The organism is Streptomyces nidicola, from assembly GCF_050106155.1.
Lineage (GTDB): Bacteria > Actinomycetota > Actinomycetes > Streptomycetales > Streptomycetaceae > Streptomyces.
The window spans coordinates 3,746,720-4,195,357 of the sequence record NZ_JBNBPI010000001.1 but is presented as its reverse complement, the minus strand read 5'-3'; the positions used below and the strand labels follow the sequence as shown (position 1 = coordinate 4,195,357).

At 70.5% G+C, this 448,638-nt stretch carries 424 protein-coding genes, 4 tRNA genes, 2 pseudogenes and 2 riboswitches (2 of these 432 only partly in view); of the genes and pseudogenes, 269 read left to right on the top strand and 161 right to left on the bottom strand.

Annotated elements, in window-relative coordinates; translation table 11 throughout:
* The 3 genes from ACOKM3_RS19070 to ACOKM3_RS19060 all read right to left on the bottom strand — a co-directional run.
* A protein-coding gene (locus ACOKM3_RS19070; protein WP_426901976.1) for a VOC family protein crosses the window boundary here: on the bottom strand, positions 1-152 show its 5' portion. It extends 298 nt beyond the left edge of the window; 152 of the gene's 450 nt are visible here — the first part of the coding sequence; its start codon is at positions 150-152; its stop codon lies off the left edge, out of view.
* The gene (gene rarD, locus ACOKM3_RS19065; protein WP_426901975.1) at positions 149-1,162 is read right to left on the bottom strand and encodes an EamA family transporter RarD; all 1,014 of its coding nucleotides are present in this window, start codon (positions 1,160-1,162) and stop codon (positions 149-151) included. The genes ACOKM3_RS19070 and rarD overlap by 4 nt, the downstream gene beginning before the upstream one ends.
* Positions 1,163-1,293: 131 nt before the next feature.
* A complete protein-coding gene (locus ACOKM3_RS19060) occupies positions 1,294-2,151 on the bottom strand; it encodes an SDR family oxidoreductase (RefSeq protein WP_426906829.1) in 858 nt (285 codons plus the stop codon).
* A gap of 138 nt (positions 2,152-2,289) precedes the next feature.
* Between ACOKM3_RS19060 and ACOKM3_RS19055 the strand changes: the two genes are divergently transcribed.
* The gene (locus tag ACOKM3_RS19055; protein ID WP_426906828.1) at positions 2,290-2,634 is read left to right on the top strand and encodes a winged helix-turn-helix transcriptional regulator; all 345 of its coding nucleotides are present in this window, start codon (positions 2,290-2,292) and stop codon (positions 2,632-2,634) included.
* Positions 2,635-2,707: 73 nt separating this feature from the next.
* Here ACOKM3_RS19055 and ACOKM3_RS19050 read toward each other — a convergent pair whose 3' ends face one another.
* The 5 genes from ACOKM3_RS19050 to ACOKM3_RS19030 form a co-directional block, all read right to left on the bottom strand.
* Positions 2,708-3,709 (bottom strand): 2-oxoacid:ferredoxin oxidoreductase subunit beta, encoded by a 1,002-nt coding sequence (locus ACOKM3_RS19050; RefSeq protein WP_426906827.1) that lies wholly within the window; start codon positions 3,707-3,709, stop codon positions 2,708-2,710.
* Positions 3,710-3,830: 121 nt separating this feature from the next.
* The gene (locus tag ACOKM3_RS19045; protein WP_426901973.1) at positions 3,831-5,777 is read right to left on the bottom strand and encodes a 2-oxoacid:acceptor oxidoreductase subunit alpha; all 1,947 of its coding nucleotides are present in this window, start codon (positions 5,775-5,777) and stop codon (positions 3,831-3,833) included.
* Between the two features lie 380 nt (positions 5,778-6,157).
* Positions 6,158-6,817, bottom strand: a complete 660-nt coding sequence (locus ACOKM3_RS19040) for a response regulator transcription factor (RefSeq protein ID WP_323179676.1) — start codon at positions 6,815-6,817, stop codon at positions 6,158-6,160.
* 737 nt (positions 6,818-7,554) lie between these two features.
* Positions 7,555-8,964, bottom strand: a complete 1,410-nt coding sequence (locus ACOKM3_RS19035) for a sensor histidine kinase (protein ID WP_426901971.1) — start codon at positions 8,962-8,964, stop codon at positions 7,555-7,557.
* A gap of 140 nt (positions 8,965-9,104) precedes the next feature.
* Complete coding sequence (locus tag ACOKM3_RS19030) at positions 9,105-10,298, bottom strand: sensor histidine kinase (protein ID WP_426901969.1); 1,194 nt, start codon at positions 10,296-10,298, stop codon at positions 9,105-9,107.
* A 241-nt stretch (positions 10,299-10,539) separates the two neighbouring features.
* On the opposite strand from ACOKM3_RS19030, the gene ACOKM3_RS19025 reads away from it, so the two are divergent.
* The 13 genes from ACOKM3_RS19025 to ACOKM3_RS18965 all read left to right on the top strand — a co-directional run bounded on the left by ACOKM3_RS19025 (position 10,540) and on the right by ACOKM3_RS18965 (position 22,380).
* Positions 10,540-10,938 carry an NADH-quinone oxidoreductase subunit A gene (locus tag ACOKM3_RS19025; RefSeq protein ID WP_266712948.1) on the top strand — a complete coding sequence of 133 codons (399 nt, stop codon included), beginning with the start codon at positions 10,540-10,542 and terminating at the stop codon, positions 10,936-10,938.
* Between the two features lie 38 nt (positions 10,939-10,976).
* Positions 10,977-11,591, top strand: coding sequence for an NADH-quinone oxidoreductase subunit B (locus ACOKM3_RS19020; protein WP_461856559.1), 615 nt, complete (start codon positions 10,977-10,979; stop codon positions 11,589-11,591).
* On the top strand, positions 11,588-12,646 hold the full coding sequence (locus tag ACOKM3_RS19015) for an NADH-quinone oxidoreductase subunit C (RefSeq protein ID WP_426901965.1): 1,059 nt from the start codon (positions 11,588-11,590) through the stop codon (positions 12,644-12,646). Before ACOKM3_RS19020 ends, ACOKM3_RS19015 begins: the two co-directional genes overlap by 4 nt.
* Positions 12,643-13,611 (top strand): complex I subunit 1/NuoH family protein, encoded by a 969-nt coding sequence (locus ACOKM3_RS19010; protein ID WP_426901963.1) that lies wholly within the window; start codon positions 12,643-12,645, stop codon positions 13,609-13,611. The genes ACOKM3_RS19015 and ACOKM3_RS19010 overlap by 4 nt, the downstream gene beginning before the upstream one ends.
* On the top strand, positions 13,611-14,246 hold the full coding sequence (locus tag ACOKM3_RS19005; protein ID WP_426901961.1) for a NuoI/complex I 23 kDa subunit family protein: 636 nt from the start codon (positions 13,611-13,613) through the stop codon (positions 14,244-14,246). Before ACOKM3_RS19010 ends, ACOKM3_RS19005 begins: the two co-directional genes overlap by 1 nt.
* Positions 14,243-14,851: an NADH-quinone oxidoreductase subunit J family protein gene (locus ACOKM3_RS19000; RefSeq protein ID WP_426901960.1), complete on the top strand. Its 609-nt coding sequence runs from the start codon at positions 14,243-14,245 to the stop codon at positions 14,849-14,851. The genes ACOKM3_RS19005 and ACOKM3_RS19000 overlap by 4 nt, the downstream gene beginning before the upstream one ends.
* Positions 14,851-15,246 (top strand): NADH-quinone oxidoreductase subunit NuoK, encoded by a 396-nt coding sequence (gene nuoK / locus ACOKM3_RS18995; RefSeq protein WP_426901958.1) that lies wholly within the window; start codon positions 14,851-14,853, stop codon positions 15,244-15,246. The genes ACOKM3_RS19000 and nuoK overlap by 1 nt, the downstream gene beginning before the upstream one ends.
* The gene (locus ACOKM3_RS18990; protein ID WP_426901956.1) at positions 15,243-17,270 is read left to right on the top strand and encodes an NADH-quinone oxidoreductase subunit 5 family protein; all 2,028 of its coding nucleotides are present in this window, start codon (positions 15,243-15,245) and stop codon (positions 17,268-17,270) included. The genes nuoK and ACOKM3_RS18990 overlap by 4 nt, the downstream gene beginning before the upstream one ends.
* 6 nt (positions 17,271-17,276) lie before the next feature.
* On the top strand, positions 17,277-18,869 hold the full coding sequence (locus ACOKM3_RS18985; protein ID WP_426901954.1) for a complex I subunit 4 family protein: 1,593 nt from the start codon (positions 17,277-17,279) through the stop codon (positions 18,867-18,869).
* On the top strand, positions 18,866-20,401 hold the full coding sequence (locus ACOKM3_RS18980) for an NADH-quinone oxidoreductase subunit N (RefSeq protein WP_426901952.1): 1,536 nt from the start codon (positions 18,866-18,868) through the stop codon (positions 20,399-20,401). The genes ACOKM3_RS18985 and ACOKM3_RS18980 overlap by 4 nt, the downstream gene beginning before the upstream one ends.
* 84 nt (positions 20,402-20,485) lie before the next feature.
* Complete coding sequence (gene mscL, locus ACOKM3_RS18975) at positions 20,486-20,941, top strand: large conductance mechanosensitive channel protein MscL (protein WP_426901950.1); 456 nt, start codon at positions 20,486-20,488, stop codon at positions 20,939-20,941.
* 186 nt (positions 20,942-21,127) lie between these two features.
* Positions 21,128-21,991: a zinc metalloprotease HtpX gene (htpX, locus tag ACOKM3_RS18970; RefSeq protein ID WP_426901948.1), complete on the top strand. Its 864-nt coding sequence runs from the start codon at positions 21,128-21,130 to the stop codon at positions 21,989-21,991.
* Complete coding sequence (locus ACOKM3_RS18965) at positions 21,988-22,380, top strand: YccF domain-containing protein (RefSeq protein ID WP_426901946.1); 393 nt, start codon at positions 21,988-21,990, stop codon at positions 22,378-22,380. The genes htpX and ACOKM3_RS18965 overlap by 4 nt, the downstream gene beginning before the upstream one ends.
* Here the strand turns inward: ACOKM3_RS18965 and ACOKM3_RS18960 are convergent.
* A complete protein-coding gene (locus tag ACOKM3_RS18960; protein ID WP_426901944.1) occupies positions 22,377-23,645 on the bottom strand; it encodes an APC family permease in 1,269 nt (422 codons plus the stop codon). The two genes, ACOKM3_RS18965 and ACOKM3_RS18960, sit on opposite strands and share 4 nt — an antisense overlap.
* Before the next feature lie 168 nt (positions 23,646-23,813).
* Between ACOKM3_RS18960 and ACOKM3_RS18955 the strand changes: the two genes are divergently transcribed.
* Positions 23,814-24,086, top strand: a complete 273-nt coding sequence (locus tag ACOKM3_RS18955; RefSeq protein WP_426901942.1) for a GlsB/YeaQ/YmgE family stress response membrane protein — start codon at positions 23,814-23,816, stop codon at positions 24,084-24,086.
* 67 nt (positions 24,087-24,153) lie between these two features.
* Here ACOKM3_RS18955 and ACOKM3_RS18950 read toward each other — a convergent pair whose 3' ends face one another.
* Positions 24,154-24,642, bottom strand: a complete 489-nt coding sequence (locus ACOKM3_RS18950) for a YajQ family cyclic di-GMP-binding protein (RefSeq protein ID WP_425830669.1) — start codon at positions 24,640-24,642, stop codon at positions 24,154-24,156.
* Between the two features lie 224 nt (positions 24,643-24,866).
* On the opposite strand from ACOKM3_RS18950, the gene ACOKM3_RS18945 reads away from it, so the two are divergent.
* From ACOKM3_RS18945 to ACOKM3_RS18930, 4 genes are all read left to right on the top strand, one after another.
* A tRNA-Tyr gene (locus tag ACOKM3_RS18945) sits at positions 24,867-24,948 on the top strand.
* A 217-nt stretch (positions 24,949-25,165) separates the two neighbouring features.
* Positions 25,166-27,076, top strand: a complete 1,911-nt coding sequence (locus ACOKM3_RS18940; protein ID WP_426901940.1) for a RiPP maturation radical SAM C-methyltransferase — start codon at positions 25,166-25,168, stop codon at positions 27,074-27,076.
* Positions 27,073-27,759 carry a DUF5825 family protein gene (locus tag ACOKM3_RS18935; protein ID WP_426901938.1) on the top strand — a complete coding sequence of 229 codons (687 nt, stop codon included), beginning with the start codon at positions 27,073-27,075 and terminating at the stop codon, positions 27,757-27,759. Before ACOKM3_RS18940 ends, ACOKM3_RS18935 begins: the two co-directional genes overlap by 4 nt.
* Before the next feature lie 90 nt (positions 27,760-27,849).
* Complete coding sequence (locus ACOKM3_RS18930) at positions 27,850-28,068, top strand: hypothetical protein (protein WP_426901936.1); 219 nt, start codon at positions 27,850-27,852, stop codon at positions 28,066-28,068.
* A 66-nt stretch (positions 28,069-28,134) separates the two neighbouring features.
* On the opposite strand, the gene ACOKM3_RS18925 is transcribed toward ACOKM3_RS18930, so the two are convergent.
* The gene (locus tag ACOKM3_RS18925; RefSeq protein WP_426901934.1) at positions 28,135-28,791 is read right to left on the bottom strand and encodes an SDR family oxidoreductase; all 657 of its coding nucleotides are present in this window, start codon (positions 28,789-28,791) and stop codon (positions 28,135-28,137) included.
* 185 nt (positions 28,792-28,976) lie between these two features.
* A complete protein-coding gene (locus ACOKM3_RS18920) occupies positions 28,977-30,227 on the bottom strand; it encodes an amidohydrolase family protein (protein WP_426901932.1) in 1,251 nt (416 codons plus the stop codon).
* A gap of 231 nt (positions 30,228-30,458) precedes the next feature.
* Between ACOKM3_RS18920 and ACOKM3_RS18915 the strand changes: the two genes are divergently transcribed.
* The 8 genes from ACOKM3_RS18915 (at position 30,459) to ACOKM3_RS18880 (ending at position 35,310) form a co-directional block, all read left to right on the top strand.
* A tRNA-Thr gene (locus ACOKM3_RS18915) sits at positions 30,459-30,531 on the top strand.
* A gap of 34 nt (positions 30,532-30,565) precedes the next feature.
* Positions 30,566-30,638: transfer RNA gene (locus tag ACOKM3_RS18910), tRNA-Met, on the top strand.
* A 94-nt stretch (positions 30,639-30,732) separates the two neighbouring features.
* Positions 30,733-30,897: a 50S ribosomal protein L33 gene (gene rpmG / locus ACOKM3_RS18905; RefSeq protein ID WP_003948671.1), complete on the top strand. Its 165-nt coding sequence runs from the start codon at positions 30,733-30,735 to the stop codon at positions 30,895-30,897.
* A gap of 98 nt (positions 30,898-30,995) precedes the next feature.
* Positions 30,996-31,448 (top strand): FAS1-like dehydratase domain-containing protein, encoded by a 453-nt coding sequence (locus ACOKM3_RS18900; RefSeq protein WP_426901930.1) that lies wholly within the window; start codon positions 30,996-30,998, stop codon positions 31,446-31,448.
* Positions 31,449-31,453: 5 nt separating this feature from the next.
* Positions 31,454-31,882, top strand: a complete 429-nt coding sequence (locus tag ACOKM3_RS18895) for a MaoC family dehydratase (protein ID WP_426901928.1) — start codon at positions 31,454-31,456, stop codon at positions 31,880-31,882.
* Between the two features lie 180 nt (positions 31,883-32,062).
* Positions 32,063-32,617 (top strand): TetR/AcrR family transcriptional regulator, encoded by a 555-nt coding sequence (locus ACOKM3_RS18890; protein WP_426901926.1) that lies wholly within the window; start codon positions 32,063-32,065, stop codon positions 32,615-32,617.
* An 84-nt stretch (positions 32,618-32,701) separates the two neighbouring features.
* Positions 32,702-34,138 (top strand): DHA2 family efflux MFS transporter permease subunit, encoded by a 1,437-nt coding sequence (locus ACOKM3_RS18885; protein ID WP_426901924.1) that lies wholly within the window; start codon positions 32,702-32,704, stop codon positions 34,136-34,138.
* Positions 34,139-34,254: 116 nt separating this feature from the next.
* A complete protein-coding gene (locus tag ACOKM3_RS18880; protein ID WP_426901922.1) occupies positions 34,255-35,310 on the top strand; it encodes a UDP-N-acetylmuramate dehydrogenase in 1,056 nt (351 codons plus the stop codon).
* Between the two features lie 21 nt (positions 35,311-35,331).
* On the opposite strand, the gene ACOKM3_RS18875 is transcribed toward ACOKM3_RS18880, so the two are convergent.
* On the bottom strand, positions 35,332-35,964 hold the full coding sequence (locus ACOKM3_RS18875) for an NAD(P)-dependent oxidoreductase (protein ID WP_426901920.1): 633 nt from the start codon (positions 35,962-35,964) through the stop codon (positions 35,332-35,334).
* Between the two features lie 108 nt (positions 35,965-36,072).
* Here ACOKM3_RS18875 and ACOKM3_RS18870 point away from each other — a divergent pair, with 108 nt between their 5' ends.
* Positions 36,073-36,678: a TetR/AcrR family transcriptional regulator gene (locus ACOKM3_RS18870; RefSeq protein WP_426901918.1), complete on the top strand. Its 606-nt coding sequence runs from the start codon at positions 36,073-36,075 to the stop codon at positions 36,676-36,678.
* A 43-nt stretch (positions 36,679-36,721) separates the two neighbouring features.
* Here ACOKM3_RS18870 and ACOKM3_RS18865 read toward each other — a convergent pair whose 3' ends face one another.
* Both ACOKM3_RS18865 and ACOKM3_RS18860 read right to left on the bottom strand, forming a co-directional pair.
* On the bottom strand, positions 36,722-37,744 hold the full coding sequence (locus tag ACOKM3_RS18865; protein WP_426901917.1) for an adenosine deaminase: 1,023 nt from the start codon (positions 37,742-37,744) through the stop codon (positions 36,722-36,724).
* 121 nt (positions 37,745-37,865) lie between these two features.
* On the bottom strand, positions 37,866-39,113 hold the full coding sequence (locus tag ACOKM3_RS18860; protein ID WP_426901915.1) for a pyridoxal phosphate-dependent aminotransferase: 1,248 nt from the start codon (positions 39,111-39,113) through the stop codon (positions 37,866-37,868).
* A 202-nt stretch (positions 39,114-39,315) separates the two neighbouring features.
* Here ACOKM3_RS18860 and ACOKM3_RS18855 point away from each other — a divergent pair.
* From ACOKM3_RS18855 to tuf, 16 genes are all read left to right on the top strand, one after another.
* Positions 39,316-39,388: transfer RNA gene (locus ACOKM3_RS18855), tRNA-Trp, on the top strand.
* 107 nt (positions 39,389-39,495) lie between these two features.
* On the top strand, positions 39,496-39,780 hold the full coding sequence (gene secE / locus ACOKM3_RS18850) for a preprotein translocase subunit SecE (RefSeq protein WP_326020884.1): 285 nt from the start codon (positions 39,496-39,498) through the stop codon (positions 39,778-39,780).
* A 78-nt stretch (positions 39,781-39,858) separates the two neighbouring features.
* Positions 39,859-40,740 carry a transcription termination/antitermination protein NusG gene (gene nusG / locus ACOKM3_RS18845; RefSeq protein WP_426901913.1) on the top strand — a complete coding sequence of 294 codons (882 nt, stop codon included), beginning with the start codon at positions 39,859-39,861 and terminating at the stop codon, positions 40,738-40,740.
* Positions 40,741-40,944: 204 nt separating this feature from the next.
* Positions 40,945-41,379 (top strand): 50S ribosomal protein L11, encoded by a 435-nt coding sequence (gene rplK, locus ACOKM3_RS18840; RefSeq protein ID WP_040252631.1) that lies wholly within the window; start codon positions 40,945-40,947, stop codon positions 41,377-41,379.
* A gap of 77 nt (positions 41,380-41,456) precedes the next feature.
* Positions 41,457-42,188, top strand: coding sequence for a 50S ribosomal protein L1 (rplA, locus tag ACOKM3_RS18835; protein ID WP_385755853.1), 732 nt, complete (start codon positions 41,457-41,459; stop codon positions 42,186-42,188).
* A 148-nt stretch (positions 42,189-42,336) separates the two neighbouring features.
* Positions 42,337-43,014 carry an SCO4651 family lipoprotein gene (locus ACOKM3_RS18830; RefSeq protein ID WP_426901911.1) on the top strand — a complete coding sequence of 226 codons (678 nt, stop codon included), beginning with the start codon at positions 42,337-42,339 and terminating at the stop codon, positions 43,012-43,014.
* Positions 43,015-43,088: 74 nt separating this feature from the next.
* Positions 43,089-44,027, top strand: coding sequence for an SCO4651 family lipoprotein (locus ACOKM3_RS18825; RefSeq protein ID WP_426901909.1), 939 nt, complete (start codon positions 43,089-43,091; stop codon positions 44,025-44,027).
* A 288-nt stretch (positions 44,028-44,315) separates the two neighbouring features.
* Positions 44,316-44,846 carry a 50S ribosomal protein L10 gene (rplJ, locus tag ACOKM3_RS18820; protein ID WP_426901907.1) on the top strand — a complete coding sequence of 177 codons (531 nt, stop codon included), beginning with the start codon at positions 44,316-44,318 and terminating at the stop codon, positions 44,844-44,846.
* Between the two features lie 121 nt (positions 44,847-44,967).
* The gene (rplL, locus tag ACOKM3_RS18815; protein ID WP_385755860.1) at positions 44,968-45,357 is read left to right on the top strand and encodes a 50S ribosomal protein L7/L12; all 390 of its coding nucleotides are present in this window, start codon (positions 44,968-44,970) and stop codon (positions 45,355-45,357) included.
* A gap of 584 nt (positions 45,358-45,941) precedes the next feature.
* Complete coding sequence (gene rpoB / locus ACOKM3_RS18810) at positions 45,942-49,427, top strand: DNA-directed RNA polymerase subunit beta (RefSeq protein ID WP_426901905.1); 3,486 nt, start codon at positions 45,942-45,944, stop codon at positions 49,425-49,427.
* Positions 49,428-49,524: 97 nt separating this feature from the next.
* Positions 49,525-53,424 carry a DNA-directed RNA polymerase subunit beta' gene (locus ACOKM3_RS18805; RefSeq protein WP_426901903.1) on the top strand — a complete coding sequence of 1,300 codons (3,900 nt, stop codon included), beginning with the start codon at positions 49,525-49,527 and terminating at the stop codon, positions 53,422-53,424.
* Between the two features lie 119 nt (positions 53,425-53,543).
* On the top strand, positions 53,544-54,089 hold the full coding sequence (locus ACOKM3_RS18800; RefSeq protein ID WP_426901901.1) for a DUF1707 and DUF4190 domain-containing protein: 546 nt from the start codon (positions 53,544-53,546) through the stop codon (positions 54,087-54,089).
* 261 nt (positions 54,090-54,350) lie between these two features.
* Positions 54,351-54,722 (top strand): 30S ribosomal protein S12, encoded by a 372-nt coding sequence (rpsL, locus tag ACOKM3_RS18795; RefSeq protein ID WP_003948652.1) that lies wholly within the window; start codon positions 54,351-54,353, stop codon positions 54,720-54,722.
* A 2-nt stretch (positions 54,723-54,724) separates the two neighbouring features.
* Positions 54,725-55,195, top strand: a complete 471-nt coding sequence (gene rpsG, locus ACOKM3_RS18790; RefSeq protein ID WP_266713060.1) for a 30S ribosomal protein S7 — start codon at positions 54,725-54,727, stop codon at positions 55,193-55,195.
* 39 nt (positions 55,196-55,234) lie between these two features.
* Positions 55,235-57,361: an elongation factor G gene (fusA, locus tag ACOKM3_RS18785; protein ID WP_426901899.1), complete on the top strand. Its 2,127-nt coding sequence runs from the start codon at positions 55,235-55,237 to the stop codon at positions 57,359-57,361.
* 153 nt (positions 57,362-57,514) lie between these two features.
* Positions 57,515-58,708, top strand: a complete 1,194-nt coding sequence (gene tuf, locus ACOKM3_RS18780) for an elongation factor Tu (RefSeq protein WP_385755871.1) — start codon at positions 57,515-57,517, stop codon at positions 58,706-58,708.
* Between the two features lie 134 nt (positions 58,709-58,842).
* Here the strand turns inward: tuf and ACOKM3_RS18775 are convergent, their stop codons facing one another.
* A complete protein-coding gene (locus ACOKM3_RS18775) occupies positions 58,843-60,831 on the bottom strand; it encodes a PIG-L family deacetylase (protein ID WP_426901897.1) in 1,989 nt (662 codons plus the stop codon).
* Positions 60,832-61,418: 587 nt separating this feature from the next.
* On the opposite strand from ACOKM3_RS18775, the gene rpsJ reads away from it, so the two are divergent.
* From rpsJ to truA, 31 genes are all read left to right on the top strand, one after another.
* Positions 61,419-61,727 (top strand): 30S ribosomal protein S10, encoded by a 309-nt coding sequence (rpsJ, locus tag ACOKM3_RS18770; RefSeq protein ID WP_003948644.1) that lies wholly within the window; start codon positions 61,419-61,421, stop codon positions 61,725-61,727.
* Between the two features lie 17 nt (positions 61,728-61,744).
* Entirely contained in the window at positions 61,745-62,389 is a 645-nt protein-coding gene (gene rplC / locus ACOKM3_RS18765) for a 50S ribosomal protein L3 (RefSeq protein WP_422408941.1), read from the top strand.
* Between the two features lie 8 nt (positions 62,390-62,397).
* On the top strand, positions 62,398-63,051 hold the full coding sequence (rplD, locus tag ACOKM3_RS18760; protein ID WP_385755881.1) for a 50S ribosomal protein L4: 654 nt from the start codon (positions 62,398-62,400) through the stop codon (positions 63,049-63,051).
* Positions 63,051-63,470, top strand: coding sequence for a 50S ribosomal protein L23 (rplW, locus tag ACOKM3_RS18755; protein WP_399227913.1), 420 nt, complete (start codon positions 63,051-63,053; stop codon positions 63,468-63,470). The genes rplD and rplW overlap by 1 nt, the downstream gene beginning before the upstream one ends.
* Positions 63,471-63,508: 38 nt before the next feature.
* A complete protein-coding gene (gene rplB, locus ACOKM3_RS18750; protein ID WP_266713074.1) occupies positions 63,509-64,345 on the top strand; it encodes a 50S ribosomal protein L2 in 837 nt (278 codons plus the stop codon).
* A gap of 12 nt (positions 64,346-64,357) precedes the next feature.
* Complete coding sequence (gene rpsS / locus ACOKM3_RS18745; protein WP_018528354.1) at positions 64,358-64,639, top strand: 30S ribosomal protein S19; 282 nt, start codon at positions 64,358-64,360, stop codon at positions 64,637-64,639.
* Positions 64,640-64,681: 42 nt separating this feature from the next.
* Complete coding sequence (gene rplV / locus ACOKM3_RS18740; RefSeq protein WP_385755885.1) at positions 64,682-65,029, top strand: 50S ribosomal protein L22; 348 nt, start codon at positions 64,682-64,684, stop codon at positions 65,027-65,029.
* Complete coding sequence (gene rpsC, locus ACOKM3_RS18735) at positions 65,029-65,868, top strand: 30S ribosomal protein S3 (RefSeq protein WP_426901895.1); 840 nt, start codon at positions 65,029-65,031, stop codon at positions 65,866-65,868. The genes rplV and rpsC overlap by 1 nt, the downstream gene beginning before the upstream one ends.
* A 5-nt stretch (positions 65,869-65,873) precedes the next feature.
* On the top strand, positions 65,874-66,293 hold the full coding sequence (gene rplP / locus ACOKM3_RS18730) for a 50S ribosomal protein L16 (RefSeq protein ID WP_018528356.1): 420 nt from the start codon (positions 65,874-65,876) through the stop codon (positions 66,291-66,293).
* Positions 66,293-66,517, top strand: a complete 225-nt coding sequence (gene rpmC, locus ACOKM3_RS18725; RefSeq protein ID WP_010036720.1) for a 50S ribosomal protein L29 — start codon at positions 66,293-66,295, stop codon at positions 66,515-66,517. Before rplP ends, rpmC begins: the two co-directional genes overlap by 1 nt.
* Positions 66,517-66,801 (top strand): 30S ribosomal protein S17, encoded by a 285-nt coding sequence (gene rpsQ / locus ACOKM3_RS18720; RefSeq protein ID WP_266713085.1) that lies wholly within the window; start codon positions 66,517-66,519, stop codon positions 66,799-66,801. The genes rpmC and rpsQ overlap by 1 nt, the downstream gene beginning before the upstream one ends.
* 105 nt (positions 66,802-66,906) lie before the next feature.
* Positions 66,907-67,275, top strand: a complete 369-nt coding sequence (gene rplN / locus ACOKM3_RS18715; RefSeq protein ID WP_003974257.1) for a 50S ribosomal protein L14 — start codon at positions 66,907-66,909, stop codon at positions 67,273-67,275.
* A gap of 2 nt (positions 67,276-67,277) precedes the next feature.
* Positions 67,278-67,601, top strand: coding sequence for a 50S ribosomal protein L24 (gene rplX, locus ACOKM3_RS18710; RefSeq protein ID WP_190084421.1), 324 nt, complete (start codon positions 67,278-67,280; stop codon positions 67,599-67,601).
* The gene (gene rplE / locus ACOKM3_RS18705; protein WP_389270534.1) at positions 67,601-68,158 is read left to right on the top strand and encodes a 50S ribosomal protein L5; all 558 of its coding nucleotides are present in this window, start codon (positions 67,601-67,603) and stop codon (positions 68,156-68,158) included. Before rplX ends, rplE begins: the two co-directional genes overlap by 1 nt.
* Before the next feature lie 5 nt (positions 68,159-68,163).
* Entirely contained in the window at positions 68,164-68,349 is a 186-nt protein-coding gene (locus ACOKM3_RS18700) for a type Z 30S ribosomal protein S14 (RefSeq protein ID WP_003948630.1), read from the top strand.
* A 211-nt stretch (positions 68,350-68,560) separates the two neighbouring features.
* Complete coding sequence (rpsH, locus tag ACOKM3_RS18695) at positions 68,561-68,959, top strand: 30S ribosomal protein S8 (RefSeq protein WP_158989430.1); 399 nt, start codon at positions 68,561-68,563, stop codon at positions 68,957-68,959.
* A gap of 24 nt (positions 68,960-68,983) precedes the next feature.
* Positions 68,984-69,523 (top strand): 50S ribosomal protein L6, encoded by a 540-nt coding sequence (gene rplF, locus ACOKM3_RS18690; protein WP_426901893.1) that lies wholly within the window; start codon positions 68,984-68,986, stop codon positions 69,521-69,523.
* Positions 69,524-69,526: 3 nt separating this feature from the next.
* Entirely contained in the window at positions 69,527-69,910 is a 384-nt protein-coding gene (gene rplR, locus ACOKM3_RS18685; RefSeq protein WP_403852536.1) for a 50S ribosomal protein L18, read from the top strand.
* A 43-nt stretch (positions 69,911-69,953) separates the two neighbouring features.
* Positions 69,954-70,559 carry a 30S ribosomal protein S5 gene (gene rpsE, locus ACOKM3_RS18680; protein ID WP_266713097.1) on the top strand — a complete coding sequence of 202 codons (606 nt, stop codon included), beginning with the start codon at positions 69,954-69,956 and terminating at the stop codon, positions 70,557-70,559.
* Positions 70,559-70,741, top strand: coding sequence for a 50S ribosomal protein L30 (gene rpmD, locus ACOKM3_RS18675; RefSeq protein WP_030567278.1), 183 nt, complete (start codon positions 70,559-70,561; stop codon positions 70,739-70,741). Before rpsE ends, rpmD begins: the two co-directional genes overlap by 1 nt.
* 2 nt (positions 70,742-70,743) lie before the next feature.
* Positions 70,744-71,199: a 50S ribosomal protein L15 gene (rplO, locus tag ACOKM3_RS18670; protein ID WP_266713101.1), complete on the top strand. Its 456-nt coding sequence runs from the start codon at positions 70,744-70,746 to the stop codon at positions 71,197-71,199.
* A gap of 242 nt (positions 71,200-71,441) precedes the next feature.
* Entirely contained in the window at positions 71,442-72,758 is a 1,317-nt protein-coding gene (secY, locus tag ACOKM3_RS18665; protein WP_426901891.1) for a preprotein translocase subunit SecY, read from the top strand.
* Positions 72,758-73,405, top strand: coding sequence for an adenylate kinase (locus ACOKM3_RS18660; protein WP_426901889.1), 648 nt, complete (start codon positions 72,758-72,760; stop codon positions 73,403-73,405). The genes secY and ACOKM3_RS18660 overlap by 1 nt, the downstream gene beginning before the upstream one ends.
* Positions 73,406-73,524: 119 nt before the next feature.
* Positions 73,525-74,361, top strand: a complete 837-nt coding sequence (map, locus tag ACOKM3_RS18655; RefSeq protein ID WP_426901887.1) for a type I methionyl aminopeptidase — start codon at positions 73,525-73,527, stop codon at positions 74,359-74,361.
* A 340-nt stretch (positions 74,362-74,701) separates the two neighbouring features.
* Positions 74,702-74,923: a translation initiation factor IF-1 gene (infA, locus tag ACOKM3_RS18650; protein WP_003948620.1), complete on the top strand. Its 222-nt coding sequence runs from the start codon at positions 74,702-74,704 to the stop codon at positions 74,921-74,923.
* Positions 74,924-74,981: 58 nt separating this feature from the next.
* Positions 74,982-75,095, top strand: a complete 114-nt coding sequence (gene rpmJ, locus ACOKM3_RS18645) for a 50S ribosomal protein L36 (protein ID WP_003974245.1) — start codon at positions 74,982-74,984, stop codon at positions 75,093-75,095.
* 209 nt (positions 75,096-75,304) lie between these two features.
* Positions 75,305-75,685: a 30S ribosomal protein S13 gene (gene rpsM, locus ACOKM3_RS18640; RefSeq protein WP_306320981.1), complete on the top strand. Its 381-nt coding sequence runs from the start codon at positions 75,305-75,307 to the stop codon at positions 75,683-75,685.
* Positions 75,686-75,750: 65 nt separating this feature from the next.
* Positions 75,751-76,155, top strand: a complete 405-nt coding sequence (rpsK, locus tag ACOKM3_RS18635) for a 30S ribosomal protein S11 (RefSeq protein ID WP_003948617.1) — start codon at positions 75,751-75,753, stop codon at positions 76,153-76,155.
* 160 nt (positions 76,156-76,315) lie between these two features.
* A complete protein-coding gene (locus ACOKM3_RS18630; protein WP_003966937.1) occupies positions 76,316-77,338 on the top strand; it encodes a DNA-directed RNA polymerase subunit alpha in 1,023 nt (340 codons plus the stop codon).
* Between the two features lie 167 nt (positions 77,339-77,505).
* The gene (gene rplQ / locus ACOKM3_RS18625; RefSeq protein ID WP_426901885.1) at positions 77,506-77,991 is read left to right on the top strand and encodes a 50S ribosomal protein L17; all 486 of its coding nucleotides are present in this window, start codon (positions 77,506-77,508) and stop codon (positions 77,989-77,991) included.
* A gap of 78 nt (positions 77,992-78,069) precedes the next feature.
* Positions 78,070-78,924, top strand: a complete 855-nt coding sequence (truA, locus tag ACOKM3_RS18620; protein ID WP_426901883.1) for a tRNA pseudouridine(38-40) synthase TruA — start codon at positions 78,070-78,072, stop codon at positions 78,922-78,924.
* Positions 78,925-78,948: 24 nt separating this feature from the next.
* On the opposite strand, the gene ACOKM3_RS18615 is transcribed toward truA, so the two are convergent.
* Complete coding sequence (locus ACOKM3_RS18615; RefSeq protein WP_426901881.1) at positions 78,949-79,797, bottom strand: hypothetical protein; 849 nt, start codon at positions 79,795-79,797, stop codon at positions 78,949-78,951.
* A 349-nt stretch (positions 79,798-80,146) separates the two neighbouring features.
* Here ACOKM3_RS18615 and rplM point away from each other — a divergent pair, with 349 nt between their 5' ends.
* The 3 genes from rplM to glmM all read left to right on the top strand — a co-directional run bounded on the left by rplM (position 80,147) and on the right by glmM (position 82,608).
* Positions 80,147-80,590 carry a 50S ribosomal protein L13 gene (gene rplM, locus ACOKM3_RS18610; protein WP_327661995.1) on the top strand — a complete coding sequence of 148 codons (444 nt, stop codon included), beginning with the start codon at positions 80,147-80,149 and terminating at the stop codon, positions 80,588-80,590.
* A 44-nt stretch (positions 80,591-80,634) separates the two neighbouring features.
* Positions 80,635-81,150 (top strand): 30S ribosomal protein S9, encoded by a 516-nt coding sequence (gene rpsI / locus ACOKM3_RS18605; RefSeq protein WP_327661994.1) that lies wholly within the window; start codon positions 80,635-80,637, stop codon positions 81,148-81,150.
* Between the two features lie 99 nt (positions 81,151-81,249).
* Positions 81,250-82,608: a phosphoglucosamine mutase gene (gene glmM / locus ACOKM3_RS18600; RefSeq protein WP_426901878.1), complete on the top strand. Its 1,359-nt coding sequence runs from the start codon at positions 81,250-81,252 to the stop codon at positions 82,606-82,608.
* Positions 82,609-82,614: 6 nt separating this feature from the next.
* On the opposite strand, the gene ACOKM3_RS18595 is transcribed toward glmM, so the two are convergent.
* Positions 82,615-83,565 carry a DUF389 domain-containing protein gene (locus ACOKM3_RS18595; protein WP_426901876.1) on the bottom strand — a complete coding sequence of 317 codons (951 nt, stop codon included), beginning with the start codon at positions 83,563-83,565 and terminating at the stop codon, positions 82,615-82,617.
* Between the two features lie 32 nt (positions 83,566-83,597).
* Positions 83,598-84,611, bottom strand: a complete 1,014-nt coding sequence (gene coaA / locus ACOKM3_RS18590) for a type I pantothenate kinase (RefSeq protein ID WP_426901875.1) — start codon at positions 84,609-84,611, stop codon at positions 83,598-83,600.
* A gap of 176 nt (positions 84,612-84,787) precedes the next feature.
* Between coaA and ACOKM3_RS18585 the strand changes: the two genes are divergently transcribed.
* On the top strand, positions 84,788-85,033 hold the full coding sequence (locus tag ACOKM3_RS18585) for a hypothetical protein (protein ID WP_426901874.1): 246 nt from the start codon (positions 84,788-84,790) through the stop codon (positions 85,031-85,033).
* Positions 85,034-85,093: 60 nt separating this feature from the next.
* Positions 85,094-85,465, top strand: coding sequence for a holo-ACP synthase (locus ACOKM3_RS18580; RefSeq protein WP_426901872.1), 372 nt, complete (start codon positions 85,094-85,096; stop codon positions 85,463-85,465).
* Between the two features lie 35 nt (positions 85,466-85,500).
* Here ACOKM3_RS18580 and infA (ACOKM3_RS18575) read toward each other — a convergent pair whose 3' ends face one another.
* The 3 genes from infA (ACOKM3_RS18575) to ACOKM3_RS18565 all read right to left on the bottom strand — a co-directional run bounded on the left by infA (ACOKM3_RS18575) (position 85,501) and on the right by ACOKM3_RS18565 (position 88,150).
* A complete protein-coding gene (gene infA / locus ACOKM3_RS18575; RefSeq protein WP_426901870.1) occupies positions 85,501-85,746 on the bottom strand; it encodes a translation initiation factor IF-1 in 246 nt (81 codons plus the stop codon).
* Positions 85,743-86,537, bottom strand: coding sequence for a GNAT family N-acetyltransferase (locus ACOKM3_RS18570; RefSeq protein ID WP_426901868.1), 795 nt, complete (start codon positions 86,535-86,537; stop codon positions 85,743-85,745). Before ACOKM3_RS18570 ends, infA (ACOKM3_RS18575) begins: the two co-directional genes overlap by 4 nt.
* A 167-nt stretch (positions 86,538-86,704) precedes the next feature.
* On the bottom strand, positions 86,705-88,150 hold the full coding sequence (locus ACOKM3_RS18565; RefSeq protein WP_426901866.1) for an NAD(P)H-hydrate dehydratase: 1,446 nt from the start codon (positions 88,148-88,150) through the stop codon (positions 86,705-86,707).
* A gap of 189 nt (positions 88,151-88,339) precedes the next feature.
* Here ACOKM3_RS18565 and alr point away from each other — a divergent pair, with 189 nt between their 5' ends.
* The 4 genes and pseudogenes from alr to ACOKM3_RS18545 all read left to right on the top strand — a co-directional run bounded on the left by alr (position 88,340) and on the right by ACOKM3_RS18545 (position 91,758).
* Positions 88,340-89,512: an alanine racemase gene (alr, locus tag ACOKM3_RS18560; RefSeq protein ID WP_426901865.1), complete on the top strand. Its 1,173-nt coding sequence runs from the start codon at positions 88,340-88,342 to the stop codon at positions 89,510-89,512.
* Positions 89,513-89,632: 120 nt separating this feature from the next.
* Positions 89,633-90,927: pseudogene (locus ACOKM3_RS18555) on the top strand (alpha/beta fold hydrolase).
* Entirely contained in the window at positions 90,890-91,429 is a 540-nt protein-coding gene (gene tsaE, locus ACOKM3_RS18550; RefSeq protein WP_426901863.1) for a tRNA (adenosine(37)-N6)-threonylcarbamoyltransferase complex ATPase subunit type 1 TsaE, read from the top strand. Before ACOKM3_RS18555 ends, tsaE begins: the two are co-directional and overlap by 38 nt.
* 134 nt (positions 91,430-91,563) lie before the next feature.
* The gene (locus ACOKM3_RS18545) at positions 91,564-91,758 is read left to right on the top strand and encodes a hypothetical protein (protein ID WP_426901861.1); all 195 of its coding nucleotides are present in this window, start codon (positions 91,564-91,566) and stop codon (positions 91,756-91,758) included.
* A 1-nt stretch (position 91,759) separates the two neighbouring features.
* On the opposite strand, the gene ACOKM3_RS18540 is transcribed toward ACOKM3_RS18545, so the two are convergent.
* Positions 91,760-92,314: a hypothetical protein gene (locus ACOKM3_RS18540; protein ID WP_426901859.1), complete on the bottom strand. Its 555-nt coding sequence runs from the start codon at positions 92,312-92,314 to the stop codon at positions 91,760-91,762.
* Between the two features lie 116 nt (positions 92,315-92,430).
* On the opposite strand from ACOKM3_RS18540, the gene tsaB reads away from it, so the two are divergent.
* Genes tsaB through ACOKM3_RS18520 form a run of 4 tightly spaced genes read left to right on the top strand, consistent with a single transcriptional unit; the run spans position 92,431 to position 94,970 of the window.
* Positions 92,431-93,096 (top strand): tRNA (adenosine(37)-N6)-threonylcarbamoyltransferase complex dimerization subunit type 1 TsaB, encoded by a 666-nt coding sequence (tsaB, locus tag ACOKM3_RS18535; protein ID WP_426901857.1) that lies wholly within the window; start codon positions 92,431-92,433, stop codon positions 93,094-93,096.
* Positions 93,097-93,122: 26 nt separating this feature from the next.
* Complete coding sequence (gene rimI, locus ACOKM3_RS18530; protein ID WP_426906826.1) at positions 93,123-93,638, top strand: ribosomal protein S18-alanine N-acetyltransferase; 516 nt, start codon at positions 93,123-93,125, stop codon at positions 93,636-93,638.
* Positions 93,631-94,725, top strand: coding sequence for a tRNA (adenosine(37)-N6)-threonylcarbamoyltransferase complex transferase subunit TsaD (gene tsaD, locus ACOKM3_RS18525; RefSeq protein ID WP_426901855.1), 1,095 nt, complete (start codon positions 93,631-93,633; stop codon positions 94,723-94,725). The genes rimI and tsaD overlap by 8 nt, the downstream gene beginning before the upstream one ends.
* Positions 94,722-94,970: a hypothetical protein gene (locus ACOKM3_RS18520; RefSeq protein ID WP_426901853.1), complete on the top strand. Its 249-nt coding sequence runs from the start codon at positions 94,722-94,724 to the stop codon at positions 94,968-94,970. Before tsaD ends, ACOKM3_RS18520 begins: the two co-directional genes overlap by 4 nt.
* Here ACOKM3_RS18520 and ACOKM3_RS18515 read toward each other — a convergent pair.
* Together ACOKM3_RS18515 and ACOKM3_RS18510 are read right to left on the bottom strand one after the other, a co-directional pair.
* Positions 94,967-95,557, bottom strand: coding sequence for a class I SAM-dependent methyltransferase (locus ACOKM3_RS18515; protein WP_426901851.1), 591 nt, complete (start codon positions 95,555-95,557; stop codon positions 94,967-94,969). The two genes, ACOKM3_RS18520 and ACOKM3_RS18515, sit on opposite strands and share 4 nt — an antisense overlap.
* Before the next feature lie 489 nt (positions 95,558-96,046).
* Positions 96,047-97,246, bottom strand: a complete 1,200-nt coding sequence (locus tag ACOKM3_RS18510; protein WP_426906825.1) for a class I SAM-dependent methyltransferase — start codon at positions 97,244-97,246, stop codon at positions 96,047-96,049.
* Between the two features lie 82 nt (positions 97,247-97,328).
* Here ACOKM3_RS18510 and ACOKM3_RS18505 point away from each other — a divergent pair, with 82 nt between their 5' ends.
* From ACOKM3_RS18505 to groL, 4 genes are all read left to right on the top strand, one after another.
* Complete coding sequence (locus tag ACOKM3_RS18505) at positions 97,329-98,324, top strand: polysaccharide deacetylase family protein (RefSeq protein WP_426901850.1); 996 nt, start codon at positions 97,329-97,331, stop codon at positions 98,322-98,324.
* Positions 98,321-98,956, top strand: coding sequence for a polysaccharide deacetylase family protein (locus ACOKM3_RS18500; RefSeq protein WP_426901848.1), 636 nt, complete (start codon positions 98,321-98,323; stop codon positions 98,954-98,956). Before ACOKM3_RS18505 ends, ACOKM3_RS18500 begins: the two co-directional genes overlap by 4 nt.
* Before the next feature lie 203 nt (positions 98,957-99,159).
* Entirely contained in the window at positions 99,160-99,468 is a 309-nt protein-coding gene (gene groES, locus ACOKM3_RS18495) for a co-chaperone GroES (RefSeq protein WP_426901846.1), read from the top strand.
* 121 nt (positions 99,469-99,589) lie between these two features.
* Positions 99,590-101,215 carry a chaperonin GroEL gene (gene groL / locus ACOKM3_RS18490; protein ID WP_426901844.1) on the top strand — a complete coding sequence of 542 codons (1,626 nt, stop codon included), beginning with the start codon at positions 99,590-99,592 and terminating at the stop codon, positions 101,213-101,215.
* A 778-nt stretch (positions 101,216-101,993) separates the two neighbouring features.
* Here the strand turns inward: groL and ACOKM3_RS18485 are convergent.
* Together ACOKM3_RS18485 and ACOKM3_RS18480 are read right to left on the bottom strand one after the other, a co-directional pair.
* Positions 101,994-102,767 (bottom strand): SDR family NAD(P)-dependent oxidoreductase, encoded by a 774-nt coding sequence (locus tag ACOKM3_RS18485; protein ID WP_426901842.1) that lies wholly within the window; start codon positions 102,765-102,767, stop codon positions 101,994-101,996.
* Between the two features lie 258 nt (positions 102,768-103,025).
* On the bottom strand, positions 103,026-103,694 hold the full coding sequence (locus tag ACOKM3_RS18480) for an MOSC domain-containing protein (RefSeq protein WP_426901840.1): 669 nt from the start codon (positions 103,692-103,694) through the stop codon (positions 103,026-103,028).
* Between the two features lie 81 nt (positions 103,695-103,775).
* On the opposite strand from ACOKM3_RS18480, the gene ACOKM3_RS18475 reads away from it, so the two are divergent.
* Complete coding sequence (locus tag ACOKM3_RS18475) at positions 103,776-104,672, top strand: LysR family transcriptional regulator (RefSeq protein ID WP_426901838.1); 897 nt, start codon at positions 103,776-103,778, stop codon at positions 104,670-104,672.
* Positions 104,673-104,741: 69 nt separating this feature from the next.
* Here ACOKM3_RS18475 and ACOKM3_RS18470 read toward each other — a convergent pair whose 3' ends face one another.
* Positions 104,742-105,083 (bottom strand): WhiB family transcriptional regulator, encoded by a 342-nt coding sequence (locus ACOKM3_RS18470; RefSeq protein WP_426901837.1) that lies wholly within the window; start codon positions 105,081-105,083, stop codon positions 104,742-104,744.
* 393 nt (positions 105,084-105,476) lie between these two features.
* Here ACOKM3_RS18470 and ACOKM3_RS18465 point away from each other — a divergent pair, with 393 nt between their 5' ends.
* The 4 genes from ACOKM3_RS18465 (at position 105,477) to ACOKM3_RS18450 (ending at position 109,837) form a co-directional block, all read left to right on the top strand.
* Positions 105,477-106,088: a response regulator transcription factor gene (locus ACOKM3_RS18465; RefSeq protein ID WP_003948568.1), complete on the top strand. Its 612-nt coding sequence runs from the start codon at positions 105,477-105,479 to the stop codon at positions 106,086-106,088.
* Positions 106,089-106,364: 276 nt separating this feature from the next.
* Positions 106,365-106,952: a sigma-70 family RNA polymerase sigma factor gene (locus ACOKM3_RS18460; RefSeq protein ID WP_266713169.1), complete on the top strand. Its 588-nt coding sequence runs from the start codon at positions 106,365-106,367 to the stop codon at positions 106,950-106,952.
* Between the two features lie 128 nt (positions 106,953-107,080).
* On the top strand, positions 107,081-108,592 hold the full coding sequence (gene guaB / locus ACOKM3_RS18455) for an IMP dehydrogenase (RefSeq protein WP_426901835.1): 1,512 nt from the start codon (positions 107,081-107,083) through the stop codon (positions 108,590-108,592).
* A gap of 120 nt (positions 108,593-108,712) precedes the next feature.
* Positions 108,713-109,837, top strand: a complete 1,125-nt coding sequence (locus tag ACOKM3_RS18450; RefSeq protein ID WP_426901833.1) for a GuaB3 family IMP dehydrogenase-related protein — start codon at positions 108,713-108,715, stop codon at positions 109,835-109,837.
* A gap of 111 nt (positions 109,838-109,948) precedes the next feature.
* On the opposite strand, the gene ACOKM3_RS18445 is transcribed toward ACOKM3_RS18450, so the two are convergent.
* Both ACOKM3_RS18445 and ACOKM3_RS18440 read right to left on the bottom strand, forming a co-directional pair.
* Entirely contained in the window at positions 109,949-110,515 is a 567-nt protein-coding gene (locus ACOKM3_RS18445; RefSeq protein ID WP_426901831.1) for a hypothetical protein, read from the bottom strand.
* A gap of 61 nt (positions 110,516-110,576) precedes the next feature.
* On the bottom strand, positions 110,577-111,830 hold the full coding sequence (locus ACOKM3_RS18440) for a nucleotide sugar dehydrogenase (protein ID WP_426901830.1): 1,254 nt from the start codon (positions 111,828-111,830) through the stop codon (positions 110,577-110,579).
* A gap of 351 nt (positions 111,831-112,181) precedes the next feature.
* Between ACOKM3_RS18440 and ACOKM3_RS18435 the strand changes: the two genes are divergently transcribed.
* Positions 112,182-113,888, top strand: coding sequence for a glycerol-3-phosphate dehydrogenase/oxidase (locus tag ACOKM3_RS18435; protein ID WP_426901828.1), 1,707 nt, complete (start codon positions 112,182-112,184; stop codon positions 113,886-113,888).
* Positions 113,889-113,963: 75 nt separating this feature from the next.
* Here ACOKM3_RS18435 and ACOKM3_RS18430 read toward each other — a convergent pair whose 3' ends face one another.
* Complete coding sequence (locus ACOKM3_RS18430) at positions 113,964-114,980, bottom strand: serine hydrolase domain-containing protein (RefSeq protein WP_426901826.1); 1,017 nt, start codon at positions 114,978-114,980, stop codon at positions 113,964-113,966.
* A 140-nt stretch (positions 114,981-115,120) separates the two neighbouring features.
* On the opposite strand from ACOKM3_RS18430, the gene ACOKM3_RS18425 reads away from it, so the two are divergent.
* The 8 genes from ACOKM3_RS18425 (at position 115,121) to ACOKM3_RS18390 (ending at position 128,491) form a co-directional block, all read left to right on the top strand.
* On the top strand, positions 115,121-117,118 hold the full coding sequence (locus ACOKM3_RS18425; protein WP_426901824.1) for a serine/threonine-protein kinase: 1,998 nt from the start codon (positions 115,121-115,123) through the stop codon (positions 117,116-117,118).
* An 86-nt stretch (positions 117,119-117,204) separates the two neighbouring features.
* A complete protein-coding gene (locus ACOKM3_RS18420; RefSeq protein WP_426901823.1) occupies positions 117,205-119,316 on the top strand; it encodes a protein kinase in 2,112 nt (703 codons plus the stop codon).
* 113 nt (positions 119,317-119,429) lie between these two features.
* Positions 119,430-121,067, top strand: coding sequence for a serine/threonine-protein kinase (locus ACOKM3_RS18415; RefSeq protein WP_426906824.1), 1,638 nt, complete (start codon positions 119,430-119,432; stop codon positions 121,065-121,067).
* A 182-nt stretch (positions 121,068-121,249) separates the two neighbouring features.
* The gene (locus tag ACOKM3_RS18410) at positions 121,250-121,501 is read left to right on the top strand and encodes a hypothetical protein (RefSeq protein WP_426901821.1); all 252 of its coding nucleotides are present in this window, start codon (positions 121,250-121,252) and stop codon (positions 121,499-121,501) included.
* A 67-nt stretch (positions 121,502-121,568) separates the two neighbouring features.
* The gene (locus ACOKM3_RS18405) at positions 121,569-123,161 is read left to right on the top strand and encodes a serine/threonine-protein kinase (RefSeq protein WP_426901820.1); all 1,593 of its coding nucleotides are present in this window, start codon (positions 121,569-121,571) and stop codon (positions 123,159-123,161) included.
* 97 nt (positions 123,162-123,258) lie between these two features.
* Positions 123,259-124,899, top strand: coding sequence for a serine/threonine-protein kinase (locus tag ACOKM3_RS18400; protein WP_426901818.1), 1,641 nt, complete (start codon positions 123,259-123,261; stop codon positions 124,897-124,899).
* A 132-nt stretch (positions 124,900-125,031) separates the two neighbouring features.
* Complete coding sequence (locus tag ACOKM3_RS18395; RefSeq protein ID WP_426901816.1) at positions 125,032-126,660, top strand: succinic semialdehyde dehydrogenase; 1,629 nt, start codon at positions 125,032-125,034, stop codon at positions 126,658-126,660.
* Between the two features lie 28 nt (positions 126,661-126,688).
* The gene (locus tag ACOKM3_RS18390; protein WP_426901814.1) at positions 126,689-128,491 is read left to right on the top strand and encodes a GMC oxidoreductase; all 1,803 of its coding nucleotides are present in this window, start codon (positions 126,689-126,691) and stop codon (positions 128,489-128,491) included.
* 70 nt (positions 128,492-128,561) lie between these two features.
* Here ACOKM3_RS18390 and ACOKM3_RS18385 read toward each other — a convergent pair whose 3' ends face one another.
* Together ACOKM3_RS18385 and ACOKM3_RS18380 are read right to left on the bottom strand one after the other, a co-directional pair.
* Positions 128,562-129,596 (bottom strand): hypothetical protein, encoded by a 1,035-nt coding sequence (locus ACOKM3_RS18385; RefSeq protein WP_426901813.1) that lies wholly within the window; start codon positions 129,594-129,596, stop codon positions 128,562-128,564.
* Positions 129,597-129,924: 328 nt separating this feature from the next.
* On the bottom strand, positions 129,925-130,200 hold the full coding sequence (locus ACOKM3_RS18380; protein ID WP_426901812.1) for a chorismate mutase: 276 nt from the start codon (positions 130,198-130,200) through the stop codon (positions 129,925-129,927).
* Positions 130,201-130,544: 344 nt separating this feature from the next.
* On the opposite strand from ACOKM3_RS18380, the gene guaA reads away from it, so the two are divergent.
* A complete protein-coding gene (guaA, locus tag ACOKM3_RS18375) occupies positions 130,545-132,125 on the top strand; it encodes a glutamine-hydrolyzing GMP synthase (protein WP_426901810.1) in 1,581 nt (526 codons plus the stop codon).
* 63 nt (positions 132,126-132,188) lie between these two features.
* On the opposite strand, the gene ACOKM3_RS18370 is transcribed toward guaA, so the two are convergent.
* A complete protein-coding gene (locus ACOKM3_RS18370) occupies positions 132,189-132,677 on the bottom strand; it encodes a pyridoxamine 5'-phosphate oxidase family protein (protein ID WP_426901808.1) in 489 nt (162 codons plus the stop codon).
* Positions 132,678-132,795: 118 nt separating this feature from the next.
* Between ACOKM3_RS18370 and ACOKM3_RS18365 the strand changes: the two genes are divergently transcribed.
* Positions 132,796-133,587 (top strand): class II aldolase/adducin family protein, encoded by a 792-nt coding sequence (locus ACOKM3_RS18365; protein ID WP_426901806.1) that lies wholly within the window; start codon positions 132,796-132,798, stop codon positions 133,585-133,587.
* 24 nt (positions 133,588-133,611) lie between these two features.
* Here the strand turns inward: ACOKM3_RS18365 and ACOKM3_RS18360 are convergent, their stop codons facing one another.
* Complete coding sequence (locus ACOKM3_RS18360; protein ID WP_426901804.1) at positions 133,612-134,472, bottom strand: DUF4429 domain-containing protein; 861 nt, start codon at positions 134,470-134,472, stop codon at positions 133,612-133,614.
* 148 nt (positions 134,473-134,620) lie between these two features.
* Between ACOKM3_RS18360 and ACOKM3_RS18355 the strand changes: the two genes are divergently transcribed.
* Positions 134,621-135,892 carry a hypothetical protein gene (locus tag ACOKM3_RS18355; RefSeq protein WP_426901802.1) on the top strand — a complete coding sequence of 424 codons (1,272 nt, stop codon included), beginning with the start codon at positions 134,621-134,623 and terminating at the stop codon, positions 135,890-135,892.
* A 91-nt stretch (positions 135,893-135,983) separates the two neighbouring features.
* Positions 135,984-136,505 carry a DoxX family protein gene (locus ACOKM3_RS18350; RefSeq protein ID WP_426901800.1) on the top strand — a complete coding sequence of 174 codons (522 nt, stop codon included), beginning with the start codon at positions 135,984-135,986 and terminating at the stop codon, positions 136,503-136,505.
* Here the strand turns inward: ACOKM3_RS18350 and ACOKM3_RS18345 are convergent.
* Together ACOKM3_RS18345 and ACOKM3_RS18340 are read right to left on the bottom strand one after the other, a co-directional pair.
* The gene (locus tag ACOKM3_RS18345; RefSeq protein WP_426901798.1) at positions 136,495-136,737 is read right to left on the bottom strand and encodes a hypothetical protein; all 243 of its coding nucleotides are present in this window, start codon (positions 136,735-136,737) and stop codon (positions 136,495-136,497) included. The two genes, ACOKM3_RS18350 and ACOKM3_RS18345, sit on opposite strands and share 11 nt — an antisense overlap.
* Complete coding sequence (locus tag ACOKM3_RS18340; RefSeq protein WP_426901797.1) at positions 136,727-138,031, bottom strand: PspC domain-containing protein; 1,305 nt, start codon at positions 138,029-138,031, stop codon at positions 136,727-136,729. The genes ACOKM3_RS18345 and ACOKM3_RS18340 overlap by 11 nt, the downstream gene beginning before the upstream one ends.
* A gap of 179 nt (positions 138,032-138,210) precedes the next feature.
* On the opposite strand from ACOKM3_RS18340, the gene ACOKM3_RS18335 reads away from it, so the two are divergent.
* The 3 genes from ACOKM3_RS18335 to ACOKM3_RS18325 are packed head-to-tail and all read left to right on the top strand — an operon-like array spanning position 138,211 to position 140,898.
* Positions 138,211-139,515, top strand: coding sequence for an ATP-binding protein (locus ACOKM3_RS18335; protein WP_426901795.1), 1,305 nt, complete (start codon positions 138,211-138,213; stop codon positions 139,513-139,515).
* A complete protein-coding gene (locus tag ACOKM3_RS18330) occupies positions 139,512-140,195 on the top strand; it encodes a LuxR C-terminal-related transcriptional regulator (RefSeq protein WP_389270347.1) in 684 nt (227 codons plus the stop codon). Before ACOKM3_RS18335 ends, ACOKM3_RS18330 begins: the two co-directional genes overlap by 4 nt.
* Before the next feature lie 55 nt (positions 140,196-140,250).
* On the top strand, positions 140,251-140,898 hold the full coding sequence (locus tag ACOKM3_RS18325) for a LysE family translocator (protein WP_426906823.1): 648 nt from the start codon (positions 140,251-140,253) through the stop codon (positions 140,896-140,898).
* Here ACOKM3_RS18325 and ACOKM3_RS18320 read toward each other — a convergent pair.
* Positions 140,879-141,421, bottom strand: coding sequence for a cupin domain-containing protein (locus tag ACOKM3_RS18320; protein ID WP_426901793.1), 543 nt, complete (start codon positions 141,419-141,421; stop codon positions 140,879-140,881). The genes ACOKM3_RS18325 and ACOKM3_RS18320 overlap by 20 nt on opposite strands.
* A 71-nt stretch (positions 141,422-141,492) precedes the next feature.
* Complete coding sequence (locus ACOKM3_RS18315; protein WP_426901791.1) at positions 141,493-142,536, bottom strand: C40 family peptidase; 1,044 nt, start codon at positions 142,534-142,536, stop codon at positions 141,493-141,495.
* A gap of 300 nt (positions 142,537-142,836) precedes the next feature.
* Here ACOKM3_RS18315 and ACOKM3_RS18310 point away from each other — a divergent pair, with 300 nt between their 5' ends.
* Complete coding sequence (locus ACOKM3_RS18310) at positions 142,837-143,190, top strand: hypothetical protein (RefSeq protein WP_266713222.1); 354 nt, start codon at positions 142,837-142,839, stop codon at positions 143,188-143,190.
* A 67-nt stretch (positions 143,191-143,257) separates the two neighbouring features.
* Here the strand turns inward: ACOKM3_RS18310 and ACOKM3_RS18305 are convergent, their stop codons facing one another.
* Positions 143,258-144,448, bottom strand: a complete 1,191-nt coding sequence (locus tag ACOKM3_RS18305; protein WP_426901789.1) for a C40 family peptidase — start codon at positions 144,446-144,448, stop codon at positions 143,258-143,260.
* Between the two features lie 8 nt (positions 144,449-144,456).
* A riboswitch (cyclic di-AMP (ydaO/yuaA leader) is annotated at positions 144,457-144,629 on the bottom strand.
* A gap of 206 nt (positions 144,630-144,835) precedes the next feature.
* Here ACOKM3_RS18305 and pcrA point away from each other — a divergent pair.
* On the top strand, positions 144,836-147,313 hold the full coding sequence (pcrA, locus tag ACOKM3_RS18300; RefSeq protein ID WP_426901787.1) for a DNA helicase PcrA: 2,478 nt from the start codon (positions 144,836-144,838) through the stop codon (positions 147,311-147,313).
* Between the two features lie 32 nt (positions 147,314-147,345).
* Here the strand turns inward: pcrA and ACOKM3_RS18295 are convergent, their stop codons facing one another.
* Positions 147,346-148,893, bottom strand: a complete 1,548-nt coding sequence (locus tag ACOKM3_RS18295; protein WP_426901785.1) for a M23 family metallopeptidase — start codon at positions 148,891-148,893, stop codon at positions 147,346-147,348.
* Between the two features lie 230 nt (positions 148,894-149,123).
* Entirely contained in the window at positions 149,124-150,080 is a 957-nt protein-coding gene (locus ACOKM3_RS18290) for a lipase family alpha/beta hydrolase (protein WP_426901784.1), read from the bottom strand.
* Between the two features lie 400 nt (positions 150,081-150,480).
* On the opposite strand from ACOKM3_RS18290, the gene ACOKM3_RS18285 reads away from it, so the two are divergent.
* A complete protein-coding gene (locus ACOKM3_RS18285; protein WP_426901782.1) occupies positions 150,481-150,903 on the top strand; it encodes a cobalamin B12-binding domain-containing protein in 423 nt (140 codons plus the stop codon).
* Positions 150,904-151,088: 185 nt separating this feature from the next.
* Here the strand turns inward: ACOKM3_RS18285 and ACOKM3_RS18280 are convergent, their stop codons facing one another.
* Positions 151,089-152,654 carry a DUF5691 domain-containing protein gene (locus ACOKM3_RS18280; protein WP_426901780.1) on the bottom strand — a complete coding sequence of 522 codons (1,566 nt, stop codon included), beginning with the start codon at positions 152,652-152,654 and terminating at the stop codon, positions 151,089-151,091.
* 73 nt (positions 152,655-152,727) lie between these two features.
* On the bottom strand, positions 152,728-154,122 hold the full coding sequence (locus ACOKM3_RS18275) for an SWIM zinc finger family protein (RefSeq protein ID WP_426901778.1): 1,395 nt from the start codon (positions 154,120-154,122) through the stop codon (positions 152,728-152,730).
* A 178-nt stretch (positions 154,123-154,300) separates the two neighbouring features.
* Between ACOKM3_RS18275 and ACOKM3_RS18270 the strand changes: the two genes are divergently transcribed.
* From ACOKM3_RS18270 to sucD, 7 genes are all read left to right on the top strand, one after another.
* Positions 154,301-155,488, top strand: a complete 1,188-nt coding sequence (locus tag ACOKM3_RS18270) for an ATP-binding protein (RefSeq protein WP_426901776.1) — start codon at positions 154,301-154,303, stop codon at positions 155,486-155,488.
* Positions 155,485-157,827 (top strand): DUF5682 family protein, encoded by a 2,343-nt coding sequence (locus ACOKM3_RS18265; RefSeq protein WP_426901774.1) that lies wholly within the window; start codon positions 155,485-155,487, stop codon positions 157,825-157,827. The genes ACOKM3_RS18270 and ACOKM3_RS18265 overlap by 4 nt, the downstream gene beginning before the upstream one ends.
* Complete coding sequence (locus ACOKM3_RS18260; RefSeq protein ID WP_426901773.1) at positions 157,824-159,056, top strand: VWA domain-containing protein; 1,233 nt, start codon at positions 157,824-157,826, stop codon at positions 159,054-159,056. The genes ACOKM3_RS18265 and ACOKM3_RS18260 overlap by 4 nt, the downstream gene beginning before the upstream one ends.
* Positions 159,057-159,118: 62 nt before the next feature.
* Complete coding sequence (locus tag ACOKM3_RS18255) at positions 159,119-160,369, top strand: hypothetical protein (protein ID WP_426901771.1); 1,251 nt, start codon at positions 159,119-159,121, stop codon at positions 160,367-160,369.
* Between the two features lie 88 nt (positions 160,370-160,457).
* On the top strand, positions 160,458-161,711 hold the full coding sequence (locus ACOKM3_RS18250; protein WP_426901769.1) for a hypothetical protein: 1,254 nt from the start codon (positions 160,458-160,460) through the stop codon (positions 161,709-161,711).
* Positions 161,712-162,131: 420 nt separating this feature from the next.
* Positions 162,132-163,310: an ADP-forming succinate--CoA ligase subunit beta gene (gene sucC, locus ACOKM3_RS18245; protein ID WP_426901767.1), complete on the top strand. Its 1,179-nt coding sequence runs from the start codon at positions 162,132-162,134 to the stop codon at positions 163,308-163,310.
* 21 nt (positions 163,311-163,331) lie between these two features.
* The gene (gene sucD, locus ACOKM3_RS18240) at positions 163,332-164,213 is read left to right on the top strand and encodes a succinate--CoA ligase subunit alpha (protein ID WP_385756027.1); all 882 of its coding nucleotides are present in this window, start codon (positions 163,332-163,334) and stop codon (positions 164,211-164,213) included.
* A 98-nt stretch (positions 164,214-164,311) separates the two neighbouring features.
* On the opposite strand, the gene ACOKM3_RS18235 is transcribed toward sucD, so the two are convergent.
* Positions 164,312-165,529, bottom strand: coding sequence for a helix-turn-helix domain-containing protein (locus ACOKM3_RS18235; RefSeq protein WP_426901766.1), 1,218 nt, complete (start codon positions 165,527-165,529; stop codon positions 164,312-164,314).
* A gap of 122 nt (positions 165,530-165,651) precedes the next feature.
* Here ACOKM3_RS18235 and ACOKM3_RS18230 point away from each other — a divergent pair, with 122 nt between their 5' ends.
* A complete protein-coding gene (locus ACOKM3_RS18230; protein ID WP_426901764.1) occupies positions 165,652-167,019 on the top strand; it encodes a cell division protein PerM in 1,368 nt (455 codons plus the stop codon).
* Between the two features lie 60 nt (positions 167,020-167,079).
* Here the strand turns inward: ACOKM3_RS18230 and ACOKM3_RS18225 are convergent, their stop codons facing one another.
* Entirely contained in the window at positions 167,080-167,865 is a 786-nt protein-coding gene (locus tag ACOKM3_RS18225; RefSeq protein ID WP_426901762.1) for a hypothetical protein, read from the bottom strand.
* Between the two features lie 238 nt (positions 167,866-168,103).
* Here ACOKM3_RS18225 and purN point away from each other — a divergent pair, with 238 nt between their 5' ends.
* A complete protein-coding gene (purN, locus tag ACOKM3_RS18220; RefSeq protein WP_426901761.1) occupies positions 168,104-168,778 on the top strand; it encodes a phosphoribosylglycinamide formyltransferase in 675 nt (224 codons plus the stop codon).
* Entirely contained in the window at positions 168,775-170,358 is a 1,584-nt protein-coding gene (purH, locus tag ACOKM3_RS18215) for a bifunctional phosphoribosylaminoimidazolecarboxamide formyltransferase/IMP cyclohydrolase (RefSeq protein ID WP_426901760.1), read from the top strand. Before purN ends, purH begins: the two co-directional genes overlap by 4 nt.
* 79 nt (positions 170,359-170,437) lie before the next feature.
* On the opposite strand, the gene ACOKM3_RS18210 is transcribed toward purH, so the two are convergent.
* Entirely contained in the window at positions 170,438-171,187 is a 750-nt protein-coding gene (locus tag ACOKM3_RS18210) for an RDD family protein (protein ID WP_426901759.1), read from the bottom strand.
* 215 nt (positions 171,188-171,402) lie between these two features.
* On the opposite strand from ACOKM3_RS18210, the gene ACOKM3_RS18205 reads away from it, so the two are divergent.
* From ACOKM3_RS18205 to ACOKM3_RS18150, 12 genes are all read left to right on the top strand, one after another.
* A complete protein-coding gene (locus ACOKM3_RS18205) occupies positions 171,403-172,266 on the top strand; it encodes a bifunctional methylenetetrahydrofolate dehydrogenase/methenyltetrahydrofolate cyclohydrolase (protein WP_426901758.1) in 864 nt (287 codons plus the stop codon).
* Positions 172,267-172,285: 19 nt separating this feature from the next.
* On the top strand, positions 172,286-172,708 hold the full coding sequence (locus tag ACOKM3_RS18200; RefSeq protein WP_426901757.1) for a DUF3017 domain-containing protein: 423 nt from the start codon (positions 172,286-172,288) through the stop codon (positions 172,706-172,708).
* 287 nt (positions 172,709-172,995) lie between these two features.
* A complete protein-coding gene (locus ACOKM3_RS18195; protein WP_426901755.1) occupies positions 172,996-174,021 on the top strand; it encodes a helix-turn-helix domain-containing protein in 1,026 nt (341 codons plus the stop codon).
* Positions 174,022-174,295: 274 nt separating this feature from the next.
* The gene (locus ACOKM3_RS18190; protein WP_426901753.1) at positions 174,296-175,288 is read left to right on the top strand and encodes a malate dehydrogenase; all 993 of its coding nucleotides are present in this window, start codon (positions 174,296-174,298) and stop codon (positions 175,286-175,288) included.
* A 220-nt stretch (positions 175,289-175,508) separates the two neighbouring features.
* A complete protein-coding gene (locus ACOKM3_RS18185) occupies positions 175,509-177,266 on the top strand; it encodes a hypothetical protein (protein WP_426901751.1) in 1,758 nt (585 codons plus the stop codon).
* Positions 177,253-177,618: a hypothetical protein gene (locus tag ACOKM3_RS18180; protein ID WP_426901749.1), complete on the top strand. Its 366-nt coding sequence runs from the start codon at positions 177,253-177,255 to the stop codon at positions 177,616-177,618. The genes ACOKM3_RS18185 and ACOKM3_RS18180 overlap by 14 nt, the downstream gene beginning before the upstream one ends.
* The gene (locus tag ACOKM3_RS18175) at positions 177,615-178,436 is read left to right on the top strand and encodes a hypothetical protein (RefSeq protein WP_426901748.1); all 822 of its coding nucleotides are present in this window, start codon (positions 177,615-177,617) and stop codon (positions 178,434-178,436) included. The genes ACOKM3_RS18180 and ACOKM3_RS18175 overlap by 4 nt, the downstream gene beginning before the upstream one ends.
* A 223-nt stretch (positions 178,437-178,659) precedes the next feature.
* Positions 178,660-180,162, top strand: a complete 1,503-nt coding sequence (locus tag ACOKM3_RS18170; protein WP_426901746.1) for an aldehyde dehydrogenase family protein — start codon at positions 178,660-178,662, stop codon at positions 180,160-180,162.
* A 123-nt stretch (positions 180,163-180,285) separates the two neighbouring features.
* A complete protein-coding gene (locus tag ACOKM3_RS18165; protein ID WP_426901744.1) occupies positions 180,286-181,827 on the top strand; it encodes a GMC family oxidoreductase in 1,542 nt (513 codons plus the stop codon).
* 11 nt (positions 181,828-181,838) lie between these two features.
* The gene (locus ACOKM3_RS18160) at positions 181,839-183,194 is read left to right on the top strand and encodes a quaternary amine ABC transporter ATP-binding protein (RefSeq protein ID WP_426906822.1); all 1,356 of its coding nucleotides are present in this window, start codon (positions 181,839-181,841) and stop codon (positions 183,192-183,194) included.
* The gene (locus ACOKM3_RS18155; protein WP_426901743.1) at positions 183,194-185,161 is read left to right on the top strand and encodes an ABC transporter permease; all 1,968 of its coding nucleotides are present in this window, start codon (positions 183,194-183,196) and stop codon (positions 185,159-185,161) included. Before ACOKM3_RS18160 ends, ACOKM3_RS18155 begins: the two co-directional genes overlap by 1 nt.
* A 1-nt stretch (position 185,162) precedes the next feature.
* Entirely contained in the window at positions 185,163-186,131 is a 969-nt protein-coding gene (locus ACOKM3_RS18150; protein ID WP_426901741.1) for an ABC transporter substrate-binding protein, read from the top strand.
* A gap of 7 nt (positions 186,132-186,138) precedes the next feature.
* On the opposite strand, the gene ACOKM3_RS18145 is transcribed toward ACOKM3_RS18150, so the two are convergent.
* The 3 genes from ACOKM3_RS18145 to ACOKM3_RS18135 all read right to left on the bottom strand — a co-directional run bounded on the left by ACOKM3_RS18145 (position 186,139) and on the right by ACOKM3_RS18135 (position 188,137).
* Positions 186,139-186,921, bottom strand: a complete 783-nt coding sequence (locus tag ACOKM3_RS18145) for a hypothetical protein (RefSeq protein ID WP_426901739.1) — start codon at positions 186,919-186,921, stop codon at positions 186,139-186,141.
* 230 nt (positions 186,922-187,151) lie between these two features.
* On the bottom strand, positions 187,152-187,337 hold the full coding sequence (locus tag ACOKM3_RS18140; protein WP_426901737.1) for a DUF397 domain-containing protein: 186 nt from the start codon (positions 187,335-187,337) through the stop codon (positions 187,152-187,154).
* The gene (locus tag ACOKM3_RS18135) at positions 187,334-188,137 is read right to left on the bottom strand and encodes a helix-turn-helix domain-containing protein (protein ID WP_426901736.1); all 804 of its coding nucleotides are present in this window, start codon (positions 188,135-188,137) and stop codon (positions 187,334-187,336) included. Before ACOKM3_RS18135 ends, ACOKM3_RS18140 begins: the two co-directional genes overlap by 4 nt.
* Before the next feature lie 99 nt (positions 188,138-188,236).
* On the opposite strand from ACOKM3_RS18135, the gene ACOKM3_RS18130 reads away from it, so the two are divergent.
* The gene (locus tag ACOKM3_RS18130) at positions 188,237-188,668 is read left to right on the top strand and encodes an ATP-binding protein (RefSeq protein ID WP_426901734.1); all 432 of its coding nucleotides are present in this window, start codon (positions 188,237-188,239) and stop codon (positions 188,666-188,668) included.
* A 1-nt stretch (position 188,669) separates the two neighbouring features.
* Here ACOKM3_RS18130 and ACOKM3_RS18125 read toward each other — a convergent pair whose 3' ends face one another.
* The 3 genes from ACOKM3_RS18125 to ACOKM3_RS18115 are packed head-to-tail and all read right to left on the bottom strand — an operon-like array spanning position 188,670 to position 190,362.
* Positions 188,670-189,398 (bottom strand): isocitrate lyase/PEP mutase family protein, encoded by a 729-nt coding sequence (locus tag ACOKM3_RS18125; RefSeq protein ID WP_426901732.1) that lies wholly within the window; start codon positions 189,396-189,398, stop codon positions 188,670-188,672.
* Entirely contained in the window at positions 189,392-189,841 is a 450-nt protein-coding gene (locus ACOKM3_RS18120; RefSeq protein WP_426901730.1) for a carboxymuconolactone decarboxylase family protein, read from the bottom strand. The genes ACOKM3_RS18125 and ACOKM3_RS18120 overlap by 7 nt, the downstream gene beginning before the upstream one ends.
* Positions 189,838-190,362 (bottom strand): carboxymuconolactone decarboxylase family protein, encoded by a 525-nt coding sequence (locus tag ACOKM3_RS18115; RefSeq protein ID WP_426901728.1) that lies wholly within the window; start codon positions 190,360-190,362, stop codon positions 189,838-189,840. The genes ACOKM3_RS18120 and ACOKM3_RS18115 overlap by 4 nt, the downstream gene beginning before the upstream one ends.
* A 46-nt stretch (positions 190,363-190,408) precedes the next feature.
* On the opposite strand from ACOKM3_RS18115, the gene pdxR reads away from it, so the two are divergent.
* From pdxR to ACOKM3_RS18100, 3 genes are read left to right on the top strand one after another with little or no spacing between them, the layout of a single operon-like run.
* Complete coding sequence (pdxR, locus tag ACOKM3_RS18110) at positions 190,409-191,827, top strand: MocR-like pyridoxine biosynthesis transcription factor PdxR (RefSeq protein WP_426901726.1); 1,419 nt, start codon at positions 190,409-190,411, stop codon at positions 191,825-191,827.
* A gap of 48 nt (positions 191,828-191,875) precedes the next feature.
* A complete protein-coding gene (locus tag ACOKM3_RS18105) occupies positions 191,876-192,247 on the top strand; it encodes a hypothetical protein (protein WP_426901724.1) in 372 nt (123 codons plus the stop codon).
* Positions 192,248-192,262: 15 nt separating this feature from the next.
* Positions 192,263-193,453 carry a glutathionylspermidine synthase family protein gene (locus tag ACOKM3_RS18100; protein WP_426901722.1) on the top strand — a complete coding sequence of 397 codons (1,191 nt, stop codon included), beginning with the start codon at positions 192,263-192,265 and terminating at the stop codon, positions 193,451-193,453.
* Positions 193,454-193,469: 16 nt separating this feature from the next.
* On the opposite strand, the gene rocD is transcribed toward ACOKM3_RS18100, so the two are convergent.
* Complete coding sequence (gene rocD / locus ACOKM3_RS18095) at positions 193,470-194,696, bottom strand: ornithine--oxo-acid transaminase (protein ID WP_426906821.1); 1,227 nt, start codon at positions 194,694-194,696, stop codon at positions 193,470-193,472.
* Between the two features lie 128 nt (positions 194,697-194,824).
* A riboswitch (ZMP/ZTP riboswitch) is annotated at positions 194,825-194,911 on the top strand.
* 43 nt (positions 194,912-194,954) lie between these two features.
* On the opposite strand from rocD, the gene ACOKM3_RS18090 reads away from it, so the two are divergent.
* A complete protein-coding gene (locus ACOKM3_RS18090) occupies positions 194,955-196,403 on the top strand; it encodes a glycine hydroxymethyltransferase (RefSeq protein ID WP_403990916.1) in 1,449 nt (482 codons plus the stop codon).
* 1,352 nt (positions 196,404-197,755) lie between these two features.
* Here ACOKM3_RS18090 and ACOKM3_RS18085 read toward each other — a convergent pair.
* The gene (locus ACOKM3_RS18085) at positions 197,756-198,430 is read right to left on the bottom strand and encodes a hypothetical protein (RefSeq protein ID WP_426901720.1); all 675 of its coding nucleotides are present in this window, start codon (positions 198,428-198,430) and stop codon (positions 197,756-197,758) included.
* A 147-nt stretch (positions 198,431-198,577) separates the two neighbouring features.
* Between ACOKM3_RS18085 and trpS the strand changes: the two genes are divergently transcribed.
* Together trpS and ACOKM3_RS18075 are read left to right on the top strand one after the other, a co-directional pair.
* Complete coding sequence (gene trpS / locus ACOKM3_RS18080) at positions 198,578-199,594, top strand: tryptophan--tRNA ligase (RefSeq protein ID WP_426901719.1); 1,017 nt, start codon at positions 198,578-198,580, stop codon at positions 199,592-199,594.
* Positions 199,595-199,658: 64 nt separating this feature from the next.
* Positions 199,659-200,243 (top strand): 2'-5' RNA ligase family protein, encoded by a 585-nt coding sequence (locus tag ACOKM3_RS18075; RefSeq protein ID WP_426901718.1) that lies wholly within the window; start codon positions 199,659-199,661, stop codon positions 200,241-200,243.
* A 6-nt stretch (positions 200,244-200,249) separates the two neighbouring features.
* Here ACOKM3_RS18075 and ACOKM3_RS18070 read toward each other — a convergent pair whose 3' ends face one another.
* On the bottom strand, positions 200,250-201,017 hold the full coding sequence (locus ACOKM3_RS18070) for a decaprenylphospho-beta-D-erythro-pentofuranosid-2-ulose 2-reductase (RefSeq protein ID WP_426901716.1): 768 nt from the start codon (positions 201,015-201,017) through the stop codon (positions 200,250-200,252).
* 73 nt (positions 201,018-201,090) lie between these two features.
* Entirely contained in the window at positions 201,091-202,491 is a 1,401-nt protein-coding gene (locus tag ACOKM3_RS18065) for an FAD-binding oxidoreductase (RefSeq protein ID WP_426901714.1), read from the bottom strand.
* 101 nt (positions 202,492-202,592) lie between these two features.
* Between ACOKM3_RS18065 and ACOKM3_RS18060 the strand changes: the two genes are divergently transcribed.
* Positions 202,593-203,519, top strand: coding sequence for a YihY/virulence factor BrkB family protein (locus ACOKM3_RS18060; RefSeq protein ID WP_426901712.1), 927 nt, complete (start codon positions 202,593-202,595; stop codon positions 203,517-203,519).
* Here ACOKM3_RS18060 and ACOKM3_RS18055 read toward each other — a convergent pair.
* On the bottom strand, positions 203,506-204,738 hold the full coding sequence (locus ACOKM3_RS18055) for a D-alanyl-D-alanine carboxypeptidase family protein (protein WP_426901710.1): 1,233 nt from the start codon (positions 204,736-204,738) through the stop codon (positions 203,506-203,508). The two genes, ACOKM3_RS18060 and ACOKM3_RS18055, sit on opposite strands and share 14 nt — an antisense overlap.
* Positions 204,739-204,847: 109 nt before the next feature.
* Here ACOKM3_RS18055 and ACOKM3_RS18050 point away from each other — a divergent pair, with 109 nt between their 5' ends.
* Positions 204,848-205,090, top strand: coding sequence for an SCO4848 family membrane protein (locus ACOKM3_RS18050; RefSeq protein ID WP_385764609.1), 243 nt, complete (start codon positions 204,848-204,850; stop codon positions 205,088-205,090).
* A 12-nt stretch (positions 205,091-205,102) separates the two neighbouring features.
* Positions 205,103-206,356: a metallophosphoesterase gene (locus ACOKM3_RS18045; RefSeq protein WP_426901708.1), complete on the top strand. Its 1,254-nt coding sequence runs from the start codon at positions 205,103-205,105 to the stop codon at positions 206,354-206,356.
* A gap of 19 nt (positions 206,357-206,375) precedes the next feature.
* Here the strand turns inward: ACOKM3_RS18045 and ACOKM3_RS18040 are convergent, their stop codons facing one another.
* From ACOKM3_RS18040 to ACOKM3_RS17995, 10 genes are all read right to left on the bottom strand, one after another.
* The gene (locus ACOKM3_RS18040) at positions 206,376-207,521 is read right to left on the bottom strand and encodes a D-alanyl-D-alanine carboxypeptidase family protein (protein ID WP_426901707.1); all 1,146 of its coding nucleotides are present in this window, start codon (positions 207,519-207,521) and stop codon (positions 206,376-206,378) included.
* A 56-nt stretch (positions 207,522-207,577) separates the two neighbouring features.
* Positions 207,578-208,228 (bottom strand): TetR family transcriptional regulator, encoded by a 651-nt coding sequence (locus tag ACOKM3_RS18035; RefSeq protein ID WP_426906820.1) that lies wholly within the window; start codon positions 208,226-208,228, stop codon positions 207,578-207,580.
* A gap of 110 nt (positions 208,229-208,338) precedes the next feature.
* Positions 208,339-208,878 carry a thiol-disulfide oxidoreductase DCC family protein gene (locus ACOKM3_RS18030; protein WP_426901705.1) on the bottom strand — a complete coding sequence of 180 codons (540 nt, stop codon included), beginning with the start codon at positions 208,876-208,878 and terminating at the stop codon, positions 208,339-208,341.
* Entirely contained in the window at positions 208,875-209,282 is a 408-nt protein-coding gene (locus tag ACOKM3_RS18025) for a hypothetical protein (protein WP_426901703.1), read from the bottom strand. Before ACOKM3_RS18025 ends, ACOKM3_RS18030 begins: the two co-directional genes overlap by 4 nt.
* Before the next feature lie 113 nt (positions 209,283-209,395).
* Positions 209,396-209,797, bottom strand: coding sequence for a VOC family protein (locus tag ACOKM3_RS18020; RefSeq protein ID WP_426901701.1), 402 nt, complete (start codon positions 209,795-209,797; stop codon positions 209,396-209,398).
* A 103-nt stretch (positions 209,798-209,900) separates the two neighbouring features.
* Complete coding sequence (locus tag ACOKM3_RS18015; protein ID WP_426901699.1) at positions 209,901-210,668, bottom strand: succinate dehydrogenase iron-sulfur subunit; 768 nt, start codon at positions 210,666-210,668, stop codon at positions 209,901-209,903.
* Positions 210,668-212,422: a succinate dehydrogenase flavoprotein subunit gene (sdhA, locus tag ACOKM3_RS18010; RefSeq protein ID WP_425830353.1), complete on the bottom strand. Its 1,755-nt coding sequence runs from the start codon at positions 212,420-212,422 to the stop codon at positions 210,668-210,670. The genes ACOKM3_RS18015 and sdhA overlap by 1 nt, the downstream gene beginning before the upstream one ends.
* A gap of 16 nt (positions 212,423-212,438) precedes the next feature.
* On the bottom strand, positions 212,439-212,924 hold the full coding sequence (locus tag ACOKM3_RS18005; protein ID WP_422409130.1) for a succinate dehydrogenase hydrophobic membrane anchor subunit: 486 nt from the start codon (positions 212,922-212,924) through the stop codon (positions 212,439-212,441).
* 8 nt (positions 212,925-212,932) lie between these two features.
* Positions 212,933-213,313, bottom strand: a complete 381-nt coding sequence (sdhC, locus tag ACOKM3_RS18000) for a succinate dehydrogenase, cytochrome b556 subunit (protein ID WP_266713332.1) — start codon at positions 213,311-213,313, stop codon at positions 212,933-212,935.
* A gap of 149 nt (positions 213,314-213,462) precedes the next feature.
* Positions 213,463-213,942: a 2-oxo-4-hydroxy-4-carboxy-5-ureidoimidazoline decarboxylase gene (locus ACOKM3_RS17995; RefSeq protein ID WP_426906819.1), complete on the bottom strand. Its 480-nt coding sequence runs from the start codon at positions 213,940-213,942 to the stop codon at positions 213,463-213,465.
* Between the two features lie 288 nt (positions 213,943-214,230).
* Between ACOKM3_RS17995 and ACOKM3_RS17990 the strand changes: the two genes are divergently transcribed.
* The 3 genes from ACOKM3_RS17990 (at position 214,231) to ACOKM3_RS17980 (ending at position 217,087) form a co-directional block, all read left to right on the top strand.
* Complete coding sequence (locus tag ACOKM3_RS17990) at positions 214,231-215,826, top strand: beta-N-acetylhexosaminidase (RefSeq protein WP_426901696.1); 1,596 nt, start codon at positions 214,231-214,233, stop codon at positions 215,824-215,826.
* 102 nt (positions 215,827-215,928) lie between these two features.
* A complete protein-coding gene (locus ACOKM3_RS17985; protein WP_426901695.1) occupies positions 215,929-216,438 on the top strand; it encodes a hypothetical protein in 510 nt (169 codons plus the stop codon).
* A gap of 82 nt (positions 216,439-216,520) precedes the next feature.
* Positions 216,521-217,087 (top strand): hypothetical protein, encoded by a 567-nt coding sequence (locus ACOKM3_RS17980; protein WP_426901693.1) that lies wholly within the window; start codon positions 216,521-216,523, stop codon positions 217,085-217,087.
* 102 nt (positions 217,088-217,189) lie between these two features.
* Here the strand turns inward: ACOKM3_RS17980 and ACOKM3_RS17975 are convergent, their stop codons facing one another.
* Positions 217,190-219,667, bottom strand: a complete 2,478-nt coding sequence (locus tag ACOKM3_RS17975; protein ID WP_426901691.1) for an N-acetylmuramoyl-L-alanine amidase — start codon at positions 219,665-219,667, stop codon at positions 217,190-217,192.
* Positions 219,668-220,069: 402 nt separating this feature from the next.
* On the opposite strand from ACOKM3_RS17975, the gene ACOKM3_RS17970 reads away from it, so the two are divergent.
* The 5 genes and pseudogenes from ACOKM3_RS17970 (at position 220,070) to ACOKM3_RS17950 (ending at position 224,075) form a co-directional block, all read left to right on the top strand.
* Complete coding sequence (locus ACOKM3_RS17970) at positions 220,070-220,942, top strand: hypothetical protein (RefSeq protein ID WP_426901689.1); 873 nt, start codon at positions 220,070-220,072, stop codon at positions 220,940-220,942.
* Positions 220,943-221,072: 130 nt separating this feature from the next.
* A pseudogene (locus ACOKM3_RS17965) lies at positions 221,073-221,707 on the top strand (RNA polymerase sigma factor).
* Complete coding sequence (locus tag ACOKM3_RS17960; protein ID WP_426901688.1) at positions 221,704-221,994, top strand: hypothetical protein; 291 nt, start codon at positions 221,704-221,706, stop codon at positions 221,992-221,994. The pseudogene ACOKM3_RS17965 and the gene ACOKM3_RS17960 overlap by 4 nt, the downstream one beginning before the upstream one ends.
* A gap of 321 nt (positions 221,995-222,315) precedes the next feature.
* Positions 222,316-222,993 carry an RNA polymerase sigma factor gene (locus ACOKM3_RS17955; protein ID WP_426906818.1) on the top strand — a complete coding sequence of 226 codons (678 nt, stop codon included), beginning with the start codon at positions 222,316-222,318 and terminating at the stop codon, positions 222,991-222,993.
* Positions 222,993-224,075, top strand: coding sequence for a hypothetical protein (locus ACOKM3_RS17950; RefSeq protein WP_426901686.1), 1,083 nt, complete (start codon positions 222,993-222,995; stop codon positions 224,073-224,075). The genes ACOKM3_RS17955 and ACOKM3_RS17950 overlap by 1 nt, the downstream gene beginning before the upstream one ends.
* A 236-nt stretch (positions 224,076-224,311) precedes the next feature.
* Here the strand turns inward: ACOKM3_RS17950 and ACOKM3_RS17945 are convergent, their stop codons facing one another.
* Positions 224,312-225,187, bottom strand: a complete 876-nt coding sequence (locus ACOKM3_RS17945) for a L,D-transpeptidase family protein (protein ID WP_426901684.1) — start codon at positions 225,185-225,187, stop codon at positions 224,312-224,314.
* Positions 225,188-225,472: 285 nt separating this feature from the next.
* Between ACOKM3_RS17945 and ACOKM3_RS17940 the strand changes: the two genes are divergently transcribed.
* On the top strand, positions 225,473-227,053 hold the full coding sequence (locus ACOKM3_RS17940) for an acyl-CoA mutase large subunit family protein (RefSeq protein WP_426901682.1): 1,581 nt from the start codon (positions 225,473-225,475) through the stop codon (positions 227,051-227,053).
* Positions 227,054-227,264: 211 nt separating this feature from the next.
* Positions 227,265-227,921, top strand: a complete 657-nt coding sequence (leuE, locus tag ACOKM3_RS17935; RefSeq protein ID WP_426901680.1) for a leucine efflux protein LeuE — start codon at positions 227,265-227,267, stop codon at positions 227,919-227,921.
* Positions 227,922-227,949: 28 nt separating this feature from the next.
* Here the strand turns inward: leuE and ACOKM3_RS17930 are convergent, their stop codons facing one another.
* Positions 227,950-229,446 carry an FAD-dependent monooxygenase gene (locus ACOKM3_RS17930; protein WP_426901678.1) on the bottom strand — a complete coding sequence of 499 codons (1,497 nt, stop codon included), beginning with the start codon at positions 229,444-229,446 and terminating at the stop codon, positions 227,950-227,952.
* Between the two features lie 77 nt (positions 229,447-229,523).
* Here ACOKM3_RS17930 and ACOKM3_RS17925 point away from each other — a divergent pair, with 77 nt between their 5' ends.
* The gene (locus ACOKM3_RS17925; RefSeq protein WP_426901676.1) at positions 229,524-230,264 is read left to right on the top strand and encodes a TetR/AcrR family transcriptional regulator C-terminal domain-containing protein; all 741 of its coding nucleotides are present in this window, start codon (positions 229,524-229,526) and stop codon (positions 230,262-230,264) included.
* Here ACOKM3_RS17925 and ACOKM3_RS17920 read toward each other — a convergent pair.
* The 3 genes from ACOKM3_RS17920 to ACOKM3_RS17910 are packed head-to-tail and all read right to left on the bottom strand — an operon-like array spanning position 230,249 to position 233,747.
* A complete protein-coding gene (locus ACOKM3_RS17920) occupies positions 230,249-231,439 on the bottom strand; it encodes an acyltransferase family protein (protein ID WP_426901674.1) in 1,191 nt (396 codons plus the stop codon). The two genes, ACOKM3_RS17925 and ACOKM3_RS17920, sit on opposite strands and share 16 nt — an antisense overlap.
* Positions 231,436-232,773: a polysialyltransferase family glycosyltransferase gene (locus tag ACOKM3_RS17915; protein WP_426901673.1), complete on the bottom strand. Its 1,338-nt coding sequence runs from the start codon at positions 232,771-232,773 to the stop codon at positions 231,436-231,438. The genes ACOKM3_RS17920 and ACOKM3_RS17915 overlap by 4 nt, the downstream gene beginning before the upstream one ends.
* Complete coding sequence (locus ACOKM3_RS17910; protein WP_426901671.1) at positions 232,770-233,747, bottom strand: glycosyltransferase family 2 protein; 978 nt, start codon at positions 233,745-233,747, stop codon at positions 232,770-232,772. Before ACOKM3_RS17910 ends, ACOKM3_RS17915 begins: the two co-directional genes overlap by 4 nt.
* A 198-nt stretch (positions 233,748-233,945) precedes the next feature.
* Here ACOKM3_RS17910 and ACOKM3_RS17905 point away from each other — a divergent pair, with 198 nt between their 5' ends.
* The 14 genes from ACOKM3_RS17905 to ACOKM3_RS17840 all read left to right on the top strand — a co-directional run bounded on the left by ACOKM3_RS17905 (position 233,946) and on the right by ACOKM3_RS17840 (position 250,565).
* Entirely contained in the window at positions 233,946-235,271 is a 1,326-nt protein-coding gene (locus ACOKM3_RS17905) for a DUF6716 putative glycosyltransferase (protein ID WP_426901670.1), read from the top strand.
* A gap of 38 nt (positions 235,272-235,309) precedes the next feature.
* A complete protein-coding gene (locus ACOKM3_RS17900; protein ID WP_426901668.1) occupies positions 235,310-236,593 on the top strand; it encodes a cytidylyltransferase domain-containing protein in 1,284 nt (427 codons plus the stop codon).
* Between the two features lie 14 nt (positions 236,594-236,607).
* Positions 236,608-237,552, top strand: a complete 945-nt coding sequence (locus ACOKM3_RS17895; RefSeq protein WP_426901666.1) for an N-acetylneuraminate synthase family protein — start codon at positions 236,608-236,610, stop codon at positions 237,550-237,552.
* A 73-nt stretch (positions 237,553-237,625) separates the two neighbouring features.
* Positions 237,626-238,651, top strand: a complete 1,026-nt coding sequence (locus ACOKM3_RS17890; RefSeq protein ID WP_426901664.1) for a hypothetical protein — start codon at positions 237,626-237,628, stop codon at positions 238,649-238,651.
* Positions 238,652-238,895: 244 nt separating this feature from the next.
* Positions 238,896-240,080, top strand: coding sequence for a Cmx/CmrA family chloramphenicol efflux MFS transporter (locus ACOKM3_RS17885; protein WP_426901662.1), 1,185 nt, complete (start codon positions 238,896-238,898; stop codon positions 240,078-240,080).
* A gap of 138 nt (positions 240,081-240,218) precedes the next feature.
* Complete coding sequence (locus tag ACOKM3_RS17880) at positions 240,219-241,475, top strand: amidohydrolase (RefSeq protein WP_426901660.1); 1,257 nt, start codon at positions 240,219-240,221, stop codon at positions 241,473-241,475.
* Between the two features lie 658 nt (positions 241,476-242,133).
* Positions 242,134-243,195, top strand: coding sequence for a BMP family lipoprotein (locus ACOKM3_RS17875; protein WP_426901659.1), 1,062 nt, complete (start codon positions 242,134-242,136; stop codon positions 243,193-243,195).
* 231 nt (positions 243,196-243,426) lie between these two features.
* On the top strand, positions 243,427-244,482 hold the full coding sequence (locus ACOKM3_RS17870) for a BMP family lipoprotein (RefSeq protein ID WP_426901657.1): 1,056 nt from the start codon (positions 243,427-243,429) through the stop codon (positions 244,480-244,482).
* A 151-nt stretch (positions 244,483-244,633) separates the two neighbouring features.
* Positions 244,634-246,211, top strand: coding sequence for an ABC transporter ATP-binding protein (locus tag ACOKM3_RS17865; protein WP_426906817.1), 1,578 nt, complete (start codon positions 244,634-244,636; stop codon positions 246,209-246,211).
* 5 nt (positions 246,212-246,216) lie between these two features.
* A complete protein-coding gene (locus ACOKM3_RS17860; protein WP_426906816.1) occupies positions 246,217-247,350 on the top strand; it encodes an ABC transporter permease in 1,134 nt (377 codons plus the stop codon).
* Positions 247,347-248,612, top strand: coding sequence for an ABC transporter permease (locus tag ACOKM3_RS17855; protein ID WP_426901655.1), 1,266 nt, complete (start codon positions 247,347-247,349; stop codon positions 248,610-248,612). The genes ACOKM3_RS17860 and ACOKM3_RS17855 overlap by 4 nt, the downstream gene beginning before the upstream one ends.
* Positions 248,609-249,004 (top strand): cytidine deaminase, encoded by a 396-nt coding sequence (locus ACOKM3_RS17850; protein ID WP_426901653.1) that lies wholly within the window; start codon positions 248,609-248,611, stop codon positions 249,002-249,004. Before ACOKM3_RS17855 ends, ACOKM3_RS17850 begins: the two co-directional genes overlap by 4 nt.
* A 134-nt stretch (positions 249,005-249,138) precedes the next feature.
* Positions 249,139-249,690: a carboxymuconolactone decarboxylase family protein gene (locus ACOKM3_RS17845; protein WP_426901651.1), complete on the top strand. Its 552-nt coding sequence runs from the start codon at positions 249,139-249,141 to the stop codon at positions 249,688-249,690.
* Entirely contained in the window at positions 249,690-250,565 is an 876-nt protein-coding gene (locus ACOKM3_RS17840) for an RNA polymerase sigma-70 factor (protein ID WP_426901649.1), read from the top strand. Before ACOKM3_RS17845 ends, ACOKM3_RS17840 begins: the two co-directional genes overlap by 1 nt.
* Before the next feature lie 75 nt (positions 250,566-250,640).
* Here the strand turns inward: ACOKM3_RS17840 and ACOKM3_RS17835 are convergent, their stop codons facing one another.
* Positions 250,641-251,336 carry a DNA alkylation repair protein gene (locus tag ACOKM3_RS17835; protein ID WP_426901648.1) on the bottom strand — a complete coding sequence of 232 codons (696 nt, stop codon included), beginning with the start codon at positions 251,334-251,336 and terminating at the stop codon, positions 250,641-250,643.
* A gap of 155 nt (positions 251,337-251,491) precedes the next feature.
* On the opposite strand from ACOKM3_RS17835, the gene ACOKM3_RS17830 reads away from it, so the two are divergent.
* Positions 251,492-252,769 carry a thymidine phosphorylase gene (locus ACOKM3_RS17830; RefSeq protein ID WP_426901646.1) on the top strand — a complete coding sequence of 426 codons (1,278 nt, stop codon included), beginning with the start codon at positions 251,492-251,494 and terminating at the stop codon, positions 252,767-252,769.
* Between the two features lie 107 nt (positions 252,770-252,876).
* Here the strand turns inward: ACOKM3_RS17830 and ACOKM3_RS17825 are convergent, their stop codons facing one another.
* The gene (locus tag ACOKM3_RS17825) at positions 252,877-253,809 is read right to left on the bottom strand and encodes an AEC family transporter (RefSeq protein WP_426901644.1); all 933 of its coding nucleotides are present in this window, start codon (positions 253,807-253,809) and stop codon (positions 252,877-252,879) included.
* A 97-nt stretch (positions 253,810-253,906) separates the two neighbouring features.
* On the opposite strand from ACOKM3_RS17825, the gene ACOKM3_RS17820 reads away from it, so the two are divergent.
* Positions 253,907-254,350, top strand: a complete 444-nt coding sequence (locus ACOKM3_RS17820) for an STAS domain-containing protein (RefSeq protein WP_426901642.1) — start codon at positions 253,907-253,909, stop codon at positions 254,348-254,350.
* Here the strand turns inward: ACOKM3_RS17820 and ACOKM3_RS17815 are convergent.
* Both ACOKM3_RS17815 and ACOKM3_RS17810 read right to left on the bottom strand, forming a co-directional pair.
* On the bottom strand, positions 254,261-255,238 hold the full coding sequence (locus ACOKM3_RS17815; protein WP_426901640.1) for a sigma-70 family RNA polymerase sigma factor: 978 nt from the start codon (positions 255,236-255,238) through the stop codon (positions 254,261-254,263). The two genes, ACOKM3_RS17820 and ACOKM3_RS17815, sit on opposite strands and share 90 nt — an antisense overlap.
* A gap of 189 nt (positions 255,239-255,427) precedes the next feature.
* Positions 255,428-256,717: an MFS transporter gene (locus ACOKM3_RS17810; protein ID WP_426901638.1), complete on the bottom strand. Its 1,290-nt coding sequence runs from the start codon at positions 256,715-256,717 to the stop codon at positions 255,428-255,430.
* 63 nt (positions 256,718-256,780) lie between these two features.
* Here ACOKM3_RS17810 and ACOKM3_RS17805 point away from each other — a divergent pair, with 63 nt between their 5' ends.
* Entirely contained in the window at positions 256,781-257,749 is a 969-nt protein-coding gene (locus ACOKM3_RS17805) for a LysR family transcriptional regulator (RefSeq protein ID WP_426901637.1), read from the top strand.
* Between the two features lie 69 nt (positions 257,750-257,818).
* On the opposite strand, the gene ACOKM3_RS17800 is transcribed toward ACOKM3_RS17805, so the two are convergent.
* Entirely contained in the window at positions 257,819-258,571 is a 753-nt protein-coding gene (locus tag ACOKM3_RS17800; RefSeq protein WP_426901635.1) for an alpha/beta hydrolase, read from the bottom strand.
* A 150-nt stretch (positions 258,572-258,721) separates the two neighbouring features.
* Between ACOKM3_RS17800 and ACOKM3_RS17795 the strand changes: the two genes are divergently transcribed.
* Together ACOKM3_RS17795 and ACOKM3_RS17790 are read left to right on the top strand one after the other, a co-directional pair.
* Positions 258,722-259,888: an adenosine deaminase gene (locus tag ACOKM3_RS17795; RefSeq protein WP_426901633.1), complete on the top strand. Its 1,167-nt coding sequence runs from the start codon at positions 258,722-258,724 to the stop codon at positions 259,886-259,888.
* Positions 259,889-260,035: 147 nt separating this feature from the next.
* Positions 260,036-260,362, top strand: a complete 327-nt coding sequence (locus ACOKM3_RS17790; protein WP_426901631.1) for an ATP-binding protein — start codon at positions 260,036-260,038, stop codon at positions 260,360-260,362.
* A gap of 78 nt (positions 260,363-260,440) precedes the next feature.
* On the opposite strand, the gene ACOKM3_RS17785 is transcribed toward ACOKM3_RS17790, so the two are convergent.
* From ACOKM3_RS17785 to afsQ1, 5 genes are all read right to left on the bottom strand, one after another.
* Positions 260,441-260,641, bottom strand: coding sequence for a PspC domain-containing protein (locus ACOKM3_RS17785; protein ID WP_426901629.1), 201 nt, complete (start codon positions 260,639-260,641; stop codon positions 260,441-260,443).
* Positions 260,642-260,727: 86 nt separating this feature from the next.
* Positions 260,728-261,270, bottom strand: coding sequence for a VanZ family protein (locus tag ACOKM3_RS17780; RefSeq protein ID WP_426901627.1), 543 nt, complete (start codon positions 261,268-261,270; stop codon positions 260,728-260,730).
* A gap of 54 nt (positions 261,271-261,324) precedes the next feature.
* The gene (locus ACOKM3_RS17775; RefSeq protein WP_426901626.1) at positions 261,325-261,927 is read right to left on the bottom strand and encodes a hypothetical protein; all 603 of its coding nucleotides are present in this window, start codon (positions 261,925-261,927) and stop codon (positions 261,325-261,327) included.
* On the bottom strand, positions 261,924-263,513 hold the full coding sequence (locus ACOKM3_RS17770; protein ID WP_426901624.1) for an ATP-binding protein: 1,590 nt from the start codon (positions 263,511-263,513) through the stop codon (positions 261,924-261,926). The genes ACOKM3_RS17775 and ACOKM3_RS17770 overlap by 4 nt, the downstream gene beginning before the upstream one ends.
* A complete protein-coding gene (gene afsQ1 / locus ACOKM3_RS17765) occupies positions 263,510-264,187 on the bottom strand; it encodes a two-component system response regulator AfsQ1 (protein ID WP_013001223.1) in 678 nt (225 codons plus the stop codon). Before afsQ1 ends, ACOKM3_RS17770 begins: the two co-directional genes overlap by 4 nt.
* Positions 264,188-264,485: 298 nt before the next feature.
* Here afsQ1 and ACOKM3_RS17760 point away from each other — a divergent pair, with 298 nt between their 5' ends.
* The gene (locus ACOKM3_RS17760; RefSeq protein ID WP_426901622.1) at positions 264,486-265,250 is read left to right on the top strand and encodes a SigE family RNA polymerase sigma factor; all 765 of its coding nucleotides are present in this window, start codon (positions 264,486-264,488) and stop codon (positions 265,248-265,250) included.
* A gap of 214 nt (positions 265,251-265,464) precedes the next feature.
* Here ACOKM3_RS17760 and ACOKM3_RS17755 read toward each other — a convergent pair whose 3' ends face one another.
* The gene (locus tag ACOKM3_RS17755) at positions 265,465-266,097 is read right to left on the bottom strand and encodes an ATP-binding protein (RefSeq protein ID WP_426901620.1); all 633 of its coding nucleotides are present in this window, start codon (positions 266,095-266,097) and stop codon (positions 265,465-265,467) included.
* A 125-nt stretch (positions 266,098-266,222) separates the two neighbouring features.
* Here ACOKM3_RS17755 and ACOKM3_RS17750 point away from each other — a divergent pair, with 125 nt between their 5' ends.
* On the top strand, positions 266,223-266,639 hold the full coding sequence (locus ACOKM3_RS17750; protein WP_426901618.1) for a hypothetical protein: 417 nt from the start codon (positions 266,223-266,225) through the stop codon (positions 266,637-266,639).
* Positions 266,640-266,719: 80 nt separating this feature from the next.
* Here the strand turns inward: ACOKM3_RS17750 and ACOKM3_RS17745 are convergent, their stop codons facing one another.
* From ACOKM3_RS17745 to deoC, 3 genes are read right to left on the bottom strand one after another with little or no spacing between them, the layout of a single operon-like run.
* Positions 266,720-267,610: an aldehyde dehydrogenase family protein gene (locus ACOKM3_RS17745; RefSeq protein ID WP_426901616.1), complete on the bottom strand. Its 891-nt coding sequence runs from the start codon at positions 267,608-267,610 to the stop codon at positions 266,720-266,722.
* A complete protein-coding gene (locus ACOKM3_RS17740) occupies positions 267,603-269,039 on the bottom strand; it encodes an aldehyde dehydrogenase family protein (protein ID WP_426901614.1) in 1,437 nt (478 codons plus the stop codon). The genes ACOKM3_RS17745 and ACOKM3_RS17740 overlap by 8 nt, the downstream gene beginning before the upstream one ends.
* A gap of 5 nt (positions 269,040-269,044) precedes the next feature.
* Entirely contained in the window at positions 269,045-269,998 is a 954-nt protein-coding gene (gene deoC, locus ACOKM3_RS17735; protein ID WP_426901612.1) for a deoxyribose-phosphate aldolase, read from the bottom strand.
* 155 nt (positions 269,999-270,153) lie between these two features.
* Between deoC and ACOKM3_RS17730 the strand changes: the two genes are divergently transcribed.
* The gene (locus tag ACOKM3_RS17730) at positions 270,154-270,783 is read left to right on the top strand and encodes a PH domain-containing protein (RefSeq protein ID WP_426901610.1); all 630 of its coding nucleotides are present in this window, start codon (positions 270,154-270,156) and stop codon (positions 270,781-270,783) included.
* Between the two features lie 115 nt (positions 270,784-270,898).
* On the opposite strand, the gene ACOKM3_RS17725 is transcribed toward ACOKM3_RS17730, so the two are convergent.
* The 3 genes from ACOKM3_RS17725 to ACOKM3_RS17715 all read right to left on the bottom strand — a co-directional run bounded on the left by ACOKM3_RS17725 (position 270,899) and on the right by ACOKM3_RS17715 (position 273,987).
* Positions 270,899-272,554, bottom strand: a complete 1,656-nt coding sequence (locus ACOKM3_RS17725; RefSeq protein WP_426901608.1) for a phospho-sugar mutase — start codon at positions 272,552-272,554, stop codon at positions 270,899-270,901.
* 43 nt (positions 272,555-272,597) lie between these two features.
* A complete protein-coding gene (locus ACOKM3_RS17720) occupies positions 272,598-273,422 on the bottom strand; it encodes a purine-nucleoside phosphorylase (protein ID WP_266713432.1) in 825 nt (274 codons plus the stop codon).
* A gap of 127 nt (positions 273,423-273,549) precedes the next feature.
* Complete coding sequence (locus ACOKM3_RS17715; RefSeq protein ID WP_426901606.1) at positions 273,550-273,987, bottom strand: gamma-glutamylcyclotransferase; 438 nt, start codon at positions 273,985-273,987, stop codon at positions 273,550-273,552.
* Between the two features lie 162 nt (positions 273,988-274,149).
* Between ACOKM3_RS17715 and ACOKM3_RS17710 the strand changes: the two genes are divergently transcribed.
* Together ACOKM3_RS17710 and ACOKM3_RS17705 are read left to right on the top strand one after the other, a co-directional pair.
* Positions 274,150-275,598: an NAD(P)H-quinone dehydrogenase gene (locus ACOKM3_RS17710; protein ID WP_426901604.1), complete on the top strand. Its 1,449-nt coding sequence runs from the start codon at positions 274,150-274,152 to the stop codon at positions 275,596-275,598.
* Positions 275,599-275,772: 174 nt separating this feature from the next.
* Positions 275,773-276,732 (top strand): DeoR/GlpR family DNA-binding transcription regulator, encoded by a 960-nt coding sequence (locus ACOKM3_RS17705; RefSeq protein ID WP_327661853.1) that lies wholly within the window; start codon positions 275,773-275,775, stop codon positions 276,730-276,732.
* A gap of 239 nt (positions 276,733-276,971) precedes the next feature.
* Here ACOKM3_RS17705 and ACOKM3_RS17700 read toward each other — a convergent pair whose 3' ends face one another.
* Complete coding sequence (locus ACOKM3_RS17700) at positions 276,972-277,550, bottom strand: TetR/AcrR family transcriptional regulator (RefSeq protein ID WP_426901601.1); 579 nt, start codon at positions 277,548-277,550, stop codon at positions 276,972-276,974.
* A 140-nt stretch (positions 277,551-277,690) separates the two neighbouring features.
* On the opposite strand from ACOKM3_RS17700, the gene ACOKM3_RS17695 reads away from it, so the two are divergent.
* Together ACOKM3_RS17695 and ACOKM3_RS17690 are read left to right on the top strand one after the other, a co-directional pair.
* A complete protein-coding gene (locus ACOKM3_RS17695) occupies positions 277,691-278,695 on the top strand; it encodes a helix-turn-helix transcriptional regulator (protein WP_426901599.1) in 1,005 nt (334 codons plus the stop codon).
* Positions 278,696-278,796: 101 nt separating this feature from the next.
* The gene (locus ACOKM3_RS17690; protein ID WP_426901598.1) at positions 278,797-279,510 is read left to right on the top strand and encodes a hypothetical protein; all 714 of its coding nucleotides are present in this window, start codon (positions 278,797-278,799) and stop codon (positions 279,508-279,510) included.
* Positions 279,511-279,593: 83 nt separating this feature from the next.
* Here ACOKM3_RS17690 and ACOKM3_RS17685 read toward each other — a convergent pair whose 3' ends face one another.
* Positions 279,594-281,366 carry an acetyl/propionyl/methylcrotonyl-CoA carboxylase subunit alpha gene (locus tag ACOKM3_RS17685; protein ID WP_426901596.1) on the bottom strand — a complete coding sequence of 591 codons (1,773 nt, stop codon included), beginning with the start codon at positions 281,364-281,366 and terminating at the stop codon, positions 279,594-279,596.
* A gap of 435 nt (positions 281,367-281,801) precedes the next feature.
* On the opposite strand from ACOKM3_RS17685, the gene ACOKM3_RS17680 reads away from it, so the two are divergent.
* The gene (locus ACOKM3_RS17680) at positions 281,802-282,281 is read left to right on the top strand and encodes a hypothetical protein (RefSeq protein ID WP_426901594.1); all 480 of its coding nucleotides are present in this window, start codon (positions 281,802-281,804) and stop codon (positions 282,279-282,281) included.
* On the opposite strand, the gene ACOKM3_RS17675 is transcribed toward ACOKM3_RS17680, so the two are convergent.
* The 4 genes from ACOKM3_RS17675 to ACOKM3_RS17660 form a co-directional block, all read right to left on the bottom strand.
* A complete protein-coding gene (locus ACOKM3_RS17675; RefSeq protein WP_426901593.1) occupies positions 282,253-282,864 on the bottom strand; it encodes a Maf family protein in 612 nt (203 codons plus the stop codon). The two genes, ACOKM3_RS17680 and ACOKM3_RS17675, sit on opposite strands and share 29 nt — an antisense overlap.
* A 49-nt stretch (positions 282,865-282,913) precedes the next feature.
* Positions 282,914-283,042, bottom strand: coding sequence for a morphogenic membrane protein MmpB (mmpB, locus tag ACOKM3_RS17670; RefSeq protein WP_426901591.1), 129 nt, complete (start codon positions 283,040-283,042; stop codon positions 282,914-282,916).
* 103 nt (positions 283,043-283,145) lie between these two features.
* On the bottom strand, positions 283,146-283,352 hold the full coding sequence (locus ACOKM3_RS17665; protein ID WP_327656340.1) for an acyl-CoA carboxylase subunit epsilon: 207 nt from the start codon (positions 283,350-283,352) through the stop codon (positions 283,146-283,148).
* Positions 283,353-283,362: 10 nt separating this feature from the next.
* Positions 283,363-284,967, bottom strand: coding sequence for an acyl-CoA carboxylase subunit beta (locus ACOKM3_RS17660; protein ID WP_426901589.1), 1,605 nt, complete (start codon positions 284,965-284,967; stop codon positions 283,363-283,365).
* A gap of 170 nt (positions 284,968-285,137) precedes the next feature.
* On the opposite strand from ACOKM3_RS17660, the gene ACOKM3_RS17655 reads away from it, so the two are divergent.
* The 4 genes from ACOKM3_RS17655 to ACOKM3_RS17640 all read left to right on the top strand — a co-directional run bounded on the left by ACOKM3_RS17655 (position 285,138) and on the right by ACOKM3_RS17640 (position 289,601).
* A complete protein-coding gene (locus tag ACOKM3_RS17655) occupies positions 285,138-286,010 on the top strand; it encodes a biotin--[acetyl-CoA-carboxylase] ligase (RefSeq protein WP_426901587.1) in 873 nt (290 codons plus the stop codon).
* Between the two features lie 314 nt (positions 286,011-286,324).
* On the top strand, positions 286,325-287,455 hold the full coding sequence (locus ACOKM3_RS17650) for an adenylate/guanylate cyclase domain-containing protein (RefSeq protein ID WP_426901585.1): 1,131 nt from the start codon (positions 286,325-286,327) through the stop codon (positions 287,453-287,455).
* 50 nt (positions 287,456-287,505) lie between these two features.
* Positions 287,506-288,309 (top strand): enoyl-CoA hydratase/isomerase family protein, encoded by an 804-nt coding sequence (locus tag ACOKM3_RS17645; protein ID WP_426901583.1) that lies wholly within the window; start codon positions 287,506-287,508, stop codon positions 288,307-288,309.
* Positions 288,310-288,428: 119 nt separating this feature from the next.
* Positions 288,429-289,601 carry a GGDEF domain-containing protein gene (locus ACOKM3_RS17640; RefSeq protein WP_426901581.1) on the top strand — a complete coding sequence of 391 codons (1,173 nt, stop codon included), beginning with the start codon at positions 288,429-288,431 and terminating at the stop codon, positions 289,599-289,601.
* Between the two features lie 32 nt (positions 289,602-289,633).
* Here the strand turns inward: ACOKM3_RS17640 and ACOKM3_RS17635 are convergent, their stop codons facing one another.
* Together ACOKM3_RS17635 and ACOKM3_RS17630 are read right to left on the bottom strand one after the other, a co-directional pair.
* Positions 289,634-289,969: a hypothetical protein gene (locus ACOKM3_RS17635; RefSeq protein ID WP_426901579.1), complete on the bottom strand. Its 336-nt coding sequence runs from the start codon at positions 289,967-289,969 to the stop codon at positions 289,634-289,636.
* A gap of 126 nt (positions 289,970-290,095) precedes the next feature.
* Positions 290,096-291,310, bottom strand: coding sequence for an RNA-guided endonuclease InsQ/TnpB family protein (locus ACOKM3_RS17630; RefSeq protein WP_426901577.1), 1,215 nt, complete (start codon positions 291,308-291,310; stop codon positions 290,096-290,098).
* Between the two features lie 218 nt (positions 291,311-291,528).
* On the opposite strand from ACOKM3_RS17630, the gene ACOKM3_RS17625 reads away from it, so the two are divergent.
* The 7 genes from ACOKM3_RS17625 to ACOKM3_RS17595 all read left to right on the top strand — a co-directional run bounded on the left by ACOKM3_RS17625 (position 291,529) and on the right by ACOKM3_RS17595 (position 300,247).
* Entirely contained in the window at positions 291,529-291,867 is a 339-nt protein-coding gene (locus ACOKM3_RS17625) for a hypothetical protein (protein WP_266713467.1), read from the top strand.
* A gap of 232 nt (positions 291,868-292,099) precedes the next feature.
* Positions 292,100-293,359, top strand: coding sequence for a L,D-transpeptidase (locus tag ACOKM3_RS17620; RefSeq protein WP_426901575.1), 1,260 nt, complete (start codon positions 292,100-292,102; stop codon positions 293,357-293,359).
* Between the two features lie 177 nt (positions 293,360-293,536).
* Positions 293,537-295,042 (top strand): ABC transporter permease, encoded by a 1,506-nt coding sequence (locus tag ACOKM3_RS17615; protein WP_426901573.1) that lies wholly within the window; start codon positions 293,537-293,539, stop codon positions 295,040-295,042.
* A 46-nt stretch (positions 295,043-295,088) separates the two neighbouring features.
* A complete protein-coding gene (locus tag ACOKM3_RS17610; RefSeq protein ID WP_426901571.1) occupies positions 295,089-295,775 on the top strand; it encodes an ABC transporter ATP-binding protein in 687 nt (228 codons plus the stop codon).
* A 284-nt stretch (positions 295,776-296,059) separates the two neighbouring features.
* Positions 296,060-298,165, top strand: a complete 2,106-nt coding sequence (locus ACOKM3_RS17605; protein ID WP_426901569.1) for a bifunctional polysaccharide deacetylase/glycosyltransferase family 2 protein — start codon at positions 296,060-296,062, stop codon at positions 298,163-298,165.
* Positions 298,165-299,397, top strand: a complete 1,233-nt coding sequence (locus tag ACOKM3_RS17600) for an LCP family protein (RefSeq protein ID WP_426901567.1) — start codon at positions 298,165-298,167, stop codon at positions 299,395-299,397. The genes ACOKM3_RS17605 and ACOKM3_RS17600 overlap by 1 nt, the downstream gene beginning before the upstream one ends.
* 70 nt (positions 299,398-299,467) lie before the next feature.
* Positions 299,468-300,247 carry a group II truncated hemoglobin gene (locus ACOKM3_RS17595; protein WP_426901565.1) on the top strand — a complete coding sequence of 260 codons (780 nt, stop codon included), beginning with the start codon at positions 299,468-299,470 and terminating at the stop codon, positions 300,245-300,247.
* Positions 300,248-300,253: 6 nt separating this feature from the next.
* Here the strand turns inward: ACOKM3_RS17595 and ACOKM3_RS17590 are convergent, their stop codons facing one another.
* The 3 genes from ACOKM3_RS17590 to ACOKM3_RS17580 are packed head-to-tail and all read right to left on the bottom strand — an operon-like array spanning position 300,254 to position 302,214.
* Positions 300,254-300,628 carry a VOC family protein gene (locus ACOKM3_RS17590; protein ID WP_426901563.1) on the bottom strand — a complete coding sequence of 125 codons (375 nt, stop codon included), beginning with the start codon at positions 300,626-300,628 and terminating at the stop codon, positions 300,254-300,256.
* Positions 300,625-301,242: a TetR/AcrR family transcriptional regulator gene (locus ACOKM3_RS17585; RefSeq protein ID WP_426901561.1), complete on the bottom strand. Its 618-nt coding sequence runs from the start codon at positions 301,240-301,242 to the stop codon at positions 300,625-300,627. Before ACOKM3_RS17585 ends, ACOKM3_RS17590 begins: the two co-directional genes overlap by 4 nt.
* Positions 301,243-301,299: 57 nt before the next feature.
* Positions 301,300-302,214 (bottom strand): helix-turn-helix domain-containing protein, encoded by a 915-nt coding sequence (locus ACOKM3_RS17580; RefSeq protein WP_426901559.1) that lies wholly within the window; start codon positions 302,212-302,214, stop codon positions 301,300-301,302.
* Positions 302,215-302,342: 128 nt separating this feature from the next.
* On the opposite strand from ACOKM3_RS17580, the gene ACOKM3_RS17575 reads away from it, so the two are divergent.
* Positions 302,343-303,386, top strand: a complete 1,044-nt coding sequence (locus ACOKM3_RS17575; protein ID WP_426901557.1) for an NAD(P)-dependent alcohol dehydrogenase — start codon at positions 302,343-302,345, stop codon at positions 303,384-303,386.
* 144 nt (positions 303,387-303,530) lie between these two features.
* Positions 303,531-303,872 carry a DUF1330 domain-containing protein gene (locus tag ACOKM3_RS17570; RefSeq protein WP_426901555.1) on the top strand — a complete coding sequence of 114 codons (342 nt, stop codon included), beginning with the start codon at positions 303,531-303,533 and terminating at the stop codon, positions 303,870-303,872.
* Between the two features lie 33 nt (positions 303,873-303,905).
* Here ACOKM3_RS17570 and ACOKM3_RS17565 read toward each other — a convergent pair whose 3' ends face one another.
* Both ACOKM3_RS17565 and ACOKM3_RS17560 read right to left on the bottom strand, forming a co-directional pair.
* Complete coding sequence (locus tag ACOKM3_RS17565) at positions 303,906-306,788, bottom strand: family 43 glycosylhydrolase (protein WP_426901553.1); 2,883 nt, start codon at positions 306,786-306,788, stop codon at positions 303,906-303,908.
* A gap of 244 nt (positions 306,789-307,032) precedes the next feature.
* Complete coding sequence (locus tag ACOKM3_RS17560; RefSeq protein ID WP_426901551.1) at positions 307,033-308,130, bottom strand: hypothetical protein; 1,098 nt, start codon at positions 308,128-308,130, stop codon at positions 307,033-307,035.
* Between the two features lie 107 nt (positions 308,131-308,237).
* On the opposite strand from ACOKM3_RS17560, the gene ACOKM3_RS17555 reads away from it, so the two are divergent.
* Positions 308,238-309,410 carry a cystathionine gamma-synthase gene (locus ACOKM3_RS17555; RefSeq protein ID WP_426901549.1) on the top strand — a complete coding sequence of 391 codons (1,173 nt, stop codon included), beginning with the start codon at positions 308,238-308,240 and terminating at the stop codon, positions 309,408-309,410.
* Between the two features lie 18 nt (positions 309,411-309,428).
* Here ACOKM3_RS17555 and ACOKM3_RS17550 read toward each other — a convergent pair whose 3' ends face one another.
* From ACOKM3_RS17550 to ACOKM3_RS17540, 3 genes are all read right to left on the bottom strand, one after another.
* On the bottom strand, positions 309,429-309,683 hold the full coding sequence (locus ACOKM3_RS17550; protein WP_426901547.1) for a hypothetical protein: 255 nt from the start codon (positions 309,681-309,683) through the stop codon (positions 309,429-309,431).
* Complete coding sequence (locus ACOKM3_RS17545; protein ID WP_426901545.1) at positions 309,680-310,159, bottom strand: sigma factor-like helix-turn-helix DNA-binding protein; 480 nt, start codon at positions 310,157-310,159, stop codon at positions 309,680-309,682. The genes ACOKM3_RS17550 and ACOKM3_RS17545 overlap by 4 nt, the downstream gene beginning before the upstream one ends.
* A gap of 78 nt (positions 310,160-310,237) precedes the next feature.
* Positions 310,238-310,723: a MarR family winged helix-turn-helix transcriptional regulator gene (locus tag ACOKM3_RS17540; protein ID WP_266718819.1), complete on the bottom strand. Its 486-nt coding sequence runs from the start codon at positions 310,721-310,723 to the stop codon at positions 310,238-310,240.
* Between the two features lie 175 nt (positions 310,724-310,898).
* On the opposite strand from ACOKM3_RS17540, the gene ilvA reads away from it, so the two are divergent.
* From ilvA to ACOKM3_RS17525, 3 genes are all read left to right on the top strand, one after another.
* Entirely contained in the window at positions 310,899-312,140 is a 1,242-nt protein-coding gene (gene ilvA, locus ACOKM3_RS17535; RefSeq protein ID WP_426901543.1) for a threonine ammonia-lyase, read from the top strand.
* A gap of 173 nt (positions 312,141-312,313) precedes the next feature.
* Positions 312,314-313,312: an ATP-binding cassette domain-containing protein gene (locus ACOKM3_RS17530; protein WP_426901541.1), complete on the top strand. Its 999-nt coding sequence runs from the start codon at positions 312,314-312,316 to the stop codon at positions 313,310-313,312.
* Positions 313,309-314,115, top strand: coding sequence for an ABC transporter permease (locus ACOKM3_RS17525; RefSeq protein WP_426901539.1), 807 nt, complete (start codon positions 313,309-313,311; stop codon positions 314,113-314,115). The genes ACOKM3_RS17530 and ACOKM3_RS17525 overlap by 4 nt, the downstream gene beginning before the upstream one ends.
* Before the next feature lie 59 nt (positions 314,116-314,174).
* Here ACOKM3_RS17525 and greA read toward each other — a convergent pair whose 3' ends face one another.
* Complete coding sequence (greA, locus tag ACOKM3_RS17520; RefSeq protein ID WP_426901537.1) at positions 314,175-314,672, bottom strand: transcription elongation factor GreA; 498 nt, start codon at positions 314,670-314,672, stop codon at positions 314,175-314,177.
* 178 nt (positions 314,673-314,850) lie between these two features.
* Positions 314,851-315,255, bottom strand: a complete 405-nt coding sequence (locus ACOKM3_RS17515) for a DUF4307 domain-containing protein (protein ID WP_426901535.1) — start codon at positions 315,253-315,255, stop codon at positions 314,851-314,853.
* A 133-nt stretch (positions 315,256-315,388) separates the two neighbouring features.
* Here ACOKM3_RS17515 and mca point away from each other — a divergent pair, with 133 nt between their 5' ends.
* Positions 315,389-316,270 (top strand): mycothiol conjugate amidase Mca, encoded by an 882-nt coding sequence (mca, locus tag ACOKM3_RS17510; RefSeq protein ID WP_426901533.1) that lies wholly within the window; start codon positions 315,389-315,391, stop codon positions 316,268-316,270.
* A complete protein-coding gene (locus ACOKM3_RS17505) occupies positions 316,263-316,505 on the top strand; it encodes a hypothetical protein (RefSeq protein WP_266713511.1) in 243 nt (80 codons plus the stop codon). The genes mca and ACOKM3_RS17505 overlap by 8 nt, the downstream gene beginning before the upstream one ends.
* A 103-nt stretch (positions 316,506-316,608) precedes the next feature.
* Here ACOKM3_RS17505 and ACOKM3_RS17500 read toward each other — a convergent pair whose 3' ends face one another.
* Entirely contained in the window at positions 316,609-319,818 is a 3,210-nt protein-coding gene (locus ACOKM3_RS17500) for a tetratricopeptide repeat protein (protein ID WP_426901531.1), read from the bottom strand.
* A gap of 164 nt (positions 319,819-319,982) precedes the next feature.
* On the opposite strand from ACOKM3_RS17500, the gene ACOKM3_RS17495 reads away from it, so the two are divergent.
* Both ACOKM3_RS17495 and ACOKM3_RS17490 read left to right on the top strand, forming a co-directional pair.
* The gene (locus ACOKM3_RS17495; RefSeq protein WP_426901529.1) at positions 319,983-321,638 is read left to right on the top strand and encodes a recombinase family protein; all 1,656 of its coding nucleotides are present in this window, start codon (positions 319,983-319,985) and stop codon (positions 321,636-321,638) included.
* A 53-nt stretch (positions 321,639-321,691) separates the two neighbouring features.
* Positions 321,692-323,719, top strand: a complete 2,028-nt coding sequence (locus ACOKM3_RS17490) for a thioredoxin domain-containing protein (RefSeq protein WP_426901527.1) — start codon at positions 321,692-321,694, stop codon at positions 323,717-323,719.
* 222 nt (positions 323,720-323,941) lie between these two features.
* Here ACOKM3_RS17490 and ACOKM3_RS17485 read toward each other — a convergent pair whose 3' ends face one another.
* From ACOKM3_RS17485 to trhA, 3 genes are all read right to left on the bottom strand, one after another.
* Positions 323,942-324,553, bottom strand: coding sequence for a TetR/AcrR family transcriptional regulator (locus tag ACOKM3_RS17485; protein WP_426901525.1), 612 nt, complete (start codon positions 324,551-324,553; stop codon positions 323,942-323,944).
* An 11-nt stretch (positions 324,554-324,564) separates the two neighbouring features.
* On the bottom strand, positions 324,565-326,118 hold the full coding sequence (locus tag ACOKM3_RS17480; RefSeq protein ID WP_426901523.1) for a DHA2 family efflux MFS transporter permease subunit: 1,554 nt from the start codon (positions 326,116-326,118) through the stop codon (positions 324,565-324,567).
* A 113-nt stretch (positions 326,119-326,231) separates the two neighbouring features.
* Positions 326,232-326,915, bottom strand: a complete 684-nt coding sequence (trhA, locus tag ACOKM3_RS17475; protein ID WP_426901521.1) for a PAQR family membrane homeostasis protein TrhA — start codon at positions 326,913-326,915, stop codon at positions 326,232-326,234.
* A gap of 230 nt (positions 326,916-327,145) precedes the next feature.
* Here trhA and ACOKM3_RS17470 point away from each other — a divergent pair, with 230 nt between their 5' ends.
* Positions 327,146-328,984, top strand: a complete 1,839-nt coding sequence (locus ACOKM3_RS17470; protein WP_426901519.1) for a phosphoenolpyruvate carboxykinase (GTP) — start codon at positions 327,146-327,148, stop codon at positions 328,982-328,984.
* 72 nt (positions 328,985-329,056) lie between these two features.
* Here the strand turns inward: ACOKM3_RS17470 and ACOKM3_RS17465 are convergent, their stop codons facing one another.
* Complete coding sequence (locus tag ACOKM3_RS17465) at positions 329,057-329,467, bottom strand: SCO4983 family protein (RefSeq protein WP_426901517.1); 411 nt, start codon at positions 329,465-329,467, stop codon at positions 329,057-329,059.
* An 86-nt stretch (positions 329,468-329,553) separates the two neighbouring features.
* Positions 329,554-330,765, bottom strand: coding sequence for a pyridoxal phosphate-dependent aminotransferase (locus ACOKM3_RS17460; protein WP_426901516.1), 1,212 nt, complete (start codon positions 330,763-330,765; stop codon positions 329,554-329,556).
* 265 nt (positions 330,766-331,030) lie between these two features.
* On the opposite strand from ACOKM3_RS17460, the gene ACOKM3_RS17455 reads away from it, so the two are divergent.
* Entirely contained in the window at positions 331,031-331,648 is a 618-nt protein-coding gene (locus ACOKM3_RS17455) for an alpha-ketoglutarate-dependent dioxygenase AlkB (RefSeq protein ID WP_426901514.1), read from the top strand.
* A gap of 11 nt (positions 331,649-331,659) precedes the next feature.
* Here the strand turns inward: ACOKM3_RS17455 and ACOKM3_RS17450 are convergent, their stop codons facing one another.
* Together ACOKM3_RS17450 and ACOKM3_RS17445 are read right to left on the bottom strand one after the other, a co-directional pair.
* The gene (locus tag ACOKM3_RS17450; protein ID WP_426901513.1) at positions 331,660-333,258 is read right to left on the bottom strand and encodes an N-acyl-D-amino-acid deacylase family protein; all 1,599 of its coding nucleotides are present in this window, start codon (positions 333,256-333,258) and stop codon (positions 331,660-331,662) included.
* A 328-nt stretch (positions 333,259-333,586) separates the two neighbouring features.
* A complete protein-coding gene (locus tag ACOKM3_RS17445; RefSeq protein ID WP_426901511.1) occupies positions 333,587-334,903 on the bottom strand; it encodes an amino acid deaminase in 1,317 nt (438 codons plus the stop codon).
* A 133-nt stretch (positions 334,904-335,036) separates the two neighbouring features.
* Here ACOKM3_RS17445 and ACOKM3_RS17440 point away from each other — a divergent pair, with 133 nt between their 5' ends.
* The 6 genes from ACOKM3_RS17440 to ACOKM3_RS17415 all read left to right on the top strand — a co-directional run bounded on the left by ACOKM3_RS17440 (position 335,037) and on the right by ACOKM3_RS17415 (position 340,916).
* The gene (locus ACOKM3_RS17440; protein WP_426901509.1) at positions 335,037-336,095 is read left to right on the top strand and encodes a sugar kinase; all 1,059 of its coding nucleotides are present in this window, start codon (positions 335,037-335,039) and stop codon (positions 336,093-336,095) included.
* Positions 336,092-336,841 (top strand): IclR family transcriptional regulator, encoded by a 750-nt coding sequence (locus ACOKM3_RS17435; RefSeq protein ID WP_426901507.1) that lies wholly within the window; start codon positions 336,092-336,094, stop codon positions 336,839-336,841. Before ACOKM3_RS17440 ends, ACOKM3_RS17435 begins: the two co-directional genes overlap by 4 nt.
* A 53-nt stretch (positions 336,842-336,894) precedes the next feature.
* A complete protein-coding gene (locus tag ACOKM3_RS17430; protein WP_426901506.1) occupies positions 336,895-337,305 on the top strand; it encodes a RidA family protein in 411 nt (136 codons plus the stop codon).
* Between the two features lie 132 nt (positions 337,306-337,437).
* Entirely contained in the window at positions 337,438-338,919 is a 1,482-nt protein-coding gene (locus ACOKM3_RS17425) for a GntP family permease (protein ID WP_426901504.1), read from the top strand.
* Between the two features lie 75 nt (positions 338,920-338,994).
* Complete coding sequence (locus ACOKM3_RS17420; protein ID WP_426901502.1) at positions 338,995-339,522, top strand: hypothetical protein; 528 nt, start codon at positions 338,995-338,997, stop codon at positions 339,520-339,522.
* A 62-nt stretch (positions 339,523-339,584) separates the two neighbouring features.
* Complete coding sequence (locus tag ACOKM3_RS17415) at positions 339,585-340,916, top strand: Nramp family divalent metal transporter (protein ID WP_426901500.1); 1,332 nt, start codon at positions 339,585-339,587, stop codon at positions 340,914-340,916.
* Between the two features lie 6 nt (positions 340,917-340,922).
* On the opposite strand, the gene ACOKM3_RS17410 is transcribed toward ACOKM3_RS17415, so the two are convergent.
* Entirely contained in the window at positions 340,923-341,489 is a 567-nt protein-coding gene (locus tag ACOKM3_RS17410; protein WP_426901499.1) for a hypothetical protein, read from the bottom strand.
* 131 nt (positions 341,490-341,620) lie between these two features.
* Here ACOKM3_RS17410 and ACOKM3_RS17405 point away from each other — a divergent pair, with 131 nt between their 5' ends.
* The gene (locus ACOKM3_RS17405) at positions 341,621-342,163 is read left to right on the top strand and encodes a PadR family transcriptional regulator (protein ID WP_426901497.1); all 543 of its coding nucleotides are present in this window, start codon (positions 341,621-341,623) and stop codon (positions 342,161-342,163) included.
* A 45-nt stretch (positions 342,164-342,208) separates the two neighbouring features.
* On the opposite strand, the gene ACOKM3_RS17400 is transcribed toward ACOKM3_RS17405, so the two are convergent.
* Positions 342,209-343,264: a chitinase gene (locus ACOKM3_RS17400; protein ID WP_426901495.1), complete on the bottom strand. Its 1,056-nt coding sequence runs from the start codon at positions 343,262-343,264 to the stop codon at positions 342,209-342,211.
* Positions 343,265-343,545: 281 nt separating this feature from the next.
* Here ACOKM3_RS17400 and ACOKM3_RS17395 point away from each other — a divergent pair, with 281 nt between their 5' ends.
* From ACOKM3_RS17395 to ACOKM3_RS17345, 11 genes are all read left to right on the top strand, one after another.
* Positions 343,546-344,487, top strand: coding sequence for a hypothetical protein (locus ACOKM3_RS17395; RefSeq protein ID WP_426901493.1), 942 nt, complete (start codon positions 343,546-343,548; stop codon positions 344,485-344,487).
* A gap of 26 nt (positions 344,488-344,513) precedes the next feature.
* The gene (gene cpaB, locus ACOKM3_RS17390) at positions 344,514-345,233 is read left to right on the top strand and encodes a Flp pilus assembly protein CpaB (protein WP_426901491.1); all 720 of its coding nucleotides are present in this window, start codon (positions 344,514-344,516) and stop codon (positions 345,231-345,233) included.
* A gap of 214 nt (positions 345,234-345,447) precedes the next feature.
* Positions 345,448-347,037, top strand: a complete 1,590-nt coding sequence (locus ACOKM3_RS17385; RefSeq protein WP_426901490.1) for an AAA family ATPase — start codon at positions 345,448-345,450, stop codon at positions 347,035-347,037.
* Positions 347,038-347,141: 104 nt separating this feature from the next.
* Positions 347,142-347,474: a TadE/TadG family type IV pilus assembly protein gene (locus ACOKM3_RS17380; protein ID WP_426901488.1), complete on the top strand. Its 333-nt coding sequence runs from the start codon at positions 347,142-347,144 to the stop codon at positions 347,472-347,474.
* Between the two features lie 9 nt (positions 347,475-347,483).
* The gene (locus ACOKM3_RS17375) at positions 347,484-348,866 is read left to right on the top strand and encodes a CpaF family protein (protein ID WP_426901486.1); all 1,383 of its coding nucleotides are present in this window, start codon (positions 347,484-347,486) and stop codon (positions 348,864-348,866) included.
* Positions 348,863-349,819, top strand: coding sequence for a type II secretion system F family protein (locus ACOKM3_RS17370; RefSeq protein WP_426901484.1), 957 nt, complete (start codon positions 348,863-348,865; stop codon positions 349,817-349,819). The genes ACOKM3_RS17375 and ACOKM3_RS17370 overlap by 4 nt, the downstream gene beginning before the upstream one ends.
* 7 nt (positions 349,820-349,826) lie before the next feature.
* Positions 349,827-350,729, top strand: a complete 903-nt coding sequence (locus ACOKM3_RS17365) for a DUF5936 domain-containing protein (protein ID WP_426901482.1) — start codon at positions 349,827-349,829, stop codon at positions 350,727-350,729.
* A gap of 177 nt (positions 350,730-350,906) precedes the next feature.
* Positions 350,907-351,116: a hypothetical protein gene (locus ACOKM3_RS17360; protein WP_426907037.1), complete on the top strand. Its 210-nt coding sequence runs from the start codon at positions 350,907-350,909 to the stop codon at positions 351,114-351,116.
* Positions 351,113-351,721: a pilus assembly protein TadG-related protein gene (locus ACOKM3_RS17355; protein ID WP_426901480.1), complete on the top strand. Its 609-nt coding sequence runs from the start codon at positions 351,113-351,115 to the stop codon at positions 351,719-351,721. The genes ACOKM3_RS17360 and ACOKM3_RS17355 overlap by 4 nt, the downstream gene beginning before the upstream one ends.
* A gap of 21 nt (positions 351,722-351,742) precedes the next feature.
* The gene (locus tag ACOKM3_RS17350) at positions 351,743-352,333 is read left to right on the top strand and encodes a hypothetical protein (RefSeq protein WP_426901478.1); all 591 of its coding nucleotides are present in this window, start codon (positions 351,743-351,745) and stop codon (positions 352,331-352,333) included.
* Between the two features lie 2 nt (positions 352,334-352,335).
* Positions 352,336-352,962 carry an OmpA family protein gene (locus tag ACOKM3_RS17345; protein WP_426901477.1) on the top strand — a complete coding sequence of 209 codons (627 nt, stop codon included), beginning with the start codon at positions 352,336-352,338 and terminating at the stop codon, positions 352,960-352,962.
* A 301-nt stretch (positions 352,963-353,263) separates the two neighbouring features.
* On the opposite strand, the gene ACOKM3_RS17340 is transcribed toward ACOKM3_RS17345, so the two are convergent.
* Entirely contained in the window at positions 353,264-353,554 is a 291-nt protein-coding gene (locus ACOKM3_RS17340; RefSeq protein ID WP_426901475.1) for a winged helix-turn-helix domain-containing protein, read from the bottom strand.
* 247 nt (positions 353,555-353,801) lie between these two features.
* On the opposite strand from ACOKM3_RS17340, the gene ACOKM3_RS17335 reads away from it, so the two are divergent.
* Positions 353,802-354,080, top strand: coding sequence for a hypothetical protein (locus tag ACOKM3_RS17335; RefSeq protein ID WP_426901473.1), 279 nt, complete (start codon positions 353,802-353,804; stop codon positions 354,078-354,080).
* Here the strand turns inward: ACOKM3_RS17335 and ACOKM3_RS17330 are convergent.
* Positions 354,044-355,354: a cytochrome P450 gene (locus tag ACOKM3_RS17330; RefSeq protein WP_426901472.1), complete on the bottom strand. Its 1,311-nt coding sequence runs from the start codon at positions 355,352-355,354 to the stop codon at positions 354,044-354,046. The two genes, ACOKM3_RS17335 and ACOKM3_RS17330, sit on opposite strands and share 37 nt — an antisense overlap.
* A 207-nt stretch (positions 355,355-355,561) precedes the next feature.
* On the opposite strand from ACOKM3_RS17330, the gene ACOKM3_RS17325 reads away from it, so the two are divergent.
* Both ACOKM3_RS17325 and ACOKM3_RS17320 read left to right on the top strand, forming a co-directional pair.
* The gene (locus ACOKM3_RS17325) at positions 355,562-356,365 is read left to right on the top strand and encodes a class I SAM-dependent methyltransferase (protein ID WP_426901470.1); all 804 of its coding nucleotides are present in this window, start codon (positions 355,562-355,564) and stop codon (positions 356,363-356,365) included.
* 53 nt (positions 356,366-356,418) lie between these two features.
* Positions 356,419-357,111, top strand: coding sequence for a DUF6882 domain-containing protein (locus tag ACOKM3_RS17320; protein WP_426901468.1), 693 nt, complete (start codon positions 356,419-356,421; stop codon positions 357,109-357,111).
* Between the two features lie 37 nt (positions 357,112-357,148).
* Here the strand turns inward: ACOKM3_RS17320 and ACOKM3_RS17315 are convergent, their stop codons facing one another.
* Complete coding sequence (locus ACOKM3_RS17315; protein WP_266713573.1) at positions 357,149-357,499, bottom strand: ArsR/SmtB family transcription factor; 351 nt, start codon at positions 357,497-357,499, stop codon at positions 357,149-357,151.
* Between the two features lie 80 nt (positions 357,500-357,579).
* Between ACOKM3_RS17315 and ACOKM3_RS17310 the strand changes: the two genes are divergently transcribed.
* Entirely contained in the window at positions 357,580-359,568 is a 1,989-nt protein-coding gene (locus ACOKM3_RS17310; RefSeq protein WP_426901466.1) for a heavy metal translocating P-type ATPase, read from the top strand.
* A gap of 495 nt (positions 359,569-360,063) precedes the next feature.
* On the opposite strand, the gene mgrA is transcribed toward ACOKM3_RS17310, so the two are convergent.
* Positions 360,064-361,101 carry an L-glyceraldehyde 3-phosphate reductase gene (gene mgrA / locus ACOKM3_RS17305; protein WP_426901464.1) on the bottom strand — a complete coding sequence of 346 codons (1,038 nt, stop codon included), beginning with the start codon at positions 361,099-361,101 and terminating at the stop codon, positions 360,064-360,066.
* A gap of 108 nt (positions 361,102-361,209) precedes the next feature.
* Between mgrA and ACOKM3_RS17300 the strand changes: the two genes are divergently transcribed.
* From ACOKM3_RS17300 to ACOKM3_RS17285, 4 genes are all read left to right on the top strand, one after another.
* Positions 361,210-361,983: an isoprenyl transferase gene (locus ACOKM3_RS17300; protein ID WP_426901462.1), complete on the top strand. Its 774-nt coding sequence runs from the start codon at positions 361,210-361,212 to the stop codon at positions 361,981-361,983.
* Positions 361,984-362,285: 302 nt separating this feature from the next.
* Positions 362,286-363,611, top strand: a complete 1,326-nt coding sequence (locus tag ACOKM3_RS17295) for a PhoH family protein (RefSeq protein WP_327661785.1) — start codon at positions 362,286-362,288, stop codon at positions 363,609-363,611.
* A gap of 400 nt (positions 363,612-364,011) precedes the next feature.
* Positions 364,012-364,752 carry an aggregation-promoting factor C-terminal-like domain-containing protein gene (locus tag ACOKM3_RS17290; protein ID WP_426906815.1) on the top strand — a complete coding sequence of 247 codons (741 nt, stop codon included), beginning with the start codon at positions 364,012-364,014 and terminating at the stop codon, positions 364,750-364,752.
* Positions 364,753-364,861: 109 nt separating this feature from the next.
* A complete protein-coding gene (locus ACOKM3_RS17285) occupies positions 364,862-366,244 on the top strand; it encodes an AI-2E family transporter (RefSeq protein WP_426901460.1) in 1,383 nt (460 codons plus the stop codon).
* Positions 366,245-366,375: 131 nt separating this feature from the next.
* On the opposite strand, the gene ACOKM3_RS17280 is transcribed toward ACOKM3_RS17285, so the two are convergent.
* Both ACOKM3_RS17280 and ACOKM3_RS17275 read right to left on the bottom strand, forming a co-directional pair.
* Positions 366,376-366,906, bottom strand: a complete 531-nt coding sequence (locus ACOKM3_RS17280; protein ID WP_266713587.1) for an alkyl hydroperoxide reductase — start codon at positions 366,904-366,906, stop codon at positions 366,376-366,378.
* Positions 366,907-366,908: 2 nt separating this feature from the next.
* Positions 366,909-367,463, bottom strand: coding sequence for a peroxiredoxin (locus ACOKM3_RS17275; RefSeq protein ID WP_266713589.1), 555 nt, complete (start codon positions 367,461-367,463; stop codon positions 366,909-366,911).
* Between the two features lie 132 nt (positions 367,464-367,595).
* On the opposite strand from ACOKM3_RS17275, the gene ACOKM3_RS17270 reads away from it, so the two are divergent.
* Positions 367,596-368,561, top strand: coding sequence for a LysR substrate-binding domain-containing protein (locus ACOKM3_RS17270; protein WP_426901457.1), 966 nt, complete (start codon positions 367,596-367,598; stop codon positions 368,559-368,561).
* 3 nt (positions 368,562-368,564) lie between these two features.
* On the opposite strand, the gene ACOKM3_RS17265 is transcribed toward ACOKM3_RS17270, so the two are convergent.
* The 5 genes from ACOKM3_RS17265 to ACOKM3_RS17245 all read right to left on the bottom strand — a co-directional run bounded on the left by ACOKM3_RS17265 (position 368,565) and on the right by ACOKM3_RS17245 (position 373,481).
* Positions 368,565-370,961: an FtsX-like permease family protein gene (locus tag ACOKM3_RS17265; RefSeq protein WP_426901456.1), complete on the bottom strand. Its 2,397-nt coding sequence runs from the start codon at positions 370,959-370,961 to the stop codon at positions 368,565-368,567.
* Entirely contained in the window at positions 370,958-371,656 is a 699-nt protein-coding gene (locus ACOKM3_RS17260) for an ABC transporter ATP-binding protein (RefSeq protein WP_426901454.1), read from the bottom strand. The genes ACOKM3_RS17265 and ACOKM3_RS17260 overlap by 4 nt, the downstream gene beginning before the upstream one ends.
* Positions 371,653-372,180 (bottom strand): PadR family transcriptional regulator, encoded by a 528-nt coding sequence (locus ACOKM3_RS17255; protein ID WP_426901452.1) that lies wholly within the window; start codon positions 372,178-372,180, stop codon positions 371,653-371,655. The genes ACOKM3_RS17260 and ACOKM3_RS17255 overlap by 4 nt, the downstream gene beginning before the upstream one ends.
* 102 nt (positions 372,181-372,282) lie before the next feature.
* On the bottom strand, positions 372,283-372,534 hold the full coding sequence (locus tag ACOKM3_RS17250; RefSeq protein WP_426901450.1) for a type II toxin-antitoxin system antitoxin: 252 nt from the start codon (positions 372,532-372,534) through the stop codon (positions 372,283-372,285).
* The gene (locus ACOKM3_RS17245; protein WP_426901448.1) at positions 372,531-373,481 is read right to left on the bottom strand and encodes an SPFH domain-containing protein; all 951 of its coding nucleotides are present in this window, start codon (positions 373,479-373,481) and stop codon (positions 372,531-372,533) included. Before ACOKM3_RS17245 ends, ACOKM3_RS17250 begins: the two co-directional genes overlap by 4 nt.
* Positions 373,482-373,768: 287 nt before the next feature.
* On the opposite strand from ACOKM3_RS17245, the gene ACOKM3_RS17240 reads away from it, so the two are divergent.
* Positions 373,769-376,012, top strand: a complete 2,244-nt coding sequence (locus ACOKM3_RS17240; protein ID WP_426901446.1) for a transglycosylase domain-containing protein — start codon at positions 373,769-373,771, stop codon at positions 376,010-376,012.
* Positions 376,013-376,016: 4 nt separating this feature from the next.
* On the opposite strand, the gene ACOKM3_RS17235 is transcribed toward ACOKM3_RS17240, so the two are convergent.
* On the bottom strand, positions 376,017-377,297 hold the full coding sequence (locus tag ACOKM3_RS17235; protein ID WP_426901444.1) for an amidohydrolase: 1,281 nt from the start codon (positions 377,295-377,297) through the stop codon (positions 376,017-376,019).
* On the bottom strand, positions 377,294-378,565 hold the full coding sequence (locus ACOKM3_RS17230; RefSeq protein ID WP_426901442.1) for an MFS transporter: 1,272 nt from the start codon (positions 378,563-378,565) through the stop codon (positions 377,294-377,296). The genes ACOKM3_RS17235 and ACOKM3_RS17230 overlap by 4 nt, the downstream gene beginning before the upstream one ends.
* An 89-nt stretch (positions 378,566-378,654) precedes the next feature.
* On the opposite strand from ACOKM3_RS17230, the gene ACOKM3_RS17225 reads away from it, so the two are divergent.
* Positions 378,655-379,692 carry an Lrp/AsnC family transcriptional regulator gene (locus ACOKM3_RS17225; RefSeq protein WP_426901440.1) on the top strand — a complete coding sequence of 346 codons (1,038 nt, stop codon included), beginning with the start codon at positions 378,655-378,657 and terminating at the stop codon, positions 379,690-379,692.
* Between the two features lie 21 nt (positions 379,693-379,713).
* Here the strand turns inward: ACOKM3_RS17225 and ACOKM3_RS17220 are convergent, their stop codons facing one another.
* The 5 genes from ACOKM3_RS17220 to ACOKM3_RS17200 form a co-directional block, all read right to left on the bottom strand.
* A complete protein-coding gene (locus tag ACOKM3_RS17220) occupies positions 379,714-380,175 on the bottom strand; it encodes a hemerythrin domain-containing protein (RefSeq protein ID WP_426901438.1) in 462 nt (153 codons plus the stop codon).
* Between the two features lie 10 nt (positions 380,176-380,185).
* Complete coding sequence (locus ACOKM3_RS17215; protein WP_426901436.1) at positions 380,186-382,195, bottom strand: ATP-binding SpoIIE family protein phosphatase; 2,010 nt, start codon at positions 382,193-382,195, stop codon at positions 380,186-380,188.
* A gap of 418 nt (positions 382,196-382,613) precedes the next feature.
* The gene (fomD, locus tag ACOKM3_RS17210) at positions 382,614-383,291 is read right to left on the bottom strand and encodes a cytidylyl-2-hydroxypropylphosphonate hydrolase (RefSeq protein WP_426901434.1); all 678 of its coding nucleotides are present in this window, start codon (positions 383,289-383,291) and stop codon (positions 382,614-382,616) included.
* Positions 383,292-383,364: 73 nt separating this feature from the next.
* The gene (locus ACOKM3_RS17205; protein WP_426901432.1) at positions 383,365-384,780 is read right to left on the bottom strand and encodes a class II fumarate hydratase; all 1,416 of its coding nucleotides are present in this window, start codon (positions 384,778-384,780) and stop codon (positions 383,365-383,367) included.
* A gap of 76 nt (positions 384,781-384,856) precedes the next feature.
* Positions 384,857-386,533, bottom strand: a complete 1,677-nt coding sequence (locus ACOKM3_RS17200) for a fumarate hydratase (protein ID WP_426901430.1) — start codon at positions 386,531-386,533, stop codon at positions 384,857-384,859.
* Between the two features lie 167 nt (positions 386,534-386,700).
* On the opposite strand from ACOKM3_RS17200, the gene ACOKM3_RS17195 reads away from it, so the two are divergent.
* Together ACOKM3_RS17195 and ACOKM3_RS17190 are read left to right on the top strand one after the other, a co-directional pair.
* Entirely contained in the window at positions 386,701-387,387 is a 687-nt protein-coding gene (locus ACOKM3_RS17195; RefSeq protein ID WP_328632504.1) for a DUF1707 SHOCT-like domain-containing protein, read from the top strand.
* Between the two features lie 159 nt (positions 387,388-387,546).
* The gene (locus tag ACOKM3_RS17190; RefSeq protein ID WP_426901428.1) at positions 387,547-387,909 is read left to right on the top strand and encodes a WhiB family transcriptional regulator; all 363 of its coding nucleotides are present in this window, start codon (positions 387,547-387,549) and stop codon (positions 387,907-387,909) included.
* A gap of 185 nt (positions 387,910-388,094) precedes the next feature.
* On the opposite strand, the gene glpX is transcribed toward ACOKM3_RS17190, so the two are convergent.
* Entirely contained in the window at positions 388,095-389,129 is a 1,035-nt protein-coding gene (gene glpX, locus ACOKM3_RS17185) for a class II fructose-bisphosphatase (protein WP_266713611.1), read from the bottom strand.
* 205 nt (positions 389,130-389,334) lie between these two features.
* Here glpX and ACOKM3_RS17180 point away from each other — a divergent pair, with 205 nt between their 5' ends.
* Positions 389,335-389,877 carry a DUF4245 domain-containing protein gene (locus ACOKM3_RS17180; protein ID WP_426906814.1) on the top strand — a complete coding sequence of 181 codons (543 nt, stop codon included), beginning with the start codon at positions 389,335-389,337 and terminating at the stop codon, positions 389,875-389,877.
* 92 nt (positions 389,878-389,969) lie between these two features.
* Here ACOKM3_RS17180 and ACOKM3_RS17175 read toward each other — a convergent pair whose 3' ends face one another.
* From ACOKM3_RS17175 to ACOKM3_RS17160, 4 genes are all read right to left on the bottom strand, one after another.
* Entirely contained in the window at positions 389,970-390,560 is a 591-nt protein-coding gene (locus tag ACOKM3_RS17175; protein ID WP_426901426.1) for a malonic semialdehyde reductase, read from the bottom strand.
* A gap of 174 nt (positions 390,561-390,734) precedes the next feature.
* Positions 390,735-390,992, bottom strand: coding sequence for an exodeoxyribonuclease VII small subunit (locus ACOKM3_RS17170; protein WP_426901424.1), 258 nt, complete (start codon positions 390,990-390,992; stop codon positions 390,735-390,737).
* 14 nt (positions 390,993-391,006) lie between these two features.
* Entirely contained in the window at positions 391,007-392,218 is a 1,212-nt protein-coding gene (gene xseA / locus ACOKM3_RS17165) for an exodeoxyribonuclease VII large subunit (RefSeq protein WP_426901422.1), read from the bottom strand.
* 79 nt (positions 392,219-392,297) lie between these two features.
* Positions 392,298-393,677, bottom strand: a complete 1,380-nt coding sequence (locus tag ACOKM3_RS17160; RefSeq protein ID WP_426901420.1) for an APC family permease — start codon at positions 393,675-393,677, stop codon at positions 392,298-392,300.
* 83 nt (positions 393,678-393,760) lie between these two features.
* Here ACOKM3_RS17160 and ACOKM3_RS17155 point away from each other — a divergent pair, with 83 nt between their 5' ends.
* Together ACOKM3_RS17155 and ppgK are read left to right on the top strand one after the other, a co-directional pair.
* The gene (locus ACOKM3_RS17155) at positions 393,761-394,777 is read left to right on the top strand and encodes a 4-hydroxy-3-methylbut-2-enyl diphosphate reductase (RefSeq protein ID WP_426901418.1); all 1,017 of its coding nucleotides are present in this window, start codon (positions 393,761-393,763) and stop codon (positions 394,775-394,777) included.
* A 29-nt stretch (positions 394,778-394,806) separates the two neighbouring features.
* Complete coding sequence (ppgK, locus tag ACOKM3_RS17150) at positions 394,807-395,556, top strand: polyphosphate--glucose phosphotransferase (protein WP_426901416.1); 750 nt, start codon at positions 394,807-394,809, stop codon at positions 395,554-395,556.
* A 43-nt stretch (positions 395,557-395,599) separates the two neighbouring features.
* On the opposite strand, the gene ACOKM3_RS17145 is transcribed toward ppgK, so the two are convergent.
* Entirely contained in the window at positions 395,600-396,247 is a 648-nt protein-coding gene (locus ACOKM3_RS17145; RefSeq protein WP_426901414.1) for a DUF6542 domain-containing protein, read from the bottom strand.
* A gap of 161 nt (positions 396,248-396,408) precedes the next feature.
* Between ACOKM3_RS17145 and ychF the strand changes: the two genes are divergently transcribed.
* From ychF to ACOKM3_RS17130, 3 genes are all read left to right on the top strand, one after another.
* Positions 396,409-397,497 (top strand): redox-regulated ATPase YchF, encoded by a 1,089-nt coding sequence (gene ychF / locus ACOKM3_RS17140; RefSeq protein WP_426901412.1) that lies wholly within the window; start codon positions 396,409-396,411, stop codon positions 397,495-397,497.
* Between the two features lie 365 nt (positions 397,498-397,862).
* On the top strand, positions 397,863-399,206 hold the full coding sequence (locus ACOKM3_RS17135; RefSeq protein WP_426901410.1) for a NucA/NucB deoxyribonuclease domain-containing protein: 1,344 nt from the start codon (positions 397,863-397,865) through the stop codon (positions 399,204-399,206).
* 115 nt (positions 399,207-399,321) lie between these two features.
* Complete coding sequence (locus ACOKM3_RS17130) at positions 399,322-399,849, top strand: hypothetical protein (RefSeq protein ID WP_426901408.1); 528 nt, start codon at positions 399,322-399,324, stop codon at positions 399,847-399,849.
* On the opposite strand, the gene ACOKM3_RS17125 is transcribed toward ACOKM3_RS17130, so the two are convergent.
* The 3 genes from ACOKM3_RS17125 to ACOKM3_RS17115 form a co-directional block, all read right to left on the bottom strand.
* A complete protein-coding gene (locus tag ACOKM3_RS17125) occupies positions 399,764-401,326 on the bottom strand; it encodes an APC family permease (RefSeq protein ID WP_426901406.1) in 1,563 nt (520 codons plus the stop codon). The genes ACOKM3_RS17130 and ACOKM3_RS17125 overlap by 86 nt on opposite strands.
* Before the next feature lie 118 nt (positions 401,327-401,444).
* Positions 401,445-402,809 (bottom strand): aminotransferase family protein, encoded by a 1,365-nt coding sequence (locus tag ACOKM3_RS17120; protein WP_426901404.1) that lies wholly within the window; start codon positions 402,807-402,809, stop codon positions 401,445-401,447.
* A 17-nt stretch (positions 402,810-402,826) separates the two neighbouring features.
* Positions 402,827-404,299, bottom strand: a complete 1,473-nt coding sequence (locus ACOKM3_RS17115) for an aldehyde dehydrogenase (RefSeq protein ID WP_426901402.1) — start codon at positions 404,297-404,299, stop codon at positions 402,827-402,829.
* 179 nt (positions 404,300-404,478) lie between these two features.
* Between ACOKM3_RS17115 and ACOKM3_RS17110 the strand changes: the two genes are divergently transcribed.
* On the top strand, positions 404,479-405,090 hold the full coding sequence (locus ACOKM3_RS17110; RefSeq protein ID WP_426901401.1) for a TetR/AcrR family transcriptional regulator: 612 nt from the start codon (positions 404,479-404,481) through the stop codon (positions 405,088-405,090).
* Between the two features lie 12 nt (positions 405,091-405,102).
* Here ACOKM3_RS17110 and ACOKM3_RS17105 read toward each other — a convergent pair whose 3' ends face one another.
* The 6 genes from ACOKM3_RS17105 to ACOKM3_RS17080 are packed head-to-tail and all read right to left on the bottom strand — an operon-like array spanning position 405,103 to position 410,980.
* A complete protein-coding gene (locus ACOKM3_RS17105; protein WP_426901399.1) occupies positions 405,103-406,020 on the bottom strand; it encodes a LysR substrate-binding domain-containing protein in 918 nt (305 codons plus the stop codon).
* A 42-nt stretch (positions 406,021-406,062) separates the two neighbouring features.
* Positions 406,063-407,418 carry an MFS transporter gene (locus ACOKM3_RS17100; protein WP_426901397.1) on the bottom strand — a complete coding sequence of 452 codons (1,356 nt, stop codon included), beginning with the start codon at positions 407,416-407,418 and terminating at the stop codon, positions 406,063-406,065.
* Positions 407,415-408,578 carry a M20 family metallopeptidase gene (locus ACOKM3_RS17095; protein WP_426901395.1) on the bottom strand — a complete coding sequence of 388 codons (1,164 nt, stop codon included), beginning with the start codon at positions 408,576-408,578 and terminating at the stop codon, positions 407,415-407,417. Before ACOKM3_RS17095 ends, ACOKM3_RS17100 begins: the two co-directional genes overlap by 4 nt.
* Positions 408,575-409,252, bottom strand: a complete 678-nt coding sequence (locus ACOKM3_RS17090) for a DUF1028 domain-containing protein (RefSeq protein WP_426901393.1) — start codon at positions 409,250-409,252, stop codon at positions 408,575-408,577. Before ACOKM3_RS17090 ends, ACOKM3_RS17095 begins: the two co-directional genes overlap by 4 nt.
* The gene (locus ACOKM3_RS17085) at positions 409,249-409,704 is read right to left on the bottom strand and encodes a RidA family protein (RefSeq protein ID WP_426901391.1); all 456 of its coding nucleotides are present in this window, start codon (positions 409,702-409,704) and stop codon (positions 409,249-409,251) included. Before ACOKM3_RS17085 ends, ACOKM3_RS17090 begins: the two co-directional genes overlap by 4 nt.
* 13 nt (positions 409,705-409,717) lie before the next feature.
* Complete coding sequence (locus ACOKM3_RS17080) at positions 409,718-410,980, bottom strand: flavin-containing monooxygenase (protein WP_426901390.1); 1,263 nt, start codon at positions 410,978-410,980, stop codon at positions 409,718-409,720.
* A gap of 157 nt (positions 410,981-411,137) precedes the next feature.
* Here ACOKM3_RS17080 and ACOKM3_RS17075 point away from each other — a divergent pair, with 157 nt between their 5' ends.
* From ACOKM3_RS17075 to ACOKM3_RS17060, 4 genes are all read left to right on the top strand, one after another.
* Entirely contained in the window at positions 411,138-412,154 is a 1,017-nt protein-coding gene (locus tag ACOKM3_RS17075) for an Lrp/AsnC family transcriptional regulator (protein ID WP_426901388.1), read from the top strand.
* Positions 412,155-412,277: 123 nt separating this feature from the next.
* The gene (locus ACOKM3_RS17070; RefSeq protein WP_426901386.1) at positions 412,278-413,711 is read left to right on the top strand and encodes an amidase; all 1,434 of its coding nucleotides are present in this window, start codon (positions 412,278-412,280) and stop codon (positions 413,709-413,711) included.
* Between the two features lie 48 nt (positions 413,712-413,759).
* Positions 413,760-413,987 (top strand): hypothetical protein, encoded by a 228-nt coding sequence (locus ACOKM3_RS17065; protein ID WP_426901384.1) that lies wholly within the window; start codon positions 413,760-413,762, stop codon positions 413,985-413,987.
* Positions 413,984-415,444 carry a sodium:solute symporter family protein gene (locus ACOKM3_RS17060; RefSeq protein ID WP_426901382.1) on the top strand — a complete coding sequence of 487 codons (1,461 nt, stop codon included), beginning with the start codon at positions 413,984-413,986 and terminating at the stop codon, positions 415,442-415,444. Before ACOKM3_RS17065 ends, ACOKM3_RS17060 begins: the two co-directional genes overlap by 4 nt.
* On the opposite strand, the gene ACOKM3_RS17055 is transcribed toward ACOKM3_RS17060, so the two are convergent.
* Complete coding sequence (locus tag ACOKM3_RS17055; RefSeq protein WP_426901380.1) at positions 415,381-418,011, bottom strand: discoidin domain-containing protein; 2,631 nt, start codon at positions 418,009-418,011, stop codon at positions 415,381-415,383. The two genes, ACOKM3_RS17060 and ACOKM3_RS17055, sit on opposite strands and share 64 nt — an antisense overlap.
* A gap of 572 nt (positions 418,012-418,583) precedes the next feature.
* On the opposite strand from ACOKM3_RS17055, the gene ACOKM3_RS17050 reads away from it, so the two are divergent.
* The 8 genes from ACOKM3_RS17050 to argG all read left to right on the top strand — a co-directional run bounded on the left by ACOKM3_RS17050 (position 418,584) and on the right by argG (position 428,547).
* The gene (locus tag ACOKM3_RS17050) at positions 418,584-419,690 is read left to right on the top strand and encodes a threonine synthase (RefSeq protein WP_426901378.1); all 1,107 of its coding nucleotides are present in this window, start codon (positions 418,584-418,586) and stop codon (positions 419,688-419,690) included.
* Positions 419,691-419,921: 231 nt separating this feature from the next.
* Positions 419,922-420,674, top strand: a complete 753-nt coding sequence (locus ACOKM3_RS17045) for a GntR family transcriptional regulator (protein ID WP_426901376.1) — start codon at positions 419,922-419,924, stop codon at positions 420,672-420,674.
* A 176-nt stretch (positions 420,675-420,850) separates the two neighbouring features.
* Positions 420,851-422,578, top strand: coding sequence for a purine-cytosine permease family protein (locus tag ACOKM3_RS17040; RefSeq protein ID WP_426901374.1), 1,728 nt, complete (start codon positions 420,851-420,853; stop codon positions 422,576-422,578).
* A 229-nt stretch (positions 422,579-422,807) separates the two neighbouring features.
* A complete protein-coding gene (locus tag ACOKM3_RS17035) occupies positions 422,808-423,002 on the top strand; it encodes an SPOR domain-containing protein (RefSeq protein ID WP_426901372.1) in 195 nt (64 codons plus the stop codon).
* 33 nt (positions 423,003-423,035) lie between these two features.
* A complete protein-coding gene (locus ACOKM3_RS17030; RefSeq protein WP_426901370.1) occupies positions 423,036-423,443 on the top strand; it encodes a (deoxy)nucleoside triphosphate pyrophosphohydrolase in 408 nt (135 codons plus the stop codon).
* A gap of 167 nt (positions 423,444-423,610) precedes the next feature.
* Complete coding sequence (locus tag ACOKM3_RS17025) at positions 423,611-424,036, top strand: ATP-binding protein (protein WP_426901368.1); 426 nt, start codon at positions 423,611-423,613, stop codon at positions 424,034-424,036.
* Positions 424,037-424,223: 187 nt separating this feature from the next.
* A complete protein-coding gene (locus ACOKM3_RS17020; RefSeq protein WP_426901367.1) occupies positions 424,224-427,010 on the top strand; it encodes a SpoIIE family protein phosphatase in 2,787 nt (928 codons plus the stop codon).
* Positions 427,011-427,101: 91 nt separating this feature from the next.
* Positions 427,102-428,547 (top strand): argininosuccinate synthase, encoded by a 1,446-nt coding sequence (gene argG, locus ACOKM3_RS17015; protein WP_426901365.1) that lies wholly within the window; start codon positions 427,102-427,104, stop codon positions 428,545-428,547.
* 306 nt (positions 428,548-428,853) lie between these two features.
* Here argG and ACOKM3_RS17010 read toward each other — a convergent pair whose 3' ends face one another.
* From ACOKM3_RS17010 to ACOKM3_RS16990, 5 genes are read right to left on the bottom strand one after another with little or no spacing between them, the layout of a single operon-like run.
* Positions 428,854-429,540, bottom strand: coding sequence for a phosphotransferase (locus ACOKM3_RS17010; protein ID WP_426901363.1), 687 nt, complete (start codon positions 429,538-429,540; stop codon positions 428,854-428,856).
* Positions 429,501-430,274: a succinate dehydrogenase/fumarate reductase iron-sulfur subunit gene (locus tag ACOKM3_RS17005; RefSeq protein ID WP_426901361.1), complete on the bottom strand. Its 774-nt coding sequence runs from the start codon at positions 430,272-430,274 to the stop codon at positions 429,501-429,503. Before ACOKM3_RS17005 ends, ACOKM3_RS17010 begins: the two co-directional genes overlap by 40 nt.
* Positions 430,271-432,205, bottom strand: coding sequence for a fumarate reductase/succinate dehydrogenase flavoprotein subunit (locus ACOKM3_RS17000; protein ID WP_426901359.1), 1,935 nt, complete (start codon positions 432,203-432,205; stop codon positions 430,271-430,273). Before ACOKM3_RS17000 ends, ACOKM3_RS17005 begins: the two co-directional genes overlap by 4 nt.
* Before the next feature lie 16 nt (positions 432,206-432,221).
* A complete protein-coding gene (locus ACOKM3_RS16995; RefSeq protein WP_426901357.1) occupies positions 432,222-433,064 on the bottom strand; it encodes a hypothetical protein in 843 nt (280 codons plus the stop codon).
* Between the two features lie 55 nt (positions 433,065-433,119).
* Positions 433,120-433,416: a hypothetical protein gene (locus ACOKM3_RS16990; RefSeq protein WP_426901355.1), complete on the bottom strand. Its 297-nt coding sequence runs from the start codon at positions 433,414-433,416 to the stop codon at positions 433,120-433,122.
* Positions 433,417-433,723: 307 nt separating this feature from the next.
* On the opposite strand from ACOKM3_RS16990, the gene ACOKM3_RS16985 reads away from it, so the two are divergent.
* The 8 genes from ACOKM3_RS16985 to ACOKM3_RS16950 all read left to right on the top strand — a co-directional run bounded on the left by ACOKM3_RS16985 (position 433,724) and on the right by ACOKM3_RS16950 (position 444,807).
* Positions 433,724-436,033: an ABC transporter family substrate-binding protein gene (locus ACOKM3_RS16985; RefSeq protein ID WP_426901353.1), complete on the top strand. Its 2,310-nt coding sequence runs from the start codon at positions 433,724-433,726 to the stop codon at positions 436,031-436,033.
* Between the two features lie 174 nt (positions 436,034-436,207).
* Positions 436,208-438,115: a translational GTPase TypA gene (typA, locus tag ACOKM3_RS16980; protein WP_426901351.1), complete on the top strand. Its 1,908-nt coding sequence runs from the start codon at positions 436,208-436,210 to the stop codon at positions 438,113-438,115.
* 451 nt (positions 438,116-438,566) lie between these two features.
* Positions 438,567-440,198 (top strand): peptide ABC transporter substrate-binding protein, encoded by a 1,632-nt coding sequence (locus ACOKM3_RS16975; RefSeq protein ID WP_426901349.1) that lies wholly within the window; start codon positions 438,567-438,569, stop codon positions 440,196-440,198.
* A gap of 83 nt (positions 440,199-440,281) precedes the next feature.
* Entirely contained in the window at positions 440,282-441,211 is a 930-nt protein-coding gene (locus ACOKM3_RS16970) for an ABC transporter permease (RefSeq protein ID WP_426901347.1), read from the top strand.
* Positions 441,204-442,175, top strand: a complete 972-nt coding sequence (locus tag ACOKM3_RS16965; RefSeq protein ID WP_426901345.1) for an ABC transporter permease — start codon at positions 441,204-441,206, stop codon at positions 442,173-442,175. The genes ACOKM3_RS16970 and ACOKM3_RS16965 overlap by 8 nt, the downstream gene beginning before the upstream one ends.
* 16 nt (positions 442,176-442,191) lie before the next feature.
* On the top strand, positions 442,192-443,250 hold the full coding sequence (locus ACOKM3_RS16960) for an ABC transporter ATP-binding protein (RefSeq protein WP_426901343.1): 1,059 nt from the start codon (positions 442,192-442,194) through the stop codon (positions 443,248-443,250).
* The gene (locus tag ACOKM3_RS16955; RefSeq protein WP_426901341.1) at positions 443,243-444,316 is read left to right on the top strand and encodes an ABC transporter ATP-binding protein; all 1,074 of its coding nucleotides are present in this window, start codon (positions 443,243-443,245) and stop codon (positions 444,314-444,316) included. The genes ACOKM3_RS16960 and ACOKM3_RS16955 overlap by 8 nt, the downstream gene beginning before the upstream one ends.
* Before the next feature lie 98 nt (positions 444,317-444,414).
* Entirely contained in the window at positions 444,415-444,807 is a 393-nt protein-coding gene (locus tag ACOKM3_RS16950; RefSeq protein ID WP_426901339.1) for a VOC family protein, read from the top strand.
* Positions 444,808-444,826: 19 nt separating this feature from the next.
* Here ACOKM3_RS16950 and ACOKM3_RS16945 read toward each other — a convergent pair whose 3' ends face one another.
* Positions 444,827-445,075: a YunG family protein gene (locus ACOKM3_RS16945; protein WP_426901337.1), complete on the bottom strand. Its 249-nt coding sequence runs from the start codon at positions 445,073-445,075 to the stop codon at positions 444,827-444,829.
* 98 nt (positions 445,076-445,173) lie between these two features.
* Between ACOKM3_RS16945 and ACOKM3_RS16940 the strand changes: the two genes are divergently transcribed.
* Together ACOKM3_RS16940 and ACOKM3_RS16935 are read left to right on the top strand one after the other, a co-directional pair.
* Positions 445,174-445,788 carry an ArsR/SmtB family transcription factor gene (locus ACOKM3_RS16940; protein WP_426901335.1) on the top strand — a complete coding sequence of 205 codons (615 nt, stop codon included), beginning with the start codon at positions 445,174-445,176 and terminating at the stop codon, positions 445,786-445,788.
* On the top strand, positions 445,785-447,113 hold the full coding sequence (locus ACOKM3_RS16935) for an MFS transporter (protein ID WP_426901333.1): 1,329 nt from the start codon (positions 445,785-445,787) through the stop codon (positions 447,111-447,113). Before ACOKM3_RS16940 ends, ACOKM3_RS16935 begins: the two co-directional genes overlap by 4 nt.
* Before the next feature lie 164 nt (positions 447,114-447,277).
* On the opposite strand, the gene ACOKM3_RS16930 is transcribed toward ACOKM3_RS16935, so the two are convergent.
* Positions 447,278-448,315 (bottom strand): ABC transporter ATP-binding protein, encoded by a 1,038-nt coding sequence (locus ACOKM3_RS16930; protein WP_426901331.1) that lies wholly within the window; start codon positions 448,313-448,315, stop codon positions 447,278-447,280.
* A gap of 31 nt (positions 448,316-448,346) precedes the next feature.
* Positions 448,347-448,638: the 3' portion of an ABC transporter ATP-binding protein gene (locus tag ACOKM3_RS16925; protein ID WP_426901329.1), read on the bottom strand. It continues 746 nt past the right edge of the window; only the last 292 of its 1,038 coding nucleotides appear in the window; its start codon lies beyond the right edge, outside the window; its stop codon occupies positions 448,347-448,349.

The window sequence follows — 448,638 nt, the reverse complement described above, 5'->3', positions numbered from 1 at the left end:
ACGGTGTCCGCCTCGCTCACCGCCCCGAACCCGAGGAGCCGTTCGATCAGCGCGGCGTTGTCCTCGATCTCGTAGCCGAGGGTGGCCGCCCAGAACTCGGCCTGGGCGTGCGGATCGGCGGCGTCGACGACGAGCTTCCAGTGCAGGGTCATGCCCCAGTTATAGGCCGAACTTCCTCCGCGTGGGCGGAAGTTGTCGTCTGACGCGCCGCTTCCGCGGCCGCTTCGGCCAGCCGGGCCCGGTTGATCCGCGCCGTGCGCAGCGCGTCCCAGGTCAGCACGGCGAGCGCCAGCCACACCAGCGCGAACCCGGCCCACCGCTCGGGCGGCATCGCCTCGTGGAAGTACCAGATGCCCAGCACGAACTGGAACACGGGCGCCAGATACTGCAGGAGCCCCAGCGTCGACAGCGGCACCCGGATCGCCGCCGCCCCGAAGCACACCAGCGGGATGGCCGTGACCACGCCGGTCGAGGCGAGCAGCACCGCGTGCCCTGCGCCCTCCGTCCCGAACGTCGACCGGCCCTGCGCCGCCAGCCACACCAGGTAGGCGAGGGCGGGCAGGAACTGCACGGCGGTCTCGGCGGTGAGCGACTCGAGCCCGCTGAGGTTGACCTTCTTCTTCACGAGCCCGTACGTGCCGAAGGAGAACGCGAGCACCAGCGAGATCCACGGCGGCTGCCCGTACCCGATGGCCAGCACCAGGACGGCGGCGAACCCCGTCCCGACGGCCGCCCACTGCGCGGGCCGCAGCCGCTCCTTCAGGAGCAGCACGCCGAGCGCGATCGAGACGAGCGGGTTGATGAAGTACCCGAGCGAGGCCTCGACGACATGGCCGGAGTTCACGGACCAGATGTAGACGCCCCAGTTGACCGTGATGACGGCGGCGGCGACGGCGACGAGTCCGAGCCGCTTCGGCTGCCGGATCAGCTCCTTCGCCCAGCCCCACTTCCGTACGAAGAGCAGCGCGATGCCCACGAAGACCAGTGACCACACCATGCGGTGGGCCAGGATCTCCACGGATCCCGCGGGCTTGAGCAGGGGCCAGAACAACGGGACGAGGCCCCACATCCCGTACGCCGCGAACCCGTTGAGGAGCCCGATGCGCCCCTCGTTCGCGCCCTGGCCCCCCGGCTTCGGCTGCGTGCCCGCCCCGTCCTGCATGAACCCTCCCTCGTGACACCCGGCAGCCCCGCGGCGGCCTCCACGAAGGTAGCGCCGCCGGGCCCCGCCCGTCATGCCCGTATCGCCATACGGTCCTGACGGATGTGCGGGGCGGGGTGTCCGGAAGGGGGCTAGCGCAGCGCGGCGGCGATGGCGTCGGCGATCGGGGTGGTGGGCCGGCCGATGAGCCGGGCCAGGTCGCCGTTCTGCCGCGCGAGCAGCCCCTGCTCGACCGCGGTGTCCACGCCCACGAGGATGTCGGCGAAGGGGGCGGGCAGCCCCGCGCCGAGCAGGATCTCCCGGTTCTGCTCGGGCGTGACGGCCCGGTAGACGATCTCCTTGCCGGACTGCCGCCCGACCTCGGCGGCGTACTCGGCGAGCGACCACGCGACGTCGCCGCTCAGCTCGTACGCCTTGTTCTCGTGGCCCTCGCCGGTCAGTACGGCGACGGCGGCCGCGGCGTAGTCGGCGCGGGAGGCGGAGGCCAGTCGGCCCTCGCCCGCGTTCGCCACGACGGCGCCGTGCTCCAGGACCGGGGCCAGGTTCCCGGTGAAGTTCTCGTGGTACCAGCCGTTGCGCAGGAACGTGTACGGCAGGCCGGAGTCGAGGATCGCCTGCTCGGTGACCTTGTGCTCGGCGGCGAGCTCGAAGTCGGCGTCCGGGCCGCCGAGCACGCCGGTGTACGCGAGGAGGGCGACGCCCGCCGTCTTCGCCGCGTCGATCACGGCCCGGTGCTGGGCGACGCGCTGCCCGACCTCGCTGCCGGAGATCAGCAGCACGCGGTCGCCCGAGTGGAAGACGCCGTCGAGCGTCCCGGGCGCGCTGTAGTCGGCGACGCGCAGCTCGACCCCGCGGTCGGCGAGGTCGGCGGCCTTGTCCTTGTTCCGCACGACGGCGGCGATCTCCGCTGCGGGGACGCCCGCGTCGAGCAGTTGCGCGACGACCAGACGGCCGAGGTGGCCGGTGGCACCGGTGACGACGAAGCTCATGTCTGAAATCTCCTTGATGAGGCGGTTCTCCTTCACCGTAGGACAGTAACTAACGAATCGTAAGTACCCACTTTGAAGTAAGGTACTGACGTGACAGTGAGCAGGGTGCGGGAGTGGACGACGACCGGCGGCGAGGGCATGTGCCCGCAGCGACTGGTCCTGGAGCACGTCACCAGCCGGTGGAGCGTCCTCGTGCTCATGGCGCTGGAGGAGCGGTCCTACCGCTTCAGCGAGCTGCGCCGGGAGATCGGCGGGGTCAGCGAGAAGATGCTCGCGCAGACCCTCCAGACCCTGGAGCGCGACGGGGTCGTCCACCGCGACGCCAAGCCCGTGATCCCGCCCCGCGTCGACTACTCGCTCACCGCTCTGGGCCGCGAGGCCGCCGCGCAGGTCCGCGCGCTCGCGGACTGGACGGAGCAGCGGCTGCCCGAGGTGCAGGCGGCGCGCGAGGTGTACGACGAGGGGCGCGCGGACGGCGCGTAACGGACGGCGCGTAACGCAGGAAGTCCGGGCGCGCGGTGGCCGCGCGCCCGGACTTCGCCTGCTTGTCGGGCGTTCAGCCCACGACGGTCCAGGTGTCGCCGCCGGCGAGCAGCGCACCCAGTTCGCCCTTGCCGTCCCGCTCGATCGCGGCGTCGAGCTGGTCGCTCATCTGCACGTCGTAGACGGGCCGTTCGACATCGCGCAGGACGCCGATCGGGGTGTGGTGCAGGGTGTCCGGGTCGGCGAGCCGGGAGAGCGCGAAGGCCGTGGTCGGGGACGCCGCGTGGGCGTCGTGGACCAGGATGTCCGCCTTGTTGTCCTCCGTGACCGGCACGATCGCGAGGTCGCCGGTGGCCGGGTCGCGCACGACCCCCTTCGAGGCCTCGGGCCCGAAGGTGATCGGCTGCCCGTGTTCGAGGCGGATGACGGCTTCCTCCGCCTGCTGCTTGTCCTTGAGGACCTCGAAGGCGCCGTCGTTGAAGATGTTGCAGTTCTGGTAGATCTCGACGAGCGCCGTGCCCTGGTGGTCGGCGGCCGCCCGGAGCACCGACGTGAGGTGCTTGCGGTCGGAGTCGACGGTGCGGGCCACGAAGGACGCCTCGGCGCCGATGGCGAGCGACACCGGGTTGAACGGCGCGTCGAGCGAGCCCATCGGCGTCGACTTGGTGATCTTGCCGACCTCTGACGTCGGGCTGTACTGACCCTTGGTGAGCCCGTAGATCCGGTTGTTGAACAGCAGGATCTTCAGGTTCACATTGCGGCGCAGGGCGTGGATGAGGTGGTTGCCGCCGATGGACAGCGCGTCGCCGTCACCGGTCACGACCCACACGCTCAAGTCCCGCCGGGACGAGGCGAGTCCGGTGGCGATGGCCGGGGCGCGGCCGTGGATGGAGTGCATCCCGTAGGTGTTCATGTAGTACGGGAAGCGGGACGAGCAGCCGATCCCGGAGACGAAGACGATGTTCTCCTTCGCCAGGCCGAGCTCGGGCATGAAGCCCTGCACGGCGGCGAGGACCGCGTAGTCGCCGCAGCCCGGGCACCAGCGCACTTCCTGATCGGACTTGAAGTCCTTCATGGACTGCTTGGCCTCGGCCTTGGGGACCAGTGACAGAAGCGTCTGAGCGCCGTCCCCGGTCTCCCCCGGAGCCTCTTCCGCGGCCCGGCCGCCGGCCTCCCGGGACTCCCTGGTCTGCGTATCAGCCATCGATGGCCTCCTTGAGAGCGGTGGCGAGCTGCTCAGCCTTGAACGGCATTCCGTTGACCTGGTTGTAGCTGTGCGCGTCCACCAGATACTTCGCCCGTACGAGCGTGGCGAGCTGACCGAGGTTCATCTCGGGGATCACCACCTTGTCGTAACGCTTCAGGACCTCACCCAGATTCCGCGGGAACGGGTTGAGGTGGCGCAGATGGGCCTGCGCGATGTGCTCGCCGGCCGTGCGCAGGCGACGCACCGCGGCCGTGATCGGTCCGTACGTCGAGCCCCAGCCGAGGACGAGCGTGCGGGCCTCGCCGGTGGCGTCGTCGACCTCGATGTCGGGCACGTCGATGCCGTCGATCTTCGCCTGCCGGGTGCGGACCATGAAGTCGTGGTTGGCCGGGTCGTACGAGATGTTGCCCGTGCCGTCCTGCTTCTCGATGCCGCCGATCCGGTGCTCGAGGCCGGGCGTGCCGGGGATCGCCCAGGGGCGCGCGAGGGTCTGCGGATCGCGCTTGTACGGCCAGTAGACCTCGGCGCCGTCCTCGGTGGTGTGGTTCGGCCCGGAGGCGAACTGGACGCGCAGGTCCGGGAGTTCGTCGACCTCGGGGATGCGCCACGGCTCCGAGCCGTTGGCCAGGGAGCCGTCCGAGAGCAGCATCACCGGGGTGCGGTAGGTGACGGCGATCCGGGCCGCTTCGAGGGCGGCGTCGAAGCAGTCGGCGGGGGTGCGGGGTGCGACGACCGGGATCGGGGCCTCGCCGTTGCGCCCGTACATGGCCTGGAGCAGGTCGGCCTGTTCGGTCTTGGTCGGCAGCCCGGTGGAGGGGCCGCCGCGCTGGATGTCGATGACGAGCAGCGGCAGTTCGAGGCTCACGGCGAGGCCGATGGTCTCGGACTTGAGCGCGACGCCGGGGCCTGACGTCGTGGTGACGGCGAGGCTGCCGCCGAAGGCGGCGCCGAGCGCGGCACCGATGCCGGCGATCTCGTCCTCCGCCTGGAAGGTGCGCACGCCGAAGTTCTTGTGCTTGCTGAGCTCGTGGAGGATGTCGCTCGCGGGCGTGATCGGGTACGAGCCCAGGTACAGCGGCAGGTCCGCCTGCTTCGAGGCCGCGATCAGCCCGTACGAGAGGGCGAGGTTCCCGGAGATGTTGCGGTAAGTGCCGGTGGGGAAGGCGGTGGAGGCGGGGGCGACCTCGTAGGAGACCGCGAAGTCCTCGGTCGTCTCACCGAAGTTCCACCCCGCGTGGAACGCCGCCAGGTTCGCCTTCATGATCTCGGGCTTCTTGGCGAACTTGGCCTTGAGGAACTTCTCCGTGCCCTCGGTCGGCCGGTGGTACATCCACGACAGCAGGCCGAGCGCGAACATGTTCTTGGAGCGCCCCGCGTCCTTGCGCGAGAGCTCGAACTCCTTCAGCGCCTCGACGGTGAGGGTCGTCAGCGGCACGGGGTGCACGTGATACCCGTCGAGCGAACCGTCCTCGAGGGGGCTCTCCGCGTAGCCCACCTTCTGCATCGCCCGCTTGGTGAACTCATCGGTGTTGACGATGACTTCGGCGCCGCGCGGTACGTCCCCGATGTTGGCCTTCAGCGCGGCCGGGTTCATCGCCACCAGCACGTTCGGCGCGTCGCCCGGCGTCAGGATGTCGTGGTCGGCGAAGTGGAGTTGGAAGGAGGACACGCCCGGCAGCGTCCCTGCGGGGGCGCGGATCTCGGCCGGGAAGTTCGGCAGCGTGGACAGATCGTTGCCGAACGACGCGGTCTCCGAAGTGAAGCGGTCCCCCGTGAGCTGCATGCCGTCACCGGAGTCACCCGCGAACCGGATGATCACCCGGTCGACGCGTCGTACGTCCTTGCTCGATTGTCCTGCCGACGTTCGCTGCCCGCCGACAACAGCGCTGTCGGTCCCGTCGGCCTGCTCGGTGGTGCTACTGACCTGGCTGGTCACTGAACTGGACCTCCCTCGAGGCGGCTGTGCGGGCACGGCCGTCCCACCGGCCCTCCCACGGCCCCACCCTACGTCTGTAAGGGTCGCCTTCCTGAGGCGATTCGCATGGTGGACCGCCAAATGAGACGGCGGGTCGCCCCGATTTGTGTGTTGATTCCCCCTGTGGAGACGCGCTCCGTCGGTCGATGGTTCTGTGGTGCCCCCATTATCTGACAGGGCGTCAGTTAATCAAGACGGTCATGGGTGCGGGCAGGAGGCGGTCATGGGTTTGGGCAGGAAGACGGTCGTGGGTTCAGGTAGAGCGGCTGTCATGAGTCCAGGCAGGAAGGCGGTCATGAGTTCAGGCAGGACGGCTGTCATGAGTTCAGGCAGGAAGGCGGTCATGAGTTCAGGTAGGTCAGGACCGCCAGTACGCGGCGGTGGTCCCCGTCGCTCTGGGACAGCCCCAGCTTCAGGAAGATGTTGCTGACGTGCTTCTCGACCGCGCCGTCGCTCACCACCAGCTGCCGGGCGATCGCCGAGTTCGTGCGCCCCTCCGCCATCAGGCCGAGCACCTCGCGCTCGCGGGGCGTGAGGTTCGCCAGCACGTCCTGCTTGCGGCTGCGGCCGAGCAGCTGCGCGACCACCTCGGGGTCGAGCGCGGTGCCGCCCTCGGCCACCCGGACCACCGCGTCCACGAACTCCCGCACCTCGGCGACCCGGTCCTTGAGCAGGTACCCGACACCACGGCTCGAACCGGCGAGCAGCTCCGTGGCGTACTGCTCCTCCACGTACTGCGACAGGACCAGCACCCCGAGGTCGGGGAACCGGGCCCGCAGCCGCACCGCCGCGCGCACGCCCTCGTCCGTGTGCGTGGGCGGCATCCGCACGTCCGCGACGACCACGTCGGGCAGCTGTCCCTGTTCCCCCAGCTCGATGATGGTCTTGATCAGCGCTTCCCCGTCGCCGACACCCGCGACGACCTCGTGCCCGCGGTCCGTGAGCAACCGGGTCAGGCCCTCCCTGAGCAGCACTGAATCCTCGGCGATGACGACCCGCACCTTGTCCTCCACGTTCTCCGGCCCCCCAGCACACGAGCGTCCCGACACGGTGCGCGCCGAGATCACCCGATCCTGCCCCCAGCATTCCAGGATCGGGGGGTGGAGGTGGAGGGTTCTTCGGGCGGGTGTCGGGTGTCGGAAACCGTCCGGGCTCGGCCCGGGACGTGGCTGCCCCACGGGGCGGGGCTCCGCCTGGGATCCGGCCGTTCCTACGCCACGGGCTCTGCCCGGGGCCCCGGCCGTCCCACGTCGCGGGGCTCCGCCCCGGACCCCGCGCCTCAATCGCCGGCGGGGCTTGAAAGAACGGGGTTCCGCCCCGGAACCCGCGAGTCTCGTCCCAGCGCGGGGCTTGATTTGCCGCGCCCACCTCCCACCACCCGCCCCCTCCGGGGGCGTCGGCCTCACGGGGTGCCGTCGCCGCCTCGGGCGATCCGGCGCCAGCCACGGCTCCCCACCCGTCGCGGTCGACGCCGCCCGCCTTGGGCAACGCCCACCACGGCTCCCCACCCGTCGCGGTCGACCGCCCCCGCCTTGGGCAATCTGCCGCCTGGGGCGGCAGGGTGGGCAAGGCGGCGCCCCGGTGCGGCGCAACGAAAGCAAGGGCCCCGGCCATGGGTGGGTGGACGGCCATGGTGCCGCGCAACGGGAACCGAGGGGTCCGGCCACGGTGCCGCCCAACGGCCACGGGTAGCCGGGGCGGGCGGTGCCGCGGGACCACCCACGGGCTCACCCCCACGTCACGCGCGGCGCCACGGCAACTCCGCCGTCACCCGCGTCGGCCCACCCCTGGGCGACTCGACCACCAGAATCCCGTCGACCGCGTCGAGACGCCCGGCCAGCGCCGCCAACCCCGACCCGCCGGAGGCCACCGCTCCGCCGCCCCCGTTGTCGTACACCTGCACCATCAACCGGTCCCGCGCCCGCCACACATCGACCTCCGCCCGCGTCGCCCCGCTGTGCGCGCTCACGTTCTGGAGCAGCTCGGAGACCGTGAAGTACGCGATGCCCTCGATGGCCGGCGCCGGCCGCTCCACCAGGTCGACCTCCACCCGCACCGGCACCGCACACCGCGACGCCACCGCCGACAACGCCGCATCGAGCCCCCGGTCCGTCAGCACCGCCGGATGGATCCCGCGCGCCAGGTCCCGCAACTCCTGCAGCGCCGTCTTCACCTCACCGTGCGCCTCGCCCACCAGGCGCGCCGCCGTCTCCGGGTCCTCGCTCAGCTTCTCCTTGGCGACACCGAGGTCCATGGCCAGATTCACCAGCCGGGCCTGCGCCCCGTCGTGCAGATCCCGCTCGATGCGCCGCAGGTCGGCCGCCGCCGTGTCGACCACGACACCCCGGTCCGACTCCAGCTCCACCACGCGCGACGCGAGCCGCGAAGGGCCGAGCAGCCCGATGACCATCAGCCGGTCCACCGTCGTCAGCGCCCGTATCACCCACGGCGTGACCAGCGTGACGAGCAGCCCGAGCCCCGCGGTCACCGTGATCTCGAAGGGGTTGTCGAGGTAGATGGCGTGGCCCGCGTCCCCGTACAGCTGAATGCCGTCCTGCCCCACGTACGTGGGAAACACCCAGCGCCACAACGGATACGTGAGCATCGTCCAGCCGGTCGCCCAGAAGCTCAGCCCCACGGCGAACCCGAACACCGCCCACGGCATGTGCAGCACCCCGTACAGCAGATGCCGCCACGAGACGCCGCTCTTGAGCGTCGCCCCGATCCACCCCATCGGCCCGCCCGTGCGCGGCCGCAGCGGCTCCGGCGTACCGACCTCGACGCCGAGCAGCCCGCGCGCCCGCACCCGCTCCAGCGCCCCGAGCCCGCGCGACCCGGCGAGCGCCGCCGCGAGCACCGGAACCCCGATGAACGTGATCAGCAGGCCCACACCCAGCGAGGTCATCGTCACGGCCCACACGAACCCGATGATGCTGAGCGGCAGGCTGAGCAGCAGATACCCGAACTCCCGCCACGTCCGCCCCTCGATCGGCGCCCGCAGCCCGGCCGGCAGCCGGTTCAGGCCACGACGCCGACCCGAACGGTCGTCGTGGCCACCGTCGAAGCCGTGGCCGGCGTCGCGGTTCTCGTCGTTCGAGTACGCGTACGCGTCGCTCTGGTCGCGATATCCGTACGGGTGCGTGGCCATCGTGTCCGTCCGTTCTGCTCAGTACCGCTCAGGTCTGTGGGGGAGCCGTCGCTCTGCTTACTTGGGCTCTGCATCAAGCCTCCGCGCGGGCGCGCCCCGCGACCATGCGGCGGGTCGGCGTCTTCGACCGGGGGTTTTCCCTAGCTCTGCCGTATCGGCTCGGTCCGATCGCGCCACGGCAGCTCCGCCGTGACCGTGGTCGGGCCGCCCTCCGGCGAGTCCACGACGAACAGGCCGTCGACCGCGTCGAGCCGCTCCGCGAGGCCCGACATACCGGTCCCCTTGTCCAGGCTCGCGCCGCCCCGCCCGTCGTCCCACACCTGTATGAGCAGCCGGTCCTGCGAGCGCCACACATCCACCGAGGCGGACCGCGCGCCGCTGTGCTTGCTCACGTTCTGGAGCAGCTCGGAGACCGTGAAGTACGCGATGCCCTCGATCGCCTCCGCCGGTCGGCCCGGCAGATCCGCCGTCACCTTCACCGGCACCGTGCAGCGCGAGGCCACCGACGACAGGGCCGCGTCGAGCCCGCGGTCGGTGAGGACCGCGGGGTGAATGCCGCGCGCCAGGTCCCGCAGTTCCTGCAGCGCGAGCTTGACCTCGCCGTGCGCCTCGTCGACCATCGCCGCCACCGCGTCGTCGGCCTGGCCCTCCAGGAGCTTCTCCTTCGCGAGGCCGAGACCCATGGCCAGATTGACCAGCCGTGCCTGCGCCCCGTCGTGCAGATCGCGCTCGATGCGCCGCAGGTCGGCCGCCGCCGTGTCGACGACGACGCCCCGGTCCGACTCGAGCTCCTCGATCCGCCGCTCCAACTCGTCGGAGGGGGAGAGCAGCGCCCGCACCATCGCCCGGTCCGCATTGCCCAGACCGCGCGCGATGAACGGCAGCACCGGCCACAGCACGAACAGACCGACCAGCGTCAGGGCGAACGTCAGCACGGCCCACGGCAACCGGATCACCTCGTACAGCACCGTGCGCCAGCCCACCGGGTCCTTGAGCCCGGTCCACAGCCAGCCGAAGAAGCCGCCCGTGCGTCGCATCGGCAGCGGGCTCGGCTCGTCGATGCGCACGCCGAGCAGGGCCCTTGCCCGCCCGCGCTCCGCCTTGCCGAGCAGCCGCGCGCCCCTGAGGCCGGCCGCGATCAGGGGAAGCCCGATCACCGTGACCGTGAGCCCCGCGCCGAGCGCCACCATCGTGACCGCGTACACGAATCCGAAGATGGACAGCGGGAAGCTGCTCAGGAGATAGGCGATCTCCTTCCACGTGGCGCTGTCGTACCCCAGTCGTGGCGGTGGCAGCACCGGATGGTCTTCGGGAGTGTCGAGTGGCTCGGTCATAGCGGCAAGAGTGCCCTGGCCCGGGGCGGGGCGCCATGAGGACGACCGCCAACTTGAGCGGGGGTTAACCCCACCACGGGTCCACGTCGAGTTCGTACTCGAGTTCCCCCTCGGGTGCCTCCTCGAGTCCCACCTCGCCCAAGCCCCTCGGCCCCGGGCTGCTTACCGTCCCTTTAACAGGGCCTAGACTCCCGTGCGTACAGATCGTCGAACACAACGAACTCGCGAGGGGCGCAGGTACGTGACGGGATCGGACGGGACCGTCATCGCGGCGGACTACTTCCAGTCGTACTCGGTCGTCGGGCTGCTCGCCGTCGTCGGCGTGCTCTTCGTCGCCGTCGCCTTCGGCTCGGGGAAGCTGCTGCGCCCGGTGGTTCCCACCAGGGAAAAGTTCCTCACGTACGAATGCGGCGTCGATCCTGTCGGGGACGGCTGGGCCCACACCCAGGTCCGCTACTACGTGTACGCCTTCCTCTACGTGATCTTCGCGGTCGACTCGATCTTCCTCTTCCCCTGGGCCACGGTCTTCGCCGCGCCGGGATACGGCGCGACGACCCTCGTCGAGATGTTCATCTTCCTGGGCTTCCTCACCGTGGGCCTGCTGTACGCATACAAGAAGGGCGTCCTTACGTGGACGTGAGTGCCGTGACTCCTGCCCCCGAGCCCGCTCCTGCCCCCGTGGACCTGCCGGACCCCGTCGGACCTGCCGGGCCGAAGAAGCTGGGCGTGCTCTCGCGGCTCGCCCCCGAGCCGATGAAGGTGGTCCTCAACTGGGGCCGCCGCTACAGCCTGTGGGTCTTCAACTTCGGCCTCGCCTGCTGTGCCATCGAGTTCATCGCCGCGTCCATGGCGCGCCACGACTTCATCCGGCTCGGCGTGATCCCGTTCGCACCGGGCCCGCGCCAGGCCGACCTGATGGTGGTCTCGGGCACGGTCACCGACAAGATGGCCCCCGCCGTGAAGCGGCTGTACGAGCAGATGCCCGAGCCGAAGTACGTCATCTCCTTCGGCGCCTGCTCCAACTGCGGCGGCCCGTACTGGGATTCGTACTCGGTGACCAAGGGCGTCGACCAGATCATCCCCGTCGACGTGTACGTGCCCGGGTGCCCGCCCCGTCCCGAGGCGCTGCTCCAGGGCATCCTCAAGCTCCAGGAGAAGATCGCCCGCGAGTCGCTCGGCGAGCGGTACGCCTCCGCCGACGCGGCGGCCGGGCGGCCCTCGGCGGCCGCGCTGAGCAGCGGACTCGTCCAGCCGCCCGCGCCCTCCGGGAACCCGACCGGGGGTGACCGATGAGCTGGCTGCCGGCCCCCGTGGAGGAGCTGTTCGGCGCCGAGGCCACGGTCGAGGAGGCGTACGACCTGCTGACCGTCGATGTCCCGGCGGCCGAGTGGATCGCGGCTCTGACGACGGCCCGTACGACGCTGGAGTGCACGTATTTCGACTGGTTGAGCGCGGTCGACGAGCCGGAGTCCGGGTTCCGCGTGTGCGCGCACGTCGCCGCCGTGGCGCCCCGGTCCGTACGTCGCCTGCTGCTGCGCACGACCGTTCCGCACGCGGCCCCCGTGCTCGCGTCGGCGGTCGATGTGTACGCGGGCGCCGCCTGGCACGAGCGCGAGACGCACGAGATGTTCGGCGTCGACTTCACCGACCACCCGGGCCTCGACCCGCTCCTGTTGCCCGACGGCTTTGAAGGCCACCCGCTGCGCAAGGACTTCGTGCTCGCGGCCCGCGTCGCGAAGGCGTGGCCGGGCGCGAAGGAGCCGGGGGAGTCCGAGCACGGCGGCCCCAAGCGTCGCCAGATGCTGCCACCCGGCGTCCCCGACCCGAACGAATGGGGCCCGCTGAAGGGCCAGTTGCCGCCCGCCCCGGCCCGGCCCGCGCGGGGCGCGCGCGCCGGTGCGGCGGGGCGCGCGGCGGGCGCCGAGGGGCGTGCGGCCGGTGCCGCGGGGCGTGCGGCGGGGGAGCGGCCCGCTCGGCGCACCCGGTCCGCGAGCCAGGGCTCGGCGAGCCAGGCAGCCGCGCCTGCGGGTGACGCCTCGGAGGCCCCGAAGGCCCCGGAGGTATCGGAGGCACCGGAAGCGTCGCCGCGTCCGGCACGGCGCTCCCGCAGCGCCTCCCAGGGCTCCGCCTCGCAACGCGAGACGCCCACCGAACCCCCGGCCCAGAGCCCGGAACCCGCCCCGAAACCCCGCTCGAGCGACGCGCCCTGGCACCACGCCAAGCCCGCGTTCGACGAGGAGCCGAACAAGGCGGAGCCCGCGAAGCCGGAGTTCACCCCGGACGCGAACCCGACGGACAACACAGACAGCAACGAGAACCCGACGGACAACAACGGAGGCAACGAGTGAACGACGCCCTCGACGTCGCCCTGCGCCTCGTCGTCGTCTTCGTCGCCTTCCTGGTGCTGCCCCTGGTCGTCGGCCAGACCGAACACAAGGTCATGGCGCACATGCAGGGCCGCCTCGGCCCCATGTACGCGGGCGGTTTCCACGGCTGGGCCCAACTGGTCGCCGACGGCGTCAAGTTCGCGCAGAAGGAGGACGTGGTCCCGGCCGAGGCCGACCGCCGCGTCTTCCAACTCGCCCCCGCTGTCGCCCTCCTCCCGTACCTCCTCGTGTTGCTCGCCATCCCGGTCGGCCCTGGCGACGGCGCGGTCGGCGCCGTCATCGACGCGGGCATCTTCTTCGTCCTCGCGGTCATGGGCGTCGGCGTCCTCGGCTCGCTGATGGCGGGCTGGGCGAGCGCCAACAAGTTCTCCCTCCTGGGCGGCCTGCGCACGGCCGCCCAACTCCTGGCGTACGAACTCCCGATGCTGCTCGCGGCGGCCTCCGTGGCGATGGCCGCGGGAACGGTCTCCCTCCCCGGCATCCTCGACGCCTTCGAGTGGTGGTGGCTGCCCTGGCAGATCGTCGGTGCCGTCGTCTTCTTCGTGGCGGGCCTCGCCGAACTTCAGCGTCCTCCCTTCGACATGCCGGTCGCCGACTCCGAGATCATCTTCGGCGCGTACACCGAGTACACGGGCCTGCGTTTCGCCCTGTTCCTGCTCGCCGAGTACGCGGGCATCGTGGTGCTCTGCGGACTGACCACGGTGCTGTTCCTGGGCGGCTGGCACGGACCGTGGGGCGCGGACGGCCTGGGCTGGGTGTGGACCCTGCTCAAGACCGCGGTCCTGGCCTTCGTCGTCATCTGGCTCCGCGTCACGTACCCGCGTCTGCGCGAGGACCAGCTGCAGAAGCTCGCCTGGACCACCCTCGTCCCCCTCGCCCTCGCGCAGATCGCGCTCACCGGAATCGTGAAGGTGGCGATCAACTGATGCCCCCGATCCCTGGCAGCGGCCTGGCCAAGGGCCTCGCCGTCACCCTCCGCACGATGACGAAGAAGACCGTCACCGAGCAGTACCCGGAGCACCAGCCCGAACTCCCGCCCCGAACCCGCGGCGTCATCGGGCTCTTCGAGGAGAACTGCACGGTCTGCATGCTGTGCGCCCGCGAGTGCCCCGACTGGTGCATCTACATCGACTCCCACAAGGAGACGGTCCCGCCGGCCGTCGAGGGCGGCCGCGAGCGCAGCCGCAACGTTCTCGACCGTTTCGCCATCGACTTCTCCCTCTGCATGTACTGCGGTATCTGCATCGAGGTGTGCCCCTTCGACGCGCTGTTCTGGTCCCCGGAGTTCGAGTACGCCGAGACCGACATCCGCGAGCTCACCCACGAGCGCGACAAGCTCCGCGAGTGGATGTGGACGGTCCCGTCCCCACCCGCCCTCGACCCCGCGGCCGAGGACCCCAAGGAACTGGCGGCGGCCCGCAAATCCGCGGACAAACTGGCAGCGGCCCAGGAGGCAGCCGCCCAGGAGTCCGCCGCCCCGGAGCCCCCGGCCGCCGGACCGAAGGCCGCCCCCAACGACCCCAGTAACCCCAACGACCCCGGAGAGGAGCCCACCGCATGACCCTCGCCGCATCGGCGCCGTCGGCAGCCATCGCCACGGCAGCCGACAGCCCCGGGTTCCTCTCCCCGTCCGGTGTCGAGATCGCCTTCGTGCTCGTGGGCCTCGTGACCTTCGCCGCGGCGATCGTCACCGTCACCACGAAGCAACTGGTGCACGCGGCCCTGTGGCTGGTCGTCGCCCTCGGCGGGCTCGCCGTCGAGTACCTCCTGCTCACAGCCGAATTCATCGCCTGGGTGCAGGTCCTCATCTACGTCGGTTCCGTCGTGGTCCTCCTCCTGTTCGGCCTGATGCTGACCCGCGCGCCGATCGGCCGCTCACCGGACGCGGACAGCCCCAACCGCTGGGCCGCCCTGACCGTGGCCATCGCCTCCGCCGCCGCCCTGATCTGGGTCGTCGTCGACGCGTTCCGCACGACCTGGATCGACCTCGACGGGCCGGTGCAGGGCAGCACGGACGTGACCGGCTCGATCCTCTTCAAGCACTGGGTCCTGCCGTTCGAGGCGCTCTCGGTCCTGCTCCTCGCCGCCCTGGTCGGCGCGATCGTCCTGTCCCGCAGGAACAACGCCGACACCGCCCCGGCAGCCGAAGGCGAGGGAACCCGCTGATGCACCTCGCCTACCCCGCCGTCCTCTCCTCCCTCCTCTTCTGCACGGGCCTGTACGGCGTACTGGCCCGCCGCAACGCGATCCTGGTCCTGATGTCGGTCGAGCTGATGCTCAACGCCGTCAACCTGAACCTCGTCGCCTTCGACGTCTGGCTGCGCGACACCCTCCACGCGGGCCAGGCCCTCACCCTGTTCACCATCGCCATCGCCGCCGCCGAGATCGGCATCGGCCTGGCGATCGTCCTGGCCGTCTACCGGAACCGCGGCACGTCGGACATCGACAAGCTGCGCGACTCCGCCGAGCCCCACGACCCGGACGACGACCCGCACGACCCGTCCGAGGCCCCGGCCAGCACCGCCGGCACCACGGACGAGAAGGCCGAGGCCACCGCGTGACCACGACGAACCTCGCCGTCCTCGTCCCCCTCCTGCCGTTCCTCGGCGCCGTCGCCGGCCTGCTGCTCGGCCGCACCGCCCCCGCCTTCGCCCGCCCGCTGGCCGTCCTGCCGACGCTGGCCGCGCTGGCGCTCGCCGTCGTTGTCGCCCTCGACCAGGGCGGCGGCACGGGCAACGGCACCGCCGCCCTCGACGCGCACACCCAGCTCGCCCCGACCGGCTCCGTGCCGATCGAACTCGCCCTGCACATCGACGGCTTCGCGGCCCTCGTCGCCGTCCTCGTCGGCCTGGTCGCGACCTGCGTGCAGATCTACTCGACGGGTTATCTGCGCGACGACCCGCGCTACCCCTCGTACGCCGCGCTCGTCTCGCTCTTCACCTCCGCGATGCTCCTGGTGGTCTACTCGGGCGACCTGATGGTCCTGCTGGTCGGCTGGGAAGTCATGGGCATCTGCTCGTACTTCCTCGTCGGTCACTACTGGGAGACTCCCGAGGCACGGGCCGCTTCCCTCAAGGCGTTCCTCGTCACGAAGCTGGGCGATGTCCCCTTCCTCATCGGCCTGTTCGCGCTCGCCGTGGACACGGGCTCGTTCCGCATCACGACGATCCTGGGCAAGGTCACGACCGACGGCGGACTCGACCACCCGACCCTGATCGCCCTCCTGCTGCTGGCCGGTGTGGCGGGCAAGTCCGCGCAGTTCCCGCTGCACACCTGGCTGCCCGACGCGATGGCGGGCCCCACGCCCGTCTCCGCGCTGATCCACGCCGCGACGATGGTTGCCGCCGGTGTCTACTTCGTCGCCCGTCTCCTCCCGGTCTTCGCCGCCTCGCAGGCAGCCATGATCGTGATGGCCGTGATGGCCGCGGTGACCATGCTCGGCTCGGCCCTGGCCGCGCTCGCCCAGGACGACATCAAGCGGGTCCTGGCGTACTCGACCGTCGGCCAGCTCGGCTACATGACCGGCGCCCTCGCCGTCGGCAGCCGCGACGCCGCCGTCTTCCACCTCCTCGCGCACGGCGCCTTCAAGGCGCTGCTGTTCCTCGGGGCGGGCGTGATCATCCACGCCGCCGGTACCAACTCGCTGGCCGCGATGTCCCGGATGAAGGACCTGCGCGACCGCGTGCCGGACGCCTTCTGGACGGTGACCGTGGCGCTGCTCGCGCTCGCCGCGATCCCGCCGTTCAGCGGCTTCTTCTCCAAGGAGGCCGTCCTCGGCGCCGCCGAGCACACCGCCACCGGTCATGAGAACGGAGCCCTGACCGCGCCGACCGCGTCCGGCTGGATCGTCCTCGTGGCGGGCCTGGTCACGGCCCTGCTCACCGCCGCCTACGCGACCCGGTTCTGGCTCCTCGCGTTCAAGGGCAGCGGTACCGAGGCCCCCGACCACGGCAAGCAGCCGGTCACGATGAACGTCGTCCTGTGGGTCCTGGCGATCCCCTCCCTCGGCTTCGGACTGCTCGCGGGCGTGCTGCCCGACTGGTTCGACGGCACCTCCCTCACCCCGACGCTGACCACTTCAGTCCTCGGCACCGGCTTCGCGCTCGTCGGCGGCCTGGTCACCTACGCGGCCTGGCGCCACACCACCGCGATGGCGGCCCGCCGCACGCCGATCGGCGCCGTCGCGGTCGACACCGAGTCCGGCGACGCGGGCCTGGTCGAGGCCGAGGCCATCGCGACACACACCCCCGCGTACGGGGACATCGCCGCCGCCCCCGACCCGGCCGACCCCGGTCGTCTGCTGCTCGGCCCGCTGCACCGCCACGCGGCCGTCGGCTTCCACCTCGACGCCGTCTACGCGGCGCTCTTCGTCCGCCCGGTGCAGGCCGGCGCCGCACTGGTCCGCTTCCTCGACCGTGCCGTCGTCGACACCTATGTACGCGGGGCGGCCGAAGCACCGAAGGCGCTGGGCTGGGCCGTGCGCAGGGCCCAGACCGGAAACGTGCAGACCTACCTGAGCGCACTGCTCGCAGGCACCGTCGTTCTGGTGGTCGCCGTCGTCCTCGTCGCCACCGCCGGAGCGTGAGCAGCCGTGATCGATATCAGCGAATCCGTGATGCAGTTCCTTCTCGCATTGATCGTCGTCGGCCCGCTCATCGGTGCCGTTCTCGCCCTTCTCCCGGCCCCGCCCGGACTGAGGGGGAAGTCGCCCGACCAGGCCGTGCTCCGCCACGGCGTGACCGTGACCGGCGTGATCCTCATCGCCGCGATCGCCCTCGCGCTCGGCTTCGACCACAACCAGCCGTCGAAGATGCAGGCCACGACCGACATCAGCTGGATCCCCGCGCTCGACGTGCGTATCCACCTCGGCATCGACGGCATCTCCCTCCCCCTTCTCGTGCTCACGGCGCTGCTGACGTTCCTGTGCGCGCTGTACTCCTACTTCCACATGCCGGCCGGGCCGTCCCCCAAGGCGTTCGTCGCCCTGATCCTCGTCCTCGAATCGGGCACGCTCGCGACCTTCGCCGTCCTGGACCTCCTTCTCTTCTTCCTCGCGTTCGAGATGGTCCTCATCCCGATGTACTTCCTCATCGCGCGATGGGGCGGAGCCGAACGGCAGGCAGCCGCTTGGAAGTTCATCCTCTTCACGCTGCTCGGCTCGGTCGTGATGCTGCTCGGTCTCCTCCTTATCGGCGTTAAGTCGGGCACGTTCGACATGATGGCACTCGCCACTGACAACGGCCGGGGTCTGACCACATCCGTGCAGGTCATCGCGGTTCTCGCGGTCGGTATCGGGCTCGCGGTGAAGACCCCGATGTGGCCGCTGCACAGCTGGCTGCCCGATGCCCACACCGCCGCCCCGACCGTCGGCTCGGTCCTCCTCGCCGGCGTCCTGCTGAAGATGGGTACGTACGGGTTCGTTCGGATCCTGCTCCCCATCGCGCCCGACGGGATGCGGACCTTCGCGCCGTACCTCGCCGCGCTCGCCGTCGTCGGGATCATCTACGGGTCCCTGGCCTGCCTGAACCTGGCCAAGCAGGGCGCGAAGGGCGACCTCAAGCGCCTCATCGCGTACTCCTCCGTCGGCCACATGGGCTTTGTGCTGCTCGGCATCTCGACGATGAGCCCGACCGGCGTGAACGGCGCGCTGTTCGCCAACATCGCCCACGGCCTCATCACCGGCCTGCTCTTCTTCCTCGTCGGCGCGCTCAAGGACCGGGCCGGCACCAGCGATCTCGACGCCCTCGCCGAGCAGGGCGGCATGGCCCTGTACGGCAAGGCGCCGCGCCTCGGCGGCCTCCTGGCGTTCGCTGCCGTCGCCTCCCTCGGGCTGCCGGGGCTGGCCGGATTCTGGGGCGAAATGCTCGCGCTGTTCGGCGCGTTCAAGCCCGCCGACGAGCTCAGCCGCCCGGCCTTCCTCGTCTTCATGGCGATCGCGGCCTTCGGCACGCTGCTCACCGCCGCGTACATGCTGATCGTGGTCCGCCGCGTCTGCATGGGCCCCCGCACGAAGGAGGCCCCGGCGGCCCCGGAGGCTCCCGTGCTCGCCGATGTGCGCGGCTACGAGTTCGCCACCTGGACCCCCCTCGTCGCCCTCACCGTCCTCGCCGGCCTGTGGCCCGCCGCCCTGCTCGGCCTCACGAACCCGGCCGTGCAGAAGCTCCTCGCAGGAGGCCTCCAGTGATCGCCGTCGCCGCGCCCTCCGTGGCGTCCCTCGTCCAGTCCGTCGACTGGGTCGCCATCGCGCCGCCCACGATCGCGGCGGTCGTGGCCCTCGTCGTGCTGGTCGCCGACCTGTTCGTGGCGGAGCGCCGCAAGCCGGTCCTGGGCTGGATCTCCGTCGCGGGCCTGGTGGCCGCGGCGCTCGCGCTGCTGCCGCTGATCGGGGACGAGCGCTCCACGTTCTGCCTCAAGGGCGCCTCCTACGACGCCTGCAGCTACACGGCGGACCGCTTCACGCTCGTCATCCAGTTCCTCGTCCTGGCCGGCGCCCTGCTCACCGCGCTGCTCTCGATCAGCTCCCTGAAGGACGCGAAGAACGCGAAGAAGCCTCTCCCCGAAGGGGAGTTCTGGTTCCTCCTTCTGTCCTCCGCCGCGGGCGCGGCCCTGCTGCCCGCGTCCCGCGACCTGGCCACGCTCGTCGTCGCCCTGGAAGTCGCCTCGCTTCCCGCCTTCGCCCTCGTGGGCCTCAAGCAGGGCGACAAGCGCTCCTCCGACGCGGCCCTGAAGTTCTTTCTTTCCTCGGTCACCGCGACCGCCGTCACCCTGCTCGGCGTGAGCTTCGTGTACGCGTCCACGGGCACCCTGCACCTGACGCGGGTCGCCACCGAACTCACCCACGTGGACGGCCAGTTCCACACGCTGGCCCAGACCGGCGTCGCGCTCACCCTGGTGGGCTTCGCCTTCAAGACGGCGGCCGTGCCGTTCCACTTCTGGGTACCCGACACCTACGTAGGCGCGCCGTTGCCGATCGCCGCCTACTTGTCGGTCATCGGCAAGGCCGTCGGCTTCTCCGGCCTCATCCTCGTCACGGTCGTCGCGTTCCCCTCGTACGCCGACGTGTGGGGTCCGGCCCTCGCCGCACTCGCCGCGCTGACCATGACCGTCGGAAACGTGGCCGCCATCCGCCAGCAGGCCACGCGCGCGTACAGCGCCGTCCGCCTGCTCGCCTGGTCCTCCGTCGGCCAGGCCGGTTACCTCCTGGTGCCGATCGCCGCGGCCGCGTACTCCGACGACCCCCAGAAGTCGATCGGCTCCACCCTCGCGTACGCCCTCATGTACGCCGCGGTGAACCTCGGCGCCTTCGCGGTGGCCGCTCTGGTCGCCCGTACGAAGCCGCTGAACCGCATCAGCGACTACCGGGGCCTGTACGCCTCGAACCCGCTCGCCGCGCTCGTCCTGGGCTTCTTCCTGCTGTGTCTCGCGGGGCTGCCGCCGGGCATCATCGGCCTCTTCGCGAAGGTCACGGTCTTCTCGGCGGCCGTCGACGCGGGGCTCGGCTGGCTCGCCGTCGTCATGGCCGTGAACGTCGTGATCGCGCTCTTCTACTACCTCCAGTGGACCGCGACCCTCTTCCGCGCCCCTGAAGGCGAACCCGCCGTTCACCGCGCGTCCAGGCCGCTCACAGCGGCGATCGCCGTCACAGCCGTCATCGGAGTGGCTCTCTCCGGTGCACCCCAATTGGTCCTGCGTTTTGCCTCGACGGGCCTCTTCTAGGCACCCTCGTACGGCACCACACGTACGGGCCGACTACTGGGCCCACACCAATGACCACAGCCCCACATCAAGGAGACAGGCGTCGTGCTGAGCGGGTTCAAGGACTTCATCCTTCGCGGAAACATCATCACGATGGCCATCGGCCTCGCGGTCGGAACCGCGTTCACGGCTGTGGTCACCGCACTCAGCACGGCGTTCATCGCGCCGCTCATCGGTGTCGCCACGAAGTCGACCGGCGACTTCAGTGAGGCGCACTTCACGGTCGAGGGCACCGACTTCCCGTACGGCAAGTTCGTCAGCGCGATCATCGCCTTCCTGATCACCGCCGCGGTGCTCTACTTCCTGATCGTCGTCCCGATGATGAAGCTCCAGGCGCGCCTGGACCGCGGCAAGCCCGTCGACATCAAGGCGGCCCTGCGCGACTGCCCGCGCTGCTACACCCAGATCCCCGGCGTCGCCACTCGCTGCGCGCACTGCACGAGCGAGATCGAGGCGGACCCGGAGGCCCTGGAACTGGCGGGTCTGCCGCAGCAGCGCTGACCCGGTCGGCCTACACACCCGCACGGGCCCGCCCCGGGCGGACAAGGGAACTCGTCCTCCTCGTCTGGCGTTGACCAGTCAGGGAGGGTCCACTGGACGTGGAAACACAGACAGGCTCCAGACCCAGTGGAAGCAGCAGACAAGCAAGCAGTGGGTTCCCCTGCCGCACCATCAGGAGGACGTACCGTGCACCGCCGGCACAACGGGTTGAAGACCGCCGTACTCCTCGGAGGCCTGTCCGCCCTCATCCTCGTCATCGGCAGCTTCTTCGGCCGTACGGGGCTCATCGTCGGGCTCGTCATCGCCCTGGGGACGAACGCGTACGCGTACTGGAACAGCGACAAGCTGGCCCTGCGCGCGATGCGTGCCCGCCCGGTGAGCGAATTCGAGGCGCCCGCGCTGTACCGGATGGTGCGCGAGCTCTCCACGCAGGCGCGTCAGCCCATGCCGCGCCTGTACATCTCTCCTACGGAAGCGCCGAACGCGTTCGCGACGGGCCGCAACCCGCGCAACGCCGCAGTGTGCTGCACCGAGGGAATCCTGCGCATCCTGGACGAGCGAGAGCTGCGCGGTGTCATCGGGCACGAGCTGAGTCATGTCTACAACCGCGACATCCTGATCTCCTCGGTCGCCGGAGCGCTCGCCTCCGTGATCATGTTTCTGGTCAACTTCGCGTGGCTGATCCCGGTCGGCCGTTCGAACGACGACGACGGACCTGGCATCTTCGGAATGCTCCTGATCATGATCCTGGGGCCGCTCGCGGCGTCCCTGATCCAGCTCGCCATCAGCCGCTCCCGCGAGTACGAGGCCGATGCCTCGGGCGCGCAGCTGACCGGTGACCCGCTCGCTCTGGCGAGTGCCCTGCGCAAGCTCGAGGCGGGTACGAAGCAGCTGCCCCTGCCGCCCGAGCCGCGCATCGAGACGGCGAGCCACATGATGATCGCGAACCCCTTCCGCCCCGGTCAGGGAATGTCGAAGATGTTCTCCACGCACCCGCCGATGGCGGACCGCATTTCCCGGCTCGAGCAGATGGCAGGTCGCCAACAGTGAAGACAATCCTGAACGTCATATGGCTGGTCCTGAGTGGCTTCTGGCTGTTCCTCGGCTACGTTCTGGCAGGCCTCCTGCTGTGCATCACCATCATCGGGATCCCGTTCGGGATCGCCGCCTTCAGGATCGGCGTCTACGCCCTGTGGCCCTTCGGGCGCACGACGGTCGAGCGCAGGGACGCGGGCGCGCCCTCCTGCGTCGGCAACGTGCTGTGGCTGATCCTCGCGGGCTGGTGGCTGGCCCTGGCGCACATCGTCACGGGCGTCGCCCTGTGCGTGACGATCATCGGCATCCCGTTCGGCATCGCCAACTTCAAGATGATTCCGCTCTCACTGCTGCCGCTCGGCCGCGAAATCGTGCCCACGGACCAGCCGTTCGCGACGCGCTAGGCCGAGCCGCCTGTGGTGCCGTGCGCACCACGCGCGCGTAGCCGGACCACGTAGGCGAGCACCCCCAGGAGGATGACACCCGCCCCCGCCGCAACGGACGACACGGGCAGCGAACACGCCAGCGCCAGGCACCCCGCGGCCCCGAGCGCCGGCAGCGCCCGCGCGCGTACCGCGGAACTCAGCGTCCACGCCGAGGCATTGGCGATCGCGTAGTACACCAGCACACCGAACGACGAGAACCCGATCGCCCCGCGTACGTCGCCGAAGGCCGCCACGACGGCCACCATGGCCCCGACCGTGAACTCGGCCCGCCGCGGCACCTGGAAGCGCGGGTGCACGGCTGCCAGAGCGCCCGGCAGTTGCCGGTCCCGCGCCATCGCGAGCGTCGTCCGGGACACCCCCAGGATCAGCGCCAGCAGCGACCCGAGCGCCGCCACCGCCGCCCCCGCCCGCACCACCGGAACGAGGCCGTCCACGCCGGCTGCCCGCACGGCTTCGGCCAGCGGGGCCGAGGCCCGGGCGAGCCCGTCCACGCCGAGCACGGCGACGGCGGCGGCGCCCACGGCGGCGTACACGACCAAGGTGATCCCGAGCGCCATGGGGATCGCCCGCGGAATGGTCCGCGCCGGATCCCGCACCTCCTCGCCGAGCGTCGCCACGCGCGCGTACCCGGCGAAGGCGAAGAACAGCAGCCCGGCGCCGCTCAGCACGCCGCTCACGCCCTCGGAGAGCCCGGGAGCGAGCCGCCCGCCCTCGGCGCTCCCCGAGCCCGCACACGCCACCACGACGGCCGCCAGGACGGCGAGCACGACCGCGACGACGATCCGCGTCAGCCAGGCCGACTTCCGCACCCCGAAGCAGTTCACGGCAGTCAGCGCCACGACCGCCGTGACCGCCACCGCATGTGCCTGCCCCGGCCACACGTACGTTCCCACGGTCAGCGCCATCGCCGCGCACGAGGCCGACTTGCCGACGACGAACGCCCAACCCGCCAGATACCCCCAGAAGGGCCCGAGCCGCTCCCGCCCGTACACGTACGTGCCGCCCGACACGGGATACACGGCCGCGAGCCGCGCCGACGACATCGCGTTGCAGTAGGCCACCACGGCCGCCACAGCGAGTGCGTACAACACCCCCGTACCGGCCGCCCGCGCCGCGGGCCCGAGCGCCGCGAAGACGCCCGCACCGATCATCGACCCGAGACCGACGAGCACGGCGTCCCGCACACCCAGCGCCCTACGAAGGGGAGTCCCCGGCTGTGTCATGTGCCGCACACTAAAGGGCTCGTGCAACCACACCATGCCTACCTGTCGTCCTTCTGGGCAGCAGGTGGCCAGGGCGGCGACGCACTCGGCGACCCGGCAAGAACGACGCAACAAGGCGCTGCGGCAAGGCAGTACGCGCCACAGCACTACAGAAGGGCAGAACGCGGCATGGGCATCATCGGCTGGATCATCCTTGGACTGCTGGCCGGTGCCATCGCCAAGTTCCTGTTGCCCGGCCGGGACCCGGGCGGCCTGATCGGCACGACCCTCATCGGCGTCGCGGGTTCCTTCATCGGCGGCTGGATATCGTCCCGTTGGCTGGACCGCCCCATATCCACGGACTTCTACGACGGTGCGACCTGGGTCGCCGCGATCGGTGGCGCGCTCGTCCTCCTGATCGTCTACCGCATCTTCTTCGGCGACTCGCGCAGTCGCCGCTGAGCTGCAGCCGGCAGCAAGAAGGGGCGGCACCCGCCGGGTGCCGCCCCTTTCGCTTACGTAGGCAGTCCTACCGGTAGTTCACGAACTGCAGCGCGAAGTCGAAGTCCTTGCCCTTGAGCAACTGCTGGACGGTCTGCAGGTCGTCACGGCTCTTCGAGCTGACGCGCAGCTCCTCGCCCTGCACCTGCGCCTTGACGCCCTTCGGGCCCTCGTCACGGATCGTCTTCGCGACCTTCTTGGCGTTCTCCTGGGAGATGCCCTCCTCGATGGAGGCGAAGATCTTGTACTCCTTGCCGGAGAGCTGCGGCTCGCCCGCGTCCAGCGACTTCAGCGAGATCCCGCGCTTGACCAGCTTGGTCTGGAAGATGTCGAGGATGGCCTTGACCCGCTCCTCGCCGTTGGCCTCCATCAGGATCTTCTCGCCGGACCAGGAGATGGAAGCGCCCACGTTCTTGAAGTCGTAACGCTGCGAGATCTCCTTGGCGGCCTGGTTGAGGGCGTTGTCGACCTCCTGCCGCTCGACCTTCGAGACGATGTCGAAACTGGAGTCGGCCATGTCCTGTGGCTCCTTGTATCGGGGGTGGATCGGGTACTGGTCGGAATCCGACCGGGTTCTGCTCGGACTGCGCGCCGGGGAAGTCGCGCCAAGAGCAGCCTAGCCACCGTGCCGCACCCGGCCGCCGATCAATCGGGTGGCGAAGCACCCCCGTGCATCAGGTATTGTTTACGTCGTTGCCAGCGAGCACCGCCGCAAAGCGGGGCCCGGGGCAGCGAACCCAAGGCGGTGTGCCCGAGCGGCCAAAGGGAGCAGACTGTAAATCTGCCGGCTCAGCCTTCCCAGGTTCGAATCCTGGCGCCGCCACACTTGGGGGAAGCCCCCTCTGAACTGCGTTTACGCAGTGCGGAGGGGGCTTCGTCGTGTTCTGGGGTGATCTTTTAGGTGGGATCGAAATGCGGTGATTTGTGTCACATCACCCCGGTGTGTGGGGAACTCTGTGGCCCGCCCGCAGACCCTTGTGTGACGCATGGGGCGCCCATAGGGTGAGCCGGCTTGTGGCGGCAGGAAGGGGCGGGGCGGCATGCGTGTTGGGCTGGTGACCATGCCCTGGCACGCGATCGACCTGCCCTCCCTCCAGGTGGGTCTGCTGCACCAGCTGCTGCGCGAGGTTCGTCCGGACGACGAGGTGCGCGAGTTTCACGGCTCGCTGCGCTGGGCGGAGCTGCTTCTCGAGCGCTCGGGCGGCCGCCTGGGCCCCAGCGACTACGAGGCGATCGGCAGCGACTCGATCTTCCACGGGATCGGCGACTGGGTGTTCTCCGGAGTCCTCTACGACGACGAGGACTGGGGCACCGCACAACTGAGGTCGTACGCGCGCGAGCGCGGTGTGCCCGCCGGCACCCTGGACACCGCCTTCGAGATGCGCCGCCATGCCGCCGCGTACATCGAACGCTGCGCGACCGAGGTGCTGGCGCACGAGCCCGACGTCGTCGGTTTCACGAGCACCTTCATGCAGAACGTGGCGTCCCTCGCCCTCGCCAGGGAACTCAAGCGCCGTCACCCGGAGTTGACCGTCGTCTTCGGAGGCAGCAACTGCGAAGGGCCCATGGGCCACGCCCTGCACCGAAACCACCCCTACGTGGACCATGTCGTGCGCGGCGAAGGGGAGTACGCCTTCCCGGCCCTCCTCGCCCACCTGGACGCGGGCACGCCCCCCGACGACGTTCCGGGCCTCTGCTGGTGGGACAACGGTGTCTCCCGGGCCAACACAGAGCCCCACCGCACCGTGGCTCCGGCCCACATACCCTCGCCCGATTACGACCAGTGGCAGGCGGAGATCGAGGCATCGCCCGTCCTCGAACACGTGTATCCCAAGCTGGTCGTCGAGGGCGCCCGCGGCTGCTGGTGGGGCGAGAAGCACCACTGCACCTTCTGTGGCCTCAACGGCAGCACCATGGCATTTCGCGCCAAGCCCGGCGACCGGCTGTGGAGCGAGATCGAACGCCTCGTGCGCCGCCACCGCATCCTCGACATCGTCACCGTCGACAACATCATCGACATGGCGTACTTCAAGGACTTCCTGCCGCTCGCCGCCGACAGCGGCTGGGATCTGCGGATCCACTACGAAGTGAAGTCCAACCTCAACCGGGAACAGATCGCCCAACTCGGCGCCGCCGGCGTGGTGCTGATCCAGCCCGGCATCGAAAGCCTCAGCAACCGCGTCCTCGACCTGATGGACAAGGGCGTCACCGGCGCCCGCAACATCCGTACGCTGCGCGAGTTCGACAACCACGAGATCACCTGCACCTGGAACTACCTCTACGGGTTCCCCGGCGAGACCGTGCGGGACTACGCGCGCGTGCTCGACCAGATGCCCGCCCTCGTGCACCTCCAGCCGCCGAGCGGCGCCTTCCGGATCCAACTCGAACGCTTCAGCCCGCACTTCACCGACCCCGCCCTGGGCTTCGGCAAGCGGCGTCCCGCCGACATGTATCAGCACGTGTACGAGCTCCCGGAGTCCGAACTCGCCGACCTGGTCTACCTGTTCGACACCGAGGACGCGGGCATCGGTGGCGACACGGAGGACCGGTTGCTGCGGGCCGTGACTCAATGGCGTGCGCAGCACGCCACGTCGACCCTCGTCATGGAGCAGGCGGGCGAGGACGAGAACACGCTCCTCGTACGGGACCGCCGCGAGGGCTGGCCGCGCCGTACCTACTGGTTCAACGGCTGGGAGGCGGCCGCTCTGCGCATCCTGGAGGAGGGCGCCAGTGAATCCGCCCTGCAGCGCAAGCTCGCCGCCACAGGCCACGACGTACCGGCCGAAGAGCTGGGGGAGTGGGTCGCGCAGGCCGTCACCTTCGGCCTCCTCTTCCGCGACACCGGCACCTACGTCTCCCTGCCCACCCGCGCCGCGCCGATCCGCATCGCGAGCGAACCCTCCGACCCCGACGGCTCCAACGGCCCCACCGACCCGGCGGCCTCCGGATGACCGCGCTTCCCGCCCTCGTCCCGCACCGCGTCATCGGCACCCGCGTCCGCGTGACGGAACCGCTGCCCCTGCACGGTGATGGCCGCGCCACCACCCGGGCGGTCCAGTTCCTGCGCGAGTGCCAGGCCGCGGGGCTGAGCACCCACTGGGAGGCGGTCACCGTCCCGCGTCATACGTATGACGGAGCCAAGGCTCCTGAGGGCTCGACAGGTGTTACGTATGACGGCCTCGCCCCCGCGGCGGGTGTTACGTATGACGGCCTCGCCCCGGCGGCTGGTGTTACGTATGACGGACTCGTCGCCGCAAACCGTGTCCCGTACAACCTCCGCACCCTGCACCACCTCCCACCCCCGGCCCAACAGCCCGATGAGTCAGGCGAGTTGACGGCCTGGCGTGCCGAGCACGCCTACGGGATGCTCTACCACCGCCGCGGCCCGGGTTTCGTCACGGTCATGGACCGCCGCGAGCGCCCCGCCTCGGCGCGGTTCACGCTCGACCACCCCGACCTGCTCGCCGCCTTCGACGCGCTGAGCGACGCCACACCGCTCGACACGCTCGCTCCCGCCCACCGAGAGGCGGCCCTCCACCTGGCGGAGGAAGAACTCGCGCTGATCGTGGACGGGTGGGCGGTGGCGCTGCCGCCCCGCATGCACCGCTGGCCCGTGCCGTGCATGGGGATCTGACGCCGCGTCGAAGTGCAAGGAACCCCCTCGGGAACCTTCCTGAGGGGGTTTCAGCGTGTGCCCGCGGCGATCACGACGCAGACTGAACGCATGCCGACCACATCCCGCCGCCGACAGTGCCCCGAATGCCGCCGCGAGATCGCGGTCGTGGCTGGCCGCTTCGCCCGCCACGACCCTCCTGGCACCCGCGCCGCTGGAGAGCTGGTCTCATGCCCCGGTTCACGCCGCCCGGCCCAGCTCGGCGCCGTTCAGGACGCGCTCGACGGGGACGTGGTCCCGCACGTGCCGGGCCAGATGCCGCTGTTCTGAAGCCCGCGGCGCCGAGTCGCACGCGCGGCCGGGCCGCCCGCCCGCGTACGCGACAGCTCGGACGACTCAGTTGCCCGCGACCGACTTCACCGCCACCGTGACCGGCGTGGAGCCGGAGATCAGCTCCAGCGTCAGTCCCGCCGTGGCGGGCGTGTCCACAAGATCCGCGAGGACGGCCGCCACGTCGTCGCGCGGCACCGGCCCGCGCCCGGTCGACGCCTCCAGACGGACGAGCCCCGTCCCCGCGTCGTTCGTCAGCTGACCCGGCCGCAGGATCGTCCAGTCGAGCCCGGTACGGCGCCGTACGTCGTCGTCGGCCGCGCCCTTGGCCCGCAGGTAGACGTCGAAGACGTCGTCGCCCTTGTGCGCCGCGTCCGCCGCCATCGCGGACACCACGATGTAGCGGCGCACCTTGGCCCGCTCCGCGGCATCCGCGAACAGCACGGCGGCGTCCCGGTCCACGGTGTCCTTTCGGCCGGCGCCGCTGCCCGGACCCGCGCCGGCCGCGAAGACGGCCGCGTCCGCACCCTGCAGATGCGCCGCGACCTCCTCAACGGACGCCGACTCCAGGTCGCACAGCACGGGTTCCGCACCAGCGGACCGCAGGTCGTCGCCCTGCTCCGACTTGCGGATGATCCCGGCTACTTCGTCTCCGCGCGCGGAGAGCAGACGCTCGAGCCGCAGCGCGATCTGACCATGACCCCCAGCGATGACAATGCGCATGTCTCCGACGGTACGCCCGAGGCGGACGGTTCACCGTGCAACCATGCGCGCCCCGGCCCCGTACGCGTGCCTCGGACCCGGCCCGTACGCGTGCCTCGGACCCGGCCCGTACGCGTGCCTCGGACCCGGCCCGTACGCGTGCCTCGGACCCGGCCCGTACGCGTGCCCCGGCCCCGTACGGGTGTTCACGCGGGGCCCCCGCCGCCGTACTTGGCCGCCCGGCCCTGCCGCGGCAGATCGAGGGCGACCGCGGCGGCCGAGTCGCAGTACTCCCGCACCGCGCTGGTCCGCGCCACCACGCGTCCCCGGTGCACGACGATCCGGCTGTACGCGAGGGAGAGCACGCCCGCGAGCCGGTCGCCGCGCACCGCCAGCAGCTCCGCGGGAAACCCCGCCTCCACGCGCACCTCCGGCAGGCCGAGCGCCGCCCTGGCCGTCGAACTCACCGCTTCGTAGGCGTCCTCCGGGCGCATCCCGTAGCGCGAAGCCAACAAGTAGGCGGCCTCCAGAGGGTCGCCGCGCCCCACAGGGTTCGACACGTCGCGCAGCGCCCCACTGCCCGCCGCGATCGGCACCCCGGCCGCCCGCAGCAGCCGCACCGGCGCGACGCCCCGCTCGTCCACCCCCGCGCATCCTCCCTGCGGCAGGCACGTCACCGTCACCCCGGCGGCCGCGAGCCGGTCCACGGCGGGCCGTGCCGCTTCCTCCGGCAGCCGCGAGAGCCCGCCCAGCGGTCCGACGGTGACGCCCGTGCGCAGCCCGCCGACCGCCGCCGCGAGCCGCCCGAGCCGCGCCGGATCGGCCCCGTCCGTGTGCAGGTCGACCGGGCACCCGTGCTCGGCGGCGACTTCAAGAACCGCCTCTACGTAGCCCGTTGGGTCGGGGTCCAGGTCGGGGCAGCCGCCTACTACGGAGGCGCCCATTTTCACGGCGTCCCGCAACATGGCGAGCCCGTCGGCCCCGACGAGACCGGTCAACAGCCGGGGCATCGCCACCGTTCGCAGATCCGCGAGCCCCACCAGCGAGCGCCGCGCCTGGAGCACCGCCTCCATCGAACCGAGCCCCTCCATGTCGCCGATCCGCACATGGGAGCGCAGGGCGGTGGCCCCGTGGCCGAGTTGCAGCAGGGTGCTCTCGGTGGCCCGGCGCTGGACGTCCTCGGGGTCGTACGGGACGGGGCCCTCGCAGTCGGCCGAGAGGGCCGTGTCCGCGTGCGCGTGCGGCTCGACGGGGGCGGGGAGCAGCAGGCAGCCGGTGAGGTCCAGGCGCGAGCCGTGCGCGGTGAGGCTGCCGGCCGTGCCGACCGCCTCGATGAGCCCGCCGCCGAGCCGTACGTCCACGGTCCTGCCGTCGGGGAGCCGGGCGCCGCTCAGGAGCAGTCCGGAGCCCTCGGGCACGCCGGGTGACGGTGGCTGCTGTGAGGGGCTGTGGGACATCGCGCTCCTGAGGGCTCGACGAGGACGCGTATCGCGCGTCACAAGATCACGAAGGGTGGGTCGAGCCTAGGACCGTGAAACGGGCGCTTCGAGGACCGCCGAAATAGTCGTACTGGTGGGGTCCGAGGGGCTCATGTGCCCCTCGTGGGAAGGCGGCATCGTTCCCGGCGGGTGGGGGCGCGAAACGGATTTGGGCGATCGGCGCGCAACCGTGTAATGTCTTCATCGCTCGCCCCAATAGCTCAGTCGGTAGAGCGTCTCCATGGTAAGGAGAAGGTCTGCGGTTCGATTCCGCATTGGGGCTCTGGTGCAGACGTCGTTCGCGTCGCTTGCATCACAGCGGTGTAGCTCAGTCGGTAGAGCAAGCGGCTCATAATCGCTGTGTCACCGGTTCAAGTCCGGTCACCGCTACTGACAGTAGCCGATTCTGGGGTCGGTCCTTCGATCGGCTACTCTTCTATGCGTTAAACCTTTGTCCCATCCGTTCGTCAAGGAGTGCACTCACGTGGCTGCCACCGACGTCCGCCCGAAGATCACGCTGGCCTGCGTGGAGTGCAAGGAGCGGAACTACATCACCAAGAAGAACCGGCGTAACAACCCGGACCGTCTTGAGATGAAGAAGCACTGCCCGCGTTGCAACGCGCACACCGCGCACCGCGAAACGCGATAAATCAGGCTCGTACACGAGGCCGTCCCCACTTCGGGGGCGGCCTCGTGTCGTTTCGTAGATCAGGCAGATCGAGAACACATCCAGGAGGTACCGAGCCCATGGCGCTCGACCAGTCCTTCGTGGGGCGGACCTATCCGCCCACCGCCTCGTACGAGGTCGGCCGGGAGAAGATCCGTGAGTTCGCGGAGGCGGTGGGGGACACGAACCCCGCGTACGTCGACCGTGCCGCCGCCGAGGAGCTCGGCCACCCCGATGTGATCGCGCCGCCGACCTTTGTGTTCGCGATCACTTTCAAGGCCGCGGGCGAGGTCATCCACGACCCGGAGCTGGGGCTCGACTACAGCCGCGTCGTGCACGGCGACCAGAAGTTCGCCTACACGCGCCCGGTGCGGGCCGGCGACAAGCTGACCGTGACCTCCACCATCGAGGGCATCAAGTCCCTCGCGGGCAACGACATCATCGACGTCCGTGGTGAGGTGCACGACGAGAGCGGTGAGCACGTCGTGACCGCCTGGACCAAGCTCGTCTCGCGCGCCGCTGAGGAGGCCTGATCGCCATGGCGACGAACATCAAGTACGCCGATGTCGAGGTCGGCACCGAGCTGCCCGCGCAGTCCTTCCCGGTGACGCGCGCCACGCTCGTGCAGTACGCGGGCGCCTCCGGCGACTTCAACCCGATCCACTGGAACGAGAAGTTCGCGGTCGAGGTCGGCCTGCCGGACGTGATCGCGCACGGCATGTTCACCATGGCCGCGGCGATCCGTGTCGTCACCGACTGGGCCGGCGACCCGGCCGCCGTCGTCGAGTACGGCGTCCGCTTCACCAAGCCGGTCGTCGTGCCGAACGACGACAAGGGCGCCGAGATAGAGGTCAGCGCCAAGGTCGCGGCCAAGCTCGACGACAACCGCGTACGGGTCGACCTGACCGCCATGAGCGAGGGACAGAAGGTGCTCGGGATGTCGCGGGCGGTCGTCCAGCTGGTCTGAACGCCCGGTCCGATCGCCCGGTCCGATCGCTCGGTCCGGTCGCCCGGTCCGGGCGATCGGCCTGATGGCTACCTACGTAGCTGTGCGTAAGGGGCACCCTCCCGGAGGGTGCCCCTTACGCGTGTCTCTGCTCACATGCGGGGGTTGACTTAGATAGTGATTGGCCACTAACTTTGCCGCATGGTCAGGATGAGCGCGGAGGAGCGGCGCGAGAGCGTCATCCGTGCGGCGATGGTCGAATTCGCCCGCGGCGGCTACAAGGGCACGTCCACCGAGGCGATCGCCAAGCGTGTGGGTGTCTCGCAGCCGTATCTCTTCCGGCTCTTCCCGAGCAAGGAGGCCATCTTCCTTGCGGCGTCCCGGCGTTGCTGCGAAGGCGTCACCGACATGTTCCGGAAGGCGGTCGAGGGGGTGGAGGCGGCCGAGGTCGAGGAGGCCTTGGGTGCGGCCTATCTGTCGCTCATCGCGGACGACCCGGACATGCTGCTCATGCAGATGCAGATGTACGTCGCCGTGGCCGCGGCGGAAGCGTCCGGTGACCCGGAGTTCGGCGAGGAACTGCGCGGTCTGTGGATGGAGATGTACGACACCGTCCTGCTGGCGATGGGGGCGGACGTCGAAGAGACGAGCCAGTTCCTCGCGGCGGGGATGCTGATCAACGTCCTGGTGTCGATGGGATTCTCGCCCGAGCACCGGGTCTGGGCCGGCTGTTTCGCGTCACCGAAGTCCAAGTAGCGCAGCGTGGGTCACGGGGGTGCGGATTTTTGTACCCACGAAAGTTAGTCATCAATAACTAACCAAAGGTCACTGGGGGAAGCGATGTCAGGCACCACAGCACCAGCGCAGCGCGGGGGAGCCGTCTGGGCCCTCGTCATCACCAGCGTCGCCGGATTCATGGCGGCCCTCGACAACCTCGTCGTCACCACGGCCCTGCCGTCCATCCGGCAGGATCTCGGCGGCGCGCTCGACGACCTGGAGTGGACGGTCAGCGCCTACACGCTCACCTTCGCCGTCCTACTGATGTTCGGCGCGGCGCTGGGGGACCGCTTCGGGCGGCGGCGGCTCTTCCTGGTCGGGATCACGGTCTTCACCGGGGCTTCCGCTGCCGCTGCCATGTCCACCGGCATCGACGCGCTGATCGTCTCCCGTGCCGTGCAGGGCGTCGGTGCCGCGATCATGATGCCGCTCACCCTGACCCTGCTCACCGCGGCCGTCCCGGCGGCCAAGCGCGGCCTCGCGTACGGGATCTGGGGCGCGGTCAACGGGCTCGCGGTCGCCTCCGGACCGCTCATCGGCGGCAGCCTCACCGAGCACATCTCCTGGCACTGGATCTTCTGGCTGAACGTTCCGCTGGGCATCGCCCTGCTGCCGCTCGCCCGGCTGCGCCTGAAGGAGTCGTACGGCTCCGGGGCCCGGCTCGACATCGTGGGCACCCTGCTCGCCAGCGGCGGCCTGTTCGGCATCGTGTACGGCCTGGTGCGCTCGCCCGTCGTCGGGTGGACCGACACCCTCGTGCTGACCGGACTGTTCGCGGGGGCGGCCCTGCTCGCCGGGTTTGTGCACCACGGAATCCGCAACGAGAACTCCATGCTGCCCATGCGGCTCTTCCGCTCTCGGGCCTTCGCCGGGATCAACGCCGCGAGCCTGCTGATGTTCCTCGGGATGTTCGGTTCGATCTTCCTGCTCAGCCAGTTCCTACAGGGTGTGCTCGGCTACTCGCCGACCGAGGCGGGCCTCAGGATGCTGCCGTGGACCGGCATGCCGATGCTCGTCGCACCGATCGCAGGGATCCTCTCGGACCGCATCGGCGGCCGGCCCGTCGTCGCGGCGGGACTGTTCCTCCAGGCCGTCGGACTCGGCTGGTTCGCCGCCGTGGTCTCCGCCGACGTCTCGTACGCGGCCCAGCTGCCGGCCCTGATCGTCAGCGGCGTCGGCATGGCCCTCTACTTCGCCCCGGCCGCCAACCTGGTCATGTCCAGCGTCCTGCCGCAGGAGCAGGGCATCGCCTCCGGCGCCAACAACGCGCTGCGCGAGGTCGGCGGCGCGCTCGGCATCGCGGTCATGGCGTCGGTCTTCTCGGCCCAGGGCGGCTACGACTCCGCACAGCACTTCGTGAACGGGATCGAGCCCGCGCTGTGGGTGGGCGCCGCGATCGTGGCCGTGGCCGGTGTCGCCGCCCTGTTCATCCCGCGGGAGGGGCGCGCCAAGCCCGGCGCGCGGGATTCCGAGCCCGCTCCGGTCCTGGAGAACGCCTGATCACTGGACGTCCGGCCACTCCGGTGGAAGGACGTCCTGCCGGGCTTCCGGTGAGCCCGGCCCCGGCAACGGCGGCCCCGTCCGAGCGGCGGGGCCGTTCTCGTACCCTTGAGCGCGTGCAGGAACTCCACGACGCCCCTCTCGCCCCCCTGACCACCTTCCGGCTCGGCGGGCCCGCCACCCGGCTGCTCACCGCGACCACCGACGCCGAGGTGATCGACGCGGTGCGCGAGGCCGACGCCACCGGCACGCCGCTGCTGATCATCGGCGGCGGCAGCAACCTCGTCATCGGCGACAAGGGCTTCGCGGGCACCGCCCTGCGCATCGCCACCAAGGGCTTCGAACTCGACGGTACGAAGCTGGAACTGGCGGCCGGCGAGACCTGGACCGACGCCGTCGAGCGCACCGTCGAGGCCGGGCTCGCGGGTGTCGAGTGCCTCGCCGGGATCCCCGGCTCCGCGGGCGCGACGCCGATCCAGAACGTGGGGGCGTACGGCCAGGAGGTCTCCTCCACGATCACCGAGGTGATCGCCTACGACCGCACGACCGGCGAGACCGTCACGATCCCGAACGCCGAGTGCGCCTTCTCGTACCGGCACAGCCGCTTCAAGGCCGAACCCGACCGCTACGTAGTGCTGCGTGTGCGGTTCGAGCTGGAGGACGCGGGCGGCCTCAGCGCGCCCCTGAAGTACCCGGAGACCGCGCGCACCCTCGGCGTCGAGGCGGGCGAGCGCGTGTCCGCCGCCGTCGCGCGCGAGACGGTCCTGAAGCTGCGCGGCGGCAAGGGCATGGTGCTCGACCCGGAGGACCACGACACGTGGTCGGCGGGCTCGTTCTTCACCAACCCGATCCTTACGGATGCGGAGTTCGCGGCCTTCCACGCGCGCGTGGTCGAGCGTCTGGGGGCGGACGCGAAGGCCCCCGCGTTCCCCGCGGGGGAGGGCCTCACCAAGACCTCCGCGGCCTGGCTCATCGACAAGGCGGGCTTCACCAAGGGCTACGGCTCCGGCCCCGCCCGCATCTCCACCAAGCACACGCTCGCCCTGACGAACCGCGGCGAGGCCACCACGGAGGACCTGCTCGCGCTCGCCCGCGAGGTCGTCGCCGGGGTCAGGGACGTCTTCGGCGTGACGCTGGTCAACGAGCCGGTGACGGTCGGCGTCAGCCTCTGAGCCTCCCCCGCCCGGCAGGGCCTAGTAGGCAACGCCGACGCCCTGCTTCACCGTCGCCGGGTCGTCCACCATCGCCAGCATCGCGTGCGCCACGTCCGCGCGGCCGGCGAAGCGGCCCGCGCGCGGGGAGCCGCCCACGACCGTGCGGTACGAGCCGGTGACCGGCTTGTCCTGAAGGCGGGGCGGGCGGACCGAGGTCCAGTCCGTCGCACTGCGCGCCAACTCGGCCTCCATGGCGGCAAGATCGACGTAGATGTTCTTGAGGACCGAGCCGACGATCTTCAGCATCATGCGGTCGATCAGCGGCGAGCCGGCCGGCTCGGGGCCCACCGGCGCCGCGCTGACCACCAGGATGCGGCGCACGCCCTCCGCCTCCATCGCCTTCAGGACCGACCGCGTCAGCTCGGTGGCGATGCCCGCGTCCGAGCGCTTGCGAGCCCCCAGACCGGACAGCACGGCGTCCCGGCCCGCGACCGCCGGACGCAGCGACTCGGGGTCCTTCAGGTCGCCGCGGACCACCTCCAGGCGCTCGCCGGACACGGTGAGCCTCGCGGGGTCGCGGACCACCGCCGTGACCTCGTGACCGGCCTCCAGAGCCTGCTTGACGATCTCCTGCCCGATCCCGCCCGTCGCACCGAAAACTGTGAGCTTCATGGCGTGCCTCCAGGTGTGCGTCGCATGGTGGGTGAGTGTTCACTCACCCGGCTTCACCCTTAGAGTGAGTGAGTACTCACCCCCGCGTCAAGGTTGGTTGGAGACCGCATGGACCAGAAGCCGGCCCGTGTCCGCATCGTCGAGGCGGCCCACGAACTCATGCTGAACATCGGTCTCGCCCGGACGACCACCAAGGAGATCGCCAAGGCGGCGGGCTGCTCCGAAGCAGCGCTCTACAAGTACTTCGCCAACAAGGAAGAGCTCTTCGTGACAGTGCTCAACGAGCGCGTCCCGAAGCTCGGCTCCCTGCTGGGCCGCCTCCTCAGGGAGGGCAAGGGGGACCCCGATCGCACGGTCGAGGAGAACCTCATCGACATCGCCCGCGAAGCGGCGCTCTTCTATGAGCAGGCGTTCCCGATGGCGGCGTCCCTGTACGCGGAGCCCCAGCTCAAGCGGCGGCACGAAGAGGTGATGCGCGAGCTGGGCACAGGGCCGCACAAGCCGATCCAGGGGCTCGACACCTACCTGCGGTCCGAACAGAAGGCGGGCCGCATCAGTACCGAGGCCGACACGTACGCGGCGGCCTCACTCCTCCTCGGCGCGTGCGCACAACGCGCCTTCGCCTACGACATGTCCCCGGAGGGCAGGCCGCCGCAGTCGCTGGACGAGTTCGCGGCCCACATCGCGCGCACCCTGCTGAGCGGGATCGCCTGAGCGGCATCGCCTTGGCCGGCGGTCGGCCGGCCCGCCCGTCGGCTCAGGCCGCGAGCCACTCGTCCACGCCGCTCAGAAGCTTCTCCCGTACGTCCACGGGGGCCGCCGAGCCGCGCACCGACTGCCGCGCCAGCTCGGCCAGTTCGGCGTCGGAGAAGCCGTGGTGGCGACGCGCGATGTCGTACTGGGCGGCGAGCCGCGAGCCGAACAGGAGCGGGTCGTCGGCGCCCAGCGCCATCGGCACCCCGGCCTCGTACAGCGTGCGCAGCGGCACGTCCTCGGGCTTCTCGTAGACGCCGAGCGCGACGTTCGAGGCCGGGCACACCTCGCAGGTCACGCCCCCGTCCGCGAGGCGCTTCAGTAGCCGCGGGTCCTCGGCGGCCCGCACGCCGTGGCCGACCCGCGTGGCATCCAGGTCGTCGAGGCAGTCGCGCACGGACGAGGGCCCGGTCAGCTCGCCCCCGTGCGGAGCCGAGAGCAGCCCGCCTTCGCGCGCGATGTGGAAGGCCCGGTCGAAGTCCCGCGCCATGCCCCGCCGTTCGTCGTTGGAGAGCCCGAAACCGACGATGCCCCGGTCCGCGTACCGCACCGCGAGCCGCGCCAGCGTACGGGCGTCCAGAGGGTGCTTCATACGGTTCGCGGCGACGAGGACGCGCATCCCGAGCCCGGTCTCCCGCGCGGCGCTGTCCACGGCGTCGAGGATGATCTCCAGAGCCGGGATCAGGCCCCCGAGACGCGGCGCGTACGACGTCGGATCGACCTGGATCTCCAGCCACCCGGACCCGTCCGCGATGTCCTCCTCCGCGGCCTCCCGCACCAGACGCTGAATGTCCTCGGGAGCCCGCAGGCAGGAACGCGCCGCATCGTAGAGCCGCTGGAAGCGGAACCAGCCGCGTTCGTCCGTCGCCCGCAGCTTCGGCGGCTCGGCCCCGGTCAGCGCGTCCGGGAGCCGCACTCCGTACTTGTCGGCGAGTTCCAGCAGGGTCGTGGGCCGCATCGACCCGGTGAAGTGCAGATGCAGGTGGGCCTTCGGCAACTGACGTACATCACGTCCTACACGCTCCATCCCAAGATCCTGCCGTACGCACCTGTCGTACCGGTAGCGCCTTTCCACCTTCGGGGCCTCTCCCGAACGAAGAAGCGGGCCGCCTCCGTAGGGAGACGGCCCGCTTACGTAGAACGGCGAATCAGTCGCGCGCCTCGGCGAGCAGCTTCTGGATGCGCGAGACGCCCTCGACGAGGTCCTCGTCACCGAGCGCGTACGAGAGCCGCAGGTAACCCGGCGTGCCGAAGGCCTCGCCCGGAACCACCGCGACCTCGGCCTCCTCCAGGATGAGCGCGGCGAGCTCGACGGAGCTCTGCGGACGCTTGCCGCGGATCTCCTTGCCGAGCAGGCCCTTCACCGACGGGTACGCGTAGAAGGCGCCCTCGGGCTCCGGGCACACGATGCCGTCGATCTCGTTGAGCATCCGCACGATCGTCTTACGACGCCGGTCGAAGGCCTCGCGCATCTTCTCCACGGCCGTCAGGTCGCCGGACACGGCGGCGAGCGCGGCCGCCTGCGCCACGTTGGAGACGTTCGAGGTGGCGTGCGACTGCAGGTTCGTCGCGGCCTTCACCACGTCCTTCGGGCCGACGATCCACCCGACGCGCCAGCCGGTCATCGCGTACGTCTTCGCGACACCGTTGACCACGATGCACTTGTCGCGCAGCTCCGGAAGGAGCGCCGGCAGCGACGTGAACTTCGCGTCTCCGTATACGAGGTGCTCGTAGATCTCGTCCGTCATCACCCACAGGCCGTGCTCCACGGCCCAGCGGCCGATGGCCTCGGCGTCGGCCTCGCTGTACACGGCGCCCGTCGGGTTCGACGGCGACACGAACAGCACGACCTTCGTGCGCTCGGTGCGCGCGGCCTCCAGCTGCTCCACGGAGACGCGGTAGCCGGTCGTCTCGTCGGCGACGACCTCCACCGGCACGCCGCCCGCGAGGCGGATCGACTCCGGGTACGTGGTCCAGTACGGGGCCGGGACGATGACCTCGTCGCCCGGGTCGAGGATCGCGGCGAACGCCTCGTAGATGGCCTGCTTGCCGCCGTTGGTCACCAGGATCTGCGAGGCGTCGACCTCGTAGCCGGAGTCGCGCAGCGTCTTCGCGGCGATCGCGGCCTTCAGCTCGGGCAGACCGCCGGCCGGGGTGTAGCGGTGGAACTTCGGGTTCTTGCAGGCCTCGATGGCCGCCTCGACCACGTAGTCCGGCGTCGGGAAGTCGGGTTCACCGGCGCCGAAGCCGATCACCGGGCGCCCGGCGGCCTTGAGGGCCTTGGCCTTGGCGTCGACGGCGAGGGTCGCGGACTCGGAGATCGAACCGACCCGGGCCGACACCCGACGCTCGGTGGGAGAGGAACCTGCGGACGGAGAAGGAGTTGCAGCGCTCATGACCCCATCGTTCCAGACCGGAAACCCGCCCGGCACACGGGTTTCGAAGACCATGGGATCCGCTCTTGATCCACTTGCGGATGTTGCTCGTTCGACGGAGGGCTCCGGAACACGTACACTCACTGCTCGTTGGCCTTCAACGGCCGCGCCTTCCGACCGCACTCCGTGCGTACGGGCGGATGCGGTACGTTGGGGGAGACAAAGGGTCGTAGCTCAATTGGTAGAGCACTGGTCTCCAAAACCAGCGGTTGGGGGTTCAAGTCCCTCCGGCCCTGCTACACACTCCTTCGCCAGGATGTGTGCGCATGTACGTACTGCATTGCACCGCCGTGCGGCTCCACCGGGCGCGGCACGGCCACGACCCGGAATCAGGTGAGGACGAGTGACGGACGCCGTGGGCTCCATCGACAAGCCTGATGCCCAGGACGAAGCACTGGAGTCCAAGAAGGCCCGCAAGGGTGGCAAGCGCGGAAAGAAGGGCCCCTTCGGCCGTCTCGCGCTCTTCTACCGCCAGATCGTCGCGGAACTCCGCAAGGTCGTCTGGCCGACTCGCAGTCAGCTCTCGACGTACACCACAGTGGTGATTGTGTTCGTCGTCATCATGATCGGTCTTGTCACCGTGATTGACTATGGCTTCAACCACCTTGTCAAGTACGTATTCGGCTGAGCCGAAAAGCGGAGGGCGCCGAGTCCGGCGCCCCTTTCGCGCGTTCCACCCCTATGTATCCAGGAAGAAGCAGCCACAGTGTCTGACCCGAACCTGAACGAGGCGATCGAGCCGGTCGAGTCCGCTGAGGACGAGCTCGACATCGTCGAGGCGGCGGACGCCGAGGACCCGGACCAGGCAGAGGCTGCCGACATCGCTGCCGGCGAGCCCGCCGAGGAAGCCGCGGTCGAGACCGTGGTGGACGCCGACGCCGAGGCCGCCGAGGAAGCCCAGGCGGAGGACGTCCCGGCCGAGGCCGATGAGGCCGACGCAGAGGCCGAGGAAGCCGTCGAGGAGGAGCCGGTCGACCCGATCGCCGCGCTCCGCGAGGAGCTGCGGTTCCTGCCCGGCGACTGGTACGTGATCCACACCTACGCGGGCTACGAGAAGCGCGTGAAGGCGAACCTGGAGCAGCGCGCCGTCTCGCTCAACGTCGAGGAGTTCATCTACCAGGCCGAGGTCCCCGAGGAAGAGATCGTCCAGATCAAGAACGGCGAGCGCAAGAACGTCCGGCAGAACAAGCTGCCCGGCTACGTTCTCGTCCGCATGGATCTGACGAACGAGTCCTGGGGTGTCGTCCGCAACACGCCCGGCGTCACCGGCTTCGTGGGCAATGCCTACGACCCGTACCCGCTGACCCTGGACGAGATCGTCAAGATGCTCGCCCCGGAGGCCGAGGAGAAGGCCGCCCGCGAGGCCGCCGAGTCCGAGGGCAAGCCGGCGCCGCAGCGCAAGGTCGAGGTCCAGGTCCTGGACTTCGAGGTCGGCGACTCGGTCACCGTCACCGACGGCCCGTTCGCGACGCTGCAGGCGACGATCAACGAGATCAATGCCGACTCGAAGAAGGTCAAGGGCCTCGTCGAGATCTTTGGCCGCGAGACCCCGGTCGAGCTGAGCTTCGACCAGATCCAGAAGAACTAGCCCTTTCCGGCGCCTTCTGGGCACACGCTTCCGAACAGGTCAGACGGGCCCCAAAGCCTGTCTGACCTGCTCGGTTTTTAGCCGCGCATGGATACCCGTTATCGTTGTGCGGTATGCCTCCATCCGGATGATCTGGACGATCATCGATCAGCCTTGATCAGGATGGCGGCCGAACACTCTCACTAAGACCCGGAGAGAGAGCACATGCCTCCCAAGAAGAAGAAGGTCACGGGGCTTATCAAGCTCCAGATCCAGGCCGGCGCCGCCAACCCGGCCCCGCCTGTCGGCCCCGCGCTGGGCCAGCACGGCGTGAACATCATGGAGTTCTGCAAGGCCTACAACGCCGCGACCGAGTCGCAGCGCGGTTGGGTCATCCCGGTGGAGATCACGGTCTACGAGGACCGTTCCTTCACCTTCATCACCAAGACCCCGCCGGCCGCGAAGATGATCCTCAAGGCCGCTGGTGTCGAGAAGGGCTCCGGCGAGCCGCACAAGACCAAGGTCGCCAAGATCACCGAGGCGCAGGTCCGCGAGATCGCCACCACCAAGATGCCCGACCTCAACGCCAATGACCTGGACGCCGCGTCCAAGATCATCGCCGGCACCGCCCGCTCCATGGGCGTCACGGTCGAGGGCTGACCTCCACCTCGCAGATCCATCCGTGGCAGGGCCTGCTCGGCCCGCACCACGACTCCTCTAGAACTCAGGAGAAGCAAGTGAGCAAGCGCAGCAAGTCTCTCCGCGCTGCGGACGCCAAGGTCGACGGGGCCAAGCTCTACGCCCCGCTCGAGGCCGTCCGTCTCGCCAAGGAGACCTCCACGTCGAAGTTCGACGGCACCGTCGAGGTCGCCTTCCGCCTGGGCGTTGACCCGCGCAAGGCCGACCAGATGGTCCGTGGCACCGTGAACCTCCCGCACGGCACCGGTAAGACCGCCCGGGTCCTGGTCTTCGCGACCGGTGACCGTGCTGCGGCCGCGGAAGCCGCTGGCGCCGACATCGTCGGCTCCGACGAGCTCATCGCCGAGATCGCCAAGGGCGACCGCCTGAACGAGTTCGACGCCGTTGTCGCCACCCCGGACCTCATGGGCAAGGTCGGCCGCCTCGGCCGCGTGCTCGGTCCGCGTGGCCTCATGCCGAACCCGAAGACCGGCACCGTGACCCCGGACGTGGCCAAGGCCGTGACCGAGATCAAGGGCGGCAAGATCGAGTTCCGCGTCGACAAGCACGCGAACCTGCACTTCATCATCGGCAAGGTGTCCTTCGACGACGCCAAGCTGGTGGAGAACTACGGCGCGGCCCTGGAGGAGATCCTCCGCCTGAAGCCGTCCGCCGCCAAGGGTCGCTACATCAAGAAGGCCGCCATCAGCACCACGATGGGCCCCGGCATTCAGCTCGACTCCAACCGCACCCGCAACCTCCTCGTCGAGGAGGACCCGGCCGCGGTCTGAGCCCCATAAGGCTCGCTGAAGTCGGCTACGGGCCCCGCACCTTTCGAGGTGCGGGGCCCGTTCCGCTTTTCCGGCCCGTACGGCGCGGTGGCTGCGCTAGCTTCGCGGTGACCGACTGGGGGAGTGGATGCTGCGGTACGCGCGCGTAGTGACTCTGGCAGCCGTGGGCATCCTGCTCACCGCCTGCGGCGGCACACAGGAGCACGGGGCAGGCGAGGTGCGCGAAGCGCGCGAGGCATTGCGCACGGCCCGGCAGCAGGTCGTCGCGGCGGGCTCGGCGCGCGTCGACGCGACGATGACCACCGGCAAGCGGCTGACCTCGCGCAGTACGGGCGCGCTCGGCTGGTCGGACGGTGTCGAGGGCACCCTGACCGTGCGGGTCACGGGCGGCGAACTGGCCGCATCCACGCGCGCGTTGGGCGGTGACCCGTCCCAGACGCGCTTCCTTCCGGATGCCCAGTACACGCGCATGAGTGACCGGTTCGCCGAGCTCCAGGGCGGCCGGCACTGGATCCGCCGCCCCTACGACACCCGCAGCGACCTCACCCCGGCCGACGCCCTCAAGGGCCTCATCGAGGCCGAGGACGTCCACAGGGTGGGTCGGGAGACCGTGCGCGGCACACGGGCCACCCACTATCGGGGGACCGTCGGCCGCCGACACATCGACGTATGGCTCGATGCACGGCACCACCTGGTGCAGCGCGCCCAGCACGTGGGTGATTTCACGGTGACCGTCCACTACCGCGGATACGGCGCCCCGGCCGCGGTCGAACGCCCGGCAGCACGGGACACCGTCGACTTCGCGGACGTCACGGGCGCCGGATGAAGCTGTGGGCGGGCTGTCCGAGCCGTCCGCTATCGTGCGGACAGATCGAGACGCACCAAGGGGTGGGATTCAAGATGACTGTTTCCGTACGACGTGTGGTCGGCGCCGCCGCTGCCACCGCGCTGCTGTGTTCGGCCGTCGCCGCCTGCGGTGGCGGCGACGACAAGGGCAGCGAGAAGGCCTCCGGGACGGGGTCCCAGTCGGTCGCGCAGGCCGTCAAGGCCGCGTACACGAAGACCTCCGCGGCCAAGTCCGCCAAGGTCGACATGACCATGAAGATGCCGACGGCCGCCCAGGGCGGTGGCGACATGAAGATGTCCGGCACCATGGGCTGGGACCCGACCGTCATGGATATGACGATGTCCGGGGCCGCGCTCTCCGGGGGCGGCGCCGACGCGCCCAAGAACATCCGCATGCTCATGCAGGACAACGTGATGTACATGGACATGGGCGCCAACGCGGCCAAGACCATGGACGGCAAGCGCTGGATGAAGATGGACCTCGCCGCCATGGCGAAGAAGTCCGGCGACGAGAAGCTGGCGAGCCAGATGACCGGCAGCCTGGACAACATGAACCAGGACCCGGCCCAGCAGATCGCCGTCCTCCTGGACTCGCCCAACCTGAAGCACCTCGGTTCGGCCACGGTGGACGGCGCCGAGACGCAGCACTACAAGGGCAAGCTGACGGTCGACGAGATGCTGGCGAAGAACGACTCGCTGAAGGTCCTCGGCAAGTCCGAGCGCGACCAGCTGCTCAAGAACGTCAAGAAGGCCGGTATCAAGACCTACGACACCGAGCTGTGGATCAACAAGGACGACCTGCCGGTCCGGCTCGACGTCACGATGGACAGCTCGCAGGGCGCCATCCAGATGTCGGAGAAGTTCTCCGACTACGGCGCCGCGGTGAAGGCCGATGTGCCGCCCGCGAGCCAGACCTTCGACATGATGCAGATGCTCAAGGAGCTCGGCGGGGCCTCCGGCGGCGCCGGCAGCAGCACCGGTTCTGCCTCTTAGGGGGGCGACCGCGGCGTCTGAGCGGATTTGCTCGACACGCTCTCTTTCACGTAACCTTCCACAGAAGCCAAAGACCGCTGGTCGTTGCCGTGCGCTCGCAAGAGGGTTCGGTGGCCGAAGGATCCGCTGAAACTGCGGACGACCCGCGCAGGTGACCGTGGAAGTGCTCCTGGAACCCCTTCGGGGAATCCGGTCGAGCTCACGCCCCGTGCGCCTGCGCCGGGGCGTTTCGTTTTCCCCAGCCTCCTTGCGAGCGGTCCTCATCACCCGGAAGGAGGCTGACGCTCTATGCCGACGCCCGACAAGGCTGCCGCGGTAGCCGAGCTCACGGACAAGTTCCGCAGCTCGAGCGCCGCTGTGCTGACCGAGTACCGGGGTCTCACCGTGGCCCAGCTCAAGGAGCTGCGCCGTTCGCTCGGTGAGAACTCCGAGTACGCCGTGGTGAAGAACACGCTGACCAAGATCGCGGCCAACGAGGCCGGGATCAACACGCTGGACGACCTGTTCAACGGTCCGACGGCGGTTGCCTTCGTCACCGGTGACCCGGTGGAGTCGGCCAAGGGTCTTCGTGACTTCGCCAAGGAGAACCCGAATCTCGTCATCAAGGGCGGTGTCCTTGACGGCAAGGCGCTGTCCGCCGACGAGATCAAGAAGCTTGCGGACCTCGAGTCCCGCGAGGTTCTGCTGTCCAAGCTGGCCGGTGCCTTCAAGGCGAAGCAGTCGCAGGCTGCCTCCGTCTTCAACGCGCTGCCGACGAAGCTCGTCCGCACCCTGGACGCGCTCCGTGCCAAGCAGGACGAGCAGGGCGGTGCCGAGTAACTCGGCTCGCTTTTTGATCCTCGCCGCCTGACCGGGCGGCAGGGATCGCAGCGGGCCCGAACGTACGCCCGCCTCACCCAGTACATCCGGCACCTGCCGATTTAGTGGAAGGACCGCCATCATGGCGAAGCTCACCCAGGACGAGCTGCTTGCGCAGTTCGAGGAGATGACCCTCATCGAGCTCTCCGAGTTCGTGAAGGCCTTCGAGGACAAGTTCGACGTCGAGGCCGCTGCCGCCGCCCCGGTCGTCGTCGCCGGTGGTGCCGCTGGTGGCGCCGCCGCCGAGGCCGCCGAGGAGCAGGACGAGTTCGACGTCATCCTCACCGGCGCCGGTGACAAGAAGATCCAGGTCATCAAGGTCGTGCGCGAGCTCACCTCCCTGGGCCTCAAGGAGGCCAAGGACCTCGTCGACGGCACCCCGAAGCCGGTCCTCGAGAAGGTCGCCAAGGACGCTGCCGAGAAGGCCAAGGAGCAGCTCGAGGGCGCCGGCGCGGCCGTCGAGGTCAAGTAAGACCTCTTCGAGTCTGTCGACTCCTCTCCGGTGAAATTGCTCCCCCGGGAGCTGTAACGCCGAGGTACCGAAGGGCGATCACCCAACTGGGTGGTCGCCCTTCGGCGTTGTCCGGATCGCAGGCCGAGGGTGCCTTGCGCTGTCGGACGTGCAGAGTATGGTGATCTTCGTTGTGCCTGGCGCCACCCCTGTTCGGCCAAGAGGGGGCCTTGACGAACAGCACGCAGCGCGCAATTCTCAGGACGCGTCGTCACAACGATCCGGATCCGAGGCATGGATCGACGGCGAAGAGGGCAGTAAGGATGTGCGCTCAGCGCACAGGGAACGCCGCAGACGGTGAACGGATGAGAACAACGAGGGTCTCAAAAAACCCGCACTGGACATCAGTGGGCCTTCTGGCTACACTGTCCCTTTGCGCTGCCTGTTAGCTGCTCCCTGCCCGTCACCAGGGGCATGCCCTCGCCTCAGCACTGTGGATTGAATCGGCTCTGACCTGGCCATATGCCAGATCAGGGGCTCTGTCCCGTGTATGGCTTGGGACCGGTACGCGCGTAGTGAGTCCGAGCCCTCGGAAGGACCCCCTCTTGGCCGCCTCGCGCAACGCCTCGATCGCGAATACGAACAACGGCGCCAGCACCGCCCCGCTGCGCATCTCCTTTGCAAAGATCAGGGAGCCCCTCGAGGTCCCGAACCTGCTCGCGCTGCAAACCGAGAGCTTTGACTGGCTGCTCGGAAACACCGCTTGGCAGAGTCGGGTCGAGGCGGCTCTCGAGTCGGGTCAGGACGTCCCCAGGAAGTCCGGTCTGGAGGAGATCTTCGAGGAGATCTCTCCGATCGAGGACTTCTCCGGGTCGATGTCCCTGACGTTCCGCGACCACCGCTTCGAACCGCCGAAGAACTCCATCGACGAGTGCAAGGAGCGCGACTTCACGTACGCGGCTCCGCTCTTCGTCACCGCCGAATTCACCAACAACGAGACCGGCGAGATCAAGTCCCAGACGGTCTTCATGGGCGACTTCCCGCTCATGACCAACAAGGGCACCTTCGTCATCAACGGCACCGAGCGTGTCGTTGTCTCCCAGCTGGTCCGCTCGCCGGGTGTCTACTTCGACTCCTCCATCGACAAGACGTCCGACAAGGACATCTTCTCCGCCAAGATCATCCCGTCCCGGGGTGCCTGGCTGGAGATGGAGATCGACAAGCGCGACATGGTCGGTGTGCGCATCGACCGCAAGCGCAAGCAGTCCGTCACCGTTCTCCTGAAGGCTCTCGGTTGGACGACCGAGCAGATCCTCGAGGAGTTCGGCGAGTACGAGTCCATGCGCGCCACTCTGGAGAAGGACCACACCCAGGGCCAGGACGACGCGCTGCTCGACATCTACCGCAAGCTGCGTCCGGGCGAGCCGCCCACGCGTGAGGCCGCGCAGACGCTGCTCGAGAACCTCTACTTCAACCCGAAGCGCTACGACCTCGCGAAGGTCGGCCGCTACAAGGTGAACAAGAAGCTCGGTGCCGAGGAGCCGCTGGACGCCGGCGTGCTCACGACCGACGACATCATCGCCTCCATCAAGTACCTCGTGAAGCTGCACGCGGGCGAGACGGAGACGGTGGGCGAGTCGGGCCGGGAGATCGTCGTCGAGACCGACGACATCGACCACTTCGGCAACCGTCGTATCCGTAACGTCGGCGAGCTCATCCAGAACCAGGTCCGTACGGGTCTCGCCCGTATGGAGCGCGTCGTGCGCGAGCGCATGACGACCCAGGACGTCGAGGCGATCACGCCGCAGACCCTGATCAACATTCGCCCGGTCGTGGCGTCGATCAAGGAGTTCTTCGGTACCTCGCAGCTGTCCCAGTTCATGGACCAGAACAACCCGCTGTCGGGGCTGACGCACAAGCGTCGTCTGAACGCCCTCGGCCCGGGTGGTCTGTCCCGTGAGCGGGCGGGCTTCGAGGTCCGTGACGTGCACCCCTCGCACTACGGCCGCATGTGCCCGATCGAGACCCCTGAAGGCCCGAACATCGGTCTGATCGGCTCGCTCGCCTCGTACGGCCGGATCAACCCCTTCGGCTTCATCGAGACGCCGTACCGCAAGGTCGTCGAGGGCGTCGTCACCGACGACGTCGACTACCTGACGGCCGACGAGGAGGACCGCTTCGTCATCGCGCAGGCCAACGCGCCGCTGACGGACGAGCTCCAGTTCGCCGAGGCCCGCGTCCTGGTCCGCCGCCGTGGCGGAGAGGTCGACTACGTCCCCGGTGACGACGTCGACTACATGGACGTCTCGCCGCGCCAGATGGTGTCGGTCGCGACCGCGATGATCCCGTTCCTCGAGCACGACGACGCCAACCGTGCCCTCATGGGCGCGAACATGATGCGTCAGGCCGTGCCGCTGATTAAGTCCGAGGCGCCGCTCGTCGGCACCGGCATGGAGTACCGCTGCGCCACCGACGCCGGCGACGTGCTCAAGGCCGAGAAGGACGGTGTGGTCCAGGAGGTCTCCGCGGACTACATCACCACTGCCAACGACGACGGCACGTACAGCACGTACCGCCTGCACAAGTTCTCCCGCTCGAACCAGGGCACTTCTGTCAACCAGAAGGTCGTCGTGGACGAGGGCGCGCGGATCATCACCGGCCAGGTCCTGGCCGACGGTCCCGCGACCGAAGAGGGCGAGATGGCCCTCGGTAAGAACCTGCTCGTGGCGTTCATGCCGTGGGAGGGTCACAACTACGAGGACGCGATCATCCTGTCGCAGCGCCTCGTGCAGGACGACGTCCTCTCCTCGATCCACATCGAGGAGCACGAGGTCGACGCCCGTGACACCAAGCTCGGCCCGGAGGAGATCACCCGGGACATCCCGAACGTCTCCGAGGAGGTCCTCGCCGACCTCGACGAGCGCGGCATCATCCGTATCGGTGCCGAGGTCGTCGCCGGCGACATCCTCGTCGGCAAGGTCACGCCCAAGGGTGAGACCGAGCTGACGCCGGAGGAGCGCCTGCTCCGCGCGATCTTCGGTGAGAAGGCGCGCGAGGTGCGCGACACCTCGCTGAAGGTGCCGCACGGTGAGATCGGCAAGGTCATCGGCGTCCGCGTCTTCGACCGCGAAGAGGGCGACGAGCTCCCGCCGGGCGTGAACCAGCTGGTTCGTGTCTACGTGGCCCAGAAGCGCAAGATCACCGATGGTGACAAGCTCGCCGGCCGTCACGGCAACAAGGGCGTCATCTCGAAGATCAACCCGATCGAGGACATGCCGTTCCTGGAGGACGGCACCCCGGTCGACATCATCCTCAACCCGCTGGGTGTGCCGTCCCGAATGAACCCGGGACAGGTTCTGGAGATCCACCTCGGCTGGCTCGCCAGCCAGGGCTGGGACGTCTCCGGTCTGAGCGACCAGTGGGCCAAGAGCCTGCAGGCGATCGGCGCCGACCAGGTCGAGCCGCGTACGAACGTCGCGACCCCGGTCTTCGACGGTGCGCGTGAGGACGAGCTCGCGGGCCTGCTCGAGAACGCCCGGCCGAACCGCGACGGCGACCGCATGGTCCTTCCGTCCGGTAAGGCGAGGCTGTTCGACGGCCGCTCCGGTGAGCCGTTCCCGGACCCGATCTCGGTCGGGTACATGTACATCCTCAAGCTGCACCACCTGGTCGACGACAAGCTGCACGCGCGTTCGACCGGTCCGTACTCGATGATCACCCAGCAGCCGCTGGGTGGTAAGGCTCAGTTCGGTGGCCAGCGCTTCGGTGAGATGGAGGTGTGGGCGCTTGAGGCTTATGGCGCCGCTTACGCCCTCCAGGAGCTGCTGACGATCAAGTCCGACGACGTCACCGGCCGCGTGAAGGTCTACGAGGCCATCGTCAAGGGCGAGAACATCCCCGAGCCCGGCATTCCCGAGTCCTTCAAGGTGCTCATCAAGGAAATGCAGTCCCTGTGCCTCAACGTGGAGGTGCTGTCCTCGGACGGCATGTCCATCGAGATGCGCGACACCGACGAGGACGTCTTCCGCGCAGCGGAGGAGCTCGGCATCGACCTGTCCCGGCGCGAGCCGAGCAGCGTCGAAGAGGTCTGACGGGAGTCCGGCAGGGGCCCAGCCACTGGGCCCCTGCCGACCCCTCGACCCCCGTTTCAGACCACAGACTTACAACCCTGAGAGGGATTGACGCATAGTGCTCGACGTCAACTTCTTCGATGAGCTCCGGATCGGTCTGGCCACCGCTGACGACATCCGTCAGTGGAGCCACGGCGAGGTCAAGAAGCCCGAGACCATCAACTACCGCACCCTCAAGCCCGAAAAGGACGGACTCTTCTGCGAGAAGATCTTCGGTCCGACCCGGGACTGGGAGTGCTACTGCGGTAAGTACAAGCGTGTCCGCTTCAAGGGCATCATCTGTGAGCGCTGCGGCGTCGAGGTGACTCGCGCCAAGGTGCGTCGTGAGCGGATGGGCCACATCGAGCTGGCCGCTCCCGTCACCCACATCTGGTACTTCAAGGGCGTCCCGTCGCGTCTGGGCTACCTGCTCGACCTCGCCCCGAAGGACCTCGAGAAGGTCATCTACTTCGCGGCGTACATGATCACGTTCGTCGACGAGGAGCGTCGTACCCGCGACCTGCCCTCCCTCGAGGCGCACGTCCAGGTCGAGCGTCAGCAGATCGAGAACCGCCGCGACTCCGACCTGGAGGCCCGCGCCAAGAAGCTCGAGACCGACCTGGCCGAGCTCGAGGCCGAGGGTGCCAAGGCCGATGTGCGCCGCAAGGTGCGCGAGGGTGCCGAGCGCGAGATGAAGCAGCTGCGCGACCGTGCGCAGCGCGAGATCGACCGTCTGGACGAGGTCTGGTCGCGCTTCAAGAACCTCAAGGTCCAGGACCTCGAGGGCGACGAGCTCCTCTACCGCGAGCTGCGTGACCGCTTCGGTACGTACTTCGACGGTTCGATGGGTGCCGCGGCGCTGCAGAAGCGCCTCGAGACCTTCGACCTCGAGGAGGAGGCCGAGCGCCTCCGCGAGATCATCCGTACCGGCAAGGGCCAGAAGAAGACCCGTGCGCTCAAGCGCCTCAAGGTCGTCTCCGCGTTCCTGCAGACCAGCAACAGCCCCAAGGGCATGGTGCTCGACTGCGTGCCGGTCATCCCGCCGGACCTGCGTCCGATGGTGCAGCTGGACGGTGGCCGCTTCGCGACCTCCGACCTGAACGACCTGTACCGCCGCGTCATCAACCGCAACAACCGCCTGAAGCGCCTTCTCGACCTCGGTGCGCCCGAGATCATCGTGAACAACGAGAAGCGCATGCTCCAGGAGGCCGTGGACGCCCTCTTCGACAACGGTCGTCGTGGTCGCCCGGTGACCGGTCCCGGTAACCGCCCGCTGAAGTCCCTGAGCGACATGCTCAAGGGCAAGCAGGGTCGTTTCCGTCAGAACCTTCTCGGTAAGCGTGTGGACTACTCCGCGCGTTCCGTGATCGTCGTCGGTCCGCAGCTGAAGCTGCACCAGTGTGGTCTGCCGAAGGCCATGGCGCTGGAGCTCTTCAAGCCGTTCGTGATGAAGCGTCTGGTCGACCTGAACCACGCGCAGAACATCAAGAGCGCCAAGCGCATGGTGGAGCGCGGCCGCACGGTCGTGTACGACGTCCTCGAAGAGGTCATCGCCGAGCACCCGGTTCTGCTGAACCGTGCTCCCACCCTGCACCGCCTCGGCATCCAGGCCTTCGAGCCGCAGCTGGTCGAGGGCAAGGCCATTCAGATCCACCCGCTCGTCTGCACCGCGTTCAACGCGGACTTCGACGGTGACCAGATGGCCGTGCACCTGCCGCTCTCCGCGGAGGCACAGGCCGAGGCCCGCATCCTGATGCTGTCCTCGAACAACATCCTCAAGCCCGCCGACGGCCGTCCGGTGACGATGCCCACCCAGGACATGGTCCTCGGCCTGTTCTTCCTCACCACCGACGGTGAGCTCCGTGACGTCAAGGGCGAGGGCCGCGCGTTCGGCTCCACGGCCGAGGCGACCATGGCGTTCGACGCCGGCGAGCTGGCGCTCCAGTCGTCCGTCGACATCCGCTTCCCGGTGGGCACCATGCCGCCGCGCGGCTGGACCCCGCCGCCCGTCGAGGAGGGTGAGCCCGAGTACCAGCCGGGTGACAGCTTCCGCCTGCGGACGACCCTGGGCCGCGCGCTCTTCAACGAGCTGCTGCCCGAGGACTACCCGTTCGTCGACTACTCGGTGGGCAAGAAGCAGCTCGGCGAGATCGTCAACGACCTGGCGGAGCGCTACCCCAAGGTGATCGTGGCGGCGACGCTCGACAACCTGAAGGCGGCCGGCTTCTACTGGGGCACCCGCTCCGGCGTCACCGTGGCCATCTCCGACGTCGTCGTTCCCGAGGCGAAGAAGGAAATCGTCGCGGGCTACGAGGCGCAGGACGAGAAGGTCCAGAAGCAGTACGAGCGCGGTCTCATCACGAAGGAAGAGCGCACTCAGGAGCTCATCGCGATCTGGACCAAGGCGACCAATGAGGTCTCCGAGGCGATGAACGCGAACTTCCCGAAGACCAACCCCATCTTCATGATGGTTGACTCGGGTGCCCGAGGAAACATGATGCAGATGCGTCAGATCGCGGGTATGCGTGGTCTGGTGTCGAACGCCAAGAACGAGACGATCCCGCGTCCGATCAAGGCCTCCTTCCGTGAGGGCCTGTCGGTGCTGGAGTACTTCATCTCGACTCACGGTGCTCGTAAGGGTCTCGCGGACACGGCTCTTCGTACCGCCGACTCCGGTTACCTCACCCGTCGTCTGGTCGACGTCTCGCAGGACGTCATCATTCGCGAGGAGGACTGCGGCACCGACCGTGGCCTCAAGCTCCAGATCGCGGAGCGTGGCGCCGACGGCGTGCTGCGCAAGACCGAAGACGTCGAGACCAGCGTGTATGCCCGCATGCTCGCCGAGGACATCGTCGTCGACGGCAAGGTCATCGCGCCGGCCAACGTCGACCTGGGTGACGTGCTCATCGACGCCCTCGTCGCCCACGGCGTCGAGATCGTCAAGACCCGCTCGGTGCTCACCTGTGAGTCCGCGGTCGGCACCTGTGCCTTCTGCTACGGCCGCTCGCTGGCCACCGGCAAGCTGGTCGACATCGGTGAGGCGGTCGGCATCATCGCCGCCCAGTCCATCGGTGAGCCCGGTACCCAGCTGACGATGCGTACCTTCCACACCGGTGGTGTGGCCGGTGACGACATCACCCAGGGTCTGCCCCGTGTCGTCGAGCTCTTCGAGGCTCGTACGCCGAAGGGTGTCGCCCCGATCTCCGAGGCCGCGGGTCGTATCCGCATCGAGGAGACCGAGAAGACCAAGAAGATCGTCGTCACCCCCGACGACGGCAGCGACGAGACGCCGTTCCCGATCTCGAAGCGTGCCCGTCTGCTGGTGGGCGAGGGCGACCACGTCGAGGTCGGCCAGAAGCTGACCGTGGGTGCCACCAACCCGCACGACGTGCTGCGCATTCTGGGTCAGCGTGCGGTCCAGGTGCACCTGGTCGGCGAGGTCCAGAAGGTCTACAACTCGCAGGGTGTGTCGATCCACGACAAGCACATCGAGATCATCATCCGGCAGATGCTGCGCCGCGTGACGATCATCGAGTCCGGCGACGCCGAGCTGCTGCCCGGCGAGCTGGTCGAGCGCTCGAAGTTCGAGGGCGAGAACCGTCGTGTGGTCACCGAGGGCGGTCACCCCGCCTCCGGCCGTCCGCAGCTGATGGGTATCACCAAGGCCTCGCTGGCGACGGAATCCTGGCTGTCGGCCGCCTCCTTCCAGGAGACGACCCGAGTCCTGACGGATGCGGCGATCAACGCCAAGTCCGACAGCCTCATCGGCCTCAAGGAGAACGTCATCATCGGTAAGCTCATCCCGGCCGGTACGGGTCTGTCCCGCTACCGCAACATCCGGGTGGAGCCCACCGAGGAGGCCAAGGCCGCGATGTACTCGGCCGTCGGCTACGACGACATCGACTACTCGCCGTTCGGCACCGGCTCCGGCCAGGCCGTTCCGCTGGAGGACTACGACTACGGTCCGTACAACCAGTAAGCGAGCAGCTGCGTGAAACCGCAGGGCGGCCACGCCGGGTAGAACCGGGGTGGCCGCCCTGCGGCGTATTGACGCATGATGGACACCACAACATGTCCGGGTCCCGGGGGAGTGGTCTCGTGTCGAATCCGTCGTGGCAGCCGGTCCCGTGGCCGGGCCAGCAGGGTCATCAGCCGTCGATGCTGGCCGCGCACGCGGACCGGGAGCGCGCCGTCGATGTGCTGCGCGCGGGGTTCGCGGAGGGACGCCTGCAGCAGAGCGAGTACGAGCGGCGGATCGAGCGGGCCTATCAGGCGCGCACGGTGGGCGAGCTGACGATGCTCGTGGCCGATCTGCCGCAGGGGCCGGCGCCCCAGCAGCAGTTCCAGCAGCAGTTCCAGCAGCAGATGATGGGCGTGCCCCGGACGTTCCTGCCGCCGCCCCCGCGGGCCACCAACGGCAAGGCGATCGGGGCCCTGGTGTGCGGTGTGGGCACGTTCTTCAGCGCCGGGGTCTCGGCGATCCCCGCGGTGATCCTGGGGCACATGGCGCGCAAGGAGATCCGGGAGCGGGGCGAGTCCGGCGACGGGATGGCGGTCGGCGGGCTGGTGCTCGGGTGGCTTTCCGTGGCGTTCTGGGCCCTGATCGTCGTCGCGATCGTCGTCGCGGGGTCCAGTAACGGGTAGCGGGCCGCCCGGCGTGTCCTGGCTCCGGGGTATTTGTTTTGACCACAGCGTATGAGATAGGTACGCTCAGACCTTGTGCCTGGGGTGTGCCTGGGCTCGTGTGCGTGTCATCAGCCGCACGGCGAGTCCGATCATGGCCACCGCAATCTGCCGCCTTCCCGCCTTCGGTGGGGGTCTGCAGTATTCGACACACCCGACCGCGTGGGTCGGGAAACGTTCCAGGTTAGCTTTACTACTCGGCACACAGAAACCGGAGAAGTAGTGCCTACGATCCAGCAGCTGGTCCGGAAGGGCCGGCAGGACAAGGTCGAGAAGAACAAGACGCCCGCGCTCGAGGGTTCGCCCCAGCGTCGTGGCGTCTGCACGCGTGTGTTCACGACCACCCCGAAGAAGCCGAACTCGGCCCTCCGTAAGGTCGCGCGTGTGCGTCTGACCAGCGGCATCGAGGTCACGGCCTACATTCCGGGTGAGGGACACAACCTGCAGGAGCACTCCATCGTGCTCGTGCGCGGCGGCCGTGTGAAGGACCTGCCCGGTGTTCGTTACAAGATCATCCGCGGTTCGCTTGACACCCAGGGTGTCAAGAACCGCAAGCAGGCCCGCAGCCGCTACGGCGCCAAGAAGGAGAAGTAAGAATGCCTCGTAAGGGCCCCGCCCCGAAGCGCCCGGTCATCATCGACCCGGTCTACGGTTCTCCTCTGGTGACCTCCCTCATCAACAAGGTGCTGCTGAACGGCAAGCGCTCCACCGCCGAGCGCATTGTGTACGGCGCCATGGAGGGCCTGCGTGAGAAGACCAGCAACGACCCGGTCATCACGCTGAAGCGCGCGCTTGAGAACATCAAGCCGACCCTCGAGGTCAAGTCCCGCCGTGTCGGTGGTGCGACCTACCAGGTTCCGATTGAGGTCAAGCCCGGCCGCGCCAACACCCTCGCGCTCCGCTGGCTCGTCGGCTACTCGCGCGCCCGTCGCGAGAAGACGATGACCGAGCGTCTGACGAACGAGCTGCTCGACGCCTCCAACGGCCTCGGTGCTGCCGTCAAGAAGCGCGAGGACACGCACAAGATGGCCGAGTCCAACAAGGCCTTCGCGCACTACCGCTGGTAGTCGCAACCCACATCGAGACCGAGAGAAGACTGAAGCCTTATGGCTACCACTTCACTTGACCTGGCCAAGGTCCGAAACATCGGCATCATGGCCCACATCGACGCGGGCAAGACGACCACCACTGAGCGGATCCTGTTCTACACCGGCGTCTCGTACAAGATCGGTGAGGTCCACGACGGCGCTGCCACGATGGACTGGATGGAGCAGGAGCAGGAGCGTGGCATCACGATCACGTCTGCTGCCACCACTTGCCACTGGCCGCTCGAGAACAACGACTACACGATCAACATCATCGACACCCCCGGGCACGTCGACTTCACCGTTGAGGTGGAGCGCTCCCTGCGTGTGCTCGATGGTGCCGTGACGGTGTTCGACGGTGTCGCCGGCGTTGAGCCGCAGTCCGAGACGGTGTGGCGTCAGGCCGACCGTTACGGCGTGCCGCGCATCTGCTTCGTCAACAAGCTGGACCGTACCGGCGCCGAGTTCCACCGCTGCGTGGACATGATCTCGGACCGCCTGGGCGCCCAGCCGCTCGTCATGCAGCTCCCCATCGGGGCCGAGGCCGACTTCCAGGGTGTCGTCGACCTCGTCACGATGAAGGCGTACGTCTGGTCGGCCGAGGCCGCCAAGGGCGAGGCCTACGACACCGTCGAGATCCCCGACACGCACAAGGAGGCTGCGGACGAGTACCGCGGCAAGCTCCTTGAGGCCGTCGCGGAGAACGACGAAGAGATCATGGAGCTGTACCTGGAGGGCCAGGAGCCGTCCGAGGAGCAGCTGTACGCCGCGATCCGTCGTATCACCATCGCGTCCGGCAAGTCCGCGGACACGACGGTCACCCCGGTGTTCTGCGGTACCGCGTTCAAGAACAAGGGCGTTCAGCCCCTGCTCGACGCGGTCGTGCGCTACCTGCCGACCCCCCTTGACGTCGACTCCATCGAGGGTCACGACGTGAAGGACCCGGAGAAGGTCATCGCGCGCAAGCCGTCCGAGGACGAGCCGCTCGCGGCCCTCGCGTTCAAGATCGCGAGCGACCCGCACCTGGGCAAGCTCACCTTCATCCGGGTTTACTCGGGTCGCCTGGAGGCCGGCACCGCGGTGCTGAACTCCGTCAAGGGCAAGAAGGAGCGCATCGGCAAGATCTACCGTATGCACGCGAACAAGCGTGAGGAGATCGCGTCGGTGGGTGCCGGTGACATCGTCGCCGTCATGGGCCTGAAGCAGACCACCACCGGTGAGACGCTGTCCGACGACAAGAACCCGGTCATCCTGGAGTCCATGGACTTCCCGGCGCCGGTCATTCAGGTCGCCATCGAGCCCAAGTCCAAGGGTGACCAGGAGAAGCTGGGTGTCGCCATCCAGCGTCTCGCGGAGGAGGACCCCTCCTTCCAGGTGCACTCGGACGAGGAGACCGGCCAGACCATCATCGGTGGTATGGGCGAGCTCCACCTCGACGTCCTTGTCGACCGCATGAAGCGGGAGTTCAAGGTCGAGGCCAACGTCGGCAAGCCGCAGGTCGCGTACCGCGAGACCATCCGCAAGACGGTCGAGAAGGTCGACTTCACGCACAAGAAGCAGACTGGTGGTACCGGCCAGTTCGCGAAGGTGCAGATCTCGATCGAGCCGATCGAGGGTGGCGACGCGAGCTACGAGTTCGTGAACAAGGTCACCGGTGGTCGTATCCCGAAGGAGTACATCCCTTCGGTCGACGCCGGCTGCCAGGAGGCCATGCAGTTCGGCATCCTCGCCGGTTACGAGATGACCGGTGTCCGCATCACGCTGCTCGACGGTGCCTTCCACGAGGTCGACTCCTCCGAGCTCGCCTTCAAGATCGCCGGTTCGCAGGCGTTCAAGGAGGCCGCTCGTAAGGCCGGCCCCGTGCTCCTCGAGCCGATGATGGCCGTTGAGGTCACCACGCCCGAGGACTACATGGGCGAGGTCATCGGTGACGTGAACTCCCGCCGTGGCCAGATCCAGGCCATGGAGGAGCGTGCCGGTGCACGTCTCGTCAAGGGCCTGGTCCCGCTGTCGGAGATGTTCGGCTACGTCGGCGACCTCCGCAGCAAGACGTCGGGTCGCGCGAGCTACTCGATGCAGTTCGACTCCTACGCCGAGGTTCCGCGGAACGTCGCCGAGGAGATCATCGCGAAGGCCAAGGGCGAGTAACTCACCCGAGTTCACGCTTTAGGCTTGACTCCGGAGCTTCTTGGGGCATTTCGCGGCAACAGCCGCGAAATGCCCCGAGGACCCGGCTTTCCAGCAAAGATCACCTGGCGCCGATGAAGCAAGGCGTACAGAACCACTCCACAGGAGGACCCAGTGGCGAAGGCGAAGTTCGAGCGGACTAAGCCGCACGTCAACATCGGCACCATCGGTCACATTGACCACGGTAAGACGACCCTCACGGCCGCCATTACCAAGGTGCTGCACGACGCGTACCCCGACCTGAACGAGGCCTCGGCCTTCGACCAGATCGACAAGGCTCCTGAGGAGCGCCAGCGCGGTATCACGATCTCGATCGCGCACGTCGAGTACCAGACCGAGGCGCGTCACTACGCCCACGTCGACTGCCCCGGTCACGCGGACTACATCAAGAACATGATCACGGGTGCCGCGCAGATGGACGGCGCCATCCTCGTGGTCGCCGCCACCGACGGCCCGATGCCGCAGACCAAGGAGCACGTGCTCCTGGCCCGCCAGGTCGGCGTTCCGTACATCGTCGTCGCCCTGAACAAGGCCGACATGGTGGACGACGAGGAGATCCTGGAGCTCGTCGAGCTCGAGGTCCGTGAGCTCCTCTCCGAGTACGAGTTCCCGGGCGACGACGTTCCGGTCGTCAAGGTCTCGGCGCTCAAGGCGCTCGAGGGCGACAAGGAGTGGGGCGACTCCGTCCTCAAGCTCATGCACGCCGTCGACGAGGCCATCCCGGCCCCGGAGCGCGACGTCGACAAGCCGTTCCTGATGCCGATCGAGGACGTCTTCACGATCACCGGTCGTGGCACGGTCGTCACCGGTCGTATCGAGCGTGGTGTCCTCAAGGTCAACGAGACCGTCGACATCATCGGCATCAAGACCGAGAAGACCACCACCACGGTCACCGGCATCGAGATGTTCCGCAAGCTGCTCGACGAGGGCCAGGCCGGTGAGAACGTCGGTCTCCTCCTCCGTGGCATCAAGCGCGAGGACGTCGAGCGCGGCCAGGTCATCATCAAGCCCGGTTCGGTCACGCCGCACACCGAGTTCGAGGCCCAGGCCTACATCCTGTCCAAGGACGAGGGTGGCCGCCACACGCCGTTCTTCAACAACTACCGTCCGCAGTTCTACTTCCGCACGACGGACGTGACGGGCGTTGTGACCCTCCCCGAGGGCACCGAGATGGTCATGCCGGGCGACAACACCGAGATGTCCGTCTCGCTGATCCAGCCCGTGGCCATGGAAGAGGGCCTGAAGTTCGCCATCCGTGAGGGTGGCCGGACCGTGGGCGCCGGCCAGGTCACCAAGATCAACAAGTAAGTCTCACTTACCTGTTGGGCTTGATGCCTGGTAGCTCATAGAGCACCTGAGAGGGCCCGTACGACTTCGGTCGTACGGGCCCTTTCTGCTGTTCTTTTACGTGGGGCAGGTACTACGTGGGGCAGGTACGTGGATCAGGCGCGCGCCTGCGTCGGCCGCCACAGCCATGGCCTGGCGTCGGGGGAGAGGCCCGCGGCGGCCGGGCCGCGGGCGGTCAGGGCCAGGGCCGGGCCGTCCAGGGTGACCGGCGCCGTGCTCGGACGGAGCGTGCGGCCCGCGTGGTGCAGCCGGACGTCGCCGTCGGTGTCGCGGCCGAGGAGGTACGCGCCCGCTGCCGCCACCGGTCCGTAGCCGGGGAAGTGGATGCGCGGGCCGCCGGTGGACAGCAGTTCTGCGGATGCCGGCGGCCGGTAGTAGAGGCGGTCGCCGGACGCCGCGACGGCGTCGGCGGGGGTGGGCAGTCCGGACAGCGGCGCGGGGCCCTCAGGCGTCCAGTGGTGGACGGTGTCACGGCCCGCGGCGTACACGTGCACCTCGCCGTCGTCGCCGACGACCGCCGTGAGCCCGTCCTGGACCGGGCCGCCGCCGAGCTCGCGCCACGGGGACCAGGCTCCGGACCTGTCGCGCACCCGCGTGCTGATGCCCTGCCCCGCATTGCGTACGAAGACGTGGACGCGGCCGTCCGGGGCGGCGGTCGCCACCGGGACGCCGATGCGGCGGGCGCGGTCGGGATCGCTCTCCGGGTTGCCGAGGCCCTTCCACGCCTGCCGCTCCAGGGCCACGATCTCGCGTACGTCGGCGCCGTCCTGGACGGACGCGAGGCGCAGGCCGACGACGAGGTGGCGCCCGTCGGGGAGCGCGACGGCCGCGAGGGACGGGGCGAGCGGGCCGCCGCCGAGGTCGGCCGGGGCGTCGAACTCACCGTCCTTCTCGGTGTAGCGCACGGCGCGCAACCCCAGCACCCCGTACGCGGTGAGGCGTCCGCCGGCGTTCGGGACGAGAGCGAGCCGGGGCCCCGGATAGCGGTAGTGGGTGGCGCGGACCCAGCCCTTGCGGTTGGTGAGGGGGCGGTCGCCGCCGACGTTGTAGTCGCCGCAGCCGGAGGGGTTGCCGCAGTTCCAGTCGGGGGCGGCGCCGTACGGGACGAGCTGGGCCGCCTTGTCCTTCAGGACCCGGGGCGGCAGGTTCTTCGGCCAGTGGTTGTTGTAGTAGCCACGGAAGGCGGTCGCGGCGAACGCGGGCGGCCCGCCCTTGGCCCGCTGCGTCCAGCGGATCAACGCGGCCCAGCTGAAGCAGGCGACGGCGGTGTGGTCGGCGTGGTCGGAGTAGCCCGGCTGCTCGCTGTCGCGTATTCGTGTGAGCCGGTCGCTGCGCTGGATGTCGGGGTCCGGGTCGAGGGTGTGAACAAGGGTCGGGCGGTACCGCTCGAAGAGCGCCACGAGCACGTCGACCAGGGACTCGCGGTCGTACGTCTGGACGGCGCTCAGCGGGGAGCCGACGGGGACGAGGGTGCGCAGCAGGAGGCCCGGTTCGCGCCACAGGGCGGGGACGCCCATGTGGCCCTCCGGGGTGTGCATGCCGAGGTTCAGATGCACCAACTCGACGCTGTGGCCCCGGTGTTGGAGCGAGTCGACCTCCACCTGGAAGCCGCCGGGCAGCCGGACGGCGCTCGTGGTCCAGCGGGTGAAGACGGGCAGACCGAGCTGGGCCGCGTACGCCTGGCGCAGGCCCTGGTGGCGGGCGGAGGAGTACGCCGCCTTGTCGGGGGCCGGGTCGCGGTCGGTGGGTGTCTTGTTGCGGCCGTCGGCCTCGCCCGCGGTGACGTACACGCAGACGACCGGGGTGCCCGCGTCGAGGGCGCGGCGGGTGTCCGGGTTCATGAAGTACAGGTCGTCGTCCGGGTGGGCGAGGACCTGGAGCAGCAGGGCGCGCTCGGCCTGTGCGGCGGCGCGGCCGGTGGCGGGGGAGGGGGCGGTGGCGCGGGAGGGCGCCGGGGCGGTGCGGGAGCAGGCGGAGAGGGTGCCCGCGGCGGCGAGCGCGGCGACGCCAAGGAGGGCGCTCCGGCGGCCGGGGCCGTGCCCAACGGCTATACAGGGAAGGGGTGTTGAGGGTCTTTCCCGCACGGTGGCGCGCACTCCGTTCGCTGCCGAGGCAGCGTTCGGGGGTGGTGCGCTCGCCTCTGTTCAGGTGGTTCACCTCAACAGAGGGGCAACGGGATGCCGGGGTTCCGGTGACTTTGGTCTCTGTCCCGGGAGGTCGCCACCGGCGTACTGTGCGCGGGACACGGCCACCCCTGGTTTGACCTTCGTCACTGAGGGGGTACTCTCTTCGGCTCGATTGGCCCCGGACATGCCCTGTATGGCAGACTGTCGGGGTTGCTCGGTTGAGTGCCGATGCTGCGCGCCTCCCGCCGGGAGGACCGGAAGCGAGTCCCACAGTACTCGTCGGCTGTATCTATCCCTCGGGGTAGCAATCGGCCGGACGTACGGGAATCTTTCGGGAAGCGTCAGCGAGGTTTCTCGACCAGGCACTCGGTGGGTTTCTTCCCCCGTGTACATGCGGTCTTGGCCGCAGACCCCTTAGCAGGGAAATCCATGCGGATATTTCTGTCAGCGGGACTGCGACACGCCCGACCGCGTGGGGCGGAGGAAGTGTGAAACAGGGCCCCCGGGTTCCAGAGCGTTACGAGAGACAGGACTACTAAGTAGCCATGGCGGGACAGAAGATCCGCATCCGGCTCAAGGCCTACGACCACGAGGTCATCGACTCCTCGGCGAAGAAGATCGTCGAGACGGTGACCCGCACTGGTGCGTCGGTCGCGGGCCCGGTGCCGCTGCCTACCGAGAAGAACGTGTACTGCGTCATCAAGTCGCCGCACAAGTACAAGGACTCTCGCGAGCACTTCGAGATGCGCACGCACAAGCGCCTCATCGACATCCTCGACCCGACTCCGAAGACCGTTGACTCCCTGATGCGACTCGACCTTCCGGCCGGCGTCGACATCGAGATCAAGCTCTGAGGGCCGGTGATCTGAAGATGACTAAGCAGATCAAGGGCATCCTGGGCGAGAAGCTCGGCATGACGCAGGTGTGGGACGAGAACAACCGTGTTGTTCCGGTCACCGTCGTCAAGGCCGGTCCGAACGTGATCACCCAGGTTCGTACCAACGACGTCGACGGTTACGACTCCGTCCAGCTCGCCTTCGGCGAGATCGACCCGCGCAAGGTGAACAAGCCCCTCAAGGGCCACTTCGCCAAGGCCGATGTCACCCCCCGTCGCCACCTCGTCGAGATTCGTACGCCGGACGCGTCCGAGTACACCCTCGGCCAGGAGATCACCGCTGAGGTGTTCGACGGCGGCGTCAAGGTGGACGTGACCGGCCAGAGCAAGGGCAAGGGCTTCGCCGGTGGCATGAAGCGGCACAACTTCAAGGGTGGCAAGGCCTCCCACGGTGCCCACCGCATCCACCGCAAGCCGGGCTCCATTGGCGGTTGCGCCACCCCCGGCCGTGTGTTCAAGGGCACCCGCATGGCGGGCCGCATGGGCAACGAGCGGGTCACCACCCAGAACCTGACCGTCCACGCCGTTGACGCGGAGAAGGGTCTGCTGCTCATCAAGGGCGCGGTTCCTGGTCCGAACGGCGGCCTCGTCCTGGTCCGTACCGCGACCAAGGGGGCCTGAGGTAACCGATGAGCACTGTTGACATCCTTTCGCCGGCAGGCGACAAGACCGGGACCGTCGAGCTCCCCGCGGAGATCTTCGACGTAGAGAAGATCAGCGTTCCGCTGCTTCACCAGGTCGTCGTCGCACAGCTGGCCGCTGCCCGTCAGGGCACGCACAAGACCAAGCGCCGCGGCGAAGTCCGCGGTGGTGGCAAGAAGCCCTACCGCCAGAAGGGCACCGGCCGCGCGCGCCAGGGTTCGACCCGTGCGCCGCAGTTCGCCGGCGGTGGCGTTGTCCACGGCCCCGTGCCGCGTGACTACTCGCAGCGGACCCCGAAGAAGATGAAGGCTGCCGCGCTGCGTCACGCCCTCACCGACCGGGCCCGCAACGCTCGCATCCACGTCGTTTCCGGCGTGGTGGAGGGCGAGGTTTCCACGAAGGCCGCGAAGACGCTGTTCGGCAAGGTCTCGGAGCGCAAGAACCTGCTCCTGGTCGTCGACCGCGCCGACGAGGCCGCGTGGCTCTCCGCCCGCAACCTGCCCCAGGTCCACATCCTGGAGCCGGGCCAGCTGAACACGTACGACGTTCTCGTCTCGGACGACGTGGTCTTCACCAAGGCCGCTTTCGAGTCCTTCGTGTCTGGCCCCAAGGCCGCTGACACCGAAGGGAGCGAGGCCTGATGGCTACGCGTCACCCGAGCATTGCCTCCAAGGCTGCGAAGGCCGCCAAGGCCGCGCGCGTCGCCAAGGCGAAGCGCATCGCGACCGAGGGCAAGGTCGCCGTTGAGCCCACGCCGCTGAGCAAGTCCTTCTCGGACCCGCGTGACGTCCTCGTCAAGCCGGTCGTCTCCGAGAAGTCGTACGCGCTTCTCGACGAGGGCAAGTACACGTTCGTCGTGGCCCCCGGCGCCAACAAGACCCAGATCAAGCAGGCCGTCGAGGCGGTCTTCTCGGTCAAGGTCACCGGCGTCAACACGATCAACCGTCAGGGCAAGCGGAAGCGTACGCGCACAGGGTTCGGCAAGCGTGCCGACACCAAGCGCGCCATCGTGACCCTCGCTGAGGGCGACCGTATCGACATCTTCGGCCAGGCCTCCTAACGGAGACCCTGGTCCGAATATCGGACGAGGACTGAGAAATGGGAATCCGCAAGTACAAGCCGACGACGCCGGGCCGCCGTGGCTCCTCCGTCGCCGACTTCGTCGAGGTAACGCGGTCCACGCCGGAGAAGTCGCTGGTCCGCCCGCTGCACAGCAAGGGCGGCCGTAACAACGCCGGTCGGATCACCGTTCGCCACCAGGGTGGTGGACACAAGCGCGCCTTCCGCGTGATCGACTTCCGTCGTCACGACAAGGACGGCGTGCCGGCCAAGGTCGCTCACATCGAGTACGACCCGAACCGCACTGCGCGCATCGCGCTCCTGCACTACGCGGACGGCGAGAAGCGCTACATCCTGGCTCCGCGCGGTCTCGCGCAGGGTGCCAAGGTGGAGAACGGCCCCGCTGCCGACATCAAGCCCGGTAACAACCTGGCGCTCCGCAACATCCCGGTCGGTACCACGATCCACGCGATCGAGCTCCGTCCCGGTGGTGGCGCCAAGTTCGCCCGCTCCGCGGGTGCCTCCGTGCAGCTGCTCGCGAAGGAGGGCTCGATGGCCCACCTTCGTATGCCCTCCGGCGAGATCCGCCTGGTCGACGTGCGCTGCCGCGCCACCGTCGGCGAGGTCGGCAACGCCGAGCAGAGCAACATCAACTGGGGCAAGGCCGGCCGCATGCGCTGGAAGGGCGTCCGCCCGACCGTGCGTGGTGTCGTCATGAACCCGGTCGACCACCCGCACGGTGGTGGTGAAGGCAAGACCTCCGGTGGTCGCCACCCGGTCTCGCCGTGGGGCCAGAAGGAGGGTCGTACTCGTGATCGCAACAAGGCGAGCAACAAGTACATCGTCCGCCGCCGCAAGTCGAACAAGAAGCGCTAGGAGCGGGTTTAGATGCCGCGCAGTCTCAAGAAGGGACCCTTCGTCGACGGCCACCTCGTGAAGAAGGTGGACGCTCAGAACGAAGCCGGTTCCAAGAACGTCATCAAGACCTGGTCCCGCCGCTCGATGATCATCCCCAGCATGCTGGGTCACACGATCGCGGTGCACAACGGCAAGACCCACATCCCGGTGTTCGTCACCGAGTCGATGGTCGGCCACAAGCTCGGCGAGTTCTCGCCGACGCGCACCTTCCGGGGTCACGTCAAGGACGACCGGAAGTCGAAGCGCCGCTAAGGCGGGGTGGAATCGACTATGACTAACACCGAAGGGACAACCATGGAAGCCAGGGCCCAGGCGCGGTACATCCGCGTCACGCCCATGAAGGCCCGCCGCGTGGTGGACCTCATCCGTGGCATGGATGCCACGGAGGCTCAGGCGGTCCTGCGTTTCGCCCCGCAGGCCGCTAGCCAGCCGGTGGGCAAGGTGCTCGACAGCGCCATCGCCAACGCCGCGCACAACTACGACCACCCTGACGCTTCTTCGCTGTTCATCAGCGAGGCGTACGTGGACGAGGGCCCGACCCTGAAGCGGTTCCGTCCGCGTGCTCAGGGCCGTGCCTACCGGATCCGTAAGCGGACCAGCCACATCACCGTGGTCGTCAGCAGCAAGGAAGGAACCCGGTAATGGGCCAGAAGGTAAACCCGCACGGGTTCCGGCTCGGTGTCACGACCGACTTCAAGTCGCGTTGGTACGCCGACAAGCTGTACAAGGACTACGTCAAGGAAGACGTCGCCATCCGTCGGATGATGACGTCCGGCATGGAGCGCGCCGGCATCTCGAAGGTTGAGATCGAGCGCACCCGTGACCGCGTGCGTGTGGACATCCACACCGCTCGTCCGGGCATCGTCATCGGCCGCCGTGGCGCCGAGGCCGACCGCATCCGCGGTGACCTCGAGAAGCTCACGGGCAAGCAGGTCCAGCTGAACATCCTCGAGGTCAAGAGCCCCGAGACCGATGCTCAGCTGGTTGCCCAGGCCGTTGCCGAGCAGCTGTCCTCCCGCGTCTCCTTCCGTCGCGCCATGCGTAAGAGCATGCAGGGCACGATGAAGGCCGGCGCCAAGGGCATCAAGATCCAGTGTGGCGGTCGTCTCGGCGGTGCCGAGATGTCCCGTTCGGAGTTCTACCGCGAGGGCCGCGTGCCCCTGCACACGCTCCGCGCCAACGTGGACTACGGCTTCTTCGAGGCCAAGACGACCTTCGGCCGCATCGGTGTGAAGGTCTGGATCTACAAGGGCGACGTCAAGAACATCGCCGAGGTTCGCGCCGAGAACGCCGCAGCCCGCGCCGGTAACCGTCCGGCCCGTGGCGGCAACGACCGCCCGGCCCGTGGTGGCCGTGGTGGCGAGCGTGGCGGTCGCGGTCGTAAGCCGCAGCAGCAGTCCGCGCCGGCTGCCGAGGCCCCCAAGGCCGACGCTCCCGCCGCTGCCGCTCCGGCTGCTGAGAGCACCGGAACGGAGGCCTGACCGAAATGCTGATCCCCCGTAGGGTCAAGCACCGCAAGCAGCACCACCCGAAGCGCAGCGGTATGTCCAAGGGTGGCACGCAGGTTGCGTTCGGTGAGTACGGCATTCAGGCCCTCACCCCGGCGTACGTGACGAACCGTCAGATCGAGGCCGCTCGTATCGCCATGACGCGTCACATCAAGCGTGGCGGCAAGGTCTGGATCAACATTTACCCGGACCGCCCCCTCACCAAGAAGCCTGCCGAGACCCGCATGGGTTCCGGTAAGGGTTCCCCGGAGTGGTGGGTCGCCAACGTCAAGCCCGGACGCGTGATGTTCGAGCTGTCGTACCCCAACGAGAAGACCGCGCGCGAGGCGCTGACTCGTGCGGCTCACAAGCTGCCGATGAAGTGCAAGATCGTCAAGCGCGAGGCAGGTGAAGCGTGATGTCGGCCGGAACCAAGGCGTCTGAGCTGCGCGAGCTGGGCAACGAGGAGCTCCTCAACAAGCTCCGCGAGGCCAAGGAAGAGCTGTTCAACCTCCGCTTCCAGGCGGCGACGGGTCAGCTCGAGAACCACGGCCGGCTCAAGGCCGTCCGCAAGGACATCGCGCGGATCTACACCCTCATGCGTGAGCGCGAGCTGGGCATCGAGACGGTGGAGAGCGCCTGATGAGCGAGAAGACTGTGACTGAAGAGACCGCCGCCCGCGGCTTCCGCAAGACCCGTGAGGGCCTTGTCGTCAGCGACAAGATGGACAAGACCGTCGTCGTCGCTGTCGAGGACCGCGTCAAGCACGCCCTGTACGGCAAGGTCATCCGCCGTACGAACAAGCTCAAGGCGCACGACGAGCAGAACGCTGCCGGCGTCGGCGACCGCGTCCTCCTGATGGAGACGCGTCCGCTGTCGGCGAGCAAGCGCTGGCGCATCGTCGAGATCCTCGAGAAGGCCAAGTAATTCTCTGAGGGGTATCCCTCAGGGTTCGTTCCGCCAGGCTCGGTGCAGAAGCGCTAGTCATTAGCGCTTCTGCACCGGGAACCGGCAGACAAACAGGAGATAGACGTGATCCAGCAGGAGTCGCGACTGCGCGTCGCCGACAACACGGGTGCGAAGGAAATTCTCACCATCCGTGTTCTCGGTGGCTCGGGTCGCCGCTACGCGGGCATCGGTGACGTCATCGTCGCCACCGTCAAGGACGCGATCCCCGGTGGCAACGTGAAGAAGGGTGACGTCGTCAAGGCGGTCATCGTTCGCACCGTCAAGGAGCGTCGCCGTCCGGATGGCTCGTACATCCGTTTCGACGAGAACGCCGCCGTCATTCTGAAGAACGACGGCGACCCCCGCGGCACCCGTATCTTCGGCCCGGTCGGCCGTGAGCTGCGCGAGAAGAAGTTCATGAAGATCATCTCGCTCGCGCCGGAGGTGCTGTAAGCATGAAGATCAAGAAGGGCGACCTGGTCCAGGTCATCACCGGTAAGGACAAGGGCAAGCAGGGCAAGGTCATTGCCGCTTACCCGCGCGACGAGCGCGTCCTGGTCGAGGGTGTCAACCGGGTCAAGAAGCACACGAAGGCCGGCCCGACCGCCAGCGGCTCGCAGGCCGGCGGCATCGTGACCACCGAGGCCCCCGTCCACGTCTCCAACGTCCAGCTGGTCGTGGAGAAGGACGGCAACAAGGTAGTCACGCGCGTCGGTTTCCGCTTCGACGACGAGGGCAACAAGATCCGCGTTGCCAAGCGGACGGGTGAGGACATCTGATGACGACCACCACCACTCCGCGTCTCAAGACGAAGTACCGCGAGGAGATCACGGCGAAGCTGCAGGAGGAGTTCTCTTACGAGAACGTCATGCAGATTCCCGGTCTCGTGAAGGTCGTCGTGAACATGGGTGTCGGCGACGCCGCCCGTGACTCGAAGCTCATGGACGGTGCCGTCCGTGACCTCACGACGATCACCGGCCAGAAGCCGGCCATCACCAAGGCTCGCAAGTCCATCGCGCAGTTCAAGCTGCGTGAGGGTCAGCCGATCGGTGCCCACGTCACGCTCCGTGGCGACCGCATGTGGGAGTTCCTGGACCGCACCCTGTCGCTCGCGCTTCCGCGCATCCGCGACTTCCGTGGTCTGTCCCCCAAGCAGTTCGACGGCCGTGGCAACTACACCTTCGGTCTCACGGAGCAGGTCATGTTCCACGAGATCGACCAGGACAAGATCGACCGCGTCCGGGGTATGGACATCACCGTGGTCACCACGGCGACCAACGACGACGAGGGCCGTGCCCTTCTGCGTCACCTCGGCTTCCCGTTCAAGGAGGCGTAAGCGAGATGGCGAAGAAGGCTCTTATTGCCAAGGCTGCTCGTAAGCCGAAGTTCGGTGTCCGTGGCTACACCCGCTGCCAGCGCTGCGGCCGCCCGCACTCCGTGTACCGCAAGTTCGGCCTCTGCCGCGTGTGCCTTCGTGAGATGGCTCACCGTGGCGAGCTGCCGGGCGTGACCAAGAGCTCCTGGTAGTCCCTTAGTTGGGATTGCCCGGATCTCTCGGTAAGTAGAGGGTCGGCAGAGCACCCTGCTCCCATGGCTTAGGCTAGGAGAGTTGGGCGCTTCTGCCGCCCTGACCGACTTACTACGCCGTAGGTCCCCGCGCCGCACCCGTCCCGCCCCTGTGTGGGGAGAGGGATGGCGCATACAGGAAACCCCGGCGAGAGAGGCCGAAGGCCAATTCATGACCATGACTGATCCGATCGCAGACATGCTTACGCGTCTGCGGAACGCGAACTCGGCATACCACGACTCCGTGTCGATGCCGCACAGCAAGATCAAGTCGCACATCGCGGAGATCCTCCAGCAGGAGGGTTTCATCACCGGCTGGAAGGTCGAGGACGCCGAGGTCGGCAAGAACCTCGTCCTGGAGCTGAAGTTCGGCCCGAACCGTGAGCGTTCGATCGCCGGCATCAAGCGCATCTCCAAGCCCGGTCTGCGTGTTTACGCGAAGTCCACCAACCTGCCGAAGGTTCTCGGTGGCCTCGGCGTGGCGATCATCTCCACGTCGCACGGTCTCCTGACCGGCCAGCAGGCAGGCAAGAAGGGCGTGGGTGGGGAAGTCCTCGCCTACGTCTGGTAGCGGAAGGAATCGGAGGAAACAGCTATGTCGCGTATTGGCAAGCTCCCCATCACGGTTCCCGCCGGCGTGGACGTCACCATCGACGGCCAGACGGTGTCGGTCAAGGGCCCCAAGGGTTCCCTGAGCCACACCGTTGCTGCGCCGATCGAGATCGCCAAGGGTGAGGACGGCGTTCTGGCCGTCACCCGCCCGAACGACGAGCGTCAGAACAAGGCCCTCCACGGCCTGTCCCGCACGCTGGTGGCGAACATGATCACCGGCGTGACCACGGGTTACGTGAAGAAGCTCGAAATCAGCGGTGTCGGTTACCGCGTCCTGGCGAAGGGCTCCAACCTGGAGTTCTCGCTCGGCTACAGCCACCCGATCCTGATCGAGGCGCCCGAGGGCATCTCCTTCAAGGTCGAATCGGCGACCAAGTTCTCGGTCGAGGGCATCGACAAGCAGAAGGTCGGCGAGGTTGCGGCCAACATCCGCAAGCTGCGCAAGCCCGACCCGTACAAGGCCAAGGGCGTCAAGTACGAAGGCGAAGTCATCCGCCGCAAGGTCGGAAAGGCGGGTAAGTAAGCCATGGCATACGGTCAGAAGATCGCTAAGGGCGACGCTTACAAGCGTGCGGCCATCAAGCGCCGCCACATCCGTATCCGCAAGAACATGTCGGGTACGGCCGAGCGTCCGCGCCTGGTCGTGACGCGCTCGAACCGGAACATCGTGGCGCAGGTCATCGACGACGTTAAGGGTCACACCCTCGCGTCGGCGTCGACCCTTGACACGTCGATCCGCGGCGGCGAGGGCGACAAGTCCTCGCAGGCCAAGTCGGTCGGCGCCCTGGTCGCCGAGCGCGCCAAGGCCGCCGGTGTCGAGGCTGTCGTGTTCGACCGTGGTGGTAACCAGTACGCCGGGCGCATCGCTGCCCTGGCGGACGCCGCCCGCGAGGCCGGACTCAAGTTCTGAGTCCTGGTTCCGTAGCTAGCGGAAACAGAGAGAGGTAATTCCAATGGCTGGACCCCAGCGCCGCGGTGGCGGTGCCGGTGGCGGCGAGCGGCGGGACCGGAAGGGTCGCGACGGTGGCAACGCCGCCGAGAAGACCGCGTACGTTGAGCGCGTTGTCGCGATCAACCGCGTCGCCAAGGTTGTGAAGGGTGGTCGTCGCTTCAGCTTCACTGCGCTCGTCGTAGTGGGCGACGGTGACGGCACCGTGGGTGTCGGTTACGGCAAGGCCAAGGAGGTGCCGGCCGCCATCGCCAAGGGTGTTGAGGAGGCCAAGAAGCACTTCTTCAAGGTCCCCCGTATCCAGGGCACCATCCCGCACCCGATCACGGGCGAGAAGGCTGCGGGCGTCGTCCTGCTCAAGCCGGCTTCCCCCGGTACCGGTGTTATCGCCGGTGGTCCGGTGCGTGCCGTGCTCGAGTGCGCGGGCGTGCACGACATCCTGTCGAAGTCGCTCGGTTCGTCGAACGCGATCAACATCGTGCACGCCACGGTGGAGGCCCTGCGTGGTCTGCAGCGTCCCGAGGAGATCGCGGCCCGCCGCGGTCTGCCCCTCGAGGACGTCGCTCCCGCGGCCCTGCTGCGTGCGCGTGCCGGGGCCGGTGCTGCGTAATGGCACAGCTCAAGATCACGCAGACGAAGTCGTACATCGGCAGCAAGCAGAACCACCGTGACACCCTGCGTTCCCTTGGTCTCAAGGGCATCAACACGCAGGTCGTCAAGGAGGATCGTCCCGAGTTCCGCGGCATGGTGCAGACCGTCCGCCACCTCGTGACGGTCGAGGAGGTCGACTGATCATGGGTGAGCAGAACCCGCTCAAGATCCACAACCTCCGTCCTGCCCCGGGCGCCAAGACCGCCAAGACCCGTGTGGGTCGTGGTGAGGCGTCGAAGGGTAAGACGGCAGGTCGCGGTACCAAGGGTACGAAGGCCCGTTACCAGGTTCCGGAGCGCTTCGAGGGTGGCCAGATGCCCCTCCACATGCGTCTCCCGAAGCTCAAGGGCTTCAAGAACCCCTTCAAGGTCGAGTTCCAGGTCGTGAACCTGGACAAGCTCGCCTCGCTGTACCCCGAGGGTGGCGAAGTCACCGTCGAGGGTCTGGTGGAGAAGGGTGCTGTCCGTAAGAACAGCCTCGTCAAGGTCCTTGGCCAGGGCGAGATCACCGTGGCGCTGCAGGTGACGGTCGACTCCGTCTCCGGCTCCGCCAAGGAGAAGATCACCGCCGCAGGCGGTACGGTCACCGAGCTCGTCTGAACAAATCAGGCGTCTTGATGACGTGAACGTCCCTACCGGGGATGCCCCACATATGGGGCATCCCCGGTTGGTCGTTCCAAGGGGGGCAGTTACGCCGGTAAGGTGGCGTCCGTTGTTAAGTTCCGGGCTTAGTGTGCCCCCGGCACCTATCCAGGCTCTTGGCCGTTAGACCGTTTACGTATTTGTCGAATCCTCAAGACCGTCACCTCTGACGCACGCGCGCGGGGGTCGCAGGAGGCACCGTGCTCACCGCGTTCGCCCGGGCGTTCAAGACGCCCGACCTGCGCAAGAAGCTGCTCTTCACGCTGGGCATCATCGTGATCTACCGGCTCGGCGCACATGTGCCGATCCCCGGGGTCGATTACACGAACGTCCAGACGTGTATGGATGCGGCCAAGTCCGGATCAAACGGGCTGTTCGGCCTGGTGAACATGTTCAGTGGCGGGGCGCTGCTGCAGATCACCATCTTCGCGCTGGGCATCATGCCGTACATCACCGCGAGCATCATTCTGCAGCTGCTCACCGTGGTGATCCCGCGCCTGGAAGCCCTCAAGAAGGAGGGCCAGGCCGGCACGGCGAAGATCACTCAGTACACGCGCTACCTGACCGTGGCGCTCGCCATCCTTCAGGGCACCGGCCTCGTCGCCACCGCCCGCACCGGCGCGCTCTTCCAGGGCTGCCCCGTCGCCAGCGAGATCGTGCCCGACCAGTCGATCTTCGTCACCGTCACCATGGTCCTCGTGATGACCGCCGGTACCTGCGTGATGATGTGGCTCGGCGAGCTGATCACTGACCGCGGCATCGGCAACGGCATGTCGATCCTGATGTTCATCTCGATCGCCGCCACCTTCCCGTCCGCCCTGTGGGCCATCAAGCAGCAGGGCTCGCTGGCCGACGGCTGGATCGAGTTCGGCACGGTCATCCTCGTCGGCCTGGTCATGGTCGCCCTGGTGGTCTTCGTCGAGCAGGCTCAGCGACGTATCCCGGTGCAGTACGCGAAGCGCATGATCGGCCGCCGTTCCTACGGCGGTACGTCCACGTACATCCCGCTCAAGGTGAATCAGGCGGGTGTGATCCCTGTCATCTTCGCTTCGTCGCTGCTCTACATTCCGGCCCTGGTCGCCCAGTTCGCCGGTGGAGATTCGCAGTGGAAGGTGTGGATCGACGACCACCTGACCAAGGGAAATCACCCGATTTACATCGTCACGTACTTCCTCCTGATCGTTTTCTTCGCGTTCTTCTACGTGGCGATCTCGTTCAACCCCGAGGAAGTCGCCGACAACATGAAGAAGTATGGTGGCTTCATCCCGGGCATCCGGGCTGGCCGACCGACCGCTGAGTACCTTTCGTACGTGCTCAACCGGATCACCTGGCCGGGTTCGCTGTATTTGGGCCTGATCGCTCTCGTGCCGACGATGGCGTTGGTTGGTTTCGGGGCAAACCAGAACTTCCCGTTCGGTGGCACGAGCATCCTGATCATCGTGGGTGTCGGCCTGGAGACGGTGAAGCAGATCGAGAGCCAGCTCCAGCAGCGCAATTACGAAGGGTTCCTCCGCTGATGCGTATCGTCCTCGTCGGGCCGCCCGGTGCTGGCAAGGGAACGCAGGCCGCGTTCCTGGCCAAGAACCTGTCGATTCCGCACATCTCCACGGGCGACCTCTTCCGTGCCAACATCAGCCAGGGCACGGAGCTGGGCAAGAAGGCCAAGTCCTACATGGACGCGGGCCAGCTGGTCCCGGACGAGGTCACCATCGGGATGGCGAAGGACCGCATGGAGCAGCCGGACGCCGTGAACGGCTTCCTGCTCGACGGCTTCCCGCGCAACGTCTCGCAGGCCGAGGCGCTCGACGTCGCCCTCAAGGCCGACGACGTCACGCTGGACGCGGTTCTCGACCTGGAGGTCCCCGAGGACGAGGTGGTCAAGCGCATCGCCGGCCGCCGCATCTGCCGTAACGACTCGGCACACGTCTTCCACGTCACGTACAAGCAGCCCAAGACCGAGGGTGTCTGCGACACCTGCGGCGGCGAGCTGTACCAGCGTGACGACGACAAGGAAGAGACCGTGCGCAAGCGGCTCGAGGTCTACCACACGCAGACCGAGCCGATCATCGACTACTACCGGGAGCAGGGGCTCGTCGTGACGATCTCCGCCCTGGGCAAGGTCGAGGACGTCACGGCGCGGGCCATGGAGGCCCTGAAGCGCTGAGCGCTTCCGTAGGACGTGCCTGAGGCCGCGGTTCCCCGTCGAGGGGACCGCGGCCTTAGTGTTGGTGGGGACTGGACGTACGTAACCCTCGTACCGGATGACGGAGAGCGCAGGCCCCCATGGTGCAGATCAAGACCCCCGACCAGATTCGCAAGATGCGGGAGGCGGGGCTTGTCGTCGCGGCGATCCACGCGGCGACCCGGGAGGCGGCCGTGCCGGGCGCGACCACCAAGGATCTGGACGAGGTGGCCCGCAAGGTGCTCGCCGAGCACGGGGCGAAGTCGAACTTCCTCGGGTACGGGGGGTTCCCCGCGACCATCTGCACCTCGAAGAACGAGGTCGTGGTGCACGGCATCCCGAGCGACGAGGTCGTCCTGGAGGACGGCGACATCATCTCGATCGACGCGGGCGCCATTGTGGACGGCTGGCACGGCGATGCGGCGTACACGGCCTTCGTGGGGTCCGGTCACGCTCCGGAGCTGATCGAGCTGTCGCGGGTGACCGAGGAGTCGATGTGGGCCGGGCTCGCCGCGATGAAGTCCGGTAACCGGCTGGTCGACATCTCCCGTGCCATCGAGTCGTACATCCGCCGGCAGCCGAAGCCGGGTGGCGGGAAGTACGGGATCGTCGAGGACTACGGCGGGCACGGGATCGGGACCGAGATGCACATGGACCCGCACCTGTTGAACTACGTCGAGCGGCGGCGGGGGAAGGGGCCGAAGCTCGTTCCCGGGTTCTGCCTCGCCATTGAGCCGATGGTTTCGCTCGGGACGCCGAAGACGGAGACGTTGTCGGACGACTGGACCGTCATCACGACGGACGGGACGTGGTCGTCGCACTGGGAGCACTCGGTGGCGCTGACGGAGGACGGGCCGCTGGTGCTTACGGCGCCGGACGGGGGCAAGGCGAAGCTGGCCGAGCTGGGTGTTACTGCGGCGCCTGACCCGCTGGGCTGAGACCGCGGGGCGGCGACGGGGTGGGGCCTCGTGTAGCGCTCGCCCCGCGACGGGGTGCCGCCTTGCCCACCCTGCCGCCCTTGGCGGCAGATTGCCCAAGGCGGGCCGGAGTCGGTGGCAGATTGCCCAAGGCGGCCGGGGGCGGCGGCAGATTGCCCAAGGCGGCGAAGGCGGCCATGGCGGGCGTGGTGGGGGCTTAATGATCTCCGCGGTAGGGCAGAATCACGAGATTCGTCTTTCCGGGGGTACTGACGTAGACTGACTCGTCGGCTCTCGTGTATGCGCATGTCTCCATGCGGACACGGAAGTCGATCAAGGTAGTCGATTCGAAGGGCGAAGCGTGGCCAAGAAGCAAGGTGCCATCGAGATCGAGGGCACTGTCGTCGAGTCTCTGCCGAACGCCATGTTCAAGGTCGAGCTCCAGAACGGCCACCAGGTCCTGGCACACATCAGCGGCAAGATGCGCATGCACTACATCCGTATCCTCCCTGACGACCGGGTCGTGGTGGAGCTGTCTCCGTACGACCTCACGCGTGGCCGGATCGTCTACCGGTACAAGTAGATCTTGCCCTAGTCCCGCCTCGGCGGGCCGCCGGCAACTGACCCGGAGAACCTCACCCATGAAGGTCAAGCCGAGCGTCAAGAAGATCTGCGACAAGTGCAGGGTGATCCGCCGTCACGGTCGGGTCATGGTGATCTGCGACAACCCGCGCCACAAGCAGCGCCAGGGCTGACGCAGACCCGTATCACTGCAGTTCGTTCGCAGAGTTCGCGCGACGCAGCACATTGAGTACATATGCAGAGCCCGCCGGCGACGGTTCCGTCGTGGCGACACCTTCGGTCGGAGGCCGGGGACCCAGTTCGTACCAACTCTTTGAACGAAGAGGACGGCGGCTGGGAGTGGTTCTGCTGCAGACCTCCGAAGAATCAACAGGAGCCATGAATGGCACGCGTTGAAGGTGTTGACCTCCCGCGCGAGAAGCGCATTGAGGTCGCCCTCACCTACGTGTTCGGCATCGGCCGCACGCGCGCCCAGCAGACGCTGGACGCGATCGGTGTCGACCGCAACATCCGCGTTCGCGACATCAGCGAGGAAGACCTCGTCAAGATCCGCGAGTACGTGGACCAGAACTTCCAGACCGAGGGTGACCTCCGTCGCGAGATTCAGGCCGACATCCGCCGCAAGGTCGAGATCGGCTGCTACCAGGGTCTGCGTCACCGTCGCGGCCTGCCGGTCCACGGCCAGCGCACCAGCACGAACGCTCGTACCCGCAAGGGCCCGCGTCGCGCCATCGCCGGTAAGAAGAAGCCGGGCAAGAAGTAGTCCTCAGCGGACGCTCATCAGCGGTCTTCGCTGTAGGACCGACCACCTCCCTGTAGGAGAACGACATGCCCCCCAAGGGTCGTCAGGGCGCTGCCAAGAAGGTGCGCCGCAAGGAAAAGAAGAACGTCGCTCACGGCCACGCGCACATCAAGAGCACGTTCAACAACACGATCGTGTCCATCACGGACCCGACCGGCAACGTGATCTCGTGGGCCTCCGCCGGCCACGTCGGCTTCAAGGGCTCCCGCAAGTCCACGCCGTTCGCCGCGCAGATGGCCGCCGAGTCGGCTGCCCGTCGCGCGCAGGAGCACGGCATGCGCAAGGTCGACGTCTTCGTCAAGGGCCCGGGTTCCGGTCGTGAGACCGCCATCCGCTCCCTGCAGGCGACCGGCCTCGAGGTCGGCTCGATCCAGGACGTCACGCCGACGCCGCACAACGGCTGCCGTCCCCCCAAGCGTCGCCGCGTCTGATTCCGGTCAGTGGCGCAGGCCGTTTGGTCTGAGTTTTTCGGGCGGTACGGCCTTTGTACTGGGCCGTACCGCCCGTACTCTTGACAGGTACGACATCAGGCTCCGCCTGGTGGTCTCAGGGCATCAAATAGTGGGTGCCCCTGACTGAAGGATTCACTTCATGCTGATTGCTCAGCGTCCCTCGTTGACCGAAGAGGTCGTCGACGAATTCCGCTCCCGGTTCGTGATCGAGCCGCTGGAGCCGGGCTTCGGCTACACCCTCGGCAACTCCCTCCGCCGCACGCTCCTCTCGTCGATCCCCGGCGCTGCTGTCACCAGCATCCGCATCGACGGTGTCCTGCACGAGTTCACCACCGTGCCGGGCGTCAAGGAGGACGTCACCGACCTCATCCTGAACATCAAGCAGCTGGTCGTCTCCTCGGAGCACGACGAGCCGGTCGTGATGTACCTGCGCAAGCAGGGCCCGGGTCTGGTCACCGCCGCCGACATCGCGCCCCCGGCCGGTGTCGAGGTGCACAACCCCGACCTCGTCCTCGCCACGCTCAACGGCAAGGGCAAGCTGGAGATGGAGTTGACCGTCGAGCGCGGTCGCGGCTACGTCTCCGCCGTGCAGAACAAGCAGGTCGGTCAGGAGATCGGGCGCATCCCGGTCGACTCGATCTACTCGCCGGTTCTCAAGGTCACGTACAAGGTCGAGGCCACGCGTGTCGAGCAGCGCACCGACTTCGACAAGCTGATCGTCGACGTCGAGACGAAGCAGGCCATGCGTCCGCGTGACGCCATGGCGTCGGCCGGTAAGACCCTGGTCGAGCTGTTCGGTCTCGCCCGCGAGCTGAACATCGACGCCGAGGGCATCGACATGGGTCCGTCCCCGACGGACGCCGCCCTGGCCGCCGATCTGGCGCTGCCGATCGAGGAGCTCGAGCTCACCGTTCGGTCGTACAACTGCCTCAAGCGCGAGGGCATCCACTCCGTGGGTGAGCTCGTCGCCCGCTCCGAGGCCGACCTGCTCGACATCCGCAACTTCGGTGCGAAGTCGATCGACGAGGTCAAGGCGAAGCTGGCCGGCATGGGCCTGGCCCTCAAGGACAGCCCGCCCGGATTCGACCCGACCGCCGCCGCGGACGCCTTCGGCGCCGACGACGACGCGGACGCCGGGTTCGTCGAGACCGAGCAGTACTGAGCCGCTCCGCTTCGGAGGTCGGCTTAATCGCTGCGGAGCCGTCGTTGCGGTTGCGCAGTTCCCCGCGCCCCTTTCAGGGGCTCGGGGTCTCCGACGGGCAACCCCGCTCGCTCGGACACTGACTCCGGTACCTGATACGGCCGGGGCAGACACCTAGGAGAAACATCATGCCGAAGCCCGCCAAGGGTGCCCGTCTGGGCGGCAGCGCCGCGCACGAGAAGCTGCTCCTCGCGAACCTCGCGAAGAGCCTCTTCGAGCACGGCAAGATCACGACGACCGAGGCCAAGGCCCGTCGTCTGCGTCCGTACGCGGAGCGTCTGGTCACCAAGGCGAAGAAGGGCGACCTTCACAACCGCCGTCAGGTGCTCCAGGTCATCTCGGACAAGGGCGTCGTCCACACGCTCTTCACCGAGATCGCCCCGCGCTACGAGAACCGTCCGGGTGGCTACACCCGTATCACCAAGATCGGTAACCGCCGTGGCGACAACGCGCCCATGGCTGTCATCGAGCTGGTCGAGGCCCTGACGGTCCAGCAGCAGGCCACCGGTGAGGCCGAGGCCGCCACCAAGCGTGCCGCCAAGGACGCCGAGGCCACCGAGGCGCAGACCGAGGCTCCGGCCGAGGCTGCCGCCGAGGAGTCCAAGGACGCCTGAGGCTGACGCCTTGTGTGTGAGCGGGTCCGCCCTTCCGGGGCGGGCCCGCTTTCCGTTTCTCCCTAAGGATTGTTTGTTGTGAGTGATGAGGTGGCCGACGGCTTCGTGCGGCTGCGGCTCGACGTGAGCTACGACGGCAGGGACTTCTCCGGGTGGGCCAAGCAGGCCTCCGGGCGGCGGACCGTGCAGGGGGAGATCGAGGACGCGCTCCGTACGGTGACGCGGTCCACCGCGTCGTACGACCTGACGGTCGCCGGGCGGACCGACGCGGGGGTGCACGCGCGGGGCCAGGTCGCGCACGTGGACCTGCCGGCGCAGGTGTGGGACGAGCACCGGGAGAAGCTGCTGAAGCGGCTCGCGGGGCGGCTGCCGAAGGATGTGCGGGTGTGGTCGGTGGCCGAGGCGCCGAGCGGCTTCAACGCGCGTTTCTCGGCGATCTGGCGGCGGTACGCGTACCGGGTGACGGATCACCCGGGCGGCGTCGATCCGCTGCTGCGGGGCCACGTGCTGTGGCACGACTGGCCACTGGACGTCGACGCCATGAACGAGGCCGCCGAGCGGCTCCTCGGCGAGCACGACTTCGCCGCCTACTGCAAGCGGCGTGAGGGCGCGACCACCATTCGTACGCTGCAGGAGCTCGGCCTCGTGCGCGGGGACGACGGGATCGTGACCGCGACCGTGCGGGCCGACGCCTTCTGCCACAACATGGTGCGGTCCCTGATCGGGGCGCTGCTGTTCGTGGGCGACGGGCACCGGCCGGCCGACTGGCCCGGCAAGGTGCTCGCGGCGGGCGTGCGGGACTCCGCCGTGCACGTGGTGCGGCCGCACGGGCTGACGCTGGAGGAAGTCGGTTACCCGGCCGACGAGTTGCTCGCCGCGCGCAACAAGGAGGCACGCAACAAGCGGACGCTCCCGGGCGCCGGATGTTGCTGAGGACGGCGCCCGGGGCGGTGGCGGTCAGCCCGCCGTCGCCGCCGCGGAGGCCTGGATCTCGCCGCGCCGCTTGATCTGCTGGAAGGTGAATTCCTGGAGGTCGTCGCCGAGGGAGAACACCACGGTGTCCTTCTTCGTGGCGTCCTGGCCGTTGGTGAGGCCGCCGTTGGTGAAGTACGTGTAGCGGCCCACCGAGTTGGCGGTCTGGCGGCACACCGTGGTGCGGCAGAACGTGGGCACCCCGGAGCCCGGCAGCGAGACCACCGTGCCGTCGAAGTCGTACTGCTCCTTGGCCTTCGTCGCCTCCGCCTTCGTCTTGAAGACGGCGACACCGATGGTGACCGCGGAGTTGCCCTTGTAGTACGTGGCGCGGATCAGCTGCTGGCAGTCGTTGCTCTTCAGCACCCCGGCCAGGCCCTTCTGCGCGGCCGACGAGCAGTCGGTGGTGCGGGCCGTGGCGCCCTTCGTGTAGACGCGGTCACCGGCGGTGAACTTATTGCCGGGGAAGAGCGTGTCCGCGCTGATCGGGGCCTTGTCCTTCGCGGCGCTGTTGATGAAGTCGTTCGGGTCGAGCGGGGGCGGCGGGGTCGTCGCGTCGAAGGACGGCCCTCCCGACTTGCCCTCGCTGGGGATGTCCGCCGTGCTCGGCAGCTGCTCGGCCGGTTTGTTGGCGTTCTCGTTGCTCTTGTTCGTCGAGACGATGCCCCACGCGACCGCCGAACCGACGGCGAGCGTGGCCACGATCGCACCGCCGATCACCATCCAGCGCTTCTTGCGCGCGCGTGCCTCTGATGCCTCCGCGAGCGACGCCCAGTCCGGGGTCGATCCGCCGTCATTGGGCCCCCACGGGGATCCCCCTTGCCCGAAACTCATGGGGCGCATCTTAGAGGTACGGCCTGATGTGGCACGGGCCTCGTCCCGTGGCGGAGGTGTGAGGGCTTTCGGCGCGTTAGCGTGGAGGGAGACGACAGAGCGGAATCCACGGCCTCCGGAGCCCCGGAGGCCCGCGTTTTGACCCATCCGGGGCAGCGCAGGTAGTCTCGGTCGTTGTTATACGTATTGGCCTGGCCGTTATCAGGCGAGAGGCCCTTACGTAGGTTCCCTGGAGCAGTTACCAGTGGACGGCATACGGGCGCTGAACCCGGCACTGTCGTCCCCAGCTGCACGATCGCTTCAGTGATGCCATGTTCAGCACCCATCTACTGAAGAAGAAGGCTGCGAAGTGCGTACGTACAGCCCCAAGCCCGGCGATGTGACTCGCCAGTGGCACGTCATTGACGCGCAGGACATCGTCCTGGGCCGTCTGGCCACCACTGCCGCGACCCTCCTCCGTGGCAAGCACAAGCCGACCTATGCCCCCCACATGGACATGGGCGACTTCGTCGTCATCGTCAATGCGGACAAGGTGCACCTGTCCGGCAACAAGAAGACCCAGAAGATGGCGTACCGCCACTCCGGTTACCCGGGTGGTCTGCGTTCCGTGCGCTACGACGAGCTTCTCGAGAAGAACCCGGAGAAGGCCGTCGAGAAGGCCATCAAGGGCATGCTCCCCAAGAACACGCTCGGCCGTCAGATGCTCTCGAAGCTGAAGGTCTACTCGGGCGACCAGCACCCGCACGCTGCCCAGCAGCCGGTGCCGTTCGAGATCACCCAGGTCGCGCAGTAGTTCCGGCCACACCCCCTAAGACAGAAAAGAATCTGAGGAGAATCGTGGCCGAGACCACCGCCGAGACGCCGGTCGAAGAGATCGCCGACGTCGAGAGCTACACCACCGAGTCCGACGCGCCCGTCGAGGGCGAGTACACCTCGGAGTCCAACCCCGCCCGCTTCGGCGACCCGCAGCCGGCCGCCGGCCTGGGCCGCCGCAAGAACGCCATCGCGCGCGTTCGCATCGTGCCCGGCACCGGCAAGTGGAAGGTCAACGGGCGCACGCTCGAGGACTACTTCCCGAACAAGGTCCACCAGCAGGAAGTCAACGAGCCCTTCAAGGTGCTCGAGCTCGACGGCCGCTACGACGTCATCGCCCGCATCTCGGGTGGCGGCGTCTCCGGTCAGGCCGGCGCCCTGCGCCTCGGCGTGGCCCGCGCGCTGAACGAGGCCGACGTGGACAACAACCGCGGCGCCCTCAAGAAGGCCGGCTACCTCCGCCGCGACGACCGTGCGGTCGAGCGCAAGAAGGCCGGTCTCAAGAAGGCCCGCAAGGCCCCGCAGTACAGCAAGCGCTAAATCTCGCTGCCTGCTTGTTTTTCCGTTCGCCCCGGCGGCACGTATCGTGCCGCCGGGGCGTTCGTCTTATGTCGATGTGAAGGTTCGGAGGACATCAAGGTGGGACGACTCTTCGGCACGGACGGCGTGCGCGGTGTCGCCAACGCTGATCTGACGGCGGAGCTCGCGCTCGGTCTGTCGGTCGCGGCGGCACATGTACTGGGCGAGGCCGGCAGTTTTGAGGGCCATCGACCGGTGGCCGTGGTCGGCCGAGATCCGCGAGCCTCGGGTGAGTTCCTGGAGGCCGCGGTCGTCGCGGGCCTGGCCAGCGCCGGAGTCGACGTGCTGCGCGTGGGCGTGCTGCCCACGCCCGCGGTCGCGTACCTGACGGGCGCGCTCGGCGCCGACCTCGGTGTGATGCTCTCCGCGAGCCACAACGCCATGCCGGACAACGGCATCAAGTTCCTCGCCCGCGGCGGCCACAAGCTGGACGACGCCCTCGAGGACCGGATCGAGACGATCTACGAGGAGCACCGCACCGGCGCCCCGTGGAGCCGTCCGACGGGATCCGGCGTCGGCCGCGTGAAGTCGTACGGCGAGGGCCTCGACCAGTACATCGCGCACCTCGCGGGCGTGCTGCCGAACCGGCTGGAAGGCCTGAAGATCGTCCTCGACGAGGCGCACGGCGCGGCCTCGCGGGTCTCCCCGGAGGCCTTCATCCGGGTCGGTGCCGAGGTCGTCACGATCGGCGCCGAACCCGACGGGCTGAACATCAACGACGGGTGCGGTTCGACCCACCTGGACCTGCTGAAGGCCGCCGTCGTCGAGCACGGTGCGGACTTCGGCATCGCGCACGACGGGGACGCCGACCGCTGCCTGGCCGTGGACCACACCGGGTCCGAGGTCGACGGCGACCAGATCATGGCGGTGCTCGCGCTCGACATGAAGGAGCGCGGCGTACTGCGCGACGACACGCTGGTCGCGACCGTCATGTCGAACCTGGGCCTGAAGCTGGCGATGGAGCGCGAGGGCATCGACCTCGTGCAGACCGCCGTCGGTGACCGCTACGTCCTGGAGAACATGAAGGAGAACGGGTACGCGCTCGGCGGCGAGCAGTCCGGGCACGTCATCGTTCTCGACCACGCCACGACCGGTGACGGCACGCTGACGGGCCTGCTGCTCGCGGCGCGCGTCGCGCAGACCGGGCGGACGCTGAAGGACCTCGCGAGCGTCATGGAGCGGCTGCCGCAGGTGCTCATCAACGTGCCGGACGTGGACAAGTCCCGCGTCACCACGTCCGCGGAGCTGCAGAAGGCCGTGGCGGACGCGGAGCGTGAACTGGGCGCGACCGGGCGGGTGTTGCTGCGCTCCTCGGGTACGGAGCCGCTGGTGCGGGTGATGGTCGAGGCCGCGGACATCGCGCAGGCCCGGTCCGTCGCGGAGCGCCTGGCCGACGTCGTGAAGTCGGCGCTCGGCTAGCAGCCGCTACTTCGTGGCGAGTTTCCTGGCGGTACGTTCGCGCTGTTTGGCCCAGAGGTACTTCTGGGCGAGGAGCGTGAGCGTACCGGCCAGGACGATGCCCAGCAGGTTCAGCAGGAGCTGCTTGGTCGAGCCCCACATCTGGCCCATGTCGCCGTAGCTCAGCGCCACCGCGGCGTTCGCCGCCGCCGGGACCGTGGTCACCGAGATGGCGACGCCCACGAGGGCCCCGGACTTCGCCGAGGTGAGCGACAGGGTGCCGGCCGCGCCCGCGAGGACGGCCACCACGAACGAGAACCAGTCGGGCGCGTACACGAACCCGGTGTTGGGCCGGTCGCCCTCCAACTTGCTCTCGCTGAACAGGTGCACGGCGTCCATGAAGTAGCTGAAGCCCACCGTCACCGCCATCGCCACCGCGAAGCCGACGAGCAGGGCCACCAGGGAACGCCACGCGAGGCGCGGCGACCTGCGCACCAGGGCCGTGCAGAATCCGGCGAGCGGGCCGAACTCCGGTCCGACCGCCATGGCGCCCACGATCAGGACCGCGTTGTCGAGCACGACACCGCACGCCGCGATCATCGTCGCGATGACCAGGAACGCCACGTACGTGATCGTGAGCGTCGACTCCTCGTGCGTGGCGTCCGACAGCTGCTCCCACAGGACCGCGTCCGCGCCCTCGCCCGGCGCGTCCTTCTCGGCCTTGTCGGCGCGCAGGGACAGCGACAGGTCGATGTTCTCGACGGAGATCGAGCCCGACCTGTCGATGCCCAACTTCCGCAGCCCGCCGATGAGTTCGTCACCGGCCTCGCGCGCGACGTCGCACATGACGACGTCGCCCGACGGATTGCGGGCGGCGTCCGGGAGGACCACGACGTGCGTGGTCCCGGTCGTCTTCTCGATCAGACGCACCACGTCGTCCGTGGAGTCGGACGGCGTGATGAGGCGCAGATGCAGCATGGGGGTCTTTCTAGCAGCTACGGCTGCAGCAGCTACAGCTTGCGCAGACGCAGCCGTTGGACCTTGTGGTCGGGGCCCTTGCGGATGACGAGGCCCGCGCGGCCGCGCGTGGGGGCCACGTTCTCCAGCAGGTTGACCTTGTTGATGGTGCGCCAGGTGGTGCGCGCGTAGTCGAGCGCCTCCTCCTCGGAGACCTGGGTGTACTTCCTGAAGTACGAGGACGGGTCCTGGAAGGCCGTCGCGCGCAGCTTGCGGAAGCGGTTGAGGTACCAGGCCTCGATGTCCTCGGCGCGCGCGTCGACGTACACGCTGAAGTCGAAGAAGTCGGCGAGACCGACGCGGGTGCGGCCGTCCTTGCCGGGCAGGGCGGGCTGCAGCACGTTGATGCCCTCGACGATGAGGATGTCGGGGCGGCGCACGACGAGCTTCTCGCCGGGCACGATGTCGTAGATCAGGTGCGAGTAGACCGGGGCGGTCACCTCGTCCTTGCCCGCCTTGATGTCGGCGACGAAGCGGGTCAGGGCGCGCCGGTCGTACGACTCGGGGAAGCCCTTCCTCGACATCAGGCCGCGGGCCTCCAGCTCCTTGGTGGGCAGCAGGAAGCCGTCGGTGGTGACCCGCTCGACGCGCGGGTGCTCGGGCCAGCGGGAGAGCAGGGCCTGGAGGAGGCGGGCGACGGTCGACTTGCCGACCGCGACGGATCCCGCGACTCCTATGACGAACGGCGTGCCGGACTGGGCGGCCTTCTTGTTCGTCTCGCCGAGGAACGTGTTGAGCGCTCCGCGCAGGCCGTCGGTCGCGCCCACGTACAGGTTCAGGAGGCGGGAGAGCGGCAGGTAGATGTCGCGGACCTCGTCCAGGTCGATCACGTCACCGAGGCCGCGCAGCCGTTCCAGCTCTTCCGCTGTCAGCGGCAGTGGCGTCTTGTCGCGCAGTGCGCTCCATTCGGTGCGGGTGAGGTCGACGTAGGGAGTCACCTCCGGCTTCTGCCGGTGGGCGCTCCGGGAGGTCGCTTGTCGCTTGGACTCGGAGACCGGAGAGATCACAGTCCATTGTTACGGCAGTGTGGCGCGCGGCGGCAGGTGGGGTGTGTCACGCCAGGGGATCGGGGAACCCCGTTCGTCACAGGTTCGCCACAGGTGTGGACCCTGTGTGGGGGTGGCGATACATTCCGTGCACCCGTGGGACGCAAGGCTGCCCGCGGGGCGGGAGGGGAACCGTGATGGCAGCGCTTCGTGTGCCGAATTTCGTCCGCCGCAAGGCGGTGGATGCCTCCGCGATGGACGACTGGGCGAGTCACGTCCGCAGCGAACTCGCGCTGGAACTGCCCGACGAGGACATCGGCGAGGACCTGGACGACTGTCTCGACTTCTACCGCCTCGGCAGCAAGCCGCGCTGCGAGGAGGTCGAGTACCTGGAGCTCGTGCGGGACGCGCGGGACCGGATCGACAGAGGACGGACCGCCTGAGGCCGGACCGCCGGGGGAGTGCGGCCCGGGTCCCGGCCCGGCGACCGTAAGGTCTCCTGCATGAGCATCATCGGGGTCGGTATCGACGTGGCCGAGATCGAGCGGTTCGCGGCGTCGCTGGAGCGCACGCCGAGCATGGCCGAACGCCTCTTCCTGGACGACGAGCTGCTGCTGCCCAGCGGGGAGCGGCGCGGGATCGCCTCGCTCGCGGCGCGGTTCGCCGCGAAGGAGGCCGTCGCCAAGGCGCTCGGCGCGCCGGCCGGGCTGCGCTGGACCGACGCGGAGGTGTGGGTCGAGGAGAGCGGGCAGCCCCGGCTCCGGGTGAGCGGGACGGTGGCCGCGAGGGCGGCCGAGCTGGGTGTGCGGGGGTTCCATGTGTCGCTGAGCCATGACGCGGGGGTCGCGTCGGCGGTCGTGGTGGCCGAGGGGTAGGGCCTGCCGCCCTCACCCCTCGGCCGGCAGGCGCCCTACGCCCGGTGGCGGAACACGATCCGGCCGCGTGTCAGGTCGTACGGAGTGATCTCCACCTGGACCCGGTCGGCCAGCAGGATCTTGATGTAGTTCTTGCGGATCTTGCCGCTGACGTGCGCGAGCACCCGGTGCCCGTTGTCGAGCTCCACGGTGAACATCGCGCTGCGCAGGCACTCGACGACGGTGCCCTCGGCGTGCACGCCTCCTCCGGTGTTCTTCGCGGTTCCCCTCGTACCGCTCATCGGACCAGCTCCAGCGCGCGGTTCACGCGCCGCGCGCCGATGCCGTCGAAGAGGGCCGCCGCCGCTTCGTTCGACTCGTCCACCTCGGCCGACGCCGCCTGCACGCCGGAGCGGTGCAGGGTGTTCAGTACGTCGGCCAGGAGGGCCCGCGCGATGCCGCGGCGCCGCGCGTCGGTGCGGACCGCGAGCAGCCCGATGCGGGGGCGCCGGGTGGCCGTCGCCAGGCGCAGGAGGCCCAGGTAGGCGCCGTCCGGGGCCTCGGCCACGGTGTACTTCGCCGGGTCGACGACGGTGACGCCCGGTGGCAGCGGCCGGACCTCGGCCGGCATGGTGCGCCAGCCGACCGTGGCCTCGATCTCGTCCCGGATCGTGCGGTCGAGGGCGCGCAGCCGCGCCCCGTCCGCGGCGCCGGCCGGGACGACGGTGACGTCCGCGGGCGGGCGCACCGCGCCGAGGCCCGTGACGGCGGGGTCGGTGGGTACCGCGTACTCCCACTCGCCGCGGCCGACCGTGAAGCCGAACTCCCGCCATTTCGACGTCAGTTCGGTGTCGTTCTCGTCGACGACGGTGTGCAGCGGGCCCGGCAGGCCCGCCAGCAGGGACTCGGCCAGGGCCGCGAACGCGGTGTCGTGCCAGGCGTCGACGCTGATGAAGAGGCGGCCGTCGGGCCGGTGCGCGGCGTGGCCGCGGCCGATCACCTCGTCGTCCTCCAGGGCGTGCCACTGGTGGTCCGCGACGCGGGTGACGGTGACTGGGGGTGGAGCTGTGGGGCGGGTGCTTTGTTCGTTCATCGGTGTCTCCTCGGGAAGCCCTCGATCTCGGGGCGCTCCCGGCGACACCTGCTGTCAGCCGCCGGACCGTGACGAACTGAGGGAGCACCCATGGGTGACTGCGTTCACGGGTCTCACCTCCCAGCTATGACTGCACGGTCGTCGCTGACAGTAGCAAGGGGCGGGCGTCAGGCGAAGCGGTTTTCCACCACGTCCTGCCAGGCGCTCCGCAGCGCCCCCGCCACGTCCTGCGCCGAGATCGGCGCCCCGTCCGCCGCGTGCCGCGCCGCGAGCCCGTGCAGATGGGCGCCGACCGAGGCCGCGTCCAGCGGGGCGAGACCCGCCGCGAGCAGGGAGCCGGTCAGGCCGGAGAGGACGTCGCCGCTGCCGGCCGTGGCGAGCCACGGGGTGCCGGTGGGGTTCACGCGGGCCGGGCGGGCCTCGTCCGGCGGCGACACCAGGGTCGTCGAGCCCTTCAGGAGGACCGTCGCGTCGTAGCGGGCCGCCAACTCCCGTACGGACGCCAGGCGTTCGGCCTCCACCTCCTCGCGCGTCACGCCGAGGAGCGCGGCCGCCTCCCCGGCGTGCGGGGTCAGGACGGTGGGCGCCGTGCGGGCGCGGACCGTCGCCGGGTCCGCGAGGCGCAGCCCGTCCGCGTCGATCAGGACCGGGACGTCCGAGACCAGGACATCGTGCAGCCCCGACGTGTCGTCGCCGAGGCCGGGGCCGATCACCCACGCCTGGACCCGGCCCGCCTTCGCCGGCGGTCCTGCCGAGACGAGCGTCTCCGGGAAGCGGGCGAGCACCGAGTCCGCGGCCGGGCCCACGTACCGGACGGCGCCCGCCCCGCCGTGCAGTGCGCCCGCCACCGCCAGGACCGCCGCGCCGGGGTAGCGGGCCGAGCCCGCGACGATGCCGACGACGCCGCGCCGGTACTTGTCGCTCTCGCCGGTCGGCCGGGGGAGCAGCGCCGCCACGTCCGCGTACTGGAGGGACTCCAACGCTGCCGCGACCTCGGTGAGTTCGAGGCCGATGTCGACGAGGCGGAGCGCGCCCGCGTACTCCCGCGCCGGGTCGACGAGCAGGCCCGGCTTGTACGTTCCGAAGGTGACGGTCGCGTCCGCCCGCACCGCTTCGCCGTGCACCTCGCCGGTGTCGGCGTCCACGCCGCTCGGCAGGTCGACGGCCACGACGGTTCCCCTTGCGGCGTCGGCCAGTTCGGCCGCGCGGGGGCGCAGGCCGCCCTTGCCGCCGATGCCCACGATGCCGTCGACGACGAGGTCGGCGCGGCCCACGCGCTCCGTGGCGTGCTCGTCCTGCGCGTCGAGGACCGTGCCGCCCGCCGCGCGCAGCGCCGCGAGGCCTCCGGCGTGGGCCCGGTCGGGGTTCAGCAGCAGCGCCGTGACGCCCGCGCCCCGGCGGGCGAGGCGGGCGCCCGCGTACAGGGCGTCGCCGCCGTTGTCCCCCGAGCCGACGAGGAGCGTGACGCGGGAGCCGTACACCTTGCCGAGCAGATCGGCGCAGGCGGTGGCGAGACCGGCCGCCGCGCGCTGCATCAGCGCGCCTTCGGGCAGCCGCGCCATGAGGGCGCGCTCGGCGGACCTGACCGTCTCTACGTCGTGGGCGAGTCGCATGCCATCGAGTGTCCCTCAGTGCGGCTGTCCCGGCCGAAGTGAACTGCCGCCCCGGCCGAAGCGGGCCGCCGCCCCGGCCGAAGCGGGCCGCCGCCCCGGCCGAAGCGGGCCGCCGATCCGGCCGAAGTGATTTGTGCCGGATTGGCCAACGGATCTCGTGTCACACCCCTCTGAGACACTGACCTCACCATGAACGAGAACGTGACTGCCCCGCTCCGCGCCCGCGCCGAGATCGACCTGGCCGCGCTCAAGGCCAATGTGCGAGCCCTGCGCGCCCATGCGCCCGGGGCCGCGTTCATGGCGGTCGTGAAGGCGGACGGGTACGGGCACGGCATGATCCCGGTCGCGCGGGCCGCCAAGGACGCGGGGGCCGAGTGGCTGGGGGCCGCCACCGCCGAGGAGGCGCTGGAGCTGCGCGCGGCGGGTCTCACCGGCCGCATCCTGTGCTGGCTGTGGGTGCCGGGCGGGCCCTGGCGGGAGGGGATCGAGGCCGATCTCGACATGTCGGTGAGCGGCATGTGGGCGCTGCGCGAGGTCGTCGACGCCGCGCGCGCGGCGGGCCGGACCGCCCGTATCCAGCTCAAGGCCGACACGGGCCTCGGGCGGAACGGCTGCCTGCCCGCCGACTGGCCCGAGCTCGTACGGGAGTCGCTGAAGGCGCAGCGGGACGGGTTCGTGAACGTCACGGGGCTCTGGTCGCACTTCGCGTGCGCCGACGAGCCCGGGCATCCGTCCATCGCCGCCCAGCTGACCGCCTTCCGGGAGATGGTCGCGCACGCGGAGGGCGAGGGCGTCACCCCGGAGGTCCGGCACATCGCCAACTCGCCGGGGACGCTGACCCTTCCCGAGACGCACTTCGACCTCGTGCGCCCCGGCATCGCGATGTACGGGATCTCGCCGAGCCCCGAGGTCGGCGCGCCCGGCGACTTCGGGCTTCGCCCCGTGATGACGCTGAAGGCGAATCTCGCGCTCGTGAAGCACGCGCCGGGTGGACTCGGCGTCAGTTACGGGCATCACTACGTCACACCGGGCGAGACGACGCTCGGCCTCGTCCCATTGGGCTACGCGGACGGCATTCCGCGACACGCGTCCGGTACGGCCCCGGTCCTGATCGGCGGCAAGCGGCGGACGATCGCGGGCCGGGTGGCCATGGACCAGTTCGTCGTCGACCTGGGCGGCGACGAGCCGGCCGCGGGGGACGAGGCGGTGCTCTTCGGGCCCGGTGACGGCGGCGAGCCGACCGCGGAGGACTGGGCGGTCGCGTCGGGCACCATCGCGTACGAGATCGTCACGCGCATCGGATCCCGCGTACCGCGCGTCTACGTAGACGAGGACGAAGAAGGCGGCGCCACGCGCGCGTGACCGGCGTCACGCCTTGAAGGTCCACCGACACGGCTGTCCGAGCCGCCACCATGTGAAGCGACAACGGAACGGGTAACCCGACACCGGACGACAGGCAGGACGCGGAGCAGGGAGCGGCACGTGAGCGAGAGCAGCGCACCGGCCACGGCGGCCGTCGTCGAAGCGGCGGAGCAGGCCGCGTCGGGGAACTGGCGGCGGGCCGGCCTCGCGGGCGCCGCCATAGGTGTGGTCGCGGCCGGGGCCGCCGCGGGCGTCGCCATCGAGCGGCTGACCGTGGGGCGCGGGATGCGCAGGAAGGCGCGGCTCGCGCTCGACGCGTCGGGGCCCTACGGAGCACTGCGCGGCGTGCCGGGGAAGGCGTACGCGGAGGACGGCACGGAGCTGTACTACGAGGTCGACGAGGCGGACCCGGAGGCCGGTGGTGCGACGCCGCGCAGACGCCGCCTGTTCGGCCGCAAGACCCCGGCGCCCGTCACCGTCGTCTTCAGCCACGGTTACTGCCTGGGGCAGGACTCCTGGCACTTCCAGCGCGCGGCGCTGCGCGGCGTCGTCCGCTGCGTGTACTGGGACCAGCGCAGCCACGGGCGTTCGGGGCGGGGTGTCGAGCAGGTCGAGGACGGGGTGCCGGTCTCCATCGACCGGCTCGGCAGCGACCTGCAGGCCGTGATCGAGGCGGCCGCGCCCGAGGGGCCGCTCGTCCTCGTCGGCCACTCCATGGGCGGCATGACCGTGATGGCGCTCGCCGACCGGTGTCCCGAGCTGATCCGCGACAGGGTCGTGGGCGTCGCCCTCATCGGTACGTCGTCGGGGAAGCTCGGCGAGGTGAACTACGGGCTGCCGGTGGCCGGGGTGAACGCGGTGCGGCGGGTGCTGCCCGGCGTACTGAAGGCGCTCGGGCAGCGGGCCGACCTCGTGGAGAAGGGGCGCCGGGCGACGGCCGACCTGTTCGCGGGGATCATCAAGCGGTACTCGTTCGCCTCGCGGGACGTCGACCCCGCCGTCGCCCGGTTCGCCGAGCGGATGATCGAGGGGACGCCGATCGACGTGGTGGCCGAGTTCTACCCGGCGTTCGAGGAGCACGACAAGGCGGACGCCCTGGCGCGCTTCGCGGACCTGCCCGTGCTCGTCCTCGCGGGGGAGCACGACCTGGTCACGCCGAGCGACCACAGCGAGGCGATCGCGGCGCTGCTGCCGGACGCCGAGTACGTGCTGGTGCCGGACGCCGGGCACCTCGTGATGCTGGAGCACCCGGAGGTCGTGACGGACCGGCTCGCGGACCTTTTGGTGCGTGCAAGGGAAAAGGCGCGCAGCGCGGCCTCGTAGGGGTGGCGGTGGGAGACGGGAGGGCGGTGCCGACAGCCGCTACCGTGGGGATTTATGGAGACACCGGCAACACCGCACAGCCCGGCGGCTGAGCCCGCCACCACCCCCGTCAGCACGGTCACCGTGACCGTCAACTCCCCGGACGAGATGCGGGAGTTGGGGCTCGCCCTGGCCAAACAGCTGCGCCCCGGCGACCTCGTGATGCTCACCGGCGAGCTGGGCGCGGGCAAGACGACGCTGACCCGCGGGCTCGGCGCGGGCATGGGCGTGCGCGGCGCGGTGACCTCGCCGACCTTCGTGATCGCCCGGGTGCATCCGCCGCTCGGCGAGGGCCCGGCCCTGGTGCACGTCGACGCGTACCGGCTCGGCGGCGGGCTCGACGAGATGGAGGACCTCGACCTCGACGTGTCCCTGCCGGACTCCGTGGTGGTCGTGGAGTGGGGCGACGGCAAGGTCGAGGAGCTGTCCGACGACCGGCTTCACGTGATCATCGACCGGGCCACGGGCGACACCACGGACGAGGTCCGGGTCGTGACGTTCAACGGGATCGGGGAGCGGTGGACCGAGGCGGACCTGGGGTCGCTCACGGGCTGACCCCCGTATCCCGGACACATCCCGACAGCGCGTCGGCAAATTCTTGCGCGGCGTGGCTTCGGCGTGTTCACATGGAGGCCGGTGCTGGTTAGGTCTACCTAACCACGTCCCTCGACCGCCGCCGGGAGGCATCCATGTCGACTTCGGAACGTGAAGGTGTGCGCGCAGTGTCGATGCGGGATCTTTTGGCGTCGTGTGCGGCGGCCCGCGCCGTGTCCACGCCGCCGGCTCCGCCGAGGGGGCGGGAGGCGTTGGTGCGCCGCGACGGGGTTGCGGACACGGGGCGCTGCCCCGGACCCCGCTGCCTCTCGTCCGAGGGCGGGGCTTGAACTACTTGACGACGACGACCTTTGCGCCGATCGTCGCGAACTGCCACATGGCGTCGGCGTCCTTGCGGGACTCGCGGATGCCGCCGGTCTGCTTGCCGGGGTCGGGAGCGGCCGTCGAACCGTTGACGGCGGCGCTGAAGCCGATCGCCACGCCGTTCGTGTTCGCGAAGCGGACCACGTGCTCGATCGGGACGCCGTCGGTGCCGGTGACGGAGCCGGAGCGGGAGGTCACCGAGTAGGAGCCGGGCGCCGGGTCCACCGTGCCGGGCGTCACCCGGAACGTCGACTTCGTCTTGTTGCCCGCGCCGACCAGCCACACCCGGTCCCCGCCCAGCGCGTACACGACACGCTCGCCCGAGCCTGAGCCCGCGGGCAGCGCCTTCGGGTCCGTCTTCTTCTTGGGGGCCTTCGACGCCGAGGCGGAGGGCGAGGAGCCCCCTTTCTTCTCGGCGAGGTCGGTGGGCGCGCTCGCCGACGCCTGGTAGGCGAGGAAGCCGACCACGACGAGTGATCCCGCCGTGAGCGCGGTCACGAATCCGGTGCTGCTCCGTGCCACCAGGTGCCTGCCTCTCAAGTACGAACCTCAGGGTGACGGTAGCAGTCGAGGCCCGGCGGCCCGGCCTTGCGGGAAGTCCGGACGTGTCCGCCTTCCGGTGGTCGTAGGCTGTTCGCGTGCTGTTGCTCGCTCTGGATACCGCCACCCCCGCCGTCACCGTCGCCCTGCACGACGGGACCTCCGTCGTAGCCGAGTCGAGTCAGGTGGACGCTCGTAGACACGGGGAGCTGTTGCTGCCCGCCGTCGACCGGGTGCTCACCGAGGCCGGACTGAAGCTCGACGCCGTCACCGGCATCGTCGTGGGCGTCGGCCCCGGCCCGTACACCGGCCTGCGTGTCGGCCTGATGACCGCCGACACGTTCGGGCTCGCGCTCGGCGTGCCCGTGCACGGCGTCTGCACGCTGGACGGGCTTGCGTACGAGGCCGGGGATGCCCTGGACGGGGCGGGGCCCTTCGTCGTCGCCACCGACGCGCGGCGCAAGGAGGTGTACTGGGCGCGCTACGCGGACGCGCGGACCCGTGTCACCGAAGCGGCCGTCGACCGGCCCGCCGACATCGCCGACCTCGTGAAGGACCTGCCCGCCGTCGGCGCCGGCGCGCGGCTCTACCCGGACACCTTCCCGGACGCGCGCGGGCCCGAGAACGTGTCGGCCGCCGCGCTCGCCGCCCTCGCCGCCGAGAAGCTGGCCGCGGGCGAGGAGCTCCTCGAACCGCGCCCCCTCTACCTGCGCCGTCCCGACGCGCAGGTCCCCAAGAACTACAAGGTGGTCACCCCCAAGTGACAGCCGTGGACGTATCGCTGCGCGAGATGCGCTGGTGGGACATCGATCCCGTGCTCGCCCTGGAGAAGGAGCTCTTCCCGGACGACGCCTGGTCGCGCGGCATGTTCTGGTCCGAGCTCGCGCACTCCCGCGGCGTCGGTTCCACGCGGCGCTACGTGGTCGCGTACGAGGGCGGGAAGCTGGTCGGGTACGGGGGCGTCGCCGCCTCCGGGGACCTCGCCGACATCCAGACCATCGCCGCCGCCCGCGAGCACTGGGGCACCGGGCTCGGCGCCCGGCTGCTCACCGAACTGCTGCGGCACGCCACCGCCTTCGAGGTCGACCAGGTGATGCTCGAGGTGCGCGTCGACAACACGCGGGCGCAGAAGCTGTACGAGCGCTTCGGGTTCGAGCCGATCGGCTTCCGGCGCGGCTACTACCAGCCCGGCAACATCGACGCCCTCGTGATGCGCCTGACCACGACCACCGGGAACGACGCGGCGAACGACACCGCGAACCACACCGCGAACGACACTGTGAACGAAGAGAAGACCCATGGCTGACGAACCGCTCGTCCTCGGCATCGAGACCTCCTGCGACGAGACCGGCGTCGGCATCGTCCGCGGCACCACCCTGCTCGCCGACGCCGTCGCCTCCAGCGTCGACGAACACGCCCGCTTCGGCGGCGTCGTCCCCGAGGTCGCCTCCCGCGCGCACCTGGAGGCGATGGTCCCCACGATCCAGCGCGCCCTGAAGGACGCGGGCGTCACGGCGAAGGACCTCGACGGCATCTCCGTCACCGCGGGCCCCGGCCTCGCGGGCGCGCTGCTGGTCGGGGTGTCGGCCGCGAAGGCGTACGCGTACGCGCTCGACAAGCCGCTCTACGGCGTCAACCACCTCGCCTCGCACATCTGCGTCGACCAGCTGGAGCACGGCACGCTGCCCGAGCCGACGATGGCGCTGCTCGTGTCGGGCGGCCACTCGTCGCTCCTTCTGTCGACCGACATCACCTCCGACGTACGTCCCCTGGGCGCGACCATCGACGACGCCGCCGGTGAGGCCTTCGACAAGATCGCGCGGGTGCTGAACCTCGGCTTCCCGGGCGGGCCCGTCATCGACCGGTACGCGAAGGAGGGCGACCCGAACGCGATCGCCTTCCCGCGCGGTCTCACCGGGCCGCGCGACCCTGCGTACGACTTCTCCTTCTCCGGCCTGAAGACGGCCGTGGCCCGCTGGATCGAGGCCAAGCGGGCGGCGGGGGAGGACGTGCCGGTGCGCGACGTGTCGGCGTCCTTCCAGGAGGCCGTCGTGGACGTGCTGACCCGGAAGGCCGTGAAGGCCTGCAAGGACGAGGGCGTCGACCACCTCATGATCGGCGGTGGCGTCGCCGCCAACTCGCGCCTCCGTGCCCTCGCCGAGGAGCGCTGCGAGCGGGCCGGGATCCGGCTGCGGGTGCCGCGCCCCAAGCTGTGCACGGACAACGGCGCGATGGTCGCGGCGCTCGGTGCGGAGATGGTGGCCCGCAACCGGCTGCCGTCCTCGTGGGACCTGCCCGCGGACTCCTCGCTCCCGGTCACGGAGCCGCACGTCCCGGGCCACCACCATCACGACCACGTGCACGAGGTCAGCAAGGAGAACCTCTACTCATGACCGTCGCGCTGATGTGGGAGGCCCGCGCCGTCGAGGGGCGCGGCGAGGAGCTGCTGAGCTGGGCGAAGGGGCAGGTCCTGGAGCGGGAGCCGGAGCGCATCGAGACGTTCCGGGCCCCGCAGGACCGGGTCCTCGTCATTACGTGGTGGGATGCCGCGTACGACGCTGATCTTCCGGAACTGCCGGAGCCGGACGGTGAGTTGGTGAAGCGGGCCGTCCACCGCTGGCGGTTCGAGGCGGCCTAGCGCTTCGCGGTGTACGTCAACAGGTAGCGCCAGAAGAGGAGTTGGCGCACCTCGCTGCCGGGGAGCAGGTGTGCCGCTTCCCGGCGGATCTCCGGGAGGCGCATCTCCGGCTGTCGCACGGGTGGTTGCGGCGGGGGAGTGCGGACGCCGCGGGCGCGCTCGCCCGCGTACACGGCGAGGCGCGCGACGGCGTTCGTCGGGGAGGCGATCACGTCCCACGGGGTGGCGCCGTCGTAGCAGCCCAGTACGAGCAGTCTGCCGCCGGGCGCGAGGGCCTCGCGGAAACGGGTCAGCGTCTCGAACGGCATGTGGTGCAGGCTCGCCAGGCAGCTGATCACGTCGTAGTGGGCGGGCGGGAGTTCGGCCTGCGCGGCGTCGGCGACGCGGTAGCGCGGCCCGCCGCCGGCCGCCTCCGCCACGGCCAGCGTCGCCGGATCCGGGTCGAGCGCGTCGACCCGGTACCCGTGCGCCACGAGCCGCCGCGCGAAGCGGCCGGTGCCGCAGCCGACGTCGAGGGCGGTGTGCCCTCCGGCGGGCAACTGGCGGAGCAGCAGCGGGTGGTAGTGGTCGTTGTGATCGAACGGCACGTTGGGCCTCCGGCGAATCGGGACGACGGGGTCGGGCCCCACGTCATGATTGCGCGGCACCGGGATTCCGGGGCGGTGCCGGGGCCGGCGCCTTCCGTATGCGCAGCCTGCACCGGGGGCCGCCTTGCCCACCCTGCCGCCCCAGGCGGCAGATTGCCCAAGGCGGGGGCGGTTGACTGCGGCGGGTGGGGAGCCGTGGTCGGCGCCGGGTCGCCCAAGGCGTGGTGCGGTACCCCGTCGGGCCGACGCCCCCGGAGGGGGCGGGTGGGTGGGAGATGGGCGGGAGCCCAGGGCCATTGCCTGCGGGCGGGGCAATTCGAGCCCCGCTGCGGGTGGGCAAATCCAGCCCCGCCGGCGATTGAGGCGCGGGGTCCGGGGCGGAGCCCCGTGGCCGGGACGCCGGTTCGGCACCATCAGCCCCGCGGGCGGAGCCCCGTGGCCGGGACCCCGGTTCGGCGTAATCAGGCCCGCGGGCGCAACCCCGACGCCTCAACCCACCGGGGCACCGACAAGCATCGTGGGCGCACCCGCCACCCGGGTAAGAAACACCGTCACCGCCCGCCTCCCGAAGGGCTTCGGCATCGCCTTGCGCCGCAACTCCTCCGGCTCGACCGCCGACCCCCGCTTCTTCACCGTCAGCACCCCCACCTCCCGCTCCCGCAGCAACGCCTTCAACTTCTTTACGTTGAAGGGGAGTTGGTCGGTGATCTCGTACGCGGCGGCGTAGGGCGTGGCGTGCAGCTCGTCCGCCGTCACGTACGCGATCGTCTCGTCGACGAGCCCGCCGCCGACCTCCTCCGCCACCTCGGCCACCAGGTGCGCCCGGATGACCGCGCCATCGGGCTCGTACAAGTACCGCCCGACGCCCCGCACTTCGGGATCGGGCAGCCCCCTGCCGACCAGCGCCCGCGGCCCCGGAAGCAGCGTCGCCCGCATCCGCCCGGGAGCGGTCCCGAACCACAGCACCGCCTCCTTCACGTCACCCCCGTCCGAGATCCACTCGGCGTCGGCCTCCGCGGGGATCGCCTCGTGCGGGATGCCGGGGGCGATCTTCAGCGCGGCGCGCGGCGCCTCGAGTGCGGTGGACACGGCCCAGGACAGGGGAGGGGAGTAGGCCTCGGGATCGAAGATGCGCCCCCGTTTCGTGGAACGCCGCGCGGGGTCCACGAACACGGCGTCGTACCCGGCCGTGTCCACCTCGGTGACGTCCGCCTCGCGCACCTCGATGAGCCCCGCGAGCCCGAGCGCCTCGGCGTTCGCCCGCGCCACCGCGCACGTCAGCGGGTCCCGGTCGACGGCGAGGACCCGGATCCCCGCGCGGGCGAGCGCGATCGCGTCGCCGCCGATGCCGCAGCACAGGTCGGCCACGGAGCGCACGCCGAGCCGCTCGAAGGCATCGGCCCGGTACGCCGCCACGCTCGTCCGCGTCGCCTGCTCGACCCCGTTCGGCGTGAAGTACATCCGGGCCGCGTCCTCGGCCCCGAACTTCGCCACCGCCCGCTGCCGCAGCCGCGCCTGGGCGAGCGCGGCCGAGACGAGCTCGGCGGGGTGCTCGCGACGCAGTTTCGTGGCGAGGGCGAGCTCCTGGGCCGGATCGTGGTCACGGAGTTCGTCGAGCAGGCCCTGGCCCTCGGGGGTCAGGAGGGCGGAGAAGGCGGCGGGCGAAAGGGAGGAGCTCACCCGGCCCATTGTGGGCCAGGCGGGCGACGGTGCGCGCCAGGCGGAGGTGTCGGCTCCGGAACGGGCCCGTGAGCTGTAAGGATCCGGCGCCATGCAACTAGTACGACAAAATGAGAAATCCGCCTCAAAGGGGACCCGGCGGAGACCTGGAACTCGGAAGGGGCCCGGCACCTCGACCGGCGCCCGCCTCCTCTCCCGCCTCATCGCCGCCCTGCTCGCCGCGTCCGCCCTCGCCACCGGATGCGCCGCCGGCACCCCGGAGCGGACCCCCGCGAAACCGGCCCCCGGTCAGCAGGCGCACAAGGGCCTCCAGGCCGCTCCCGCCCGCGCCCTCGACTCGTACGCGACGAAGCTGCGCGCCCAGCGGGCCGCGCTCGTCGCGGCGACCAAGCGCTGGGGCCTCGCCGACGTGCCGCTCACCGCCCCGCGCCCACCGGCGAAGAAGCCGGTCATCGAGGCGCGGAGGGGCTTCGAGGTCGACGGCCAGAAGGAACTCGGCCTGCCGCCCGTCTTCACGACGATCCCGACCACGGACAAGGTCGTCTTCCTCACCATCGACGACGGGGCCGAGAAGGACCCGCGGTTCCTGAAGATGATGAGCGAGCTGCGGATCCCGTACACCGCGTTCCTGACCGACGCCGAAGTCAGGCCGCAGTACGGCTACTTCAAGAAGATGCAGGCCCGCGGCGTCACCCTCAACAACCACACGCTCCACCACCCGTTCCTGCCCGCCCTCTCGTACGCGCGTCAGAAGCACGAGATCTGCGGCATGCAGGACGTCATCGAGAAGAAGTACGGCAAGCGGCCCACGCTCTTCCGGCCGCCGTTCGGCGACTACAACCAGGACACCCTGCGCGCCGCCAAGGCCTGCGGCATCGAGTACGCCCCGATCTGGAACGCCGAGGCGTTCGTGGACCGCATGGACTACCGCGAGTGGGACCGCAGCATCCATCCGGGCGACATCCTGCTCACGCACTTCAGGGGCCGCAAGGACTGGAAGGGCACGATGCCCGACATGATCCGGCACCTCATGAAGTACCTCACCGACCGGGGGTACGCGGTGGCGCGCCTGGAGGACTACCTGTGACACGGCGCGCGCCGTGGGCGCGGCTGCTCGGCTGTGCCCTGGCCGCCGCTCTGCTCGCCGGGTGCGCGCGGGAGGCCGCGCCGCCCCCGCGGCCTGCGGCGGGCGCGGAGGCGGCGGTCCCGCCGGTCGTCTCCCGCGTCCCCACCCGCGACAAGGTGGTCTTCCTCGCGTACGAGGACGGGGCCGGGCGGGACCCCCGCTTCGTCGACCTGGTCCGCGACCGGCGCCTCCCGGTCTCGCTGTTCCTCGCGGGCGCGGGCGGGGGTCGGGGCCGCCTCGGCGAACTGAGCGCCCTGGGCGCCCGGGTGCAGAACCGCACCCTCACCCACGCCCTCCTCCCGGGCCTCGGATACGTGGAGCAGCACGCCGAGATCTGCGGCCAGCGCGACCGCGTCCAGGCCCGGTTCGGAGCGGCGCCCCGCCTCTTCCATCCGCCCCGGGGCGCGTACGACGCGAACACGCTCCAGGCGGCGGCCGAGTGCGGCGTCGACGCGATCGTCCTGTGGCGCGAGCCGGCGGGGCGGCTGCGCCCCGGCGACATCCTCGGGGTGCGGGCGGGGACGACCCCGGATCTTCTGCGCCGCATCAAGGCCGAGGGGTACGAGGTGGCGGCCCTGGAGGACTACCTGTGACCCGCCGGTCCACCCATCAGCGGCGGAGTCGATTAGCAGTCCGCTTGACCGAGTGCTAATCGCAGTCATAGTCTCGGCCCTGGCACTCACCACTGGAGAGTGCCAACAGCGACGGGCAGGTCCGGCACCCGCGACGACGGATCCACCTGGTCGCCACCCCAGACTGTTAACCCCGTGAGATCTCCGAAGGGGGAGACCGGATCGTGACGACCTCCAGCTCCAAGGTTGCCATCAAGCCGCTCGAGGACCGCATTGTGGTCCAGCCGCTCGACGCCGAGCAGACCACGGCCTCTGGCCTGGTCATTCCGGACACCGCGAAGGAGAAGCCCCAGGAGGGCGCCGTCCTCGCCGTGGGTCCCGGCCGCTTCGAGAACGGCGAGCGCCTTCCGCTCGACGTCCAGGTCGGCGACGTCGTGCTGTACAGCAAGTACGGCGGCACCGAGGTGAAGTACAACGGCGACGAGTACCTCGTCCTCTCGGCTCGCGACGTGCTCGCGATCGTCGAGAAGTAATTCACCCAAGCTTTCCCAGCTTCCCAGAAGCAGAATGCTTTGAACCGCGCCCCTGGCCCCCGCTGATATTGCCGGGTGCGAGGGGCGCGGTTCGCTTTTTCGAGAGGACTGACTCAGCTCCATGGCGAAGATCCTGAAGTTCGACGAGGACGCCCGTCGCGCCCTCGAGCGCGGCGTCAACAAGCTTGCCGACACGGTCAAGGTGACGATCGGCCCCAAGGGTCGCAACGTCGTCATCGACAAGAAGTTCGGCGCCCCGACCATCACCAACGACGGCGTCACCATCGCCCGTGAGGTCGAGGTCGAGGACCCGTACGAGAACCTCGGCGCGCAGCTGGTGAAGGAGGTGGCGACCAAGACCAACGACATCGCGGGTGACGGTACGACCACCGCCACCGTGCTCGCCCAGGCCCTGGTCAAGGAAGGCCTGCGCAACGTTGCCGCCGGTGCCTCCCCGGCCGCCCTGAAGAAGGGCATCGACGCCGCGGTCAAGGCCGTGTCCGAGGACCTCCTCGCGACCGCCCGCCCGATCGACGAGAAGTCCGACATCGCCGCCGTCGCCGGTCTGTCCGCGCAGGACAACCAGGTCGGCGAGCTCATCGCCGAGGCGATGGACAAGGTCGGCAAGGACGGTGTCATCACCGTCGAGGAGTCCAACACCTTCGGCCTGGAGCTCGACTTCACCGAGGGCATGGCCTTCGACAAGGGATACCTGTCCCCGTACTTCGTCACCGACCAGGAGCGTATGGAGGCCGTCCTCGACGACCCGTACATCCTGATCCACCAGGGCAAGATCGGCTCGATCCAGGACATGCTCCCGCTCCTGGAGAAGGTCATTCAGAACGGTGGCTCCAAGCCGCTCCTGATCATCGCCGAGGACGTCGAGGGCGAGGCCCTGTCGACCCTGGTCGTGAACAAGATCCGCGGCACGTTCAACGCCGTCGCCGTGAAGGCCCCCGGCTTCGGTGACCGCCGCAAGGCGATGCTCCAGGACATGGCCACCCTCACCGGTGCCACCGTCATCGCCGAGGAGGTCGGCCTCAAGCTCGACCAGGCCGGTCTCGAGGTGCTCGGTTCCGCGCGCCGCGTGACCATCACCAAGGACGACACCACCATCGTCGACGGTGGCGGCAAGTCCGAGGACGTGCAGGGCCGCGTCGCGCAGATCAAGGCCGAGATCGAGAACACGGACTCGGACTGGGACCGCGAGAAGCTGCAGGAGCGCCTGGCCAAGCTGGCCGGCGGCGTCTGCGTCATCCGCGTCGGTGCCGCGACCGAGGTCGAGCTCAAGGAGAAGAAGCACCGTCTGGAGGACGCCATCTCCGCGACCCGCGCCGCGGTCGAGGAGGGCATCGTCTCCGGTGGTGGCTCCGCTCTGGTGCACGCCTCCAAGGTCCTGGACGACTCCCTCGGCAAGGAGGGCGACGAAGCCACCGGTGTCGCCGTCGTCCGCCGCGCCGTCGTCGAGCCGCTCCGCTGGATCGGCGAGAACGCCGGCCAGGAGGGCTACGTGATCGTCTCCAAGGTCAAGGAGCTCGAGAAGGGCAGCGGCTACAACGCCGCGACCGGCGAGTACGTGGACCTGGTCAAGGCCGGCGTCATCGACCCGGTCAAGGTCACGCGCTCCGCCCTGGAGAACGCTGCCTCCATCGCCTCCCTGCTCCTCACGACCGAGACCCTGGTCGTCGAGAAGCCGGCGGAGGAGGAGCCCGAGGCCGCCGGCCACGGGCACGGTCACTCCCACTGACCCGCTCCGCTTCAGTTGAAGCGACCGAGGCCCGGCTCCCCGTCGCGGGGAGCCGGGCCTCGGCGTTTGCCGGGGTGGGCGCCCTCGTGAGGTGCGGCCTGCACCGGGGGCCGCCTTGCCCACCCTGCCGCCCCAGGCGGCAGATTGCCCAAGGCGGTGGCGGTCGACCGCGGCGGGTGGGGAGCCGTGGCTGCGGCAGATTGCCCCAGGCGCGTGCGGCCGACCGCAGTGGGTGGGAGCCGTGGCTGCGGCAGATTGCCCCAGGCGTGTGCGGCCGACCGTAATGGGTGGGTGCCGTGGCCGCGGTGGATTACCCAAGGCGGTGGTGGGCGACCTCAGCGGGTGGGGTGCCGTGCTCGGCGGCGGGTCGGCAAATCCAGCCCCGCCGGCGTTTGAGGCGCGGGGTACGGGGCGGAGCCCCGATCTTGTGAGCCTCGCCGGCGGATTGCCCAAGGCGGCTGGCGGCACCCCGTCGGGCCGACGCCCCCGGAGGGGGCGGGTGGTGGGAGATGGGCGGGAGCCGGGCGATTGCCTGCGGGCGGGCTGGACAACTCAAGCCCTGCGGGCGGGGCGGGACCACTCGAGCCCCGCGGCGGGCGGGACGACTCGAGCTCCGCGGCGGGCGGGACGACTCGAGCTCCGCGCCGGGTGGGCGTTGCCAGCCCCGCTCCGTGACGAGACTCGCGGGGTAAGCGGCGGCGCCCCGATCTTTTGAGCCCCGCCGGCGATTGAGGCGCGGGGGGCCGCGGCGGTACCCCGTGGCGTAGGGAGAACTCCCTTACTGGGGACCGTACTTGCGGCCCGTACGGGACGTGATCCCGCCCAGGAGGACGCGCGGCGTCACCTTCACCACGCCCATGAGGGCCTTGTACCGGGGGTCCGGGATCGACAGCGACTTGCCACGCGCGAGGTCCGCGAGCGCCGCCGCCACCAACTTGTCCGCGTCGAGCCACATCCACTTCGGGATGTTGCCCGTACCCATCCCGGCCCGCTCATGGAACTCCGTACGGACGAACCCGGGGCACAGCGCCATCAGCCGCACCCCACTGCCCGCGAGGTCCTTCGCCGCGCCCTGCGTGAACTGCACGACCCACGCCTTCGACGCCCCGTACGTACCGCGCGGCACGAACGCCGCCACCGACGCCACGTTGACCACACCACCGCGCCCGCGCTCCCGCATCGCCCCGGCCGCCGCCGACGTCAGCCGCAGCACCGCCTCGCAGTGCACCTTCAGCATCGTCAGCTCGTCGGCCATCGGGACTTCCAGGTAGTGCCCCTTGTTGCCGAACCCGGCGTTGTTGACCAGCAGGTCGACCGCGGCCTTACGGTCCGTCAGGCGCGCCTCGACCGCCGCGATCCCGTCATCCGTGGCCAGGTCGGCGGTGAGCACCTCGGCCTCGATGCCGTGCCGGTCGTGCAGTTCTGTCGCCTGCTCGTGCAGCCGCTCGGTGTCGCGCGCGACGAGCACCAAGTTGTGTCCGTCGGCGGCGAGTTGCCGTGCGAACGCGGCGCCGATGCCCGCGGTGGATCCGGTGATCAGGGCGGTAGTCATGCCCCAAGGTTAATGATCGCGGAACGGTGCCTGGGCACGGAACCGGAGTGGGCGCCTCCGTGATGTGCGGCCTGCACCGGGGTGCCGCCTTGCCCGCCCTGCCGCCCAAGGCGGCAGATTGCCCAAGGCGGCGGGGGTCACCGCCACGGGTGGGGAGCCATACTCGGCGGCGGATGAGCAAATCCAGCCCCGCCGGCGTTTGAGGCGCAGGGCCCGGGGCGGAGCCCCGCGACGTGGGGGCGGCCGACCGCGACAGAACTACGACCCGTACTTCTCCACGTACTCCCGCGCGGAGCGAACCGCCTCCGGATGCAGCGCGTCCCCCGCGGCGAGCAACCGCGGCAGCAGCTCCCGCTCGGTCGTCACCGCACGGAACTGGAAGGCCACGCTCACCTCGTGGTCCGGCCGGCGCACGATCTCGATGGAGTCGCCCGCCCGGATCTCGCCCGGCTCGATCACCCGCAGATACGCCCCCGGCGCCCCTTCTTTGGTGAACCGCTTGACCCAGCCCCGCTCGCCCAGATGCCCCTGGAAGGTCCGGCACGGAATCCGGCTCGACGTCACCTCCAGGACCAGGTCGGCCCCGATCCGCCAGCGCTCGCCGATCCTCGCGCCCGACACGTCGACCCCTTCGGTCGTGAGGTTCTCGCCGAACGAGCCGCTGGGCAGCGAACGGTCGAGCTCCTCGCCCCACGCGTCCAGGTCCTCACGCGCGTACGCGTACACCGCCTGGTGGTCCCCGCCGTGGTGCCGCAGGTCGCACACCGCGTCCCCGGCGAGCCCGCTCGCGCCGGTCCCCTTGGGGCCAGGAGCCGACACCCGCACGGGACCTGCGACGGGCCGCTTGTCGATGCCCGTGACCCCCTCGGGCTGGTCCGTGTAATCGGCGGACTGGGGCCGCCCCAGATTCAGCGACAGAAGCTTCATGTGCGGAACGCTACGGGACCGACACCCAAAGCCGCCACGCATTATCCGGCGCGATCCCCAAGAGTCGCTTATGCTTGAGGGGTGATCGAGGCCCGTCATCTCCGTGTCCTGCGCGCCGTCGCCGCCACCGGCTCCTTCTCCGCGGCGGCCCGCGAGCTGGGCTGCACCCAGCCCGCCGTGAGCCAGCAGATGAAGGCCCTGGAGTCCTCGGCCGGCACCCCGCTGCTGATCCGCACCGGCCGCGAGATGCGCCTGACCCAGGCCGGCGAGGCCCTCGTGCGGCACGCGTCGGGCATCCTCGCCGGGCTGACGGCCGCCGAGGAGGAGATCGCCGCGATCGCGGGCCTGCGTGCCGGGCGCGTCCGCCTCGTCTCCTTCCCCAGCGGCAGCTCGACGCTCGTGCCCACCGCCCTCGCCGCCCTGCGCGCCGAACACCCCGGCACGCGCGTGTCCCTGGTCGAGGCCGAACCGCCCCGCTCCGTGGAGATGCTGCGAGAGGGCGACTGTGACGTCGCGCTCGCGTTTCGATACGAGGGCGCGCACGCCACGGAGGACTGGGACGACCTCGTCGTACGGACGCTGTTCGCCGACCGGCTCGTGGGCCTCGTCCCCGAGGGGCACGCGCTGGCGGGAGCCGGCTCGGTCACCATCGACGCGTTCGCGGACGAGCCGTGGATCGCGGGCTGCCCGCGCTGCCGCCGCCAGCTGGTCGAGGTGTGCAGGGGCGCCGGGTTCGCCCCGCGCATCGACTTCGCGACGGACGACTACCCGGCGGTGGTCGGGCTCGTGAGTGCCGGGCTCGGCGTGGCGGTGCTTCCCGAACTGGCCATCGAGTCCGTTCGCCCCAAGGGTGCACGCACAGTGACCGTCGAGCCCCCGGTGCGCCGCGAGATCGTCGCGCTCACCCTGCCCGATCTGGCCCAGGTGCCCGCGGTCGGCGCGACCCTCGACCACCTCGCGAAGGCCGCGACACGCTGAACGCGGAGGTGGGCGCGCCGTGGCGCGCCCACCTCCGCAGGTCGTTCAGGTGCGTGCAGAAACGTTCCTTCAGGTGGGTGCGCCGCTTGTGGCGGCCTGTCCTCCGCTCGGGGCCGACGCCGTGACGAGCCGGTTGCGGGCCCGCCCCATGAGCTCTTCGCGCTCGTCTTCCGTGAGGCCGCCCCACACGCCGTACGGCTCGCGCACCTGTAGGGCGTGAGCAGCGCACTCCGCGCGCACCGGGCACCTCATGCAGACCTCCTTGGCCGAGTTCTCACGGGCGCTGCGTGCCGCCCCACGTTCGCCCTCCGGGTGGAAGAAGAGCGAGCTGTCCACCCCGCGGCAGGCCGCGAGGAGCTGCCAGTCCCACAGATCGGCGTTCGGTCCGGGAAGGCGGGAGAAATCTGCCATTGCTGTGTCCCCTTGTAGCCGTTCAGACGCGGATACGGTGCCCATGACCGTACATCTACTGTCTAAGGAGATGAAAATATGACTCATTGCGAATCTAGCTACAGACACCAGCAAAAGGAAGGAAAACCTTCCAAATGGGGCATAGCTTGTGATGAAACCTTGTGGGTCCGCCGCGCTGTCCGCACCGTGTTCGCGCCCTCACGTAGAGTGCCGAAGGAGGCCGTCCGACCCGTAACTCTTTCGAGTGACCGTCGTTGAGAGGTGCGGAGGCGGTTGAATGAACAAGCGCTCGGGCAGGTGTCCGAATGCCTTGTTGAATGTCGACCGCACAGGTGACGATTCGTACACAGCCTGGAGGCTCAAGGTGACGCGCATCAGCTGCGGAGGACGGTCATGACATCCGTCCTCGTCTGCGACGACTCCCCGCTTGCCCGAGAGGCGCTGCGCCGCGCGGTCGCGACCGTGCCCGGCGTCGAGCGCGTGACGACCGCGGCCAACGGCGAGGAAGTCCTCCGCCGCTGGGGCGCCGACCGCTCGGACCTGATTCTGATGGACGTACGCATGCCCGGTCTGGGCGGCGTCGAGACAGTGCGGCGGCTGCTCTCCGCCGATCCCGGTGCGCGCATCATCATGCTCACCGTGGCCGAGGATCTGGACGGCGTGGCCCTCGCGGTCGCCGCCGGCGCCCGCGGATATCTGCACAAGGACGCCTCGCGCGCCGAGCTGCGGGCCACGGTGACGCAGGCGCTCGCCGACCCGACCTGGCGGCTCGCCCCGCGCAGACTGCGCTCGGCCGAGATGGGGGCCGCTCCCACGCTCACCGCGCGGGAGATCCAGGTGCTCGAAGGTATGAGCCACGGGCGGTCCAACGCCGAGATCGGGCGTGAGCTGTTCCTCTCCGAGGACACGGTCAAGACGCACGCGCGTCGCCTGTTCAAGAAGCTCGGCGCCTCGGACCGTGCGCACGCGGTGGCGCTCGGGTTCCGCTGGGGCCTGGTTCGCTGACGAGCCGCTGATCGGCACACCCCCGCGCCCTCCGGGGCGCGGTGGACCCGCCGTGAGGGACGCCGCTCCGGCCCGTCGCGCCGCGACTTTTCGACGCTTCGCGCGCGATGCCGCATCCTTGGGGGTGTGGAGTTCCTCGGGGACGAGTCGGGCGAGCAGGGTCAGCGAGAGGGGAGGGCGCAGGAGATGAGTTCCGGCGCACCTGCTCATAACGCTTCGGTGCACAACTACGGGCACGGTGTCACGGACCGGAAGGTGTCGGGGCACCATGGACCGATGCGTGACGACGAGGCAGCGACTCCCCAGGGGGTCATCGGTACGCTCGTCGGCCGCGCCGTCGACGGTGACGAGCAGGCCACGCACGATCTGCTCGCACATGTCCATCCCCTCGCGATCCGCTACTGCCGCACGCGTCTTTCCCGACTGCCGGGTGACGCGCGGCACTTCGTGGAGGATCTCGCCCAGGAGGTCTGCGTCGCGGTGCTGCTCGCGCTGCCGCGCTACAAGGACACCGGGCGGCCCTTCGAGGCGTTCGTCTTCGCCATCGCCGCGCACAAGGTCGCCGACCTTCAGCGGGCGGCCATGCGCGGGCCCGGATCCACGGCCGTGCCCTCCGACGAGATGCCCGAGCGGCCCGACGACTCCCTCGGTCCGGAGGAGCGGGCGCTGTTGAACAGCGACGCCGCGTGGGCCAAGAAGCTGCTCGCCAACCTTCCGCAGAACCAGCGGGAGCTGCTCCTGCTGCGTATCGCCGTCGGGCTCACCGCGGAGGAGACCGGGCAGATGTTGGGCATGTCACCCGGCGCCGTGCGCGTCGCGCAGCACCGGGCGCTGAGTCGGCTGCGGGCGCTCGCCGAGCAGTAGCGCAGAGCCCCGGCGGCGCACGTGTGAACGTCCAAAGAACGCCGATGATCTTGATCGTGGAATGAGACACCCCTGCGGGCCGTTAGCATGGACATCCGCACCGATCAAGGCCATTTGGGGAAGGTGTCATGACTGCAAACGTCGACGGAGTGCCCGAGAAATTCGCGACACTCGGGCTGACCTACGACGACGTGCTGCTACTGCCGGGCTCGTCGGACATGGCGCCCGACCAGATCGACACCGCCTCGCACGTCTCGAAGAACGTGCGGGTGAACATCCCGCTGCTGTCCGCCGCGATGGACAAGGTCACCGAGTCCCGCATGGCCATCGCCATGGCGCGGCAGGGTGGCGTCGGCGTGCTGCACCGCAACCTGTCGATCGCCGACCAGGCGAACCAGGTGGACCTCGTGAAGCGCTCCGAGTCCGGCATGGTCACCGACCCGATCACGGTGCACCCGGACGCGACGCTCGCCGAGGCCGACGCGATCTGCGCCAAGTTCCGCATCTCCGGTGTGCCGGTGACCGACGGCGGCGGCAAGCTGCTCGGCATCGTCACCAACCGCGACATCGCCTTCGAGAACGACCGCAGCCGTCAGGTCCGCGAGGTCATGACGCCGATGCCGCTCGTCACGGGCAAGGTCGGCATCTCCGGCGTCGACGCCATGGAGCTGCTGCGCCGCCACAAGATCGAGAAGCTTCCGCTGGTCGACGACGCGGGCATCCTCAAGGGCCTCATCACGGTCAAGGACTTCAAGAAGGCCGAGCAGTACCCGAACGCCGCGAAGGACTCCGAGGGCCGGCTGCTCGTCGGTGCCGCGGTCGGCGTCGCCGGTGACGCCTACGAGCGCGCGCAGGCGCTGATCGAGGCGGGCGCCGACTTCATCGTCGTCGACACCGCGCACGGGCACTCGCGGCTCGTCGGTGACATGGTCGCCAAGATCAAGTCCAACGCCGGCAACGTCGACGTCATCGGTGGCAACATCGCCACCCGTGAGGGCGCCAAGGCGCTCATCGACTCCGGCGTGGACGGCATCAAGGTCGGCGTCGGCCCGGGCTCCATCTGCACCACGCGCGTGGTCGCCGGTATCGGTGTCCCGCAGGTCACCGCCATCTACGAGGCGTCGCTCGCCGCCAAGGAGGCCGGTGTCCCGGTCATCGGCGACGGTGGCCTCCAGTACTCCGGTGACATCGCCAAGGCGCTCGTCGCCGGCGCCGACACCGTGATGCTCGGCTCGCTGCTCGCGGGCTGCGAGGAGTCGCCGGGTGAGCTGATGTTCATCAACGGCAAGCAGTTCAAGTCGTACCGCGGCATGGGTTCGCTGGGCGCCATGCAGACGCGCGGCGAGCAGAAGTCCTTCTCCAAGGACCGGTACTTCCAGGAGGGCGTCGCCTCCGACGAGAAGCTCGTGCCCGAGGGCATCGAGGGCCAGGTGCCCTACCGCGGCCCGCTGTCGGCGGTCGTGCACCAGCTCACCGGCGGTCTGCGCCAGTCGATGTTCTACGTCGGCGGGCGCACGGTTCCGGAGCTGCAGAGCAACGGCAAGTTCGTCCGGATCACGTCGGCGGGCCTCAAGGAGAGCCACCCGCACGACATCCAGATGACGGTCGAGGCGCCGAACTACAGCCGCAACGGCAAGTAACAGCAGGTCAGACCGTGTGGGGCGGATCCGGGATCACCGGGGCCGCCCCACACGTGTGTGTCAGGGATACTGGACAGGCAAGGCCCAAGTGGGACCCAGATGTGAAAGGCGCCCCCCAACGTGACTGAGATCGAGATCGGGCGCGGCAAGCGCGGCCGCCGCGCGTACGCCTTCGACGACATCGCCGTCGTACCGAGCCGGCGCACCCGCGACCCGAAGGAGGTCTCGATCGCATGGCAGATCGATGCCTACCGCTTCGAGCTGCCGTTCCTGGCCGCCCCCATGGACTCCGTCGTCTCGCCGCAGACGGCCATCCGCATCGGTGAGCTGGGCGGACTCGGCGTGCTGAACCTCGAGGGCCTGTGGACCCGTTACGAGGACCCGCAGCCGCTGCTCGACGAGATCGCCGAGCTGTCGCCCGAGGCCGCGACCCGCCGCCTCCAGGAGATCTACTCCGCGCCCATCCAGGCCGACCTGATCGGGCAGCGCATCAAGGAGGTGCGCGACTCCGGTGTCGTCACCGCCGCCGCGCTCTCCCCGCAGCGCACCGCCGAGTTCTCCAAGGCGGTCGTGGACGCGGGCGTCGACATCTTCGTGATCCGCGGGACCACGGTCTCCGCCGAGCACGTCTCGGGTGCCGCCGAGCCGCTGAACCTGAAGCAGTTCATCTACGAGCTGGATGTTCCGGTCATCGTGGGTGGCTGCGCCACGTACACCGCCGCGCTGCACCTCATGCGGACCGGCGCCGCGGGTGTGCTCGTCGGCTTCGGTGGCGGCGCCGCGCACACCACGCGGAACGTGCTGGGCATTCAGGTGCCGATGGCCACCGCCGTGGCGGATGTCGCCGCCGCGCGCCGTGACTACATGGACGAGTCCGGTGGCCGGTACGTGCACGTCATCGCCGACGGTGGCGTGGGCTGGTCCGGCGACCTGCCCAAGGCCATCGCCTGCGGTGCCGACTCCGTGATGATGGGGTCGCCGCTGGCCCGCGCCACGGACGCGCCCGGCCGCGGTCACCACTGGGGCATGGAGGCCGTCCACGAGGACGTGCCGCGTGGCAAGAAGGTCGACCTCGGCACGGTCGGTACGACCGAGGAGGTCCTGACCGGGCCCTCGCACACGCCCGACGGGTCGATGAACTTCTTCGGCGCGCTGAAGCGGGCCATGGCGACGACCGGCTACAGCGAGCTCAAGGAGTTCCAGCGGGTCGAGGTCACGGTGGCGGATGCCACACACAAGCGGTAGCGCTGACGCTTTGTCGTAGCGGGAAACGGGTGGGCCCCATCGGGAAGGTGGGCCCACCCGTTTTTTTGCGCAGTTCCCCGCGCCCCCAAACAGAGCGGTTCCCCCGCGCCCCTACGAAGCGGCGCGCTTTGCCGCGCCGAAGGAAGCCACCGCGGCGAGGGCGAAGAAGAGGAAGGTCATGGGGTCCGAGTCGGTCTTCCAGGCCTGGTGGACCCAGTTGAAGTGCTGGAAGAGCAGTTCGGGCACGGAGAACGGCAGCACCTTCGAGCCGATGATCGACTCGCCGAGCAGCTGGCCGAGGTAGACGCCCAGCAGCGACAGGATCGGGCTGACGATCAGGACCACCGGGTTGTTGCCGCCGACCTTGCCCGCCGCGAATCCGACCACGACGCCGACGGCCACGGCCGCGTAACCGATCTCGTGCTCGGTCGCGCCGACGATGCCGCCGTAGACGCCGGCGATGACCAGCATCGCCACGAAGCCGGCGAGGATGCCGAGCCCCAGGTTGCCGCGGGCGGGGGCGGGCGGCGGCACCGGCATGAAGCCGCCCTTCATCCCCTGCTGCTGAGGGAACGGGGCGTACGGCTGCTGCTGCGGGTAGCCGTACTGGGGCTGCTGCGGCGGCTGCGGCTGTTGGGCGTAAGGGTTGCCGTCGGGTATGTGAGGCGGCTGGGTCATGCGGTCCCCCTGGGGTGTGAGCCCTGGCGCTGATGTGCACAGAGTGGCCGCAATGTAGCAGTCAGAGGCGGTGTGCGGCCCCCGCCGGAGTCGCTCCCCTTGTGTCCAGGAGGAGTTGGGCCTTTACGGACAGGCCTTGCAGGTCGTACGTGCGGTGCTGTTGCAGCAGGATCGTCAGGTCGGCGTCGGCCGCGGCCTCGTAGAGGGAGTCGGCGCGCGGGACCGGGCGGTCCAGGACGTTCCAGGACGGGACGTACGGGTCGTGGTAGCTGACGGCGGCGCCGAGTTGCATGAGGCGGGTGGCGATCTCCTCGGCGGGGGCGGCCTGTTGGTCGGCGAGGTCGGGCTTGTAGGTGACGCCGAGGAGGAGGACGCGGGCGCCGCGGGCCGACTTGCCGTGTTCGTTGAGGAGGGTGGCCGCGCGCTGGACCACGTACGACGGCATGTGGTGGTTGACCTGGCGGGCCAGTTCGACCATGCGCAGGGGGCGGGTGGGCAGGTGCGGGCCCGAGAGGTCCTGGGCGAGGGCGTGGCCGCCGACGCCGGGGCCGGGGCGGAAGGCCTGGAAGCCGAAGGGCTTCGTCTCCGCGCAGCGGATGACGTCCCACAGGTCCACGCCCAACTCGTGGCAGAGCACGGCCATTTCGTTGACCAGGGCGATGTTGACGTGCCGGTAGTTGGTCTCCAGGAGGTGCACGGTCTCCGCTTCCCGTGGACCACGCGCGCGTACGACCTTGTCCGTGAGGCGGCTGTAGAAGGTGGCCGCCGACTCGGTGCAGGCGGGGGTGTGGCCGCCGATCACCTTGGGGGTCGACGTGTAGGGGTGCAGGCGGTTGCCGGGGTCGACGCGGCCGGGGGCGTGGGCGAGGTGGAAGTCGCGTCCCGCGCGCAGGCCCGAGCCCTCTTCCAGGACGGGGAGGAGGAGCGTCTGCGTGGTGCCGGGCGGCACGGGCGACTCGATGATCACCGTGGTGTGCGGGCGGAGCCGGGCGGCGAGGGTGCGGGTCGCCTCGATGACCGGGGTGAGCATCGGCGCCCCGTCGGGGCCCTGCGGGGTCGGGGCGCAGATCACGGCGGTGCGGACGCGGGCGAGTTCGGCGGGGTTGGCCGTGGGGCGGAAGCCCGCGGAGAGCATCCGGCGGAGGTCGGCGGCGGTCAGGGCCGCCGCGTCGCCGCCGCCGGGCAGCCGGCCGGCCGCGAGGTCCCTTGCGCGGGCCGGATCGTGGCCGATGGTCGCGATCCCGGCCGCCACGGCGGTCTGTGCGAGGGGCAGGCCGAGGTGGCCGAGGCCGATGACGGCGAGGTCTGCGGGCATGGCGGTTGCCGTCCTTTCCCGAGGAGCGGACCGGCCGGTCAATAGCCGGAGCGGGACTGGCGCGCAAGCCCTGTGGACAGGATGAGCGAGCGCAATGTCAGACTAGGAGTAAATATGACCGATATACGACATTGCGCCGCAATGGATTTGCGAGTGTTGCGCCGCGAGTCTCCGCAGCTTGTCCACAGGTACATGCTCGAGGTTGTCCGCAGGTGCGTGCTCGCTGGTGGCCCGAACCGGTCAGTGGGTGAAGAATCGGGGCATGTAGGAAGAGTGCAGCGTGTGCTTTGCGGTACCTGAGGCCGGGCACACCACACGCGTGAGCCACGCCGACGACAGCGGGAGGCAGCAGTGAAGGCAGCGACACTGGGACCCGAGCAGCGTGCACAGGCCCTTGCGGCCATGGCCGAGCGCGAGCTGGACATTCTCGTGGTGGGCGCCGGGGTGGTCGGCGCGGGTACGGCGCTCGACGCGGTGACCCGCGGCCTTTCCACCGGGATCGTCGAGGCGCGGGACTGGGCCTCCGGCACGTCGAGCCGGTCCAGCAAGCTGATCCACGGCGGGCTCAGGTATCTGGAGATGCTGGACTTCGCGCTCGTACGAGAGGCGTTGAAGGAGCGGGGGCTGCTTCTTGAGCGGCTGGCCCCTCATCTCGTGAAGCCGGTGCCCTTTCTGTATCCGTTGCAGCACAAGGCGTGGGAGCGGGTGTACGCCGGTTCGGGTGTCGCGCTGTACGACGCGATGTCGATGGCGCGCGGGCACGGGCGCGGGCTCCCGATGCACCGGCACCTGTCCCGCAAGCACGCGCTGCGGGTCGCCCCCTGCCTGAAGAAGGACGCGCTGGTCGGCGCGTTGCAGTACTACGACGCACAGATGGACGACGCCCGGTATGTGGCGACCCTGGTGCGGACCGCCGCCATGTACGGCGCCAAGGCCGCCAACCGCGCGCGGGTCACCGGGTTCCTGCGGGAGGGTGAGCGGGTCGTCGGCGCGCGGGTGGAGGACGTCGAGGGCGGCGGCGAGTACGAGATCCGGGCCAAGCAGGTCGTGAACGCGACGGGCGTGTGGACCGACGACACGCAGGCCATGGTCGGCGAGCGCGGGCAGTTCCATGTACGGGCTTCCAAGGGGATTCATCTCGTTGTTCCCAAGGACCGGATCAATTCGACGACCGGTCTCATCCTGCGTACCGAGAAGAGCGTGCTGTTCGTCATTCCGTGGGGGCGGCACTGGATCGTGGGGACCACGGACACCGACTGGGATCTCGACAAGGCGCATCCGGCGGCGTCGAGTGCCGACATCGACTACCTGCTGGAGCACGTCAACTCCGTGCTGGGTGTCCCGCTTTCGCGTGATGACGTGCAGGGCGTGTATGCGGGTCTGAGGCCGCTGCTCGCCGGGGAGTCCGACGCCACCAGCAAGCTGTCGCGGGAGCACACTGTGGCGCATCCCGCACCGGGTCTGGTCGTCGTGGCGGGCGGCAAGTACACGACGTACCGGGTCATGGCCAAGGACGCCGTCGACGAGGCGGTGCACGGGCTCGACCAGCGGGTCGCCGAGTGCGTGACCGAGGAGGTGCCGCTGGTGGGCGCCGAGGGGTACCGGGCGCTGTGGAACGCGCGGGCGCGGATCGCCGCGCGCACCGGGCTGCACGTGGTGCGGGTCGAGCATCTGCTGAACCGGTACGGGGCGCTCGCCGAGGAGGTTCTTGAACTGGTCACCGTGGACCCGGCGTTGGGGGCGCCGCTCACCGGGGCCGACGACTATCTGCGGGCCGAGGTCGTGTACGCGGCCTCGCACGAAGGGGCGCGGCATCTCGACGACGTGCTGACGCGGCGGACGCGGATCTCCATCGAGACGTTCGACCGGGGGACGCGGTGTGCGCGGGAGGCGGCGGAGCTGATGGCGCCCGTCCTTGGGTGGGACAAGGACCAGGTGGAGCGGGAGGTCGAGCATTACGAGAAGCGGGTGGAGGCGGAGCGGGAGTCGCAGCGGCAGCCGGATGACCTTACGGCCGATGCGGCGCGGCTCGGGGCGCCGGACATCGTGCCGCTCTGACCTTCGGTGGGGCGGGTGCGGTGTTGTTGCGGGAGCCGGGGTTGAGGCGCGGGGCTCTGCCCCGGGCCCCGCGCCTCAAACGCCGGCGGGGCTGGAGTGGCAGAACTCGGCCGTGAGTAGTCGGCGCTCCGGGGACCCGTCGCCCGACAAAGTCGCCTTTGTCGTGCGGTAGGTGACGACGTGTGAGCCGGTGCGGGTTGCTGCTGCGCGGATGTAGGTGTGGGCTATGCGGCCGTTGTGGCCCCAGACCGTGGTGCCGCAGGGGAGCTTTTCCGGGTAGAGGCCCATGCCGTAATGGCCGTGCGTGGGGCGGGTGTTGAGCATCGTACGGAGGGCCGCGGGTGGGAGGAGGCGGCCTTCCAGGAGGGCCGTGTAGAAGCGGTTCAGGTCGGGGAGCGTGGAGATCAGCTCGCCGGAGGCGCCCGCTGTGCGTGGGTCGAGGCGGACCGCGTCGGGGCCGTGCGGGCTCGGGACCGTGGTACGGGCGCCGGGGAACGTGGTGCCGGTGAGGTGGAGCGGATCGATGATGCGGCGGCGGGCCTCCGTGGCGTAGGAGCGGCCCGTGACCTGATGGATGATCATGCCCAGGAGTACGTAATTGGTGTTGGAGTACGACCAGGTGCCGCGTCGGGCCGTCCGGGGTTCGGACACGGCGAGTGCCACCTCCGCCGGGGTCAGCGGTTCGCGGCCGCGGGTGATGGCCGTGAAGTCGTAGAGGCCACTGGTCTGGGTGAGCAGCGAGCGGACCGTGAGCGCCCGGGTGCCCGTGAGGGAGGGGAGGTAGGTGGTGACGCGTGCGGAGAGTTTCAGGCGTTTCTCCGCGGCGAGTTGGAGGACTACGGTCGCGATGAAAGTCTTGGTGATGCTGCCCGCGCGCACATGATCGGAGCGGGTGAGGCTGGGGCTGGTGGTGGTGAAGTGACCGGTGGAACCGGCGGTTGCGAGGAGCGCGGCCGACGGGGCCTTGCCTCGCGTCACGAGCAGCGGAAGAGTGTCGTCCGCAGGTGCCGTCGGACCGGGCGCGCTGCCCTGGCCCAGGCACAGCACGGCCACGGTCAGCGGTATGGCCAGGAGTGTCCGGAGTGCGGGCAACGACGGTCCCTTTCGGCGGCGCGGGCCATCATTGTGGGACGTTCCTGTGCGTGTCGGGTGGGGGTGACCCGGCGCGCGGAGTGGTGGTCCGGTGATGGGACAATGAAGGCTCTGTCAGGGCGGGTTGCTAGAGGGGACGCATGTCGGAGGCGGAGCGGGCGGGCGAGGCCCGTGAAGACAAGGGCACTCGCCAGGATTCATCCGGTCGGGACACTCAGGGGGCTTCCGTGAAGGACCCGGAGGGCCGGCTGCTCGCCGGCCGGTACCGGCTCGGCGACGTGCTCGGCCGTGGCGGCATGGGCACCGTGTGGCGGGCCAAGGACGAGACGCTCGGGCGCACGGTGGCGGTGAAGGAGCTGCGCTTCCCGAACGCCATCGACGACGACGAGAAGCGCCGCCTGATCACGCGTACCTTGCGCGAGGCGAAGGCGATCGCGCGGATCCGCAACAACGGCGCGGTGACCGTCTACGACGTGGTCGACGAGGACGACCGGCCGTGGATCGTCATGGAGTTGGTCGAGGGCATGTCCCTCGCCGAGGCCATCCGCGAGGACGGTCTCCTCGAACCCCGGCGGGCCGCCGAGGTCGGGCTCGCCGTGCTCGACGTGCTGCGCTCCGCCCACCGCGAGGGCATCCTGCACCGCGACGTGAAGCCCTCCAACGTGCTGATCTCGGAGGACGGCCGTGTCGTTCTGACCGACTTCGGGATCGCTCAGGTCGAGGGTGACCCCTCGATCACCTCCACCGGCATGCTCGTCGGCGCCCCCTCGTACATCTCGCCGGAGCGCGCCCGCGGTCACAAGCCGGGCCCCGCCGCCGACATGTGGTCGCTCGGCGGTCTGCTGTACGCGGCCGTGGAGGGCGTCCCCCCGTACGACAAGGGGTCGGCGATCGCCACGCTGACCGCCGTGATGACCGAGCCGGTGGACCCGCCGAAGAACGCCGGGCCGCTGGAGCCCGTGATCTACGGGCTGCTCGAGAAGGACCCCGACCACCGGCTCGACGACGCGGCGGCGCGGGCCATGCTCAACGACGTCATCCACGCCCCGGAGCCGAAGCCGGCCCCCGAGCCGGAGCCGGTCGAGGCCACGAAGGTGGTACCGCTGCCGCCCGCTCCCGCACCGAGGAAGCGCAAGGAGCCCAGGGAGAAGGGCGCTTCGGCGGCCAGGGCGGCTGCCGCCAAGGCCGCTGCCGCCTCCGCCGCGGCCGGTGTCGCCGCGAAGAGCGGAGAGGCCGCGGAGAAGATGCGCGGCGCCCTCACCAACGTACGCAAGGCGGCCGCCGCCGCGACAGCCCCGAAGGAGAAGACGGAACCCGCGGCGACCGCGCCCGCGGGCCCCGCCGCGGGTGGCGGGCGCCCCGGCGGCGCGGCCGTCCTCGCGGACGCGCTGCGGGGCCGCTCCCTCGTCATCGGCGCGCTCGTCGTCGCGCTCGTCGTGCTCGCAGGCATCCTGGCCCTCACCCTGAACGGCGACGACGACGCCGACGCCAAGGGCGGCGACAAGGGTGCGTCGTCCGGGGCCACGGCCGGCTCGGACGACAAGAACGCCGGCAGCGGTGACAAGGACGCCGACAAGGGCCAGGACAAGGGCTCCGGCGACGACAAGAAGCCCTCCGGAAGCCCGTCGGCGAGCGACTCCGGGTCTCCCGACCAGAGCGCGAGCGCCTCGCCGAGCGGCGACGACGCCGGAGGCAAGTCGGGCACGGCCGCCAAGGAGACGTACAAGCACTCCCAGGGCTTCTCGATCGGCCTGCCCAAGGGGTGGAAGTACGTCAAGACGGAGGCGGCGGGGGCCCGCTTCACGGGTCCCAACGGGCAGCGGCTGCTTGTCGGCTGGACCAACAGCCCCAAGTCCGACCCGGTCGCGGACTGGCGCAATCAGGAGCGGAGCATGGTCCGCCCCCAGTACGACCGGGTGCGCATAGCTTCGGTTGACTACCGGGACTACAACACGGCCGACTGGGAGTTCACGTACGTCGACGGCGGCACGAAGTGGCACTCGATAGACCGGGGGACCGTGGTGAACGGCTCGCTGGGATACGGGCTGATGTACACCGCCAAGGACTCGGCCTGGGGTGGCGAGCAGCGCAAGTCGACGTGGAAGACATTCACACAGACGTTCAAGCCCAAGTCCTGAACCAGCGGGGCGCCCGGCACGTATCGTGAATGTTTGCGGACCGTGCGCAGTCGCTCGGCAGAGCCGGTGGAACAGGGGGAGGCGTCGTGGACGAGTACGCGGGGCGGGTGCTCGCAGGCCGGTACCGGCTGCCGGTCCTCTCCTCCGACGCGTACGAGTCCTCGGCCGAGACGCGGGCCTTCGACACGTACAGCGGTCAGGAAGTCCTCGTGCGGCAGGTGCCGTTGCCCGAGGTCGTCGAGGCGGAGGTCCTTGACGCCGACGGACTGCCGGAGGGGTTCCGGCCCGGGGGCGATACGGGGCGGGAGGCCGCCGAGCCGTCCGTGGCGCGCGCCGTCGAGGCGGTGCAGGCCGCCGCGCGCATACCCGACCACCCCCGTCTCGACCAGGTCTTCGACGTGTTCGCCGAGGGCGGCTCGCTGTGGATCGTGAGCGAACTGGTGGCGGCGCGGCCGCTGTCGGCGCTGCTCGCCCGTGGGCCGCTCAGCCCTTACCGGGCCGCCGAGGTCGCCGCCGACGTGCTCGCCGCGTTGCGGGTGCTGCATGCGCACGGGTGGGTGCATCGGAACGTCACGGCGCGGACCGTGCTCGTCTGTGACGACGGGCGGGTGATGCTCACGGGGCTCGCCGTGGGCGCCGCGGAGGAGGCGTTGTGCGGGTATGACGTCGTGCCGGCCTTCCCGGAAGAGGCGGACGACGTCGTCGAGGAAGCGGTTCCCGTGCCCGGGGATTATCGGGCGGCTCGGGCCGGGGCGGTCGCGGCGTATCGCGCGGGGGCGGTCGCGGGGCGGGCGGAGCCGGCTGGTGCGGCGTTGCCCGTTCAGCCGTCCCGATGGCGGGAGTTGATACCCGAGGCCGATCGGGCTGACGACGCGGGGCTCCGCCCCGGACCCCGCGCCTCAAACGCCGGCGGGGCTGTCTCCGCCGAGCGATCCCGTCAGGTGCGCATGACCGTCGTCGGGCCCGTCACCGAGCGGTGGGCGCCCGAGCAGGCGCATCCGGTGCAGGAGAACTGGCAGTTGGCGGCGCCCGTCGGGCCCGCCACCGATCTGTGGGCCCTCGGCGCGCTGCTGTTCCGCGCCGTGCAGGGGCACGCGCCGTACCCGGAGGAGTCCACGCCCGAGCTGGTGCAGATGGTGTGCGCCGAGCCGCCCGCGTTCGCCGAGGAGTGCGGGCCCGTGCGCCCGGTCGTCGAGTCGCTGCTGCGCCAGGACCCCACCGAGCGGCTCGACATCGAGGAACTGCGCGGCTGGCTGCGGTCGTTGGTGCGCTCCGCGCCGGAGCCTGAGGCCGGGGCGAACGTCGTCCCCGCGCCCGCCTTCGACGCGGGCCGGCTGCCGGTCGTACGCCGCCGGGGAGAGCTCGTCCGCAGGCGCAGGGCGCGGGTTCCGGCCACGTCGGGGCAGCACGGCAGGCACAAGCGGGGCCGGGCCGTGGAGCGCGCGCCGCGGCCCGCGCGGGCTCCGCGTCAGCGGCGGCCGAGATCGCTCGGGCGCTGGCTGCTGGTGCTGATCCTGCTGGGGCTCGTGGGCGCCGTGGCGTACGCGATGGTGTTCATGCCGAAGGAGGGCCGGGGAGCCGGGTCCGGGGCGGCGGGCGCCCAGCAGGAGAACGCGGTGGGGGCCGTGCCCTCCGCCTCGTCGGAGAACCGCGGCAAGCCGTCGCCGGAGCCGTCGAAGAGCGCCGCGCCCCCGTCGGGGAAGCGCAGTTCGACTCCGTCCTCCACTGACCCGCAGTCCGATGTGGCCCCCGGTTTCGTGTTGCGCGAGGACCCCGCGGGGTTCGAGGTGGCCGTCGCCAAGGGGTGGCAGCGGACGGGGAAGAACGGTCGGGGGCAGGTCGTGTACGCGCACGGGGCCTTCGAGATGATCGTCGTCCCCGGGCGGGACTCCACGGCGACGTACGGCAAGGACCCCATGAAGTACCAGCGTGAGGACGAGCGGGAGTTGCAGCCGTTCCGGGACTCCACCTGGGCCACGTCGAGCGGCATGAAGAGCATCGACGTCGGCGGACGGACCATGGCCGAGGGGCAGTTCACCTGGCAGGGCTCGGACGGGCGTGAGATGTACGTCCGCAATCTCGCGATGGTGGTCGGCGGGAAGTACCACGTGGTGCAGGTGCGCGGCCCGGAGGCCGAGCGGGACGAGGTCACGCGGCTGTATCAGCAGGCGTACTCGACGTATCGCTACGGTGGTTGAGCCGACGACAAAGCGTCACAGTGCGGTCTCTGTGGGACCCCGGCTGTTCCGTGGGTGGCGGCTGATCCCTAGTGTGAACCGGGTCGACACAGTAGCGGGGAAACGTGAATCAGATGCAGGGCGAGGTCCTCGCCGGCCGGTATCGGCTCGGTGAATCCATAGGGCGCGGCGGCATGGGCAGGGTGTGGCGCGCGCACGACGAGGTGCTGCACCGCGCCGTCGCCGTGAAGGAGCTGACGGCTGCCCAGTGGGTGGCCGAGGCGGACCGGGCCGTCCTGCTCGCCCGTACGCAGACGGAGGCGCGGGCCGCCGCGCGGATCAACCACCCCGCCGTCGTCACCGTGCACGACGTGCTGGAGCACGACGACCGGCCGTGGATCGTCATGGAGTTGGTCGAGGGGCGCTCCTTGGCCGACGCGGTCAAGGAGGACGGGCGCGTCGCTCCCGCCGAGGCCGCGAGGATCGGGCTGTGGACGCTGCGGGCGCTGCGCGCCGCGCACAACGCCGGTGTGCTGCACCGGGACGTGAAGCCGGGCAATGTGCTGCTCGCGAGCAACGGCCAGGTCAAGCTGACGGACTTCGGTATCGCCCAGGTCGAGGGCGACTCCACCATCACGCGGACCGGCGAGATAGTCGGCTCCGTGGACTACCTCGCGCCCGAGCGGGTGCGCGGGTCCGACTTCGGGCCCGCCGCCGACCTGTGGGCGCTCGGCGCGACGCTCTACACCGCCGTGGAGGGCCTCTCGCCGTTCCGGCGCACGTCGCCGATCAGCACGATGCAGGCCGTCGTCGAGGACGAGCCGGAGCCGCTGGAGAACGCCGGGGCGATCGGGCCCGTCATCAGCGCGCTGCTCAGCAAGGACCCGGCCGCGCGGCCGGACGCCGACGCGGCCGAGGCGATGCTCGCCGAGGCGGCGGAGGGACGCCGGGCGAACGCGGCGCAGGCGTACGTGCCGACGCAGGTCCACATCCCCGCCCAGCCGACCGGCTTCACGCCGCCCCCGCCGACGCCGATGAGCACGGCCGCCACCACGACCGTGACACCCCCGGGCCTCGACCGGGCTCCCGCGTCCACCACCAGGGCGCGGCGCTGGCCGAAAGCGCTCGCCGTCGTCCTCGCCGCCGCGCTCGTCGGCGGCGGAGGCGCGTTCGCCGCCCTGTACTACGCCGAGCACCGCAGCACCGGGACGGAGGCCACGTACGACCAGGGCGGCGCACAGGAGAAGGGCTCGGGCAAGGACGGGGCGGGGAAGGGCTCGAAGGGGTCCGCCAAGTCCGGTTCCGTTCCCGCCAATTGGAAGCGCGTCCCCGGAGCCGAGGGGTTCAGCCTGATGCTGCCACCCGGCTGGCAGCGGCAGACGGACAGCAACCAGATCGACTACTCGCCGGACGGCGGACAGACCTTCGTCCGCATCGCCATCGACGAGCAGACCGACTGGCAGGACTCGTACCAGCACCAGCTGGACCTGGAGAAGACCCTGCGGCGCACGCTGCCCGGCTATCAGCGGGTGAGCCTGAACGCCAACACGTTCCGGGACCGGCACGGTTCGCTGTGGGAGTTCACCTGGACGGCCGGGACAAAGGACGCGTCGTCCGGCCCCCGGCACGCCATCGAGGAGACCTACCGGGCCGATGACGGCACGGAGTACGCGATCTACCTGGCGGTCCCGGCGGGGAAGTGGAACGGGAACGAGACCCGCCGGACCTTCGACGCGATCCTGCGTGGCTGGCGGGAGCCGCAGGCGCAGTAGCGGCTCCGCCCCGATCGAAAAGATCAAGCCATGGTCGCGTATGCCGCTGACATGTACAGCACCTAAGTGATCTCCTCGTGCCTGACCAAATGACTGCCCTCGAGCGAGCCGTTGGGCGCGCTTCGAGTGTTGAGAAGACGGGGTGCTTGAAGTTGATGCGAGTGAAGAGGGCTCTTGCCGCGGTGAGTGTCATTGCTGCCGCGGGAGTGGTGCCGATCGTGACGGCGGCTCCGGCCTCGGCGGACATCTCTCTGTGCAAGAGCTATCTGTCGAAGTGGTACACGGTGGGCCCGAAGGTCACGAAGGCGTGCACGAGGGGCTCGTACGACGGATCCGGGGTCTCCGACTGCTCCAACCAGCTGGTCGCGATCGGAGTGACGCGTTCCCGCGCCAATAACGCCTGCAGCTACGCGCACATGACCGAGGGAAGCTAACCCTGACCGGCGCCCCTGACCGGAAGCGAGGACTCGGTCCGCACACCCGTGCGGCATGATGGGGCGCATGGGGACCGAGGGGGACAACGCCCGTGTGATCGCCGGGCGTTACCGGCTGGAGGCCAGGATCGGGCGCGGTGGCATGGGCGTCGTCTGGCGGGCCGCCGACACATTGCTCGGGCGTCAGGTCGCCGTCAAGGAACTCGGCGTCGACGAGACCCTCTCGGACGACGAGGCCCGGCAGCAGCGGGAGCGGATGCTGCGCGAGGCGCGGGCCGTGGCCCAGCTCCAGCACGCGAACGTGATCGTCGTGCACGACGTGGTGCTGTACGAGGGGCACCCGTACATAGTGATGGACCTGGTGAACGGCGACTCGCTCGCCGACCGCATCGCGCGCGAGGGCCCCGTCGAACCCCTGGAGGCCGCCCGGATCGGGCTCGCGCTGCTCGGCGCGCTGCGCGTCGCCCACGCGGCGGGCGTGCTGCACCGGGACCTGAAGCCCGCGAACGTACTCCTGGAGGTCGCGACGGGCCGGGTCGTCCTCACCGACTTCGGGATCGCCCAGGTGGAGGGCGCCACCACGCTCACCGAGAACGGCGGGTTCGTCGGCTCGCCCGAGTACACGGCGCCGGAGCGGATGCAGGGGGACAGGGCCGGGGCCGGGGCCGACCTGTGGTCGCTCGGGGCGCTGCTGTGCGCGGCGATGAGTGGCGAATCCCCGTTCCGCCGCGACTCGTTGGGCGGCATCCTGCACGCCGTCGTCTACGACGAGATAAGACCGCCCGAGGAGGCCGAACCGCTGCTCCCGGTGATCCGCGGCCTGCTGGAGCGGGACCCCGCGCGCCGGATGAACCTGGACGAGGCCGAGCGGCTGCTGCGCGCGTACATCGCCACCGGGGCGACGCCGCAGCCCGCGCTCCCCATCCCGCTCGTGCCGCGGGTCCTCTACACCCCGACGCAGGCCAACGTGCCGACGGAGCGGCGCAGGCGCGTCGTGTCGACCCGGGCGCTGCTGGTGGCGGCGGCGCTGGTGGCCGCGGTCGTGGGGGCCGGGATCGCCACCGCGGTGCTGCTGGCAGGGGACAACGGCAAGACGCCCGCGCCGCCCCCGACGACCACCGTCTCCGCCTCGACCCGTACGCCGTCCGCGTCGCCCTCGCCGACCTCCACCGTCACCGTGACCCGGCCGGGGACCCGTACGCCGGGCGCCGCGGCCCCGCAGGGCTATCGCACGGTCTCGGACCCCGAGGGTTTCCGGCTCGCCGTGCCCGAGGGCTTCACGCGCTCCGTGGACGGCTCGCGGGTCTTCTACATGTCGCCCGGGGAGACCTACCGCATCGGCATCAAGGTGGGGCGCGCGCAGAGCGGCGGCCCCGGCGCCGTGCAGCGGCGCTCCGACGCCGAAGGGCCGAAGAACAACCCGGGCTACCGCGCCGCCAAGGTCACCGACACCTCGCACAACGGGCGCGACGCCGCGCTGTGGGAGTTCACCTGGGACGGGTTCAGCGAGGCCGAGGGCGCCCGGCGCACCGTCGACCTGTGCTGGGAGGAGGGCGGCCGGTTGTACGACGTGTGGGTCTCGGCGCCCGTCGACAACACCGCCCGGGCGCGCGCCCACTTCGACGCGGCCGTCGACACCTTTGCGGCATCTGGGCGGTAATGGCGGGACGTCGGCGGGCCCGGCGCCTCGCATCAGCGCGGTCACAATTCGTGTCCTCGGTGGAACCCGGCGTACCCCACGCGGTAGGCATGACCCCATGAGTGACAACGGGGGAGCCGCACACGGCCAGAACGAACCCACCAGCTTCGCCCTGCAACCGCCGCAGCAGCCGCACGTGCCGCACCCGGGCAACCCGTACGCCCAGCAGCCCACGCAGGTCGTGCCCGAGCAGCAGGACCCGGGCGCGGGGCGGCTCGTGGCCGGGCGCTACCGGCTGCTGAGCAAGCTGGGCCACGGCGGCATGGGCACCGTGTGGCGGGCGAAGGACGAGACGGTGGACCGCGAGGTCGCCGTGAAGGAGCCGCGCCTTCCGGACCACCTGCCGGAGCGGGAGCGGGCCAACGCCTTCGAGCGGATGCGCCGCGAGGCCCGCGCCGCGGCCCGGCTCGACCACCCGGCGGTCGTGAACGTGCACGACGTCGCGGTCGAGGACGGCCGGCCGTGGATCGTCATGGAGTTCGTGCAGGGCCGCTCGCTCGGCGCCGTCCTCCAGGAGGGCACGCTCGGCGTCCGCGAGGCCTCCCGCATCGGCCTGGAGGTGCTCGGCGCCCTGGAGGCCGCGCACGCCGCGGGGATCCTGCACCGCGACGTGAAGCCGGACAACGTGATGCTCGGCCGCCACGACCGCGTGATCCTCACCGACTTCGGCATCGCCCAGATCGAGGGCGAGACGAATCTGACCGACACCGGCGGCTTCGTCGGCTCGCCCGAGTTCATCGCGCCGGAGCGGGTGTTGGGCCAGCGGCCGGGCCCGGCCTCCGACCTGTGGTCGCTCGGCGTCGTCCTGTACGCGGCGACCGAGGGCGTGTCCCCGTTCCGCCGCAACAACACGCCCGCCACGCTCCAGTCCGTGCTCAACGCGACACCGGCCGCGCCCGCCGCCGCGCAGGGCCCGCTGGCCGACGCCATCAACGGCCTGCTTCAGAAGGACCCGGCGCGGCGGCCGAACGCGGCGCAGGTGCGGGTCCTCCTGGAGAAGGCCGCCGAGCCCCCGTCCGCGCAGCCCACGCAGGTCGTGCGGATCGGCTCCGCGCAGGGCGGTCTGCGCCTCGGCCGCAAGGCCCTCCTGGGCATCGGAGCGGGCGTCGTGGTGGCGGCCGTCGCGGCGTACCTGGTGGTGGCCGACCCGTTCGCGGGGCCGCTGCCGGACGGCTGGAAGGAGTTCGAGGCGGGGGCGCCGCTGAACGCGACCGTCGGGCTGCCGGACACGTACATCCCGATCCCGGACGAGGACGACAAGTCCGTCATGACGTACGCGGACCCGAGCGGCGCTATCTCCGTGAACCTGGCGCGCTGGGACCACAAGGAGGAGGCGACCGACATCGCGGGCACGGCCGACGCCGAGGCCTTCAAGGACTCCGACGACATCAAGGGCGGCACGTTCAGCGGCGCCGGGGTGTCGATGTCGAGCGACACCCCGAGCACCGGCAAGACGGACTCCAACGTCACGTACGAGGACCGCGACGCCGCGCTCAACACGATCACGTACGGCGTGCGGAGCATCGGCACGGACTTCGACAAGGACGTCCCGCGCGAGGCGAAGGCGTTCTACTACGAGACCAAGGCCGGCGACATGTACCGGTTGTGGATCGACTATCCGGGCAAGGGCGACTTCGCGGAGCGCGGCCGTGAGGTCGCCAGGACCGCGATCGCCAACTTGGGGATCAAGAAGCTCTGAAGTGGCGGAGGTTGGCGGCAAAGCCCTGATCAGCGGCTTTGCTGCCAGCGATCACTGGCGCGGTGTGTGCAGTCGGTGAAACCTGTTACCGACGGGTACCGAAAGCGGACGCCCGGACTTACGCTCGCCGGTATGACGCAGTCGCAGGCCACCCCCGAGCACGTAGCAGAGCAGACCCGCACCAACCCGGTCGCGGCCGCCCCCGAGGGTGCCCGCACGGCCGTCGACGTGGTCACGCCCGACCTGATCGCCCGGCTCACGAAGGACGTGGTGGGCTCGGGGCGGACGGCGAACCACACGCCGTTCACCGGCGAGAAGCTCGCGGACCTGCCGGAGTCGACGCCGGAGGACGTGGCGGTCGCCTTCGAGCGGGCCCGTGCCGCCCAGGAGGTCTGGGCGCGGACGCCGGTCCGTAAGCGCGCCGCCGTGCTGCTGCGCTTCCACGACCTGGTGCTCGCCCGCCAGGCCGAGGTGCTCGACCTGATCCAGCTGGAGACCGGCAAGGCCCGGCTGCACGCGCACGAAGAGGTCCAGGCCGTCGCGGTCGCCTCCCGGCACTACGGCCGCAAGGCCCCGTCGTACCTGAAGCCCAAGGGGCACACGGGCGCGGTGCCGACGCTGACCAAGGTGACGGAGCTGCGCCAGCCGCGCGGCGTCGTCGGCCAGATCGCGCCGTGGAACTACCCCCTGGAGCTCTCCGTCGGCGACGCGCTCCCCGCCTTCGTCGCGGGCAACGCGGTCGTGATGAAGCCCGACACGGAGACCTGCCTGACCGCCCTGTGGGCGCGCGACCTGCTGATCGAGGCGGGCCTGCCGTCCGAGGTCTTCCAGGTGGTTCTGGGTGAAGGCCCGGTCGTGGGGCCCGAGTTGGTCAAGCACGCCGACTACGTCTCGTTCACCGGCTCGACCCGCACAGGCCGCGAGGTCGCGCAGGGCGCCGCCGCCCGGCTCGTCGGCGTATCGCTCGAACTCGGCGGAAAGAACGCCATGTTGGTGCTCGAGGACGCCGACGTGGAGAAGGCCGCGGCGGGCGCCGTCCGCGCCTGCTTCTCCTCGGCCGGCCAACTGTGCATCTCCATCGAGCGGTTGTACGTCCACGAGTCGATCGCCGACGAGTTCGTCGCCCGGTTCGCCGCCCGCACCAAGACGATGCGGCTCGGCCGGTCCCTCGCGTACGGCGCGGAGATGGGCTCGCTCGTCGGGCAGCGGCAGCTGGACACGGTGACGCGGCACGTCGACGAGGCCGTCGCGAAGGGTGCCACGCTCGTCGCGGGCGGCGTCGCGCGCCCCGACATCGGCCCGTACTTCTTCGAGCCGACCATCCTGGACGGCGTCGAGGCCCCCATGGCGGTCTGCAACGAGGAGACCTTCGGCCCGGTCGTCTCCATCTACCGCTTCAGCGACGAGGACGAGGCGATCAGCCTCGCCAACTCCACGGCGTACGGCCTGAATTCCTCGGTCTGGACGAAGAGCGCGAAGCGTGGCCACGAGGTCGCGGCCCGCCTGCGCACCGGCACCGTGAACATCAACGAGGGGTACGCGCCCGCGTACGGCAGCGTCCAGTCGCCCATGGGCGGCATGAAGGAGTCCGGCCTCGGCCGCCGCCACGGCTCCGAGGGCATCCTCAAGTACACCGAGGCCCAGACGGTCGCCCACCAGCGCGTCATGCCGATGGCCCCCTCCTTCGGCATGGACGACGAGGCGTACGCGAAGTTCATGAGCGTGAGCCTGTCCGTAATGAAGAAGTTCCGCCTGAAGTAGCAAGAGCCGTTCAAAGGAGAACGCACACGTGACACAGGACGGCTACGACTACGACGTGGTGGTCATCGGCTCCGGCTTCGGCGGCAGCGTCTCCGCCCTTCGCCTCGCCGAAAAGGGCTACAAGGTCGGGGTGTTGGAGGCTGGGCGCCGCTTCACCCCGGCGACCCTCCCCAAGAACTCCTGGGACCTCAAGAACTACCTCTGGGCGCCGAAGCTCGGCATGTACGGCATCCAGCGCATCCACCTGCTCGGAAATGTCATGGTCCTGGCAGGCGCGGGCGTCGGCGGCGGTTCGCTGAACTACGCGAACACCCTCTACGTACCGCCGAAGCAGTTCTTCGAGGACCCGCAGTGGGCGCACATCACGGACTGGCAGGAGGAGTTGAAGCCGTATTACGACCAGGGGCAGCGCATGCTCGGCGTACGGCTCAACCCGACGATGACCCCCGCCGACGTGCACCTGAAGGCGGCCGCCCAGTCGATGGGCATCGGCGACACCTTCCACCTGGCACCCGTCGGCGTCTTCTTCGGCGACGGCAAGGACGCCGAGGGCGAGTCGAAGGCCGCCCCCGGCCAGCAGGTCGAGGACCCCTACTTCGGCGGCGCGGGCCCCGCCCGCAAGGCGTGCACCGAGTGCGGCGAGTGCATGACGGGCTGCCGCCACGGCGCGAAGAACACGCTCAACGAGAACTACCTGTACCTCGCCGAGAAGGCGGGCGCGGTCGTCCACCCGATGACCTCGGTCGTCTCGGTGACCGACGACTCGCGCGGCGGCTACGCGGTCTCGACGCTGCCCACGGACGACAAGAAGGCGGCGGGACGCACCTTCACCGCGCCCAAGGTCGTCATCGCGGCGGGCACGTACGGCACCCAGACCCTCCTGCACCGCATGAAGGCGAACGGTCAACTGCCGCACCTGTCCGAGCGGTTGGGCGAGCTGACCCGCACCAACTCCGAGGCCCTCGTCGGCTCGCAGACCACCAACCGGCGCTACAAGAAGAAGCACGGCGCCCCCAAGGTCGACTTCACCAAGGGCGTCGCGATCACGTCCTCGATCCACCCGGACGCCAACACGCACATCGAGCCGGTCCGCTACGGCAAGGGCTCGAACTCGATGGGCGGCCTGTCGATCCTCCAGGTCCCGTACGCGGAGGGCTCCTCGCGGGTCGCCGGCTGGCTGGCGAACGTGGTCAAGCACCCCACCCTGCTGGCCCGCTCGCTCTCCAACCGCCGCTGGTCGGAGAAGACCATCATCGGCCTCGTCATGCAGTCCCTCGACAACTCGCTGACCACGCACCTGAAGCAGGACGGCGTCGGCAAGGGCCTGCTCACCGCGAAGCAGGGGCACGGCGCCCCCAACCCCAAGCAGATCAAGGCGGCGACGGAGGGCGCGTCGGCGATCGCGGCGGAGATCAACGGCTTCGCGGGCTCGAACATCGGCGAGCTGATCGGCACCCCCCTGACCGCCCACTTCCTGGGCGGCTGCCCGATCGGCGACAGCGCGGAGACCGGCGTGATCGACCCGTACCACCGGGTCTACGGCCACCCCGGCATCTCGGTCGTCGACGGCGCCGCGGTCACCGCCAACCTCGGCGTGAACCCGTCCCTGACGATCACGGCGCAGGCCGAGCGGGCCCTGTCGTACTGGCCGAACAAGGGCGAGGAGGATCCCCGCCCGGAGATCGGCTCGGCGTACCGGCGGCTCGCGCCCGTCGAGCCGAAGAACCCGGCGGTCCCGGCGGAGGCCTTCGGCGCGCTGAAGCTCCCGCTCCTCGCGATGCCGGAGGTGCCGCCCAAGAAGGGCAAGAAGGAGCCGCTGCAGTCCAGTTGATCCTCTGTGGCGATACGAGAAGGACCCGCACCCCCCTCCGAGTGCGGGTCCTTCTCGTACGTACGGACGACTACGCCTCGTTGCTCACCTTGCGGCGACGCACGGCGTACATGACCCCGCCGCCCGCCACGACGGCGAGACCGGCGGCCGCGCCGAAGGCCGGCAGCACGGACCCGGCGCCGGTCGAGGCGAGCGAGCCGTCGACCGGGGCGCTGCTCGCTTGCGGCGACGGGGCGTTGGACGCGGAGGCCGACGCGTGCGCGGTGGCGGGTGCCGGGCCCGTGGGCTTCGGCGAACCCGTGTGGCCGCCGGCCGGCGGCACCTGGCCGGTGGCGGTGCCGGCGGCGAGGATGTCGAAGTCCCAGTACGCGTCCTCGGGCACGCTGAGGCCGCAGACGCCCTCGGGGTCCACGCTCACCGCGAGGCCGAGCCCGGCACCGGCGCCTGCCGGGGTCCTGGCGTCGACCGAGATGCGCAGCTTCACATCGGAGTGCGCACCACGGGCGAGGGGCCCTGAGGCCGGGAACGACGCGTCGTGCTCGACGTTGTTGTCGAGGTCCTGCCACCCGGAACCGTCGAACCGCTGCAGTCGCAGGTACCGGGTCGTGTCCGACTCGTCCTCGTACGCGAACGAGAACGCGTACACCTGCGCCTGGGAGGACACGAAGTCCTGGTCGGTCATGTTCGTGACGCGGAACGTGAAGCCGTGCCACCCGGAACCGGCGACGATCTTCGACGGGAGCCCACGCAGCTCGGCGAGGGTGCCGGGGCTGTCCTCGGCCGCGGTGCACTCGTCGGACGGCTCGGTCTTCCCGTCGTCCGCCGTCTCTGCCGCCTCCGCCTTCTTCGCCTCCGGCGGCGCGGGCTTCGACGTGGTCGGGCCGGTCGAGGAGGTGTCCGGGGCGGACGCACTGGGCGAGGCGGTGGGCGACGCTGAGGTGCTCGGCGACGCGGACTCGCTCGCCGACGGATCGGGCGACGCGGTCTCGGTGGAGGTCGTGTCCAAAGGTGCCCCGTCGGCGAACGCGGCAGGGGCGGACAACAGAGCGATCGGGGCGAGCGCGGCGGTCGCGGCCGCGGACACCAGTGCGCGACGAAGTTTCATCGGGTCCTCAGAGGCTGGGAGATTCCGCTGAAGTGACCCGTGATGGCCAAAAAGGGTTGTACGGGAGGCCGGTCGGCCTCGGGCGTCCCCGAGGCCGACCGTTCTCTGGTGTGACCGGGCTGCTGTCCCCTGCCGTCCGGTCACTTGTCTGGAGCGAGGTCCCACGACGTACGGCATGACCCGTGACGTCTCAACGCTCCAGCGGAGCCACGCGTGGTTCGGTTGGCCCGCCCCTGGCTGGCACGGACACCGGGACCAACGAAGCCTGTGCCAACGGGTCACGCGCCGTATGGGTGAGGACGCAACCGAACTGAGGTGCCCCCGCCGGTCAGACCCGGCCCCGGCACAGTTCGAGCAGTGTCATGGCGAGCGAGGTGCCGGGCTTGCCGAGCGCGTCCCTGTAGCGCCCGAGCACCTCGTTCTCGCGCGACAGGTGCACCCGCCGCCCGCCCGAGGCGATGCGCGCCTCCTGGACGACGGCGGAGACGGCCATGCGTTCCTGTACGAGGCCCATGATCCGGTCGTCGAGCGCGTCGATGCGTTCGCGGGCGCCGGAGATGACGTCGGCGGTGGTGTTCTCGGTCGTGGCGGTCGTGGCGGTCATGAGGGCTCCTCGGGTGTGGTGGGAGCCCCGGACCGACAGGTCCCGAAAACGCCAGACGCCCCGGGCCTTGTCGGCCCGGGGCGCCTGGTGAAGTCGCTTGTCAGTGGCTCAAGCAGCACAACCATGGCATCCGGCGGGCCGGCTGCCATAGGTAAAGACGAAGGTCGTGTGCGTGAACATGGCGCCACTATAGCCACCCACAGCGGCGGGTGAGTAAATCAAGCCCCGCTCTTCGGACGAGAGCCAGCCGGGGTCCGGGGCGGAGCCCCGTGACGCCGACCACGGGTGACGTACCCGGTAGAATCGGCCGCACGACCCCCTGCTAAGCCGCCGGAAGGCAACCCGTGTCATCAGCGACTTCCGCTGCCGCCGCCCCCGACACCGTCCTGGTCGTCGACTTCGGTGCGCAGTACGCCCAGCTCATCGCCCGCCGCGTCCGTGAGGCCCGGGTCTACAGCGAGATCGTGCCGAGCACCATGCCGGTCGAGGAGATGCTCGCCAAGAACCCGGCGGCGATCATCCTCTCCGGCGGCCCTTCGTCGGTCTACGCGGAGGGCGCCCCGCGCCTGGACCGCGCGATCTTCGACGCCGGCGTCCCCGTGTTCGGCATGTGCTACGGCTTCCAGCTGATGGCCACGGCCCTCGGCGGCACCGTCGACGACAACGGCGCCCGCGAGTACGGCCGCACCCCGCTCTCCGTTTCGAAGGGTGACTCGACGCTCTTCGAGGGCACCCCCACCGAGCAGCCCGTGTGGATGTCGCACGGCGACGCCTGCTCCGCGGCGCCCGAGGGCTTCACCGTCACCGCGTCCACGGACGTCGTACCGGTCGCGGCCTTCGAGAACGACGAGAAGAAGCTGTACGGGGTCCAGTACCACCCGGAGGTCATGCACTCGACGCACGGCCAGCAGGTGCTCGAGCACTTCCTGTACCGCGGCGCCGGCATCGAGCCGAGCTGGACGACGGGCAGCGTCATCGAGGAGCAGGTCGCCGCGATCCGCGCCCAGGTCGGCGACAAGCGCGCCGTCTGCGGTCTGTCCGGCGGTGTGGACTCCGCGGTCGCCGCGGCCCTCGTTCAGAAGGCCATCGGCGACCAGCTGACCTGCGTGTACGTGGACCACGGTCTGATGCGCAAGGGCGAGACCGAGCAGGTCGAGAAGGACTTCGTCGCCGCGACCGGCGCGAAGCTGAAGGTCGTCGACGCGTCCGAGCGGTTCCTGAACGCGCTCGCCGGGGTCTGTGACCCCGAGGAGAAGCGCAAGATCATCGGCCGGGAGTTCATCCGCGTCTTCGAGCAGGCGCAGCTGGAGATCCTTCAGGAGGACGGCCCGGAGGTCGCGTTCCTCGTGCAGGGCACGCTCTACCCGGACGTCGTGGAGTCCGGTGGCGGCACCGGCACCGCGAACATCAAGTCGCACCACAACGTGGGCGGGCTTCCCGACGACATCGAGTTCGAGCTCGTCGAGCCGCTGCGCCAGCTGTTCAAGGACGAGGTCCGCAGCGTCGGCGCCGAGCTGGGCCTGCCGGACGAGATCGTCCAGCGCCAGCCGTTCCCCGGCCCCGGTCTCGGCATCCGCATCGTCGGCGAGGTCACCAAGGACCGCCTCGACCTGCTCCGCGAGGCCGACGCCATCGCCCGCGAGGAGCTGACCGCGGCCGGCCTCGACCGCGAGATCTGGCAGTGCCCGGTCGTCCTGCTCGCGGACGTCCGCAGCGTCGGCGTCCAGGGTGACGGCCGCACGTACGGCCACCCGATCGTCCTGCGCCCCGTGTCCTCCGAGGACGCCATGACGGCGGACTGGACGCGGATGCCGTACGACGTGCTCTCGAAGATCTCGACGCGGATCACGAACGAGGTCAAGGACGTCAACCGCGTCGTGCTCGACGTGACCTCGAAGCCCCCGGGCACCATCGAGTGGGAGTAGTCCCCACGGCAGCATGATGAAGGGCGCCGCGCACCGGGAGGTGGGCGGCGCCCTTCACGTGTGTCAGGCGCGCTTCATGACCCGGACCGCCTCACCCGGCGTCCAGACCTGCACCACCAGGTACTTGTCGTCCTCGACGTACGTCCTGGTGACCTCGGTCAGTTCGGTGCGGAAGAGGTGGAAGTCGTTCGGGTCCGGGACCGGGACCTGATCGGTGTAGCGGGCGACGGTCGCCGGATCCTCGACCAGGACGGCCCGTCCGCTGATCCGGGCGTCGCCGCCGCCCATCGTCTGGCCCTCGCCCGGGTTGGTCTGCATCGCGAACCGCGGGTCGCGCAGCAGATCGCGGGCCTTGAGTGAGCCGGGCATCATGCCGAGCCAGAACTCCCCGTTGAGGAACCGGACTTCGAGGCCGCTGGTGCGCGGCGAGCCGTCCTTGCGGAGCGTGGCGAGGACGTGGTGGGTGTGCTGCCCGAAGCGGTCCTCGACGGTCTTGGCGAGGTCCGGTTCGGCTTCGGTGAAGGTGGCCCAGGTGGCCGCATTCGACGTCATGGAGCGAGTGTCGCGCGGAACCCCGACATCCTCTGTCCGGTATCCCCGCGCGATTCGCCGCATTCTTTTCACACATCGGCCCTGTCACCTTGCGGTTCGCGGAGGTACCTTCCGCACCATGTCGACGCAGAACCCCGCCCCGATACCCCACGACCAGCTCCAGTTCGCGATGCCGCCCGTGCACGAGAACCACGCCGACGAGCGCAGGTACCGCAAGGAGCGGCTCGCCGGCGCCCTGCGGATCTTCGGGCGGCTGGGGTACGAGGAGGGGGTCTCCGGGCACATCACCGCCCGCGACCCGGAGTACGACGACTGCTACTGGGTCAATCCGTTCGGCGTGCCCTTCAAGCACGTCACCGTCAGCGACCTCGTCCTCGCCAACGGGGACGGGCAGGTCGTCGACGGCCGCTTCCACGTCAATCAGGCCGCCTTCACCACGCACGTCGCCGTGCACCGGGCCCGCCCCGAGGTGGTCGCGGTCGCGCACTGCCATTCCACGTACGGCCGCGCCGTGGCCGCGCTCGGCGAGCTGGTCGAGCCGATCACGCAGGAGGCCTGCGCGTTCTACGAGGACCACGCGCTGCTCGACGAGTACACGGGCGTCGGCGTGGACCCGGAGGAGGGCAAGCGGATCGCCGTCGCCCTCGGCTCGAACAAGGCGCTCGTGCTGCGCAACCACGGGCTGCTCACGGTGGGCGACTCGGTGGACGCGGCGGCCTGGTGGTTCATCGCTCTGGAGCGGGCCTGCGAGGTGCAGTTGGCGGCGCGCTCGGCGGGGCGTCCGGTGCTCATCGACCGGCGGCAGGCGATCGCGACGCGCGAGCAGGCAGGTGCCGACCTCGTGGCCTGGATCAACTACCAGAGCCTGTGGCACGACATCACGCACAGCGAGCCGGAGCTGCTGTCGTGACCCCTTGAGCGGCTGCTCTGCTGATCAGCGGAAGTCGCGCAGCACCGCCCGTTTCGTCGTCGCGAACTCCTCGTCCGTGAGCACGTTCTGGCGGTGCAGCTCGCCCAACTCCCGTAACCGGCGCAGCAGTACGTCGTGGTCGGTCCTGTGCGGCAGCAGCGGGGGAGTGCCGCGGGGCGCCGAGGGGTGCGGGAGCCGGGCGGTGACCGCCGCGGCGACGAGGGCGGTCAGCAGGTCCTTGCGGGCGTTGCCCCACAGATCGAGGGCGTACGAGTCCTTCTCCGGCGGCAGCTTGGAGTGCGGCGAGCCCTTGGGGACGAAGCGCAGCACCCCGTCCTCGTAGCCGGAGTTGGGCACCCACTCCACCTCGTCGAGGTCGTCGAGCGCGATGACGCGCGGGCCCGTGGAGCGCTTCACCCGGTCCGAGGTCTCGCTCCAGTCGATGCGGACCCGGCTGCCGTCGAAGGAGACGAGGCCGTCGCTGGAGCGCACCGAGACCGGTACGGCGGGGCCCGGGACGAGGTACGACTCGGCGGGGCCCGGCGGGAGTTGTTCGAGCAGCAGGGCTTGGCGGATCTCCTCGGCGACGTATTCGGCGACGCCGGAGCGGTCCGCGTCGACCGTGAGCCGGTACGGGTCGGCGGTGTCGGGAAGGCGGCCGCCGGTGGCCTGGAGGAGCGGGTCGGCGGCCTCGCGCAGGGTGAGGCGCAGCCGGCCGCGCTTGCGCTCGGGTTCGTAGGCGACGCCGGCCACGGCGGTGAGCGGCACGTCGATCTCGCCGTAGGTCTGCCGCAGCAGGGCGACCGACCGGTGCAGACCCGGGGTGATGCGGACCGTGGTTCCGTCGAAGACCCAGGTTCCGTCCCGCTGGATGATCTCGGCCATACGGAAATTCTCGCAGCGACGTCAACACTCCGGTCAATGCAGGTCAAAGCCATTCACTCCTGAGGGGTGAGCCCGTGCGACCTCACGCCCCCGGCGTGCGGCACAATTCCCCTTCAGAGCGCGGAAGTTGATGAGGGTGGGGGCGGCAGTGGCGGTGCAGGAAGCGCGGAACGACCGGACGGCGCACGAGGGCGGGTGCACGTGTGGCGACTGTCCGCGCGGGGCGCGCGAGGGGCACCGCAGGGCAGTTGCCCGATTCGCCGCGAAGCGGGACGAGTTGGCGGCGGGCCAGGGCCTGCCCGCGGCCGTCGCGCACTCGGCCGGGGCGTCCCGGCAGTGGATCTCCGACGAACTCACCCAGTCCGCAAGGGCGATGGCCGACCGCGGTCGCGAGGAGGGCGTGGCCTGGTTCACGCGGCTGTGGCCCCGCACGCTGTACGTGGTGTGGGGCGGTGTGGGCGCGCTGCTGATCACTCAGTCGCTCACCGCGATCGGCGCCGGCTGGACCGCGGCCCGCACGGCGGGGCTCGTGGCCGCGCTGGTGGTGGGCGGGCTGCTCACCGCGGCCGGGTATCTGCACCGGGCGCGCGGCGGCATGCTCGCGCCGCTGATCGGCGAGGACAACCGGCTGTCTACCTCGCGCGCGGTGGCGTGCGGAGTGCTCCTGCCGACCCTGTACGCGGTCCTCGTCCTCGCCGGGGAACTGGCGCTCGCCTCGGGGCCCGCGCGGCGTGACGCGCTCATCGACGGACTCGAACTCGCGCGCGGGACAGGGCTGTTGACGGTGCTCGCGGTGGTGTGCGCGGTGGCCGTGCTCGTACGGCGGGTGGTGGGGGTCCGCGTCGGCGGGCAGCGGCTCCAGAAACTGCGGGCGCCGCGGCCGCGCGCCGCCGACCTGCTCACCGACGACTCCGGGCGCGGCAGCTTCACCGACATCCAGTACGTCGCCGTGGGCGCGGCGGTCGTCGTCTGGGCGGTCGTCCGCCTCGCGCGCCGTCCCGACCAGCTGCCGGACCTGCCGTGGTCCCTCGCGGTCCTGGTGGCCGTGTCCGCGGCGACGTATCTCACCGGCAAGTACGCGGAGGGCGGCCGGCCGGCGATCCACTCCGTGGTGCGGGCGCGGGAGGCCGGTGACCTGGACGCGCCGATCCGCACCGGCGACGACATCGAGATCCGCGGCTCCGGATTCGTGCCGGCAGGGGCGGGCACGGTGGACCAGCTCGCGCGGGTCGCCGTGCGGATCGGCCCGGTCCACGTCCATGTGCCGCTCGTCCCGGTCGCCGGCGGCTTCACCAACCCGACCGACGCGCTGCTCACGGTGCCCGTGCCGGTGGACGTGGAGCCGGGGCGGGTCGAGGTGCAGGTGATCACGGCGGCGGGCGTCGAGACGAACCGGTGCGGCATCGACGTCGTCGACTGAACCGGCCGATCGGCTTCCGTAGTGAGCCCGGGCGTGCTCTCGTACGTATGGTCAGGTAAAGACACCAGGCGCGAGAGGCGGCGGAGCGGCTATGGCGCACGGCATGCGATCCGACCTGACCACGAACTACGGCCCACCGTCCGGGGGACGGCGCGACGCGGCGCAGCGGTACGCGCTCGTGCCGCTGCGCATCTTCCTCGGCGTCACGTTCATCTACGCCGCCTTCGACAAGCTCACCGACAGCGCGTTCTTCAAGGCCAGCGGGGGTGGCTCGATCGGTGACCAGATGCGGGGCGTACGGGACACCTCCGCGATCCCCGCGCTCGTGGACCTCGCGCTGAAGTCGCCGTCCGGGTTCGGCTACGCGATTGCCTTCGGCGAACTGGCGGTCGGGATCGGGACGCTGCTCGGTGTCCTCGCGCGGCTCGCGGCGGTCGGCGGGGCGCTGATCTCGCTGAGCCTGTGGCTGACGGTGAGCTGGGCGACGGAGCCGTACTACCTCGGGAACGACCTGGCGTATCTGATGGCGTGGCTGCCCTTGGTGCTGGCGGGGGCGGCGGTGTGGTCGGTGGATTCGTGGTGGCGGGGCCGGAGGAGCCGGGCTACTTATTGAGCCCCGCCGGCGTTTGAGGCGCGGGGTCCGGGGCGGAGCCCCGGGAGCGCAGCGCTGTCATGCGCCGAACCATGCCGACGACCGCCGCCAGGCAGAGGCCTCCGCCCACCAGTGGGATCCCGGCGAACCAAGGGACGTCCCACGCGCCCCCCGCGTCGCCGAAGTAGACGACCGCCGTCGTCATCAGGACCAGGCCCGCGACCAGCCGGCCCGGATGGAATTCACTGCGCACGGTCCACCTCCACCTGTCCGAGCCCGACTTCCACGTGCACCTTGAGGGTGCCGGCGTCCTTCGCCCCGTCGCCCCGCGCCGGAATCGTGATGTTCCGGTCGAGGCCCGGCCGGATGTCCACGTCGCGCGACACGTCCTCGGGGAGCCGGATGGCCCCGACCCCGACCTCGAGGTGCAGTTCCGCGTCCGCGTCCGGCGGCAGCACGATCGTCGCCCGACCCGCGCCGACCTCGACATGCGTGGTCGCGGTCGCGTGCTCGGCGAGGTCCACACCGGACAGGTCGAGCGTGCCGTCGCCCGAGCCCAGTTCGTAGCTCTGGCGCAGGTCCGCGGCGCTCGCCGGGTTCCAGTTCCGCTCCGCCCACTGCGTGCTGACGTTCGCGGGCAGCGCGGCGGACGCCGTGAGCAGGCCCGCCGTGATCAGCGCGAGGAGGATCGAGCCGACCCCGGTGCGGCCGCGGAAGGCGCTCACCGCGATGCCCAGGCCGAACACGGCGAGCGCACAGGCGAGGCCGGTCTGCAGGCTGGCGCTGAACGTGCGCTCGTCCCAGGTCACGCCGGTGCCGATGCCGCCCGCGAGCAGCGCCCCGAGGAACGTGAGCGCGCCGATGCCGCGTGGCCCGGCCGGCTGCGGTGGCGCGGCCGGTCCGGCGGCGACCGGCCCGCGCCAGGAGCCGCGCCGGGCCGCCGGGCTTTCATCGGCGCCGGGCGGACCCCACAGGTAGCCGGTGGCGCCGTCGTGCGTACCGTCCTTCACGATCGGATCGCGCCACCACGAAGGCCCGCGCGCGACCGGCGGCGCCTGCGCCTCCGGCGGCGCGTCCGCGACGGCCTGGGCCGCCACCGGGTCGGGGGCTGCGGTGCGCCGCGCCTGTGACCAGTAGCCGGCGCCGGCCAACAGCAGGGCGAGTACGACGGCGAAGGTCAGCGCGCCCCCGTTGTTCAGCATGGAGAGGAACACGCCGCAGCCGACGAGCGCGGTGACGATCGCGGCGAGCCCAGGCCCGTCCACCCGCCCCGTGAGGAGCTTGCGGAACTCGTTCTCCTCCTCGTCGTCGTACGGCGCGAACAGCCACGCGAAGCCGTAGAAGATCAGCCCGACGCCGCCGGTCACCGAGAGCACCGAAAGGCCGATGCGGAAGATCACCGGGTCCATGTCGCACTGCCGGCCGAGCCCCGCGCACACCCCGCCCAGCGTCTTGTACCGCCGGTCCCTGCGGAAGCCGCGCAGCGGCCTGGCCGGGGGCGGGTCTGGGGCCACGGTGTCCGTGTCCTGAGGGGGCTGCTCCGTCATACGTACATCGTGACGGCCGAGGCCCGTCAGCGGCAGCAGGGACAACCCTGGCCGAACCCTGAGATCGTCCCTGAGCCCCCGGCGCCGCCCGCGGCCACGACCCCCGGGCGCGAAGATCAGGGAAGTATCCGGGGTCGACCCTGATGCCCGGCCCCCTACCGCATGTGACGATCGGTGGCATGCCGGAAGCAGCGACCGCCCCCCTCGCCGAGGACCGAGACCCGCGGCCGCCGCGCAAGCTCTACCGCAGCAGCGACGGACGCTGGCTGGGCGGAGTGGCGCGGGGTCTCGCGGGGCATCTCGGGCTGCCGGTGATCTGGGTGCGCCTGGTCTTCGTCGGCCTGTTCATGGCGGACGGGCTGGGGGCGCTGCTGTACGCGGCGTTCTGGTTCTTCGTGCCGCTCGGCGTGGGCGGCGTCGGCGCGGACCGCCCGCCCGTGCTCAGCACGGAGACGTCCCCCGACGGCCGCCGCCGGCTGGTGACGCGCAAGCCGGACAAGGGCCAGATCCTCGCCCTGCTCCTGATGGTCATCGTGGCGATGATCTTCGTGGAGAACGTGAACCTGACCGGCAACACCAAGGCGTACCTGATCCCCACCGTGCTCGTCGCCGCGGGCGTCGCCCTCGTCTGGCGGCAGGCGGACAACGCGCGCAGGGCCCGCTGGATGGAGGTCGGCCGCCGCAAGCGCACGCTGAGCCTGGCCCGCGCGGCCTCCGGCGTGCTGCTCGTCGGCGTGGGCGTCACCGGCATCTTCGTCACGCAGGGCGCCACCGAGCACATCGGCCCGATCCTCCAGGCGGCGCTGGCCGTCGTCGTGGGCATCGCGCTCCTCGCGGGCCCCTATCTGATCCGCATGACACAGGACCTCTCCGAGGAGCGCCTGATGCGCATCCGCGCGCAGGAGCGGGCGGAGGTCGCGGCCCATGTGCACGACTCGGTCCTGCACACCCTCACCCTGATCCAGCGCAACGCGGACAGTCCGGCCGAGGTGCGCCGCCTCGCCCGAGCCCAGGAGCGCGACCTGCGGGCGTGGCTCTACAAACCGGCCGCCGCGGAGAACCCGCAGGAGCCGGAGACCGTGGCGGAGGCGGTGAAGCGCAACGCGGCGGAGGTCGAGGACAAGCACGGGGTCCCGCTGGAGGTCGTGGTGGTGGGCGACACCCTGCTCGACGAGCAGTTGTCGGCACAGATGCAGGCCGCGAGGGAAGCGATGGTGAACGCCGCCAAGTACGGTGGCGTGGGCGGCGCGGTCCAGGTGTACGCGGAGGTCGAGGGCGACGTCGACGGGGAAGAGGTTTTCGTCTCCGTACGCGACCGGGGCCCCGGCTTCGACCTCGACTCCATCCCGCCCGACCGCATGGGCGTAAGAGAATCCATCATCGGCCGGATGGAACGCAACGGCGGGACGGCCCGGCTGCGGGCGGTGCCGGACGGCGGCACCGAGGTCGAACTGACCATGAAGAGGGCGGAAGGGACGTCATGACCGACGAGGCAGCTCAGACACGACGGGTACGAGTGGTCCTGGTCGACGACCACCGGATGTTCCGCACCGGCGTCCAGGCGGAGATCGGCCGCACCGAGGAGACCGGCGTCGAGGTGGTCGGCGAGGCCGCCGACGTCGACCAGGCGGTCACGGTGATCACGGCGACAAGGCCCGAGGTGGTGCTCCTCGACGTGCACCTCCCCGGCGGCGGAGGCGTCGAAGTCCTGCGCCGCAGCGCCCAGATGATGGCGGACGCGGAGAACCCGGTGCGCTTCCTGGCGCTGTCGGTCTCGGACGCGGCGGAGGACGTGATCGGCGTGATCCGGGGCGGCGCCCGCGGCTACGTCACGAAGACGATCACCGGCACGGACCTCGTGAACTCCATCTTCCGCGTCCAGGAGGGCGACGCGGTGTTCTCGCCCCGCCTCGCCGGTTTCGTCCTCGACGCCTTCGCCTCGACGGACGCGCCGCCGGTGGACGAGGACCTCGACCGCCTCACCCAGCGCGAGCGCGAGGTCCTTCGCCTCATCGCGCGCGGTTACGCGTACAAGGAGATCGCCAAGCAGCTCTTCATCTCCGTCAAGACGGTCGAGTCGCACGTCTCGGCGGTGCTGCGCAAGCTCCAGCTCTCGAACCGGCACGAGCTGACGCGGTGGGCGACGGCGCGACGGCTGGTGTGACCGGCCGGATTTAACCGGTGGAGCCCGGCGCCGCGCCTGTGGCTCCATGGACTCCATGATGTCCACCGACCGCCTCCTCGCCTTCGCGGCGATATCCCTCCTCCTCATCGTCATCCCGGGGCCGAGCGTCCTCTTTGTCGTCGGCCGCGCCCTCGCGCAGGGCCGCCGCGCCGCCCTGATGACGGTCCTCGGGAACACCATCGGGGCGTATGTCCTCGTGATCGCCGTCGCCCTCGGGGTCGGCTCGCTCGTCGAGCGCTCGGTGGCGATCTTCATGACGCTGAAGCTGGTGGGCGCGGCCTACCTGATCTACCTGGGCATCAAGGCGATTCGCCAACGGCGTTCGCTGCGCGCGGTGTTCGAGGAGGAGCGGGGCGAGGCGGGCCGCGGCAGCACCCTGCGCACCCTCTGGGAGGGCTTCGCGGTGGGCGTCGCCAACCCCAAGACGATCGTCTTCTTCGCGGCGGTACTGCCCCAGTTCGTCGACCGGGAGGCGGGGCACACGGTGCTCCAAATGCTGCTCCTGGGCCTGGTGTTCAACGTGATCGCGATCGCCTCCGACAGCCTCTGGGGCCTCGCCGCCTCCACGGCCCGCACCTGGTTCGCCCGCTCCCCACGCCGCCTCGCGGCAGTCGGCGGCACGGGCGGCCTCGCGATGGTGGGCCTCGGCGTGACGGTGGCGGTCACGGGGCGGGCGGACTGACCCCGGCCCCGTCCGCACGCCGCCCCGGCACCAGTGGCGTCAACTGCTCGATGTCGTAACGGAGTCGGAGCGCGGCCACGGCATCGGGTGCGGGCGGCCCGGCGGCGATCAGCTCACCCATCTCCCGGAGATACGTCTCGTGCCCGGACGGGGCGACGAGGAACAGCAGCCGGGCCGGTCCCGGGCCCGGATTGCCGAAGGCGTGCGGGCAGCCGGCGGGCACGTACATGGCGCTGCCCGGCCCGCCCCGCGCCACCTTGGCGCCGGTCCGTGACTCCCAGGTCTGCCAGTCCCCGCCGGTCCGCAACCGCGGCTCGAAGGCCAGCAGGTCCAGCTCGCCGCCGAGCACGTAGAAGATCTCCTCGGCCTCGTGGTGGAGATGTGCCCCCACGTCGAACCCGACCGGAATCTCGGCCTCGAACATCGACCATCGTGGCGTGTGTTCCGCGCCGACCTTGAGCGTCATTCCGGCGGCCTCGATCCTGCGACCGGCACCGGGGGAGAGCAGAAATCCGTCGGTCATACGGGCAGCGTGGCGGCGGCCGGGCGCGGTTGGCAACGCCGCCGGGAGCGTAGACGGTGACCGGTGCGGCGTCACGCCACGCGCGTCGCCCCCGCGAACGGCATCTCGTCGATCGGGGCCACCCGTACCGGGGCGCTCGGGTTCGGGGCGTGGATCATCTTGCCGCCTCCGATGTAGAGGCCCACGTGGCTGATCGAGGAGTAGAAGAAGACCAGGTCGCCCGGCTGGAGCTGGGACTTCGGGATGCGGGGGCCCGCGTCGATCTGGCTGTACGTCGTGCGGGGGAGTGAGACTCCGGCCGCCTTGTACGCGGCCTGCGTCAGGCCCGAGCAGTCGAAGGCGTCGGGGCCCGTGGCGCCCCATACGTAGGGGCTGCCCAGTGCGCCGTACGCGAAGGAGATCGCGGCCTTGGCGCGGGAGTTGGGGGCCTGGGAGAGGTCGGCGCGTTCCGCCGAGCGGGAGGAGCGGTCGCTCGTCGCGGGGGCGGCGGTGCGCTCCTCGGGGGTGAGGCGGTCGAGGAGGCGCCGGGCCTCCGCGAGTTTTCGCTTCACCTTCTTCTTGTTGTCCGCCAACTCGGCTTTCTTGGCGCGGAGTTCGGAGAGCGTGCCGTCCGCGTCGTCGCGCAGCTGGTCGATCTCGCGGAGTTCGCCCTGGACGCGGGTGACCTCGGCGGCCTGCCGCGCGCCGACGCGCTCCGTGAGGGACGCCTTGTCGAGGTAGGCGTCGGGGGAGGAGGAGAGGAGCAGCTGGACCGACGGGTCCACGCCTCCCGTGCGGTACTGGGAGGCCGCGACCGAACCCAGCTTCTCGCGCTGGGAGTTGAGTGATTCGGTGCGCCGGGACGCCTCGTCCTGGAGGGCGTCCACCTTCTTCCGCGCCCCGTCCGCCTTCTCCTTCGCCCCGTTGTACTTCTGGGTGGCGACCTCCGCCTCCTGGTACAGCTTGTCGACCTTGGCCCGCACCTGCGCGGGGCCGAGCTCGGGCTCCGCGTGCGCCGCCCCGCCGTCGAGGGCGGTGACGGTGGCCGCGGAAGCGAGGGCGAGCGTGGCCGCGGTGCGGGCCGTGCCCCCACCGCGGAGCGAACGCGGTCGGGGCTTTCGATGCGCTGCCGGCACAAGGTCCTCCTCTGGGCGCCGTACGAACCGCACGGCCCCCGGTCGCGCGTCCGGCGGCGGCCCGCACAGGGGAGCGGGCCGCCGCCGGACCTTTCTCGGCGGGGTGTCCGACTGCCGCCCCTGGCCCGGGCGGCGGTGGGGAGCCGGTCACCTGAGGAAGGACGCTAAACCTCTGCGTAACGGGTTGGTGCCGGATTGTTCGCAACTGGTCCGTTTGTTACGGATGGTGGCGGAGAGTGATAACAGAGTGGCAAAGGGGTGCCCGTAGTGGGCCATGGGCGTCCGGTTAGGCTCCGAACCATGGACGTACTCATCCACCTCTTCGTCGGCCTGCACATCATCGGCATCGCCTCGCTGCTCGGCGGCTTCCTCACGCAGATGTCGGCGATGAAGGAGGGCGCGGCCCGCTTCAACAAGGCGATGCTGCACGGCGCCCTGACCATGCTGGTGACCGGCGTCGCCCTGGTCGGCCTCAACCAGGCCGACGGCAGCACCGTGAACAACATCAAGATCGGCGTGAAGCTCGCGCTCCTGATCGTGATCCTCGGCATCGTCTACGTGAAGCGGGACGAGGAGAAGGCGGAGAAGGGCCTCTTCATCACGGTCGGCGCGCTCACCGTCGTCAACATCTTCATCGCGGTGCTCTGGACCTGAGCGACCGCGTACCAGGACGCACAGAAGGGCCCGGCAGGTCGCACCTGCCGGGCCCTTCTGCGTGGGGTCAGGCCGGCCGCACCACGCTGTGGATCGACGACGTGCCGTCGTAGTAGATCGACTCCTCGCGCACGACCGCGCCCGGCTTCGGCGCGTGGACCATCATCCCGTCGCCCATGTAGAGGCCCACGTGGCTGATGTCGTCGTAGAAGAACACCAGGTCACCGGGTTGGATGTCGGAGAGCGGCACCGTCTTGCCGATCTCGACCTGGTCCCAGGTCGTCCGGGGCAGCGAGATCCCCGCGGACTTCCACGCCGCCTGGGTGAGGCCCGAGCAGTCGTACGAGTCCGGGCCCGTGGCGCCCCACACGTACGGCTTGCCCTCCTGGGACTTGGCGAACGCGAGCGCCTGCGCGGCCTTCGTGGCGTACGAGGCGTCGGACGAAGAAGAACCGGAGCCCGAGGATCCCGAGCCCGAGGAGCCGGACGACTCCTGTTCCTTCTGCGCTGCCTCCTCGGCCGCCTTCCGCTTCGCCTCCGCGGCCTTCTGCTGGGCGGCCAGCTCGGCGGCCTTCTTGCGGGCCGCCTCCTCCTTGGCCTTCTGGATCGCGGCGAGCCGCGCCTTCTCCTTGGCGGTCAGCTCGGCCAGCAGCTTGCGCGCGTCGGAGAGCTTCGTCTGGACGGTCTCCTTCGTCGACCTCAGCTCGGTCTGCGACTCCGTGAGGTCCTCCAGGCTCGACTGCGCCTCGGTGCGCTTCTTCGCGGTCTCGCGCGCCTGCGCCTGATAGTCGTCGACCGACTTCTTCTGCTCGTCGGTGAGCCGGCTCATCAGCTGGCGCTGCGAGAAGTAGTCCTCCGGGTCGTCCGCGAGGAACATGGTTGCGGTGTCGCTGACCCCGCCCGAGCGGTACTGCTCGGCGGCGTACCTGCCGAGCTTCTGGCGGGCCGTGTTCATCTCGTCGGTGTGCTGGGCGACATCGTCGAGGAGCTTGTCGACCTGCTGCTTCTTGGAGTCGGTCCGCTCCTTCGCCCCGTTGTACTTCTGGGTGGCGACCTCGGCCTGCCGGTACAGGGTGTCGACCTTCTGCTGGACCTCTTCGAGGCGCGGCTTGGACGAGGGCTGCGCGGGCGCGGCCTGTGCCGTCTGCGAGAGCAGGGCCACGGAGGTGAGGGCGGCGGTGGTGATGCCGACCGCGGGGGTCGTGCGAAGGCCGCCGGTGATCCGGGAACGGCTGCGGGGCTTGCGGTGCGACGCCAAGGCAGGCGACTCCTTCCGTCGTCCGCCTACCGGGTTAGCTGTCGGGTTCGGGCGTGGTACACGGAAGGCTGCCCTACGGTCGGCTGCCCTGTCCTGCCGGGCCGTCGGCCGATTCACCCCAAGGTCGGTTGGGTCCCCGGTTCCCTGCCTCACGGCGTACGGAACTCGGCGGGGGCTGCCCGCTCGCCGCGACATTCGCGGGCGGGGGGACGGGCTGCCCGGCTGCACCGTAGCCAACTCGTGTGGCTGCTGTGAAGGTTGATGTTCGATATGCCCGATACATTTTCGTGATCTGCCCCTCTGCGGGCCCGCGGGGCCCGGTGGAGTTCCCCGGAGTTTTGAAGGCAGCCACGGGTTGTCAGTGGGGCGGCCTAGACTCGTAGAGCGATGAGCAGCCTCTTTGACGACAGCTTCCTGACCGGCCTCCAGAAGGGTGCGGAGGAACCCCCGCCGCCGCCCCCGGACCCCGAGTACGACGACGGGGCCCCGGAGCCGATGCCGGACGACTTGTTCGGCGGGCAGCTCGGCGCGCCCGAGGACAGGGACACGCACTACCGGGACGGCGCCCCGCGCCCCGTCCTGAGCGCGGCCTCCCTCCTGGAGGGGTTGAACGAGAACCAGCAGGCGGCCGTCACACACGGCGGGACCCCGCTGCTCATCGTCGCGGGCGCCGGATCCGGCAAGACCCGCGTCCTCACGCACCGCATCGCGTACCTGCTCGCCGAGCGCGGAGTGCACCCCGGCCAGATCCTCGCGATCACGTTCACGAACAAGGCCGCGGGCGAGATGAAGGAGCGCGTCGAGGACCTGGTGGGCCCGCGCGCCAACGCCATGTGGGTCTCGACCTTCCACAGCGCCTGCGTCCGCATACTGCGCCGGGAGAGCAAGAAGCTGGGCTTCACGTCCTCCTTCTCGATCTACGACGCCGCCGACAGCAAGCGGCTCATGGCGCTCGTCTGCCGCGACCTGGACCTGGACCCGAAGAAGTTCCCGCCGAAGTCCTTCAGCGCCAAGATCAGCAATCTCAAGAACGAGCTGATCGACGAGGAGGACTTCGCGGCGACCGCGGCCGACGGCTTCGAGAAGACCCTCGCCCAGGCCTACGCGATGTACCAGGCGCGCCTGCGCGAGGCCAACGCGCTGGACTTCGACGACCTGATCATGACGACGGTGAACATGCTGCGCGCGTTCCCGGACGTCGCGGAGCACTACCGCCGCCGCTTCCGCCACGTCCTCGTCGACGAGTACCAGGACACGAACCACGCGCAGTACGCGCTGGTGCGCGAGCTGGTCGGCCCCACCGAGGGCGAGGACGCGGACCCGGCCGAGCTGTGCGTCGTGGGTGACGCGGACCAGTCGATCTACGCGTTCCGTGGCGCCACGATCCGTAACATCCTCGACTTCGAGGACGACTACCCCAACGCGAAGACGATCCTGCTGGAGCAGAACTACCGCTCCACGCAGACGATCCTCAGCGCGGCGAACGCGGTGATCGAGCGCAACGAGTCGCGCCGCCCCAAGAACCTGTGGACCAACGAGGGGCCCGGCGCCCAGATCACCGGTTACGTCGCGGACACCGAGCACGACGAGGCCCAGTTCATCGCCGACGAGATCGACCGGCTCACGGACGCGGGCGACGCGCTGGCGGGCGACGTCGCCGTCTTCTACCGGACGAACGCGCAGTCCCGTGTCTTCGAAGAGATCTTCATCCGCACCGGCCTGCCCTACAAGGTCGTCGGCGGCGTCCGCTTCTACGAGCGCAAGGAGGTCAGGGACGTCCTGGCCTATCTGCGCGTGCTCTCCAACCCCGAGGACTCGGTGCCGCTGCGCCGCATCCTCAACGTGCCGAAGCGCGGCATCGGCGACCGCGCCGAGGCGATGATCGACGCGCTCTCCCAGCGCGAGAAGATCTCCTTCCCGCAGGCGCTGCGCCGCGTCGACGAGGCGTACGGGATGGCGGCCCGCTCGGCGAACGCCGTGAAGCGGTTCAACACGCTGATGGAGGACCTCCGCACGATCGTGGAGTCGGGCGCGGGCCCGGCCACGGTCCTGGAGGCCATCCTCGAACGGACGGGGTATCTCGCCGAGTTGCAGGCCTCCACCGACCCGCAGGACGAGACCCGCATCGAGAACCTTCAGGAACTCGCCGCCGTGGCCCTGGAGTTCGAGCAGGAAGCAGGCGAAGAGGGCGAGTCCGAGACGGGCGGCGGGGGACTCTCCGACTTCCTGGAGCGCGTCGCGCTCGTCGCCGACTCCGACCAGATCCCCGACGAGGACGACGACGGCAGCGGCGTCATCACGCTGATGACCCTGCACACCGCCAAGGGCCTCGAATTCCCGGTCGTCTTCCTGACCGGCCTCGAGGACGGCGTCTTCCCGCACATGCGCTCCCTCGGCCAGGCCAAGGAGCTGGAGGAGGAGCGGCGGCTCGCATACGTGGGCATCACGCGCGCGCGACAGCGCCTCTACCTGACGCGCGCCTCCATGCGCAGCGCCTGGGGCCAGCCCTCGTACAACCCGCCCTCCCGGTTCCTGGAGGAGATCCCGGCGGCGCACCTGGACTGGAAGCGCACGGGACCGTCCACGCCCGCGGCCTCGACCAAGAGCATCGGTGGCGGCATCGCGGCATCTTTGTCGTCCTCGCGCTCCCGCACGGGTTCGACGCCGGCCTTCGCCACGCGCCGCGCGGGCGACAAGCCGGTGGTGGCCCTCTCCGTCGGCGACCGCGTCACGCACGACCAGTTCGGGCTCGGCACGGTGGTGGGCGTGTCGGGCACGGGCGACAAGGCGGAGGCGTCGATCGACTTCGGCGACCCGAAGCCGAAGCGCCTGCTGCTGCGGTACGCGCCGGTCGAGAAGCTGTAGTCGCGCTGCGGCCGCTCTCTACGGGGGGCGGCTCAGTTCGGGTTGAGGCCGTGGCTGCGCAGCCACGGCAGCGGGTCGATCGCCGAGCTGCCGCCGGGCCGCACCTCGAAGTGCAGGTGCGGGCCGGTCGAGTTGCCCGAGTTCCCGGACCGCGCGATCACGTCACCGGCCTTCACCGGACCGTTCATCACGGTGTGCGAGGACAGGTGGCAGTACCAGGTCTCCGTGCCGTCCTTGGCGGTGACGATGGCCATGTTCCCGTACGCGCTGTTCCACTGCGTCTTCACGGTGCCGTCCGTCGCGGCCATCACCGGGGTCCCGTACGAGACGGGGAAGTCGATGCCGGAGTGCTGGGACATCCAGTTGACGCCGGCCTGCCCGAAGAAGGCGCTCAGCCCGTGCTGCTTCACCGGCAGCACGAACTTGGGCCGCGCCGCCTCCTTGCGTGCGGCCTCCTCGGCGGCCTCCTTGCGGGCCGCCTCCTGCTTCGCCTTGAGGTCGATCCGCTCCTGCGTGCGGCTCGCCCGGTCGGCGAAGTCGCCCGCGTCGGCGGAGAGATCCTTGAGCTGCGAGTCCAGCTTGTTGTTGGCGACGGCCGGCTTCACGGCCTGCGCGTCCGAAGCGGCCGCGGCCTGCGTCTCCTTGCCGTCGTCCTCGCTGCCGCCGACGCTCGCCGCGGCGATCCCGGCGACGCCGACCACACAGACCGACGGCACGACGACGGTGATGAGCGCGGACCGCTTGGCCGGCGGACGACGGCGCCCGGCGCGGCCACGGGAGACGTTCTTCCCGGCCCGGCGTGTCGTGGGCTGCGGGGTCACTGGCGTGGGCTCGTGCTCGTGTCCGTGCTCCGGCGATGCGTCGAGGTCGAGGACGGGTCCGTGCGCCTCGTCCGCCTCGGGGGCCGGCTCCGCGACCGGCTCGGGCTCCGAGACCCCGACGGCCTCGGTGGCGTTCCACTGCGTGGCGTCGTACGCGCCCGTGTCGTAGGCGGCCGTACCGAAGACCGGGGCCTGGAAGGTCTGAGTGAAGCCCTGCGTGTCGTTCGGGTCGAGCGTGCTGAAGGTCTGCGTCTCAAAGCCCTGCGTCTCGAAGTGCTGGGCCTCGAAGTGCTGCGCCTCGAACCCCTGGAACTCAACGCTCTGCGTCTCGAAACTCTGGGTCTCGAAACTCTGGGTCTCGAAGCTCTGCGTGTCGGGGTGTTGAGCCGCGTACATCTGCGTCTCGTACGCCGAGGTGTCCCACTGACCCGTGGTGTGCTGCTCGGCCATGGACCGGGGCTGCTGCGCCGGGATGTCGGCGACCTGCTCGTAACCGCCGGTCGCCCAGGCGCCGGTCGTGTCGTAGGAACCGGTACCGAAGGAACCGGCGTCGTACGTGCCGGTGTCGTAGTACGCGGAGGCGTAGGGGTCGGCGTACTGCTGCTGGGGGGCCGTGTGCCACTGGCCGGTCGCGTGGGAACCCGGTTCGTAGGGGTCCTCTGCCATGTCGCCGAAGAGTGGATCGCTTGCGAAGCTGGTCGCGGAGTAACCGTCGTACGCCGCGTAAGGCGCGGTCCCCGACGGATTGCGGTCGTTCACCAACTTCTCTTTCGCCTCGACAACAGGGGCTGCCAGAGCAGTGCGGTGACTGTACCCGTCGGTACGAGGGCACGACAATCTTCGTCGGGTTTCCGGGCCCGGGGAAACGGGCAATCAGCCGCCTTTGGGTGGACTGTGGACAGTTCCTTGGCCCTGAGTTCGAGACCCGTTCGACGAAAGCCATGGCATGTCGCGGGTTTTACGGGTGCGGGTGAGCGCGGAGCGGGCGGTCAGGCCACCGTCAGACCGCCGCCCGCCTTGTCCGCGGCGCGCGCTCCTTCCGCGGGCTCCGCGTCGAGGGCCTGACGGATGCCGATCGCGACGGCCGGGTGCACCGGCAGCGCGAGATGGCCGATGCCCGTGACCCGCACGTTCTGCGCGAGCAGGTCCGCGTGGTCCACGCACGCGGTCTCGAGGGGCAGCATCAACTGGTCGAGGTCGCTCCAGAAGCTCACGAAGCGCGTACGACAGCCGGGCGCGGGCCGCTTCAACTCCTCGACGACGGACGAGCCGGGCCGCATCTGCCGGACGATCGGGTGCGCGTCCGCGAGCGGCGCCACCCGCGTGCCGCCGTGCGGGGTGCCGAGGGTGACGAGCGTGCGCACCCGCGTGTCGCCGCCGAGGCACTGCACGTAGTAACGGGCTATCAGGCCGCCCAGGCTGTGCCCCACGATGTCGACCTTGTCCCGGCCCGAGCGCTCGCACACCTCTTCCACGTGCCGGGCGAGCAGCGCGGCCGCGGTCCGGATGTCGCAGGTGAGCGGGGAGTAGTTGAGCGATTCGACGTGCTGCCTGCCGTGCTGCGCGAGGGAACGGCGCAGCAGGACGAAGACCGAGCGGTTGTCGATGAAGCCGTGCAGGAGGAGGACCGGGGGCTTGTCGGGAGCGGGCAGACGCGGCGCGTCCGCTTCCGTCGGGGCGCCCTCCTCCGCCGGTTCTACAGGAGTGCTCCCCTCCGCCGTGACGGTCTCCATGTCCACCGGCACGTACGCCGAGGGGTGGCGGGGCAGCGCCAGGGGCTGCTGCCTTCGTTCCGGGAGGATGCCCGAGGGATAGAGGAGGAGATGGCCCGCGAGGATCGCCAGCTCAAGGGCGGTCGCCTTCAGGAGCGCGATCGAGAGACCGGCCAGTCTCGTGGGCAGCAAGTGGCAGAGGGGGCGAAAGGGCAACGTCCTCATGACCTTCATCGGTCAACCTCCCGTCGGCACACGGGAGGACGCCTCTGTCCCCGTGTGCGCTCATGGGAGCCGGCCGAAGCGGTCCTGCGGCGCCGCCCGTGCCCGATGCGCCGACTCATCGGTCCGGACGGCAGCCGGAAGCACCGTGCCACCGTGCCGTGCGGCTGTCGGCGCGGTGGCGCGGCGACCTCGAAGCGGCTCCCTCGCGCCTGTCCCGGATCTGGCGGTGAGTCCCGCCTGGCAGTCGCGGCGCGCAGCGAATGTGTCCCACCGTGTGATTTCCCCCTCGGTCCGCACCGTGAAACGGCGGCTTGCGGGATGCTGTCGATAACGTTCGTTCACTTCGGGCATCAGTCTTTTGAACAGTCGCTTCAACTTTTGCTTGAGCAGTCGTTTCAGGGAGGCAGTGATGGGTGTGGCAGCCGGGCCGATCCGCGTGGTCGTCGCGAAGCCGGGACTCGACGGCCACGATCGTGGGGCCAAAGTGATCGCGCGGGCGCTGCGCGACGCCGGAATGGAGGTCATTTACACGGGCCTGCACCAGACGCCCGAGCAGGTCGTGGACACCGCCATTCAGGAGGACGCCGACGCGATCGGTCTTTCCATCCTCTCCGGCGCGCACAACACGCTCTTCGCCCGCGTCATCGAGCTCCTCGCCGAGCGCGACGCCGCGGACATCAAGGTCTTCGGCGGCGGCATCATCCCCGAGGGGGACATCGCGCCCCTGAAGGAGAAGGGCGTCGCCGAAATCTTCACCCCGGGCGCCACGACGGCCTCCATCGTCGACTGGGTCCACGCCAACGTCCGCCAGCCGGCGGCGTCCGGCGGCTGACCAATCAAGCCCCTGCGGCGATTGAGCAGCGGGGCCCAAATCAAGCCCCTGCGGCGATTGAGCAGCGGGGTCCGGGGCGGAGCCCCGTGACCTCGCCGCCGGTGCGGCGTAACAGGGGCCCGGGGCCGGATCACGGGAACCCGGTGCCGCGCACCAGGGACGCGGGGCCGGGCCCCGGGGCCGGATCACGGCGGAGCCAGTTCGTCCCGCATCGCCCGGCGCAGCCGCAACGTGCCGGCGAGGCGTTGGAACGCCTCCGTCCAGTACCCCCCGGCCCCGGGCGCCGACCCCTCCGGTTCCTCCACCGCCGCCGTGAGGCCGTCGAGCCGCACCACCTCCTCGGGGTCGAGGCAGCGCTCCGCGAGCCCCATCACCCCGCTGAAGCTCCACGGGTAACTCCCCGCGTCCCGCGCGATGTTCAACGCGTCGACCACGGACCGCCCGAGCGGCCGCGCCCACGGCGTGCCGCACACCCCCAGCAACTGGAACGCCTCGGACAACCCGTGCGCCGCGATGAACTCCGCCACCCAGTCCGCCCGTTCCGCCCCCGGCAGCGCCGCGAGCAGCTTCGCCCGCTCGGCGAGCGACACCGCCCCGGGGCCCGCCGCGTCCGCCGCCGTCGGCGCCCCGAGCAGCGCCCGCGACCAGCCGATGTCCCGCTGCCGGACCGCCGCCCGGCACCACGCGGCGTGCAGCTCCCCGCGCCAGTCGTCGGCGACCGGTAGTGCCACTATCTCCTCCGGGTCCCGGCCGCCGAACCTGTCCGGCCACCGGCCGAGCGGCGCCGCCTCCACCAACTGCCCGAGCCACCAAGCCCGTTCACCCCGGCCCGCCGGTGGCTTCGCCACGACGCCGTCCCGCTCCATCCCCGCGTCGCACTCGTGCGGCGCCTCCACGACGATCGCGCCCTCCGCACGGTCGAGCGCCACGCAGGTCAGCGCCCGGTCCGCCATCCGCGCGGCGAGCGCCGAGCGGGGGAGCGCGGAGAGCAGCTCGGCCGCCGTCGCCCGCACGTTCTTGCTGCGGTCGGTCAGCGCCTGCTCGAGGAACGGCTCGTCCGCGTCCCCGAGCCCCGTGCGCAGCGAGTCGAGGAACATCAGGCGGTCCTCGGCGCGCTCCGTGCCCCATGTCCCGGCCAGGAGCGCCCGGGCCGCGGCCGGGTCGTGCGCCCGAACGGAGGCGAGCAGCGCCACCCGCTCCGCGAACAGGCCTTCCTCCCACCGCAGATGAACCTGGTCGCTCTCCTCCGGCGCGGGCAGCACGGCGCCGACGCCCGGAGTGGCGCGCAGCGCGAACTTCCAGTCCGGGTTGAGCCGGGCCAGCCAGCGGGCGCGCGGCCCCGCGAACGTGAGAGCCGGGGGCCGCAGGTCGGTCCGCCCGCGCGCCGCGTCGAGCAGCGCGGGCAGCAGCTCGGGCGGGGGCGCGTACCCGTGCGCGTTGGCCGTGGCCAGCCACTGCGGGAGCAGTTCGAGGAGGTCGGGGGCGGTGCCGCGGCGCGAACCCGTGCCGCCGGAGCGGTCGGTGAGCAGGAGCGCGAGCCGCTGCCGCGCGGCGGTCGGCAGCGGGCGGCGCGGGTCGTTCTCGGCGCGGTCCGGCGGCGCGGTCGCCGCGGCGGGACGCAGACCGGCCCGGCGGCGCACGGTGTGCACGGCGGCCTCGTCGAGGAGGGTGAGCGGCGGGCGGTCCGAACGGCGTTCGGTTCCGAGCAGGGCGGCGCTGACGAGGTCGTCCCAGGTGGCGGTGGTGGTCATCACGGGTCCTCTCCGTGGAGCGGTCTTCGTCACCGGCAATGGTGTTTCGGCGCGTTGGCGGTTCCTGGATTGGTCAGCACAGCGATATGACCTCCCCCGCCTCCTCCGCCCATGTGGCCAGCGGGCGGAAACCGGTCGGGCCGCATTCGCCGAACACCGTCACCGGCGCGCCGCCCGAGACGGCGACCAGGCGCCACAGGCCGGGGGACGCCGCCGCGTGCGCGGTGAGGGGGAGCGCCGACTTGCCTTCGCCGTCCGCCAGTTGCCAGTGGCCGTCCGGGTCCCGCGTCGGTATCACCTCCGCGAGCGTCACCGGCCAGGACTCCAGCCAGGGGTCGGCCGCGAGCGCCGTTCCGTAGGCGGCGAGGCCGGCGGTGACGTCAACTCCCTTGGGACGTATGCCGTCCGCTTCCGCCGGGGCGAACTGCTCGCCCAGCTCCGCCCGGAGGGCCCCCGCTCCTGGGTACGCCGACACCGCTGCGTCGAGCGTGCGCCCGGTCGGCAGGGCGAGCGCCGGTGCGCGGCCGGCCGCCCCGTAGGAGAGAAGCAGTATGGTGCGCGCGCTCCGCGTGCCGTGCAGCCATGCCCGGCGCGTCGTGAGGTGGCCGTCCGCCGTGTCGTACTGGGCGAGGACCAGCCAGCGGTCGCGCAGCGGCGGCTCCCTGTCCGAAGCGGGCAGGCCCACGCGCGAGCGGACCGTCGCCGCCAGGTCGGCGGGCAGGGCGTCGCGGCGCAACCAGCCCTGGTCGAGGAGGTGCAGCAGCGCGCACGCCTCGAGCAGCCGCACCGGCCAGCCGGGCCCGGACGCCGGTATCGCCCCCAACTCTCTTACGCGTGCGGCAAGTCCGGGCGCCTGCGCGTCGACCATCCGCGCGGCCGTCTCCTCCCACAGCCCGTAACCCGACTGCTCCGCCTGCGCGAGGCCGCCGCGCAGCAGGTCGGCGAGGCGCTGCTCCAGCTCCGTCGCGCCCGCCGTGATCCGCTGGGCGCGGCGCTCGGCTCTGCGCCGGGCCGCCTCCGGATCCGCCGCGGCGCCGCCCGATCCGGCCGCCGACGCCTCGGTCCGCTGGGACTCGGCCCGCCTCTGCCGCCCCGCCAGCCATGGCTCGGCCCACTCCGGCGGCGACTGGCCCGCCGGCACCTGCGCTTCGCCGCCCGCCCAGAGCAGCAAGAGCCCGAGCGCGTGCTTGCACGGGAACTTGCGGCTCGGACAACTGCACTTGTACCCCGGCCCGTTCGCGCCCGGAGCGCCTCCGCCGATGTCCACGATCGTCTGGTACGGCTTGCTGCCGCTCCCCTTGCACAGTCCCCATACCGCCCCCTCGTCCGCATTCCCCGCGCCCGCGGAACTCCCGGTCCCCGACCACGGACCCGGCCCCCCGAGCTTGCTTCCCGCCTTGCGTGACGCGGCGTCAGGCGCCAGTGCGAGCACCTGATCCGTCGTCCAGCGCACCCCCAGCTGATTCATGTCCTCGACGTTAGATCCCGCCACTGACAATCCGTCCGGCAACGGCTCCGACCTGCGGTGATGGCGCGGCCGATGTCGATTGTCAGTGGCGTGGTGCACCGTGGAACCCATCACGCGACGAGAGCGGTCGAGGGCTCGTTGTGCGGATTCGAGCTGGGCGAGTTGGAGGGGGACAGCCATGACCATTTCCGTCGAAAGCCAGACCGAGGGTCAGACCGGGAGCGGGGCCGGAAGCCAGGCCGAGGGCCGGGCCGGGGCCGGGAGTCAGGGCGGGGGCCAGGTCGCGGACGAGGTGCTGAGGCCGCACGCCGAGGACGCGTTCGCGGAGGAACTCGCGGCGCTCGCCGCCCAGGACGACCGGCCGCGGCCGGCCCGCTGGCGCATGTCGCCGTGGGCCGTCGCGACCTATCTGCTCGGCGGCACGCTGCCCGACGGCACGGTGATCTCGCCGAAATACGTGGGCCCGCGCCGCATCGTCGAGGTCGCCGTGACGACGCTGGCGACCGACCGGGCGCTGCTCCTGCTCGGCGTGCCCGGCACCGCCAAGACCTGGGTGTCCGAGCATCTCGCGGCCGCCGTGAGCGGGGACTCGACGCTGCTGGTGCAGGGCACGGCGGGGACGCCGGAGGAGGCCATCCGCTACGGCTGGAACTACGCGCAGCTGCTGGCCAACGGGCCGAGCAGGGACGCCCTCGTGCCGAGCCCGGTCATGCGGGCGATGGCGGAGGGGATGACCGCGCGCGTCGAGGAATTGACGCGCATCCCGGCCGATGTGCAGGACACGCTGATCACGATCCTGTCCGAGAAGACCCTGCCGATACCGGAGTTGGGGCAGGAGGTGCAGGCCGTACGCGGCTTCAACCTCATCGCCACGGCCAATGACCGGGACCGCGGGGTCAACGATCTGTCGAGCGCGCTGCGGCGCCGGTTCAACACGGTCGTGCTGCCGCTGCCCGCGAGCGTGGAGGACGAGGTCGACATCGTCTCGCGGCGGGTCGACCAGGTCGGCCGCGCACTGGAGCTGCCCAGCGCGCCCGACGGCATGGACGAGATCCGCCGCGTCGTCACGGTCTTCCGTGAACTGCGCGACGGTGTGACGGCTGACGGGCGGACGAAGGTGAAGTCCCCCAGCGGCACGCTGTCGACCGCCGAGGCCATCTCCGTCGTCACCAACGGCCTTGCGCTGTCCGCGCACTTCGGGGACGGCGTGCTGCGTCCCTCCGACGTGGCCGCCGGAATCCTCGGGGCCGTCGTGCGTGATCCGGCGGCGGACCGGGTCGTCTGGCAGGAGTACCTGGAGGCCGTGGTGCGCGAGCGCGACGGCTGGAAGGACTTCTACCGGGCCTGCCGAGAGGTGAGCGCATGACGACACCGGCCACGGGCCCCGCGCTGCTCGGCGTGCGGCACCACGGTCCCGGCTCCGCGCGCGCCGTGCGCTCCGCGCTCGACGCCGCACAGCCGCGGATCGTCCTGATCGAAGGACCGCCCGAGGCCGACGGTCTCGTACCGCTCGCCGCCGAGGACGGCATGCGGCCCCCGGTCGCGCTGCTCGCGCACGTCGTGGACGAGCCGGGGAGGTCCGCCTTCTGGCCGTTCGCCGAGTTTTCGCCCGAATGGGTCGCGATCCGCTGGGCGTTGGCGCGCGACGTGCCGGTGCGCTTCATCGACCTCCCGGCCGCGCACAGCCTGGCGATGCGGGCGGAGGACGACTACGGCGACGACCAGGAAGAGAGGACGGGGGAGGGGGACTCCGTGCGTGTGGACCCTCTGCGGGTCCTCGCCGAGACCGCCGGATACGACGACGCGGAGCGCTGGTGGGAGGACGTCGTCGAGCACCGGGACGGCGACGCCTTCGCAGCGCTCGGCGAGGCGATGGGAGCGCTGCGGGAGACGTGCGGGGACGGCGGACACGAGCGGGATCTGCTGCGCGAGGCGTACATGCGGCTCCAAGTGCGCGCGGCGCAGCGCGAGTTCGCCGACGACGTAGCTGTCGTGTGCGGGGCGTGGCATGTGCCGGCGCTGCGGCAGAAGACGACCGTCGCGGCCGACCGCGCCCTGCTCAAGGGGCTGCCGAAGGCGAAGGTCGACATGACGTGGGTGCCGTGGACGCACCGGCGCCTGGCCCGGGTCAGCGGATACGGGGCGGGGATCGACTCGCCCGGCTGGTACGGGCATCTGTTCAGCGCGCCCGACCGGCCCGTGGAGCGCTGGCTGACGAAGGTCGCCGGGCTGCTGCGCGAGGAGGACCGCATCGTGTCCTCCGCCCACGTCATCGAGGCCGTACGACTCGCGGAGACCCTCGCCGTGATGCGCGGGCGCCCGCTCGCGGGGCTCACGGAGACCACCGACGCGGTGCGGGCCGTGCTGTGCGAGGGCTCGGACGTACCGCTGGCGCTCATCCACGACAAGCTGGTGGTCGGTGACGTGCTGGGGGAGGTGCCCGAGGCGGCGCCCGCGGTGCCGTTGCAGCGCGACCTCACGCGGCAGCAGCGTTCCCTGCGGCTCAAACCGGCAGCCGCGGAGAAGGAGTTGGACCTCGACCTGCGGCGCGACACCGACGCCGCGCGCAGCCGCCTGCTGCACCGGCTGCGGCTCCTGGGCGTGGCCTGGGGAGAGCCGGCGAGATCGGCTCGGGGCTCCACCGGCACCTTCCGCGAGTCGTGGCGGCTGCGCTGGGAGCCGGAGCTGTCCGTGCGGGTCGCGGAGGCCGGGGTGTGGGGGACGACCGTGCACGCCGCCGCGACCGCCAAGGCGGAGACGGACGCGATCGCCGCGCGGGCGCTCGCCGACGTCACGGCGCTCGCCGAGGTCTGCCTGCTCGCGGGGCTCGCGGACGCGCTGCCGACGGTGATGCGGATCCTCGCCGACCGCGCCGCCCTCGACGCGGACGTCGGTCACCTGGCCGGCGCCCTGCCCGCCCTGGTCCGCGCCCTGCGCTACGGCGACGTGCGCGGCACCGACACCGAAGCCCTCGCCGACGTGGCGGCGGGCCTCGCCGAGCGGGTCTTCGTCGGCCTGCCCCCGGCGTGCGCGGCACTCGACGCGGAGGCGGCCGAGGAGATGCGTGGCCATGTCGACGCGGTGCACTCGGCCGTCGCGCTCCTGGAGGACACCGGCGTGCGCGGGCGCTGGCGGACCGTGCTGCGCGTGCTCGCGGAGCGGGACGGCGTGGCCGGGGTGATCCGGGGGCGGTGCGCGCGGGTCCTCCTGGACGAGGGCGTGCTCGACGAGGAGGACGCGGCCCGGCTGATGAGCCTCGCCCTCTCGCCCGGCACCGCGCCGGCCGACGCGGCGGCGTGGATCGAGGGCTTCGTCGGGGGTGGTTCTGGCGGCGGACTGCTCCTGGTGCACGACGAGCGGCTCCTGGCCCTGGTCGACGCGTGGCTGACGCGGGTGTCGGACGACGCGTTCACCGACGTACTGCCGTTGCTGCGGCGCACGTTCTCGGCGTACGAGCCGGGTGTGCGGCGGACCTTGGGCGAGCTGGTCCGGCGCGGGCCATCCGAGGGCGGGCAGTCCCCGGTCACCGGCGGACCGCGCGGCTTCGGAGAGGAACTGGACGCGGAGCGGGCGGACGCGGTGCTGCCGGTGCTGCGCCTCCTGCTCGGTGCGGGTGCGGGTGCGGATGCCCACGGCGACGGCGACGGCGGTGGCGGTGGCGGAAACGACGAGGGCGACAACAGCCCTGAGGGGGCGGTGGCATGACCGGCAGCGGGAGCAGTACCGGTAGCAGTACAGAGAGCAGCACCGAGCGGAACACGGACGAGCGCCTGCGCCGGTGGCGCCTCGTGCTCGGCGGGGCGGACGCGGACGGCACAGGGTGCGGCCTCGAGGGGCGGGACGCCGCGATGGACGGCGCCCTCGCCGCGCTGTACGGCTCGGGCGGCGGCAAGCAACAGGGCGGCGGCAGCCGGAGCGCGGGGCTCGGGGCGTCCGCTCCTGCCGTGGCCCGCTGGCTCGGCGACATCCGGACCTACTTCCCGTCCTCCGTCGTCCAGGTCATGCAGCGGGACGCCATCGACCGGCTCGGCCTGTCCACGATGCTGCTCGAACCGGAGATGCTGGAGGCCGTCGACGCGGACGTGCACCTCGTCGGCACGCTGCTCTCGCTCAACAAGGCGATGCCCGAGACGACGAAGGAGACGGCCCGCGCGGTCGTGCGCAAGGTCGTCGAGGACCTCGAGAAGAAGCTCGCGACGCGCACCCGCGCCACCCTCACCGGCGCCCTCGACCGCAGCGCCCGCGTCCAGCGGCCGCGCCACCACGACATCGACTGGAACCGCACGATCGCGGCGAACCTCAAGCACTACCTGCCCGAGTACCGCACGATCGTGCCCGAGCGGCTGATCGGCTACGGGCGCGCGGCGCAGTCCGTGAAGAAGGAGGTCGTCCTCTGCATCGACCAGTCGGGCTCGATGGCGGCATCCGTCGTCTACGCCTCCGTCTTCGGGGCGGTGCTCGCGTCCATGCGCTCGATAGCGACCCGGCTCGTCGTCTTCGACACGGCCGTCGTGGATCTGACGGACCAGCTCGACGACCCGGTCGACGTCCTGTTCGGCACCCAGCTCGGCGGCGGCACGGACATCAACCGGGCGCTCGCGTACTGCCAGTCGCAGATCACCCGGCCCGCGGAGACCGTCGTCGTCCTCATCTCCGACCTCTACGAAGGAGGCATCCGCAACGAGATGTTGAAGCGGGTCGCCGCGATGAAGGCGTCGGGCGTGCAGTTCGTGACGCTGCTCGCGCTCTCCGACGAGGGCGCGCCCGCCTACGACCGGGAGCGCGCGGCGGCGCTCGCGGGTTTGGGCGCGCCGGCCTTCGCCTGCACCCCGGACCTGTTCCCCGACGTCATGGCCGCGGCCATCGAGAAACGCCCCTTGCCGATACCGGACGCGGCATCGGAAAAGGGTGCACCCGCCGCGAACCGGATATGAGTACCCATCGGTAACAGGGGGCTTGCGCCGCCTCCCTCGCCCCATGCGAGGATTCGGCCACCGTGACTTCCCCGATGGCACTTCCCGCCCCCGTCGCGCGCCTGGTGCGCGCGACGGCAGGACGGCGTGCGCTGCAACTGGCGCTGCTGTTCGGCGGATTGTTCGTCCTCGGGATCGTGTGCGGCGGCCGGGCGCAGGCGGACGGGTTGACCGACGCCGGTTCGCTCGGTGCGGGACACGTGGCGGTGCGGGAGCATGTCGCCGATTCCGTGGGGAAGTTGCGCGAGGCGGGTTCCCGCGAGGCCCCAGACCCTTCCGGGGAGTCCTCGGCGTCCGAGGCCACCGAGTCCACCAAGGACACCGGGGCGTCCACGCACGCCAAGCCGACCGCCCCCACGCAGGGTCCTGCCGACCCCGCACCCGCACCGGTTCGGCCCGCCGAGCCGGCACCGAACCCGGTCGACGCCCAGCACGCACCCGAAGCCAACGCACCCGGCGCCGAGCACGCACCCGGCACCAACGCACCCAACGCCGAGCACGCGTCCGGCGTGCAGCACGCGTCCGGTGTAAAGCACTTGGCGCGCCCGCTGCACGAGAAGCCCGCCGCCCCCGCCGCTCCCAGCGACCCCGCCACCCGCACCAGCACCTCCACCCGAACCCTCACCGCGCCCGTGCACGCGTACCTCACCGAGCCGCTGCGGCAGCACATCGAGGCGCTCGGGGGCGGCCAGGTCCGCCTGCGTTCCGCCGTCGACGCGCTGCGGTATCTGACGGCGCCGGTCGGTGCCACCGTGCGCCAGGTGACGGGGCCCGTCGAGGAGTTGGCGACGCGTGCCGTCGCGGAGCTCGTCGGAGCGGTGCCGGAGCAGCTGACGCACGGCCGCCTCGGCAGGATCATCGGCATCGTGGACCCCGCCGACGCCCGGCCCGCGCCGCCCGCCGTGACCGAGCCGCAGCAGGCGGACGCCGCGGCGGTGCACGGCGACCGCCCCGCCACGGCCGAAGCCCGGCCGCACGCGGCGGTGAGCGGCCCGCAGGCGTACGACGTCGCGCAGTTCGGCGACGTACAGAAGGCGGAAGCGGGCGCGCGGTCCGAGGCGCGTCCCGCGGCGCCCGTCGTGCCGCAGCGTCCCGACGGTGTGCCGTCGGCCGGCGCGAGCGCGGGCGACGGTGGTTCGACGCGCCACGGTGATCTGCACGCGGCGACGTTCGGCGGCCGTGCGCCCGTACTGCTCGCGTCCGGCGCCACGGCGTCCGCGGGCACCGAGCCGGTGGTCGACCGGCTGCGCGACATTCCCGAATTCCCCGGCTAGGGCAGCCCTTCCCCGCCCGTGACCTGCCGCGCGGGGGCGGAACAGGTCTGCCCAGTCGTGAAGTGAATTCGAAGGAACTGACGTACCCATGAACAAGAACATCCGCCGCTCCATCGTGATAGCCGCCGGCGTCTCCGGCGCCTGGGCCCTCGGTTCCGCCGTGGCCAGCGCCGACGAGCTGCCCGCGCACTCGCTGTCCGTGCCGGACGTCGCCGGTGACACCGTCTCCGACGTGCAGAACGACGTGCAGAACGACGTGCAGAACGTGACGTCGGACGTGCAGGGCACCACCTCGAAGGTGACCGACAAGGCCGACCAGCTCACGCAGAACAAGGTGACCCACAAGGCCAAGGCCGCCACCCAGCAGGCCGGGGCCCAGGTCCGGTCGAAGGCCCACCAGGTCCAGGCGCCGCAGGTCAAGGCCCCCACCACCGCCGACGTCGCCGACGTCAAGGACGAGGCCGCCGGTCACGTCGCCGCCGCCCAGGGTCACGTCGCCAACGTCCAGGGTCACGTCGCCGACGCCCAGCAGCGCGTGGCCGACGCCCAGGAGGGTGTCGACTACCTGTTCGGCCCGCTCGACGCCTTCGCCCCGCAGCTCCAGCAGGAGCTGACGCAGGCGGCCGCCCAGGCCCCCGCCTACGTACAGGACACCGCGCAGGGCACCGCCCAGGGCGCCGTCGAGAACGTCCGCACCAACACCGGCCCGGCCGTCGGCGAGACCGCCGACGCCGTGCTTCCGCCGGTCGCCGCCACCGCCGTGCACGGCGTGCTGCCGGTCGCGGGCCAGGCCGTCGGCGACGTGACCACCCTGGCGGGCGGCGCGGTCGGCGACGTGACGCCGTTCGCGCAGACCGTCGTCGGCGACAACGTCGCGCCCTTCGCGACCGGTGTCACCGGCCAGGTCCAGCCGCTGGCCCAGGGCGTCGTGGGCGACAACGTGGCCCCCTTCGCGCAGAGCGTCGTCGGCAACGACGTCACCCCGTTCGCGGGCGGCGTCGTGGACGCGGTCCAGCCGCTCGTGCAGACGGTCGTCGACCACGTGCAGCCGGTCGTCGGCGGCGTCGGCACCAGCGCGCACGGCCTGGCGCAGGGCGTCACCGGCGACGTCACCCCGTTCGCGCAGGGTGTCGTGGGCGACAACGTGGCCCCCTTCGCGCAGACCGTGGTCGGCGACAACGTCGCCCCGCTGGCCGGTGGCGTGACCCACGAGGTCGCCCCGTTCGCGCAGGACCTGACCGGCACCGTCACCGCCGACGCCCAGCCGCTCGCCGGCAACGCCGTCACCGGCGTGCAGGGCGTCGCCGGTTCCGTCGCGCCCAGCTACCTGCCCGGCGTCTGACCGACGCGACGGTGCCCGGTCGGCCGAAATCCATCGGCCGGTCCGGGTCGCTTTCCGGGCATGACGGCGGGTGGTCCGCTTGGGGACGTGACCACCCGCTGACCTGCGGCCTCACCGAGCGCACCCCCGCTCGGTGAGGCCGCTTCCATTCCCCGGGCGCCTCGGCAGCACCGTAGATAGCGCCACAAAAAGGGCGCTCTGTGATGGGTATCACCGCTCAGGTGTGATCTGCGATTTAGAAGCCGTCCCTGAGCGGCGATAACCTGCGAGACGGACATGCCGCGTACTCGGCCACCGTGTACGCCTCCCTAGTGACAGCAGCGACAGCACTCGTCACGTGTGACAGCGGAGTCACGTTGCCCCTCGCGGCACGCCCACGCAGATAACGAACCGCGAGATCACTGATAGGGACGGACGCGCGTGGACCTGTTCGAGTACCAGGCGAGGGACCTCTTCGCCAAGCACGGTGTACCGGTGCTGGCCGGTGAAGTCATCGACACGCCTGAGGCGGCCCGCGAGGCGACCGAGCGTCTTGGCGGCAAGTCCGTCGTCAAGGCGCAGGTGAAGGTCGGCGGCCGCGGCAAGGCCGGCGGCGTGAAGCTGGCTGCCACCCCCGACGAGGCCGTGCAGCACGCGACCAACATCCTCGGCATGGACATCAAGGGCCACACGGTCCACAAGGTGATGATGGCCGAGACGGCTCCGGAGATCGTGGAGGAGTACTACGTCTCCTTCCTCCTGGACCGCACCAACCGCACCTTCCTCTCCATCGCCTCCGTCGAGGGCGGCATGGAGATCGAGGAGGTGGCGGCCACCCGCCCGGAGGCCGTCGCCAAGACGCCGATCGACGCCAATGAGGGCGTGACCCCCGAGGTCGCCCGCAAGATCGTCACGGACGCCAAGTTCCCGGCCGAGGTCGCCGACCAGGTCGCCGAGATCCTCCAGACGCTGTGGAAGACCTTCATCGACGAGGACGCCCTCCTCGTCGAGGTCAACCCGCTGGCGAAGGTGAAGTCCGGCAAGGTCCTCGCCCTCGACGGCAAGGTGTCCCTGGACGAGAACGCCGGCTTCCGGCACCCCGACCACGAGGCCCTCCAGGACAAGGACGCGGCCGACCCGCTCGAGGCCGCTGCCAAGGAGAAGGACCTCAACTACGTCAAGCTCGACGGCGAGGTCGGCATCATCGGTAACGGTGCCGGACTGGTCATGTCGACGCTGGACGTCGTCGCGTACGCCGGTGAGAACCACGGCGGCGTGAAGCCGGCCAACTTCCTCGACATCGGTGGCGGCGCCTCCGCCCAGGTGATGGCGAACGGCCTGGAGATCATCCTCGGCGACTCCGACGTCAAGTCGGTCTTCGTCAACGTCTTCGGCGGCATCACCGCCTGTGACGAGGTCGCCAACGGCATCGTCCAGGCGCTCGCGCTCCTCGAGGAGAAGGGCGAGAAGGTCGAGAAGCCCCTCGTCGTCCGCCTCGACGGCAACAACGCCGAGCTGGGTCGCAAGATCCTCTCCGACGCCAACCACCCGCTGGTGCAGCGCGTGGACACCATGGACGGCGCGGCCGACAAGGCCGCCGAGCTCGCGGCCGCGAAGTAAGGGACGAGGGACAGAACAGCCATGGCTATCTTCCTCAACAAGGACAGCAAGGTCATCGTCCAGGGCATGACCGGTGCCACGGGCATGAAGCACACCAAGCTCATGCTGGCCGACGGCACGAACATCGTCGGTGGCGTCAACCCGCGCAAGGCGGGCACGTCGGTCGACATCGACGGCAATGACATCCCGGTCTTCGGCTCCGTCGCCGAGGCGATGGAGAAGACGGGCGCCAACGTGTCCGTGCTCTTCGTCCCGCCGGCCTTCTCCAAGGCCGCCGTGGTCGAGGCCATCGACGCCGAGATCCCGCTCGCCGTCGTCATCACCGAGGGCATCGCCGTCCACGACTCCGCCGCGTTCTACGCGTACGCGAAGTCGAAGGGCGACAAGACCCGCATCATCGGCCCGAACTGCCCCGGCCTCATCACGCCGGGCCAGTCGAACGCCGGCATCATCCCGGGCGACATCACGAAGCCGGGCCGCATCGGCCTGGTCTCGAAGTCCGGCACGCTGACGTACCAGATGATGTACGAGCTCCGTGACATCGGCTTCTCGTCCGCCGTCGGCATCGGTGGCGACCCGGTCATCGGCACGACGCACATCGACGCGCTCGCCGCGTTCGAGGCCGACCCCGAGACCGACCTGATCGTCATGATCGGTGAGATCGGCGGCGACGCCGAGGAGCGCGCGGCCGACTACATCAAGGCCAACGTGACGAAGCCGGTCGTCGGCTACGTCGCGGGCTTCACGGCGCCCGAGGGCAAGACCATGGGCCACGCCGGCGCCATCGTCTCCGGCTCCTCCGGCACCGCGCAGGCGAAGAAGGAGGCCCTCGAGGCCGCCGGCGTCAAGGTCGGCAAGACGCCGACCGAGACGGCGAAGCTCGCGCGCGAGATCCTCAGCTAAGAGGTTCTCCGCCAGGAGCTTCTCCTACGCAGCTCAGTGGGCCCGCACCGGTGACGGTGCGGGCCCACTGGCGTTGCGCGACGCGCGCTGTTCGGTCGCTATTCGGTCCTCGGGGTGAGCCGCTCGGGCCCTCCGCCGAGCTTCTCCCGCAGCTCCTTGCGCAGCTCCAGATCGGCCTGCGTCAGCGGTTCGGGACCGGTCAGCGGCGGTACGCCGGCGATCGGCGAACCCGGCGCAGGTACCGGCTCGTAGTGCGTGGGCGCCACCCGCACGGTCAGCGCCGTCGCGCCGATGATGAAGACCGTGAACGCGACGGCCGCCCGCGTCCAGAGCCGGGTGCGCCGCTCGCCGTCGCTGCGCACCACCGTGGACACGGGTGCGTCCAGCTTCTCCGAGCCCGCCAGCTCCGCGAGCCGCCGGTGCAGCTGCTCGGGGACCGCGAGGTCGGGCAGCCGCTGGGCGACGGCCTCACGGGCGTGCAGGATGCGGTTCGCGGCGGCCGGTGTGCTGGCCTCCGTCTCCGCCGCGGTCTCCGGCAGATCCAGGCCCACCCCGTCGTACAGCAGCAGCGTGCGCCGGTAGACGGGCGGCAGGTCGAGGAGCGCGCCGAGCAGCTCGCGGTCCTCCGGGGTGGCGGGCGGCGCCTCCGGCTGACGCTTTCCGGGGCGCAGGCCGTGCCACGGCGACATCGCGTATTCGTACGCCGCCGCCCGCACCCAGCCCGCCGGGTCCGGGTCGACCGCCACCTCGGGCCAGTTCTGCCAGGCCTGCTGGAAGGCGCGCTCGACGGCCTCGCGGGCGAGGATCCTGCGGCCGGTGAGCAGATAGGTCTGCCGGACGAGGAACGGAGCGGCGTGCGTGTAGAGCGCGTCGAAGGCCTCGGCGGCGGTGCGGGCGCGGGATGCCGCCGAGGCGGGGTCCGGCGCGGGCTCCTGCTCCAGCACGGCCGTGGCGGTGGCCCCGGCCGTCGGCGGCGCGGGTTCTTGTTCTCGTATCGCGGCGGCCTTCGGGGACGGCCTCGCTGTCGTCGATGCCGCGGTTGTCGATCCCGCTGTCGTCGGGGACGGCTCCTCCGCGGGGGCCAGCTCCGCCAGGAGGCGTGCGTACGCCTCCCGCTTCTGACCCTTTGGAGTGGTGCGGCCGGCCTCCCAGCGACGGACGGTCTCGCGCGTCACGCCGACCCGCTCGGCAACCTGGTCCCGGGACAGCGAGCCGGCCTCGCGGAGCAGACGGCGCTCCTTGGGCGGCGGCAGTGAAGGGGGTCCCCCCTGCTCGAGTCCATTCGAGAGCTTGGGGGAGGCAGCGCCCTGCGTCATCGTGAACTCCACACACCCTTTCGTGCGAAAAAGAACATAAACGTATCTTGTGCGACACATCCGGGCTTCGCCTGTTGCGCGAGGTAAGGGCGTGTCGTTGGGAGCATGGTCCGGTGACCCAAATGACCGGCCTTGGACTGTCGTTGCCCCTGCTCCTGACCCGGCTGCGGGAACGGGCCCCGGGCCCCGTCGCGGGTGCGCTGCGCGGGGCCCTCGCCGCGGGGCTCGGGCTCGGCGCGTGCGCCGTGCTCGTGATGGTGCTGTGGATCAGTTCGCCGTTCCCCGACAGCGGGCCCAGCGGCGCGCTGCACACCGCCGCGGCGCTGTGGCTCCTGGCGCACGGCGCCGAAGTGATCAGGACGGACACCCTGTCCGGGGTGCCCGCCCCGCTGGGCGTCAGCCCTCTGCTGCTGCTCGCGGTGCCGGCGTGGCTGGTGCACCGGGCGGCGCGGGACGCGGCGGAGGAGTCCGAGTCCGTGGCGGGCGTCTGGGCCGGTGTGGCGGTCGGCTATCTCTCGGTGGCGGCCGCGGCGACGTACTACTGCGCGGGCGGTGAGCTGCGCCCCTCGTGGGTGAGCTGCGTGGCGCATCTGGTCGTGCTCGCGGTGGCCGCGTCGGGGTTCGGGGTGTGGACGGCGCACGGGCGGCCGTACGGCCCGCTGCCCGCGCCGCTGGCGGGACGGCTCCCGGAGGGGTTCGTACGAGAGGTGGTGCCGGTCGCCGTGCGGGCGGCGGTGGCCGGGGTGCTCGCACTGGTCGCGGGCGGGGCGCTGCTGGTGGCCGGGATGCTCGTGTGGCACGGGGAGGCGGTGCGGGAGTCGTTCCTGCACCTCACGGGGGCCTGGTCGGGGCGGCTCGCGGTGCTGCTGCTGTGCGCGGGGCTCGTGCCGAACGCCGCGATCTGGGGGTCGGCGTACGCGCTCGGTCCCGGGGTCGTGCTCGGGGTCGGGCACACCGTGGGGCCGCTCGGGAGCGCCGGGGCCGGGATGCTGCCCGCGTTCCCGCTGCTCGTGGCGGTGCCGAAGGCCGGGGACGGCTCGCCGCTCACGTGGGCCGTGGGGGCGGTGCCCGTGGTGGCGGGAGTGGTCGTGGCGTGGTTCGTCGTGGCGGCCGGGGCGGGGTGGTCGTGGCGGCGGATCGCGGGCGGCGTGGCCGTGGCGGGGGCGCTGTGCGGGGTGGCGATGGGGTGCTTGGCCGGGGCTGCCGGTGGGGCCCTCGGCCGGTCGGCGCTCGCGGAGTTCGGGCCGGTGGGATGGGTGACCGGGGCGGTGGCGGCGGGTTGGGTGTGCGTGGTGGGGGTGCCGGTGGGGTCGGCGGTGTGGTGGTGGCGGGAGCGGGGGACGCGGGCGGCCACGGTTGACGAGGAGCCGGAGCGGCAGGCGCAGGACCGGGAGCCCGAGAAGGTGTCGGTGACGGCGACGGAGACGGAGCGGGCGAAGGACGACTCCTTCGCCCTCTACGACTTCTTCGACGAGGACCCGCGCCCCTGAAGCCCCTCCGGCGATTGAGGAGCGGGGTCCGGGGCAGAGCCCCGTGGCCGCAACCCCGGTTCAGCGCTCGCCGAGCAACGGCCTCAGTTCCTTCGGCAGAAGGTCCTCGCAGGACTTCTTCGCCGCGTTGGTCAACGCATCCGTACGGCACTCGTAGTAGTCGCTGTAGACCATCTTCGCCGTGAACAGCGACGCCACCATCGCCAGCGCGAGCGCCCCCGTGACCAGGCCACTGATCGCCGCCGTCGTCTGCGGGCGCGTCGCCTCGGAAGCCGCGGGGCGTGGCGTCGCGGCGACCGGGGTGTCCGGGTCCGCCGGGCGGGGCGACTTCATGCGCAGCGCGCTGACGCCCCAGTACAGGGCGAGCACGCCGAGCAGCAACGCCACGTACGGCCAGCTGAACAGGGCGAAGAAGAAGCCCCACATGCCGGAGAGCAGCGCGTAGCGCGCGCGGCGCTGGGCCGGGTCCGTCGGGTCCCAGCGCATGCCGCCGGGGCCGGGGCCCTGCCCGCCGTTCTGCCCCTCGGGGCCGCCGTTCCCGCCGTTGCCCGGACGGTCGCCGAAGCGGCCGCCCTGGGCGCGGCCCGGCTGGCGGTCGCTCCACTGGCCGCCCCAGGGCGAGTTCCCCCCGCCCTGTCCGGATCCAGAGCCAGAGTCGGAGTCCGAGCCCTCCGGGTGGCGCGGCTGCCACGGCCTGTCGGGCGCGTCATCGGCCGGCGGCGCGAACGGATTGCTGTCCCTGGAGTCGTCCGATTCCTTGGACGGCGGCGACGGCGGCGTGGGTCGGCCTTCGCGCGGCAGGACGGCGCCGGTGGGCAGCGTGAGGCGAAGGCTTCGGTCCGGCATCAGATGTGCGTCTTCCCCTAGGTCGTCGGTCACGGGGGCCGCTGGCGCGGCCCGGCGTGGCGTTCTTCACGTCAACGTCCGATGGCCGCTCAGCGTTCCGTTCCGCCGACGCTACCTGTAGCCCCGGCCCCCGTCCCGTGGGGGCCGTCGGCCGTGCCGGTATCGTTGCTGCCGGTCGGCCGCTTCGTAGGGTTCCCCGTATCGGGGAAGGCGAAGCGTTCATGCGAACGCACAAAAGATGCCGCCGCAGGGGCCGACCGCGCAACGTAGCTCCCCTAGAAAGGGCCCCGTCGTGGCCAAGGCCAAGCGCCTCGTCGTGCTGGTCTCCGGATCAGGAACGAATCTGCAGGCACTCCTCGACGCGATCGCGGCGCAGGGTACCGATGCGTACGGCGCCGAGATCGTGGCCGTCGGCGCCGACCGGACGGGCATCGTCGGCCTGGAGCGCGCCGAGCGCGCGGGTCTGCCCACGTTCGTGTGCCGCGTGAAGGATCACGCCACCCGCGAGGAGTGGGACCGCGCGCTGGCCGAGGCCACCGCCGCGTACGAGCCGGACCTGGTGGTCTCCGCGGGGTTCATGAAGATCGTGGGCAAGGAGTTCCTGGCCCACTTCGGCGGGCGGTTCGTGAACACGCACCCGGCCCTGCTGCCCAGTTTTCCCGGTGCGCACGGTGTGCGGGACGCGCTCGCGTACGGCGCCAAGGTCACCGGATGCACTGTCCACTTCGTCGACGACGGCGTCGACACCGGCCCGATCATCGCCCAGGGCGTGGTCGAGATCCGGGACGAGGACGACGAAAGCGCTCTGCACGAGCGCATCAAGGAAGTCGAGCGCACGCTGCTCGTCGATGTCGTGGGGCGGCTCGCCCGTAACGGCTTCAGCATTGAGGGACGAAAGGTAGTCACCCCGTGACCGCGGAAAACAGCGCCGGAACCGCCGGAAGCAACAAGCGACCCATCCGCCGGGCGCTCGTCAGCGTCTATGACAAGACCGGTCTGGAAGAGCTCGCGCGCGGGCTCCACGAGGCGGGTGTCGAGCTGGTCTCCACCGGCTCCACCGCCGGGAGGATCGCCGGCGCCGGGGTGCCGGTCACCAAGGTCGAGGAGCTCACCGGGTTCCCCGAGTGTCTCGACGGCCGCGTGAAGACGCTGCACCCGAAGGTGCACGCCGGCATCCTGGCCGACCTGCGCCTGGAGGACCACCAGAAGCAGCTGAAGGACCTGGGCGTCGAGCCGTTCGACCTGGTGGTCGTGAACCTGTACCCGTTCAAGGAGACCGTCGCCTCCGGCGCGAGCCCCGACGAGTGCGTCGAGCAGATCGACATCGGCGGCCCCTCGATGGTCCGCGCCGCCGCCAAGAACCACCCGTCGGTCGCCATCGTCACGAGCCCGGAGCGGTACGCGGGTGTCCTCGCGGCCGTCAAGGACGGCGGCTTCGACCTCGCCGCCCGCAAGCGCCTCGCCGCCGAGGCGTTCCAGCACACGGCGTCGTACGACGTGGCCGTGGCGAGCTGGTTCGCCGACGACTACGCCGCCGCCGACGACAGCGGCTTCCCGGACTTCATCGGCGCCACGTACGAGCGCAAGAACGTGCTCCGCTACGGCGAGAACCCGCACCAGGGCGCGGCCCTCTACGTCGACGGCACGGGCGGCCTCGCCGAGGCCGAGCAGCTGCACGGCAAGGAGATGTCGTACAACAACTTCACGGACACGGACGCAGCGCGCCGTGCCGCGTACGACCACGAGGACCCCTGCGTCGCGATCATCAAGCACGCGAACCCGTGCGGCATCGCCGTCGCCTCGGATGTGGCCACGGCCCACCGCAAGGCGCACGCCTGTGACCCGCTGTCGGCGTTCGGCGGCGTCATCGCCGTGAACCGCCCGGTCACCAAGGAGATGGCGGAGCAGGTCGCCGACATCTTCACCGAGGTCATCGTCGCGCCCGACTACGAGGACGGCGCCCTCGAAGCCCTCACCAAGAAGAAGAACATCCGCGTGCTGCGCGCCCCGAACGGCCCGGCCGCGAAGGTCGAGACGAAGCAGATCGACGGCGGCGCGCTCCTCCAGGTCACGGACCGCCTCCAGGCCGACGGCGACAACCCGGCGACCTGGACGCTCGCGACCGGCGACGCCCTGTCCCAGGGCGAGTTGGACGAGCTGGCGTTCGCCTGGAAGGCCTGCCGCGCGGTCAAGTCCAACGCGATCCTGCTCGCCAAGGACGGCGCCTCCGTCGGCGTCGGCATGGGCCAGGTCAACCGCGTCGACTCCGCGAAGCTCGCCGTCGAGCGGGCCGGCGAGGAGCGGGCGCGCGGCGCGTACGCCGCCTCCGACGCGTTCTTCCCGTTCCCGGACGGCCTGGAGATCCTGACCGCCGCGGGCATCAAGGCCGTGGTCCAGCCGGGCGGTTCGGTCCGCGACGAGCTGGTCGTCGAGGCCGCGAAGAAGGCGGGCGTGACGATGTACTTCACCGGCACGCGGCACTTCTTCCACTGATCCACCGCATCGCACGACGAAGGGCCCGCCGGTTTCGACCGGCGGGCCCTTCGTCGTCGTACGGGAGCGAGGTGCGGCGTCAGGAGTTCGTGACGACGGCGGTCTTCGCGGCCTTGTCGTGCCAGCCCTGAAGGCGGCCCGACTTGTCCCAGAACGGGGAGAGGAAGACGAGGAGCTGGCCGATACCGCAGGCGATCACGCCGGCGATGGGGATCAGAATGCGCACGAGCGCACTGCCGAAGCCCGGCTTGCCACCGTTCTCGGCGTTGACGACGCGGATACCGACGGCCATCTTGCCGAGCGTGGCGCCGACGGTGGCGATCATCAGCCACTCGTAGAGGAACATGATGAGGTACAGGACGCCGACGACCGCGAAGGTCGAGGCCAGGATGCTCGACGAGGCGTCGTTAACGCAGGACGAGTAGTCCGACGCGTACGGGTCACAGTCCTTGACCGAGGACATGGAGCCCACGATGCCCACGAAGGACAGGATGCCGTTGATGATCCCGATCAGCACACCGTCGATGAGGCGCCCGCCGAAGCGGCGGCCCATCGAGGCGGGCGCGCCGGGCCCCGACTGCGGGAAGTAGCCACCCGGGCCGCCGGGACCCTGCGGGTACGCGCCGTACGGCTGCCCCGGCTGCTGCTGGGGGTACCCGTAGGGCTGCGCGGGCTGCTGCTGCGGATAGCCGTAGCCCTGCGGCGGGACGCCCTGCGGGGCCTGCTGGGGGTAGCCGGCGGGCTGCGGCGGCTGCTGGCCGTAGGGGCTGCCCTGTGGGGGCTGCTGCGGCTGCTGGCCGTAGGGGTTGTTCGGGTCGCCGAAACTCATGGCGGGATCCTCCGGTGAGCGGATGGGGACGGAGCGGATCTGCGGAGGATCACCACGGCCTAGCGGTTGCCCGAGCGGCAGTCCCCCCTGCCGCTGATCCGCGGCACTGCGCGGATCATGCTCGTAAACCGGACACCCTTCTGTCCAGTGGACCCCGCAGGCTGTTGTGCAAGTGCAACTTGGGTGAATCCCGGCCGCCCTGAAAGAATGGCGGCATGACCGCCCAGATTCTCGATGGCAAGGCCACCGCAGCCGCGATCAAGTCCGATCTGACCGCCCGCGTGGCGGCGCTGAAGGAGAAGGGGGTCACGCCGGGGCTCGGCACGATCCTCGTAGGGGAGGACCCCGGAAGCCAGAAGTACGTCGCGGGGAAGCACCGTGACTGCGCGCAGGTCGGCATCGCGTCGATCCAGCGCGAGCTGCCCGCGACGGCCACGCAGGAGGAGATCGAGGCCGTCGTCCGCGAGCTCAACGAGGACCCGGCCTGCACCGGCTACATCGTCCAGCTGCCGCTGCCCAAGGGCATCGACGAGAACCGCGTCCTCGAACTGATGGACCCGGACAAGGACGCCGACGGCCTGCACCCCATGAACCTCGGCCGCCTCGTCCTCAACGAGCCGGCGCCGCTGCCCTGCACCCCGTACGGCATCATCACGCTGCTCAGGAAGCACGGCGTGGAGATCAAGGGCGCCGAGGTCGTCGTCGTCGGCCGTGGCGTCACCATCGGCCGCCCGATGCCCCTGCTGCTCACCCGCAAGTCCGAGAACGCCACGGTGACGCAGTGCCACACCGGCACCCGTGACCTGTCCGCGCACCTCAAGCGGGCCGACATCGTCGTGGCCGCCGCGGGCGTGCCGCACCTGATCAAGCCCGAGGACATCAAGCCGGGCGCCGCCGTGCTCGACGTCGGGGTCTCGCGCGACGAGAACGGCAAGATCGTCGGCGATGTGCACCCCGGCGTCACCGAGGTCGCCGGCTGGATCTCGCCGAACCCGGGCGGCGTGGGCCCGATGACCCGCGCCCAGCTCCTCGTGAACGTGGTGGAGGCCGCCGAACGGGACGCGAACGGTGTCGGCTGAGGCGGCCGGGAGCATGGCGATGGGCGCCGAGGGTGCCGCCGAGGACTCGAAGAAGCCCGGCAGCCGGCGCTTCCCCCGGATCACGCGCGACACCGCGCGTCCGGAGGGCGGCGGCCGGGCCGCGGGCGGGGACGCGCCGGCGCCGGCCCGCCAGTGGCCGCTGATCGCCGTCCTCTCGGTGACCGCGATCGGGCTGCTGCTGACCGCCTTCGGCCTGTTCCGCGTCGGCACGATCCTGGTGGGCGTCGCGCTGATCGGCGGGGCCGTGCTGCGCTGGCTGCTGCCGGACGTCGGGATGCTGGCCGTGCGCTCGCGCTTCACCGACATGATCACGTGCGCGGGTCTCGGCATCGTCATCGTGCTGCTCGCGATGATGGCGCAGCCCGAGCCGTGGCTGACGATTCCGTTTCTTCAGGACACCCTGCACTTCACGGTGCGCTGAGCCGTCGGCGAGCCGTCCATGAGCCGTCGGTGAGCCACCGACAACCCCAAGTGACAGGCGGGGCCTCCATCTTGGAGGCCCCGCCTCCTTTTGTGGTGATCTCCGGCACGTTCTCTGGGTTTTCCGCACGCAAGGGCCGGTGCACGCTGTCGAATGACCCCATACGCCCCCGGACCGGGAACTGACATCCTGGTTTCCCGCATCCCAATGGGTAGCCAGTGGGGGCCGAAGCGCGACGCGCGGCGCGGGGGATCAGGGCTCGCGGGGGGAATAGGGGGAAGGGCGATATGCCTCGTTGGAAGGCGCTTCCGGATGAACTCGACCCACAGGTCAGGGAGTTCGCCGGACAGCTGCGCCGACTTGTGGACCGCAGCGGCCTGGGGATCGCCGCGCTCGCGGACCGGACCGGGTACAGCAAGACCTCGTGGGAGCGGTACCTGAACGGGCGGCTGCTCGCACCCAAGGGCGCCATCGTCGCGCTCGCCGAGGTGACCGGCACCAATCCCGTCCATCTGACGACGATGTGGGAGCTCGCGGAGCGCGCGTGGAGCCGTTCCGAGATGCGCCACGACATGACCATGGAAGCCATCCGGATATCCCAGGCGCGGGCCGCGCTGGGCGAGTTCGGGGGGCCCGCGCAGGCCACGCAGACCAAACCGGCCAAGCCCGCCAAGCCCGCCAAGCAGGCCGAACCGGCCGGGCCGGCCGAGGTGCGGCGCCCGACCGTGCCGCCGCAGGCGACGGCGCCGAGCGTGGACCAGTTCGGCCCCGCTCCCGTGCTGCCGCCGCAGGAACCCCCGCGGGGCGCGGTGCCGGGCGGCGGCGGGAGCGGCCGGCGCCGGCTGCTGATGTTCGGGGCCGGGGCCCTGGGCGCCGTCCTGATCATCGCCGTCGGTTTCTTCGTGCTCAAGGGGAACGAGGGCGATCCCGAGGCCAAGAAGTCGCCCTCGCCGAGCGCGAGCGCGACCCAGCTGCCCGAGGGCGTCAAGTGCGTGGGCGCGGGCTGCGGCGGCAAGGACCCGGAGGCCATGAACTGCGGCGGTGTCCACGCGCTGAACTCGACGACGGCCGTCGTCGGCTCCGTCACCGTCCAGGTCCGCTACAGCAAGACCTGCAAGGCGGCGTGGGGCCGGATCCAGGGCGCGGCGCCGGGGGATGTCGTACAGCTGGAGAAGGGCACCGCGTCCTCGAAGAAGGGCACGGTCAGCGCCGCGGACACGGACGCGTACACGCCGATGATGGCCGTGGACGCGGCCTCCGACGTCAAGGCGTGCGCGACGCTCGCGAGCGGGCAGAAGGGCTGCACCAAGTAGCTCCGCGGGGACGGGGCATGGGTGCGCCACTTCGGGGAAGGCGCAGCACTACCCCCACGGGATGGCGCAGGAGCACCCCCACGGCGGCCGTTCGAGCCTTTCTCTCCCGGGCTCGGCGGCCGTCCTTGTGTTCGGACCATGGCACGGGAGGGCCGCTGTGGGGCGATCCACATGGACCTGTGGTTCCCCTTCGGGCGGGGCGCGATAGCCTGACGAACGGATCTCTTGATACCAAGAGATCGATCAAATGACCTGCTGTCCTACGGAGAACGCCATGACCCGCACTCCCGTGAACGTCACCGTCACCGGCGCCGCCGGCCAGATCGGCTACGCACTGCTCTTCCGCATCGCCTCCGGCCAGCTGCTCGGCGCGGACGTGCCGGTCAAGCTGCGTCTCCTGGAGATCACCCCGGCGCTCAAGGCCGCCGAGGGCACCGCCATGGAGCTCGACGACTGCGCCTTCCCGCTGCTTCAGGGCATCGAGATCACCGACGACCCGAACGTCGCCTTCGACGGCGCCAACGTCGGCCTCCTCGTCGGCGCCCGCCCGCGTACGAAGGGCATGGAGCGCGGTGACCTCCTCGAGGCCAACGGCGGCATCTTCAAGCCGCAGGGCAAGGCCATCAACGACCACGCCGCGGACGACGTCAAGATCCTCGTCGTCGGCAACCCGGCGAACACCAATGCGCTGATCGCCCAGGCCGCCGCCCCGGACGTACCGGCCGAGCGCTTCACCGCGATGACCCGCCTCGACCACAACCGCGCGCTGACCCAGCTCGCGAAGAAGTCGGGCGCCACGGTCGCCGACATCCAGCGCCTGACCATCTGGGGCAACCACTCGGCCACCCAGTACCCGGACATCTTCCAGGCCACGGTCGCCGGCAAGCCCGCCATCGAGGCCATCGGCAACGACGAGAAGTGGCTGGCCGAGGACTTCATCCCGACCGTCGCCAAGCGCGGTGCCGCGATCATCGAGGCCCGTGGCGCGTCCTCCGCCGCCTCCGCCGCCAACGCCGCGATCGACCACGTCCACACGTGGGTCAACGGCACGGCCGAGGGCGACTGGACCTCCATGGGTATCCCGTCGGACGGCTCGTACGGCGTGCCGGAGGGCATCATCTCGTCCTTCCCCGTCACCACGAAGGACGGCAAGTACGAGATCGTCCAGGGCCTGGAGATCAACGAGTTCTCGCGTACGCGCATCGACGCGTCCGTGCAGGAGCTGGTGGACGAGCGCGAGGCCGTGCGCGGCCTGGGCCTCATCTGAGCCATGACGTTCATGTGACCCGCGCGGTCGCGGCGGTTGCCCCTCGGACTTCCCGTCCGAGGGGCAACCGCTTTTCCGTGGTCCCACCACGTCCCACCACACGTCATGCGGAGTATCCAGTTCTGCATGTCACCGTGACGTCTTATGCTTCTCCTTCATCAACTGCCGCACGCACACGGGCAGTTCGAACAGTCATCATCGATGGCATCGGGGGAGTGGTGTGAGCACCGCCTATGTACCGCAGCAGTCGTCATCCGGAGCTGAGGCCGGGGCGGTGGGGCCACCCCCGCCGGCGAAACCGCCGCACGCCAGCGAGGCCACCCGGCTGCTCTGCGCCGGCGCCTATCTCGACCAGGGCTACCGGGACCGGGTCATCGAACAGCTGCATCTGCACGAGCAGCGCATCGCGGCCCCCTCGCTCGGCTTCGACGCGGCGCGCGTCCTCGCGCACGCGTTACGCGCCCGCCGCATCGAGGTGGCCTGGTCCTGGGCCGTGCTCGGCCTGTGGGTCGTGGGCCTGCCGCTGACCGACTACTGGATCCTCGTGTTCCTGCTGCCGTCCGCGCTGCTCGCGCTCGGCGTCTGGATCCGCGGGCCACAGCAGCGGCCGCCGATCTACCGCCGGGTGGCCGCCTGGTACGTGCGCTGGTGGGGCCGGGGCCTGCTGATCATGCTGCTGCTCGCCACCGTGGCCATGGTCACCAGCGACGAGAACGACTACGAGGGCTTCTCCTACGAGGTCCGTTCGGGCCTGCGCGAGGTCCTGCCCGACGTCCTGAGCTGGATGGTTCCCGAGGGCTCTGCCTCCGGTGACGCCCTGCACGGCTGGCTCACGATGCTGCTGCTCGTCCTGATCGCCGCGTGCGTGGGCGCCCAGCGCAGCCAGTTCGCACGCGCGCTCGGGGCCGAACTGTCCGAGGCGCGGTTCGGGGACGCGACCGCCGACCCGGCGGAGAGCGCCGAGGGGGCCCGCTTCCAGCGCGTGAAGCGGCGGATCAGGGTCGAGCAGCACGCACCGCTGATCATGTACCACGCCGTCCGCCCGTTCTGCGGGGCCGGCGAACCGGTCGACACCTGGACCCTCGCCGTAGAGCTGCGGCCCGACCGGATGAAGAAGCAGCAGCCGCTCAACAACCGGAAGATCCTGGAGCAGATCCGGCCACTGCTCGAACAGCTGCGGCTGCCCGCCGAGTTCGCGGGCACCACCGTGCGCGACCGGCTGCGCCGGCTGGAGATCGACGAGTGCGTCTTCCTGCCCGCCGAGGGCCTCGCGCACCGGGAGGACGCCCCGTACCGGGAGGAGGCCTTCGAGGAGCACCGGGCCCGGTCCGTCGAGGAGGGCGCGGAGAAGCGCCGGCACTTCCTGCGGATCCGGGTCGGCGGCTGGGAGGAGGAGCTGGTCGTCACCGTCTTCGTCCGCGTCCACACCCAGGGCCGGATGCTGATGCTGGAGATCGCGCCGCACGTCCTCGCCCCGGTGCGGGAGCCGTTCCAGAACGCGGACCGCACCGCCCACCAGTTCCGCCACAACAACCCGCTCGGCAAGGCCGCCTGGGCCTTCGCGAGGGTGGCGGGCTCGCCCGTGCGCTCCCTCGTCACCGTCGGCCGCTGGGCCGGCTACGGCTGGCGGGTGCTCACCGGCGGGTACGGGAGCGCGCTGCCGGACGGCCCCGCCGTGTCGGTGCGCGAGCTCGGTTCGGAGGGACCCGGCTCGCAGTTTCAGCAGATGGACGTCGAGCGCTACCTCAAGTCGATCCAGGACCGCATCGCCAACGGAGTGCTCCACGCGCTCGCCGAATCCGGTTACCAGACGGGCGAGTTCGTCCAGAAGATCGTGAACATCAGCAGTGGCGGCGTGAACATCGACCGGGTCGAGGACTCGACCTTCGCCGTCGGTTCGCACGCCAGCGCGACGTCGGGAACGGCCGACGGCACCGCGCGGAACGAGAAGGGGGCCGGTGACCATGGCAGCGAATGAGGAGCCCTCGGTCAGCATCGGTGACGTCCACGGCAGCACCTTCGCCATCGGCAGCCACGCCCGCGCGGAGAGCCACACGAACACCGCGCCGCAGCAGGACGAGGCCATGCGGGAGCTGCTCGAGGCGGTGCGCGCGCTCCGCGCCGACCTGCCCCGGCTCCGGGACGACGACGGACAGCTGCGCACCCTCGACGCCGAACTCGCCGAGACGGAGGGCGAGATCACCCGGACCGGCCGCGCCCCGGCGACCCGGATCGAGCGGCTGCGCGCGCTGCTCGGCGACTCGCAGGCGGTCGTCTCGCTGCTCGCGTCGGCCGGCACGGTGGCGGCCATGCTGGGGAACCTGAGATGAGCGGACGCCACTGGAACGAGGAGACCCAGCGCTGGGAGGAGGCGGGTACGGGCCCCGGGTCCGTGTCGTCGCCGCCCCCGCCGCGCCCGGACTTCGCCCCGCCGACCCCCTGGCCGGGTCCCGAGCCGCAGGAACCGCCCCCGTCGCCGTCCGGCAGGACCCGGCGCTTCGCCGTCGTCGTGCTGGGCGCGGCCGTCCTCGGCGCCGCCGTCGCGACGACGGTGGTGCTGCTCGGCCGCGGGGACGACCCGGTGCCCGATCCGAAGCCGACCGGGACGTCCGCGGCGCCCACCAGCTCCGGCCCGGAGCCCACTCCCACGCCCACCCCCACTCCCTCGCCGACCGGTGAGCTGCCGGCCGACTACCGGGAGGTGTCGGACGACGCGGGCTTCACGCTCGCGGTGCCCGAGGGCTGGGACCGCAGCGAGAGCAAGCAGGGCGTGTTCTACACGTCCCCCGACGAGTCCTCGCTCATCCAGATCTTCACCATCACGGAGCCGGACACCACACCGCTCGAGTCGCTGCGGGTCGCGGCCGACAGTCTCTCGACGAGTCTTTCGAAGGACGGGTACGAGCAGTCCTCACTGGAGGAGACATCGGCGCCCGAGGGGGCTTCGGAAGAGGTCACCGACGACGCGGCCGAGCTCGTCTACTCGTACGACAGCGAGAAGCTGGGCGCCCGCAGGAAGGTGGTCGACTTCTCGTTCACCACGCAGGACGGCACCCAGTACGCGGTCCTCGTCGCGGGCCCGGAGACCGAGTGGCCCGGGCAGCGGGACCGGCTCGCCACCGCGCTGTCGCGGTTCGCGCAGGGGTGAGGACACGGGCGGCCGGCCCTGCTCTCACACGGGCGGCCGCCCTTGCTCTCACGGAGCGTCGCGGCCCGTGCTCGCGTAGTGTCGTGACACAGCGCACTTTCGCCACCGTACGGGCATGCTTCGAACGCGTCGGGGCAGGGGGTTCCGACGTCACCGGAGAGATCGCCGAAAGGGCGTTTGCGGTGCTCGGGGGACATTCCCGGAACGGAAGGCGAAGCAGGTCGTGTCAGTGCAGAACACCATTCATGTCGACGGAGAGTGGCGCGGGGCCGCAGCAGGGGCCACGCGCGAGATCCTCGACCCTGCGGATGCCAAGCCGTTCGCCGTGATCGCCGAGGGCGGCACCGAGGACGCGGACGCCGCGATCGCCGCCGCCCGCAAGGCCTTCGACGAGGGCCCCTGGCCGACGACGCCCGTCGCCGAGCGCGCCGCGCTGCTGCGCCGCGTCGCCGACCTCCTCGTACGGGACCGGGAGAAGATCGGCCTCCTGGAGAGCCGGGACGCGGGCAAGACCGTCGAGGAGGGCCGCGTCGACGTCGACTGCGTCGCCGACGCCTTCCGCTACTTCGCCGACCTCGTCATCGGTGAGGGTGCGGGCCGCGTCGTCGACGCCGGATCCGACGACATCCACAGCGTCGTCGTGCACGAGCCCGTCGGCGTCTGCTCCATGATCACGCCCTGGAACTACCCGCTCCTCCAGGCGAGTTGGAAGATCGCCCCGGCGCTCGCCGCGGGCAACACCTTCGTCATCAAGCCGAGCGAGATCACTCCGCTGACGACGGTCGTGCTCGTCGAGCTACTGATCGAGGCCGGGCTGCCGCAGGGCGTCGCCAACATCGTGACCGGCCCCGGCGCCACCGTCGGCGCCCGCTTCGCCGACCACCCCGACGTCGACCTCGTCTCCTTCACCGGCGGCCTGGTCAGCGGCACCAAGGTGGCCCAGGCCGCCGCGGCCGGCGTCAAGAAGGTCGCCCTCGAGCTCGGCGGCAAGAACCCGAACGTCGTCTTCGCCGACGCGTGCGAGAGCGACGAGGACTTCGACACCGCCGTCGACCAGGCGCTCAACGCCGCCTTCATCCACAGCGGCCAGGTCTGCTCCGCCGGCGCCCGCCTCATCATCGAGGAGTCGGTGCGCGAGCGCTTCGTCGCCGAACTCACCCGCCGCGCCGAGAAGATCCGCCTCGGCCGCGGCACCGAGGACGGCGTCGAGTGCGGCCCGCTCGTCAGCGAGCCCCAGCGCGCCAAGACCGAGGACTACGTCGCCTCCGCGCTCGCCGAGGGCGCCGTGCTGCGCTGCGGCGGCAAGCGCCCCGAGGCCTCCGAGGTGCGGCCCGCCACCGGCTACTTCTACGAGCCGACCGTCCTCGACCAGTGCCACCGCGAGATGCGCGTCGTCCGCGAGGAGACCTTCGGGCCGATCCTCACCGTCGAGACGTTCCGCACCGAGGACGAGGCCGTCGAGCTCGCCAACGACACCGAGTACGGCCTCGCGGGCGGCGTGTGGACCACCGACGCGGGCCGCGCGCGCCGCATGGCAGGGCGGATGCGCCACGGCACCATCTGGATCAACGACTTCCACCCCTACCTGCCGCAGGCCGAGTGGGGCGGCTTCGGGAAGAGCGGCGTCGGCCGCGAGCTGGGCCCCGCCGGGCTCGCCGAGTACCGCGAGAGCAAGCACGTGTACCAGAACCTGGCGCCGAAGCCTGTTCGCTGGTTCGCGGGCTGACGTCGTCGTTTCCTTGGGCATCGCGCCCGTATACGTAGGCCTCGTGCAACGTCTCGGGGCGCTGCCCCGGACCCCGCGCCTCAATCGCCGGCGGGGCTGGATTTCTTGGAGTTGAGCAGAGCAATGTCTGAAGACACCTACGACTACGTCATCGTCGGTGGCGGCACCGCGGGATCGGTGATCGCCTCCCGACTCACCGAGAACCCGGATGTCACCGTCGCCGTCATCGAGGGCGGCCCCAGCGACATCGACCGCGACGACGTGCTGACGCTGCGCCGCTGGCTCGGCCTGCTCGGCGGCGACCTCGACTACGGCTACACCACCACCGAGCAGCCGCGCGGCAACTCGCACATCCTGCACAGCCGCGCCAAGGTGCTGGGCGGCTGCTCGTCGCACAACACGCTCATCTCGTTCAAGCCGCTGCCCGGCGACTGGGACGAGTGGGCGGCCGCGGGTGCCGAGGGCTGGGACCACAAGGCGATGGACCCGTACTTCTCCAAGCTGCGCAACAACATCGTGCCGGTGGACGCCAAGGACCGGAACGCGATCGCGAGCGACTTCGTCGAGGCCGCGCAGTCCGCGACGGGCGTGCCGCGCGTCGAGGGCTTCAACAAGGGCCCGTTCAAGGACGGCGTCGGCTTCTTCGACCTGGCGTACCACCCCGACAACAACAAGCGGTCCTCCGCGTCGGTGGCGTACCTGCACCCGCACATGGAGGCCGGTGACCGCCCCAACCTGACGCTCCTCCTTGAGACGTGGGCGTACAAGCTGGAGTTCGACTCCTCGGACGAGGGGCTGACCGCGCGCGGCGTGCGCGTGCGCGGCAAGGACGGCGTGGAGAAGCTCATATCCGCGCGCACCGAGGTCCTCGTGTGCGCCGGCGCCGTCGACACGCCGCGCCTGCTGATGCACTCCGGCATCGGCCCGAAGGCCGACCTGGAGGCCCTCGGCATCCCGGTCCTGCACGACCTGCCGGGCGTGGGCGAGAACCTGCTCGACCACCCGGAGTCGGTCATCGTCTGGGAGACGAACGGGCCGATTCCCGAGAACAGCGCCATGGACTCCGACGCGGGCCTGTTCATCCAGCGGGACCCCGAGGCCGCGGGCCCGGACCTGATGTTCCACTTCTACCAAATCCCGTTCACGGACAACCCGGAGCGCCTCGGCTACGAGCAGCCGGAGCACGGGGTGTCCATGACGCCGAACATCCCCAAGCCGAAGAGCCGCGGCCGTGTCTACCTGACCAGCGCGGACCCCGAGGTCAAGCCCGCCCTCGACTTCCGTTACTTCACGGACGAGGACGACTACGACGGCAAGACCCTCGTTGACGGCATCAAGATCGCCCGCGAGATCGCCAAGACCGAGCCGCTGGCCGGCTGGCTCAAGCGCGAGGTCTGCCCCGGTCCCGACATCACGGACGACGAGGCGCTCAGCGAGTACGCGCGCAAGGTCGCGCACACCGTCTACCACCCCGCGGGAACTTGCCGCATCGGTGCTGCGGACGACGAACTCGCCGTGGTAGACCCCCAGTTGAAGGTCCGCGGGCTGAATTCCATCCGTATCGCCGACGCGTCCGTCTTCCCGACGATGCCCGCGGTGAACCCGATGATCGGGGTGCTCATGGTCGGGGAGAAGTGCGCCGAACTGCTGGGTGGTGATGCGTGATGAGCGCGACCATGTCCTCCGCTTCCTCCGCGGGCGCCGGTGAGCGGACCGATTCCGGGTCCGAGTCCGTGTTCGCCGTACGCAATCTGTGGAAGGTCTTCGGGCCGAAGGCCGAACGCGTGCCTGGCCAGACCGAGTTGGCGGATCTGAGCGCCGCCGAACTGCGGGCGAAGACCGGCTGCACGGCTGCCGTTCGTGATGTGTCGTTCGACGTGAAGCGGGGCGAGGTCTTCGTTGTCATGGGCCTGTCGGGCTCCGGCAAGTCGACCCTCGTACGCTGTCTGACCAGGCTCATCGAGCCGACGTCCGGGAAGCTGGAGATCGACGGCGAGGACGTCCTGGGCATGGACAAGTCCCGCCTGCGCGAGCTGCGCCGGCACCGCGCGGCCATGGTGTTCCAGCACTTCGGCCTCCTGCCGCACCGCACGGTCCTCGACAACGTCGCGTACGGCCTGGAGATCCAGGGCGTGGGCCGCGCCGAGCGCCGCGCGAAGGCGATGGAGGTCGTCGCGAAGGTCGGCCTCGACGGCCTGGAGCAGCGCCGCCCCGGCCAGCTCTCCGGCGGCCAGCAGCAGCGGGTGGGGTTGGCGCGCGCGCTGGCAGTGGATCCGGAAGTCCTCCTCTTCGACGAGCCGTTCAGCGCGCTCGACCCGCTGATCCGGCGCGACATGCAGGAGGAGGTCGTGCGCCTGCACCGCGAGGAGGGGCGCACGATGGTCTTCATCACGCACGACCTCCAGGAGGCGCTGCGCCTCGGTGACCGCATCGCCCTGATGCGCGACGGCAAGGTCGTCCAGCTCGGCACGCCCGAGGAGATCGTGGGCGCGCCCGCGGACGACTACGTCCGCGAGTTCGTGCGCGACGTGCCGCGCGAGCAGGTCATGACCGTACGCAGGGCCATGCGGCCCGCGGATGCGGACGAGGCCGACCGAGGTCCTTCGATCGCGGCGGACGCGACGGTGTCGGAGGCGATCGAGGCGGTTGCTTCCAGCGGGTTCGCGGTGCGGGTGGTCGAGGCGGGTGAGTGTGTCGGCGTCGTCGACCATGAGTGCCTGCTCGGAGTGGTTGCCGGTGTGAGTGCCGACTCGGGAGCCGCTCCCACGCCGCGGGGCTCTGCCCCGGACCCCGCGCCTCAATCGCCGGCGGGGCTTGATTCGGCTCAATCGCCGCAGGGGCTTGATTTGCCTGCGGAAGAGCTTGATGAGGCGAGCCCGGCGCAGGGCGATGTCAGCGACGACGCCGACCCCGCCTTGGGCAATCTGCCGCCTGGGGCGGCAGGGTGGGCAAGGCGGCCCACGGCGCAGGGCGCCGATGAGGAGGCCTCGGCCACGGGTGACCGGAAGACCGACGGCACGGAGGCCGACTGATGGCTGCTGCCGCAACGGCTGTTTCGGCCACAAGTACCGCTGAGCGGCCTCGCCCCCTGTGGCGCAACCGCGCCCTGGGCAAGATCGTCCTGCTCGCTGTCATCGCCGCGGTCCTCATCCCGCTGGCCCACGCCAAGTGGTCCAGCGGCACCTGGCCGCACGACCTCACCGTCGACCTCACCGAACCGCTCGGCAAGGCCACGGACTGGATCATCGACAACCGGGACAGCCACCCGCTGTTCCTGTACTTCTTCGGCTACATCAGCAACGCCGTCGTCCTCTCCGTGCGCGCCGTCTACCTGGTGCTGCTCGCGGCCGGCTGGGCCGGCGTCACCGCCGCGGTCGGGTTGATCGCCTGGCGCGTCGCCGGCTGGCGCATCGCCGCCTTCAGCGCGATCGCGCTCCTGGCATGCGGTGTCCTCGGTATGTGGGTGCCCACCATGCAGACGCTCGCGCTCATGGTGATCGCCGTGCTCATCTCGGTGATCGTCGGCGCCCTGCTCGGCCTCGCCGCGGGCCTGAGCGACACCATGTACCGGGGCCTGCGCCCGGTCCTCGACACCATGCAGGCGCTGCCCGCGTACGCGTATCTGCTCCCGGTCGTCCTCGTCTTCGGCATGGGCGTCCCGGCCGCCGTGCTCGCCACGGTCGTCTACGCCGCCCCGCCGATGGCCCGCCTCACCGCGCTCGGCCTGCGCTCCGTGGACGGCGGCGTGATGGAGGCCGTCACCTCGCTCGGCGCCACGGCCCGCCAGCGCCTGCTGAGCGCGCGCCTGCCGCTGGCCCGCAAGGAACTCCTCCTCGGCCTCAACCAGACGATCATGATGGCGCTCTCCATGGTCGTCATCGCGTCCGTGATCGGCGCGGGCGGCCTCGGTGACCGCGTCTACCAGGCGCTCGCCTCGGTCGACGTCGGCGCCGCGCTCGCGGCCGGCATCCCGATCGTGCTGCTCGCCGTCGTCCTCGACCGGGTCACGGCCGCGGCGGGGGCGCGGATGGGCGCGCACGACTCGGCCCCGGCCCCGTGGAAGTGGGGCGTGGTCGCGCTCGGCACCGTGGTGGTCGCGCTGGCGGCCCGTTTCATGGACCGCCTCGACTGGCCCGACTCGTGGGTCGTCACCATCGCGACGCCCGTCAACGACGCCGTCGACTGGATGACGGACCACCTCTACACCGGCGTCCCGTACATCGGCGGCACCGCCGACTGGGCCGCGCACTTCACCACGGGGGTCCTCAACCCGGTGCGCGACGGTCTCACCTGGCTGCCCTGGTGGTCGGTGCTGCTGATCGTCGCCGCGCTCGCGTGGCTGATCGGCACCTGGCGCACCGCGCTCACCGCGGTCCTCGCGATGGCCGCGATCGGCGCACTCGGCGTATGGAAGCCGTCGCTCGACACGCTCTCGCAGGTCATCGCGGCGGTACTGGTCACGCTGGTCCTCGGCGTCGCGATCGGCATCTGGGCCGCCCGCAGCGAACGTATCGAGAAGATCCTCCGCCCCGTCCTGGACGTCTTCCAGACGATGCCGCAGTTCGTGTACCTGATCCCGGTCGTCGCCCTCTTCGGCGTCGGCCGCGCCCCGGCGGTCGCCGCGGCCGTCGTCTACGCGCTCCCCGCCGTCGTACGCATCACGACGCAGGGTCTACGACAGGTGGACCCGGCCGCGATGGAGGCGTCCCGCTCGATGGGCGCGACCACGTGGCAGCAGCTGCGCCAGGTCCAACTCCCGCTCGCGCGACCGGCGTTGCTGCTCGCGGTCAACCAGGGCGTGGTCCTGGTCCTCGCCGTCGTCATCATCGGCGGCCTGGTCGGCGGTGGCGCACTCGGCTACGACGTGGTCTTCGGCCTCGCGCAAGGTGACTTGGCCACCGGCCTGGTCGCGGGCGCCGCGATCGTCTGCCTCGGCCTGATGCTGGACCGGGTGACGCAGCCGACGGGACGCCGTACCGGCGCAGGAAAGGACGCGTGACATGCGACGAACGCGCAGGACACTCACAGCAGTCGCGGGAGCGGCCATCCTCCTCACGGCGACCGGCTGCGGCGCGGCGGACATGACGAAGCAGTCGTCCCCCTTCGCCAACGCGCAGGGCGCCAAGACGGTGACCCTCTCGGTCCAGTCCTGGGTCGGCGCGCAGGCCAACGTGGCGGTCGCCCAGTACCTCCTGGAGCACGAACTCGGCTACCGCGTCGACACCGTGCAGGTCGACGAGGTCCCCGCGTGGGACGCCCTCAGCCAGGGCCGCGTCGACGCGATCCTGGAGGACTGGGGCCACCCCGACCAGGTGCAGCGCTACGTCAAGGACAAGAAGACGATCGTGAACGGTGGCGGCCTCGGCGTCACGGGACACATCGGCTGGTTCGTCCCGACGTACTTCGCGAAGCAGCACCCGGACGTCACCAACTGGAAGAACCTCAACAAGTACGCCGACCAGTTGAAGACGGCGGAGAGCGGCGGCAAGGGCCAACTCCTCGACGGCTCCCCGTCGTACGTCACGAACGACAAGGCCCTGGTCAAGAACCTGAAGCTCGACTACCAAGTCGTCTTCGCGGGTTCCGAGGCCGCCCAGATCACGCAGATGAAGCAGTTCGCCAAGGCGAAGAAGCCCTTCCTCTCGTACTGGTACACCCCGCAGTGGCTCACGAAGCAGGTGCCGATGACGGAGGTGAAGCTGCCCAAGTACAAGGAGGGCTGCGACGCCGACCCGAAGAAGATCACCTGCGCCTACCCGACGACGCCGCTCCAGAAGTACCTCAACTCGGGCTTCGCCAAGAACGGCGGCGAGGCGGCCGAGCTCCTGAAGAACTTCAAGTGGACGACGGACGACCAGAACGAGGTCTCCCTCCTGATCGCCGACAAGAAGCTCACGCCGGAGGCAGCCGCGAAGAAGTGGGTCGACACCCACCGCTCGACGTGGAAGGAATGGCTCCCGAAGAAGTAGCCGACGCCTACCGGCACTCCCGGCACAGCCCGCCCGGCAGTGCCTCGGGCCGCCCCGGTCGCCCGCAGTCGGTGCACTCCATGAGTGCCCGGCGCGCGGGGGCCGGGGCCGCTGCGTGTCGGGCCCTCTCGGGCGGCAACTTGTCACGCAGCCGGGACGCGACGAACGCGCGCGCCGAGTGGACGACGCCGGGCAGCCCCGCGGTCATGGCCTGCGTGAAAATCTGCGGGTCGGGCTCGCGCGCCAGCCACTCGGCGGCGGCCGCTTCGAGCGTCGCGCAGTCGGTTGCGGAGAGCGTCAACCTGGGGTCACGCAGCCCCAGTTGCGCGAGACGCCGATAGGCATCGGAGCGGGCGGGAGCCTGCGGGATACCGGCCGCCTCCGGCTCGGGGACGTCACCGACGAGAAACCGGGCCCACCATTCGTCGCTCCGTGCGGTGCGCGACCAGTACGTGTGGAACACCCACCGGGTCGTACCGCCCTCGGCACCGATATCGGACAGCCGCCGTACGCGCCGCAGATGCCCGGCGGCGGACAGCTCGTTGAGCGCGGAGCGGACGGCCGCCTGCCCGTACAGGGGCTGGGCCTTCGCGAGCGTCTTCGCGTCCATGGCGGCGTGCTCGGGGAGCGCGTCGATGAACCCGGCGAGGTAGCGGGCGCGTAGGGGGAGATGCGCGAAGGAGTCGCGCCGCAGGGGCCCTTGATCGGGGGCGCCGCGTTTCCCGTACCCGGGGTTGGCCATGGGGTGTGCGGGGGAGGGCAGGGCGGAGATAGGGTTTTGCGTAGCCACGGGATCGCCTCTATCGGTCTTGCGGTCAGACCCCGGGGCGAGTGTTCGCAGCACTCGACCGGGGTCGTTTGTTGTCGCGAACGCTAGAGGGTGGCGACGGTGCGTGGCAAGCCGGTCGCGGAAAGTCATGTGTGCTGGCAGTGGCGGGAGTTGAGGGCGGGGAGGGAGGGTGGGTCGAGACCCATCCACCCATTCCCTATAAGCGCCGCTCGGGTTTCGCGGCTCGAAGCTCAGGCGGTCCGGGCGTGCGCCAGGAAGGCGTCCCAGGCGGACGCGGCGGTGGTGAACGTGGGCCCTTGGGGGCCGAGCTTCGAGTCACGGATGTGGATGTGGGTGGGGGTGGCGGCGACCTCTAGGCAGTTTCCACCCTGATCGTCGCTGTAACTGGACTTGATCCACGTCAGGTTGGCGTTCACGCTTCCTGCGCCACCTTTCTGATGAACTCGGCCGAATCCTCGGGGCTGAGGGCATGCATTCGGATCATGTCATGGGCCCGGGAGAGGGCACTGACCTTGCTCGGATCGGCGTACAGGGTGCTGGTTTCCGGCGCTTCCACGTACGCGTAGTGCTCGTGGTCGGCCGTCTCCAGAAGCACGACGGCGCCACGCAGGGCGACACCGTTGGCCCTCCCGAAGGGCAGCACTTGAACGCGCACGTTACGCAACTCGCCCACGTTCAGTAGGTGTTGAGCCTGCCGCTCCATCACGTCGGGCCCACCCGTCAACGTCCGCAGCGCTGCCTCGAACATCACGAAGCTGAACATGACGCCCGTACGCGTGGTCAACGCCTGCTGCCGCTTGAGGCGTCCGGCCACTCGTTCCTCGACGGTCTCGTCGTCGAGCGGTGGGCAGCTCGCGCTGATCAGGGCGTGTGCGTAATCCGGGGTCTGTAGCAGCCCAGGGATGAGCAGCGGCTCGTACGAGCTGAAGGCGATCGCGTCCTTCTCCAGCGCGAGGAACTCCTGCGACCGCTCGGGGTGCGCCTCCGGCTTCAGATACTCCTGCGCGGCGACGATCTTCCCGCCCGCGCCGCACAGTTGATCAGCGATCTGAAGCAGCCGCAGAGTCGGCTTACGGCGCCCGTTCTCCATGGACTTCACGTACTCGAGGCCGTACCCTGCCTCCTCGGCCAGCGCCTCACGCGCCACGCCCGCCTCGGTGCGCCACAGCTTGATCTGGCTGCCGCAGTACCGCCACGCGTTCGACTCGGTGGACATCGGCACCCACACCTTCACCAGAGAACACGTCGGGTACAACTACCCGTTGTACCCGGGTCGTTACTCCCGAGGTTACGCGCCGACGGCGAGCGTGGGGCCATGCGAACGACGCCCCGGCCCACAGCACTGCCCCAGGACATCGAGTGGCGCATGCCGCGTCACGCGAGGAGCGTGGGCCGAGCCCGCCGACTGTTCCGCGAACAGGCGACGTCCTGGGCGCTGCCGCCCGAGGCCACGGACACGGCGGAGCTGCTCCTCAGCGAACTGATGACCAACGCCTACCGGCACGCCAAGTCCCCCGCGGGGCGGGAGATCTGGGCCCGCGCGATCCTGACCGCGGACCACCTCCGCGTACAGGTCACGGACGCCGGCGACACCCTGCCCACCCCACGCACGCCGTCGCTGGAGGACGAGTCGGGACGCGGCCTGACCCTGCTGGCGCTGCTAGCGGATGCGTGGGGCGCGGAGGAGCGAAAGGTGGGAGTGGGAAAGGTGGTGTGGTTCGAACTGGCGCTGAGACTGGGACTGTGACTCAGCGCAACCCCTCCGCGATCTCCCGCACCGCCCCCATCGCCCTCCGCTGCAACCCCGGGCCGAAGGTGATCCGGGTGGCGCCCAGTTCGCCCCACTCGCGTGGGGACGGGCCGCCGGGAGGGGCGCCCACGTTGATCGGGCCCTCGATGGCCGCACGCAAGCGCGGGACGGCGTCCGCCGGTGCGCCGATCGGGTAGACGCAGTCCGCGCCTGCGGCGATGTACAGGCGGGCGCGTTCCACCGCCTCGGCGATAGGGTCCGCGGCGCCGCGGATGAAGGTGTCGATGCGGGCGTTGAGGACGACGCGGTCGGACGCCGCCGCGCGGACCTCGGCCAGCCAATCCGCCTGTGTGTGCGGGTCGTTGAGGGTGCCGTCCGGGCCCGAGTCCTCCAGGTTGCAGCCCACGGCGCCCGTTTCCAGGAGGCGTTCCACCAGTTCCTTCGGGGCGATCCCGTAGCCGGCCTCGATGTCCGCCGACACCGGCACCGACACCGCGCGCACGATCCGGCGGACCGCCGCGAACATCTCGTCCGCCGGGGTCTGCCCGTCCTCGTAGCCGAGGGACGCGGCGACTCCGGCGGACGGTGTCGCCAGCGCCGGGAAACCCGTTTCCTCGAAGACGCGGGCGCTCGCCGCGTCCCACGGGCCGGGGAGGACGAGCGGGTCGCCGGGGGAGCGGTCGTGGTGCAGGGCGCGGAACGTATCGGCGGCGCTCGGACTCACCATGCGGGGCCTCCAGGCTCGATGCGCCGGCTCACCATCAGCCGGTTCCAGTTGTTGATGACCACGATCGAGGCGATCAAGTGGGCGAGTTCCTGTTCCGGAAAGTGCTGCGCCGCTGCCTCGTACGCCTCGTCCGGGACGTAGCCGTCCGTCAGGAGCGTAATCGCGTCGGTGAGCGCGAGGGCAGCCCTTTCCCGGTCGTTGAAGACCGGGCCCGCCTCGCGCCATGAGTTCAGGAGGGCGATGCGGTGTGCGGTCTCGCCGTTCGTGCGCAGCGCGATGTCCACGTGCATGTCCAGGCAGAACGCGCACGCGTTGAGCTGCGAGGCCCTGATCGCCACCAGTTCCGCGAGGACCGGGTCGCCGAGGCCCTTCTTGGCGGCGGCGCTCAGCGCCTGCATCGCCGTCCGGACCCCGGCGTCCAACTGCCTTGTACGAACCGTCACTTGAAGTCGCCCGGCGTGTAGTGGCCCGGCGACTGGCGGGTCGAGACGCCGAAGCGGTTCCACGCGTTGATGACCGTGATCGCGGCGATCAACTGGGCCAGTTCCTGCTCGTCGTAGACCTTCGCCGCCTTCTCGTAGACCTCGTCCGGCACGAAGCCGTCGGTGAGGACCGTGATCGCCTCGGTCAGTTCGAGGGCCGCGATCTCCTTCTCCGTGTAGAAGTGCTGCGACTCCTCCCACGCGCTGAGCTGGATGATCCGCTCCACGCTCTCGCCCGCCGCCAGGGCGTCCTTGGTGTGCATGTCGAGGCAGAGGGCGCAGCGGTTGATCTGCGAGGCGCGGATTTTTACCAGTTCGGCGATCTTGGGGTCCACGCCCGCGCGGGCGGCCGCGTCCAGCTTGATCATCGCCTTGAAGACCTCGGGGGCCTGGCGGGACCAGTCGAGGCGGGGGGTGTGCTCGTGCATGTACGGGGCGTTCGTGGACGGGGCGTTATCGGTGCTGTTCTCGTTGTTCGTCATGCTTCGAGCCTACGAAGGGAGTAGCCCAGGAGTATGGTCCATTCACGTGGAAGAATCTTGGGCCAATTCGGTCTCCGGGCGGGCGCTCGGTATCGATCTGCACATCGAGCCGCGCGCCTCCGGCGGTGTACGGCGCGGGCTCACTGACGCGCTCCGTGAAGCCGTACGAGGCGGGCGGCTCGCCCCCGGTGTCCGGCTGCCCGCCTCCCGGGCCCTCGCCGCCGACCTCGGCCTCGCCCGCAACACGGTCGCCGACGCCTACGCCGACCTCGTCGCCGAGGGTTGGCTCACCGCCCGGCAGGGCTCCGGCACCCGGGTGGCCGAGCGGCCCGGGCGGGCGCCGACCCCGGCCCCCGTCACCAACCGCGTCCCCTTCGCGGGGCACCGCTACGACCTCATGCCCGGCCGCCCCGACCTCGCCTCCTTCCCCCGCGCCGAATGGCTGAAGGCCGCCCGCCGCGCCCTGACCGCCGCCCCGAACGACGCCCTCGGCTACGGCGACCCGCGCGGCCGCCCCGAACTGCGCGCCGCCCTCGCCGGCTATCTGGCCCGCGCCCGCGGCGTCCAGGCCTCGCCGGAGCGGATCGTCGTCTGCGCCGGGTTCGTGCAGGGCATGATCCTGCTCGGCGAGGTGCTGCACCGGCGCGGCGTGCGCGACGTCGCCGTCGAGTCGTACGGGCTCGATCTTCACTGGGGCTATCTGACCCGGCCGGGACTGCGGACCCGGCCGCTTCCCTTCGACCAAGAAGGCGCGGATGTAAGGGAGTTGGGTGAGGAAGGGGCTGTTCTGCTCACTCCCGCGCATCAGTTCCCCCTCGGCGTCGCCCTGCACGCGCGACGCCGCGCCGCCGTCGTCGACTGGGCGCGCCGCACCGGCGGGCTGATCCTGGAGGACGACTACGACGGCGAGTTCCGCTACGACCGGCAGCCCGTCGGCGCCCTCCAGGGCCTCGACCCGGACCGCGTCGTCCACCTCGGCACCGCCAGCAAGTCCCTCGCCCCCGGGCTGCGGCTCGGCTGGATGGTGCTGCCCGCCTCGCTCGTCGACGAGGTCGTCGAGGCCAAGGGCTACACCGACTGGTCCTGCGGCGTCCTCGACCAGCTCACCCTCGCCGAGTTCCTCGAATCCGGCGCGTACGACCGTCATGTGCGCGCCGCCCGGCTCCGCTACCGGCGCCGCCGCGACCAGCTCGTCGCCGCCCTCGCCGAGCGCGCCCCGGCCGTGCGCGCCACCGGCATCGCGGCCGGACTGCACGCCGTGCTCCAACTCCCGCCCGGCACCGAGCGATCCGTCGTACAGGCCGCCGCCTGGCAGCGCCTCGGCATCTCGGGCCTGGCCGAATTCCGGCACGAGGACGCGCCCGCGCCCGACGCCCCCATGGACGCCCTGGTCGTCGGCTACGGCACCCCGCCCGATCACGCATGGCCGGGCGCGTTGGATACCCTGTGCCGGGTCCTGCCCTAGGGCAGGCGCAGAGAACGGAAAAGTACGACGCATCACGGGGGAAACGTCATGAACGACAGCAAGGACGGCAAGGACGCCGCGAACAAGGCGGCCACCCAGCGACGGCTGCGCTCCGGCACCGTCGCGCTCGGCGGCGTGGGCCTGCTGGCCGCCGCGCTCACCGCCTGCTCCTCGGACTCCGACGTCGACAAGCGCTGCATCGACCGGAACAGCTACAACGCGTCCAAGGGCTACAAGGTCGTCTCCGACAAGTACTGCAAGTCCTCGTCCACCAAGTCCTCGGTGAACGGCAGTTGGTACTACGGCGGCAAGAAGAAGGGCAGCCGCGTCGGCAGCGGCTCCTTCACCAAGTCCTCGGGCGGCGGCGTCACCCGCGGCGGCTTCGGCAGCGGCGGCAAGGGCGGAAGCTCCGGCGGCTGAGCCCCGGAGGCACTGATGAAGCGACACACCATCACCCCACGCCCCGGCTGGCAGCAGACCGTCGAGGAACAGGGGCTCATCTACCCGCTCACCCGCTACCCCGACGACTCACTGCGCCCCTACTGGGACGAGAGCGCCTACTACGAGTTCTCCCTCCCCGAGGTCGAGGCGCTCGAAGAGGTCGTCGAGGAGCTGCACCGCATGTGCCTCGCCGCGGCGGAACACATCGTCCGCAACGACCGCTTCGCCGACCTCGGGATCACCGACCCGCGCGTCGCCGCGGCGGTCGCCGAGGCCTGGCAGCGTCGCGCCGAACTCCCGTCCGTGTACGGCCGGTTCGACCTGCGCTACGACGGCACAGGCCCCGCGAAGCTCCTCGAGTACAACGCCGACACCCCCACCTCCCTGGTCGAGGCCGCCAGCCCCCAGTGGTTCTGGATGGAGGAGCGGTTCCCCGGCGCCGACCAGTGGAACTCGCTGCACGAGCGGCTCATCGACGCCTGGAAGAAGCAGGCCGCCCTGCTCCCGCCGGGCAGCCCGCTCTACTTCGCGCACTCCTCGGCCGACGAACTCGGCGAGGACCTGATGACCGTCGGATATCTGAAGGAGACCGCCGAACAGGCGGGCCTGGACACCGACTGGATCTCCATGGAGGAGATCGGCTGGGACAGCCTCTCCGAGCGCTTCGTCGACAACCAACTCCGGTTCATCCGCAGCTGCTTCAAGCTGTACCCGTGGGAGTGGCTGACCTCCGACGAATTCGCCCCGCACGTCCTCGCCGGCCTCGACAACGGCGGCGGCACGGGTACGACGATGTGGATCGAGCCCGCCTGGAAGATGCTGCTCAGCAACAAGGCGCTGCTCGCGGTGCTGTGGGAGCTGTACCCCGGCCACCCGAACCTGCTGCCCGCCTACCTCGACGGGCCGCGTGAACTGGCGACCGGACCGGGCCCCGGCTACGTGTCGAAGCCGCTGCTCGGGCGCGAGGGCGCGGGCGTCACGATCCACGCACCCGGGTCCACCCCGCCAACCCCCGAAGAGCCGTGCTGCTACCAGGAGTTGAGCGAGCTGCCCGACTTCGACGGCAACCGCGTCGTCCTCGGCGCATGGGTCGTCGAGGACGAGGCGGCCGGCCTCGGCATCCGGGAATCGGCGGGGCTTGTCACGGACGAGTACGCCCGCTTCCTGCCCCACGTCATCCTGTGACCCTCGGTAAAAGGGGCTACGCGCCCAGCACCGCCCGCAGCTGATCGAGGCCCCAGTCCAGATCGTCCTTGCTGATCACCAGCGGCGGGGCGATCCGGATGGTGGACCCGTGGGTGTCCTTCACCAGGACCCCACGGCCCATCAGCTTCTGAGAGATCTCCCGGCCCGTCCCGTACGACGGATCGATGTCGACGCCCGCCCACAGTCCGCGCCCGCGCACCTCGGTGACCTTCCCCGTCCCCGTCAACAGGCCCAGCTCGGCGTGCAGATGCTCGCCCAGCTCCGCCGCCCGCTCCTGGAACTCCCCGGTGCGCAGCATCGCGATCACCTCCAGGGCCACGGCGCAGGCGAGGGGGTTCCCGCCGAACGTCGACCCGTGCTCGCCCGGCCGGAACACCCCGAGCACGGCCTTGCTCGACACCACCGCCGACACCGGCACGACCCCGCCGCCGAGCGCCTTGCCCAGCACGTACATGTCCGGCACCACGCCCTCGTGCTCGCACGCGAAGGTACGACCGGTCCGCCCGAGGCCCGACTGGATCTCGTCCGCGACGAACAGCACGTTCCGCTCGCGCGTCAGCTCCCGGACGCCCGCGAGATAGCCGGGCGGCGGGACGAGCACGCCCGCCTCGCCCTGGATCGGCTCGATCAGCACCGCCACCGTCTCGTCCGTGACCGCGGCGCGCAGCGCGTCCAGATCGCCGTACGGGACGATGTCGAAGCCCGGCGTGTACGGACCGAAGTCGGCGCGGGCCTCCTCGTCGGTGGAGAAGCTCACGATGGTCGTCGTACGGCCGTGGAAGTTGTCGCTCGCGACCACGATCCTGGCCCGCCCGTCCGGCACGCCCTTGACCCGGTAGCCCCACTTGCGCGCGGTCTTCACGGCGGTCTCGACGGCCTCCGCGCCCGTGTTCATCGGCAGCACCATCTCCATGCCGCACAGCTCGGCGAGCTCCGTGCAGAACGCGGCGAACCGGTCGTGGTGGAAGGCCCGCGACGTCAGCGTCACCCGCTCCAGCTGGGCCTTCGCGGCCTCGATGAGGCGACGGTTGCCGTGCCCGAAGTTGAGCGCCGAGTACCCGGCGAGCATGTCGAGGTAGCGCCGCCCCTCGACGTCCGTCATCCACGCGCCCTCGGCGGTGGCGACGACGACCGGGAGCGGGTGGTAGTTGTGCGCGCCATGGTCTTCGGAGGCGGTGATGAAGTCCTGCGTGGCGTGTCCTGCGGTGGTCGGTGGAGTCACAGAAGTCACGGGATCTCCGTTCGTCGCGGCTCATCGCGCTGGGTGTGGGACGGGCTTGTGGCCCCTTCCTATCGTCGCTCGCGATGTGGACGTGGAAACCTCGCCCGGCGACGCGCCCGCTAATGTGGGGGCAGGGCCGTGACTGGCGCGCTGGGATGGGATCGACCATCGGGGAGCGGCCCGAGCAGTGTGTGCCGTGCGCCTGGGCCGACCACCCGTGAACCGACCGCGTATCGACCGTGTCCGGAGGCTGCCCCCATGACCGATGCCCGCTTGACCCCCGAATCCACCGCGTACCGCGCCGCCCTCGATGTCGTACGGGGCGTGGAGCCGCGCGTCGCCGACGCCATCGCGCAGGAGCTGACCGACCAGCGCGAGATGCTCAAGCTGATCGCGTCCGAGAACTACGCGTCCCCGGCGACGCTGCTGACCATGGGCAACTGGTTCAGCGACAAGTACGCCGAAGGCACCATCGGCCGCCGCTTCTACGCCGGCTGCCGCAACGTCGACACCGTCGAGTCGATCGCCGCGGAGCACGCCCGCGAGCTGTTCGGCGCGCGGCACGCGTATGTGCAGCCGCACTCCGGGATCGACGCCAACCTCGTCGCCTTCTGGGCCGTGCTCGCCGACCGTGTCGAGGCGCCGTTCCTCGCGAAGACCGGGGTCCGGCAGATCAACGACCTCACCGAGGCGGACTGGGCCGAGCTGCGCCAGGCCTTCGGCAACCAGCGGATGCTCGGTATGTCGCTGGACGCCGGTGGCCACCTCACGCACGGCTTCAGGCCGAATATCAGCGGAAAAATGTTCGATCAGCGGTCGTACGGCACCGACCCCGCCACCGGGCTCATCGACTACGAGGCGCTGCGCGCGCAGGCCCGCGAGTTCAAGCCGATGATCATCGTCGCCGGTTACTCCGCGTACCCGCGCCTCGTGAACTTCCGGATCATGCGGGAGATCGCCGACGAGGTCGGGGCGACGCTCATGGTCGACATGGCGCACTTCGCGGGGCTCGTCGCGGGCAAGGTGCTCACCGGCGACTTCGACCCGGTGCCGCACGCGCAGATCGTCACCACGACCACCCACAAGTCGCTGCGTGGGCCGCGTGGCGGCATGGTGCTGTGCGACGACTCGCTGAAGGACCAGGTCGACCGGGGCTGCCCGATGGTGCTCGGCGGGCCGCTGCCGCACGTCATGGCCGCGAAGGCGGTCGCCCTCGCCGAGGCGCGGCAGCCCGCGTTCCAGGACTACGCGCAGCGCATCGTCGACAACGCGCGGGCACTGGCGGAGGGGCTCACGCGGCGCGGCGCGACGCTCGTCACCGGCGGCACGGACAACCACCTCAACCTCATCGACGTGGCGTCCTCCTACGGCCTCACGGGGCGCCAGGCAGAGTCCGCGCTGCTCGACTCCGGCATCGTCACCAACCGCAACGCGATTCCGGCGGACCCGAACGGGGCGTGGTACACGTCCGGCATCCGTATCGGTACGCCGGCGTTGACCACGCGGGGGCTCGGTGCCGGTGAGATGGACGAGATCGCGGCGCTCATGGACCGGGTGCTGGCGGCCTCCGAGCCGGGGACCACGAAGTCCGGGGCGGTGTCCAAGGCGAGCCACGTGCTCGACCCGAAGATCGCGGACGAGGTGTCCCACCGGGCGACGGATCTCCTGGCCGGGTTCCCCCTGTACGGCCGGATCGACCTGGGCTGAGCCCCTCCGTGGCGTGGGGCGGGCGACCGTCCTACGCCACGGGGCGCTGCCCCGGCCCTCGCGGGCGGGGCTGAAAGATCGGGGCGCTGCCCCGTCCCCGTGGGCTCTCGTGCGAACGGCGGGGCCGATGGTGCCGAACCGGCGTTACGGCCTCGGGGCTCCGCCCCGGACCCCGCGCCTCAAGCGCCGGCGGGCTGGATCTGCCCAACCCGCCGTTGGGCTTCAAAGATCGGGGCTCCGCCCCGGACCCCGCGGGCTCTCGTCCCAGAGCGGGGCTGGATCTGCCCACCCGCCGCGGAGCTTGAATTGACCCACCCGCCCGCGGGCAATTGCCTGGCTCCCGCCCATCTCCCACCCACCCGCCCCCTCCGGGGGCGTCGGCCCGACGGGGTACTGCCGGCGGCTCTGGGCAATCCGCCGCCGGCCACGGCTCCCACCTGGGACGGCGAGGGGCACCACCGCCTTGGGTAATCCGCCGGCACGATGGCTCCCCACTCGCCGCCCTCCGCCTCGGGGAATCCGCCGACAGCTCCGGCTCCCCGCCCACCGCGGTCGACCGCACGCGCCATGGGCGATCCGGCGTCGGCCACGGCTCCCCACCCGTCGCGTCCTACTCCGCACCCGTCTTGGGCAACCTCCGCCAGCCACGGCTCCTCACCCGTCGCGGCCGACGCCGCCCTGCCTTGGGTAACGCCCACCACGGCTCCCCACCCGTCGCGGCCTACGCCGCACTCGTCTTGGGCAACCTCCGCCAGCCACGGCTCCCCACCCGTCGCGGCCGACGCCGCGCCCGTCTTGGGCAACCTCCGCCAGCCACGGCTCCCCACCCGAGACGGCAAGAGCCGCACCCGACTTGGGCAATCTGCCGCCTGGGGCGGCAGGGTGGGCAAGGCGGCACCCCGGTGCCGCGCACCCGTCACGACAGGCGCCGACCACGTCGCAGCTCCGGTCCCCGGCTCCGCGCGGCAGGCACCGTCTCCGCCCGGGATGCCGGAGCCCCCGGAGGGGGCGGGTGGTGGGAGGTGAGCGGGCAGTGGCGCAGCCCGGCGCCGTTCCCGGTGGTGGTGGGGGTGAGTGAGTAAGGAGCGCAGCCCGGCGCCGTTCCTGGCGGTGGTGGGTGGTGAGCGGGCGCCGGTGGGGCCGGGCGCCGTTTCCGGCGGTGGTGGGAGGTGAGCGGGCAGCGGCGCGGTCCGGCACCGCCGCGGCGGGGGTTGGAGGTGAGCGGGCACCGGTACAGCCCGGCATCGCCTCGGCGGGCGTTGGAGGCGAGCGGCCAGCGGCGCTGCACCGCCTCGGCGGGCATGGGAGGTGAGCGGGCACCTGGGCCGCCCGGCACCGATCCCCGCGCCGCCCTACCGGTCGACCAGTTGTTGGTGGGGTTCCCGTGGGGCCCGGGGGCGGGTGCGTATTCGCCATAGCAATGCCGCCGCGGCGAGGCCCACGGCCACGCCCGACAGCCCCCACCACCACGGGTTCCGGGTGGGGAGTTCCTCCGGGGGATCGGGCGCGGGGAACACCCCGGCGCGCGTCAACTGGTCGACGAGGGGTGGGGAGGCGCGGTGCCAGCGGAGGTCGTCGTCGTTGACGTCGACCATCGGGTCCGTGCGGAGCCACGGCGTGCCGTCCGCCGCGATGATCAGCTGGTCCTGGCGCTCGATGACCGTGTCGGTGCCGGGCGCGCTGTGGGTGTCGGGCCAGCCCGCCACACCGGTCAGGCCCCATATGACCGTGGCCACCACGGGCGGGAACCGCCCCTCCTGCCAGGAGTCCGGCACCCGCTCGGTCACCGTGTCGAACCCCGTGGTCAAGCGCTCGAGCCGGGCGAAGTTCCGATCCTCGTTGTGCAGGGTCACCGAAGGGCCCGCCCCGGCGCCGGGAGCGATCACCACCGCAAGGTCCGGCACATCCATTCCGGTGCCGGGCTGCGTCGGCCGGGCGTGCGCGACGGACGCCCCCGCCGACAGCAGCGCCACCACCACGAGCAGCACCCGGGCCCACCGGAGCCCACCCCCTCGTACGTACCGCATCCCCACCCCCGTCGCCCCGCCCCCACGTGACTCCCGCCACATCGACAAGCTACCGGCGCCCACTGACAACGACCAGGTCGTGTCCCGCCGCGCGAAGGACCTTCGGCCGCTGCGGAGCTGTGTGGCGCACCTGAGACAATGAGGCACATGGCCTCTGATGTTCGCCCTCGTGTGCTCTCCGGGATCCAGCCCACCGCCGGCTCGTTCCACCTCGGCAACTACCTCGGTGCGGTGCGCCAGTGGGTGGCGCTGCAGGAGTCCCACGACGCCTTCTACATGGTCGTGGACCTGCATGCGATCACCGTTCCGCAGGACCCGAAGGAGCTGCGGGCCAACACCCGGCTCGCCGCCGCGCAGCTGCTCGCCGCGGGCCTCGACCCGGAGCGCTGCACGCTGTTCGTGCAGAGCCACGTCCCGGAGCACGCGCAGCTCGCCTGGGTCATGAACTGCATCACGGGCTTCGGTGAGGCCTCCCGCATGACGCAGTTCAAGGACAAGTCGGCGAAGCAGGGTGCTGACCGGGCCTCCGTCGGCCTGTTCACGTATCCGGTTCTCCAGGTCGCGGACATCCTGCTCTACCAGGCGAACCAGGTCCCGGTCGGTGAGGACCAGCGTCAGCACATCGAGCTGACCCGCGACCTCGCCACGCGCTTCAACGGCCGCTTCGGCGACACGTTCACGCTCCCGGCGCCGTACATCCTCAAGGAGACGGCGAAGATCTACGACCTTCAGGACCCGTCGATCAAGATGAGCAAGTCGGCGTCGACGCCGAAGGGCCTCATCAACCTGCTCGACGAGCCGAAGGCGACCGCCAAGAAGGTCAAGAGCGCCGTCACCGACACCGACACCGTGATCCGCTACGACGCGGAGAACAAGCCGGGCGTCAGCAACCTGCTCACCATCTACTCCACCCTCACCGGTGCCGGTATCCCGGAACTGGAGAAGAAGTACGAGGGCAAGATGTACGGTGCGCTGAAGACGGACCTGGCCGAGGTCATGGTGGACTTCGTGACACCGTTCCGGACCCGCACCCAGGAATATCTGGACGACCCGGAGACGCTTGACTCGATCCTGGCCAAGGGCGCGGAGAAGGCGCGGGCCGTCGCCGCGGAGACCCTCGCCCAGGCCTACGACAAGGTCGGCTTCCTGCCCGCCAAGCACTGAGCCGAGCTCCGAAGAGTCCGGAGCGCGACGCCACCCGCCCGCCACACGACGACAGGAGTATGACGTGGGGACCGTAACGATCGGTGTCTCGATCGCGGTCCCGGAGCCTCACGGCAGCCTGCTCCAGGAGCGGCGCGCGGGCTTCGGCGACGCCGCGGCGCACGGCATTCCCACGCACATCACCCTGCTCCCGCCGACCGAGGTGGAGGGCGGCGACCTCACGGCGATCGAGGCGCATCTGGAGGAAGTCGCGTCCGGCGGGCGGCCGTTCGCGATGCGGCTTTCCGGCACGGGCACGTTCCGGCCGCTGTCGCCCGTCGTGTTCGTGCAGGTCGTCGAGGGCGCCGAGGCCTGCACCTGGTTGCAGAAGCAGGTGCGGGACGCCTCGGGCCCGGTCTCCCGCGAACTGCAGTTCCCGTACCACCCGCACGTGACCGTGGCGCACGGTATCGACGAGGAGTCGATGGACCGTGCGTACGCGGAGCTCGCCGAGTACGAGGCGGCCTGGGCGTGCACCGGGTTCGCGCTCTACGAGCAGGGCGCCGACGGGGTGTGGCGCAAGCTGCGGGACTTCGCCTTCGGCACGTCGGCGCTGCCCGCGCAGACCTCGGGCCGCACGACACGCGGGCCCCGGCTCCCCGCCAGGTAGAGCCGGTCAGACCGGCAGCCGCCGGAACACCGGCCGCGGCACATGCCGCAGCGCCGACATCACCACGCGCAGCGTCCCCGGCACCCACACCGTCTCCGACCTGCGCCGAAGCCCCGTCTCGATGGCCTGTGCCACCGCTTCGGGCGTCGTGGCCATCGGCGCCTCGACGAGCCCGGCCGTCATCTTCGACCGTACGAAGCCGGGGCGGACGATCATCACGTGCACGCCCGTCCCGTGCAGCGCGTCCCCGAGCCCCTGCGTGAACGCGTCGAGGCCCGCCTTGCTGGAGCCGTAGATGAAGTTGGCGCGGCGGGCCCGCTCGCCCGCCACCGAGGACAGGACGACGAGCGAGCCGTGGCCCTGGGACTGCAGCGCCCGCGCGCAGACGAGGCTCGCGGCGACGGCGCCCGTGTAGTTGGTCTGGGCGACGCGGACCGCCGACATCGGGTCGTCCTCGTCGTGGGCCTGGTCGCCGAGGATGCCGAACGCGAGCAGCACCATGTCCACATCGCCCGCGGGGCCGCCCTCGGCGAACACCTTGCCGAGCGTCTCCTCGTGCGCTGTGGGGTCCAGCGCGTCGAAGGGGACCGTACGGGTGTCGGCGCCCAGGGCGCGCAGTTCGGCGGCGGCCTCGTCGAGCGCGGGGGAGGGGCGGCCCGCGAGCCACACGGTGCGGGTGCGCCGGGCGACGAGGCGGCGGGCGGTGGCCAGCGCGATCTCGGAGGTGCCGCCGAGGACGAGCAGGGACTGGGGGGTGCCGAAGGCGTCTTTCAACGGGGGCTCCTGGAGGGGGCGTTGGGTGGGCGGCCGGCCACACGGGCCGGGCGCCGCCCATGCGGGCGGCTGGTCACAGGTTCAGGCGTCGTGACAGGTCCGAGCGGAACACCCCCTGCGGGTCCCAACGCGCCCGCAGCGAGCGGAAGTCGTCGAGACGCGGGTACATGGCGGTGAGCAGATCGGGCCGCAGCCGGGAGTCCTTGGCGAGGTGGACGCGCCCGCCCGCGGCGGCCACCTCCTCGTCCAACTCGTCGAGGAACGCGCCCAGTTCGGGCAGGTTCGCCGGGATGTCGAGCGCGAGCGTCCAGCCCGGCATCGGGAACGACAGCCAGCCCGGGTCCCCTTCGCCGAAGCGCTTGAGGGTGGCGAGGAGGGAGGGGCAGCGGCGCTCGGAGACGCGGTGCACGATGCGGCGCAGCGCCTCTTGCTCGCCGTGTCCGACGACGAACTGGTACTGCACGAAGCCGCCGCGCCCGTAGACGCGGTTCCAGTGCGGGACGCCGTCGAGCGCGTGGAAGAACGTGGAGAGCTTCTGGAGTTCGCCGGTGCGGGCCCTGGGCGCCGTGCGGTAGCGGAGCTCGTTGAACAGGCCGACGCTCGTGCTGCCGAGCAGTCCCTCGGGGAGGAAGTCCGGGGCCGCGGGGAGGCGGGCGGGGCGGAACTCCAGCGGGGTCCTGCGGGCGCGTGCGGGCAGCGCGTCGAGCGGAGCGTGCTCGGCGCGTGTGAGTACGCCGCGGCCGGTCGCGGCGCCGCGTGCGAGCAGGTCGACCCAGGCGACGGAGTAGGGGTGGCGGTGCTCCGTCGCGGAGAGCCGGGCCATCAAGTCGTCGAAGTCGGCGGCCCGTTCGGTGTCGACCGACATCAACGAGGTCTCGACGCGCTGGAGTTGGATCGTCGCCGTGAGGATGATGCCGGTCAGACCCATGCCGCCGGCCGTCGCGTCGAACAGCTCGCTGCCGCGCTCCACGACGCGTACCCCGCCGTCGGCGGTGAGGAGTTCGAGCATGGGGACGTGGCGGGCGAAGGAGCCGGAGGCGGGGTGGTTCCTGCCGTGGATGTCGGCGCCGATCGCCCCGCCGACCGTGACATAGCGGGTCCCGGGGGTGACCGGCACGAACCAGCCGAGGGGCAGCAGCACCTCCATCAGGCGGTGCAGCGAGACGCCCGCGTCGCACAGCACGGTGCCGCCGGCGGCGTCGATGGCGTGGATCCGGTCGAGCCCCGTCATGTCGAGGACGGCCCCGCCCGCGTTCTGCGCCGCGTCCCCGTACGCCCGGCCGAGCCCCCGCGCGATGCCGCCGCGGCGTCCGGTGGCCGCGCAGTCCCGGACCGCGAGGACCGCGTCCTCGTAGGAGCGGGGGCGGATCACGCGGGCCGAGGTGGGGGCGGTGCGGCCCCAGCCGCTGACCGGTACGGAGTGCGGGACGGCGGGAAGAGTGGATACGGGATCGGTAGCGGGGTCGGCAACCATGACGGTGACCGTATCGCCCGAAGGTGCGAAGTTTGTCGTAAACCTTGCGTCCGCTCACCGGAACGGGTGATCGAAGTGGGGATGGGGGGCAGGCTGGGATCATGGATTGGCTGAAGAAACTCCCCGTCGTCGGGCCGCTGTTCGCCCGGCTGATGCGGACGCACGCCTGGCACGCCTACGAGCGCCTCGATGAGGTCCGCTGGTCCCAGCTCGCCGCGGCGATGACGTTCATCAGCTTCCTCGCGCTGTTTCCGCTGCTCACCGTGGCCGCGGCGGTGGCCGCCGGCACCATGGGCCCGGACCAGCAGAAGAAGCTGGAGCAGACGCTCAGCGACCAGGTTCCGGGTATCTCCGACCAGTTGGACATCGGGGCGCTGGTCGACAACGCGGGCACGATCGGGATCATCGCCGGAGCGCTGCTGCTGTTCACGGGTGTCGGCTGGGTCGGCTCCATGCGGCAGTGCCTGCGGGACGTGTGGGAGCTGCCCGACCCCGAAGAGAACCCGATCATGCGCAAGCTGAAGGACGCCGGGATCCTCGTCGGGCTCGGCCTCGCGGGCATCGTGTCGATCGCGGCGTCCACGCTCGCGGCCACGGCCGTCGACTGGACGGCCGACCAGATCGGCATCGACAAGGCGGGCTGGGGCGGGATACTGCTCCAGGCCGCGGCCTTCGGGATCGCGGTCCTCGCGGACTTCCTGATCCTGCTCTACGTCCTGGCCCTGCTGCCAGGAGTGCAGCCGGGCCGCCGCGATCTGATCACCGCGGCGCTGATCGGGGCGGCCGGCTTCGAGCTGCTGAAGCTGGTGCTCAGCGGCTATATGAAGGACGTGGCGGCGAAGAGCATGTACGGCGCCTTCGGCACGCCCGTGGCCCTGCTGCTGTGGATCAACTTCACCGCGAAACTGCTGCTGTTCTGCGCGGCGTGGACCGCGACGGGCCGCGTCGGCCTGCGCAAGACGGAGGAGGCCGAGGCGGAGGCGGCGGACGAGGCTGCGGACGAGGCGGAGGAGATCAGCCCTTCGTGACCTTCAGCGGCCACTTCTTGCGCACCACGAACACCGCGCCCGCGAGCACCACGAGCACGCCGCCCACGATCGCGAGCGCGATCCCGACGCCGCTGGAGCCGCCGGTGACCGCGGCGTGCGCGGCCGACTTGGCGGCGCCCTTGTTACCGGAGCTCGGGGAGGCGGCACCCGCGGGCGTCTCGCTCTTCGGCCCGACGAGATGGCCGACGGGGGAGACCTTGCCGTCGGCCTGGAAACCCCAGTCGAAGAGCCGCGCGGTCTCCTTGTAGACGGCCTGGCTCTCCTTCGCCTTCGGGTTCATGACGGTGACGAGCAGCACCCGGTCACCGCGCTCGGCGACCCCCGTGAACGTGGCCCCCGCGTTCGTCGTGTTGCCGTTCTTCACGCCCGCGATGCCCTTGTACGCGGGCAGGCCGAAGGAGCCGGTGAGCAGCCGGTTGGTGTTCTGGATCCCGAACTGCTTGGTGGTCTTCCCCTTCTTCTGCTTCATGGGGAACTCGGCGGTGGGCGTGGCCGCGTACTCCCGGAAGTCCTTCTTGTGCAGCCCGGAGCGGGCGAAGAGCGTCAGGTCGTACGCGGAGGAGTGCTGCCCCGGCATGTCGTAGCCGTCGGGGCTGACGACATGGGTGTCGCCCGCCTGGAGCTCGTCGGCGTGCGCCTGCATGTCCTTGACGGTCCGCGCGACGCCCTGGTTCATGGCGGAGAGCACATGCACCGCGTCGTTGCCGGAGCGCAGGAAGACGCCCAGCCACAGATCGTGCACCGAGTACGTGAAGCCCTCCTTGATGCCGACGAGGCTGGACCCCGCGCCCATCCCCGCCAGGTCGGACGGCACCACCTTGTGCGTCGTCGTCTTCGGGAACTTCGGCAGCACGGTGTCCGCGAACAGCATCTTCAGCGTGGAGGCGGGCGGCAGCTGCCAGTGCGCGTTGTGCGAGGCGAGCACCTCGCCCGACTCGGCGTCCGCGACGATCCAGGACTTCGCCGTCAGATCCTTCGGCAGGACGGGCGCGCCCCCCTGAAGGTTGACCTGCGTCCCCGGCTTCCCCAGCTGGGCGCCGCCCACCTGGGACATCGACGCGGGCGGCTTGGCCTCGTTCTTGTCCTTGTCCGCGGCGGCCGCGGGCAGCGCACCGGCGAACGTCAGGGCGGAGGCGGCGAACAGCACCGCGGCCTTCTTCAAGTGCGACGTCGGTCGCGCGGCGTGGGAGTCGGGCACGCTGGTGAAGGTACCTGTACCTGCCCCGTAAGTCTCCACCGCTGCGACCTGTGTTCGCCCCGACCCACCCCGGCGGCGGTGCGCGCGGCCGCGCGGCGATACTGAGGGTATGAAGCTCAGCCGCCCCGTGTCCTGGTTCCTGCTCGCCTTCGGGGTGTGGAGCTGGGTCATCTGGATCACTTTCGTCAAAAACCTCGTCAAGGACGGCAGCGGCCTCGCCTTCGACGACGCCGGGGATCCGACCGCGTACTTCTGGGTGCATCTGACGCTCGCCGTCGTCTCCTTCGTATTGGGGACGGTTGTCGGGGGCATCGGGTTGCGTTCGGTGCGCACACTGCGTCGGACCTCATAGGCGTCCGGGCAGATGGTCGTCGTCTTCGTACTCATCGCCGCCGCCGTCCTCGCGGTGTTCGCGGCCCTGCACTACTACGCGTGGCGCCGTCTTGTGCGAGAGACGACCGCCAAGGGCGGGTGGCCCAGACGGACCGGCACCCTGGTGTTCGTGGCCGGGCCCGTGCTGATGTTCGCGGCGCTGGCGGCGGAGCGGGGCGGGGCGCCGTTCCTGTTGCAGCAGGTGCTGGCCTGGCCCGGGTTCCTGTGGATGGCGTTCGCGCTGTATCTGCTGCTCGCGCTGCTGGTGGGGGAGCTCGTGCGGCCCCTGCTGCGACGCCTCCTCGACCGCGGGAGGCCGACCGCCGCCGCCGTCGCCTCGGAGGAGGCCCCGGTGCGTGTCCCGGTGCCGGAGCTGCGGGAGCTGGAGCCGGTCCCGGGGCTCGGGTCCGCGGCGCCCGCGCCCACCCGACGGCTCGTCCTCGCCCGGACCGTCGGCGCCGCCGCGACCGTGGCCGCCGCGGGAGTCGTGGCCACTGGCGCGTACGGGGTGCTGCGCGGGCCGGCGGTCAAGCGGGTCACCGTGCCGCTGGCCAAACTGCCGCGCGCGGCCCACGGGTTCAGGATCGCCGTGGTCAGCGACGTCCACCTCGGGCCCGTGCTCGGCCGTGGCTTCGCCGAGCGGGTCGTCGACAAGATCAACGCCACGCAGCCCGATCTCATCGCCGTCGTCGGTGACCTGGTCGACGGGAGCGTGGAGCATCTCGCGCCCGCCGTCGCCCCGCTCGCCCGGCTGAGCGCGCGGCACGGGACGTACTTCGTCACCGGCAACCACGAGTACTTCTCCGGCGCCGAACCGTGGGTGGACCACGTGCGCGAGCTCGGGCTCCGGCCGCTGGAGAACGCGCGCGTCGACATCGGGGCCTTCGACCTCGCGGGGGTCAACGACATCGCCGGCGAGAACTACGGCGAAGGGCCCGACTACGCGAAGGCGCTCGGCGACCGCGACACCTCCCGCGCCTCCGTCCTCCTCGCCCACCAGCCCGTGATGATCCACGAGGCGGTGAAGCACAGCGTCGACCTCCAGCTCTCCGGGCACACCCACGGCGGCCAGCTGTGGCCGGGCAACTTCGTCGCGGCGGCGAGCAATCCGACCCTCGCGGGCCTCGACCGGTACGGCGACACCCAGCTGTACGTCAGCCGGGGCGCTGGCGCGTGGGGGCCGCCGGTGCGGGTGGGCGCGCCGTCCGACATCACCGTGGTGCAGCTGGCCTCCAAGCAGGCCTGAGCCGCTGCCCGGGCCCGCCCTACGCCTTCCTGCGCCGTCCCGTCGGCTTCGCGCGGCGGCGCAGGGCCAGCAGGCCGCCGCCGGCGAGAGCCGCCACGGCCATGGAGCCGCCGAGCGCCCAGTCGTCCCCGTGCGAGCCGGTGGAGGTGCTCGCGGCGGGTCCCGCGCCCGCCACGTGGGGCGCGCGCGTCGACGTCGACTTCTTCGGCTGCTCGCTCAGCGGCGTGGCCAACTCGTCGACGGGGCGCACCTTGTTCGCGGCCGCGAAGCCCCAGTCGAGCAGCGCGGCCGTCTCCTCGTACACCGCTTCGTAGCCGGACTTCGGGTGCATCACGGTGACCAGCAGGGTGCGGCCGCCGCGGGTGGCGGCGCCGGTGAAGGTGTTGCCCGCGTGCGAGGTGTAGCCGTTCTTGACGCCGATGAGGCCCTCGTACGGGGTGACGCCCTGCCCGGTGAGGAGGCGGTCGGTGTTCTGGATCTGGAACGTCTTGGAGCCGCCCGCCGGGAAATCGGCGACCTTGGTGGCGCAGTAGCCGCGGAAGTCGTCGTTCTTCAGCCCGGCGCGGGCGAACAGCGTCAGGTCGTACGCGGACGAGACCTGGCCCTTGTGGTCGAAGCCGTCGGGGCTGACGACGTGGGTGTCGTTCGCCTGGAGGTCCTTCGCGCGGGCCTGCATCTGGGCGACGGTCTTCGCGACGCCCCCGTTCATGTTCGCGAGCACGTGCACCGCGTCGTTGCCGGAGCGAAGGAACACGCCCTGCCACAACTGGTGCACGCTGTACGTCGTCCCGGCCTGGACGCCGACGAGGCTGGAGCCGAACGGTATGTCCGCGAGGTCCTCGGCCGTCACCTTGTGCCTCAGCGTGCTGTCGAACTTCGGCAGCACCGTGTCCGCGAACAGCATCTTCAGCGTGGAGGCGGGCGGCAGCCGGCGGTGCCCGTTGTACGAGGCCAGCACCTCGCCGCTGTCGTTGTCGGCGATCAGCCACGCCTTCGCGGCGAGCTTCGGCAGCTTGGGCGCGCCTGCCCGGTACCGGACCTGGACACGTGAGGCGGCCGAAGCGGTCTGTGCGGGCAGCGCGAGGGCGGCTGCCGCGCCCGCCCCGAGGCCGAGGGCGCTGCGGCGGCTGAAGTGCGGAGAGGACGCTGAGGTGGTGCCGGGCATCCCGTGAAGGTACAGGCCAAAGCGCAGGTAAAGACCAGCGGGTCCGCCCGCGGGGCTCAGTCCTTCGTGCGCTTCGGCTTCGGCAGTGAGCGCGTCATGCCCGGCAGGAAGTCGATGAACAGCTCGTGCACCTCCAGGACGAGCGGCCGCAGCACCCGGAAGCGGGCGAGCGCCACGCCCCGCGTCGTGAGCCGGGCGCCGCGATCGGCGAGCCGACGGCTGCGCTCGTGCCCCTCGGACCTGTCGAACACCCAGTAGAGGACGAGCCCCATCTGGGACAGCCACATCAACTCCGGGAGGATATCGGCCAGTTCTTCGGGCACCTTGGCCTTCGAGCCGGCGAGCACCTCCCGGTGGAGTGCGATCGCGGCTTCCCGGGCGGGCTGCGACTCCGCGGAGAACGGGCTGAGCGGGGAGTCCGGGTCGGCCGCGTTCTTGAAGAACTGGGCGGCGAACTCGTGGTACGGCTCGGCGATCTCGAGCCAGGCCCGCAGTACGCCCGCGAGCCGCGCCTGGAGATCGGTCTCCGTGTCGAGCACGGACCGGACCGCCGCCTGGTGTTCGGCGGTGATCCGGTCGTAGAAACCCTGGATCAGGTGTTCCTTGCCCCCGAAGTAGTAATACGCGTTGCCGACCGAGACCCCGGCCTCCTGGGCGATGGCCCGCATGGTGGTCTTGTCGTAGCCCCGCTCCCGGAACAGCCGCATCGCGGTCTCCAGGATGAGCGCCCGTGTCTGCTCGCTCTTCGCGGGCTTCTCCGGTCCTGCCGGTTTGTCCGCGCTCTTCTTCAGGGGTTCGTCTGCCACGGTCCCCGAGCCTAATCGGCCGTCCGGCAGCCGCTGTCGCAGGCGGGCGGCTCGCCCCCGTAGCCGTACGCCTCGTAGTACCAGCCCTGCCTCGGGTTGTACCGCCAGCCGTCCGACCGCTGGGTCGTGCCGCCCCGGGCCTGCCGGTCCCGGTGCGTCTCGCGGTACTTGGCGGCGCCGAGGACGACCTGCTTGGCGACCTTCATCCCGGCGGGCGTCGCCATCCGGTGGGCGGTGGCCCGGTACTCGCGCAGCGCCCACATGCACACGATCCAGGCGGCGGAGTCCCGGTAGAGCTGCCCGCCGTCCCCGATCACGGTGATGTCGGTGAGGGTCGCCGCGTGGTCGAGCTCCGGGTAGCGCTCCCGCGCCTCCTGCGAGCCCGCGGGGACGAACTCCAGCGGCACCAGCTGCCGCTGCTTGGCCAGCCAGTTGTGCGCGAACGTGCACAGCGGGCACTCGGTGTCGTAGAGGACCGTGAGCCGGCGGACCGGGGCCACCCCCGTGGCACCCCGGGCTTCCGGCTTCCCGGCCGTCGCCACCGCTGTCACGCCCCGGCCACCGGAGCGGTCCAGCCCTGCGGCGGGACGGGCGGCTGCTGCTCGGTCTCCATGATCCCGCGCCGCCGGATCTTGTTGAGGACGTAGACGTTGCCCAGGTGCATCACGCCGAGCACGAGCAGGACGACGCCGAGCTTGGTGGACAGCGCCTCGAAGACCTCGCGGGTGCTCGCGATGGTGTCGTCGCCGCTCAGGTACAAGGCGACGAAGCCGAGGTTGACCAGATAGAAGCCGACCACCAGCAGGTGGTTGACGGCCTCGGCGAGCTTCTCGTTCCCGTGCAGCACGTCGGCCAGGAAGACCCGGCCGTTGCGGCTCAGGGTGCGGGCCACCCACATGGTCAGACCGATGCTGACGACGAGGTAGACGACGTATGCGACGACTGTGAGGTCCATGCCCCACCCTCCTTGAACGCGTTCAAAAACGCTGACAGTCATGAAGGTAGACCTGTTTTTGAACATGTTCAAGCGGGAGTTGTCGTACGTGACCAGGGCCTCAAACGGAGGCTTCAACTCCGCGCGAGTTCGGGCCTTTTGAGGTAGTCCGTGAAGCCGACGACGTTGCCCCACGGGTCGGCGAACTCCACGACGTACCCGGTGGAGGTGGAGAAGGGCGGGTCGAGGAGCTCGATGCCGGCGGCGCGCAGCGCGTCGGCCGTGGCCCGCGCGTCCGGCACCTCCAGCCACAGCCGTGCGGCGGGCCAGGCGGGCGGCCGGTGGCCGAACCCGTCCTCGGCCCGCAGCAGCACGCCGGGCGTCTCCTTGCCGGCCCCGAGCAGCGCGATCCCGGCCTCGTCGATGCGGATCTTCACGGGGAAGCCGACGCGCTCGTAGAAGGCGACGGCCTCGGTCAGATCGCCGACGGGGAACAGGGTGTTGTCGAACCCGAGGATTTCCAGCTCATGTGGCATAGCGGCAGATTAGCGATCAACCGGGCGAAAAGGGCGAAGGCCCCGCTCCCGGAACGAATCCGGGAACGGGGCCTTCAAAGCCCTGCGGCGAAAGCCGGGAAGGTCAGAAGCGGCGCGTGATCAGCGCCCGCTTCACTTCCTGGATCGCCTTGGTGACCTCGATGCCACGCGGGCAGGCGTCCGTGCAGTTGAAGGTCGTGCGGCAACGCCACACACCGTCACGGTCGTTGAGGATCTCCAGGCGCTGCTCCCCGGCCTCGTCACGCGAGTCGAAGATGAAGCGGTGGGCGTTCACGATGGCGGCAGGACCGAAGTACTGGCCGTCGTTCCAGAACACCGGGCAGGACGACGTGCACGCGGCGCACAGGATGCACTTGGTGGTGTCGTCGAAGCGGGCCCGGTCCTCGTCGGACTGGTAGCGCTCGCGCGTCGGCTCGTTCCCCTTGGTGACGAGGAACGGCATGACGTCGCGGTAGGCCTGGAAGAACGGGTCCATGTCCACCACGAGGTCCTTGAGGACCGTGAGGCCCTTGATGGCCTCGACCGTGATGGGCTTCTCCGGGTTGATGTCCTTGAGCAGCGTCTTGCAGGCCAGACGGTTCTTGCCGTTGATCCGCATCGCGTCGGACCCGCAGATGCCGTGCGCGCAGGAGCGACGGAACGTCAGCGTGCCGTCCTGCTCCCACTTGATCTTGTGCAGGGCGTCGAGCACGCGCTCCTTGGGGTCCATCTCCAGCTGGAAGTCCTGCCAGCTGGCCTCGTCGGAGACCTCGGAGTTGAACCGGCGCACGCGCAGCGTGATCGTGATGTTCGGGGTGTCGGCGAAGCCGGGCTCCGGAGCCGCGGTCTTCTCCATCGTCGGAGTAGCCATCAGTACTTACGCTCCATCGGCTGGTAGCGGGTCTGGACGACCGGCTTGTAGTCGAGACGGATGGACTCGGAGCCGTCGTCGCCGACCTCGCGGTACGCCATGGTGTGGCGCATGAAGTTCACGTCGTCACGGGTGGGGAAGTCCTCGCGGTAGTGACCGCCGCGGGACTCCTTGCGGGCCAGGGCGGAGGTCGCCATGACCTCGGCCAGGTCGAGCAGGTTGCCCAGCTCGATGGCCTCGAGGAGGTCGGTGTTGAACCGCTTGCCCTTGTCCTGGACCGAGATGTTCTTGTACCGCGCGCGCAGCTCGGCGATCTTCTCGACGGCCGTCTTGATCGTCTGCTCGGTGCGGAACACCATCACGTTGGCGTCCATGCACTCCTGAAGCTCGTTACGGATCACCGAGACGCGCTCGGTGCCCGTGGAGTCGCGCAGCATCTCGATGCGCTCCTCGACGAACGTCGACGGGTTCTCCGGCAGCTCGACGAACTCGGTCTTGTGCGCGTACTCGGCGGCCGCGATGCCCGCACGACGCCCGAAGACGTTGATGTCGAGCAGCGAGTTGGTGCCGAGACGGTTGGCGCCGTGCACGGAGACACAGGCGACCTCACCGGCGGCGTACAGGCCCGGGACGACGGTGGTGTTGTCCGCGAGGACCTCACCCTCGACGTTCGTCGGGATGCCGCCCATGGCGTAGTGCGCGGTCGGCTGGATCGGGATCGGGTCCGTGTAGGGCTCGATGCCGAGGTACGTACGCGCGAACTCGGTGATGTCCGGGAGCTTGGCGTCGAGCTGCTCCGGCGGGAGGTGCGTGAGGTCGAGGTAGACGTGGTCGCCCTCGGGACCGCAGCCGCGGCCCTCACGGATCTCCGTGTAGATGGAGCGGGACACGACGTCACGGGACGCGAGGTCCTTCATGACGGGCGCGTACTTCTCCATGAAGCGCTCGCCGTCCTTGTTACGGAGGATGCCGCCCTCACCACGGGCGCCTTCCGTAAGGAGGATGCCCATGCGCCAGATGCCGGTCGGGTGGAACTGGAAGAACTCCATGTCCTCCAGCGGGATCCCGCGCCGGTAGCAGGCGGCCTGGCCGTCGCCGGTCAGGGTGTGCGCGTTGGACGTCACCTTGAAGAACTTGCCGGTGCCGCCGGACGCGTAGATGACCGACTTCGCCTGGAAGACGTGGATCTCGCCGGTGGCCAGCTCGTAGGCGACCACACCGGCGGACTTCTTGACGCCGTCTTCCTCGACGATCAGCTGGTCCAGGACGTAGAACTCGTTGAAGAACTCCACGCCCTCCTTCACGCAGTTCTGGTACAGCGTCTGAAGGATCATGTGGCCCGTGCGGTCCGCGGCGTAGCAGGACCGGCGGACCGGGGCCTCGCCGTGGTTACGGGAGTGACCGCCGAAGCGGCGCTGGTCGATCGTGCCGTTCGGCGTGCGGTTGAACGGCAGGCCCATCTTCTCGAGGTCGAGGACCGAGTCGATGGCCTCCTTCGCCAGGATCTCGGCGGCGTCCTGGTCGACCAGGTAGTCGCCGCCCTTGATCGTGTCGAAGGTGTGCCACTCCCAGTTGTCCTCCTCCACGTTGGCGAGCGCGGCGGCCATGCCGCCCTGCGCCGCGCCCGTGTGGGAGCGGGTGGGGTAGAGCTTGGTCAGCACGGCGGTGCGGCTGCGCTTGGTCGACTCGATGGCCGCGCGCATGCCGGCGCCGCCGGCGCCGACGATGACGGTGTCGTACTTGTGAATCTTCACGGTTTCTCGCCTCGGCTTAACGGATGTTGGGGTCGAAGGTGAAGATCACCAGCGTGCCCAGCAGGACGGTGAAGACCGTCGCGGCGTACAGCAGGCCCTTCAGCCACATACGGGTCTGGGGGCGCTCGGCGTAGTCGTTGATGACGGTACGCAGGCCGTTGGCGCCGTGCAGCATCGCGAGCCACAGCATCAGCAGGTCCCAGCCCTGCCAGAACGGGGACGCCCAGCGGCCCGCGACGAACGCGAAGCCGATCTTGGAGACGCCGCCGTCGAGGACGAGCTGGATCAGCAGGTGGCCGAGGACCAGGACGACGAGGACGACACCGGACAGGCGCATGAACAGCCATGCGGCCATCTCGAAGTTGCCGCGCGTCGAACGCGGGGTCTTCGAGGTGCGCTTGCGCGGGGGCTCGATGTACGGGGCCGGGTTGTCGACGTCGTAGAGCGAGACGCCCTCGACGGGACCGACGCCGGACTTGGCGGGGGTGGTGTCAGCAGACATGTCTGGCCTCAGCTCCCGAAGAGTGCGCGGACGGCGTGGCCGAGGACGGGGTAGAGAGCCCCGACCATCAGGACGATCCAGATGCCCATGACGGTCCAGAGCATCTGCTTCTGGTAGCGCGGGCCCTTCGACCAGAAGTCGACGGCGATGACACGCAGGCCGTTGAGCGCGTGGAAGAGAATCGCGGCCACGAGGCCGTATTCCAGAAGCGCGACGATCGGCGTCTTATAGGTACCAACGACATCGTCGTACGCCTCGGGCGAGACGCGGACGAGAGCGGTGTCCAGGACGTGCACGAACAGGAAGAAGAAAATGAGGACACCGGTGACTCGATGAGCCACCCACGACCACATGCCTTCCCGGCCGCGGTACAGCGTTCCAGCCGGCACGGAAGAACCCTCCGGGAGCGGGGACTAGAGCCGCGCCGGCTTCAGTGTCGGGCGGGCCCGGCCGGGTACGGTCCACCGGCCGCTCGTCATCGTATCGACGAGTTGTCGGGACACTCGCACGGGGGCCTTATGTGTGATCAAACAGGCAATCAAACAGGCACGTACGGGCTATTGATGCCGGTTTCCCGGCCGGTTTCCCGACGGGTGAGGCGGGCGACGCGTCCCCGGGCGAGTCGGCGCAGCTCCTCGGCGGCCAGTTCGCGCTCGTGCACCGGGTCGTTGCCGAGGCGGGTGCGCAGGCCCGCGAGCAGGTGATCGAGGGCCTCACCGGGCGCGATGTCGTCCAGGCAGATCACGAAGGGGTGGCCGAAGCGGGTCTGGTACGCGCTGTGGGCAGCGACCAGCGCGGTGTTCGCCGCCGCGTACGCCGAGTAGCCCGAGTGCCCCGAGTACAGCGCGGGGTCGGGCGGCAGCGCGAGGTCCTCGCCGGTCAGGGCCTCGGTGATGTCGGCGGGGGCGAGGTCGTACAGCGCCTCGTCCGCCGCGGCGAGCAGCGCGTCGAGGTTCGGGTACGGGCGGTGGGCGGCGACCCGGCGCGCCCATGAGTGGCTGCGGCAGCACGTGCGCAGGGCCTGCTCGGCGGCCTCCTGCGGCAGCGTGTTGAAGTGTGCGAGGCCCCCGGGTGCCGTGGCCTGGGCCGGTATCGGCAGACGGCCGGGGGAGTGAAGGGGGCGCAGCGCGGCCTCCGGCGGGGCGTGAGTTGTGGATGTGGCGTAACGGTAGTGATTCCTGGCCGTGAGTGTCCGACGGATGCGTGAATTTCACTCGGACGGGAGGGTTTGGGGCGGGTGGGTGGACGCGATGCGCCTGTCCGTACCCGCGCCCCCGGAGGTCCACCGTTACCGTCTGCGGCGTACGTGTCCGTCCGAACGGGGTTCAGCGAGGTGTTCGTGAAGAAGGAGCGGCAGGCTCTGGTGGCCGTTGCCACCGGGGTCGTTCTGGTCACGGCCGTGGGGTGCTCGGACGGTGGCGGGTCTCCGTCCGACGGGAAGTCGGCGACGTCCGCGGCGCCCTCGCCCACCCGCTCGTACCCGCTGTCGAAGCCCGTGCACACGATCCCCGAGGTGCGCGACTTCACGCCGGCGCACGGGCCCGGCTGGAAGCCGGGCGGCGGCAAGGTCGTCGTGAAGGACGGCGAACTGGCCGACGAGGGGCGGCTCCTCGCGGACGAGCTGGACCTGAAGTACGCCGGGGGCGGGGACGCCGGCTCCGGTGACGTCGAGCTGGCGCTCGGCGGGAAGAGCGGGGCGAACCCGGAGTCGTACCGGATGACCGTGCGCGGCGGGACCGTGCGGATCACCGGGCCGAGCGACACCGGCGTGTACTACGGGACGCGCACCCTCAAGCAGCAGGTGCACGACGGGGCGAAGGCGCCGGAGGGCGTCACCGCCGACGAGCCCGCCAAGGCGCAGCGCGGGTTCAACCTCGACATCGCCCGCAAGCACTTCACGGCCGACTGGATCAAGGACCGGATCCGGGACATCGGGGACCTCAAGTACAACCAGCTGGGCCTGCACTTCTCCGACGACCAGTCCTTCCGCATCGAGTCCGACTCGCATCCGGAGGTCGTCTCCAAGGACCACCTCAGCAAGGCGCAGGTGCGGGACATCCTGAAGCTCGCCGCCCAGCGGCACATCACGGTCGTGCCGGAGATCGACTCGCCGGGGCACCTGGGCGCGGTGATCGCCGCGCACCCCGACCTCCAGCTGCGCGACGCGAGCGGGGTGGCGGCGCGCGGCGCCGTCGACATCTCCAAGCCGGGCGCCGCGAAGATCGTCGACGATCTGCTGAAGGAGTACGCGAAGCTGTTCAAGGGGGCGTACTGGCATCTCGGCGCCGACGAGTACCGGGCGCTGATGAGCGAGAACCCCGAGGCCTCCTACCCGCAGCTCGCCGCCGCGGCGCGCAAGAAGTACGGGGCGAACGCCAAGGTCCAGGACCTCGCGCAGGGCTGGCTCAACGACCGGGCGAAGACCATGGCCCCCTACGACCGGAACCTGAAGGCCTGGAACGACGGGTTCTACAAGGGCGGGGTCGTCGACGCGGACAAGGGCATCGAGGTCGCGTACTGGACCGGCAAGGAGATCGGCGCGCGCGAGCCGCTGGAGTACCTGGACGAGGGCCGGAAGCTGACGAACTACAACGACGAGTACCTGTACTACGTCCTCGGCCAGCCCAACACCTTCGTCTATCCGACCGGTGAGCGGATCTACAAGAGCTGGACGCCGCGCGTGCTGCGCGGGACGAGCCCGGTGCCCGCGAAGTACGACGACCGGATCCTGGGCGGCTCCTTCGCCGTGTGGTGCGACATCTCGGGGGCGCAGACCCCGGCGCAGGTCGCCAAGGGCGTCCGGATGCCGCTGCGGGCGACCGTGCAGAAGCTGTGGGATCCGGAGAAGCCGGAGCTGAGCTGGCCGAAGTTCGTCGATCTGGCCGACAAGCTGGACGGCTGACGGCTCTGATCCGCCGTTCTGGTGGCGAAGTCCCGTTCCCCTGTGGTCTATTCGGCCGCAGGTACGACGTTTGTGGCGTACACCGGGACGGGGGGAACGGACATGGGTTACTGGGGCTACTACGTGGTCGCCAGAAGCGGTCAGCCGCTGGACAAGTGCGAGGCCCTGAGCGGCGTGCGCGAGGAGCTGACACTCCTTGAGGAGCGGGCCGACAGCTGGCAGGTGTGGGAGTGCCCCGGCGGCGGCGAGCAGGCGCGCGACGTCGGCAGCATGAACGCGCTGGCGGCGGAGACCGGGGCGCCCGCCCTGTTCGCGTACGTCATGGACTCCGCCTGCGCGGTCGTCGAGGCGGCAGGCCCTGAGAGCGGGGCGTGGACGGCGTGCCTGGGGCGCGCCGCGATGACCGGGTACATCGGCGGGGACGAACGCGCCCTGGAGGACTACTTCCTGCCGCCGGGCGACGCCGCCGAGCGGGCCGTCGGCTGGGCCGGCGAGTGCGGCCGCGAGGTGCCGCTGGAGCCGCTCGACGAGGTGCTGCGCGCGGCCGCCCGGCCCTCGGCCGAGGAGCTGTTCTTCCGCTTCCTCGACAGGCTCGGCGTGCGGGGACTGTGACGTTCCGTGGTGTGCGGACGCAGTGGGATACGTAGGCGTCAAGGGGAATTGCTGGGTCCGCGTCCGGAGGAGCGTTACGTCCATGAGCCTGGTGGAACTGATCGCGCAGGCAGATGAACGAGGCCTGGCCACGAGTGGGCTCGGCTGCCTCGACCGGTGTGTGCCGCTGCTCGGCGTCGGCGGGCCCGGCGACCCCGAGGAGGATGTGCTGCGCCCGCTGTGGGCGAGCCTCGCGGAGGACGGCGCGGACTGGGGAGCGCGGCTCGCTTCGGCGCGCGACGAGCTGAGCGGCGCCGCGGGCGAGGGCGAGGCCGCGGAGCTGGTGCGGCGGATGCTCGGGGCGGCGCCGGAGCGGGCGGTGGCCGTGGCGTGGCGGGAGTGGGCGGACGCCTGCTCGGTGGCGGCGCTCCAGGTGCACCGGATGCTCGATGTGTCGGAGGACCGGGCGGCCAGCGTGAGCGCGCGCCGCGAGGGCCGCACCGAAGGGATGTCGCCGCTGGTCGCGGCCGAACTGCGCCGCCAGACACAGATCCTGGAACTGCTCGCGGACGGTGGCGCGGGCGGGCTGCGGCAGGCCCTGGTCGTCTCGACGGAGGGGCGCAGGGTGCTGCGGGCGGCCGTCTCGCGGCGCGCGCGGGGGCGCGGCTGACGCCGCCGGCCGGGGACGTGGAGACGTAAGAAGAGGGCCGTGAAAGATGAGGGCCGTGGGGGCTGGACGGCCCCCACGGCCCTCATCGGTACAACTCGCGTGCTACGGCGCCAGGTTGGTGCCGATGCGTGCCGTCGCCGAGGTGCCGAGCGTGGTCCTCGTGAAGGTCTTGGTCGAGGTCAGGCCCAGACCGCTGGAGTTGCTCGGTACGTACGTCAGGTTGCCCTCGCCCGTGTTCTCGCCCGCCGTGCCGAGCACCAGGTCGGTGCGGCCGTAGCCGGAGAGGTCGGTCAGGGCGACCGCCGAGCCGAGGTTGTCGTTCGACTCGGTGGAGCCGGGGACGCCGGCGGTGTCCTGCGTGACGGTGAGCGCGCCGGTGCCGGTGATCCCGGTCGAAGTGCCCTTCAGCAGGATCGAGTTGCCCGCGTTGGAGCGGTTCGACGTGCGGGTGATGTCCTCGTTCGGCGCGCCCGCGAGCACATCCGCGTAGCCGTCGAGGTTGTAGTCGCCCACCGAGATCGAGGCGCCCATCGCGTCGCCGGACTCGGCGGCGCCGGGGACGCCCGAGGTGTCCTGGTTGACGCTCTTGGCGCCCGTGGCGGTCAGCCCGCCGGCGGTCGTGGACGTCGCCGGGGAGCCCTTGACGAAGGTGACCTGGCCGCCCGCGGCCGCGCCGGACTCGGCGGTGTAGGGCTGGCCGACGGCGATGTCGTCGACTCCGTCGCCGTTGATGTCGCCGGCGCCGATGGAGCGGCCGCCCTTGACGGTCAGCGTCGCGGCCTTGCGCAGGCCGCCCGAACCGCCCTTGTACCAGACGACCTTGCCGAGGCCGGCGCCGTCGCGGTAGTTCAGCGCGACGTCCGCGTAGCCGTCCTGGTTGAAGTCGCCGGAAGCGGCGTCCTCGTAGGACAGGTCGTCCTCGGTGGTGGTGATCGTGGAGTCGGTGTCCCAGCCGTCGCCGTAGCGGGCGCTCCAGGTGCCGCCGGTGCCGGTGGAGGCGGCGAACACGTCGGCCTTGCCGTCCGCGTTGAAGTCGCCGACGGCCACGGCCGAGCCGAACCTGGCGTTGGTCAGCTCGTAGCTGCCGTCGATGTTGACGCCGGTGCCGGTGGTGAAGTCCGGGCCGTTCAGGATCGTGTACGCGCCGCGGTCGGAGTGGCCGCCCGTGTCGTCCTCGCCGGGCTGGCCGACGACGATGTCGGTGTGGCCGTCGCCGTTGATGTCGCCGGTGGCGGTGGAGGCGCCGAACTCGTCACCGCTCTCGCCCGCGCCGGGGACGTCGCCGGTGGACTGCGAGATCAGCTTCTTGCCAGTCGTCGTGGGTCCGGAGACGCTGCCGGGCACGAGGGCGATCTGGCCGCCGCTCGACCCCTTGGGCAGTCCGGCGACGATGTCGTCGGTGGCGTCGCCGACGACGTTCTGGCTCGCCAGGGCGTGCGAGACGCCGGGGGTGGCGGCGAGCGTCGCGATGCGGCCCAGCTTCGGGTACAGGTTCGCGCCGGGGCACAAGGTGGTGTTGGTGTCCTTGTGGCCGAAGACGCGCGGCAGGGTGATGGTGGAGCCGAGGGGGACCTTGTTGCCGTCGGTACCGAGGTCACCGTTGGACGTCAGGGTCACCTTGTCGGTCGCCTTGATGCCGTACTGGCCGAACTTCCAGGCGACGACGCGGGCGATGGAGTCGAGCGCGGCCTTGGTGGGCTTCATCTTCTCGAAGTTGCCGATGTACGAGATGCCGACGGTGTCGGTGTTGAAGCCGTAGTCGTGGGCGCCGTGCACCGGCAGGTCCATGCCGCCGGTGCGGCCCTCGAAGATCTGGCCGCAGCGGTCGACCACGAAGTTGTAGCCGAGGTCGTAATAGCCCTTGCCGACGTGGTCCTGCTGGATCTCGCGCAGCCGCTGGGCGCTCTGCGCGCAGGGGATCTGGTTGTCCGAGTCGACGCCGGTGTGGTGCACGACGGCGGCCTTGATCTCCGTGTCGTACGTGGGAGTTCCGTCGTGCGGGAGGCCGGGGCCCCACACGGACTGGGGGATGATCGCCGGCTTCACGACGGTCGAGGGGCGGGCCGCGGGCGGCGTCTCGTCGGCGGCGAACGCGGCGGGCTCGGTGGCGCCCTTGCGGGTTCCCGTGCCCGGGTCGATCAGCTTGACGTCCATCCCGGACGGCAGGCCGGACGCCTTGCCGTCGGCGTCGACGACGCGCACCTCGACACCGTTCGAGGCGGCGGCCGTGGACACGGACGTGGTGCCGCCGCGGATGTCGGTGCCCTCGCGCTCGGCGCCGTCCGCGTCGTTCGTCTCCTCGGGCAGGGTGGTCCAGGCACTCCAGGCGCCCGACTCGGCGTTCCGCGCCCGGAACTGGGCCGTTCCGTCGAGCTCGTCCTTCGTGTCCTTCCACGTCACCGACACGGCGTTGAACGGCTTCGTCGACTTCTGCGGAACGACCTTCCGGTCCGCCTTCGTCTCCAGGCTCAACGTGTGCACGGCGGCGGCCCGGTACGCGGCGACCGGGGCCGCCTCCGTGCCGGGATCGGCCATCGCGTACGACACGACTCCGGCGCCGCCGACCACGACCGCCCCCATCGTGATCCACGCTCTCCGCTTGAGACTCAGCGGCTTGTACGCGTGCGATCTGCGCGCGCCGGCCGCGTCTTCTCGCGAATGTCGCGGGCTCAATTGCCCCACCCCTTGATGAAGTTCACATGGACCCCGCCTGAAACGCGGGTAGATGCTCTATCCAGCGAACGACCGCCGAAAAGCGTCACTGGTTGCGCGTTTGTGGCGCAGGTCACTGCGTGGGGCGCGGTGGGGGAATGGTTCGGGGCGACAGATGAGTCACGCCAAAGGTTGTGCGGGACACGCGAGTTCGTCGTGTGAGAAGCGACATGGGGGAAACCTGTGACGGTCATGTGAGTCGGTCCGCTGGAGCTGAGCGGGGCGTGCCGGAGTCGCGGTCGCCCATCAGTGGACCAAGGGGTGCGAACCGTGACCGAGGACGAGAAGCCGGCGCCGGATGTGCGGCGCGTGATCGTACGGCGCGTGGTGACAGGGGTCTTCGTCGCCGGACTTCTCGGGGCGGGGGCCGTGCAGCGGGCCGTTCCGGAGAGCGGGCCGGCGCCGAGGGAGGAGTCCCGGGCGACGTGGCTCGCGGGTGACTTCCAGGGGATCGAGCCGCCCGAGGTCCTGCGGATGACGCGTGCGGAGCGGCTGCTGACGACCTCGACCGGCCTGATGCACGAGACCAGGTCCGTGCGGATGGCCGCCGATGTGCGCAAGGGGCAGCAACGCGTGCGCATGGACGTGCGGATCGACCACGCGGGGAGCTGCGCCGGGAGCTTCGACGGCGGCGTCGGCAACCGGGGCACGCTCGTCGTCGTCGCGGGCAAGGGGCCCGAGGCGTACCTGAGGTTCAGCGAGTCCGCGCTCGCCGAACTGCAGCGCATGGCGGACAGCAGGGGCGGCACCGTCGCCGTCCGCATGCGGGACCGGATCGAGCAGATGCGGGGGAAGTACGTGAAGGCGCCCTCGAAGGGGGCCAAGGGCCTGGCCGACGGGTGCAGCATCACGCGGCTGATCGGGTCCGGCGAGGACGACTGGAAGGGGACGCGGCAGCTCGCGCCGGTGCGGCGTGAGGGCCGGCGGGTGATCCCGCTCGCGCCGTCGGCGACCGACGACGACCAGGGTGTCGCGTACGTGGACGCCGACGGGAAGCCGTATCTGCGGGCCCTCAAGGCGAACGAGAAGGACATGTCGGTCGACCTGAGGTTCTCCGAGTACGGGAAGCCGGTGACGGTGCGGCGGCCCGCGGCCGCGGAGGTCGTCCAGTTCGCCGACGACGGGTCGATGTTCTCGGCCTGAGCGCGCGGTCCGGGCCGCCGCGCCGCCGGGCCGCCTGTGACGTTTCTGTGGAGGGCGGCGCTGATCCCGTCAAGGGGCGGTGGGCGCGGGCGCGTCCGCCTTCTGTGGAGACGTGCGAAGAGGAAAGCGCTTGGGCCAGGGAGGGGAACCCCGTCGTGCGCAGGCGCACGACGGGGAGCTGGGCGCGGCCGTCGCCCGGGCCCAGGAGGGCGACGAGGCCGCCTTCGCCGTCGCCTACCGGCTCGTACAGCCGGGGCTGCTCGGGTATCTGCGCGGGCTCGTGGGCGACGAGGCGGAGGACGTCGCCTCCGACGCGTGGCTGGAGATAGCCCGGGATCTGGGGCGATTCCGTGGGGACGGGGCCGGGTTCCGCGGCTGGACGGCGACCATCGCACGGCACCGCGCGCTCGATCTGCTGCGGCGGCAGAAGGTGCGGCCGAGGCAGTCCGTCCTGGAGCAGGACGTGCTGGAACTGCCCGGCGGGCACGACACCGCGGAGCAGGCCCTGGAGGCCCTCTCCACCGAGCGCGCGCTCGCGCTGCTCGACCTGCTGCCGCGCGATCAGCGCGAGGCCGTGCTGCTCCGGGTCGTCGTCGGGCTCGACGCGCCCGCCGCGGCCCGCGTCCTCGGCAAGCGGCCCGGAGCGGTGCGCACGGCGGCGTACCGGGGGCTGAAGCGGCTCGCCCGGCAGTTCGGAGGCGGCGGGGCGGGAGGGCGTCCGGTGTGACGGATCGCGGGGCGCGCACGCTGGGGGAGGCGAGATGACTGCGAATTCCTCGCCGCCGGTCGAACCCGACGGCGAAGCCGACGGTGCGGGCCGCGCCGCCGACCGGCCCTCGGTCGGCGCGCTGCTCGGCGACGCCGTGCGGGGCGGCGGCCCGTCCCCGGGCGCGGCCGACGAGCGGCGGGCGCTCGCCGCGTACCGCGAGGCCCGCGACGCGGGGGCGCTCACCGCGGCGCCCCGCAGGCGCGACGACTGGCGCCCGGGCAGGCGGTGGACGGGGTGGCCGGTGCGGGCCGTGGTCAACTCCCCGCGGGAGCGGGGCGGATAGCGGCACCGGCGAACGGGACCGGCGAACGGCACCGGATAGCGACACCGGCGAACGGGCCCGGAAAAGCGGGACGGCCGAGGTCGCCACCCCCCACAGGAGAGACCCCGGCCGCCGCGCGTCACGGGTCGCGAGCGGCCCGTACTTATCTCAGCGCCGCCGATGCGTTTTCTGTCACACCACCCTGGGAGCCAGTTGGTTGCCAGTTGTACGAACATGGACGCGAGGACGTTTCAGGCCGTAGCGTTCTGGTTCGCGCCGGGCGCGCGCGCCCGTATCGACGGCGCACACGGCTTCACGGCCAGAGCAGGGCAGGGGCAGGGAGTGCTGGGGGACGACGCGGAGCTGACCGCCGCGGTGCTTGCGGCGCGGGACGGGAGTGAGGCTGCCTTCCGGACCGTGTACCGCACCGTGCACCCACGGCTGCTCGGATACATACGCACGCTCGTCGGCGACCCGGACGCGGAGGACGTCGCGTCGGAGGCCTGGCTGCAGATAGCCCGCGACCTCGACCGCTTCGAGGGCGATGCCGACCGGTTCCGCGGCTGGGCCGCCCGGATCGCCCGCAACCGCGCGCTCGACCACATACGCATGCGGGGACGCCGGCCGGCCATCGGCGGCGACGAGACCGAACTCACCGGCAGACCCGCCCTCTCCGACACCGCCGACGAGGCCATGGAGTCCCTGGCCACCGGCAGCGCCATGGCGCTCATCTCCAAGCTTCCGCAGGACCAGGCCGAGGCCGTCGTGCTGCGCGTCGTCGTCGGACTCGACGCGAAGAGCGCAGCGCAGACCCTCGGCAAGCGGCCCGGCGCGGTCCGCACCGCCGCGCACCGGGGCCTGAAGCGGCTCGCCGAACTGCTCGGCGCCGCCGACTCCACCGCGGCCGGGAACTCCCCCGACTCCCTCGAAGCGGTACCGACTCCACGGCGCGACCGCACCCGTACGGCGACGTCCGCAGGTGTGACGCATTCGCGTTCGCGGACGCAGAAGGACATGTGATGGCCGACGAGCAGGACAAGTGGCTCAACCGCGACGCGGCGGACCGCCTGCTGCGCGGAGAGGCCCCGGCCGTTTCCGGAGACGACGCCCCGCGGGCCGACCGACTGACCGCCGCGCTGCACGCGCTGGCCGAGGTACCGGCCGGGGCCGACGGTGAACTTCCGGGCGAGGACGCCGCGTTGAAGGCGTTCCGTGAGACGCGCGCCGTCGCGGCTGTGAACGGCGCTGTGAACGGTCCGGCGCGTGCGGGCCGCTCCCGGCGGTCCGCCCGGTCCGCCCCGAAGGCGTCCGGTCCGCGTTCGTTCTGGGGTCGCCCCGCGCGGCTCGGAGCCGCCGCCGCGTTCGCCGTGTGCATGGTCGGCGGGGTCGCGGTCGCCGCCGGGACGGGGGTGCTGCCCTCGCCGTTCCGCGAGTCGGACGATCCGGCGCCGGCCGCGTCCGTGTCCGCCGCCGCGAGCCCCGAGCGGCCGCTCGCCTCGGCCTCCGCGGGGGTCACCGAGGACGGCCACGCGCTGCCGAGCCCGACGGAGCCGTCCGGTACCTCCGGCAGCGGGTCCGCCTCCGGCTTCCCGTCCCGCGGCCACGACGCGGGCGAGCCGAGCGACGGCCGCACGGCCCAGGGCCGGGGCCACGGGCCGGACGGGACCGGCCCCGGCGGGGCGAGGGCCCAGGCGCGCAAGCTCGTCGACACCTGTCGCAAGTACCGGGGCGGGCAGTCCGGCAGCGCGGACGTGCAGCGCCTGGAGGCGTCCGCGAAGGCCCTCGGGCAGGACACGCGCGGCCTCGACCGCTTCTGCGACCGCGTCCTGGCCCGCGCCGGTGCCCCCACCGCGCCTGCCGACAGGACCACCTCGCAGCACACGGACAGCAAGAGCGACTCGGGGAGCCAGAGCGCCTCGGACGACGGCAACGGTTCGGGCGGCAAAGGCGGCAAGGGCAACAGCGAGAGCGGCGGCGACAACGAGGACGAGGACGCCGACCCGGACACCGGCGCGAGCCCCAGTTCCAGTGCCAGTCCCAGCGCCAGTCCCAGTGCCGGCGTGAGCTCCACGCCGAGCCCCAGCGCGAGCCCGACTCCCTGACCTGCGGAAACGTAACGGGTCAAAAAGGTTGCGCGCCAAGTGTGACGTTTCTGGACGACGCGGCGCAGTAATGAGTGAGCCGACTGGTCATCGGCCGCGCACGAGCCCGGGTTCCCCCCGTACCTGGTGCTCGGTGCCACTGGCGCGGGTGGGACACGTTCCCCCGGTCCCACCCGCGCCTCTCAACACGTCACCTGCGGATGTCATCTGCGGACGTTGCGGGGCCGCATCGGGCCTCACCAGTAGACGACGACCTTGTCGCCGTTCCTCACCTGCGCGAACAGCTTCGCGATCTTCTCCTCGTCCTTGACGTTCACGCAGCCGTGCGAGGCCCCCGCGTACCCGTGCGCCGCGAAGTCCTCCGAGTAGTGCACGGCCTGGCCGCCGCTGAAGAACATCGCGTACGGCATGGGGGAGTCGTAGAGCGTCGACACGTGGTGCCGGGATTTGAAGTACACGGGGAAGACGCCCTCGCGGGTCGGCGTGTACTCGGATCCGAACCGCACCTCCGTCGTCATCAGGCGCTTGCCGTCCACCATCCACGCCAGCGTGCGGCTGGTCTTGCTGATGCACAGCACCCGCCCCTTCATGCAGCGCGGGTCCGGCTTCGCCGGGGGCTGGCCGCCGAACTGGTACAGCTCCCACTTGCCCGGCTCGTGCGTCATGTTCAGCAGGCGCTGCCAGGTCACGGTGTCCGTCCTGCCCGTGCGCGGCAGTCCGCGCTTGCCCTGGAACCCCTTGACCGCGTCGGTGGTCGTGTCGTCGTACGTGCCCGTCGGCCCGTTGAAGAGCCAGGCCACCTGGCGCAGCCGCGCCTGCAGCTCCCGTACGTCCTTGGAGCTGTCACCGGGGGAGAACAGGATCTTGGGGGCGGCCGGCGACGGCGTCGCGGACCCGGTGGGCTCGGCGTCGTCGGAGGGGGACCGGGACGCGTTGTCGGTGGGCGGCCGGGACGAAGCGTCGGTGGGCAGTCGGGACGAGTCGGAGGCGGACGGCTGGGACGTCAGTGGCGGTGCGGCGCGCCCGCCTTCCACCGCCTGGGCCTTGCACCCGGCGACCAGGGCGAGCACCCCGGTGACCGCGATCGATGAACGTAGGACAGCTGTCCGCATGACGTCCCCCCGCCTGCCGCGCCGTTCTCTCCTGTCACGACGGATGCTGCCCGCGCCGGAACGGCTCCGAACTCAGGGTGACGCCCGAGGTGATGACGCGGGGCAAACACGGGAAAGTCTGTGAGCAAGGTCCCAGCGCGGGGCTCTCCACTGGCCGCACGCCCGCCGCTACAGTCCGTCGCGAGGGTCGTTAACTACTGGTAAGTAATCAGCGCACGTAATCAGCGCACAAGTAATCAGCACCAAATCGGCAAGCATCGGCAAGTCATCGCTGGAGGCACAACCATGGCGCGCGAATCCGAGTCCGGACTGCCCATCGAGCCGGTCTACGGCCCGTCGGCTCTGGAGGGCTGGGACCCGGATCAGAAGCTGGGCGAACCGGGCGCGTACCCGTACACGCGCGGTGTGTACCCCACGATGTACACGGGCCGCCCCTGGACGATGCGGCAGTACGCCGGGTTCGGCACGGCCACCGAGTCCAACGCCCGCTACAAGCAGCTCATCGCGAACGGCACGATGGGCCTCTCCGTCGCCTTCGACCTGCCGACCCAGATGGGCCACGACAGCGACGCCCCGATCGCGTCCGGCGAGGTCGGCAAGGTGGGCGTCGCGATCGACTCCATCGACGACATGCGCGTCCTGTTCGGCGGCATCCCGCTGGAGAAGGTCTCCACGTCGATGACGATCAACGCCCCGGCCGCGCTGCTGCTCCTGATGTACCAACTCGTGGGCGAGGAGCAAGGGGTGCCGGCCGACAAGCTCACCGGCACCATCCAGAACGACGTGCTCAAGGAGTACATCGCCCGCGGCACCTACATCTTCCCGCCGAAGCCCTCGCTGCGGCTGATCGCGGACATCTTCAAGTACTGCAAGGCCGAGATCCCGAAGTGGAACACCATCTCGATCTCCGGCTACCACATGGCCGAGGCGGGGGCCTCTCCCGCGCAGGAGATCGCCTTCACGCTCGCCGACGGCATCGAGTACGTCCGCACGGCCGTCGCCGCCGGCATGGACGTCGACGACTTCGCCCCGCGCCTGTCGTTCTTCTTCGTCGCCCGTACGACGATCCTGGAGGAGGTCGCCAAGTTCCGTGCGGCGCGCAGGATCTGGGCGAAGGTGATGAAGGAGGAGTTCGGCGCCAAGAACCCCAAGTCGCTGATGCTCCGCTTCCACACGCAGACGGCCGGTGTGCAGCTCACCGCCCAGCAGCCCGAGGTGAACCTGGTGCGCGTCGCCGTCCAGGGCCTCGGCGCCGTCCTCGGCGGCACGCAGTCGCTGCACACGAACTCCTTCGACGAGGCGATCGCGCTCCCCACCGACAAGTCCGCGCGCCTGGCCCTGCGCACGCAGCAGGTCCTCGCGTACGAGACGGATGTGACGGCGACGGTCGACCCGTTCGCCGGCTCGTACGTCGTCGAGAGCATGACGGACGACGTGGAGGCCGCCGCCCTCGAACTCATGGCCAAGGTCGAGGAGTTGGGCGGCGCGGTCAACGCGATCGAGCGCGGCTTCCAGAAGAGCGAGATCGAGCGCTCCGCCTACAGCATCGCGCAGGAGACCGACTCCGGTGAGCGCGTCGTGGTCGGCGTCAACCGCTACCAGCTCGACGGCGAGGAGCCCTACGAGCCGCACCGCGTCGACCCGGCCATCGAGGCGCAACAGGCGGCGCGGCTCGCGAAGCTGCGGGCCGAGCGTGACCAGGGGGCGGTCGACGCCGCGCTCGCCGCGCTGAAGAAGGCGGCCGAGGGTGACGACAACGTCCTCTACCCGATGAAGGACGCGCTGCGCGCCCGCGCGACGGTGGGCGAGGTCTGCAATACGCTCCGCGAGGTGTGGGGGGCGTACGTGCCGACGGACGCGTTCTGACGGGGGCGTCAGCCGGGCGGGGGCGTTACCGCGCCGCGAGGTTCGTGCGGCGGCGCCGGGGCGGGCCCCTGACCACTGTTGCGCGGCACCGGGGGGCCGCCTTGCCCACCCTGCCGCCCAAGGCGGCGGATTGCCCAAGGCGGCGGGCGGTGGGTGTTCGGTATGCGGAATGTTTGAGTGGTGGGGCGGACGGGCGTGGGAGACTCGCCGCATGCTGGGTGTCATCGATCTTCCGACCTATCTCGCGGGCCTCGCCCTCATCATTCTTCTGCCGGGGCCGAACTCGCTGTACGTGCTCTCCGTCGGCGCCCGCCGCGGCATACGCACCGGCTACAAGGCCGCCGCGGGCGTGTGGTGCGGGGACACCGTCCTGATGACACTCTCCGCCGCCGGAGTCGCCTCCCTGCTCCAGGCCAACTCCCTGGTCTTCGGGATCGTGAAGTACGCCGGCGCCGGCTATCTGACCTGGCTCGCGATCGGCATGATGCGCGCCGCGTGGAGCATGTGGCGCACCCGCAAGGAGCGGCTCGCGGCCGAGAGCGGTGCCGCCGAGGAGGCGCCCGCGCAGGAGCGGCCGTTCCGCCGCGCCTTCGTGATCAGCCTGCTCAACCCCAAGGCGATCCTGTTCTTCATCGCCTTCTTCGTTCAGTTCGTAGACCCGTCCTACGCGTACCCCGCCCTCTCGTTCGTGGTCCTCGGCGCCTTCGCGCAGGTGGCCAGCGTGCTCTACCTGTCGGCGCTGATCTTCAGCGGCATGAAGCTCTCCGCCGCCTTCCGCCGCCGCAGGCGCCTCTCCGCGGGCGCGACCTCGGCGGCCGGGGTGCTGTTCCTCGGGTTCGCGGTGAAGCTGTCGCTGTCCAGCGTGTAGCGCCGCTGCGGCTGTCGCGGCCGGCCGGTCATCCCACCCCGGACTCCGCCAGATACTGCTCCACCCCCTGCGCCGTCTCCCCGGCCCATGCCACATAGCCGTCCGGGCGGATCAGGAACACGCCCCTGCCGTACGCCTCGTATGCCGGGATGCGGGTCGTGTGTATCAGGGCGTTCAAGTCGCCCTTCAGTGGCGGGAGTTCGGTGGTCGTGTCCACCGTCAGGAGCGTCCAGTGCGGGCCCCGGAACGCGTCGAACAGCCGCACCCCGCCCCGCCGCCCGTCCGGTGCCCGGTCGCCCGCCCGCAGCGCGTCGTCCGCGAGTCCCGGCCGGGTCTCCCGGGTCAGCGCCGACTCCCGGTATCCGATGCCCAATTGCCGCACCTCGTCGCCGCGCCGCGTGGGCGTGCCCTCGGCGTTCGCCCGGTGGATGCGGGTGCTGATGCCGAGGATGCCCGCCGCCACCGGTATCCGCTCCTCCTCGTACGTGTCCAGGAGTCGGGCCGGCGCACCGCCGGACAGCACCGCCGCCAGCTTCCAGCCCAGGTTGTACGCGTCCTGCACGCTCGTGTTCAGGCCCTGGCCGCCCGCCGGTGAGTGGACGTGCGCCGCGTCGCCCGCGAGGAAGACCCGGCCCACCCGGAAGCGGTCCGCGAGTGCCGCCCGCGCCCGGAAGTCGGAGGCCCAGAGCACCTCGGCGACGTGCTCCTCGGAGAGTGCCGTGCGCGTCGCGAGGAGCTTGGTCACCGCTTCCGGTGAGGTGTCGGGGACCGCCGACTCGTCCGCGTACTGCGCGGCCAGCTGGTAGACGCGGCCCTTGTCCTCGGCCATCGGCAGCGGGCAGAACGCCACCCCGCCCTCCGGCGCCTTCGGCCACACGTGCCAGTGCGTGTCCGGGATCGGGGCGTCGTCCGTGACGCGCACGTCCGCCACCAGCATCGGCTTCGGGTCGACCGTCTCGCCGGTCATGCCGACGCCCAGCAGCCCCCGGACCGTGGAGCGGCCGCCGTCCGCCGCCACCGCGTACCGCGCACGCACCGCCGAGCCGTCCCGGAACGTCGCCGTCACCCCGTCCGCGTCCTGCGTCAGGCCGGTCAGCGCGGCACCGAAACGGACGCCGCCGCCCAGCTCCCGCAGCCGCGCGTACAGAATCGCCTGCGTGCGGGCCTGCGGTATCAGCCACGCGTTGGCGAACGGCACTCCCTCCGTCGGCTCGGAGCGCTGCATCATGTCCCACTCGTCGCCCGGCTCGGCGCCCTCCCAGACCCGCATCCGCGGATACTCCGAGCCCGCCGCGTGGATCTCCCCGAGGACCCCGAGGTCGTACAGCACCTCCTGCGTGCGCGGCTGGAGGCCCTTGCCGCGCGAGCCGGGGAACAGGCCGTCCGCCCGCTCGACCAGCAGCGCCCGCGTCCCGCGCCGCGCCAGATCCGTCGCCAGCGCAAGCCCTGTCGGGCCCGCACCCACGATCAGGACGTCCGTCGTCTCCGTGTCCGCCGTCGTGCTCGTCACCGTGTCCGCAGCCATCGCCATCCGCCCTCCCCTTAACGCCGTTAAATCCGCCTGCCTCCGAGCATGGGCTTAACGGCGTTAAACTGTCAAGCGTGGCTGAGCAGAAGAACCCGAAAGACGTGAAGAAGCCGAAGGCGGACAAGCCGAAGCTCGACAAGGCGCACGTCGCCGACACCGCCCTCGACCTGCTGAACGACGTGGGTCTCGAAGGGCTGACGCTGCGTGCCATCGCCAAGGAGCTGAACGTGCAGGCGCCCGCCCTGTACTGGCACTTCAAGAACAAGCAGGCGCTGCTCGACGAGATGGCGACCGTCATGTTCCGGCGCATGACGCAGGCCGGTGCACAGACCAGCGCACAGACCGGTGCGCAAACCGGTGCGGACGTCCGCTACGAGCCCCCCGGCACCTGGCAGGAGTGGCTGGTCGAGGGAAACCGGCAGCTGCGCGCGACCCTTCTGCGCTACCGCGACGGCGCGAAGGTCTTCAGCGGATCACGGTTCACCGGCACCGATCACGGGCCCGAGCTGGAGGCGAACCTGCGCTTCCTCGTCGATGCCGGGTTCACCCCCGACCAGGCGGCCTGGGCGAGCACCACCGCGTACATGTACACGCTCGGCTTCGTCACGGAGGAGCAGGGCATGCGGCCGCCACCGGGCGACGCGGGCCCGCGGCGGGAGCCCGCCGTCGACATCGCCGAGCGCGCCGAGAAGCTGCACGACTACCCGCTCGCCGCCGCCGCGGGCGGTCAGCTCTTCGCGGCGTACGACGAGCGGTTCGAGGAGGGGCTGCGGCTGATCGTCGCGGGGATCGAGGCGCGCTACGAAGTGCGCTGAGCCGTCCCCGTTCCCGTCCCCGTCGAGGCCCCCGCCCCGGGGTGCCGGTTGAGCGACCTGCGCAGCAGCGGCGTCGCCCACTCCTCGACGTAACGGTTCAGCAGCCAGGCGAGCGTCAGCATCAGCGCGATCGTCGCCGCGAAGGTGACCGACGCGGGCAGGCCCACGCGGCGGTGCAGGGCCGCGATCGCCACCCAGCCCAGGTGCTCGTGGACCAGGTAGAAGGGGTACGTGAGGGCGCCGGCGACCGTCAGCCAGCGCCAGTTCGCCCAGCGGGTCCAGCCGACGGCGATCGCCGCCACCGCCGCGAAGCCGAGCGTGACCACCACGACGATCCCGAACGACGAGCGGTACGAGAAGAAGTCGGGGTTCGGCGCGTGCCATGTCCGGTCGACCGCGAAGTGCTGACCGATCAGCCAGCTCACCGCGACGATGCCCCACGCCGTGACGTCCCGCCGGTCGCGGTGGACCAGATACAGGCCGATGCCGCCGATGAAGAACGGCGCGTACTCCGGCATCAGGACGAGATTCGCCAGCGACGCGTCCGGTCCCGCGCCTTCCGCGAGCACCGCCGCCAGCGTCCACACCGCGCAGAACAGCACCACCCGGTGCCGGGTCGCGCCCGGCAGCACGACGCAGACCGCGAACAGGGCGTAGAAGCGCAGCTCCGCCCAGAGTGTCCAGCACACGCCCAACACCCGGTCCACACCCAGGGGTTGTTGCAGCATCGTCAGGTTCACGAGCGCGTCGCTGGGCGACACCGCCTCGTAGGCCACGACCGGCAGCGCGAAGACGGCCGTCACCAGGACGATCGCCACCCAGTACGAGGGGAGGAGACGGGCCGCGCGCGAGGCGAAGAAGGAGCGCAGGGGTCTGCCCCAGCCGCTCATGCAGATCACGAAACCGCTGATCACGAAGAAGATCTGCACGCCGAGGCAGCCGTACGCGAACCAGCCGTGCAGGGTGGGGAATTGGCTGCTCGGCGACGTTCCCCAGGCCTGGGAGATCTCGCCGTCCCGACCTCCGTAGTGGTACGCCGCCACCATCAGCGCCGCGATCAGCCGCAGCCCGTCCAGGGCGTACAGACGGGACGCGGGGCGCGTGAGCACGGCCTTCGCCTGCGGGTCCGTCTGTGGTGCGGGCAGCGGCGGCAGCGTCGTGCCGGGAGCCGTCATTTGAGGGCCGCCCGCTTCAGGGAGCGGGCGCGCTTCGCGACCCTGCGGACCGTCGCGTTGCGCGGGATGAAGGCGAACTGGGCGGGGAGCGCGCCGGGCAGGGCGAGCGAGGTCAGCCGGCGCCGCTTGAAGTATCGCCAGGTCCGGTCGTCGAGGCGCGTGGCGAGATAGCGCTCGGCGGGGCGGCGCAGCTCCGGGTAGATCTTGGCCTGCATGGCGTAGCCGACCGCGCGCAGCAGCTCGTCCAACTCGCCGACGGGCAGCGGCTGTTCCTGCGCCTCCACCGCCGTGCGGTCGGACAGCTCGGGCAGCAGCGCGTCGACGATGGTGACCGGAACCCGGTTGCTGTTCTGGTACGGCGTGAGGCGGTCCAGGAGCGTCGACGTGCCGATGCGCGCCACCGGGATGCCGTACAGGGCGCTCGCGGTGAGCAGTGCCGTGGAGAAGCAGCCGACGACGAGGACCGGGCGCATCCGCTGGTAGAGGACCTCGGCGAGGACGGGCGTCTCCAGGACGGTCAGTTCGACGCCGAGCCGCTGCGCCTCCTTCTCCAGGGCGCGCGACCAGCGGGCCGGGGCCGTGGGGTGCGGCTTGAACACGACGTGCTTGTGGCCGAGTTGGGCGGCGCCGCGCATCATCCGGACGTGCAGGTCCTCCTCCTCGTCGGCCGTGAGGATGCCCAGGGCGGAGAGGTACTGGCCGAGCAGGAGGGCCGGTTCGCCGGGGAGGCGCGGGAGTTCGCCCGCCGCGTCGCACAGGTCTGCGAGCACCTTGAGGAAGACCTCGGTCGGTACGACCTCGGGCTCGACGCCGAACTCCGTGAGCAGCAGCGGCTTCAGGCCCGGCACGAGGTCCAGGTGGAGCAGGCGGCGCACCCGTGTGCCGATCAGCGGGTCGATCTTGTTGCGGGTCGGTCCGTAGCTCATCAGGCCGTCCGCGTACACGTCGACGGGCGCGCCCGCGAAGATCTGCGCGACGGCCATCGCCGGGTTGACCTGGATGGACTCCACGGCCAGCTCGATGTCGTCGTCCCCGAGGTCCCACGTGAGCCGCAGGTAGCGTTCCCACAGCGGGATGTCGTCGGTGCGCGGGCCCCAACTGCCGGGGTGGAAGGGGGAGATCGCCTCGTTCCACGACAGGACGCCGTCGAAGCGGCCCCGCAGTTGCTCGAAGCCGGGCATCTCGTCGACGGCGGGGGTGGTCTCGGGCGTCGCCGCGTTGTTGGCGATGAGCAGCAGCGTGCGGTCCGCCGGGGCGAAGCGGTCGGCGTCGAGGGCCGCGGCGAGGGTGGCGGCGCCGTACAGGGTCGAGGCCAGCAGAATGCGGGTCGTCATGCCGTGACCTCCGCGCTGACCGGTCGGCGGCGGAGCCGGCGCAGGCGCGTGGCCCGCTGGGTGTCCATCGAGTCGAGCGCGTCGTCGAGCACCCGCTGCGGCATGCGCTTGAGCGCGGCCGCGCTGAGCGACTTCAATGTGCGGGCCACGGGAGGTTCGAACCTTTCGATGGATCCCAAGTGGTGGGAAATGATGGCGCAGTACGTACGCACGGCCTTCGGGAGAAGCAGCTCGGCATCCCGGTCCTGGGCTGTTTCCCGGACGACCTGGTCGAATGCGCGGATGAAATCGAGCTGCCGTACGTCACCGATCTGAGTGAGCGACGACGAGACGCCACGGCGATAGAAAACGCCCAAAGTGGAGACCGCCGCAAAGGATTTCGCCTCGCGGTGCAGCCGCCAGATCCACGGCCTGTCCTCCGCCGTGCGCAGCCCGTCCGTGAAGTGCAGCAGACCCTGGTCGGCGAGCCGCCGGTGGTACATGCCGGCCCACGCGTACGCGTAGTCGACGGCGGTCGAGCGGTCGGCGGGCAGGATCGCCGCGCGCGGGTCCATGACGACATTGCGCAGGCCGTGCGGGAAGCGGTGCACCGAGCGGGCCCGCGCCGTGCACTGGACGTGGTCCGTGCGCACGAAGTCGCAGCCGAGGCCCTCCATGGCGGCCAGCAGCTGCGCGTAGTAGCCGGGCGCGAGCCAGTCGTCGCCGTCCAGGAAGGCGAGATATTCGCCGCGGGCCCTGTCGAGCCCGGTGTTGCGGGCGGTCGCGAGTCCTCCGTTCCGTTCGTGTCGCACGACGACCGCGCCGGGCAGCTCGCGCTCGGCGCGCGCGAGAATGTCCGGTGTCTCGTCCTTGGAGCAGTCGTCGACGAGAATGAATTCGAAGTCGTCGCGTGCGTTCGCTCGCAGACTTCTGAGGGTGTCGGGCGCGTATTGCTGCACGTTGTAGAACGGCACGATGACGGAGAGCTTGACCACGACGGTGACGTTAGGGCGCGGCCCGGCATTCGTCTTGACCGGTGGCTTGATGTCAGGTGAACGAAGCGTGGCGGGACCGTGAACCGGCCCTGGCGGGGGCCATTTCCGGGGCCGATTCGCCATTCGTCGGTGTGCTGTTAACCCTTTGTTGCATTCCGGTTGGGCCGCGGCTCGGAATTGCTTCCTAGGTTTTCCATCGTGCCAGTAAGGAACGGAAAGCAGCTCAGGGTCGCCGTGCTCGCGGACTCCGACACCCGGTGGAAATGGGGGTCGCTCACCGCCTCCCGCATCGCCCCCGACAGTGTCGCCCTCGACGGCTATCTGCTGCGCGGCCGGGCCACCCCGACCCCGCGCCAGCTCCGCGAGATCGGCGTCCGCGCCGACAGCCTGCGCGAGGTCACGGCCGTCGAATTCCTGCGCGAGATGGAGTCGGCGGCGTCCGGCGACAGCGAGTCGCGCGGATACGACGTGGTGCTGCTCGCCCTCGTCGGCGGGGGAGTCCAGGCCGTCCTGCACGGCCTCGCCCACGCCTGGCGGGGAGCGGCGCGCCGCCCCGTCGTCGTCACCGGCTATGTCGGCGTCGTCTACGAGAAGCTCGCCGACGGCCTCCTCCTGCGGCACGGCGCCGACGTGGTGCTCGCCAACTCGGGCTACGACGCGGACCGGTTCCGCGCCGTGTACGAGGGGGTGGGCGCGGACGCCTCCGCGGTGACCGAGTGCGCGCTGCCGTTCCTCGGCGGTGAGCCGTACGCCGGTGAACGCGACCCGTACACGGTGACCTTCGCGGCGCAGCCGTCCGTGCCGGACACCGCGGCCGACCGCGACTACCTGCTGGGCCGCCTCGTCCGGCACGCCGAGTCGCACCCCGACCGCGAGGTGCTGCTCAAGCTGCGCAGCAAGCCCGGCGAACACACCACGCACATCGAGGAGATCCCCTACCAGAAGCTCGCGCAGCGCCGCGAACTGCCGGCCAACTTCCGGCTCGTGTACGGGAACATGGGCGAGGTCCTCGACCGTACGGACCTGCTCGTCACGGTCAGCTCCACCGCCGCCCTCGAATCGCTGCACCGGCGCATCCCGACCGCGCTGCTCACCGACCTGGGCGTGCGCGAGGCCCTCGGAAACCACCACTTCACCGGCTCCAACTGCCTCGTTTCCTGGGACCAGTTGGACGCGGGAGCGCGACCCGAACCGGACCCCGACTGGCTCGCCCGGCAGGGTGTCGCGGCCGACGGGACGTACGCAAGCGCCTTCGACGGCGCGCGGGCCAAGGTCGCCGAGCTGCTCGCGAAGGACCGGCCCCCGCTGACGCCCTACTACAGCCGCACCACCGCCCCCGGCTACCTGCCGCGCATCCTCGCCCGCCACCACCTCGCCCCCGACGGCAGCCCGCTGCCCGGCGCGCCCGCCGCCGACCGGGCGCCGGGCCCTGTGCGACAGGTCGTGCGCCGGGCCGCCCGTGGCGCCTACCGGCACGGGGTGCAGCGCGTCGCCCCCGTGATCCGGCGGATGGGGGAGCTGTGAGCCCTCGAAATCCTCAACTCCCTGAAGGAGAAGCGCACATGACCGATCCCGTGCCCGTACGGCGCGTCCTCGCGGTGATCCCCGCGCGTGGTGGCTCCAAGGGCGTACCGGCGAAGAACCTGGCCCCGGTCGGCGGCGTGCCCCTGGTGGCCCGCGCCGTCCGCGAGTGCCTCGCCACCCGGCAGGTCACCGACGTCGTGGTCTCCACCGACGACGCCGCCATCGCCGCCGCCGCGCGGGACGCGGGCGCCGAGGTCGTGACCCGGCCCACCGCCATCGCGGGCGACAAGTCCAGCTCCGAGGCCGCCGTTCTGCACGCCATGGACGCGCACGAGGCGCTGCACGGCGCGGCCGTCGACGTGGTGCTGCTCGTCCAGTGCACCAGCCCCTTCCTCGTACGGGAGGACATCGACGCGGTGGTCGGCGCGATCCTCGACGGCGGCGCCGACAGCGCGCTGACCGTCGCGGCGTTCCACGGGTTCGTATGGCGCCACGAGGACGACGAGCCGCGGCCCGCGACCGTGCACAGCGCCGCGGCCGAGGCGGGCGGCGTCGCCGTCCTCGCCGACCGGAAGACCGCGACCGGCGGCGGCTACGGCGTCAACCACGACAAGTCGCAGCGCCAGATGCGCCAGGACCGGCCCCAGGACCTCCTGGAGACCGGCGCCGTCTACGGCATGGAGACCAGCGGTTTCCGCCGCCACGAGCACCGCTTCTTCGGCCGCACCGAACTGGTGCGCACCGACCCCGCGCGCGTGCTGGAGATCGACGACCCGCACGACCTCGCGCGCGCCCGCGCGCTGGCCCCCCTCTTCGACCAGCAGTCCGTCCTCCCCTCCAGGGAGGACGTCGACGCGGTCGTCCTCGACTTCGACGGCACCCAGACCGACGACAAGGTGCTGATCGACTCCGAAGGACGGGAGTTCGTCACCGTGCACCGCGGTGACGGCCTCGGCATCGCGGCCCTCCGCAGGAGCGGCCTCGAACTGCTGATCCTGTCCACGGAAGTGAACCCGGTCGTCGCCGCCCGGGCCCGGAAGCTCAAGATCCCGGTCCTGCACGGCATCGACCGCAAGGACCTCGCACTCAAGCAGTGGTGCGAGGAGCAGGGCATCGCGCCGGAGCGCGTGCTCTACGTCGGCAACGACGTCAACGACCTCCCGTGCTTCGCCCTCGCGGGCTGGCCCGTGGCGGTCGCCAGTGCCCATGACGTCGTGCGCGGCGCCGCACGCGCCGTCACCACCGTCCCCGGAGGCGAAGGCGCGATCCGAGAGATCGCCAGCTGGATCCTCGGCCCTTCTCTCGACTCCCTCAACAAGTAAGGAACGCCAGAACCATGTCCAACGTGTCTTCTTCCCGCATCCGTAAGTTCGGTACCCGCGAGGCCGGCCCCGGCCGCCCCGTCTACATCACGGGCGAGATCGGCATCAACCACAACGGCGACCTGGACAACGCGTTCAAGCTGATCGACGTGGCCGCCGAGGCCGGCTGCGACGCCGTCAAGTTCCAGAAGCGCACCCCCGAGATCTGCACGCCGCGCGACCAGTGGGACATCGAGCGGGACACCCCCTGGGGCCGCATGACGTACATCGACTACCGCCACCGCGTCGAGTTCGGCGAGGACGAGTACCGGTCCATCGACGAGTACTGCAAGAAGCGCGGCATCGACTGGTTCGCCTCCCCGTGGGACACCGAGGCCGTCGCCTTCCTCGAGAAGTTCGACGTCCCCGCCCACAAGGTGGCCTCCGCCTCCCTCACGGACGACGAGCTGCTCCGCGCCCTGCGCGCCACCGGCCGCACCGTCATCCTCTCCACCGGCATGTCGACGCCGAAGCAGATCCGGTACGCCGTCGAGGTCCTCGGCAGCGACAACATCCTGATGTGCCACGCCACGTCGACGTACCCGGCGCAGGCCGAGGAGCTCAACCTCCGCGTCATCAACACCCTCCAGGCCGAGTACCCGAACGTCCCGATCGGCTACTCCGGCCACGAGACGGGCCTGCAGACCACGCTCGCCGCGGTCGCCCTCGGTGCCACCTTCGTCGAGCGCCACATCACCCTCGACCGCGCCATGTGGGGCTCCGACCAGGCCGCCTCCGTGGAGCCGCAGGGCCTCACGCGCCTCGTGCGCGACATCCGCACCATCGAGGAGTCCCTCGGTGACGGCGTCAAGAAGGTCTACGAGTCGGAGCTCGGCCCGATGAAGAAGCTGCGCCGCGTGCCGGGCGTCGTCGCCGAGGCGGAGATCGCCGTCGCCGCCGGCGAGCCGGTGGGTGTCTGACGGTCGCAACCAGTGGGCGGCCGGGCGCGGTACGGACCGCGCCCGGCCGCCCGGCGCCCTCGGGAGGGCCCGCATGTCCGGCAGTACGTTGTGCTTCGTCGAGAGCCCGGTACAGCTCCTCAACGTCCTGGAGTGGGCACACCACCAAGAGGTCACCGCGACCGTCGTGGTGCTCTCGCCCACCGACCCGATGACCCGCGGCCAGCTGCGCCGCATGGCCGAACTCGCCCGCACCGAAGGACACACGGTGCGCTGGGAGGAGGCCCGCGGCGGCGCGGCCGCACCCTTCCAGACGATCGGCGGGCTCGCCCCACCGCTGCGCAGGGCCGACCGGATAGTCCTCGGCGACCCGTTCTCCCGCTACGTACAGCTGCTGCTCACGATCACCCGTGCCCGCGAGCTCGTCGTCGTCGACGACGGCACCGCCACGATGGAGTTCGTCGCCCAACTGGTGCGCGGCGAACGGCTCGTGCGCTGGCACCGGCGCGGCGGCAGGTCGGGACCGCGCGACCTCGTCTTCGGGCCCGTCGCGGCGGCCGCACGCCGCAGGCTCACCGGGCACGCGCGCCGCGACTCCGTGTCCGTGTTCACGTCGATGCCGGTGGCCGAGGCCCCCGACGGCGTCACGGTGACCTCCAACGACTACGCCTGGACCCGCGCCCGGTTCGGCCCGCCCCGGATCACGCGCGGCGCCGACATGGTCGGAACCTCCCTGGTGGAAACGGGGGTCGTCGACCTGGAGCAGTACCTCGGCGCGGTCCGCGAACTGACCCGCGCGCACGGCGCCACCCGCTACTTCGCCCACCGCCGCGAGAGCGCCGACAAGCTCCACCGCCTCGCCGCCGAGACCGGCCTGGAGATCGTCCGCCCCGACCTCCCGCTGGAGCTGATCGCCCGGCGCGGCCCCATCGGCCGTACGATCCTCAGCTTCCCCTCGACCGTCGTGCACACCCTGCCGATCGCCCTCGCCGGTACGGGAGTGAAGGTCGCGGTGTGCGAGATCGACCCGGCGTGGCTGCGGCAGGGCGTCTCCGATCACGCGCAGGGGTTCCTGGCGGGGATCTCGGGGTCGGCGCGGGGCGTGGTGCGGGCGGTGTGAAATCCGCTGGCCGCCGCCCCCGGGCACGTCGTACGCTCGCTCCCGTGACCAGCCCCGAGTCCGACAGACTCCGGCCACCGGCAGCCGTCCGGTGGCCTTCTTCCGCGCACCGTTGAGGCCCGCCCTTTCTGGACCCGGCCTCCGCTGACGCACGCACGCGTACGTACGTACATACGCACAGCCACCGCCGCACGGCCTGCCGGAACCGCGACCACTTCCCCTCTCCACGGTCCCGGAGTCCGTCGTGCCTTTCGCTCTCCACTTGCTCGCCCTCGCCGTCTTCGCGCAGGGAACATCCGAGTTCATGCTCTCGGGGCTCGGCCCCGACATCGCCCATGACCTGGGCGTCTCCATCCCCGCCGCCGGTGCGCTCACGTCCGCCTTCGCGATCGGCATGATCGTCGGGGCGCCGCTCACGGCCGTTCTCGCCGTGCGCCGGCCGCGCCGCCCGGCGCTCTTCGGCTTCCTCCTGGTCTTCGCCCTCGTACATGTCGTCGGCGCGCTGACCAGCAGCTTCCCGGTACTGCTCGGCACGCGGGTCGTCGCGGCGCTCGCCAACGCAGGGTTCCTCGCGGTCGCCCTCGCCACGGCGGTCGGCATGGTCGCCCCCGACGCCAAGGGCCGCGCCACGTCGATCCTGCTCGGCGGCACCACCCTGGCCTGCGTCGCGGGCGTGCCGGGCGGGGCGCTGCTCGGTCAGCTCCTCGGCTGGCGGGCCGCGTTCTGGGCCGTCGCGCTGATCTGCGTACCCGCGATGATCGCCGTGCTGCGGTCGGTGCCGGCGGAGTCGGGGCCGGGCGCGCGCGGCGACGTACGGGCGGAGGCGCGAGCCCTGCGCAGCCCGCGGCTGCTCACGGTGCTGCTGCTCGGCGCGTTGGTCAACGCCGCCACGTTCTGCACGTTCACGTACCTGGCGCCCGTCGCCACGGAGGTCACAGGGATCGGCGCGGCCTGGGTCCCGGTGCTGCTCGCGCTCTTCGGCCTCGGTTCGTTCGCCGGGGTCAGCGCGGCGGGTCGGCTCTCGGACACGTATCCGACGCGGGTCCTGGTGCTCGGCGGGGCGGCGCTCCTGCTCGGCTGGGTCGTGTTCGCGTTCGCCGCGGGCAACGTCGCGGCGACCCTCGTCCTCGCCTTCGTCCAGGGCGCCCTGTCCTTCGCGGTCGGCTCCACCCTGATCGCACAGGCGCTCTACGCGGCGTCCGGCGCGCCCACCCTCGCGGGCGGGCTCGCGACGGCCGCGCTCAACGTCGGCGCGGCGCTCGGACCGTGGGTGGGCGGGCTCGCGATCGGGGGCGGGCTCGGGTACCGGGGCGTGATGGGGGTGAGCGCGTTGCTCGTGGCGCTCGCGTTCGTTGTGACGTGTGTCGCACGAGTGGTCCGCGGGAGGGCCGGTGGCGGGGCCATCGATGACGTCCTCGTCGGGCGCTGACGTGCAGGTCGAAAAGAGACGTCATACCCTGCCTGTGCGATCGACATGCGCATCGCGGCCCGGTTTCTTACGTCATTTGGGCTGAACTTTTGTTGATCGCGGGTTAGTTGGCACCTGCATCGCCCTACTCTTCAGAGGGTGAACGAGTTGAAGTCCCGAGAGTCAGAGGCCGATCAGCCCGGGGAATCCGTGCCGGGCGCCGCACTGCCGGGTGCGCTGCCCGAAGCGCTCCGTGCCGAGCTCATCGCCTTCCGGCGCGACCTGCACATGCATCCCGAGCTGGGCAATCAGGAGTTCCGCACCACCGCGGCGCTGAAGACCCGCCTGGAGAAGGCGGGCCTTCAGCCGCGGGTGCTCGGCCTCGGCACCGGCCTCATCTGTGACGTCGGCGTCGAGGGCGGCGAGTGGCGCGGCGGTCGCGGCATGCTCGCTCTGCGGGCCGACATCGACGCGCTGCCGATCCCGGACACCAAGGCGGACTGCGCGTACCGGTCGACCGTTCCGGACCGGGCGCACGCCTGCGGGCACGATGTGCACACGACGGTCGTGCTGGGCGCCGGGCTCGTCCTCGCGGAGCTGCACCGCGAAGGTCAACTGCCGCATCCGGTACGGCTGATCTTCCAGCCGGCCGAGGAGGTGCTGCCGGGCGGCGCGCCCGACGCGATCGAGTGCGGGGTGCTCGACGGCGTACGGAAGATCGTCGGCGTGCACTGCGACCCGAAGGTCGACGCGGGCCGGATCGGGATCCGGCCCGGGCCCATCACGTCCGCGTGCGACCGCCTGGAGGTCACGCTCGACGGCCCCGGCGGCCACACGGCGCGTCCGCACCTGACCACGGACCTGGTCACCGCCGCGGCCAAGGTCGCCACGGAGGTGCCGGCGCTGGTCGCTCGCCGCGTCGACGCGCGCTCGGGGTTGGCCGTCACGTGGGGGCGGCTCGAGACGGGGCACGCGTGCAACGTGATTCCGCAGCATGCGGAGTTGTCCGGGACGGTGCGGTGCCTGGACCTGGACGCGTGGCGCGCGGCGCCGGACCTCGTCCACGGGGCGATCCAGGAGATCGCGGACCTGTACCGGGCGAAGCCGGTGGTGAATTACATCCGCGGGGTCCCTCCGGTGGTCAACGATCCGGTGGTCACGGACCTGTTGCGTGACGCGATGACGTCCCGTCGTGGTGCGGAATCCGTCGAGGACACCCAACAGAGCCTGGGCGGCGAGGACTTCTCCTGGTACCTGGAGCACGTCCCCGGCGCGATGGCCCGCCTGGGCGTGAAGTCGCCGGGGGAGTGGGGCTCCCGGGACCTCCACCAGGGCGACTTCGACGTCGACGAATCCGCTGTCGCGGTCGGCGTGGAACTCTTCACGGCGGCGGCGCTTCTGGACGCCGACGCTTAGCCCGGGGTGCGGTGCGGCGCGGCCGGGGCCGTGTTCCTGGCTCGCGGCACCGGTGCCTGCCCGGCTGTGCCGGTGCCCGGTCATCTCCCTCCCGCCCGCCCCCTCCGGGGGCTTTGGCCCGTCCGGGGCCCGGCTGTTGTGCCGGGGTCGGGGCCTGTGGTGAGGGGTGCGCTGCACCGGGGCGCCGCCTTGCCCACCCTGCCGCCCCAGGCGGCAGATTGCCCAAGGCGGGGGCGGTTGACCGCGACGGGCGGTGAGCGTGGCCCAAGGCGGGGCGGCCGACCGCAACGGGTGGAGAGCCGTGGCCGGCGGAGGTTGCCCAAGGCGGGGTGGCGTCGACCGCGACGGGTGGGCACATCAAGCCCCTGCGGCGATTGAGCAGCGGGGTCCGGGGCGGAGCCCCGATCTTTCGAGCCCAGCGGCGGGTGGGCAATTCCAGCCCCGCCGGCGTTTGAGGCGCGGGGTCCGGGGCGGAGCCCCGTGGCCGGGGGACGGTTGGCCGCGCCTCGTGGCCGGGGGACGGTTAACCAGTACGTAACGGGCCACCGGCACAAATGCATAACGGCGCCGCCCAACCGATTACCCCGCCACGCTACGCGCGTTACGCTCCGCCGAACTCAGCGCCCTGCACGGCGTGTTGACGAAGGAGCACCTCACCATGCGTCCATCTCGTACGTCCCGGCTCACCCACATCTCCGTCGCCGTCATCGGTCTCGCTCTCGCCGCCACCGCCTGCGGCGGCACCAGCGCCGACAAGGCGGGCGACGACGCCAAGGACAAGAACCTCGGCCTCGCCATCTCCTACGACGTCGGCGGCCGCGGCGACCAGTCCTTCAACGACGCCGCGTACTCGGGCATGGTGAAGGCCGACGAGGAGTTCGGATACAAGAGCGACGACCAGGAGCCCAGCGACGGCGAGAGCGACGCCGACAAGATCGCGCGGCTCAGCTCGCTCGCCAAGAAGGGCTACAACCCGGTCATCGGCGTCGGCTTCGCCTACGCGCCCGCCGTGAAGGCCGCCGCCGCGAAGTACCCGAAGACCACCTTCGGCATCATCGACGACTCCACGATCCAGGCGAAGAACGTCGCGGACCTGGTCTTCAGCGAGGAGCAGGGCTCGTACCTCGCCGGTGTCGCCGCCGCCAAGGCCACCAAGACCGACACCGTCGGCTTCGTGGGCGGCGTCGACGTACCGCTCATCCACAAGTTCGAGGCCGGCTTCGTCCAGGGCGTGAAGGACACCGACCCGAAGGTGAAGGTGCTGACGCAGTACCTGACCGAGACCGCCCAGGAAGGCGGCTTCTCCAGCCCCGACAAGGGCAAGACCGCCGCCGCGGCCCAGTTGGAGAAGGGCGCCGACGTCATCTATCACGCGGCCGGCCTGTCCGGTCAGGGCGTGATCGAGGCCGCCGCCGCGAAGAAGAAGTTCGCGATCGGCGTCGACTCCGACCAGTACCAGCAGAAGCCGCTGGCCAAGTACAAGGACTACATCCTGACGTCCGCCACGAAGGACGTCGGCCGCGCCGTCTACGAACTCGCCAAGTCCGTGCACGACAAGAAGCCGCTGTCCGGTGTGACCCGGTTCGACCTCAAGGCGGGCGGCGTCGGCATCACCGACACCAACCCGAAGTACAAGGAGGTCGCGGGCCTGGCCGACGCGGTGGAGAAGGCCAAGCAGGACATCATCGACGGCAAGGTGAAGGTGGCGACCAAGCCGTAGCCGCACCCCACCACAACGCGACGCCCCGCACCGCGACGCACCACCCCGCACACACCCGCCGCGCCCCGGCTTCCACGACGAAGCCGGGGCGCGGTTGCAGTACGGACCGATAACGGTCTCCATGAGGGTCTTCAACGAGCGTTCTACGCGCGTTAATCTGCGGCGAAGCCAGCGCCGTCCGGTCCGTCGTCGGTGCTCGTACGTACCTCTGTACCTCTAGGAGCTCATTCCATGCGCCGGGTTTCCCGCATCGCGCTCGCAGGCACTGCGACCGTCGCCCTCGCCACCTCGCTCACCGCCTGCGGCGGCACGTCCAGCGAGGCCGCCAAGGACAAGAACGGTGGCAAGGCCACGGGCATCGCCATCTCCTACGACGTCGGTGGCCGCGGCGACCAGTCGTTCAACGACGCCGCGTACGCGGGCATGGTCAAGGCCAAGAAGGAGTTCGGCTACAAGGGCGAGGACCAGGAGCCGACCGACGGCGAGACCGACGCGGACAAGACCGCGCGCCTGGTCTCCCTCGCCAAGGCCGGCTACAACCCCGTCGTCGGCATCGGTTACGCCTACGCGCCCGCCGTGAAGGCCGCCGCCGCGAAGTACCCGAAGACCACCTTCGGCATCGTCGACGACGCCACGGTCCAGGCGAAGAACGTCGCCGACCTCGTCTTCAGCGAGCAGGAGGCCTCCTACCTCGCCGGTGTCGCCGCCGCCAAGGCCACCAAGACCGACACCGTCGGCTTCGTGGGCGGCGTCGACGTACCGCTCATCCACAAGTTCGAGGCCGGCTTCACGCAGGGCGTGAAGGACACGAACCCGAAGGTCAAGGTCGTCAAGCAGTACCTGACCGAGACCGCCGACGAGGGCGGCTTCTCCAGCCCCGACAAGGGCAAGACCGCCGCCGCAGCGCAGATCGAGAAGGGCGCCGACGTGGTCTACCACGCGGCGGGCCTGTCCGGTCAGGGCGTCATCCAGGCCGCCGCCGCCAAGAAGGTCTGGGCGATCGGCGTGGACTCGGACCAGTACGAGCAGAAGGCCCTGGCCAAGTACAAGGACAGCATTCTGACTTCGGCGACGAAGAACGTGTCGGAGGCCGTGTACAACCTGGCCAAGTCGGTCCAGGATGGCAAGCCCGAGACGGGCGTCGTCACCGGTGACCTGAAGTCGGGGGAGGTCGGCCTCGCGGGCTCGAACCCGAAGTTCTCCGGCGACGAGGAGATCCAGAAGGCGCTGAAGACCGCGAAGTCGGGGATCACCAGCGGCAAGATCAAGGTTCAGAGCAAGCCGTAATCGCGGCGACATGAGTGCGGAACGGGGTGCGGGGAGCCTGTGCTCACGGGAGGGTCCGTGAGCACCCGGGCTCCCACCGCGCCCCGTTCGCAGACGTAGGGGCTCCAGCGCAGGGAACGGCGCCCGGCCCCCTTCTCCAGGAGAGTGCGCCATCAACGCGTCCCAGAGCCCGCCGGCCGTCGAACTGGCCGGCATCACCAAACGCTTCCCCGGCGTCGTCGCCAACCACGACATCCACCTCACCGTGAACAAGGGCACCGTGCACGCCCTCGTGGGTGAGAACGGTGCGGGCAAGTCGACGCTGATGAAGATCCTCTACGGCATGCAGAAGCCGGACGAGGGCACCATCGCCATCGACGGCACCACCGTCACGTACTCCTCGCCCGCCGACGCCATCGCACGCGGCATCGGCATGGTGCACCAGCACTTCATGCTCGCCGACAACCTCACGGTCCTCGAGAACGTGGTGCTCGGCAGCGAGAAGCTGTACGGGATCGGGGCGCGGGCCCGCCGCAAGATCCTTGAGATATCCGAGCGTTACGGCCTGGGCGTGCGCCCCGACGTCCTCCTGGAGGACCTCGGTGTCGCCGACCGGCAGCGCGTCGAGATCCTCAAGGTGCTGTACCGGGGCGCCACGACGCTGATCCTCGACGAGCCGACGGCCGTGCTCGTGCCGCAGGAGGTCGACGCGCTCTTCGACAACCTGCGCGAGCTCAAGGCCGAGGGCCTGTCCGTCATCTTCATCTCGCACAAGCTCGGCGAAGTCCTCTCCGTGGCCGACGAGATCACCGTCATCAGGCGCGGCACGACGGTCGGCACCGCCGTCCCCGCCGAGACCACGTCGAAGCAGCTCGCCGAGCTGATGGTCGGCTCCGAACTGCCCACCCCGGAGACCGCCGAGTCGACCGTCACGGACCGCGCCGTCATCGAGGTGAGCGGGCTGCGCCTCGACGCCGAGGGCGGCCGGCCGCTCCTCGACGACATCTCGTTCACGATCCACGCGGGCGAGGTCCTCGGCCTCGCGGGCGTCGAGGGCAACGGCCAGACCGAGCTGATCGACGCGCTCATCGGCCTCAAGCACGCCGACTCGGGAACCATCGAGCTGGCCGGTACGGAGATCACCTCCTGGGTCACCCGCAAGCGCCGCGAACAGGGCATCGGCTACATCCCCGAGGACCGGCACCGGCACGGCCTGCTCCTGGAGTCGCCGCTCTGGGAGAACCGGATCCTCGGCCACGTCACCGAGAAGCCCAACGCGCGCGGGGTCCTCATCGACATCAAGGCGGCGCAGGCCGACACCCGCCGCATCGTCGAGGAGTACGACGTCCGCACCCCCGGCATCGACGTCACCGCGGCGTCCCTGTCCGGCGGCAACCAGCAAAAGCTCATCGTGGGCCGGGAGATGAGCCACAAGCCGCGCTTCCTCATCGCAGCGCACCCCACGCGCGGCGTCGACGTCGGCGCGCAGGCCCAGATCTGGGACCAGATCCGCGAGGCACGGCGCGAGGGCCTCGCCGTACTGCTGATCTCCGCCGACCTGGACGAGCTGATCGGCCTGTCCGACACCCTGCGCGTGATCTACCGGGGCCGGCTCGTCGCCGATGCCGACCCGGCCACGATCACGCCCGAGGAGCTGGGTTCGGCCATGACGGGCGCGGCCTCGGGACACCTGGAACACGTAGAACAGCCTGCGGTCCCCGCAGCGCGCGAGCCGGAGGACGAGTCCTGATGGCCATGGGTATGGCGAAGAAATTCGACAGGGAGCGGCTGCTCCTCGGTGTCGCGGGCCCGGTCATCGCCCTGGTCACCGCCGTCGTGCTCACTTCGGTGGTGCTGCTCGCCTCGGGCAAGTCCCCGATCGAGCCGTACAGCATCATGTTCGAGCAGGCGACGTTCTCGGACGTGCAGGTCCTGATCATCAACCAGGCCGGCATGTACTACCTCGCCGCGCTCGCGGTCGCCATCGGCTTCCGCATGAATCTCTTCAACATCGGTGTGGACGGCCAGTACCGGCTCGCCGCGGTGGTGGCCGCGATCGTCGGCGCGAAGGTGGCGCTGCCGGGCTTCGCGCAGGTCCCGCTGCTGATCCTCGTCGCGATGCTCACCGGCGCCATGTGGGCGGGCATCGCGGGCCTGTTGAAGGTGACGCGCGGCGTCAGCGAGGTCGTCGCGACGATCATGCTGAACTCCATCGCGTCCAGCGTCATCGGCTACCTCTACCTGCCCAGCGTCTTCGGCGTGCAGGTCGGCAACAACAAGACGACCGGCGTGATGCACGAGTCCGGCTGGTTCCCCGGCATCAACATGGGGGCGGCGGGCGAGATCTACGGCTTCGTGGTCATCGCCGCGCTGCTCGGTGTCGCCTACTGGTTCGTCCTGAACCGCACCCGCTTCGGCTTCGACCTGCGCGCGACGGGCGCCTCGGAGTCGGCTGCGGCCGCCTCCGGCGTCGACGCCAAGCGCATGGTCCTCACCGCGATGCTGGTCTCGGGCGCGCTCGCCGGCCTCGCGGGCCTGCCGCTGCTCCTCGGCGACACCCACACGTACTCGCTGACCTTCCCGACGACGATCGGCTTCCAGGGCATCACGATCGCCCTGCTGGGCCGCAACTCGCCGGTGGGGATCGCGTTCGCGGCCCTGTTGATCTCCTGGCTGGAGAAGGCCTCGCAGGAACTCGACCTCCAGGGCTACGACAAGGAGATCGCGGTGATCATGCAGGGCATCATCACGATCGCCGTGGTGGTCTCCTACGAGGCCGTACGCGTCTGGGGCCAGCGGCGCCAGCAGCGCAGGGTCGGCATCGAACTCGCCGTGGCCGCGGCCCCGGGCAACAACAACGACACGGAGAAGGAGGTGGCTGCCCGATGAGCACGGTCCTCGTCGACAAGAAGGCCGCGTCGCAGCCCGCACCGGGCGGCCGCCGCAAGCTGTCACTGCCGGTCCTGATGATCGGGGTGGCGGGTGTCCTGATCCTGACCTCCCTGGTCCGCCTGATCACGGGCGCCGACGGCATCACGAACGTCAGCCAGATGGCCACGGCCCTCCAACTCGCCGTCCCCATCGGCCTCGCGGGCCTCGGCGGCCTGTGGTCCGAGCGCGCGGGCGTGGTCAACATCGGCCTCGAAGGCATGCTGATCCTGGGCACCTGGTTCGGCGCCTGGGCGGGTTACCAGTGGGGCCCGTGGGTCGGCGTGTGCGTCGGCATCATCGGTGGCGCGCTCGGCGGTCTGCTGCACGCGGCCGTCACGGTCACCTTCAACGTCAACCACATCGTGTCCGGTGTGGCCATCAACATCCTCGCGCTCGGCGTGACGCGCTACCTCTCCAACTTCACGTTCGAGGGTGTCGAGGGCGGCACGACCAAGCAGTCCCCGCCGGTCGACTCGCTCGGCACGTTCAGCGTCCCCGGTCTGTCCGACTGGCTGACGACCCTGAACGAGAAGCACTGGTTCCTGATCTCGGACATCGCGGGCCTGCTCGGCGGCCTGGTCACCGACCTGTCGCCGCTGACGATCATCGCGGTCGCCCTGATCCCGTTCACGTGGTGGGCGCTGTGGCGCACGCCGTTCGGCCTGCGCCTGCGCTCCTGCGGCGAGAACCCGGTCGCGGCGGAGTCCCTCGGCGTCAACGTCCTCAAGTACAAGTACGTGGCCGTCATCATCTCCGGCGGCCTCGCGGGCCTCGGCGGCGCGTTCCTCTCCATCGTCGCGAACCCCTTCTATCTGGAGGGGCAGACGGCCGGTAAGGGGTACATCGGCCTCGCCGCGATGATCTTCGGCAACTGGATGCCGGGCGGACTCGCCCTCGGCGCGGGCCTGTTCGGCTACACGGACAGCCTCCGGCTGCGCGGCGGCACGGAGAACGTGCACGCGCTGCTGCTGCTCGTGGCGATGCTGCTGGTCATCGCCGCGATCTGGACGCTGGTCAAGAAGAGGTACGTCGCCGGTGTCATCTGCGCCGTGGCGGCCGCCGGTGCGGCAACCTGGTACGCGACCACCGACGATGTCCCGCAGCAGCTCGTGACCGCTGTCCCGTACATCGCCACACTGCTGGTCCTCTCCTTCTCGGCCCAGCGGCTGCGGATGCCGAGGGCGAACGGCCAGCCGTACCGGAAGGGCCAGGGTTCGTGACCGTTGACGGGGTTGACTGGGAGGACCTGCGGCAGGCGGCGCGCGAGGCGATGTCCCGGGCCTACGCCCCGTACTCCGGCTTCCCGGTCGGCGCGGCGGCCCTCGTCGACGACGGCCGCACGATCACCGGCTGCAACGTCGAGAACGCCAGTTACGGCCTCGGCCTGTGCGCGGAGTGCGGCCTGGTCTCGCAGCTCGTGGCCAGCGGCGGCGGCCGCCTCACCCACTTCACGTGCGTGGACGGCAAGGGCGAACTCCTGATGCCGTGCGGCCGCTGCCGCCAGCTGCTGTACGAGTTCGGGGGCCGGGAGCTGCTGATGGAGACGGGGGCGGGGGTGCGGACGCTGGGGGAGATGCTGCCGGAGGCGTTCGGCCCCGAGCACTTGAACTGACGGACCTGGCGAACGGGCCCGCGCGGACGTCGATCTGGACGTGGATCCGGATGTCACACGCGCGGGCCCTTCGGTGTCTTCATGTCGAACGGCCGGGAAGAGCCCGGCCGGAGACGCTTCGAAGGATGGACACCATGGCACTCCGTATCGCGAAGGCGGAACTCCCCGACGAGCTCAAGCAGGGCATGATCGACCAGCTCGGCGCGGTGATGGAGCCCGCCGAAGTGCTCTGGCACAACCCGAAGGTGGCCCAGGACGGCCTCGGGCTCGGCCGCCAGGTCGCCCAGTGGGACGCGGCCGACGAGAGCCTCAAGTCGTTCGCGCACATGGCGGTCGCGGCGCAGGTCGGCTGCAGCTGGTGCCTCGACATCGGATACTTCCAGGCGCAGAACGAGAACCTGGACCTGAAGAAGGCGAGCCAGGTCCCGCGCTGGCGCGAGTCCGAGGTCTTCACGCCGCTGGAGCGGGACGTGATGGAGTACGCGGAGGCCATGACGAACACCCCGCCGACCGTCACCGACGAGCTGTACGCGGGCCTGCTCGACCGGGTCGGCCCGGCGGCGATGGTCGAACTCACCACGTACATCGCCTTCGTGAACTTCTCGACGCGCGGCAACACGGCGCACGGCATAAGCTCGCAGGGCTTCTCGGAGGCCTGCGAAATCCCCCTGGAGGCCCGCGCGTAATGGCCGAGTCGTCGTCGGACCCCTTCGTCACCCACCGGGGCCTCCTCTTCACGGTCGCCTACGAGATGCTCGGCTCGGCGGCCGACGCGGAGGACGTGCTGCAGGAGTCCTGGCTGCGGTGGGCCGAGGCGGACCGGACCGAGGTGCGGGACCCGCGCGCGTACCTCGTCCGGATCGTCACCCGCCAGTCCCTCAACCGCCTACGGACGCTCGCCCGCCGCCGCGAGGACTATGTGGGCCAATGGCTCCCGGAACCCCTCCTGACCAGCCCCGACGTCGCGGACGACGTCGAACTCGCGGAGAGCGTGTCCATCGCCCTCCTCACGGTCCTGGAGACCCTCGGCCCGACGGAGCGGGCGGTCTTCGTCCTCCGCGAGGTCTTCGACGTCCCGTACGGGGAGATCGCCGAGGCCGTCGGCAAATCCCCGGCCACCGTGCGCCAGATCGCACGCCGGGCCCGCGACCACGTCGCGGCGCGCCGGCCACGCATAAAGGTGGCGCGCACGGAGCAACAGGCCGTGGTGGAACGCTTCTTGGAGGCCATGCGCACGGGAAACCTGCAAGGCCTGATGGAGGTCATGGCCCCGGACGTGGTGATGATCGCCGACGGCGGCGGCCGAGTGGCCGCGGCGCTCGCTCCGCTGATCGGCGTCGACGTGGTGGCCAAGCTGCTCGCGTCGGCCCAGGCCAAGGTGACGCAACTGACGGCGACCCCGGCGTGGTTCAACGCCGCCCCTTCGGCCCGCATCGAATTCGACGGATCCCCGGCGGCGGTGAGCGTCGTGGTGAAGAACGCCCGGATCACCCACATCTACGTGGTCCGCAACCCGGCGAAGCTGACGCGGATCGACGAGGAGGCGGATCTGTCCAGGTAGGCGATCTAAGCCCCGCCGGCGATTGAGGCGCGGGGTCCGGGGCAGAGCCCCGCGACCGGGAGCCGGTGCGGCGCGTCAGGACTCCCGCCCACTCCGCCGCACCATCTCCGCGATCCACACCGGCGCATACGGCGACGTACACCCCGGCGACGTCGGATAGTCCTTGAGCACACCGAGCCGCTCACCGATCGCGACCGCCCGCGCCCGGTACTCGGGATGCACGATCCCGATCTGCGCAAGACACGTGTTCATCGCCCACTGAAGCCGCTCCGGCGCCTCCCGTATCTCCGCTTCGACGACATCGAGCAACCCCGCCAGATCAAGCCCGTCCGGCTTCTTCACCACGCGGTCCGCGGTCAGCGCCCACCCGGCACCCGCGACCACGGGGTCCTCGTCGCCGAGCCAGGCCACCCGCAGCGCCTCGGCATGCGGACTCTTCTTCACCACGTAATTGACCAGCCAGTCCTGCACCTTCGGCGCACGCGCGTCCCGCATCATCGCGTCCAGCTCACCCTCCGCGAACGCCTTCGGCCGGCAGACGAGGAGCGCGAGAAGCCGCGCCGCCGTGTCACCGGTCGCCCACAGCTCGACGGCGAGCTCCTGCTGGGTCTTGAGGCGCTTGGCGATCGCCCGCAGCTTGCTCAGGTTCACGCCGTGGTCGTCACCGTGCCGCTCGTTGACGGCCCGCGCCCTCGGGTCCTCGAGCCCCGCCAACTCGTCGAGAAGCTCGCGCACTGTCTTCGCGGTCGTCGCCGACCCGGTCTCGGGCACCACGGTCTCCTGTCCGTCACGGGTGGGGTTCCACGGTACGGGGACAGGCCCCGGCCGGGCACTTCACGAGCGGCGTCTATGCGCGTAGAGTCGCCGCCGTGCCGTGGAGCGTGCCGGAGTCCGTCACGCTGTGCTGAACCGTTGGAGGATTTGCCATGGACGTCATCTCCGTCATCCGTACGAAGCGAGACCGCGGGCGGCTCTCGGACGCGCAGATCGACTGGGTCGTCGACGCATACACCCGGGGCGACGTCGCCGACGAGCAGATGTCGGCCCTCGCCATGGCGATCTTCCTGAACGGGATGGATCGCGCGGAGATCGCCCGCTGGACCGCCGCGATGATCAACTCCGGGGAGCGGATGGACTTCTCGGTGCTGCCGCGGCCCGCTGCCGACAAGCACTCCACGGGCGGCGTCGGCGACAAGATCACGCTGCCGCTCGCGCCCCTGGTCGCGGCCTGCGGAGCGGCCGTTCCGCAGCTGTCGGGGCGCGGCCTCGGCCACACCGGCGGCACGCTCGACAAGCTGGAGGCGATCCCCGGCTGGCGCGCGGACATCACGAACGACGAGATGATGCGCACCCTGGAGGACGTCGGCGCGGTCGTCTGCGCGCCGGGCAGCGGCCTCGCCCCCGCGGACAAGAAGCTCTACGCGCTGCGCGACGTCACGGCCACCGTCGAGTGCATCCCGCTCATCGCGTCTTCGATCATGTCGAAGAAGATCGCGGAGGGCACGGGCTCCCTGGTCCTGGACGTGAAGGTGGGCTCGGGCGCCTTTATGAAGGAGATCGGCCCGGCCCGCGAACTCGCCCGCACCATGGTCGGACTGGGCACGGACCACGGCCTCCCGACGGTCGCCCTCGTCACCGACATGAACACCCCGCTCGGCCTGACCGCGGGCAACGCGCTCGAAGTCCGGGAATCCGTCGAGGTGTTGGCGGGCGGCGGCCCCGACGACGTCGTCGAGCTGACCCTCGCCCTCGCCCGCGAGATGCTCGACGCGGCGGGCCTGAAGGACGTCGACCCGGCGAAGGCGCTCGCCGACGGCCGCGCGATGGACGCGTGGCGGCGGATGATCGCGGCGCAGGGCGGCGACCCGGACGCGGCGCTGCCGACGGCCCGCGAGACGCACGTGGTGACGGCGGGGGAGTCCGGCGTGCTCACCCGCCTCGACGCGATGGGCGTGGGCCTCGCCGCCTGGCGCCTCGGCGCGGGCCGCTCCCGCAAGGAGGACCCGGTGCAGGCGGCGGCAGGCGTGGAACTGCACGCCAAGCCCGGCGACGCGGTCTTCGCAGGCCAGATCCTCATGACCCTGCACACGGACACCCCCGAGCGCATCCCGTACGCGGTCGAAGCGCTGGAAGGTGCCTACGACATCGCCCCCGCCGGCACGGAGTTCACCGCACGCCCGATCGTCCTGGAACGAATCGGCTGACGACACCCCTTGGGGTGGCCGGACCCGGCACCGGGCCGGACCTGACGCGGTACCGGCCCCGGCACCGGGCCCGACCCGACGCAGGGCCGGCCTCGACGCCGTACCGGTCACCCCAGCAGCGCCGCCACGACCACCAGCGCCGGTACCGACACCATCGTCGACAACAGGATCGACTCCCGCGCCAAGCGCTCGCCCACCCGGTAGCGGCTCGAGTACGTGAAGATGTTCTGCGCCGCCGGAAGCGCCGACGTCACCACGACGTCGAGGAGCCGCGCCCCGTGCAGGCCGAACACGAAGGACGCCAGTGCCCACGCCACCACCGGCTGGCCCACCGCCTTCAGCGCCGTCGACAGCAGCACCGGCACCCGGTCCGCGCTCCGGCCGCCCGGCCAGGAACTCCCGCACAGCGATATGCCGAACGCGATCAGGATCCCCGGCACCGACATGTTCGCGATGAGTTCCAGCGGGTCGAAGATCGGGGAGGGAACCGTGATCCCCGTGGCCGACACCAGCACTCCCGACAGCGAACCGATCGCGACCGGGTTCCGGAACGGCGTGAGCAGCCGCTGGCCCCACGTCAGCCGCGCCGTGCCGGACGCGGCCTCCGACAGGTCGAGCACCGTCAGGGCGATCGGCGTCACGACGAGCTGCTGGAAGAGGAGGACCGGGGCGACGAGCGAGGCGTCACCGAGGACGTACACCGCGATCGGGATGCCCAGGTTCCCGGAGTTCACCAACGACGAGCACAGCGCGCCGATCGTGGTGCGGCCCGTGCCCCAGCCGCGCAGGATGCCCACCGTGATGAAGATCCCGGCCACCGCCGCCGTGGAGAGCGCCGTGACCAGCAGGCTCGGCGACAGGATCACGGCCAGGTCGGCCTTGGCCAGCATGGTGAACAGGAGCGCGGGCGACGCCACATGGAACGCCAGCTTGTTCAGGACCTCCCGGCCGTTCGCACCCAGATAGCCGCGACGCCCGATGACGTAGCCGACCGCGATGACGATCGCGATGACCGCGAAACCGTTGAGTACCCCCTGCACACGTCAAGACTCCGTCGGATACGGATCGCCGGTCAACGTTGATCCACTATCCGAATCAACGTGATCCAGCCCACGTGGCCGTATCCACACGGGACCGATGAATTCCGCACCGCCGCGCGGTCATTCGTACGTGGCCGCTTCCTCGCTCTCTCCCGAGTCCTCGCCCGTCGTGGTGCTCGCCGGGCCCATCCGCTCCGGTGACGCGCCCCGGCTGTGCGAGCGCCTCCACGCCGCCCGTGCCGGAGCACCGGGTGACGCGCCGACCGTCGTCTGCGACGTCTCCGGTGTGACCACCGCAGACCTCACGACCCTCGACGCGCTCGCCCGGATGCAGCTCGACGCCCGCCGCGCCGGGTCACGGATGCTGCTCCGCGACCCGCCCCCGGGCCTCGCCGTGCTCCTCGAACTCGCCGGGATGGCCGAGGTGTTGGGCGCGCCGGCCGGCGAGGGGTCAGGCGTCGAGATGGTCCGGGACGCCGAACAACGGGAACCAGCGCTGCGTGTCCAGGAAGCAGTGGTACCCCGCGATCCGCCCCGCTGAGAACTCGATGACCTGGATCGCCCAGGGCGTGAAGCCCCCGTTGTCCGGATCCGGCTTGTAGTGGGCGAACGCCGGCGTCCCGTTCGACACCACCGGCAGCAGGCGCGAGCCCGCGCAGGACGCGCCGATCGTGGTCATGAAGCCCGTGATGTCCTCGGGGCCGCGCAGCCACAGGTCGAACGGCGGCATCGTCATGATGGCGTCCTCGGCGAGCAGCTCCGTGAGCGCCTTCATGTCGTAGCCCTCGAACGCCGCGATGTAGCGCTCCAGGAGCTTCTGCTGCTCCTCGTCGAGCGGATCGGCCGTCGCGGAGTCCGCCGGCGGGGCCTCCGCCAGCGTCGCCCGCGCCCGCTGCAGCGCGCTGTTCACCGACGCCACCGATGTGTCGAGCAGGGTCGCGACCTCCTGCGCCTTCCACGCCAGGACCTCGCGCAGGATCAGCACCGCCCGCTGCTTGGGCGGCAGCTGCTGCAACGCGGCGACGAACGCGAGCCGCACCGACTCCCGCGCCACGGCCGCCTCCGCCGGATCGTGCACCGTCGGCAGCACGCGGGCGTCCGGAATGGGCTCCAGCCACACATTGTCGGGGCGGGGGTTGAGCGCGACCTGGGCGAGCGGCGCCGCCGCCGTCAGGTCCATCGGGCGGGCCCGCTTGTTCCCCGCGTTCAGCGAGTCCAGGCACACGTTCGTCGCGATGCGGTAGAGCCAGGAGCGCAGGCTCGAGCGGCCCTCGAACTTGTCGAAGCTGCGCCAGGCCCGCACCATCGTGTCCTGCACGGCGTCCTCGGCCTCGAATGCCGAGCCCAGCATCCGATAGCAGTACCCGGTCAGCTCGACCCGGTGTTTCTCCAGGTCTTCGAGCCCGGCCTGTGTCGCGGTGTCACTCATGTTCAACGCCCCCATCGCCGCTGTGAGTTCCAGCACGACGAAAGCTACCGCAGCCCACTGACAACGGCCCCCCGACCTGGAAAAAGCCCAGGTCAAGAGGCCGTCTTGGGAACGCCAGAGGCAGTTGTTCAGGTCGCCGCGCGTGTGCGGGCCGCCACGGCAGGTGTCAGTACGCCACGGCAGGTGGTGTCAGTGCGCCGCGATCGCGCCGCCGCCCGTCCGGTGCCGCGCGGACCGGGCCGCGTACGTGCCCCACACCGTGATCGCCACGACCCCGAGCACCGCGAGGAAGCCGAGGCCCACCGTCCCCGACCAGCCCGCCGCGTGGAAGGCGACGGCGCCGACGGCCGAGCCGACGCTGGACCCGACGTAGTACATGGTCTGGTAGAGCGCGGAGGCCTGCGCCCGCCCGTGCGTCGCGGTGTGGCTGACGGACGACGAGGCCGTCGCGTGGCCCGCGAAGAAGCCCGCCGTGATCAGCACGAGCCCGAGCAGCACCAGGACGATGTTCGGCACGAGGGCCAGCAGCAGCCCCGCCATCGTCGTGCCCGCCGCCAGGTACAGCGTGCCGCGCCGGCCGAGCCGCGTGACGAGCCGCCCCGCGGCTGCCGAGGAGGCGGTCCCCACCAGGTAGACGATGAAGATGGAGCCGACCACACCCTGCGGAAGGGAGAACGGAGCCGCCGACAGCCGGTAGCCGATCACCGTGTAGACCCCGCCGAACACCATCATGAACAGCGCGCCGATCAGGTACAGGCGGCGCAGCAGCGGGTTCGCGAGGTGGCTGCCGACCGTGGCGGCAAGGGCGCGCGGGCGCAGTGAGCCCGGCGTGAAGTGGCGCGGCGTCGGCAGCAGCATCCGGAACGCGACGGCGCACGCCACCGCGATCACACCGATCACCCCGACGGCCACCCGCCAGCCCCAGGCCTGCGCGAGCCAGCCGCCGATGATCCGGCCGCTCATGCCACCGATGGAGTTGCCGGCGACGAACAGTCCGATGGCCGCGACCAGCGCCTTCGGCCGCACCTCCTCCGCGAGATACGCCATCGCGGACGCGGGAAGCCCCGCGAGGGCGGCGCCCTGGAGCGCGCGCAACGTGATCAGCGCGCCGAGCGAGGGCGCGAACGGGACCAGGAGCCCCACCGCGACCGCCACCGTCAGCGAGGCGGTCATCACCGTGCGCCGCCCGAACCGCTCGGACAGCGCGCTCAGCGGCAGCACGCACACCGCGAGCGCGAAGGTCGACGCGGACACCGTCCAGGCCGCCGCGCTCGCGCTCGCGCCGTAGCCGTCGGAGATGAGGGGGAGCAGGGCCTGCGTCGAGTAGAGGAGCGCGAAGGTGGCGACTCCGGCGAGGAACAGCGCGAAGCTCATCCGGCGGTAGCCGGGGCCGCCGGGCGTCAGCCGGGTGTCGGCGGTGGGCTGGGTGTCGGCGACCGCGTCGGTGGAGACGGCCGCCGGGCTACTGGCAGGTGACATGTCCCGAACGTAGGCTCACCTGCGTTCATGCGTCCAATGCATGAAGAGGCCATAATCGTTCCCATGCAGCATGAGCAGAGGTCGGGGCAGCGCTTCTCGGCGATGAGTGACACGGAAGACATCGTGACCCTCCTCGCCCCGCGCCTCGCCCACTTCGCCGGCGCCGCCCGCACCGAGCACGTCACGCGCGCGGCGCAGGAGATGAACGTGCCGCAGTCCACGCTCTCCCGCGCCCTGGTCCGCCTCGAACGCGACCTGGGCGTCGACCTGTTCGCCCGCCACGGCCGCACGGTGTCGCTCACGCCCGCGGGACGCACCTTCCTCGGCTCGGTCGAGCGCGCGCTCGGCGAGATCGAGAAGGCGGTCGAGTCGGTGCGCGCCGACGCCGACCCCGAGTCCGGCAAGGTCGCCTTCGGCTTCCTGCACACCATGGGTACGGAGACGGTGCCCGGCCTGATCCGCGCCTTCCGCGCCGAACACCCCCGCATCCGCTTCAGCCTCGTACAGAACTATGGCGAGGCGATGCTGGAGCGGCTGCGCGCGGGCGAGCTCGACCTGTGCCTCACCTCGCCCGTCCCCGACGCGCCGGGCCTGGCCGCGCGCCGCCTCGACGAGCAGCGCCTGCGCCTCGTCGTCCCGGACCACCACCGGCTCGCGGCCCGCAAGCGCATCCGCCTGGAGGAGTGCGCCGAGGAAACCTTCGTCACCCTCGAACCGGGCTACGGCCTGCGCCGCATCTGCGACGACCTGTGCGCGGAGGCCGGGTTCACGCCGCGGATCGCGTTCGAGGGCGAGGAGGCGGAGACGCTGCGCGGCTTCGTCGCGGCGGGGCTCGGGGTCGCGCTCCTGCCGCCACCGACCGTGCCGCGCCCGGGAGTTGTGGAACTGGCGGTGACGGGGCAGCGGGCCGTGCGGGAGATCGGCGTCGCATGGCTGGACGGCCACCCGGACACACCCCCCGTAGCGGCCTTCAAACGGTTCCTGCTGTCCCGCAGGGGCAGGCTCCTGCCGGAGCACACCGGGCTGGAGTAGCGGGCCTACTGTGACGTGGGACGACGAGATTTCCGTTGTTCCACGTCACAGTAGGCCCGCCACACACCCTCAAAGCGTCCGCCCGAACCCCGCCGCCAACGGCATCCGCAACCCCAACGGCGGCGGCGCCGCGAACGCGTCCTGGAGCGGCCGCGAGAACGGCGTCCCGAACAGCGTCCCCAGCACGAAGTCGACTGCCAGGGAGGCGACTTCGAAGCGGTGTTGCGCCAGGTTGTGCCCGTCCGAGTGCACCTCGAAGCGGCACACGTCGCGGTTCGCCTTCTTCGCGCGGCCCGCGAGCCGGAAGGACAACTCCGGGTCCGTACGCCGGTCGTCGGTGCCGTGCACGATGAGGACCCGGCGGCCCGCGAGCTGCTTGACGGGTTCGAGCGGCGCCGCCACATCGTCCTCCGGCAGCCAAGGGGCAAGCGCAAGAACGGAGTTGACGGCCTCGTGGCCGCCCGCGTGCAGCGCCGCGCGGCCGCCCATGTCGAGCCCTGCGAGGCAGATCGGTACGTCCCCGTAGCGGCGCACGACCTCGTCGGCGGCCCAGTGGGCGTCGCGCGCGAGTTCGGCCTGTGTCTCGTTCCAGCCTCGGCGCCGGTACTGCACGACATGAGCGACCAGGCCCGCGTCCCGCCCCGCGCGCGTGAGGCGGCGGGCGAGCGGGCGCAGCGCGGCCCGGTCCATCGCGGAGGGTCTGCGGGTCGACGTCTCCTCGCCCGCGGGAAGCAGCAGCACCACACCGCCCACCGCTCCCGGCACCGGCCCGGCCGCCCTGGCAAGCCGCGCCTCGCGGCCCTGCGTCGCTCGCTGCTGCATGACAGCACAGTGTCAGAAGCCCGCTGCCCGACGCCGCTCGACGGGTCACTGTTGCGTATCGACGGATCATGGCGGCGTTCCTGGTGACCGATCGCAACGAACGGACAACGAACAGCAGCGATCTACGCGCGTAGGAGTTAGAGTGCGGAGATGACGAGCCCGATCACCGCGAACCCCAACAGCCCCCGGGTGCCGACCGCCGAGCAGATCCGTCGCGCGCCCAAGGTGCTCCTGCACGACCACCTCGACGGCGGCCTGAGGCCCGGCACGATCGTCGACCTGGCGCGCGAGCAGGGGTACGAGAATCTGCCGGAGGCCGACCCCGACAAGCTCGGCGTCTGGTTCCGTGAAGCGGCCGACTCCGGTTCCCTGGAGCGGTACTTGGAGACGTTCAGCCACACCTGCGCCGTCATGCAGACGCGCGAGGCGCTGTTCCGGGTCGCCGCCGAGTGCGCCGAGGACCTCGCCGAGGACGGCGTCGTCTACGCCGAGATCCGCTACGCCCCCGAGCAGCACCTGGAACAGGGGCTCACCCTCGAAGAGGTCGTCGAGGCGGTCAACGAGGGCTTCAGGGAGGGCGAGCGCCGCGCGAAGGAGAACGGTCACCGTATCCGCGTCGGCGCCCTGCTCACCGCGATGCGGCACGCGGCCCGCGCCCTGGAGATCGCCGAACTGGCCAACCGCTACCGCGACTTGGGTGTCGTCGGCTTCGACATCGCGGGCGCGGAGGCCGGCTTCCCGCCCACCCGCCACCTCGACGCCTTCGAGTACCTCAAGCGGGAGAACAACCACTTCACGATCCACGCGGGCGAGGCCTTCGGCCTTCCGTCCATCTGGCAGGCACTCCAGTGGTGCGGCGCGGACCGGCTCGGGCACGGTGTGCGCATCATCGACGACATCAAGGTGGAGTCGGACGGCAGCGTACAGCTGGGACGCCTCGCCTCGTACGTGCGCGACAAGCGGATCCCGCTGGAGCTGTGCCCCTCGTCGAACCTCCAGACGGGTGCGGCGAGTTCCTACGGTGAGCACCCCATCGGCCTGCTGCGAAAGCTGCACTTCAGGGCGACGGTCAACACGGACAACCGGCTCATGTCCGGTACGTCGATGAGCCGCGAGTTCGAGCACCTGGTCGATGCCTTCGGTTACACGCTCGACGACATGCAGTGGTTTTCTGTCAATGCGATGAAGTCAGCATTCATTCCTTTCGATGAACGACTGGCGATGATCAATGACGTCATCAAGCCCGGATATGCCGAGCTGAAATCCGAATGGCTGTTCCGTCAGACCGCTTCCACCAGCGGTTCTGTCGTCGATTAGGGCCTTCCGAGGGGACGTTGAAGCGGCCGGGAACAAATGTTCCCGGCCGCTTTTCCCGGCGGTTCGCTGTTTGCGGGCGCAGCGAAGGAATGTTTACGGTCGTGGACCGCTCATTCCCCCGTCATCGTCAAGAGGACGCATTTCACAATGAAGCACTCTGCTGCCAAGACCCTCGGTGTCGCCGCTCTCGGTGCCGCTTTCGCCGCCGCCGGTGCCGGTGCCGCGAACGCTGCTCCGGCCGTCCCGGACGCGGCCGACACCGTCGGATCCGTGACCTCCGCCCTCCCGCTCCAGGACGTGGCGTCGTCGGTGCCCGCCGGTGCCGAGACCCTGGCCGCCGGTCAGGGCGCGGTGGCCAACGGCCTGAGCACGGCCGCCCCCGTCGTGGACCAGGCCGCGAAGGGCGCCCTGCCGGTCGACGGCGACCCGGTCTCCGGGCTGCTCGGCGGCCTGCCGGTCGGCGGCCTCAGCTGACCCGACCCACCGCACACGCCGAAGGGGCGCACCCGCGATCACGCGGGCGCGCCCCTTCGGCGTGGGTGCGAACGGACGTCACCAGGCCTGGCGGACCTTGTTCTCACTCGGGAACATGATCCACATTGCGATGTAGAGCAGGAACTGCGGGCCCGGCAGCAGGCACGAGACCAGGAAGATCACGCGCATCGTGGTCGCGGAGGTGCCGAAGCGCCGTGCCAGCGCTGCGCACACTCCGCCGATCATCCGTCCGTTGGTGGGGCGGGCAAGGGCGGTCATGGTGGGCTCCTTCGCGAACCGTATGTCTTCGGTGTGTGGTGCTTACGTCTTCGAAGGTACGGCGCACAACCGGGCAAAGCGTCAGCTCACGGGGCGATGCCGACCCTGGAAATCGTCGGGGTCGGACCCTGAGCCGGCTCCTGCGGGGGGAGGGGCTCGAGCTCGATCCTGCGGCGGAGCCGGGAGCGCAGGGCGGGCACCACGAGGAGATGGGCGAGCGCGACGCCCACCGTGTTCAGGAGCAGCGAGTCGATGTCCACGACCTGGCCCGGCACCCCGGTCTGCAGCAGTTCGATGCCGAGCGAGATCAGTGCGGCCAACGCGACCGTGCGCACGAGCGAACCCCACGGCGATACGTAGAGCCGGCCGCCCGCGATGGGCAGGAGAACGCCGAGCGGGGCGAGCAGCGCCAGGCCCTCACCGAGACGCAGTGCCGCTTCCTGCCAGCCGAGCGCGAGGTCGGAGCGGATACCGGCCAACGGGTGCAGGTTCGCCGCGCTGACCCAGGGCACGTCCAGGGGGCGCAGCGTGAACCAGGCAACGAATAGGAGATGCGCGGCGAGTAGGGCGATCCCTGCCGCACGGAAACGGACGGCGGCCCTGTGGCCGCCCGAGCGATGGCGCTGCACGCACCCCTAGACGCCGGGCGCGGGAGGATCGGTTCCGCCGAGGTCGGGCCTTCCTCAGTTCAGGGTTCTCGTCGGGGCCGGGATCAGGCCCGGACGGGCCTTCAGCGCCTCCGAGCAGGTGTATTCGCGGGGCGCGGCGTCCTCCGGGCCGCCAAGGATCACGTGCTCGTCGTCCTCCGCCGTGACCTCGCTGTTCGCGAACGTGCAGATGACCTGGGCCAGGGCGTACGGGGACAGATCGGCCGGCGGGGCGTTCAGGCGCAGCGCGTCCGCGGGGTCGCCCTCGCGCGGGCCCGAGACCTTGAGGGTGGAGCGGACGTCCGTCGTGTAGCCGGCCGTCTTCTCCTCGCTGGAGGGAGCCGCCGCCAGCTGCGCCAGGAGCTCCCGGGCCACCACGACCCGGTCGGACGACTGACCGCGCTCCAGCGTGATGGTCCGGTCGACCGTGACCAGCTGCGACGTACAGACCAGATAGACCTGCACCGGGAACTCGCCGCCCGCCTGCGCCTCCACCTTGTCCGAGCCCGACAGGGAGCAGCCCACGCGCGTGGGCGCGGCGCCGAAGTCGGTCGGCACCTCCGTGGGACGGATCCCGCACCCGGCGAGCAGGAGCGGGGCGAGGCCGACGAGGACCCATGGGCGTACCCGTCGCGTCACGTCGCGGCACCGCCTTCCCGCGCTTCCCTGGCGTCCTCCTCCGCGGCGGACGCGAGGGACTCCGCGTCCCGCGGCAGATGCAGTGTGAACACGGCGCCGCCTTCGGGGGAGTTGGCGGCACTGATCCGGCCCCCGTGGATCCGGGCGTTCTCCATGGCGATGGACAGGCCGAGGCCGCTGCCCTCCGAGCGGGGCCGCGAGGCGCTCGCCTTGAAGAAGCGGTCGAAGACGTGCGGCAGGACGTCCTCGGGGATGCCCGGGCCGTGGTCGCGTACGGAGATGACGACCTCCGAGCCCTCGCCTTGGCGGCCGTGCGATTCCACCCGCACCGAGACGCGCACGGGGGACCCCCCGTGCTTGAGCGCGTTGCCGATCAGGTTCGCGAGGATCACGTCGAGGCGGCGCGGGTCGAGGCGGGCCGTGATGCCGCGCTCGGCGTCGAGCTCGACGGCGTCCAGCCAGGCGCGGGCGTCGATGCAGGCGGTGATCTGGTCGGCGAGGTCCACGTCGTCGAGGACGAGCTTGGCGCTGCCCGCGTCGAAGCGGGTGACCTCCATCAGGTTCTCGACCAGGTCGTTCAGGCGCCGGGTCTCGCTGACCACGAGACGTACGGCCGGTTCGATCATGGGGTCGACCGAGCCGGTCTCGGCGTCGAGCTCCTCCTCCAGGACCTCCGTCACCGCGGTGATCGCGGTCAGCGGCGTGCGCAGCTCGTGCGACATGTCGGCGACGAAGCGGCGCGAGGACTCGTCGCGGGAGCTCATGTCCGCGACCTTCTTCTCCAGGTTCTCCGCCGTCTTGTTGAACGTACGGGACAGCTCCGCGAGTTCGTCCGTGCCGGAGACGCGCAGCCGGGTGTCGAGCTTGCCCTCGCCGAGCCGGCGCGCGGCGACGCCCAGGCGGTGCACGGGCTTGAGCACCGTCGTCGCGGCCGCCTGCGCGAGCAGCGCGGAGCCGACGAGGGCGAGCGCGGTGGCGATGCCGAGGGACCAGGCGAGCGAGCCCATGTCCTTGGCCTCCGGCTCGAGGGACTTGAGCATGTAGCCGGTCGGCCCGCCGTCCACGGTCGCGCCGCCGACCAGGTACGGGGTGTCGTCCTGCGTGATCCGCTGCCAGTACAGGTGGTACGCGTGCTTGTTGCCGCCGTTGATCGGCTGCTTCTCCGTGACCGCGTCCTGAAGCGACTTCGGGACGTCGGCGACGGTGAAGGCGTCCAGGTCGGAATTGCCCACGACCCGGCGGCCGTCCTCGTCCTCCGCCATGAGCATCACGCTGAAGTGCTGGCTGCTGCCCGCCATCAGGTTCGCAGCGTGCTGCAACTCGCCCTGCGTGGGCTGCTTGGGCAGCGCCGCCGCCCGGTTCTGCATCTCCTGCTTGAAGTCGCTGAGCGCGGAGTCCTGCGTGCGCGTGAGCACGGCCTCACGATTCAGCCAGTACGCGATCCCCGACGCGGACACCGCGGCGGTAAGCGCCACGAGCGCGAACACGACGACCAGGCGCAGCCGCAGGCTGGTGAAGCGCAGACCGGCAAAGAGTGTCTTCTTGGCCGCGGCGGCACCCCGGAGCTTGTCGTGCGGTTTCGTCACTGAGGCGTGTCCAGCCGGTAGCCCACCCCGCGCACCGTACGGATCAGGGTCGGCGACGACGGCACGTCCTCGACCTTCGCGCGCAGCCGCTGCACACACGCGTCGACGAGCCGCGAGTCACCGAGGTAGTCGTGCTCCCACACCAGGCGCAGCAACTGCTGCCGGGACAGCGCCTGTCCGGGCCGCCTGCTCAGCTCGAGCAGCAAGCGCAGCTCGGTGGGCGTCAGTTGCAGGTCCTCGCCGTTCTTCGTCACCGTCATCGCGGCACGGTCGATCACCAACGAGCCGAACGTCGCGGCATCGTTGGCCTCCCGCTCGCCACGCCGCAGCACCGCGCGGATCCGCGCGTCGAGCACGCGCCCCTGCACCGGCTTCACGACATAGTCGTCGGCACCGGACTCCAGGCCCACCACGACGTCGATGTCGTCGCTGCGCGCGGTCAGCAGGATGATCGGCAGTTGGTCGGTGCGCCGGATGCGCCGGCACACCTCGAAACCGTCGATGCCGGGCAGCATCACATCGAGGACGATCAGATCGGGCCGCTGCTCGCGCAGCAGCTTCAGACCGTCCTCTCCGGTGGCAGCGGTGGCGACCCGGTGGCCCTGGCGCGTAAGTGACAGCTCCAGGGCCGTACGGATGGCGTCGTCGTCCTCGATCAGCAACAGGGAAGGCACAAGCGCCATTCTGGCCCATCAGAGGCCTTCAGTTCGACCGAGTGTGCCCTTCAGGTGCGGGGAAGGGGCCCCGGTACGGTCCCGCGGAGTCCGGCGGACCCGCTTCCTCCACACCCGCTCCCCAACCGGCGGGTCCGGTTCCTCCACACCTGCTCCCCAATACAGGAGCCGCTGTGACAGGCCTGTGACAGTCGACGGACACCGTCATGAACTCGGCCCGGCAAGCTTTTGGTCATCGCGAAGAACGACCGCGACGACGACGCAGAAGTATTCGGTACTCCACGACGGGGGGCGCGAGATGAACACGCTGCACAGCACCACCTCAAGCGCGGTTGTCACGCGTCTGCACGACATGGGCCGAGTGGTTTCCGAGCGTCACGAGAAGTCCGGCGCTGTGAGCGGGCGGGGGTGCGCTCGCGGCGCCGGGCGTCAGCACACCGGGTTCATGACGGTGGTTGACACGCGGGGGACGGTGACCGAGGGGGGTCACGGGGGCGCCGCGTACAGGGAGGACTCGGGGGAGCAGGGCGGGACGTCCTTGTCGGAGGCCGAGTTCACGGCCTACGTCCAGGAACGCCGCGCCTCCCTGTACGCAACCGCCTACCACCTGACCGGTGACCGTTTCGAGGCCGAGGACCTGCTGCAGAGCGCGCTGTTCTCGACGTACCGGGCCTGGGACCGCATCAGCGACAAGGCGGCGGTCGGGGGCTACCTCCGCCGCACCATGACGAACCTGCACATCAGCGCGTGGCGCCGCCGCAAGCTGAACGAGTACCCGACCGAGGAGCTGCCGGAGACGGCCGGCGACACGGACGCGATGCGCGGCACCGAGCTGCGCGCGGTCCTGTGGCAGGCGCTCGCCCGGCTGCCCGAACTCCAGCGCACGATGCTGGTCCTTCGTTACTACGAGGGCCGCACGGACCCGGAGATCGCGGACATCCTCGACATCAGCGTGGGCACGGTGAAGTCCAGCATCTGGCGCTCGCTGCGGCGACTGCGCGAGGACGAGGTGCTGAGCTTCGGCCGTGACCAGGAGGAGTCCTTCGGCGAGCTCGTCGCCTGAAGGCCGGGGGAACGGGGTCCTGTTCGGGGGAGCGGGGTTCCGGTACGGGGGACGTACGGGGGAGCAGTAGGGGGGATGGGCGGGACCGGAAGGCCGGGGGGTCTTTCCGGTCCCGTTCTGTATGGGTGGGCAAATTCAGCCCCTGCGGCGTTTGAGCAGCGGGGTCCGGGGCGGAGCCCCGAGGCGTAGGCCCGGCGCGGGCCAAGAATCCCCGTTACGCGGCGCGCGCCTTCACACAACGCCCCGCGGCGGCAGCCGCCACGCGGCCCAGTGCCTCCTCCTTGCCACACGCGTGCGCGCCGAGCGCCACGTGCCGAGCCACGATGGACCGCTCCGTCCGCATCAGACGCCAGCCGCGCCGCAGCAGGAAGGGCACCGACTTGCGCCCCTCCTTGAGATCACGCAGCAGCCGCCGGCGGAACGTCGTCGACGGACGCCCGCGCAGGCACAGCGCGTCGGCGAGCACCCCCACCTCCCGGCAGCGCTCCACGATGTCCGCCGCGAAGATGCCCTCGGCGATGAACAGCGGCGTGCGCTCGATGTCCAGCGTCTCCTCGCCCACGCGCGAGCTGGAGGAGATGTCGTAGACGGGAACGCTCGTCCGCCCCTTCGCACACAGCGCCACGATCGCGGCGACCGCGACCTCGGCGTCCCAGGACAGCGGTGAGTCCCAGTCGATGTCCGAAGTACCCGCCACCAGCGGCAGCGTGGGGTCCCCCGCCTCTTTGTAGAAGTCGTCGAGACACAGGACGGGCAGCCCGGAGCGGGCCGCGAAGGAGGACTTGCCGGAGCCCGAGGGGCCGGAGAGCAGGACGACCCGGGTCGGTATCGGAGGATGCGAACTCACGAGACACCAGTGTGAGGCATGGCGACCGCGCCGCCTCCCCGCGTGGTGCCGTTGTGGCACGCACCACGCCAACTACCCTATGTGTCTGCATGATTACACAGGCGAAAGGTTTCGGGCGGAACACCATGGCACGACACGCAGAACACACATCCTCGTCCTCCGTGCGGCGCACCTTGATGCGCGTAGGACTCACCGTGACCGCGGCGGGGGCGGTCGTCGCGGGCGGCGGCGCCGCCTCGGCGAGCGCGGCGCCGATTCCGCTGCCGCAGTCGGCGACCGGCGACTCCAACGTCGACGCGGCTGCCGACGGCGTCTCGACGGCGCTCAACTCGGCCACGGCGAACGGGCTCGGCACGCTGAAGAAGCTGCCGCTGGACCCGCTGGCCGGGACGGGGGTCGACCCGCTGGACAACTCGGTCGGCACGCAGGTCGCGGACTTCGTGCCGGTCAGCACGGCGGCGGTCACCGGGCCTGTGACTTCCGGGGCGTCGCTGGAGGAGCTGCCCGTGGTGGGTCCCGTGACGGGCGTGCTGCCGGGCTGAGTCGCCCCGAAGCCGCACTTGAAACGCAGATCCCCGGCCCCTCCGCGATCAAGGAGGAGCCGGGGATCCCGCGTGAGTACTTAGTACGCGGAGCCGGACGCGCCCAGCGAACCCGTCGGGTGCCAGACCGTCTTGGTCTCCAGGAAGTGCGTCAGGCGGTCCGTGCCCGGGTCCGCCGTGAAGTCCTCCACAGGCTGTGGACGACGTACGCGCTTCAGATTGTCGGCGGCTGCGATCTCGAGCTGCTTCGCCAACTCGGGGTCGGCGCCCGTCAGATCGATCCCGTTCACGTCCTGGTGCGCGGCGAGCGACGGAGCGATCTCCGACGCCTTGCCGGACAGGATGTTCACGACGCCACCCGGAACGTCCGAGGTCGCGAGCACCTCACCGAGGGAGAGCGCCGGCAGCGGGGACTTCTCGGACGCGATCACGACGACCGTGCTGCCGGTCGCGATGACCGGGGCGATCACCGAGATCAGGCCGAGGAAGGACGACTCCTGGGGCGCCAGGACCGCCACGACGCCGGTCGGCTCGGGCGTGGAGAGGTTGAGATACGGGCCCGCCACGGGGTTCGCCCCGCCGACGACCTGGCCGATCTTGTCGGTCCAGCCCGCGTACCAGACCCAGCGGTCGATCGCGGCGTCCACGACGGCCGAAGCCTTCGACTTCCCGATGCCCTCCGCCTCGGAGACCTCGCGCACGAACTGCTCGCGGCGGCCCTCCAGCATCTCGGCGACGCGGTACAGGACCTGACCGCGGTTGTACGCCGTCGCGCCCTGCCAGCCGCCGAACGCCTTGCGGGCGGCGACCACGGCGTCACGGGCGTCCTTGCGGGAGGAGAGCGGCGCGTTGGCCAGCCACTCGCCGCTCTTGCCATCCGTCACTTCGTACACCCGGCCGCTCTCGGAACGCGGGAACTTCCCGCCGACGTACAGCTTGTAGGTCTTCAGCACAGTGAGTCGCTCAGACATCGAGGTAGGCCTCCAGACCGTGACGGCCACCCTCGCGGCCGAAGCCCGACTCCTTGTAGCCGCCGAAGGGCGAGGTCGGGTCGAACTTGTTGAACGTGTTGGCCCAGACGACCCCGGCCCGCAGCTTGTTCGCGACCGCCAGGATCCGCGAGCCCTTCTCCGTCCAGATGCCGGCCGAGAGCCCGTACTGCGAGTTGTTGGCCTTGGCGACGGCCTCGTCCGGCGTACGGAAGCTGAGCACGGACAGGACCGGGCCGAAGATCTCGTCGCGGGCGATGGTGTGCGCCTGCGTGACGTTCGTGAAGAGCGTCGGCGCGAACCAGTAGCCGGAGGACGGGAGTTCACAGGGCGCCGACCAGCGCTCGGCACCCTCGGCCTCGCCCTGCTCGGTGAGCGCGGTGATGCGCGCGAGCTGCTCGGCCGAGTTGATGGCGCCGATGTCCGTGTTCTTGTCGAGCGGGTCGCCGAGGCGGAGCGTGGAGAGCCGTCGCTTCAGGCTGTCGAGCAGCTCGTCCTGGATCGACTCCTGGACGAGGAGGCGGCTGCCCGCGCAGCAGACCTGGCCCTGGTTGAAGAAGATGCCGGTGACGATGCCCTCGACGGCCTGGTCGATGGGGGCGTCGTCGAAGACGATGTTCGCGCCCTTGCCGCCGAGTTCGAGCGTCAGCTTCTTGTCGGTACCGGCGACGGTGCGGGCGATCTCCTTGCCGACGGCCGTGGAGCCGGTGAAGGCCACCTTGTTCACGTCGGGGTGGGCGACGAGCGCCGCGCCCGCATCGCCGTACCCCGGAAGGATGTTGACGACGCCCTTCGGCAGGCCCGCCTGGCGGCAGATGTCCGCGAAGAAGAGGGCGGACAGCGGCGTCGTCTCGGCGGGCTTCAGGACGACGGTGTTGCCCGTCGCGAGCGCCGGAGCGATCTTCCACGCGAGCATCAGGAGCGGGAAGTTCCACGGGATGACCTGGCCCGCGACGCCGAGCGCCTTCGGGTTCGGCCCGAATCCCGCGTGGTCGAGCTTGTCCGCCCAGCCCGCGTAGTAGAAGAAGTGTGCCGCTACGAGGGGGAGGTCCGCGTCGCGCGTCTCCTTGATGGGCTTGCCGTTGTCGAGCGTTTCGAGGACGGCGAGCTCGCGGCTGCGCTCCTGGATGATGCGGGCGATGCGGAAGAGGTACTTGCCGCGCTCCGCGCCGGGCAGCGCCGACCACTTCTCGAAGGCCTTGCGGGCCGCCTTCACGGCGCGCTCGACATCGGCCTCACCGGCCTGCGCGACCTCGGAGAGGACCTCCTCGGTGGCCGGGGAGACGGTCTTGAAGACCTTGCCGTCGGCGGCGTCGGTGAACTCGCCGTCGATGAACAGGCCGTAGGACGGTGCGATGTCGACGACGGACCGCGACTCGGGCGCGGGTGCGTACTCAAATACAGATGCCATGGTGATCAGTCCACCGTCACGTAGTCGGGACCGGAGTAGCGTCCTGTGGCCAGCTTCTGACGCTGCATCAGCAGGTCGTTCAGGAGGCTGGAGGCGCCGAAGCGGAACCAGTGGTTGTCGAGCCAGTCCTCGCCCGCGGTCTCGTTCACGATGACCAGGAACTTGACGGCGTCCTTGGAGGTGCGGATGCCGCCCGCGGGCTTCACGCCGACCTGTACCCCGGTGGCGGCGCGGAAGTCGCGTACGGCTTCGAGCATGAGGAGGGTGTTGGCGGGCGTGGCGTTGACGCCGACCTTGCCCGTCGACGTCTTGATGAAGTCGGCCCCTGCCAGCATGCCGATCCAGCTCGCGCGCCGGATGTTGTCGTACGTCGAGAGCTCGCCGGTCTCGAAGATGACCTTGAGGCGGGCGGCGCCGGAGGCCTCCTTCACCGCGCGGATCTCTTCGTAGACCTTCATGTAGTTGCCCGCGAGGAAGGCGCCGCGATCGATGACCATGTCGATCTCGTCCGCCCCGGCCGCCACGGCTTCGCGTACGTCCCCGAGCTTCACGTCGAGGGCGGCGCGGCCCGCCGGGAAGGCGGTGGCCACGGAGGCGACCTTGACGTCCGTGCCGGCGACGGCGGCCTTCGCGGTGGCCACCATGTCGGGGTAGACGCAGACCGCCGCGGTGCGGGGAGTCGTGCGGTCGGTGGGGTCAGGGTTGACCGCCTTCGCGCCGAGGGCCCGGACCTTGCCCGGGGTGTCGGAGCCTTCGAGGGTCGTCAGGTCGATCATCGAGATGGCCAGGTCGATGGCGTACGCCTTCGCCGTGGTCTTGATGGAACGGGTCCCGAGCGAAGCGGCGCGCGCCTCCAGGCCGACCGCGTCGACGCCGGGCAACCCGTGCAGGAAGCGGCGCAGCGTGCTGTCGGACGCGGTGGCGTCGCTGAGAGCGGGTGCGGGTGCAGAACTGGGCATGGTCACGAGGGGAGCATATCTACGCGCGTAGCGGCTGTACAGGTCGCGGTGTGGTTGCGGGCGCCGGGGTTACGGTCGCGGGGCTCTGCCCCGGACCCCGCTCCTCAAACGCCGGCGGGGCTTGATTCGCTTGACGGGTCGGGCACAATCGAGCCATGACGAGCAGCCAGACCACGCCCCCGCAGGCACGTGACCGGATCTATCGGTCTCCCGCCGGTATCGCCGGCGGTGTCGTGCTGATCCTGATCGGGGCCTGGCTGGGCATCGACGCCGTGGTCAACGGCGAGGGGCGGACGCCGTGGACGGCGCTCGCCGGGCTGCTGTTCGCGGTGCCGCTCGTCGTCGCGTTCACCATCAGGCCGGCCGTCTTCGGGAACGAGGAGCGGCTGCGCGTACGCAACCCGTTCCGTGACGTCTCGCTGCCGTGGTCCACGGTCTCGGGCTTCAAGTCCGGGTACTCGAACGAGGTCGTCGACGAGGCGGGCACCAAGTACCAGCTCTGGTCCATCCCGGTGTCGCTGCGCGGCCGGCGCAAGGCGCAGCGCCAGCAGATGCGCGCCGCCAAGGGCGGCCGCACGCCCACCGGAGCCAGCGGCCTGCCGGTGACCGACCAGCGCTCGACCGGCGACCAGGCCATGGACGAACTCCGCGAACTCCACGAGGCACACGCGGCAGCCGAGGCCGAGACCACTCAGGGCACCACCAAGGTCCGCTGGGCGTACGAGATCATCGCCCCCGCGCTCGTGGGCGCGGTACTCCTCGTGTCGCTGCTCGCGTTCGGGTAGCGCGAATCAGGCCCTCGGGGGCGCGCGAGGCTGCTGGGCCATTTAAGCCCCGCCGGCGATTGAGGCGCGGGGTCCGGGGCGGAGCCCCGAGTCCGCAACCCCGGCCTACGCCGAGCTAAATACCCGCCGCCCCCGCAAGGTCCCGCTTGAGCGCCGCGAGGCGCTCCGTCGCGGTGGTCCGGGCCGCGGGCAACGCGTCCCGGCCCCCGACCGCGACCACGACCTCCAGGTAACACTTCAGCTTCGGCTCCGTACCCGACGGCCGCACCACGACCCGCGCCCCGTCGAGCGTGTACCGAAGCCCGTCCGTGGGCGGCAGCCCACCCGCCCCGGCCGCGAGGTCCTCGGCCTGGGTCACCGCGAGCCCCGCCAGCTCCACCGGCGGAGTCTCCCGGAGCCGTCGCATCGCGTCCGCGATGACCGACAGGTCCTCGACCCGCACGCTCAACTGGTCCGTCGCGTGCAGCCCGTGCGCGAGCGCCAGGTCGTCGAGCGCGTCCAGGAGCGTACGGCCCTGGGCCTTCAGCTCACTCGCCAGCTCGGTGACGAGCAGCGCCGCCGTGATGCCGTCCTTGTCGCGCACGCCCTCGGGGTCGACGCAGTAGCCGAGCGCCTCCTCGTAGCCGTAGCGCAGGCCCTCGACGCGGGCGATCCACTTGAAGCCGGTCAGCGTCTCCTCGTACGGGAGTCCCGCCGCCTCGGCGATCCGGCCGAGCAGCGAGGACGACACGATCGACTCGGCGAGGACGCCGTTCACGCCCCGCCTCACGAGGTGCGCCGCCAGCAGCGCGCCCACCTCGTCGCCGCGCAGCATCCGCCACTCGCCCCCGTCGGGCACGGCCACCGCGCAGCGGTCCGCGTCCGGGTCGTTGGCGATGATCAGGTCCGGGGTCTCGCCCTGCGCGCGGGCCGTCGCGAACGACAGGTCCATCGCCCCCGGCTCCTCCGGGTTCGGGAACGCGACCGTGGGGAAGTCCGGGTCGGGCTCGGCCTGTTCGGGCACGAGCACCGGCTCGGGGAAGCCCGCGCGGGCGAACGCGGCCAGGAGCGTGTCCTTGCCGACGCCGTGCATCGCCGTGTAGACGGTGCGGGCGCCACGGGCCGAGCCCTCCGCCAGGACCGCGTCCGTACGCGCCAGGTACGCCTCCAGGACGTCCTCGCCCAGCGTCTCCCAACCGCTCTCCGCGCGCGGCACGTCGTCCAGCGACGCCACCGCGTCGATCTCTGCCGCGATCTCCGCGTCGGCCGGCGGCACGATCTGCGAGCCGTCGCCGAGGTACACCTTGTAGCCGTTGTCGCGCGGCGGGTTGTGCGAGGCCGTGACCTCGACGCCCGCGACCGCGCCCAGGTGCCGTATGGCGAAGGCGAGCACCGGGGTGGGCAGCGGGCGGGGGAGGGCCGCGGCGCGCAGCCCGGCCCCCACCATCACCGCCGCCGTGTCGCGCGCGAAGTCCGCCGACTTGTGCCGCGCGTCGTAGCCGATGACGACCGGACCGTCCGTCCGGCCCTTCGCCTTCAGATACGCCGCCAGGCCCGCGGCCGCGCGGATGACCACCGCGCGGTTCATCCGCATCGGGCCCGCGCCCAGCTCGCCGCGCAGCCCTGCCGTGCCGAACTGCAGCGTTCCGGAGAAGCGCTCGCCGATCGACTCCAGGTCCCCTGCCTCGATGAGCTTGGCCAGCTCCTCGCGGGTCTCCGGGTCCGGGTCCTCCGCCAGCCAGGTCTTCGCCCGGTCGAGCAGTTCGCTGCCAGATACGGTCACGGTTCGCATTCCTTCAGACGTACGGATACGGGCTCGCCGACGGCAGCGGCGCTCAGATCTTCGCGAGGACCTTGGTCAGCAGGTCACCCATGGCGGAGGCCGAGTCGCGGCCCGCCTGGAGGACCTCTTCGTGGTTGAGCGGCTCGCCGGAGAGGCCCGCCGCCAGGTTCGTCACCAGGGAGATGCCGAGCACCTCCGCGCCCGCCTCACGGGCCGCGATGGCCTCCAGGGTGGTGGACATGCCGACCAGGTCGGCGCCGAGGATGCCGGCCATCCGGACCTCGGCGGGGGTCTCGTAGTGCGGGCCCGTGAACTGGGCGTACACGCCCTCTTCCAGGCTCGGGTCGATCTCCTTGCACAGCGCGCGCAGGCGCGGCGAGTACAGGTCGGTGAGGTCGACGAAGTTGGCGCCGACGATCGGCGAGGCCGCGGTCAGGTTGATGTGGTCGGAGATGAGCACCGGCTGCCCGGGGCGCATGCCCTGGCGCAGACCGCCACAGCCGTTGGTGAGCACGATGGTCTTGCAGCCCGCGGCGGCGGCCGTGCGCACACCGTGCGCGACGGCGGCGACGCCGCGGCCCTCGTAGAAGTGCGTACGGCCCAGGTAGACCAGGGCGCGCTTCTCGCCGACCTGGTACGAGCGGACGGTGCCGCCGTGGCCGGCCACCGCGGCGCCGGTGAAGCCGGGCAGCTCGGTGAAGGGGAACTCGGCGGCGGGCTCGCCCAGTGCCTCGGAGGCGGGCGCCCAGCCGGAGCCCATCACGAGGGCGACGTCGTGGGTCTCGGCGCCCGTCAGCTCGCGCAGCCGCGCGGCGGCGGCGTCGGCGGCGGCGTACGGGTCGGCCAGGACGTGGTCCGGAGTAAGAGAAGCGTTCACGCCGACGAGGGTAGCCTGTCGCTGCCTACGCGCGTAGATGTCGGAGGTCACGTCCTTGTGATCGTTGCTTTGTCGTTTCCGACGAACGGGGGAGCGGGAAGCGCTTCGCCGCGCCCCCGGTCCGCCCTCAGCAGGGCCGCTTGCGCAGTTCCATCGCGTAGTCGTGCGGCGCGCCCGCGGACTCGGCCGCGTCGGCGATCTCGCCCAGGTACCGCGCCGAGGGAAGGCCGCCCTCGTAACCGTTCAGTACGTAGAGCCACGCGGGCTCCTCGCCCTCCAGGGTGTCCACGCGGACCCGCATCCTCCGGTAGATGTCGAGGCCGACGCCCTCCCAGCGGTCCATCGACTCCTCGTCCATCGGGGCGATGTCGTACAGCGCGACGAAGACCTGTGAACGCGGCGCCTCGACGATCGTGGGGAGTGCGCCCTCCCAGCCCATGTGCTCGCCTCCGAACGTGAGCCGCCAACCGTTCAGCCAGCCCGTCGCGCGCAGCGGCGAGTGCGGGGCGCGGCGCGTCATGAGCCGCGCGTCGAGATTGCCGGCGTACGCGGCGTAGAGCGACATGGTCCCGAGAGTACGTCAGACGGACCACATGTCTCGTGAGTAACCGAAGCACCCCTCTTAAGAGGAGCGCCCCTCTTCTCAAGAGGGGATTCGCGCAGCCCGCGCGCGCGAGTGGCCCGGACGGGGGCCCCGGCTCGGTGCGGCCTTGAAGCGTGCGGGACAATGGGGCATGTGACTCGGATCGTGATCATCGGTGGCGGACCTGGCGGATACGAGGCGGCTTTGGTGGCCGCGTCCCTCGGCGCGGAGGTGACCGTCGTCGACTGCGACGGCCTCGGCGGGGCGTCGGTGCTGACCGACTGCGTACCGTCGAAGACCTTGATCGCCACGGCCGAGGTGATGACCACCTTCGACTCCTCTTATGAAGAGCTCGGCATCATCGTCGAGGACGACACCCCCGACCCGGACAGCCCGGCGCGCGTCGTCGGCGTGGACCTCGGCAAGGTCAACCGCCGTGTGAAGCGCCTCGCGCTCGCCCAGTCCCACGACATCACCGCTTCCGTCACCCGCGCGGGCGCGCGCGTGCTGCGCGGCAAGGGCCGCCTGGACGGCCAGCAGGCGCTCGACGGCTCCCGCAAGGTGGTCGTCACCGCGGCCGACGGCAGCGAGGAGACCCTCGTCGCCGACGCCGTGCTCCTGTGCACCGGCGGCCACCCGCGCGAGCTGCCCGACGCGCAGCCCGACGGCGAGCGGATCCTCAACTGGACGCAGGTGTACGACCTGGACGAGCTCCCCGAGGAGCTCATCGTGGTCGGTTCCGGTGTCACCGGCGCCGAGTTCGCGGGCGCCTACAAGGCGCTCGGCTCCAAGGTCACCCTCGTCTCCTCCCGCGACCGCGTGCTGCCCGGCGAGGACCCCGACGCCGCCGCCGTCCTGGAGGACGTGTTCCGGCGCCGCGGCATGAACGTCATGGCCCGCTCCCGCGCCGCCTCCGCCAAGCGCGTCGGCGACCGCGTCGAGGTCACGCTCTCCGACGGTCGGGTCATCTCCGGTACGCACTGCCTGATGGCGGTCGGCGCCGTGCCCAACAGCGAGGGCCTCGGCCTGGAGGAAGCGGGCGTCAAGGTCAAGGAGTCGGGCCACATCTGGACCGACAAGGTCAGCCGCACCACCGCCCCCAGCGTGTACGCGGCCGGTGACGTGACCGGCGTCTTCGCCCTCGCGTCCGTCGCCGCGATGCAGGGCCGCATCGCGATGTACCACTTCCTGGGCGACGCGGTCACGCCGCTGAACCTCAAGACGGTCTCGTCCAACGTCTTCACCGACCCGGAGATCGCGACCGTCGGCTACACGCAGGCGGATGTCGACTCGGGCAAGATCGACGCCCGCGCCGTCAAGCTGCCGCTGCTGCGCAACCCCCGCGCCAAGATGCAGGGCATCAGGGACGGCTTCGTCAAGATCTTCTGTCGTCCGGGTACGGGCATCGTGGTGGGCGGAGTGGTCGTCGCGCCGCGCGCTTCGGAACTGATCCACCCCATCTCGATCGCGGTCGACAACAATCTGACGGTCGAGCAGATCGCGAACACGTTCACCGTGTACCCCTCGCTGTCGGGATCGATCGCCGAAGTGGCACGGCAGTTGCACACGCGGAAGATGGCCGAAGAGGGCTGACTTTCGCCAACGGGCCGCAGGTCACGGTGAGTTGCGGCCCATGCGGGGGGCATAGGCGGGCTGGGTAGTTGCCGCGTTCCGCGTATACCACTTCCGTGGTTCCTGTGCGAACAGAATCTGTAAATCGGCGCAAACTGCTGAAACCAGACGGTCGTTGGGGTTACTGTCAGTTTCGTGTTCGCTGCAGAACGTCGTCAATTGATCCTCGAAATGGTGCGAGCCAACGGAGCGGTTTCGCTCCGTGAGCTCGCCCGCGTCGTCCAGACCTCTGAAGTGACCGTACGGCGGGACGTGCGCGCACTGGAGGCAGAAGGACTCCTCGACCGCCGGCACGGCGGTGCGGTATTGCCGGGCGGATTCACGCGGGAATCCGGCTTTCCGCAGAAATCACATCTCGCGACCGCAGAGAAGACGGCCATCGCCGATCTCGCCGCGGGTCTCGTCGAAGAGGGCGAGGCCATCGTGGTGGGCGCGGGGACGACCACGCAGGAGCTGGCCCGCCGGCTCGCGCGTGTGCCGGGCCTGACCGTGGTCACCAACTCCCTCCTGGTGGCGCAGGCACTCGCCCACGCCAACCGGGTGGAGGTCGTCATGACCGGTGGCACGCTGCGGGGTTCCAACTATGCGCTGGTGGGCAGCGGGGCGGAGCAGTCCCTTCAGGGGCTGAGAGTGTCGCGTGCCTTCCTGTCCGGCAGTGGTCTGACCGCCGAGCGCGGGCTCTCCACGTCCAACATGCTGTCGGCGTCCGTGGACCGGGCGCTCGTGCAGGCCGCGTCCGAGGTCGTCGTGCTCGCGGATCACTCCAAGCTCGGTACGGACACCATGTTCCAGACCGTGCCGACCGATGTGATCACGCGTCTCGTGACGGACGAGCCGCCGGCGCACGACGACCGGGCCGCGACGGAGCTTCAGGCGCTCGCCGATCAGGGGGTGCAGGTCGCGGTCGCGGGGGCCGGGGCGGAGGACCCTTCCGGGGGCGGTGATTCCGTCCCGGCGCGTCAGTCGCGCCGGGATGTGCCGTTGCCTGGCCAGCGGCGTGGTCAACTTCCGGGCGGTAACCATCCGTTGCGCTCGGCCCCGTTGGACACCCCGCCGGAACGGACGGCCAGGGTGGCCGATCTTCGCCGTCGGTAGAGGTTTCGCCCGCGCCGGGCCTACGCCACGGGGCTCCGCCCCGGACCCCGCTGCTCAATCGCCGCAGGGGCTTAAAAGAACAGGCCCAGGGGCGCTGCTCCAGACCCCGCTGCCTCTCGTCCCAAGAGCGGGCTCAAAATCGACCCCGCCTCGAGCGGCTCGGGCAAATCAAGCCCCGCTCTGGGACGAGAGGCAGCGGGGTCCGGGGCGGAGCCCCGAGACCGTAACGACGGTGCCGGTCACGCGGTGATCCCGCAGAGGGTCAGGCGGAGTAGGCGATCCGCCAAACCCGGGTCCGACGGAGTCTCCTCCGCCGCGAGGGCGATCGCGTTCGTGAGCTGCAGGAGGTCCGCCATGGAGACGTCCTGCCGCACCGCCCCCGCCCGCTGCGCCCGCGAGAGCAACGCCTGGCCCGCCTCCCGCATCGGATCACTGCACCGGGCCAGCGCCGAACTCGCGTCCTGCGAGGCCGACATGAGGGCACGGGAAAGCCCCCGGTACTCGCCGGCATGCGTGATGATCTCGCGCAGCCACGTCACGAGCGCCGTACAGGGCTGCGGAGCGTCGAGGAGGGCCCGGGAGCGGGCGAGCAGATCGTTCACCGCCTCCTCGAAGACGGCGCTCATCAGCGCGTGCCGGTTCGGGAAGTGCCGGTACAGCGTGCCGATGCCGACCCCGGCCGCCCGGGCCACCTCCTCGAGGGACGCCCCCGTGCCGTGCTCGGCGAACGCGATCCGGGCCTGCGCGAGCAGCCGCTCGTAATTGCGGCGCGCGTCCGCGCGCATGCGGCGCGAGCGGTCGTGCTCGGCTGTCGTCATCGGGCCTCCCTGGGCGTGCGCGGGCCTGGTGCGCAGGACTTCAAGGATGCCCGATGCCGGGACCGAGGCGGTGCGGAGGGATCGCTACCGCAGTAGCGTCGACGCGGAGGGCGCATGCGCAGGGCGCCCCGGAGCGCGGCATGAGCATCAGCGACGCGGGCCGGCGAGACGTACGGCAGCTCGTCCGGGAACTCGAAGAGGCCGTGGACGTGGACGAGTTGCGCTCCCACGCGGTCCGCGGACTCGCCCGGCTCATCCCGGCCGACGCCGCCCAGTGGTACCACTTCGCCGCCGATGACGGCGCCGTGCGGGCACTCGCGCTGCCCGCGGAGTCCTTCCACGCCGACCCCGCCGTCATCCACGACCACCCCATGGACCACCCGCTGACGGGGCCCATGCTCGTCTCCGGGACGAGCGGCGCCTGGCGGGTGAGCGATGTCGCCGCCGACCGCGACTGGCGGCGCACCCACTGCTTCAACCTGGACTTCCGCCCCTTCGGAATGCGCCGCCACCTCGTCGCCAGCGCCCGGGACGAGGCGGGCGTCGCGGGGTACGCGCTGCTGCGCGGCGGCACCGACTTCACCGAGGAGCAGCGGGACCTGCTCGACTACGCCCAGCCCCACCTCGCGGCCGCCGAACGTCTGTTGGCCGAGCGGCAGCGGATGTACGCGCTCCTCGCCGCCGCGCTCGCCTCCACCGGGCGGCCGGGGCAGGGCGTCGCCGCCGTGGCCGGGAACGGGGCGGTACGGCCGCTCGACGCCGTCGCGGCGGAGTTGCTGCCGCGCCTGGACGGCGACCCGCGGATCGGCCTCGGGGCACCGCCCGGCGCCTGCCGTGCCTTCCGGGCGCGCGACATCGACGTACGGGCGGTGGCGTGCGCCGTGCCCGACGTGCCGCGGCTCCTGCTGCTGCGGGACCTCGCGCCGGGCCGCGCCGCCGCCCGCGTGCTCGGCCTGACCGAGCGCGAACACCGCACCCTGGAACACATCGACGCCGGCCGCACCCCCGCAGAGGCGGCGCGTGCGATGGGGATCTCGCTGACGACCGTACGGGGATATGTGGCCGCCCTGCACCGCAAGCTGGACGCCGGGCACACGGCGGCGCTGCTGCGCAAGGGACGCGAGACCGGGCTGCTGGGGGAGTGAGCCCGGCGGGCGCCCCTCAGAATTGACGGCTGGTCCGGCCGGGGGGCCGCCCGCTTCACTGGTGGAATCCAGTGGCATCCACGGGCATCAGGGGGAACGCCATGACCGCGACACCGTCACCAGCGCACATACCCGCCGCCGCACCAGGCGCCGCCGCCGAACGGATCCGGCCGCTGCGGGCCGTCACGGCCGCGGTCCTCGTCCTCGGGCCGCTGCTCTTCATCATCGCCTCGCTCCTGTCCCCGTACGACATGACGGAGGACAAGACGAGGAACATCGTCGCCGACATCGCCGCCAACGAAGGGCAGGAGAAGGCCGCAGCCTGGGCGTGGCTGGCCCTGGGGATCGCGATGGCCGCCGCGGCCATCCTGGTCTCCGTGTACGTCATGGCGCGCTCGCCGAAGCTGGGGCTCGCCGGACTGCTGCTGTTCGGGGGCGGCGCCACGGCCGCCAACCTGACGCCCTCGTACGACTTCGTGACCCTCGCGGGCCTCGACAAGGGGGTCGACCAGGTCACGATCGTGAAGGTCCTCGACGGCGGCGACAGCCTGGCCATGCCTGCGGTCGCCGGGATCTGGTTCATCGCCGGCATCGTCTTCGGAGGCATTGTCCTCGGCATCGGCCTGCTGCGCAGCCACGCGGTGCCCGCGTGGGCGGCGTGGGTGCTGATGGCCGCGATGCCGCTGAACGTGCTGGGCTGGGTCACGGGCGTCGCGGCGCTCGCGTACGCGGGGTTCGCGCTGCTGACCGTCGCCTTCGCGGTGGTGGCCATGGACATCGCGCATCACGGCACCGGCTGGGTGCGCGGCGTGTAGCCGAAGGCCGAACACCGAACGCAGAAGCGCCCGTTGAACCGGTCACCGGTCCAACGGGCGCTTCGTGTGCACGCGTCGGTGCGTCAGTCCTTGATCTCGCAGATCGCCGCACCGGAGGTGAGCGACGCGCCGATCTCGGCGGACAGGCCCTTGATGGTGCCCGACTTGTGGGCGTTCAGGGGCTGTTCCATCTTCATGGCCTCAAGGACGACGATCAGGTCGCCCTCCTTGACCTCCTGGCCCTCCTCGACCGCGATCTTGACGATCGTGCCCTGCATCGGGGACGCGAGGGTGTCGCCGGAGACGGCGGAGCCGGACTTCTTCGCGGCGCGCCGCTTGGGCTTGGCGCCGGCGTTGAGGCCGGTGCGGGCCAGGGACATGCCCATGCCCGCCGGGAGGGAGACCTCAAGGCGCTTGCCGCCGACCTCGACGACGATGTTCTCGCGGCCCGCCTCGTCCTCCTCCTCACCGGGCGCCGGGGTGGCGAACGGCGGGATGTCGTTGACGAACTCGGTCTCGATCCAGCGCGTGAAGACCGTGAACGGGTCCTCGCTGCCGGTCAGTTCGGGGGCGAACGCCGGGTCGGTGACGACCTTGCGGTGGAAGGGGATGGCGGTGGCCATGCCCTCGACCTCGAACTCGGCGAGCGCGCGGGCGGCCCGCTGGAGGGCCTCCTTGCGGGTACGCCCCGTGACGATCAGCTTGGCGAGCAGCGAGTCCCAGGCCGGGCCGATGACCGAGCCGGACTCGACGCCCGCGTCCAGGCGGACACCCGGTCCTGCCGGGCCCTCGAACTTGGTGACGGTGCCCGGGGCGGGCAGGAAGCCGCGGCCCGGGTCCTCGCCGTTGATGCGGAACTCGAAGGAGTGGCCGCGCAGTTCGGGGTCGCCGTAGCCGAGCTCCTCGCCGTCGGCGATGCGGAACATCTCCCGTACGAGGTCGATGCCGGCGACCTCTTCGGTGACCGGGTGCTCGACCTGGAGGCGGGTGTTGACCTCGAGGAAGGAGATCGTGCCGTCCGCGCCGACGAGGAACTCGACGGTGCCCGCGCCGACGTAGCCGGCCTCCTTGAGGATCGCCTTCGAGGACGAGTACAGCTGCTCCAGCTGCGCCTCGCTCAGGAACGGCGCCGGGGCCTCCTCGACGAGCTTCTGGTGGCGGCGCTGGAGCGAGCAGTCACGGGTCGAGACGACGACCACGTTGCCGTGCTGGTCGGCCAGGCACTGCGTCTCCACGTGGCGCGGCTTGTCGAGGTAGCGCTCCACGAAGCACTCGCCGCGGCCGAAGGCGGCGACGGCCTCGCGCACCGCGGAGTCGTACAGCTCGGGCACCTCTTCGAGGGTGCGGGCGACCTTCAGGCCGCGGCCACCGCCACCGAAGGCGGCCTTGATCGCGATCGGCAGCCCGTGCTCCTCGGCGAACGCCACGACCTCGTCGGAGCCCGAGACCGGGTCCGGCGTACCGGCGACCAGCGGGGCGCCCGCGCGCTGCGCGATGTGGCGGGCTGCGACCTTGTCGCCGAGGTCGCGGATCGCGTGCGGGGGCGGGCCGATCCAGATCAGCCCGGCGTCGAGGACGGCCTGGGCGAACTCGGCGTTCTCCGACAGGAATCCGTAGCCGGGGTGGATGGCGTCCGCGCCGGAGTCCTTCGCCGCCTGGAGCACCTTGGCGATGTCCAGGTAGCTGGTGGCCGGGGTGTCCCCGCCAAGGGCGAAGGCCTCGTCGGCCGCACGGACGTGCAGAGCGTCCCGGTCCGGCTCGGCGTAGACGGCAACGCTCGCGATCCCCGTGTCCCGGCACGCCCGGGCCACGCGGACAGCGATTTCGCCACGGTTGGCGATGAGCACCTTGCGCACGATGGCTCCCTCCTTGCTGTGTCTTCCCGGGGGCATCCCCCGGACCCCCGGCCGTGGTCGCCCGAGCCGGGGCGGTCGGCGGGTCACCGTGAAGCTTGACTCACTGAAACAAGCTGAGTTTAGGGACTGCCGACACGGACCCACGAGCCGTCCCCGGGCGTGAGCTTGCCCACACAGAGTGTCACCCGGGGTCCACCCGGTCCGTGAAATCCCTTGTCGCGCCTGGATACGCGCGATCCTTCACCGCAACCCTAGCCCGCCTCTGTGGCCAAGGTCTCTGTGAGACCGTGCTGCGGCCCGTGGGCATTCTTTGTGGAGTCCCTACGAATGGCCCAATGATTCTTTGCCTTCTGCAGAACCCTTGTCCGGTGGTTTACCCGTTAGTAGCGTTCGGGATGTCTTGACCGTACTAGCGGTAACAGTCAGCGGAAGTGGGTGGGACCGGTGGCACGCAGGCCGGTGGCGTGGGTGGCGGCGATCGTGTTGTTCGCGGAGGCGGTCGGGATCGTCCTTCTGAACTGGTTCCTCGGCCTGGTGGTCGACGACCAGGACATGTCCCTCGCGGGCCTCGACCCGCGGGCGATGTCGGTGGGCGCGTGGATCGCGGGGGGCCTGTTCGGGCTCTACCTGGTGGTGTGCGGGATCGTGCTCGTGCGCACCGCGATCGTCGACCGGGCGCCGGGCACGTTCGGGCGGATCCTGCTGATCAGCGCGGCCGTCGTGCACGGACTGCTCGGCGCGTTCTCGATCAGCCTGGTGGGCTGGTTCAGCTTCGTGTTCATGATGATCGTGCTCGCCCTGCTCGTGCTCACGCTGGTGGCGTACGACCGGCACGAGCAGGGGGAGCGGCGCGCGGAGGGGGCCACCCCCGCGCAGAACGGCCCCACTACTCCGCCGGCGCCCACAACTCCGTGATGCCGATGCCCAGTTCGGCGAGGAGGCGGCGGACCAGGGGCAGCGAGAGCCCGATCACGTTGCCGTGGTCGCCTTCGATGCCGTCGATGAACGGGGCCGAGCGGCCGTCCAGGGTGAACGCGCCCGCCACGTAGAGGGGTTCGCCCGTCGCCACGTACGCGGCGATCTCCTCGTCGCTCGGCTCGCCGAACCGGACGACGGTGGAGGCGGTGCCGGAGCTGTACCGGCCGCTCGCCGTGTCGTAGACGCAGTGGCCGGTCTGGAGCGTGCCCACACGCCCGCGCATCGACTTCCAGCGGGCCGTGGCCTCCTCGGCGTCGGCAGGCTTGCCGAGCGCCTCGCCGTCGAGGTCGAGCACGGAGTCGCAGCCGATGACGACGGCGGAGCCCGCCTCGGGCCGCGCCGCGACCACGGAGGCCTTGGCCTCGGCGAGGGCGAGGGCGAGTTCGGCGGGCGTCGGGGCCGTCACGGCGTCCTCGTCGACCCCGCTGACGATCACCTCGGGGGCGAACCCGGCCTGCCGCAGCAGGCCGAGGCGGGCGGGGGACTGGGAGGCCAGGATCAGTCGGCGTGGAGCAGTCATGCGACTCAGGTTATCCAGGGTGGCGCGGTGCAATCCCCGGCCGGCGGCGCTACCCGGTCCCCAGCATCAGGAACATGACGACCATGGCCAGCGCCAGCAGAAGACCCGCGCGCCGCAGCATCGCCTGCGTTTCGCGGAGCTCCTCTGGGGGCTCGTCATCGGGGTCGGACCACAGCACATACAGCATGGTGCTGCTCGCGCGTGCGGGGCGCCTGAGTACGCGTACTCAGGCGCCCCGCTACGAAAGGACTAATTCACGTGGGCCCGTGGGTGAACGTGAACTACGCGGGCCAGTAGGTACGGGACCAGCTCGACGCCCCCGGGGCCGGCAGCCGGTGCCGGGCGATGCGGGACGGGTCGGACCACGCGTCCCGGCCCGCCGTCGCGGCCGGGGCGTCCGGGACCGCCGCGGCGCGCGCCTGGACCACCGCCAGTGCGGCGGCCAGCTCCTCGGGGGTCGGATTGCCCCGTACGACCTTGATCATCATGATCCGGCTCCTAGAGGGGGATGTTGCCGTGCTTCTTCGGGGGCAGTGATTCCCGCTTCGTGCGCAGCTGACGCAGTCCGCGTACGACGTGCGAGCGGGTGTCGGAGGGCATGACCACCGCGTCGATGTAGCCGCGCTCGGCCGCCGTGTACGGGTTGAGGAGGGTGTCCTCGTAATCCTGGATGAGCTGCGCGCGGGTCTCCTCGACGTTCCCCGCGGCCTCGGCCGCGGCGATCGTCTTGCGGTGCAGGATGTTGACCGCGCCCTGCGCGCCCATGACGGCGATCTGCGCGGTCGGCCAGGCCAGGTTGAGGTCGGCGCCCAGGTGCTTGGAGCCCATCACGTCGTAGGCGCCGCCGAAGGCCTTGCGCGTGATGATCGTGATGAGCGGGACGGTGGCCTCGGCGTACGCGTAGATCAGCTTGGCGCCGCGCCGGATGATGCCCTCGTGCTCCTGCTCGACGCCCGGCAGGAAGCCCGGGACGTCGACGAAGGTCAGGACGGGCACGTTGAAGGCGTCACACGTCCTGACGAACCGCGCGGCCTTCTCGCTCGCGTGGATGTCGAGGCAGCCGGCGAACTGCATCGGCTGGTTGGCGACGATGCCGACCGGGCTGCCCTCGACACGGCCGAAGCCGGTGATGATGTTCGGCGCGAACAGCGACTGGGTCTCGAAGAAGTCGGCGTCGTCCAGGACGTGTTCGACCACCGTGCGCATGTCGTACGGCTGGTTCGCGCTGTCCGGGATGAGGGTGTCGAGCTCGCGGTCCTCGTCGGTGAGCGCCAGGTCCGCCTCCTCGGGGAAGGAGGGCGGCTCGCTCAGGTTGTTCGACGGCAGGTAGGACAGCAGCGACTTGACGTACTCGATCGCGTCCTTCTCGTCGCCCGCCATGTGGTGCGCGACACCGGAGCGCGAGTTGTGGGCGCGGGCGCCGCCCAGCTCCTCGAAGCCGACGTCCTCACCGGTGACCGTCTTGATGACGTCGGGTCCGGTGATGAACATGTGGCTGGTCTGGTCGACCATGACCGTGAAGTCGGTGATCGCGGGCGAGTAGACCGCGCCGCCCGCGCAGGGCCCGACGACCAGGCTGATCTGCGGGATCACACCCGAGGCGTGCGTGTTGCGGCGGAAGATCTCGCCGTACATGCCGAGGGCCATGACGCCCTCCTGGATGCGGGCGCCGCCGGAGTCGTTGATGCCGATGACCGGGCAGCCGGTCTTCAGCGCGAAGTCCATCACCTTCATGATCTTCTGCCCGAAGACCTCGCCGAGGGCTCCGCCGAAGACCGTGAAGTCCTGCGAGAACACGGCGACCGGACGGCCGTCCACGGTGCCGTAACCGGTCACCACACCGTCGCCGTACGGCTTGTTGGCATCGAGGCCGAAGTCCGTCGACCGGTGACGGGCGAACTCGTCCAGCTCCACGAAGGAGTCCTCGTCGAGCAGCAGCTCGATCCGCTCGCGGGCGGTCAACTTGCCCTTGGCGTGCTGCTTTTCGACCGCGCGGGCGGAACCCGCATGGGTCGCCTCATCGATCCGGCGCCGCAGATCCTCGATCTTGCCTGCGGTCGTGTGGATGTCGGTCTGCGCTGTCGGCTGTTCCAACTCGGACATCGGGATGCGGCTCCCTGCCTGCTTCGACGCTGCTCACGGGGACGGTTCGGGGAAGGTTCGCGTTTGGTTCGCGGGACGGTTCAAAAAGGGGAGTGGGGCTACTGATCCGTAGCGTAGTGGCCTGAATACCGTTCAGCAGTGCGGTCTTTGCCACACCTAGGCTGGGTTGCATGACGCCGCGAGATGGTTCAGACGTACCCGCCAACCCCTGGTCCGACCTGGACAGGCCGCCCCTGGCCGAGGCCGGCCTCCGCCGGTCCCTGGTACGGGAAGGGGGACTGTGGTCGTCCGTGGAGGTGGTGCCCCGCACGGGGTCGACCAACACGGATCTGGTGCGGCGGGCCTCGGAGGGACCCGTCGCCGAGGGCACCGTGCTCGTCGCCGAGGAGCAGAGCGCGGCGCGCGGGCGGCTCGACCGGAGCTGGTCGGCGCCGCCGCGCTCGGGCCTCTTCTTCTCCGTGCTGCTCAAGCCGGGCGAGCACGAGGTGCCGGTGGCGCGCTGGGGGTGGCTGCCGCTGCTCACCGGGGTCGCGGTGGCCACGGCGCTCTCCTCGGCGGCCGGGGTCGACACCGCCCTGAAGTGGCCGAACGATGTGCTCCTCACGGTCGACGGCGAGGAGCGCAAGGCGGGCGGGATCCTGCTGGAGCGGGCCGGTTCGGATGCCGTCGTGATCGGCGTCGGCCTGAACGTGTCGCTGCGGGCCGACGAGTTGCCGGTCCCGACGGCGGGGTCGCTGGCGCTGGCCGGGGCGAAGGTCTCCGACCGGGAGCCGGTGCTGCGGGCGGTCCTGCGGTCGCTGGAGCACTGGTACGTGGAGTGGTGTGCGGCGGAGGGGGATCCGGGGCTGTCGCGGTTGCAGGAGTCCTACGCGGCCGGCTGCGCCACGCTTGGCCGTGAGGTGCGGGCGATTCTTCCCGGTGACCGTGAGCTGGTCGGCGAGGCGGTCGCGGTGGACGGTGACGGCCGCCTGGTGATCGCCCCGGCGCACGGCCCCCGGGAGGCGGTCGGCGCGGGCGACATCGTCCACTTGCGTCCGGCCTAGGCACCCGAGGTGCACTTCCCGGCCGGGTGCCGCCTACTCGTGGCTGGGCGCGCAGTTCCCCGCGCCCCTTACGCATGCGGCTTCGCCGCTGCTCCACGGGTCGCCCGGGGATGTCGCACGAAGTGCGCATCTCAGGGGCGCGGGGAACTGCGCGCCCAGCCACGGGCGGCCGCACCACGGCGACGAGCGCGCCCCGGGTGCCGAGGACGGACGCACGCCCACCACAAGTGTGCGGAGTGACGTGGGGCACAGGGGCTGCCGTAGAGTTGAGCGCGGTCGATACCTGACCGCGGCAGATCGGAAGGGCAGCAGGCGTGACCGTCGACGACTCGGGCTCCGGCACGGGCTCTCCCACCGACCCCGAGAAGCCGGAAGGTGCGGAACCGGAAGAGGCAGAGGCCGAGGACCCCCTCGCTCTGCGGCTCGAAGGGCTCATCCTCGGGGCGGAGCGCAGATACACCCCGTTCCAGGCGGCGCGCAGCGCGGGCGTCTCCATGGAGCTGGCCTCCCGGTTCTGGCGGGCCATGGGGTTCGCCGACATCGGGCAGGCCAAGGCGCTGACCGAGGCCGATGTCCTCGCGTTGCGGCGGCTCGCCGGTCTCGTCGAGGCCGGGCTGCTCAGTGAGGCCATGGCCGTACAGGTCGCCCGGTCCACGGGACAGACCACGGCGCGGCTCGCCGAATGGCAGATCGACTCGTTCCTTGAGGGCCTCACCGAGCCCCCGGAACCCGGCATGACCCGCACCGAGGTCACGTATCCGCTGATGGAGCTGCTCCTGCCGGAGCTGGAGGAGTTCCTCGTCTACGTGTGGCGGCGCCAGCTCGCCGCGGCCACCGGACGCGTCGTACAGGCCGGTGACGACGAGGAGATGGTCGACCGGCGGCTCGCCGTCGGCTTCGCCGACCTCGTCGGGTTCACGCGGCTGACGCGACGTATGGAGGAAGAGGAGCTCGGCGAGCTCGTCGAGGCCTTCGAGACCACCGCCGCGGACCTCGTCGCGGCGCACGGCGGCCGGCTCGTCAAGACCCTCGGCGACGAGGTCCTGTACGCGGCCGACGACGCGGGCATCGCGGCGGAGATCGCGCTGCGCCTGATCGAGACGATGAGCAACGACGAGACGATGCCGGAGCTGCGCGTCGGCATCGCGTTCGGCACGGTCACCACGCGGATGGGCGATGTCTTCGGCTCGACCGTGAACCTCGCGAGCCGCCTCACGTCGATAGCGCCACGGGACAACGTGCTGGTGGACGGCGCCTTCGCCCAGGAACTGATCAGGATCGGGGAGACGCCCACCTCCGAGGCGGAGGCCGCCGCCGAGGCGCAGAAGGCGAAGGAGGACGGCGAGGAGCCGCCCACCTACCGGTTCGCGCTCCAGCCCATGTGGCAGCGGCCCGTCCGTGGCCTCGGCGTCGTGGAGCCCTGGACGCTGACCAGGCGCACCTGACAACCTTGAGCGGTTAACTGGCGTTAACCGTTCATCGGAAAGGGCGTGTCATGGGTGACGAGCGGCGGTTCGGGGAGTTCGTGGCGGTGCGGTCCCATGAAGGGGGCACGGTCGCCGAGCTGGTGCTCGACCGGCCGAAGGCCATGAACGCCGTGTCGAGCGACATGGCCCGCTCGATCACCGGCGCCTGCGAGGCACTGGCCGGCGACCGGGACGTCCGGGTCGTCGTCCTCACCTCCAGCGCCGAGCGCGCCTTCTGCGTCGGCGCGGACCTCAAGGAGCGCAACTCCTTCTCCGACGCGGATCTGCTGCGTCAGCGGCCCGTGACGCGCGCCGCGTACACGGGTGTCCTTGAGCTGCCGATGCCGACGATCGCGGCCGTGCACGGCTTCGCGCTGGGCGGCGGCTTCGAGCTGGCGCTCGCCTGCGATCTGATCGTGGCCGACGGGACGGCCGTCGTGGGGCTGCCCGAGGTGTCCGTCGGCGTGATCCCCGGCGGCGGCGGTACGCAGCTGCTTCCGCGCCGCGTCGGGGCCGCGCGGGCCGCCGAGCTGATCTTCACGGCGCGCCGGGTGCGGGCGGCGGAGGCCGGTGAGCTCGGGCTCGTGGACCAGGTCGTGGAGGCGGGCGTGGACCGCGAGGAGGCGCTGGCGCTCGGCGCGCGGATCGCGCTCAACTCGCCGGTCGGCCTGCGCGCGTCGAAGAAGGCGCTGCGCCTCGGACACGGCCTCGACATGCGGGCGGGCCTCGAGGTGGAGGACGCGGCGTGGCGGTCCGTGGCGTTCTCCGGGGACCGGGCGGAGGGTGTGGCGGCGTTCAACGAGAAGCGCAGCCCGCAGTGGCCCGGCGAGTGACGGGGGTCGGTCGCGGCATCGGCTCGTACCGTCACTTTCCGTAACTTCCACCTGGTCGGAAGCCCCAGATTGGCGCACTGAATTCACCGAAATGTCGGAAAACTCCTTACTCTGGAGTGATGGGTGAGGACGTTCGGCTACGCGCCGTGGTGACGCTCGCGCAGGGCATGGCCGCTGCGCGCAGCCCGCGCGACTCCTGGCGCGCGGCCGCGCTCGGCGCCTGCCGCGCGCTGTCCGGGAGCTTCGCCGCGCTCTCCATGTGGGAGCGCGAGCGCGGCCGGCTGCGGGTGCTCGTCAACGTGGGGGAGCTGGCCGAGGGCGAGGAGGAGTTCCCCGATGGGGAGGGCTACCCGGTGCACCAGTTCCCCGAGATCACCGAGTTCCTGCACGAACGCTGGGCCAAGGGCGGCGAGCCGGACGCCTGGGTCGAGACGGCCGAGGGCCCCGTGGCCCGGGCCGGCTACTGCCACCAGCGGGTCGCCGCGCTGCGCCGCAGGGGCCGCGGCTGCTGCGTCGTCGCGCCGATCGTGCTGCACGGGCGGGCGTGGGGCGAGCTGTATGTGGCGCGGCCGACCGGGGCCGAGGTGTTCGACCGCTTCGACGCCGACTTCGCCACGGTCCTCGCGGCGGTCGTCGCGGCCGGCATCGCGCAGACCGAACGCCTGGAGGAGGCGCGCCGGCTCGCCTTCACCGACGCCCTGACCGGTCTCGCCAACCGGCGCGCGGTCGACATACGCCTCGACGAGGCCGTGGAGCGGCACCGGGCCGACGGTTCCGTGGTCAGCCTCGTCGTCTGCGACCTCAACGGCCTGAAGCGGGTCAACGACACCTATGGGCACGCGGCGGGCGACCGGCTCCTCGAACGGTTCGGATCGGTGCTCTCGCTGTGCGGGGCGATGCTGCCGGGAGCGCTCGCGGCGCGGCTCGGCGGCGACGAGTTCTCGCTGGTCGCCGTGGGGCCGTCGGCCGACGAGGTGGTGCGGGTGGGCGACGAGATCTGCTCCCGGGCCGCCGAGTTGGACCACGGCGACGGTGTCGCGTGCGGCATCGCGTCGACCGGGGACCCGATCGGCGAAGTGCACAACGCGCGCCGCCTGTTCCGCCTCGCGGACGCCGCCCAGTACAAGGCGAAGGCCCTGCGCGCGGCGAAGCCCGTGGTGGCCGGCCGCGACGGCGGCCTCGACGACCCGGTCGTCCGCCTCGCGGACTCCCCGCCACCGGCCGCGGGCGAGGGGGAACGCCGCAGGATCAGAGGCCTGGAACCCGGCACCGACCGCCGGCACCCGAACTGACGTGCTGCCCCGGGGAGTTGCCCCTGGTTCCCCTACGCCTCGTACGCCCTGCCCCTGCGCACCGAGTACGTCACGAAGCCGACACCCAGGCCGAGGAAGGCCGAACCACCGATCACGTACGGCGTCGTGTCCACCTGTCCCGTGTCGGCCAGGCGGAGTTGACGGTCCGACTGCTCGGTGACCGCCGTGGCGGTCCGCTGCTGGTCGGCATGGGTGGTGATGTGCTCCGGGTTCGCCGTCGCTGTGGGGACGAACCACAGCGCGCCGAGGAGCGCCGCGGCGGCGGTGGCGGTGAACAGTGATCGACGTGCGGCAGACACGGAAGCGATCCCCCTTGTGGCGCTGGCGAATTGGCCGTGTGGGGTCATGTTAGTCACCTCTCGATTGCGAACGCACCTCACTGGCAAGGCCAGACACCGCTCGCATCTTGTCGCGCTCCTGACTGCCCTCTACGACAGGACGGTCACAGGTCGCATCTCCCCACCAGGGCGTAGCTACGGTCTGGTGGGGACGGGCATGGTGACGTATGCCCACGCCGAGCGTGCGCGGTTGCGCACGTTGACCCCGGCGACGACGTCGGCAGGCCCAGCGAGGCCGCACCGACGACAGCGGAAGTGGTCCCGAGCGGGCCGGTTGGCCTTCTCGGTGTGGCCGCAGCGCGGACAGCGCTGCGATGTATAGGCCGCATCCACGGTCACGAACGCCACTCCGGCCTTCTGGGCCTTGTACTTGAGGTGTTGTCCGAGTTGGTGGAAGGGCCAGGAGGAGAGGGTGTCCCGCTGGTCGCGTCGTAGCCGTACCCGGTCGCGGATCCCGTCGAGTTCCTCGACGGCGATGCCGCGACCGGTGCGTTTTGCGACGGACACGATCTCCTTGCTGATCCGGTGGTTCACGTGCGTGGCGTGCCGCTGCTCCTTCTGGGCCCGGCGGGCGAGGCGTCGGGTGGCCGAGCGGGTGTTCTTGCGTTGCAGTTCGGCACGCTTGCGGGCGCACCAGTTGCGGTAGCGGGCAAGGCCGCGGCCTTGGTAGTTGGCGGCGTCGCTGGTGGTAGCGAGGTTGACGATGCCCCGGTCCACCCCGATCCAGTCCACCGGCTCGGTCACTGCGGGTTCGGGGATCTCGCAGGTCGCGATCAGGAACCACTTGCCGCCGCGCTGTACGAGGTCTGATTCGCCTTTGCGGTGGGCGTGGAGCATTTTCAACTGGTCGGCGGATCCGGTGAACCGGATGTGCTTCATACGTCCGTCGACTGTCCAGATCGACACGGTGCGGGCGTCGAACTGCCAGGACAGGCACCGGTCGTCGAACGGCTGCGCCGCCTCCGGTCGAAAGGCGACGGGACGGGAGAGGGCCTTGCGATAGCGCTTGCCGGTGGGCTTGCCCAGCAGCCCGGCCTTCGCCTGGGCGGCGAGCGTGGCGTAAGCGTCCACCACCTTCTTCACCACGCGCACCGCGGGCTGCGCGGACAGTCCGAAAGTGACCTTGAGGTCGGCGTAGAGGAGCTTCTGCAGACCGTTGCGGCCTTTCACGCCCCGTTCGAACGCGATCTGGGCGGTGTGGGTGGCGGCCCGGTTGCAGGCGCGCAGGGTTGCGTCCAATGCCTGCGCCTGCTCGGGCGTCGGCAGCAGCTTGACCTGCACCACCAGCTTCATGACCGTGACCGTAGGCACCCGCAGGTGGATATGTGGCCGATTCTCGTACACCTGCACCCCAACGGGTGGGAATCCGCATGTGTGTTCGCCGGTAAGTGGGGTTCTCCGGCAACGTGGCGCCGGTGAACGGTTTCCGGGGGCGGGGAGGGGCGGGCCGACGCCCCCGGAGGGGGCGGGAGGATGGGAGGTGGGCGGGCGACATGGTGGTGGGCGGTGTGGAAGGTCTTGGCGGGTCACAGGAAAGTCACGGGGGGAATGGGTCGTACGCTCCGGCCATGAGTACTGATGACACGTCACGTTTTGTTCGGCTCAAGGTGGAATTGGTCCTGGAGGTCGCCGACGCGGAGGCGCTGACCGGGGCCGCGCTGCAGCGCGTCGCGGAGGACGAGGAGACCGGGCCCGAGGAGCGCGCGCAGGCGGTGAGCGCCGTGGAGGAGGACGAGGCGGAGGCGGTCGCGTATCTCGTGGATCCGTTCGATCTGGTCGCCGATGTTCCGGGGGCCGAGCTGGTGCAGGCGTCCTGGTCCAGCGAGCAGGTCGACTACGACCCCGACTCGCCGGATTGGGATCTCGGCGAGGATGATGAGGAGGGGGACGCGGAAGACGGCGTGTAGCGGTCCTTGAAACGGGAACCCTGGGCGGCAACCGCCGTCCGGGGTTTTGTCGTCCCTGGTGAGGGGCCCGACGTGGCCTTGCCCACACCGGCGGTTCTTCGGGAACGGGACGAACCGGTCACGGCGTTCACTGGGTACGAGGGGACTGTTGTGTCCTCTTGGGCCCGCTGTCGGCCGGGCTCGGGGCGGTCGACAGCAGGGGAATTCGGCGAAGTCGGGAAGTTCGGCGACTATGGAGAAGCGTGTGATAACGGACGGTAAGCGGCGCAAGGGTCTGATGGCCGCGTCCGCTCTGCTCGGCGGTGTGCTCGTGCTGACGGCCTGTGGTGGCGGCGACGACAGCGGCTCCGGCGGCAAGAAGGAATCGCAGGCGCAGGCCGACGAGGCCGCGGCGAAGAAGACCTCCGAGGCCGACATCAAGATCGCGCCGAAGGACGGCTCCGACAACGCGAGTATCAACAGCGCCGCGAAGGTCACCGTGAGCAAGGGCAAGCTCACCGACGTCACCATGACCACGGCCGACGGCACGAAGGTCGACGGCCAGATCGCCGCGGACAAGAAGAGCTGGAAGCCCACGAACCAGCTCGAGCGCGCGACGACGTACAAGATCGCCGCCGAGGCGAAGGACTCCGACGGCCGCGCGGCCCACGAGAACTCGCAGTTCACGACGGTGTCCCCGGCCAACAGCTTCATCGGGAACTTCACGCCGGAGGACGGCTCGACCGTCGGCGTCGGCATGCCCGTGTCGATCAACTTCGACAAGGCGATCAGCAACAAGGCCGATGTGCAGGACGGCATCACGGTGACGTCCAGCAGCGGCCAGGAGGTCGTCGGGCACTGGTTCAACGACACCCGGCTCGACTTCCGCCCCGAGGACTACTGGAAGGGCGGCTCCACGGTCACCATGAAGCTCGACCTGGATGGGGTCGAGGGCGCGGACGGCGTGACCGGCGTGCAGCAGAAGACGGTCTCGTTCAAGATCGGTCGCAACCAGGTCTCCACGGTCGACGCGAAGACCAAGATGATGACGGTCACGCGGGACGGGAAGACCGTCAAGACCATCCCGATCTCCGCGGGCTCCCCCGAGAACAAGACGTACGAGGGCCAGATGGTGATCTCCGAGAAGTTCAAGGAGACCCGGATGGACGGCGCGACGGTCGGCTTCAAGGACGGCGACGGCAAGGGCGAGTACGACATCAAGGACGTGCCGCACGCGATGCGTCTGTCGAGTTCCGGCACGTTCATCCACGGCAACTACTGGGGCGCCAAGTCGATCTTCGGTGGCGCCAACACCAGCCACGGCTGCGTCGGTCTGCAGGACGCCAAGGGCGCCAATGACAACAGCACGCCGGGCGCCTGGTTCTACAACAACTCGATGCTCGGCGACGTCGTCATCGTGAAGAACACCGGCGACAAGACGATCCAGCCGGACAACGGGCTCAACGGCTGGAACATGGACTGGTCGCAGTGGAAGGCCGGTTCCGCCGAGTAACGGGCCCGGACATACCCCGGCGGGGGTCTCATGCCGTTCTCATGACGGCCTCACGCAACCCTTACAACACCGCCATACCGTTTCGCCGCAGCGGGAGCCGGAGCGTCATCGAACGCTCCGGCTCCCGCTGATTCCTGTCAGCGCCCTTATTCGTGGGCCGTCTTCGGCGAGGCTTCGATGTTCTTCACCTATCTCCGGCGTGAGCTGCGCCGCCGCAGAAAAGCGGCGCTCGTCGTCGCCTCCGGGCTCGCGCTCGGGATCGCGCTCGTCATCGTGGTCAACTCGGTGTCCTCCGGGATGACCCAGGCGCAGGGGAAGGTCCTGCAGTCGCTCTACGGCCTGGGCACGGACATGACCGTCACCAAGGCGGCGAGCGCGCCGAAGGCGGGCGACGACACAGGGCGCCCGAAGTTCAACTTCGACGCCAAGGACAGCGACTCCGGCGACAAGGACCAGTCCAGCGACCGGGTGATGGTGCAGGGCTTCCAGACCCTCGCCGACTCCACGGTCTCGAAGGTCGCCGACCAGAAGGGCGTCGCCGACACGGTCGGCGGGCTCAGCCTTCAGGTGATGAAGGTCAGCGGGCAGTTCACGCGCGGCCAGTTCAAGCAGGACCAGAGCAGTGGCGGCGGCGCGCAGGGCGGCCCCGGCGGCGGTGAGGGCGGCCGGCCGCAGGGGCGCGTCCAGGGCGGCGGCGCCAACTTCGACGTCAACTCCTTCTCCGTCTACGGCACCGACGTCACCCAGCAGAAGCTCGGCCCGCTGACCTCCTCGAAGATCACCAAGGGGCGGGGCTTCAAGGCCTCCGAGTCGAACGCGAAGGTCGCCGTCGTCGACTCCTCGTACGCGAAGGAGAAGAAGCTCGCCGTCGGCGACAAGGTCACGGTCAAGGGCGCCAAGTACCAGGTCGTCGGCGTCGCGACCGCCGACAGCGGGGACGCCGCCGCCAATGTCTACGTGCCGCTGAAGCAGGCCCAGACGCTCGCGGACGCCAAGTCCAAGGTGACGACGGTCTACGTCAAGGCGACCGACTCGCAGCAGATCGACGCCGTGAAGACGGCCATCCAGAAGAACATCGACGGCACCACCGTCACCACGTCCGCCGATCTCGCCGACACCGTCTCGGGCTCGCTTTCGACCGCCTCGAACCTCGCGTCGAACGTCGGCAAGTGGCTGTCGATCGCGGTGCTCGTCGCCGCCTTCCTGGTGGCGGGGCTGCTCACGTCCTCGGCCGTGTCCCGGCGGGTCCGGGAGTTCGGCACGCTCAAGGCGCTCGGCTGGACCTCGGGCCGGGTGACGCGGCAGGTCGTCGGTGAGGCGGTCGTCAACGGGCTGATCGGCGGCGTCCTCGGCATCGCCGTCGGGCTCGCGGGCGCGTACGCCGTGACCGCGATCAGCCCCACCCTGTCCGCGCAGCTCGGCGGCGGTGCGGGTGGCACGGGCGGTGGCGGCATGGGCGGCGGCCCCGGTGGAGCGGGCTTCGGCGGTGGCGGCGGAATGATGCGCCAGGCGGCAGGGGGAGGGGCGAAGACCCTCGACATCGCGCTCAGCGCGCCCGTCTCCGCCACCACCATCGCCCTCGCGGTCGGCCTCGCCGTCGCGGGCGGCCTCATCGCCGGCGGCTTCGGCGGCTGGCGGGCCTCGCGGCTGCGCCCCGCGGACGCGCTGCGCCGCGTCGAGTAGCACCACCGGTAACGCCAATCACCTTACGTAGTACAGGAGTTGCACCATGTATCAGCTCACCGGCGTGACCAAGCAGTACCGGCGCGGCAAGGACACCGTCGACGCGCTGGCGGGCGTCGATCTGGCCATCGGCGACGGCGACCGGCTCGTCATCCAGGGCCCCACGGGCGGCGGCAAGTCGACCCTGCTCCAGATGCTCGGCGGGCTCGACCGGCCCACGGCGGGCAGTGTCGTGCTCGACGGGGTCGATCTGGCGACGCTGCCGGAGGCCCGGCTCACCAAGGTCCGTGCCGAGTCCATCGGCTTCGTCTTCCAGTCCTTCAACCTCGTCCCGACGCTCAGCGCGCTGGAGAACGTCGAGACGGCGCTCGTGCCGCTCGGCCTGAAGAGCGCCGAGCGGCGGGAGCGGGCCGCGGAGGCGCTGCGGTCCGTGGGGCTCGGCGAGCGGCTGCGGCATCTGCCCGCCGAGCTGTCCGGCGGCCAGCAGCAGCGCGTCGCCATCGCGCGGGCCCTGGTGAAGAACCCGAAGGTGCTGCTCGCCGACGAGCCCACGGGCAACCTCGACGAGTCGATGCGCGACGAGATCATGGACGTACTGGAGGAACGCTGGAAGGAGCACGGCCTGACGTTCGTGATGGTCACCCACGACTCGGCGATCGCGCGGAAGGCGCCCCGCCTCGCGACGATCAGCAAGGGGCGGATCACGGTCACGGAGAACGCCTCGGCGGCGTGACCGGGATTCCTGCTCCGGACACCCCACAGGTGTCGTCACAGGTGTCGTCGAAGTGAACACGTTTCGAGCAAAGGGTTGTGCTCGAATCGAAAGGTGTGCCGTTTGTCACGTGCCACACCAGTCCCAGATGTTTCCCAATGCCCCAATTCCCTGATGGTCACATCAATACACTCGCCTCCCATGTGTGAGTGGAACGTGGAGAACGGGCACCGAATGTGGTCGCTTCGTCGGGGCCGGAGCCGGGACCGGGGCCGGCCGGGCGGCGACGCCGGCGCCGTCGCCTGATGGGGGCGCGGCACAAACAAGCAAGGGACCCGCGGGCGCACTGGCTGCTGCTCGCTCTCACGCTGCCGGTGCTCTTCGGTGCCCTTCTCTTCCAGGGCTGGACCCAGAACGAGGTGGACGGCGCCAGGACGAAGCCTGCCTGCACGCAGCCCGTGCCCGCGTCGGCCTCCGGCGCGGGCCCGGTGCTGTCCATCGACGGCGGCCGGGTGCACAGCGCCTCGATGCGGCCCGGCACCGTCGCGCTCACCTATGACGGCGGCCCCTACCCGAAGGCGACGCCGAAGCTGCTCGCGCTGCTCAAGAAGCATCACGCGCACGCCACGTTCTTCCTCAACGGCTCCAAGGCCGCGCAGTACCCGAAGCTGGTCGAGCGGATCAGGGCCGAAGGGCACGACATCGGTTCCAACACCTACACGGGCGCCGACATGGGCAGCTCGTCCAAGGTGCGCAGCAAGCTCGAACTGGGTCTTACCCAGAGCGCGTTCGCGGGCAGCGGCGGCTTCCACACCACACTCCTGCGGATGCCGATGACGACCACCGTCGCCACGATGTGCGGCGGCGAGTGGCCCGCCGCGCAGGCGGCCTCCGCCGACGGCTACACCCTGGTCGCGGCCGACCACTCCGGGCAGCGGGTCCGGGACGGACTGGTGCGCCAGCTCAGCCAGACCTCGCTCGGCTACCGCGAGACCGAGAAGCTGCTGGCGAACCCGCAGGCCAGGAACTTCGCCACCATCACGGAGGGCGCGCAGACCGGCCGGCAGGCGACGTCCGATGTGGCCGCGCCCGTGCGCTGGCTCGGGCAGGGCCTGATCTGGTTCCAGACCCTCGGCCGCAGCTTCGTCTCGGCCATCTCGTGGGTGCTCCTCGCGGCCGCGGGCCTCGGTGTGCTGCGCCTGCTCGTGCTCGTGCTGTTCGCCCGCGCGCACGTCAGACGACTCGAGCGGTTCCGCCCCGGCTCGCCGTGGCTGCGCGAGATCCGCGATCCGGTGACCGTGCTCGTACCCGCGTACAACGAGGAGGCGGGCATCGGCGCGACGCTGCGCTCGCTGCTCGCGTCCACCCACCAGCCGATGCAGATCATCGTCATCGACGACGGGTCGAGCGACCGGACGGTGCAGATCGCAGCTGAGTACGCGGCCCGTGACGCGCGCGTGCAGGTGCTGTGCCAGCCGAACTCGGGCAAGGCCGCGGCCCTCAACCACGGCCTGAAGTACACCCGTTGCCCGTACGTCGTGATGATCGACTCGGACACCGTCTTCGAGGCCGACGCGATCCAGCGGCTGGTCCAGCCGCTGGCCCACCCGGCCGTCGGCGCGGTCAGCGGCAACACCAAGGTCGGCAACCGTAAGCGGCTGCTCGGCCGTTGGCAGCACCTGGAGTACGTCTTCGGGTTCAACCTGGACCGCCGGATGTTCGAGGTCCTGGAGTGCATGACGACGGTGCCCGGCGCGATCGGCGCCTTCCGGCTCGACGCGCTGATGGGCGTCGGCGGCCTCAGCGAGGACACCCTCGCCGAGGACACCGACCTCACGATGGCGCTGTGGCGGGCCGGATGGCGGGTCGTGTACGAGGAGACGGCCATCGCCTGGACCGAAGTCCCCACGTCCTTGCGGCAGTTGTGGCGTCAGCGCTACCGCTGGTGCTACGGCACCCTTCAGGCGATGTGGAAGCACCGGGGTGCGGTCCTGGAGGTCGGGCCCGCGGGCCGCTTCGGGCGGCGCGGCCTTTCCTATCTGTTCCTCTTCCAGGTCGTGCTGCCGCTGCTCGCCCCGATGATCGACGTCTTCATGTTCTACAGCGCTGTGTTCGCCGGTGACACGACCACGTCCGTGGTGGCCTGGGTGGGCTTCCTCGCTCTTCAGATGGCCGTCGCGGCGTACGCACTGAAGCTCGACGGGGAGCGCAGGCGCACGCTCTGGTCACTGCCCTTCCAGCTGTTCGTGTACCGGCAGTTGATGTACCTCGTGGTCATCCAGTCCGTGGTGGCCTTCGTGGGTGGCAGCCGGTTGAAGTGGCAGCGCATGCACCGTTCCGGAACGGCCGCCGCGGCGGCCCAGCACATCGTCAGGCCGGCCGAACAGCCGGACCTGCCGGTCGCGAGGTGATGACCCTGAACCCCGGCGCACACACCCCGACGCCCTATCCGTACGGCGAGTACGAGGCGGACCGGTATCCGTACGAGGTGGAGCAGTACGGGCACGAGCACGGGTACGAGTACGCCCCCGCGCCCCACTCGTACGCGGTGGAGCACCACCCGTTCGACCCGGTGCCGGCCAACAGGCCCGGCGGGCGGGCCGACGGCGGGTACAAGCGCAGCGAGCGCGAGCCCAAGCGCAAGCGGCGGCGCACCAGGTTCGGGCTCGTGGTGCGCGGTCTTTGCCTGCTCGTGCTGCTGGTGCTGCTCGCGGGCGTGGGGACGTATGTGTGGGCGGGCACCCGGCTCGACGGGGAGGTCGACCTCGCGTCGCTGTCGAGCAGGGCGGCGCCGGGCAAGGGCACGAACTACCTGATCGTGGGCTCCGACAGCCGCGAGGGCCTCAGCGAGAAGCAGGCCAAGAACCTGCACACCGGTTCGTCGCTCGGCTCCGAGGGCCGCCGCACCGACTCGATGATGGTGCTGCACACCGGCGCCCACGGCACCACCCTCACCAGTCTGCCGCGGGACTCCTGGGTCACCATCCCGCCGTACGTGGACCCGAAGACGGGCATCCACCACAAGCCGGCGAAGAACAAGCTCAACGCGGCGTTCTCGCTCGGCGGCCCCGAACTCCTGGTCCGCGCGGTCGAGTCGAACACCGGGCTGCGGATCGACCACTACACGGAGATCGGCTTCGCCGGGTTCGTCGGCATCGTCGACGCGGTCGGCGGCGTGCCGATGTGCGTCGACCGGCACATCGTCGACGACAAGGCGGGGCTCGACCTGGCCAAGGGCTGCCACAACCTGACCGGGCGCGAGGCGCTCGGCTTCGTGCGCCAGCGCCACCAGGAGAAGGAGGGCGACCTCGGCCGCTCCCGCAACCAGCAGAAGTTCCTCTCCGCGCTGGCCAAGAAGGCGTCGTCGCCCGGGGTGCTGATGAACCCGTCGACCATGTACGGCACGGCGGGCGCGGGCCTGGACACGCTCATCGTGGACAAGTCGACGGGGGTTCCGGAGCTGACCCGCCTGTTCAAGGCGATGAAGGGCGTGTCCTCGGGTCAAGGCCGTCAACTGGGCGTGCCCGTGGGCACGTTGGGCCTCGCCACTCCCAAGGGCAGCGCCATCCTCTGGGACAAACAAAAGGCGAACCGGTTGTTCACGGAGCTCAGGGAGGACCGCCCGGTCACTCTCAAGAGCTGAGCTGCCCGCTCCGGTTGCGCTCGTCGCCGACGTGTAGCCGAAGCCCTCCGCCAGTGCTTGGCTTGAGGGCATGACGACTCGATCCCGGCCCACCATCGAGTACATCCGCTACCGCATCCCCGAGGACCGCTCCGCCGAGTTCCTGGCGGCGTACACCCGCGCGTCACAGCAACTGGCGGCCTCGGAGCACTGCGTCTCGTACGAACTCACCCGCTGCGAAGAGGACTTCGAGCACTACATCCTGCGCATCGTGTGGACGTCGACCGAGGACCACCTGAAGGGCTTCCGCACCTCCGAGCTCTTCCCGGTGTTCCTCACCGAGATCCGCCCCTACGTCGGTTACATCGACGAGATGCGCCACTACACGCCGACCACGGTGCGCGGCACGGGCTCTTCGGACCCCACACTCTACGAATGGGCGGGCGGCGCCGAGGTGTTCAGCCGCCTCACGACGGTGTTCTACGAAAAGGTGGTGAAGGACGACCTCCTCGGCCCGCTCTTCGCCGACCTCCCGGCGGAGCACGCACACCATGTCGCCCTGTGGCTCGGCGAGGTCTTCGGCGGCCCCTCGGCCTACTCCGAACAGCACGGCGGCCACAGCCACATGGTCGCGATGCACATCGGCAAGGGCGTCACCGAGCCGCAGCGCCGCCGCTGGGTCAACCTCATGCAGGACGCGGCCGACGAGGCGGCCCTCCCGACGGACGCGGAATTCCGCTCCGCGTTCCTCGCCTACATCGAATGGGGCACCCGCCTCGCGGCCCACTTCTCGGGCCCGACCGCGAAACGCCCCTCCGACCAGCCGGTACCCCACTGGACGTGGGGTGCGGCGCCTCCGTACGTGCCCTGAGCGGCGCTACGCCGGGGACATGACCTCGTACAGATTCCGGGCGTCGTCGACGAAGAACAGGCCGCGAGCGCACAGCGGGTGGTCGATGCGTCCGTTGGCGGGGTCGCGCGGCGAATTGCCGTACGGAACCCCCAACTCCCGTACGCGGCCGAGGATCTGGTCGAACGTCCCGGGGTCCACGTCGAAGGCGAGGTGATGGCCCTGCGGCTCCTCGGCGGTCATGAAGTCGAGGGTCAGTGACTCGTTGACGCGCACCGGCGCGAAGTGCCCGCCCGCGCCGGCGGGCGGCAGGGCCTCCAGGCCCATCACGTCGGCGAAGAAGCGGGCGGCCGCGGTGTTGTCGACGGCCGGGACGATCGTGTGGTTGAGGCTGACGGTCATGAGGGGCTCCCGGGTGCGGCCAGCGAACCGTGCAGCAGTACGTCGACGAGCTCGGCCGGTGTCGGGTTCAAGTCCGCTTCGGGGGAGCGGGGTTGGGTGAAGAGCATGCCGAGGAAGACCGTGGCGAGCTTGTCCGGGGGCAGCCGCAGGGCGTCCCGGTCGGGCTCGATCAGCTCGCTCAGCGCCTCCCGCATCGCCTGCGCGGATGCCTGCCGGCTGTCCTGGGTGGGCCGCTCGCCCTCGGGTCGGCCGCGCCGTCGTCCCGACGCGTAGAGCCCGCCGACGACGGCGCCCATCCGGTCGAGGTGGGCCCGCATCGCCTCGGCGGCCTCGGTGAGCCGGGCGGTGAGCGGCTGCTCCAGGTCGATCGAGGCCAGCTCGCGCCGCACGTGCTCGGGGCTGACTGCCTCGGCGACGCAGGCGTCGAGCACCTCGTCCTTGTCCTGGAACACCCGGAAGATCGTGGCCTCCCCGATCCCCGCGGCGCGAGCGATCTGCCCCGTGGTGACGGCCCCGCCGTACTCGGCGACAAGCGGCAACGCGGCCGCGACGATCATGCTGCGCCGCTGCTCCGGACTCATACCGGGAGCGCGCTTCTTGACGGTGCTCGGCATACACCGAAACTACGGAGTGAGCGCTCACTCCGTCAAGCGGTTGGCGTCCCGCAGCGCCTACAGCTTCGTCCGCAGGGAGTCGTCCGCGCCCCAGCTCGCGAGTAGTCGCAGTGCTTCCGCTGATGCCGTGCCCGGCTCCGGGTGGTAGACGGACAAGAACTGGCCGTCGTCGTCCGGCAGGTGGAGCGTCTCGTACGCGAGGGTCAGTTCGCCGACCAGGGGGTGGCGCATGCGCTTTACGCCGTGGCCTTTTTCCTTCACGTCGTGCGTGGCCCACAGGCGCCTGAACTCCTCGCTCTTGACGGAGAGTTCGCCGACCAGGGCCGACAGTTCCGGGTCCTCGGGGTTGCGGCCCGCGTAGAGGCGGAGGTAGCTGACCATGTCGGTGGCCTTGGAGTCCCAGTCGACGAACAGCTCGCGGTAGTCCGGGTTCAGGAACGTGAGCCGCGCCCAGTTCCGCTCGGCGCGCGGCATGCGGCCCCAGTCGCCGAAGAGCGCCGCCGCCATCCGGTTCCAGGCGAGGATGTCCGAGCGCGCCCCGCCGATGTAGGCGGGCACGCCCTCCAGCGAGTCGAGCAGGTGGCGCAGCGCGGGCCGCACCTGCTGCTGCCGCTTCGGCGCCGGCGACCTGCGGCGCTGCCGCGTCGGGCTCGCCAGGTGGACGAGGTGCGCGTGCTCGGTGTCGCTGAGCCGCAGGGCGCGCGCGATCGCGTCGAGCACCTCCGCCGACACATTGCGCCCGTTGCCCTGCTCCAGGCGCGTGTAGTACGCGACCGAGACCCCGGCGAGCTGCGCCAGCTCCTCGCGCCGCAGGCCCGGCACCCGCCGGTGCCGCCCCATCGAGGCCAGCCCCACGTCCTCGGGCTTGAGCCGGGCCCGCCGGGTGCGCAGGAACTCGCTCAGCTCGGCGCGCCGGTCCAGATGGTCCGGGCGGTCCGCCGCCGGTTCCCTGGCCGCATCGTTCTCGTCCATGCTTCCAGTATTCCCGGTCGTACGACCGGGAGCCTGACCCCGCCAGTAGTAGGACCACTGGACGTACGCAAAGCGGTGACCTGCGTAATCTTTGGTGATCCGGGTGGGCCGGTAGCAGGCTGGAGGCCATGACCACGACTGTTGCCGCATACGCCGTTCCCAGCGCCAAGGCCCCGCTGGAGCGCACCACCATCGAACGCCGCACCGTCGGCGAGCACGACGTACTGATCGACATCAAGTTCGCCGGAATCTGTCACTCCGACATCCACCAGGCCCGCGAGGGCTGGGGCGAGGCCATCTTCCCGATGGTCCCGGGCCACGAGATCGCCGGTGTCGTGGAGGCCGTCGGTTCGGGCGTCACCAAGTTCAAGGTCGGCGACCGTGTCGGCGTCGGCTGCATGGTCGACTCCTGTGGCGAGTGCGAGCCCTGCAAGTCCGGGTTCGAGCAGCACTGCGTCCAGGGGAACGTCCAGACGTACAACGCCGTCGGCAAGGACGGCGAGCCCACCTACGGCGGCTACTCGCAGAAGGTCGTCGTCACCGAGGGCTTCGTCGTCAACATCCCCGAGGGCATCGCGCTCGACGTGGCCGCGCCGCTGCTCTGCGCCGGCATCACCACGTACTCCCCGCTGAAGCACTGGGGCGCGGGCCCCGGCAAGAAGGTCGCGGTCGTCGGTCTCGGCGGCCTCGGCCACATGGGCGTCAAGATCGCGCACGCGCTCGGCGCGGAGGTCACCGTCCTCTCGCAGTCGCTGCGCAAGAAGGACGACGGCCTGAAGCTGGGCGCCGACCACTACTACGCGACGAGCGACCCGAAGACCTTCGAGGAGCTCGCGGGCACCTTCGACGTCATCCTCTCCACCGTCTCCGCGCAGGTGGACTTCGGCGCGTACCTGAGCCTGCTCAAGACGGGCGGCGCGCTGGTGAACGTCGGCGCCCCCGAGGAGCCGATCTCCCTCAACCTGTTCTCCCTCATCGGTGGCAACAAGGTGCTCGCCGGTTCCATGATCGGCGGCATCGCCGAGACCCAGGAGATGCTCGACTTCTGCGCCGAGCACGGCCTCGGCGCCGAGATCGAGCTGATCGAGGCGAGCCAGGTCAACGAGGCGTACGAGCGGGTCCTCGGCTCGGACGTGCGCTACCGCTTCGTGATCGACGCGGCGACCATCTGAGCGCCTCGCGCGCATCGCTCATGACTTCACGGCCTTCGTGACTTCATGACCTTCATGACCTGAGAGGTCATGGCCGCCCTCCCCGGGCCCCGGCAGGATCGACCCATAAGCCAGATCCTGCCGGACCCGAGGGAGGGCTCTTCCATGACCGCCTACGCGATCGCCGTACTCGGCACCACGCCCGGCGCCCCGCACCCCGACGTCCTCACGTACATCGAGCGCGTCCAGTCCACCTTCGCCCCGTACGGCGGCCGCTTCCTGGTCCACGGGAAGAAGGGGGAGTGGGTGGAGGGGGAGCCGCCCGGCGGCATCGTGATGGTCGAGTTCCCCGACCTGGAGGCGGCCCACGACTGGTACGCGTCCCCCGCCTACCAGGAGATCCTCCCGCTGCGCACCGACCACCTGCCCGGCAGCCTGGTGTTCCTGGAGGGCGTCCCGGAGGCGTACGACGCGGGGCGCACGGCCGCGGCCATGCGCGAGGCGTAGGCCCAAGGACCCGACTGCCCGGCCCCGGCGTGCCTACGGGACGCGTCGCGGCCGCACCCCGTCGAGCGTCGGCACGACCGGCCGCATCAGACCGTCCGCCCCGAACGTGACGCGGTCGATGGTGGTCTCACGGTGGGTGCCGTCACCGCCGGGCATCCCGAACCGGTGGTAGGCGATGTACCACTCGTCGGTGCCGGGCACGCGGAGCAGCGAATTGTGCCCGGTGCCGAGGATCCCCTGGGCCGGGTCCTTCTCCAGCACCACGCCGCGGTGGGTGAACGGCCCGTACGGCGAGTCGGACGTGGCGTACCCGACGCGGTAGTTCTCGCTGCGGGTGTCGTCGATCGAGTACGTGAGGTGGTACAGGCCGCCTCGCCGCACCATGAACAACCCTTCCCGAAAGCCCTCAAGTCCCTTGAGCTGCCGTGCCTTTGACGGGTCGTACGACGTCATGTCGTCACCGTCCAGCGGCACCACCCATGCCGACCCGTTGCCCCAGTACAGATACGATTCGCCGTCCTCGTCGGTGAAGGCGGCCGGGTCGATGGCCTGTCCGGCGCCGTCCGGGTTGGCGGCGATCAGAACCTTCCCGCTGTCGGTGAACGGCCCCGTGGGCGAGTCGGCCGTGGCGACCCCGATCTTCGCCTCGGCGCAGTAGTAGAAGTAGAACCGCCCGTCCTTCTCGGCGATGGTCGGCGCCCAGGCGCGGGACTCGGCCCAGCCGACGTCCTTGCCGAGGTCCAGGACGACCCCGCGATCGACCCAGTGGACGAGGTCCTTCGACGACCAGACGCTGAAGGTGGTACCGCTCCAGCCGTCGAACCCGTCGTTGGTCGTGTAGAGGTAGTAAGTCCCCCGGAACACGACGATGTTGGGATCGGCGTGGAAGCCGGGCAGCACGGGCGTACGCATCTCCACGGCCGACACCCGCCACCTTCGCCGCTCGCCCGCCGCCGAGGTGACGGTGTACGTGACGGGCTTGCGCAGGTCCACCCGCTTGCCGCTCGCGGGGCTGATCCTGGCGCCGGGCGCGAGCGTGAACTCGGGCCGCAGAGCGCGCAGTTGGGTGCCCGGCTCGACCGGCAGCACGACGGTCGCGCCGCCGCCTCCCGCCACGACGGCGGGCACCTTCAGCTCCTTCGCCTCCACGCCCCGGATCCGGGTGGCGTTGGCGGGCAGTGCGGCGATCTCGTCGGCGGACAGCGCCCTGTTGTAGAGCCGTACGTCCCGCAGCCGCCCCTTCAGGGTGTGGTCGGAGGCGTACTGGGACCGGCCCAGATAGTTCGCCGTGGTGCGCCCGCCGCCGATGTCCGAGGGCATGAGGGTGACGGCGGTGTTCCGGGCGGCGACCGCACCGTCGAGGTACAGCAGCGCGGTGTCGCCGTCGACGGTGTACGTGACGTGGGCCCAACGCCCGCGCGCAAGCCCGGAGTTGGCGGTGGCGGCCTGCTCCTTGCTCCAGTTGCCGTCGGACAGGGCGGCCCGGAAGCCGCTGTCGGCACCGCCGCCCGTGGCGAAGAGATAGCCGTCGCCTGAACCGGTGGAGGAGGCGGTGTTCCCGAACCCGTACAGGAAGTACGGCGTCGCCTGGTCGCTGTCGACCCACACCTCGGCGGCGACGGTCACCGAGTCCACGCCGGCCAGCATGTCGTCGGGCAGCTTCACGTGTCCGCTCGCGCCGCCGAGCACGAGGGCGCCGTCGTCCCAGCGGGCGTCCCCGGCCGCGGTGCCGTGATAGCCGTGCCCGGAGGTGTCCTTCGCGTCGCTGTCGAGCGGCCAGTGGGCGACGAGCCCGTCGGCGTCGGCGCGCACGGGAGCGACGCCCCACTTGACGTTGACCCGGTCGAACTCCGCACGCGTCAAAGGGAGTACGGTCCCGTGCCGCGGGGCCGCGGGCAGCCGGTACTCGGCGGCCTTCGTCCACTCGCCGGCCGCCAGATCGGTGGACTCGAAGGGCATGTAGCCGGTGCCGGTGTAGTCGTCGATGAACAGGTACCACTTCTCTTCACTGTTGGACTTGAAGACGAGCGGCCCCTCGCCCTGCGCCATGGACCCCATACCGATGCCCTCGGCGACGGTCTCCCAGTCCGTGGAGAGCAGGTCCTCGGACTTCTCCTCCAGGATGAACTTCCCGTACGGCGACTGGGACGCCGACCGCTCGTCCTTCGTGAACCGGTAGTACGTCCCGCCGTGCGCGATGACGGTGGAGTCGATGACCGAATACCCCGGGTCGTTCCACACCTTGGCCTCGGTGAAGGTCACGAAGTCCGTGGTCGTGGCGTACAGCATGCGGTTGTACGTGTCGCCGGTGTGCTCCGGGTCGTCCTCGCCGTACAGCTTGGAGGCCCAGAAGACGACGTAGGAACCGAGTTCCTCGTTCCAATACGCCTCGGGCGCCCAGGTGTTGCCCGCGGTCTCCGGCGACACGAGCACCGACCGGGGCTCGCCCCAGTCCACCAGGTCCGCCGACTCCCACACGATGATCGACCGACTGCCGTGCCGCTGCACGTAGTCCCAGCCGGCCCCGCCATGGATCTTCAGGTCGGTGGCGATGAGAAAGAACTTGTCCCCTTCGGGCGACCGGATGACGAAGGGGTCGCGCACACCCTTGTCACCGAGGTCGGAGGTGAGAACGGGCTCCCCTCCGTTCAACTCCCGCCAGTGGAGCGGGTCGTCGCCCCGGCTGAGTGCGAGATGAATCTGCTCTCCGTCCGCGCTGCCCTCGCCGGTGAAGTAGACGAAAAGATAGCCCTCGTATCCGTCGGCGTCGGCGTCGGCCTTCCCGGCGCGAGCGCCGGCGACGGCGGGGCTCGGGGAGGCGAGAGCGGAAGCCCCCAGAGTGAGCGCTCCGGCGACGAGGAGGTGCCGTCGGGACAGGGCGGCGGCGGGCGGACGGGACGTTCCGTTACGGGGCATGCGTACCGCTCCTCGGGGTGCGGGGGAGACCGTGGTGGCGGGGGCTGGCAGGGGTGTCGGCGTTGGCCAGTGAAGAAGTACGCGGTCGCCCGGTCAAGATCCTGGATGCACATTGGTCCGATAAATCGAAGACCGATCGGGATCTCGAACGTCAAATGCCGCGAACTGCCCTACAGTGCCCAGCCTGGCAATCCGGTCGGAGCCACCGGCACATCCGGTGAACGGTCTCCTCCGCGACGGCGGGTCAGTGCCGCAGCGTCGCCGGGCTCCCGCCGTTCGCCTCGTAACCGGCGACGGCGAGCGCCCGGTACACGGCGTACGAGGCCGCCGGGTCGGGCTCGGCGGTCCACGGGATCGCGCCCACGTGGCCGTCGACGTGCACGAGTTGCTGCATCGCCTCGGACCAGCGCTCGCTGCGCACCAGGAAGAACACCAGCAGGTGCCGTACGTGGGCGAGCATCGGGTCGTCGGGGCGCGCGGCGTGCACCGCGAACAGCGCCCCGTGCAGGGCCTTCGTGACGACCTCGCTCTCGTAGAACCCGCGCACCAGGTTCACCTCGGGCACGTGCTCGTACAGCGCGAACAGCGGCAGTGCCGCGAGCAGTGAACCGCGCGGCGCACGCGCGGCGGCGGCCTCGGCGAACGAGAAGGCCTGCTCGCGCGAGCCGTGCCACTTCTCCGTCCAGTACCGGAGGCCGGCCAGATGCGCGCCCATGTGGCCCGGCGCGGTGTCGAGGATCTTCAGCCACAATTGCTCGAACTCGGCCTGCGAATAGCCGAGTCCGCGCGCGACGGCGAGATGCGTGATGTGCGGGACGGGGTCGCCGGGAGCCAGCAGCGCCGCCTCGTCACAGGCATTGCGGGCCTCTTCGAGGACGATCCGCTGCTCGTCGGGGGTGCCGCCGCCGCGCCACGCCTGCTGCACCAGGAACTCGGCGAAGACCTGCGCCCCGCCCGCGTCCTTCGGCGCCTGCGACCGCCACGCGTGCAGCCACCCGGCGCCGAGCCGCGGCGTCTGCTGGGCCTCGAGAGCGGCGGCACCGGCGATCGCCTGCACCCGCTCCCACCGGGTCTCGGTCTCCTTGCCGGTCCCGGCGAGCAGCTGGGAGGCCGCGGTGAAGTCCTGGTTCCGCTGCACGACCGCCATCACGTCGAGCAGGTCCTGGTCGGGCCCCGGCAGCCGGACGTCCAGGTCCTCCTGGAGCATGAACCCGTAGTCGGCCGGGTCCGCGGCGTCCGGAGAACCCGGAGCGACCTGCCGAATCCCGCCGCGGCGCCGCAGCAACTGCGACACCACGAGCCCGATCATGACCGCGGCCATCAGCCCCCAGAGAATTCCCATATCAACAACGCTAACGTGCCGGTCCGACGCGGGGTTCCCGGCCACAGTGGCGACAAAAGGGCGCTGCGCCCCACCTCCACGCGCGCGAGCGCCTACGCTCGGCCCCCATGAGCGACACGCACAGCCACAGCGGCAGCACCCCGCGCGGCTTCGAGACCACCGCCATCCACGCCGGCAACACGGCCGACCCCGTGACCGGCGCCGTCGTCCCGCCGATCTACCAGGTCTCCACGTACAAGCAGGACGGCGTGGGCGGCCTGCGCGGCGGCTACGAGTACAGCCGCAGCGCCAACCCGACCCGCAGCGCCCTGGAGGAGAACCTCGCCGCCCTGGAGGGCGGCAGGCGCGGCCTCGCCTTCGCCTCCGGGCTCGCCGCCGAGGACTGCCTGCTGCGGACGCTGCTCAGCCCCGGCGACCACGTGGTCATCCCGAACGACGCGTACGGCGGCACGTTCCGGCTGTTCGCGAAGGTCGTGACGCGCTGGGGCGTCGAGTTCTCGGTGGCGGACACCAGCGACGTCGAGTCGGTGCGCGCCGCGATCACCCCGCTGACCAAGGCCGTGTGGGTGGAGACGCCCTCGAACCCGCTCCTCGGCATCACCGACATCGCGGCCGTCGCCCAGGTCGCGCATGAGGCCGGGGCCAGGCTCGTCGTCGACAACACCTTCGCCAGCCCCTACCTCCAGCAGCCGCTGGCGCTCGGCGCCGACGTCGTCGTGCACTCGATGACCAAGTACATGGGCGGCCACTCCGACGTCGTCGGCGGCGCGCTCGTCGTCAACGACGACACCCTCGCCGAGGACCTCGCGTACCACCAGAACGCGATGGGCGCGGTGGCCGGCCCGTTCGACGCCTGGCTGGTGCTGCGCGGCATCAAGACGCTGCCCGTGCGCATGGACCGGCACAGCGAGAACGCGACCCGCGTCGCCGAGATGCTCTCCCGCCACCCGCGCGTCACGAAGGTGCTCTACCCGGGCCTGCCCGAGCACCCCGGGCACGAGATCGCGGCGAAGCAGATGAAGGCGTTCGGCGGCATGGTGTCGTTCCAGGTCGAGGGCGGCGAGGAGGCGGCCGTCGAGGTCTGCAACAGGGCGAAGCTCTTCACGCTGGGCGAGTCCCTGGGCGGCGTCGAGTCCCTCGTCGAGCACCCCGGCCGGATGACGCACGCCTCCGTCGCGGGCTCCGCCCTGGAGGTCCCCGCCGACCTCGTGCGCCTCTCCGTGGGCATCGAGTCCGTCGACGACCTGCTCGCCGACCTCCAGCAGGCGCTCGACAAGTAGGACTCCCCGTAGGGGAGTTCACCAGCCGGTCAGTTGTGGAGTCGTCTTCGAGGGCGGCTCCACCCACGGCCGCTCGACCGTCGCCCACACGACGAACGCCACGACGGCGACGACCAGCACGAACCACATGAGCCGGGCCGCCGCCCGGCGCCGCTTGCGCGTGCGGCGGCCCTTGCGCATCGCGTCCGCGCACAGCTCCGCCGGCACCACGGGTGCGGGCCCGCCGTCGAGCACCGCGCGCACGGCCGCCTCATTGCGCTCCTGGAGACTCATACCGGGGCCGCCCCTCGCAGCTCGGCGGGCGCGGGGCCGCGCGGCGGGTGCAGGACGAGGGCCATCGCCCGCGCGTGCACGGTGCGCACGCGCTCGGCGGGCAGCCCGAGCAACGACGCGGTCTGCTCCTCGCCGACCCCTTCGAAGAGCCGCAGCACGAGGACGAGCCGCTCCTGGGGGCTCAGCCGCCCCAACGCGCCGCCACGCGCGCGGTGCTGCCGCCATGAGCCGCGGGCGAACCGGACGGCCAGTTCCTTGCGCGCGCAGTCGTAGGGATCCTCACCCCGAAGCCGGTCCCAGGAGGCGTACGTCCGGCCGAGGACGGTCGTGAGCAGCTTGCGGGCGCGAGGGTTGGCGTCCGGGGGCTCCGTCGTCAGGAGTGTCGCGGCACGCAGCAGCCGCCCGGCCGCGCCCGCGACGAACGCCTCGAACTCACGGGCCCGGCGGGCGTCGCGCAACGCCTGCCGTTCTCGCACCCTTCATATGAGGCCGACCGCGGCTCCCTGGTCAAGAGGCGGGAGCCGCTCGTGCCGTACCGGTGTGCCCGGGGACCGTCAGGAGTCGGCGGGCGGCGTCGGCTGGCCGTGGCGCGCGGAGAGCGCGGAATTGAAGCGCGCGAGGAGCGCGCAGAACTGCTCGCGCTCCTGCGGCTCCCACTCCTGCGTCAACTGCGCCATCAATTCCTGCCTCGATGTGCGTACCTCGTCGAGCCGGGCCGCACCGCGCGGCGACAGCTGCAACACCACCGCACGTCCGTCCTCCGGGTGAGAGGTGCGCTTGACGAGACCCGTGTCGACGAGCGGCGCGACCTGGCGGGTCACCGTCGAGGAGTCGATCCCCATGCTCGACGCGAGCGCCTTGACGCCCATCGGGCCTTCCTTGTCGAGGCGGTTGAGCAGCAGATAAGCCGCTCGGTCCATCGAATTGCGCACCTGCCCGACCCCGCCGAGCCGGGTCTGTTCGGCGCGACGGGCGAAGACCGCCACCTCGTGCTGGAGCGTTTCGAGGAGGCCGGGGTCACCAGCGGTCGTCATGTCCATCGTTTCCTGTGGTGTGGGCATGGCCGGGGGCTCACTTCATGCGTGGGTGGTGGATTGCACTGGATTGGCCCACAGGGTACGCGGCGAAAGCGCTGGCCGTACCGGCCGTGCGCAATCCGGTCTCGCAGCGTGAGCATCCCGAGAGCCGCCCGCCGTGAGCTGCAAGACTTTCGTCATGAGCAACAGCGCGTCTGACTACTTGCCCGCCCCGACGCCCGCGGTCACCCTCGACGACGTCCGAGGCGCCCAGAAGATGCTTTCCGGGGTGGCACGGGTGACGTCGATGGCGCACAGCCACCACCTCTCCCAGCTGGCCGGGACGCCGGTCCACCTCAAGTGCGAGAACCTTCAGCGCACCGGTTCCTTCAAGCTGCGCGGCGCCTACGTGCGGATCGCCGGCCTGCTGCCCGAGGAGCGCGCGGCCGGGGTCGTGGCCGCGAGCGCGGGCAACCACGCGCAGGGCGTGGCCCTCGCCTCCTCGCTCCTCGGCGTGCGCTCCACGGTGTTCATGCCGGTCGGCGCGCCCCTGCCGAAGGTCGCCGCGACCCGCGAGTACGGCGCCGAGGTGCGCCTGCACGGCCAGGTGGTCGACGAGACCCTCGCCGCGGCCCAGGAGTACGCGGAGCAGACCGGGGCGGTGTTCATCCACCCCTTCGACCACCCGGACGTCGTCGCGGGCCAGGGCACGCTCGGCCTGGAGATCCTGGAGCAGTGCCCGGAGGTGCGCACGATCCTGGTCGGCGTCGGCGGCGGCGGACTCGCGGCCGGCATCGCGGTCGCGGTGAAGGCGCTGCGGCCCGACGTGAAGGTGATCGGCGTGCAGGCGGCGGGCGCTGCCGCGTACCCGCCCTCGCTCGCCGCCGGGCACCCGGTCGCGATCAAGTCCCCGTCGACGATGGCCGACGGGATCAAGGTGGGGCGGCCCGGCGACGTCCCGTTCGGGCTCGTCTCCGGCCTGGTCGACGATGTCCGTACGGTCTCGGAGGACGCGCTCTCCAGCGCCCTGCTGCTCTGCCTGGAGCGCGCCAAGCTGGTCGTCGAACCCGCGGGCGCGAGCCCCGTGGCGGCGCTCCTGAGCGAGCCAGGCGCCTTCGAGGGCCCGGTCGTCGCGCTGCTGTCCGGCGGCAACATCGACCCGCTCCTGATGCAGCGCGTCCTCACCCACGGCCTGGCCGCGGCGGGCCGCTATCTGTCGCTGCGGCTGCGCCTGACCGACCGCCCCGGCGCCCTGGCCACGCTCCTCCAGGTGTTGTCAGTGGCCGACGCCAACGTCACCGATGTGAGCCACGTACGGACCGATCCTCGGCTCGGGCTCACGGAGGCGGAGGTGGAGCTGCACCTGGAGACCAAGGGACCCGCGCACTGCACCGAGGTCGGCGCGGCGCTTCGGGAGGCGGGCTACACCGTCATCGAGTAATTCCGTGGCGGTACGCGATACATCGCGTTAGTGTGTGGCGCGCTTCACCCGTTCGCCGGGCACGTACGACCCGGCAAATTTACACTTTCTTCACGCAAGGCCGCGTAAGTCATGTAACGCCGCGTACGCGGGCACAGCACGCATCAGGTAACACCCACACACTGGGGGAACCAATGCCAGGCGCCATCTACGCCGAAGGTCTGGTGAAGACCTTCGGCGATGTAAGGGCTCTGGACGGCGTCGATCTGGACGTACCGGAGGGCACGGTCCTCGGCCTGCTGGGGCCGAACGGGGCGGGGAAGACGACGGCGGTGCGCTGCCTGACGACCCTGCTCACGCCGGACAGTGGCAAGGCGGTCGTCGCGGGCATCGACGTACTGAAGAACCCGAACGAAGTGCGGCGCTCCATCGGCCTGTCCGGCCAGTTCGCCGCGGTCGACGAATATCTGACGGGGCGCGAGAACCTGCAGATGGTCGGGCAGCTCTACCAGCTGTCCAAGAAGGACGCCAAGAAGCGGTCCGTCGAACTCCTCGAGCGCTTCAACCTCGTGGACGCCGCCGACCGCCCCTCCAAGACGTACTCGGGCGGCATGCGCCGCAGGCTCGACCTCGCGGCCGCCCTCGTCGTCTCCCCGCCGGTGATGTTCATGGACGAGCCGACGACCGGCCTCGACCCGCACAACCGGCAGCAGCTGTGGGAGGTGATGCAGGAACTGGTCGCCGGCGGTACGACGCTGCTGCTCACGACCCAGTACCTGGAAGAGGCCGACCACCTGGCGCACGACATCTGCGTCGTGGACCACGGCCGCGTCATCGCCCGCGGCACCGCCGACCAGCTCAAGGCCCAGACCGGCGGCGAGCGCGTCGAGGTCGTGGTGCACGAGCGGGAGCACATCGCCGCGGCCCGGGAGATCCTGGCCGGCTTCGGCAAGGGCGAGGCCACGGTCGACGAGCACACGCGCAAGCTGACCGTCCCGGTCACCGGCGGCGCCAAGCTCCTCGCCGAGGTCATCCGCGACCTGGACGCGCGCGGCATCGAGATCGACGACATCGGCCTGCGCCGCCCGACCCTCGACGACGTGTTCATCTCGCTGACCGGTCATGTCGCCGAGGAGGCCGACGCGGCCGACGCGGCCGATGCGGCCGAGGAGACGAAGGGGGCGAAGAAATGAGCGCCTGGAACGACTCCCTGGTCATCGGCAAGCGCAACCTGATCCGGATGACCCGGATCCCCGAGATGATCCTGTTCGGGATCATCCAGCCGGTGATGTTCGTGGTCCTGTTCACGTACGTCTTCGGCGGCTCGATCGCCATCCCGGGCGCCGGGGTCAGCGCCGGTGCCTACAAGGAATTCCTGATGGCGGGCATCTTCGCCCAGACCGTCACCTTCGCCACGGCGGGCGCCGGTGCGGGCATCGCGGACGACATGCACAAGGGCCTCATCGACCGGTTCCGCTCGCTGCCCATGGCGCGCGGCGCCGTGCTCACCGGCCGCACCCTCGCCGACCTGGTGCAGACGGCGGTGACGCTGGCCGTGCTCGCGGTGGTGGCGCTGCTCGTCGGCTGGCGCACGCACGAGAACTTCGGCAAGGTCCTGGCCGGCTTCGGCCTGCTTCTGCTGCTCGGGTACGCGTTCACCTGGATCGGCGCGCTGATCGGCCTGTCGGTGCGCACCCCGGAGGCGGCGACCTCCGGCGGCCTGATCTGGCTCTTCCCGCTGACGTTCATCTCGAACGCGTTCGTGCCGGTCAACGGCATGCCGAAGTTCCTTCAGTACATCGCGGAGTGGAACCCCTTCAGCGCCACGGTGGCGGCGGCCCGCGAGCTGTTCGGCAACACGATCGAGGGCGTACCGAAATCGGTGACCGGCGCCTGGCCCATGGAGCACCCGGTCTGGGCCTCCCTGATCTGGTCGGTCCTGATCATCCTGGTCTTCCGCACCCTCGCGGTGCGCAAGTACCGCAAGGCGGCCTGACACATGAGTGGGCCCCGCGGCGTGCGTGCCGCGGGGCCCACTCATGTCCGTGCAGTGCGTCAGCCGCTGAAGGGCTCCGCCTTGAGGATCCTGACCGAGGCCTTCTTGCCGTTCGGCAGCTCGTAGTCGACGTCCTCGCCCACCTTGTGGCCGTTGACCCCCGTACCGAGCGGGGACTGGGGCGAGTACGTCTCGAAGTCGCTGCTCGCGTACTCGCGCGAGGCGAGCAGGAACTCCAGGGTGTCGTCCTCGTCGCCGTCGAAGGCGATCGTGACGACCATGCCGGGCGCGACCACGCCGGTCGCCGCCGGGGCCTCTCCGACCTTGGCCTTCTCCAGGAGCTGGGTCAGCTGGCGGATGCGGAGCTCCTGCTTGCCCTGCTCCTCCTTGGCCGCGTGGTACCCGCCGTTCTCCCGCAGGTCGCCCTCCTCGCGCGCCGCGGCGATCTTCTGAGTGATCTCCTCGCGCGCGGGACCAGACAGGTACGCCAGCTCGTCCCTCAGCTTGGTGTACGCCTCCTGCGTCAGCCAGGTGACGTCTTCGCTGGTCTGGGTCACAGGTCGCTCCTCGTAGGTACTGGGTATACAAAGCATCGCCCTACCCAGAAGGATGTTCCCTACTGAGTGGGCGAAACCACGAGCCTAACAATTCAGGCGTGAAAGGGGGAGGACAAAAGGCATCAGCGTTGCGTCGGCGCAGGTCAGCGCCTGCCGTTTCGCCGGCCCGTATCGACAATCAGTCGGCGTGGCAGCCCAGGAGCTCGGCGGTCGTGCCGTCGCCCGTCGTCTTCAGCGTGACGACCTTGTCGATCCGCTCGGTCTTCTGGTCGAAGCGGAAGTCGGCGCGTCCCACCTCGGCGCCGGCGGCGTCCTGCGAGCGGATCGTGCAGTAGCCGGTGGCGTCGGTGTCCTTACGGATCTCCATATGGACCTGGACGTCGTGCTTGTTCGTGTCGAAGGCGATGACCTCGCCGCTGAACTTGCTGCCGCCGACGACGTAGTACCAGCCGAACCAGATCATCAGCGCCGCGAACAGGGCGCCGAGAACGATTCCGGTGATCTTCAGCTTACGGTCGGCGCGGGCGTCGGCGGAGCGCGAGGATCCGTATCGGCCCTCGGGCAGCTGCTGCACGGCGCTCATCCGCCAGTTCCTCTCGCGTCGCCCGACTTGTTCCCGGGCACCGGAATTTTCCGCCCCCCGGTTCCGTCACTATAGAAGCCGCCCCTTGCACCGATGGAACCCGGGCGCCACATAACTCACCGAGGATCTTGTCTTGACTGAGCAGCTGCGACTGATGGCCGTTCACGCCCACCCCGACGACGAGTCGTCGAAGGGCGCGGCCACCATGGCCAAGTACGTGTCCGAGGGGGTGGACGTACACGTAGTGACCTGCACGGGCGGCGAGCGCGGCTCCATCCTCAACCCGAAGCTCCAGGGCGACAAGTACGTCGAGGAGAACATCCGGGAGGTGCGCCGCAAGGAGATGGACGAGGCGCGCGAGATCCTCGGCGTCAAGCAGGACTGGCTGGGCTTCGTCGACTCGGGGCTGCCCGAGGGGGACCCGCTGCCGCCGCTGCCGGAGGGCTGCTTCGCCCTGGAGGACGTCGACCACGCGGCCGGCGCCCTGGTCAAGCAGATCCGCAGCTTCCGTCCGCAGGTCATCACGACCTACGACGAGAACGGCGGCTACCCGCACCCCGACCACATCATGACCCACAAGATCACGATGGTGGCCTTCGACGGTGCGGCCGATGCCGAGAAGTACCCCGAGGACGAGTTCGGCCCCGTCTACCAGCCGAAGAAGCTCTACTACAACCAGGGCTTCAACCGGCCGCGCACCGAGGCGCTGCACAACGCACTCCTCGAGCGCGGCATGGAGTCCCCGTACGGGGACTGGCTCAAGCGCTGGGACGACATGGCGCGGACCGAGCGCACGCTGACCACGCACATTCCCTGCGCCGACTTCTTCGGGATCCGCGACAAGGCGCTGATCGCGCACGCCACGCAGATCGACCCCGACGGCGGCTGGTTCCGCGTGCCGATGGACATCCAGCAGGAGGTCTGGCCGACGGAGGAGTACGAGCTCGCGAAGTCGCTCGTCGATACCTCCCTCCCCGAGGACGACCTCTTCGCGGGCATCCGACACAATGCCTGATGTGAACGCGAATCTGGCATTGACCCATCTCGTCCCCCTTGCCGCCAAGGAGGTCGACGAGAACAAGGTGACTCCGGGCGTGCTCGGCTTCATCGTCTTCGCCGTGATGGCCGTCGCGGTCTGGGGCCTGATGAAGTCGATGAACAAGCACATGGGCAAGGTCGACTTCAAGGAGAAGTCGGACGAGCCCGCCGGTGCGACGAGCGGCAAGGACGCCGGGCAGAAGTCCGCCTGACTCCGCCGTCGGCCCCGCGCACGAGGGTGTGCGGGGCCGCTGCGCTGTCCGGCGCGCGCTCCCTGCCTGTCATGTTCAGGGCGGGTGGGGAGGCGCGTCGTGCCTACGACCGCTGGGCCTCCTTGGCGACGCCCATCACGTCCCGCGAGTGCCGGTTCGGGACCATGCCGAGGCGCCAGGCCTGCCAGCCGTCGTCCAGGTCCACGCCCCGCTCGAGCATCAGCTGGTACGCCTCCACGTAGTCGTCGAGCTTTCCGTCGCGGGCCGGATGCGTGGCGCGGGCGAGCTGGGACAGCTCCTCCTGGGCGACCGCCGTGCCGATCTCCGAGCCGCCGGGGGAGGCGTACGGCAGCAGCGTGCAGCGCAGGAACGTCGCCCAGTCCTCGCCCCTGCGGTCCTCGTACCCGGCGAAGATGGCCGCCGCCTCCTCGCACAGCTCCATCGCCTGCCCGAGCTTGGCGTTGCCCGCGTCCACCACCGCCAGCTCCAGACAGGTCCACGCCTCGCCGTGCGGCACGCCGATGCGCTGGAAGTCCGCGCGGGCGTCGACCAGGAGCTGCCGCGCGAAGCCGGAGTTGCGCAGCGAACCCGTCTGCGCCGCCCGCTCGTCGCGGGTGACGCGCGCCGAGTGGTGCCGCGCGCAGGCAAGCCCGTACACGTCGCGCATCCGGGAGAACATCGTGCGCGAGCGCTCCAGCTCCCGGACCGCCTTGTCGAGGTCGCCGGTCTCCTCCAGGGCCTGGCCCAGGTAGTAGTACGTCCACGCCTCGCCGCGCGCGTCCTCGTTCTCACGGTGCCGGGAGGCCGCCTGGCGCAGGCCGTCGACCGCCGCGGACGCCTCGCCGTCCATGAGCCGGGCGCGGGCCAGCTCGGTCAGCGCCCAGGCCTGGCCGCGGCCGTCGCGGGTCTGCCCGTACAGGTCGAGCGCCTCCCGCAGCTCCTCCTCCGCACGCGGCACGTTGCCCATCCGCAGGCAGAGCTGGCCGAGCTGGAAGTGCGCCCACGCCTCGCCGTGCAGCGACTCGTTCTCGCGGTGCAGGGCGAACGCGTCGGTGAGCAGGGCCAGCGACATGCGTACGTTCGCGCGGTCGCGCTCGACCGCCGCCAGCGCGTGCAGCGTCCAGCCGCGGTCGCCCTTCGTCTCCGGCGTCGTCTGAAGGTCGAGCGCCTCCCGCAACCGCCCGGCCGCCTCCGCGAGTTGGCCCTGGTGGTGCAGGGTGATGCCGAGGGAGCACAGCGCGCGGCCCTCGCCCGCCCTGTGGTGCGCCTCGCGGTAGAGGTCGACCACCGAGGACAGCGTCGTACGCGCCTTGTCGAGCTCGCCGAGCTGGCGGGCCGCGATACCCGTGCGCCACTGGACCGAGCGCATGAGCAGGCCCTGGTCGATGGACTGCGTCAGCTCCTGGATCTCGCCGAGCCGGTAGAGGTCGCCGCGCAGCAGGCAGTAGTCGCACAGGGCGCCGAGCAGGCCGAGCACCGCGTCCTGGTTGACGCCCTCCGCGTGCCGCAGCGCCGCCGTGATGAAGCTCGACTCGTCGTCCAGCCAGCGCAGCGCCGCGTCCAGGGACGTGAAACCGTGCGGCCCGGTCTGGCCCGCGCGCGTCGACATGTTGCCGTCGACCAGGCGGATCACCGAGTCGGCCAGGTCCGCGTAGTTCTGGATCAGGCGCTCCTGCGCGGCCGTGCGCTCCGCGGGCTCCTCCTCGTCGGCGAGGCGGGACTGGGCGAAGGCGCGGACGAGGTCGTGCAGGCGGTAGCGGCTGCCGCGCACATGGTCGACGAGCCCGGCGTCCGCGAGCGCCGACAGGTGCCGCTTCGCCTCCGCGGTATTGGTGGCGAGCAGCGCCGCAGCGGCGGCCGAGCCGAGCGAGGCGCGCCCCGCGAGCGCGAGCCGCCGCAGCAGCCGCCTGCCCTGCTCGGACTGGTCGGTGTAGCGCAGCCACAGCACCCGCTCGACCGGGTCCACGGGCCCGTACGCGCCCAGGTCGGCGGCGAGCTGACGCGTCGTACGCGGCCCGATCGCGGAGCCCGCGACGCGCAGCGCCAGCGGCAGGCCGCCGCACAACTCCCGTACGGCGTCCGCGGATTCGGCGTCGTAGGGGCCGCTCGGATCCTCCGCGGCCTCCCGCAGCAGCTCCTCCGCGCCCGCCGCGTCGAGCGCCTGGACCGGCAGGTGGTGCACCCAGGCGGGCGTGTCGTCGCCGAGCTCCAGCGGCTCACGCGCGGTGACGATCACGAGGCTGTCGGACCGCTCGGGGACGAGCGTACGCACCTGCTCCGCGCCCGCCGCGTCGTCGAGCACGATCGTCACCGGCAGCCCGGTCAGATGCTGGTGGTACAGCTCGCTGAGCCGCTTGACCTGCTGTTCCTGCGAGGACCGCTCCCGGAAGAGCAGCTGCTCGCGCGGTGCGCCCAGCCGGTTCAGCAGATGCAGCAGGGCGTCCCGCGTGGGCAGCGGCGGCGCGTCCGGGCGGTCGCCGCGCAGATCCACCACGCACGCCCCGCGGAACTGGTCCCGCAGCTCGTGCGCCGCGCGCACCGCGAGCGTCGTACGCCCCGAACCCGGGTCCCCGTGCAGCACCACCACGGTCGGCCGGGTCTCGGTGCTGGCCCGCGCCGCGTGCACCCACTGCGCGATCTGCGACATGGCGGCACGCCGCCCGGCGAACGGCCCCTCCGGCTCCGGGAGTTGGCCGAACGACTGCTCGAGCACGCTCCGCCGCCGCGCGGCCGCGCTCTTGTCGGTGCGCCGCAGCTGCGGCCCCACCGTCTTCTTCGACGTGCCCGTGCTCGCGGCGAGCACCCGCTGCTGATCCAGGAACGGCCGGATGCCCCGCACCTCCAGCGCGGTCAGCCACTGCAACCGCAGCTGCTCCGGCCCGCCAGGCTGATTGCGCGCCCCGGCGCTCCGGCTCGCGGCCGGCACGTGCGAAGCGGTCACCTTCGCGACGGTCGCCGCGGACCCCAGTACGGCGACGGCCACACCCGCGCCCACGGCCGTACCGGTCCCCGCCCCGAGCACCAGATCAGCCACGCACGCGGTGACGGCACCAACCCCCGCCACCATCAACGGCGTTGACCCGCCCTCCTTGGCGAACCGCTGCCCGAACGTCATCCGCCCCGCGTCGGCCTCGTCGAGCGCCCGCGTGAACGCGTCGTACTCGTCCGCCGCGCTGCGCCCCATCGCGTCGAGCGCACCCTTCGCCCGCGACAGCAGCACGGCGCCGTCCGCGCGCCCGCCCGAACGCCTGACCTCTTCCTCGACGGCCCGGGCCAACAGCCGTTCGGCTTCCGCCCGATGGCTGTCCCGCATCTTCGGTCCCCCTCCGGTGGCGACAGTACGGGTCAAGTGTGCTGCCTGGCAGGCGAGTTCCGGAAGGACGGTGGAGATCAGATGGTCGAGTCCGGTGATCAATGCTGAGATCGAAGCTCATTTCATGAAGTGCGGTACCAATGGCGCACCCAGGTAGTAGCTTCATGGAAGCGGAACGTAATCAACGGGGGTGGGGCGTGCATCGTGAGGACGAAGAGGCCTTGACTGCACTCGAGTTGAGCGATGTGGCGAGAGCGAGGATGGGTCTCGGGGAGATCCCGGACGGTACGGCTCCCGAGTTGCTGGTGGATGTCTACCTCCGCCGCAGCGGGGAGAAGGAGGACTTGGCGACGCTGCGTGGGCATCTGGCCGACATCGCCCGATGGGTGCAACTGAACGGACTGCTGATCCGCAGGGTTTGGTTCGAGCAACTCAGCGCCAGCAAGGCCTACGTGCGACGGCGAGAGTTCGAGCTGGCGACGCAGGCGGTTCTTGACGGTAAATCCAGGACGCTGGCGGTATGGAAGACGGATCGCTTCGACAGGCGCGGCATGGGGGTCGTGGGAGCTGTTCTGGATAAGTTCGAGACGCGGGGCGCACGTCTTGTCTCGGTGACAGAAGGCTTGGACTCGTCCCAAAGTGCACGCCTGGTGTTCGCGGTGTTGAGTGAGCGGGCTCGAGACGAGGTGCGTGACATCGCACTGCGCGTGAAACGCGGACATGACGCCCACAAGCAGGAGGGCAGGCGAGGTACCGGGCGGCCGCCCTTTGGCCTCGCGAGTTCACCGGGATCGGGGAGGGTCGAGCCGGACGAGGCGGAGTATCCGACGGCCAGGAGGCTTGCAGAGCTACTGTTGGAAGGGGTGACGACGACGAGGACTGCCTGGGCTCTCAATGAGGAAGGGCATCGGACCCGGGGTGGATTTACCTGGTCGGCTACCGCGGTTAGCAAACTTGCCCAGTCGCCACTTTTCGCCGGGATGGTCCCCCAGCGCCGCCGGAAGACGGACGCGGACGGCAATCCATTGGGGCAGTGGGTGGGCTATGGGGAGCCGCTGCTCGGGCCGGATGGTGCGCCCATCATGTGTGGAACCGGTGTTGTCTCCGTCGATGAGTGGTACAAGGTCAAATCTCTGATCGGTGGTCGTACGCATCCGGGAACAGGCAGGGGCGGGCCCGCGTCTTCGCGCCTGCTTACAGGCAGTGGCCTGTTCGTCTGTGGGCGCTGTGGCGGGCCGATGAGTCATCGGGGTGGGCGGTACGGGTGTGAATGGCGCAAGCAGCGGGGGACATCGGTGTGTCTCGGTATCACGGCCCTGTCAGGGCGCGTTGATCGAGCCGTGGGCGAGGCGTGGGCCGGACACGTTTCTGGTCTCCCGCTAGGTGATCCCGTGCTCGTAGCCGTTGTGCGTCAGTGGCTGGAGCTCTCCGATCCGGCCACGCGAGCGAAGAGGCAGCATGTGAAGGAGGCTCTGGAAGCGGCTCAGAGCCGAGTCCGACAGTTGGAAGAGGACTACTACGTCTGGGGCAAGCTCACGAAAGACAGGTACGAAGAATTGAGCTGCGCCCAGGCCGAGGCCATACGGGAACTGGAAGGTCGAGCACTGGCGTTGGAGCAGGCGCTGGACCCTGCGACGGTGCGTAACGGCAGCGAACTGGTCAGGATCTGGAACGCACCTGAAACGACGACAACTGCCAAGCGATCCTTGCTCAGAAGCGTTGTTAAGCAGATTGCCATTCTGCCCGCGATTCGACGGGGCGACCCCACTCCGGTCACGCAGCGTCTTGAGTACGTGTGGGTATCGGCGGCAGTCGGCTGAATCCACGGACCAGGCGCGTCGTGTGACCCTCTTCAATGGGCGACCATGGAGGAATGAACCGACTGGCTCACGAGACGTCCCCTTACCTTCTTCAGCACGCCGACAACCCGGTGGACTGGTGGCCCTGGTCGGCCGAGGCCTTCGAGGAAGCGAAGCGCCGAGGGGTGCCAGTGCTGCTCAGCGTGGGGTACTCGTCCTGCCACTGGTGTCACGTTCTCGCAAGCGAGAGCTTTGAGGACGAGGCTACGGCCGCGGTGATGAACGAGAACTTCGTCAACATCAAGGTCGACCGCGAGGAGCGCCCCGACGTCGACGCCGTCTACATGGAGGCCGTGCAGGCCGCCACCGGGCAGGGCGGCTGGCCCATGACCGTGTTTCTCACGCCGGACGCCGAGCCGTTCTACTTCGGGACGTACTTCCCGCCCGAGCCGCGCCACGGCATGCCCTCGTTCACTCAGGTCCTGCACGGCGTGCGGGACGCCTGGACCGAGCGGCACGGTGAGGTCACCGAGGTCGCCGGGAAGATCACCGCCGATCTGGCCGCGCGGGAACTGCCGTACGGGAACACGGAGTTGCCGGGCGAGAACGAGCTGGCGCAGGCGCTGCTCGGGCTCACGCGCGAGTACGACGCGACGTACGGCGGCTTCGGCGGCGCGCCCAAGTTCCCGCCGTCCATGGTGATCGAGTTCCTGCTGCGCCACCACGCGCGCACCGGCGCCGAGGGCGCGCTCCAGATGGCCTCCGACACGTGCGAGCGGATGGCGCGCGGCGGGATCTACGACCAGCTCGGCGGCGGCTTCGCGCGGTACTCCGTGGACAAGGAGTGGGTTGTTCCGCACTTCGAGCGCATGCTCTATGACAACGCACTCCTGTGCCGCGCCTACGCCCATCTGTGGCGCTCGACCGGCAGTGAGCTCGCCAAGCGCGTCGCCCTGGAGACCGCCGACTTCATGGTGCGGGAGCTGCGGACGAACGAGGGTGGGTTCGCGTCCGCGCTGGATGCCGACAGTGAGGATCCGGTCAGCGGGAAGCACGTCGAGGGCGCGTACTACGTGTGGACGCCGCAGCAGCTCACCGAGGTGCTGGGGGAGGCGGACGCGGAGGCGGCCGCCCGGTACTTCGGCGTCACGGACGAGGGGACCTTCGAGGAGGGGGCCTCCGTGCTCCAGCTCCCGCAGGAGGACGGGGTGTTCGACGCCGGGCAGATCGAGCGGGTCCGGGAGCGGCTCCGCGAGGCCCGGTCCCGGCGGCCCGCGCCCGGGAGGGACGACAAGGTCGTCGCGGCGTGGAACGGGCTGGCGATCGCCGCGCTCGCCGAGTCGGGCGCGTACTTCGGGCGGCAGGATCTCGTGGATGCCGCCGTGTGCGCCGGTGACCTCCTCGTACGGCTGCACATGGATCCGCTGGCCCGGCTCGCGCGGACCAGCAAGGACGGGCACGTCGGTGCCAACGCGGGGGTTCTGGAGGATTACGCGGACGTCGCCGAGGGCTTCCTCGCGCTCGCGTCCGTGACCGGCGAGGGCGTGTGGCTGGAGTTCGCGGGCTTCCTGCTCGACCACGTCCTCGACCGGTTCACCGACCCGGAGAGCGGCGCGCTGTACGACACGGCCGCCGACGCGGAGAAGCTCATCCGCCGCCCCCAGGACCCGACCGACAACGCCGTGCCCTCCGGCTGGACCGCCGCCGCGGGCGCCCTCCTCTCGTACGCCGCGCACACCGGCTCCGAGCCGCACCGCACCGCCGCCGAGCGGGCGTTGGGGGTCGTGAAGGCGCTCGCCCCGCGCGCTCCGCGGTTCATCGGGAACGGGCTCGCGGTCGCCGAGGCGCTGCTCGACGGGCCGCGCGAGGTCGCGGTCGTGGGGGAGGTCGGCGGGCGGCTGCACCACGCGGCGCTCACCGGGACCGCTCCCGGCGCCGTCGTCGCCGCGGGTCCCGAAGGGAGCGACGAGCTTCCGCTGCTCGCCGACCGTCCGCTCGTCGACGGGGGCGAGGCGGCGTACGTGTGCCGGCACTTCGTTTGCGACGCGCCGGTGACCGATGCCGAGCGGTTGCGGCGGATGCTGGGGGAGTCGCAGGCGTAGGCCCTGTCGTCAAACTCCCGTCTGCCCGGCGACGTCTGGCACGCACGCTCGCTGCGTTGCCGAAAAGCCCGAGTAGCTCCGCTACTAGGACTCCCCGGCGCCTTGCGATCGCACGCTTCCCCAAGCTCTCGGCTCCGCTCGAGCAGGGGAGGCCCCATTACGCCGCCGGGCCGCCCTCCGGGCGACGACGGGAGTTTGACGACAGGACCTAGCCCGTACCCCTCAGAGCCCGTGCTGCACCGTGTCGAGGGCGCGCAGCACGAGCTCGCGCAGGTCGTCCTCGTGGTCGTGCTCGGCCCAGTACATCGTGGCCTGCATCAGGGCGCCGACCAGGGCCATGGCGTAGACGCGGACCTCGAGGTCGTCGGCGTTCCGGCCGGTGCGCCCGGCGATGACGCGGCACATCAGCTGCCCGGTGACGGACATCGACTCCATCATCCGGGAGCGCACCGCGGGCGTCTCGACCTGGAGCCGCATCCGCAGCCGGACGATCTCCGGCCGTTCGTCCGCGAACGCGAGTTCCAGGCTGTGGTCGACGACGTGCCGCACGGAGTCGGCGATCGACTCGTCCATGGGCCGCTTGAGCAGCTCCCGCTCCAGGATCGGGTCGAACTCGTCCGTGAGGACGATGTCCTCCTTGGTCGGGAAGTAGCGGAAGACCGTGGACGGCGACACCTCGGCGGCCTCGGCGATCTGCTCGACCGTCGTCGCGTCGTATCCCTGCTCCTGGATGAGGCGGTACGTCGCCTCACGGATCGCCGTCCTGGTCTTGATCTTCTTGCGCTCGCGGAGCCCGACCTTGGGCTCCGCGGGCTGCTGTGCTGACGCGGCCATGGCGCTCATTCTCAGGCATCGGCGCCGACCGGGGCGACCTCCGGGTCGGGAGCGGGTCCGGCCTTCTCGGGTCCTGGCAGCAGTACCGCCGTCAGCAGCGCGGCGGCCAGGGCGACGATGCCGATGACGACCAGGGCGAGGTCCATGCCGTGGACGAACGCGCCGTCCGCCGAGGCGGCGAGCGCCCGGTCGCCGAGCTGTCCGGCGACCACGTGCGCGCCGATCACCGATTCGCGCGCCACGTCCGCCGCCGCGTCGGGCAGCTCCGCCGTGGCGAGGCGGCCCGCGTAGGCGCCGGAGACGAGGGCGCCGACGAGGGCCACGCCGAGCGCGCTGCCGGTCTGCCGGACCGTGGACAGCAGGCCCGAGCCGCGGCCCGCCTGGTCCTTGGCGAGCGCGCCCATGGCGCCGCCCATCGCGGGGATCATCGCGAAGGCGATGCCGATCCCGGCGATCGACAGCCACAGCGCCGTGAAGCCGTATCCGGAGTCGACGGTGGTGCGCGCCCCGAGGAACGCGGCGAAGGCGAGGACCACCAGGGCCACGCAGATCACCGCCCGCGCCCCGAACTTCGCGACCAGGGGCTGCGCCAGCCTCGCCGCGACGAGCATCCCGCCCATCATCGGCACCATGCGCAGGCCGGTGCCGAGCGAGTCGATGCCGAGCACCGCCTGGAGGTACTGCGGCAGCAGGAACAGCATCCCGGCCATGATGAACATGCCGAGCGTCGCCGCCAGGGTGTTGGTGAGGAAGCCCCGGTGGGACAGGAGCGAGAGGTCGAGCATGGGCCGGGTGCTGCGTCGCTCGCGCAGCACCAGCGCGCCGATCAGGACGACGGACGCGAGGAATCCGCTGAGCACGACGGCGCTCGACCAGCCTTTCTCTGGGCCCTCGATGATCGCGTAGATGAGGGCGCCGAGGCCGAGCGCGGTGAGCGCGGTGGAGACGAGGTCGACCTTGGGCGCGGCCGGGTCCCGGCTCTCGGGGAGCAGGAACAGGCAGGCGGTGATGCCGATCGCGACCATCGGCACGTTCAGCACGAACACCGAGCCCCACCAGAAGTGGTCGAGCAGCCAGCCGCCGATGATCGGGCCGAGCGGCATCCCGAGCGCGGAGGCCGCGGAGATGGCCCCGATCGCCTTGGTCTGCTCGTCCCGCGCGAACAGCGAGGGGATGACCGACATGGCGAGCGGCATCACGAAGGCGCCGCCGACGCCCATCAGCGCACGGGCCGCGATCACCCAGCCCACGTCGCCGGCGAGCGCGCCCACGACGGATGCGGCGAGGAAGACGCCGAGTCCGCCGATCAGCATCCGGCGCCGCCCGAACCGGTCGCCGAGGAGTCCCGCCGGGAGCATCAGGGCGGCGAACACCACGATGTACGCGTCCGCCATCCACTGTTGCTGGCCCGTGGTGGCGCCGAGTTCTCCGGCGATCGTCGGGAGCGCCACGTTGAGGATCGTCATGTCGAAACCGAGCACGAGCATGCTCGCGACCAGGGCCCCGAGGGCCCACCAGCGCCGTGGGTCCGGGCGCGACTCCACCTGCTGAGTGACAGTAACCATGAAATGAGAGTAGCTGTCAGTTCGTAGTGTCTGTCAATAAAGAGTCGCCATCGGAAACGCAAAATGGCCGCGGCTGGTGAGCCGCGGCCATGGAGAAGGGGTGGGGGTGGGCGTCAGCCGTGCTGGTACGCCACCAGCGAGATGCCGACGTAGTGCACGATGAACGCCGCGAGCGTGAGCGAGTGGAAGACCTCGTGGAAGCCGAACCAGCGCGGCGACGGGTTCGGGCGCTTGATGCCGTAGATGACGCCGCCCGCGCTGTAGAGCAGCCCGCCGACGATGACCAGGACGAGCACCGCGATGCCGCCCGTGCGCATGAAGTCCGGCAGGAAGAAGACCGCGGCCCAGCCCATCGCGATGTAGCACGGCGTGTAGAGCCAGCGCGGGGCGCCGACCCAGAACACGCGGAAGGCGATGCCGGCGGCGGCCGCCACCCAGATGCCCCAGAGCAGGGCGTCGCCCTTGGCGCCGGGCAGCAGCAGCATCGTCAGCGGCGTGTACGTACCGGCGATGATCAGGAAGATGTTCGCGTGGTCGAGCCTGCGCAGCACCCCGTCCGCGCGCGGCCCCCAGTTCCCGCGGTGGTAGAGCGCGCTCACGCCGAACAGCAGGCAGGCGCTCAGTACGAAGATGGCGCACGCGATCCGGCCGCGCGTGGAGTCCGCGAGTGCCGTGAGGAAGATGCCCGAGATCAGTACGGCGGGGAACATGCCCGCGTGCAGCCAGCCGCGCAGTCTCGGCTTCAGCGCGGAAGGCTGGGGGGCTGGGACTTGTGTCTGCTCGGTGGCAACGCTCATCCGGGCATCGTACCTACGCGACCGTAGGTAACGGACCCTTTGAGTGGTGATGCTCACTTCGCTCACTTGTGAGGCCCCCTGGACAGATGGGCGTTTCGGTCGGATGATCAAATGAGTGCGGTCGGCACCGGATGAGCGCCCACTGAGCTCCAGTGGATTGGGAGGCGCAGCGTCCGGGTCGCAGCCCCCACGGGGCAATCAACCTCAGAACCCCTCATTTAGGAGCGATCGTGGCGCGCGACATCGCGGCTCCCTCCCTGGACACCCTCCCGACGAACCACCAGGAACTGATCTCGTGGGTCAACGAGATCGCCGAACTGACGCAGCCGGACAGTGTGGTCTGGTGTGACGGCTCCGAGGCCGAGTACGAGCGCCTCGCCGAAGAGCTCGTCGCGAAGGGGACGTTCAAGAAGCTCGACCCCATCAAGCGCCCCAACTCGTACTACGCCGCCTCCGACCCGTCCGATGTCGCGCGCGTCGAGGACCGTACGTTCATCTGCTCCGAGAAGGAGGAGGACGCGGGCCCCACGAACCACTGGAAGGCCCCCGCGGAGATGCGGGAGATCTTCCGGGGCAACGAGGGGAACGGGGGGATCTTCCGCGGCTCGATGCGCGGCCGGACCATGTACGTCGTCCCGTTCTGCATGGGGCCGCTCGGCTCGCCGCTGTCCGCGATCGGCGTCGAGATCACCGACTCGGCCTACGTGGCCGTCTCCATGCGCACGATGACCCGGATGGGCCGGCCGGTCCTCGACGAGCTGGGCGAGGACGGCTTCTTCGTGAAGGCCGTGCACACGCTGGGCGCCCCGCTGGGCCCCGACGAGGCGGACGTGCCGTGGCCGTGCAACTCCACGAAGTACATCTCGCACTTCCCCGAGGACCGCGAGATCTGGTCGTACGGCTCCGGCTACGGCGGCAACGCCCTGCTCGGCAAGAAGTGCTACGCCCTGCGCATCGCGTCCGTCATGGCGCGCGACGAGGGCTGGCTGGCCGAGCACATGCTGATCCTCAAACTGACGCCGCCGCAGGGCGAGTCCAAGTACGTCGCCGCGGCCTTCCCGAGCGCCTGTGGCAAGACGAACCTCGCGATGCTGGAGCCCACGATCTCCGGCTGGACCGTCGAGACGATCGGTGACGACATCGCCTGGATGCGGTTCGGCGAGGACGGCCGGCTCTACGCGATCAACCCCGAGGCCGGCTTCTTCGGCGTCGCGCCCGGCACCGGCGAGCACACCAACGCCAACGCGATGAAGACGCTGTGGGGCAACTCGGTCTTCACGAACGTCGCGCTGACGGATGACAACGACGTGTGGTGGGAGGGGATGACGGAGGAGACTCCGGCGCACCTCACGGACTGGAAGGGCAACTCCTGGACGCCCGAGTCCGGCACGCCGGCCGCGCACCCCAACGCCCGCTTCACCACTCCCGCCTCGCAGTGCCCGATCATCGCGCCCGAGTGGGAGGACCCGAAGGGTGTGCCGATCTCGGCGATCCTGTTCGGTGGCCGCCGCGCCTCGGCCGTGCCGCTGGTCACCGAGTCCTTCGACTGGAACCACGGCGTCTTCCTCGGCGCGAACGTGGCCTCCGAGAAGACCGCCGCCGCCGAGGGCAAGGTCGGCGAGCTGCGCCGCGACCCGTTCGCCATGCTGCCGTTCTGCGGCTACAACATGGGCGACTACATGGCGCACTGGGTGAAGGTCGGCGCCGACAAGGACGCCGCCAAGCTGCCGAAGATCTACTACGTCAACTGGTTCCGGAAGAACGCGGACGGCAAGTTCGTGTGGCCCGGCTTCGGTGAGAACGCGCGCGTCCTGAAGTGGATCGTGGACCGCCTCGACGGCCGCGCCGAGGGCGTCGAGACGCCGATCGGCATCCTGCCGACCAAGGAGTCCCTGGACACGAAGGGCCTCGACCTGCCCGAGGCCGACCTGGACTTCCTGCTGACGGTGGACAAGGAAGCGTGGCGCGACGAGGCGTCGCTCGTGCCCGCGCACCTCAACACGTTCGGCGACCACACGCCGACGGAGCTGTGGGACGAGTACCGCAAGCTGGTGGACCGGCTCGGCTAGGGCCCGGTGAACGAAAGAAGGGGCGCGGCCGGAAGGCCGCGCCCCTTCTTCGTCTTCTTCGTTCTCCGTGGGTCACACGGCGACGAGGTCCCCCGCGGTCGCGTGCGCCTCCATGCGCTGCGCGGCCAGGATCGCGGCCGCCGTGTCCGCGCGGGACGCCGCGACCACCAGGGCGCGGCCCGCGAGGGCGTGCGCCCGCTGGTGCAGCGCGGCGACGTGCGGCTCGTGCACCGCGGTCGCCACGGCCGAGCGGACCGGCGCGGAGCCGCCCCGCAGCCGCGCGACCTGCGCGGCCAGTGCGTCGGCCGCCTCGTCCAGGTCGGCCGCCGGGCGCAGTGCGCGCAGCTCGTCGGTGATGGCGAGCAGCGCGCTCAGGTGTCCTGCGAGCTGGATGTCCAGCTCCTCCTCGCGGGAGCGGTGCGGGAATTCGCCGCTGTCGACCCCGGTCGAGTGGACCGACTTGGTGCGGATCGGCTCGTACATGGGAGGCCTCCAGGGCATGCGTGTCAGCTTGGCCTCCATCGTACCTTAGATCGTGTCTAAAGTAGAACTTGTCCAAAGTGGGAGTGTCACGGCTGGCTGTAGCCGTCCAGGAAGTTCCCGATCCGGGTCACGGCCTCCGTCAGCTGCCGGGTGTCGGGCAGCGTGACGACGCGGAAGTGGTCGGGCTCCGGCCAGTTGAAGCCGGTGCCGTGCACCACCATGATCTTCTCGGCCCGCAGCAGGTCGAGCACCATCTGCCGGTCGTCCTTGACCTTGAACACCTTGGGGTCGAGGCGCGGGAAGAGGTACAGGGCGCCCTTCGGCTTCACGCAGGTCACGCCCGGGATCTGGGTGAGCAGCTCGTACGCGACGTCCCGCTGCTCCTTCAGCCGCCCGCCGGGCAGCACCAGATCGTTGACCGTCTGGCGTCCGCTGAGTGCCGCGACGACGCCGTGCTGGCCCGGCATGTTCGCGCACAGGCGCATGTTCGCCAGGATCGTCAGGCCCTCGATGTACGACTCCGCGTGCGCGCGCGGTCCCGAGATCGCCATCCAGCCGACGCGGTAGCCGGCCACGCGGTACGCCTTCGACATGCCGTTGAAGGTGAGCGTCATCAGGTCCGGCGCGATGGCGGCGGTCGGGGTGTGCGTGGCGCCGTCGTAGAGGATCTTGTCGTAGATCTCGTCGGAGCAGACGAGGAGGTTGTGGCGGCGGGCGATGTCGGTGATGCCGCGCAGCATCTCGTCGCTGTAGACGGCGCCGGTGGGGTTGTTGGGGTTGATGATGACGATCGCCTTGGTGCGGTCGGTCACCTTGCGCTCGATGTCGGCGAGGTCCGGCATCCAGTCCGACTGCTCGTCGCAGCGGTAGTGCACGGCGGTGCCGCCGGAGAGCGAGACGGCGGCGGTCCACAGCGGATAGTCCGGCGCGGGGACGAGCACCTCGTCGCCGTCGTCGAGCAGCCCCTGCATGGCCATCACGATCAGCTCGGATACGCCGTTGCCGATGAAGACGTGCTCGACGTCGGTCTCCACGCCGAGGGTCTGGTAGTGCATCATCACGGCGCGGCGGGCGGCGAGCAGGCCCTTGGCGTCGCCGTAGCCGTGCGCGTCCCCGAGGTTGCGGAGCATGTCCTCGAGGATCTCCGGCGGGCACTCGAAGCCGAACGCCGCCGGGTTGCCGGTGTTGAGCTTCAGGATGCGGTGCCCTGCCGCCTCCAGCCGCATCGCTTCCTCGAGAACCGGGCCCCGGATCTCGTAGCAGACGTTGGAGAGCTTGGTCGACTGGATGAGCTGCATCCCCAAACTTTACGGCCGTGTTTCGGGATGCCGCGCACCGTTTGTCGGCCGGTGGGGCGGCGCGGGCGGCACCGCTTTCGGATGCGGTGGCACGCGGTGCCGGATACCTCCGGAACGGCGGGTTCCGGGGTGGGTGCGGCTTTGATGCGGCGGGTCGGCGGGGTGGGTGAGATGGGCCACGTGCGGCTCCCGCCCGACGGCGGCTCCGCCGGGCTTCCATCGCGCGTATCGCGCGTACGTTCGATTAATTGGTTACGGTGGGACCATGCTGCAGGGATCGCTGTTCGACCAGGGCGAGGCGGTGGCGCTCGGGCCGCTCGACGACGTGCGCCGCACCGTGCTCGGGGACGGGGCGTGGATCGACGTGCTGCCGGGGTGGCTGCGCGGGGCCGACGAGCTGTACGAGCGGCTGGCCCGGGACGTGCCGTGGAAGGCCGAGCGGCGGCAGATGTACGAGCGGTTGGTCGACGTGCCGCGGCTGCTGAAGTTCTACGGGGCGGGGGAGCGGCTCCCGGACCCGGTGCTCGACGCGGCGCGGGACGCGCTGTCCGCTTACTACGCCGAGGAGTTGAGGGAGCCGTTCACCACGGCCGGGCTCTGCTACTACCGCGACGGGCGGGACAGCGTCGCCTGGCACGGGGACCGGATCGGGCGCGGGGCCCGCGAGGACACGATGGTCGCCATCCTGTCGGTCGGGACGCCGCGGGACCTGGCGCTACGGCCCGTCGGCGGAGGACCCGTCGTGCGCCGCCCGCTCGGGCACGGCGACCTCATCGTCATGGGCGGCTCGTGCCAGCGGACCTGGGAACACGCGATCCCCAAGTCCGCCCGCGCGGCCGGCGGCCGGATCAGCGTCCAGTTTCGGCCGCACGGGGTGCGCTGACGGTGCGCTGATCAGGCGGTCCTGCGCACCGACCGGCCCGCGAGGGTGTCCGTGCGCTTGCCGTCCTCGATCACGAACTGCCCGTCGACGAGGACGTGCGGGATGCCGACCGGCAGCGTGCGCGGCGCCTCGAAGGTGGAGCCCGCCGCGACCGTCTCCGGGTCGAACAGGACCAGGTCGGCGCGGTAGCCCTCGCGGACCAGACCGCGGTCCGGCAGGCGCAGGCGGGCGGCCGGGCGCGAGGTGAGGTGCGCGACCGTCTCCTCCAGGGACATGACGCCGAGGTCGCGGGCGTAGTGGCCCAGGTAGTGCGGGAACGTGCCGTACGCGCGCGGGTGCGGCTTGTAGCCCTGGAGGATGCCGTCGCTGCCGCCCGTGTGCACGGAGTGCTGCATGATCGCCCGGACGTTCTCCTCGTGGCCGACGTGCTGGAGGATCGACGAGCCCAGCTTGTCGTTGATCAGCAGGCGGCGGGCGGTGACCCACGGGGCCTCGCCGCGCTCGGCGGCGGCCTGCGCGACGGTCTTGCCGACACAGGAGGCCAGGCCCGGGTCGGAGACGCCCGAGATCTCGATCTTGTCCCACTCGATCGGCACGCCGTGACAGCCGTCGGCGCCGATCTCCTCGACGTGGTGCCGGATGCGCTCGGCCGTCTCGTCGTCCTGGAGGCGGGCGAGGGTCGCGTCGGGGCCGCCCTCGTTGGCCCAACTCGGCAGCATCGCCACGAGAGTTGTGGCGCCCGGGGTGTACGGGTACGTGTCCAGGCTGATGTCGGCGCCGTCGGCGATGGCCTTGTCGAGCAGGGCCAGCAGGTCGACGCCCTTGCCCTTGTTCACGCCGAAGTTCATGGTGGCGTGCGCGAGGTGCAGGGAGCAGCCCGCGGTGCGGGTCAGCTCGACCATCTCCCGGTATGCGTCGAGCGCGCCGGCGCCGTAACTGCGGTGGTGCGGGCAGTAGTAGCCGTCGTACGAGGCCACCACCCGGCACAGTTCGGTGAGTTCGGCGTCCTTCGCGTACATGCCCGGGGTGTAGGTGAGGCCGGAGGACATTCCTACGGCGCCCTGCTCCATGCCCTCGGCCACGAGCCGCTTCATGTGGTCGAGTTCGGCCGGGGTCGCGTCCCTGTCGTCCCAGCCGACCGCGTACATGCGGACCGTGCCCTGCGGGATGAGGTACGCGGCGTTCACCGCGATGCCCTGGCGGTCGATGCGGTCCAGGTACTCGCCGACGGTGCGCCAGTCGAAGTCGATGTCCGAGCCGTCGCCGTTCCAGCCGGTGATCGCCTGGCGGACCTGGGCGAGGGTGCGGTCGTCGACGGGGGCGTAGGACAGGCCGTCCTGGCCGAGGACTTCGAGGGTGACGCCCTGGGCGGCCTTCGCGCTGTGGTCGGGGTCGCGGAGCACGGCGAGGTCGCTGTGCGCGTGCATGTCGATGAAGCCGGGGGAGAGGGCGAGGCCGTCGGCCTCGATGGTGCGGGTGGCGGTGGGGCGGGGCCCTGCCCCCTCCCGGGTGATCCCGGTGATGCGGCCGTCCGTGACGGTCACGTCGGCTCGGTACGAGGCGCTGCCGCTGCCGTCGATGACGCGGGCGTCGCGGATGACCAGGTCCATGGGGGTGCCTCTCTGGGGCGGGTGGTGCGGTGCGGGGTGGTCGGTGCGGGTGGGTGGGCGCCTGCGGCGGGCGGGATTCCCCTCCCCGCCCCTTCCCGAAACCGGGGCTCCGCCCCGGACCCCGTTTGTCCTCAAACGCCGGATGGGCTGGTAGTTCAAGCCCCGCCGGCGATTGAGGCGCGGGGTCCGGGGCGGAGCCCCGTGGCGTGGGCGGCGGCGGGGCCGGGGCCGTCGGGTCGGCGCGCGGCGCCGGGGTGCCGCCTTGCCCACCCTGCCGCCCAAGGCGGCAGATTGCCCAAGGCGGCGCAGGGTGGGCCGTATCGGCTGCCTAGAAGTACGTGCGGATGTAGTCGACGACCGTGCCGTCGGACTCCACCAGGGGGATCAGCTGCCACTTGTCGAAGGACGTGCACGGGTGCGAGAGGCCCATGCCGAGCCAGTCGCCCACCTCCACGTCCGCCCCCGGCTCCGTGCGGACCCAGCCGTGCTGGTCGGAGAGGCCGGTGACCGCGACGCCCGTGGCCTCGCGGACCTCGCCCGTCCGCGCGTCCCGGACGACCTGTGCCTCGGGCAGGTCGATGTCGTACGCGGCGTCCCGCTTGCCCGCGTTGGTGAACGCCTGGCCGTCGTTCGGCCGCGAGACGAACTGCGCCCACAGGCGGAACGCCGGCTCCAGCGCGCCCTCCTCCGGGACCCGGTTGAACGGGGTCAGGTGCCGGTAGTGGCCGTCGTCGTGCGAGACGTACGCGCCGGAACGGAGCAACTTCAGGACAGGGGCGCTCAGTTCGGGGATCTCCGCGAAGACGTCCGCCACCGCGTCGAACCAGGCGGAGCCGCCCGCGCTCACCACGATCTCGTCGAGGCCGAGGCCCGTGAAGCGGCCCGCCTTGTCGAACTCCGTCGCGAGCGCGACGAGTCGGCGCAGCCAGGAGCGCACCCGCTCGCCGTCGGCGTCCGGCACCTCGCCCTCGTAACCCGCGACGCCGACCAGGCGGAGCGCGGACGAGGCCGACACCGCGTCCGCGATCGCCGCGCAGTCCGCCTCCGTGCGGGCGCCGGTGCGCGCGCCCTCGCCCGCGCCCAGCTCCACCACCACGTCGACCGGTCGGCCCGCTCCGGCCTCCGCCAGCGCCGCCTGCATCAGCTCCACACCGCGCACGGAGTCGACGTAGCAGATGAAGCGGAAGGACGGGTTCGCGTCCAGCTCCTTCGAAAGCCGGCGCAGCGCAGCCGCGTCGACGAGCTCGTTCGCCAGGAAGATCCGGTCGATGCCGAACTCCCGCGCCACGCGCACCTGGTGGGGCACCGCGAGGGTGATGCCCCACGCGCCGTGCTCCAGCTGCCGGTGGAAGAGCTGCGGGGCCATCGACGTCTTGCCGTGCGGGGCGAAGGCGAGGCCGTGGCGGGCGGAGTAGGTCTCCATGAGCGCGAGGTTGTGCTCCAGGCGCTCGGCGGAGAGGGCGAGGACGGGCGTGGTGAAGCCGTCCGTGAAGAGGTTCAGGCGGCGGGCCGCCAGCTCGCCGATCGTCGCGCCGTCGGCCTCCGGGGGCAGGCCCTTGAAGCGGAAGTCCACCCGCTCCTTCGCCAGCTCCTCAAGACGAGCGGTGCGGCGCTCGACGGCAGTGTCGGCGTTCTGGGCGGTCACGGCGCCTCCTCCAGGCAGCCCGTTGCACCATTTGCAACGGTCATTGCGTATGTCGCTTCATGCTGTCTAACATCCGAGCCAACGTCGGGTCAACGGAGCCCGAAGTCCCCTGCCGCGAGGAGTGCGACCCACCGTGACCGCCACCGGACCCGCAGTACCGACCAGCGCCAACGACGTAGTGGCGCTCGGCGAGTCCATGGTCACGTTCCGGCCCGCGGTGCCGGGGCGGCTCGCCGACGTGCCCTCGTTCGATCGCGGGATCGGCGGCGCCGAGTCCAACGTGGCGTGCGTGCTCGCCGCCGCCGGGCACCGGGCCGCCTGGGTCAGCCGGGTCGGCGCCGACGGGTTCGGCGACCACCTCGTGGAGGCCATCGGCGCGTACGGCGTCGACACCTCCGCCGTACGCCGCGATCTGCACCGGCCCACCGGCATCTACTTCCGCACCGCGGGCGACCGGGCCACCGCTGCCCACGAGGTCGCCTACTACCGCGCCGGGTCCGCCGCCTCCGCGATGTCCACCGCCAACCTGGACCTGGACGCGCTGCGCTCCGGCCGGATCCTGCACCTGTCCGGGATCACCGCCGCGCTCTCCGCCGGCTGCCTCGACCTGCTGCGTGAGCTGACGGCTCCGCGCGCGGGCCGCCCCCTCGTCTCCTTCGACGTCAACTACCGGCCCGGCCTGTGGTCCGGCTCCGCCGAGGGCCCGGGCGTACTCCAGGAACTCGCGCGCGGCGCCGACATCGTGTTCGTCGGCGACGACGAGGCCGAGGACGCCTGGGGCATCACCGGCGGACCCGACGCGATCCGCGACGCGCTGCCCGAGCCCGCGCTGCTCGTCGTCAAGCGGGGCGCCGACGGCGCGATCGCCTACGACGCCGACGGGCGCCACGAGGAACCCTCCCCGCGCGTCGACGTCGTCGCCGCCGTCGGCGCGGGCGACGCCTTCGCCGCCGGATTCCTCTCCGCCACGCTGCGCGAACTGCCCGTCGCCGAACGCCTGCGGCACGGCCACCTCTGGGCCGCCGTCGCCCTCACCGAACCCGGCGACCTCGCCGCCCCGCCGAGCCGCGCCCGGGCGGACCGCCTGGTCGGCCTCGACGCCGCGCAGTGGGGGACACTGCACCTCGGTCCCGGTTGGGCAGCAGCCGACGCAGCCGACAGCGGGGCCGCCGAGGAGGTACGTACGCCATGAGCCAGACCGTCGACCGCGCGCTCAGCATCCTGCCGCTGCTCGCCGAGGGGCCCGCCGACCTGGGCCAGGTCGCCGACCGCCTCGACGTGCACAAGTCCACGGCGATGCGCCTGCTGCGCACCCTCCACGAGCACGGCCTGGTCTACCGCCAGTCCGACCAGCGCTACCGCCTCGGCGCCCGCCTCTTCGCGCTCGCCCAGGAAGCCGTCGAGAACCTCGACGTCCGCGAGATCGCCCACCCCCACCTCGTCGAACTCAACGAGAAGGTCGGGCACACCATCCACCTCGCCGTGTACGCGGAGAACGAGGTCCTCTACATCGACAAGGTCGAGAGCCGCTACCCGGTGCGCATGTACTCGCGCGTCGGCAAGCCGGTCGCCATCACGGTCGCCGCCGTCGCCAAGCTGCTGCTCGCCGACCTGTCGGAAGCCGAGCGCCGCGCCGTCGCGGAGAAGCTCGACTACCCCATGTACACGTCCCGTTCCACCCCCAACGCCACAGCTTTCCTGCGGGAGTTGGAGAAGGTGCGCGAACAGGGCTGGGCCACCGACCTCGGTGGCCACGAGGAGTCCATCAACTGCGTCGGCGCCCCCATCCGCGGCGCGGACGGCCGGGTCGTCGCCGCCATGTCGGTCTCCGCGCCGAACGTCGTCGTCACCGCCGAGGAACTCCTCACACTGCTCCCGCTGGTGCGCCGCACGGCGGAAGCCATCAGCCGGGACTACTCCGGTACCCCGCCGAAGTAACCCCCGAGCAACACCCCGCCCGAGTAACACCCCTCAAAGAAAGACCAGTTCACATGTCTGAGAAGACCGCGCTCACGCCCTCCACCCACACGACCCCGCCGGCGAAGTTCTCGCACGGCGTCAAGAAGGGCAACATCCTTCAGGTCGCCGGCCAGGTCGGCTTCCTGCCGGCCGAGGAGGGCAAGGCCCCGACCCCCGCGGGCCCGACCCTCAAGGAGCAGACCCTCCAGACGTTCGCCAACGTCAAGGCGATCCTCGAAGAGGGCGGCGCGAGCTGGGACGACGTCATGATGATGCGCGTCTACCTGACGGACGTCGACCACTTCGCCGAGATGAACGCCATCTACAACGAGTACTTCGAGGGCCAGGGCCTCAAGGAGGCCCCCGCCGCCCGCACGACCGTCTACGTCGGTCTGCCCAAGGGTCTGCTCATCGAGATCGACGCGCTCGCCGTCCTCAGCTGAGCACGCTCCTCTTCTCGTAACTCGCACGTCGTCACGGTGCGGCGCCCCTGTTGGTGGCGCCGCTCCGCGATCCCCCCTGTCTGGAAACACTGAAAACGCCCCGCGCCCCCCCATGTACTTACGAGGTCAACGATGTCCCCGTACGCCCCCCTCGCGGCCGCCGCCGCGGACCAGCCGTCGCACACAGGCGGTCTGCTCCTCCTGATACCCGGCACGGCCGGCCTGCTGACCGTTGCCGTCCTCGGCATCGTCCTGCTGCTCTTCCTGATCATCAAGGCCAGGCTCCAGCCCTTCGTGGCCCTCCTGACGGTCTCCATCGCCGTCGGCCTCGCGGCCGGCCTCTCCGTCACCGAACTCTTCGGCACCGTCCAGAAGTCCGACGTCACCTCCGTCATCGAGGACGGCATGGGCGGCACCCTCGGGCATATCGCGATCATCATCGGCCTGGGCACCATGCTCGGCGCGATCCTCGAAGTCTCGGGCGGCGCCGAAGTGCTGGCGTCCCGCCTGATCCACCTCTTCGGAGAGAAGCGCGCCCCCGTCGCGATGGGCCTCACCGGCCTCATCTTCGGCATCCCGGTCTTCTTCGACGTCGGCATCTTCGTGCTCGCGCCGATCGTCTACGCGGCCGCCAAGCGCGGCGGCAAGTCGATCCTGCTGTACTGCCTGCCGCTGCTCGCGGGCCTTTCGATGACCCACGCGTTCCTGCCCCCGCACCCGGGTCCCGTCGCCGCCGCCGGTCTGCTCCACGTCGACCTCGGCTGGGTCATCCTCATGGGCATCGTCTGCGGCATCCCCGCCGTGCTCGCCGCGTGGGCCTGGGCCGCCTGGATCGGCAAGAAGATCTTCGTGCCGGTGCCGCAGGACATGGTCGAGGCCGCCGACGAGGCGAAGGCCGCGCTCGCCGAGGAGCAGCGCAAGGACGGCATCACGCCCCGCGAGGACCCGGTTCCGCTCGGCATCGTCTTCACGATCATCGCCATCCCGCTGGTGCTGATCCTCGCCGCGACCTTCTCCTCGATCGCCATGGACCCGTCCACGGCCCGCTCGGTCATCGAGTTCTTCGGCAACCCGTTCGTGGCGCTCACCATCGCGCTGTTCGCCGCGTACTACCTGCTCGGCCTGCGCCGCGGCTGGTCCCGCAAGTCCCTGGAGACGGTGTCCACCTCGTCCCTGAAGCCGGTCGCCAACATCCTGCTCGTCGTCGGCGCCGGCGGCGTCTTCGGCGCGGTCCTCCAGGCCAGCGGCATCGCGCAGGCGCTGTCCGACACGTTCAGCAGCATCGGTCTGCCGATCATGGTCCTGGCGTACCTGATCTCGCTGGTGCTGCGCGTCGCGCAGGGTTCGGCGACGGTCGCCATCGTCACGACGGCCGGCATCGTCGGCCCGCTGCTCCAGGCCGGCGACTACTCGCAGCCGTACACGGCCCTCGTCATCATGGCGATCTCCGCGGGCTCCATCTTCGCCTCGCACGTCAACGACGGCGGCTTCTGGATGGTCTCCAAGTACTTCGGGATCTCCGAGCGGGACACCCTGCGCTCGTGGACGGTCCTGGAGTCGGTCCTGTCCGTCGCCGGGTTCGTGGTGGCCCTGGTGATCAGCTTCTTCGTCTAGCGTTTCCGCCGCGCACCTGTGCCGCACCACCCCTGGGGGAGGTGCGGCACAGGCTTGTCCGCCATACTTCCGCCCGTGGAGCAGCGTATGGAGAACGAGAAGGTCACGCCCGTCACCGGTGCCGGCTTCGACCCGGCGCACATCCCTGGCCTGACGGCTCCCGCACGGCAGCCGGAGGCCGAGGCCACGGATGCCGATCAGACGCCGGAGGAGGTGACGACGCAGCCCGAAGCGCCGCACGACGAGCCCGAAGAGGCGGAAGCGGAGACGGAAGCGGCAGCCGACGACTCCGGGGAACCCGACGCCGACGACTCCGCGGAACCCGACGCCGACGGCCCCGTCATGGACGCCAAGGACCGCCGCGGCTCCATCACCGTCGACGCGACCGGCGTCCGCTTCACGCTCGACGACCAGGAGGCCGACTTCACCTGGTCCGAGATCAGCGCGGTCGAGTACGGCACCGTCCGCAAGCGCCTCACGGTGACGGTCCACATGCCCAACGCCCGCTGGTTCCCGAACGACGTCGAGGCCCCCGACAAGACCCGTCTGGCCGAGTGGACGGACCAGCTGGACAAGGCCCTGGACACGTACTTCGAGGATTAGCGGGGCAGTTGGTGGTGACGCCCCTCTTGCCAGACCCGTAGCTTTGCGCACCCTTGGTGTTCATGGCGGACACCACGGGCACCCCAGGAACCGGCGTCACCTCCTCCTCCGACTCGCACCCTCGAAAGTCCAGCTGGAAATACATCGGCCCCGGCATCGTCGTCGCCGCGACGGGCGTCGGGGCGGGCGATCTCGTCGCCACCCTCATCGCGGGCAGCAACTTCGGCTACACCCTGCTCTGGGCCGCGGTCCTCGGCTGCCTCGTCAAGATCAGCCTCGCGGAGGCCGCGGGCCGCTGGCACCTGGCGACGGGCCGCACCCTCTTCGACGGCTGGGCGGGCCTCGGCAAGTGGACCACGTACTTCTTCGTGATCTACGCGGTGATCTGGGGCTTCGTGTACGGCGCGGCCGCGATGTCGTCGAGCGGGCTGCCCCTTCAGGCGCTGTTCCCCGACGTGTTCCCGGCCGACTGGTCGATCAAGCCGTGGGCGATCCTGTCCGGCGTGGTCGGCCTGGTCTTCGTCTGGCTGAACAAGTACAGCGTCTTCGAGAAGGTCATGACGGTGCTCGTCGGCGTCATGTTCGTCGTCACCGTCTATCTGGCGATCCGGGTCACCCCGAACCTCGGCGACGCCTTCGCCGGGCTGCTCCCGGTGCTGCCCGACGAGAAGGACTCGATCCTCAACACGCTGGGCCTGATCGGCGGCGTCGGCGGCACCATCACCCTTGCCGCGTACGGCTATTGGGTCAACGCCAAGGGCTGGACGAACACGTCGTGGATGAAGGTGATGCGCCTCGACAACCGGGTCGCGTACATCACCACCGGCATCTTCGTCGTGGCGATGCTGTTCGTCGGCGCGGAACTGCTGCACGCGTCCCACACGGCGATCGCCGAGGGCGACAAGGGGCTCGTGGACCTCTCCAAGATCCTTGAGGCCCAGTACGGCACGGCGACGGCGAAGATGTTCCTCATCGGCTTCTTCGCGACGTCCTTCACCTCGCTGATCGGCGTCTGGCACGGCGTGAGCCTGATGTTCGCCGACTTCGTGGAGCGCTACCGGCTCTCCCGCGTCGTCACCGGCGAGGAAGTGGCGAGCGGCGACCGCGAGAAGGGGTGGGCGTTCCGCGGCTTCCTGCTGTGGATGACGTTCCCGCCGATCGTCCTGCTCTTCCAGGGCCAGCCGTTCCGCCTGGTCATCATCTACGGAGTCCTCGGCGCGGCCTTCATGCCGTTCCTCGCCCTCACCCTGGTCTGGCTGCTGAACTCCTCGCGTACGCCCGCCAGTTGGCGCAACGGCTGGCTCAGCAACGGCATGCTGACCATCGCGGGGCTGCTGTTCGTCGTCCTGTGCGTGAAGCAGATCTGGGACCAGCCGTGGTCGGAGTTCTTCTAGTTCTGCCTACTTGGCGGTGGCGCGGGCGCGGGCGCGGGCGATGTCCGGGTAGCGCACCGTGAAGAGGATCGGCAGCGCGATGCAGGCCACGGTCAGTACGGTGCGGGCGGTGTCGCTGCCCGGCTGGGCGTGGCGGAGCCAGGCCGTACCGATGCCGCTGACGGTGAAGGAGGCGGCCCAGACGGCGGTGATGGCGACGTTGACCTTCCGGAAGACGGGGCTGCCCCAGAACTCCTCGGGCACCTGGGTCTTCGCGATCCCCAGCGTGAACGGCCGCCCGATGACGAGCGACCCCCAGGCGATGAGGGCCAGCCATATCGAGGAGCCGGCCGACGCGTAGTGCTCGACGAAGTCCGAGTCAGGCAGGGCGAACGCGATGCCCGTGCCCACCGCGAAGAACGCGGCGGCGCTCACCTCGATGACGAGCGCGTCCCAGGCGCGGCCCGCGCGCCGCTGGCCCGCGGCGAGGGCGACGGCCAGGACGAGCCCGACGAGCAGCGCGTACCGGACGTCGATGGTGCCGATCAGCACGCTCACGGCGATCCACGGAAGGAAGCTGCGCAGGTAAGCCATGGGGTCCCCCAGGTCTTGGTCCGGCTCGTCCGGCTCCGGCTCTACATCTGACATTCCTGAACTGACATGTCGAAGTTAGAACCTCACGCAGTGACATGTCAATAGTGGAACGTCGTAGGTACAGTGGTGCCATGAGCCTTCGACACGCACTGCTCGGCCTCCTCGCGGACGGCCCGGCCAGCGGATACGACCTGCTCGGGACCTTTCGTACCAGCCTGGAGAACGTCTGGCCCGCCACTCAGAGCCAGATTTACACCGAGTTGACCAAGCTCGACGCGGCCGGTCTCACCCGGGTCGCGGAGGAGGGGCCGCGCGGCCGCAAGACGTACGAGATCACCGACGAGGGCCGCGCCGAGCTGCGGCACTGGCTCCTGGAGACGACGCCGAACGGATACCGGCGCAACGACGTCCTGCTGCGGGTCTTCCTCCTCGGCACCGTGGAGGGCGGCGAGGCGCGGGACTTCCTGCGCGGCAGGGCCGAGTCGGCGCGCGGCCGTCTCGCCGGCCTGGAGGAGCTCGACGCGTCCATGGACTGGGGCGCGGACCCGCTCGCGGTCTACGGCCGGCTGACCCTGGAGTGGGGCAAGCGGTTCATGGCGATGCAGGCGGAGTGGGCCGACTGGGCGGAGAAGGAAGTCGCGGCGGCGCGACTCGCGGCGGGTGAGGGCGCATGACGGCAGCGCCGCCGGGGGAGCGGCGGCGCTGCACGGGTCACGGGATTACAGGCCGTCGACGTGCGGTCCCACGGCCGAGGACCACGCGTTGCCGGAGGCGGCGTCCCAGTTGGTGGACCAGGTCATCGCGCCGCGCAGACCCGGGTAGGTCTTCGACGGCTTGAACGAACCGCAGTTGGTGCCCTTGGTGAGGCAGTCGAGGGCGTCGTTCACGACCGACGGGGCCACGTAGCCGCTGCCCGCCGCGCTCGGCGTGGCCGGTGTGCCGATGCCGACCTGCGAGGGGTCGAGCCCGCCTTCCAGCTGGATACAGGCGAGCGCCGTCAGGAAGTCCACGGACCCCTGGCTGTAGACCTTGCCGTCGCAGCCCAGCATCGAACCGCTGTTGTAGTACTGCATGTTGACGACGGTGAGGATGTCCTTCACGGCCAGGGCGGTCTTGAAGTACTCGGCCGAGGTCGACTGCATGTCGATGGTCTGCGGCGCCATGGTGAGTACGAACCCGCTGCCCGCCTTGGCGGCCAGGGACTTCAACGCCTGTGACATGTACGTGGAGTTGAGCCCGTTCTCCAGGTCGATGTCGACCCCGTCGAACCCGTACTCCTGCATGAGCGCGTACACGGAGTCGGCGAAGTTGGTCGCGGAGGCCGCGTCGTTGACCTGGATGGTGCCCTTCTCGCCGCCGATCGAGATGACCACGGACTTCCCGGCCGCCTGCTTGGCCTTGATGTCGGCCTTGAAGGCGTCGTCCGTGTAGCCGCCGAGGCCCGCCGAGTCGAGCGTGAAGTCGACGGCGCCGGGCGTCGTGGTGGCGTCGGCGAAGGCGATGGCAACGATGTCGTACGCGTCCGGGACATCGGCGAGTTTCTGCACGGTCGCGCCGTTGTCGAAGTTCTGCCAGTAGCCGGTGACGGCGTGCGCCGGAACGGCGGCCGTGGAGCTTTCTGTCGTACTGGCCGCATGTGCCGTGCTTGTCGTGCTCGCGGCGCTTGTCGTGCTCGCGGTGCTTGTCGTGGCGAGACCGCCCACGGCGAGCGCCGCCGCCGTGAACGCGCCAAGAAGTACGCCGAGCCGGGACCGTCTGCGATAGGAATGCGCCATTTCTTCCTCCAAGTGGGGGGAGGTCTCCCGGCACCGAAGTGGGGGAGATGTGGGGGGAGTTGAGGAAGCAGCTGCTGGCCGTACAAACTGGTCCAGACCATTGAACTTGTCAAGGGTTGTCACCGACGCTTCTTCGCCAACCGGATACGAATCACCGTCCACCGCCCCGTGAACAGTGCGAAGTGGGGTGTTGCGGGGCGGCTGCGTGGATATGGTGCTCAGGCAGCGGCACCGTGAGGTGCTGCTGGAGGGACGCAGAGCGACGACCGGGGGGTTCACGCGTGCCGACCGCCATAGCCGTGACCGACCCCGACCTGGTCCTCGCCTCGCCGGACCGGCACACACCGACCGCCACCGTGCTGCCCGTGGGCGAACCGCAGCAGAAGTATCCGCTCGACCGCGCCCTGACCGACGTCCACACGCTGATCGAACAGCACGGGTACGTGATCGTGCTCTGTCCGGAATCGGCGCCGGACGCGACCGTGCACCGGCTGCATTCGATCCGTTCCGTGCTGGAAACCGACCGGATGGCGATCCTGCGACCCGCGCTCCCGCCCCTCGGGCTCGCCGTACTGGCGCTGCAATTGCGCCAGTTGTCGATCTGCGACTTCAGCCCGGGCGTGCTCGCGTCCTCGGCCCGCCTTCTCGCGCACTACGTCTACGCGGGCGCGGTCGTCGGATCGGTGGCGAAACTGGACCGGGTCCCGGTCTCCCTGAAGGCGCACGCGAAGTCCTGGTCGCCGAACGCCCAGTTCGCGGTGGTCGCCTCGCCGCAACCCCAACTCCTGCGTCTGACGGGCTCGGAGACACCGACGGGCCCCGCCTTCGGGACCCGCATGGTCTACGCCGTCGGCCAGCACACTCCCGACTGGCTCACCGGTGTCCTCGCCCCTGCCTGGCGCGTGCAGGGCGTGACGCGGACGCGCCTGCCGGCCGAGTCACCACGATGGTGGGCGACGGGCAAGCCTGCCAGCCCCGGCCGCATCGTGGAGTTCGCGGCGGCGATCCCCGACATCTCGGTCCTCTACCAACTCGTCTCCTCGGTCCGCCGCGAACAGTGCCACTGGTGCGGCCTCGAACTCATCGGCGACCGCTGCGGGTTCTGCTCCGCGCCGCTGGCGGGCGAGGCGCCACCCGAGGGCGCGGGCGCGCCGGCACGCTCGGCGCTCACACCCGCGGCGGGCTCGACCCGAACAGCACTCCCACGTCCGACTCACTCCTGACCCCTACCAACGAGGTTGCACGGTCCATGAATTCACGTCAGCGCCGCGGCGTCATACTCCTGGTCGTCTCGGCCCTGTGCGCCATCGGAGCGTTCGCCGGTGTGCTCGCCGTGATCCGTGACGTGGACTCGAAGGTGGCGCCGGAGGTGGACGCGTACGAACTGAAACAGGACGTGTCCCCGTACAAGCAGCTCACCGCGGACCAGTTCAAAAAGGTGGAGATGCCCAAACGCTGGCTGTCGGACACGGCCGTCACCGACCTCGGCGACATCCGCGGCAAGATCGCCGTCACGCAGCTCAAGAAGGGCTCCCTGCTCCAGTCCGACATGATCGTCGACCGCCCGAAGCTGGAGGCGGGCCAGCAGGAGATCGCCATCATGATCGACGCGGAGACCGGCGTCGCCGGGAAGATCAACCCCGGCTCGAAGGTCAACATCTACGCCACCTTCAAGGCCGAGAACGACAAGCAGCGCGACCAGTCCAAGGTCATCGTGGAGAACGCCGGGGTGATCGACGTGGGCAAGCTGACCCCGATCGACCAGCAGGGCGCCGCGGACAGCGAGAACTCCACCCGCAGGCAGGGCGAGGCCGTCCCGATCACCTTCGCCCTCGGCCCCGCGGACGCCCAACGGGTCGCCTACGCCGAGTCGTTCGCGACCCACGTACGCCTGGCCCTGGTGGCCCCGGGCGACCCCGGGAAAATCACCCCGGAGGACCGCTCGTACACCTTGGAGGGCGACAAGTGACGTCACTTCCATCCCGGGTCGACCGAGCCCCGGCGCCGGTTCGGGCATTTCAAGCCCCGCCTTTGGACGAGAGCCCGCGGGGTCCGGGGCAGAGCCCCGAGACGTCAACCCCGGTTCGGGCAAATCAAGCCCCGCCTTTGGACGAGAGCCAGCGGGGCCCGGGGCAGAGCCCCGCGACCGTAACCCCGGTGCCGCGGAACGGAGCGTCCCGCCGATGACCACCCGTATCCTCCCGGCGGTAGCCGACCCGGAAACCGCCAGAGGCCTCGTCACACTCCTCTCCCAGCTCCCCGACGCCGAACCCGCCCCACCCGTCCCCGACGCCACCGCCCTGCTGGACACGCTCGCCGGCCTCGCCGCCGAGTCCCTGGACGAGCTCCCCGAAGTCGTCCTGGTCCACGACCGGATAGGCCCCGTCCCCGCCCTCGACCTCATCCGCGACCTGGTCCTCCGCTTCCCGGCGGTGGGCGTCGTCCTGCTCACCGCCGACACGGGCCCCGCCCTCCTCACCGCCGCGATGGACAGCGGAGCGCGCGGCATCGTCGCGTTCCCCCTCGGCTACGACGCCCTCGCGGAACGCGTGAACGCGGCGGCGTCCTGGTCGGCGGGCATGCGCCGGCACCTGGCGGGCGGCAGCGGAACCGAACTCGTCCCGGCGGGCGGCGGCGGCCGGGTCATCGCGGTGGCGGGCGCGAAGGGCGGCGTGGGAACGACAGTCACAGCGGTCCAACTCGCCCTGGCCGCCCGCGCATCAGGCCGCACGACCGCCCTCCTGGACCTGGACCTCCAGTCCGGCGACGTGGCCTCCTACCTGGACGTCCAGTTCCGCCGCTCCGTCGCCGACCTCGCCGCGATCCGCGACATCACGCCCCGCGTCCTCCAGGACGCCGCATTCGTGCATGAGTCCGGCGTCGACCTGCTCCTGGCCCCCGCCGACGGCGAACGCGGCGAGGACGTCACGGACCGCGTGGCCCGCCAGGTGATCCACGCCCTGCGCGCCCGCTACGACGTGGTGGTCATCGACTGCGGTACGCAAATGTCCTCGGCGAACACCGCGGCCATAGAACTCGCCGACCAGGCGGCACTCCTGGTCACCCCGGACGTCGTGGCGGTACGAGCGGCGAAGCGCATGGTCCGCCTCTGGGACCGCCTCCAGATCCGCAAGGCGGAGGAGACCCTCACGGTCGTCAACCGCCACGCCCGCTCGGCGGAGATCCAGCCGACGCTGGTGGAACGGGTGACAGGCACGAAAACGGCCCGCACCGCCATCCCGGCCGCGTACAAGGAACTCCAGGCGGCGGTCGACGCGGGCCGCATGCAGGACCTCGACAACCGCTCGTCGGTCAAGCAGGCGATGTGGGCGCTGGCGGCGGAACTCGACCTCGTGGCCACGCCCGCACCCCCGACGTCGGGCCGCCGGGCCCGCCGCCGAGGTTCGGACAAGGGCGCGGTGACCCTCGAATTCGCGGCGATGTTCCCCCTGGTCCTGGTCGTCCTCGCCCTGATGTGGCAGTGCGTCCTGTACGGCTACACGTACTCCCTGGCGGGCAACGCGGCGGACGAGGCGGCGCGAGCCGCGACCTCGGCGTACGCCTCTGGCGGCGACGGGCAGGGGGCGTGCGACGCGGCCGGCCGCAAGCACCTGCCGGGGGCGTGGCAAGGGGCAACGATCAGCTGCCCGAACAGCGGCGGCGTGGTCACGAAGGCCACGGTCGAAGTCGACGTCCCCCTCTTCTTCCCGGGCGTGAACCCCGGCTGGTCGGTGAAGGGCGAGGCGGGAGCGGCGACGGAGGCGGTCCGGTGACGGATTATCAAGCCCCGCCGGCGATTGAGGCGCGGGGTCCGGGGCAGAGCCCCGAGTCCGCAACCCCGCCGCGGCGAAACCTGTCCGGCGACCGCGGAGTCTCCATGCTGGAGTTCGCCGGCTTCCTCCCCTTCCTCCTCGTCATCGGCATGGCCGCGATCCAACTCGGCCTCGTCGGCTACGCCGCCAACCAGGCCGGATCCGCCGCCCGCGCAGCGGCCCGGTCCGAATCCCTCGCCCCCGGCACCGCCCAGTCGGCGGCCGACGCCGCGGCGAGCGCCTGGCTGAATCCCGAGGCGGTAGGGGGCGGCGGCGGGGACGCCGTGACGTACACCGTCACCGTCCACGTACCACCGGTCATCCCGTTGTTCGGCGACGGCTGGGACGTCCACCGCACCGCCACCATGCCGAACGACCGCGAGAACGAGGGGAGTTGACCTGAAGACATGAGCCTTCGCTCAAGAGTGATCGCCACCCGCGACCCGGCAGGCGGCGGCCCCGACACCGCCATCCCCGCCGACCGCGACGAGGGCCTGGTGGCCGTCTACCGCACCAAGCTCCTGGAAGAGATCGACCTCGCGGAGATGTCGTCCCTCCAGGCCGCCGAACGCCGGCTCCGCCTGGAGCGCGTACTCGGCCACATCATCAGCCGCGAGGGCCCGGTCCTCTCCTCGACGGAGCGCACCCAGCTGATCCGCCGCGTCGTGGACGAGGCCCTCGGACTCGGCATCCTCGAACCTCTCCTCGCGGACGCCTCGATCACCGAGATCATGGTGAACGGCCCGGACTCGATCTTCGTGGAACGAGCGGGCCGGGTGGAGCAACTGCCGCTCCGCTTCGCCTCGTCCGAGCAGCTCATGCAGACGATCGAACGCATCGTCTCCACGGTGAACCGCCGCGTCGACGAGTCCAATCCGATGGTCGACGCCCGCCTCCCCACCGGCGAACGCGTCAACGTGATCATCCCGCCGCTCTCCCTCACAGGCGCCACGCTCACGATCCGCCGCTTCCCGCGCGCGTACAGCATGGGCGAACTCCTGGAACTCGGCTCGCTCGACGAGCACATGCTGATGTTCCTCGCGGCCTGCGTCCGCGCCCGTTTCAACATCATCGTCAGCGGCGGCACGGGCTCCGGGAAAACGACGCTCCTCAACGCCCTTTCCGCCCTCATCCCCTCCCACGAACGCATCATCACGATCGAGGACTCGGCGGAACTCCAGCTCCAGCAGGAGCACGTGATCCGCCTGGAGTCCCGCCCCGCGAACGTGGAGGGCAAGGGCCAGATCACCATCCGCGACCTGGTCCGCAACAGCCTGCGCATGCGCCCCGACCGCATCATCGTCGGCGAGGTCCGCGGCGGCGAGACGCTCGACATGCTCCAGGCGATGTCGACCGGCCACGACGGCTCGCTCGCCACGGTCCACGCGAACACGGCGGAGGACGCCCTCACCCGCCTCCAGACCCTCGGCTCGATGTCGGAGGTGGACGTCCCCTTCGAGGCGCTGCGCGACCAGATCAACTCGGCGGTGGACGTCCTCGTCCAGCTCACGCGCGCCGCCGACGGCTCCCGCCGCATCACCGAGATCGCGCTGCTGATCTCGCACGGCCGCGAACAGTTCCGGATCGCGTCCGCGACCCGCTTCGTCGCGCAGCCCTACGTCTCCGGGGCCACGGACGACGAGATCCGCCGGGTCCGCGGCTACTACGAACACCTCCCGCTGCCCCGCCTCCTCGCCGACCGGCTCTACGTGGCGGGGGAGGCGGTGCCACCCGCGTTCGGCGTCGTGGAGTCGGTGGACGTACGCAACACGAGGGAGGCGACGGGATGACGACTCCTGTCCTACTGGCCCTGGGGGCAACGGTTCTCGCCTGCGTCGTCGCGATCGCGGGCGTCCACGCCCTGGCGTCGGGGCGGGCCCGGAGCCAGGAACTGGTCGACCGTCTGGACGCGTACCCGGCGGGCGGCGACCCGGGCGCCGGCGGCATGGGCGGCAGGGCCCGCCGCTTCGCCGCCGTCGACCGCCGCCTGCGCCGCACGCGCCTGGGCCGCTCGGTGCACCTGCGCCTGTCGGCGACGGGCCTGGACGTGACGGCGGGCGAGTTCTCGGTCTACGTGGCCGTGGTCGCGGTGGGCCTGTGGCTGCTGGCGGCGTCGACACTGGCACCGTTCTTCGGCCCGATCGCGGCGCTGGTGACCGTCTACAGCGCGCTCATCTTCCTCAACTGGCAACGCCAGAAACGCATCGAGGCCTTCATCAACCAACTCCCGGACGTGGCACGCCTCCTGGCAAATGCGACGGCCGCGGGCCTGGCGCTGCGCACGTCCCTCGCGATGGCGGCGGACGAACTCGAAGCCCCCGCGGGCGAAGAACTCTCCCGAGTGGCAGACCAGTTGGCCCTCGGCCGCTCGGTGGACGACGCCCTGGACGAACTGGCGACCCGCCTCCCCTCCCGCGAACTGGTCGTCCTGGTCACGACCCTGGTCCTGTCCAACAAGGCGGGCGGCACGGTGGTCTCCTCCCTCCGCAACCTGACGAAAACGCTGGAGGACAGGAAGGAGACCCGGCGCGAGATCCGCACGATGCTCTCCGAGGTCAACGCGACGGCCTTCACGGTCCCGCTCCTCGGCCTCGGCTCCCTCCTCCTGATCAACTCCTCGAACGACGGCGCGCTGGCGCGCGTGACGGACTCGGGAATGGGCAGGGCCCTGATCCTCATCTCGCTCGCCCTCTACGGCATCGGCTTCTTCGTGATCCGCCGCCTCGGCCGAATCGAGGTGTGAGGGGACGATGTCGACAACGATGGTGGGCGTACTCCTCGCGGCCCTCGCGGGGGCGGCGACCCTGGGCATCTTCTTCGGCATCCGCATGTACCGCGCGGACGCCAAGGTCCCCAGCGACCTGGCCCTGGCCCTGGAGGTGGGCGCAAGCCGGGTCTCGACCGCCGGCTCCGCGGTCGACCGCATCGGCATGCGGTTCGCGCCGCTGGTGCTGCGTCTGATGGGCCCGCGCCGCGTCGACGCCAAGCGCCGGAAGATCGACATGGCGGGCAACCCGGGCGGCCTGACGATCGACCGCTACGCGGCGCGCAGAGCGGTGTACGGGGCGTTCGGCCTGATCATGGGCCTGATCTTCCTCTCCGCCGACAGCCCCCTCTTCGGCCTCCTGACCCTCGCCTTCGGCGCGCTGGCGGCGGACGCGCTCATCTGGCAGGCGGTCCGCGAGCGCAAGGAGGTCATCGACCGCACGCTCCCCGACTTCCTGGATGTCCTCGCGGTGGTGGTCTCCGCGGGCCTCGGCTTCCGCCAGGCCCTTGACCGGGTCTCGGAGAAGTACGAGGGCCCGTGGGCCGACGAACTCCGCATCACGCTCCGCCAGATGGACATGGGCGTGCCGCGCCGCCAGGCCTTCGACGAACTCCGCCGCCGCAATGCCTCCGAGCAGGTCGCCCAGTTCGTCTCGGCGCTCCAACAGGGCGAGGAACTGGGCTCCCCGATCGCGGACACCCTCATCCAACTCGCCACGGACATGCGCCGCACGGACGCCCAGAACTCCCGCCGCCGGGCGGCGAAGACGATTCCGAAGGCGACGATGGTGACGTTGGTGTTCATGTTGCCGGCGACGATGATTCTGATCGGGACGGGGATGTTCCTCGGCTCCGGAACCAACTTCGGCTCTGTATTGGGCCGTTGAGTGTTCTACGTAAGGGGGTTCCGGCGATGACGGGCGACGCAACGCGCCGACAATTTCCGGTCAAGCGCGACCCCTTACTTGGCGAATACGGGTGCAGAGGGTTGCGCTCCACGTACGTTGCGTGTGTTGATTTGGTTGCCTTGGCCAAAGTGCCGGAAGTGGTGAAAGGGGGCTCCCGTGATCAGGGACAAACTGCTCGGGGTGTGGGCGACGTGGACCAATGCGATGGGGGAGCGGGCTCGGCGGGATTCCGGGGCCGGGTTCGTGGAGTACGCGGGGCTGATGATTCTGATCGCGGGGATTTTCGTCGCGATCGACAGCCTGGGGCTCGATGGAATGATCTCCGGCGCGATAATGGACGCCATCAGCAACGTCACCGGTGGTTGACCGGGCTCCGGCTGGACGATCGCGGATCCACGCTTCCGATCTACATTTGGCTGACCGGGATTCTGCTGTTTGCCGCCCTTGCCTTTTTTGCCTTCGCTCAAGCGGCCTCCGTGCGTAACGGCGCCCAATCTGCCGCCGACGCTGCCGCGTTGGCGGCAGCGCAGTCTGCCCGTGAGGAGCTGATGCTGGGGCTGGGAGATGCGCTTGAGGGCGGCGACAACTGGTTGGACTGGCTGGACGGCATGGACCCCAAGGACGTCGGTGCGCCGGGGGCCGCGGCGGGGCGTCTGGCAGCGGCCAATGACGCCAAAGTCGTGAACGGCCCGGCCTTCACGAACGTCAACGGCTACCCGGGTTACGAGGTAGGCGTGGAGACCCTCCACACGGTGGGCGACACGATCATCCCTGGCACGGAGAACGAGACGGCGAAGGCGCACGCCACAGCGGTGGTACAGCCACGCTGCGACGTTCCGCTGGACGCCGACCCGAAAAAGCCCCTGCAACTCACCTGCGACGGTAAGGAACTGGACTTCGACCCGGAGGACTTCGACCTGGACGACCTGCCGGACGCGTCCGACCTGTTCGCCGTCCACCTTGCCGACTGACGAGAGAGGGAAGCCGCAGCGATGAACCTTCGGCGTACGACGACCACCCGCCGGGCACTGGCTGCGGCGACGATCGCGGCCGGCCTGGTCCTGTCCATGGCGGGCTGCGGAGGCGACGGGGACAAGGGCGAGGGGGATGCTACGAAGTCCTCGGCGCCGGCAGAGCGGGGTGCCGACAGCAAGGAGAAGTCCGCTGCACCGACGACGGACGAGCCGCTGGCCGAGGTGAAGGGCGAAGGGGGCATCAGCCTCACCGTCACTTCGGCGCAGCGTGACGCCGGGGGCTTCGTCACCGTGAAGGGGACCGTGGCAAACGGCACGGGGAAGGCGTGGGTTCCGGTCGACTGGCGGGGGGACGAGCGCGAGTTGATGAGCAACGGAGGTTCGATCGCCGGCGCCAGCCTCGTCGACCAGAAGGCCAAGAAGAAGTACCTGATCCTCCGGGACACCGAGGGACGCTGCCTGTGCACTCGATTCACTGGCGGAGTCCGCAATGGGCATACCGCCGACTGGTATGCCCAGTTCCCTGCCCCACCGGACGGCACGAGCGAGGTCACGTTCCAGGTCGGCTCCATGCCTCCGGCCCAACTCAACCTCACCGAGGGCGAGTAACCATGCCCCGACGTCACCGGACCGCCACCGTCCTCACCGCCGCAACGGCCCTCCTGCTCACCACCGGCACCGTGGTCGCCCACGCCGACGACGAGCCGACCGGCGCCCCGCCCGGCAGCACCAGCAGCTCTCCGCCGCCCTCGGTGGACGCCAACAACCCCGGCCTCAAGCTCGCCGACGGCGCCACGCTCGCGCCCGCGAAGGTCCTGGACATCAAGTCCGTCGTGGAGGACCTCTCCGGCGACGAGCGCCGCACGGACACCAATGAGGACGTGACGTTCGCCCTCCAGGCCGAGGTCCTCTTCCCCAAGGACAGCTCCAAGCTGAACCCCGACGGCAACTCCCGGATCCAGGCGATCGCCGACGAGATCGAGAACCAGAAGGCAAGCTCCGTACGCGTCTTCGGCTTCACCGACAATCTCGGTTCGTACGCCCACGGCCTCAAGCTCTCCAAGAACCGCGCGGAAGCCGTCCACGACGCCCTGACGGCGGCGCTCGGCGCGCAGGGCGCGAACATCACGTTCCAGGTCAGGGGTTACAGCGAGGACTACCCGATCGCGGACAACGGCTCGGAGCAGGGCCGGAAGAAGAACCGCCGGGTGGAAGTCTCACTCCCGAAGTCCGACTGAGGAATCCATGAACTGCCGCCTCAGCGGGCGAGTTTCACGAGCAGCGTCACCACGTCCGCGAGGAATTGCAGCCACGGCCGGACCCGCTCGGCCCGCCGCCCGACGCGCCTGCCCCAGCTGCGGGGCCGCCGCTCGCGTCGCCGCTCGGCGCGGTCCCGTACTCGCTGTAAGGACCTGATCCGCGTCGTCCCGATACGCTTACGTCGCCTCATGACGCGACGCTAACGAACGCGAACTCCTGTCCACAGTGCGGACTTTGGTCAAACCGACGGCCGGGTTCTTGTGGGTAACCGCCACCTGCTCAGCCCTCGTCGGACCCTTCGCCCTCTGCCTCCGGGTATGCGACGAACGTTCCCTTGGAAGGCAGCGTGACCACGAGCCCGCGTTCGCGCAGTTCTTTCACGGCTCGGCGAATGGAGAGGTAGGCAACGCCGTACTGCTCTGCGAGGTCGCGCTCAGCGGGGAGGCGTGAACCCGGGCGCAACGTCCCGTCGGCGATCTGTCCGGCGATGTAGTCGGCCACCTGCGTGTAGACGTAGGCGATCTTGTTCGGGTCGACCGGATGCCGGTTCCGTGCTGACTCTTCTGCCATTCGAACAATGTACGACGGTGGTGAGCTGCCCTTATGTATGGAGTGCCGCTAACCGCTATGCATGGCTATGCTCCGGCATTATGGTGGACGTGAAAGACCCCGGCGACGGGTGGAGCCGTCCCGGGGCATGGCCAACGCTTCAAGGGAGCGTCAACATGCCGGATCGTACTCTCCGGGCCCTCTCCTGGGCCTTACGCCTCTGCCTGCCCGTGCGGCGGCCGTACGTCCTGACCCACGGAGGCGCCCGGTGACGAAGAAGCCGCGCCGCATGTGCGCCCGCTGCCAACGCACCACCGACGAACCGGTCCTGGTCCACGAGGTGCACGCCCCGACCGGCCCCGGGTTCAACGTGTACGCATGTCCGGAGTGTGCCCCGAGCTACCCGCCCATGGTCGACCCGCTGGACATTCTCGACCGGGCTCATCGGGCCCACAGCGCCCGCCGCGCCGTGGATCGGCCGATGGATCAGTCGATGGAACGGTCGATGGATCAGTCGATCGACACCGGCAGCGATTCGACGCCGTAGACGATCGACAGCTTCCGGAACTCCAGCTCCGAGGGCTCCACCGCGAGCCGCAACTCCGGGAAGCGCCGCACCAGTTGGGGGAAGGCCGCCCGCAGCTCCATCTTGCCGAGTTCCGCGCCGATGCAGCGGTGGATGCCGTAGCCGAACGCGAGATGGGAGGACGTGGGCGGGCGGGAGGGGAGGAAGGCGTCCATGTCGTCGTCGGCCCCGCCGAGCCGGGGATCGCGGTCCGCCGCGCTCAGCGACACGATGACTATGTCGCCGGCGGCGAGCGGCACCCCGCCTATCTCGGTGTCCTCGCGGGCGAAGCGCGGGAAGGCGGTCTGGACGACCGTGAGATGGCGCAGGAGTTCGTCGACGAAGGGGGCCGCGACCGTCGCCGGGTCCTCCGCGTCGCGCAGCGCCGTGAAGTGCTCGCGGTCCTTGAGCATGATCATGGTGCCGAGGGCGATCATGCTCGCCGTCGTCTCCAGGCCACCGGTCAGGACGCCGTCCGCGAGGCCCGTGAGCTCCTCGTCGGTGATGTTGTCGCCGTGCTCGCGCACCAGCATGCCGAGCAGCCCCTCGCCGGGGTTGCGGCGCTGCTCCGCGACGACGCCGCGAAGATAGTCCAGCGACTGGGAGACCGCGCCGAAGGAGGCTCCCGCGCCGCCCAGCACGTCGAAGCGGGCGACCGAGAACTGCTGGAACGCGTCGCGCTCCTCGTACGGGACGCCGAGCAGTTCGCAGATGACGAGCGCGGGGACCGGCATCGCGAAGTGCTCGACGAAGTCGGCCGTGCCGTCGGGCGACTCGCGGGCCGCCTTCTCCAGGTGCGCCAACTGCTCCTCGATGATCGAGTGGATGCGCGGCGTGAGCCTGGAGAGGCGGCGCATCGTGAACTCGGGTGTCAGCAGGCGGCGCAGCCGCGTGTGGTCCGGCGGGTCACAGAAGCCGAGGCCACCGGGGTGCTGCTCGGCCTCGGCGCCGCCCACCCCCACCAGGTTGCGGAAGTCGTTGCTGAACGCCTTCGCGTTGCCGAGGACTTCCTTCGCCTCGTCGTAGCCGGACACCAGCCACACCGTCATGCCGGGGATCGGCAGTTTGCTGACGGGTTCGCGGTCGCGCAGCGCACCGATCTCGGGGACCGGGTCGACGCCCTCGCGGCGCAGCGGCAGCAGCGCGGCGTCGGGGAGTTTCGACAGCACGGACAGGTCGAGGCTTCCCCCCTTCTTGCGCAGCCGGGAGAAGTAGAGGCGGGTCAGCCAGGTCGCTATCGCGGAACGTACGGACATGTGCTCGCATTTCTGCGGTGAGGCGGTAGGACGGACGGGCCTGATGGAGGTGTGGGGGCTGGAGAATGCCGGTGGGGAACGCCAAGGGTACGTGCGATCCCCCTGTTCTACGGAAGAGGGGCAACCCCCGCCCCCACCCTGGTGCTACCCCCAGTACCGGCGAAACCTAGATGAATCCGACCCGGTGTGACTGCGATCATGCGCAGCATGACCACTTCCGACAACTTTCGTCCCACTCACGCGGACCGCCCCTACGACGAGCTCGTCGCCGAGGCCGTCGCCGCGCCCACCGAGGGCTGGGACTTTTCCTGGTTCGAGGGGCGGGCCACCGAGGAGCGGCCCTCCTGGGGGTATGCCCGCCTCATGGGGGAGCGCCTCGCCGGCGCGGAATCCGCCCTCGATCTGCACACCGGTGGCGGCGAGGTGCTGAACCTGGCCCCGAAGCTGCCGCCCCTGATGGCGGCGACCGAGGGCTGGCCCCCGAATGTCGAGAAGGCCACCCGCCTCCTTGGCCCCCGCGGCGTGGTCGTCGTCGCTTCGCCCGACGACGCCCCGCTGCCCTTCGCCGACGCGGCCTTCGAGCTGGTCACCGCCCGCCACCCGGTGAAGGCCCACTTCACGGAGATCGCCCGCGTGCTGCGCCCCGGCGGCACGTACTTTGCCCAACACGTGGGCCCCAGCAGCGTGTTCGAGCTGGTCGAGTACTTCCTGGGACCGCAGCCGGCCGAGGTGCGCTCGGGCCGTGACCCGTACGCGGAGCAGCGCGAGGCGGAGGCGGCCGGTCTGGAGATCGTCGACCTGCGCGCCGAGCGACTTCGCATCGAGTTCTACGACATCGGGGCCGTTGTCCACTTTCTGCGAAAGGTCGTATGGATGGTGCCCGGCTTCACAGTTGACGCCTACGATCCCCAACTCCGCGCGCTGCACGAGCAGATCAGGACGGAAGGCCCGTTCGTGGCCCACAGCACCCGCCACCTCATCGAGGCTCGCAAGCCCTGGCGGGAGCGGTGAGGTCGCTTACGTAACTCTGGCCTCTACAGCCGTCTCGCGTAAGGTCCCGCCCCATGAGCCACACGCAATTCAGCCAAGCTTTCCTGTACGAGACCGAGCGGCACGCGGCGTGGGGTGGCGCTCAGCTCGAAGCTCTCATGGGGTTCCTGCCCGAAGGGGCGTCGTGGACGGCCGACCTGCCGACATGCCGCTACCGGCAGGGCAACGTGGACCTGCGCGTCGGCGTCCTCGGCACCTACGACGCCGCCCAGCGGTCGTGGATGTGGGGCTGGGCCAACCCAGAACTGCGCGGCACGCCCGTCGCGGCGCTCTCCGAACAGGTGGGGCGATTCGGCCAGAGTCAGGGGATAGCCGAGTTCACGACCCAGGTGCTCGATCTGTCCGGTTTCCCCGACCCCCGGCGGGCCGCCGAGACGCTCGCCTTCGCGGGGATGGGCGTGACGGGCGCTCCCGGCTACATCGGCGTGCCCGCGAACCCCGAGACCCAGGTCTACTTCCTGCCCGAGGACCCGCAGGTGCCGCGCGCCCCTCTCGACCCGGTCACGCTGCCGCGCACGCTCGTACAGGCCGAGGGCCTGCTCGGGGTCGACGCCAGGCGCCTGGTCGCGGGCTTCTTCGACCACCACGGGGTGGCGTACCGGGACAACGGCGGGCAGATCGCCGCGGAACTGCCCGGTTCCGTCCCGGCCGAGATCGGCTTCGACGAGGCGGGCCGCATCGCCGGCATCCGCCTCGCCTTGCACTGAAGGCGGCGCGACCGCAGAAAACCGCGACCGCAGAAAGCTACGCCTCGTCGCGCAGTCCGATGCGCAGGTGCTCCACATGGAAAAGCGCCTGGTCGAGAAGCTGCGCGACGTGGTCGTCATACAGCGCGTAGACGATCGAGCGCCCCTTGCGCTCACCGCTGACCAGGCCCAGATTGCGCAGCAGCCGCAGCTGGTGCGAGCACGCGGACTGTTCAAGTCCTGCCGCCTCCGCCAGATCGCCGACCGCGCACGGCCCTTCTTGTAGACGCGCCAGGATGCGCAGCCGGGACGGGGTCGCGAGGGCCTGGAGCGTCGCCGCGACATCGGCCGCGCCCACGGCGTCGAGCCGCTCGCGGGTGCTGCTCTTGTGATCGATTCCATGGCCCATGGACTCATCGTATCCAGGCGACGACCGTCTTCCATGGTATGCATGAAGAGGTCTTCATGTGTTCCTGTATCGTGAGCCCCATGTCTGCACCCGTGTCCGCCTCCGCACCGGCCGAGGCCGCCGCGGCCGCCCCCGCCGCGCCGCGCGTCCCCCACGGCTCCCGCACCCCGCTGCTCGCCCTCCCCGAGGCGCGCTGGGCGGCGATCGCGACCGTCGCCTTCCTCCTCGCCCTCCCGCTCCAACTCCTGGGCACCACCGCCTGGTTGTGGGGCCCGCTGTACGCCGTCGCGTACGTCGCCGGGGGCTGGGAGCCCGGGCTCGAAGGACTCAAGGCGCTGCGCGAGAAGACCCTCGACGTCGACCTGCTCATGGTCGTGGCCGCGCTCGGCGCCGCCGCGATCGGGCAGGTCATGGACGGCGCCCTGCTCGTCGTGATCTTCGCGACGTCCGGTGCCCTGGAGGCCCTCGCCACCGCCCGCACCGAGGACAGCGTGCGCGGGCTGCTCGACCTGGCCCCCGCGACCGCCACCCGCCTCACCGCCGACGGGTCGGAGGAGACCGTCCCGACCTCCGAACTCGCCATCGACGACGTCCTGTTGATCCGCCCCGGCGAACGCGTCGGCGCGGACGCCCACGTCGTCGACGGCGCGAGCGACGTCGACCAGGCCACCATCACCGGCGAACCCCTGCCCGTACCCAAGACCGTCGGCGACGAGGTGTTCGCCGGCACCCTCAACGGCACCGGTGCGCTGCGCGTCCGCGTCGCCCGCGACCCCTCCGACACGGTCATCGCCCGCATCGTCGCCCTGGTCGAGGAGGCCACCCGCACCAAGGCGCCGACCCAGCTGTTCATCGAGCGCGTCGAGCAGCGCTACGCGCTCGGCATGGTCGCCGCGACCCTCGCGGTCTTCCTGGTCCCGCTGGCCTTCGGCGACGCGCTCACCGACGCGCTCCTCCGGGCCATGACCTTCATGATCGTGGCCTCACCGTGCGCCGTGGTGCTCGCGACGATGCCGCCGCTGCTGTCGGCGATCGCGAACGCGGGCCGGCACGGCGTGCTCATCAAGTCGGCGGTGGTGATGGAACGCATCGGCCGCACCGACACGGTCGCCTTCGACAAGACGGGAACCCTGACGGAGGGCGTCCCCCAGGTAACGGACATCCGTCCCGAACCCCCGTACACGGAGACCGAGTTGCTCACGCTGGCAGCTTCGGTCGAGCAACCCAGCGAACACCCGGTGGGCAGGGCGATCGTGGCAGCGGCAAGAGATCGGGGTCTGTCCCTCCACCCCGTAGAGGCATTCGAGTCGGAGCCGGGCAAGGGCGTCTCGGGCAGGGTTTTTGGGGGCGCGGGGAACTGCGCACCGATCGCCGCCTCCGCCGCGCACACGGACCAGCCCCTCCAAATCGCCGCGGGCTCCCCGACGCACATGGACGTACACCCCACAACAACCCCCGGCACCGAGGTCGCCGTCCAGGTCAACGGCGAACTGGCCGGCCGCCTCACCCTGACCGACACCATCCGCCCATCCGCCCCGGAGGCCATCCGGACGCTGGCCGCCCGCACGGGCACCGCCCCGATCCTCCTCACCGGCGACCACGCCCACGCCGCGGCGGCCGTGGCCCGCCAGGTCGGGATCGCCCCCGGCGACGTACGCGCAGGCCTCCTGCCCGACGACAAGGCACACGCCGTACGTGAACTGGCGGACGCCGGCCGCACCGTCCTCCTGGTCGGCGACGGGGTCAACGACGCCCCCGCACTCGCCGCCGCGCACACCGGCGTGGCCATGGGCCGCGGCGGCTCCGACCTGGCCCTCGAAACCGCGGACGCGGTCCTCGTACGGGACGAACTGGGCGCCCTGGAGCGCACGGTGGCGCTGTCCAGGCGCGCGCGCCGCCTGGTCGTCCAGAACCTCGTCATCGCGGGGGTGTTCATCGCCGGACTCGTGGTCTGGGACCTGGCGGGGCATCTGCCGCTGCCGCTCGGCGTCGCGGGGCACGAGGGCTCCACCGTCCTCGTCGGCCTCAACGGCCTGCGCCTGCTGCGCGAGCGCGCCTGGAAGCGCTGAGAGCCTGTGAACAGGCTCTGAGCGGCCGATCCGGATCGTTATCGATACGCGATCGAATGCGCCCTAAGAATCACGTAAGTTCAGACCAACGGCAATTCGCGTGAGCAAAGCTGCGCGTCGGTACCGCGCAGTGGAGGGGGCTGCGCGGTACCCCGGCCGTCATCACGCCATTCATCCGTGGCGGAGCCCGAAGGGCCCGCCCGCGCGTCAACCGCGCGTGTGACACGGGAGAGGGACGCCACGCCGGGGGCGACGCGCCCCGCGAATCAGGGCCGCGAACCCCGTAGAACCTGCTGAGGGACGGCTTGAAAGCCCCCTCCTGGCGTCGCCGTACGACTTCGGAGCGTAGTTGTGGCACGCCGATGCGAGCGTCCGCACTTACGAAGGGTTATGGTGGAAACCCCCCCTCGGGCCGGTCCGTATCCCCCCCCACGGACCGGCCCGTTTTTCTGTCCCGGACTTCTCCGGGTCGACCCCCACTCCCGTGACGGGAGTTCAGCGCCGGCCGTTCCAGATGTTCGTGCCCTCCGTGGAGACGGCGAACGAGTCGATTTCGGTCAGCTCCTCGTCGGTCAGCTTCGGACCGTCCAGCGCCGCCAGGTTCTCCTCCAGCTGCTTGACGCTGGAGGCGCCGATCAGCGCCGACGTCATCCGCTCGTCCCGCAGCACCCAGCTCAGCGCCAGCTGCGCGAGGGACTGGCCGCGGCGCTGAGCGATGTCGTTCAGCCCGTTCAGCCGGCGGACGACGTCCTCGCTCAGCAGATCCGGGTCGAGGGACTTGCCCTGCGTCGCACGCGAACCCTCCGGGATCTCCTTCAGGTACTTGCCCGTCAGCAGACCCTGCGCGAGCGGCGCGAAGGAGATGCAGCCCATCCCGGCCGCCTCCAGCGTGTCCAGCAGACGGTCGTCCTCGGTCCAGCGGTTGAGCATCGAGTACGAGGGCTGGTGGATGATCGCCGGGACGCCCATCTCCCGCAGCAGGCGGGCCGCTTCGGCCGTCTGCTCGCTGGTGTACGAGGACACACCCACGTACAGCGCCTTGCCCTGCTGGACGGCGGAGGCGAGCGCGCCCATCGTCTCCTCGAGCGGGGTGTCCGGGTCGAAGCGGTGCGAGTAGAAGATGTCGACGTAGTCGACGCCCATCCGCTTCAGGGACGCGTCGAGCGACGACATCAGGTACTTGCGGCTGCCCCACTCCCCGTACGGGCCGGGGTGCATGCGGTAACCCGCCTTGGTCGAGAGGACCAGCTCGTCCCGGTACGGCGCGAAGTCCTGCGCGAAGATCTTGCCGAAGTTCAGCTCGGCGCTGCCGGGTGGCGGCCCGTAGTTGTTCGCGAGGTCGAAGTGTGTGACGCCCAGGTCGAAGGCACGGCGCAGGATCGAGCGCTGGCTCGCAAGTGTGCGGTCGTCACCGAAGTTGTGCCACAGTCCGAGGGAGACGGCGGGGAGCTTCAGGCCGCTGCGGCCCGTGCGCCGGTACTCCATGGAACCGTACCGGCCCGCCGAGGCGACGTAAGGAGAGGTGTCGTTCATGGCTACGAAGCTACGTCAGGTCCCTGACACCCCATAGCCGGCACCCAGGTACGCCCGAGTAGGCTTCCGCCTTCGGGGACTCCCATCAGCACGGAGGGCAAAAAGACCGTGAACCTGCGCGACAGGCTGCGTGGCCTGCTGGTCAGGCTGTACGCACGCCGGGTGGAAGGCCACCTTGACCACGATCAGGCGCCCAAGCACATCGGCGTCATCATGGACGGCAACCGTCGCTGGGCCAAGGCCGCCGGATCCACCACCGCCCAGGGCCACCAGGCGGGCGCGGCGAAGATCGAGGAGTTCCTCGGCTGGTGCAGCGAGACGGACGTCGAGGTCGTCACGCTCTGGCTGCTCTCGACGGACAACTTCGACCGCCCCCAGGAAGAGCTGGTCCCGCTCCTCGGCATCATCGAGGGCGTCGTGCGCACGCTCGCCGAGGACGGCCGCTGGCGCGTGCAGCACGTGGGCAACACCGACATCCTCCCGTCGGGCATGCAGGCCGTGCTGAAGGAGGCCGAGGAGTCCACCGCGGAGCGCGACGGAATAGTGGTCAACGTCGCGATCGGCTACGGCGGCCGCCAAGAGATCGCCGACGCCGTCCGCTCGATGCTGCTCGACGCCTCGGACAAGAGGCAGTCGCTGGAGGACGTCGCCGACACCGTCACCGTCGACGCCATCGGCAAGCACCTCTACACCAAGGAGCAGCCCGACCCGGACCTGGTCATCCGCACCAGCGGGGAGCAGCGTCTTTCCGGCTTCATGCTCTGGCAGACGGCCCACTCCGAGTACTACTTCTGTGAAGTCTTCTGGCCGGCCTTCCGCAAGGTCGACTTCCTGCGCGCGATGCGCGACTACGCGCTGCGCCACCGCCGTTTCGGCGGCTGACCACCGGTCACCGGGAGACGTACGTCACCAGGAGTTAACGAACGCGCCGTCATGTGCTTTTGCATGGCGGCGCTTGTTCGAGGGAATAAGCCTTCCAAGTCGGTGTCCGAGCCAAGGACACCGCATCTCAGCGGACGGCACGGGGCCGTCCGCCCGGGAGGCCCTTTGCACCAGGACGACCGTACGCAGGTGGGTACGGAAGACGCCTTGGAGGGCCGGTTCTCGGCCCGCGCAAGCGGCCCACGAACCGGTCCCGAAAACTCCGTCGCTCCCCGACCTCATCCGAGGGGGTACGTCCTTCCGTGGTGACCAGTAACAAGCGCCTTCCCAAGCCCGACCGGCGCACTTATGTTCTCGACACCAGCGTCCTGCTGGCCGATCCGAACTCCATGACCCGTTTCGACGAACACGAAGTGGTCCTTCCTGTCGTCGTGGTCACGGAATTGGAGGCCAAACGGCATCATCCGGAGCTGGGTTACTTCGCCAGGCAGGCCCTGCGCCTGCTCGACGACTACCGGATCCGCCACGGACGCCTGGATGCGCCGATCCCTACCGGCGAACTGGGCGGCACCCTGCGCGTCGAGCTCAACCACTCCGATCCCAGCGTGCTGCCCTCGGGCTACCGCCTGGGGGACAACGACAGCCGCATCCTGGCGGTCGCCCGCAATCTGCAGGCCGAGGGCTACGACGTCACCGTCGTGTCGAAGGACCTGCCGCTGCGGATCAAGGCGTCCTCCGTGGGCCTCCTCGCCGAGGAGTACCGCGCCGAACTCGCCATCACGGACTCCGGCTGGACCGGCATGTCCGAACTGACGCTGCCCGCCGAGCAGGTCGACCTCCTCTTCGAAGAGGACACCCTCTACGTTCCCGAGGCCGCCGACCTTCCCGTGCACACGGGTCTGACGATCCAGTCCGAGCGCGGAAAGGCGCTCGGCCGCGTCACACCCGAGGGCAACGTCCGCCTGGTGCGCGGCGATCGGGAGGCCTTCGGCCTCAAGGGGCGCAGCGCCGAGCAGCGGATCGCCCTCGATCTGCTGCTCGATCCGGACGTCGGGATCATCTCGATGGGCGGCCGGGCCGGCACCGGCAAGTCCGCGCTCGCGCTCTGCGCGGGCCTGGAGGCCGTCCTGGAGCGGCGCCAGCACCAGAAGGTGATGGTCTTCCGGCCGCTCTACGCCGTCGGCGGTCAGGAGCTCGGCTATCTGCCGGGCAGCGAGGCCGAGAAGATGGGGCCGTGGGCACAGGCGGTCTTCGACACGCTGTCCGCCGTCACCTCGCGCGAGGTGATCGAAGAGGTCACCGCCCGGGGGATGCTGGAGGTCCTGCCGCTCACCCACATCAGGGGCCGCTCGCTGCACGACGCGTTCGTGATCGTGGACGAGGCGCAGTCCCTGGAGCGGAACGTCCTTCTGACGGTCCTTTCACGCATTGGGGCGAACTCGCGTGTCGTCCTCACCCATGACGTCGCGCAGCGCGACAACCTCCGGGTCGGCCGGTACGACGGGGTGGTCGCGGTCGTCGAGAAGCTGAAGGGACATCCGCTCTTCGCGCACGTCACGCTCACCCGATCGGAAAGGTCGCAGATCGCGGCCCTGGTGACCGAAATGCTGGAGGACGGTCAGATCTAGCCCGTACAGGGCCTGTTCGTCCCTTTTGGCGCCGTTCGGCAAGGCGGGAGAGCCTAGCCGGGCGGCGCCGCGGCGTGTGCTCGTTTCCGAAATTCCCGTGGGGCAAACGGGGTGTGACCTTTCACACGCGGTGGGGAATTGCCTTGCCATGCCCCGATGCGGCAGAGTCACCGTCCTGTCAGGCCCCGCATACGACACTTGCGTGCCCCCAGCGGTACGAAACAACAGCAGCACCCGCTGCACCTGAACTACATAGAGGCCGTCGTATGCCGCCCGAGCACCACGCGGCGCTCCCGTCACGGGAGTTGTCCACCGGGCCCGTGTCTCCCGTGACCCCGCAGTTGTGGAGACCAGTGTCAGGGGCAAGATTGCGTCCGCGACGGTCACGTTCAAGCGGGCGATGCTGGAAGGAAACCGTGTGAGCCGGATTTCGGTCCGGGGATTCGCAGTGGCCTCGGCCACCGCGGTCACCACAGTCGGCGCCGTCGTGGGTGTTGCCTCGGGCAGCACCGGTCAGCCCTCTCAGGAGGCTGAGGCAACGGCGAGCGACTCGACCCTCCTCGCTGACATCCCTGCCGGTCAGCAGGCGCAGGTGCAGACCTCGTCGCTGAAGCAGCAGGCGCAGACCCAGGCCATCGCGGCCGACACGGCTGCGCAGAAGTCCGCCGAGGAGTCCGCCCGGAAGCAGGCAGCGCAGGACGCGGTCGCCAAGCAGCAGGCCGCACAGGACGCCAAGGAGGCCAAGGAGAAGGCCGAGAAGGAGGCCAAGGAGCGGGAGGCAGCCAAGAAGGCGGCCGCCAGCCGTTCGGCCACCCGCGACGCCTCCGACTTCACCGCGCAGTCCTCGTACAGCGTCGCCCAGGTCCAGTCGATGGCACGTCAGATGGTGCCGTCGGGTCAGTTCCAGTGCTTCAGCAACATCGTGGACCACGAGTCCAGCTGGAACTACAAGGCCACCAACGCCTCGTCCGGTGCCTACGGTCTCTTCCAGGCGCTGCCCGGCACCAAGATGTCGTCGGCCGGCGCGGACTGGCAGACGAACCCGGCCACGCAGATAAAGTGGGGCCTCGGTTACATGAACGACCGCTACGGCAGCCCCTGCGAGGCCTGGTCGTTCTGGCAGGCCAACAACTGGTACTGAGCAACCAGTAGTTCGCAACCTCGCGAAGCCCCTCACCGTCCTCACGGTGAGGGGCTTCGGCGTTGTCACGCGGTACGGTCGGGGCCACAGGCTTCAACGAGGACGGATGATGTCGCGAGTTCCAGGGTGGCTCGGCCGGGTCGGCGCGGGGATCAGCAAAATGGGCGAGCGCCTGGACGAGCGCCGCGCGGAGGCCGAGCGGGCGGAGGAGGCTGAACTGCCGCCCCGGCCGACGCGGGCACCTGCGGCGGCTCCTCCCGCACCGGAGCCCGGTGCGCCGGCCCCGGCCGAAGCGGGGCCCGCGCACGACACGGACCAGGTGCCCGCGCCGCCCGCGTACGCGCCGGCCGTCTCCCCGCGGCCCGAGCCGACCGCCGCCGTGCCGTGGGGCCTTCGGGTCGCGGCAGAGGCGGGCTGGCGGCTCCTGGTGCTCGCCGGGACGCTCTGGGTCCTGATGAAGGTCATCAGCTCCGTGCAGCTGGTGGTTTTCGCGTTCATCGCGGCTCTGCTGATCACCGCGCTGCTGCAGCCGACGGTGGCGCGCCTCATGCGCAGGGGCGTGCCCCGGGGCCTCGCGACGGCCCTGACGGCCATCCTCGGCTTCGTCATCATGGGGCTCGTCGGCTGGTTCGTGGTCTGGCAGGTCCAGGAGAACATCGACCAGCTGTCCGAGCAGGTCCAGGACGGCATCGACGATCTGCGCAGGTGGCTGCTGAACAGCCCCTTCCACGTGACCGACGGTCAGATCAACGACATCGCCAAGTCGTTGCGGGACGCGGTCGGCGCGAACACGGACGAGATCACGTCGGCGGGCCTGGAGGGCGTCACCGTCATCGTCGAGGCGCTCACGGGCGTACTCCTGACGATCTTCTCGACGCTGTTCCTGCTCTACGACGGCCGGCGCATCTGGCAGTGGACCCTGGGGCTCGTCCCCGCGCAGGCCCGTCCAGGTATCGCGGGCGCGGGTCCGAGGGCCTGGCGCACACTCACGGCGTACGTCCGCGGGACGGTGATAGTGGCACTGATCGACGCCATCTTCATCGGCCTGGGGATCTTCTTCCTCGGCGTCCCGATGGCCGTGCCCCTGGCGGTCTTCATCTTCCTGTTCGCGTTCATCCCGCTGGTGGGCGCCGTCGTCTCCGGCGCGCTCGCCGTGGTCGTCGCGCTGGTGACGCAGGGCGTGTTCGTCGCGGTGATGACGCTGGCCGTGGTGCTCGCGGTGCAGCAGATCGAGGGCCACATCCTGCAGCCCTTCATCCTGGGCCGCGCGGTCCGGGTCCACCCCCTGGCCGTCGTCCTGGCGGTCGCCGCGGGCGGCATGGTCTCCGGCATCGGCGGAGCGGTGGTGGCGGTGCCACTGGTGGCGGTCACGAACACGGTGGTCGTCTACCTGCGGGCGTGGTCCCGGGAGGCGCACCTCGGCCACGCGCCGGAGCCGCGGGGCGCGACAGCGGTCGACGCGGCACCCAAATCAAGCCCCGCCGGCGATTGAGGCGCGGGGTCCGGGGCAGCGCCCCGATCTTTCGAGCCCCTGCGGCGATTGAGCAGCGGGGTCCGGGGCAGAGCCCCGAGACGTAAGAAGCGGGGGCCGGAACATTCCGGCCCCCGCTTCCAACGAACGAGTTACGCCAGCGCCGCTTCCGCGTCCAGCGTGACGCCGACCGCCTGGATCACGGAGGCGATCTTGAAGGCCTCCTGCACGACCTCCCGGTCGACACCCGCCTTGCGCAGCACCTGCTCGTGCGAGTCGAGGCACATCCCGCACCCGTTGATCGCCGAGACCGCGAAGGACCACAGCTCGAAGTCGACCTTGTCGACCCCCGGGTTGCCGATGACGTTCATCCGCAGACCCGCCCGCATCGTCCCGTACTCGTTGTCCGAGAGCAGGTGACGCGTGCGGTAGAAGACGTTGTTCATCGCCATGATGGCCGCCGCCGACTTCGCCGCGGTGTACGCCTCGGGCGACAGGTTCGCCTTCGCCTCGGGCTCCAGCTCGCGCAGCACGCGCGGGGACCGGGAGGCGATGGCGGTCGCCAGGACCGTGCCCCACAGCTGCTGGGCCGGCAGGTCCGAGTTGCCGATGACCGAGCCCAGGTTGAGCTTCAGGTCCTTGGCGTAGTCCGGAACGGCGGACTTCAGTTCATCGAGGGCCATGCTCACTCACCGGCCAGCAGCGCGACCGGGTCGAGGGTGTCCTCGCCCGAGGTCCAGTTGCACGGGCACAGCTCGTCCGTCTGGAGCGCGTCGAGGACCCGCAGGACCTCCTTGGGGTTACGGCCGACGGAGCCGGCGGTCACCATCGTGAACTGGATCTCGTTGTTCTGGTCGACGATGAAGACGGCGCGCTGCGCGAAGCCGTCCTCGCCCTCGATGCCGAGGTCACGCATGAGCTCGTGCTTCGAGTCGGCCATCATCGGGAACGGGAGGTCCGTCAGGTCCGGGTGGTCCTTGCGCCAGGCGTGGTGCACGAACTCGGAGTCACCGGAGAAGCCGAGGATCTGGGCGTCACGGTCGGCGAACTCCTCGTTCAGCTTGCCGAACGCGGCGATCTCGGTGGGGCACACGAAGGTGAAGTCCTTGGGCCACGCGAAGACGATCTTCCACTTGCCCTCGTAGGTCTTGTGGTTGATCTGCTCGAACTCAGAGCCCTTCTCCAGCGAGACACAGGCAGTCAGGTCGAACTCGGGGAACTTGTCACCGACAGTGAGCACACGAACTCCTTGCAGTAGGAGACATCCCTTTTGGGGCTGTTTCCATGGGTTGGACTGCTCAAGATCGTGGCACAGGGTGCATTGATTACGGAAATAGCTAGACTCGGTCATGTTGATCGGAGGTGGCTATCAGTGGCCGTACAGAACGGAAAGCCCGTGGGGGCGCGGCGTCGGCAGCCCAGCCTGGCGCAGCTGCGGGCATTCGCCGCGGTCGCGGAGCATCTGCACTTCCGGGACGCCGCGGCGGCGATCGGGATGAGTCAGCCCGCGCTGTCGGGTGCGGTCTCGGCGCTCGAAGAGGTGCTGGGCGTGACCCTTCTCGAGCGTACGACGAGAAAGGTGCTGCTCTCGCCGGCCGGGGAGCGGATCGCCGTGCGGGCCAAGGCGGTGCTCGACGAGGTCGGCGCCCTCGTCGAGGAGGCCGAGGCGGTGCGGGCGCCGTTCACGGGCGTGCTGCGACTCGGGGTGATTCCCACGGTGGCGCCGTATCTGCTGCCGACCGTGCTCCGGCTGGTCCACGACACGTATCCGGACCTGGACCTCCAGGTGCACGAGGAGCAGACGTCGTCGCTCATCGAGGGCCTGGGGGCGGGGCGGCTCGATCTGCTGCTGCTCGCCGTGCCGCTCGGGGTGCCGGGGGTGAGCGAACTCCCGCTGTTCGACGAGGACTTCGTGCTCGTCACGCCGCTCGACCACTGGCTCGGCGGACGGGAGGGGATTCCGCGCGAGGCGCTGCGGGAGCTGAACCTGCTGCTCCTGGACGAGGGGCACTGCCTGCGCGACCAGGCCCTCGACATCTGCCGGGAGGCGGGTCGCGACGACGCTCCCGTCGCCACGACCGCCGCCGGTCTTTCCACGCTGGTGCAGCTCGTCGCGGGTGGCCTCGGGGTGACGCTGCTGCCGCGCACCGCCGTGTCCGTGGAGACCAGCCGGAGCAGTCAGCTGCTCACCGGGTACTTCGCGGAGCCCGCCCCCGCGCGCCGCGTGGCACTCGCCATGCGGACGGGGGCGGCGCGCTCCGCGGAGTACGAGGAGCTGGCCTCGGCCCTGCGAACCGCCTTGCAGGGCCTGCCGGTTCGCGTCCTCGGTGACCGCTGAGCGTCACTCCGTCCGCAGCCCCTCCGCCCGCATCATGCGGTACAGCGGAGGCAGGGACAGCAGGGTCACCGCGGCGATGAGGGCGGCCGCCACCCCGCAAAGCGGGAGGAACAGCAGCCAGTCGGTCACCGGTTTGCCGATGAGCCGCAGCATCAGCCAGCCGAGCGTCAGGCCGCCCGTGACCGCCACGGCCATGCCGAGTACCACCGGGATCGCCGTCTGCCACAGCACGGACCAGGCGAGCGTCGAGCGCTTCGTGCCGTAGGCGACGAGCACCGACAACAGCCGCTTGCGCTCGCGGAGTTGCTCGATCTGCGAGACCAGCATCGACGCCGCGATGATCACCATGGTGAGGGCCGCGGCCGTGAAGAGGGCCGTGCGGATGCTCTCGTACTCCTTGTCTCGGCTCGACACCTCGTACGTCCACACCCGCATGCCGGGGTCGACCGCGAACGCGGTGTTGCGGACCTGGTCCGCCGCGTCCGGCACGCTCTCGTCGATCTGGATCTGCGCGTTGGTCGACGCGGTGTGCAGGGTCGCCGGGTCGAGGGCGCCGGGGGTGGCGAGGATGCCGCCGTAGTACTCGCCCGCCGGGTCCTTGCGGGAGTCGACGGTGCGCACGTCCCCGGGCAGCTTCCAGTGCACCGGCTTCAGGCCGGGGCGGCCCGCGTCCTCGGGGTTGTCCACGACGAGCCGCCCGCCGGGCACCGCGACCTTCTCCAACTCCCCGTCGAGGTACGAGTCGTGGGAGCGGGTGACCCGGAAGACGTCGCCGTCCGAGCACGACGGCAGGTGGGCCAGCTCGCGCAGCGAGGGGCAGGAGCCGACGGACAGCGAGACGGACGGGGCGTAGCCGTCCGCGCCCGGCTTGGCGCCCACCAGTTCGGCCGAGGTGCTGACCGTGCCGATGACGTTCTGCACGCCCTTGGTGGTCCGGAACTCCTGGACCATCCGGTCGGCCAGCGCGCCGCTCGGGAAGTCGGTGTTCGCGCCGATCTGCGCGCGCTTCGGGTCCTGGCCGGTCGAGCTGTTGAAGCTGTCGTTGATGCCGACGGTGAACATCTGGAGGGCGATGCCGCCGGCCACCGCGATGGTGATGCCGGAGATCGCGCGGGTGGCGCCGCTGCTGTTCAACTGGAGCCTGCGGGTCGCCAGTTGCCAGGGCACGGAGCCGCCACGCAGTCGGCTCACGACGGCCTCCACCAGCCAGGGCAGCACGAGCACCAGGCCGACGAGGGTCAGCAGGACACCGCCCGCGATCACGACCATGGACAGCTGGGACGAGCCCGCGTCGAAGCTGGAGAGGAACAGGACCAGGACGCCGAGGACGGGGACGGGCAGCCGCCACCACAGCCTGCGCCCGCGCACGCGCCCGCCCCGTACGACACCGAGCGGCTCGATCGCGACGGAGCGCAGGGCGAACACCGTGACGGCGATCGCGGACAGCGGCACCGCCAGCAGCACCACCGCGGCGAGGACCGGCACCGGGGTGAAGTCGTCGGGGAACGCCGACAGGCGCCACACCTCGACGTGCGCGAACACCTGCCTCCCGGCGAAGAAGGCGACCAGGCCGAACGCGAGGCCGACGAGCGTGCCGAACAGCGCCTCACCGGCGGCCACCCACCGCGTCATCCGCGCGTCCGCGCCGACGAGGCGCAGAGCCGCGAGCCTGCGGTCGCGCCGCTCGCCGCCGAACCGTACGGCGGTCGCGATGAAGATGGCGATGGGCGCGAGCAGCACCACGCAGCCCAGCAGGATCAGCAGCACCAGGGCCGGATCGAGCGGGCTGTCGTCGCCCGGCTGCCCGAAGCCGTCGACGCGGGTGGCGCCGCGGTCGGTGCTCAGGTCCTCGCTGCCCACGTACATGTACAGGTCGAAGGGGTCGCTCAGGCCGGCCTCGTGGATGGTGCCGACGTCGCGGAAGTCGTAACGCTTCTTGAGGAGTTCGCCCTCGGGGGAGTGGAGGAGGTCGCGCAGCGCGGGCGAGACGAGCATCTCGCCGGGGCCCGGCAGCTTGTCGACGCCGGGCGGCAGGACCGGGTTCTCGCCGTCGGCGTCGAGCATGTAGCCGCCGACGGAGAGGTCCCGGTACGAGGAGGAGGTGTCGAGCGTGAGCAGCGTGCGGTCGGTCGGCCGCACGCTCTCTTCGCTGAAGCCGATCGAGCGGGCGTCGTAGCGGGCGTCGCGCGCGCTCGTGAAGTTCGGCACGGACGCGGCGCCGAGCAGCACGGCGACGCCGAGGCCGACGCCGAGCGCGGTGAGCAGCGTACGGATCCAGCCCTCGCGGCCGCCGGAGAAGCCGAAGCGGACACCGAGCGCGAGGTCGCGCAGGCGGCCGGCGAGGCCGGGGTCCGTGGGTGCGGGCGGGGCCTGGGCGGGGCGGTCGTCGAGGAGTGTCATCGGGCGAACTCCATGTCCCGGGCCCTGCCGTCCCGTACGACGATCTCGCGGTCCGAGTAGGCGGCGACCCGCGTCTCGTGGGTGACCAGGACGACGGCGGCGCCGGTGCCGCGGGCGGCGTCCGTGAGCAGCTCCATGACGCGCTCGCCGTTGAGCGAGTCCAGGGCGCCGGTGGGCTCGTCGGCGAACAGCACGCGCGGCCCCGTGACCAGGGAACGGGCGACGGCGACGCGCTGGCCCTGACCGCCGGAGACCTCACCCGGGCGCTTGCCCGCGAGGTCGTCGACCTCCAGACGCTGGAGCCATTCGACGGCCCGGCGCTCGGCCTCCTTGCGCTTCACGCCGTTCAGCCGCAGCGGCAGCGCGACGTTCTCGACGCACGTCAACTCCGGGACCAGCTGCCCGAATTGGAACACGAAGCCGAACTCGCCGCGGCGCAGCGCGCTGCGCTCCGCGTCGGACATGGCGGTCAGCTCGCGGCCGTTGTACGTGATGGTGCCGGAGTCCGGCGTGACGATGCCGGCGAGGCAGTGCAGCAGCGTAGACTTGCCCGAGCCCGAGGGGCCCATGACGGCGACGACCTCGCCCGGGTGGACGGAGAAGGAGGCGCCGTCGAGGGCCGGGGTCGGCCCGTACGTCTTGTGCAGACCGGTGGCGGCCAGCAGGGAACCGGCGGGAGCGGTGGGGGAACTCATGAAGGACGTACCTCCGCGGCGAGCTTGTCGAGGCGCGCGGCGGTCAGTTCCAGCCAGCGCAGGTCGGCTTCCAGGTGGAACAGGGCGTGATCGCAGATGAGTTGGTCGGCGAGGTCGCCCTTGCGCTTGCGGTCCGTGAGGATGCGCATCAGGCGCAGGTGCTCGGCGCGCTGCGCGTCGAGGAGTTCGGTCGCGTCACGCCGGGTCAGCAGGGCGAGGACGACCTTGGTGTAGAGGGTCGACTGGAGGTACGGCTCCGGCTTCTCCGGCGTCGCGAGCCACTGCCGTACGTCGGTGACGCCGGCGTCGGTGATCGCGTACCGCTTGCGCTCGGGGCCTTCGCCGGCCTCGATCCCGTCGACCTCGACGAGGCCGTTCTTCAGGAGGCGGGACATGGTCGAGTAGACCTGCCCGTAGTGCAGCGGCTTGTCGTGCCCGAACGTCTCGTCGAAGGTGCGCTTGAGGTCGTAACCGTGGCGGGGCCCTGATTCGAGCAGCCCGAGGAGGGTGTGGCCGATGGACATGCGGGGGACTATACACACGATGTATACGCGGTGTGTATAGCCGCCCGTATGGTGTTGGTCGGCCGGCGCGCGGCCACGGGGCTCCGCCCCGGACCCCGCGCCTCAATCGCCGGCGGGGCTGGACCTGTCGGCTTCACCGGCCGGGGGACGACCCCGCCTCGGTATCGGCTTCGCCGAACCCGGCAGGCGTCCCGCCTCCGCGAGCGCCTTGCGCAACAGGAACTCGATCTGCGCGTTGGCCGAGCGCAGGTCCTCGCCCGCCCAGCGCGCGAGCGCGTCGTACACCGCGGGGTCGAGCCGCAGCAGGACCTGTTTGCGTGCCGGGCGGCGCTCGCGGTCAGGGGGCGGCGTCACTGGTAGAGCGTTCCCGTGTTCAGGACGGGCTGCGCCGCGCGGTCACCGCACAGGACGACCAGCAGGTTGGAGACCATGGTCGCCTTGCGCTCCTCGTCCAGCTCCACGAAGTCCTGTTCGGCGATCCGGGCGAGCGCGGCCTCGACCATGCCGACCGCTCCGTCGACGATCTGGCGGCGGGCCGCCACGACCGCGCCCGCCTGCTGGCGCTGCAGCATCGCGGACGCGATCTCGGGGGCGTACGCGAGGTGCGTGAAGCGGGACTCGATGATCTGGACGCCGGCCGCCTCCACGCGCGCGTGGAGCTCGACGGCGAGCTTCTCCGTGATCTCCTCGGCGTTGCCGCGCAGCGACAGGCCCTCCTCGTCGTGCGCGTCGTAGGGGTACTCGATGGCGATGTGCCGGACGGCCGCCTCGGTCTGCGTCGAGACGAACTCCAGGAAGTCGTCGACCTCGAAGGTCGCCTGGGCCGTGTCCTCGACCTTCCAGACGACGACCGCGGCGAGCTCGATCGGGTTGCCGTACGCGTCGTTGACCTTCAGGACCGCCGTCTCGTGGTTGCGCACACGGGTCGAGATCTTGGTGCGCGAGGTGAGCGGGTTGACCCACCGCAGGCCGTCCGTGCGGATCGTGCCCCGGTAGCGGCCGAAGAGCTGGACGACGCGGGCCTCGCCCGGCGCCACCATGTTCAGGCCCGCCATGGCGAAGACCGAGCAGATCGCGACCACGACGCCGACCGCGATGAGCGCACCCCTGGCGCCTCCCGAGTCGGTGGAGCCGGCGATCGCGATCAGGCCTCCGCCGACGATCAGGCCGATGAGGCCGAGCAGCAGGGCGAGTCCGCCGCCGATGCTGTGGGCCGTGAACTCCCGCACGTGGGCCTTCGGCATCTGTACGTCCGGAGTGTTCGCGCCGGAAGTGTTCGGTGTGGCGTCCGTCTCGGACATGTCCGTCCCCGTATCTCTGAGCTGGTCGTTCGTGGCAGCACTGCCGCGAACGTGGTCTAGCAAAGTGATATCACTTTATCGCGTACGGCAACCATCCGCACGCCTCGCTCGTCGGTTCCCATGGGGCAGGTGCTGATTGTCACGTCCGATATGGCCGAATCAACGAAGATTCGACATAAGTGACGGGTTAGGTTCTTGAGCCGATTCAGCACGATCGTGAGAACTGGGTTCGTACCCGTACGCGAAGGCGTACACGTACAAGGACAAGAAGCGGAGCGACTGAGGTCATGGGCCGAGCGGATGCGAGGAAGGCGCGCAAGCGCGCGGCGCGGCCGTCGGGCATACGCCGCTTCTTCACCTGGAAGAAGCTCCTGGGCACGTTCTTCGGGCTCGTGCTGCTGTGCATGGGCGCGTTCATCGTGCTGTACCTGGTGATCGACGTACCGGAGGGCAACCCCGACGCCCAGGTGCAGAGCAACGTCTACAAGTACAGCGACGGTTCGACCATGGCCCGCACCGGCAAGGTCAACCGGGAGCTCGTCGACCTCGCCGAGGTGCCCGAGGGCGTCCAGCACACCTTCGTCGCCGCCGAGAACAAGACGTTCTACACGGACAAGGGCATCGACCTGAAGGGCACCGCCCGCGGCATGCTCAACACCGTCATGGGCAAGGGCAAGCAGGGCGGCTCGACGATCACCCAGCAGTACGTGAAGAACTACTACCTGACGCAGGAACAGACCGTCTCCCGCAAGCTCAAGGAACTGGTCATCTCGCTGAAGGTGGACCAGAAGCAGTCCAAGGACGACATCCTCGCCGGGTACATCAACACCAGCTACTACGGCCGCGGCGCCTGGGGCATCCAGGCCGCCGCCCAGGCCTACTACGGCGAGGACGCCTCGAAGCTGACCGTGCCGCAGGGCGCGTACCTCGCCGCGCTGCTCCAGGCCCCCAACCAGTACGACTGGGCGATCGCATCCGACACCGGTAAGCAACTGGCCAAGGCGCGCTGGAACTACGTGCTCGACAACATGGTCGACAAGCACTGGCTGAGCGCGAGCGACCGGCAGGGCATGACGTTCGACAAGCCGAACCCGCCGAAGGCCGCCTCGGGGCTCAAGGGCCAGGAGGGGTACCTCTACGAGGCCGCCAAGGACGAGGTGATGAAGGAACTGAACCTCACCGAAGCGCAGTTCAACGCCGGCGGCTACGCGATCACGCTCAACGTCGACCGCAAGAAGCAGAAGCAGCTCGAGAAGTCGGTCGACCAGCAGCTCAACGACAAGCTCGACCGCAAGGACAAGAAGGCCGACGCGCGCGTGCAGGCCGGCGCCGTCTCCGTCGATCCGAAGACCGGCAAGGTCCTCGCCATGTACGGCGGTGAGGGGCTCAGCGAGCACTACGTCAACAACGCGACCCGCACCGACTACCAGCCCGCCTCCACCTTCAAGCCGCTGATCCTCGCGGCCGCCCTGGAGAACGAGGCGACGACGCAGTCCGGCCAGAGCATCACCGCGGACACGATCTACGACGGCACCAGCAAGCGCCCGGTCGTCGACAACGGCGAGAAGGTCGGCTTCGCCCCGCCGAACGAGGACAAGAAGAGCTACGGCCCGGTCACCGTCCAGACCGCCATGAACAAGTCCATCAACTCCGTCTTCGCCCAACTCGGCGTCGACGTCGGCATGGACCAGGTGATGGCGACGGCGAAGAAGCTCGGCATGGACTCGGGGGACCTCAAGCCGTTCCCCGCCCAGACCCTCGGCACCATGGGCGCGAGCCCGATGGAGATGGCCGGCGTCTACGCGACCCTCGACAACCACGGCAAGAAGGTCACCCCGCGGATCGTGAAGGCGGTGTCCAAGCAGGGCGAGAAGATCCCGCTGGATGAGCCCGAGGCCGAGCAGGTGATCAGCCGCGGCGCCGCCGACTCGGTCACCTCGGTCCTCACCGGTGTGGTCGACGACGGCACCGCGAAGACCTCGGTGCGCGACAACCCTTCCCGCGAGGGCCAGCAGGTCGCCGGCAAGACCGGTACCTCCGACGACAACAAGTCGGCCTGGTTCACCGGTTACACGCCGGACCTGGTCACCTCGGTGGGCCTGTTCGGCGAGGGCGCGCTGAAGTCCTCCGAGGCGGGCGCGCACGTGTCCATGGAGGGCGCGGGCGGCCTGCCGCGAGTCGACGGCGGCAGCTTCCCGGCCCAGATCTGGGCGCAGTACACCTTCAACTCGTCCAGTGCGAACGGGAAGTTCGACCTGGACACCGACATGGGCAAGGCCGTCCAGCCCACGACGACCGCCCCGGCCACCCCGACCGAGGAGCCCTCGACCGACCCGACGCCGAGCGAGTCGGAGACGACCGAGCCGACGCCGACCGAGTCGACGCCGAGCGAGACGCCGACGAGCGAGACGCCGAGCGACGAGCCGACGCAGACGCTCCCGGTCCCGACCGACAGCCCGACCGAGAGCTGGCCGGACGACCCGATCGAACCGGAGGGCAACGGCGGCGGGAACGGGAACGGCAGGGACTGACCGGCTACTCGGGAGAGCCGAGCCAGGTGCGGGCCGCCGCGAGGAAGGCCCGCACCCCCAGCTCGATCGTGGGGTCCTGGAGCGGCGCGTACTGCGGCGAGTGGTTCACCGGGATCTCCGCGGGCAGTCCGCGCGAGGCGAGCGTGCCCGCGTCGTGGCCCGCGAAGGCGGCCGGGTCGGCCCCGCCGAAGTGCCAGAACACCGAGGGCACGCCGAGCTCCTTGCCGAACAGGCCGAAGTCCTCGCTGCCGTTGATCGGCTGCGGAAGCACGAGGACGCCCTGTTCGCCGAGCGCCCCGCGCAGCCCGTCGATCGTCGTGGCGGTGGCGTCGTCGGTGTTCTCCGTGACGGGGAAGGAGCCGAGCGAGGTGAACTCCGGCTCCTTGGGCGAGCCCGAGGCCTCCGCCTCCGCCCGGACGATCCTGCGCACCGCGGCGAGCACCCGCTCGCGCACCACCGGGTCGACGGAGCGGATGTTGAGCTTCAGCTCGGCCTCGTCCGCGATGATGTTCTCCTTCGTGCCGGCGTGGATCGAACCCACCGTCACGACGGCCGTCTGCGAGGCCCCGACCTCGCGCGAGACCACGGTCTGAAGCCGCATCACGACGGCCGCGGCGAGGACCACCGGGTCGACGGTCGACTCGGGCGTCGAGCCGTGCCCGCCGCGCCCGAAGAGGCGTACGCGGTAGCTGTCGGAGGCCGCCATCACCGCTCCGGGCCGGGTCACCGCGACACCCGTGGGGAACGGGCCGACGTGCTGCCCGAGACACACGTCCGGCTTCGGGAAGCGCTCCGCGAACCCGTCGTCCAGCATGTCCCTCGCCCCGCGGCCGATCTCCTCCGCGGGCTGGAACACGGCGACGACGGTCCCGCGCCACGCGTCCCGCTCCGCCGCGAGGAGCGCCGTCACGCCGAGCAGACACGTGACGTGCATGTCGTGGCCGCAGGCGTGCATGACCGGTACGTCGTTGCCGTCGCGGTCGGTGCCGCGCGCCACGGACGCGTAGGGCAGGCCCGTCGCCTCCAGGACGGGCAGCCCGTCCATGTCGGCGCGGAGCAGCACGGTCGGGCCCTCGCCGCTGCGCAGGACCCCGACGACGCCGGTGCCGCCGACGCCCTCGGTCACCTCCCATCCGCCCTGCTCGCGCAGCCGGGCCGCGACGATCCCGGCGGTGCGGGTCTCCTGGAGGGAGAGTTCGGGGTGGGCGTGCAGGTCCCGGTAGAGCTCGCGCAGGGACGGCAGGAGGCTGTCGAGGGTGGTGGCCGTGGCGGGTGTGGCGGTCATCGGGGCTCTCCTTGTACGGGTACGGGGGTGGGCTCGGACGCGTCGGGCAGCCGCAGCGCCCGGCGGAAGGTGAGTGTGGTCTGCGGGGTGACGCAGGCGAGGACCGCGGCGAGCACCGCGCCGACGACGAGGAAGCCGAACGCGGCGCCGAACCCGGCCGAGTCCGCGAGCAGCCCCATCGCGGTCGGCGCGACGACGCCGCCGGCCTGTCCGCCGAACGTGATCAACCCGGCGGCCGCGCCGGTCAGTTCGGGCGGCAGGCTGCGCAGCGGCACCGCGAAGATCGGCATGTAGCTCAGGGAGGCGGCCGCGATCGCCACCGTCATCCAGCCGATGAACGCGACCGTGCCGGACGCCGTCGCCATCAGCAGCAGAGCGATCGACGACACCGCCATGGCGGGCACCACGATCCGGCGCTGGTTGCCCGCGAAGCGGTCCGTGAGCCGGCCGCCGACGATGATGGCGACGGCCGCGGCGCCCGCGGGCAGGATCGACAGGGCGCCCGCCGAGGTGAGCGCGAGCCCGCGCTCCTGGTTGAGGTACGAGGGCACCCAGGTGTTCAGGCCCCACACGATGATGTCGTAGCCGAAGAACATCCCGGCGAACGCCCACATGGTCCCCGAGCGAAGCACGGTGCGGGCGGAGCCGGTCGGCCGTGCGCCTGCCTCCGTACGCTCCCGCTCCGGCAGCCACAGCTGGACGGCCGCGTACACGAAGACGCCGACGGCGGCGACGGTGAAGAAGGCCGAGCGCCAGCCGAAGTGGGCGATGAGCGGTGCCGCGATCAGCGGGGCGATGACCGCGGCCACCGCGTTCGACGACTGCACGATGCCGTTGGCGCTCATCCGCTGGCCCGGCGTCGTCCGCTCGCTCACCGCCTTCATCGAGGCGCCGGGGAAGACACCTTCGGCGATGCCGAACAGGAAGCGCACCACCAGCAGGATCGCGAACGAGCCGGCGAGTCCGGTGAGCGCCGTGAACACGGACCAGATGAGCAGCGCCCAGCAGGTGACGCGCTTGGCGCCGAACCGGTCGGCGAGCATGCCGCCCGGGATCTGGCAGACGGCGTACGCCACGAAGAACACGGAGACCGCCAGGCCCTGCTGGGCCCGGTTGAGGTCGAATTCGTGGCCGATCGAGGGCAGCGCCAGATTGATGACCAGACGGTCGATGTAGTCGATCAGCCAGGCGGCGAAGAGCAGCGTGACCGTGATCTTGGCGCCCTTGTCGAGACGCTCACGTGCGGGGCCTTGCGAGGGTGGGACCACAGGCACTCCTTCTAGAGTGGGCGTGCTGGTGTGGGGGACGGCTCGGAAGTGGGGACAGAATCCGGCCGCCGTGCGGGAAGGGGCCTCAAATGCTGGAAAACGGCAACGCGCACGGTCTTGTGCCGGAATCCGCCGCCTTCGAGGAGGCCGATCTCGCCCTGATCGACGCCTTGCAGACCGATCCGCGCGCCCCGTGGAGCCGGGTGGGACCGGCCGTCGGCATCGACGCGACGACCGCGGCCCGCCGCTGGGCGCGCCTGGAGAAGGCCGGCCTGGCGTGGGTGACGGCGTACGCGGGGCCGACGACGGCCACCGTCGCCTACGTGGAAGTGACCTGCACACCGGGCGAGTTGGAGGAGCTGAGCGCCCGCCTCGTCCGGCTTCCGTGGGTGTTCAGCGCGGAGCACGTGGTCGGCGACTACGATCTGCTGCTCTCGATCGCGGCGACCGACCTGCCCGCGCTCGGGCGCCGGGTCAGCGAAGACCTGGGCCGCCTGCCGGGCGTGCGCGGCACGCGGACCCGGCTGAGCATGCGGCTCTACCAGGAGGGCAGCGGCTGGAAGGTGCGCGCCCTCGACCGGGCGGGGCGCGCGCGGCTCAACACGGCGGGACCCGGGCCGGGCGCGCCGTCCCGCCCGTTCCGGCCCCGCGACGAGGTCGACCTGGCGCTCCTGCGCGAGCTGGGCGCGAACGGCCGTGCCGGGTTCGCCGAGTTGGCGGCGGTCGTCGGCGTCGGCGAGTCGACCGTGCGGCGCAGGCTCGCGCGCGAGATGCGCGACCGGGAGATCCTTTTGCGCTGCGATCTGGCCCAGCAGCTGGCGGGCTGGCCGGCCCTCGCCACGTACCGGGCGACCGTCCCGCACGGCGAACTCGACCGCACCGGCTCGGCCCTCGCCCGATTCCCGCAGATGCGGCTGTGCACCTCGGTCACGGGCTCCTGCAACCTGCTCTTCCAGGTCTGGCTCCGCGACCTCGACGGCATGGCCGCCCTGGAGGCCGCCCTGGACGAGCGGTTCCCCGCCCTGCGCGTCGAGGACCGCACGGTGACGCTGCGCACGGTGAAGCGGATGGGGCGGGTCCTCGACGACCGGGGGCGGGCGACGGGGTATGTGCCGGTGGGGTTCTGACCGTTCAGGCGTCCTGACCGTTCAGGCGTCCTGCTGGGGGTGCGCCGCGCGCCACGCCGCCATCGACGCGTCCCAGCCGTCCCCGGACAGCGCCGTCAGTGACGCCGGGAAGAGGCCGTCCTCCTCCTTGGCGATGTGCCGGTGCAGCTCGTCCGTCTCGTCCTTGAGGCGCTGTACGTCGCCCGGGTCCGTGAGGTCGAGCGTGGGCAGCAGCGCGCCCAGTTCGCGGTGCTCGGCGACGAGGGCGTCGATGTAGTCGGCGTACTCCGGATCGTCGCGCATCACCGCGAACAGGCCGTCCTCCTCGCCCTTCCAGTGCGAGGCGAGCTCCCGCGCCATCGTGGCCACGAGCGTCCGCGCGGCCGCCACGTCGCCGCGTTCCAGCGCCCGCAGCGCGTCACCGGCGGCGTCGGTGACGCGCTCGTGCTCGGCGATGAACTCCTTGATCAGCGGGATCTCGCGGCATCCGCAGTAGTGGCACATGGCCACATATTTACGGCACCGGAAGCTCGAACCAGACGACCTTGCCGGTGGACAGGCGCGTCGCACCCCACCGCCGGGCGAGCCGGTTCACCAGGTAGAGCCCGCGGCCGCCCTCGTCCGTCGCCCGCGCCTGCCGGAGCCGCGGCAACTGCGGTACGTCGTCGCCCACTTCGCAGCGCAGCACGTCGGTCCGCAGCAGGCGCAGCGTCACCGGACGCGTGGCGTACCGCACCGCGTTCGTCACGACCTCGCTCACCAGCAGCTCGACCGAGTCCGTGAGGTCCTCCAGACCCCAGCGGTCCAGGGCGCTGCGCGCCAGCCTGCGGGCCCGGCCCGGCGCCGCGTCCTCCGGCTCCAGGGTCCAGTACGCGACGTCGCTCGGCGCGATCCCGTCGAACCGGGCGGCGAGCAGCGCGATGTCGTCGTCCCGGTCGCCGGGGCCGAGCATGTCGAGGACCTCGTCGCACAGTGCCTCAAGGGGCGGCGGATGGTCCGGGCCCGTCAACTGCGCGGTCGCGGCGAGCCGTTCGCGCAGCTGCTCTATCCCGGTCCACACGTCCCGCAGCCGGGACTCGACGAGCCCGTCCGTGTACAGGAGCAGCGTCGCGCCCGCCGGGGCGTCCAGCTCGACCGCCTCGAAGTCGACCCCGCCGACGCCGATCGGGGCGCCCGGCGGCACCCGCAGCACCTCGGAGCGCCCGCCGAGGTGCAGCAGGACGGGCGGCGGATGCCCGGCGTTGGCGATGGTGATGCGGTGCGCGACCGGGTCGTACACCGCGTACATGCAGGTCGCCATGCGGTCCGTGCCGAGCCGCTGGGCCTGCTCGTCGAGGTGGTGCAGGACCTCCTGCGGGGGCAGGTCGAGCCCGGCGAGCGTCTGCGCGGTCGTCCGCAGCTGGCCCATGATGGCGGCCGACGTCATCGAGTGGCCCATGACATCGCCGACGACGAGCGCAACTCGGCTGCCGGGCAACGGGATCGCGTCGTACCAGTCGCCGCCGACCCGCGCCGTCTCCGCCGCCGGCAGATAGCGCGAGGCGAGGCGCACGCCCGTCGGGCGCGGCAGCGTCTCCGGCAGCATCGTGCGCTGGAGCTCGTCCGCGATGTACGCCTCCCGGCCGTACAGCACCGCCTTGTCGATGCCGAGCGCGCTGTGCGTCGCCAACTGCCCCGCCACCAGCAGGTCGTCGGCGTCGAACGCCAGCCGGTCGGGGCGGCGCAGGAACACCGCGGCACCGATCACCCGGCGGCGGCCGCGCAACGGCGCCAGGATCGCGCGCTGGCCGCCCGGCAACGCCCGGTCGGAGCCGAGGAGTTCGGGCAGCGCGGCGAGCGCGGCGGGCGAGTCGGCGAATACGGGACGTACGCCGCGCAGCACCTCGGCGAGCGCGCCCCCGACGCGGACCTCGCACAACTCGGCGCTGCCCGCGGTCAGTTCCAGCTGCGGGCTGACCGGGACCGTGAGCCCCGCGCCTTCGGTGTCCGAGTCGCCGGCGGTGTCGGCGCCGTCCGGGATCCGGTCGGTGCGGCGCAGGCGCAGCACCATGGGCCCGGTCGGCCGCTCGTCGCCCACCGGCAGCGGCTCGCGCAGATACACCAGGATCGCGTCGGAGAACGTCGGCACGGTCGCCCGGCACAGGCCCATCACGATCTCGTCGAGGTCGAGGCCGCGGGCGATCCGCCGGGTCGCGGCGCCGACGAAGCGCAGCCGGTCGCCGTCGCGCCGCATCGCCGTCGGCTGTCCGCCGGGGCGCGGCTGCCCGGTGCGGCGGTCCGGGCCGTCCGGCGGGCCCGGCCGCACGGGCTCGGGGGAGGGCGCGACGGGCTGCGCGTGCTCGGCGTCCGGGGTGGAACCGGAAGCGCGCCGTGGCTGTTCCGGCAGGCCTCCGGAGCCCGGGGCGGAGGCCTCGCCGGAGGACGCGGAGGTGTCAGGGCTGTGCCGAAGGGCCCCGCGGGGGTCGGCGGGGCGGGCCGCCGTTCCGTGGTGGCGGCCTTCGTGGGAGGTGGGGTACTCCGTCACGCGTGTCGATTCCGTCCGTCCGGGGCTGCGCGCCGCGTCACTGGCCAGTGCGCCGGCAGTTGGGGAACAGCTGGGGCCAGGGCCTGTCGGGGGTGGCGCCGCTGCCGGTGACCTGCGGCGTGTCCCGTAGGGGACCGGATACCCGGAACCCGCGCTCCGGGAACGGAATCCCCGCGGCCGAGCACACCGGGAACCTGCGGACAGCACTGCTCGCGGTCCCGGCGGCCGTCTCGTACCGGCCCGCCCACTGCGTCGTCTCACCCACGTTCACGGTCCAGCCGCCCCTCGATGACCTCGTTGACATCGTGTCAGACCAGTTGTGCGTGCCAAGAGTTGTCCCTAGAACCCGCACATCCGGACCGGTGCTCTCTTGCGGAGGACGATCCTACGGTTACCCCATGGGGGCGCATCAAGGGTCTCATGAGGACACGTGCGCGGGCGTACGGTCCCAGTCGGCCGGCAGGGCGGGAACCGGCCACGCCGGGTCCGGGCGCCAGTGCTGCCAGCCGTCCGAGAACGGCTGCCGCCAGTTCTCGATCTCCTCGACCGCCAGGCGCCCCGCGGACCGCACCTCGGACGCCTGTGCGGGGCTCATCAGGCCGACGGCCTGCGCCTGCGCGAACTCGTCCTCGTCGTGCCAGCGCCAGCTGCCGTCCGGGTACACCGACAGGTCGAGGAAGTGGTCCTCCGAGTCGACGCCCGCGGCCCAACGGGCGCGCGGCGCCTCCAGGTTCACGTACCAATTGCGGAACCTCCAGCCCGGCTCCCAGAACAGCCACACCGACCAGGGGTCGCCGGGCCGCGCCAGCTTCAGCACGCCCGTGCCGAACCAGCGGTCGCGCTGGAGGGTGCGCGGCTTGGTGTAGCGGGTGGCGAGCGGCTCGCGGTGCACGGGCGTGCCGTCGGCGAGCACCGGCTTCACGCACTCGGTGCCGGGCGCCATCCACACGGCGAGCAGCTCGTCGGTGTCCTGGACGACCGTGACCGGACGGCAGATGTGGAAGCCGTCGCCCCCGTTGGCGCGGTAGCGCCACAGGATCGGCTCACCGGGCGCCCAGCGCCCTCCACTCTCGGTCATCCGGTACGCGTCTGTCATGCACAGATATTAGGTGCCAACGGCATACGACGCTGCGGTGCGTATCACGAATACGCCAATCGACCACGGGCTGTCACGGCCGCGTCATCCGCAGGACATCGAGCGCCTCGTCGAGTTGTTCGACGGTGAGGTCGCCGCGCTCCACGTAGCCGCCGTCGAGCACGACTTCACGGATGGTGCGCCGCTCGGCGAGCGACTTCTTGGCGACCTTGGCGGCCTCCTCGTAGCCGATGTACTTGTTGAGCGGCGTGACGACGGAGGGGGAGGACTCGGCGTACTCGCGGGCGCGTTCGCGGTTGGCGGTGATGCCGTCGACGGTGCGGTCGGCGAGCAGCCGGGACACGTTGGCGAGCAGCCGGATGGACTCCAGCACGTTCTTGGCGATCACCGGGAGCATCACGTTCAGCTCGAAGTTGCCCGCGGCGCCGGCCGCCGCGACCGTCGCGTCATTGCCGGTGACCTGGGCCGCGACCATCAGCGTCGCCTCGGGAATGACCGGATTCACCTTGCCCGGCATGATCGACGAACCGGGTTGCAGATCGGGGAGGTTGATCTCCGCGAGCCCGGTACGGGGTCCGGAAGCGGCCCACCGCAGATCGTTGGCGATCTTCGTCAGGCCGACGGCGATCGTCCGCAGCTGGCCGCTCGTCTCCACGATCCCGTCGCGCGCGCCCTGCGCCTCGAAGTGGTCGCGGGCCTCGGTCAGCGGCAGCCCCGTCGCGCGCGCGACCTCGGCGATGACGGCGGCCGAGAAGCCGGGCGGGGTGTTGATGCCCGTGCCGACCGCGGTGCCGCCCAGGGGGAGTTCGGCGAGGCGGGGGAGCGAGGCGGTCAGCCGCTCGACGCCGTAACGGACCTGCGCCGCGTAGCCGCCGAACTCCTGGCCGAGAGTCACCGGTGTCGCGTCCATCAGATGCGTACGCCCCGACTTCACGACATCGGAGAACTCGGCCGACTTCCGCTCCAGGGACGCGGCCAGGTGTTCCAGGGCCGGGATCAGATCGTGGGTGACGGCCGCGGTGGCGGCGATGTGGATGGACGAGGGGAACACGTCATTGGACGACTGCGAGGCGTTCACGTGGTCGTTCGGGTGCACGTCGCGGCCCAGGCGCTCGGTGGCGAGCGTGGCCAGCACCTCGTTGGTGTTCATGTTCGACGACGTACCGGATCCGGTCTGGAACACGTCGATCGGGAACTCGTCGTCCCAGCGGCCCTCGGCGACCTCTGCGGCGGCCGCGGCGATCGCCTCGGCGATGTCCTTGTCGACCACCCCGAGCTCCGCGTTCACCGTCGCCGCCGCGCCCTTGATGCGGGCGAGGGCCTCGATGTGGGCGCGCTCGATGCGCTGCCCGGAGATGGGGAAGTTCTCCACGGCGCGCTGCGTCTGGGCCCGCCACTTCGCGGCGGCGGGCACGCGGACCTCGCCCATGGAGTCGTGCTCGATGCGGTAGTCGCCGTCGGTCTCGCTCGTCCCAGGTACGTCGCTCATACCAGGTACAGCGAATACGACGGCGGGGTTGTTCCGCAGCGCCGGAACAACCCCACCATCGTGTGACGCCGACTGGTTACGAGAGGCCGGGGCCGCGCACCGGGATGTGCGTGAAGGTCGGCTCGGGCGCCGGGTTCTGGAAGAAGTCGTTGCCCTTGTCGTCCACGACGATGAACGCCGGGAAGTCCTCGACCTCGATCTTCCAGACGGCCTCCATGCCGAGCTCCTCGTACTCGACGACCTCGACCTTCTTGATGCAGTCCTGCGCGAGACGCGCGGCCGGGCCGCCGATGGATCCGAGGTAGAAGCCGCCGTGCGCGTCGCACGCGTCGGTGACCTGCTTGGAGCGGTTGCCCTTGGCGAGCATGACCTTGGAGCCGCCCGCGGCCTGGAACTGCTCCACGTAGGAGTCCATGCGGCCGGCCGTGGTCGGGCCGAAGGAACCGGACGCGTAGCCCTCGGGGGTCTTCGCCGGGCCCGCGTAGTACACGGGGTGGTCCTTCAGGTACTGCGGCATCTCCTCGCCGGCGTCCAGGCGCTCCTTGATCTTGGCGTGCGCGATGTCGCGGGCGACGACGAGCGGGCCCGTCAGGGAGAGGCGGGTCTTCACCGGGTGCTTGGCCAGCTCGGCGAGGATCGCGTCCATCGGCTGGTTGAGGTCGATCTTGACGACGTCGCTCGACTCGTCCTCGGAGAGGTGCTCGTCGGTCGTCTCCGGCAGGAAGCGTGCCGGGTCCGTCTCCAGCTGCTCCAGGAAGACGCCCTCGGCGGTGATCTTCGCGACGGCCTGGCGGTCGGCGGAGCAGGACACGGCGATGGCGACCGGGCAGGACGCGCCGTGCCGCGGCAGGCGCACCACGCGCACGTCGTGGCAGAAGTACTTGCCGCCGAACTGCGCGCCGATGCCGATCTTCTGCGTCAGCTCGAAGACCTTGTCCTCCAGCTCCTTGTCCCGGAAGCCGTGCCCGAGCTCGGAGCCCTCGGCCGGGATCTCGTCCAGGTAGTGCGCGGAGGCGTACTTGGCGGTCTTCAGGGCGTACTCGGCGGAGGTGCCGCCGACGACGATCGCGAGGTGGTACGGCGGGCAGGCCGCCGTGCCCAGGGAGCGGATCTTCTCCTCCAGGAACTTCATCATGGAGGACTCGTTCAGTACGGCCTTCGTCTCCTGGTACAGGAACGACTTGTTGGCGGAGCCGCCGCCCTTGGCCATGAAGAGGAACTTGTAGGCGCCGCCGTCCGTCGCGTAGAGCTCGATCTGCGCGGGGAGGTTGGAGCCGGTGTTCTTCTCCTCCCACATGTTCAGGGGCGCCATCTGCGAGTAACGCAGATTGAGATTCTGATAGGCGTCGTAGATGCCCTTGCTGAGGGACTTCTCGTCCTCACCTTCGGTGAGGACGTTCTGCCCGCGCTTGCCCATGACGATGGCGGTGCCGGTGTCCTGGCACATGGGGAGCACGCCCGCGGCCGCGATGTTGGCGTTCTTCAGAAGGTCGAGCGCGACGAACTTGTCGTTGCCGGACGCCTCGGGGTCGTCGACGATGCGGCGCAGCTGCGCGAGGTGGGTCGGGCGCAGGTAGTGCTGGATGTCGTGGATGGCCTCTTCGGCGAGCTTGCGCAGCGCCTCCGGCTCGACCTTCAGGAACGTACGGCCGTCCGGCCCCTCAGCGGTGGAGACACCCTCCGAGGTCACCAACCGGTACGTGGTGGGGTCCTCACCTTGGGGAAGCAGATCGGTGTACGCGAACTCAGGCATCTCGCCCATTCCTCACTCGACAGAGACAGCAGCTGGCATCCGTTGGCAGCGCCAACCAGCGTAGAACCTGGTCGGGCGGCCGAGCCTGTGAGGTAAGGCTCAGTTGGCCCTCTGGCGGTCCGGGACGGGGGGTGTCGCGATCTATCGCGTTTCGGTACTCTGCTGTCGTGGACCTTCAAAAGCGCCCTTCGCAGCCCGCGCCCAGCGCTCCCGTGGCGGAGCCCACCGACCTGCGCGCGTCCGACGCCGACCGCGACCGGATCGCGGACATCCTGCGCGAGGCGCTCGCCGAGGGCCGGCTCGACGCGGAGGAGCACGCCGAGCGGATCGACGGGGTCTACCGCGCCAAGACGGTCGGCGAACTGGAGCCGCTGGTGCGCGACTTGCCGGGTGCTCACGCGCCGCACCGCCCCGCGCCCGACCCGGGCCCCGCCCCGAGCCGGCCGGCGCCCGGCACGGTCCCGGCGGTGGCCGACGAGAACCTGGTGGCGGTCCTCAGCTCCACGACGCGCAAGGGCCGCTGGCGGGTGGGCCGCCGCACGCACGCGTACGCGATCTTCGGCAACGTGGAGATCGACCTCAGCGAGGCGATCTTCGAGTACCCGCAGGTGTACATCAAGGCGGTCTCCGTGTTCGGCAACGTGGAGATCCGCGTCCCGGAGAACATCTCGCTGCGCGGCAGCGGCGCGGGCGTCCTCGGCAACTTCGAGGTGGACACGCTGGACGCGCGCGAGCCCGAGGCGCCCGTCGTGTACGTGGACGGGGTGGCGGTCCTCGGGAACATCGAGGCGAAGCCGAAGCGCGGCAAGCTCATCCAGAACCTGGAGAAGCACCTGCGCAAGCACCTCGGCTGACGGCCGCGCGCCGGTGACCGCCGGGCGGTGAACTCCCGTATGCGCCCTGGAACTTCCGTGCTTCGGAACTCAGTGCATAGGAGCCGACACAGCGGGTAGAGCTTGCTGCATCGTCGCCCGCTCGCGAAAGCCGTCGTCAGCCGTCGTCAGGAGTAGACCGTGCTGCACCCGCCGCATCAGTCCCTGCAGGTCACCGCCGTACCGCAGCAGCGCGAGCCAGTCAGGGGCAGGGATCAGGACGCTCCATGGCACACGGAGGCGGTGTGCAGGCGCGACGAGGCGGGACTCTTCTTCGCCCCTTCCAAGGAACCGACCGCCGCGCGTCTCGCGCGCGAGGAGGCGGCCAAGCGGGTCTGCGCCCGCTGCCCCGTCATGGTCGAGTGCCGGGAGCACGCGCTGCTCCAGCCGGAGCCGTACGGGGTGTGGGGCGGCCTCACCGCGGCCGAGCGCCGGGTGGTCCTGGCGAGGCGCCGCCGCCGCGACGTCGAGCTCAAGAAGGCCCCGCACACGGTGGCGGTCTGACGCAACCCCCGGGGCTCCGCCCCGGACCCCGCTCCTCAAACGCCGGAGGGGCTGGATTGGGTCAGTCGCCGACAGGGTCAGGACGCCTCAATCGCTGGCGGGGCTTGATTTATCAAGCCCCTGCGGCGATTGAGCAGCGGGGCCCGGGGCGGCGCCCCGAGGCGTCAACCCCGGACCCCCGCAACCTACTTGGCCCGGTCGAAGTCGATCGCGCTGTAGGCACGCAGCTTGCTCAGCCGATGCGTCGAGTCGATCTGCCGAATCGTCCCGGACTTCGACCGCATCACGAGCGACGACGTGTGCGCCCGCTCCGAGTCGTACCGCACCCCCCGCAGCAACTCGCCGTCGGTGATCCCCGTGGCGACGAAGAAGATGTTCTCGCCGGACACCAGGTCGTCCGTGGACAGCACACGGTCCAGATCGTGCCCCGCGTCGACCGCCCGCTGCCGCTCCTCGTCGTCCTTCGGCCACAGCTTGCCCTGGATCACACCGCCCAGGCACTTGATCGCGCAGGCCGAGATGATGCCCTCGGGCGTGCCACCGATGCCGAGCAGCAGGTCGACGCCGCTGCCCTCGCGTACGGCGAGGATCGAACCGGCCACGTCGCCGTCCGAGATCAGCTTGATGCGGGCGCCGGTCTCCCGGACCTCCTTGATGATCCCCTCGTGCCGCGGCCGGTCGAGGATGACCACGGTGATGTCCTCGGGCGCACGCTTCTTCGCCTTGGCGACGCGGCGGATGTTCACCGACACCGGGGCGTTGATGTCCACGTAGTCGGCGGCCTCGGGGCCCGTGACCAGCTTGTCCATGTAGAACACGGCGGACGGGTCGAACATCGTGCCGCGGTCCGCGGCGGCGAGCACGGCGATCGCGTTCGGCATGCCCTTCGCGCAGAGCGTCGTGCCGTCGATCGGGTCGACGGCGATGTCGACCTCGGCGCCGGTCCCGTCACCGATCCGCTCCCCGTTGAAGAGCATCGGGGCCTCGTCCTTCTCGCCCTCGCCGATGACGACAACGCCGTTCATCGAGACGGTGGAGACGAGGGCGCGCATGGCGCGCACGGCCGCGCCGTCCGCGCCGTTCTTGTCGCCGCGGCCCACCCAGCGGCCGGCGGCCATCGCCGCGGCTTCGGTGACCCGGACGAGTTCCAGGGCGAGGTTGCGGTCGGGGGCCTCGGAAGGGACCTCGAGTTCGGACGGAAGCTGGTGATGCTCGGTCATCGAGACGCACCTTTCTGTTCCGGGGTTCACCGGGGTTGTTCGGCTTCACCGGGATACGACGACGGCCGGACGAGGGGTTGGTATGGGAGGACTCTATCGTCAGTCCGACAATCTGAGCAGACCGCCCCACGGATGAGCGGGCGTGCGCATGCCGGACCGCGCGAATCCGGACCTCCCGGCAGAGATCATCCGGCGACCTGCGACGATGGGGCGCGTGGCAGCAAGAAACGGTAAGAAAACGGTCGGCAGCCTGGTCCTCTCGCTCGGCGTCTGTGTCGTCGCGGCCGGCGTGATCTACCTCTTCGTCCCGCACGACGATTCCGGGGAGCCGCAGGTCAAGCGCGTCGACTACAAGGTCGAGCTGTCGACGGCCCGCCGTGCGGCGCCGTACCCGGTGGCGGCGCCCACGGGTCTCTCGCACGACTGGAAGCCGACCTCCGTGCGCTACCAGGGCACTTCGAACGACGCGTGGCACCTCGGGTTCCTCGACCCGGACGGGCAGTACGTCGCCGTCGAGCAGGCGTCCGGAGCGTCGAAGGGGTTCATCAACAAGGTGAGCCAGGGTGCGTCGGCGACCGGTGACACGCAGCGGATCGGCGGCGAGACCTGGGAGCGCTACAAGGGCGAGAAGTACGACGCCCTGGTGCTGAAGCAGAAGGGCTCCACCACGGTGGTGACCGGCACGGCCGACTTCTCCCAGCTGACGAAGATGGCCGAGGCGCTGGAGGCGAAGCGCGAGAAGGTGTGACCGTTCCGTCCACCACGTCCACCACACACGTACGAGGAAGGGCCCCGGCCGAAGCCGGGGCCCTTCCTCGTACGTACGCGTATGCGCGGAACTCAGACGGTCGTGATGACCTGCTCCTGCTCCAGGCGCGGCGAGCGCGGGAACCAGGCGTCCTCGCCCGGCTTGCCGATGTTGATGACCATCAGCGGGGTGTGGTCGTCGTCCAGGAACTCCTTCTGGACGCCGGCGAAGTCGAAGCCGGTCATCGGGCCCGCGGCCAGGCCGGCGGCGCGCACGCCGATGATGAAGTACGCGGCCTGCAGCGTCGCGTTCAGCGTGCCGGCCTGCTCGCGGACCGGGCGCTCGGAGAAGAACATGTCCGCGATGCCCGGGGCGTGCGGGAAGAGCTGCGGCAGCTCCTCGTGGAACTCGTGGTCCGTGGAGAGGATCGCGACCAGCGGGGCGGTGGCGGTCTTCGGCTGGTTACCCTCGGCCATGTGCTTGACGAGGCGCTCGCGGGCCTCGGGGGAGCGGACCAGGGTGATGCGCAGCGGCGACTGGTTGAAGGCGGTCGGGCCGTACTTGACCAGGTCGTAGATCGCCGCGATCTGCTCGTCGGTCACGGGCTCCGAGGAGAACGTGTTCGCGGTGCGGGCCTCGCGGAACAGCAGGTCCTGCGCGGCGGGGTCAAGAACGAGAGACATGGATCAACCTTCTCGGTGCGACGGTCACGGCTGCGGCGATCCGTTCTGTCCGGATCGGCCCACATGGAAGACGGTACGCCGATGAGGTTCAACCTTCAACCAAACTCTTCGTGACCCTCTTCACAAGGGGGGCACGGGTGGGGGCGGCGGCGGGCGGTCGGTCGGCCCGGGGCGTCACTCCTCGTCGGCGCCCTCGGTCTCCCCGGCCTCCTCCTCGCCCTCCTCCGCGAGCGCCGCGTCCAGGCGGGCACGCGCGCCGTCCAGCCAGCGGCGGCACACCTTCGCCAGCTCCTCGCCGCGCTCCCACAGCGCGAGGGACTCCTCGAGGGACGTGCCGCCGGCCTCCAGGCGCCGTACGACATCGATCAGTTCGTCCCGCGCCTGCTCGTAGCCGAGCGCCTCGTCGGCCGGCTGTGCCGTCTTCGTAGCCATCCTGTTGTCCGTCCTCACGCTTCGGTTACTCGTACGGTGAATTCGCCCTCGGCGACGCGGGCCCGCAGCTCCTCGTCGCCCGCCACCTCGTCCGGGCCCCGCACCACGTGCCCGTCCGGCTTCTGCAGCACCGCGTAACCACGCTTCAGGGTGGCCGCGGGGGAGAGCGCGACCACGCGCGCGTGCGTGTGCGTCAGCTCCGACTCGGCGCGGTCGAGGAGGTGGCCGAGGGTGCGGCGGGAGCGCTCGGTCAGCGCCGCGATCTGTTCCTCGCGCTCGTCGACCATGCGGTGCGGGTCCTCCATCGAGGGCCGGGAGAGCGCCGCCGCGAGGCCCCGCTCCTCCCGCTCCAGGAGCGCCTCGACGCTGCGCCTGGCCCGGTCCCGCAGCCAGCTCACCCGCTCGTACTCCTCACCGACGTCCGGCACGACCTTCTTCGCCGCGTCCGTGGGCGTCGAGGCGCGCAGGTCGGCCACGTAGTCGAGCAGCGGGTTGTCCGGCTCGTGGCCGATCGCGGAGACGACGGGCGTACGGCAGGAGGACACCGTCCGCACCAGCTGTTCGTCGGAGAACGGGAGCAGGTCCTCCACGCTGCCGCCGCCGCGCGCCACGATGATCACGTCGACGTCGTCGATCGCGTCCAATTCCTTGACGGCCTGGACCACTTGCGGCACCGCGTGCACCCCCTGCACCGGTACGTTGCGCACCTCGAAGCGGACGGCGGGCCAGCGGTGCCGCGCGTTCTCCAGCACGTCGCGCTCCGCGGCCGAGGCGCGGCCGCAGACCAGGCCGATGAGCTGCGGCAGGAACGGCAGCGGCTTCTTGCGGTCGTCCGCGAACAGGCCCTCCGCGCCCAGCGCCTTCTTCAACTGCTCCAGGCGCGCGAGCAGTTCACCGACGCCGACCGGGCGGATCTCGGCGGCCCGCAGCGAGAGCTGCCCGCGCGGCGCGTACCACTCCGGCTTCGCGTGCACGACGACGCGGGAGCCCTCGCGGACCACGTCCGCCACCGCGTCGAACACCTGCCGGTAGCAGGTCACCGACACGGAGATCTCGGCCGACGGGTCGCGCAGCGTCAGGAACACGACGCCCGCGCCCGGTCTGCGGGACAGCTGCGTGATCTGTCCCTCGACCCACACGGCGCCGAGCCGGTCGATCCATCCCCCGATGAGCCGCGACACCTGCCCGACGGGCAGCGGTGCGTCCGCGGACGTGTTGACAGCCATGCCGTGAGCGTAGTCGCAGACACTGACATCGCAGGTGGCCCCGGGCGCCGGTGCCCCGTGCGGACGAGGCCCTGGGGACTCAGCCCGCCGTGCCGCCGTCCGCCGACGGCACGGCCGGCTCCCGGCCCCGTTGCACCGCGAGCACCACGAGGCCGATGACCAGCCAGATCGCGCCCACCACCTGCGCCGTCCGCGACGCCTCCACGATCACCGCGACGGTGATCGCCGCGCCGACGACCGGGATCAGGATGTGGCGCCACCAGCTCACCGCGCCCCCACGGCGGCGTACCGCGAAATACCCCACCACGCTCGCGTGCAGCAGCGTGAAGGCCGTCAGGGCGCCGATGTCGACGACCGAGACCAGGTGGTCCATGCCGTCGTCCCGGCTGGCCGCCCACACCGCCGCGACGAGCGTGATCACCGCTGCGAGCAGCAGCGCCACCCGCGGCACCCCGGAGTACGTACGCGAGAGCGCCTTCGGCAGCCGCCGGTCGCGGGCCATCGCGAAGAGCAGCCGCCCGGCCGCCGCCTGCCCGGCGAGCGCCGCGAACGCCGCGCCGATCGCCTTGCTCACCGCCACCAGGTCGTGCAGCCACGAGCCCACGGACGCGTCCACGGCGTCGTAGAAGGCGCTGCCCTGCTTACCGGGGTCGGCGGCGAGCTGCGCCGACGTGGTGGGTTCGAGCAGGGCGACCAAGTAGGTCTGCGCGACGAACAGCACACCGGTGAAGACGAGGCAGAACAGCACCGCACGCGCGACCTTCGCCGAGCCCCCGGTGACCTCCTCCGCGAACGACGCGATGGCGTCGAAGCCCAGGTACGACAGGACCGCCACGGACACCGCGCCGATCACCGCCGACAGCGCGAACGCGCCCTGCGTGCCGTCGCCCGTCAGCGGGGACAGCCAGTCGCGCTGCGGCCCGTCCGTGGCCAGCACCACGACCGCCGAGACCACGAAGACCAGCAGGACCACGATCTCCAGCGCCAGGACCGCGAACCCGACCCGCGCCGCCGCCCGCACGCCCCACAGGTTGAGCAGCGTCGTGATCACCACCGCGAGCGCCGTCCACACCCACTGGGAGACCGAGGGGACGAGCGAGTTCATCGCGATCCCGGCGAAGAGATACGCGACCGCCGGGATCAGTACGTAGTCGAGCATCGCCATCCAGCCCGCGATGAACCCGGGGCCCTTTCCGAGACCCGCGCGCGCGTAGGCGAAGACCGAGCCCGCCTGGGGGGCCACCTGCACCATCTGTGCGTAGCTGAATGCGGTGAACGCCATCGCGATCGTCGCGACGATGTAGACGAGGGCCACCGCACCGTGCGATTTCGCGTCCAGGGTGCCGAAGACGCCGACGGGCGCCATGGGGGCGATGAAGAGGAGCCCGTAGACCACGAGGTCCCGGAAGCCGAGACTGCGCCGCAGGGCGGTCTCTTCTTGTGTGATGTCGGCGGACATGGTGCCTCCGTAGCTCTCGTGCAGCGCGCAGAACCCAGTCTCCCCACCGGGACGATCTTTGGCCCCCTGGGGTCGCCCTTACGATGGGGGACATGACTGCAACGCCTGGCTCCCGCCGCGTCCTGCTCGCCGCCCCCCGGGGTTACTGCGCCGGTGTGGACCGTGCCGTGATCGCCGTCGAGAAGGCCCTCGAGCAGTTCGGGGCGCCCATCTATGTCCGCCACGAGATCGTGCACAACAAGTACGTCGTGCAGACCCTGGAGAGGAAGGGCGCCATCTTCGTCGAGCAGACGGAGGAGGTCCCCGAGGGCTCCATCGTGATGTTCTCGGCGCACGGTGTCGCACCGACCGTCCACGAAGAGGCCGAGCGCGGCAAGCTCGCCACCATCGACGCCACCTGCCCCCTGGTGACCAAGGTCCACAAGGAGGCGATCCGCTACGCCAAGGACGACTTCGACATCCTCCTGATCGGGCACGAGGGCCACGAGGAGGTCATCGGCACGTCCGGCGAGGCCCCCGAGCACATCACGCTCGTCGACGGCCCCGAGGACGTCGCCAAGGTCGAGGTCCGCGACCCGGAGAAGGTCGTCTGGCTCTCCCAGACCACGCTCTCCGTCGACGAGACGATGGAGACCGTCGACGCCCTCAAGGGCAAGTTCCCGGGCCTGATCTCGCCGCCCAGCGACGACATCTGCTACGCCACCCAGAACCGTCAGCTCGCCGTGAAGCAGATGGGCGCCGAGTCCGACCTCGTCATCGTCGTCGGCTCGCGCAACTCCTCGAACTCCGTGCGGCTCGTCGAGGTCGCCAAGCTGGCCGGCGCCAAGGACGCCCACCTCGTGGACTACGCCTCCGAGATCGACGAGTCCTGGCTGGACGGCGTCACGACCGTCGGCGTCACCTCCGGCGCCTCGGTCCCGGACGTCCTCGTCGAGGAGGTCCTGGAGTACCTGAAGCAGCGTGACTACGCGGACGTGGAGATCGTGAAGGCGGCCGAGGAGTCGATCACGTTCTCGCTGCCCAAGGAGCTCCGCCGCGACCTGCGCGCGGAGGCGCGGTCGCTGGTTGGCGAAGCCGGAGAATCCGCTTCCAAGGAGTGACTGTCGGTCTCCCGTCGTAACGTGGAGTCATGCAGATCTTCGGTGTGGACATCGGTGGATCCGGGATCAAGGGCGCCCCGGTCGACCTGGAGCGCGGCGATCTCGCCCAGGAGCGCCACAAGGTGCTGACCCCGCACCCGGCCACGCCCGAGGGCGTGGCCGACGGGGTCAAGCAGGTCATCGACCACTTCGCCGACGTGCGGCCCGACCGGGTGGGCATCACGTTTCCCGGCGTCGTCACCGGCGGTGCCATGGTGCGCACGGCGGCGAACGTCGACAAGAGCTGGGTCGACGTGGACGCGCGGGCCCTGCTGAGCAAGAAGCTCGGCGGGCTCCCGGTCACGGTGCTCAACGACGCGGACGCCGCGGGCGTCGCCGAGATGCAGTTCGGCGCGGGCCGCGGCCGCAAGGGCACCGTGCTGCTGCTCACCTTCGGTACGGGCATCGGGAGCGCCCTGTTCACCGACGGCGTCCTCGTGCCGAACACGGAACTGGGCCACCTGGAGCTGAACGGGCACGACGCGGAGAAGCACGCCTCCACGAAGGCGCGCGAGGACCACGACCTCAGCTGGGAGCACTGGGCGCACCGCGTGCAGAAGTACCTGGCGCACGTGGAGATGCTCTGCTCGCCCGAGCTGTTCATCATCGGCGGCGGGATCAGCCGCAAGGCGCACAAGTTCCTGCCGCTGATCAAGGGCATCAAGGCGGAGATCGTCCCGGCCGAGCTGCAGAACAACGCGGGGATCGTGGGGGCGGCGATGACGGCATCGCGCGCGTAGCGCCTGCCTCGCTCTACGGGAGTCGGCTGCGCGGGGGTCTCGGCTACGCGGTACGGCGGCGCGGTCCCGGCGCCTGGGACGAGGACTGGGGCGAGGACTGGGGCGAGGGCTGCGCGCCGGAGCCGGACGGCTGCCGGCCACCGGCCCGCCGCACCGCGGCCCGCCGGGCCATGAGCCGCACCTTCCGTACGGTCACGAGCACGCCGGTGATGAGCGTCCCGCCGTACAGCCAGATCGCGTTCATGGCGAGCGTCGTCGCGAGCCCCATGAACTGCTGCCCGAAGCCCCCCGTGCCCTCGGAGATCGGCACGATGCCGACGGCGAACGCGATCGGCACCACGACCGGCGCCGTCACCAGGTCCGCGCCCCGCACCCACACCGCCGTGAGCCCGCTGACGAGCAGGAACAGCACGCCGTAGAAGGCCGGGGCGCCGCCGAACAGCAGCTGGTCGAGGAATCCGACGACCAGCATCGCGGCGATGCAGAACAGTCCACTGCCCCGCCCCGTGAGCCGTGGGTTCGGGAAGCGGAGGGGGCGGCGCCCGGGAGTCGGACCCCCACGGGCGGCGCGGTACACGGTGGCGGACTCACCGGACGGCACGGCGCCGTCCTGGCCGCCCTGCGCCTGCGGCGGCAGCGGGGCCGTGCGGCGGGGCCTGGCCTGCGGGGGACGCGTCCTGGGTTGCTCCACAAGCCCAACATAGATGCGCTTATGTGCCCAATAGGCCAAGGGACACGCCCTTTGGCAGAGCTTGACCGCACTTGGCGCAAGTCTGTCGGGTTCGGCGAGGCCGTAGACTGGTGGACTGCCCAGCCCCACACCCACCCACACCACGTACGGGAAGTCGCAACGTGTCGCTCACGATCGGAATCGTCGGTCTGCCGAATGTCGGCAAGTCGACCCTGTTCAACGCCCTGACCAAGAACGACGTGCTCGCGGCCAACTACCCGTTCGCCACGATCGAGCCGAACGTCGGCGTGGTCGGCGTGCCGGACGCCCGCCTCACGAAGCTGGCGGAGATCTTCTCCTCCCAGAAGGTGCTCCCGGCCACGGTCGACTTCGTCGACATCGCGGGCATCGTGCGCGGCGCCTCCGAGGGCGAGGGCCTGGGCAACAAGTTCCTGGCGAACATCCGCGAGTCCGACGCGATCTGCCAGGTCATCCGCGCCTTCCAGGACGAGAACGTCGTGCACGTGGACGGCAAGGTCGAGCCGAAGAGCGACATCGAGACGATCAACACCGAGCTGATCCTCGCCGACCTCCAGACCATCGAGAAGGTCCTCCCGCGCCTCCAGAAGGAGTCGCGCATCAAGAAGGACATCGCCCCGAAGGTCAAGGCGGTCGAGGCGGCCAAGGAGATCCTGGAGAAGGGCGAGACGCTCTTCTCGGCGGGCATCGTCCAGGGCTCGGGCAACGAGGAGCTCCTCCACGACCTGCACCTCCTCACGACGAAGCCCTTCCTCTACGTCTTCAACGTGGACGAGGACGAGCTGACGGACGACGAGTTCAAGGCCGAGCAGCGCGCCCTCGTCGCCCCCGCCGAGGCGATCTTCCTCAACGCCAAGCTGGAGGCGGACCTCGCCGAGCTCGACGACGAGGAGGCCCTCGAACTCCTCCAGTCCGTCGGCCAGGACGAGCCGGGCCTCGCCACGCTCGCCACGGTCGGCTTCAACACCCTCGGCCTCCAGACCTACCTGACGGCAGGCCCCAAGGAGTCCCGCGCCTGGACCATCAAGAAGGGCGCCACGGCCCCCGAGGCGGCCGGTGTCATCCACACCGACTTCCAGAAGGGCTTCATCAAGGCCGAGGTCATCTCCTTCGCCGATCTGGTCGAGACGGGCTCGGTCGCCGACGCCCGCGCGGCCGGCAAGGCGCGCATGGAGGGCAAGGACTACGTGATGCAGGACGGCGACGTGGTGGAGTTCAGGTTCAACGTGTAGCGGACGCAGTTCCGTGGATGCGCGGAACCGACAAACGCGCAGTGCAGATGGGGCCGCCCCGGTTTCGGGGCGGCCCCATCTGTGTGTCCGGGCCGGGCGAGTGGTCAACGGCGGTTGATGCGGCAGGAATTGGCCCACTCGCCTGTGAGGCGGCGGCGTCCGTGCGGTGACGGGGTGGTGAAAGCGCAGTGGTGTCGGCGGTGCCTTCCCCCGCGGGACCTGGGGCGTCGGGTGCGCAGGGGGTTCCGGCGTCTGTGTGGGGTTCGAGGAGACGGTAGGGCCTGATTTCTTCGCCTGCGGCAGGAGTTCGTTGACACCCCGGGTCGCTTGTCGTGAGCATCACAGGCGACCAACTGGGGGTAATCATGCGCAAAAGACAACGGGGTTCCATAGCCTCGCGCCGGTCGAGGATGCTCGCGGGGGCCGTCCTCGGGCTCCTGTTAGCGGGGGCGGTCACGGCCCCGCCCGCGGCGGCCGCCTCGCCAGAGCCGTCGGGGAAGACGGAGGTCCGGGCGACGCTCCGCGTACTCGACGACCTTCCCGCCTCCTCGTTCTCCGCACCCCGCGTCGATGACGACGGCCTGTCCGCACCGCCCGCCAAGAAGTTCTTCGCGCGGGACTCCTCCGGGGGATCCGCCACACAGGAGCCCGAGGACGGGGGCGGCGCAGGAACCTTGGCCGATCCGCCGGTGCCTTCTCCCTCGCAGTCGATCACGCCGGAGGAATGCCTCGGCCACGACAGCTCGTTCTCCGGCAGGGGCTGGGCCAAGGGGCGGTTCGCCAGCTGCCAGGGGAAGCGCCTGTGGGTGCAGAAGGTGGACTGCCTCATCGGTTCGTGGTTCTGCAGCGTCGCGGGCAACGCCTACGCCGATATGGCCGTCATCCACTACACGAAGAACGACAGCGACTTCCGGGACGTCCTGGAGGTCACCTACGTCGGGAACTGGCGCGTGGCCGGCGACGTCAGCGGCGTCCCTCTGACGATCGGCAGCACCTGCGACGTGACCTCCGGCGGCGGCTCGTGCACCCGCGACGTCGGCGGCACCACACGCCCGGTGGACAGCTGGGTCGCCCAGGGCACCTCCTTCGAGTACGCGAGCTTCGCCCAGGACGGCGGCGCCGCCCCGAACGCGCTCGCCACCGCGGACCTGCGGTGGGTCGCCACCGTCGTCAGCGACATCGGGCCGAGCACCCAGCGCAGCGACCCCAGCCAGGCGCGCTGCGACCGCGCGAGCTACCTGCTGCGCTCGGGTGCCGGACAGGGCTGCGTGTTCCCCTGGGCCCCGACGCCGACCTGGACCGTCGACAAGACGGAGAGTCCGCAGACCGCCCAGAACATCTGGGAGGCCCAGAACACTCCCGGCACCACCCAGCCGCCGTCGAGCCGGCCCAAGGCCATCCCCACGGTGCTGCACCGCTCGGCGAACGCGACGGAGATCCGGCGCCACCGCGGAGTCGCCACCCGGGCCTGCACCAACTTCTTCCCGGGCAAGTACCCGGCGCCGAACACCGACTGCGACGAGTACCCGATGGCCTCGACGCGGGAAGGCGCGGTCAACAAGGCGGACGGCGTGCGCGACTACGTCGTCAAACCCATCAACCGCACCGACAACCAGGACGCGGGCACCGATCTGAACCGCTTCTACGCGGCCCAGCGCATCATGGGCAGCGACGGATGGAACGACGCCTTCCAGGTGCGCGTCCCATGAGTACGACCTTCCTTCCGGCAGCCGGAGGGGAGCAGCCCTGACCGCGCGGTGGCGGAGGGCGGCCACGCCGGCCGCCCTCCGCCACCGCGCAACCTCATGCCCAGGGAGGCCACCCGTGTCGACCGCCCACGACGACACTGCCACGCCAGGCCCGCGCGCCCCTCTCGCCCGTGCGGCCGGACTCGTCCTCGTCGAGCACCGCGTCTTCCGGCTCAGCGACCCGCACTCGGGCCCGCTGCGCCCCGCCCCCGCACCCACCGAGGACACCCCCGTCACCATCGGCTCGGGCCCGGACCTCGCCGTCTTCCTCAGTGCCCTGGAGGACGCGGACGTAGCGGCCGTACTCGAACTGTGGCAGGCCCCGGGGCCGGAGCCGGAAGGGCCGTGGGACCTACAGGTCTCCCACGAGATCGAGGTGGCGGGACCCGAACTCGCCCTGGTCTCCGGGGTGTCCGCACTCGGTGCGGACTGCGTGCTGCCCGTCCCGGCCGGCATCTACACCCTTCAGGCCCGCTGCCGCGGCCGCGCCGCTGCCCGCGAGGCCTTCGAGGCCTGGCTCACCGCGGACGACGAGGACGACCTCGACCCGGAACCTCCCACGGGCCTCGAACACTGGCATCTGCGCCTGCACCCCTGCCGGTAGAGCGGCGCGCCGTCGCCAGGCCTGCCGTGCCCACCAGGAGCAGCACCACGATCGTGCCCAGCGTGAAGGTCTCGAACGTGGTGCGGGAGACGCCCCAGACGGCCATGAAGTCGTAGTCGATGCCGAAGACGGACTCCAGGACGCCAGGGAAGAGGGCCGACCAGGAGCCGACCAGGATCCAGGCGTAGACGAGAACCGCGCAGGCCATGAAGCCCCGGTTGCCGAACGGGACTCGGTAGGGGCGGGGGACCTCCGGGCGGCGTACGCGCAGGACGACCAGGGCGGGGACGACCAGGAGGTAGGAGAGGAGAAGTGTCGTCACCGCCACCGTCAGGACCACGCTGAAGATCGCGCCCGTGTCGCCCTTCACCAGTTGCATCGCCGCGAGCATGAACACCGTGGCCACCGCGCCGGAGAGCAGGTTCGTGCGGACCGGGGTGCCGAGCTTCGGGTGGAAGGCGCCCAGCGCGCGGCTGAAGAAGCCGCCGTCGGCCGCCGCCATCGCCTGCATGCGGTCGCTGACGATCATCCACGCGCTGCCCTGCGTGAGGAGGGCGAAGACGAACATCACCGCCGTGGTGGTGAGGAGGGGGCCTGCCGCGGGGCCGTAGACGCCGAAGACCAGGCGGACGCCCTCCATGAAGCCGCCGATCCCGGTGACCTTGTTCGCGGGGACGACCGCGAGGAGCGCCAGGACCGGGAGGAGGTAGCAGGCCGCCGCGATCGTCGCCGAGCGGCCCAGCGCCGCGGGGACGTCGCGCTGCGGGTCGTGCATCTCCTCGCCCGCCGCGTTCGGCGCCTCGAACCCTACGTAGGCGAAGAGCAGGATCGGGACGAGGGCGAGGAAGCCGGCTGTCGTCGGGGCGAAGTGGGCCTGGGAAAGGCCCTGGAAGCCGTGTTCCGCCCCGTACAGGATCGCGGTGATCGTGAAGAGCGCCAGCGACAGGACCTTCACCGCAGCGCCCGCCGTCGTGATCCACTTGCCGCGGCTGAGCGAGACGATCGCCGTGAGGATCGCGATCCACACGAAGAGCAGCTTGAACGTGTAGTCGGCGAACGTTCCCGAGCCCAGGTGGAAGACGAAGCCGTCCCAGGTCTCGGCGGCCAGGAAGACCAGTGAACCGCCCAGCCAGATCGGGTTCGTGACCCAGTAGAAGAGCGTGGTGAGGGCCGCCGCCGGGCGGCCGAGGGCCAGTTTCACCCAGACGTACGGGCCGCCCTCCTGCGGGAACGCGGCGCCGGTCTCCGCGAACAGCAGGGCGTAGGGGAGCAGGAAGAACAGGGCGATCGCGGCGGTCCAGGTGGCCGCCTCGCCCCCGCCGGTGGCGATCTGGCCGATGGTGTCGAAGGAGATCACCGCGGCGACGGCCATGGCGGTGATGTCGAAGCGCTTCAGGCTGCGCTTCAGGTTCGAGTTCGAGTCCGGCGTGGTGTCGTGCGGCTTTTGTGGTGCTGCGGAGGGGCTGTTCGTGGGCACGGGCAGGTCCTAAGGCGGGAGTCGGGGACTGCGAGCTGAGGCGTGCGGGTGTGCGGGGTGCGGGCGTGACCACGTGCGGGCCGGGGCCCGGCGGTGCGTGCCGCCGGGCCCCGTACTGTCACGCCTCCCGGATCTCTCCGGAGGCGTCCGTGCGCTCCAGTACGCCGCGCAGCGCCGAGGCCACCTCCTTGGTCTCGGTCTCCGTCATGATCAGCGGCGGGGACAGGACCAGGCTGTGCGCGGAGTCGCGGACGATGACGCCGGTCTCGCGGCGGATCACGTCGTGCGGCATCCGGTCGGGGTTCAGGGGGAGCGGGGCGCGGGTGGCGCGGTCGGCCACCAGTTCCACCGCGAGCATCATGCCGACCGAGCGGATCTCGCCGACGATCGGCAAGTCGCCGAGCTGGGACTGGAGTTCGCCGTGCAGCGTCGCGCCGATCGTCTTCGCCCGCCCCAGCAGGCCCTCCTTCTCGATGACGTCGAGGTTGGCGAGGGCGACGGCGGTCGCGACGGGGTGGCCGTTGTACGTGTAACCCATGGGGAAGCCGTGGTCCCGGAGCAGCACCTCGGCGACCTGGTCGGCGACCATCAGCGCGCCCAGCGGCACGTAGCCGGAGGTGATGCCCTTGGCGGTGACGATGATGTCGGGCGTGACGCCGAAGTACTGGGCGGCGAACCACTCGCCCACGCGCCCGTACGCGGTGACGACCTCGTCGAAGATGAGCAGGATGCCGTGCCGGTCCAGGACCTCGCGCACGCGCGGCCAGTAGTCGGCCGGCGGGACGAGCATGCCGCCGACGCCCATGATGGGCTCGCCGATCATCGCCGCGATGTTCTTCGCGCCGATCTCCGCGATGCGCTCCTCCAGCTCCCGGATGAGGAAGTCGGTGGGGTCCTCGCCGCCGTACAGCTCCGTGCGGTACGGCCACGGCGGCGTCAGGTGCGAGACGTGCGGCATCATCGGGGCGAAGCCCTCGTGGTACAGCGGGAAACCGGTGGCCGAGCCGCCGCCGTAGCCGATGCCGTGGTACGCCTTGTCGCGCGCCAGGATCCAGGTGCGGTTCGTGTCGCCGCGGCGGTGGTGGTAGTAGCGGGCCATCTTGATGGCGGCCTCGTTGCCCTCCGAGCCGCCGGACGTGAAGTAGACGTGGTTCAGCGGGTCCGGCGCCAACTCCGCGAGCCGGGCGGCGAGTTCGATCGCGCGGTCGTTGGAGAACTCCCAGAAGCTCGTGAAGTACTCGAGCTTCTTCATCTGCTCGTGGGCGACGTCCGCCAGGTCCTCGCGCCCGTGCCCGACCTGCGCCAGCCACAGGCCGCCGGTGGCGTCGAGGTAGCTCCGCCCCTCGGAGTCGGTCAGTCGGCAGCCCGACCCCTCGGTCATCACGACGCGCTCGGTGGCGCTGCCCGGAAGGTAGGGGTGGATGATGTGCGCCCGGTCGAGGTCGGCGAGCTGGTCTGCGGTCCGGTCTGCGGTGCGGCTCATGGTGTGGTCAAGCCCTTTCAGTTGAACGCGATCCACGTGGTCTTCAGGCCCGTGTACTTGTCGAAGGAGTGCAGGGAGAGGTCGCGGCCGTGGCCCGACTGCTTGAAGCCGCCGAAGGGGGTGAGCGGGCTGAGCGCGTCGACGGTGTTGACGGAGACGGTGCCCGCGGTCAGGGCGTCGGCGACGCGGTGCGCGCGCCCGATGTCCCGCGTCCATACGGAGGCAGCCAGGCCGTACGCGGAGTCGTTGGCGAGGCGGATCGCCTCGGCCTCGTCGCGGAACGGCAGGACGGCGAGGACCGGGCCGAACAACTCCTCGCGTACGAGCGGGGATTCGGGGGCGAGACCGGTGACGACCGTCGGGTCCAGGTACGCGCCCTCGCGGTCGGGCCGGGTGCCGCCGCATGCGAGCGTGCCGCCCGAGGAGCGCACCGCGGCGAGCACCCGCTCCACCTGCGCCTCGTCGACCAGCGGGCCGATCCGGGTCGCGGGGTCGAGCGGGTCGCCGGGGACCCAGGCGCGGGCGTGCTCGGCGACGCGGGCGGTGAACTCCTCGGCGATCGAAGCCTCCACCAGGAGCCGGGTGTTGGAGGAGCAGACCTGCCCGGCGTTGTACGAGAAGCCCCACGCGGCGCGTTCCGCGGCGGCCTCCAGGTCGGCGTCGGCGAAGACCACGTTGGGGCTCTTGCCGCCGGCCTCGGGCCACACCTGCTTCATGTTCGACTCGGCGGAGTAGCCGAGGAACTTCCTGGCCACGGCGGTGGAGCCGGTGAAGACGAGGGTGTCGACGTCCGGGTGCAGGCCGAGCGCGCGGCCCGTCACCTCGCCGGGGCCGGGGACGACGTTCAGGACGCCGTCGGGAAGACCGGCCTCCGTGGCGAGTTCGGCGAGGCGGAGAGCGGAGAGCGGCGACTGCTCGGCGGGCTTGAGCACGACGCTGTTGCCCGCCGCGAGCGCGGGAGCCAGCTTCCAACTCGCGATGTCCAGCGGGAAGTTCCAGGGCACCACCGCGCCGACCACGCCCAGCGGTGCGCGTCGCACCAGGGCGAGATTGCCGGGCGGGGCGGGCGCCACCTCGTCGTACAGCTTGTCGATGGCCTCGGCGTACCAGGCGAAGACGCCGGCGGCGCCGGGCACGTCGGTGCCGTACGACTCGGCGATCGGCTTGCCCATGTCGAGGGTGTCGCAGAGGGCGAGCTCCTCGCCGTTGGCCTCGATCAGGCGGGCCAGCTCCAGGAGGACGCGCTTGCGTTCGGCCGGGTCGGCGCGCGACCAGCGGCCGTCCTCGAAGGAGGCGCGGGCGGCGGCCACGGCCCGGTCGACGTCGGCGGCCGAGGCGACCGCGACGTCGGCGACGGTCTTGCCGGTGGCCGGGTCGACGGTGGGGAGCCACTCCCCGTCCGAGGGGTCGGCCCACGCTCCGTCGATGTAGAGGCGGGTGCGGGGTGCGAACTCGGCGGCGCGCTGCCGCCAGTGCGAGTGCGTCGTCATGCGGTGACCTTCGATTGCGTACGGCACGGGGCGTACGGGAGCGGTCTGTGCGAGAGCGATCCGGCCGGGACCGCGGCGAGATCTTTGAAGTTGGATTCAAACAATGCGTCAGCGGCCCGTCAATGGGTTCCGCGTGATCGGCTTGATTTCCTTGAACTCGGTAACAGAGAATTAACCGCATGGGTAAACCGGGGAGACCGAAGAACCAGACCGCGCGGCGCGAGGCGCTCGTGGACGCGGCGGGGCGGGCCATCACGGAGCGTGGGCTTCAAGGGCTGCGGATCAAGGACATCGCGGCGGAGGCCGGCATGTCCGCGGGGTCGGTCCTCTACTACTACCCGGAGCTGGACGAGCTGGTCCTGGAGGTGCACCGGGGGGCCGTCGAGCGCTATCTGGCCGCGCGGCACGAGGTCACCGACGAGGTGGCCGACCCGGTGGCGCGGCTGCGGGCGCTGATCGCCTCCGGGCTGCCCTCCGCCCCGGACGACGCGACGCACGGGCTGCTCTACGAACTGCACGGCCGGGCCGACCGCAGCCCCGGACACGCCGAGCTGATGGCCTCACTGTTCGCCGGCGAGGTGGGCCTGTACGTCACCGTGCTCGAAGTGGGCGCCGCGACCGGGGTGTTCACGTTGGCGGGGCCCGTGGGGGACCTGGCCAGGAACCTGGTCGCGCTGGAGGACGGCTACGGGCTGCACATCGTGAGCCGCAACGCCGGGCTGACGCGGGCCGAGGCGCAGCGGCTCATACGTGTCCATGCGCGGGCGGTCACGGGCTGCGCCGACCTGTGACGCCTTGATGCCTCACGTGGCGTCGGCGTTCTCCCGCAGTACGTCCATCACCGCGCGGGACCGGGCGCTCTGCGTCATGCCGCCGAGCGACGCGATCCTGACCTCCAACGGCCGCCCGGCGTCCCGGAGTTCGAGCTCCGCGATCTCGCCCCCGCCGTAGGTCAGACCGGTCGCGGGGCGCTGGTTGAGCACGGAGTAGCCGAGTCCGCGGGCCACCATGGAGCGCACGGTCTCGTAGCTGCGGGTGCGGTAGCGGACGTCGGGGGCGGTGCCGGTGGCGGCGACGAGGGAGCGGAAGTAGTCGCGGCTGTGCGGGAGGTCGAGGAGGACGAGCGGCTCGGCGGACAGGTCGGCGAGGGAGACGCTGCCCCGGCCGGCGAGGGGGTGGTCGGCCGCGACGATGACGTAGGCGGGGGCGCGGGCGATCGTCTCGCTGCGCAGCTCCGGCTCGGTCGACAGGCCCAGGTCGTACGTGAGGGCGAAGTCGATACGGCCCGTCGTCAGGGCCTCGACGAGTTCGTCGGCCTCCGCCTCCACCACGTCGATCTCGATGCCCGGGTGGCGGCGCGTGCACTCGCTGAACAGGCGCGGCAGGTAGTACGGGGCCAGGGTGACGAAACAGCCGACCGTCACGGGGCCCGACAGCTCCGCGCCGTCGCCGCGCGCCTCCCGCTCGACCTCGCGCGCGCGGGCGAGGAGGTCACGGCCCTGCGCCCGCAGCCGCTCCCCGGCGGGGGTCAGGGTCAGTCCCCGGCCCCTGCGGCGGATGAACAGCTGCACCTGGAGGTCGCGTTCCAGGTTGTGGATGGCGGCGGACACGGCGGACTGCGCGATGTGCAGCTCCGCGGACGCCTCCGTCATCGAGCCGCGTTCGGCCGCGACCAGGAAGTAGCGCAGCTGAACGAGCGTGAAACCGAGCGGAGACGTCATGCGGGACCTCGTGCCAGATGAACCGGGTGCGTGCCCGAGACTCTAAGCGGCGCTCTCCTCCCGTACCGAGGAGGCCGACTCCCGTACGTCCTCGGGGTGCAGCAGCGCGGAGCCCGCCGTCTCCTTCAGGGACAGCGCCGCGACGAGCCCGCCCACGGCGAACACCATCAGGTACGGGCCGGGCACCAGCGTGCTCCCGGTCGCCGAGATGAGCAGCGTCATCAGGTACGGCACGGTGCCCGCGAACAGCGCCGCCGTCACGTTGTACGAGATGGAGAGCCCGCTCTGCCGGGTGCGCGTGGGGAAGACCTCCGCCGACCACACCGCGTACGTGCCGAGGATCGCCGCCAGGATCGCGCCGAGCGCGAGCCCGCCGATCCAGGTCCCGGCCATCCCGGTCCGCATCAGCCAGAACGCGGGAGTCGATACGACCAACAGCGCCGCCGTCGCCCCGATGAACACCGGCTTGCGCCCCACCCGGTCGGACAGCGCGCCGAACAGCGGCACGAGCACGAGGCCGAGCAGGGAGATCACGGTGGAGAGCAGGGCCGCGCTGTCGGCGGAGTGGCCGAGGTGGTCGGTCTCGTACGTGACGAGGTAGGTGAGGACCGCGTAGAACGGCACGTGCATGGCCGTCATCAGGCCCGCCGCCTGGAGCAGTTGGCGCTTGTGGGTGCGCAGCAGCTCGCGGGCGGGGCTGCGCGGGACCGTGTCGTTCGCTTCGAGGGCCCGGTACTCCGGGGTGTCCTCGATCTTGTTACGGATGATCACGCCGATGACGCCGAGCGGCGCCGCGATCAGGAACGGGATCCGCCAGCCCCAGGAGGTGAGCTGCGCCTCGTCGAGCCCCGAGGACAGCAGCAGGAAGACGAACGAGCCGGCCAGGAAGCCGAGCAGCGAGCCGACCTCCAGCCAGCTCACGCCGAAACCGCGGCGGCGGCGCGGCGCGCTCTCGGCGAGGAAGCTGGCGGCGCTGCCGAACTCGCCGCCCGCCGCGAACCCCTGGAAGAGGCGGAGCACCACCAGGAGGATCGGCGCCGCGATGCCGATCGAGTCGTAGCCGGGGAGCAGCCCGATCGCCAGGGTCGCGCCGGACATCATGAAGATGACCAGGGACAGCGTGCGCTTGCGGCCGATCCTGTCGCCGAGCGGCCCGAAGACCAGGGCGCCGATCGGCCGGACGCCGAACGAGACCGCGAAGACGCCGAACACGGCGAGCAGCCCGGTCGTGCTGTCGTCGGCGGGGAAGAACACGGTCGCGACGGTGCCAGCGAGATACGCGTACGCCGCCCAGTCGAACCAGTGCACGAAGACGCCGACGGCCCCGGCCGCGACGCTCCTGCGCAGCGTCGCGACATCGGTCGGCACGTCGGTTCCGGACTGCTCGGTCACGGTCATGTCGTCGCCTCCTCGGATGGACCGGAGTCTTCGGACGGTCCGGCGCGGTCCACGCCCGTCCAGGCCAGCGCGACCGCCGCGTCGAGCAGCGCCCGCTCGGCAGTGCCGCCCACGCAGTACGCGGCGAACTCGTGCTGGTGGTTGGTGGCGGGCAGGGAGCCGATGCCGATGTAGGGGTGGATGGCGGGCACCACCTGCGACACGTTGCCCATGTCGGTGGAGGCGCGGTTCATGCGCGCGGCCTGTCCGGGCGGCGCGAACTCCCGCCCGAGATCGAGGGCGTTGGCGCGGTAGTGCGCGAGCGCGGTCTCGTCCGCGCGGAACTCCGCGTACGGCTTGCTCTCCGGTTCGATCTCCAGCTCGCAGCCGGTCGCGAGGGCGCCCGCCTCGAAGGCCCGCATGACGCGCGGCTCCAGCTCGGCGAGTTCCGCGAGGGTCTCGGCGCGCACGTACCAGCGGCCCGAGGCGCGCTCCGGGATGGCGTTCGGGGCGTCCCCGGCGTGGGTCACGACGCCGTGCACCCGCGCGGAGGACGGGAGTTGCTGGCGCAGCAGGCCGATGGCGACCTGGGCCACGGTGAAGGCGTCGGCCGCGTTGACCCCGGCCTCCGGGTAGGCGGCGGCGTGCGCGGACTTCCCGGTGTACGCGACCTTGGAGTGGCTGACCGCGAACGGCTGCGCCTCGGCGACGTCGACGGGCGCGGGGTGCGCCATCATCGCGAGGTCGACCCCGGCGAAGGCGCCCCGGTCGAGCAGCTCGATCTTGCCGCCGCCGCCCTCCTCGGCCGGGGTGCCGTAGACCTCCACGGTGAGCCCCAGGTCGTCGGCCACGGCGGCGAGGCCGAGGGCGGCGCCGACGGACGAGGCTGCGATGAGGTTGTGCCCGCAGGCGTGGCCGAGGCCGGGCAGCGCGTCGTACTCGGCGCACAGCGCGATCCGCCGCGGCCCGCTGCCGAACGAGGCGTGGAACGCGGTGTCCAGGCCCAGGTACTTCGACGTGACGTCGAATCCGGCCCGGTCGAGCAGCTCCGGTACGGCGGCGGCCGCCCGGTGCTCCTCCCAGGCGGTCTCCGGATCGGCGTGCAACTGCTCGGACAGGGCGATCAGTTGACTCGCGTGCCGGTCGACCTCCTTGCGGGCGGCGTCCTTGACGGCACTCATCGTTCGTCCCCCGGAACGCCGTACGAGGGCGAGCTCGCCGGGTCGAGGCCGCGCGTCACGTAGTCGTCCCGCTGCGGCAGCCATACGTCGAGGAGTTCGCCGAGCCGGTCGATCGGGTCGTCCGCCCAGTCGATCCGCAGGTCGGTGACCCGCCAGCCGACATCGGCGACGACCGCCAGACCCGCCGAGTGCACCGGGCCCTCCTCGCCGCCCGCCGCGACGGCGGCCTTCATGGCGGCCATCAGCCGCTCCTCCAGCTCGCCGGTGGCGTCCGCGTACGCATCGAGGAGCACGCCGGGGATGTGCTTGCCGGAGAGCATGTTCCCCGCCGCGACGGCGCCTTCGGCGGTGGCGCTCGCATACGTGCCGAGGGTGTGCGGGCCGCTGTACGCGAAGCCGGGGCCGGTGCGGCCGAGAACGGTCAACTGCCGGTAGGCGATGGTCTTTTCGTGGCGCGGGTCGCCCGTGACCCCGGCGAGCGCACGCTCCGCGTCGCCGTGTTCGGCGAGGGCGTCGAGCAGGCTCGTGCCGAGCGTCGGGTCGGTGATGTTCTGCGAGCTCGCCGCGCCGACGCCGGGCCGCAGATGGGCGATGCGGGCGGCGACCGCGGGGCTCGACGAGCTGCCCGCGATGCCGAACCGCTCACCGTCGCGTACCACCAGGGAGAACGTCATGCCCGCGCCTCCTTCGCGCCCTTCGGGATCACCGCGACCGCGTCGATCTCGCACAGCCACTCCGGGCGGGCGAGCGCCGAGACCACGATGCCGGTGGAGATGGGGTGGACGCCCTTGGTCCAGCGGCCGACCGTGCGGTACACGGCCTCCCGGTAGCGCGGGTCGATCAGGTAGATCGTCAGCTTGACCAGGTGTTCCATCCGGCTGCCCGACTCCTCGAGCAGCATCTTGATGTTCGCCATGGCCCGCTCGGCCTGCGCCTCCGCGTCGCCGACGCCGACGTTCTCGCTGGTGTCGAGGTCCTGGCCGATCTGGCCGCGGACGTACACCGTGTCTCCGGCGACGACGGCCTGGCAGAGGTCGTTGTCGAGGTTCTGCTCGGGGTAGGTGTCGCGGGTGTTGAACGGCCGGATCCGGGTGTGCCCGCCGGCCACGATCGGGGCGTTGGCCATGGTGCTCTGCTCCTCAGTCCTGGTGCTGCGGTTCGGGGTACGAGAGGTATCCGCGCCGGGTCGTGATGTGGTCGGCGACGTACTTGGCGTCGTGCCAGACACCCCAGATGAAGCTGGAGCCGCGCCGGGACAGCCAGGGCAGGCCCAGGAAGTAGACGCCGGGCTCGGTGGAGACCCCGCGGCGCTGGTCGGGGCGGCCGTTCTCGTCGTACGCGTCGACGTCGAGCCAGCTGTAGTCGGCGGCGAAGCCCGTGGCCCAGACGATCGAGGTGACACCGGCCGCGGCCAGGTCGAGCGCGAGGCGTGGGTTCGTCATGCACTCCGGGTCGGGGCCGAGGACGTGGGCCTCGGGCTCCTCGGGGAGGTCGAGCCCGTTGCGCTCGGTGTACGCGTCGGCGGCCCGCAGCAGCTCCAGGTACTTCTCGTCGCCGAGCGCGATGTTCTCGGCGAGGTCGGGCGCGAAGCTCAGCAGCCCGTCCTCGTACGCGGAGGTCATGCCGAGGAGTTCGATGCCGGTGCCGGCCAGCTCGCGGAAGTCCACGGAGTGGCCGCCGCGCGCCCCGCTGACCGCGATGGTCACGTGGGCGGCGCCCTGCGGCGGCGTCGTCAGGTCCCACAGGCCGAGCACCCCGAGCCACCAGCAGAAGTCACGTCCGCGGTACTGCCGCGGCGGACGGTCGTGCGGCCCCACGGACAGGAACACGCGGCGGCCGCTGCGGCGCAGCTCGTCGGCGATCTGCACGCCCGAGGAACCCGCACCGACCACGAGCACCGCGCCCTCGGGCAGTTGCTCCGGGTTTCGGTACTCGCTGGAGTGGATCTGCGTACGGACCGCGCCCTCCGGCACGATGGGCGGGATCACGGGCCGCTGGAAGGGCCCGGTCGCGGCCACCACGAACCCCGCGTCGATGGTGCCCTCGGACGTCTCGACCCGGAAGCCGGGGCGCCCCTCGTGCTTGCGCACCTTGGACACCTCGACGCCGCACCGCACCGGGGCGTCGATCTTCTCGGCGTAGTGCTCGAAGTACTCCGCGACCTGCTCCTTCGTCGCGAAGGCGTCGGGGCCGACGTCGGGGAACTCCAGGTTCGGGAACCGGTCGTGCCAGGCGGGCCCGTTCGCGACGAGCGAGTCCCAGCGCTGGGTGCGCCATCGCTCGGCGATCCGGTCCCGTTCGAGGACGATGTGCGCGATGCCCAGGTTCCCCAGGTGCTCGCTCATCGCGATACCGGCCTGACCTGCACCTACGACGACAACGTCCGTTTCTTCATTGGGCATTGAAGCCTCCACTCAAGCGGTAGTTGGTCCATCGCTGGTTCCGCGGCACCGCACGGGACATCCTTCGCCGCCCCCTCAACCCTGTCCAACAGATGTTTCCGGGGTGAGTGATCTGTTTTTCAGATGTGGGTCCGTGTGGCTCGACTAGGGTCGTTCCGTGACCACCGAGCAGAATCCGACCGCGCCCCCCGCTCCCCTCGGCGAGCTCGACCGCCGCATCGTCGCCGCCCTCCAGATCGACGGCCGGGCCTCCTGGCGGCGGATCGCCGATGTGCTGGGGGAGCCGGAGCGGAAGGTGGCGCGCCGCGGGCACCGGCTCGTGGAGAGCGGGGACGTCGCGGTGCGCGGGCTCGTCGTGCGCGGTGAGACCGTGATCCTGCGGATGAACTGCCGGCCGGGATCCGTGCGGGAGGCGGCCCTCGCCACGGCCCGGCGGCCCGACGTCGTCTTCTCGTACGTGCTCGCGGGCGTCGCCGACTGTGTGGCGGAACTGCAGTGCCCGCCAGGGCAGTTGGGGCGCCTGATGCTGGACGAGGTGCCCGCCCTTCCGGGGCTCGTGCAGCAGCAGGTCTCGCCCGTGCTGCGCTACTTCCGCACCGTGCACGAGTGGTCGCCCGGCATCCTCGACGACGCCGAGGTGGAGGCGCTCGGGGGTGGCGAGCGGCGGGACGACCGGGTGGGCCTCGACGACGTCGAGCTCGCGCCCGACGAGGAGGCCATCCTGCGCGCCCTCGCCGCGGACGGGCGCTGCACCAACGACGAACTCGCCGCCGTCGCCGGGGTCTCGGTCGCCACGGCCAGGCGCCGCGTCGACGCGCTGAGCCGCGCCGGGCTCGTCAGCATCCGCGCGGTCGTGGAGCCCGCGCTGCTCGGCCTGCCCGTGCAGGCGCTGCTGTGGATCAGGACCCGGCCCGGCGAGGTCGAGGAGGTGGGCCGGCTGCTCGTCGAGTCGCCGCTGGTGCGGTACGCGGCCGTGGTCATGGGGGAGCACCAGCTGCTCGTCGACGTGACGCAGCCGTCGAAGGAGGCGCTGCACGCCTTCCTGACGGAAGCGGCGTGGGTGCGCAGGGCCGAGTCCGTGCAGTCCCACCTCGTGGTCGAGGCGTGGAAGCGCAGCGGAGTGTCCACCGTGTCCACGCTTCGAGCCTCGCAGGGCGAGGTTTCAACGATGTGACCGTAAATGCCAGTTCCGTAAATCTGGCGTCCGAAAAGTTCATCCAGTACGAGCCATTGACTTAAACCGTCAGCTCGCCGCAGTGTGAGGGCGCACACAGTCGCCTCCTGCCCGAGGACGGTCATGCCCGTACCCCCCACCGATTCCGACTCCCTCTGCGGGCTCGACGCCGTCGAGCTCGCCGGTCTCGTCCGCCGCCGCGAACTGTCGGCGCGCGAGCTCGTCTCCGCCCACCTCGACCGCATCGAGCGCGTGAACCCGGCGCTCAACGCCATCGTCACGCTCGACGCGGAAGGCGCACTGGCGGCAGCCGACCAGGCGGACGAACTGGCGGCGTCCGGAGCCGAATTGGGGCCGCTGCACGGGCTGCCCATCGCCTTCAAGGACACCCACCTCACCCGCGGCATGCGCACCACGCACGGCTCGCCGCTCTTCGCCGAGCACGTGCCCGACGAGGACGAACTCCTCGTCGAGCGCGTCCAGTCGGCCGGCGCGATCCGTATCGGGAAGACCAACGTCCCCGAGTTCGCGGCCGGTTCGCACACTTTCAACCCCGTCTTCGGCGCGACCCGGAACCCGTACGACCGGGCGCGCTCGGCCGGCGGCAGCAGTGGTGGAGCCGCCGCCGCGCTCGCCGCCCGGCTCACCCCGATCGCCGACGGCAGCGACATGGGCGGCTCACTGCGCAACCCGGCCTCGTTCTGCAACGTCGTCGGCCTGCGCACCACGCCGGGCCGCGTGCCCTCGCTGCCCACGAACGACCTGTGGGAGACGCTCGGCGTCGCGGGACCCATGGGCCGCACCGTCGCCGACGTCGCCCTCCTCCTCTCGGCGATGGCGGGCCCGGACCCGCGCTGCCCGCAGTCCCTGGAGACCCCCGGATCCGTGTTCCGCGCCCCGCTGGAGCGCGATCTGAAGGGGCTGCGGGTGGCGTACGCCCCCGACCTCGGCGGCCGCGTCCACGTCGACCCCGAGGTCCGCGAACTCGTCGCCCGGCAGGTCAAGGTGTTCGAGGCGGCGGGCGCGCACATCGTCGAGGACTGCCCGGACCTGGACGGCGCCGAGGACGTCTTCCGCACCCTGCGGGCGCAGGCCTTCCGCACCGGGCTCGGCCCGCTCCTGGAGTCCTCCCGCGAGCAGCTCAAGCCCAGCCTGATCTGGAACATCGAGGAGGGCATCAAGCTCACCTCCGCCGACCTGGCCCGCGCCCGCACCGAGCACACCCGCATCCACCTCGCGGCCGCCGGGTTCTTCGAGCGCTACGACGTGCTGATCGCCCCGGTCAGCCAGGTCCTGCCGTTCGACGTCGACATCGAGTACCCGACCGTCATCGACGGGCAGCCGCAGCACAGCTACCTCGACTGGATGCGCTCCGCGTATCTGCTCACCGTCCTGGGCGCACCCGCCCTCTCCGTCCCGGCCGGCTTCACCGACACGGGGCTTCCGGTCGGCCTGCAGATCGTGGGCCCGCCGCGCGCCGAACGCGACGTCCTCGAGATCGGCGCCGCCTACGAGGCGGCCACCGGCCACGGACGCCGCGCGCCCAGCCTTCCGTAGCGACTCACAGAGCGCCCCGACGCTCAACTCCCCTCCGCTGGAGCCCCGATGAGATCTCCGCACATGTTGTGGGCCGCCGTGCCCGTTCTGGCCTTTCTCAGCACTCCGTTCTTGCCGTTCGTCAACGGGCCCCACCTGTGGTTCGGCATCCCGTCCGTGCTGGCCTGGTGCCTGCTCTGGACGGTGGGCACCACCGTGGCTCTCGCCGTCGTCGACCGGCTCGTGTTCGCCGGTCGGCCCGAGGACGAGGAAGAGAACCAGGGGGCCGCCGCGTGAACAGCACCATGGTCATCACGGTCCTCGGCATCGTCGCCATCGCGGCCGTCGGCGTCACCGGCCGCCGCGCCCCCAGCAAGGAACTGGGCGAGTGGACGGTCGCCAAGCGGGGCTTCTCCACCTTCACCACCTGGTTCCTGCAGGCGGGGGAGGCCTTCACCACCTTCAGCTTCCTGGGGCTCGCCGGCATCGCCTTCGGCGGCGGCGTCGCCGCTTCCTTCGCGGTCTGCTACCTCGCCATCAACTTCGTCCTCCAGTACTTCACCGCTCCACGGATGCGCCAACTCGGGCAGCGCGGCGGGTACTTGACGCAGGCCGACTTCTTCGTCGACCGCTACCGCAGCCCGCTGCTCGGCAAGGTCGTCGCCGTCGTCGGCGCCGTGTTCCTGCTGCCGTATCTGCAACTGCAGATCACCGGGCTGGGCATGATCGTGCAGCTGGCTACCGGCAGCCACACCGGCGGCAACCTGAGCATGGTCCTCGCCACCGTCCTGACCGTCGTCTTCGTCCTGTGGTCTGGCATCCGCGGCATCGCGCGGGTCGCCTACCTCAAGGACGCGCTGATGATCATCGGGCTCGTGGTGCTCGTCGCGGGCGTCGCCCTGTCGGTCAACGGCGGCATCGGCGGCCTCTTCGACACGATCCGCGACAGCCACCCCCAGCTGCTCACGCTCGACCAGGAGGGCTACGACGGCACGTTCTTCGTCACCGCCGTCATCATCTCCGGCATCGGCGGCGGCCTCGGCACCATGGCCCACCTGTGGCCGCCGGTGCTCGCCGCCCGCAGCGGCCGCGTGCTGCGCTCCAACGCGATCTGGCTGCCCCTCTACCAGGTCGCCCTCGGCATCCCGATCGTCATCGGCTTCGCCGGAGTCCTGCTCGCGAAGAAGGGCACCGAGCCCAACGGCGTCGCCCTCACCCTCGCCGGGCAGACCCTGCCGGGCTGGCTCGTCGGGCTCGTGGCGGTCGCCGCGGCCTCCGCCGCGATGGTGCCGTCGGCGGCCATCGTCGTCGGCATCTCCAGCCTGCTCTCGCGCAACCTGCTGAGCGTCCGCAACGAGCGCACCCAGCTGCGCACCAACCACCTGTGCGTGGTGGCCGCGGCGGGCCTCGCCCTCGTCCTCGGCCTGACCCGCCCCGGCCTCCTCTCCGACCTGCTGCTGCTCACGTACGGCGGTCTGACCCAGCTCGCCCCGGCGATCGTGATGGGCCTGGCGAAGAAGGTCAGGCTCGGGGCCGTGCCCGCGCTCATCGGCATCCTGACCGGCGTCGCGGTGCTCGCATGGCTGACGTTCGGCTCCGTCGACGTCGGCACCGTGGACACCGGCCTGATCGCGCTGGCCGTCAACATCGTCGTCACGACCGGTGCCCAACTCGTCGTACGCGGCCGGCCTCAGGAAACCGTCAACTCGCCGACGGACTCCGCCGATTCACCGGTCTCGGTGAGCCGCACGTAACGCGCGCTCGCCCCGGCCCCCACCTCGAAAAACGGGGCCCACTCCCTGCCGTTCACCGAGGTCTCCAGCCGGTACGCCTTCGCCCCGGTCACCCGCACCCGGTCCACCGGGCGCACGCCGCCGAGATCCACGGTGAGCGAGGCGCCCGGTCGGGCCGGGAGCCAGGTCGTGGCCGGGTTGCCGTCGACGGCGGCGCCCGCGTACTGGCCCGGGTCCTCCGACGTCGCCTTCGCGGACTTGCAGCGGGCCAGGTCGGTGGTCGGCGTGAGGTCGGGGCGGCGGGTCGGCAGAGTGAGTCCCGCGCCGGTCACGACCCTGCGCCCGTCCGGGGTGTCGACGGCGAACGGCGCGCCGCCCTTGAGCCGGACCGTGGTGGTCCTGGCGCCGATCTCGACGTCGTACGTCCGCCCACGCCACTGAAGCCCCTTGACGTTCACGCCCGTTGAGAGCTGCGGCGGCAGCATCGGGTCGAGCCGCACGGCGTCGCCGTCCTGGAGCCGCATGCCCGTCAGTCCGTGCGTGAAGACCTGAAGGAAACCGCCCTTGCCGGTCAGGAAGTCCTGCGCGGGAGTCCCCGCGAGCGCGTCCCCCGCGCCAGCCTTCTCACCCCGCGACTCCGAGAACGTGCCGAACGGACCCCGGAAGAACGGCCGCGAGGCCCGCTCCAGGAAGGTGTACGTCGAGCAGCCCGGCTCACCGATCCCGGCCGCGGCGACGGCGTGCACCGAGTCCGTCATCGCGGGGCCGTCGCGGTCGGTGTGCGCGGCGTAGTAGTCGAGGGTGGCGGCAGCGGCGCCCTTCGGCATCGGCTTCCAGTCCAGCGGATACAGCAGCAGCACCGCGTCCGCCTGCTTGATGTCGGCGCCCTTGTCGATGTCGTAACCGTCGTACTGGAGAAAGACCTTGCGCTTGCTGTCGTACGGGATCCGGAGCCGGTCGGCGATCCGCTTCCAGTCGGCGGGGGCACGCTCGCCGAGCAGCGCGGCGGCCTTCGTGGCGTCCCGCAGCGAGGTGGCGGCGACGGCGTTCGTGTACACCCCGTCGTCCACCCCGTTGCTGTACTCGTCGGGCCCGGCAACATCCTTGATGGAGTAGGACCCGTCCTTCTCATTCGGAGTCACCCGTGAACTCCAGTACGTGGCAAGCCCCTTGAGGAGCGGCCAGCCGCGTTCGCGCAGCCAGGTGCGGTCGCCGGTCGCCTGGTAGTACTGCCAGGCGGCGAGCGCGATGTCGCCCTGGAGGTGGTTCTGGGTGACGCAGTGCGGCGGGTTCCAGCTCTGGCACTCCTTCCAAAGCGACCCCGAACTCGCGCTGGTCCAGGGGTACATGAGCCCCTTCTGCGAGGTCTTGAGCGCGTTGTCGGCGGCGGCGTCGCGCGTCCGGTACCGGTACTCGAGCACCGGCTTCGCCAGCTCCGGGCGGGTGGCGAGCAGTGACGGATACATCCACGTCTCGGCGTCCCAGAAGACCATGCCCGCGTAGTTGTCGCTGCTCAGGCCGGTCGGCCCGATGCTGTTGCGGGCGCCGGGGCGCAGCGAGGAGAGCAGTCCGTACTGGGCGGCACGCAATTGCGCCTGGAGCTCGGGGCGGCCGGGCGTCTCGATGTCGGCGGCCCACAGTTCCCGCCAGGCAGCGTTGTGCCGGAGGACGAGCGCGTCCCAGCCGGCGGCCGCGGCGCGCTTGGATGCGCGCAGGGCGTCGGCCCGCGGGTTCTTCGACGTGAGCGCGGTGTCGACGCCCACGTACTTCGTGACGTCGTACGTGGCGCCGTCGGTGGCGTGGAAGTCCGCGGACTGGCTGGTGCCGAGGGAGTTCTCGGCGGGGCGGGCGGTGTGGGTGCGGCCGGGGGAGCGGAGGGTGGTGGCGACGGTGCCGGCGGTCCGGGAGCCGTCGGTGCGGAACCCGACGGCGGCCGTGCGCTTTCCGGCGGGCCCGCTGCCGGTGCCGGTGACCCGCCGTGCGCCACGCTCATCGATCCGGTCGGTGACGGTCACTTCCCCCGACCAGTGGGGTGCGACGCGCAGCCGCACGGCGCCGACGTGCGGATTCGCCCGGTCGGCGAGGACCTCGTACGTCAGGTCGGTGCGCTTTCCGTCCTTGTGCACCCACGTGACCTCGGTACGGACGACGCCGCAGCGCATGTCGAGCGTCTGCCGGTAACCCGTGGTGCGGCTGCCCGGCCCGTACGTCTCGCCGCGCGCCCGGACGTCGAGGGTGGTCCAGGTGGGGAGGGCGGCGATGGCCTCGCGGTGGGCGGTGCTCTTGGGGCCGCGCCCGTACAGCCCGGAGACGAACGCGCCGTCGTACGGGGGCGTGTAGAGCGGCCACCCGGTCTTGGCGTCGCCCTCCCCGGTCCGCGCGTAACCCGTTCCGACGGGCGGAACACGCACACCGAGATACCCGTTGCCGGCGTATGCGTGATACGGACTCGTGGGGTCGGCTGTACGAGTGGCGAGGCTCCAGCCGGTCCCACCACATCCGGGCGCGGACGGCGCGGCCTGCGCGGGCGGCACGAGGGTGGCGCCGACGGTGAGGGTGGCGATCGCGATGAGGCGTGCTGACGTCATGGGGAGAGGGTGGTCCGCGGGACGGACGGAACCGGGTATGCGCGCCGGTTGCTAGCCGATCCGGGTGGCGTGGTCGACGCGTGCCGTGCTGGGCGCGCGCGAGGCCGGCGCCTGCCGTGAGGGGTGCGCGGGGTCGGCGCCTACCGTGACGGGCGCGCGGCACCGGGGGCCGCCTTGCCCACCCTGCCGCCCAAGGCGGCAGATTGCCCAAGGCGGGGCGGCAGCGGCACCTCAGGCCCCAAGGCGGAGACGGCACTTCAGGTCCCCGAGGCGGCGGCGGCACTTCAGGTCCCCGAGGCGGGGCGGCATCTCAGGCTTCGAGGCGGCGGTGGCACCTCAGGCCCCCGAGGCGGAAACGACACCTCTCGTGCCCGAGGCGGAGGGTGAGCAAAATTAGCCCCTGCGGCGTTTGAGCAGCGGGGTCCGGGGCGGAGCCCCGGTCTTTGAGCCCGTCGGGCGGTGGATCAGCCGGGTCCGGGCAGAGCCCCGATCTTTGAGCCCCGTCGGGCGATGACCAGGCCGGGTCCGGGGCGGAGCCCAAGGCGTAGGGCGTGGCGGCCTAATGTCACCGCATGAGCCACGCCACCTACTGCCCCGCCGACGGCACCCGCGTTCCCGCCGGCTCCCTCACCTGGCGCTGCCCGTCCTGCCAGGGCCCCCTCGACCTCGACTACTCACCCACCCCCGGCCCCCTCAAGTCCCTGACAGGCCGCACCAATTCGATGTGGCGCTACGCCGAATGCCTCCCGCTCCCACGCCCGGACTGCACCCTCGGCGAAGGGCGGACGCCCCTCGTCCCGCTCACCGCCGAGGTGGACGCCAAGTTGGACTTCCTGATGCCCACCCTCTCCTTCAAGGACCGCGGCGCGGTGATGCTCGCCGCGCTGGCCACCCGCCTCGGCCCCGACCGCGTCATCGCCGACAGCAGCGGCAACGCCGGAACCGCCATCGCCGCCTACTGCGCCCGCGCCCGCCTCGCCTGCACCGTCTACGTCCCCGAAGGCACGTCCGCCAAGAAGCTGGAGCAGATCCGCGCCCACGGCGCCCGCCTGGAAGTGGTCGAGGGCGACCGCGAGGCCACGGCCCGCGCGGCGCGCACGGCCGCCGACGAGGACGGCGTGTTCTACGCCAGCCACGTCTACAACCCGTACTTCCTGCACGGCACCAAGACGTACGTCCACGAGCTGTGGGAGGACATGGGCGGCCGCCTCCCCGAGGCCCTGGTCCTCCCCGTGGGCAACGGCACGCTGCTGCTCGGCGCCGCCCTCGCCGTCGCCGAACTGCACCACGCCGGGCTGATCGACCGCCGCCCCGCTCTGCACGCCGTGCAGTCCGCCGCGGTCGCCCCGCTGGCACGCGCGTGGCAGGCCGGATCGGACGAGATCGTCGTCGACGAGGCCCCGGCCCCCACCGCCGCCGAGGGCATCGCCATCCCGAACCCGCCGCGCGCCCGCCAGATCCTGCGCGCCGTCCGCGAATCCGGCGGCGCCTTCCACACGGTGACGGAGGACCAGATCCGGCACGCCCAACTCGACCTCGCCTCCCGGGGCCTGTACGTCGAGTCGACCGGCGCGGTGTGCTGGGCCGCGACCCGCGAGGGCGCCCTCGGCAGCCGGAGCGCGGTGGTCCCGCTGTGCGGCGCGGGGCTCAAGACGGGGCTCGTCCCCGGCGACGCGTGAACCCGATCCGTCGACCCGGGAGCCCCCGGAACCGTATGAATGCTCGAACCGTGGTCCGATGTATGAATGATGCACTACCTGGGCAAAGTCGCTGCGTAAAGGCTTCTGGCGTCGTCTGACCTCGGAAGTCATCACATCGAGTGATTCTCTGGCCTTTGCTTGCACGCCTCAACCCACGGTTGCCACGCTGTTGCTGTCTGTCAATCTGATGGGGATCTGAGGGGACAACCAGTGACATTCGGTGAGCAGCCGGCGTATCTCCGCGTTGCGGGTGATCTCCGCAAGAAGATCGTCAGTGGCTCGCTGCCGCCGCACACCCGCCTTCCCTCACAGGCCAAGATCCGTGAGGAGTACGGGGTTTCGGACACGGTGGCCCTGGAGGCCCGCAAGGTCCTGATGGCGGAGGGGCTCGTCGAGGGCCGTTCCGGCTCGGGGACCTATGTGCGCGAGCTGCCCGTGCCGCGCCGCGTCGCCCGCTCCGGCTACCGGCCGAGCAGTGGCTCCACACCGTTCCGGCAGGAGCAGGCGGATCCGGACGCGCGGGGGACGTGGGAGTCGCGCAGCGAGCAGATCGAGGCGGTCACCTCCGTCGCCGAGCGGCTCGCGATCCGCGCGGGCGACCGGGTGATGCGCACCAAGTACGTGTACCGGGACGCGGGCGAGGCGATGATGCTCGCGACCTCCTGGGAGCCCCTCGCCGTGACGGGGCGCACGCCCGTGATGCTCCCGGAGGAGGGCCCGCTCGGCGGCTGCGGGGTGGCCGAGCGCATGGCCGCGATCGACGTGATTGTGGACAACGTGACGGAGGAAGTGGCCGCCCGCCCCGGCCTCGCCGAGGAGTTGAGCGCGCTCGGCGGCGTGCCGGGGCACGTCGTGATCGTCATCCACCGGACCTTCTTCGCCTCCGGCCGACCGGTCGAGACGGCCGATGTCGTCGTCCCCGCGGACCGCTACCGCATCGCGTACCACCTGCCGGTCCGGTAGCCGGCGGCGCGCCCGATCTCCGGGGCGCCGCGTCCGGGCCGCGTGATCCCGAGTTAACCGCGGCCCAACTCCCGTAACAGGCAGGCAATCGGGCGCTGCCCCGGATTGTCATGTCCGGCTCCTAACTTCCCTCTCCGTACGCAGTTGGTATACCGACGGAGGAACGGGTAGCCGCCATGACCGAGACCGCCGTACCGCACGCAGACCCGGCGTCCGGGTCACCCGCAGGAGGGCCCGACGGGCGGGCCCCGAAGCGCAGTTACGCCAAGCTGGCCGCCGACGAGTCCCGCGAGGACTACTCGCTGCGCTACGCCCCGCACTCCTACCGGCGCTGGTCCGAGACCACCGTCGCCTCCACCGCGCTCGGCGGCATCGCCTATCTCGCGGACTTCGCGATCGGCGCGTCCATCGTCTTCACGTACGGATTCACCAGCGGGCTCGCCTCGATCCTGTGCGCGGCGGCGATCATCTTCACCACCGGCATCCCGATCGCCCGGGCCTGCGCCAAGTACGGCCTGGACATGGACCTGATCACCCGCGGCGCCGGCTTCGGCTACTTCGGGTCGACGCTCACGTCGCTCATCTACGCCTCGTTCACCTTCATCTTCTTCGCGCTCGAAGGCTCGATCATGGCGCAGGCGATGCACGAGGTCTTCGGACTTCCGCTGCCCATCGGGTACTTGGTGACCACGCTGATCGTGATCCCGATCGTGTTCCGCGGGATGGGCGCGCTCGCCAAGGTGCAGGCGTGGACGCAGCCGATCTGGCTGATCGGCCTCGTGCTGCCCTTCGTGATCCTGCTCTTCAAGTCGCCCGGTTCGTTCGGCGAGTTCACGCACTTCGGCGGCACCGAGGGCGCGGGCAGCGGCTTCTCCTGGCTCGGCTTCGGACTCGGCACCGGCGTCGCGCTCTCGCTCATCGCGCAGATCGGCGAGCAGGCCGACTACCTCCGGTTCATGCCGGCCAAGACGGGGGCGAACAAGAAGCGGTGGAATCTGGCCGTTCTCGCGGCAGGCCCCGGCTGGGTGATCATCGGTGCCGCCAAGCAGATCGGTGGCGCGCTGCTCGCCTTCGTGGCCCTCGAAGCGGTCGGCAAGACGCACGCTCTTGAGCCCATCGCCCCGCAGGTCGAGGCGCTCAAGCCGTGGCTCGGCTCGGTCGCGCTGCCCGTCGCCGCCCTCTTCGTCGTGGTCTCCCAGATCAAGATCAACGTGACCAACGCGTACAGCGGTTCGCTGTCCTGGTCGAACTTCTTCTCCCGCGTGACGCACCGGCATCCCGGCCGCGTCTGGTACATCTTCCTCAACCTCGCCATCGCGCTGACGCTGATGGAACTGAACATGTTCGCGGCCCTGAACAAACTGCTCGGCTTCTACTCGAACGTGGGCATCGCCTGGATCGCGGCCGTCGCCGCCGACCTCGTCATCAACAAGCGGGTGGGCTGGAGCCCCAAGTACATCGAGTTCAAGCGGGCGTACCTGTACGCGGTGAACCCGGCCGGATTCGGCGCCATGGTGATCGCCTCGGTCGTCTCGATCCTGGCGTTCTTCGGACTCTTCGGCGGGTACGCCGAGGCCTTCTCCACCTTCATCGCCGCGGGCCTCGCGCTGATCCTGTGCCCGCTCATCGCCTGGGCCACGAAGGGCAAGTACTACCTGGCGCGGCCGAACCCGGTGAACGGCCCGGACGCCGAGCTCGCAGCGGGCACCGACATCACCGCGACCCACACGTGCAGCGTCTGCGAGACCGCGTACGAACTCCCGGACATCGCCGACTGCCCGGCCCACTCCGGCCCGATCTGCTCGCTCTGCTGTTCCCTCGACGCCGACTGCGGCGACGTCTGCACCAAGAAGCCGACGGGCGAACCGGTGCTGATGCCGATGCCGGAGGTGCGTACGCGCTGAGGCCGTACCGGAGGTGACTGAGGGGGCGTACCCGCGGGGGTGCGCCCCCTCAGTTCATCGTCCGCGCGTTCGGTTCGTGGCTTGTTGCGTATCTCTTTGTGCCAATCCGTATCCGGTGCGTGAAGGTCAGGCGTAGGCTCGGGCATATGCGGTTTGCGGTTTCCTCGGGGATGGGAGGCAGGGCGCGATGCGAGTCGAGGCCGGCGTGGCCAGGGAGGGGCGGGGCGCGATGAGCGACAGCACGACCACACTTCCGTGGCAGGTCATCCGCGAGGACGACAACGGGAACCGCTACCGGGTGGGCCGTTACGCCACGAAGGCCGAGGCCCAGCGCATGGCCGACAGTCTCGACGACCGCAGGGGCCACCAGCCGACGTACTGGGTGGAGCGCCTGGGGCAGGGGCGGAACAACACGGCGCTCTGAGGGAGCCTGACGACAGGCCCTAGGCTCCGGCGCATGCCCCCTGAATCACCATCACCGACCGTCGTGGTCGCCGCGGCCCTGTACGACACCGATGAGCGGCTGCTCGCCGCCCGGCGCAGTGCGCCCCCGGAACTCGCGGGCCGTTGGGAGCTCCCCGGCGGCAAGGTCGAACCCGGCGAGACGCCGGAGCGGGCGCTCGTCCGCGAGCTGCGCGAGGAACTCGGCATCGAGGCCGAACCGCTCGCCCGGGTGCCGGGTGAGTACCCCCTGAAGGCCGGATACGTACTGCGGGTGTGGCGCTGCCACCTGCGCTCCGGCACCCCGCGCCCCCTCCAGGACCACGACGAGCTGCGCTGGCTGGCGGCGGACGAGGTGTGGTCCGTGGACTGGCTCGACCAGGACGTCCCCGCGGTGAAAGAGGTCCTGCGGGATCGCGTCTGACGGGGGCGTCGGGGGTGCGTCCGGCGGGGCTCGTGCTCGCTTCCCGTGCGCCTCGCCTACGCCGTCCGTGCCACGGCGCACCCCACTTCGCGATAGCGCGCCATCCCGTCCGGGTATATCCCGATTAACCCTCTGAAACCGGACAGGGTCCTTCGCGGGCCAGGGATGTGATCCGCGTGCTCCACACTGAAGGCGACTGCGTCGAGTGGGCCTTTCCCGCCGACCCGTCCGCCGTCCGCAGGGCGCGCGCCGAGGTGCGTGGACAACTCGTCGAATGGGGGCTCCAAGAGCTCGCCGATATCGCCGCGCTGCTGGTCAGCGAGCTGGTGACCAATTCCCTGCGCTATGCCTCCGGGCCCATCGGCGTACGGCTCGCCCGCCCGCCCGAGTCCTCCGGCGTCCTCCTGGTGGAGGTCTCCGATCCGCTGCCCGACCCGCCCTGCGCCCGCACCGCGGCCCCCGACGAGGAGGGCGGGCGCGGGCTGCAGCTCGTGACGGAGGTGTCGCGGCGCTGGGGCACACGGCCGGGCGGGGAGTGGTCGGGCGGGAAGACCGGGAAGACGGTGTGGTTCGAGCTGTCGCTGCCGGGTTAGGAGACGCCGGAGTGGGACAGACGCGGGTGTGAGGAAGTGGGTGTGAGATGCCGTGTGTGGGCGCACCCGCACCCTGGGTACGGAAACAGTCGGTCCCGACGGGCCAAAAAGCGTCGGGACCATGGTGTGATCGTGAACACCGTGTTGCGCGGCTACGTAGTGCTGGATACTGCGTGCAGCCGCCTCGGTGACCGGTGCCGGACGCGGTGAGCTGGAGGGGACGGTTCGCGTGAGCGAGATACCAGCGAAGGGCAGGGCGCCCGAGGGCCCCTCGGACGCGGCCTCGGCCTCGCGTGCGGAGCGGGTGCCGCTGGGCGGTGACGCTCCTGATGCCGCGGGCACGGAGCGTGCGGAACCGATCCCGGAACCGGAAGCGGGCGCTCCGTCGGACCTTCCCGAGGAATCCTTTGGCCGCCCCGACCTCTGGCAGGCGAGCCCGCCGGGTTCGATCTACGACTACATCAAGGTCGCCTCCTTCTCGATCGGCTCCGACGGGGCGATCGACCAGTGGAGCCGGCGGGCCGCCCAGCTCTTCGGGGTCCCGCCCGAGGAGGCCGTGGGCAAGGACCCCATCGAGGCCTTCGTCCCCGCGGACCTGCGCGAGCGCGGCCACCGCAAGATGGCGGAGATCCTGGACGGGCAGGAGTGGACGGGCGTCGTCCCGTTCCGGGTACCGGCGTCCGGGCCCACGGGCGGGACGGAAGCGGAACCGCGAGCGGAGGCGCCGCTCACGGCGGGCGCGGGGGCGACGGGGCTCGCCGAGATCTATGTGATGCCGACGACCACCGGGTCCGGCGAGCGCGCCGCGGTGTGCATCGTCGTCGACGTACAGACGCTGCGCCACATCGAGACCGACCTCGCCTCCTCGCAGGCCATTTTCGGCCAATCTCCCTTCGGCTTCCTGCTGTTCGGCACCGACCTCAAGGTCCTGCGCACCAACCGCACCCTCACCGCGGTCTTCGGCGGGCACGTCGACGACCACCGCGGCCGGACCGTCCACGACTATCTGCCGCGCCACGAGGCCGACCGGGTGCAGGGCGCGCTGCGCCGGGTCCTGGAGACGGGCGACGCGGTCACCGACATGCAACTGGTCGGCCCCGCCCCGGAGTCCACCGAGCGGCGGCACTGGTCGATCAACCTCTACCGCGTGCACAGCGGTACGGGCCGCCCCATCGGCGTCGCCGGCCTCGCCACCGACGTCACCCGCAGGCACGCCGCCGCCCGCGAGGCCGCGCACGCCCGCCGCAACCTGGCGCTCCTGAACGAGGCGGGCTCCCGGATCGGCAACTCGCTCGACCTGGAGACGACCGCCCGCGAACTCCTCGACGTCGTCGTCCCCGGCTTCTGCGACCTGGCCTCCGTCGACCTCTACCAAGGGCTGCTCGCGGGCGACGAGGCGCCACCGGGCCTCGCCGACGGCAGCGCCGAACTGCGCAGGGTGGCCGCCGCGAGCGCCGTCGCCGACGTGCCGTTCCTCGACCTCGGCGGGGAGGCCCCCGTCAACGTGGGGGCGGTGCACCGCTTCGCGTTCAACTCGCCCTGCGCGCACGCCCTGCGCACCGCGCGCCCGCAGACGCTGCCCACCGAGCAGCGCGGCCTCGTGCAGTCCACGCTCGCCGTGCCGATGGTCGCGCACGACACGGTCGTCGGGCTCGTGCAGTTCTCCCGGACGAAGGGCAGCGAGCCGTTCACCGACCGGGACCGGGCGCTCGCCATGGAGCTGGCGGCGCGCGCCGCGGTCTGTATCGACAACGCGCGCCTGTACCGCCGCGAGCACGAGCGCGCGCTGATACTGCAGCGCTCCCTGCTGCCGCCGGACGACCCGGAGGCGGCAGGCCTCGACATCGCCTGCCGCTACCGGCCCGGCAATGCCGCGACCGAGGTCGGCGGCGACTGGTTCGACGTCATCGAACTCCCGGGACACCGCACCGCGTTGGTGGTCGGAGACGTGATGGGCCGCGGCCTGCGCGCCGCCGTCGCCATGGGTGAACTGCGCACTGCCGTACGCACGTTGTCCCTGCTCGACCTCGAACCGGCCGAAGTGCTCAGCGCGTTGGACGAGATCGCGCGCGGCCTCGGCACCCCCGGCGGGGTCCAGCAGGGCACCCGTCCCGCCCGCTCCGCGCGCTCCTTCGGTGGCGAGGACCTCTCCGAGGTGTACCTCGCCACCTGCGTCTACGCGGTGTACGACGCGGTCACCCGGCGCTGCACGTTCGCCAACGCGGGGCATCTGCCGCCGGTCCTCGTCGAACCCGGCGAGGGCGCGCTCATGCTCGACGTGCCGCCCGGGATGCCGCTCGGCGTCGGCGGCGAGCCGTTCGAGGAGGTGGAGGTGGAGCTGCCGGAGGGCGCGCTGCTCGCCCTCTACACGGACGGCCTGGTGGAATCCCGCGACCATCCGCTCGACGAGGGCCTCTCGGCCTTCCGCAACGCGCTCGACGACCCGTCACCGGCCCTCGAGGACGTCTGCGACCACGTCCTCAACACCCTCGACACCCATCACGGCGAGGACGACATCGCGCTCCTCATGGCCCGTGTGCAGGGGCTGCCGAGCGGGAACGTCGGCGACTGGACGCTGCCGCGCGAGCCGAAGTCGGTGGGCAGGGCCCGCGAGTACGCGCGGACGCAGCTGTCGAGCTGGGGCATGGACAGCCTCGTCGACACGTCGGAGCTGCTGGTCAGTGAGCTGGTCACCAACGCGCTGCGGTACGGCGAGGGCGACATCAGGCTCCGCCTCCTCCTCGACCGCACGCTGGTGTGCGAGGTGTGGGACGCGGGCCTCGTGCAGCCGCGCCGCCGCAGGGCGCGGGACACGGACGAGGGCGGTCGCGGGCTCCAGCTCGTCGGGCTGCTGAGCGCCGCGTGGGGCTCGCGCAGGACGCCGCGCGGGAAGACGGTCTGGTTCGAGCTGCCGCTGCCGGACGGGGGGACGGGCCTGGCGGACCCGACGGAGGCGCTGCTCAGCCTGTTCTGACGGTTCTGGTCGTCGCTGGTGGGTTGGTGACGCCGAACACATCGCCACACCCCCCTTTGCATGGTCATGCATCATCGTGCATACTCTTCCTATGTCCAAGGTCCTCACATCCCTCCCGGCCGGCGAGCGCGTCGGCATCGCCTTCTCGGGCGGCCTCGACACGTCGGTCGCCGTCGCGTGGATGCGTGACAAGGGCGCCGTCCCGTGCACGTACACCGCCGACATCGGCCAGTACGACGAGCCCGACATCGACGGCGTGCCCGACCGCGCCAAGCAGTACGGCGCCGAGATCGCGCGCGCCATCGACTGCAAGGCCGCGCTGGTGGAGGAAGGCCTGGCCGCGCTGACCTGCGGCGCGTTCCACATCCGCTCCGGCGGCCGCGCGTACTTCAACACGACGCCGCTCGGCCGTGCGGTCACCGGCACGCTCCTGGTGCGGGCGATGCTGGAGGACAACGTCCAGATCTGGGGCGACGGCTCGACGTACAAGGGCAACGACATCGAGCGGTTCTACCGCTACGGTCTGCTCGCCAACCCGAACCTGCGGATCTACAAGCCGTGGCTCGACGCGGACTTCGTGACCGAGCTCGGTGGCCGGCAGGAGATGTCGGAGTGGCTGGTCGAGCACGGCCTGCCCTACCGGGACTCGGCGGAGAAGGCGTACTCCACGGACGCCAACATCTGGGGTGCCACGCACGAGGCCAAGACCCTCGAGCACCTGAACGTCTCGCTTGAGACGGTCGAGCCGATCATGGGCGTCAAGTTCTGGGACCCGTCGGTGGAGATCCCCACCGAGGACGTCACGATCGGCTTCGACAAGGGCCGCCCGGTCACGATCAACGGCAAGGAGTTCGCCTCCGCCGTCGACCTGGTGATGGAGGCCAACGCGATCGGCGGCCGCCACGGCCTGGGCATGTCCGACCAGATCGAGAACCGGATCATCGAGGCCAAGAGCCGCGGCATCTATGAGGCGCCGGGCATGGCCCTCCTGTTCGCCGCGTACGAGCGCCTGGTCAACGCGATCCACAACGAGGACACGGTCGCCCAGTACCACGCGGAGGGCCGGCGTCTCGGCCGCCTGATGTACGAGGGCCGCTGGCTGGACCCGCAGGCCCTGATGATCCGGGAGTCGCTGCAGCGCTGGGTCGGCGCCGCGATCACCGGCGAGGTCACGCTGCGCCTCCGCCGCGGCGAGGACTACTCGATCCTCGACACGACGGGCCCCGCCTTCTCGTACCACCCGGACAAGCTCTCCATGGAGCGCACCGAGGACTCGGCGTTCGGACCGGTGGACCGGATCGGCCAGCTGACCATGCGCAACCTCGACATCGCCGACTCCCGCGGCAAGCTCGAGCAGTACGCGACGCTCGGCCTCCTCGGCGAGGGCAGCCCGGTCGCCGGCGCGGCCCAGGCCGCGGTCACGGGCCTGATCGGCACGATGCCCCAAGGCGGCGCCCAGGCCATCGCCTCCCGCGGCGAAACCTCCGCGGAGGACGAGGCCCTGGACCGCGCAGCAATGGAATCCGGCACGGACTGACTCCGTCGGAACCCGGCCACAGATTGGGGCGCCCCGCGTACGGGGGCGCCCCATCCTGCTTGCCCGACGACCACGCGAGAGCGACCTGCTCAACCTCCACGGGGTGTGCGCAAATCAAGCCCTCGCGGCGGGTGGGCAAATTAAGCCCCTGCGGCGATTGAGCAGCGGGGTCCGAGGCGGAGCCCCGAGTCGTGTGCGAGCGGCACCGGGGGCCGCCTTGCCCACCTTGCCGCCCAAGGCGGCAGATTGCCCAAGGCGGCGCGGCGCCTAAAGCCCCGTGGCCGCAACGACAGTCGCCGCCGCAACCTACGGCGCGCCCTCCAGCATCCGCACCAGGTCCACCGCCACACCGAGCCGCCGCTTCTCGTCCGCGTCCAAGGTCGGATTCCCGGTGCGCCGGACGCGCGCCTCGGCGAGGAACGGTTCGGCGAGACGCGGATGCGGAGCCGCGAGCAACGCCCCGAGCACCTCCCGCGCGACCCGCGCCTCCACCCGCCCCGGATCCACCGCGACCTCCGCCAGGATCAACGCGGACATGGCCCAGTCGAGCGCGGGCGCCCCCTCCTCGGCGTTCGCCCAGTCGATCACCATGGGCCCGTGCGGCGCCCGGATCACGTTGTCCGGGTGCAGGTCGAGGTGCAGCACCCGCCCACCCGGGCGCGTCGGAACGGCATGCAACTGCCGCAGCAATTCCGCCAGTTCCCGCCCCGCGTCCCCGGCTTCCAGCTCACCCCGCATCATGGCGTCCAACTGCGTGGGCCCGGTGAGCCGCTCAAGGACCAGCTCACCGGGTGCGGGCCCCGCGTCTGCCCGCACCTGGGGCACGGGAAAACCGTGCGCGCGCACATACGCCATGACGTCACCCTCGCCGCGCGCGTCGAGCCCGTCGCGGTAGCGGCGCAGCACCCACTGGTCGTCGAGGGCGTAGACGTCGGCAGTGCGACCGCGACCGATCAACTCCTGTCGCGCCGACGGATCTTGTTGCCCAGCCATACCACCGGATCGTACTTGCGGTCGGCCGCCCGTTCCTTCAAAGGGATCAGGGCGTTGTCCGTGATGTGGATGCCCTCGGGGCAGACCTCCGTGCAGCACTTGGTGATGTTGCAGTAGCCGAGGCCGTGTTCGTCCTGGGCCGTGCGTTTGCGGTCGAGGCCTTCGTCCGAGGCCGCGTCCAAGGGGTGCATGTCGAGTTCCGCGACGCGCATCAGGAAGCGGGGGCCCGCGAAGGCCGTCTTGTTGTCCTCGTGGTCACGGACGACATGGCAGGTGTCCTGGCACAGGAAGCACTCGATGCACTTGCGGAACTCCTGCGAGCGGTCGACGTCCTCCTGCATCATCCGGTACTCGCCGGGCCCGACCCCGGCGGGCGGGACGAAGGCCGGGACCTCGCGGGCCTTCCTGTAATTGAAGCCGACGTCGGTGACGAGGTCGCGGACGATCGGGAAGGCCCGCAGGGGCGTCACCGTGATCACCTCGTCGCGGGTGAAGACGGACATGCGCGTCATGCACAGAAGGCGCGGGCGCCCGTTGATCTCCGCCGAGCACGAACCGCACTTGCCCGCCTTGCAGTTCCAGCGGACCGCCAGGTCGGGGGTCTGCGTCGCCTGGAGTCGGTGGATGATGTCGAGGACGACCTCGCCGTCGTTGACCTCGACCTTGAAGTCCTCCAGGCCGCCCCCGCCGACGTCGCCCCGCCACACCCGGAAGGCCGCCTCGTAGCTGCTCACTCGAAAAGCTCCTCTTCGGCCAGGTACTTCACCAGCTCCTCCTTCTCGAACAGGGCGAGCAGGTCGGGGCGGATGGGTTCGGTCGTCTCGCGGGTGAGCCTGATCTGGCCGCGCACCGGGTCCGTGGCCGCCAACCCGCCGGTCGGGTCCCGGAGTTCGCACAGCAGATTCGCGCGCCGCCACTCCCGGCTCATCGCCGGATGGTCCTCACGGGTGTGCCCGCCGCGCGATTCCGTGCGCTCCAGCGCGGCCCGCGCGACGCACTCGCTGACCAGCAGCATGTTCCGCAGGTCGAGCGCGAGGTGCCAGCCCGGGTTGAACTGCCGGTGCCCCTCGACCCCGGCCCGCCGCGCCCGCACCCGCAGATCACCGAGCTTGCGCAGCGCCTGCTCCATCTCGGCCTCCCGCCGGATGATGCCGACCAGGTCGTTCATCGCCTGCTGGAGTTCCTGGTGCAGGGTGTACGGGTTCTCGGGCGTGACGCCCTCCTCCTGGCCCTCCGCCGAGAAGGGGCGCAGCGCCTCCGCCGCCGCGATGTCGATCTGCTCGTCGGCGACCTCCGGACGGGCGGCCGTGCGGGAACTCGCGTACGTCGCCGCGTGCAGCCCCGCGCGCCGGCCGAACACCAGCAGGTCGGAGAGCGAGTTGCCGCCGAGCCGGTTGGAGCCGTGCATGCCGCCGGCCACCTCACCGGCCGCGTACAGGCCCGGCACGCCGCGCGCCGCCGCCGTGTCCGACTCGACCGCGATGCCACCCATCACGTAGTGACAGGTAGGCCCGACCTCCATCGCCTCCGCCGTGATGTCGACGTCCGCCAGCTCCTTGAACTGGTGGTACATGGACGGCAGTCGGCGGCGGATCGTATCGGCGGGCATGCGCGTCGATACGTCGAGGAAGACGCCGCCGTGCGGAGAGCCGCGGCCCGCCTTGACCTCCGCGTTGATGGCCCGCGCCACCTCGTCGCGCGGCAGCAGCTCGGGGGGCCGGCGGTTGCGGTCCGGGTCCTCGTACCAGCGGTCGCCCTCTTCCTCCGACTGCGCGTACTTCTCCTTGAAGACGTCGGGGATGTAGTCGAACATGAACCGCTTGCCCTCGGAGTTGCGCAGCACCCCGCCGTCGCCGCGCACCGACTCCGTGACCAGGATCCCCTTCACCGAGGGCGGCCAGACCATGCCCGTCGGGTGGAACTGGACGAACTCCATGTTCAGGAGAGGGGCTCCTGCGAGCAGGGCCAGCGCGTGCCCGTCGCCCGTGTACTCCCACGAGTTCGACGTCACCTTGAACGACTTGCCGATGCCACCGGTCGCCAGGACCACGCTCGGCGCCTCGATGACGAAGAAGCGCCCGCTCTCCCGCTCGTAGCAGAACGTTCCCGAGACCCGGCCCTCCTCGTCCTTCAGGACCCGGGTGACCGTGCACTCCTGGAAGACCTTCAGGCCGGACTCGTAGTCCCCGGTCTCCTTGAAGTCCTGCTGCTGGAGCTGGACGATCTTCTGCTGGAGCGTGCGGATCAGTTCGAGCCCCGTACGGTCGCCGACGTGCGCGAGCCGCGGGTACTCGTGCCCGCCGAAGTTGCGCTGCGAGATCCGCCCGTCGCCGGTCCGGTCGAACAGGGCGCCCCAGGTCTCCAACTCCCATACGCGGTCGGGCGCTTCCCGCGCGTGCAGCTCCGCCATCCGCCACTGGTTGAGGAATTTGCCGCCGCGCATCGTGTCGCGGAAGTGCACCTGCCAGCTGTCCCCGGAGTTCACATTGCCCATGGAGGCCGCGATGCCGCCCTCCGCCATCACCGTGTGGGCCTTGCCGAACAGGGACTTGCAGATCACCGCCGTACGGGCACCCCGCTCACGCGCCTCGATCGCGGCCCGAAGCCCCGCGCCACCGGCGCCCACCACGACAACATCCCACTGCTGCCGCTCAACCGAACTCATCAGAAGGCCCCAACCACTAGAAGAACCGCGGATCGTCGAAGACGCCGGACGCGACCAGATACACGTAGAAGTCGGCGAGCGCCACGCTCACCAACGAGGCCCAGGCGAGCAGCATGTGACGGGCATTCAGTTTCCCTACCCAGCCCCACAGCCGGTAGCGCACCGGGTGTTTCGAGAAGTGCTTGAGCCGCCCGCCGACGATGTGCCGGCACGAGTGGCAGGAGATCGTGTACGCCCAGATCAGCACGATGTTGGCGAGGAAGACCAGGCTCCCGAGCCCCATGTGGCCCCACTCGTAGTTCTCGTCGCGGAACGAGAGCACGGTGTCGTACGTGAGGATGCAGGCGACGAGGACGGCCGCGTAGAAGAAGTACCGGTGGATGTTCTGCAGGATCAGCGGGAACTTCGTCTCACCGCTGTACTTCTTGTGCGGCTCGGCCACCGCGCAGGCCGGCGGCGAGGCCCAGAAGCCGCGGTAGTAGGCCTTGCGGTAGTAGTAGCAGGTCAGCCGGAAGCCGAGCGGGAAGATCAGGATCAGCAGCGCGGGGGACAGGCCCCACCAGCTGCCGAAGATCTCCCAGTTGGGGCCCTGCCGCATCGGCTCGCAGTTGTCCGCGAGGCAGGGCGAGTAGAACGGCGAGACGTACGGGGCCGCGTAGTAGTCGGCGTTCGCGAAGGCCCGCCACGTCGAGTAGACGATGAAGGCGAACAGGCCGCCCGCGGTCGCGGCCGGCGCCAGCCACCAGCGGTCCGTACGCAGATGGGGCGCGGCGATCGCGGCACGCGTCCGGCCCCGGACGCCGGTGCCGCCTTTGATATGGGGGTCTTCGGTACTGGTGGGTTCCGTGCCGGTGGCCAACGAAGCCTCCGCTCGCAGGGACGGGGGACGGGAGATGGGGGTGGACGAGCGCGGGTCAGGGTGCGTGCCGGTCCCGCGCGCCGAGCCCTTCGTCGTCCGTGTCGATCCACAAGGACGCGTCGTAAGGGGCGTCGGAGATCGTCACGAGGTCGGGGCGGTGCGGCGCGGCCGGGCCCGCGGCCGACTCGCGCAGCAGGGCGACGCTCTCGCGCAGATGCGCGGTGTCGGCTCGCACCCGGCGCAGATCGGGGCCTCCCGCGACGCCTTCGAGCTGGGGCTGTAGCCGCCCCACGGCGCGCGCGAGCTCGTCGACGCAGCGCTGAACCGCCGTCAAGTCGTCGTGCAGGGACATGACTTGGCCTCACTTCCGCTGGTGCGGCGGAGTTGCTCATGCGCCTGAGAGTGTCGCGCGTCACATTGCCGTTTGTGAAGGGATCCGTGCGGATTGCCGGTGTACGCCGTGGTGCGCGCCCGCGAATTCACGCCGCCGGAACGTGTCCCGCCATGGGCTCCTTTGGGCCGCACGGGTGGCTTCCGGGCGGCCTGCGGGCGTGTCGGGCGGCGCCCCTCCCCGCATCCACTTCAGTTGGCCGATAGATGTGATCAGCTCCATATACCGCCAAACGAGACAAAACCGGCCAGCCCCGGAGGTACCCGTGATGCCCCACGTCCCAAGGCGCCCAGGAGCCGCCGCACGCTCGGCCGCGTTCCTCGTGAGCGGCGCGCTCGCCGTGACCGCGCTCGCCGGCTGCGGCTCCGACGACGAGTCGGGCCGCCCCGCCGCAGGCCCCGACGTCGCCTCGGCCGCCCGCACGCAGGTCAAGGACGGCGGCACGCTGCGGTGGGCGATCGACGACGTGCCGCAGACCCTCAACACCTTCCAGGCCGACGCGGACGCGGCCACGAACCGGGTCACCGGGGCCGTGCTGCCCTCGATGTTCCGGCTCGACGCGCAGGGACGCCCGCAGGCGAACCCGGACTACCTGGAGAAGGCCGAGGTCATCAAGACCGAGCCCAAGCAGGTCGTGCTGTACAAGCTGAACCAGCAGGCGGTGTGGAGCGACGGCCGGGAGATCGGCGCCGCGGACTTCGCCGCGCAGTGGCGCGCCCTGTCCGGCAGGAACAGCGCGTACTGGACCGCCCACAACGCCGGCTACAACCGCATCGAGAACGTCGAGCGCGGCAAGAACGACCTGGAGGTCCGGGTCACGTTCGCCAAGCCGTACGCGGACTGGCGCTCGCTGTTCTCGCCGCTGTACCCCAAGGACGTCATGGGGACGCCGGACGCCTTCAACGAGGGCGCGCGCGGCAAGCTCAAGGTGACCGCGGGCCCCTTCGCGCTCGACAAGGTCGACCGGGGCGACAAGCAGGTCACGCTGAAGCGCAACCCCCGCTGGTGGGGCCGCCCCGCCAAGCTCCAGAAGCTCGAACTCACCGCCGTGCCGCGCGACAAGCGGGCCGCCGCGCTCGCCGCGGGGAAGCTGGACCTCGCCGACGTCGACCCGGAGGCCGCCGAGCGCATCGCGTACGCCGCCCGCGACAAGGGCTCGTCGGGCCCGCTCGCGCACGGACCCGGCGCGGGCGTCACCTCCGGTGAGGCGCTGCGCTCCTGGGCGCGGGCGCACAACGAGGACTGGGAGGTCGCCGAGGCCGAGCTCGAGGCCCGGGCGGACTCCCGAAAGGCGGCCAAGAAGTACGAGAAGGAGCAGGCGGGGCTCGAAGGCTTCGTCGTCCGCAAGTCGCTCGAACCCGCCTACACGCAGCTCGCCCTGAACGGTTCGACCGGTCCGCTCGCCGACGAGCGCGTGCGCCAGGCCGTGGCCCGCGCCCTCGACCGCGACAAGCTCGCCCAGAGCGTGCTCAAGCCGCTCGGTCTTCCGGCCGCGACCGTCGGCAGCCACCTCGCCCTCTCCGGCCAGGCCGCCTACGCCGACAACAGCGACGCGCTCGGCAAGCAGGACGCCGACAAGGCGCAGGCGCTGCTCGCGGAGGCGGGCTGGGTGCGCGGCGGCCCGCTGGAGGAGAAGCAGCAGAAGCCGAAGACGGCGGGCAGCAAGGCGGAGGGCGCAGCGGCCGAGTCCGACGACGGCACGTACATCATGGGCGAGGACGACCAGAAGGCGGGCGACGACGCGAAGCCCGGCGACGCCGCGCCCCCGCTGCTCGGCCCGGGCCCGCTCGCCGCCGCGCAGCACTCCGCGCTGCTGCACCAGGCCGACGCCGCGAAGGTGCGCTCCGCAGAGCGGGAGGGGAAGCACGCGGGCGACGCCAAGCAGGGCGCGGCCCCCGGCGCGTACGCCCCGAAGGGGACCCCCGCCCCGCAGCAGGCCGTCGCGAAGGACGCCGGCGAGGCCGGTGGCAAGGAGGGCGCCAAGGCCGGCGCCGCGTCGGGGCAGATGGCCAAGGACGGCAAGCCGCTGACCCTGAACTTCGTGCTGCCCTCGGGACCCGACGCCGAGCAGCTGCAGTCCGTCGCCGACCGGATCTCGACGATGCTCCAGAAGATCGGCGTCCGTACGGACATCACGAAGGTCGACGACGAGACCTACTTCAAGGACCACATCGCGGCGGGCGATTACGACCTGGCGCTGTACTCGTGGCCCGGCTCCGCCTACCCGGCCACCGACGCCCGCCCGATCTACGCCAAGCCGGTCCCGGCCGCCGACGGCGAGCTCACGGTCGAGCAGAACTACACCCGGGTCGGCACCGACCACATCGACCAGCTCTTCGACCAGGCCGTCGGCGAGCTCGACCAGGACAAGGAGCGTTCGCTCGTCAAGCAGGCCGACGAGCGCATCTGGGCCGCCGCAGGATCGATTCCTCTCTACCAGCGGCCCGAACTGGTGGCGGCGAAGTCGAACCTGGTGAACGCGGGGGCGTTCGGCTTCCAGGAGCCCTCCTACGAGGACATCGGCTTCCTGAAGCCGGGTGGGAAGACCGGTGGCTCGCCTGCGGAGGACGCCGGCTGACCTGCGGTTATTCCGGACGGGTCGGCGCTTCGGCGCCGGCCCGCACGGCCCGGCTGAGCCGGTGGCCGCCGGGCCACGTACCATGGGGTGAGGCCGTGGCGTGTCCAGCCCGGCAGGGCGCGTGTACCAAAGAAGTACGCGCAGCCGACCTTCACTCCGGGAGTACGCCGCAATATGGCCACGCGCCACGACATCCGTAACGTCGCCATCGTCGCCCACGTCGACCACGGCAAGACGACCATCGTCGACGCCATGCTCAAGCAGGCCGGCTCCTTCGCCGCGCACGCTGCCGAGTCCCTCGACGACCGCATGATGGACTCGAACGACCTGGAGCGTGAGAAGGGCATCACGATCCTCGCCAAGAACACGGCGGTGAAGTATCACCCCAAGGATGGCGGCGAGGTCATCACGATCAACATCATCGACACCCCCGGCCACGCCGACTTCGGTGGTGAGGTCGAGCGCGGTCTGTCGATGGTGGACGCGGTGGTCCTGCTGGTGGACGCCTCCGAGGGCCCGCTTCCGCAGACCCGCTTCGTGCTGCGCAAGGCGCTCCAGCAGCGCCTGCCCGTCATTCTGTGCATCAACAAGACGGACCGCCCCGACTCGCGCATCGACGAGGTCGTCAACGAGGCCTACGACCTCTTCCTCGACCTGGACGCCGACGAGGACCAGATCGAGTTCCCGATCGTCTACGCGTGCGGCCGTGACGGCATCGCGTCGCTGACGAAGCCGGAGGACGGCACGGTCCCGGCCGACTCCACCAACCTGGAGCCGTTCTTCTCCACGATCCTGGAGCACGTCCCGGCCCCGACGTACGAGGAGGACGCGCCGCTCCAGGCCCACGTCACCAACCTCGACGCCGACAACTTCCTCGGCCGTATCGCGCTGCTCCGTGTCGAGCAGGGCGAGCTGCGCAAGGGCCAGACCGTGGCGTGGATCAAGCGCGACGGCACGATCCAGAACGTCCGCATCACCGAGCTCCTCATGACCGAGGCGCTCACCCGCAAGCCGGCCGAGAAGGCGGGCCCGGGTGACATCTGCGCGGTCGCCGGTATCCCCGACATCATGATCGGCGAGACCCTGGCCGACCCGGAGAACCCGGTCGCGCTGCCGCTGATCACGGTGGACCAGCCGGCGATCTCCATGACCATCGGTACGAACACCTCGCCGCTGGTCGGCCGTGGCGGTGGCGGCAAGGGCGCCGACGCCAAGACGAGCGTGAAGGACCGCAAGGTCACCGCCCGTCAGGTCAAGGACCGCCTGGACCGCGAGCTGATCGGTAACGTCTCGCTGCGCGTCCTCGACACCGAGCGTCCCGACACCTGGGAGGTGCAGGGCCGCGGTGAGCTGGCGCTGGCCATCCTCGTCGAGCAGATGCGCCGTGAGGGCTTCGAGCTGACGATCGGCAAGCCGCAGGTCGTCACCAAGGAGGTCGACGGCAAGACGCACGAGCCCGTCGAGCGCCTCACGGTGGACGTCCCCGAGGAGCACATGGGCGCCGTCACGCAGCTCATGGGCGTCCGCAAGGGCCGCATGGACAACATGTCGAACCACGGCTCCGGCTGGGTCCGCATGGAGTTCGTCGTCCCGTCCCGTGGCCTCATCGGCTTCCGTACGGAGTTCCTGACGAACACCCGCGGCACGGGCATCGCCCACTCGATCCACGAGGGCCACGAGCCGTGGTTCGGCACGCTGACGACCCGTAACAACGGCTCGCTCGTCGCCGACCGCGCCGGCTCGGTCACCCCCTTCGCGATGATCAACCTCCAGGAGCGCGGTGTGCTGTTCACCGAGCCCGGCACCGAGGTGTACGAGGGCATGATCGTCGGTGAGAACTCGCGCGCCGACGACATGGACGTGAACATCACCAAGGAGAAGAAGCTCACCAACATGCGTGCGGCTTCCGCCGACTCCACGGAGAACGTGGTCCCGGCCCGCAAGCTCTCCCTGGAGCAGTCCCTGGAGTTCTGCCGCGACGACGAGTGCGTCGAGGTGACCCCGGAGGCCGTGCGTATCCGCAAGGTCGTCCTGGACCAGAAGGAGCGCGGCCGCAGCGCCTCGCGCGCCAAGCACAACTGATCCACCGCTGCCCGAGGGCAGTTGGGCCCGGTACCCCCTTCGGGGGTGCCGGGCCTTTTTTGTGTTGCGCCGGACACCCAGCGTTACAGCAGGTGGGGCCGCCGATCGCAACTCCATTTCCATGCCCCGACGTTCGATAGTCGGAGTGACATGACCGTTAGGTATGTAACGCGTCCGTTTCGCGTCCATCTATCTCGGATCGATTTGTCCAGATTTTGGAAGATGTACACACCAGATGTGATCGAACCGAGACCCGAAGACTGTGGTCGACAGGTAGCCCATGGCTAATAGTTATCCGCGTAGAGCTCGGGTCAATGGGTCACGCGCAGTGGGAAGCGCCGACTCACGAGCACACTGGGGCACTTGAGACGTCTGGCCGTCAGGGGTGGCGGCAGCGGCCAAGGGGTGCCCGCTTCTGCAGTGAACAAGTGGACTCATGAGGAGGAACCCCATGCGTGGTGCCAAGAGCGCCAAGTGGGTTGCGGCGGCCGCGGTCATAGCCCTCGGTGCGACGGCCTGTGGTGGTGGCAGCGGCAGCGGCGACGACAACGCCAACCGGGAGATCGACCCGAACGGCATCGTCACCTACGCCAACGGTGAGCCGCAGAACCCGCTGCAGCCGGCGAACACGATGGAGGCCTACGGCTCCATCACGATCGAGGCGGTCTTCGCCGGCCTTGTCGACTACAACGACAAGGGCGAGGTCACCATGACCAACGCCAAGTCGGTCACGCCCGACAAGGACAACAAGGTCTGGACGGTCAAGCTCAAGCCGGGCTGGAAGTTCCACAACGGCGAGACGGTCACCGCCAAGTCCTTCGTGGACGCCTGGAACTGGGCCGCCAACGTCAAGAACAACCAGGTCAACTCCTCCTGGTTCTCGGACATCGAGGGCTACGCCGACGTCCACCCCGAGAAGGGCAAGGCCAAGAAGGACACCATGTCCGGCCTGAAGGTCGTGGACGACAACACGTTCACGATCACGCTGAACACGGGCATCCCGTACTTCCACTACAAGCTGGCCTACCCGGTCTTCTCCCCGCTGCCCAGCGGCTTCTTCAAGGACCCGAAGGGCTACGGCGAGAAGCCGGTCGGCAACGGCGCCTACAAGTTCAAGTCGTGGGACCACAAGAAGTCGATCCAGCTCACGCGGAACGACGACTACAAGGGCCCGGACAAGGCGAAGAACGGCGGCCTGAACCTCAAGGCGTACACGTCGGACACCGCCGCGTACAACGACCTGGTGTCGAACAACGTCGACTCCATGCCGATCGTCCCGAACTCCGAGCTCGCCAACTACAAGCAGGACCTCGGCGACCGCGCGATCGTTCAGGACTACTCGGCGATCAACACGATCAACCCCGCCTTCTACACGAAGCAGTGGAAGAACATCGACGTCAAGGTCCTCCAGGGCCTGTCGATGGCGATCGACCGCGACACCATCAACAAGACGGTCTTCTACAACACCCGTGAGTCGGCGACCGGTTGGGTCGCCAAGGGTGTGCTGGGCTACCAGAAGGACGCCTGCGGCGAGTACTGCAAGTACAACCCGAGCAAGGCGAAGGAGCTCATCAAGGAAGGCGGCGGCGTTCCGGGCAACAAGATCTCGATCCAGTACAACGCCGACCAGCCGCACAAGGACTGGGTCGTCGCGGTCTGCAACTCCATCAAGAAGGCGGTCGGTGTCGCGTGCGAAGGCGACGCCAAGACGGACTTCCAGGCCGACACGCAGATTCGTGACGCCAAGAAGGTCAAGTCCATCTACCGTTCGGGCTGGGTCCTCGACTACCCGTTCAACGGCAACTTCCTGCGTGACCTCTACGGCACCGGTGTCGCCGGCAACAAGGCCGACTTCTCGGACAAGAAGTTCGACGCCCTCGTGAAGAAGGCCGACGCCGCCGCGACCGTCGACGAGTCCGCGAAGCTGTACCAGGAGGCCGAGAAGTCGCTGCAGAACAGCTTCCCGGGTATCCCGCTCTGGTACAACCGCACGGTTTCCGGGCACTCCACGAACGTCAAGAACATGACGTTCGGTCAGGACGGCGACCCGAACTTCAACGACGTCGAGGTCTACAAGAAGTAACCCAGCGGGAGTAGTTGACCCGTGGCGTGGGCCGGCGATCCCGGCCCGCGCCACGGGCTGCTCCGCTATGGACGGAGGCACCCATGGGGCGCTATGTCGCGAGGCGACTGCTCCAGATGATCCCGGTCTTTCTCGGGACAACCATTCTGATCTTCCTGATGGTCAACGTGCTGCCGGGCGACCCGGTGGCCGCGCTGTGGGGGGACAAGCCGCCGGACCCGGCGCAGATGGCCAAGATCAAGCACGATCTCGGCCTCGATCTGCCGCTGTGGCAGCAGTATTTGCACTATCTCGGCAATCTGGCGCACGGCGAGTTCGGCGTGACGATCGCGGGCAGCCGACCCGTCATCGACGAGATGGCGGCCGCCTTCCCGGTCACCATCCGGCTCGCGCTGATGGCGTTCACCTTCGAGATGGTCGTCGGCATCTGCCTCGGCGTCATCGCCGGCATCCGCCGCGGCAAGCTGATCGACACCAGCGTCACGATCTTCACGCTCCTGGTGATCTCCGTACCCGTCTTCGTGCTCGGCCTGCTCGGCCAGCAGGTCATCGGTACGCAGCTGGGCTGGGTCACACCCAACGTCCAGGACTCCATGAACGTGGGGCAGTTGCTGCTGCCGGCCATCGTGCTCGGCTCGCTCTCCCTCGCGTACGTCGCGCGGCTCACCCGCACGTCGATCGCCGAGAACGCGCGCGCCGACTACATCCGCACGGCCGTGGCCAAGGGGCTTCCGCAGACCCGCGTGGTCCGCATGCACCTGCTGCGCAACTCCCTGATCCCGGTGGTCACCTACCTCGGCACCGACATCGGCGCGCTGATGGCCGGCGCTGTCGTGACCGAGGGCATCTTCAACGTTCAGGGCGTGGGCAACCTCCTCTACGAGGCACTCGCCCGCCGCGAGGGCGCCGTCATCGTCGGCATCGTGACGGTCTTCGTCCTGATCTACCTCGTCGCGAACCTGGTCGTCGACCTGCTCTACGCGGTGCTGGACCCGAGGATTCGTTATGCCTGAGAACACCGTGAAGATGAAGAAGAACGACGCCGCCACGGCCGCCGAGGAGCCCACGGCCGCCGTGGGGCCGACGGTCGCCGAGGCCGGACCCGCACCGGAGAAGCCGCGTTCGCTCGGCGCCGATGCCTGGGCGGACCTCATCCGCCGTCCGCTGTTCCTCATATCCGCCGTGCTGATCGTGTTCCTGCTGGTGATGGCGGCCTTCCCGTCCCTCTTCAGCGATACGGACCCGACGGCCGGCGACCTGAGCAATCACTTCCTGGACAAGCCGAAGCTCGGCAGCCTCTTCCAGGCCGACTGGTTCGGCTACGACGCCCAGGGCCGCTCGATCTACTCGCGTGTCGTCTACGGCGCACGGGTGTCGATCCTGGTCGGCGTCGGCGTGACCCTGCTCACGACCGTCTTCGGTGGCCTGCTCGGCATGCTCGCCGGCTACTTCGGCGGCTTCTGGGACACGGCGCTCTCCCGGATCACCGACGTGTTCTTCGGTATCCCGTTCATCCTCGGCGCGATGGTGGTGCTCAACGCCTTCACCGACCGCACCGTGTGGACCGTGATCGGCGCCCTCGCCTTCCTCGGCTGGACGACCATCGCGCGCGTCATGCGTGGCGCGGTGATCACCGCCAAGCACGCGGACTACGTGGTGGCGGCGAAGGCCCTCGGTGCGGGCACCGGCCGGATCCTGCGCAAGCACGTCCTGCCGAACGCCATCGCACCGGTGATCGTCGTCGCGACCATCCAGCTCGGTGTCGTCATCGTCGCCGAGTCCACCCTCTCGTACCTCGGACTCGGTCTCGGGACCAACGACGTATCGTGGGGTGCGGACATCTCCGACGCGGTCAAGTCCATCCGGAACGCGCCGCACATCCTGTTCTTCCCGGCAGGCATGCTCAGCCTCACGGTGCTGGCGTTCATCATGCTCGGCGACGCTGTGCGCGAAGCCCTCGACCCCAAGCTGCGCTGAGGGAGGCGTACTCGTCATGACTCTTCTCGACAAGACGGACTCGGTACCGTCTCCGCGCGGTGCGGGGGACGACGGCACGCCGCTGCTCGAAGTCCGCGACCTGCACGTGGAGTTCCACACCCGCGACGGTGTGGCCAAGGCGGTCAACGGCGTCAACTACACCGTGGACGCGGGCGAGACGCTCGCCGTGCTCGGCGAGTCAGGCTCCGGCAAGTCCGTCACCGCGCAGGCCATCATGGGCATCCTCGACATGCCGCCCGGCAAGATCTCCAAGGGCGAGATCCTCTTCCGGGGCCAGGACATGCTCAAGATGTCCGGCGAGGAGCGCCGCAAGATGCGCGGCGCCAAGATGGCCATGATCTTCCAGGACGCGCTCTCCTCGCTGAACCCGGTGCTCTCCGTCGGCTACCAGCTCGGCGAGATGTTCCGGGTCCACCAGGGCATGTCCAAGAAGGAGGCCAAGGCCAAGGCCATCGAGCTGATGGACCGGGTGCGCATCCCGGCCGCGGCGGCCCGGGTCGGGGACTATCCGCACCAGTTCTCCGGCGGTATGCGCCAGCGCATCATGATCGCGATGGCGCTCGCCCTGGAGCCGGACCTGATCATCGCGGACGAGCCCACCACGGCGCTCGACGTGACGGTCCAGGCCCAGGTCATGGACCTGCTCGCGGAGCTTCAGCGCGAGTTCAACATGGGGCTCATCCTCATCACGCACGACCTCGGTGTGGTCGCCGACGTCGCCGACAAGATCGCGGTGATGTACGCGGGCCGGATCGTGGAGACGGCGCCGGTGCGCGAGCTCTACAAGCGGCCCGCGCACCCGTACACCAAGGGCCTGCTCGAATCGATCCCACGCCTGGACCAGAAGGGCCAGGAGCTGTACGCGATCAAGGGCCTGCCGCCCAACCTGACGCGCATCCCGACGGGTTGTGCCTTCAACCCGCGCTGCGCCCAGGCGCAGGACGTGTGCCGCACCGACGTTCCGCCGCTGCTCCAGGTGACCGAGCGGGACGGTGGCGAGCTCGCGGGGCGCGGCAGCGCGTGCCACTTCTGGAAGGAGACGATCCATGGCTGAGTCCGAGGCTGTGGCCGCCATCGAGACCCCGGTCGACCGTGGCGAGCCGATCCTTCAGGTGCGCAACCTGCAGAAGTACTTCCCGCTGACCCAGGGCATCCTGTTCAAGCGGCACGTGGGCGACGTGAAGGCGGTCGACGGGATCTCCTTCGACCTGCACCAGGGCGAGACGCTCGGCATCGTGGGGGAGTCCGGCTGCGGCAAGTCCACGGTCGCCAAGCTCCTGATGACGCTGGAGACGGCGACCGCGGGCGAGGTCTTCTTCAAGGGGCAGGACATCACCAAGCTGTCCGGCCGCGCCCTGAAGGCCGTCCGCCGCAACATCCAGATGGTGTTCCAGGACCCGTACACGTCGCTCAACCCGCGTATGACGGTCGGCGACATCATCGGGGAGCCCTTCGAGATCCACCCCGAGGTGGCCCCGAAGGGGGACCGTCGCAAGAAGGTCCAGGACCTCCTCGACGTCGTCGGGCTCAACCCGGAGTACATCAACCGGTACCCGCACCAGTTCTCGGGCGGCCAGCGACAGCGCATCGGCATCGCACGCGGCCTGGCGCTCAACCCCGAGATCATCATCTGCGACGAACCGGTCTCGGCGCTCGACGTGTCGGTCCAGGCCCAGGTCATCAACCTGATGGAGAAGCTGCAGGACGAGTTCAACCTGTCCTACATCTTCATCGCGCACGACCTGTCGATCGTCCGGCACATCTCCGACCGGGTCGGGGTCATGTACCTCGGCAAGATGGCGGAGATCGGCACGGACGCGCAGATCTACGAGCACCCGACGCATCCGTACACGCAGGCGCTGCTCTCCGCGGTGCCGGTGCCGGACCCGGAGGTGCGCGAGGGCCGGGAGCGGATCATCCTCTCCGGCGACGTGCCCTCGCCGGCGAACCCGCCGTCGGGCTGCCGCTTCCGCACCCGCTGCTGGAAGGCGCAGGACAAGTGCGCCGAGGAGATCCCGGTCCTCGCGATCCCGGAGCGCTTCCGGACCTCCGAGACCCCCGCCGCGCACGATTCGGCGTGCCACTTCGCGGAGGAGAAGAACGTGGTGCCGGCGGCGTGACCGCGGCACGCTGACACCGCGAGCCGACCGGCTCCCGCCTTCGGGCGGGCGCCGGTCGGCTCTTTCGTTCGTACGTCGCGACATCTCGGGAGCATTCCTTGCACGGCACGCTGCATCACGTCGAACTGTGGGTGCCCGACTTCGGACGGGCCGAGAGCTCGCTCGGGTGGCTGCTCGGGGAGCTGGGGTACGTCGCCGAGCAGCGCTGGGAGAACGGGTGCAGCCTGCGGCTCGGGGCGACGTATCTCGTCATCGAGCAGTCACCGGCGCTGAGTTCGGACCGCCACGACCGGCTGGCGCCGGGCCTGAACCACCTGGCGTTCCACGTCGAGGACGCCGCGGCGATGGAGCGGCTCGTGGAGCGGGCCGCCGGGCACGGGTGGCGGCTGATGTTCCCGGAGCGGCATCCGTACGCGGGCGGGGACGGGCACTGCGCGGCGTATCTGGAGAACGGGGACGGGTTCGAGGTCGAGCTGGTCGCGTCCGCGTGAGCCGTGAGCGCGTCAACGCTCAGGCAGGCGCGGGCAGTTCCGCTCCCAGGTGGGCGGCGACGCGGTCGCGCAGCACGAGGTCGCCGCCGAAGACGTCGTTCACGAGCAGCGCGGTGATGTCGCAGTGCCCCCACGCGGGGTTGTCCGGCGACCATCTCTCCGAGCCGTCCGGCGACGTGGTGTCGGCGGCCCAGGCCGCGCGCAGCGCCGCGTCCAGCTCCAGGAGCGACCAGGTCGTGGCAGCAGTCGTGTCAGTCGTGTCGGTCATGGCGGCAGCATCGCAGGCGGCACTGACAACCGGAGTTGGCAAAAGAAGTTCTGCAAAAACTCTTTTGCCAAGTGGCCGGTTGCGGCTACCTTCCGGACATGGCCGACGACGACAACCGTAAGCGCGTACTCGATCCCGAGCAGGACGCAGCAGCGCTGAAGGCGCTGACCCACCCCCTGCGTATCCAACTGCTCGGGCTGCTGCGCCTCGACGGCCCCGCCACCGCAACCGAGCTCGCGGTCAAGGCGGGGGAGTCGTCGGCCTCCGCCAGCTACCACCTGCGGGTCCTCGCGAAGTACGGGTTCGTGGCCGAGGCCGAGCACCGGGACGGCCGCGAGCGGCGCTGGCGCTCCGTGCACGCGGTCACCTCGTGGAGCAACGAGGCCATGCACGCGTCGCCCGACGCCCGCCGCTTCGTCAGCGAGACGGCCCGGCGCCAGGTCGAGCACCTGGGCCGCTCCCTCGCCCGCCACGAGGCCGACCTCGCCGAGGGGCGCCTGGGCCCGGAGTGGGTGGAGCCGTCCGGCATCGCCGACGTCATGCCCCGGCTCACCGCCCGCTCACTGGACGAGCTGAAGGCGGCCTTCGAGGCGAAACTCGACGAACTGACCCGGCGCGACGCCGAGGATCCGGAGGCCGAGCAGGTCATCGTGGTCGTGGCGGGCCTGCCGGTCGCTCCGCGCGCGGCGGAGACCGACCAGGACGCGCGATGACCTCCCGGATACCCGACCCCCGCACCGCCCGCCGCCGCTACGCCACCGTCTGCGCGCTGTTCTGGCTTCCGGTCGGCGCCGCCATCGCGCCCAAGGTGCTGTTGCTGACCGAGCGGGGGTTCGCGCTCGCCACCATCACCGCCTTCGTCGCCGCGCACTCGCTCACGGCCGCCGCGCTCGAACTTCCCACCGGTGGGCTCTCCGACGTCCTCGGACGCCGCCCCGTCCTCGCCGCGGCCGGCGTGCTGGACCTGGCCGCCCTCGCCCTGATCGGCCTCGGCACCACGGCGCTGCCGGTCGCGCTCGGCAGCGTGCTGCTCGGTGCGGGCCGCGCCCTGTCCACGGGTCCTGCCGAGGCCTGGTACGTGGACACGGTCCAGGCCTCGGCAGGACCCGGCGCCGAACTGCGCACCGGGCTCGCCCGCGGTTCGGCGGCCTCCTCCGCCGCGCTCGCCGTGGGCACCCTGATCGGCGGCGGCCTGCCGTGGCTGCTCGGCCTCGGCCCGAACCCCGGCGCGTGGCTCACGGAGGCGACGGCCGGGTACGTGGTGCCACTGGCCGTCCCGATGCTGCTCGGCGTGCTGATCGAACTCGGCTTCATCGCCTACGTGTTGCTCGCCCTGCCCGAGCCCCCGCACCCCCGCGCCGCCCTCTCCGACGTCCTCCGCGGCATCCCGGCCACCGTCCTGGACGGCCTGCGCCCGGCGGGCCGCGACGCGACGGTGCGCCGTGTACTGCTCAGCGCGGGCGCGGCCGGCGCCGCCCTCTTCACCCTCGAACTCCTCACGCCGGGCCGGGCGGCCGCCCTGACCGGCACTCCCGAGTCCGGCGCCGTCGTGTTCGCGGGGCTGGCCTGCGCCGGATACGTCTGCAACGGCGTGGGCAGCCACCTCGCCCCACTGGCCGCACGCCGCGCGGCCGGCGGGGAACGGGCGGTGCTGGTGGCCCTGTTCGTGGGCGCCCTCGGCCTCCTCCTGCTCGGCGCCACGGCGGCGTTCACCGGCCCGGCCGTCACGCTGCTCGCGGTCTGCGGCTACGGACTCGTCTACCTGGGCCTCGGCGCGGCGGGCCCGAACGAGAACGAACTGCTGCACCGCAGGGTGGCCCGCGAGGGCCGGGCGACGGCCCTGTCGGTGCAGTCACTCGCCCTGCAACTCACGGGCGCGGTCGCCGGTCTGACCATCGGCGCGCTACCGCCTGGGCCGCTGCCGTGGCTGGTGGGCGGCATCGCGCTGCTGGCCGGTGCGCTGCTGTGGACCGGAAGCGTGGGCCGCGGCCCGCGGAAGGAGCCCGCCGAGTCGCCCACCCCGCTCCCGGCCCCGTAACGCTCCCCGGCAACACGAAGGCCCGCGCCGAATGAATCGGCGCGGGCCTTCTCCCCGGCGAACCGGCAGCGTCCGTGGCTCGGGTCAATGGGCCGACGTTCCGGTTCCTGATGTACGCCGCCGGGGCGGAGTTGGGGTGGTGCCCAGGCGGCGTACCGGGGGGTCTAGAGGGCCTTGCGGGCCGCCGGAACGGTCGCCGTGGCCGGTTCCTCGGGGTGGTGGCAGGCGGTGAGGTGGCCCTCGCGGTTGCCCTCGATGCGGACCAGCGGGGGCGCCTGCGTCGAGCAGATCTCCGTGGCCTTCCAGCAGCGGGTGCGGAAGCGGCAGCCGGAGGGCGGGTTGACGGGCGAGGGCACGTCGCCGGTGAGGCGGATGCGTTCCACGGCCGGGGCGGCGTCGTCGGCGCTCGGCTCCGGGACCGCGGAGAGCAGCGCCTTGGTGTACGGGTGGCGGGGCCCGCCGTACAGGTCGGCGCGGTCCGCGATCTCGACGATGCGGCCGAGGTACATCACGGCCACGCGCTGCGAGAAGTGCCGTACGACGGCCAGGTCGTGGGCGATGAAGACGAAGGCGATGTCCAGCTCGCGCTGGAGCTCCTGGAGAAGGTTGACCACCTGCGCCTGAATCGAGACGTCGAGCGCGGAGACCGGCTCGTCGGCCACGATCAGCTTCGGCTCCAGCGCCAACGCCCGTGCCACACCGATGCGTTGACGCTGACCGCCCGAGAACTCGTGCGGAAAGCGGTTGTAGTGCTCCGGGTTGAGGCCGACCGTTTCGAGGAGTTCGCGCACGCGCTTCTCCCGGCCGCCCGCGGGGTCGATGCCGTTGATCTCCATCGGGGCGGAGATGATCTTGCCGACGGTGTGCCGCGGGTTCAGGGACGCGTACGGGTCCTGGAAGATCATCTGGATCTCCGAGCGGACCGGCGCGAGCTTCTTGCGGTCGGCGTGCGTGATGTCCTGGCCGCGGTAGCTGATCTTCCCGGCGGTCGGTTCGAGGAGCCGCGTGATCAGGCGTCCCGTCGTCGACTTGCCGCAGCCCGACTCGCCGACCAGGCCGAGGCTCTCGCCCTGGCCGACCTGGAAGTCCAGGCCGTCCACGGCCTGCACGGCCCCGATGGTGCGGCGGATCGGGAACCCGCCCTTGATCGGGAAGTGCTTGGTGAGCCCCGAGACGTCCAGCAGGGGAGTGGTGTCGCTCATGGTGAATCCCTGAAATCCCTCTGTGTGTCCGTCAGTTGGTCCGCGCCGCGGCGCCGGCCGCGGTCAGCTCGGCGAAGAACTCCGCGCGCTGCCCCGCCGTGAGGTGGCAGGCGGGCGCCCGCTCGCCGGTCGCGTCGAGCCGCGGCTCCTCGCTGACGCAGCGCCCGTCGGCCACCTGCTCGACGAAGGTGCAGCGCGGGTGGAAGCGGCAGCCGGTCGGCGGGTTGAGCAGGCTCGGCGGGGTGCCGGGGATCGGCGAGAGAGGTACGTCGACCGGCGCGGACAGGCTCGGCATCGACCCCAACAGGCCCCAGGTGTAAGGG

Coding starts and splice junctions, on each gene's coding strand:
- ACOKM3_RS18195 (WP_426901755.1), top strand. CDS start 172,996: ATGCCTCGTTGGAAGGCGCTTCCGGATGAACTCGACCCACAGGTCAGG.
- ACOKM3_RS18865 (WP_426901917.1), bottom strand. CDS start 37,744: ATGGAGCGTGTAGGACGTGATGTACGTCAGTTGCCGAAGGCCCACCTG.
- ACOKM3_RS17120 (WP_426901404.1), bottom strand. CDS start 402,809: ATGAGCCGCACCGCAGACCGGACCGCAGACCAGCTCGCCGACCTCGAC.
- ACOKM3_RS17745 (WP_426901616.1), bottom strand. CDS start 267,610: ATGTCTGAGCGACTCACTGTGCTGAAGACCTACAAGCTGTACGTCGGC.
- ACOKM3_RS18570 (WP_426901868.1), bottom strand. CDS start 86,537: ATGAACGAACAAAGCACCCGCCCCACAGCTCCACCCCCAGTCACCGTC.
- rpsK (WP_003948617.1), top strand. CDS start 75,751: ATGCCCCCCAAGGGTCGTCAGGGCGCTGCCAAGAAGGTGCGCCGCAAG.
- rplV (WP_385755885.1), top strand. CDS start 64,682: ATGGAAGCCAGGGCCCAGGCGCGGTACATCCGCGTCACGCCCATGAAG.
- ACOKM3_RS18875 (WP_426901920.1), bottom strand. CDS start 35,964: ATGAAGCTCACAGTTTTCGGTGCGACGGGCGGGATCGGGCAGGAGATC.
- ACOKM3_RS17610 (WP_426901571.1), top strand. CDS start 295,089: ATGTATCAGCTCACCGGCGTGACCAAGCAGTACCGGCGCGGCAAGGAC.
- ACOKM3_RS19030 (WP_426901969.1), bottom strand. CDS start 10,298: ATGACCGAGCCACTCGACACTCCCGAAGACCATCCGGTGCTGCCACCG.
- ACOKM3_RS18015 (WP_426901699.1), bottom strand. CDS start 210,668: ATGGCTACTCCGACGATGGAGAAGACCGCGGCTCCGGAGCCCGGCTTC.
- ACOKM3_RS17740 (WP_426901614.1), bottom strand. CDS start 269,039: ATGGCATCTGTATTTGAGTACGCACCCGCGCCCGAGTCGCGGTCCGTC.
- ACOKM3_RS18085 (WP_426901720.1), bottom strand. CDS start 198,430: ATGCGGTACGTACGAGGGGGTGGGCTCCGGTGGGCCCGGGTGCTGCTC.
- ACOKM3_RS17375 (WP_426901486.1), top strand. CDS start 347,484: ATGAGCCTTCGCTCAAGAGTGATCGCCACCCGCGACCCGGCAGGCGGC.
- ACOKM3_RS17410 (WP_426901499.1), bottom strand. CDS start 341,489: ATGGCTTACCTGCGCAGCTTCCTTCCGTGGATCGCCGTGAGCGTGCTG.
- alr (WP_426901865.1), top strand. CDS start 88,340: ATGAACGAGAACGTGACTGCCCCGCTCCGCGCCCGCGCCGAGATCGAC.
- ACOKM3_RS17290 (WP_426906815.1), top strand. CDS start 364,012: ATGCTGGAAGGAAACCGTGTGAGCCGGATTTCGGTCCGGGGATTCGCA.
- ACOKM3_RS17205 (WP_426901432.1), bottom strand. CDS start 384,780: ATGAGCGACGTACCTGGGACGAGCGAGACCGACGGCGACTACCGCATC.
- ACOKM3_RS17960 (WP_426901688.1), top strand. CDS start 221,704: ATGACTGCGAATTCCTCGCCGCCGGTCGAACCCGACGGCGAAGCCGAC.
- ACOKM3_RS18960 (WP_426901944.1), bottom strand. CDS start 23,645: ATGACACAGCCGGGGACTCCCCTTCGTAGGGCGCTGGGTGTGCGGGAC.
- nuoK (WP_426901958.1), top strand. CDS start 14,851: ATGCACCTCGCCTACCCCGCCGTCCTCTCCTCCCTCCTCTTCTGCACG.
- ACOKM3_RS17055 (WP_426901380.1), bottom strand. CDS start 418,011: ATGACGTCAGCACGCCTCATCGCGATCGCCACCCTCACCGTCGGCGCC.
- ACOKM3_RS18900 (WP_426901930.1), top strand. CDS start 30,996: ATGGCGCTCGACCAGTCCTTCGTGGGGCGGACCTATCCGCCCACCGCC.
- fomD (WP_426901434.1), bottom strand. CDS start 383,291: ATGACAGACGCGTACCGGATGACCGAGAGTGGAGGGCGCTGGGCGCCC.
- rplQ (WP_426901885.1), top strand. CDS start 77,506: ATGCCGAAGCCCGCCAAGGGTGCCCGTCTGGGCGGCAGCGCCGCGCAC.
- ACOKM3_RS16975 (WP_426901349.1), top strand. CDS start 438,567: ATGCGTGGTGCCAAGAGCGCCAAGTGGGTTGCGGCGGCCGCGGTCATA.
- trpS (WP_426901719.1), top strand. CDS start 198,578: ATGGCCTCTGATGTTCGCCCTCGTGTGCTCTCCGGGATCCAGCCCACC.
- rplX (WP_190084421.1), top strand. CDS start 67,278: ATGAAGATCAAGAAGGGCGACCTGGTCCAGGTCATCACCGGTAAGGAC.
- ACOKM3_RS18510 (WP_426906825.1), bottom strand. CDS start 97,246: ATGGGCCGGGTGAGCTCCTCCCTTTCGCCCGCCGCCTTCTCCGCCCTC.
- ACOKM3_RS19035 (WP_426901971.1), bottom strand. CDS start 8,964: ATGGCCACGCACCCGTACGGATATCGCGACCAGAGCGACGCGTACGCG.
- ACOKM3_RS16935 (WP_426901333.1), top strand. CDS start 445,785: ATGACCTCCCGGATACCCGACCCCCGCACCGCCCGCCGCCGCTACGCC.
- ACOKM3_RS18050 (WP_385764609.1), top strand. CDS start 204,848: ATGAAGCTCAGCCGCCCCGTGTCCTGGTTCCTGCTCGCCTTCGGGGTG.
- ACOKM3_RS18585 (WP_426901874.1), top strand. CDS start 84,788: ATGGCAGCGCTTCGTGTGCCGAATTTCGTCCGCCGCAAGGCGGTGGAT.
- ACOKM3_RS17400 (WP_426901495.1), bottom strand. CDS start 343,264: ATGGCGCATTCCTATCGCAGACGGTCCCGGCTCGGCGTACTTCTTGGC.
- ACOKM3_RS17310 (WP_426901466.1), top strand. CDS start 357,580: ATGTCTGCACCCGTGTCCGCCTCCGCACCGGCCGAGGCCGCCGCGGCC.
- pcrA (WP_426901787.1), top strand. CDS start 144,836: ATGAGCAGCCTCTTTGACGACAGCTTCCTGACCGGCCTCCAGAAGGGT.
- ACOKM3_RS17175 (WP_426901426.1), bottom strand. CDS start 390,560: ATGTCTCTCGTTCTTGACCCCGCCGCGCAGGACCTGCTGTTCCGCGAG.
- ACOKM3_RS18615 (WP_426901881.1), bottom strand. CDS start 79,797: ATGAGTTTCGGGCAAGGGGGATCCCCGTGGGGGCCCAATGACGGCGGA.
- rimI (WP_426906826.1), top strand. CDS start 93,123: ATGCGCTGGTGGGACATCGATCCCGTGCTCGCCCTGGAGAAGGAGCTC.
- ACOKM3_RS18060 (WP_426901712.1), top strand. CDS start 202,593: ATGGATTGGCTGAAGAAACTCCCCGTCGTCGGGCCGCTGTTCGCCCGG.
- ACOKM3_RS16965 (WP_426901345.1), top strand. CDS start 441,204: ATGCCTGAGAACACCGTGAAGATGAAGAAGAACGACGCCGCCACGGCC.
- ACOKM3_RS17700 (WP_426901601.1), bottom strand. CDS start 277,550: ATGACGACAGCCGAGCACGACCGCTCGCGCCGCATGCGCGCGGACGCG.
- ACOKM3_RS18285 (WP_426901782.1), top strand. CDS start 150,481: ATGGGTGTGGCAGCCGGGCCGATCCGCGTGGTCGTCGCGAAGCCGGGA.
- ACOKM3_RS18890 (WP_426901926.1), top strand. CDS start 32,063: ATGGTCAGGATGAGCGCGGAGGAGCGGCGCGAGAGCGTCATCCGTGCG.
- ACOKM3_RS17435 (WP_426901507.1), top strand. CDS start 336,092: ATGAGCCAGACCGTCGACCGCGCGCTCAGCATCCTGCCGCTGCTCGCC.
- ACOKM3_RS16955 (WP_426901341.1), top strand. CDS start 443,243: ATGGCTGAGTCCGAGGCTGTGGCCGCCATCGAGACCCCGGTCGACCGT.
- ACOKM3_RS17480 (WP_426901523.1), bottom strand. CDS start 326,118: ATGGTTACTGTCACTCAGCAGGTGGAGTCGCGCCCGGACCCACGGCGC.
- ACOKM3_RS18090 (WP_403990916.1), top strand. CDS start 194,955: ATGACCGATGCCCGCTTGACCCCCGAATCCACCGCGTACCGCGCCGCC.
- ACOKM3_RS17225 (WP_426901440.1), top strand. CDS start 378,655: ATGCTGGAAAACGGCAACGCGCACGGTCTTGTGCCGGAATCCGCCGCC.
- ACOKM3_RS17570 (WP_426901555.1), top strand. CDS start 303,531: ATGACCGCCTACGCGATCGCCGTACTCGGCACCACGCCCGGCGCCCCG.
- rplB (WP_266713074.1), top strand. CDS start 63,509: ATGGGAATCCGCAAGTACAAGCCGACGACGCCGGGCCGCCGTGGCTCC.
- rpsS (WP_018528354.1), top strand. CDS start 64,358: ATGCCGCGCAGTCTCAAGAAGGGACCCTTCGTCGACGGCCACCTCGTG.
- map (WP_426901887.1), top strand. CDS start 73,525: ATGGTGCAGATCAAGACCCCCGACCAGATTCGCAAGATGCGGGAGGCG.
- ACOKM3_RS18040 (WP_426901707.1), bottom strand. CDS start 207,521: ATGCCCGGCACCACCTCAGCGTCCTCTCCGCACTTCAGCCGCCGCAGC.
- ACOKM3_RS18580 (WP_426901872.1), top strand. CDS start 85,094: ATGAGCATCATCGGGGTCGGTATCGACGTGGCCGAGATCGAGCGGTTC.
- ACOKM3_RS17640 (WP_426901581.1), top strand. CDS start 288,429: ATGGGTGAGGACGTTCGGCTACGCGCCGTGGTGACGCTCGCGCAGGGC.
- ACOKM3_RS18155 (WP_426901743.1), top strand. CDS start 183,194: ATGGCTGCTGCCGCAACGGCTGTTTCGGCCACAAGTACCGCTGAGCGG.
- ACOKM3_RS17595 (WP_426901565.1), top strand. CDS start 299,468: ATGACGACTCGATCCCGGCCCACCATCGAGTACATCCGCTACCGCATC.
- ACOKM3_RS17135 (WP_426901410.1), top strand. CDS start 397,863: ATGCGCAAAAGACAACGGGGTTCCATAGCCTCGCGCCGGTCGAGGATG.
- ACOKM3_RS17615 (WP_426901573.1), top strand. CDS start 293,537: ATGTTCTTCACCTATCTCCGGCGTGAGCTGCGCCGCCGCAGAAAAGCG.
- rplJ (WP_426901907.1), top strand. CDS start 44,316: ATGCCGACGCCCGACAAGGCTGCCGCGGTAGCCGAGCTCACGGACAAG.
- ACOKM3_RS17895 (WP_426901666.1), top strand. CDS start 236,608: ATGTCCAACGTGTCTTCTTCCCGCATCCGTAAGTTCGGTACCCGCGAG.
- ACOKM3_RS18385 (WP_426901813.1), bottom strand. CDS start 129,596: ATGAAACTTCGTCGCGCACTGGTGTCCGCGGCCGCGACCGCCGCGCTC.
- ACOKM3_RS18335 (WP_426901795.1), top strand. CDS start 138,211: ATGCCGGAAGCAGCGACCGCCCCCCTCGCCGAGGACCGAGACCCGCGG.
- ACOKM3_RS17525 (WP_426901539.1), top strand. CDS start 313,309: ATGAGCGCCTGGAACGACTCCCTGGTCATCGGCAAGCGCAACCTGATC.
- ACOKM3_RS17090 (WP_426901393.1), bottom strand. CDS start 409,252: ATGACGTTCTCCCTGGTGGTACGCGACGGTGAGCGGTTCGGCATCGCG.
- rplD (WP_385755881.1), top strand. CDS start 62,398: ATGAGCACTGTTGACATCCTTTCGCCGGCAGGCGACAAGACCGGGACC.
- ACOKM3_RS18330 (WP_389270347.1), top strand. CDS start 139,512: ATGACCGACGAGGCAGCTCAGACACGACGGGTACGAGTGGTCCTGGTC.
- ACOKM3_RS19015 (WP_426901965.1), top strand. CDS start 11,588: ATGAGCTGGCTGCCGGCCCCCGTGGAGGAGCTGTTCGGCGCCGAGGCC.
- ACOKM3_RS18925 (WP_426901934.1), bottom strand. CDS start 28,791: ATGCGCATTGTCATCGCTGGGGGTCATGGTCAGATCGCGCTGCGGCTC.
- ACOKM3_RS18700 (WP_003948630.1), top strand. CDS start 68,164: ATGGCGAAGAAGGCTCTTATTGCCAAGGCTGCTCGTAAGCCGAAGTTC.
- ACOKM3_RS17170 (WP_426901424.1), bottom strand. CDS start 390,992: ATGGCTACGAAGACGGCACAGCCGGCCGACGAGGCGCTCGGCTACGAG.
- ACOKM3_RS18565 (WP_426901866.1), bottom strand. CDS start 88,150: ATGCGACTCGCCCACGACGTAGAGACGGTCAGGTCCGCCGAGCGCGCC.
- rpsM (WP_306320981.1), top strand. CDS start 75,305: ATGGCACGCGTTGAAGGTGTTGACCTCCCGCGCGAGAAGCGCATTGAG.
- ACOKM3_RS17565 (WP_426901553.1), bottom strand. CDS start 306,788: ATGCCCCGTAACGGAACGTCCCGTCCGCCCGCCGCCGCCCTGTCCCGA.
- ACOKM3_RS17665 (WP_327656340.1), bottom strand. CDS start 283,352: ATGATGATCAAGGTCGTACGGGGCAATCCGACCCCCGAGGAGCTGGCC.
- rpsE (WP_266713097.1), top strand. CDS start 69,954: ATGGCTGGACCCCAGCGCCGCGGTGGCGGTGCCGGTGGCGGCGAGCGG.
- ACOKM3_RS18165 (WP_426901744.1), top strand. CDS start 180,286: ATGTCTGAAGACACCTACGACTACGTCATCGTCGGTGGCGGCACCGCG.
- ACOKM3_RS19055 (WP_426906828.1), top strand. CDS start 2,290: ATGTGCCCGCAGCGACTGGTCCTGGAGCACGTCACCAGCCGGTGGAGC.
- ACOKM3_RS18415 (WP_426906824.1), top strand. CDS start 119,430: ATGCAGGGCGAGGTCCTCGCCGGCCGGTATCGGCTCGGTGAATCCATA.
- ACOKM3_RS17890 (WP_426901664.1), top strand. CDS start 237,626: ATGTCCGGCAGTACGTTGTGCTTCGTCGAGAGCCCGGTACAGCTCCTC.
- ACOKM3_RS17655 (WP_426901587.1), top strand. CDS start 285,138: ATGACGCCGCGAGATGGTTCAGACGTACCCGCCAACCCCTGGTCCGAC.
- ACOKM3_RS18440 (WP_426901830.1), bottom strand. CDS start 111,830: ATGCCCGCAGACCTCGCCGTCATCGGCCTCGGCCACCTCGGCCTGCCC.
- ACOKM3_RS16945 (WP_426901337.1), bottom strand. CDS start 445,075: ATGACCGACACGACTGACACGACTGCTGCCACGACCTGGTCGCTCCTG.
- ACOKM3_RS17875 (WP_426901659.1), top strand. CDS start 242,134: ATGCGTCCATCTCGTACGTCCCGGCTCACCCACATCTCCGTCGCCGTC.
- ACOKM3_RS17095 (WP_426901395.1), bottom strand. CDS start 408,578: ATGAGTGCCGTCAAGGACGCCGCCCGCAAGGAGGTCGACCGGCACGCG.
- ACOKM3_RS17365 (WP_426901482.1), top strand. CDS start 349,827: ATGTCGACAACGATGGTGGGCGTACTCCTCGCGGCCCTCGCGGGGGCG.
- ACOKM3_RS18485 (WP_426901842.1), bottom strand. CDS start 102,767: ATGACTACCGCCCTGATCACCGGATCCACCGCGGGCATCGGCGCCGCG.
- ACOKM3_RS17155 (WP_426901418.1), top strand. CDS start 393,761: ATGGGGGACATGACTGCAACGCCTGGCTCCCGCCGCGTCCTGCTCGCC.
- ACOKM3_RS17710 (WP_426901604.1), top strand. CDS start 274,150: ATGGGGCATGTGACTCGGATCGTGATCATCGGTGGCGGACCTGGCGGA.
- ACOKM3_RS18860 (WP_426901915.1), bottom strand. CDS start 39,113: ATGAGCGCTGCAACTCCTTCTCCGTCCGCAGGTTCCTCTCCCACCGAG.
- ACOKM3_RS18180 (WP_426901749.1), top strand. CDS start 177,253: ATGGCAGCGAATGAGGAGCCCTCGGTCAGCATCGGTGACGTCCACGGC.
- ACOKM3_RS16990 (WP_426901355.1), bottom strand. CDS start 433,416: ATGTCCCTGCACGACGACTTGACGGCGGTTCAGCGCTGCGTCGACGAG.
- ACOKM3_RS17845 (WP_426901651.1), top strand. CDS start 249,139: ATGGCACTCCGTATCGCGAAGGCGGAACTCCCCGACGAGCTCAAGCAG.
- mgrA (WP_426901464.1), bottom strand. CDS start 361,101: ATGAACGACACCTCTCCTTACGTCGCCTCGGCGGGCCGGTACGGTTCC.
- ACOKM3_RS18065 (WP_426901714.1), bottom strand. CDS start 202,491: ATGGTTGCCGACCCCGCTACCGATCCCGTATCCACTCTTCCCGCCGTC.
- ACOKM3_RS17820 (WP_426901642.1), top strand. CDS start 253,907: ATGAATTCCGCACCGCCGCGCGGTCATTCGTACGTGGCCGCTTCCTCG.
- ACOKM3_RS17200 (WP_426901430.1), bottom strand. CDS start 386,533: ATGCCTGAGTTCGCGTACACCGATCTGCTTCCCCAAGGTGAGGACCCC.
- ACOKM3_RS16985 (WP_426901353.1), top strand. CDS start 433,724: ATGCCCCACGTCCCAAGGCGCCCAGGAGCCGCCGCACGCTCGGCCGCG.
- ACOKM3_RS17110 (WP_426901401.1), top strand. CDS start 404,479: ATGGGTAAACCGGGGAGACCGAAGAACCAGACCGCGCGGCGCGAGGCG.
- ACOKM3_RS17950 (WP_426901686.1), top strand. CDS start 222,993: ATGGCCGACGAGCAGGACAAGTGGCTCAACCGCGACGCGGCGGACCGC.
- ACOKM3_RS17495 (WP_426901529.1), top strand. CDS start 319,983: ATGGAAGCGGAACGTAATCAACGGGGGTGGGGCGTGCATCGTGAGGAC.
- ACOKM3_RS17600 (WP_426901567.1), top strand. CDS start 298,165: ATGACCCTGAACCCCGGCGCACACACCCCGACGCCCTATCCGTACGGC.
- ACOKM3_RS18885 (WP_426901924.1), top strand. CDS start 32,702: ATGTCAGGCACCACAGCACCAGCGCAGCGCGGGGGAGCCGTCTGGGCC.
- ACOKM3_RS17040 (WP_426901374.1), top strand. CDS start 420,851: ATGACCGAGACCGCCGTACCGCACGCAGACCCGGCGTCCGGGTCACCC.
- ACOKM3_RS16970 (WP_426901347.1), top strand. CDS start 440,282: ATGGGGCGCTATGTCGCGAGGCGACTGCTCCAGATGATCCCGGTCTTT.
- purN (WP_426901761.1), top strand. CDS start 168,104: ATGCCGCCGCAGGGGCCGACCGCGCAACGTAGCTCCCCTAGAAAGGGC.
- rplK (WP_040252631.1), top strand. CDS start 40,945: ATGCCTCCCAAGAAGAAGAAGGTCACGGGGCTTATCAAGCTCCAGATC.
- ACOKM3_RS18660 (WP_426901889.1), top strand. CDS start 72,758: ATGCGTATCGTCCTCGTCGGGCCGCCCGGTGCTGGCAAGGGAACGCAG.
- ACOKM3_RS18325 (WP_426906823.1), top strand. CDS start 140,251: ATGATGTCCACCGACCGCCTCCTCGCCTTCGCGGCGATATCCCTCCTC.
- ACOKM3_RS18275 (WP_426901778.1), bottom strand. CDS start 154,122: ATGAATCAGCTGGGGGTGCGCTGGACGACGGATCAGGTGCTCGCACTG.
- ACOKM3_RS17730 (WP_426901610.1), top strand. CDS start 270,154: ATGACGAGCAGCCAGACCACGCCCCCGCAGGCACGTGACCGGATCTAT.
- ACOKM3_RS18425 (WP_426901824.1), top strand. CDS start 115,121: ATGTCGGAGGCGGAGCGGGCGGGCGAGGCCCGTGAAGACAAGGGCACT.
- ACOKM3_RS17985 (WP_426901695.1), top strand. CDS start 215,929: ATGGGTTACTGGGGCTACTACGTGGTCGCCAGAAGCGGTCAGCCGCTG.
- ACOKM3_RS17240 (WP_426901446.1), top strand. CDS start 373,769: ATGGGCCGAGCGGATGCGAGGAAGGCGCGCAAGCGCGCGGCGCGGCCG.
- rpmJ (WP_003974245.1), top strand. CDS start 74,982: ATGAAGGTCAAGCCGAGCGTCAAGAAGATCTGCGACAAGTGCAGGGTG.
- ACOKM3_RS18130 (WP_426901734.1), top strand. CDS start 188,237: ATGCGAACGACGCCCCGGCCCACAGCACTGCCCCAGGACATCGAGTGG.
- ACOKM3_RS17690 (WP_426901598.1), top strand. CDS start 278,797: ATGACCGCGACACCGTCACCAGCGCACATACCCGCCGCCGCACCAGGC.
- ACOKM3_RS18350 (WP_426901800.1), top strand. CDS start 135,984: ATGGCGCACGGCATGCGATCCGACCTGACCACGAACTACGGCCCACCG.
- ACOKM3_RS17810 (WP_426901638.1), bottom strand. CDS start 256,717: ATGTCACCTGCCAGTAGCCCGGCGGCCGTCTCCACCGACGCGGTCGCC.
- trhA (WP_426901521.1), bottom strand. CDS start 326,915: ATGAGCGTTGCCACCGAGCAGACACAAGTCCCAGCCCCCCAGCCTTCC.
- leuE (WP_426901680.1), top strand. CDS start 227,265: ATGCTGGGTGTCATCGATCTTCCGACCTATCTCGCGGGCCTCGCCCTC.
- ACOKM3_RS17010 (WP_426901363.1), bottom strand. CDS start 429,540: ATGGCTGGGCAACAAGATCCGTCGGCGCGACAGGAGTTGATCGGTCGC.
- ACOKM3_RS18895 (WP_426901928.1), top strand. CDS start 31,454: ATGGCGACGAACATCAAGTACGCCGATGTCGAGGTCGGCACCGAGCTG.
- ACOKM3_RS17330 (WP_426901472.1), bottom strand. CDS start 355,354: ATGTCCGTACGTTCCGCGATAGCGACCTGGCTGACCCGCCTCTACTTC.
- ACOKM3_RS17000 (WP_426901359.1), bottom strand. CDS start 432,205: ATGAGTTCGGTTGAGCGGCAGCAGTGGGATGTTGTCGTGGTGGGCGCC.
- ACOKM3_RS17625 (WP_266713467.1), top strand. CDS start 291,529: ATGAGTACTGATGACACGTCACGTTTTGTTCGGCTCAAGGTGGAATTG.
- ACOKM3_RS17455 (WP_426901514.1), top strand. CDS start 331,031: ATGCTGCAGGGATCGCTGTTCGACCAGGGCGAGGCGGTGGCGCTCGGG.
- ACOKM3_RS18940 (WP_426901940.1), top strand. CDS start 25,166: ATGCGTGTTGGGCTGGTGACCATGCCCTGGCACGCGATCGACCTGCCC.
- ACOKM3_RS17245 (WP_426901448.1), bottom strand. CDS start 373,481: ATGTCCGAGACGGACGCCACACCGAACACTTCCGGCGCGAACACTCCG.
- ACOKM3_RS17030 (WP_426901370.1), top strand. CDS start 423,036: ATGCCCCCTGAATCACCATCACCGACCGTCGTGGTCGCCGCGGCCCTG.
- rplW (WP_399227913.1), top strand. CDS start 63,051: ATGGCTACGCGTCACCCGAGCATTGCCTCCAAGGCTGCGAAGGCCGCC.
- rpsQ (WP_266713085.1), top strand. CDS start 66,517: ATGAGCGAGAAGACTGTGACTGAAGAGACCGCCGCCCGCGGCTTCCGC.
- rpsH (WP_158989430.1), top strand. CDS start 68,561: ATGACCATGACTGATCCGATCGCAGACATGCTTACGCGTCTGCGGAAC.
- ACOKM3_RS17315 (WP_266713573.1), bottom strand. CDS start 357,499: ATGGGCCATGGAATCGATCACAAGAGCAGCACCCGCGAGCGGCTCGAC.
- rplC (WP_422408941.1), top strand. CDS start 61,745: ATGACTAAGCAGATCAAGGGCATCCTGGGCGAGAAGCTCGGCATGACG.
- ACOKM3_RS18260 (WP_426901773.1), top strand. CDS start 157,824: ATGACCGGCAGCGGGAGCAGTACCGGTAGCAGTACAGAGAGCAGCACC.
- groL (WP_426901844.1), top strand. CDS start 99,590: ATGGCGAAGATCCTGAAGTTCGACGAGGACGCCCGTCGCGCCCTCGAG.
- ACOKM3_RS17930 (WP_426901678.1), bottom strand. CDS start 229,446: ATGGCTGCGGACACGGTGACGAGCACGACGGCGGACACGGAGACGACG.
- rplF (WP_426901893.1), top strand. CDS start 68,984: ATGTCGCGTATTGGCAAGCTCCCCATCACGGTTCCCGCCGGCGTGGAC.
- ACOKM3_RS17460 (WP_426901516.1), bottom strand. CDS start 330,765: ATGCAGCTCATCCAGTCGACCAAGCTCTCCAACGTCTGCTACGAGATC.
- ACOKM3_RS17575 (WP_426901557.1), top strand. CDS start 302,343: ATGACCACGACTGTTGCCGCATACGCCGTTCCCAGCGCCAAGGCCCCG.
- ACOKM3_RS17900 (WP_426901668.1), top strand. CDS start 235,310: ATGACCGATCCCGTGCCCGTACGGCGCGTCCTCGCGGTGATCCCCGCG.
- ACOKM3_RS18395 (WP_426901816.1), top strand. CDS start 125,032: ATGACGCAGTCGCAGGCCACCCCCGAGCACGTAGCAGAGCAGACCCGC.
- tsaD (WP_426901855.1), top strand. CDS start 93,631: ATGGCTGACGAACCGCTCGTCCTCGGCATCGAGACCTCCTGCGACGAG.
- ACOKM3_RS18200 (WP_426901757.1), top strand. CDS start 172,286: ATGGGCGCCGAGGGTGCCGCCGAGGACTCGAAGAAGCCCGGCAGCCGG.
- ACOKM3_RS16930 (WP_426901331.1), bottom strand. CDS start 448,315: ATGAGCGACACCACTCCCCTGCTGGACGTCTCGGGGCTCACCAAGCAC.
- ACOKM3_RS17790 (WP_426901631.1), top strand. CDS start 260,036: ATGAAGCACTCTGCTGCCAAGACCCTCGGTGTCGCCGCTCTCGGTGCC.
- ilvA (WP_426901543.1), top strand. CDS start 310,899: ATGAGCAACAGCGCGTCTGACTACTTGCCCGCCCCGACGCCCGCGGTC.
- ACOKM3_RS18950 (WP_425830669.1), bottom strand. CDS start 24,642: ATGGCCGACTCCAGTTTCGACATCGTCTCGAAGGTCGAGCGGCAGGAG.
- ACOKM3_RS17340 (WP_426901475.1), bottom strand. CDS start 353,554: ATGGCAGAAGAGTCAGCACGGAACCGGCATCCGGTCGACCCGAACAAG.
- ACOKM3_RS17560 (WP_426901551.1), bottom strand. CDS start 308,130: ATGGGAATTCTCTGGGGGCTGATGGCCGCGGTCATGATCGGGCTCGTG.
- ACOKM3_RS18100 (WP_426901722.1), top strand. CDS start 192,263: ATGAAGCGACACACCATCACCCCACGCCCCGGCTGGCAGCAGACCGTC.
- ACOKM3_RS17035 (WP_426901372.1), top strand. CDS start 422,808: ATGAGCGACAGCACGACCACACTTCCGTGGCAGGTCATCCGCGAGGAC.
- ACOKM3_RS17945 (WP_426901684.1), bottom strand. CDS start 225,187: ATGCGGACAGCTGTCCTACGTTCATCGATCGCGGTCACCGGGGTGCTC.
- rarD (WP_426901975.1), bottom strand. CDS start 1,162: ATGCAGGACGGGGCGGGCACGCAGCCGAAGCCGGGGGGCCAGGGCGCG.
- rplP (WP_018528356.1), top strand. CDS start 65,874: ATGCTGATCCCCCGTAGGGTCAAGCACCGCAAGCAGCACCACCCGAAG.
- ACOKM3_RS18280 (WP_426901780.1), bottom strand. CDS start 152,654: ATGACCACCACCGCCACCTGGGACGACCTCGTCAGCGCCGCCCTGCTC.
- sucD (WP_385756027.1), top strand. CDS start 163,332: ATGGCTATCTTCCTCAACAAGGACAGCAAGGTCATCGTCCAGGGCATG.
- ACOKM3_RS18380 (WP_426901812.1), bottom strand. CDS start 130,200: ATGACCGCCACGACCGCCACGACCGAGAACACCACCGCCGACGTCATC.
- ACOKM3_RS17235 (WP_426901444.1), bottom strand. CDS start 377,297: ATGACCGCCACACCCGCCACGGCCACCACCCTCGACAGCCTCCTGCCG.
- ACOKM3_RS18235 (WP_426901766.1), bottom strand. CDS start 165,529: ATGACGCAGGGCGCTGCCTCCCCCAAGCTCTCGAATGGACTCGAGCAG.
- ACOKM3_RS17975 (WP_426901691.1), bottom strand. CDS start 219,667: ATGGGGGCGGTCGTGGTCGGCGGCGCCGGAGTCGTGTCGTACGCGATG.
- ACOKM3_RS18045 (WP_426901708.1), top strand. CDS start 205,103: ATGGTCGTCGTCTTCGTACTCATCGCCGCCGCCGTCCTCGCGGTGTTC.
- ACOKM3_RS19060 (WP_426906829.1), bottom strand. CDS start 2,151: ATGAGCTTCGTCGTCACCGGTGCCACCGGCCACCTCGGCCGTCTGGTC.
- ACOKM3_RS17660 (WP_426901589.1), bottom strand. CDS start 284,967: ATGTCCGAGTTGGAACAGCCGACAGCGCAGACCGACATCCACACGACC.
- cpaB (WP_426901491.1), top strand. CDS start 344,514: ATGAATTCACGTCAGCGCCGCGGCGTCATACTCCTGGTCGTCTCGGCC.
- ACOKM3_RS18445 (WP_426901831.1), bottom strand. CDS start 110,515: ATGACCCAGCCGCCTCACATACCCGACGGCAACCCTTACGCCCAACAG.
- ACOKM3_RS18405 (WP_426901820.1), top strand. CDS start 121,569: ATGGGGACCGAGGGGGACAACGCCCGTGTGATCGCCGGGCGTTACCGG.
- ACOKM3_RS17490 (WP_426901527.1), top strand. CDS start 321,692: ATGAACCGACTGGCTCACGAGACGTCCCCTTACCTTCTTCAGCACGCC.
- ACOKM3_RS18955 (WP_426901942.1), top strand. CDS start 23,814: ATGGGCATCATCGGCTGGATCATCCTTGGACTGCTGGCCGGTGCCATC.
- ACOKM3_RS18470 (WP_426901837.1), bottom strand. CDS start 105,083: ATGGCAGATTTCTCCCGCCTTCCCGGACCGAACGCCGATCTGTGGGAC.
- ACOKM3_RS17855 (WP_426901655.1), top strand. CDS start 247,347: ATGAGCACGGTCCTCGTCGACAAGAAGGCCGCGTCGCAGCCCGCACCG.
- ACOKM3_RS17160 (WP_426901420.1), bottom strand. CDS start 393,677: ATGTCCGCCGACATCACACAAGAAGAGACCGCCCTGCGGCGCAGTCTC.
- ACOKM3_RS18210 (WP_426901759.1), bottom strand. CDS start 171,187: ATGAGTTTCGGCGACCCGAACAACCCCTACGGCCAGCAGCCGCAGCAG.
- ACOKM3_RS18190 (WP_426901753.1), top strand. CDS start 174,296: ATGACCCGCACTCCCGTGAACGTCACCGTCACCGGCGCCGCCGGCCAG.
- ACOKM3_RS17500 (WP_426901531.1), bottom strand. CDS start 319,818: ATGCGGGACAGCCATCGGGCGGAAGCCGAACGGCTGTTGGCCCGGGCC.
- ACOKM3_RS18035 (WP_426906820.1), bottom strand. CDS start 208,228: ATGCGGCTGTTCCGGGAGCGGGGCTACGACAAGACCACCATGCGGGCC.
- xseA (WP_426901422.1), bottom strand. CDS start 392,218: ATGGCTGTCAACACGTCCGCGGACGCACCGCTGCCCGTCGGGCAGGTG.
- ACOKM3_RS17465 (WP_426901517.1), bottom strand. CDS start 329,467: ATGTACGAGCCGATCCGCACCAAGTCGGTCCACTCGACCGGGGTCGAC.
- deoC (WP_426901612.1), bottom strand. CDS start 269,998: ATGCCCAGTTCTGCACCCGCACCCGCTCTCAGCGACGCCACCGCGTCC.
- ACOKM3_RS17645 (WP_426901583.1), top strand. CDS start 287,506: ATGGGTGACGAGCGGCGGTTCGGGGAGTTCGTGGCGGTGCGGTCCCAT.
- ACOKM3_RS17325 (WP_426901470.1), top strand. CDS start 355,562: ATGACCACTTCCGACAACTTTCGTCCCACTCACGCGGACCGCCCCTAC.
- ACOKM3_RS17180 (WP_426906814.1), top strand. CDS start 389,335: ATGGGGCGCGTGGCAGCAAGAAACGGTAAGAAAACGGTCGGCAGCCTG.
- ACOKM3_RS18935 (WP_426901938.1), top strand. CDS start 27,073: ATGACCGCGCTTCCCGCCCTCGTCCCGCACCGCGTCATCGGCACCCGC.
- ACOKM3_RS17385 (WP_426901490.1), top strand. CDS start 345,448: ATGACCACCCGTATCCTCCCGGCGGTAGCCGACCCGGAAACCGCCAGA.
- ACOKM3_RS17540 (WP_266718819.1), bottom strand. CDS start 310,723: ATGGACATGACGACCGCTGGTGACCCCGGCCTCCTCGAAACGCTCCAG.
- rpmC (WP_010036720.1), top strand. CDS start 66,293: ATGTCGGCCGGAACCAAGGCGTCTGAGCTGCGCGAGCTGGGCAACGAG.
- ACOKM3_RS17350 (WP_426901478.1), top strand. CDS start 351,743: ATGAACCTTCGGCGTACGACGACCACCCGCCGGGCACTGGCTGCGGCG.
- ACOKM3_RS17345 (WP_426901477.1), top strand. CDS start 352,336: ATGCCCCGACGTCACCGGACCGCCACCGTCCTCACCGCCGCAACGGCC.
- ACOKM3_RS17555 (WP_426901549.1), top strand. CDS start 308,238: ATGAGCGACACGCACAGCCACAGCGGCAGCACCCCGCGCGGCTTCGAG.
- ACOKM3_RS18480 (WP_426901840.1), bottom strand. CDS start 103,694: ATGAAGCTTCTGTCGCTGAATCTGGGGCGGCCCCAGTCCGCCGATTAC.
- ACOKM3_RS17065 (WP_426901384.1), top strand. CDS start 413,760: ATGAGATCTCCGCACATGTTGTGGGCCGCCGTGCCCGTTCTGGCCTTT.
- ACOKM3_RS17405 (WP_426901497.1), top strand. CDS start 341,621: ATGAGCCTTCGACACGCACTGCTCGGCCTCCTCGCGGACGGCCCGGCC.
- ACOKM3_RS18460 (WP_266713169.1), top strand. CDS start 106,365: ATGCGTGACGACGAGGCAGCGACTCCCCAGGGGGTCATCGGTACGCTC.
- ACOKM3_RS17695 (WP_426901599.1), top strand. CDS start 277,691: ATGAGCATCAGCGACGCGGGCCGGCGAGACGTACGGCAGCTCGTCCGG.
- ACOKM3_RS18505 (WP_426901850.1), top strand. CDS start 97,329: ATGCAACTAGTACGACAAAATGAGAAATCCGCCTCAAAGGGGACCCGG.
- ACOKM3_RS18545 (WP_426901861.1), top strand. CDS start 91,564: ATGTCGACTTCGGAACGTGAAGGTGTGCGCGCAGTGTCGATGCGGGAT.
- ACOKM3_RS17430 (WP_426901506.1), top strand. CDS start 336,895: ATGTCTGAGAAGACCGCGCTCACGCCCTCCACCCACACGACCCCGCCG.
- tsaE (WP_426901863.1), top strand. CDS start 90,890: ATGGAGACACCGGCAACACCGCACAGCCCGGCGGCTGAGCCCGCCACC.
- ACOKM3_RS17915 (WP_426901673.1), bottom strand. CDS start 232,773: ATGACGACCCGCATTCTGCTGGCCTCGACCCTGTACGGCGCCGCCACC.
- ACOKM3_RS17725 (WP_426901608.1), bottom strand. CDS start 272,554: ATGCGAACCGTGACCGTATCTGGCAGCGAACTGCTCGACCGGGCGAAG.
- ACOKM3_RS17285 (WP_426901460.1), top strand. CDS start 364,862: ATGTCGCGAGTTCCAGGGTGGCTCGGCCGGGTCGGCGCGGGGATCAGC.
- ACOKM3_RS18250 (WP_426901769.1), top strand. CDS start 160,458: ATGAACAAGAACATCCGCCGCTCCATCGTGATAGCCGCCGGCGTCTCC.
- ACOKM3_RS17550 (WP_426901547.1), bottom strand. CDS start 309,683: ATGAGTCTCCAGGAGCGCAATGAGGCGGCCGTGCGCGCGGTGCTCGAC.
- ACOKM3_RS17585 (WP_426901561.1), bottom strand. CDS start 301,242: ATGCCGAGCACCGTCAAGAAGCGCGCTCCCGGTATGAGTCCGGAGCAG.
- rplE (WP_389270534.1), top strand. CDS start 67,601: ATGACGACCACCACCACTCCGCGTCTCAAGACGAAGTACCGCGAGGAG.
- ACOKM3_RS17795 (WP_426901633.1), top strand. CDS start 258,722: ATGACGAGCCCGATCACCGCGAACCCCAACAGCCCCCGGGTGCCGACC.
- fusA (WP_426901899.1), top strand. CDS start 55,235: ATGGCTACCACTTCACTTGACCTGGCCAAGGTCCGAAACATCGGCATC.
- ACOKM3_RS17115 (WP_426901402.1), bottom strand. CDS start 404,299: ATGACGACGCACTCGCACTGGCGGCAGCGCGCCGCCGAGTTCGCACCC.
- ACOKM3_RS16940 (WP_426901335.1), top strand. CDS start 445,174: ATGGCCGACGACGACAACCGTAAGCGCGTACTCGATCCCGAGCAGGAC.
- ACOKM3_RS17635 (WP_426901579.1), bottom strand. CDS start 289,969: ATGACCCCACACGGCCAATTCGCCAGCGCCACAAGGGGGATCGCTTCC.
- ACOKM3_RS17920 (WP_426901674.1), bottom strand. CDS start 231,439: ATGACGGCTCCCGGCACGACGCTGCCGCCGCTGCCCGCACCACAGACG.
- ACOKM3_RS18465 (WP_003948568.1), top strand. CDS start 105,477: ATGACATCCGTCCTCGTCTGCGACGACTCCCCGCTTGCCCGAGAGGCG.
- ACOKM3_RS17785 (WP_426901629.1), bottom strand. CDS start 260,641: ATGACCGCCCTTGCCCGCCCCACCAACGGACGGATGATCGGCGGAGTG.
- ACOKM3_RS18205 (WP_426901758.1), top strand. CDS start 171,403: ATGACCGCCCAGATTCTCGATGGCAAGGCCACCGCAGCCGCGATCAAG.
- ACOKM3_RS17070 (WP_426901386.1), top strand. CDS start 412,278: ATGCCCGTACCCCCCACCGATTCCGACTCCCTCTGCGGGCTCGACGCC.
- ACOKM3_RS16960 (WP_426901343.1), top strand. CDS start 442,192: ATGACTCTTCTCGACAAGACGGACTCGGTACCGTCTCCGCGCGGTGCG.
- ACOKM3_RS19005 (WP_426901961.1), top strand. CDS start 13,611: ATGCCCCCGATCCCTGGCAGCGGCCTGGCCAAGGGCCTCGCCGTCACC.
- ACOKM3_RS17105 (WP_426901399.1), bottom strand. CDS start 406,020: ATGACGTCTCCGCTCGGTTTCACGCTCGTTCAGCTGCGCTACTTCCTG.
- ACOKM3_RS17870 (WP_426901657.1), top strand. CDS start 243,427: ATGCGCCGGGTTTCCCGCATCGCGCTCGCAGGCACTGCGACCGTCGCC.
- rpmD (WP_030567278.1), top strand. CDS start 70,559: ATGGCACAGCTCAAGATCACGCAGACGAAGTCGTACATCGGCAGCAAG.
- rplR (WP_403852536.1), top strand. CDS start 69,527: ATGGCATACGGTCAGAAGATCGCTAAGGGCGACGCTTACAAGCGTGCG.
- infA (WP_426901870.1), bottom strand. CDS start 85,746: ATGAGCGGTACGAGGGGAACCGCGAAGAACACCGGAGGAGGCGTGCAC.
- ACOKM3_RS18115 (WP_426901728.1), bottom strand. CDS start 190,362: ATGACGAACAACGAGAACAGCACCGATAACGCCCCGTCCACGAACGCC.
- rpsG (WP_266713060.1), top strand. CDS start 54,725: ATGCCTCGTAAGGGCCCCGCCCCGAAGCGCCCGGTCATCATCGACCCG.
- ACOKM3_RS18370 (WP_426901808.1), bottom strand. CDS start 132,677: ATGACGTCGAATGCGGCCACCTGGGCCACCTTCACCGAAGCCGAACCG.
- ACOKM3_RS17415 (WP_426901500.1), top strand. CDS start 339,585: ATGGCGGACACCACGGGCACCCCAGGAACCGGCGTCACCTCCTCCTCC.
- ACOKM3_RS17940 (WP_426901682.1), top strand. CDS start 225,473: ATGGCGCGCGAATCCGAGTCCGGACTGCCCATCGAGCCGGTCTACGGC.
- typA (WP_426901351.1), top strand. CDS start 436,208: ATGGCCACGCGCCACGACATCCGTAACGTCGCCATCGTCGCCCACGTC.
- ACOKM3_RS18400 (WP_426901818.1), top strand. CDS start 123,259: ATGAGTGACAACGGGGGAGCCGCACACGGCCAGAACGAACCCACCAGC.
- ACOKM3_RS17620 (WP_426901575.1), top strand. CDS start 292,100: ATGGAGAAGCGTGTGATAACGGACGGTAAGCGGCGCAAGGGTCTGATG.
- ACOKM3_RS17605 (WP_426901569.1), top strand. CDS start 296,060: ATGGGGGCGCGGCACAAACAAGCAAGGGACCCGCGGGCGCACTGGCTG.
- ACOKM3_RS17815 (WP_426901640.1), bottom strand. CDS start 255,238: ATGAGTGACACCGCGACACAGGCCGGGCTCGAAGACCTGGAGAAACAC.
- ACOKM3_RS17750 (WP_426901618.1), top strand. CDS start 266,223: ATGGCACGACACGCAGAACACACATCCTCGTCCTCCGTGCGGCGCACC.
- ACOKM3_RS17800 (WP_426901635.1), bottom strand. CDS start 258,571: ATGCAGCAGCGAGCGACGCAGGGCCGCGAGGCGCGGCTTGCCAGGGCG.
- ACOKM3_RS17675 (WP_426901593.1), bottom strand. CDS start 282,864: ATGACTGCTCCACGCCGACTGATCCTGGCCTCCCAGTCCCCCGCCCGC.
- ACOKM3_RS17715 (WP_426901606.1), bottom strand. CDS start 273,987: ATGTCGCTCTACGCCGCGTACGCCGGCAATCTCGACGCGCGGCTCATG.
- ACOKM3_RS18595 (WP_426901876.1), bottom strand. CDS start 83,565: ATGCTGCATCTGCGCCTCATCACGCCGTCCGACTCCACGGACGACGTG.
- glpX (WP_266713611.1), bottom strand. CDS start 389,129: ATGACCGAGCATCACCAGCTTCCGTCCGAACTCGAGGTCCCTTCCGAG.
- ACOKM3_RS18225 (WP_426901762.1), bottom strand. CDS start 167,865: ATGCCGGACCGAAGCCTTCGCCTCACGCTGCCCACCGGCGCCGTCCTG.
- ACOKM3_RS17255 (WP_426901452.1), bottom strand. CDS start 372,180: ATGTCCATCGGCCACACCCTCCTCGGGCTGCTCGAATCAGGGCCCCGC.
- ACOKM3_RS17220 (WP_426901438.1), bottom strand. CDS start 380,175: ATGTGCCACTACTGCGGATGCCGCGAGATCCCGCTGATCAAGGAGTTC.
- ACOKM3_RS18175 (WP_426901748.1), top strand. CDS start 177,615: ATGAGCGGACGCCACTGGAACGAGGAGACCCAGCGCTGGGAGGAGGCG.
- ACOKM3_RS18340 (WP_426901797.1), bottom strand. CDS start 138,031: ATGACGGAGCAGCCCCCTCAGGACACGGACACCGTGGCCCCAGACCCG.
- ACOKM3_RS18825 (WP_426901909.1), top strand. CDS start 43,089: ATGACTGTTTCCGTACGACGTGTGGTCGGCGCCGCCGCTGCCACCGCG.
- ACOKM3_RS17380 (WP_426901488.1), top strand. CDS start 347,142: ATGCTGGAGTTCGCCGGCTTCCTCCCCTTCCTCCTCGTCATCGGCATG.
- ACOKM3_RS18135 (WP_426901736.1), bottom strand. CDS start 188,137: ATGTCCACCGAGTCGAACGCGTGGCGGTACTGCGGCAGCCAGATCAAG.
- ACOKM3_RS18870 (WP_426901918.1), top strand. CDS start 36,073: ATGGACCAGAAGCCGGCCCGTGTCCGCATCGTCGAGGCGGCCCACGAA.
- rpsJ (WP_003948644.1), top strand. CDS start 61,419: ATGGCGGGACAGAAGATCCGCATCCGGCTCAAGGCCTACGACCACGAG.
- ACOKM3_RS17980 (WP_426901693.1), top strand. CDS start 216,521: ATGAGCCTGGTGGAACTGATCGCGCAGGCAGATGAACGAGGCCTGGCC.
- ACOKM3_RS17805 (WP_426901637.1), top strand. CDS start 256,781: ATGCAGCATGAGCAGAGGTCGGGGCAGCGCTTCTCGGCGATGAGTGAC.
- ACOKM3_RS17450 (WP_426901513.1), bottom strand. CDS start 333,258: ATGGACCTGGTCATCCGCGACGCCCGCGTCATCGACGGCAGCGGCAGC.
- ACOKM3_RS18365 (WP_426901806.1), top strand. CDS start 132,796: ATGTCGACGCAGAACCCCGCCCCGATACCCCACGACCAGCTCCAGTTC.
- ACOKM3_RS18020 (WP_426901701.1), bottom strand. CDS start 209,797: ATGCCACATGAGCTGGAAATCCTCGGGTTCGACAACACCCTGTTCCCC.
- ACOKM3_RS19050 (WP_426906827.1), bottom strand. CDS start 3,709: ATGAAGGACTTCAAGTCCGATCAGGAAGTGCGCTGGTGCCCGGGCTGC.
- ACOKM3_RS17050 (WP_426901378.1), top strand. CDS start 418,584: ATGAGCCACGCCACCTACTGCCCCGCCGACGGCACCCGCGTTCCCGCC.
- ACOKM3_RS18630 (WP_003966937.1), top strand. CDS start 76,316: ATGCTGATTGCTCAGCGTCCCTCGTTGACCGAAGAGGTCGTCGACGAA.
- ACOKM3_RS17760 (WP_426901622.1), top strand. CDS start 264,486: ATGAACACGCTGCACAGCACCACCTCAAGCGCGGTTGTCACGCGTCTG.
- ACOKM3_RS18270 (WP_426901776.1), top strand. CDS start 154,301: ATGACCATTTCCGTCGAAAGCCAGACCGAGGGTCAGACCGGGAGCGGG.
- ACOKM3_RS17320 (WP_426901468.1), top strand. CDS start 356,419: ATGAGCCACACGCAATTCAGCCAAGCTTTCCTGTACGAGACCGAGCGG.
- ACOKM3_RS18105 (WP_426901724.1), top strand. CDS start 191,876: ATGAACGACAGCAAGGACGGCAAGGACGCCGCGAACAAGGCGGCCACC.
- ACOKM3_RS17580 (WP_426901559.1), bottom strand. CDS start 302,214: ATGGACGAGAACGATGCGGCCAGGGAACCGGCGGCGGACCGCCCGGAC.
- rplO (WP_266713101.1), top strand. CDS start 70,744: ATGGGTGAGCAGAACCCGCTCAAGATCCACAACCTCCGTCCTGCCCCG.
- ACOKM3_RS17085 (WP_426901391.1), bottom strand. CDS start 409,704: ATGGCCAACGCCCCGATCGTGGCCGGCGGGCACACCCGGATCCGGCCG.
- ACOKM3_RS17830 (WP_426901646.1), top strand. CDS start 251,492: ATGGACGTCATCTCCGTCATCCGTACGAAGCGAGACCGCGGGCGGCTC.
- ACOKM3_RS18160 (WP_426906822.1), top strand. CDS start 181,839: ATGTCCTCCGCTTCCTCCGCGGGCGCCGGTGAGCGGACCGATTCCGGG.
- ACOKM3_RS18125 (WP_426901732.1), bottom strand. CDS start 189,398: ATGGTGAGTCCGAGCGCCGCCGATACGTTCCGCGCCCTGCACCACGAC.
- ACOKM3_RS17485 (WP_426901525.1), bottom strand. CDS start 324,553: ATGGCCGCGTCAGCACAGCAGCCCGCGGAGCCCAAGGTCGGGCTCCGC.
- ACOKM3_RS18150 (WP_426901741.1), top strand. CDS start 185,163: ATGCGACGAACGCGCAGGACACTCACAGCAGTCGCGGGAGCGGCCATC.
- ACOKM3_RS17860 (WP_426906816.1), top strand. CDS start 246,217: ATGGGTATGGCGAAGAAATTCGACAGGGAGCGGCTGCTCCTCGGTGTC.
- ACOKM3_RS19000 (WP_426901960.1), top strand. CDS start 14,243: ATGACCCTCGCCGCATCGGCGCCGTCGGCAGCCATCGCCACGGCAGCC.
- ACOKM3_RS17370 (WP_426901484.1), top strand. CDS start 348,863: ATGACGACTCCTGTCCTACTGGCCCTGGGGGCAACGGTTCTCGCCTGC.
- ACOKM3_RS17080 (WP_426901390.1), bottom strand. CDS start 410,980: ATGCCCAATGAAGAAACGGACGTTGTCGTCGTAGGTGCAGGTCAGGCC.
- ACOKM3_RS17505 (WP_266713511.1), top strand. CDS start 316,263: ATGCCTGATGTGAACGCGAATCTGGCATTGACCCATCTCGTCCCCCTT.
- ACOKM3_RS17265 (WP_426901456.1), bottom strand. CDS start 370,961: ATGACACTCCTCGACGACCGCCCCGCCCAGGCCCCGCCCGCACCCACG.
- guaB (WP_426901835.1), top strand. CDS start 107,081: ATGACTGCAAACGTCGACGGAGTGCCCGAGAAATTCGCGACACTCGGG.
- ACOKM3_RS18230 (WP_426901764.1), top strand. CDS start 165,652: ATGACCGGCCTTGGACTGTCGTTGCCCCTGCTCCTGACCCGGCTGCGG.
- ACOKM3_RS18005 (WP_422409130.1), bottom strand. CDS start 212,924: ATGTCTGCTGACACCACCCCCGCCAAGTCCGGCGTCGGTCCCGTCGAG.
- ACOKM3_RS17280 (WP_266713587.1), bottom strand. CDS start 366,906: ATGGCCCTCGATGAACTGAAGTCCGCCGTTCCGGACTACGCCAAGGAC.
- ACOKM3_RS18360 (WP_426901804.1), bottom strand. CDS start 134,472: ATGGCCGAGATCATCCAGCGGGACGGAACCTGGGTCTTCGACGGAACC.
- ACOKM3_RS18520 (WP_426901853.1), top strand. CDS start 94,722: ATGACCGTCGCGCTGATGTGGGAGGCCCGCGCCGTCGAGGGGCGCGGC.
- ACOKM3_RS18930 (WP_426901936.1), top strand. CDS start 27,850: ATGCCGACCACATCCCGCCGCCGACAGTGCCCCGAATGCCGCCGCGAG.
- ACOKM3_RS17840 (WP_426901649.1), top strand. CDS start 249,690: ATGGCCGAGTCGTCGTCGGACCCCTTCGTCACCCACCGGGGCCTCCTC.
- ACOKM3_RS18025 (WP_426901703.1), bottom strand. CDS start 209,282: ATGGACCTCACAGTCGTCGCATACGTCGTCTACCTCGTCGTCAGCATC.
- ACOKM3_RS18920 (WP_426901932.1), bottom strand. CDS start 30,227: ATGTCCCACAGCCCCTCACAGCAGCCACCGTCACCCGGCGTGCCCGAG.
- ACOKM3_RS18290 (WP_426901784.1), bottom strand. CDS start 150,080: ATGAAGGTCATGAGGACGTTGCCCTTTCGCCCCCTCTGCCACTTGCTG.
- ACOKM3_RS17425 (WP_426901504.1), top strand. CDS start 337,438: ATGTCCCCGTACGCCCCCCTCGCGGCCGCCGCCGCGGACCAGCCGTCG.
- ACOKM3_RS17260 (WP_426901454.1), bottom strand. CDS start 371,656: ATGAGTTCCCCCACCGCTCCCGCCGGTTCCCTGCTGGCCGCCACCGGT.
- rplL (WP_385755860.1), top strand. CDS start 44,968: ATGGCGAAGCTCACCCAGGACGAGCTGCTTGCGCAGTTCGAGGAGATG.
- ACOKM3_RS17100 (WP_426901397.1), bottom strand. CDS start 407,418: ATGACCGTGACCGAGCAGTCCGGAACCGACGTGCCGACCGATGTCGCG.
- ACOKM3_RS17515 (WP_426901535.1), bottom strand. CDS start 315,255: ATGAGCGCCGTGCAGCAGCTGCCCGAGGGCCGATACGGATCCTCGCGC.
- ppgK (WP_426901416.1), top strand. CDS start 394,807: ATGCAGATCTTCGGTGTGGACATCGGTGGATCCGGGATCAAGGGCGCC.
- ACOKM3_RS17530 (WP_426901541.1), top strand. CDS start 312,314: ATGCCAGGCGCCATCTACGCCGAAGGTCTGGTGAAGACCTTCGGCGAT.
- ACOKM3_RS18320 (WP_426901793.1), bottom strand. CDS start 141,421: ATGACCGACGGATTTCTGCTCTCCCCCGGTGCCGGTCGCAGGATCGAG.
- rpsC (WP_426901895.1), top strand. CDS start 65,029: ATGGGCCAGAAGGTAAACCCGCACGGGTTCCGGCTCGGTGTCACGACC.
- argG (WP_426901365.1), top strand. CDS start 427,102: ATGTCCAAGGTCCTCACATCCCTCCCGGCCGGCGAGCGCGTCGGCATC.
- ACOKM3_RS17590 (WP_426901563.1), bottom strand. CDS start 300,628: ATGACCGTCAGCCTCAACCACACGATCGTCCCGGCCGTCGACAACACC.
- ACOKM3_RS18265 (WP_426901774.1), top strand. CDS start 155,485: ATGACGACACCGGCCACGGGCCCCGCGCTGCTCGGCGTGCGGCACCAC.
- ACOKM3_RS18310 (WP_266713222.1), top strand. CDS start 142,837: ATGGACGTACTCATCCACCTCTTCGTCGGCCTGCACATCATCGGCATC.